This is a genomic window from Collibacillus ludicampi, from assembly GCF_023705585.1.
GTDB classification, from domain to species: domain Bacteria; phylum Bacillota; class Bacilli; order Tumebacillales; family BOQE01; genus Collibacillus; species Collibacillus ludicampi.
Genome location: NZ_BOQE01000001.1, coordinates 402,501 through 863,873 on the forward strand (window position 1 = coordinate 402,501; position 461,373 = coordinate 863,873).

Annotated in this window: 432 protein-coding genes, 5 tRNA genes, 2 rRNA genes, 2 other RNA genes, 9 pseudogenes, 3 riboswitches and 2 other annotated features (1 of these 455 cut by a window edge); of the genes and pseudogenes, 115 read left to right on the top strand and 335 right to left on the bottom strand. The window is 46.1% G+C overall.

Features of this window, described 5'->3' with window-relative positions; translation table 11 throughout:
• The 6 genes from DNHGIG_RS02175 to DNHGIG_RS02200 all read right to left on the bottom strand — a co-directional run.
• A 23S ribosomal RNA gene (locus tag DNHGIG_RS02175) occupies positions 1–319 on the bottom strand; it reaches 2,736 nt to the left of the window's first position.
• A gap of 179 nt (positions 320–498) precedes the next feature.
• Positions 499–2,049, bottom strand: a 16S ribosomal RNA gene (locus DNHGIG_RS02180).
• Together the 16S and 23S rRNA genes with 4 tRNA genes alongside form the textbook arrangement of a ribosomal RNA operon.
• A gap of 112 nt (positions 2,050–2,161) precedes the next feature.
• Positions 2,162–2,238: transfer RNA gene (locus DNHGIG_RS02185), tRNA-Ile, on the bottom strand.
• Between the two features lie 6 nt (positions 2,239–2,244).
• Positions 2,245–2,321, bottom strand: a tRNA-Met gene (locus DNHGIG_RS02190).
• Between the two features lie 5 nt (positions 2,322–2,326).
• Positions 2,327–2,410, bottom strand: a tRNA-Tyr gene (locus DNHGIG_RS02195).
• A gap of 5 nt (positions 2,411–2,415) precedes the next feature.
• A tRNA-Ala gene (locus DNHGIG_RS02200) sits at positions 2,416–2,491 on the bottom strand.
• Between the two features lie 497 nt (positions 2,492–2,988).
• On the opposite strand from DNHGIG_RS02200, the gene DNHGIG_RS02205 reads away from it, so the two are divergent.
• Positions 2,989–3,153: a hypothetical protein gene (locus DNHGIG_RS02205; protein ID WP_282198121.1), complete on the top strand. Its 165-nt coding sequence runs from the start codon at positions 2,989–2,991 to the stop codon at positions 3,151–3,153.
• A gap of 70 nt (positions 3,154–3,223) precedes the next feature.
• On the opposite strand, the gene DNHGIG_RS02210 is transcribed toward DNHGIG_RS02205, so the two are convergent.
• The 17 genes from DNHGIG_RS02210 to DNHGIG_RS02295 form a co-directional block, all read right to left on the bottom strand.
• Positions 3,224–4,609, bottom strand: coding sequence for an ATP-binding protein (locus tag DNHGIG_RS02210; RefSeq protein ID WP_282198122.1), 1,386 nt, complete (start codon positions 4,607–4,609; stop codon positions 3,224–3,226).
• Between the two features lie 131 nt (positions 4,610–4,740).
• Positions 4,741–6,456, bottom strand: coding sequence for a phosphoenolpyruvate--protein phosphotransferase (gene ptsP / locus DNHGIG_RS02215; RefSeq protein WP_282201329.1), 1,716 nt, complete (start codon positions 6,454–6,456; stop codon positions 4,741–4,743).
• Positions 6,457–6,469: 13 nt separating this feature from the next.
• A complete protein-coding gene (locus tag DNHGIG_RS02220; RefSeq protein WP_282198123.1) occupies positions 6,470–6,727 on the bottom strand; it encodes an HPr family phosphocarrier protein in 258 nt (85 codons plus the stop codon).
• A gap of 222 nt (positions 6,728–6,949) precedes the next feature.
• Positions 6,950–7,792: a glucose PTS transporter transcription antiterminator GlcT gene (glcT, locus tag DNHGIG_RS02225; protein ID WP_282198124.1), complete on the bottom strand. Its 843-nt coding sequence runs from the start codon at positions 7,790–7,792 to the stop codon at positions 6,950–6,952.
• 103 nt (positions 7,793–7,895) lie between these two features.
• Positions 7,896–8,075 carry a hypothetical protein gene (locus DNHGIG_RS02230; RefSeq protein ID WP_282198125.1) on the bottom strand — a complete coding sequence of 60 codons (180 nt, stop codon included), beginning with the start codon at positions 8,073–8,075 and terminating at the stop codon, positions 7,896–7,898.
• Complete coding sequence (locus DNHGIG_RS02235) at positions 8,072–8,599, bottom strand: TlpA family protein disulfide reductase (protein WP_282198126.1); 528 nt, start codon at positions 8,597–8,599, stop codon at positions 8,072–8,074. Before DNHGIG_RS02235 ends, DNHGIG_RS02230 begins: the two co-directional genes overlap by 4 nt.
• A 10-nt stretch (positions 8,600–8,609) precedes the next feature.
• Positions 8,610–8,747 carry a CcmD family protein gene (locus DNHGIG_RS02240; RefSeq protein ID WP_282198127.1) on the bottom strand — a complete coding sequence of 46 codons (138 nt, stop codon included), beginning with the start codon at positions 8,745–8,747 and terminating at the stop codon, positions 8,610–8,612.
• A 4-nt stretch (positions 8,748–8,751) separates the two neighbouring features.
• On the bottom strand, positions 8,752–9,447 hold the full coding sequence (locus tag DNHGIG_RS02245) for a cytochrome c biogenesis protein (RefSeq protein WP_282198128.1): 696 nt from the start codon (positions 9,445–9,447) through the stop codon (positions 8,752–8,754).
• Positions 9,448–9,450: 3 nt separating this feature from the next.
• Positions 9,451–10,131, bottom strand: coding sequence for a heme exporter protein CcmB (locus DNHGIG_RS02250; RefSeq protein WP_282198129.1), 681 nt, complete (start codon positions 10,129–10,131; stop codon positions 9,451–9,453).
• 2 nt (positions 10,132–10,133) lie between these two features.
• Positions 10,134–10,832: an ABC transporter ATP-binding protein gene (locus DNHGIG_RS02255; RefSeq protein WP_282198130.1), complete on the bottom strand. Its 699-nt coding sequence runs from the start codon at positions 10,830–10,832 to the stop codon at positions 10,134–10,136.
• A gap of 9 nt (positions 10,833–10,841) precedes the next feature.
• A complete protein-coding gene (locus DNHGIG_RS02260) occupies positions 10,842–11,777 on the bottom strand; it encodes a hypothetical protein (protein WP_282198131.1) in 936 nt (311 codons plus the stop codon).
• Positions 11,778–11,789: 12 nt separating this feature from the next.
• Entirely contained in the window at positions 11,790–12,176 is a 387-nt protein-coding gene (locus DNHGIG_RS02265; protein WP_282198132.1) for a hypothetical protein, read from the bottom strand.
• 19 nt (positions 12,177–12,195) lie between these two features.
• Positions 12,196–12,684: a cytochrome c-type biogenesis protein gene (locus DNHGIG_RS02270; RefSeq protein WP_282198133.1), complete on the bottom strand. Its 489-nt coding sequence runs from the start codon at positions 12,682–12,684 to the stop codon at positions 12,196–12,198.
• Complete coding sequence (locus DNHGIG_RS02275) at positions 12,681–14,666, bottom strand: heme lyase CcmF/NrfE family subunit (RefSeq protein ID WP_282198134.1); 1,986 nt, start codon at positions 14,664–14,666, stop codon at positions 12,681–12,683. Before DNHGIG_RS02275 ends, DNHGIG_RS02270 begins: the two co-directional genes overlap by 4 nt.
• 3 nt (positions 14,667–14,669) lie before the next feature.
• The gene (locus DNHGIG_RS02280; RefSeq protein WP_282198135.1) at positions 14,670–15,080 is read right to left on the bottom strand and encodes a cytochrome c maturation protein CcmE; all 411 of its coding nucleotides are present in this window, start codon (positions 15,078–15,080) and stop codon (positions 14,670–14,672) included.
• An 864-nt stretch (positions 15,081–15,944) separates the two neighbouring features.
• Complete coding sequence (gene nfsA / locus DNHGIG_RS02290; RefSeq protein ID WP_282198137.1) at positions 15,945–16,682, bottom strand: oxygen-insensitive NADPH nitroreductase; 738 nt, start codon at positions 16,680–16,682, stop codon at positions 15,945–15,947.
• Between the two features lie 262 nt (positions 16,683–16,944).
• Positions 16,945–17,256 (bottom strand): winged helix-turn-helix transcriptional regulator, encoded by a 312-nt coding sequence (locus DNHGIG_RS02295; protein ID WP_282198138.1) that lies wholly within the window; start codon positions 17,254–17,256, stop codon positions 16,945–16,947.
• Between the two features lie 255 nt (positions 17,257–17,511).
• Between DNHGIG_RS02295 and DNHGIG_RS02300 the strand changes: the two genes are divergently transcribed.
• Together DNHGIG_RS02300 and DNHGIG_RS02305 are read left to right on the top strand one after the other, a co-directional pair.
• Positions 17,512–18,213 carry a pirin family protein gene (locus tag DNHGIG_RS02300; protein WP_282198139.1) on the top strand — a complete coding sequence of 234 codons (702 nt, stop codon included), beginning with the start codon at positions 17,512–17,514 and terminating at the stop codon, positions 18,211–18,213.
• An 83-nt stretch (positions 18,214–18,296) separates the two neighbouring features.
• On the top strand, positions 18,297–18,941 hold the full coding sequence (locus DNHGIG_RS02305; protein WP_282198140.1) for an FMN-dependent NADH-azoreductase: 645 nt from the start codon (positions 18,297–18,299) through the stop codon (positions 18,939–18,941).
• Between the two features lie 138 nt (positions 18,942–19,079).
• On the opposite strand, the gene icmF is transcribed toward DNHGIG_RS02305, so the two are convergent.
• The 3 genes from icmF to DNHGIG_RS02320 form a co-directional block, all read right to left on the bottom strand.
• On the bottom strand, positions 19,080–22,340 hold the full coding sequence (gene icmF / locus DNHGIG_RS02310) for a fused isobutyryl-CoA mutase/GTPase IcmF (RefSeq protein ID WP_282198141.1): 3,261 nt from the start codon (positions 22,338–22,340) through the stop codon (positions 19,080–19,082).
• Between the two features lie 77 nt (positions 22,341–22,417).
• Positions 22,418–23,041, bottom strand: coding sequence for a TetR/AcrR family transcriptional regulator (locus tag DNHGIG_RS02315; RefSeq protein ID WP_282198142.1), 624 nt, complete (start codon positions 23,039–23,041; stop codon positions 22,418–22,420).
• Between the two features lie 215 nt (positions 23,042–23,256).
• On the bottom strand, positions 23,257–23,439 hold the full coding sequence (locus tag DNHGIG_RS02320; protein ID WP_282198143.1) for a YqgQ family protein: 183 nt from the start codon (positions 23,437–23,439) through the stop codon (positions 23,257–23,259).
• Between the two features lie 165 nt (positions 23,440–23,604).
• Here DNHGIG_RS02320 and DNHGIG_RS02325 point away from each other — a divergent pair, with 165 nt between their 5' ends.
• Entirely contained in the window at positions 23,605–24,564 is a 960-nt protein-coding gene (locus DNHGIG_RS02325) for a cation diffusion facilitator family transporter (RefSeq protein ID WP_282198144.1), read from the top strand.
• 78 nt (positions 24,565–24,642) lie between these two features.
• On the opposite strand, the gene DNHGIG_RS02330 is transcribed toward DNHGIG_RS02325, so the two are convergent.
• From DNHGIG_RS02330 to DNHGIG_RS02350, 5 genes are all read right to left on the bottom strand, one after another.
• Positions 24,643–25,344 carry an ABC transporter ATP-binding protein gene (locus tag DNHGIG_RS02330; protein WP_282198145.1) on the bottom strand — a complete coding sequence of 234 codons (702 nt, stop codon included), beginning with the start codon at positions 25,342–25,344 and terminating at the stop codon, positions 24,643–24,645.
• 2 nt (positions 25,345–25,346) lie between these two features.
• Positions 25,347–26,123, bottom strand: coding sequence for an ABC transporter ATP-binding protein (locus DNHGIG_RS02335; RefSeq protein ID WP_282198146.1), 777 nt, complete (start codon positions 26,121–26,123; stop codon positions 25,347–25,349).
• Complete coding sequence (locus DNHGIG_RS02340; protein ID WP_282198147.1) at positions 26,098–27,054, bottom strand: branched-chain amino acid ABC transporter permease; 957 nt, start codon at positions 27,052–27,054, stop codon at positions 26,098–26,100. The genes DNHGIG_RS02335 and DNHGIG_RS02340 overlap by 26 nt, the downstream gene beginning before the upstream one ends.
• 9 nt (positions 27,055–27,063) lie before the next feature.
• On the bottom strand, positions 27,064–27,945 hold the full coding sequence (locus tag DNHGIG_RS02345; RefSeq protein ID WP_282198148.1) for a branched-chain amino acid ABC transporter permease: 882 nt from the start codon (positions 27,943–27,945) through the stop codon (positions 27,064–27,066).
• Positions 27,946–28,025: 80 nt separating this feature from the next.
• Entirely contained in the window at positions 28,026–29,177 is a 1,152-nt protein-coding gene (locus DNHGIG_RS02350) for an ABC transporter substrate-binding protein (protein ID WP_439647760.1), read from the bottom strand.
• A gap of 445 nt (positions 29,178–29,622) precedes the next feature.
• Here DNHGIG_RS02350 and menA point away from each other — a divergent pair, with 445 nt between their 5' ends.
• Positions 29,623–30,534: a 1,4-dihydroxy-2-naphthoate octaprenyltransferase gene (gene menA / locus DNHGIG_RS02355; RefSeq protein WP_282198150.1), complete on the top strand. Its 912-nt coding sequence runs from the start codon at positions 29,623–29,625 to the stop codon at positions 30,532–30,534.
• A 324-nt stretch (positions 30,535–30,858) separates the two neighbouring features.
• Here menA and DNHGIG_RS02360 read toward each other — a convergent pair whose 3' ends face one another.
• From DNHGIG_RS02360 to speD, 6 genes and pseudogenes are all read right to left on the bottom strand, one after another.
• Entirely contained in the window at positions 30,859–31,383 is a 525-nt protein-coding gene (locus DNHGIG_RS02360) for a phosphatase PAP2 family protein (protein WP_282198151.1), read from the bottom strand.
• Between the two features lie 147 nt (positions 31,384–31,530).
• Entirely contained in the window at positions 31,531–33,306 is a 1,776-nt protein-coding gene (locus tag DNHGIG_RS02365; RefSeq protein ID WP_282198152.1) for an acyl-CoA dehydrogenase FadE, read from the bottom strand.
• Positions 33,307–33,336: 30 nt separating this feature from the next.
• Positions 33,337–34,515 (bottom strand): acetyl-CoA C-acyltransferase, encoded by a 1,179-nt coding sequence (locus DNHGIG_RS02370; protein ID WP_282198153.1) that lies wholly within the window; start codon positions 34,513–34,515, stop codon positions 33,337–33,339.
• Positions 34,516–34,596: 81 nt separating this feature from the next.
• A pseudogene (locus tag DNHGIG_RS02375) lies at positions 34,597–36,983 on the bottom strand (3-hydroxyacyl-CoA dehydrogenase/enoyl-CoA hydratase family protein).
• Positions 36,984–37,314: 331 nt separating this feature from the next.
• Positions 37,315–39,213, bottom strand: coding sequence for a DUF2334 domain-containing protein (locus tag DNHGIG_RS02380; protein WP_282198154.1), 1,899 nt, complete (start codon positions 39,211–39,213; stop codon positions 37,315–37,317).
• 181 nt (positions 39,214–39,394) lie between these two features.
• A complete protein-coding gene (gene speD / locus DNHGIG_RS02385) occupies positions 39,395–39,766 on the bottom strand; it encodes an adenosylmethionine decarboxylase (protein ID WP_282198155.1) in 372 nt (123 codons plus the stop codon).
• Between the two features lie 279 nt (positions 39,767–40,045).
• On the opposite strand from speD, the gene DNHGIG_RS02390 reads away from it, so the two are divergent.
• The 3 genes from DNHGIG_RS02390 (at position 40,046) to DNHGIG_RS02400 (ending at position 41,525) form a co-directional block, all read left to right on the top strand.
• Positions 40,046–40,282, top strand: a complete 237-nt coding sequence (locus tag DNHGIG_RS02390) for a hypothetical protein (protein ID WP_282198156.1) — start codon at positions 40,046–40,048, stop codon at positions 40,280–40,282.
• Between the two features lie 151 nt (positions 40,283–40,433).
• Positions 40,434–41,201 carry a Cof-type HAD-IIB family hydrolase gene (locus DNHGIG_RS02395; RefSeq protein WP_282198157.1) on the top strand — a complete coding sequence of 256 codons (768 nt, stop codon included), beginning with the start codon at positions 40,434–40,436 and terminating at the stop codon, positions 41,199–41,201.
• 126 nt (positions 41,202–41,327) lie between these two features.
• Positions 41,328–41,525 carry a cold shock domain-containing protein gene (locus tag DNHGIG_RS02400; protein ID WP_282198158.1) on the top strand — a complete coding sequence of 66 codons (198 nt, stop codon included), beginning with the start codon at positions 41,328–41,330 and terminating at the stop codon, positions 41,523–41,525.
• Between the two features lie 143 nt (positions 41,526–41,668).
• Here the strand turns inward: DNHGIG_RS02400 and DNHGIG_RS02405 are convergent, their stop codons facing one another.
• The 7 genes from DNHGIG_RS02405 to DNHGIG_RS02435 all read right to left on the bottom strand — a co-directional run bounded on the left by DNHGIG_RS02405 (position 41,669) and on the right by DNHGIG_RS02435 (position 48,635).
• The gene (locus DNHGIG_RS02405) at positions 41,669–42,604 is read right to left on the bottom strand and encodes a hypothetical protein (RefSeq protein WP_282198159.1); all 936 of its coding nucleotides are present in this window, start codon (positions 42,602–42,604) and stop codon (positions 41,669–41,671) included.
• Positions 42,605–42,728: 124 nt separating this feature from the next.
• A complete protein-coding gene (locus tag DNHGIG_RS02410; RefSeq protein WP_282198160.1) occupies positions 42,729–43,007 on the bottom strand; it encodes a ferredoxin family protein in 279 nt (92 codons plus the stop codon).
• Complete coding sequence (locus tag DNHGIG_RS02415; protein WP_282198161.1) at positions 43,004–44,311, bottom strand: FAD-dependent oxidoreductase; 1,308 nt, start codon at positions 44,309–44,311, stop codon at positions 43,004–43,006. Before DNHGIG_RS02415 ends, DNHGIG_RS02410 begins: the two co-directional genes overlap by 4 nt.
• A gap of 355 nt (positions 44,312–44,666) precedes the next feature.
• On the bottom strand, positions 44,667–45,758 hold the full coding sequence (locus DNHGIG_RS02420) for an electron transfer flavoprotein subunit alpha/FixB family protein (protein WP_282198162.1): 1,092 nt from the start codon (positions 45,756–45,758) through the stop codon (positions 44,667–44,669).
• A gap of 16 nt (positions 45,759–45,774) precedes the next feature.
• Positions 45,775–46,605: an electron transfer flavoprotein subunit beta/FixA family protein gene (locus DNHGIG_RS02425; RefSeq protein ID WP_282198163.1), complete on the bottom strand. Its 831-nt coding sequence runs from the start codon at positions 46,603–46,605 to the stop codon at positions 45,775–45,777.
• A gap of 316 nt (positions 46,606–46,921) precedes the next feature.
• Complete coding sequence (gene queF, locus DNHGIG_RS02430) at positions 46,922–47,296, bottom strand: preQ(1) synthase (RefSeq protein ID WP_282198164.1); 375 nt, start codon at positions 47,294–47,296, stop codon at positions 46,922–46,924.
• A 277-nt stretch (positions 47,297–47,573) separates the two neighbouring features.
• Positions 47,574–48,635, bottom strand: coding sequence for a M42 family metallopeptidase (locus DNHGIG_RS02435; protein WP_439647719.1), 1,062 nt, complete (start codon positions 48,633–48,635; stop codon positions 47,574–47,576).
• Positions 48,636–48,788: 153 nt separating this feature from the next.
• Between DNHGIG_RS02435 and DNHGIG_RS02440 the strand changes: the two genes are divergently transcribed.
• Both DNHGIG_RS02440 and DNHGIG_RS02445 read left to right on the top strand, forming a co-directional pair.
• A complete protein-coding gene (locus DNHGIG_RS02440; protein ID WP_282198166.1) occupies positions 48,789–49,166 on the top strand; it encodes a hypothetical protein in 378 nt (125 codons plus the stop codon).
• 157 nt (positions 49,167–49,323) lie between these two features.
• Positions 49,324–49,554 (top strand): AtpZ/AtpI family protein, encoded by a 231-nt coding sequence (locus DNHGIG_RS02445; protein WP_282198167.1) that lies wholly within the window; start codon positions 49,324–49,326, stop codon positions 49,552–49,554.
• Here the strand turns inward: DNHGIG_RS02445 and DNHGIG_RS02450 are convergent.
• Entirely contained in the window at positions 49,544–50,119 is a 576-nt protein-coding gene (locus DNHGIG_RS02450; protein WP_282198168.1) for a hypothetical protein, read from the bottom strand. The genes DNHGIG_RS02445 and DNHGIG_RS02450 overlap by 11 nt on opposite strands.
• Before the next feature lie 164 nt (positions 50,120–50,283).
• Between DNHGIG_RS02450 and mqnE the strand changes: the two genes are divergently transcribed.
• The 3 genes from mqnE to DNHGIG_RS02465 all read left to right on the top strand — a co-directional run bounded on the left by mqnE (position 50,284) and on the right by DNHGIG_RS02465 (position 53,711).
• Positions 50,284–51,369 carry an aminofutalosine synthase MqnE gene (gene mqnE, locus DNHGIG_RS02455; protein ID WP_282198169.1) on the top strand — a complete coding sequence of 362 codons (1,086 nt, stop codon included), beginning with the start codon at positions 50,284–50,286 and terminating at the stop codon, positions 51,367–51,369.
• Between the two features lie 331 nt (positions 51,370–51,700).
• Complete coding sequence (locus tag DNHGIG_RS02460; protein WP_282198170.1) at positions 51,701–52,735, top strand: YeiH family protein; 1,035 nt, start codon at positions 51,701–51,703, stop codon at positions 52,733–52,735.
• A 265-nt stretch (positions 52,736–53,000) separates the two neighbouring features.
• Positions 53,001–53,711 carry a GntR family transcriptional regulator gene (locus DNHGIG_RS02465; protein WP_282198171.1) on the top strand — a complete coding sequence of 237 codons (711 nt, stop codon included), beginning with the start codon at positions 53,001–53,003 and terminating at the stop codon, positions 53,709–53,711.
• Between the two features lie 203 nt (positions 53,712–53,914).
• Here the strand turns inward: DNHGIG_RS02465 and DNHGIG_RS02470 are convergent, their stop codons facing one another.
• The 5 genes from DNHGIG_RS02470 to DNHGIG_RS02490 all read right to left on the bottom strand — a co-directional run bounded on the left by DNHGIG_RS02470 (position 53,915) and on the right by DNHGIG_RS02490 (position 61,158).
• Positions 53,915–55,300 (bottom strand): amino acid permease, encoded by a 1,386-nt coding sequence (locus DNHGIG_RS02470; protein ID WP_282201330.1) that lies wholly within the window; start codon positions 55,298–55,300, stop codon positions 53,915–53,917.
• A gap of 224 nt (positions 55,301–55,524) precedes the next feature.
• The gene (locus DNHGIG_RS02475; RefSeq protein WP_282198172.1) at positions 55,525–56,901 is read right to left on the bottom strand and encodes an aminotransferase; all 1,377 of its coding nucleotides are present in this window, start codon (positions 56,899–56,901) and stop codon (positions 55,525–55,527) included.
• Positions 56,902–57,037: 136 nt separating this feature from the next.
• Positions 57,038–57,676: a phosphate propanoyltransferase gene (gene pduL, locus DNHGIG_RS02480; RefSeq protein WP_282198173.1), complete on the bottom strand. Its 639-nt coding sequence runs from the start codon at positions 57,674–57,676 to the stop codon at positions 57,038–57,040.
• Between the two features lie 74 nt (positions 57,677–57,750).
• Entirely contained in the window at positions 57,751–59,514 is a 1,764-nt protein-coding gene (gene xsc / locus DNHGIG_RS02485) for a sulfoacetaldehyde acetyltransferase (RefSeq protein ID WP_439647720.1), read from the bottom strand.
• Positions 59,515–59,859: 345 nt separating this feature from the next.
• Entirely contained in the window at positions 59,860–61,158 is a 1,299-nt protein-coding gene (locus tag DNHGIG_RS02490) for an LCP family protein (RefSeq protein WP_282198175.1), read from the bottom strand.
• Between the two features lie 170 nt (positions 61,159–61,328).
• Here DNHGIG_RS02490 and bluB point away from each other — a divergent pair, with 170 nt between their 5' ends.
• The 4 genes from bluB to DNHGIG_RS02510 all read left to right on the top strand — a co-directional run bounded on the left by bluB (position 61,329) and on the right by DNHGIG_RS02510 (position 65,348).
• Positions 61,329–61,985, top strand: coding sequence for a 5,6-dimethylbenzimidazole synthase (gene bluB / locus DNHGIG_RS02495; protein ID WP_282198176.1), 657 nt, complete (start codon positions 61,329–61,331; stop codon positions 61,983–61,985).
• A 609-nt stretch (positions 61,986–62,594) separates the two neighbouring features.
• Entirely contained in the window at positions 62,595–63,818 is a 1,224-nt protein-coding gene (locus DNHGIG_RS02500) for an MFS transporter (RefSeq protein WP_282198177.1), read from the top strand.
• A 353-nt stretch (positions 63,819–64,171) separates the two neighbouring features.
• Positions 64,172–64,918: a DUF1189 family protein gene (locus tag DNHGIG_RS02505; protein ID WP_282198178.1), complete on the top strand. Its 747-nt coding sequence runs from the start codon at positions 64,172–64,174 to the stop codon at positions 64,916–64,918.
• Positions 64,919–65,099: 181 nt separating this feature from the next.
• Entirely contained in the window at positions 65,100–65,348 is a 249-nt protein-coding gene (locus DNHGIG_RS02510; RefSeq protein ID WP_282198179.1) for a hypothetical protein, read from the top strand.
• Between the two features lie 118 nt (positions 65,349–65,466).
• Here the strand turns inward: DNHGIG_RS02510 and pruA are convergent, their stop codons facing one another.
• Together pruA and DNHGIG_RS02520 are read right to left on the bottom strand one after the other, a co-directional pair.
• Positions 65,467–67,008 carry an L-glutamate gamma-semialdehyde dehydrogenase gene (gene pruA / locus DNHGIG_RS02515; protein ID WP_282198180.1) on the bottom strand — a complete coding sequence of 514 codons (1,542 nt, stop codon included), beginning with the start codon at positions 67,006–67,008 and terminating at the stop codon, positions 65,467–65,469.
• A gap of 28 nt (positions 67,009–67,036) precedes the next feature.
• Entirely contained in the window at positions 67,037–67,957 is a 921-nt protein-coding gene (locus DNHGIG_RS02520; RefSeq protein ID WP_282198181.1) for a proline dehydrogenase family protein, read from the bottom strand.
• 245 nt (positions 67,958–68,202) lie between these two features.
• Here DNHGIG_RS02520 and DNHGIG_RS02525 point away from each other — a divergent pair, with 245 nt between their 5' ends.
• Positions 68,203–69,807 (top strand): sigma 54-interacting transcriptional regulator, encoded by a 1,605-nt coding sequence (locus tag DNHGIG_RS02525; RefSeq protein WP_282198182.1) that lies wholly within the window; start codon positions 68,203–68,205, stop codon positions 69,805–69,807.
• 453 nt (positions 69,808–70,260) lie between these two features.
• Here DNHGIG_RS02525 and DNHGIG_RS02530 read toward each other — a convergent pair whose 3' ends face one another.
• Positions 70,261–71,874, bottom strand: a complete 1,614-nt coding sequence (locus tag DNHGIG_RS02530) for a nitrite/sulfite reductase (protein ID WP_282198183.1) — start codon at positions 71,872–71,874, stop codon at positions 70,261–70,263.
• Between the two features lie 178 nt (positions 71,875–72,052).
• Between DNHGIG_RS02530 and DNHGIG_RS02535 the strand changes: the two genes are divergently transcribed.
• Together DNHGIG_RS02535 and DNHGIG_RS02540 are read left to right on the top strand one after the other, a co-directional pair.
• Positions 72,053–72,382: a YtrH family sporulation protein gene (locus DNHGIG_RS02535; protein WP_282198184.1), complete on the top strand. Its 330-nt coding sequence runs from the start codon at positions 72,053–72,055 to the stop codon at positions 72,380–72,382.
• A gap of 3 nt (positions 72,383–72,385) precedes the next feature.
• Positions 72,386–72,889 (top strand): sporulation membrane protein YtrI, encoded by a 504-nt coding sequence (locus DNHGIG_RS02540; RefSeq protein ID WP_282198185.1) that lies wholly within the window; start codon positions 72,386–72,388, stop codon positions 72,887–72,889.
• A 209-nt stretch (positions 72,890–73,098) separates the two neighbouring features.
• Here DNHGIG_RS02540 and DNHGIG_RS02545 read toward each other — a convergent pair whose 3' ends face one another.
• The 7 genes from DNHGIG_RS02545 to DNHGIG_RS02580 form a co-directional block, all read right to left on the bottom strand.
• A complete protein-coding gene (locus tag DNHGIG_RS02545) occupies positions 73,099–73,386 on the bottom strand; it encodes a type 2 periplasmic-binding domain-containing protein (protein WP_282198186.1) in 288 nt (95 codons plus the stop codon).
• Positions 73,353–74,126, bottom strand: coding sequence for an aliphatic sulfonate ABC transporter substrate-binding protein (locus tag DNHGIG_RS02550; RefSeq protein ID WP_282198187.1), 774 nt, complete (start codon positions 74,124–74,126; stop codon positions 73,353–73,355). The genes DNHGIG_RS02545 and DNHGIG_RS02550 overlap by 34 nt, the downstream gene beginning before the upstream one ends.
• Positions 74,127–74,136: 10 nt before the next feature.
• Positions 74,137–74,907, bottom strand: a complete 771-nt coding sequence (locus tag DNHGIG_RS02555; RefSeq protein ID WP_282198188.1) for an ATP-binding cassette domain-containing protein — start codon at positions 74,905–74,907, stop codon at positions 74,137–74,139.
• Positions 74,908–74,940: 33 nt separating this feature from the next.
• Positions 74,941–75,726 carry an aliphatic sulfonate ABC transporter permease SsuC gene (ssuC, locus tag DNHGIG_RS02560; RefSeq protein ID WP_282198189.1) on the bottom strand — a complete coding sequence of 262 codons (786 nt, stop codon included), beginning with the start codon at positions 75,724–75,726 and terminating at the stop codon, positions 74,941–74,943.
• The gene (locus DNHGIG_RS02565; protein ID WP_282198190.1) at positions 75,723–75,995 is read right to left on the bottom strand and encodes a hypothetical protein; all 273 of its coding nucleotides are present in this window, start codon (positions 75,993–75,995) and stop codon (positions 75,723–75,725) included. Before DNHGIG_RS02565 ends, ssuC begins: the two co-directional genes overlap by 4 nt.
• A 494-nt stretch (positions 75,996–76,489) precedes the next feature.
• A complete protein-coding gene (locus DNHGIG_RS02575; protein WP_282198191.1) occupies positions 76,490–77,134 on the bottom strand; it encodes a bifunctional transcriptional activator/DNA repair enzyme AdaA in 645 nt (214 codons plus the stop codon).
• Between the two features lie 353 nt (positions 77,135–77,487).
• Positions 77,488–79,593 (bottom strand): heavy metal translocating P-type ATPase, encoded by a 2,106-nt coding sequence (locus DNHGIG_RS02580; RefSeq protein WP_282198192.1) that lies wholly within the window; start codon positions 79,591–79,593, stop codon positions 77,488–77,490.
• A 345-nt stretch (positions 79,594–79,938) separates the two neighbouring features.
• Between DNHGIG_RS02580 and DNHGIG_RS02585 the strand changes: the two genes are divergently transcribed.
• Together DNHGIG_RS02585 and DNHGIG_RS02590 are read left to right on the top strand one after the other, a co-directional pair.
• Positions 79,939–80,511, top strand: coding sequence for a class I SAM-dependent methyltransferase (locus DNHGIG_RS02585; protein ID WP_282198193.1), 573 nt, complete (start codon positions 79,939–79,941; stop codon positions 80,509–80,511).
• Positions 80,512–80,638: 127 nt separating this feature from the next.
• On the top strand, positions 80,639–81,397 hold the full coding sequence (locus tag DNHGIG_RS02590) for a polysaccharide deacetylase family protein (protein ID WP_369414655.1): 759 nt from the start codon (positions 80,639–80,641) through the stop codon (positions 81,395–81,397).
• Positions 81,398–81,664: 267 nt separating this feature from the next.
• Here DNHGIG_RS02590 and DNHGIG_RS02595 read toward each other — a convergent pair whose 3' ends face one another.
• The 35 genes from DNHGIG_RS02595 to DNHGIG_RS02765 form a co-directional block, all read right to left on the bottom strand.
• The gene (locus DNHGIG_RS02595) at positions 81,665–82,312 is read right to left on the bottom strand and encodes a DsbA family oxidoreductase (protein ID WP_282198194.1); all 648 of its coding nucleotides are present in this window, start codon (positions 82,310–82,312) and stop codon (positions 81,665–81,667) included.
• Positions 82,313–82,559: 247 nt separating this feature from the next.
• Entirely contained in the window at positions 82,560–83,903 is a 1,344-nt protein-coding gene (locus DNHGIG_RS02600) for an APC family permease (RefSeq protein WP_282198195.1), read from the bottom strand.
• A 706-nt stretch (positions 83,904–84,609) separates the two neighbouring features.
• A complete protein-coding gene (gene modB / locus DNHGIG_RS02605) occupies positions 84,610–85,275 on the bottom strand; it encodes a molybdate ABC transporter permease subunit (RefSeq protein ID WP_282198196.1) in 666 nt (221 codons plus the stop codon).
• Entirely contained in the window at positions 85,272–86,117 is an 846-nt protein-coding gene (gene modA, locus DNHGIG_RS02610) for a molybdate ABC transporter substrate-binding protein (protein WP_282198197.1), read from the bottom strand. The genes modB and modA overlap by 4 nt, the downstream gene beginning before the upstream one ends.
• Positions 86,118–86,307: 190 nt before the next feature.
• Positions 86,308–87,321 (bottom strand): GTP 3',8-cyclase MoaA, encoded by a 1,014-nt coding sequence (gene moaA, locus DNHGIG_RS02615; RefSeq protein WP_282198198.1) that lies wholly within the window; start codon positions 87,319–87,321, stop codon positions 86,308–86,310.
• Positions 87,322–87,359: 38 nt separating this feature from the next.
• Positions 87,360–87,608, bottom strand: a complete 249-nt coding sequence (moaD, locus tag DNHGIG_RS02620) for a molybdopterin converting factor subunit 1 (protein WP_282198199.1) — start codon at positions 87,606–87,608, stop codon at positions 87,360–87,362.
• Between the two features lie 4 nt (positions 87,609–87,612).
• Positions 87,613–88,044: a molybdenum cofactor biosynthesis protein MoaE gene (locus DNHGIG_RS02625; RefSeq protein WP_439647721.1), complete on the bottom strand. Its 432-nt coding sequence runs from the start codon at positions 88,042–88,044 to the stop codon at positions 87,613–87,615.
• Positions 88,045–88,143: 99 nt separating this feature from the next.
• Entirely contained in the window at positions 88,144–89,349 is a 1,206-nt protein-coding gene (locus DNHGIG_RS02630; protein ID WP_282198201.1) for a dihydrolipoamide acetyltransferase family protein, read from the bottom strand.
• A gap of 33 nt (positions 89,350–89,382) precedes the next feature.
• Positions 89,383–90,801: a dihydrolipoyl dehydrogenase gene (lpdA, locus tag DNHGIG_RS02635; protein WP_282198202.1), complete on the bottom strand. Its 1,419-nt coding sequence runs from the start codon at positions 90,799–90,801 to the stop codon at positions 89,383–89,385.
• Between the two features lie 150 nt (positions 90,802–90,951).
• On the bottom strand, positions 90,952–91,944 hold the full coding sequence (locus DNHGIG_RS02640; RefSeq protein WP_282198203.1) for an alpha-ketoacid dehydrogenase subunit beta: 993 nt from the start codon (positions 91,942–91,944) through the stop codon (positions 90,952–90,954).
• Positions 91,934–92,932: a thiamine pyrophosphate-dependent dehydrogenase E1 component subunit alpha gene (locus tag DNHGIG_RS02645; RefSeq protein ID WP_282198204.1), complete on the bottom strand. Its 999-nt coding sequence runs from the start codon at positions 92,930–92,932 to the stop codon at positions 91,934–91,936. The genes DNHGIG_RS02640 and DNHGIG_RS02645 overlap by 11 nt, the downstream gene beginning before the upstream one ends.
• Before the next feature lie 108 nt (positions 92,933–93,040).
• A complete protein-coding gene (locus DNHGIG_RS02650; RefSeq protein WP_282198205.1) occupies positions 93,041–93,547 on the bottom strand; it encodes a (2Fe-2S)-binding protein in 507 nt (168 codons plus the stop codon).
• Positions 93,548–94,486 carry an FAD binding domain-containing protein gene (locus DNHGIG_RS02655; protein WP_282198206.1) on the bottom strand — a complete coding sequence of 313 codons (939 nt, stop codon included), beginning with the start codon at positions 94,484–94,486 and terminating at the stop codon, positions 93,548–93,550.
• Between the two features lie 16 nt (positions 94,487–94,502).
• On the bottom strand, positions 94,503–94,895 hold the full coding sequence (locus DNHGIG_RS02660; RefSeq protein WP_282198207.1) for a VOC family protein: 393 nt from the start codon (positions 94,893–94,895) through the stop codon (positions 94,503–94,505).
• A 14-nt stretch (positions 94,896–94,909) separates the two neighbouring features.
• Complete coding sequence (locus DNHGIG_RS02665) at positions 94,910–95,698, bottom strand: N-acyl homoserine lactonase family protein (protein WP_282198208.1); 789 nt, start codon at positions 95,696–95,698, stop codon at positions 94,910–94,912.
• Positions 95,685–98,081, bottom strand: coding sequence for a xanthine dehydrogenase family protein molybdopterin-binding subunit (locus DNHGIG_RS02670; protein WP_282198209.1), 2,397 nt, complete (start codon positions 98,079–98,081; stop codon positions 95,685–95,687). The genes DNHGIG_RS02665 and DNHGIG_RS02670 overlap by 14 nt, the downstream gene beginning before the upstream one ends.
• Before the next feature lie 174 nt (positions 98,082–98,255).
• Complete coding sequence (locus DNHGIG_RS02675) at positions 98,256–98,906, bottom strand: nucleotidyltransferase family protein (RefSeq protein ID WP_282198210.1); 651 nt, start codon at positions 98,904–98,906, stop codon at positions 98,256–98,258.
• Between the two features lie 117 nt (positions 98,907–99,023).
• On the bottom strand, positions 99,024–100,025 hold the full coding sequence (locus DNHGIG_RS02680; RefSeq protein WP_282198211.1) for a molybdopterin-binding protein: 1,002 nt from the start codon (positions 100,023–100,025) through the stop codon (positions 99,024–99,026).
• Positions 100,026–100,080: 55 nt separating this feature from the next.
• The gene (locus DNHGIG_RS02685; RefSeq protein ID WP_282198212.1) at positions 100,081–101,262 is read right to left on the bottom strand and encodes an XdhC family protein; all 1,182 of its coding nucleotides are present in this window, start codon (positions 101,260–101,262) and stop codon (positions 100,081–100,083) included.
• 70 nt (positions 101,263–101,332) lie between these two features.
• Positions 101,333–102,478, bottom strand: a complete 1,146-nt coding sequence (locus DNHGIG_RS02690) for an acyl-CoA dehydrogenase family protein (RefSeq protein ID WP_282198213.1) — start codon at positions 102,476–102,478, stop codon at positions 101,333–101,335.
• A 202-nt stretch (positions 102,479–102,680) separates the two neighbouring features.
• Positions 102,681–103,136 (bottom strand): SRPBCC family protein, encoded by a 456-nt coding sequence (locus DNHGIG_RS02695; protein WP_282198214.1) that lies wholly within the window; start codon positions 103,134–103,136, stop codon positions 102,681–102,683.
• A 60-nt stretch (positions 103,137–103,196) separates the two neighbouring features.
• On the bottom strand, positions 103,197–105,560 hold the full coding sequence (locus tag DNHGIG_RS02700; RefSeq protein WP_282198215.1) for a xanthine dehydrogenase family protein molybdopterin-binding subunit: 2,364 nt from the start codon (positions 105,558–105,560) through the stop codon (positions 103,197–103,199).
• 38 nt (positions 105,561–105,598) lie between these two features.
• Complete coding sequence (locus DNHGIG_RS02705) at positions 105,599–106,147, bottom strand: (2Fe-2S)-binding protein (RefSeq protein WP_282198216.1); 549 nt, start codon at positions 106,145–106,147, stop codon at positions 105,599–105,601.
• On the bottom strand, positions 106,147–107,040 hold the full coding sequence (locus DNHGIG_RS02710) for an FAD binding domain-containing protein (protein WP_282198217.1): 894 nt from the start codon (positions 107,038–107,040) through the stop codon (positions 106,147–106,149). Before DNHGIG_RS02710 ends, DNHGIG_RS02705 begins: the two co-directional genes overlap by 1 nt.
• 489 nt (positions 107,041–107,529) lie before the next feature.
• A complete protein-coding gene (locus tag DNHGIG_RS02715; RefSeq protein WP_282198218.1) occupies positions 107,530–107,994 on the bottom strand; it encodes a cupin domain-containing protein in 465 nt (154 codons plus the stop codon).
• Between the two features lie 91 nt (positions 107,995–108,085).
• Positions 108,086–108,853 (bottom strand): IclR family transcriptional regulator, encoded by a 768-nt coding sequence (locus DNHGIG_RS02720; RefSeq protein WP_282198219.1) that lies wholly within the window; start codon positions 108,851–108,853, stop codon positions 108,086–108,088.
• Positions 108,854–109,219: 366 nt separating this feature from the next.
• Positions 109,220–110,011, bottom strand: coding sequence for a putative hydro-lyase (locus tag DNHGIG_RS02725; protein ID WP_282198220.1), 792 nt, complete (start codon positions 110,009–110,011; stop codon positions 109,220–109,222).
• A 59-nt stretch (positions 110,012–110,070) separates the two neighbouring features.
• Complete coding sequence (locus DNHGIG_RS02730) at positions 110,071–111,354, bottom strand: MFS transporter (protein ID WP_282198221.1); 1,284 nt, start codon at positions 111,352–111,354, stop codon at positions 110,071–110,073.
• Between the two features lie 307 nt (positions 111,355–111,661).
• A complete protein-coding gene (locus tag DNHGIG_RS02735; RefSeq protein ID WP_439647722.1) occupies positions 111,662–112,693 on the bottom strand; it encodes a ThiF family adenylyltransferase in 1,032 nt (343 codons plus the stop codon).
• A 320-nt stretch (positions 112,694–113,013) separates the two neighbouring features.
• Entirely contained in the window at positions 113,014–113,553 is a 540-nt protein-coding gene (locus DNHGIG_RS02740; RefSeq protein WP_282198222.1) for a hydrolase, read from the bottom strand.
• Between the two features lie 59 nt (positions 113,554–113,612).
• A complete protein-coding gene (locus DNHGIG_RS02745) occupies positions 113,613–115,118 on the bottom strand; it encodes a 4-hydroxyphenylacetate 3-hydroxylase family protein (RefSeq protein WP_282198223.1) in 1,506 nt (501 codons plus the stop codon).
• Positions 115,119–115,330: 212 nt separating this feature from the next.
• Positions 115,331–115,963, bottom strand: coding sequence for a TetR/AcrR family transcriptional regulator (locus tag DNHGIG_RS02750; protein ID WP_282198224.1), 633 nt, complete (start codon positions 115,961–115,963; stop codon positions 115,331–115,333).
• Positions 115,964–116,322: 359 nt separating this feature from the next.
• Entirely contained in the window at positions 116,323–116,754 is a 432-nt protein-coding gene (locus DNHGIG_RS02755) for a VOC family protein (protein ID WP_282198225.1), read from the bottom strand.
• Positions 116,735–117,967, bottom strand: coding sequence for an acyl-CoA dehydrogenase family protein (locus tag DNHGIG_RS02760; RefSeq protein ID WP_282198226.1), 1,233 nt, complete (start codon positions 117,965–117,967; stop codon positions 116,735–116,737). The genes DNHGIG_RS02755 and DNHGIG_RS02760 overlap by 20 nt, the downstream gene beginning before the upstream one ends.
• A gap of 236 nt (positions 117,968–118,203) precedes the next feature.
• Entirely contained in the window at positions 118,204–119,634 is a 1,431-nt protein-coding gene (locus DNHGIG_RS02765) for a sigma-54 interaction domain-containing protein (protein WP_282198227.1), read from the bottom strand.
• Between the two features lie 395 nt (positions 119,635–120,029).
• Here DNHGIG_RS02765 and DNHGIG_RS02770 point away from each other — a divergent pair, with 395 nt between their 5' ends.
• The 5 genes from DNHGIG_RS02770 (at position 120,030) to DNHGIG_RS02790 (ending at position 124,827) form a co-directional block, all read left to right on the top strand.
• Positions 120,030–120,422: a DUF485 domain-containing protein gene (locus DNHGIG_RS02770; protein WP_282198228.1), complete on the top strand. Its 393-nt coding sequence runs from the start codon at positions 120,030–120,032 to the stop codon at positions 120,420–120,422.
• On the top strand, positions 120,419–121,936 hold the full coding sequence (locus DNHGIG_RS02775) for a solute symporter family protein (protein ID WP_282198229.1): 1,518 nt from the start codon (positions 120,419–120,421) through the stop codon (positions 121,934–121,936). The genes DNHGIG_RS02770 and DNHGIG_RS02775 overlap by 4 nt, the downstream gene beginning before the upstream one ends.
• Before the next feature lie 231 nt (positions 121,937–122,167).
• Positions 122,168–122,932 (top strand): SGNH/GDSL hydrolase family protein, encoded by a 765-nt coding sequence (locus DNHGIG_RS02780; protein WP_282198230.1) that lies wholly within the window; start codon positions 122,168–122,170, stop codon positions 122,930–122,932.
• A gap of 10 nt (positions 122,933–122,942) precedes the next feature.
• Positions 122,943–123,854, top strand: coding sequence for an ABC transporter ATP-binding protein (locus tag DNHGIG_RS02785; RefSeq protein WP_282201333.1), 912 nt, complete (start codon positions 122,943–122,945; stop codon positions 123,852–123,854).
• The gene (locus DNHGIG_RS02790) at positions 123,847–124,827 is read left to right on the top strand and encodes a DUF2705 family protein (protein ID WP_282198231.1); all 981 of its coding nucleotides are present in this window, start codon (positions 123,847–123,849) and stop codon (positions 124,825–124,827) included. The genes DNHGIG_RS02785 and DNHGIG_RS02790 overlap by 8 nt, the downstream gene beginning before the upstream one ends.
• An 80-nt stretch (positions 124,828–124,907) precedes the next feature.
• On the opposite strand, the gene DNHGIG_RS02795 is transcribed toward DNHGIG_RS02790, so the two are convergent.
• Both DNHGIG_RS02795 and DNHGIG_RS02800 read right to left on the bottom strand, forming a co-directional pair.
• Positions 124,908–125,543, bottom strand: coding sequence for an HlyD family secretion protein (locus DNHGIG_RS02795; RefSeq protein WP_282198232.1), 636 nt, complete (start codon positions 125,541–125,543; stop codon positions 124,908–124,910).
• Positions 125,544–125,568: 25 nt separating this feature from the next.
• Positions 125,569–126,294: an HlyD family secretion protein gene (locus DNHGIG_RS02800; RefSeq protein ID WP_282198233.1), complete on the bottom strand. Its 726-nt coding sequence runs from the start codon at positions 126,292–126,294 to the stop codon at positions 125,569–125,571.
• Positions 126,295–126,413: 119 nt separating this feature from the next.
• Here DNHGIG_RS02800 and DNHGIG_RS02805 point away from each other — a divergent pair, with 119 nt between their 5' ends.
• Entirely contained in the window at positions 126,414–127,961 is a 1,548-nt protein-coding gene (locus DNHGIG_RS02805; protein ID WP_282198234.1) for a DHA2 family efflux MFS transporter permease subunit, read from the top strand.
• A 37-nt stretch (positions 127,962–127,998) separates the two neighbouring features.
• Here DNHGIG_RS02805 and mnmH read toward each other — a convergent pair whose 3' ends face one another.
• Positions 127,999–129,057, bottom strand: a complete 1,059-nt coding sequence (mnmH, locus tag DNHGIG_RS02810) for a tRNA 2-selenouridine(34) synthase MnmH (protein ID WP_282198235.1) — start codon at positions 129,055–129,057, stop codon at positions 127,999–128,001.
• A gap of 13 nt (positions 129,058–129,070) precedes the next feature.
• Positions 129,071–129,481 carry a hypothetical protein gene (locus DNHGIG_RS02815; protein ID WP_282198236.1) on the bottom strand — a complete coding sequence of 137 codons (411 nt, stop codon included), beginning with the start codon at positions 129,479–129,481 and terminating at the stop codon, positions 129,071–129,073.
• A gap of 100 nt (positions 129,482–129,581) precedes the next feature.
• On the opposite strand from DNHGIG_RS02815, the gene DNHGIG_RS02820 reads away from it, so the two are divergent.
• Entirely contained in the window at positions 129,582–129,860 is a 279-nt protein-coding gene (locus DNHGIG_RS02820; protein WP_439647761.1) for a YqkE family protein, read from the top strand.
• Between the two features lie 18 nt (positions 129,861–129,878).
• Positions 129,879–130,220: a histidine triad nucleotide-binding protein gene (locus DNHGIG_RS02825; RefSeq protein WP_282198238.1), complete on the top strand. Its 342-nt coding sequence runs from the start codon at positions 129,879–129,881 to the stop codon at positions 130,218–130,220.
• Positions 130,221–130,279: 59 nt separating this feature from the next.
• Here DNHGIG_RS02825 and DNHGIG_RS02830 read toward each other — a convergent pair whose 3' ends face one another.
• Entirely contained in the window at positions 130,280–131,584 is a 1,305-nt protein-coding gene (locus DNHGIG_RS02830; protein WP_282198239.1) for a methyl-accepting chemotaxis protein, read from the bottom strand.
• 166 nt (positions 131,585–131,750) lie between these two features.
• Here DNHGIG_RS02830 and DNHGIG_RS02835 point away from each other — a divergent pair, with 166 nt between their 5' ends.
• On the top strand, positions 131,751–132,083 hold the full coding sequence (locus tag DNHGIG_RS02835) for a DUF1811 family protein (RefSeq protein ID WP_282198240.1): 333 nt from the start codon (positions 131,751–131,753) through the stop codon (positions 132,081–132,083).
• An 89-nt stretch (positions 132,084–132,172) separates the two neighbouring features.
• Here DNHGIG_RS02835 and DNHGIG_RS02840 read toward each other — a convergent pair whose 3' ends face one another.
• The 3 genes from DNHGIG_RS02840 to DNHGIG_RS02850 all read right to left on the bottom strand — a co-directional run bounded on the left by DNHGIG_RS02840 (position 132,173) and on the right by DNHGIG_RS02850 (position 135,733).
• A complete protein-coding gene (locus DNHGIG_RS02840) occupies positions 132,173–132,754 on the bottom strand; it encodes a Uma2 family endonuclease (RefSeq protein WP_282198241.1) in 582 nt (193 codons plus the stop codon).
• Between the two features lie 76 nt (positions 132,755–132,830).
• Complete coding sequence (locus DNHGIG_RS02845; protein ID WP_282198242.1) at positions 132,831–134,582, bottom strand: adenine deaminase C-terminal domain-containing protein; 1,752 nt, start codon at positions 134,580–134,582, stop codon at positions 132,831–132,833.
• Between the two features lie 206 nt (positions 134,583–134,788).
• Positions 134,789–135,733 carry a 4-hydroxy-3-methylbut-2-enyl diphosphate reductase gene (locus tag DNHGIG_RS02850; RefSeq protein WP_282198243.1) on the bottom strand — a complete coding sequence of 315 codons (945 nt, stop codon included), beginning with the start codon at positions 135,731–135,733 and terminating at the stop codon, positions 134,789–134,791.
• Positions 135,734–135,873: 140 nt separating this feature from the next.
• Between DNHGIG_RS02850 and DNHGIG_RS02855 the strand changes: the two genes are divergently transcribed.
• Positions 135,874–136,269, top strand: a complete 396-nt coding sequence (locus DNHGIG_RS02855; RefSeq protein ID WP_282198244.1) for a hypothetical protein — start codon at positions 135,874–135,876, stop codon at positions 136,267–136,269.
• A gap of 124 nt (positions 136,270–136,393) precedes the next feature.
• Here the strand turns inward: DNHGIG_RS02855 and DNHGIG_RS02860 are convergent, their stop codons facing one another.
• Positions 136,394–137,230 carry an inositol monophosphatase family protein gene (locus DNHGIG_RS02860; protein ID WP_282198245.1) on the bottom strand — a complete coding sequence of 279 codons (837 nt, stop codon included), beginning with the start codon at positions 137,228–137,230 and terminating at the stop codon, positions 136,394–136,396.
• 154 nt (positions 137,231–137,384) lie between these two features.
• On the opposite strand from DNHGIG_RS02860, the gene DNHGIG_RS02865 reads away from it, so the two are divergent.
• A complete protein-coding gene (locus DNHGIG_RS02865) occupies positions 137,385–138,065 on the top strand; it encodes a peptidylprolyl isomerase (RefSeq protein WP_282198246.1) in 681 nt (226 codons plus the stop codon).
• 48 nt (positions 138,066–138,113) lie between these two features.
• Here DNHGIG_RS02865 and DNHGIG_RS02870 read toward each other — a convergent pair whose 3' ends face one another.
• The 4 genes from DNHGIG_RS02870 to fadR all read right to left on the bottom strand — a co-directional run bounded on the left by DNHGIG_RS02870 (position 138,114) and on the right by fadR (position 142,697).
• Entirely contained in the window at positions 138,114–140,123 is a 2,010-nt protein-coding gene (locus DNHGIG_RS02870; RefSeq protein WP_282198247.1) for a methyl-accepting chemotaxis protein, read from the bottom strand.
• A gap of 133 nt (positions 140,124–140,256) precedes the next feature.
• Complete coding sequence (locus DNHGIG_RS02875) at positions 140,257–141,240, bottom strand: electron transfer flavoprotein subunit alpha/FixB family protein (protein ID WP_282198248.1); 984 nt, start codon at positions 141,238–141,240, stop codon at positions 140,257–140,259.
• A 41-nt stretch (positions 141,241–141,281) separates the two neighbouring features.
• The gene (locus DNHGIG_RS02880) at positions 141,282–142,049 is read right to left on the bottom strand and encodes an electron transfer flavoprotein subunit beta/FixA family protein (protein ID WP_282198249.1); all 768 of its coding nucleotides are present in this window, start codon (positions 142,047–142,049) and stop codon (positions 141,282–141,284) included.
• A 36-nt stretch (positions 142,050–142,085) separates the two neighbouring features.
• On the bottom strand, positions 142,086–142,697 hold the full coding sequence (gene fadR / locus DNHGIG_RS02885; protein WP_369414748.1) for a fatty acid metabolism transcriptional regulator FadR: 612 nt from the start codon (positions 142,695–142,697) through the stop codon (positions 142,086–142,088).
• 412 nt (positions 142,698–143,109) lie between these two features.
• Between fadR and phaP the strand changes: the two genes are divergently transcribed.
• Entirely contained in the window at positions 143,110–143,697 is a 588-nt protein-coding gene (gene phaP, locus DNHGIG_RS02890; RefSeq protein WP_282198250.1) for a polyhydroxyalkanoic acid inclusion protein PhaP, read from the top strand.
• A gap of 22 nt (positions 143,698–143,719) precedes the next feature.
• Here the strand turns inward: phaP and DNHGIG_RS02895 are convergent, their stop codons facing one another.
• From DNHGIG_RS02895 to DNHGIG_RS02950, 12 genes and pseudogenes are all read right to left on the bottom strand, one after another.
• Positions 143,720–144,850: a GerAB/ArcD/ProY family transporter gene (locus DNHGIG_RS02895; RefSeq protein ID WP_282198251.1), complete on the bottom strand. Its 1,131-nt coding sequence runs from the start codon at positions 144,848–144,850 to the stop codon at positions 143,720–143,722.
• Positions 144,851–144,866: 16 nt separating this feature from the next.
• Positions 144,867–145,094, bottom strand: coding sequence for a hypothetical protein (locus DNHGIG_RS02900; protein WP_282198252.1), 228 nt, complete (start codon positions 145,092–145,094; stop codon positions 144,867–144,869).
• Entirely contained in the window at positions 145,091–146,302 is a 1,212-nt protein-coding gene (locus DNHGIG_RS02905) for a Ger(x)C family spore germination protein (RefSeq protein WP_282198253.1), read from the bottom strand. The genes DNHGIG_RS02900 and DNHGIG_RS02905 overlap by 4 nt, the downstream gene beginning before the upstream one ends.
• Positions 146,299–147,408, bottom strand: coding sequence for a GerAB/ArcD/ProY family transporter (locus DNHGIG_RS02910; protein ID WP_282198254.1), 1,110 nt, complete (start codon positions 147,406–147,408; stop codon positions 146,299–146,301). The genes DNHGIG_RS02905 and DNHGIG_RS02910 overlap by 4 nt, the downstream gene beginning before the upstream one ends.
• Before the next feature lie 43 nt (positions 147,409–147,451).
• Entirely contained in the window at positions 147,452–148,999 is a 1,548-nt protein-coding gene (locus tag DNHGIG_RS02915) for a spore germination protein (RefSeq protein ID WP_282198255.1), read from the bottom strand.
• A 150-nt stretch (positions 149,000–149,149) separates the two neighbouring features.
• Positions 149,150–150,730 (bottom strand): annotated as a pseudogene (tnpC, locus tag DNHGIG_RS02920) (IS66 family transposase).
• A 70-nt stretch (positions 150,731–150,800) separates the two neighbouring features.
• Entirely contained in the window at positions 150,801–151,157 is a 357-nt protein-coding gene (tnpB, locus tag DNHGIG_RS02925) for an IS66 family insertion sequence element accessory protein TnpB (RefSeq protein ID WP_282198256.1), read from the bottom strand.
• Entirely contained in the window at positions 151,151–151,468 is a 318-nt protein-coding gene (gene tnpA, locus DNHGIG_RS02930) for an IS66 family insertion sequence element accessory protein TnpA (RefSeq protein WP_282198257.1), read from the bottom strand. The genes tnpB and tnpA overlap by 7 nt, the downstream gene beginning before the upstream one ends.
• Before the next feature lie 112 nt (positions 151,469–151,580).
• A complete protein-coding gene (locus DNHGIG_RS02935) occupies positions 151,581–152,843 on the bottom strand; it encodes a methyl-accepting chemotaxis protein (RefSeq protein ID WP_282198258.1) in 1,263 nt (420 codons plus the stop codon).
• A gap of 87 nt (positions 152,844–152,930) precedes the next feature.
• Positions 152,931–153,692: an EAL domain-containing protein gene (locus DNHGIG_RS02940; RefSeq protein ID WP_282198259.1), complete on the bottom strand. Its 762-nt coding sequence runs from the start codon at positions 153,690–153,692 to the stop codon at positions 152,931–152,933.
• A 113-nt stretch (positions 153,693–153,805) separates the two neighbouring features.
• The gene (locus DNHGIG_RS02945) at positions 153,806–154,210 is read right to left on the bottom strand and encodes a methyl-accepting chemotaxis protein (RefSeq protein ID WP_282198260.1); all 405 of its coding nucleotides are present in this window, start codon (positions 154,208–154,210) and stop codon (positions 153,806–153,808) included.
• Positions 154,211–154,506: 296 nt separating this feature from the next.
• Complete coding sequence (locus tag DNHGIG_RS02950) at positions 154,507–154,974, bottom strand: chemotaxis protein CheW (protein WP_282198261.1); 468 nt, start codon at positions 154,972–154,974, stop codon at positions 154,507–154,509.
• Positions 154,975–155,377: 403 nt separating this feature from the next.
• On the opposite strand from DNHGIG_RS02950, the gene DNHGIG_RS02955 reads away from it, so the two are divergent.
• A complete protein-coding gene (locus DNHGIG_RS02955; RefSeq protein WP_282201335.1) occupies positions 155,378–155,896 on the top strand; it encodes a site-specific integrase in 519 nt (172 codons plus the stop codon).
• 107 nt (positions 155,897–156,003) lie between these two features.
• On the opposite strand, the gene DNHGIG_RS02960 is transcribed toward DNHGIG_RS02955, so the two are convergent.
• The 3 genes from DNHGIG_RS02960 to DNHGIG_RS02970 all read right to left on the bottom strand — a co-directional run bounded on the left by DNHGIG_RS02960 (position 156,004) and on the right by DNHGIG_RS02970 (position 158,980).
• The gene (locus tag DNHGIG_RS02960) at positions 156,004–157,392 is read right to left on the bottom strand and encodes a transposase (protein WP_282198262.1); all 1,389 of its coding nucleotides are present in this window, start codon (positions 157,390–157,392) and stop codon (positions 156,004–156,006) included.
• Between the two features lie 929 nt (positions 157,393–158,321).
• Positions 158,322–158,585 (bottom strand): hypothetical protein, encoded by a 264-nt coding sequence (locus tag DNHGIG_RS02965; protein WP_282198263.1) that lies wholly within the window; start codon positions 158,583–158,585, stop codon positions 158,322–158,324.
• Positions 158,586–158,857: 272 nt separating this feature from the next.
• Positions 158,858–158,980, bottom strand: coding sequence for a hypothetical protein (locus DNHGIG_RS02970; RefSeq protein ID WP_282198264.1), 123 nt, complete (start codon positions 158,978–158,980; stop codon positions 158,858–158,860).
• Positions 158,981–159,390: 410 nt separating this feature from the next.
• Here DNHGIG_RS02970 and DNHGIG_RS02975 point away from each other — a divergent pair.
• From DNHGIG_RS02975 to DNHGIG_RS02985, 3 pseudogenes are all read left to right on the top strand, one after another.
• Positions 159,391–160,457: pseudogene (locus DNHGIG_RS02975) on the top strand (IS110 family transposase).
• Positions 160,458–160,871: 414 nt separating this feature from the next.
• Positions 160,872–161,035 (top strand): annotated as a pseudogene (locus DNHGIG_RS02980) (IS256 family transposase); the annotation flags it as partial.
• Positions 161,034–161,291: pseudogene (locus DNHGIG_RS02985) on the top strand (tyrosine-type recombinase/integrase); the annotation flags it as partial. The pseudogenes DNHGIG_RS02980 and DNHGIG_RS02985, both read left to right, overlap by 2 nt.
• Positions 161,292–161,294: 3 nt before the next feature.
• On the opposite strand, the gene sufB reads toward DNHGIG_RS02985, so the two are convergent.
• From sufB to DNHGIG_RS03020, 7 genes are all read right to left on the bottom strand, one after another.
• Positions 161,295–162,725, bottom strand: a complete 1,431-nt coding sequence (gene sufB / locus DNHGIG_RS02990) for a Fe-S cluster assembly protein SufB (RefSeq protein ID WP_282198266.1) — start codon at positions 162,723–162,725, stop codon at positions 161,295–161,297.
• A gap of 1 nt (position 162,726) precedes the next feature.
• Entirely contained in the window at positions 162,727–163,155 is a 429-nt protein-coding gene (gene sufU / locus DNHGIG_RS02995) for a Fe-S cluster assembly sulfur transfer protein SufU (RefSeq protein ID WP_282198267.1), read from the bottom strand.
• Entirely contained in the window at positions 163,155–164,375 is a 1,221-nt protein-coding gene (locus DNHGIG_RS03000) for an aminotransferase class V-fold PLP-dependent enzyme (protein ID WP_282201336.1), read from the bottom strand. The genes sufU and DNHGIG_RS03000 overlap by 1 nt, the downstream gene beginning before the upstream one ends.
• Positions 164,368–165,675 carry a Fe-S cluster assembly protein SufD gene (sufD, locus tag DNHGIG_RS03005; protein ID WP_282198268.1) on the bottom strand — a complete coding sequence of 436 codons (1,308 nt, stop codon included), beginning with the start codon at positions 165,673–165,675 and terminating at the stop codon, positions 164,368–164,370. Before sufD ends, DNHGIG_RS03000 begins: the two co-directional genes overlap by 8 nt.
• A 2-nt stretch (positions 165,676–165,677) precedes the next feature.
• The gene (gene sufC, locus DNHGIG_RS03010) at positions 165,678–166,436 is read right to left on the bottom strand and encodes a Fe-S cluster assembly ATPase SufC (RefSeq protein WP_282198269.1); all 759 of its coding nucleotides are present in this window, start codon (positions 166,434–166,436) and stop codon (positions 165,678–165,680) included.
• Positions 166,437–166,550: 114 nt separating this feature from the next.
• Complete coding sequence (locus tag DNHGIG_RS03015) at positions 166,551–167,036, bottom strand: RrF2 family transcriptional regulator (protein WP_282198270.1); 486 nt, start codon at positions 167,034–167,036, stop codon at positions 166,551–166,553.
• 316 nt (positions 167,037–167,352) lie between these two features.
• Positions 167,353–167,994, bottom strand: a complete 642-nt coding sequence (locus tag DNHGIG_RS03020) for a CAP domain-containing protein (RefSeq protein ID WP_282198271.1) — start codon at positions 167,992–167,994, stop codon at positions 167,353–167,355.
• Positions 167,995–168,196: 202 nt separating this feature from the next.
• On the opposite strand from DNHGIG_RS03020, the gene DNHGIG_RS03025 reads away from it, so the two are divergent.
• The 9 genes from DNHGIG_RS03025 to DNHGIG_RS03065 all read left to right on the top strand — a co-directional run bounded on the left by DNHGIG_RS03025 (position 168,197) and on the right by DNHGIG_RS03065 (position 178,597).
• Positions 168,197–168,652, top strand: a complete 456-nt coding sequence (locus tag DNHGIG_RS03025; protein ID WP_282198272.1) for a MarR family winged helix-turn-helix transcriptional regulator — start codon at positions 168,197–168,199, stop codon at positions 168,650–168,652.
• Between the two features lie 58 nt (positions 168,653–168,710).
• On the top strand, positions 168,711–170,294 hold the full coding sequence (locus DNHGIG_RS03030) for an MDR family MFS transporter (protein ID WP_282201337.1): 1,584 nt from the start codon (positions 168,711–168,713) through the stop codon (positions 170,292–170,294).
• 183 nt (positions 170,295–170,477) lie between these two features.
• Entirely contained in the window at positions 170,478–171,956 is a 1,479-nt protein-coding gene (locus tag DNHGIG_RS03035) for an FMN-binding glutamate synthase family protein (RefSeq protein WP_369414656.1), read from the top strand.
• Positions 171,957–172,046: 90 nt separating this feature from the next.
• Positions 172,047–172,262 (top strand): hypothetical protein, encoded by a 216-nt coding sequence (locus DNHGIG_RS03040; protein WP_282198273.1) that lies wholly within the window; start codon positions 172,047–172,049, stop codon positions 172,260–172,262.
• A gap of 147 nt (positions 172,263–172,409) precedes the next feature.
• Complete coding sequence (locus tag DNHGIG_RS03045) at positions 172,410–173,612, top strand: MFS transporter (RefSeq protein ID WP_282198274.1); 1,203 nt, start codon at positions 172,410–172,412, stop codon at positions 173,610–173,612.
• Positions 173,613–173,618: 6 nt separating this feature from the next.
• Complete coding sequence (locus DNHGIG_RS03050) at positions 173,619–174,536, top strand: DMT family transporter (RefSeq protein WP_282198275.1); 918 nt, start codon at positions 173,619–173,621, stop codon at positions 174,534–174,536.
• A gap of 249 nt (positions 174,537–174,785) precedes the next feature.
• Positions 174,786–176,354: a spore germination protein gene (locus DNHGIG_RS03055; RefSeq protein ID WP_282201339.1), complete on the top strand. Its 1,569-nt coding sequence runs from the start codon at positions 174,786–174,788 to the stop codon at positions 176,352–176,354.
• Positions 176,320–177,594: a GerAB/ArcD/ProY family transporter gene (locus tag DNHGIG_RS03060; RefSeq protein ID WP_282198276.1), complete on the top strand. Its 1,275-nt coding sequence runs from the start codon at positions 176,320–176,322 to the stop codon at positions 177,592–177,594. Before DNHGIG_RS03055 ends, DNHGIG_RS03060 begins: the two co-directional genes overlap by 35 nt.
• Positions 177,521–178,597, top strand: a complete 1,077-nt coding sequence (locus DNHGIG_RS03065) for a Ger(x)C family spore germination protein (RefSeq protein ID WP_282198277.1) — start codon at positions 177,521–177,523, stop codon at positions 178,595–178,597. Before DNHGIG_RS03060 ends, DNHGIG_RS03065 begins: the two co-directional genes overlap by 74 nt.
• Before the next feature lie 42 nt (positions 178,598–178,639).
• Here DNHGIG_RS03065 and DNHGIG_RS03070 read toward each other — a convergent pair whose 3' ends face one another.
• From DNHGIG_RS03070 to proC, 11 genes are all read right to left on the bottom strand, one after another.
• Positions 178,640–179,398, bottom strand: a complete 759-nt coding sequence (locus DNHGIG_RS03070; protein WP_282198278.1) for an ABC transporter permease — start codon at positions 179,396–179,398, stop codon at positions 178,640–178,642.
• Positions 179,395–180,300 (bottom strand): ABC transporter ATP-binding protein, encoded by a 906-nt coding sequence (locus DNHGIG_RS03075; protein ID WP_282198279.1) that lies wholly within the window; start codon positions 180,298–180,300, stop codon positions 179,395–179,397. Before DNHGIG_RS03075 ends, DNHGIG_RS03070 begins: the two co-directional genes overlap by 4 nt.
• 5 nt (positions 180,301–180,305) lie before the next feature.
• Complete coding sequence (locus tag DNHGIG_RS03080) at positions 180,306–180,923, bottom strand: cyclase family protein (RefSeq protein WP_282198280.1); 618 nt, start codon at positions 180,921–180,923, stop codon at positions 180,306–180,308.
• Positions 180,923–182,497, bottom strand: coding sequence for a glucose-6-phosphate dehydrogenase (gene zwf / locus DNHGIG_RS03085; RefSeq protein ID WP_282198281.1), 1,575 nt, complete (start codon positions 182,495–182,497; stop codon positions 180,923–180,925). Before zwf ends, DNHGIG_RS03080 begins: the two co-directional genes overlap by 1 nt.
• A gap of 173 nt (positions 182,498–182,670) precedes the next feature.
• Positions 182,671–182,862, bottom strand: a non-coding RNA gene (gene ssrS / locus DNHGIG_RS03090) — 6S RNA.
• 117 nt (positions 182,863–182,979) lie between these two features.
• Positions 182,980–183,831 (bottom strand): GTP diphosphokinase, encoded by an 852-nt coding sequence (yjbM, locus tag DNHGIG_RS03095; protein WP_282198282.1) that lies wholly within the window; start codon positions 183,829–183,831, stop codon positions 182,980–182,982.
• Between the two features lie 12 nt (positions 183,832–183,843).
• A complete protein-coding gene (locus tag DNHGIG_RS03100) occupies positions 183,844–184,383 on the bottom strand; it encodes a 2'-5' RNA ligase family protein (RefSeq protein ID WP_282198283.1) in 540 nt (179 codons plus the stop codon).
• A complete protein-coding gene (gene thiE, locus DNHGIG_RS03105) occupies positions 184,380–185,015 on the bottom strand; it encodes a thiamine phosphate synthase (RefSeq protein ID WP_282198284.1) in 636 nt (211 codons plus the stop codon). Before thiE ends, DNHGIG_RS03100 begins: the two co-directional genes overlap by 4 nt.
• Entirely contained in the window at positions 185,012–185,842 is an 831-nt protein-coding gene (gene thiM / locus DNHGIG_RS03110) for a hydroxyethylthiazole kinase (protein WP_282198285.1), read from the bottom strand. The genes thiE and thiM overlap by 4 nt, the downstream gene beginning before the upstream one ends.
• On the bottom strand, positions 185,835–186,401 hold the full coding sequence (locus DNHGIG_RS03115) for an NUDIX hydrolase (protein ID WP_282198286.1): 567 nt from the start codon (positions 186,399–186,401) through the stop codon (positions 185,835–185,837). The genes thiM and DNHGIG_RS03115 overlap by 8 nt, the downstream gene beginning before the upstream one ends.
• 131 nt (positions 186,402–186,532) lie before the next feature.
• Positions 186,533–187,351 (bottom strand): pyrroline-5-carboxylate reductase, encoded by an 819-nt coding sequence (gene proC / locus DNHGIG_RS03120; protein WP_282198287.1) that lies wholly within the window; start codon positions 187,349–187,351, stop codon positions 186,533–186,535.
• Between the two features lie 132 nt (positions 187,352–187,483).
• Positions 187,484–187,702: a binding site (T-box leader), on the bottom strand.
• A gap of 95 nt (positions 187,703–187,797) precedes the next feature.
• Here proC and DNHGIG_RS03125 point away from each other — a divergent pair.
• Positions 187,798–188,346 carry a GNAT family N-acetyltransferase gene (locus DNHGIG_RS03125; RefSeq protein WP_282198288.1) on the top strand — a complete coding sequence of 183 codons (549 nt, stop codon included), beginning with the start codon at positions 187,798–187,800 and terminating at the stop codon, positions 188,344–188,346.
• A gap of 10 nt (positions 188,347–188,356) precedes the next feature.
• Here the strand turns inward: DNHGIG_RS03125 and DNHGIG_RS03130 are convergent, their stop codons facing one another.
• Positions 188,357–188,629, bottom strand: a complete 273-nt coding sequence (locus DNHGIG_RS03130) for a hypothetical protein (protein ID WP_282198289.1) — start codon at positions 188,627–188,629, stop codon at positions 188,357–188,359.
• 126 nt (positions 188,630–188,755) lie between these two features.
• On the opposite strand from DNHGIG_RS03130, the gene DNHGIG_RS03135 reads away from it, so the two are divergent.
• Entirely contained in the window at positions 188,756–189,094 is a 339-nt protein-coding gene (locus DNHGIG_RS03135; protein ID WP_282198290.1) for a L,D-transpeptidase, read from the top strand.
• Between the two features lie 24 nt (positions 189,095–189,118).
• On the opposite strand, the gene mnmM is transcribed toward DNHGIG_RS03135, so the two are convergent.
• Positions 189,119–189,694, bottom strand: coding sequence for a tRNA 5-(aminomethyl)-2-thiouridylate-methyltransferase MnmM (mnmM, locus tag DNHGIG_RS03140; protein ID WP_282198291.1), 576 nt, complete (start codon positions 189,692–189,694; stop codon positions 189,119–189,121).
• 17 nt (positions 189,695–189,711) lie between these two features.
• Positions 189,712–190,668, bottom strand: a complete 957-nt coding sequence (gene mnmL / locus DNHGIG_RS03145; RefSeq protein ID WP_282198292.1) for a tRNA modification radical SAM protein MnmL/YtqA — start codon at positions 190,666–190,668, stop codon at positions 189,712–189,714.
• Positions 190,669–190,851: 183 nt separating this feature from the next.
• Between mnmL and DNHGIG_RS03150 the strand changes: the two genes are divergently transcribed.
• The 3 genes from DNHGIG_RS03150 (at position 190,852) to DNHGIG_RS03160 (ending at position 192,854) form a co-directional block, all read left to right on the top strand.
• Complete coding sequence (locus tag DNHGIG_RS03150; protein ID WP_282198293.1) at positions 190,852–191,346, top strand: Lrp/AsnC family transcriptional regulator; 495 nt, start codon at positions 190,852–190,854, stop codon at positions 191,344–191,346.
• A complete protein-coding gene (locus DNHGIG_RS03155) occupies positions 191,343–192,509 on the top strand; it encodes an aminotransferase class I/II-fold pyridoxal phosphate-dependent enzyme (RefSeq protein WP_282198294.1) in 1,167 nt (388 codons plus the stop codon). The genes DNHGIG_RS03150 and DNHGIG_RS03155 overlap by 4 nt, the downstream gene beginning before the upstream one ends.
• 66 nt (positions 192,510–192,575) lie before the next feature.
• Positions 192,576–192,854 carry a hypothetical protein gene (locus DNHGIG_RS03160; RefSeq protein ID WP_282198295.1) on the top strand — a complete coding sequence of 93 codons (279 nt, stop codon included), beginning with the start codon at positions 192,576–192,578 and terminating at the stop codon, positions 192,852–192,854.
• 143 nt (positions 192,855–192,997) lie between these two features.
• Here the strand turns inward: DNHGIG_RS03160 and DNHGIG_RS03165 are convergent, their stop codons facing one another.
• From DNHGIG_RS03165 to DNHGIG_RS03185, 5 genes are all read right to left on the bottom strand, one after another.
• Entirely contained in the window at positions 192,998–193,642 is a 645-nt protein-coding gene (locus tag DNHGIG_RS03165) for a spore coat protein (protein WP_282198296.1), read from the bottom strand.
• Between the two features lie 217 nt (positions 193,643–193,859).
• Positions 193,860–194,231 (bottom strand): ATPase, encoded by a 372-nt coding sequence (locus tag DNHGIG_RS03170; RefSeq protein ID WP_282198297.1) that lies wholly within the window; start codon positions 194,229–194,231, stop codon positions 193,860–193,862.
• A 135-nt stretch (positions 194,232–194,366) separates the two neighbouring features.
• Entirely contained in the window at positions 194,367–195,626 is a 1,260-nt protein-coding gene (locus DNHGIG_RS03175; RefSeq protein WP_282198298.1) for a glutamate-5-semialdehyde dehydrogenase, read from the bottom strand.
• Entirely contained in the window at positions 195,627–196,721 is a 1,095-nt protein-coding gene (gene proB / locus DNHGIG_RS03180; RefSeq protein WP_282198299.1) for a glutamate 5-kinase, read from the bottom strand.
• A gap of 814 nt (positions 196,722–197,535) precedes the next feature.
• A complete protein-coding gene (locus DNHGIG_RS03185; protein WP_282198300.1) occupies positions 197,536–199,191 on the bottom strand; it encodes an ATP-binding protein in 1,656 nt (551 codons plus the stop codon).
• Between the two features lie 202 nt (positions 199,192–199,393).
• On the opposite strand from DNHGIG_RS03185, the gene DNHGIG_RS03190 reads away from it, so the two are divergent.
• The 4 genes from DNHGIG_RS03190 to DNHGIG_RS03205 all read left to right on the top strand — a co-directional run bounded on the left by DNHGIG_RS03190 (position 199,394) and on the right by DNHGIG_RS03205 (position 202,601).
• Positions 199,394–199,834 (top strand): acyl-CoA thioesterase, encoded by a 441-nt coding sequence (locus tag DNHGIG_RS03190; protein WP_282201340.1) that lies wholly within the window; start codon positions 199,394–199,396, stop codon positions 199,832–199,834.
• A 144-nt stretch (positions 199,835–199,978) separates the two neighbouring features.
• Complete coding sequence (locus tag DNHGIG_RS03195) at positions 199,979–200,257, top strand: ACT domain-containing protein (protein WP_282198301.1); 279 nt, start codon at positions 199,979–199,981, stop codon at positions 200,255–200,257.
• A 12-nt stretch (positions 200,258–200,269) separates the two neighbouring features.
• A complete protein-coding gene (locus tag DNHGIG_RS03200; protein WP_282198302.1) occupies positions 200,270–201,631 on the top strand; it encodes a PFL family protein in 1,362 nt (453 codons plus the stop codon).
• Positions 201,632–201,776: 145 nt separating this feature from the next.
• Positions 201,777–202,601, top strand: coding sequence for a methyl-accepting chemotaxis protein (locus DNHGIG_RS03205; protein WP_282198303.1), 825 nt, complete (start codon positions 201,777–201,779; stop codon positions 202,599–202,601).
• Between the two features lie 77 nt (positions 202,602–202,678).
• Here the strand turns inward: DNHGIG_RS03205 and DNHGIG_RS03210 are convergent, their stop codons facing one another.
• The 6 genes from DNHGIG_RS03210 to DNHGIG_RS03235 form a co-directional block, all read right to left on the bottom strand.
• Positions 202,679–203,704: a glycoside hydrolase family 15 protein gene (locus DNHGIG_RS03210; RefSeq protein WP_282198304.1), complete on the bottom strand. Its 1,026-nt coding sequence runs from the start codon at positions 203,702–203,704 to the stop codon at positions 202,679–202,681.
• Positions 203,705–203,976: 272 nt separating this feature from the next.
• Positions 203,977–205,236 (bottom strand): MFS transporter, encoded by a 1,260-nt coding sequence (locus DNHGIG_RS03215; protein ID WP_282198305.1) that lies wholly within the window; start codon positions 205,234–205,236, stop codon positions 203,977–203,979.
• Positions 205,237–205,430: 194 nt separating this feature from the next.
• Entirely contained in the window at positions 205,431–207,845 is a 2,415-nt protein-coding gene (locus DNHGIG_RS03220) for a sugar phosphate nucleotidyltransferase (RefSeq protein ID WP_282198306.1), read from the bottom strand.
• A 33-nt stretch (positions 207,846–207,878) separates the two neighbouring features.
• On the bottom strand, positions 207,879–210,719 hold the full coding sequence (locus DNHGIG_RS03225; protein ID WP_282198307.1) for a 1,4-alpha-glucan branching protein domain-containing protein: 2,841 nt from the start codon (positions 210,717–210,719) through the stop codon (positions 207,879–207,881).
• Positions 210,719–211,309 carry a DUF4912 domain-containing protein gene (locus DNHGIG_RS03230; RefSeq protein ID WP_282198308.1) on the bottom strand — a complete coding sequence of 197 codons (591 nt, stop codon included), beginning with the start codon at positions 211,307–211,309 and terminating at the stop codon, positions 210,719–210,721. Before DNHGIG_RS03230 ends, DNHGIG_RS03225 begins: the two co-directional genes overlap by 1 nt.
• A gap of 288 nt (positions 211,310–211,597) precedes the next feature.
• Positions 211,598–211,813 (bottom strand): hypothetical protein, encoded by a 216-nt coding sequence (locus DNHGIG_RS03235; protein ID WP_282198309.1) that lies wholly within the window; start codon positions 211,811–211,813, stop codon positions 211,598–211,600.
• A gap of 127 nt (positions 211,814–211,940) precedes the next feature.
• On the opposite strand from DNHGIG_RS03235, the gene DNHGIG_RS03240 reads away from it, so the two are divergent.
• Positions 211,941–213,239: an MDR family MFS transporter gene (locus DNHGIG_RS03240; protein ID WP_282198310.1), complete on the top strand. Its 1,299-nt coding sequence runs from the start codon at positions 211,941–211,943 to the stop codon at positions 213,237–213,239.
• 15 nt (positions 213,240–213,254) lie between these two features.
• On the opposite strand, the gene DNHGIG_RS03245 is transcribed toward DNHGIG_RS03240, so the two are convergent.
• The gene (locus tag DNHGIG_RS03245) at positions 213,255–213,503 is read right to left on the bottom strand and encodes a helix-turn-helix transcriptional regulator (protein WP_282198311.1); all 249 of its coding nucleotides are present in this window, start codon (positions 213,501–213,503) and stop codon (positions 213,255–213,257) included.
• A 91-nt stretch (positions 213,504–213,594) separates the two neighbouring features.
• On the opposite strand from DNHGIG_RS03245, the gene DNHGIG_RS03250 reads away from it, so the two are divergent.
• Complete coding sequence (locus DNHGIG_RS03250; RefSeq protein ID WP_282198312.1) at positions 213,595–214,017, top strand: DUF2269 family protein; 423 nt, start codon at positions 213,595–213,597, stop codon at positions 214,015–214,017.
• Positions 214,018–214,087: 70 nt separating this feature from the next.
• On the opposite strand, the gene folD is transcribed toward DNHGIG_RS03250, so the two are convergent.
• The 3 genes from folD to leuC form a co-directional block, all read right to left on the bottom strand.
• Entirely contained in the window at positions 214,088–214,969 is an 882-nt protein-coding gene (gene folD / locus DNHGIG_RS03255; protein ID WP_282198313.1) for a bifunctional methylenetetrahydrofolate dehydrogenase/methenyltetrahydrofolate cyclohydrolase FolD, read from the bottom strand.
• Between the two features lie 55 nt (positions 214,970–215,024).
• Positions 215,025–215,102, bottom strand: a riboswitch (ZMP/ZTP riboswitch).
• Positions 215,103–215,154: 52 nt separating this feature from the next.
• Positions 215,155–215,760, bottom strand: a complete 606-nt coding sequence (gene leuD / locus DNHGIG_RS03260; protein ID WP_282198314.1) for a 3-isopropylmalate dehydratase small subunit — start codon at positions 215,758–215,760, stop codon at positions 215,155–215,157.
• 498 nt (positions 215,761–216,258) lie between these two features.
• Positions 216,259–217,665 carry a 3-isopropylmalate dehydratase large subunit gene (gene leuC / locus DNHGIG_RS03265; RefSeq protein WP_282198315.1) on the bottom strand — a complete coding sequence of 469 codons (1,407 nt, stop codon included), beginning with the start codon at positions 217,663–217,665 and terminating at the stop codon, positions 216,259–216,261.
• 187 nt (positions 217,666–217,852) lie between these two features.
• Between leuC and DNHGIG_RS03270 the strand changes: the two genes are divergently transcribed.
• Positions 217,853–218,818 carry a LysR family transcriptional regulator gene (locus tag DNHGIG_RS03270; protein ID WP_282198316.1) on the top strand — a complete coding sequence of 322 codons (966 nt, stop codon included), beginning with the start codon at positions 217,853–217,855 and terminating at the stop codon, positions 218,816–218,818.
• Between the two features lie 49 nt (positions 218,819–218,867).
• On the top strand, positions 218,868–219,155 hold the full coding sequence (locus tag DNHGIG_RS03275) for a hypothetical protein (RefSeq protein ID WP_282198317.1): 288 nt from the start codon (positions 218,868–218,870) through the stop codon (positions 219,153–219,155).
• Between the two features lie 449 nt (positions 219,156–219,604).
• Here DNHGIG_RS03275 and DNHGIG_RS03280 read toward each other — a convergent pair whose 3' ends face one another.
• The 3 genes from DNHGIG_RS03280 to DNHGIG_RS03290 all read right to left on the bottom strand — a co-directional run bounded on the left by DNHGIG_RS03280 (position 219,605) and on the right by DNHGIG_RS03290 (position 222,999).
• A complete protein-coding gene (locus tag DNHGIG_RS03280; protein WP_439647723.1) occupies positions 219,605–220,033 on the bottom strand; it encodes a MaoC/PaaZ C-terminal domain-containing protein in 429 nt (142 codons plus the stop codon).
• A gap of 73 nt (positions 220,034–220,106) precedes the next feature.
• Positions 220,107–222,155 (bottom strand): sensor histidine kinase, encoded by a 2,049-nt coding sequence (locus tag DNHGIG_RS03285; protein WP_282198318.1) that lies wholly within the window; start codon positions 222,153–222,155, stop codon positions 220,107–220,109.
• 109 nt (positions 222,156–222,264) lie between these two features.
• Positions 222,265–222,999, bottom strand: a complete 735-nt coding sequence (locus DNHGIG_RS03290) for a winged helix-turn-helix domain-containing protein (protein WP_282198319.1) — start codon at positions 222,997–222,999, stop codon at positions 222,265–222,267.
• A 164-nt stretch (positions 223,000–223,163) separates the two neighbouring features.
• Between DNHGIG_RS03290 and DNHGIG_RS03295 the strand changes: the two genes are divergently transcribed.
• From DNHGIG_RS03295 to DNHGIG_RS03305, 3 genes are all read left to right on the top strand, one after another.
• A complete protein-coding gene (locus DNHGIG_RS03295; RefSeq protein ID WP_282198320.1) occupies positions 223,164–224,636 on the top strand; it encodes an aldehyde dehydrogenase family protein in 1,473 nt (490 codons plus the stop codon).
• An 84-nt stretch (positions 224,637–224,720) separates the two neighbouring features.
• The gene (locus DNHGIG_RS03300; protein WP_282198321.1) at positions 224,721–226,766 is read left to right on the top strand and encodes a primary-amine oxidase; all 2,046 of its coding nucleotides are present in this window, start codon (positions 224,721–224,723) and stop codon (positions 226,764–226,766) included.
• Between the two features lie 226 nt (positions 226,767–226,992).
• Complete coding sequence (locus tag DNHGIG_RS03305; protein ID WP_282198322.1) at positions 226,993–227,811, top strand: 3D domain-containing protein; 819 nt, start codon at positions 226,993–226,995, stop codon at positions 227,809–227,811.
• A gap of 208 nt (positions 227,812–228,019) precedes the next feature.
• Here the strand turns inward: DNHGIG_RS03305 and DNHGIG_RS03310 are convergent, their stop codons facing one another.
• The 7 genes from DNHGIG_RS03310 to DNHGIG_RS03340 all read right to left on the bottom strand — a co-directional run bounded on the left by DNHGIG_RS03310 (position 228,020) and on the right by DNHGIG_RS03340 (position 235,075).
• Positions 228,020–228,832 carry a metal ABC transporter permease gene (locus DNHGIG_RS03310; RefSeq protein ID WP_282198323.1) on the bottom strand — a complete coding sequence of 271 codons (813 nt, stop codon included), beginning with the start codon at positions 228,830–228,832 and terminating at the stop codon, positions 228,020–228,022.
• 17 nt (positions 228,833–228,849) lie between these two features.
• Entirely contained in the window at positions 228,850–229,650 is an 801-nt protein-coding gene (locus DNHGIG_RS03315) for a metal ABC transporter ATP-binding protein (protein WP_282198324.1), read from the bottom strand.
• Positions 229,640–230,557: a metal ABC transporter solute-binding protein, Zn/Mn family gene (locus DNHGIG_RS03320; RefSeq protein ID WP_282198325.1), complete on the bottom strand. Its 918-nt coding sequence runs from the start codon at positions 230,555–230,557 to the stop codon at positions 229,640–229,642. Before DNHGIG_RS03320 ends, DNHGIG_RS03315 begins: the two co-directional genes overlap by 11 nt.
• Positions 230,558–230,810: 253 nt before the next feature.
• Positions 230,811–232,169 carry an APC family permease gene (locus tag DNHGIG_RS03325; RefSeq protein WP_282198326.1) on the bottom strand — a complete coding sequence of 453 codons (1,359 nt, stop codon included), beginning with the start codon at positions 232,167–232,169 and terminating at the stop codon, positions 230,811–230,813.
• A gap of 290 nt (positions 232,170–232,459) precedes the next feature.
• Positions 232,460–233,812: a glucose-6-phosphate isomerase gene (locus tag DNHGIG_RS03330; RefSeq protein WP_282198327.1), complete on the bottom strand. Its 1,353-nt coding sequence runs from the start codon at positions 233,810–233,812 to the stop codon at positions 232,460–232,462.
• A 67-nt stretch (positions 233,813–233,879) separates the two neighbouring features.
• Entirely contained in the window at positions 233,880–234,644 is a 765-nt protein-coding gene (locus DNHGIG_RS03335; RefSeq protein ID WP_282198328.1) for a M48 family metallopeptidase, read from the bottom strand.
• A gap of 152 nt (positions 234,645–234,796) precedes the next feature.
• Positions 234,797–235,075, bottom strand: a complete 279-nt coding sequence (locus DNHGIG_RS03340; protein WP_282198329.1) for a hypothetical protein — start codon at positions 235,073–235,075, stop codon at positions 234,797–234,799.
• Between the two features lie 198 nt (positions 235,076–235,273).
• Here DNHGIG_RS03340 and DNHGIG_RS03345 point away from each other — a divergent pair, with 198 nt between their 5' ends.
• Positions 235,274–236,623, top strand: coding sequence for a polysaccharide biosynthesis protein (locus tag DNHGIG_RS03345; protein ID WP_282198330.1), 1,350 nt, complete (start codon positions 235,274–235,276; stop codon positions 236,621–236,623).
• A 598-nt stretch (positions 236,624–237,221) separates the two neighbouring features.
• On the opposite strand, the gene mnmA is transcribed toward DNHGIG_RS03345, so the two are convergent.
• A complete protein-coding gene (gene mnmA / locus DNHGIG_RS03350; protein WP_282198331.1) occupies positions 237,222–238,358 on the bottom strand; it encodes a tRNA 2-thiouridine(34) synthase MnmA in 1,137 nt (378 codons plus the stop codon).
• Between the two features lie 391 nt (positions 238,359–238,749).
• Between mnmA and ilvD the strand changes: the two genes are divergently transcribed.
• The 3 genes from ilvD to DNHGIG_RS03365 all read left to right on the top strand — a co-directional run bounded on the left by ilvD (position 238,750) and on the right by DNHGIG_RS03365 (position 242,712).
• On the top strand, positions 238,750–240,411 hold the full coding sequence (gene ilvD / locus DNHGIG_RS03355; RefSeq protein WP_282198332.1) for a dihydroxy-acid dehydratase: 1,662 nt from the start codon (positions 238,750–238,752) through the stop codon (positions 240,409–240,411).
• Positions 240,412–240,643: 232 nt separating this feature from the next.
• Positions 240,644–241,564: a DMT family transporter gene (locus tag DNHGIG_RS03360; protein WP_282198333.1), complete on the top strand. Its 921-nt coding sequence runs from the start codon at positions 240,644–240,646 to the stop codon at positions 241,562–241,564.
• Positions 241,565–241,740: 176 nt separating this feature from the next.
• Entirely contained in the window at positions 241,741–242,712 is a 972-nt protein-coding gene (locus tag DNHGIG_RS03365) for an asparaginase (RefSeq protein WP_282198334.1), read from the top strand.
• A gap of 76 nt (positions 242,713–242,788) precedes the next feature.
• Here DNHGIG_RS03365 and DNHGIG_RS03370 read toward each other — a convergent pair whose 3' ends face one another.
• Positions 242,789–244,318 carry a PAS domain-containing sensor histidine kinase gene (locus DNHGIG_RS03370; RefSeq protein WP_282198335.1) on the bottom strand — a complete coding sequence of 510 codons (1,530 nt, stop codon included), beginning with the start codon at positions 244,316–244,318 and terminating at the stop codon, positions 242,789–242,791.
• Between the two features lie 186 nt (positions 244,319–244,504).
• On the opposite strand from DNHGIG_RS03370, the gene DNHGIG_RS03375 reads away from it, so the two are divergent.
• Positions 244,505–245,107 (top strand): trimeric intracellular cation channel family protein, encoded by a 603-nt coding sequence (locus DNHGIG_RS03375; RefSeq protein WP_282198336.1) that lies wholly within the window; start codon positions 244,505–244,507, stop codon positions 245,105–245,107.
• A 14-nt stretch (positions 245,108–245,121) separates the two neighbouring features.
• On the opposite strand, the gene DNHGIG_RS03380 is transcribed toward DNHGIG_RS03375, so the two are convergent.
• From DNHGIG_RS03380 to DNHGIG_RS03395, 4 genes are all read right to left on the bottom strand, one after another.
• On the bottom strand, positions 245,122–246,336 hold the full coding sequence (locus tag DNHGIG_RS03380) for a multidrug efflux MFS transporter (protein WP_282198337.1): 1,215 nt from the start codon (positions 246,334–246,336) through the stop codon (positions 245,122–245,124).
• A 104-nt stretch (positions 246,337–246,440) separates the two neighbouring features.
• Positions 246,441–247,259: an ABC transporter permease gene (locus DNHGIG_RS03385; RefSeq protein WP_282198338.1), complete on the bottom strand. Its 819-nt coding sequence runs from the start codon at positions 247,257–247,259 to the stop codon at positions 246,441–246,443.
• Positions 247,219–248,022: an ABC transporter ATP-binding protein gene (locus DNHGIG_RS03390; RefSeq protein ID WP_282198339.1), complete on the bottom strand. Its 804-nt coding sequence runs from the start codon at positions 248,020–248,022 to the stop codon at positions 247,219–247,221. Before DNHGIG_RS03390 ends, DNHGIG_RS03385 begins: the two co-directional genes overlap by 41 nt.
• Positions 248,019–248,465, bottom strand: a complete 447-nt coding sequence (locus tag DNHGIG_RS03395) for a MarR family winged helix-turn-helix transcriptional regulator (protein ID WP_282198340.1) — start codon at positions 248,463–248,465, stop codon at positions 248,019–248,021. The genes DNHGIG_RS03390 and DNHGIG_RS03395 overlap by 4 nt, the downstream gene beginning before the upstream one ends.
• A 194-nt stretch (positions 248,466–248,659) precedes the next feature.
• Here DNHGIG_RS03395 and DNHGIG_RS03400 point away from each other — a divergent pair, with 194 nt between their 5' ends.
• Positions 248,660–249,265, top strand: a complete 606-nt coding sequence (locus tag DNHGIG_RS03400) for a YitT family protein (RefSeq protein WP_282201342.1) — start codon at positions 248,660–248,662, stop codon at positions 249,263–249,265.
• Between the two features lie 84 nt (positions 249,266–249,349).
• Here the strand turns inward: DNHGIG_RS03400 and aroF are convergent, their stop codons facing one another.
• Positions 249,350–250,384, bottom strand: coding sequence for a 3-deoxy-7-phosphoheptulonate synthase (gene aroF / locus DNHGIG_RS03405; protein ID WP_282198341.1), 1,035 nt, complete (start codon positions 250,382–250,384; stop codon positions 249,350–249,352).
• 95 nt (positions 250,385–250,479) lie between these two features.
• Positions 250,480–250,715 (bottom strand) — a binding site (T-box leader).
• 157 nt (positions 250,716–250,872) lie between these two features.
• Between aroF and DNHGIG_RS03410 the strand changes: the two genes are divergently transcribed.
• Together DNHGIG_RS03410 and thiC are read left to right on the top strand one after the other, a co-directional pair.
• Positions 250,873–252,099: an MFS transporter gene (locus DNHGIG_RS03410; RefSeq protein WP_282198342.1), complete on the top strand. Its 1,227-nt coding sequence runs from the start codon at positions 250,873–250,875 to the stop codon at positions 252,097–252,099.
• Positions 252,100–252,173: 74 nt separating this feature from the next.
• Positions 252,174–252,285, top strand: a riboswitch (TPP riboswitch).
• Positions 252,286–252,417: 132 nt separating this feature from the next.
• Positions 252,418–254,199, top strand: a complete 1,782-nt coding sequence (thiC, locus tag DNHGIG_RS03415; protein WP_282198343.1) for a phosphomethylpyrimidine synthase ThiC — start codon at positions 252,418–252,420, stop codon at positions 254,197–254,199.
• A 41-nt stretch (positions 254,200–254,240) separates the two neighbouring features.
• On the opposite strand, the gene DNHGIG_RS03420 is transcribed toward thiC, so the two are convergent.
• From DNHGIG_RS03420 to xylA, 5 genes are all read right to left on the bottom strand, one after another.
• Positions 254,241–256,892 carry an AAA family ATPase gene (locus DNHGIG_RS03420; protein ID WP_282198344.1) on the bottom strand — a complete coding sequence of 884 codons (2,652 nt, stop codon included), beginning with the start codon at positions 256,890–256,892 and terminating at the stop codon, positions 254,241–254,243.
• A 328-nt stretch (positions 256,893–257,220) separates the two neighbouring features.
• Positions 257,221–259,317, bottom strand: coding sequence for a thioredoxin domain-containing protein (locus DNHGIG_RS03425; RefSeq protein ID WP_282198345.1), 2,097 nt, complete (start codon positions 259,315–259,317; stop codon positions 257,221–257,223).
• 425 nt (positions 259,318–259,742) lie between these two features.
• Positions 259,743–260,723, bottom strand: coding sequence for an aldose 1-epimerase (locus DNHGIG_RS03430; protein ID WP_282198346.1), 981 nt, complete (start codon positions 260,721–260,723; stop codon positions 259,743–259,745).
• A gap of 75 nt (positions 260,724–260,798) precedes the next feature.
• The gene (gene xylB, locus DNHGIG_RS03435) at positions 260,799–262,292 is read right to left on the bottom strand and encodes a xylulokinase (protein ID WP_282198347.1); all 1,494 of its coding nucleotides are present in this window, start codon (positions 262,290–262,292) and stop codon (positions 260,799–260,801) included.
• Positions 262,293–262,356: 64 nt separating this feature from the next.
• Positions 262,357–263,670 (bottom strand): xylose isomerase, encoded by a 1,314-nt coding sequence (gene xylA, locus DNHGIG_RS03440; RefSeq protein WP_282198348.1) that lies wholly within the window; start codon positions 263,668–263,670, stop codon positions 262,357–262,359.
• A 419-nt stretch (positions 263,671–264,089) separates the two neighbouring features.
• On the opposite strand from xylA, the gene DNHGIG_RS20915 reads away from it, so the two are divergent.
• Positions 264,090–264,551, top strand: a complete 462-nt coding sequence (locus DNHGIG_RS20915; RefSeq protein ID WP_369414659.1) for a MarR family transcriptional regulator — start codon at positions 264,090–264,092, stop codon at positions 264,549–264,551.
• Positions 264,523–265,275 carry an ROK family protein gene (locus DNHGIG_RS20920; protein WP_369414660.1) on the top strand — a complete coding sequence of 251 codons (753 nt, stop codon included), beginning with the start codon at positions 264,523–264,525 and terminating at the stop codon, positions 265,273–265,275. Before DNHGIG_RS20915 ends, DNHGIG_RS20920 begins: the two co-directional genes overlap by 29 nt.
• A 251-nt stretch (positions 265,276–265,526) precedes the next feature.
• Here DNHGIG_RS20920 and DNHGIG_RS03450 read toward each other — a convergent pair whose 3' ends face one another.
• Together DNHGIG_RS03450 and DNHGIG_RS03455 are read right to left on the bottom strand one after the other, a co-directional pair.
• Entirely contained in the window at positions 265,527–266,864 is a 1,338-nt protein-coding gene (locus DNHGIG_RS03450; RefSeq protein ID WP_282198349.1) for an MFS transporter, read from the bottom strand.
• A gap of 154 nt (positions 266,865–267,018) precedes the next feature.
• Complete coding sequence (locus tag DNHGIG_RS03455; protein ID WP_282198350.1) at positions 267,019–267,642, bottom strand: LysE/ArgO family amino acid transporter; 624 nt, start codon at positions 267,640–267,642, stop codon at positions 267,019–267,021.
• A gap of 139 nt (positions 267,643–267,781) precedes the next feature.
• Between DNHGIG_RS03455 and pdxR the strand changes: the two genes are divergently transcribed.
• Together pdxR and DNHGIG_RS03465 are read left to right on the top strand one after the other, a co-directional pair.
• Complete coding sequence (gene pdxR / locus DNHGIG_RS03460) at positions 267,782–269,233, top strand: MocR-like pyridoxine biosynthesis transcription factor PdxR (protein WP_282198351.1); 1,452 nt, start codon at positions 267,782–267,784, stop codon at positions 269,231–269,233.
• Positions 269,234–269,577: 344 nt separating this feature from the next.
• The gene (locus tag DNHGIG_RS03465) at positions 269,578–269,772 is read left to right on the top strand and encodes a hypothetical protein (protein WP_282198352.1); all 195 of its coding nucleotides are present in this window, start codon (positions 269,578–269,580) and stop codon (positions 269,770–269,772) included.
• A 199-nt stretch (positions 269,773–269,971) separates the two neighbouring features.
• Here DNHGIG_RS03465 and DNHGIG_RS03470 read toward each other — a convergent pair.
• The 7 genes and pseudogenes from DNHGIG_RS03470 to chrS all read right to left on the bottom strand — a co-directional run bounded on the left by DNHGIG_RS03470 (position 269,972) and on the right by chrS (position 275,731).
• A pseudogene (locus DNHGIG_RS03470) lies at positions 269,972–270,338 on the bottom strand (VOC family protein).
• 471 nt (positions 270,339–270,809) lie between these two features.
• The gene (locus DNHGIG_RS03475; RefSeq protein WP_282198353.1) at positions 270,810–271,382 is read right to left on the bottom strand and encodes a hypothetical protein; all 573 of its coding nucleotides are present in this window, start codon (positions 271,380–271,382) and stop codon (positions 270,810–270,812) included.
• A 439-nt stretch (positions 271,383–271,821) separates the two neighbouring features.
• Positions 271,822–272,205 (bottom strand): VOC family protein, encoded by a 384-nt coding sequence (locus DNHGIG_RS03480; protein ID WP_282198354.1) that lies wholly within the window; start codon positions 272,203–272,205, stop codon positions 271,822–271,824.
• A gap of 259 nt (positions 272,206–272,464) precedes the next feature.
• A complete protein-coding gene (gene ggt, locus DNHGIG_RS03485) occupies positions 272,465–274,078 on the bottom strand; it encodes a gamma-glutamyltransferase (RefSeq protein WP_282198355.1) in 1,614 nt (537 codons plus the stop codon).
• Positions 274,079–274,093: 15 nt separating this feature from the next.
• Entirely contained in the window at positions 274,094–274,636 is a 543-nt protein-coding gene (gene chrA / locus DNHGIG_RS03490; RefSeq protein ID WP_282198356.1) for a chromate efflux transporter ChrA, read from the bottom strand.
• The gene (gene chrB, locus DNHGIG_RS03495; RefSeq protein WP_282198357.1) at positions 274,633–275,229 is read right to left on the bottom strand and encodes a chromate efflux transporter ChrB; all 597 of its coding nucleotides are present in this window, start codon (positions 275,227–275,229) and stop codon (positions 274,633–274,635) included. Before chrB ends, chrA begins: the two co-directional genes overlap by 4 nt.
• A 13-nt stretch (positions 275,230–275,242) precedes the next feature.
• Positions 275,243–275,731 carry a chromate efflux transcriptional regulator ChrS gene (gene chrS, locus DNHGIG_RS03500; RefSeq protein ID WP_282198358.1) on the bottom strand — a complete coding sequence of 163 codons (489 nt, stop codon included), beginning with the start codon at positions 275,729–275,731 and terminating at the stop codon, positions 275,243–275,245.
• Positions 275,732–275,950: 219 nt separating this feature from the next.
• Here chrS and DNHGIG_RS03505 point away from each other — a divergent pair, with 219 nt between their 5' ends.
• The 5 genes from DNHGIG_RS03505 to DNHGIG_RS03525 all read left to right on the top strand — a co-directional run bounded on the left by DNHGIG_RS03505 (position 275,951) and on the right by DNHGIG_RS03525 (position 278,991).
• On the top strand, positions 275,951–276,283 hold the full coding sequence (locus DNHGIG_RS03505) for a hypothetical protein (protein WP_282198359.1): 333 nt from the start codon (positions 275,951–275,953) through the stop codon (positions 276,281–276,283).
• A gap of 157 nt (positions 276,284–276,440) precedes the next feature.
• On the top strand, positions 276,441–276,689 hold the full coding sequence (locus DNHGIG_RS03510; RefSeq protein ID WP_282198360.1) for a spore germination protein: 249 nt from the start codon (positions 276,441–276,443) through the stop codon (positions 276,687–276,689).
• A 202-nt stretch (positions 276,690–276,891) separates the two neighbouring features.
• Complete coding sequence (locus DNHGIG_RS03515; RefSeq protein WP_282198361.1) at positions 276,892–277,353, top strand: hypothetical protein; 462 nt, start codon at positions 276,892–276,894, stop codon at positions 277,351–277,353.
• Between the two features lie 463 nt (positions 277,354–277,816).
• Positions 277,817–278,563: a DsbA family protein gene (locus tag DNHGIG_RS03520; protein ID WP_282198362.1), complete on the top strand. Its 747-nt coding sequence runs from the start codon at positions 277,817–277,819 to the stop codon at positions 278,561–278,563.
• Positions 278,560–278,991 carry a disulfide oxidoreductase gene (locus DNHGIG_RS03525; protein ID WP_282198363.1) on the top strand — a complete coding sequence of 144 codons (432 nt, stop codon included), beginning with the start codon at positions 278,560–278,562 and terminating at the stop codon, positions 278,989–278,991. Before DNHGIG_RS03520 ends, DNHGIG_RS03525 begins: the two co-directional genes overlap by 4 nt.
• Before the next feature lie 72 nt (positions 278,992–279,063).
• Here the strand turns inward: DNHGIG_RS03525 and DNHGIG_RS03530 are convergent, their stop codons facing one another.
• The 7 genes from DNHGIG_RS03530 to DNHGIG_RS03560 all read right to left on the bottom strand — a co-directional run bounded on the left by DNHGIG_RS03530 (position 279,064) and on the right by DNHGIG_RS03560 (position 286,563).
• Positions 279,064–280,044, bottom strand: a complete 981-nt coding sequence (locus DNHGIG_RS03530; RefSeq protein WP_282198364.1) for a sugar ABC transporter substrate-binding protein — start codon at positions 280,042–280,044, stop codon at positions 279,064–279,066.
• 37 nt (positions 280,045–280,081) lie between these two features.
• Positions 280,082–281,083, bottom strand: coding sequence for an ABC transporter permease subunit (locus tag DNHGIG_RS03535; protein WP_282198365.1), 1,002 nt, complete (start codon positions 281,081–281,083; stop codon positions 280,082–280,084).
• Positions 281,070–282,641: a sugar ABC transporter ATP-binding protein gene (locus DNHGIG_RS03540; RefSeq protein ID WP_369414661.1), complete on the bottom strand. Its 1,572-nt coding sequence runs from the start codon at positions 282,639–282,641 to the stop codon at positions 281,070–281,072. Before DNHGIG_RS03540 ends, DNHGIG_RS03535 begins: the two co-directional genes overlap by 14 nt.
• Positions 282,604–282,999, bottom strand: a complete 396-nt coding sequence (gene rbsD / locus DNHGIG_RS03545) for a D-ribose pyranase (RefSeq protein ID WP_282198366.1) — start codon at positions 282,997–282,999, stop codon at positions 282,604–282,606. The genes DNHGIG_RS03540 and rbsD overlap by 38 nt, the downstream gene beginning before the upstream one ends.
• Positions 283,000–283,028: 29 nt before the next feature.
• Positions 283,029–283,967, bottom strand: coding sequence for a ribokinase (gene rbsK / locus DNHGIG_RS03550; RefSeq protein ID WP_282198367.1), 939 nt, complete (start codon positions 283,965–283,967; stop codon positions 283,029–283,031).
• A 200-nt stretch (positions 283,968–284,167) separates the two neighbouring features.
• Positions 284,168–285,157, bottom strand: coding sequence for a LacI family DNA-binding transcriptional regulator (locus tag DNHGIG_RS03555; RefSeq protein ID WP_282198368.1), 990 nt, complete (start codon positions 285,155–285,157; stop codon positions 284,168–284,170).
• A gap of 476 nt (positions 285,158–285,633) precedes the next feature.
• Positions 285,634–286,563 carry a metal ABC transporter solute-binding protein, Zn/Mn family gene (locus DNHGIG_RS03560; protein ID WP_282198369.1) on the bottom strand — a complete coding sequence of 310 codons (930 nt, stop codon included), beginning with the start codon at positions 286,561–286,563 and terminating at the stop codon, positions 285,634–285,636.
• A gap of 364 nt (positions 286,564–286,927) precedes the next feature.
• On the opposite strand from DNHGIG_RS03560, the gene DNHGIG_RS03565 reads away from it, so the two are divergent.
• Both DNHGIG_RS03565 and DNHGIG_RS03570 read left to right on the top strand, forming a co-directional pair.
• Positions 286,928–287,854, top strand: a complete 927-nt coding sequence (locus tag DNHGIG_RS03565; RefSeq protein ID WP_282198370.1) for a TIGR03943 family putative permease subunit — start codon at positions 286,928–286,930, stop codon at positions 287,852–287,854.
• Between the two features lie 2 nt (positions 287,855–287,856).
• Positions 287,857–288,771, top strand: coding sequence for a permease (locus tag DNHGIG_RS03570; RefSeq protein WP_282198371.1), 915 nt, complete (start codon positions 287,857–287,859; stop codon positions 288,769–288,771).
• Positions 288,772–288,879: 108 nt separating this feature from the next.
• Here the strand turns inward: DNHGIG_RS03570 and arsC are convergent, their stop codons facing one another.
• Genes arsC through DNHGIG_RS03590 form a run of 4 tightly spaced genes read right to left on the bottom strand, consistent with a single transcriptional unit; the run spans position 288,880 to position 290,772 of the window.
• The gene (gene arsC / locus DNHGIG_RS03575) at positions 288,880–289,305 is read right to left on the bottom strand and encodes an arsenate reductase (thioredoxin) (RefSeq protein ID WP_282198372.1); all 426 of its coding nucleotides are present in this window, start codon (positions 289,303–289,305) and stop codon (positions 288,880–288,882) included.
• Between the two features lie 15 nt (positions 289,306–289,320).
• Complete coding sequence (locus DNHGIG_RS03580) at positions 289,321–289,785, bottom strand: ArsI/CadI family heavy metal resistance metalloenzyme (RefSeq protein ID WP_282198373.1); 465 nt, start codon at positions 289,783–289,785, stop codon at positions 289,321–289,323.
• Between the two features lie 13 nt (positions 289,786–289,798).
• Positions 289,799–290,437 carry an MIP/aquaporin family protein gene (locus DNHGIG_RS03585; protein ID WP_282198374.1) on the bottom strand — a complete coding sequence of 213 codons (639 nt, stop codon included), beginning with the start codon at positions 290,435–290,437 and terminating at the stop codon, positions 289,799–289,801.
• Positions 290,438–290,448: 11 nt separating this feature from the next.
• Positions 290,449–290,772, bottom strand: coding sequence for an ArsR/SmtB family transcription factor (locus DNHGIG_RS03590; protein ID WP_282198375.1), 324 nt, complete (start codon positions 290,770–290,772; stop codon positions 290,449–290,451).
• 219 nt (positions 290,773–290,991) lie between these two features.
• Between DNHGIG_RS03590 and DNHGIG_RS03595 the strand changes: the two genes are divergently transcribed.
• Both DNHGIG_RS03595 and DNHGIG_RS03600 read left to right on the top strand, forming a co-directional pair.
• On the top strand, positions 290,992–292,245 hold the full coding sequence (locus DNHGIG_RS03595; protein WP_282198376.1) for a DNA polymerase IV: 1,254 nt from the start codon (positions 290,992–290,994) through the stop codon (positions 292,243–292,245).
• A 39-nt stretch (positions 292,246–292,284) separates the two neighbouring features.
• On the top strand, positions 292,285–292,605 hold the full coding sequence (locus DNHGIG_RS03600) for a YolD-like family protein (RefSeq protein ID WP_282198377.1): 321 nt from the start codon (positions 292,285–292,287) through the stop codon (positions 292,603–292,605).
• Positions 292,606–292,718: 113 nt separating this feature from the next.
• Here the strand turns inward: DNHGIG_RS03600 and DNHGIG_RS03605 are convergent, their stop codons facing one another.
• The 6 genes from DNHGIG_RS03605 to DNHGIG_RS03630 all read right to left on the bottom strand — a co-directional run bounded on the left by DNHGIG_RS03605 (position 292,719) and on the right by DNHGIG_RS03630 (position 301,573).
• Positions 292,719–293,828, bottom strand: a complete 1,110-nt coding sequence (locus DNHGIG_RS03605) for a GerAB/ArcD/ProY family transporter (RefSeq protein ID WP_282201344.1) — start codon at positions 293,826–293,828, stop codon at positions 292,719–292,721.
• Between the two features lie 345 nt (positions 293,829–294,173).
• Positions 294,174–295,727 carry a phospholipase C gene (locus DNHGIG_RS03610; RefSeq protein ID WP_282198378.1) on the bottom strand — a complete coding sequence of 518 codons (1,554 nt, stop codon included), beginning with the start codon at positions 295,725–295,727 and terminating at the stop codon, positions 294,174–294,176.
• A 271-nt stretch (positions 295,728–295,998) separates the two neighbouring features.
• Entirely contained in the window at positions 295,999–296,595 is a 597-nt protein-coding gene (locus tag DNHGIG_RS03615; protein WP_282198379.1) for a DUF3501 family protein, read from the bottom strand.
• A gap of 29 nt (positions 296,596–296,624) precedes the next feature.
• Entirely contained in the window at positions 296,625–297,050 is a 426-nt protein-coding gene (locus DNHGIG_RS03620; protein ID WP_282198380.1) for a rubrerythrin family protein, read from the bottom strand.
• A gap of 241 nt (positions 297,051–297,291) precedes the next feature.
• Complete coding sequence (gene metH / locus DNHGIG_RS03625; protein ID WP_282201345.1) at positions 297,292–300,705, bottom strand: methionine synthase; 3,414 nt, start codon at positions 300,703–300,705, stop codon at positions 297,292–297,294.
• Between the two features lie 115 nt (positions 300,706–300,820).
• Positions 300,821–300,923, bottom strand: a riboswitch (SAM riboswitch).
• A gap of 104 nt (positions 300,924–301,027) precedes the next feature.
• On the bottom strand, positions 301,028–301,573 hold the full coding sequence (locus DNHGIG_RS03630) for an NADPH-dependent FMN reductase (protein WP_282198381.1): 546 nt from the start codon (positions 301,571–301,573) through the stop codon (positions 301,028–301,030).
• A gap of 199 nt (positions 301,574–301,772) precedes the next feature.
• On the opposite strand from DNHGIG_RS03630, the gene DNHGIG_RS03635 reads away from it, so the two are divergent.
• Together DNHGIG_RS03635 and DNHGIG_RS03640 are read left to right on the top strand one after the other, a co-directional pair.
• Positions 301,773–302,243, top strand: a complete 471-nt coding sequence (locus DNHGIG_RS03635) for a hypothetical protein (RefSeq protein WP_282198382.1) — start codon at positions 301,773–301,775, stop codon at positions 302,241–302,243.
• 170 nt (positions 302,244–302,413) lie between these two features.
• Positions 302,414–303,607: an MFS transporter gene (locus DNHGIG_RS03640; protein ID WP_282198383.1), complete on the top strand. Its 1,194-nt coding sequence runs from the start codon at positions 302,414–302,416 to the stop codon at positions 303,605–303,607.
• Between the two features lie 614 nt (positions 303,608–304,221).
• Here the strand turns inward: DNHGIG_RS03640 and DNHGIG_RS03645 are convergent.
• Positions 304,222–304,584, bottom strand: coding sequence for a hypothetical protein (locus tag DNHGIG_RS03645; RefSeq protein WP_282198384.1), 363 nt, complete (start codon positions 304,582–304,584; stop codon positions 304,222–304,224).
• A gap of 264 nt (positions 304,585–304,848) precedes the next feature.
• On the opposite strand from DNHGIG_RS03645, the gene DNHGIG_RS03650 reads away from it, so the two are divergent.
• Positions 304,849–305,625 (top strand): alpha/beta fold hydrolase, encoded by a 777-nt coding sequence (locus DNHGIG_RS03650; RefSeq protein WP_282198385.1) that lies wholly within the window; start codon positions 304,849–304,851, stop codon positions 305,623–305,625.
• A gap of 274 nt (positions 305,626–305,899) precedes the next feature.
• Here DNHGIG_RS03650 and DNHGIG_RS03655 read toward each other — a convergent pair whose 3' ends face one another.
• The 6 genes from DNHGIG_RS03655 to hemE form a co-directional block, all read right to left on the bottom strand.
• Positions 305,900–306,082 (bottom strand): hypothetical protein, encoded by a 183-nt coding sequence (locus DNHGIG_RS03655; protein ID WP_282198386.1) that lies wholly within the window; start codon positions 306,080–306,082, stop codon positions 305,900–305,902.
• A 128-nt stretch (positions 306,083–306,210) separates the two neighbouring features.
• Entirely contained in the window at positions 306,211–306,471 is a 261-nt protein-coding gene (locus DNHGIG_RS03660) for a YciI family protein (RefSeq protein ID WP_282198387.1), read from the bottom strand.
• A gap of 79 nt (positions 306,472–306,550) precedes the next feature.
• Positions 306,551–307,549 carry a carbohydrate kinase family protein gene (locus DNHGIG_RS03665; RefSeq protein WP_282198388.1) on the bottom strand — a complete coding sequence of 333 codons (999 nt, stop codon included), beginning with the start codon at positions 307,547–307,549 and terminating at the stop codon, positions 306,551–306,553.
• A gap of 126 nt (positions 307,550–307,675) precedes the next feature.
• The gene (gene hemY / locus DNHGIG_RS03670; RefSeq protein WP_282198389.1) at positions 307,676–309,106 is read right to left on the bottom strand and encodes a protoporphyrinogen oxidase; all 1,431 of its coding nucleotides are present in this window, start codon (positions 309,104–309,106) and stop codon (positions 307,676–307,678) included.
• Complete coding sequence (gene hemH, locus DNHGIG_RS03675; RefSeq protein ID WP_282198390.1) at positions 309,103–310,047, bottom strand: ferrochelatase; 945 nt, start codon at positions 310,045–310,047, stop codon at positions 309,103–309,105. The genes hemY and hemH overlap by 4 nt, the downstream gene beginning before the upstream one ends.
• Position 310,048: 1 nt before the next feature.
• Positions 310,049–311,104, bottom strand: a complete 1,056-nt coding sequence (gene hemE, locus DNHGIG_RS03680; RefSeq protein ID WP_282198391.1) for a uroporphyrinogen decarboxylase — start codon at positions 311,102–311,104, stop codon at positions 310,049–310,051.
• A gap of 350 nt (positions 311,105–311,454) precedes the next feature.
• On the opposite strand from hemE, the gene hemQ reads away from it, so the two are divergent.
• Complete coding sequence (hemQ, locus tag DNHGIG_RS03685) at positions 311,455–312,201, top strand: hydrogen peroxide-dependent heme synthase (protein WP_282198392.1); 747 nt, start codon at positions 311,455–311,457, stop codon at positions 312,199–312,201.
• Between the two features lie 163 nt (positions 312,202–312,364).
• Entirely contained in the window at positions 312,365–313,957 is a 1,593-nt protein-coding gene (locus DNHGIG_RS03690) for a long-chain-fatty-acid--CoA ligase (RefSeq protein WP_282198393.1), read from the top strand.
• Positions 313,958–314,164: 207 nt separating this feature from the next.
• On the opposite strand, the gene DNHGIG_RS03695 is transcribed toward DNHGIG_RS03690, so the two are convergent.
• From DNHGIG_RS03695 to DNHGIG_RS03760, 14 genes are all read right to left on the bottom strand, one after another.
• A complete protein-coding gene (locus tag DNHGIG_RS03695) occupies positions 314,165–315,304 on the bottom strand; it encodes a stalk domain-containing protein (RefSeq protein ID WP_282198394.1) in 1,140 nt (379 codons plus the stop codon).
• A gap of 12 nt (positions 315,305–315,316) precedes the next feature.
• Positions 315,317–316,168, bottom strand: a complete 852-nt coding sequence (locus tag DNHGIG_RS03700) for a lipoate--protein ligase family protein (RefSeq protein WP_282198395.1) — start codon at positions 316,166–316,168, stop codon at positions 315,317–315,319.
• A gap of 586 nt (positions 316,169–316,754) precedes the next feature.
• On the bottom strand, positions 316,755–317,177 hold the full coding sequence (locus DNHGIG_RS03705; protein WP_282198396.1) for an acyl-CoA thioesterase: 423 nt from the start codon (positions 317,175–317,177) through the stop codon (positions 316,755–316,757).
• A 29-nt stretch (positions 317,178–317,206) separates the two neighbouring features.
• Positions 317,207–317,692 (bottom strand): CcdC family protein, encoded by a 486-nt coding sequence (locus tag DNHGIG_RS03710; protein ID WP_282198397.1) that lies wholly within the window; start codon positions 317,690–317,692, stop codon positions 317,207–317,209.
• Positions 317,693–318,446: 754 nt separating this feature from the next.
• Positions 318,447–319,622 carry an FMNH2-dependent alkanesulfonate monooxygenase gene (ssuD, locus tag DNHGIG_RS03715; protein WP_282198398.1) on the bottom strand — a complete coding sequence of 392 codons (1,176 nt, stop codon included), beginning with the start codon at positions 319,620–319,622 and terminating at the stop codon, positions 318,447–318,449.
• 210 nt (positions 319,623–319,832) lie between these two features.
• Positions 319,833–320,822 carry a sulfonate ABC transporter substrate-binding protein gene (locus DNHGIG_RS03720; RefSeq protein WP_282198399.1) on the bottom strand — a complete coding sequence of 330 codons (990 nt, stop codon included), beginning with the start codon at positions 320,820–320,822 and terminating at the stop codon, positions 319,833–319,835.
• Positions 320,823–320,842: 20 nt separating this feature from the next.
• Positions 320,843–321,388, bottom strand: coding sequence for an NADPH-dependent FMN reductase (ssuE, locus tag DNHGIG_RS03725; RefSeq protein ID WP_282198400.1), 546 nt, complete (start codon positions 321,386–321,388; stop codon positions 320,843–320,845).
• A gap of 170 nt (positions 321,389–321,558) precedes the next feature.
• Positions 321,559–322,596 (bottom strand): LLM class flavin-dependent oxidoreductase, encoded by a 1,038-nt coding sequence (locus tag DNHGIG_RS03730; RefSeq protein WP_282198401.1) that lies wholly within the window; start codon positions 322,594–322,596, stop codon positions 321,559–321,561.
• Positions 322,593–324,026: a 4-hydroxyphenylacetate 3-hydroxylase family protein gene (locus tag DNHGIG_RS03735; protein ID WP_282198402.1), complete on the bottom strand. Its 1,434-nt coding sequence runs from the start codon at positions 324,024–324,026 to the stop codon at positions 322,593–322,595. Before DNHGIG_RS03735 ends, DNHGIG_RS03730 begins: the two co-directional genes overlap by 4 nt.
• Positions 323,986–325,482, bottom strand: coding sequence for a 4-hydroxyphenylacetate 3-hydroxylase family protein (locus DNHGIG_RS03740; protein WP_282198403.1), 1,497 nt, complete (start codon positions 325,480–325,482; stop codon positions 323,986–323,988). The genes DNHGIG_RS03735 and DNHGIG_RS03740 overlap by 41 nt, the downstream gene beginning before the upstream one ends.
• Before the next feature lie 90 nt (positions 325,483–325,572).
• Positions 325,573–326,412 carry a MetQ/NlpA family ABC transporter substrate-binding protein gene (locus DNHGIG_RS03745; RefSeq protein ID WP_282198404.1) on the bottom strand — a complete coding sequence of 280 codons (840 nt, stop codon included), beginning with the start codon at positions 326,410–326,412 and terminating at the stop codon, positions 325,573–325,575.
• Positions 326,413–326,423: 11 nt separating this feature from the next.
• Positions 326,424–327,080 (bottom strand): methionine ABC transporter permease, encoded by a 657-nt coding sequence (locus DNHGIG_RS03750; protein ID WP_282198405.1) that lies wholly within the window; start codon positions 327,078–327,080, stop codon positions 326,424–326,426.
• The gene (locus DNHGIG_RS03755) at positions 327,073–327,843 is read right to left on the bottom strand and encodes a methionine ABC transporter ATP-binding protein (RefSeq protein WP_282198406.1); all 771 of its coding nucleotides are present in this window, start codon (positions 327,841–327,843) and stop codon (positions 327,073–327,075) included. Before DNHGIG_RS03755 ends, DNHGIG_RS03750 begins: the two co-directional genes overlap by 8 nt.
• A 63-nt stretch (positions 327,844–327,906) precedes the next feature.
• Positions 327,907–328,770, bottom strand: coding sequence for an alpha/beta hydrolase (locus DNHGIG_RS03760; protein ID WP_282198407.1), 864 nt, complete (start codon positions 328,768–328,770; stop codon positions 327,907–327,909).
• A 426-nt stretch (positions 328,771–329,196) separates the two neighbouring features.
• Between DNHGIG_RS03760 and asnB the strand changes: the two genes are divergently transcribed.
• Complete coding sequence (gene asnB, locus DNHGIG_RS03765) at positions 329,197–331,041, top strand: asparagine synthase (glutamine-hydrolyzing) (RefSeq protein WP_282198408.1); 1,845 nt, start codon at positions 329,197–329,199, stop codon at positions 331,039–331,041.
• Positions 331,042–331,350: 309 nt separating this feature from the next.
• Here the strand turns inward: asnB and DNHGIG_RS03770 are convergent, their stop codons facing one another.
• The 3 genes from DNHGIG_RS03770 to DNHGIG_RS03780 all read right to left on the bottom strand — a co-directional run bounded on the left by DNHGIG_RS03770 (position 331,351) and on the right by DNHGIG_RS03780 (position 334,872).
• A complete protein-coding gene (locus DNHGIG_RS03770; RefSeq protein ID WP_282198409.1) occupies positions 331,351–332,286 on the bottom strand; it encodes an ATP-grasp domain-containing protein in 936 nt (311 codons plus the stop codon).
• Between the two features lie 516 nt (positions 332,287–332,802).
• Complete coding sequence (locus DNHGIG_RS03775) at positions 332,803–333,963, bottom strand: NADH-dependent flavin oxidoreductase (RefSeq protein WP_282198410.1); 1,161 nt, start codon at positions 333,961–333,963, stop codon at positions 332,803–332,805.
• 336 nt (positions 333,964–334,299) lie between these two features.
• Positions 334,300–334,872 carry a TetR/AcrR family transcriptional regulator gene (locus DNHGIG_RS03780; protein WP_282198411.1) on the bottom strand — a complete coding sequence of 191 codons (573 nt, stop codon included), beginning with the start codon at positions 334,870–334,872 and terminating at the stop codon, positions 334,300–334,302.
• 207 nt (positions 334,873–335,079) lie between these two features.
• On the opposite strand from DNHGIG_RS03780, the gene DNHGIG_RS03785 reads away from it, so the two are divergent.
• Together DNHGIG_RS03785 and DNHGIG_RS03790 are read left to right on the top strand one after the other, a co-directional pair.
• On the top strand, positions 335,080–335,514 hold the full coding sequence (locus DNHGIG_RS03785; RefSeq protein WP_282198412.1) for an SRPBCC family protein: 435 nt from the start codon (positions 335,080–335,082) through the stop codon (positions 335,512–335,514).
• Complete coding sequence (locus tag DNHGIG_RS03790; RefSeq protein WP_282198413.1) at positions 335,515–335,889, top strand: ArsR/SmtB family transcription factor; 375 nt, start codon at positions 335,515–335,517, stop codon at positions 335,887–335,889.
• A 9-nt stretch (positions 335,890–335,898) separates the two neighbouring features.
• Here DNHGIG_RS03790 and DNHGIG_RS03795 read toward each other — a convergent pair whose 3' ends face one another.
• A complete protein-coding gene (locus DNHGIG_RS03795) occupies positions 335,899–336,084 on the bottom strand; it encodes a hypothetical protein (RefSeq protein ID WP_282198414.1) in 186 nt (61 codons plus the stop codon).
• A 497-nt stretch (positions 336,085–336,581) separates the two neighbouring features.
• Here DNHGIG_RS03795 and DNHGIG_RS03800 point away from each other — a divergent pair, with 497 nt between their 5' ends.
• Entirely contained in the window at positions 336,582–337,391 is an 810-nt protein-coding gene (locus DNHGIG_RS03800; RefSeq protein WP_282198415.1) for a DUF2935 domain-containing protein, read from the top strand.
• A gap of 50 nt (positions 337,392–337,441) precedes the next feature.
• On the opposite strand, the gene DNHGIG_RS03805 is transcribed toward DNHGIG_RS03800, so the two are convergent.
• The 5 genes from DNHGIG_RS03805 to DNHGIG_RS03825 all read right to left on the bottom strand — a co-directional run bounded on the left by DNHGIG_RS03805 (position 337,442) and on the right by DNHGIG_RS03825 (position 341,658).
• Positions 337,442–338,398: an ABC transporter ATP-binding protein gene (locus tag DNHGIG_RS03805; RefSeq protein ID WP_282201346.1), complete on the bottom strand. Its 957-nt coding sequence runs from the start codon at positions 338,396–338,398 to the stop codon at positions 337,442–337,444.
• A gap of 93 nt (positions 338,399–338,491) precedes the next feature.
• The gene (locus DNHGIG_RS03810; RefSeq protein WP_282198416.1) at positions 338,492–339,301 is read right to left on the bottom strand and encodes an ABC transporter permease; all 810 of its coding nucleotides are present in this window, start codon (positions 339,299–339,301) and stop codon (positions 338,492–338,494) included.
• Positions 339,302–339,370: 69 nt separating this feature from the next.
• Positions 339,371–340,111, bottom strand: a complete 741-nt coding sequence (locus DNHGIG_RS03815; RefSeq protein WP_282198417.1) for an ABC transporter permease — start codon at positions 340,109–340,111, stop codon at positions 339,371–339,373.
• Between the two features lie 130 nt (positions 340,112–340,241).
• Entirely contained in the window at positions 340,242–340,643 is a 402-nt protein-coding gene (gene panD, locus DNHGIG_RS03820) for an aspartate 1-decarboxylase (protein WP_282198418.1), read from the bottom strand.
• 223 nt (positions 340,644–340,866) lie between these two features.
• Complete coding sequence (locus tag DNHGIG_RS03825; protein ID WP_282198419.1) at positions 340,867–341,658, bottom strand: hypothetical protein; 792 nt, start codon at positions 341,656–341,658, stop codon at positions 340,867–340,869.
• Positions 341,659–341,921: 263 nt separating this feature from the next.
• On the opposite strand from DNHGIG_RS03825, the gene DNHGIG_RS03830 reads away from it, so the two are divergent.
• The gene (locus tag DNHGIG_RS03830) at positions 341,922–343,022 is read left to right on the top strand and encodes a CotH kinase family protein (RefSeq protein ID WP_282198420.1); all 1,101 of its coding nucleotides are present in this window, start codon (positions 341,922–341,924) and stop codon (positions 343,020–343,022) included.
• 257 nt (positions 343,023–343,279) lie between these two features.
• On the opposite strand, the gene DNHGIG_RS03835 is transcribed toward DNHGIG_RS03830, so the two are convergent.
• Positions 343,280–343,750, bottom strand: coding sequence for a hypothetical protein (locus tag DNHGIG_RS03835; protein ID WP_282198421.1), 471 nt, complete (start codon positions 343,748–343,750; stop codon positions 343,280–343,282).
• A gap of 517 nt (positions 343,751–344,267) precedes the next feature.
• Here DNHGIG_RS03835 and DNHGIG_RS03840 point away from each other — a divergent pair.
• The 3 genes from DNHGIG_RS03840 (at position 344,268) to DNHGIG_RS03850 (ending at position 348,199) form a co-directional block, all read left to right on the top strand.
• A complete protein-coding gene (locus tag DNHGIG_RS03840; protein WP_282198422.1) occupies positions 344,268–344,855 on the top strand; it encodes a DUF6897 domain-containing protein in 588 nt (195 codons plus the stop codon).
• Positions 344,856–346,406: 1,551 nt separating this feature from the next.
• Positions 346,407–347,021 carry a DUF6897 domain-containing protein gene (locus DNHGIG_RS03845; protein WP_282198423.1) on the top strand — a complete coding sequence of 205 codons (615 nt, stop codon included), beginning with the start codon at positions 346,407–346,409 and terminating at the stop codon, positions 347,019–347,021.
• A 17-nt stretch (positions 347,022–347,038) separates the two neighbouring features.
• Positions 347,039–348,199 carry a hypothetical protein gene (locus DNHGIG_RS03850; RefSeq protein ID WP_282198424.1) on the top strand — a complete coding sequence of 387 codons (1,161 nt, stop codon included), beginning with the start codon at positions 347,039–347,041 and terminating at the stop codon, positions 348,197–348,199.
• A 1,166-nt stretch (positions 348,200–349,365) separates the two neighbouring features.
• Here the strand turns inward: DNHGIG_RS03850 and DNHGIG_RS03855 are convergent.
• The 4 genes from DNHGIG_RS03855 to DNHGIG_RS03870 form a co-directional block, all read right to left on the bottom strand.
• Positions 349,366–350,115, bottom strand: coding sequence for a YebC/PmpR family DNA-binding transcriptional regulator (locus tag DNHGIG_RS03855; protein ID WP_282198425.1), 750 nt, complete (start codon positions 350,113–350,115; stop codon positions 349,366–349,368).
• A gap of 187 nt (positions 350,116–350,302) precedes the next feature.
• Positions 350,303–350,875 carry a DNA-3-methyladenine glycosylase I gene (locus tag DNHGIG_RS03860; RefSeq protein ID WP_282198426.1) on the bottom strand — a complete coding sequence of 191 codons (573 nt, stop codon included), beginning with the start codon at positions 350,873–350,875 and terminating at the stop codon, positions 350,303–350,305.
• 263 nt (positions 350,876–351,138) lie between these two features.
• A complete protein-coding gene (locus DNHGIG_RS03865) occupies positions 351,139–351,498 on the bottom strand; it encodes a toprim domain-containing protein (RefSeq protein ID WP_282198427.1) in 360 nt (119 codons plus the stop codon).
• Positions 351,499–351,706: 208 nt separating this feature from the next.
• Complete coding sequence (locus DNHGIG_RS03870) at positions 351,707–352,537, bottom strand: aldo/keto reductase (protein WP_282198428.1); 831 nt, start codon at positions 352,535–352,537, stop codon at positions 351,707–351,709.
• A gap of 297 nt (positions 352,538–352,834) precedes the next feature.
• Between DNHGIG_RS03870 and DNHGIG_RS03875 the strand changes: the two genes are divergently transcribed.
• Positions 352,835–353,092, top strand: coding sequence for a hypothetical protein (locus DNHGIG_RS03875; protein ID WP_282198429.1), 258 nt, complete (start codon positions 352,835–352,837; stop codon positions 353,090–353,092).
• Positions 353,093–353,288: 196 nt separating this feature from the next.
• Here the strand turns inward: DNHGIG_RS03875 and DNHGIG_RS03880 are convergent, their stop codons facing one another.
• The 3 genes and pseudogenes from DNHGIG_RS03880 to DNHGIG_RS03890 all read right to left on the bottom strand — a co-directional run.
• A complete protein-coding gene (locus DNHGIG_RS03880) occupies positions 353,289–353,675 on the bottom strand; it encodes a RidA family protein (RefSeq protein ID WP_282198430.1) in 387 nt (128 codons plus the stop codon).
• Between the two features lie 118 nt (positions 353,676–353,793).
• Complete coding sequence (locus tag DNHGIG_RS03885; RefSeq protein ID WP_282198431.1) at positions 353,794–355,017, bottom strand: threonine synthase; 1,224 nt, start codon at positions 355,015–355,017, stop codon at positions 353,794–353,796.
• 115 nt (positions 355,018–355,132) lie between these two features.
• Positions 355,133–356,044, bottom strand: a pseudogene (locus DNHGIG_RS03890) (NAD(P)-dependent malic enzyme); the annotation flags it as partial.
• A gap of 125 nt (positions 356,045–356,169) precedes the next feature.
• Between DNHGIG_RS03890 and DNHGIG_RS03895 the strand changes: the two are divergent.
• Complete coding sequence (locus DNHGIG_RS03895; RefSeq protein WP_282197990.1) at positions 356,170–357,294, top strand: IS4 family transposase; 1,125 nt, start codon at positions 356,170–356,172, stop codon at positions 357,292–357,294.
• A gap of 179 nt (positions 357,295–357,473) precedes the next feature.
• Here the strand turns inward: DNHGIG_RS03895 and ystJ are convergent.
• From ystJ to DNHGIG_RS03925, 6 genes and pseudogenes are all read right to left on the bottom strand, one after another.
• Positions 357,474–357,809: pseudogene (gene ystJ / locus DNHGIG_RS03900) on the bottom strand (NADP-dependent malic enzyme); the annotation flags it as partial.
• 217 nt (positions 357,810–358,026) lie between these two features.
• Positions 358,027–359,448, bottom strand: a complete 1,422-nt coding sequence (locus tag DNHGIG_RS03905) for an aldehyde dehydrogenase family protein (protein ID WP_282198432.1) — start codon at positions 359,446–359,448, stop codon at positions 358,027–358,029.
• Positions 359,426–360,826, bottom strand: a complete 1,401-nt coding sequence (gabT, locus tag DNHGIG_RS03910) for a 4-aminobutyrate--2-oxoglutarate transaminase (protein WP_282198433.1) — start codon at positions 360,824–360,826, stop codon at positions 359,426–359,428. The genes DNHGIG_RS03905 and gabT overlap by 23 nt, the downstream gene beginning before the upstream one ends.
• Positions 360,827–360,880: 54 nt before the next feature.
• A complete protein-coding gene (locus DNHGIG_RS03915) occupies positions 360,881–362,305 on the bottom strand; it encodes an amino acid permease (protein WP_439647762.1) in 1,425 nt (474 codons plus the stop codon).
• Positions 362,306–362,574: 269 nt separating this feature from the next.
• The gene (locus tag DNHGIG_RS03920; RefSeq protein ID WP_282198434.1) at positions 362,575–364,305 is read right to left on the bottom strand and encodes a sigma-54 interaction domain-containing protein; all 1,731 of its coding nucleotides are present in this window, start codon (positions 364,303–364,305) and stop codon (positions 362,575–362,577) included.
• A gap of 436 nt (positions 364,306–364,741) precedes the next feature.
• Positions 364,742–365,689: a COX15/CtaA family protein gene (locus DNHGIG_RS03925; RefSeq protein WP_282198435.1), complete on the bottom strand. Its 948-nt coding sequence runs from the start codon at positions 365,687–365,689 to the stop codon at positions 364,742–364,744.
• A 277-nt stretch (positions 365,690–365,966) separates the two neighbouring features.
• Here DNHGIG_RS03925 and DNHGIG_RS03930 point away from each other — a divergent pair, with 277 nt between their 5' ends.
• Positions 365,967–366,443: a GNAT family N-acetyltransferase gene (locus tag DNHGIG_RS03930; RefSeq protein WP_282198436.1), complete on the top strand. Its 477-nt coding sequence runs from the start codon at positions 365,967–365,969 to the stop codon at positions 366,441–366,443.
• Positions 366,444–366,882: 439 nt separating this feature from the next.
• On the opposite strand, the gene DNHGIG_RS03935 is transcribed toward DNHGIG_RS03930, so the two are convergent.
• From DNHGIG_RS03935 to DNHGIG_RS03965, 7 genes are all read right to left on the bottom strand, one after another.
• Entirely contained in the window at positions 366,883–367,176 is a 294-nt protein-coding gene (locus tag DNHGIG_RS03935) for a hypothetical protein (protein ID WP_282198437.1), read from the bottom strand.
• 38 nt (positions 367,177–367,214) lie between these two features.
• Complete coding sequence (locus tag DNHGIG_RS03940) at positions 367,215–368,321, bottom strand: Fic family protein (protein WP_282198438.1); 1,107 nt, start codon at positions 368,319–368,321, stop codon at positions 367,215–367,217.
• Between the two features lie 251 nt (positions 368,322–368,572).
• Positions 368,573–370,135 (bottom strand): type IV secretory system conjugative DNA transfer family protein, encoded by a 1,563-nt coding sequence (locus DNHGIG_RS03945; RefSeq protein ID WP_282198439.1) that lies wholly within the window; start codon positions 370,133–370,135, stop codon positions 368,573–368,575.
• A 685-nt stretch (positions 370,136–370,820) separates the two neighbouring features.
• The gene (locus DNHGIG_RS03950) at positions 370,821–371,135 is read right to left on the bottom strand and encodes a hypothetical protein (protein ID WP_282198440.1); all 315 of its coding nucleotides are present in this window, start codon (positions 371,133–371,135) and stop codon (positions 370,821–370,823) included.
• An 11-nt stretch (positions 371,136–371,146) separates the two neighbouring features.
• Positions 371,147–371,488, bottom strand: coding sequence for a TrbC/VirB2 family protein (locus tag DNHGIG_RS03955; RefSeq protein ID WP_282198441.1), 342 nt, complete (start codon positions 371,486–371,488; stop codon positions 371,147–371,149).
• Positions 371,489–371,834: 346 nt separating this feature from the next.
• The gene (locus DNHGIG_RS03960) at positions 371,835–372,095 is read right to left on the bottom strand and encodes a hypothetical protein (protein ID WP_282198442.1); all 261 of its coding nucleotides are present in this window, start codon (positions 372,093–372,095) and stop codon (positions 371,835–371,837) included.
• Positions 372,070–372,897, bottom strand: a complete 828-nt coding sequence (locus tag DNHGIG_RS03965) for a ParM/StbA family protein (protein WP_282198443.1) — start codon at positions 372,895–372,897, stop codon at positions 372,070–372,072. Before DNHGIG_RS03965 ends, DNHGIG_RS03960 begins: the two co-directional genes overlap by 26 nt.
• A 158-nt stretch (positions 372,898–373,055) precedes the next feature.
• Between DNHGIG_RS03965 and DNHGIG_RS03970 the strand changes: the two genes are divergently transcribed.
• The gene (locus DNHGIG_RS03970; protein ID WP_282198444.1) at positions 373,056–373,280 is read left to right on the top strand and encodes a helix-turn-helix transcriptional regulator; all 225 of its coding nucleotides are present in this window, start codon (positions 373,056–373,058) and stop codon (positions 373,278–373,280) included.
• Between the two features lie 73 nt (positions 373,281–373,353).
• Here the strand turns inward: DNHGIG_RS03970 and DNHGIG_RS20930 are convergent, their stop codons facing one another.
• From DNHGIG_RS20930 to DNHGIG_RS20935, 3 genes and pseudogenes are all read right to left on the bottom strand, one after another.
• The gene (locus DNHGIG_RS20930; RefSeq protein WP_369414664.1) at positions 373,354–373,827 is read right to left on the bottom strand and encodes an ATP dependent DNA ligase; all 474 of its coding nucleotides are present in this window, start codon (positions 373,825–373,827) and stop codon (positions 373,354–373,356) included.
• Position 373,828: 1 nt separating this feature from the next.
• Complete coding sequence (locus DNHGIG_RS03975; protein WP_282198445.1) at positions 373,829–374,035, bottom strand: hypothetical protein; 207 nt, start codon at positions 374,033–374,035, stop codon at positions 373,829–373,831.
• Between the two features lie 16 nt (positions 374,036–374,051).
• Positions 374,052–374,363, bottom strand: a pseudogene (locus tag DNHGIG_RS20935) (ATP-dependent DNA ligase); the annotation flags it as partial.
• Between the two features lie 57 nt (positions 374,364–374,420).
• Here DNHGIG_RS20935 and ku point away from each other — a divergent pair.
• Positions 374,421–375,317, top strand: coding sequence for a non-homologous end joining protein Ku (gene ku, locus DNHGIG_RS03980; protein WP_282198446.1), 897 nt, complete (start codon positions 374,421–374,423; stop codon positions 375,315–375,317).
• A gap of 197 nt (positions 375,318–375,514) precedes the next feature.
• Here the strand turns inward: ku and DNHGIG_RS03985 are convergent, their stop codons facing one another.
• Both DNHGIG_RS03985 and DNHGIG_RS03990 read right to left on the bottom strand, forming a co-directional pair.
• A complete protein-coding gene (locus DNHGIG_RS03985) occupies positions 375,515–375,841 on the bottom strand; it encodes a YolD-like family protein (protein ID WP_282198447.1) in 327 nt (108 codons plus the stop codon).
• 189 nt (positions 375,842–376,030) lie between these two features.
• Complete coding sequence (locus tag DNHGIG_RS03990; protein ID WP_282198448.1) at positions 376,031–376,765, bottom strand: hypothetical protein; 735 nt, start codon at positions 376,763–376,765, stop codon at positions 376,031–376,033.
• Between the two features lie 407 nt (positions 376,766–377,172).
• On the opposite strand from DNHGIG_RS03990, the gene DNHGIG_RS03995 reads away from it, so the two are divergent.
• On the top strand, positions 377,173–377,841 hold the full coding sequence (locus DNHGIG_RS03995) for an SOS response-associated peptidase (RefSeq protein WP_282198449.1): 669 nt from the start codon (positions 377,173–377,175) through the stop codon (positions 377,839–377,841).
• A 115-nt stretch (positions 377,842–377,956) separates the two neighbouring features.
• On the opposite strand, the gene DNHGIG_RS04000 is transcribed toward DNHGIG_RS03995, so the two are convergent.
• The 34 genes from DNHGIG_RS04000 to rpoN form a co-directional block, all read right to left on the bottom strand.
• Positions 377,957–378,280, bottom strand: coding sequence for a hypothetical protein (locus tag DNHGIG_RS04000; RefSeq protein ID WP_282198450.1), 324 nt, complete (start codon positions 378,278–378,280; stop codon positions 377,957–377,959).
• Positions 378,270–378,821, bottom strand: a complete 552-nt coding sequence (locus DNHGIG_RS04005) for a hypothetical protein (RefSeq protein ID WP_282198451.1) — start codon at positions 378,819–378,821, stop codon at positions 378,270–378,272. The genes DNHGIG_RS04000 and DNHGIG_RS04005 overlap by 11 nt, the downstream gene beginning before the upstream one ends.
• Before the next feature lie 5 nt (positions 378,822–378,826).
• Positions 378,827–379,519, bottom strand: coding sequence for a hypothetical protein (locus DNHGIG_RS04010; RefSeq protein WP_282198452.1), 693 nt, complete (start codon positions 379,517–379,519; stop codon positions 378,827–378,829).
• Between the two features lie 291 nt (positions 379,520–379,810).
• Positions 379,811–379,942: a hypothetical protein gene (locus DNHGIG_RS04015; protein WP_282198453.1), complete on the bottom strand. Its 132-nt coding sequence runs from the start codon at positions 379,940–379,942 to the stop codon at positions 379,811–379,813.
• Positions 379,943–380,066: 124 nt separating this feature from the next.
• Positions 380,067–381,053, bottom strand: coding sequence for a C1 family peptidase (locus tag DNHGIG_RS04020; protein ID WP_282198454.1), 987 nt, complete (start codon positions 381,051–381,053; stop codon positions 380,067–380,069).
• A gap of 5 nt (positions 381,054–381,058) precedes the next feature.
• Positions 381,059–381,436, bottom strand: a complete 378-nt coding sequence (locus tag DNHGIG_RS04025; RefSeq protein WP_282198455.1) for a phage holin family protein — start codon at positions 381,434–381,436, stop codon at positions 381,059–381,061.
• A gap of 3 nt (positions 381,437–381,439) precedes the next feature.
• Entirely contained in the window at positions 381,440–382,285 is an 846-nt protein-coding gene (locus DNHGIG_RS04030; RefSeq protein WP_282198456.1) for an N-acetylmuramoyl-L-alanine amidase, read from the bottom strand.
• A 13-nt stretch (positions 382,286–382,298) separates the two neighbouring features.
• The gene (locus DNHGIG_RS21150; protein ID WP_282201348.1) at positions 382,299–382,697 is read right to left on the bottom strand and encodes a hypothetical protein; all 399 of its coding nucleotides are present in this window, start codon (positions 382,695–382,697) and stop codon (positions 382,299–382,301) included.
• A gap of 368 nt (positions 382,698–383,065) precedes the next feature.
• The gene (locus DNHGIG_RS04040; RefSeq protein ID WP_282198457.1) at positions 383,066–383,401 is read right to left on the bottom strand and encodes a hypothetical protein; all 336 of its coding nucleotides are present in this window, start codon (positions 383,399–383,401) and stop codon (positions 383,066–383,068) included.
• A gap of 58 nt (positions 383,402–383,459) precedes the next feature.
• Entirely contained in the window at positions 383,460–383,927 is a 468-nt protein-coding gene (locus DNHGIG_RS04045; protein ID WP_282198458.1) for a C40 family peptidase, read from the bottom strand.
• A gap of 13 nt (positions 383,928–383,940) precedes the next feature.
• Positions 383,941–384,765, bottom strand: coding sequence for a fibronectin type III domain-containing protein (locus tag DNHGIG_RS04050; protein WP_282198459.1), 825 nt, complete (start codon positions 384,763–384,765; stop codon positions 383,941–383,943).
• Positions 384,766–384,778: 13 nt separating this feature from the next.
• Entirely contained in the window at positions 384,779–386,320 is a 1,542-nt protein-coding gene (locus DNHGIG_RS04055) for a hypothetical protein (protein WP_282198460.1), read from the bottom strand.
• A 15-nt stretch (positions 386,321–386,335) separates the two neighbouring features.
• Entirely contained in the window at positions 386,336–386,737 is a 402-nt protein-coding gene (locus DNHGIG_RS04060; RefSeq protein WP_282198461.1) for a phage tail fiber protein, read from the bottom strand.
• A gap of 50 nt (positions 386,738–386,787) precedes the next feature.
• Positions 386,788–387,060 carry a hypothetical protein gene (locus DNHGIG_RS04065; RefSeq protein WP_282198462.1) on the bottom strand — a complete coding sequence of 91 codons (273 nt, stop codon included), beginning with the start codon at positions 387,058–387,060 and terminating at the stop codon, positions 386,788–386,790.
• A 68-nt stretch (positions 387,061–387,128) separates the two neighbouring features.
• On the bottom strand, positions 387,129–387,971 hold the full coding sequence (locus DNHGIG_RS04070) for a baseplate J/gp47 family protein (protein WP_282198463.1): 843 nt from the start codon (positions 387,969–387,971) through the stop codon (positions 387,129–387,131).
• 2 nt (positions 387,972–387,973) lie between these two features.
• Positions 387,974–388,840, bottom strand: a complete 867-nt coding sequence (locus DNHGIG_RS04075; protein ID WP_282198464.1) for a DUF2634 domain-containing protein — start codon at positions 388,838–388,840, stop codon at positions 387,974–387,976.
• Positions 388,837–389,271 (bottom strand): hypothetical protein, encoded by a 435-nt coding sequence (locus tag DNHGIG_RS04080; protein ID WP_282198465.1) that lies wholly within the window; start codon positions 389,269–389,271, stop codon positions 388,837–388,839. The genes DNHGIG_RS04075 and DNHGIG_RS04080 overlap by 4 nt, the downstream gene beginning before the upstream one ends.
• 23 nt (positions 389,272–389,294) lie before the next feature.
• On the bottom strand, positions 389,295–390,041 hold the full coding sequence (locus tag DNHGIG_RS04085; RefSeq protein WP_282198466.1) for a LysM peptidoglycan-binding domain-containing protein: 747 nt from the start codon (positions 390,039–390,041) through the stop codon (positions 389,295–389,297).
• Positions 390,042–390,110: 69 nt separating this feature from the next.
• Positions 390,111–390,758 (bottom strand): hypothetical protein, encoded by a 648-nt coding sequence (locus DNHGIG_RS04090; RefSeq protein ID WP_282198467.1) that lies wholly within the window; start codon positions 390,756–390,758, stop codon positions 390,111–390,113.
• Positions 390,759–390,871: 113 nt separating this feature from the next.
• Positions 390,872–392,401: a hypothetical protein gene (locus DNHGIG_RS04095; RefSeq protein WP_282198468.1), complete on the bottom strand. Its 1,530-nt coding sequence runs from the start codon at positions 392,399–392,401 to the stop codon at positions 390,872–390,874.
• Positions 392,402–392,415: 14 nt separating this feature from the next.
• Complete coding sequence (locus tag DNHGIG_RS04100; RefSeq protein ID WP_282198469.1) at positions 392,416–393,489, bottom strand: glucosaminidase domain-containing protein; 1,074 nt, start codon at positions 393,487–393,489, stop codon at positions 392,416–392,418.
• Positions 393,490–393,859: 370 nt separating this feature from the next.
• Positions 393,860–394,096: a hypothetical protein gene (locus DNHGIG_RS04105; protein WP_282198470.1), complete on the bottom strand. Its 237-nt coding sequence runs from the start codon at positions 394,094–394,096 to the stop codon at positions 393,860–393,862.
• Positions 394,051–394,413: a transfer-messenger RNA gene (ssrA, locus tag DNHGIG_RS04110) on the bottom strand. The genes DNHGIG_RS04105 and ssrA overlap by 46 nt, the downstream gene beginning before the upstream one ends.
• A 65-nt stretch (positions 394,414–394,478) precedes the next feature.
• Positions 394,479–394,949, bottom strand: a complete 471-nt coding sequence (gene smpB, locus DNHGIG_RS04115) for an SsrA-binding protein SmpB (RefSeq protein ID WP_282198471.1) — start codon at positions 394,947–394,949, stop codon at positions 394,479–394,481.
• 96 nt (positions 394,950–395,045) lie between these two features.
• Positions 395,046–395,255: a hypothetical protein gene (locus DNHGIG_RS04120; RefSeq protein WP_282198472.1), complete on the bottom strand. Its 210-nt coding sequence runs from the start codon at positions 395,253–395,255 to the stop codon at positions 395,046–395,048.
• Between the two features lie 205 nt (positions 395,256–395,460).
• Complete coding sequence (gene rnr, locus DNHGIG_RS04125) at positions 395,461–397,728, bottom strand: ribonuclease R (RefSeq protein WP_282198473.1); 2,268 nt, start codon at positions 397,726–397,728, stop codon at positions 395,461–395,463.
• Between the two features lie 223 nt (positions 397,729–397,951).
• Entirely contained in the window at positions 397,952–398,194 is a 243-nt protein-coding gene (gene secG / locus DNHGIG_RS04130) for a preprotein translocase subunit SecG (protein WP_282198474.1), read from the bottom strand.
• A gap of 511 nt (positions 398,195–398,705) precedes the next feature.
• Positions 398,706–399,992 carry a phosphopyruvate hydratase gene (eno, locus tag DNHGIG_RS04135; RefSeq protein ID WP_282198475.1) on the bottom strand — a complete coding sequence of 429 codons (1,287 nt, stop codon included), beginning with the start codon at positions 399,990–399,992 and terminating at the stop codon, positions 398,706–398,708.
• Between the two features lie 73 nt (positions 399,993–400,065).
• On the bottom strand, positions 400,066–401,601 hold the full coding sequence (gene gpmI, locus DNHGIG_RS04140) for a 2,3-bisphosphoglycerate-independent phosphoglycerate mutase (protein ID WP_282198476.1): 1,536 nt from the start codon (positions 401,599–401,601) through the stop codon (positions 400,066–400,068).
• 13 nt (positions 401,602–401,614) lie between these two features.
• A complete protein-coding gene (gene tpiA / locus DNHGIG_RS04145; protein ID WP_282198477.1) occupies positions 401,615–402,376 on the bottom strand; it encodes a triose-phosphate isomerase in 762 nt (253 codons plus the stop codon).
• A 39-nt stretch (positions 402,377–402,415) separates the two neighbouring features.
• Positions 402,416–403,591, bottom strand: coding sequence for a phosphoglycerate kinase (locus DNHGIG_RS04150; RefSeq protein WP_282198478.1), 1,176 nt, complete (start codon positions 403,589–403,591; stop codon positions 402,416–402,418).
• A 128-nt stretch (positions 403,592–403,719) separates the two neighbouring features.
• Entirely contained in the window at positions 403,720–404,727 is a 1,008-nt protein-coding gene (gene gap / locus DNHGIG_RS04155) for a type I glyceraldehyde-3-phosphate dehydrogenase (protein WP_282198479.1), read from the bottom strand.
• Positions 404,728–404,756: 29 nt separating this feature from the next.
• Positions 404,757–405,782 (bottom strand): sugar-binding transcriptional regulator, encoded by a 1,026-nt coding sequence (locus DNHGIG_RS04160; RefSeq protein ID WP_282198480.1) that lies wholly within the window; start codon positions 405,780–405,782, stop codon positions 404,757–404,759.
• Positions 405,783–406,293: 511 nt separating this feature from the next.
• On the bottom strand, positions 406,294–407,631 hold the full coding sequence (gene rpoN / locus DNHGIG_RS04165; RefSeq protein WP_282198481.1) for an RNA polymerase factor sigma-54: 1,338 nt from the start codon (positions 407,629–407,631) through the stop codon (positions 406,294–406,296).
• 165 nt (positions 407,632–407,796) lie between these two features.
• On the opposite strand from rpoN, the gene DNHGIG_RS04170 reads away from it, so the two are divergent.
• Positions 407,797–408,606, top strand: coding sequence for a pyrroline-5-carboxylate reductase dimerization domain-containing protein (locus DNHGIG_RS04170; protein WP_282201349.1), 810 nt, complete (start codon positions 407,797–407,799; stop codon positions 408,604–408,606).
• A 55-nt stretch (positions 408,607–408,661) separates the two neighbouring features.
• On the opposite strand, the gene thiD is transcribed toward DNHGIG_RS04170, so the two are convergent.
• Positions 408,662–409,459 carry a bifunctional hydroxymethylpyrimidine kinase/phosphomethylpyrimidine kinase gene (gene thiD / locus DNHGIG_RS04175; protein WP_282198482.1) on the bottom strand — a complete coding sequence of 266 codons (798 nt, stop codon included), beginning with the start codon at positions 409,457–409,459 and terminating at the stop codon, positions 408,662–408,664.
• 469 nt (positions 409,460–409,928) lie between these two features.
• On the opposite strand from thiD, the gene DNHGIG_RS04180 reads away from it, so the two are divergent.
• A tRNA-Arg gene (locus DNHGIG_RS04180) sits at positions 409,929–410,006 on the top strand.
• Positions 410,007–410,145: 139 nt separating this feature from the next.
• Here DNHGIG_RS04180 and DNHGIG_RS04185 read toward each other — a convergent pair.
• Positions 410,146–411,048 (bottom strand): extracellular catalytic domain type 1 short-chain-length polyhydroxyalkanoate depolymerase, encoded by a 903-nt coding sequence (locus DNHGIG_RS04185; protein ID WP_282198483.1) that lies wholly within the window; start codon positions 411,046–411,048, stop codon positions 410,146–410,148.
• Positions 411,049–411,331: 283 nt separating this feature from the next.
• Here DNHGIG_RS04185 and bcaP point away from each other — a divergent pair, with 283 nt between their 5' ends.
• Positions 411,332–412,765 carry a branched-chain amino acid transporter BcaP gene (bcaP, locus tag DNHGIG_RS04190; RefSeq protein WP_282198484.1) on the top strand — a complete coding sequence of 478 codons (1,434 nt, stop codon included), beginning with the start codon at positions 411,332–411,334 and terminating at the stop codon, positions 412,763–412,765.
• A 37-nt stretch (positions 412,766–412,802) separates the two neighbouring features.
• Here bcaP and rocF read toward each other — a convergent pair whose 3' ends face one another.
• Positions 412,803–413,702: an arginase gene (rocF, locus tag DNHGIG_RS04195; protein ID WP_282198485.1), complete on the bottom strand. Its 900-nt coding sequence runs from the start codon at positions 413,700–413,702 to the stop codon at positions 412,803–412,805.
• A gap of 338 nt (positions 413,703–414,040) precedes the next feature.
• On the opposite strand from rocF, the gene DNHGIG_RS04200 reads away from it, so the two are divergent.
• Positions 414,041–415,444, top strand: coding sequence for an amino acid permease (locus tag DNHGIG_RS04200; protein WP_282198486.1), 1,404 nt, complete (start codon positions 414,041–414,043; stop codon positions 415,442–415,444).
• Positions 415,445–415,542: 98 nt separating this feature from the next.
• Here the strand turns inward: DNHGIG_RS04200 and DNHGIG_RS04205 are convergent, their stop codons facing one another.
• The 5 genes from DNHGIG_RS04205 to DNHGIG_RS04225 all read right to left on the bottom strand — a co-directional run bounded on the left by DNHGIG_RS04205 (position 415,543) and on the right by DNHGIG_RS04225 (position 421,217).
• A complete protein-coding gene (locus tag DNHGIG_RS04205) occupies positions 415,543–415,728 on the bottom strand; it encodes a hypothetical protein (protein WP_282198487.1) in 186 nt (61 codons plus the stop codon).
• 304 nt (positions 415,729–416,032) lie between these two features.
• Positions 416,033–417,568, bottom strand: coding sequence for an ATP-binding protein (locus DNHGIG_RS04210; RefSeq protein WP_282198488.1), 1,536 nt, complete (start codon positions 417,566–417,568; stop codon positions 416,033–416,035).
• 331 nt (positions 417,569–417,899) lie between these two features.
• Positions 417,900–419,240, bottom strand: coding sequence for an APC family permease (locus DNHGIG_RS04215; RefSeq protein ID WP_282198489.1), 1,341 nt, complete (start codon positions 419,238–419,240; stop codon positions 417,900–417,902).
• A 192-nt stretch (positions 419,241–419,432) separates the two neighbouring features.
• Positions 419,433–419,606, bottom strand: coding sequence for a hypothetical protein (locus tag DNHGIG_RS04220; RefSeq protein ID WP_282198490.1), 174 nt, complete (start codon positions 419,604–419,606; stop codon positions 419,433–419,435).
• Between the two features lie 102 nt (positions 419,607–419,708).
• Positions 419,709–421,217 (bottom strand): spore germination protein, encoded by a 1,509-nt coding sequence (locus DNHGIG_RS04225; RefSeq protein ID WP_282198491.1) that lies wholly within the window; start codon positions 421,215–421,217, stop codon positions 419,709–419,711.
• 106 nt (positions 421,218–421,323) lie between these two features.
• Here DNHGIG_RS04225 and DNHGIG_RS04230 point away from each other — a divergent pair, with 106 nt between their 5' ends.
• Positions 421,324–421,716: a CidA/LrgA family protein gene (locus DNHGIG_RS04230; protein WP_282198492.1), complete on the top strand. Its 393-nt coding sequence runs from the start codon at positions 421,324–421,326 to the stop codon at positions 421,714–421,716.
• Positions 421,691–422,281, top strand: coding sequence for an LrgB family protein (locus DNHGIG_RS04235; protein WP_369414667.1), 591 nt, complete (start codon positions 421,691–421,693; stop codon positions 422,279–422,281). Before DNHGIG_RS04230 ends, DNHGIG_RS04235 begins: the two co-directional genes overlap by 26 nt.
• Before the next feature lie 205 nt (positions 422,282–422,486).
• Here DNHGIG_RS04235 and DNHGIG_RS04240 read toward each other — a convergent pair whose 3' ends face one another.
• The 17 genes from DNHGIG_RS04240 to DNHGIG_RS04320 all read right to left on the bottom strand — a co-directional run bounded on the left by DNHGIG_RS04240 (position 422,487) and on the right by DNHGIG_RS04320 (position 443,252).
• Positions 422,487–423,233: a hypothetical protein gene (locus DNHGIG_RS04240; protein ID WP_282198493.1), complete on the bottom strand. Its 747-nt coding sequence runs from the start codon at positions 423,231–423,233 to the stop codon at positions 422,487–422,489.
• Positions 423,234–423,374: 141 nt separating this feature from the next.
• On the bottom strand, positions 423,375–424,529 hold the full coding sequence (locus DNHGIG_RS04245) for an aminotransferase A (RefSeq protein ID WP_282198494.1): 1,155 nt from the start codon (positions 424,527–424,529) through the stop codon (positions 423,375–423,377).
• An 18-nt stretch (positions 424,530–424,547) separates the two neighbouring features.
• Positions 424,548–424,994: a hypothetical protein gene (locus DNHGIG_RS04250; RefSeq protein WP_282198495.1), complete on the bottom strand. Its 447-nt coding sequence runs from the start codon at positions 424,992–424,994 to the stop codon at positions 424,548–424,550.
• 281 nt (positions 424,995–425,275) lie between these two features.
• Positions 425,276–426,037 carry a DeoR/GlpR family DNA-binding transcription regulator gene (locus DNHGIG_RS04255; RefSeq protein ID WP_282198496.1) on the bottom strand — a complete coding sequence of 254 codons (762 nt, stop codon included), beginning with the start codon at positions 426,035–426,037 and terminating at the stop codon, positions 425,276–425,278.
• Positions 426,038–426,203: 166 nt separating this feature from the next.
• Positions 426,204–428,807: an ATP-dependent chaperone ClpB gene (clpB, locus tag DNHGIG_RS04260; protein WP_282201350.1), complete on the bottom strand. Its 2,604-nt coding sequence runs from the start codon at positions 428,805–428,807 to the stop codon at positions 426,204–426,206.
• Positions 428,808–428,853: 46 nt separating this feature from the next.
• Positions 428,854–429,996, bottom strand: a complete 1,143-nt coding sequence (locus tag DNHGIG_RS04265; RefSeq protein WP_282198497.1) for a transglutaminase domain-containing protein — start codon at positions 429,994–429,996, stop codon at positions 428,854–428,856.
• A gap of 606 nt (positions 429,997–430,602) precedes the next feature.
• Positions 430,603–430,860: an HPr family phosphocarrier protein gene (locus DNHGIG_RS04270; RefSeq protein WP_282198498.1), complete on the bottom strand. Its 258-nt coding sequence runs from the start codon at positions 430,858–430,860 to the stop codon at positions 430,603–430,605.
• 88 nt (positions 430,861–430,948) lie between these two features.
• Positions 430,949–431,890, bottom strand: a complete 942-nt coding sequence (gene whiA, locus DNHGIG_RS04275; protein WP_282198499.1) for a DNA-binding protein WhiA — start codon at positions 431,888–431,890, stop codon at positions 430,949–430,951.
• Between the two features lie 24 nt (positions 431,891–431,914).
• A complete protein-coding gene (mgfK, locus tag DNHGIG_RS04280) occupies positions 431,915–433,081 on the bottom strand; it encodes a gluconeogenesis morphogenetic factor MgfK (RefSeq protein ID WP_282198500.1) in 1,167 nt (388 codons plus the stop codon).
• A gap of 6 nt (positions 433,082–433,087) precedes the next feature.
• Complete coding sequence (gene rapZ / locus DNHGIG_RS04285; RefSeq protein WP_282198501.1) at positions 433,088–433,957, bottom strand: RNase adapter RapZ; 870 nt, start codon at positions 433,955–433,957, stop codon at positions 433,088–433,090.
• Between the two features lie 167 nt (positions 433,958–434,124).
• The gene (locus tag DNHGIG_RS04290; RefSeq protein WP_282198502.1) at positions 434,125–435,075 is read right to left on the bottom strand and encodes an ROK family glucokinase; all 951 of its coding nucleotides are present in this window, start codon (positions 435,073–435,075) and stop codon (positions 434,125–434,127) included.
• Positions 435,076–435,087: 12 nt separating this feature from the next.
• Positions 435,088–435,549: an NUDIX hydrolase gene (locus DNHGIG_RS04295; RefSeq protein ID WP_282198503.1), complete on the bottom strand. Its 462-nt coding sequence runs from the start codon at positions 435,547–435,549 to the stop codon at positions 435,088–435,090.
• 268 nt (positions 435,550–435,817) lie between these two features.
• A complete protein-coding gene (selB, locus tag DNHGIG_RS04300; protein WP_282198504.1) occupies positions 435,818–437,728 on the bottom strand; it encodes a selenocysteine-specific translation elongation factor in 1,911 nt (636 codons plus the stop codon).
• A 14-nt stretch (positions 437,729–437,742) separates the two neighbouring features.
• Positions 437,743–438,687, bottom strand: coding sequence for a thioredoxin-disulfide reductase (trxB, locus tag DNHGIG_RS04305; RefSeq protein ID WP_282198505.1), 945 nt, complete (start codon positions 438,685–438,687; stop codon positions 437,743–437,745).
• A 125-nt stretch (positions 438,688–438,812) separates the two neighbouring features.
• Positions 438,813–440,537 (bottom strand): tetratricopeptide repeat protein, encoded by a 1,725-nt coding sequence (locus DNHGIG_RS04310; protein WP_282198506.1) that lies wholly within the window; start codon positions 440,535–440,537, stop codon positions 438,813–438,815.
• Between the two features lie 530 nt (positions 440,538–441,067).
• On the bottom strand, positions 441,068–441,979 hold the full coding sequence (locus tag DNHGIG_RS04315; RefSeq protein ID WP_282198507.1) for a DMT family transporter: 912 nt from the start codon (positions 441,977–441,979) through the stop codon (positions 441,068–441,070).
• A gap of 211 nt (positions 441,980–442,190) precedes the next feature.
• Positions 442,191–443,252, bottom strand: a complete 1,062-nt coding sequence (locus DNHGIG_RS04320) for a nitronate monooxygenase (RefSeq protein WP_282201351.1) — start codon at positions 443,250–443,252, stop codon at positions 442,191–442,193.
• A gap of 179 nt (positions 443,253–443,431) precedes the next feature.
• On the opposite strand from DNHGIG_RS04320, the gene DNHGIG_RS04325 reads away from it, so the two are divergent.
• Positions 443,432–444,346 carry a LysR family transcriptional regulator gene (locus tag DNHGIG_RS04325; protein WP_282198508.1) on the top strand — a complete coding sequence of 305 codons (915 nt, stop codon included), beginning with the start codon at positions 443,432–443,434 and terminating at the stop codon, positions 444,344–444,346.
• A 31-nt stretch (positions 444,347–444,377) separates the two neighbouring features.
• Here the strand turns inward: DNHGIG_RS04325 and DNHGIG_RS04330 are convergent, their stop codons facing one another.
• The gene (locus tag DNHGIG_RS04330; RefSeq protein WP_282198509.1) at positions 444,378–445,283 is read right to left on the bottom strand and encodes a DMT family transporter; all 906 of its coding nucleotides are present in this window, start codon (positions 445,281–445,283) and stop codon (positions 444,378–444,380) included.
• Positions 445,284–445,408: 125 nt separating this feature from the next.
• On the opposite strand from DNHGIG_RS04330, the gene DNHGIG_RS04335 reads away from it, so the two are divergent.
• The 3 genes from DNHGIG_RS04335 (at position 445,409) to DNHGIG_RS04345 (ending at position 448,418) form a co-directional block, all read left to right on the top strand.
• Entirely contained in the window at positions 445,409–446,350 is a 942-nt protein-coding gene (locus DNHGIG_RS04335; RefSeq protein WP_282198510.1) for a LysR family transcriptional regulator, read from the top strand.
• A gap of 108 nt (positions 446,351–446,458) precedes the next feature.
• Positions 446,459–447,928 (top strand): FTR1 family iron permease, encoded by a 1,470-nt coding sequence (locus DNHGIG_RS04340; RefSeq protein WP_282198511.1) that lies wholly within the window; start codon positions 446,459–446,461, stop codon positions 447,926–447,928.
• A 37-nt stretch (positions 447,929–447,965) separates the two neighbouring features.
• Positions 447,966–448,418 carry a hypothetical protein gene (locus DNHGIG_RS04345; protein WP_282198512.1) on the top strand — a complete coding sequence of 151 codons (453 nt, stop codon included), beginning with the start codon at positions 447,966–447,968 and terminating at the stop codon, positions 448,416–448,418.
• Between the two features lie 90 nt (positions 448,419–448,508).
• Here DNHGIG_RS04345 and DNHGIG_RS04350 read toward each other — a convergent pair whose 3' ends face one another.
• The 9 genes from DNHGIG_RS04350 to DNHGIG_RS04390 form a co-directional block, all read right to left on the bottom strand.
• Entirely contained in the window at positions 448,509–449,117 is a 609-nt protein-coding gene (locus DNHGIG_RS04350; protein ID WP_282198513.1) for an undecaprenyl-diphosphatase, read from the bottom strand.
• An 88-nt stretch (positions 449,118–449,205) separates the two neighbouring features.
• A complete protein-coding gene (locus DNHGIG_RS04355; RefSeq protein WP_282198514.1) occupies positions 449,206–449,841 on the bottom strand; it encodes a TVP38/TMEM64 family protein in 636 nt (211 codons plus the stop codon).
• Positions 449,842–449,901: 60 nt separating this feature from the next.
• Complete coding sequence (locus DNHGIG_RS04360; RefSeq protein ID WP_282198515.1) at positions 449,902–451,194, bottom strand: polysaccharide deacetylase family protein; 1,293 nt, start codon at positions 451,192–451,194, stop codon at positions 449,902–449,904.
• A gap of 134 nt (positions 451,195–451,328) precedes the next feature.
• Positions 451,329–452,519 (bottom strand): MGDG synthase family glycosyltransferase, encoded by a 1,191-nt coding sequence (locus DNHGIG_RS04365; RefSeq protein WP_282198516.1) that lies wholly within the window; start codon positions 452,517–452,519, stop codon positions 451,329–451,331.
• Positions 452,520–452,624: 105 nt separating this feature from the next.
• Positions 452,625–453,059 (bottom strand): divergent PAP2 family protein, encoded by a 435-nt coding sequence (locus tag DNHGIG_RS04370; RefSeq protein WP_282198517.1) that lies wholly within the window; start codon positions 453,057–453,059, stop codon positions 452,625–452,627.
• A 197-nt stretch (positions 453,060–453,256) separates the two neighbouring features.
• Complete coding sequence (locus tag DNHGIG_RS04375; RefSeq protein ID WP_282198518.1) at positions 453,257–453,937, bottom strand: PspA/IM30 family protein; 681 nt, start codon at positions 453,935–453,937, stop codon at positions 453,257–453,259.
• The gene (locus DNHGIG_RS04380; RefSeq protein WP_282198519.1) at positions 453,934–454,554 is read right to left on the bottom strand and encodes a hypothetical protein; all 621 of its coding nucleotides are present in this window, start codon (positions 454,552–454,554) and stop codon (positions 453,934–453,936) included. The genes DNHGIG_RS04375 and DNHGIG_RS04380 overlap by 4 nt, the downstream gene beginning before the upstream one ends.
• A gap of 32 nt (positions 454,555–454,586) precedes the next feature.
• Entirely contained in the window at positions 454,587–454,919 is a 333-nt protein-coding gene (locus DNHGIG_RS04385) for a hypothetical protein (protein WP_282198520.1), read from the bottom strand.
• A 128-nt stretch (positions 454,920–455,047) separates the two neighbouring features.
• Positions 455,048–455,176, bottom strand: a complete 129-nt coding sequence (locus tag DNHGIG_RS04390; protein WP_282198521.1) for a hypothetical protein — start codon at positions 455,174–455,176, stop codon at positions 455,048–455,050.
• A gap of 525 nt (positions 455,177–455,701) precedes the next feature.
• Between DNHGIG_RS04390 and DNHGIG_RS04395 the strand changes: the two genes are divergently transcribed.
• Together DNHGIG_RS04395 and DNHGIG_RS04400 are read left to right on the top strand one after the other, a co-directional pair.
• The gene (locus DNHGIG_RS04395; protein ID WP_282198522.1) at positions 455,702–457,315 is read left to right on the top strand and encodes an ATP-binding protein; all 1,614 of its coding nucleotides are present in this window, start codon (positions 455,702–455,704) and stop codon (positions 457,313–457,315) included.
• 353 nt (positions 457,316–457,668) lie between these two features.
• A complete protein-coding gene (locus DNHGIG_RS04400) occupies positions 457,669–458,370 on the top strand; it encodes a DUF7342 family protein (RefSeq protein ID WP_282198523.1) in 702 nt (233 codons plus the stop codon).
• 33 nt (positions 458,371–458,403) lie between these two features.
• Here the strand turns inward: DNHGIG_RS04400 and DNHGIG_RS04405 are convergent, their stop codons facing one another.
• The 3 genes from DNHGIG_RS04405 to DNHGIG_RS04415 are packed head-to-tail and all read right to left on the bottom strand — an operon-like array spanning position 458,404 to position 461,212.
• Positions 458,404–459,468 (bottom strand): ABC transporter substrate-binding protein, encoded by a 1,065-nt coding sequence (locus DNHGIG_RS04405; RefSeq protein WP_282198524.1) that lies wholly within the window; start codon positions 459,466–459,468, stop codon positions 458,404–458,406.
• A gap of 51 nt (positions 459,469–459,519) precedes the next feature.
• A complete protein-coding gene (locus DNHGIG_RS04410) occupies positions 459,520–460,386 on the bottom strand; it encodes an ABC transporter permease (protein ID WP_282198525.1) in 867 nt (288 codons plus the stop codon).
• Complete coding sequence (locus tag DNHGIG_RS04415) at positions 460,364–461,212, bottom strand: ABC transporter ATP-binding protein (RefSeq protein WP_282198526.1); 849 nt, start codon at positions 461,210–461,212, stop codon at positions 460,364–460,366. The genes DNHGIG_RS04410 and DNHGIG_RS04415 overlap by 23 nt, the downstream gene beginning before the upstream one ends.
• Positions 461,213–461,373: the final 161 nt, after the last annotated feature.

Genomic DNA, 461,373 nt, shown 5'->3' on the forward strand with positions numbered 1-461,373 from the left:
CCATGTGAGACGCCCCACGACCCCGCCTGTGCAAGCACATGCGGTTTAGGCTCTTCCCCGTTCGCTCGCCACTACTGAGGGAATCACTGTTGTTTTCTTTTCCTCAGGGTACTAAGATGTTTCAGTTCCCCTGGTGTACCTTCTCACTGCCTATGGATTCAGCAGTGGATACCCCGCCATTACGCGGGGTGGGTTGCCCCATTCGGAAATCCCCGGATCAAAGCCTGCTTACGGCTCCCCGAGGCGTATCGGCGTTAGCCCCGTCCTTCATCGGCACCTGGCGCCAAGGCATCCTCCGTGCGCCCTTCGTAGCTTAACCTACAAAGGTTGTTCAAAAAGTCAGTGGATCCTCCTTTTTGAACTTGCTCTGTTTGATGCAGTACCTTGGCATGAGCCAAAGTTGATGTCGCATTCGCTATCCAGTTATCAAGGAACCTTGAGGAATTCGCTCCCTCAAAACTGAGCCGTGCAGAAGAAGAGCATCTTTTACATCCTTAGAAAGGAGGTGATCCAGCCGCACCTTCCGATACGGCTACCTTGTTACGACTTCACCCCAGTCATCGGCCCCACCTTAGGCGGCTGGCTCCTCAGAGAGGTTACCCCACCGACTTCGGGTGTTGCCAACTCCCATGGTGTGACGGGCGGTGTGTACAAGGCCCGGGAACGTATTCACCGCGGCATGCTGATCCGCGATTACTAGCAATTCCGGCTTCATGCAGGCGAGTTGCAGCCTGCAATCCGAACTACGAACGGTTTTCAGGGTTTGGCTCCACCTCGCGGTTTCGCATCCCGTTGTACCGCCCATTGTAGCACGTGTGTAGCCCAGGACATAAGGGGCATGATGATTTGACGTCATCCCCGCCTTCCTCCGACTTGTCGTCGGCAGTCTGTTGTGAGTGCCCAACTGAATGCTGGCAACACAACACAAGGGTTGCGCTCGTTGCGGGACTTAACCCAACATCTCACGACACGAGCTGACGACAACCATGCACCACCTGTCACCGCTGCCCCGAAGGGAAGGTCTGTCTCCAGACCGGTCAGCGGGATGTCAAGCCCTGGTAAGGTTCTTCGCGTTGCTTCGAATTAAACCACATGCTCCACTGCTTGTGCGGGCCCCCGTCAATTCCTTTGAGTTTCAGTCTTGCGACCGTACTCCCCAGGCGGAGTGCTTCATGCGTTAGCTTCGGCACTCATGGGTATGAGCCCACGAACACCTAGCACTCATCGTTTACGGCGTGGACTACCAGGGTATCTAATCCTGTTTGCTCCCCACGCTTTCGCGCCTCAACGTCAGGAATCGGCCAGCAAGGCGCCTTCGCCACAGGTGTTCCTCCACATCTCTACGCATTTCACCGCTACACGTGGAATTCCCCTTGCCTCTCCGACCCTCAAGCTCTCCCGTATCCAAGGCCGTCCCGGGGTTGAGCCCCGGGTTTTCACCCCGGACGCAGAAAGCCGTCTGCGCGCGCTTTACGCCCAGTGAATCCGGACAACGCTTGCCCCCTACGTATTACCGCGGCTGCTGGCACGTAGTTAGCCGGGGCTTCCTCCTCCGGTACCGTCAGGATAGGAGCATTGCCTCACCTATCGGTTCGTCCCGGAAGACAGAGTTTTACAATCCGAAGACCTTCATCACTCACGCGGCGTTGCTCCGTCAGGCTTGCGCCCATTGCGGAAGATTCCCTACTGCTGCCTCCCGTAGGAGTCTGGGCCGTGTCTCAGTCCCAGTGTGGCCGGTCACCCTCTCAGGTCGGCTACGCATCGTCGCCTTGGTGAGCCGTTACCTCACCAACTAGCTAATGCGCCGCGGGCCCATCTGGCAGTGACGCCGTAAAGCGCCTTTCCCTCCTCATGGATGCCCGTGAAGAGCGCATCGGGTATTAGCACTCGTTTCCAAGCGTTATCCCCGTCTGCCAGGCAGGTTACCCACGTGTTACTCACCCGTCCGCCGCTGACTTCAAGGAGCAAGCTCCTCTCCATCCGCGCGACTTGCATGTATTAGGCACGCCGCCAGCGTTCGTCCTGAGCCAGGATCAAACTCTCGAAGAAAAATTCGCTCTGCGCCTCGCAAGCGAGGCTTCTTGCAGAGCCCATGCAATGTTCAATCGTGGCTCTCTTCTGCACGATTCAGTTTTCAAGGAACGAAACATATGGATTTACATGGTGGGCCTAAGTGGACTCGAACCACTGACCTCACGATTATCAGTCGTGCGCTCTAGCCAGCTGAGCTATAGGCCCATATCTTGGTGGCTCGGGGCAGAGTCGAACTGCCGACCTACGGGTTATGAATCCGTCGCTCTCACCAACTGAGCTACCGAGCCATATCTGGTGGAGGGGGTAGGATTCGAACCTACGAAGCTTACGCAACGGATTTACAGTCCGCCCCATTTGACCACTTTGGTACCCCTCCAAGTTTGGTGGAGGTAAGCGGATTCGAACCGCTGACCCCCTGCTTGCAAGGCAGGTGCTCTACCAACTGAGCTATACCCCCACAGAGAGAAAGTTATGAACGAGACAAATGAAACAATTGATAATATATCATATCAGTAATTCATGTTGCAAGCGAGATTCTATTCAATCTTTCCTATTCTTCTCACTCGCCAATCGATATTGTTATCAACGCCATATCTCGCGGCGACGTTTGATATAATATCACGCTCACAAGATATCCGCAATGATAATATCAGAACAAATTTAAACAAAAAATACAGCCATAAAATCGTCACATTCTCTTTCAATCGATTTTATATCATTTTCTCCTTATTACATATAATTTTAGGGATCAAAACGTCCCTGCATGTCCTCTCGTGAAATTGCCTAAACTATAAAAGCAGCTGTAGTCTGAACGTATCCTAACGAAATACTATGAACCAAAACATGTGTGGAAGAAAAGGTTTCTTTGACATCCGCAAAACATAAAATGAGGCGAAAAGCAATCCACAGCCTATACTTTCGACGTAGAATGAAGATAATGAGGAGCGTAAGAACATGAAGAAAGATTACAAGATCGAGTGGGCAGACAATTACGGAACCAGAGGGGAAACTTTTATTTTGGCCTCCAGTCAAGAAGAAGCCGAACATTGGTTTCGTGACGAATATGGTTTTACAGGGAATGTTACAATCACCCCATTTCACAACAGTGAGAGAGAGTAAATACATGAAAAGACGCATAGCAAAGATGTGCGTCTTTCTCTGTCTAAAAACAAAACTCCACATTTCCTCGTTAAGCAAGTGCAATCGCTTGCCTCTCATAGTCTGAGAGCGGTAACTTCACAGTAAACGTCGTCCCGCGGCCAACCTGGCTTTCCACGTAGATCATTCCGTTATGGTTTTCTATAATTTGATAACTCGTTGCTAGTCCCAATCCAGTCCCCTTTTCTTTCGTTGTAAAAAAAGGTTCAAAAAGGTGGCTCATCGTTTCTTCGTCCATCCCTTTGCCATTATCGCGAATCGTTACGCGTAACCAACTTCCCGCTTCAATGTCAGCTCCGACAAAAATTTTCCCAGGTTTATCCTCGATCGCATCAAATGCGTTTTTTACAATATTAAGAAATACCTGTTTAATTTGCTGACGATCCACCATTAACCGAGGTAGAGTTTCTGGCATCTCACTTATTATCTCACAGTTACGCAAATTCGCTTCCGATTGGCAAAGCAGCACGACCTCGCGGAGAATCTCGCTCATTTCCACTGCTTTCTTTTCGGGGGGAGATGTTTTGGAAGCAGACAAAAATTCATGAATGATCATATTCACACGATCCAATTCAGACAGAATAATCTTAACGTAATCTTCTTTTCCCATCTGAATAAGATCGTTTTGCAGCAATTGGATAAAACCCTTTACAGATGTTAGAGGGTTACGAATTTCATGTGCGACACCCGCAGCAATCTTTCCAAGCATTGCTAATTTTTCGTTCTGAAAGGCGGACTGTTCCATTTTTTTAAATTCAGTTAAGTCCCGGATACTGATCAAAATGTCACCCGCATCTGTATAAGATCCTGAAATATGTAAATACCGCTGATCAGGATCTGTATACTCATATAAACTCTTCGTATGGCAATTGTGAAAAAGATCTTGGCAAATTTTCTGAATGAACTGAAGTATACCAGTTGCTCGTCCGGCATTCGATAACACTTCCTCTATGCTTTTTCCCAACAATCGCCGGCGCGGCATTCCTAAAATCTTTCCCATGTTGATATTAACGAAAGATATAAAACCTTCTTGATCATAAATTAAAATACTTGTGTCCATATTTTGAAGAATCGTTTCGTAGGTAGCCAAATGATTCCACGTTTTATATAATTGCTGCTGGAGCCTTCTTAAAGATTGATGAACAGGTGGAACCGTAACACAGGAGATCCAATAACTCGTCATCACTTGCAGTAAGAAAAACAAAGAATGGTCATGTAAATAGGACTCTTCTTCCGTGTCCACACTCGCCGTGATTCTACGCATGACTTCGTAATGAATGGGCACAATTTCTTCTAGTTGGATCTCACGCTTTCGTAGGTCGTGCACAAGAGTCGATGCATGATTTATGGAGGCTTCACTGCCATCTTGAATAAAATCAAGCAATCTTTGTGTATATGTTGAATACAGCTCGTCCATCATATCGCCCCCCACAAATAGACATCTCTGTTAACAATACTACATTACGTCTACCATTAGTTGCAATAAACTGTAAAAAAAATAAGAGGGTTTGATCTTTTGACCAATCCCTCCCAATCATTGTTAACGATTTATTTCCCCAATTTTCCTTTGAGAAATTCCACGATTTCTTCGGCCGTTTTATATTGGAGAACTTCTTCAGCCCACGTTTTCGCCTCTTGATAAGAGATGGAGGTAATACATGCGCGCGCATCCAAGATCGAAGATGCACTCATGCTAAACTCATCCAGTCCCAGACCAAGAAGAACAGGGATCGCAAGTGGATCGCCCGCCATTTCGCCGCACATGCCCACCCATTTGCCATGTTGATGGGCCGCTTGGATCACATGGCGAATTAAGCGTAAAACGGACGGGTGGAATGGCTGATATAAATGAGAAATTCGTTCATTCATTCGATCGACAGCCACTGCGTACTGAATTAAATCATTCGTTCCGATACTGAAAAAGTCGACTTCTGGCGCCAACAAATCGGCAGAGATTGCGGCAGAAGGGACTTCAATCATCATTCCGACTTGAATTTCCTCATCAAAAGGAATGCCGCTTTCCTTCAATTCATTTTTAACCGACTGTAAAAGGGAATTCGCCTGCCGCAACTCTTCAAGACCAGAGATCATCGGATACATGATTCTTAATTTGCCATGCACACTTGCGCGCAAAATCGCACGCAATTGGATTTTAAACAGATCCTTGCGATCTAAGCACAAGCGGATCGCACGGTAACCGAGGAACGGATTGGCTTCCTGCGGCAATTGCAAGTAGGGAAGTTCTTTGTCGCCCCCGATATCCAGCGTGCGGATGATGACGGGCTTGTCACCCATCGCCTCTGCGACCTGTCTGTACGCTTCATATTGCTCCTCTTCACTTGGGAGTTCCTGACGATCCATATAAAGGAACTCGGTTCGATACAGGCCTATACCTTCCGCACCGTTACGAAGAGCGCCTTGCGCATCCTTCGGCGTACCGATATTCGCGGCCAATTCTACGCGACGCCCGTCCTTTGTGATACTCGGTTTGTCCACGAGCGCAAGCAGCGCTTCTTTTTGTTGACGCAGTGATTCTTTCCGGACTTGATACGCTTTGAGCTCATCTTCCGCCGGATTCACGATGACTTTACCCTGTTCGCCATCGATAATGACGAGATCGCCGGTTTTAATGTTTTCCAGCAAACCGGAAACGCCTACAACCGCAGGCAATTCAAGACTCCTCGCCATTATCGCGGAATGGGATGTTCTTCCACCAATCTCGGTAGCAAATCCAAGAACATGATGATTGAGTTGAGCCGTATCGGAGGGTGTTAAATCATGTGCCAATACAACGACATCTTCAGATAATTCGGAGAGAGAAATGTCTTTAATTCCCATCAAGTTGCGAAGAATACGCCGACCGACGTCACGGACATCGGCCGCCCGTTCACGCATATACTCGTCATCCATCGCGGAGAACAGGTTGACATACATATCGACCACTTCTTGAATCGCCGCCTCCGCGTTCACTCGTTGTTCTGTCACATGATTGCGGATCGCACCCAAAAATTCAGGGTCCGAGACCATCATCAGATGTGCCGCGAAGATCTCAGCCTCTTCCGCCCCCAATTCTTCTTCGGCGCGCTTCTTGATCGTTTCAATTTGCTCTTTCGTTTCGAGAATCGCTTGATTCAATCGATCCAATTCTTTCTCCGAATCTTCCGGCGAAAGCGTAACTCTGGTAACAACTGGGGAAAATTCTTGCAAAATAAAGGCGGGACCGATCGCAATCCCGCGTGAAGCTGCAATCCCTGTAAACATCATCATCCCTCGTTTCTTAACGCATTTCCTCAATCATTTTAATGATCGTCTCAAGCGCTTCCTCTTCCCCATTACCATTCGCCGTTACGCGAACCTCATCCCCTTGACGGATCCCCAGTGACATGACTCCCATAATGCTTTTCAGATTGACGCTCTTCTCACCCTTTTGGAGGGTCAAATCACATGGAAAGCTCGTTGCTTTTTGAACGAGCAGGGAAGCCGGACGTGCATGAATGCCTGCTTCTGCTTTGATAATGACTGTTTTCTGTACCATAATTCTTACTCCTTTTCACATAAACTTCTTTTTATCGAGGCTTCAGATTTGAAGTTCAGCCAGCAAAGAGATAGGCGGAACGAACAGAAAGCTTTTGGCCGCAAGAAAGCTCGAAACATGTTAAAAGTTCCTTGATAAACCAAAAAAAGGCATGCGCACGCTGCAACTTGTGCAGTCAATGCTCATGCCTGATCGAATCAGTAACACGCATTGTGGTTGAATTTACTTACTCTTCTTGATCGCTTGTTGCAATCGAGACAAATGGATCGTTAAATAACCGATCTCTGATTCGGGTACCTGTACTTGCAAGGCGCGTTCAATCGCTTGTACAACCCTAGTAGCTAAATCATAACATAAAGGTAGGTCTCTCTTCAATAAGGGAAGCAGTCTATTTTCTGAAAACTCTCCTGTTTCTGCACTGTCGATCGCAAAACGCAAATGGGTGACTAAACGGGCATAATCCAAACTGTTTTCATCGAGAGGCCCCCCCAGTTCCTCCTCAATCATCGCGACCAGTTCACCGATTAATGTAGCTGCTCTCAATGCTTTTCCTACACCTTGATTCGTCCTTGCGCTATGAAGGTGAAGCGTGATGAACCCTTTTTCTGCCGGCGGCAATTCATAACCAGTTCGTTCACGGATCAGTTGAACCGCCCATTCGGCAATCTTGTATTCCTCAGGGTACAACACACGAATCTCCGCTAGAAAAGGATTCGATATCACTTGTCCGTTGTTCATCCGTTCGATGGCGAACGCGATATGATCCGTTAATGCAACATGGATATGCGGATTGAGTGGTTCATCCCATTCTTGGATGGCACGTTGAATGATCTCTTCACATACACCGACAATCTGGGGATCTACTTGCTCGATCAGTTGGAGATATTGTTCCCTGTGAGTTTCTCCTTGCAAGACATAAATCTTTTCGATTTGATCCTCCAGCAAGGTATCTCCTTTATTTTTGGCGAAGCCGATTCCCTTGCCGACGAGAACCATTTCTGATCGGGATTTTCCTTCTGCAAACACAACATTGTTATTCAAGACTTTAAGAATCTTGTATGCCATCTCATCTCCTGCCTTACAGAGGTTATTAAAAAAAAGGCTTTTTATCGTAGCGCATTCAACGAAGCAGTGTACAAACTTTAAGTCCGCATATCCGTCACAACAATCAAATATGTAAGAGATCTGATACAGGTGCATCGATGATGCCATGTATCAGACCCCATTCGCGAACGCCCAGGCAGCCGTATGTGTATAAAAATGATATCCAGGTGATCCGATTGGGCGTTATCCGGTCTCTTACTTGTTCATTCTCTTCTGTCGCTAATCCTATCACAATCTTGTTCACTTCTCCAGTAAGTGTGAGGAATATTTTTTTAAACGGTTCTCAAGTTCTTCTTTCCTCATGGGTCCGACAACATGTTCGCGTATCGTCCCATTTTCGTCGATAAAAAATGTTTCTGGCTGTCCCGTCACTCCATACTCTGCAGATAAATGGTCGTTTTTATCCATTAAGACAGTCGACGAAATCTTGAAATCACGGACGAATTGTTTAACGAGTAGTTCCGGTTCCCCACGGTTCACGTAAAAAAAACGCACATCGTTTCCATATTTCTCTCGAAATTTTTGTAATTCCGGTATTTCTTCCCTACAGGGAGGACACCATGTGGTAAAGAAATTCAGAATAATAAACTGTCCTTTCATTTGCGAAAGCGAAAACGTCTTACCCGTCAGATCAGGACACGAAAAATCTGGAGCTTTTTGACCAACGGTTGCAACGCCCGTTCTTTTATATAACACTACGGATGCACAGAGCAAGGATGCCCCGAACGCGAATATAAGGACAATTACAATCAGCCGACTTTTCTTCATACGATAAACCTCATATGTTTTTCTTTTCGAGGTATGTCCGTAACTCGTCGAGTTCTTCTGCCACTCGTTTCTGCCGTTTCATCAAGGTGAGCATATAGATGAAAATTCCAGCCCAGACGATCGCTGTTCCTGCAAATAAGTACGCCATTTCATCACCGCCTCGATGTAAAGTTGAATGACCCTAAAATCTTCTCCCGCAATTGTAATAACATCGCCAGTTGTTCTTCCAGTTGAAGACGATAGAGCAACAACATCGAAAAAAGCATGAAAAAGACCAATCCAGTGACCAGTAACGTAATAGTCATCGCAGGATCCATGTTCATCTGTGTATTCGTGATCACATTCGGATGAATCGAACGCCACCAGGTAACGGAGAAGTGTACAATCGGGACGTCGATATAGCCGATGATTGCGAAAATGGCCGCCAGCCGTCCTCTGCGTTCATCCCCTTCCGTGGAGTAACGCAAAAGGAGATAGGCAAAATAGATGAACCACAGGATCAGTGTTGTCGTCAAACGAGGATCCCATGACCACCATGTATTCCATACAGGCCTCGCCCAGATCGGACCTGTGACCAAGACAAGCGAGGTAAACAATACCCCCAACTCCGCGGCGGATACAGACAAACGGTCCCACTTGAATTGACGCGTTTTCAAATACGCAATGCTGGCAAAAAAAACGATCGTAAAAGCAAGAAATGCCGCCCATGCACTTGCGACATGGAAATACATCAGTCGTTGCAAATCGCCCATGAATCGTTCCTTGGGGGCGTAAATAAAGACCATATATAGATCGACGAGAAACGCTGCAAATGTGATAACCGAAAAAACGAGAGAAACACGGCGCATGCGTCACACCTCCACGATAAATTCAAACAAAAGAAATGGAAGTGCAAGAAAGATCAAATCATAACCACCGATCAAAACAAACCATATCGTTGAATTCTCAAATCCTGCACCGTTCATCGCCATGCTTGTCAATTGGGTGACAGCGATCAGCAAAGGTACACTCAAAGGAAAAAGCATGACCGGAACAAGGAGATCTGCCATCGGATTGGACATGCCAAGTGCAGCGAGAAAAGTACCTATAGAGATTAACCCCACACTGCCCAATACCATAGTTATAATGAAAAGGATCGGTGAATGGGGAAGAGGTTCATCAAAAAGAAAGAAAAAAACGATCACAACCATCGTATCGACGAGCCACGCGAAGAGGAGATTGCTCACGAATTTCGCATAAAAGATGGCGCCGCAATCGATCGGGGCAAGCAACAACCCGTACCACCCTTTGTGTTCCATCTCAAAACGGTCAGAACGAACCAAACCCACTGCGGAAACAAAAAAGAGAGTTGTCCAAAGCATACCGCTTACGATTCCCTCATCGAGTTGCCGCTTCCCATCCAGGGATATATCCATAATGACGCAGAGCAGAATGGCAAAAACAAGAAGTGACAAAAGCAAGGACTTGCGCCGAAATTCCATGCGTATATCTTTCGCTGCCATTACAAAAACAGAACGGTAAAAAGCGTTCATACTTAGCCTCCTGCCGTCACGCGACAATACTTGCGCCTGATTGCATCCAACGGTTCCAACGCGGTCACGTATTCATGAATGATCTCTCCCTCATGGAGGACGGCCACGCGCCCGCACAATTCCCATATGTCCTCAAGAGCGTGCGAAACCATAAGAATTGTGGTTCGTTTCTTGTGCAGATCGGTAAACAATCGTTTCACACTCATCAACGTATCCTCGTCTAAACCGTCAAATGGTTCATCCAGCAAAAGAATGCGCGGCTGGTGCAAGATGGCACGCGCGATAGAGACTCTCTGTTTCATCCCCTTGGAAAGTGTACAAAATATCTGTTTTCGCGCATGCTCAAGTCCAAGAAGTTCCAAAACCTCCATAATCCGTTCTCGCAGATGATCCACATCATATAGCTTCCCGTAAAATTCCAGATTTTCAATGACAGTCAAATGACTGTACAGAAACGAAGCTTCCAATACAACCCCTATCTCTTTTTTTAATACGCTACCATCATCGAGAGGCTGCTCTCGATAGAGGATCCGGCCGCCTGTACTGCGGGAGAGTTGAGCGATAATTTTCAGTAATGTCGTTTTTCCCGCACCGTTTTGTCCGATGATTCCAAGCCACTCTCCCTGTTGAATATAAAGATCGACCTTTCTCAAGATGGATCGGTGGCCGATCACTTTCGAGATGTTTTCTAAACGAATCATTGCGCTCACCTACTCATGTGTCGTTAGTTTCATTTGAATCACGACCATTCTACTTTTTAAATCGGCGCGCATTTCCTGATACGTTGTTTCAGTAATGAGACCGGAACGATAATCACGTTCCAATAACACCATCTGTTCCATCAGGTATTTCTTTTCCATGATGAAACTCTGGAGTGGCTTCGCGTCTACTTCCTTATGAAAGCGTGAAGAACGGGTGCGTTGTACCCCGATCATTCCGAAGGCAAGCACTGCGATCACCAGCAGGAGATTCCCCAATGCTTTCCAGGTTGTTTCATTATGCACATAACCGATAATCGGTAGCCCGTCAGAAGTGGTGCCTCCTGAAAGGCGGCCGCTTACCTCGGGAACGGCGTCCGTACCGCCGATGATCAAATGGATCGGCCATTCGACACCCGGTTCAAGAGACGGACGAGTGAATCGGCGCAATTTTTGTCCTTGAAAGTCTATCGATTCTGATTGCGGTAACACATTGTTTGCGGAAAGTGACAAACGTCCTTGCGGAACGATCAGATACACGACATCGATCGGATACTGCGTTTGTACCGTCAAAGTCGTGCTGATTCCTTCGAGGGGAATTTGGTAAGAAAAACTGATCTGTTTTTCTCCTGCTGTCAATCCGCTTTCATCAAGAATCCCCGTGGACGTCGTTTTCAGATGATTCTCTCCTTCTTGTTGATAAAACTCTATGTTACGAAAACCTTTAGGCAAATCGATTTCCAATGTCGGCAGCGGTTGTTTCCCCGTATTTTCAAACGTCATGATTTGCATGACCTGCAGGTGATTGGCGACTGGCACCACCACGATCTGGTCTTCTTTGACGCGAACGGAGGATTCCGCTTGAACGGGGTGGAAAGAGGAGAGAATCATCATAGAGAACATGCATGCCAGGAAGGCTAACCATCTCATCCATTTGTTCAAGCGCATGATCATCTTCCTCTATGTTTGATAATCCGTGGCGTTGCAACGTACGCTTTGCGTTCGTGCTCCCTGGAAGTCGTTTCGCAGACTCTTTTCAACCTCTTGTCGAATTTCCTGTTCAATGGCGTCTTCGGCCGCTTCAAAAAGAGAGCGCTCCCGTCTGGCAACATTCGTGGCAAGTGACGTGATATGTTCTTTCATTGTTTTGTATTCATGCTCCGTGATTTTTCCCATCATGTAATCGTATTCCAAATCTACAAACTCCGTATAGATAGCTTCCTTTTCGGCGAGATTGACAAGAGACTTATCCTGATCTTCCAGTCGCTCATTCTTTTTCGAAAAGAAAGGAGATATGAGGAGAAATACAACAATTAGCGCCACGAAACCGACAGTTGTCTGAAGCATGTGGACCCCTCTCCCCTCATTAACGAATGAATCGTTGGAATTCATCTTCTATGATCCGTTGATCATCAAACGTAAGTTCCTGCGGTTGTAAATAGATATCCGACACTCTTGTCTGCGCATTCCTCACCCATTTTCTTAAGACAGAAAAAAGTGCAAGGAACGCCAACAGAATTACAACAATTGGGAGTACCCAGGCGCTTAACATAAAGCCTTTCTTTTGTGGGGAAGCAAGTACTCGATCCCCGTAACGCTCTACATAGAACCGGATGATCTCCTCTTTGCTTTTTCCTTCCTGGAGCATCCTCGCGATTTCCTGCCGCATGTTCTCCCCCTGCTCCGTAGGAGCATAGTCTGCCGTCATGTTATCGGTAGTCCCTGGCGGATACATCTCTTTGGCCACCTCATTCACTTGTTCTCGCGTGACGAATGTTCTTGTTTCAGCCATTGCGGAATGAGTTGTACAAAGGATATTCAAGGCGACAAAACCGATGATGAATAAGCGCTTCATGCGGGAACCACATCCTTCGTGGTCTCTTCTCTTCTCAAACTTTGCATTCGCGCTTCCGGCCATAAGCTGATGAATGTTCCAACCATGAGGACATATCCGCCATACCAAATCCAATTGACGAGAGGATTCACATGCGCCTGAATCAACGCGGCCTGTTTCTGCTCGTCCCTTCCGGCAAAAACGAGATAGAGGTCATCCGTAAAAGAACTGAGAATGGCCACTTCCGCGCTCGTTTGTGATCCATTGTCATAATAAAGCTCGGCAGGTCTCAATAAAGCAACTTTCTTCCCGTTTTTGCTGACGATTACATTCGCATACAAAGAAGTTTTGCCGACACCTCTTTCTTGTCCCATCCCTTGATATTGCAATGTATATGCACCGATATTCATTTCTTCACCCGGTTTCAGGAGTCTGTCCACTTGAACTTTATACGTACCGGAAAAAGTGAGCCCAATCGCGATCATGACTACGGCAAGATGAACGATATAACCGCCGTAGCGATGCCTCCCACGGCCGACTAACTTCAAAAAAGCCACGAGTGTATTCTCACCCGTCATAATCCTGCGTGCGCGAACACCATGGAAAAATTCCAACCAGACGGTGGAGAAAACGAAGAAAGCCCCGCACACGGTGATCAGCGCCATCAGATCGCGCACTCCCGCCCCCCATAAGAAGAAGGCAACAGGTAAGAGGAATAAGAGCGGGTATAATACAGTTCTTCCAACCTGACGAAGGGATGAACGCCGCCAAGCGATCAAAGGCCCGATCCCCATCAAGACAATGACAGCAATGAGAATCGGAACGTTCACCCGATTGAAATAAGGAGCTCCCACCATAATCTTCGTACCTGTGACCGCTTCCGAAACCAGCGGAAAGATCGTACCCCAGAAGACCGTAAAAGCAGCCCCGACAAGAAGGAGGTTATTCAGAAGGAAACTGCTCTCTTTTGAGACGACAGTTTCAAATTGTGCATCCGCTTGAAATAAAGGCCAGCGGATGACGAGTATGATGAGCGACCCAGCGAACACGATTCCGACAAACCCCAGGAAAAAAGATCCCATCGCCCCATTGGCAAACGCGTGAACTGACCACAGAAGACCGCTTCTCGTCAGAAATGTGCCGAATAGTGTCAAAATGAACGTGAAGATAATCAGGAGGATATTCCATCCCTTCAGCATGCCTTTTCTTTCCTGTACGATGGAAGAATGAAGAAACGCCGTGGCTGTCAACCAGGGCATGAATGCGGCGTTTTCAACCGGATCCCACGCCCAGTAACCCCCCCATCCGAGTTCCACGTAAGACCATTGCGCCCCGTAAATAATACCCATGCTGAGAAAAAGCCAGGAAACGAGCGTCCATCGTCTCGTCAATTTCAACCAGAGAGCATCCGCTTTTTTCATGAACAGTGCAGCCATACCGTAAGCGAAAGGCACGGTGAAACCGATATAGCCAAGATACAGATTGACTGGATGAACCGTCATTCCGGGATTTTGCAGAAGCGGATTCAAGCCGTTTCCGTCCGTTACAGGTGCGGAATTCAACGCGAAAGGTTGCGCCAGAACGTTCAGGATCAAACTGAAGAACAAGGCTACAAAAGCGATGACGGATATCACATAGGGACGCATTTCTTGGCTTTCTCTGCTTTTCGTATAAGAGATCAATGCGGCATACAGGGAAAGCAACCACAGCCATAACAGCAATGAGCCAGCATTTCCTCCCCAAAATGCAGCGATCTTATAGATCCATTCCAAATCTTTACTCGTATAGTCCGCTACATATTCATATCGAAAATCACCTGTTACGAGAAGATATATCAATGATAACGACGAGAGTGTCGTGAGAAACGCGAGTGCGAGAGCGGCCCGACGCCCGCTTTCCAACCACTTCTCATGCTTCAGTCGGATTCCGATCACATTCGCAACGATCAGATAGACACCTATCGGAAGACTCAGCAGCAGCGTCCAACGTCCCAATTCTCCCACGAATCATCCCCCATTTTTCTTCTCTGCTTCATACTTGGACGGACATTTTACCAACAAGCTGTCAGCCATAAATGTTCCGTCCGTTTGCAACTTGCCTTCAACAATGACGGGCCAACCGTTGGAGAAATCATCCGGCTTGGTTCCTTTGTAAACGACAGGGATCTTCTTCTTAGGATCTTTCTCATCCGTGATTGAAAATTGCAAGAGTGTATGGTCTGGATCCCACTTCACACTGTCACCCACAAGATTTCCGCTGAGTTTGACACGGGTTTTGGCAGCTTGCTCCCCTTTTGCTTTCAGTTCACCAACCGTCATGTAATAGGTAGCCGCTTGCGTGATTCCCGTGACGACTAATGACACGATCACACCGATGACGAGAACGAACGCGACGATCAGCTTCGTCCTTGCTCTCAATAGCAACACCGCCTTTGCATGCTTGCCTTTATCAAGGGTTCTCACGTGTCTTGATATATCTATGATATTTCTATGTAGAATTAAGAACTTTCTGAACCAAAATTTGTGGAGTTGTCGCCACATGCCTTCATCTACGGTTACTTTGAAAATGAGTGCTTGGGTGGATGTATCGCTTTGCGCTTGGGTTCGGAGAAGGTCGTCTTTGGGGTATATGCTTTATATGCTTTGCGCTCATGCTCCGTGGAGGTCGTCTCGCTCGGAATATGTTTAGTTGTTGCGAGACGACCTCCAAAGTCGCTGTTTCACGCCAAGCATATGCCCCCTTTAACGTTTCAAAGGAAACGAGACGACCTCCAAGGTCGCTATTACGCGCAAAGCATATGCCCCATATACAACCAATGGTTGCGGAACGACCTTCAACTCACCTCTGCGCTGCAAAGCGAAACGATCCACCCAAAAGTCACTCTGTTGATTATGGCAGCTTCAATCTCTCTTTCTGCACAAGAAACTTTTCATCCTCTGATGGCGCCACTCACTGCATGTGCGGCTACTTGAAACCGCATGATAGAGATCCGTTTCACTTTTCAGACCCTTGATTCATATACATAACTGATCCATGTAGAAAGAAGGGAAAAAACATGTCTGCGCAAAAGAAAGCTAATTCTGTTAAGGGGAAGCCAAGCGGTTCAAAAAACATAAAAAAGGGCGGTAGTGAACACCACCAACCCCAGATGAAGCTCGTTACGTCAGATACATGTGTGCGTTGTCAATCACGCTGTGCCAGAGGGATTGCCTATATGGAAAAGATGAGTCAACCGGGCGCAGTCGGATTGGGTACCCCTTGCCCTTTGACATTGAAATAGATCAATCGAACCGGAATCCGCGCTCTTCCAAAAATTTTCTCATATGCGCGCGAACCGGTTTGCTAAAACGTTCCGCCATCTGCTCTGACCAAGTGGTTTGCATCTTCCCGTTCGAACGTTTTATATAGTACTCCTTCATCACTTCATCGTAATGTTCAATTTCTTTTTCGTACTTTCCGGGATCGTATGTATTTTCGTGATAAATCGCTTCCATACGCATCCGTGGGCGTACCAACGGATCTTGTGCCGGATATCCGATGCACATTCCAAATACAGGGTATACGAGCGGAGGCAATTGCAACAGTTCCGAGACGGCTCCCGGATGATTGCGAATCCCGCCGATATACACACCGCCTAATCCCATTGATTCGGCTGCCACAATCGCGTTCTGTGCGGCGAGCGCCGCATCGACTGTCGACACGATAAACGGCTCCATGAGTTGATACATCATTTCTTGTTCACGCATGCGGCAGGCCGTTTGGATTCGGTGCAAATCCGCACAGAATACGAAAAATATCGGACATTCCTCCACGTATTTTTGATCACCGGCCAAATGGGCCAATTCTTTTTTCATCTGCGGGTCTGTTACACCGATGATCGAATAGGCCTGTACATTGCTAGACGTCGATGCCATTTGCGCCGATTTGATGATCGCCTCAATCTGTTCTTCACTCAATTTTTGCTCCGTGAATTTCCGAATCGAACGATGATTTTGCAATAAGCGAATGACTTCATTCATCAGAAGATTCTCCTTTTTCTATTTTCTCACGATGGACTGAAAAAAGTTCTCCCCAAACATTTTACACCATCAAGATGTCTCTTTGGGCAATCGTATGAGAGAGACACCCCAAAAATTGTCACATTCCTTCGTCTCTCTCCCATGAACGGTTTAACCGATGCCCGAGGCATGCAGTTTGTCGAAGGCGGAAGAGTTATGCTGCGGCAGTCAAAGAAAAGTTGGGGTGTCTCCACTCAGCAAAGACGATCTCGCTCTCGTTCGATTACTTCATCCATTGTTCAGCCCATTTTTGCATTTCATTCATCATTGACTCTAAAGCACGTCCCTTATCTGTAAGTTCATATTCGATACGAACGGGCGTTTCAGGGTAAACATGTCGGGTGAGAAGCCCTGCGGCTTCCAATTCCTTGAGACGTTCCGTTAGCATGCGATCGCTCATCTCAGGAATCATATCTTTGATCTCTTTGAAACGTTTGGGGCCAATTAGTAATACACGAATAATTAATCCTGTCCATCGCTTGCCAAGAAGTTGAAAAGCTGCCTCAAACTTTGGACACAAATGTGAGTTATGCATGATCGATCATCTCCTATAATGATTGTATCATAGCCACTTGACAAAAGTAAGCCGTTCGTCGTATTATACTTACATAAAATTAGTTTCACAAAATAAATAACAAAATAACTCAAAAGAAGTATGTTTCTTGTGAACATGGGATTTGGATCATCCTTTCGTATTCTTACCGACTTTGATGAACAGACCCATGATCATTCAGGCTTCCGATAGAATCATGGAAGCCGTTTAAGAACATAATGAACAAGGAGGGATGAGATGATTCACGTTTTTCCCGCAGAATCGCGTTTCTCAACCGATCACGGCTGGTTACAAAGCAAATTTAGTTTTTCGTTTGCGGAGTACTATGATCCTAACAATATGAATTTTGGACCTATGCGTGTACTTAACGATGATATTATCCAACCGCAAACAGGTTTTGGTGCCCACCCTCATCGGGAAATGGAGATTGTAACCGTTGTTTTGAAAGGACAATTAAAACATAGTGACAGTGAAGGGAATACCGGTATTTTAAAGCCTGGTGAAGTTCAACGCATGACTGCGGGAACAGGTATCATTCACTCGGAAACGAATCCGTCAGATACGGAAGAATTGCACTTGCTGCAAATGTGGTTTGAACCCAATGTGAGAAGATTACCTCCTTCTTATGAACAGATTGCCTATGATCAGACGCTTTTAAAAAATAATTGGTTACCGATTGTTTCAAATCGTTCAGATCAAAAAGTTGCTCACATTCATCAAGATATGACGATCTATCTTTCCGAACTTGAAGACGGGAAATCGATCACATTCTCACAAGAAAAGAATCGCAAAATTTTTCTTTTCGTCATTGAAGGTGAGCTTGTCCTGAATCAGGAACACAGATTGAAAAGACGCGATTCGGCACGTATTACAGACATCACAAACCTGGACGTGCAAACCGACACAGGATCCTTTTTCATGCTGATTGATCTGCCCTAAATCCGGGAATCTGCACCTTTGAAATGATGCATAATAGCACATAGCTTTCTTAGAAAGAAAAAACCAGAAAGGAAGAATAAAAAATGGCAAAGGTATTATACATTACAGCAAATCCCAAACCCGAGGAACAATCCTATAGTCTGACTGTGGGCAGAGCCTTTTTGGATGCTTATCGCCAAGAGAATCCGAATGATGAAATTATTGAATTGGATCTATACAAAATCGAGATCCCGTTTATTGATACGGATGTGTTCAGCGGTTGGGGTAAACTTCAACAAGGAAAAGCGTTTGACGAGCTTTCTGCAAATGAAAAAGCAAAAGTAAGTGCCATCAATCAATTGACCGATCAGTTTGTGGCTGCGGATAAATATGTATTCGTTACTCCTATGTGGAACTTTAGTGTTCCTCCCAAGATGAAAGCGTACATTGATACTATTTGTATTGCCGGAAAAACGTTTAAATATACTGAAAATGGACCCGTTGGGCTGTTAACAAATAAAAAAGCCGTTCACATTCAAGCGCGTGGTGGTGTTTACTCGGAAGGTCCTGCAAAGGAAGTGGAATTTGGAGATCGTTATATTCGCGCGGTATTAGGATTTCTTGGAATCACAGACATACAGTCGGTCATTGCTGAAGGGATGGCGCAAATGCCGCAAGAAGCTGAAAATATCAAGAATCGAGCGATTGAACGTGCGAAAGAAGTCGCCAAATACTTTGCGCGTTCTTAAGCCATCGTCATCAAATCACAACAGTTTCTTAAAGGAAGACAGGGCGTCGATACCGATCGCGCCCTGTTTTTATATCCCGACTCTCATGCCGGTTGGGGCAACCACCGGCATGACATGCGGGAGATGAAGAAAGATGTATTACATATTCCGACGGTACTGTCCGCCCACTTGATAAAGCGCTTTTGTGATCTGGCCCAAAGAACAGTATTTAACCGTTTCCATCAACTCGGCAAAAATATTGCCTCCTTCCCGGGCCACACGTTGCAACCGTTCGAGCATCGCCGGAGCCTTCTCGCGGTTCCGCTCTTGGAACGCGCGGAGATTGCGAATCTGCGTCTCTTTCTCTTCTTTTGTGGCACGTGCCAATTCAACCTTCGGCGGTACATAATCCTCTGCCAGCGTCTTTGGATTCAAGAACGTATTCACGCCGATGATCGGAAGTTCACCCGAATGTTTAAGCGTCTCATAGTACAACGATTCCTCTTGGATCTTCCCGCGCTGATACTGAGTCTCCATCGCGCCAAGAACGCCGCCCCGGTCGGAGATTCTCTGAAATTCGGCGAGCACCGCTTCTTCCACAAGATCGGTTAACTCTTCGATGATGAACGATCCTTGCAACGGATTCTCGTTTTTCGCCAAACCGAATTCCTTCGTGATAATCATTTGAATCGCCATGGCACGGCGAACCGATTCCTCCGTCGGGGTTGTGATCGCTTCATCGTACGCGTTCGTATGCAAGGAATTGCAGTTATCATAAATCGCGAGCAATGCTTGAAGCGTGGTGCGGATGTCATTAAAATCGATTTCCATCGCATGCAGCGAACGACCGGATGTTTGAATATGATACTTCAACTTCTGGCTACGTTCATTACCGCCATATTTGTTTCGGATCACTGTCGACCAGATCCGGCGAGCGACCCTTCCCATGACGGAATATTCCGGATCCATCCCGTTGGAAAAGAAGAATGACAGGTTCGGTGCAAAATCATCGATATGCATGCCGCGTGACAAATAATATTCCACATAAGTGAACGCATTCGCAAGCGTAAACGCCAATTGTGAGATCGGATTCGCCCCGGCTTCGGCGATATGATACCCAGAGATCGAGACCGAGTAATAATTGCGTACCTTGTGGTCGATAAAGTATTGTTGAATATCCCCCATCATGCGCAGAGCGAAATCGGTTGAGAAAATACACGTGTTTTGTCCCTGGTCTTCCTTCAGGATATCCGCCTGAACGGTACCGCGGACGATTGACAGCGTGTATGCCTTGATCTTCTCATATTCCGCCTCATCCGGCTCACGTCCGTTTTCAGCCTTGAATTTTTCCACTTGCTGATCGATCGCCGTGTTCATAAACATGGCGAGAAGAATCGGGGCTGGGCCGTTGATCGTCATGGAAACGGAGGTTGACGGATGGCAGAGATCAAATCCTGCGTACAATTTCTTCATATCATCAAGCGTGCAGACAGATACGCCTGACTCCCCGATTTTACCGAAGATATCGGGCCGATAATCCGGATCTTCCCCATACAATGTTACCGAGTCAAATGCTGTAGAAAGACGTTTGGCCGTATCATTTTTTGAGAGATAATGGAAACGACGGTTCGTTCGTTCCGGTGTCCCTTCTCCGGCAAATTGCCGTTTCGGATCCTCCTCTTCCCGCTTAAACGGGAAAACCCCAGCCGTATAGGGGAACTCTCCAGGAACGTTTTCCGTCATACACCATTTCACGATTTCTCCCCAATCTTCAAACGAAGGTAGCGCTACTTTCGGAATCCTCGCGCCTGAGAGTGTTGTCGTGTACAACTTCGTGCGAATTTCTTTGTCTCTCACTTTTGTTACAAAGTAGTCTTGTTTATATTTTTCTTTTAATGAAGGCCATTGCTCAAGGATGCGCTTCGTCTCGGGATGAAGTTTTTCTTCGAAATGGCGAATCTGTTCATCGATCGCATGTAAGATCTGCTGATCATTGGTTGTGGCGGCAAGTGTTTCTTTTGCCCCTTTCAGCTGATACAACTTTCGCGCAAAATTCACCTGTTCTTTTGTGAACCGCTTGTATTCGCGAACCGTGTTCACGATTTCGGTTAAATACAACGTTCGTTCCGGCGGTATAATATAGTTCTTCTTACTGACCGTTTCTTCGATTTCCAAAGAGGATGTCCAATCCAAGCCGCATTTGCCGTTGATCGCTTCGATCAAAGCGCGATACAACACATTGGTTCCCGGATCGTTAAATTGACTCGCAATTGTCCCGTACACGGGCATCTCTTCCGGCCGCTTATCAAAAAGCGAATGGTTCCTTTGATACTGCTTGCGCACATCACGCAATGCATCTTCCGACCCTTTGCGATCAAATTTATTGATCACAACCAGGTCAGCATAATCGAGCATATCGATTTTCTCCAACTGGGAAGGGGCGCCAAACTCTGAGGTCATCACATAGAGCGAGATATCAGCGATGTCGACGATGCGCGCATCCCCCTGACCAATCCCTGAAGTTTCCACGATCACAAGATCATACCCTGCCGCTTTCACGATCTGCACAGCGTCTTCAATCGCCTCCGAGAGTTCTGTACGCGCATCACGGGTAGCGAGCGATCGCATATACACGCGCGGATTATTGATTGCATTCATGCGAATGCGGTCACCTAGCAATGCGCCCCCCGTCTTCTGTTTCGATGGATCAACAGAAAGGATGGCGACCGTTTTATCAGAAAAATCGTTTAAGAAACGGCGTACCAGTTCGTCTGTCAATGAGGATTTACCTGCACCCCCGGTTCCGGTAATCCCAACGACAGGAACGCACTTCACCCTCTCGCTCACCGTCGCGAGTACTTCTTGGTAGGCAGGGTTGCGGTCTTTTTCTTTGACCGACTGTTCCGCGAACGTGATTAATTTTGCGACAGCCTGTACGTTTTGTTCTTTCAGCGTTTCAAGCTCATCTCCCAATGAGCGAACGGTGGGGAAATCTGTATGTTGCAACATATGATTGATGATCCCTTGAAGACCGAGGCGTCGGCCGTCATCGGGGGAGTAAATTTTTGTGACTCCATACGATTCCAACTCTTCGATCTCCTCAGGGACAATCACACCCCCGCCGCCGCCGAAAACGCGAATATGTCCTGCGCCTCGTTCCCGCAAGAGATCAATCATGTATTTGAAAAACTCCACATGTCCGCCCTGATAGGAGCTGACGGCGATTCCCTGAACATCTTCTTGGATGGCAGCATTCACAATCTCCTCAACGGAACGGTTATGTCCGAGATGTATCACTTCCGCACCCGATGATTGCAGAATGCGGCGCATGATGTTAATCGAAGCATCGTGACCATCAAATAAACTGGATGCGGTCACAAAGCGAATTTTATGCTGGGGTCTGTATACTTCCGTTTGCATGGTACTACCTTCTCCTTTCGCATGAATCTTACGAGCCCTCCGAACAAACCGACCAGTAGTTCGAATATCTGCATACCTCACGACATCTCTTTTAACAAAAGAGAAACCTGTCGTTCCGTATATTGTTCCAATGTATAATACCGCCTCAGAAACCAGCGACGAAACGCCCACATCTGACCTAATACCGTGATATTATGTGCCATCAATTTTCTCGATCCGTCTTCGATGTTGAGCGAGCCGTCTTTCGCTCCCCGTTCCAGGATCTTTTCAAAATGGCGCATAATGACTTCTTCTTTCGCCAGCACATAATGCAACATCTCATCCGGCAAACTTTTTGACTCCTGATAGATCAACAAGACGTAATCTTGCATTTCGTCCATAATTTTGAAGAAGGAGCGAATCGCATGTACGAGCGTGTCACGCCCTGTACGTTGTTCAGCCAATAGGGCTGTCAATTTTTCCTCCACATCAGTATGAATAAAATCACAGACCAGATACAGGACATCTTCTTTCGACTGAATATATTCATACAATGTACCGATCCCGATACCCGTAGCCCGGGCAATCTCGCGCGTCGTCGTCTTATGAAACCCTTTTTCAACAAACAGATCGACTGCTGCACGAATGATCTGCCCCCTGCGGAGACGAACCAATCCCTGATCCTTGACCAACGTCGGAATCGGCTTACGAGTTTCCCCCACTCACATCCCTCCTTCCTACACTGTCTCACGCAAAGCATGACGCCCGCCATAAGGTATTCTTCACTCGTCAATGGGTAATGAGGTATGGTACTCCTTCGACCGAGCGCTCAATCGGTATTGAAACAATAAAAAAAGTCAGATTTTATTGCTTATATCGTACACGGGAACTGTTGTGTTCGTCAAGTGGAAAAGAAAATGGCCCCTTTCGGACCGTTTTATTTGATACTCCGCAATAAGAGAAGAGCCCGCTTATATTCTTCTTCTTCGATGAGTCCCATCTCAAATATGTCCTTCAACTCCAATTCCATAATGATTGCATCGTCCGCATCGTTTCCTGTATAAACCATAATGTTAAAACGTTTTAACAGCTGTCTGACTTCATAAAGTGACCCCCGCATCAAACATGACTCCTTTCACGAGAGACTGGTCTTCTGGAGATCAACCGATTTATAATTGTAACAAGAAAGAGATGTTCCCATTATTATAGGGATGATCATACTCATAGAATAGAATCTTCGCAATGGGTATGCATCACGTCATCTTATCGGTTAAGGAGATTAAAAATGTATCATCATCACAATCATAATCATCACCACCATCATCATCACGATGTTGTTCATTCGCACACGCCGATTGGCAAGATGAAACTCGCCTTTTTTCTGACTCTTATCATCTTGCTCGCAGAAGTGATTGGAGGATTTATATCCCACAGTCTCGCCTTATTGTCTGACGCCGGACATGTGTTAACCGACATTGCAGCGATCGGCCTCTCTTGGTACGCATTACATCAAGGGGAAAAACCCGCAAACCAGAACATGACTTTTGGGTATCACCGGGCTGGAATCTTGGCCGCATTGATTAACGGTATTTCATTGATCATCATCACTCTCTTTATTTTGTGGGAAGCTGTGCAACGTTTTCAACACCCCCAACCGGTGGAAAGCACATGGATGTTCATCGGGGCTGGCGTAGGCTTATTGGTGAATGTTTTTTTGGGACTGGGATTACGTCATGAGGAAAATATCAACGTGAGAAGTGCAGTTTTGCATATCCTCGGGGATGCGGCAGCCTCAGCTGGGGTGATCTTAGGAGGATTGATGATCGCTCTGACCGGTTGGACCATGATCGATCCGATTCTAAGCGTGGTCATCGCTTTACTCATTGCATTCGGGGCTTGGAGGATTGTTAAGCAAACAGTGGTCATCCTCATGGAAGGAACGCCTGCCGATGTGGAAATTTCAAATGTAATCGATGAAATTCGCTCCATTCATGGGGTTTTCGATGTCCACGATATGCACGTGTGGAGTATTACAAGCGGAAAGAATGCATTATCCTGTCACGTCGTTTTGGATGGAGCCATTACAATCAAAGACAGCCAATCAATATTACGGGAAATTGAGCTTCGATTGATCCATTTGGGGATTGGTCACGTAACGATCCAGATGGAGGATGCGGATCATCCGCACGATGATTCCGTTTTGTGCAGAAACAATGAACATCATATTCATCCTCATGAACATTAAAGAACCCCCGCTGTTACTTATACAGCGGGGGTTTGAGTGAAATATGGCCAGCTACAAACATGTGCGTTGCGATCCGAATCATGCCCCCAGGTATGCTTTCCTGATGTCATCCGATTCTGCAAGTTCCTGGGCGGAACCGGATAAGACGATCTTGCCCGTCTCAAGAACATAGGCGCGATGGGCAATTTTAAGTGCTTGGTTCGCATTCTGTTCGACCAGGAGAACGGTAGTACCACCTTTATTGATTTCCTGTATGATGCGAAAAATCTCTTGCACCAATAGCGGAGCCAATCCCATCGAAGGTTCATCGAGCAATAACAGCTTTGGACGGGACATGAGAGCGCGTCCTATAGCAAGCATCTGTTGTTCGCCTCCGGAGAGAGTACCTGCCAACTGTTTTCTGCGTTCCAGCAGTCTTGGAAAACGTTGATACACTTTCTCAAGATCTGATTTGATCTCATTGTCTTTTCTCAGATAGGCACCCAACTCGAGATTTTCCTCGACCGTCATGTTAGCAAAAACCCGCCTGCCTTCAGGACAATGTGAAATTCCCATTTTTACAATCTCTTGCGCGGGTAACCCGGCGATCGCTTTGCCCATGAACTGAATCGCGCCGGAACGAGGTTTCAGTAAGCCGGACAGTGTCTTGAGAATCGTCGATTTCCCCGCACCATTTGCGCCGATAAGGGAAACGATTTCTCCTTCCTTCACCTCCAGACTTACTCCTTTTAATGCATGTATGGCACCGTAATAGACGTTGATATCTTGAACTTCCAGCATTCTTACACCTCCTGGCCGAGATACGCTTCGATGACTTTTGGATTGTTTCTGATTTCATCCGGTGTCCCGTGGGCAATGATCTGGCCATGATCCAATACGTAGATCCGCTCGCAAACCCCCATAACCAAACTCATATCATGTTCGATCAAGAGGATCGTGAGGTCAAACTCATCACGGATCCATCTGATGAGGTTCATGAGCTCATGCGTTTCTTGCGGGTTCATCCCCGCAGCCGGTTCGTCTAACAAGAGAAGCTTCGGCCTTGCCGCGAGCGCGCGCGCAATTTCCAGACGGCGCTGTTCACCGTAAGGCAAGTTCTTTGCGATTTCATCTTTCTTGGTATCCAATTTAAAGATCTTCAAAAAGTCGATCGCCTTATCCTCGATTTCTTTCTCCCCGCTAAAATGAGCAGGCAATCGTAAAATAGAGGAGAGGGCAGAATGCTTCGCATGTTGATGATAAGCGATCTTCACATTGTCGAGAACCGTCATATCTGAAAACAGTCGTATGTTCTGAAATGTACGGGCAATTCCTTTTTGAGTAATTTGATAAGGTTTAAGGCCGCCGATCGACAGATTGTTAAAAAATATCTTTCCTTCCGACGGTTCATATACTCCTGTGAGCAGATTAAAAACCGTTGTCTTTCCCGCACCGTTCGGGCCGATGAGACCGATTAATTCCCCATGATTGATCTGGATCGTCACATCCGACACCGCTTTTAATCCGCCGAACGTACGACTTACATGTTGAACATCAAGAAGCAGTGTGGGTTGTGCCATGTTGATCTCCTTTCTTCTTCAACGACTTGAAAGAAAATTCGCGGGTTCCCATCAATCCTTTTGGACGGAAAATCATCGTAAGAATGAGAATAATCGAATAGATAATCATGCGAATTTCCGGCCAATCTTGCAGATACGTAAAGAGCAATGTCAGAAGCACCGCAGCAAGGATCGAACCTGTCGTAGAACCGAGTCCACCTAACACCACGATCACAAGGATCTCAAAAGACTTGATAAAATTAAAACTGGTCGGTTGAATGATATAAAAATTGTGTGCGGAAAGAGCGCCCGCGATCCCGGCAAAAAACGCACCGATCGTAAAAGCCATGACCTTGTACTTGGTCGTATTGATACCCATTGCTTCCGCAGCGATCTCATTCTCTCGCACGGAGATGCACGCCCGCCCGTGTGTGGAATTTACAAAATTTTGAATGACGACCACGGTTAGCACAACACAAACAAAAATCCATGTCCAATTCGTTTCTTTGGAAATCCCGCTTAACCCGGAAGCTCCCCCTACGTAATCGGTATTTAACCAGACGATACGAATGATCTCACCGAACCCGAGTGTAGCGATCGCCAAATAATCCCCTTTGAGACGCAAAGAAGGAATACCGATCAAGAGACCCGCAAGCGCTGCCACAATTCCGCCGCAAACCAAAGCGAGAGGAAACGGCAACCCTTGCTTGACCGTGATGATCGCCGAAATATACGCTCCGACCGACATGAAACCGGCATGTCCGATGGAAAACTGGCCGGTGATACCGTTGATCAAGTTGAGGGATACTGCAAGAATCACGTTGATACCGATCAAGATGAGCGTGTCGGTCACAAAGTCATTCACGATTTCTCCTTCTATTAAAAATTGGAAGACCCCATAAATGACGAGTGAAAGAACGATTCCTATCCAGAAACTCTTGCTTTTATTCATATCAGTCACCTACACTTTCTCACGAACGTTCTTGCCGAACAGTCCCGACGGTTTGAAGATGAGGATCAGGATTAAAATCGCGAAGGCGACCCCATCTCTCCACAGCGAATAACCAACGGAAGAAACCGCCGTTTCCAGAACGCCTAGGACGAGACCTCCCACGAGAGCACCGGGGATGATTCCAATCCCGCCCAAAACGGCAGCGACAAATGCTTTTAACCCCGGGATGATTCCCATCAAAGGATCGATTGAATTGTAAGTCATTCCAAATATCACACCGGCTGCAGCCGCCAATGCCGAACCGATCGCAAACGTTGCGGAGATCGTGGAGTCAACGTTGATCCCCATCAAACGTGCAGCTTCCATATCGTAAGACACTGCCCGCATCGCTTTTCCGATCTTCGTATAATGGACGATATACTGAAGGAGGATCATTAGAATGACAGTGACCGCCAAAATCATGATCTGAATCGAGTCGATCGTTACATTTCCGAAGATCGTGTACTGGGTCTTGTGAATCAGCTCCGGAAATCCCTTCGGCTGCGCCCCGACCGCGAATATTCCCCCGTTTTCCAACAAAAACGATACACCAATGGCCGTAATCAATACTGCGATTCGCGATGCATTACGAAGGGGTTTATAAGCCGTACGTTCGATGATGACCCCCACCAAAGCGCATGCAGCCATGGAAATTAACAAAGAGGGAATAAAACCCAAATGGAGCAATGTGACTGCATAGAAACTTACAAACGCCCCGATCATAAAAACATCGCCGTGAGCAAAATTGATCAATTTGATAATTCCGTAAACCATGGTGTAACCCAGAGCGATCAGTGCGTAGATGCTTCCTACCGAGATACCGTTGATAAATTGCTGAATGATATAGTCCATGCGGGTTGGCACCTCTTCCTTTTGTAATTTGCAACGGGTCTCCTATACTCAATAAAAGGGGGCAAACGCCCCCTCTCGATTTATTGCGGATTCACTTTCGTTTTGAAAACTTCCTTTCCGTCTTTAAATTCAAGGATTGTGGCAGCCTTGATCGGGTCATGATTCTGGTCGAGCGTCAACGTTCCTGTAACTGCCTTAAAGTCTTTGGTTGCTTCCAACGCATCGCGGATCTTCGAAGGATCTGCAGAACCTGCGCGCTTGATCGCATCGGCCAACATATTCATCGCATCGTAACCAAGAACGGCAAATCCGTCAGGAGCCGATCCGTATTTCGTCTTGAATGCAGACACAAATTTCTGGATGACGGGATCCGGATCGTCTGCCGCATAATGGTTCGAAATGAACGTGTTATTCAGATTCTCCTTGCCGGCGATATCGACCAATTGCGGTGCATCCCAACCATCGCCACCCATGAAGGGAGCTTTAATCCCCATTTCGCGCGCCTGCTTTACAATTTTGCCTACTTCGTTATAGTAACCAGGCACATAGATAACATCGGGATTCCGCTCTTTGATGCGTGTGAGAACGACTTTAAAGTCAGAGTCGTTTTGTTGATAGGATTCTTCTGAGAGAATTTGCCCTCCGTTTTTCTTAAATGTATCTTCAAAAGATTTTGCCAATCCCTTTGAGTAATCCGACGATGTATCAATATAAACGACGGCCGTCTTTGCTTTCAGGTTTTGAGTTGCAAAGTTTGCCATCACAGAACCTTGGAACGGATCGATGAAGCACGCGCGGAACACGTAGCTGTTGACCTTTCCGTTGTTGACCGTCACTTTCGCGTTTGTCGCGGTTGGAGTAATCATCGGGATTTTTTTGTCTTGCACCACTTGGACGGCTGCAAGCGTATTGGTGGATGTCGATGTACCGATGATAGCCACCACTTTATCTTGCGAAATGAGCTTCTGTGCGGCACGCGTGGATTCTTCCGGCTTGGAAGAGTCATCCGCCTGAACGATCTCGATTTTCTTTCCGTTGATTCCGCCAGCGTTGTTGATCTCCTCCGCCGCTAATTGAATCCCTTTGAGCGCGGATGTGCCGTATGAGGCTTGACCACCCGTCAGCTCCAGATCGGCACCGATTTTAATCGTGGAACCATTGTCTCCAGAGCTTCCCTGGCTACTCGTCGATTGGCTTCCACACCCTGCAACCATCCCCATTGCAAGTGCCATAATCGCTGTTACGGCTAGAAATTTCTTTTTCAACTGATAGAACCCCCTTCGATCTTTTTGGAAAATTGGGTGAATCATAATAAAAATATTCAACTCCACCACCTGTATGTAGAAATTAAAAAACTTTCAAATGGTGGAAGAAGAATTGTAATTTAATAACATTTATTGCATTTACTTAAATTATCCGAATAATAGCTAATTTCATCTTACAACATGAATTTAAATTATTCACCCTCTATTTTTCATCAAATATTTGTTTTATTCTATATTCACTTGACTTATCTTACTAATACAACGTTTTTAATCGTTTTTTATCTTTTCTACAAAAAAATACTTCGCTATCCATATCCTTACTTAATCAAAGACAGGTATCCATTTTTTTAGTATGATAGAAAAGTGATTATACGAATTCAAAAGGACATTGGTATGAAGAAAGGATGTCCGTATGGTACAAGCACATCGGCCTTCGCTCGTCCGCATCTGGTTTGAAGCCGTACGTTTTCCGTCGTTCACGGCAACATTGATCCCCGTAGCGATGGGCGGCGGTTTCGCGGTTGCCGACAGGGCTTTTGATGGGATTCTATTTTTGCTCTCTTTACTCGCGGCGATACTCATTCAAGCGGGGGCAAATCTGATCAATGATTATTATGATCACATTCACGGCGTGGATGATGAACACTCACTCTCGCCAAGCGGTGTGATCCAAAAAGGGTGGCTATCACCCATTCAAGTGAGAAACGGGGGGCTCACCTGTTTCTTGTTGGCAGTTTTTATAGGGATCTACCTTGTGAAAAGTTCAGGGTTATTTCTAGTATTTATCGGGATACTCGGTATTCTATTAGGATATTTCTATACGGGGGGGCCTTATCCGCTCGCTTATCGGGCATTAGGGGAAGCGGTCGTTTTTCTGCTGATGGGACCGATCACGGTTATGGGTACATATTACGTCCAAATTCATACCTTACGCCCCGGAATCGCCCTCGGCGCAATCCCGGTCGGTTTGATGACGACCGCGATCCTTCACGCCAATAACCTTCGCGATATGGAACATGACAAAAAGGTAAACAAAAAAACGCTGGCCATTCTATCGGGCAAACGGTTGGCCAAACGTGAATATTATGTTCTGGTCGGCGGGGCGTATCTCGTACAACTCTTGCTCATCGTTGTCCAGATTCTTCCTTTGTTATCCCTCGTCTCTTTTTTCACAATCCCGCTCGCTTGGCGTGCCGTTCATCTGGTTCATGTGCACGACTCTCCGCTACAATTGAATTTGGTACTGGGCTTGACCGTTCTTTTGCATCTGTTGTACGGAACCTTTCTGGTACTTACCATGTACATCGCCACTTTATTATGGTAGATATCAAAAGCCACCTGATCAGAGAGGTGGCTTTAATAGCTACCACGAATATTAGTGCTTGGGTGAATGGATCGCTTTGCGCTTGGGTTCGGTGAAGGTCGTTCCGCCCGGATTCTTTACAGAGGTTGCGGAACGACCTTCAACTCACCTCAGCGCTGCAAAGCGATAACATCCACCCAAAAGCCACTCCGTTGCTTTTGGCAGCTTTAAATCTCTCTTCCCGCACTAGTAACTATTCATCCACTGATGGTGCCGCTTGCGGCATAGTAAGCCACTTTGAGGATATGTGGTCGAACGTCGCCAGTCTGGCACATCCAGTTTTCTTCAAGTAAGCCACCGAACAAGTGACTCACAGAACCAACCGAGCAAGCTTCCGATCACCGCTCCAGTGATCACATCTGTGATATAATGAACACCCACGTACACCCGTGAGAGGGCCAGGAGGCAAGCGAATAGAAGCATGATCTCTCCGACGGTTCCACCGTGTAGCCAGAGGGGAAACGCCAAGGCAAATGCACCCGAAGCATGGTTACTGGGAAATGAGGCGTCCTCCCCCTTCCAAAGAAGGGGAATGGTACCCAGCGTATGGTAAGGACGTTGGCGATAAAAGCGCAAACGTATCCCTTCGTTAAAAATTTTTCCCATGATCGCCGCCACAATCGCCCCTGCTACCACCCAACGTTCCTTCTTTGTACCAAAGGTAAATTCAATGGCAAGGATCGTCAGCATGAACAAAGGTCCGTGACAGGCGATAGACAACGCCAACCGATCAACGAAGCGATTCCGTCTCGTCAGATGTTGAAACCACATGTAGATTCTTTGATCGATCTGCTGCAACTTGCTGTTCACTTCATTCCCATCCTTGTCCGAATTGTACAGTAAATGTTTTTAAGAGTAGCAAGTTACTTTCCCGTCGTCAAGAGGGTCATGAGAATCGGCCTGCACACAGGGAAAGGCGGGCGACCATGCATCGTGAAGATCCCCGCCTGAATCCAATTAGCAAATATATTTTTCTGCTTTCACAATTTCTTCCGCGATCTCGCGTTTGATGCGAATCGTGTTGATCGGTGTTTGGCGCGCAAGTTTTTTCAGGATGGACAATTGCGTTCGCAACGTGTCTCCTTCATCGATGGCCGCGAGCGTCGTACGGGCGATCGATTCGATGCGCACAAACGATTCCGCTGCGTAGGCAAGTGCCATTTTCACTTTCAGATCCGCCGTTACGGGATCTCTATTCCATACTTTCTTTGCGCGTAAAAAAGCGGATTCGCCCGCGAAAATATCGATAGCGATATCGGCAAGGTTTGAGAGAATCTCTTGTTCTCTCTCCAAATCCTTTTGATACTTCTGTACTGCAAGTCCGCCAACGAACAGGAAGATTTTCTTCGCACGCTCAATGATAGCAGACATGAGCGCCAGTGGATCATCCTCTTCTACCTGCGGAAAAACACTCATTAATTCTCCTTGCAGCTTTTGTACAGATTCCAAGAGGGGAAGTTCTCCTTTCAATGCTTTGCGAACCAATGTACCGGGGATCAGGAGACGGTTGATCTCATTCGTTCCTTCGAAAATGCGATTGATTCGCGAATCGCGATACAAACGTTCAATCGAATATTCCTGAATAAACCCGTACCCCCCGTGGATCTGAACGCCCTCATCGACGACAAAATCGAGCGTCTCGGAACCAAACACTTTGTTAATCGAACATTCGATCGCATATTCGGCGATCGCCTTTGCGACGGAAGCTCCCTTATCATCCGTACCATCGAATGTGGAAAGCGCACCCTCAAACAATCCGCCTGTTCTGTAGACCATGGATTCCAACGCAAATGTGCGTATCGCCATATCGGCCAACTTGGCGCGAATGAGAGGAAATGATGCAATGGGACGTCCGAACTGCTTACGTTGATTTGCATATTTTACAGAAATTTCAATCGCATCTTTGCTGGAACCCACACACCCGGCCGCCAACTTATAACGGCCGATATTCAGTATGTTAAACGCGATCACATGTCCGCGTCCGATCTCCCCGAGCAGATTTTCCGCAGGTACTTCCGCGTCTTCGAGAATCAATGGGCGGGTCGAGGACGCTTTGATCCCCATTTTCTTCTCTTCCGGGCCGACGGAAACTCCAGGAAATGTACGCTCTACGATGAACGCGGAAAACTTCTCGCCGTCCACTTTCGCGTACACTACGAAAACATCAGCGAAACCAGCATTTGTGATAAACTGTTTCGTTCCATTTAAGATATACTTCGTGCCATCGGCCGTCAATTTGGCTGTTGTCTTTGCCCCGAGCGCATCCGATCCGGATCCCGGTTCCGTCAACGCATATGCGGCGATCCACTCCCCTGTCGCTAATTTGGGCAGATATTTCTCCTTCTGCTCTTTCGTCCCGAAATAAACGATCGGCAATGTGCCAATCCCCACATGAGCGCCATGGGAGAGAGCAAAAGCCCCACCTCTTGTCATGTATTCTGTGATAAGTGTGGAAGAAATTTTATCGAGCCCCAGACCATCATACGCTTCCGGTATATCTGCCCCAAGCAGACCAATCTCGCCCGCGTGTTTGAGCAGTTGAACAGTCAAATCGATGTCCAATTTCTCGAGTTGAGCAGCGACCGGAATGACTTCCCCTTTCACAAAATCAAGTGTCGTTTGTGCAATCAGTCTTTGTTCTTCCGTCAGATCCTCCGGAATGAACACGTCATTCGGATCTGCGTTCTCCAGAAGGAATGCCCCTCCTCTGATCATCTTCTTTGTTATCGTCATCGCATCCACTTCCTTTCATTATTTTCTGTGTCAGTCGACAAGCTCAAATACGCCTGCCGCACCCATACCGCCGCCTACGCACATGGATACCACGCCGAATTTACCGTTGCGGCGGCGCAGTTCTGCAAGAAGCGAGATCGTCAATTTCGTACCGGTACATCCAAGCGGGTGTCCGAGCGCGATCGCACCACCATTCACATTCACCTTCTCCGGATCGATCCCTAACTTCTTGATCACGTAGACACATTGGGAAGCGAACGCTTCGTTAATCTCGAACAAATCCACTTCGTTGATAGACAATCCCGCGTGTTTGAGTGCCTTTGGTATGGCGACAACGGGTCCTACCCCCATGATATCCGGATCAACTCCGCCGACTGCGAAAGAGCGGAAGATCGCGAGTGGCTTCAGGCCGAGGGCGTTCGCTTTATCCCTCGACATTACCATGACAGCGGCAGCCCCGTCCGAAGTTTGCGAGGAATTCCCTGCAGTAACGGAACCATTCACGTGAAAGACCGGTTTTAATTGGGACAACGCCTCCAATGACGTATCCGGTCTCACACCTTCATCGGTATCAAATATGCGTTCATTGATCTGCAACTGACCGTCGGCAAAGATCTTTTCCTGAACGGGAACAGGAACGATCTCCCCCCTGAATTTTCCTTCTTTGATGGCTTGTGCGGCACGCCGATGGGATCGCAGTGCAAACCGATCCTGTTCTTCACGCGTGATGCCGAAACGGAGAGCGACCCGCTCGGCCGTATGCCCCATCGACATATAGACTTCTGGAAGATGTTCCATAAGCCAAGGGTTGGGGGCTAATTTAACACCGGTCATCGGTACGGTGCTCAAGCTTTCCACCCCGCCTGCCACGATCACATTCGCTTGACCGATCATGATTTGCTGTGCCGCAAGTGCAATCGTCTGAAGGCCGGAAGAACAGAATCGATTCACCGTTTGTCCCGGCACGGACGTTGGCAAGCCCGCACGCAATGCGATCAGACGGGCGATGTTCATCCCCTGTTCCCCTTCCGGCATCGCGCAACCGATGATCACATCCTCTATCTCATTGGCTTCGAGTCCTGGCGTTCTGCGCAACAGTTCCGCGACGACAATCCCCCCGAGATCCTCCGGCCTTGTATTTCTCAACGATCCCCTCGGCGCTTTGCCTACCGCCGTACGCACACCTGATACCAGTACCGCTTCCCTCATGTTTCTCCCTCTCTTACTTTAATTTTTGGTGATGGATGGCATATGCTGCACGTTTAAGATCCGCATAGGCTGTTTCTCTCACTAATTTCTTAACGGTTTTCCTTTCGTCAGCATGTAGCGCATGCGTTCCTGCGATTTCGGCTCGCCGACGAGACTTAAAAAAGCTTCCCGTTCGAGGTCAAGCAAATATTCTTCGGTCACCCACGTCCCTGCAGGAACGCGTCCGCCTGCAAGTACGAAGGCGAGCTTATCAGCAATCTTCAGATCGTGTTCAGAGATGTAACCCGATTGATACATCGTATAGGCACCCAATTTGAGAACCGCATACCCGCCTTCTCCCACGACGCGGATCTTCTTTCGGGAAGGTGCACGGTAGTTCGCCTCATCAAGGGCGATCACCGCTTTTTTCGCATCATGGATCAGATAATCTTGCTGGATCGTGATACCGTCCACCGGGCGGAGATGGCGCAATCCTTTAGCCTCTTCGGCAGACGTTGAAACTTTCGCCAACGCAATCGTCTCAAACGCTTTGTTGACAAGGGGTTGCAAATCGATTTCTTTGACATCTTGCACGTTTTCGGTATAACGGAGCAGTAATTCTTTTGTTCCGCCCCCGGTATGAGCCCCACGCCCGTTTCTACCAACCCCATATAGCTCTCTGCCGCCGCTTGGATTCTTGCAGCCGGATAGCACACTTCCATGCCTCCGCCGAGAGTCATCGAGAAGGGGGCAGCTATCACGGGTCGATCGAGATATTTCAAACGCAACAGAGCTTGCTGGAACTGTTTCACCGTATGGTCAATCTCTTCCCAGTTTTCATCCTGCGCTTCCATGAGAATGAGCATCAGGTTGGCACCCACACAGAAATGTTTCGCCTGATTCCCTATCACCAAGCCACGCCAGTTCCTTGAAACCTCGTCACACGCATGTTGAATCATATTGGTAATATCTGTACCGATCGCCTGATTCGGCGAATGGAATTCGAGACAGAGAACATCGTCCCCGATGTCGATCAATGAAGCACCCGGATTTGACTTGATGACTTTTCCCTGCTCTTTCAGCGCGGCGAGATCGATTTTCTTCGGATTTCTCTCAATCTCCTTATATGTCCCCGACAACGCATAGAATGAGAGAATGCCGTTTTCCTTCTTATAAAATGACTTCTTTCCGGAGTGAATCATCTCTTCCACCCATGAAGGAACCGTTTCTCCCTCTTCTTTCATTCGCCTGACTGAACGTTCAACGCCAAGGAGATCCCACAGTTCAAATGGGCCCAATTCCCAGTTGAAACCCCATTTCATAGCGCGATCGATCATCAGCGGGTCATCGGCAATCTCTCCTGTTTTCTCCGCCGTATAAAGAAGCACCCGTTTTAATACATTCCAAAGAAAATGAGCGGCTCTATCTTCTCCATAAACGAGAGTTCGTATCTTGCCTGCCAATGATTTCTGTATTTTCGCGGCTTCCAAAGAGGCAAACTGCACCTTTTCGGTCAGCCGGTACTCTAACGTTCCGTAATCGAGTACGAACAGATCCTTTCCATTTTTTTTAAAGAAACCCTGTCCCGACTTTTGTCCCAACCATCCGCGTTTCACCATTTCGCGCATAAAATTCGGAACGACAAACATTTCTTTTTCGTGTGGATCTGTCACATTCTCATGTACGTTGTTTGCCACATGAACAAACGTATCGAGGCCTACGATATCGAGTGTGCGAAATGTAGCCGATTTCGGGCGTCCGATCACGGGGCCTGTTAATGCATCCACCTGGTCGATTCGGAGCCCCTCTTTCACCATCTCCTGAACCGTAACCATCAAACCGTATGTGCCGATGCGATTGGCGACGAAATTCACTGTATCTTTGCATATCACCGTCCCTTTTCCCAGCGTCTTTTCACCAAACTCACACATGAAAGAAACCAATTCCGGATCGGTCTCTTCACACGGGATGATTTCAAGCAGTTTCATATAGCGCACAGGGTTGAAAAAATGAGTTCCCATAAAATGTTGTTTGAATTCTTTGCTTCGTCCTTCAACCATTCGATTGATCGAAACACCGGATGTATTCGAAGAAACGATCGCGTCCGCTTTGCGCAATCCTTCGATTTTTGCAAACAACGACTGTTTGGCCTCAAGATTTTCAACAATCGCTTCGATGATCCAATCCGCTTCCGCAAGACAGTTCAAATGATCTTCCATGTTTCCTGGTGTAATCCGGTCGATGTTCTCAGAGACGAATAAGGCAGGCGGTTTCTGTTTCAACAAACCGGTTATTGCGCGATCGGCAAAACGGTTGCGCACCTCTGGAGATGAGAGTGTATACCCTTTGTGCTTTTCTTCTTCCGTAAGTGAAGCAGGAACGATATCCAATAAATAACAAGGAATGCCTACGTTCGCTAAGTGTGCGGCGATGCCCGATCCCATTACGCCCGCTCCAATCACTGCCACCTTACGAATCTTTCGTTTCATCTTCAGACCCTCCTCGTTCGACTCGTACAGAGTTCCCATCTGATCTTTATGCGAGAAACCGCCGTTTTAATAGATTGTTCATATTTCTGAATACTATAAAACAAACAGTCGTATGGGAAGAAACTCAAAGTCTTTAAAAACTGACTGAACAGTCAAATTTAATATAGAATATTCGCCACATTTCCATAATTCCCTTCTTTTTATGTGAAGAGATAAAAAATTTCGAAATCAATCCGCATGCCGCAAACGGCGTCATCTGAAAATGAAAACCTGGGTATAAGGAACGATAAAAAAGAGCCCTGAATCGGGCTCTTCCATCACTCTGATCCCATTATCGTATCCCCTGATAAGACAACGCCGTGTCTACAACTCCGCTTAACGGATCATAAGATAACAAGTCTTCCCGTCTGTTGCCATCCAAATCAGCCGTCGAAATGAACCGGTTTTCTCCGCGCGCCCACGGACCAAACCGCTCCTCCCTGCGCATGAAAGAAGATCCTATGGAACTAGCGACTTCCCAAATTCCCTCCTTCGGATAGAAGAGGATCAAATCCGCTTTGCCGTCACCGTCCACATCCCCTGTCGTGACCGATGCGTCTGCGATCGCCCGATACCCGATGTGCCAAGGAAGAAAAGAGCCTTTGCCCGTTGAGAGCGACACGTAGGCGACATGTTCTTGATGGGACCAAAAAATCAGATCCGCATGACCGTCTCCATTGATATCTGCGAGCAGATACTCGCCCCTTCCGGTTTTTAAAGAAGGAATCTGCCAAGTGTCTGTATGCACCTGATCCTCTACGAAACGGAACGATCGGATCTTTCCCGTCTGCTGATCCAACGCGATCAATTCCGCTCCTCCGTCTCCTTTCATCGTATCGACAAGGATCGTTTGAGAAGCCACGGGCAACCTGTAGTCACGTTTATGAACAAATTGTATTCCTGTGTTTACATACAGCCGGCAAACACCGTTCGCTTGCAGCAACAGTAAGTCAAGACGCCCATCACCATTAAAATCGCCGATCAGCGGCTTACCGGTCAAAGGTTGATGCGTATCTAACCATGGCTGCCAATCTCCTGAGTCTTGATTTCGCGGCCACGTGAGTGTTTTCGTTTGCACATAGACACGCCCTCTTTTCTGATCGATGGCGACCCGGTCGGCGGCACCGTTTCCTAACAAATCTTCCGCTTTCACGAAAGACGCCCCCTGTGGAAGAGGAATCCGATGTGCAGGCGCAAAAGGAACCACATCAAAGATCGACACAAAACGGTACCCTTCTGCACGCATACCAGTGACCAATCGGTGCAAATACGAGTGGGAACCGGGTTTGTAGCGGTACTCAGGAAGTCCGTCGCGGATGACCGGTTTCCCATTCGCATCGAGTACAGGTTCAAGGAAGGGAAAGTCGAGATAGGGATGGAAATACATACTCGCTAACACATTGCCTTTTTTCGCTTCGTTGAGTATACGATCCACACTATTTCCGTCTTGAACAAATCGCAAGGGAGCGGGGATGTATACAACTCCCAAACTTGGACTTCCCCAACGATTGATTTCTTCCTGATAAACGACATCTTTCAGAGAACGAATATCTTGAAAATTAGGTTCATACAAGATCCCCATGTACGAACTGAAAACATCCCGTTGCACGCGAGTATCCGCGTAATGAGGAGATTCCCAATAAAGAGGATGAAGACCTGCCGCCTGGAATGCATGCAGGCTTTTCGTGATCTTGTCTGCAGCGTATGCAGCCGTTTTTGTTTCCGGAGCATCCGAAACGTCAAACTCCCGTCCGATACTCGTGTTTTCAAACCCGTCCGGCCGTTTCTTATTTCCATATTGATGAGTATACCCATGCATGCCCAAGATACCGCCTCGTTTTTCCGCATATTTCATGAGGTCAATGAATGGCTTGCTCTTTTCATCAGGGTGTTCGATCGAAATATCGGTCCACTTATCTGGCGGCATCAGACGACGGTCGCGCGGAATCACGGATACTTGAAAGGGGACACTTTCATCAGCGAGATAATCGATGACGGTGCGCAATCGACCCAACTGCTCTTTGGTTTCATAAGGCCCTCCCGGACCCACATCTTCCAGCCGGAGCAATGCATATTGACGATGAACCGAGGGATAATCGTTATCAGGTTCTGTCGCACCTGCGAACGGTAGAATGCCAAGCAGTGTACTTAACATCAGAAGCAGGCTGATAGTGATTCTCCGTCTTCTCATGCTCCTTCCTCCTGTGTACACCGAAACAAACAGCCATCCTGTTTGTTTACAATATATTCATCACTAAAATAATAAAAAAGCACCCTATAAAAAGGCGCATATCAAATACGTATATATATATATATATATAGAAATAGTCTCTTTCTTGATTCGCGAAAGAGACTATTTCATCATTTGCACCCTATTTAATAACTTCAATCTCTCCAACTCCGCGTTTTAAGACTTTTGGATATGCAGCTTTCGGTTTCAATACGGAGATCATGAAGTCCATCGCGATCTGCGGATCCACCGTTTCACCGCACGTATAGCAATCGAGTGCAGCAAATCCCTTCTCAGGGTAGGTGTGAATAGAGATATGGCTCTCCGATAATAAAACGAGTACTGTTGCCCCTTGAGGCTCAAACTGTTTGGACTGAGTGGAAAGCACAGTAGCACCGCACTTCTCGGCGGCTTGTACCATCATGTCCTCAAGAAATTTTGGGTCGTTCAGCAAATCGAAGTCGACGCCCCATGCGTCCACTGCTACATGTCTTCCGAAAGTCGAGAATTCCATTCTCTTTCGGCCCCCTTCCTAGCACGAAAAATTGATTTTTACAAGATTTCGCTAGGACCTACGTCATTCACCACGGGGGAAAGTTAGTCCTCAGAGGTCCCAACCCTTTAAGTGAATCCTGGTTCCTATACATCATATTTTCAACGTTTTATAAGGTACCACATATTCACGGGCGTTTCAATATATTTTTTGTCATTTTTTTGCCCTTTTTACTAGAGGCCTGATTATCTATTCAGGTCAAAGGTTACACTACGCATAAACAGGAAAGGAGCCGTTGCCATGAATATTGAAAAAGCAGTCGACGATTTTTGCCAGTATATTTGGGATGAATACGAGAAAAATCCTGAGATCCTGCCTGCCGAAGTAACCATCAATCATGTAGGAACCGGAGTCATCGCAAAAATCGATCAAGACGGACTCTATTTCGAAGCGAACGGACAAGAATTCGATATGGATGAATGGTTTATGCAAAACAATTTTACGTCTGATACCCTAGGAATAAACCCCTTACATTAAATGCACGATCTCTTATCATATTCATTTAAGAGAAAGGGGATGCGTTTACATTCGCACCCTTAACCGCGTAATTCCTGTACAACCGTTTTCTCTTTTCTGACATTCATCTCTACTTCATGTATGATGGAGAGTAAAGGAGAAGGGGTGATGGATGATGTACAGGATTGCTTTTTTTGATGTAGACGGAACGATCTATGACGGAAAAACGGTTTCGCCGAAAACGAAAGAAGCGATTCAAGCATTGAAAGGTAAAGGGATCATTCCTGTCATCTGTACGGGACGGGCAAAACCGGAAGCTGAATGGTTGCTGAAGATGCTCGGGATTTCCTATGGAGTGTTTAACAATGGAGCATTAGTTTGCCACGAAAATAAGGTCATTGATAAATCTCCGATCCCTAGGGTTTACGTACAAAAACTTTTAGACCGAGCAACCCGGTACGACACGACAATGATGGTGTGTAGCATCGACAATTGTTACACCAACCGTCCGAATTGCCCTACGCTCGTCAGAATCAGGAAAGAGCTCGGCTTATCGGTGCCGCTGCCTTTGACAGAGTCGCTTCCTGAATGTTTCCAAGTGATCATCTTTTGTCAGGAGCACGAAGAATCCCGCTTTCAACTTGAAGAGGTTGAATTTTCATATCACCGTTGGAATCCGGATGCATACGACTTAAATCTCAGAGGAATGAACAAAGCAGTCGGTGTGGAAAAATTGCTTCGTCATTTAGGGATTCCCAAAGAACATGCACTGGCATTCGGAGACGGTTTGAATGATTATGCAATGCTCGAATATGTCGGTTGCGGGGTCAAGATGGGGAACGGTCATCCCGATCTAAATCACGTAGCCGACTTGACGACGAAAAACATCGAAGAAGAAGGGGTATATCACGCACTTTCCCATCTGCTCAAAGTCATTTAATATTATTCAAACGGAAGAAATGTGTCAAAATTTCACGAAAAAAATTATTTGCTTTTAGATAGACCTTCTGTTATGCTTAACTCATAAGCCCCGCCGGAAAATGGGGCAATAGGAGGTCTGTAATACATGCAAGGTATTGTAAAATGGTTTAGCGCAGAAAAAGGTTATGGATTCATTCAGCGTGAAAATGGCGACGATGTATTCGTTCATTTTTCCGCTATCCAAGCAGAAGGTTTCAAAACCCTCGAAGAAGGTCAAAGAGTGGAATTTGAAATCGTTGAGGGAGCACGTGGACCTCAAGCTGCTAACGTAGTGAAGCTGTAATCACGAGAATAAACTAGTTATATTTCACATATAAGTAGTTTGCAAAAGTCCTCTAGGCAACACCTAGAGGACCTTTGTTTTTGCCAGGAAACTGACCATTCCTTCGATATTCCAGAGCCGCTTGCTTCTGCTTCATACGAATCTTAATGGATCGTTCGATCCGCATGAACGTCCTTCGATTGAGCCATCCACTCCCCGAAAGGAATCTTGAACGCATCGATAACAGGTACATCTTTACCTTTCTTGTGGTCACCGATCGCAAAAATAAGAAGGTCTCCTTTGTCTATCATATCGAATTCAAGAAGATTCATATCATAACCTTCCGTTAATTGCAGAGGAAAAACGTAGCTGTCCATTGCGCTCGTGTCTCCACCATTCGCTTTATAAAGCGTAACCTTAAGCGATCCGTCCGCTCTCGCTTCGATGGAATAGATAAAAGAGCCGACACCGAAATTCGCATAATCATACAACTTGAGTTTCTGCCCGTCTTTCATTACATATTCTTGACTCTTCTGGTCAAAAAGAACGCCTTCCTTCGTGTAGATATATCCGTCTTTCATCAGGATGGGCGTCTCTCCGTCCGGAAGCTTGTCCTTATCGAGTTCCTGACGTGTGCGATCAAGCTCGTCTTTGCTTACTTCAGAATAGTCGAAACTGTCCATGTTATATTTGATCGCCCGATCGTCATTGTAACCGATATAAAGGATCTTATCCTGGCGTACCGCACGTTTTAATTGATATCCGTCAAAACGGGATCTTTTTAAAACATTCAGGTTTTCATCAAGTGAAACCACAACGGTATGTTGCGCATCTTCTGCATAGACATATGTGGCTTTGTCATTGTCATCAACGAATGCGTAATGGTATAAATCAGGCGATGGCGAATAGGTGGAGGGCAGTTCTGCAATCTCTTTCCCTTGAATCGGTTTGCCGGAATTTTCTTTTAATATCTCCGCGAACGTTTGCGCAGGATGTACAGTCTCCTGTTTGCTTGTCGTCGCTGTCGTCAACACGGTCGGATTTCCACATCCGCCCAATAGTACTGAAACAACCAAGGTTGCAAATAACTTTTTACGCATATGAATCACCGCCTTCTTTTCCTCTCCCCCGCTAATGGTACCACACGGTGAAAAGACAGGCAAAGATTCTTCTTATGTCATGGCCAGAAACGACAAGTGCCCCCATCCGGGAGGCACTTGTCGTTTAACCAAATTTATATGTGATGCCATGTCCGCCTTTCGGGTACACCCATTCGATATTATAGGTTGGGCACCCGATCCGACAAGTTCCGCATTCGATACAATTCTCGAACGCCACCGAAGTGTAGGCCCCTTCCCAGTGGTACACATCTGCCGGGCAGAAGTAATTGCATTCTTTCGTAGCGCAATTTTTGCACACTTCTTGATCTTTGATAATCAGATGTGAATTTTCATCCACTTTGAAACGGATGGTGAACAGTTTATCTTCAATGCCACCGCTCATCCGTTAATCGCCCTCCATCCTTTATAACCAAATTTAAGCGCAGAGAACGTACCACCCAATGTTTCTTTCATACGTTTGATCGCATTCCGTTGTTTGTTGGCTTTCGTTTCCCCATCGACGAGGAGCATCTCATAAGCTGCTTCATTCAGAACACGCGGCAAATCGGTAAATGCCAGTTTAGGATCGATTTCTTTTAAGAACCCATGCAGTCCTCTATATTTCCTCAAATCTTTGTGTACGAATGATTCCTTCACTTTTTGATCATAAAGGGATAACGTTGCTCTCGAAAAATCTCCTCTATTTTTCGCCTCGATGATCGCTTCTCCCGCAAACTGGCCGGATTTCATCGCAAGATTCGTTCCTTCGCGGTGAACGAAGTTAACAAGTTGTGCAGCGTCCCCGCAGATCACCCACCCGTTTCCGGAAAGTGGAGGAATGGAATGATAACCCCCTTCCGGAATTAAGTGTCCGGCATACTCTTTCGTTTCCCCGCCTTGAATCAGTTTGCGGATCACCGGGTGCTGCTTGACACTTTCCAGCAACTCATAAGGCTTGATTCGCGTACGTTTGAGTTCGGAAACCATGACACCGATTCCGAGGGAGAGAGATTCTTTGTTCGTATAGAGAAATCCCATACCGATCATGCCCTTTGAGGTTTCTCCGATGAACTCGATGGTAACCCCTTCGTCACCCTCAAGATTGAACCGATCCATGATTTTTTCTTTCGGCAAAAATATCTGCTCTTTTACAGCGAGTGAGACTTCATCGGGTGACCATTCACGATGAATGCCGAGCGATTTTCCCAGAAGTGAATTCACTCCGTCAGCGATGACGACCACATCCGCATAGAGATCCCCGTCTTCTCGGTCTGTCCGCACACCGACGACTTTGTCCCCCTCGCGGATCAGTTCCAAGGCGACTGTCTCGTAAATCGGCAGTGCTCCCGCTTCTTCCGCTTTTCCTGCAAACCATTGGTCAAACTTTACGCGCATGCCCGTGAAACAATTGTATGGGTGTTTAAACGCTTCGTTTCGATGACCGAACGTGACTGCCGACTGAGAATCCAAAATCCATAATCGCTGTTCCACGATATGCCGTTCAAAAGGGGCTTCCTGCCATTTGTCCGGAAGGATATCTTCCAATTGCTTCCGGTACAAAACCCCACCAAAGAGGTTCTTCGCACCGGGAAACTCCCCACGCTCCAACAGGACGACAGAAAGTCCCGCTTTGGCCATCGTATAGGCGGCCGCTGAACCAGCTGGGCCCGCCCCCACGACGATCGCATCGAATTTTTCGTTTGCCATATCCTGTCCTCCCTTCTATCTTGAAAAATGTATAGTTTGGCGGGCGTATGCTTTGCGTTCGCGCTCCGTGGAGGTCGTCTCAGTGGGTATATGCTTTGCGCTCATGCTCCGTGAAGGTCGTCTCGCATGGAATTATAATCAAATGTTGCGAGACGACCTTCAAAGTCGCTATTACGCGCAAAGCATATACCCCCATACCGAAAAGGAAGCGAGACGTCCTCCAAAGTCGCTGTCTCACGCAAAGCATTACGCCCACCCAATGTCACTTTTCATCCTCTGATGGCGCCGCTTGTGGCATGAAGGGCTATCTTGAAAACTAGTACTTGTGTGGGTGTTTGCGCTTGGGTGCAATGTCCTATAATTTGACCTTCGTAGCTGCAGCCTGATCCGCCTGAAGGGCGAACAACCCGCGTTTGTTTTTGACAGCCTGTGTAATGGCGGGAACAATCTTAAACAAATCACCCACGATTCCGTAATGGGCAAATTTGAAGATGGGAGCATTCGGGTCGCTGTTGATCGCTACGATCACGTCTGAATTCTGCATGCCTACCGTATGCTGTACCGCCCCCGATATTCCGATGGCAAAATAAAGTTTTGGCCGTACGGTATGGCCTGTCTGTCCCACCTGATGATCGTGAGAAATCCATCCGGCGTCAACAGCAGCACGAGAGGCCCCTACCATTCCTCCGAGTGCATCCGCCAACTCTTGCAACGGTTTGAAACCTTCCGGCCCGCCTACTCCCCATCCCCCCTCAACGATGATTTCCGCGTCTTCGATGTTCAATTTGTTGTTCGCTTCGATAAACTCAAGCACACGGGCGGCGATTTCTTCTTCTTTCAGAACGTTTTCTACTTGTACGATCTCCCCTTTTCGAGAAATATCCCGTGGTAACGCCTCGAATACTCCGGCTCGGGCAGTCGCCATTTGCGGGCGATATTGTTTGCAAAGAATCGTTGCCATCATCTTCTCGGAGAATGCAGGACGAGAAGCGAGTAACAGTCGGCTTGGATGCGGTTCTACATCCAGTTGTGTGCAATCAGCCGTCAATCCGGTCGGCAAGTGTGTAGCGATCGCACCTGCGAGATCGCGCCCTGTTCCCGTCGCTCCGAAGAGGACGATCTCCGGCTTCACTTCTTCGATCACTTTGAGAGCAACACGGGAATAAGGACGTGTGCGGTAATCTTTCAATTCTTTGGCATCTGCGAGGATCACCCGGTCGGCTCCGTAATAGATTGCTTCCTCGGCTAGGTGCTCAACACCGTATCCGATCACCAATGCAATCAATTCCACTTCCAACTTATCCGCCAACTTTCTCCCCTGCCCTAACAACTGCCACCCGACTTTCTTGGCTTGCCCTCCCCGCTGTTCGATAAATACCATAACCCCGCGGTAGGCAGACCAATCGGGCATGTCCGCATTGTTGTTTTGATTTTTCGTCTCCGCCATCGGGATCCCCCTTCCTCTATTGCGCCCAACCTAAACGGCTTGGCAGGTCGGTACTCCAGAGCTTGTCAATCAGTTCTTCTGCAATCGCCTCCGGTTCATTCGCTTGAATCATTTCGGTGTTCACGGAGCGAATTTCTGGAACCCATGTCTTTGCAACGATCGTAGGCGATCCTTTGAGACCGATTTTTTTTCGATCCAGATCTGGAAAATCGTTCGTCGTCCAAATGACGGGTTTATAACGGGCCGCCCTCAGCATACCGGGCATGGGAGCGCGTCGGACTTTGTTCAATTCTTTCAATGCTGTAATGAGAACAGGCATTTCGGTTTCTACTACTTCTATGCCATCTTCCAAATAGCGATGAACGGTAATTCGCCTTCCTTCGATTCCTATCACTTTGCCGACATAGGTTAACTGCTCGAGATCCAAGCGGCACGCAATTCCAGGCCCCACTTGTCCGGTATCCCCGTCCAGCGTCTGTTTTCCGGTAAAAACGATGTCAATTGGCCCCCATGTGGCGGCAACCATCTTGATCGTTTCCGCCAATACGTAAGATGTCGCTAGCGTATCGGCACCAGCAAATGCGCGATCGGTGACAAGGACAGCATCATCGGCGCCGAGAGAGATGCACTGTTTTAACGCTTTTTCCGCGGGTGGCGGCCCCATGCAGACTACCGTGATTCGGCCGCCATACTTTTCTTTCAGGCGCAATGCTTCTTCCAGGCCGTGAAGATCATAGAAATTGACAATGGCGGGAACCCCCTGGCGTACCAACGTGTTGGTTTTCGGGTCGATGCGTATCTCACGACTGTCAGGCACTTGTTTCACACAAACGACAATATGAAGCATGACGCCCTTCGTCCTCCCCTCTCATTTCGAAAAAACTTACATTACTATCTAATGCGTGTCCGAGCCCCTTTCATGACACTTTTTTCACAAATACATACCACCGAAAGCAGAAAGGGTAGATTTCGAAATACTTTACCGTTTGACTCTTTTCTTAATGCCCCATGAAGATTGGTTGTTATCTTATAAATACCATGAAATGAGGTGATTTGCAAATAATATTGGGAATTATATAAATAATCAAATGCAATCTTGAGTAACAAAAAAACCATTCCTGTACCGGAATGGTTTCAGCGTGTTTTTTATCGTTCCATTTGGATTATAGACTCTCTTTGCGGACATCCCCATTATATTCTGCCGTAACCGTTGTATAAATGCCTCCGCGAACATTGAATTTTCCTATGACTTTCATGTAACGCGGCTGCAAAGCTTTGACGAGGTCATTGAGAATGATGTTGGTCACATCTTCATGGAAATGACCTTCATCGCGGAAGCTCCAAAGATATAATTTTAATGACTTCAATTCAACGATGGACGGTCCCGGTATATACTTCACAAAGATCGTTGCAAAATCAGGCTGCCCCGTCTTTGGGCACAAAGCTGTAAATTCCGGACACTCGATTTCTATCATATAATCACGATCCGGATGTGGGTTCGGAACCACTTCCAGTTCTTTACTAGGACGAGTCGACATCGAACTTTCCTCCAATCTTGCACTCTATGTAAAGAGCATCGCTACCTCAATAGAATAGCTGAGGAATATGTTACGGTCAAGAAAACGATGAACCGTCTTTCTTATGATGCACAAGATCGTGAATCCTATGTATTCTATAAATATTTACCAAACCGTTTCTATCGAAATGCTCTAAGACCATTAAAAGAAGCCGCCCCGTCATACGGGACAGCTTCGTATTATAAAATACCGACAATGTCGGTATGTGTTCCATCATATGCATGTAATCTTATGATTGTCACACCTTTGTGTAATCGTCCATCTCCGATTGTATGTAGGCAAGGAGTAAGCGATACGTTTCTTTTAAAGAATCACGATGCGTTCTCTCGAATGAATGGGATGCATCAATACCGGGACCGATTAATCCATGTACGATATCAAAGCCCGCCCGGAGCGCTGCGGAAGCATCGGAGCCATAGTGTGGATAAATATCGATCTTATAAGCGATTCCTTCTCGCTCCGCAAGATCCACAAGTTTCTGCCTGAAACCGTAATGATACGGACCCGAACTGTCTTTTGCACAGATCGAGACGGTATACTCATCGCTCGCTTGACCGGCACCGATTGCCCCCATATCGACAGCGAGGTATTCGACGGTTTCAGGCGGAATGTTGGAGTTCCCGCCATACCCGATTTCCTCATGATTGGAAATGAGAATATGTGTCGTATGCGGAATCTCGATCCCCTGTTCCTTGATCTGGCTAATCAATTCCAGCAAAATGGCTACGCTCGCTTTGTCATCCAAATGGCGTGATTTGATGAAACCGTGTTCAGTCACTTTCACGCGCGGGTCGAATGAAACGAAATCGCCCACTCTGATCCCGAGCGCCTCCACTCCTTCACGGTCAGCGACTTTCGCGTCGATTCGCACTTCTATCGTTTCTTGCGAACGCTCCGCTTTGCGTGTTTCCTCGCCATGAACATGAACCGACGCTTTGTCGATCATGATCGTTCCCGTAATGACGCCATTCTTGGCGGTGTGAATGTTGCAATACTCTCCTTCGATTGCATTCCAAGCATATCCGCCAATCATGGACAGTTTGAGACGACCATTTGCTTTGATTTCCTTGACCATCGCTCCTAACGTGTCAACGTGTGCGGTAAGTACCCGTTGTTCTCTGTGATCGGCACCTTCCAAAGTCATGAGTAGACCGCCTTTGTGATTCCTTGTCATAGGTACTCCGTAGCGTTCCATCTTCCTTTCAATAAAACGGATGATCTCTTGTGTAAATCCGGACGGGCTCGGGATGGATACCAACTGCACAAGCGTATCGACGATATGATTGACGATCTCCTCCATATTCATTCCCTCACTTTCTTTCACTTTCAGAGATGCGATTCCGTACATATATCTTAACGCAAAATATTCCTACCGTCTCCATTCACTCCCATTGTCGCTTCATGGTTATGAGTGTAATATTGAAGAATATAAATCAAAGGAGAGCACAAAGACATGTCGAAATTTATGCCTGTTAAGTCGCTCACCGGAGAGTTGAAACGTACTGAAATCAGGCGTGGTACAGCTTATAAACTGACGACCAACGAATTCGTTTTACAACGGGAAGATACAGCGTATGTCATCGATTTAAACAAGATCCTGGGCGTGATCGCATGCGATCCCAGCGAAACATCGACACACACCGATCTGATTGGAGATACGCATGTTTCTACTCATTTCGGACAATCCTCATATAAAATCATAGCAACGGAAATGCTCATCTTTACGCGCCATGGGGTGTCAGAACGGGGGGCGTCCACCTTGCACACATCATTATCCGACGATTTTACCCGTTTGCTGATCAATCATCTGCATGCCCAAAAGCCGTTTTAGAGCCTGTTTAACAGATGTTTCTAGAACACAAATGTGCATGCATGAGGTGACGAAAGAAGCATTCATACACAGGCCTCTTCCAAAAATCAACGAGGAAGCTCTGTTAGAGAGCTTCCTGCCAAATGGATTTCTATCTCATTAAGGGGGAAGGGATCAGATGAGACAACAAAAGGAAGACCAAGAAACGAAACGATCGTATCAGGCCCTTGCCATGGCCTCAGCCATAGGCGCAGACCTTGCGGGTACCACCATCGGTGGTCTCTACCTCGGCAAGTACCTTGATCGCCTTTTGGGTACATCCCCATGGCTGCTCCTGGTCGGCATTGTTGTCGGGCTCGCATCGGGAATTTACGGGATCAGCTTGATCACAAAACGTTTTACGAGTTAAAACGATCAGAATTCAGCACCTGATCCACCTGCGCCACTTCCTCGACAAATGTACAAAGCCTTTGATGCAATTCTTGAACTAATTGCGTATCTCCCTTTTTTTTGGCGTCCATATACTGCTCAAGAGCGATATAAATATGCCCCATCAACGCTTCTCTCATAATCCGCAGATCCCAATCGGGCGGGATTTTCCTTTCAACAAACACTCCTTCGTCCATGATTATGCCATTTACATACAACGTACGATACAATACGCTGCGGCCTGTGTAGTATTTTTCCGCATGCAGTTTCAACGATTCGATCATTGATTCGAGTGCTTTTAACATGCGGCCGTCACCGATTTTCACCCGCATATACTCGATATGCAATTGATATTCGCCTGACTGTTCGTATAGATAAAACACCAGATCATCATCTTCGTGATGAAGATGCAAGATGATCGCTTTTCCTCTGGCTTTCTCATCGACATAAATCCCCAACGCCTGAACTTTACGTTTCCAATCCAATAATTCTTGAAGAGCAATGCGACCTGAAATATTGCGAAAAATGACAATCGCGTTGTCCAATTTGCCCCCCTCCTTTATCAGGAGGTTTCATCTTTTGATATATCTTATGAATCAAGAGTTCCACATGTACTCCGTCTTTCATCCAATATCAGGGGAATGTTTGAAAGCAGGTTGACAGTCTTACCAAAATAACTTTACCATGGATCTAGGGGAGGGAAGTTCACATGTTAATCACTTCACAACCGTCTCTCGATTCAATTATCCGCAAGGTCGAATATGGTGAACGTCTGACATTGGAAGACGGCCTCACCCTGTTTGAATCGAATGACATCGCAACGATCGGCCAGTTAGCCAATCTGGTAAACACTCGTAAAAATGGCAATAATGTATATTTTATACAAAATCGCTATCTGAATCCGACGAATGTTTGCAATGCACATTGTTCATTCTGTGGTTTTCGGCGCGATCCCGGAGAAGACGGCGCATATACGATGACACACGAAGAGATTGTGGAAGCTGTGAGACCGGATGCTCATAAAATTCGTGAAGTCCATATCGTTGGCGGGCACAATCATACGGTTCCGTTTTCCTATTATGTAGAAACCGTTCGTGTTCTCAAGACCCATTTTCCTCATATCGCGGTCAAAGCGTACACCGGCGCGGAAATTCAATTTTTCTCCGAGTTATCGGGGAAATCTGTCGAAGCTGTGCTCGCGGAACTCAAAGAGGCAGGGCTTGATTCATTGACAGGAGGCGGTGCGGAGATTTTGAGCGAGCGCTACCGTCAGAAAGTATGCTCCGACAAAGCTACGGTAGAACAATGGTTAAACGCGCACCGTACCGCTCACAAAATGGGGATCAAAACACACGCCACGATGCTCTACGGTCTTATCGAAACGTACGAAGAACGATTGCAGCATATGTTGTATCTGCGTGAAATCCAGGATGAAACGGGAGGCTTCCTCACATTCATACCTCTCGCTTATCAACCGCGTACATATAGCGTGACGAAACGCACGGCCGCGTTTGATGACTTGAAGACAATTGCCATCTCCCGTTTGATGCTCGACAATTTTGATCATATCAAAGCATATTGGATCGATTTAGGTACCAAGATCGCACAAGTAGCTCTCGGATTCGGTGCCGATGATTTGCATGGTACTCTCATCGAAGAGAAGATTTCCCATGCCGTGAAACCGGAAGCAAACGAGATGGCACTTACGGTTGACGAATTAGTATGGTTGATCAAGTCGGCAGGACGAACACCTGTTGAACGCGATACCTTCTACAATCCGATTCGCACTTTCTGATCGCTTGTATGGAAAAGCCACAACTATCCGGTAAGTTGTGGCTTTTTCTTTTCGGCGCATTCTCTCTCTTGCTCACGAGTCACATGTATCCAGCAAACGAGTCTCCTTTCCCTTCTCCACATGTATGAATCTCCTCTCTAAATCCTCCGTACTGCCTCAACCCTACCATTCCAATAGGTGATTGTATAAATTAGCTGACATTATCACAGGGATAAATTATAAAAATTTTTCTTATCCATCAATTTCTCATATCCTGTAATTACAAAGAGTCGTTCGAACGAAGCGCTGGCCAGCCGAATTCCACCCATTCATCGGTTTAGGAGGCTTTCCTATGAGAGTTAACGTTGAAAAGGAAGGCATACGACAGACGGTTGTTCAAAGAAAGACTGCCGGTTTTTCGAAGGCGTGGATCGGAGGCATTTTATTTACGTTTGCCATCGCTTTTGTGGGTACATGTTTGACGAAGTTCCCTGTGATCGATCGTCTGGGGCCCATGGTGACCGCTATACTGATTGCGATAATCTATCGGCAATTCGCGGGTTATCCTGAGGCAATCCGTTCAGGTATCAATTTCTCGGCAAAAAGAATGTTACGTTTTGCCATCATTCTCTTCGGTTTTAAACTGAATGTTGATACGATCCTTCATCAGGGATTAGGACTGTTGGCGAGAGATGTTGGTTCCATTGCGATCGCGATTCTTGTTACCATGATGGTGGCTCATTGGATCAAAGCCGAACCGTCGTTATCCCTGATGCTTGCAGTCGGTACCGGCGTATGCGGAGCGGCAGCGATTGCCGCGGTATCTCCTATCATGGAAGGAAAAGATGATGATACAGCCATCGGAGTCGGCCTCATCGCACTTGTGGGAACTCTCTTCACAATCGCCTACACATTGCTGGAACCGATCGTACACATGACAAACATTCAATACGGAATTTGGTCCGGTATCAGTCTGCATGAAATCGCTCATGTAGCGGCTGCGGCCGCCCCGGCAGGACAGGATGCTTTGACAATCGCCCTGCTGGCGAAATTAGGACGCGTCCTTTTATTGGTTCCCTTGTGCTTGATCTTAGCCGCCTGGATGAAGAAAAAGGGCTCTTCCGACAAACAGTCAAAAATCGAATTTCCGCGGTTTCTCTTTGGGTTTATTGCCACTAGCCTGATCGGATCGTATGTCCCGATTCCCCCGATCATTATGCAGAATTTGGCTACCGCAAGTTCCTTTCTCTTGACAGCCGCCATGGTGGGACTTGGATTAAACGTCAGCTTCAAAGCGCTCCGCACCAAAGCGTTAAAACCATTCATTGCGATGCTGGCGGCTTCGGTCGTGCTATCGATCGCAACGTACCTTTCAATCATTTTGTAAAGCCTGAGCTCATTTGTATCATCAAAGGAAAAACTTTTGAAAGATCTTCGGACCGCTCCATAAGCGGTCTTTTTGTTGAAGCAGGTTCTTTTCATTGGCAACTGTTCGTAATGGTATCCAAAAGGCTGTAATCGGAAGAACTTCTTGTTTCGGGGAAAACGAGAGCGTATGGTCTTGTTCATTGATTGCCTTCATATCATTGCCTATAATTGAAAATAAACTTGTACGTACATCGTAATGTCAAAAAAAGTTAGGGGGGCTATTCATGGAATTAGATTTTCATAGTCCGATTCCGTTACACGTTCAATTAAAAGACTTATTAGAAAAACAAATATTACAAGGACATTATACAGAAAAAATCCCTAGTGAAAGGGAACTCATGGATATGTATTCCGTCAGTAGGAGTACCGTTAGAGAAGCGATTTCCATTTTAGTCCGTGAGGGGATTTTGGAAAAAAAACATGGTAAGGGAACCTTCGTCTCTCTCAAACCTGTTCAAGAATGGTTAGGAATCACCAGCTTAACTGAAACCATCAAAAAAATGGATATTCGATTATTAGATCATGGCATCGTTCCCACTCCCGAGAACATCGAGCATGTAGACGGTTTTCACGATCAGTCCTATCATATTAAAAGATTGCGGTTTAAAGATGATATTCCGATTGCGATTGAGAGACATTATTATCCACTGGAGATCGGGATGAAATTGCAAGCATACGATTTAAACAAGGCTGTTTTGTATGACGTGCTTGAAGGCGATCTCGGGATCCATTTTTGGGAAGCCGAACAAATTATCACATGCACTCATCCGGAAAAAGAAGACGCTGAACACTTGGGTGTTTCTGAATCCTTGTGCCTGTTGGTGACAGAACGTATGATCTCTGACCCTGAAGGTAACCTGATCGAGTATTATAAAGGCTATTTCCGTTCTGACATGTACTCGATAACGATGAAAATGTCTCGAAAAGCAACATAATCTTTCAGTACAATACGGTTCATCCATACACCATGACAGTCAGCAAAAGGAATGATGTCATGGGAAATATCTTCTCTTTTCAATACATATTTAAAAAAGAATGTGTCCAGGTCCCGAAAGATCGGTATACTGGACACCGTCGAATGTTCAATACCTTTATACGTTAATACGTTGACTCATTGATTTTAGCGATGATATCAAACTCATGTGTTCAATCTCCGTTTGACCGATACTCGATAATATAACCAGAGAATGATCAACCAAACGACTCCTCCATAAACGGAAACCCGAGTTAAGGGGGACGTTGCAATCGCAATAACCGAGATAGCAAGTAACAATAAACCGATTACTGGCAATATAGGCCAGAACGGCATCGGGTATTGAAGGAATTTATTTTCTGCCTTGGCGCGTCGTCTGAAAACCAATTCACAAACCAGAATCACACCCCATGTCCAAAGTGAAGCAAATGCAGACGCGCTGGTGATCCAGACATACACATCATCTGGTGCCAAGTAGGTGATGATAATTCCAATGGAGATCATAGCTGCGGTAGCCCATACAGAGATATGAGGTACCTGATTCCGGTTCAATTTTGTAAAATTCGAAGAATAATATCCCTTATGTGCCATACTGAACAGCATGCGACTCCCGCCGTATAAGCCCGTGTTACAAGATGAAAGTCCGGAAAGAATAATGATCAAATTTACAAGACCTGCGGCAACTGGGATTCCAATTTTCGAAAACATGAGAACGTAAGGACTTCCGGTATGCTCGATCAAATAGTTCCATGGAAACGCGCACAGCATGATCAGAATAGAACCAATATAAAAGATTGAAATACGCACGGTCACCGTTTTGAAAGCTTGACGTATGGTAGTTCCGGGGTCGTAAGATTCTCCGGCTTCCACGGCGAGTGTTTCGATACCACTATATGCTTGAACAACGAGTGAAATCGCAGCCAGAACTCCTAGCCAACCGTGTGGCAGAAAACCGTCATTGACCCAAAGATTTGTTAAACCGACCGCTTGCCCCTGATTGTAAACACCAGTGAGGATAATCAATCCTCCAAAGAACATAAACACAATGACGGCGCTGACTTTCAAAACGGCAAACCAATACTCCACTTCACCAAAAATCCGTACCGCAAGCAAATTAGAGAAGGTAAAGAGAATCAAGGCGATCAGCCCGGGAATCCAAGCAGGAAAAGACGGAAACCAAAATTGTAACAGTTTTCCGATCGCCGCCAGTTCAGACATAACCGTAGCTACCCAGTAAAACCACCACATTCCGGATGTCACATACCCTATTTGGGAACCGAGAAGTTCACCGGCGTAATGACTGAAGGAACCGGCAACAGGTTTTTCTACCGTCATTTCACCGAGCGCTCTCATCACGATGGCAGCAAGTATTCCACAAATAACGAAGTCAACCACTACACCCGGACCCGCCAGTTTCACGGAGGGAGCGGAACCATAAAACAATCCTACTCCAATAACCCCTCCAATAGCCAGCATTTGAATTTGTCGATTCGACAAACTCCGCCTGAGTCCTTCCGATTCCATTTCAACGGATCCTTCTCTTTCAATCATTGCCAAAGACATCATCCTCCTTCATGAATTCAGATTCTGGATTTTTTCAGAGATTCGGCTTACTGTATTGAATATTCAGATAATATTTCTGAGTATGATTTTATCTTGATTTTATTTTCGTGTAAGGAGAGATGGAATGAACGGATGTTTGAGAGTATAGAGTCACAAAGCAATGGACATGTCCCAGAAAGATATGAGGATTTGGACATGCCCATCACAACCATTTAGCATCCTTCACGAAGAACAGATTTTATAACTTGAACCATAAAACGTAAATCTTCTTCCGTTGAGGAAAGAGGCGGAGCAATAATTAAGACGTTGTTAAGCCCGGGAACCGTATCTCCATTTCGCCCGATAATTAATCCTTTCTTCTTACATGCGGCAATGACGTTTACCATACACTCTTCCGAAGCCGGTGTCTTCAATTTTTTATCCTCTACCAATTCGATACCGAATAAAAATCCGACCCCACGAACTTCTCCGACCTTATCCAATGATTCTAATTCACGGAGTTCAAGTAGTATCGATTCACCCAAGCGAGAAACTCGATCCACAATTCCTTCATTCTCGATAATTTCGATATTTTTTAAGGCTACTGCACAGGAAGCAGGATGTCCTCCAAAAGTGGAAATATGCCGCAAGTGATCCTGTTTACCGTTTTCTTTGAACTTCTCGTAGATTTCGGAACGAACCGCTGTAGCCCCTAACGGAAGGTAACCACTTGTCAATCCTTTCGCCATGGTCACAATGTCCGGTTGGACCCCTTCGGAATGCATGAACCCAAACATCTCTCCTGTTCTGCCAAATCCTGAAACAACCTCATCAACAATCAAAAGAACATCATGTTTCTTGCAGATTTCAGCCACTCGTTTCAGATATTCTTTGGAGGGGATAATGACACCGCCACCTGAGATAAAAGGTTCCAAAATGACACCAGCTACAGTCTCAGATCCTTCCCAGTTAATCACTTGATCAATATAGTCGGCAGCCAGGAGATCGCTGTCTGGTACATGTTCTCCAAATGGAGAACGATAGCTGTATGGGGGCGGAACATGAAGAAAACCGGGGACGGCAGGATCGTATTTAATTCTGCGATTGGCTTGAGCGGTTGCACTTAATGCTCCCAGTGTTGAACCATGATAGGCGCGATATCTGGAGATGAACTTGTATTTTCCCGGATGACCGTTTTGTATATGATATTGGCGAGCGATTTTGAATGCGGTTTCATTCGCTTCAGAGCCACTGTTGGAGAAAAAGGTCGTATAAGACCCTTGCAATAGCTCACTGATTTTTGCAGATAATTGAATCGCCGGGATATGACTTAAAGTCAACGGAAAATAGGACAAATTCACCATCTGCTCATAAGCAGCCTGAGCGATTTCTTTCCGCCCATGCCCAAGATTTAAGCACCATAAACCAGAGACCCCATCGAAAAACTTGTCACCATTCACATCGAAGAACCAACCTCCTTCTCCTCGCATTCCGATCAAAGGAGTTGCTTTTTCATTATATCGGGACATAGCATGCCATAGATGATCTTTATCTTTTTGTATGAGCTCTTGAATTTCCAATAATTGTTTGTTTTCAAGTCCCACCTTCATAATCGCCCCTCCATTTCCATTCCAATGGGTTTCCTTAACCAACATAGAAGTGTCACGAAAAACAGAAACAAATAGGATGATGCAGGTGGACGTGATTCTATGCATTTGAACGTGATCACGTCCACCAAAATCATTTCTATGATTCATTTAAAAGTAAAAAGTGAACATGATCACCATTTTTCAGTTTAGCGGCATTGGCTTCATCCGTATCGATATGAAACTCTAAACGATAGTTGGGGCTCACACGGATTCTAACACCGCTGAAAATCACTTGCCTTTCCGTTTGCGACAGGACGAATACATGGTCTCCATCATGAACTCGAAATTTTAAAGCTTCTTCTTCAGACATATGGATATGTCTGTTTGCGATTATCAGTCCTTCCTTGACATAAATGGATCCATATGGACCAATGATCGTAACCGGACTGCTTCCTGCGAGATCCCCTGAATCGCGAATGGGTGGAGATACTCCCAGTCGATAGGCATCTGTCAAAGATACTTCCACTTGTGTATACCGTCGGGCTGGACCCAAGATTCTCACTTGATCAATCACACCTTTTGGACCAGCCAGCATCACGGTTTCTTTTGCAGCATATTGACCGGGCTGAGACAATTGTTTTTGTAATTGCAATCGGTAACCCTCTCCAAACAATTTTTCGATGTGATTTTGGGTAAGGTGCACGTGCCTCGCTGAAACTCCTACAGGAATTGTGTTCAACGTCCCATCATGTGCAAACGTTTCTATGAAGTGAAGGGGATTGAGAATTTCATTCATGATACTCACCCCTTTCGCGAGAAAAGTTAGAGATGAGCCAAATCCAAACCCATTTTTATGAGTGAGAGGAACGATTACCAGTTTCTATGATCCAGATGAGCATATTTCTCCAAGAAGCGAATCGGCATCTTCAAAGCATCTTTGCGGAACGGAGGAGCCAATTGGGTGCCATCCACTTGAATATCGATCACCGTCGGTTTATCCGATTTCAACGCTTCCAACACTGCTTTTCTAAGATCTTCCGGATTATCCGCGCGATATCCGTTCGCTCCCATAACTCGGGCTAATTCGGCAAAATCGGGATTGTTGATATCGGCACCAACGAAACGGCTGTTATAGTAATCAACTTGGTTTTTCTTTTCTGCGCACCATGCTCCGTTGTTAAATACGCAAGCGATGACAGGAAGATTTTGATCGACTGCTGTACTCACTTCATGCAAGCTCATTCCCCAAGCTCCATCTCCCACGATGGCGAAGACTGGGCAGTCGGGTTTCGCCAACTTGGCACCAAGCGCCGCAGGATAAGCGAAACCCGTGTTGCCGAAGGTTAATGCCGCAATATGTTTTCTTGGTTGCGTAAATTTCAGGTAACCGTTTGCCGTGGAAGAAACATTCCCGATGTCTGTTGAAACAATCGCATTCTCCGGCAACAGCCTTGTAAGTTCTAATAATGCTCGGCGCGGATTCATGGGATTACCGGCTACCATGGCCAGGGATACTAGTTCTTCTTCCCATTCCATGTTGACCGCTGCAATCTCTGCCAACCGCTCTTGATTCGTTGTAAGACCCGGTTTGATCGCTTTTAAACGTTTGAGAATTTCGACACAGGCTTCCCGTGCATCCCCGATGATCCCAACTTCAATCGGGTGTGTTCGTGCAATGTTTCGAGGATTGATATCAATTTGTATGATTTTCGCATGTTGTGGCCAGTAATTGATGCCGTAACAGGGTAAAGTACCAAAGACGGAGAGGCGAGTACCGATTGCCAAAATGACGTCCGCTTTTTCCAAGGTCTTCATCGCCGCTTTGGAACCCATGTAACCGATCGGCCCCAATGCCAGAGGATGATCACCGGGGAACGCGTCGTTATGCATGTATGAACAAGCAGCGGGAGCAGTTAAATATTCGGCTATGCCTACAACAGCATCCCATCCGTTGGAATCCACAGTACCTCTCCCAGAGATGATCACCGGATATTTCGCTTCCGCCAATAATTCAACCGCCCGATCCAACGCTTCCGCAGCACCGCACCCGCGAGCGTCCACACGATATTGATGAGGCTCGAGAATATAATCTTCCAGTTCTCCATAGAAGTAATCACGTGGAATATCGTAGAGAACGGGACCTCTCTCTGCATAAGCGATACGGAATGCCGTTCGTAGACAATCGGCAACTCGACTTACGTGTGGCACGCGAACCGTCGCTTTTGTAATCGCTTTGAAAACAGATACTTGATCACATTCCTGGAAACCGTCCCAGCCGATGGTAGGAGTTCCCGCGGAAGGCGAGATCACGACCATCGGTGTATGCGCCTGATAAGCGGCCGCAACCGAAGTCACCATGTTGGTAATCCCGGGACCATTTTGTCCGATGACAACCCCTGCTACTCCGGATACGCGAGTATAAGCATCGGCCATATGTGCAGCAGTTTGCTCATGACGTACCGGGATGAAGCGAATACCGGCTGTCGGGAGCAGATCCAACATATCCATAAAAGCCGAACCCAAAATACCGCTGATATGAGTTACGCCTTCCGCCACCAGCGTTTCTACGATGGCTTCACTGGGAGTCATTTTTACTTTTGTATTTCTTGCAACTTTCGTTTCAACTTTGTTCATCATGATCCTCCTTTGTTTAGAGTCTATAATTTTGGAAACGTGTACTTTATATTGGAAGTGACATCATGACGTACGTACCAGTTTCTAACCACATATTACACTCAGCCCTACAGTCAGTCAATATACTAAATAAAAAATTTTTTGATTAATCATTATATACCACCAAATCAAACAACAATTCTTCATGATAAAGTTAGCCGATTCTTTCTAATGGTTCCCATTGACGTGATTCAATCATGTTTTATGAAAATGGGAACTCTTGACGGTAAAAAGGTAGCCCTATGATCTTGGGCTACCTTTGTGACAATGTTTTTCTCTTCCCCACTCTTTATCTTATTCTACATCCTACTGTGCCTGTAAAAATTGACTCGCCATATATCCTTGTGTTCCATCCGCCAAGATGACTTTTGACCATCCGTTGGATGTCGAACCGACAACTTTCACCGTATCCCCTTGATAGACCTTGCCAATGATCTGTTGATCGATTCCCGGGCCGCTGCGTACATTGACATATACACCAGTAACAACCATCGTTTGTCCTTCCGCTTCCGCCATCCCAGTCCCGTTTTGCTCGGATCCGTTCGCATTCTGTTGATTGGGGCCGCTGTCTTCATTTTGTTGATTGGTCGCACCGGCATGATCTCCTGCCGATACAGAAGCGGCTCCTTCTTCACCGAGTAACGAATGGACGAGTTGACGTGCCGCCGCGACATCAGGAATCAGGATCGACTCTCCATCGGGGGATTGGCCTTCTTGCAAAGAATCGGATGCCGGCACTTGTACCGTTTGGATGTTTGATGTATTTACTTGTGTGAACAAACCGGCTAACTTTACAATCTCCTTCGGACCCAGATTCGTTTGAATGTAGGGTTCAGCCGCTTCCAAAACCGAAGGTAACTTGATCAACATGGATGGTGTTTTCATCTCGGCAGCTACCGCTTTTAGGAGTTTTCTCTGGCGTTCTGTCCGCGCATAATCGGATAGGGCGTCATGACGGAACCGGACATACATCAACGCATGTTTTCCATCGAGGTGTTGTACGCCTTTTTTTAAATTTATGTCATAGACACCATCGTCTGTATATACCATGTCTTTCTCTACATCAATCGTCACTCCGCCGATCGCGTCAATGATTTTTTCAAACCCTTGAAAATCAGTCACCATATAATAATTGATCGGTACCTGAAGAAAGTTCCTGACCGTTTGTACAGCCAGGTCAGGCCCGCCGTAAGCGAAAGCAGCGTTGATCTTATCTTTCCCTTGACCGGGTATCGTTACGTAAGAATCACGCAAAATCGAAAGGATATCCGCCTTCTTCGTTTGCGGGTCAACCGATACCAGGATCATCGAATCGGAACGGGGATGCTCGTCATGATTACGATTATCGACGCCCATCACGAGGATATTGACGCGATCCGTTCCTTGCCATGGATCGACACGAACATCGTTACCTACAGGCGTGAATGTATTTTGATTGGCTTTCTTAAAAAAGTTAATGGCCGCTAAACCATCATACACGCCTAATCCCAATACCCCAATAAACAAAAGAACCACCAGTTTCTTCAAAAACTTTCGTTTCTTTGGTTTCTTGCGGGGTACCTGGCTTTCCTGCTGCGTCGCCTCAGTGAGTTTTTCGATCTTCATTGCACACCTTCCTAGTATTTTCTTCCCTCTATTATATTTTAACACGTTCAAATATCAATTCTTTAGACGACAATTCCTTTTTCGATATCATCGTATTCGTTATAATTGTTTATAAATAAAGTAGAAGAGCTTTTTCATTAACCATCGGTTGGAAGAGGAGAAATCATACGATGCAATTTTCCCCCGAAGAGAAACAAGGCGTATATAAGGCGATACACGGAAGAAGGGATATCCGCTCGTTCCGTTCAGATCCTGTAAGCGATGATGTGTTATTGCGAATCCTGGAAGCCGGCCACCACGCTCCATCCGTAGGATTCATGCAACCTTGGAATTTTATCATCATCCGCGATTCGCAAACGAAAGAGCTGTTGGCAAAAATTGCTGACAAAGAACGAAGAGCGTTGGCCATTCATTACGAAGATACCGACCGGGAATTAAAGTTTCTGAAACTCAAAGTGGAAGGGTTACGGGAAGCGCCCGTGACCATTTGTGTGACATGCGATCCCACACGAGGGGGCGCACATGTTTTAGGACGCAATTCCATTCCGGAAACAGATATCTTATCGGTCGCATGCGCGATCCAGAATATGTGGTTGACCGCCTGTGCCGAAGGACTCGCGATGGGATGGGTGAGCTTTTACAAGAAAGCGGATGTGCGACAGATCCTGCATATCCCCCCGCATATCGACCCTGTTGCTTTGCTTTCCGTCGGCTATACCGATCATTATCCTGATCGACCGTTGCTTGAAATTCACAACTGGGAAAAACGTAAAAAACTGCGCGACTTAATCTTTGCTGATGTATGGGGTACACCTTTACATCTTTAGACAAGAAAATCTTCTGTTCGCTCCGGACAGAAGATTTTCTTGTTTTTTGAGGGCCAACCTTGTCGGCACATGTCCATCATCTTACACGACTGGTTAGGTTGAAGTGTAATGCACATAGATGAATGCCGTTCCAAGATCAGATGTTTTCACATAGTGTAAATCACCGATATGGAAGGAGGGGTGTTCCATGGATGGATGCTTTGGACTCTATACTCGTTGGGCGGTTGTTTTCTTGATTATCTTTGTCCTGTTCTTCTTGCTCGTACCTGGCTACACGACCGTTTGTAAAAACGTTCCCGTTTACTAGACTTTCGGCGCTTAATCTTCCCTTTCTTCTCTCCGTTCGCATAGTGCCTCTACGAATCATGTGTGTATTCTACCCTACACGGTTTCATGCAGAATTGTATCGTGAAGGTGTGCAATACTGTCCCCATCTACTAATCACCGATCATCAATGATCACGTATGTGGGCCGGAATGATTTCCGGCTTTTTTGTTTCTCCTGTTTCGAACGTTCAGGTGACCATGCACAAATTTATCATACAAACGCATATGACGTTATATACCCGTCATTTACCCAGAAAACTTGTAAAGAGAAAGGAGTGGGGGTATGAGCGAAAAATTGGAGTCTATTCCACATCAAATGAATGCACCATCTGCCAATAAACTCCTTGTTGTGTCAGGGCTCGGTCTACTTTTCGATTCAATGGATGTAGCCCTTTTAGCATACGTTCTAGTCGCGCTTGCGAAAGAGTGGAACCTGCACCCTGATATCATGGGATTGTTGGGAAGCATAAGCTTTATCGGTATGGCCGTCGGTTCCGCTTTTGCCGGACTCTTGGCCGACCGCTTTGGAAGAAAAAACGTTTTTATGTGGACCTTGCTATTCTACAGCATCATGACTGGGTTAACCGCATTGGCCTCTGGCATCGGCATCTTTATTCTATTCCGCTTTCTCGTCGGATTCGGATTAGGGGGTGAATTGCCAGTCGCCACCACGTATGTTCTCGAGTCTTCTCCTGAAGAAGAGCGAGGGCGCCGCGTCGTTCTATTGGAATCCTTCTGGGCAGGAGGTTCTCTTCTGGCTGCGTTAATCTCCTTCTTTATCATTCCCCATATCAGTTGGCGCTTCGCTTTTCTGATCGGTGCTCTGCCGGCACTCTATGTGCTGGTCTTGCGCCGCGCCTTACCGGAAACACCCAAATTCCGTGCCCTTGCTGACAAACAAAGGATGAAAGTGGTTTTCCGAACGCTATGGAGCAAAGAACTGATCCGCGGTACGGTTGTCACCTGGATACTATGGTTCGTGATGAACTTTGCGTACTACGGTATGTTTCTGTGGCTGCCTTCCGTCATGGCTTTGAAAGGATATTCCCTCGTTAAAAGTATCGGATACGTTCTCATCATGATCCTTGCCCAAATCCCCGGATATCTTTCTGCCGCATGGCTTGTGGAGAAATGGGGACGCAAAAAAACGCTGATTTCTGCAATGCTTCTGTCTTCTTTTTCCGCTCTCGGATTTGGGTACGCCCCAAATACAACATGGCTCATTCTTTTCGGTCTTCTGCTCTCCTATTTCATGCTGGCCGCCTTTGCCGGAACGTATATTTTCACAGTGGAACAATTCCCGACGAAAGCGCGCGCTTCCGGGATCGGCTGGGCAGCCGGTTTCGGACGGATCGGCGGCATTATCGCTCCGTTCCTTGTAGGTATAATGATTAAAGCTCACATAGGTTTCAGTATGATCTTCGGTCTTTTCTTCCTATCCATTCTCATAGGTTTCTTCGTCGTTTGGGCATTCGGCCGCGAGACAAAAGGAAGCCGATTGACATGATAAAAGTAACATAGTAGAAGAAAGTTTTAGAGGGGACATCCCCCTTTTTTTCATGCCGCAAGCAGCGTCATCAAAGGATGAAAAGTGTCTTTGGGTGGGCGTAATGCTTTGCGTGAGACAACGACCTTGGAGGTCGTCTTGCAACATTTGTTTATTATTCCATGCAAGACGACCTCCACGGAGCATGAGCGCAAAGCATATGCCTCAATGACGACCTTCATCGAACCCACGCGCAAAGCGATACACCCACCCAAGCACTCATTTTCAAGATAGCAACCGTTCCTCCCTTCCACGTGCGTGAAACGTTAAACTATGATAAAGTGTATGATGGATTACAATGAGGGGGAATGAGATTGAATCTTATTTGGTCAAGCATCTTTCGTCCAAGTGCCTACAAGGAAATGACGAACGTCAAACTCGGGAATGCCATTGGTATATTTCTGCTCTTTTTCACCGTACTCGCATTGTTCAACGGTGTGATTCTCATAAAAGGAACGAATCAACAGATCATGTCACTGCTTCAAAATTACGATCAAAAAGTACCCTCTTTCACGTTTGACGGGAAGGAGTTGCACGTGCAACAATCTGCACCGATTCAGTTATCGGATGACCCACAAAATCAGGTGATTATTGATACGTTGCATGATCGTCCGAATATCCCGACCGACACGGTATCTACCGTAGTATTCGGGAAAACTTCCATATATGCTTACAGTAGTACGCGCGGTTTGCAAGAGATGACTTATAATAAATTCCATCTTGATCCTTTCGATAAGGAGAAACTCAAACAGTATATCCCGTATCTGCATTCGTTTTTAGTCACACTCATCATTTGTTGGGAACTCTTGACGATCATCGGCAAGTTTGTTTTAGTTACACTGTTCTCCCTGATTGCCTTGTTGTTCGCATCATTGGGAAGAATTTCTCTTACTTATAGACAAGCATGGTTGATCTCGGGGTTCGCCCTCGTACCTGCTTTTCTTATCAGCTTTGTCAACGGACTGATCAATTCCTCTTGGCTGACCCTAGCCTTTTGGGTTGCTATTTTTACGTATATCTATCATGGCGTGATCAGCTTTAAATCTACAGCGAATCGCTAAACTGTACATGTCGGGCAAACTGGCTAACAAGCATGTTCATAGCTTTGTTAGTCTCTTTTTTTGTGAACGTTTACACGATACGACAAAACTTCTCTAGTTTTTACAAAGGAAACGACAAACCATTTTGCGAATGAATAGTGTAATAACGAAGATGAAAAGAGATGTGAAGAGGAGTGAGGATATGAGGTACTACGAAACGTTAAAAGTGCTTGATCCGCAGGAACTCCAACTCTTCAATGTAAAAGATCAGCCGACGGTCTCTACGGAAACGCCTTCTCAAGAACATACGAATGTGATTCACAGTAAGGAAAAAACGATTCTGTTGGATAACCGGTTCTCGTACTTAAGGGAGCGAATGGCGTTACGCAAGAAAAAGCGCCATCGCATCAACGCATTTGCAAATATCGTCCGCAACGCGCTTCATATATGATACTCCAAAGATGAAAATCATGAAAAATTTTGGTGATTGTCAGTATGGTGATGATCCTTGGTCACAGTCCGTAAAAAACCCCCAAGCAACTGTCGCGCCTGGGGGTCTTTGATTCTCCTTACAGTTTTTCACTAACCACTTTCGCTTGTGTGAAAAGGAGCAGATAATCACGACCGCCTGCCTTGCTGTCCGTACCGGACATGTTGAACCCGCCGAACGGATGAACGCCTACGAGAGCACCCGTACACTTGCGGTTGAAGTAGAGGTTTCCGCAATGCATATGGGTACGCGCATATTCAAGATGCTCCCGGTCGTTCGAGTAGACGGAACCTGTCAGCCCGTATTCTGTGTTGTTAAAGACATTAATTCCTTCTTCAAAAGAATCCACTTTCGTGATCGCAAGTACAGGACCGAAGATTTCCTCAAGCATTATACGCGCTTGATGGGGAACATCTACGAAAACAGTCGGCTGGATATAATATCCGTTTCCTTCCGCTTTTCCTCCTCCCGCAACGAGTTTCCCTTCCTCTTTACCGATCTCGATGTATTCCAGGATCTTCTCATATGCTGCTTGGTCGATCACAGGACCTACCGGATAGTTTTCCTCCGCAGGACCTACTTGCAAAGCTTTTACCCGTTCAATCACTTTCTCGACAACTGCGTCATATACGTCCTTATGAATGATGGCGCGGGAACCTGCTGAACATTTTTGCCCTTGGAAGCCAAATGCAGACGTTACGATGCCTTCTGCCGCTGCATCCAGATCGGCGGACGCATCGACCACGATACCATCCTTACCGCCCAATTCACCGACGAATCGCTTGATCCAAATTTGCCCAGGCTGAATTTTTGCTGCCAATTCGTTAATGCGTAAGCCCACATCGCGGGAACCGGTGAACGAGATGAAACGGGTTTTCGGATGTTCGACCAGGAAATCACCGATCTCTGAGCCGGAACCGGGGATGTAATTCACAACACCTACCGGCATCCCGATGCTCTCCAGGAGTTCAACAAATTTTGCCGCAATCACAGGTGCCGTGGAAGCCGGTTTCAAAAGAACCGTATTGCCGGAAACCAGTGCAGCCGTCGTCATTCCGCACATGATGGCCAACGGGAAGTTCCAAGGCGGAATCACAACACCGACTCCGAGCGGGATGTATGTCAAACGATTGTCTTCACCCGGGTACGGCGTGAGCGGTTGGCGTTCTGCGAGACGCAGCATTTCACGACCGTAGAACTCCATGAAGTCGATCGCTTCTGCCGTATCTGCATCCGCTTCTGCCCAGTTTTTGCCTACTTCATAGACGAGATACGCGGAAAATTCAAATTTACGGCGTCGAAGCTCCGCTGCGGCTTTGAACAAATAACCGGCGCGCGTCACAGGGTCGACAAGCTTCCATGTTTCAAACGTCTCAAGAGCCACTTGCATCGCTTTTTCCGCCAATTTTTGATCCGCTTTGGACACAAGCCCTACGACTTGATCGACGTTTCCGGGATTGATCGATTTAATTTTCTTTTCCGTAAAGATCTTTTCACCGCCGATCACCAACGGATACTCTTTTCCCAGTTGCTCTTTAACCGACGCAAGCGCCGCTTCCATAGCTGCTCGGTTTGCCGGATCTGCAAAATTTGTGAAAGGTTCATTTTTAAATTCGATCATGATGATAACCTCCTCGTATCCTGTTTATTTAATTTTTAAACATGCTTTTGATGACGAACGCCACATTCGCTGGGCGCTCCGCCAATCGGCGCATGAAATACCCATACCAGTCATTTCCGTACGGTACATACACCCGCATGGTATATCCTTCTTTCGCCAGTTGTTCCTGCAGCCCCGTACGGATCCCATACAACATTTGAAACTCGAACTGGCTGCGGGGAATGTTATGCTTTTCGGTAAATGCTTTCACATGCTGGATCACAGCTTCATCATGGGTGGCAACTGCCGCATAGTTACCCAACAGCAGATGTTTTTCAATGATTTTGATAAAGTTTTTATCCACATCCGTCTTCAACGGGAACGCCACTTCTTTCGGCTCTTTATACGCTCCCTTCACCAATCGCAAATTGGGACGGAACTCATGCAGGTCATCGATATCTTTTTCCGTTTTGTACAGGTACGCCTGAAGCACGAGTCCGACATGTTTCCCGTACTCTCTGCGCAACTCTTTGAAGATAGAGATCGTCACTTCGTTGTGTGCGTAATCCTCCATATCGATGCGCACAAAATTGTCATGGGATTGGGCTACGTCGAGAATCCGGCGCATGTTCCGCATGCACAGATTCTTATCGATATCGAGCCCTAACTGAGTTAATTTGAGCGACAGATTCGACTTGACGCCTGCATCGGCGATCGCATCCAATGTGCGAATGCAATAATCTGCCGATTCATTCGCTTCCTCACGGGAGGTCACGAATTCCCCAAGATGGTCCAATGTGGCAACGATCCCTTTGCGATTCAGATCGTTGACGGCGCGAATCGCATCCGGTATGGTCATTCCCGCTACAAACCGGCTGGCTCCGAAACGAAGCCCCCACTTTTTGGCGGCATGGTTCAACCCCTGATTTTTTGAAAGATACAGAAAGACATTTCTCATAAGTTCTTCCATATGGGAAGCTCCTTTCCAAGTGAAACAAGGAAATCACACGTTGATTCAGGTTCATGAGCAACTCTCTGACCATTAAACAAGCAAAATCCGTGCCAACATAACAAGGTTACCTCTCTCTGAAAGTGAAAGAACATTTCCATACCAAGTGTTCAAAAATATGAACATATGTATTGTATTGTTTATTTTTTTGTACAGAATTGTTTAAAACACAGTATCTTTGTACAATAGATATGAGGTGAAGGAACATGTCATCCTTATTACACACGACTGTAGCCGATTGGATGGAAACTCTTATAAATGATCCTTCAGTTTCAAACTATCCAACCGTACGTTCCACCACCCCGTTTATGGAATGGATCCGACTCGTTCGCGAAGACACACCCGATTTTCTCGTAACGGACGAAAACGGTCATCCTATCGGCATTCTCTCCGTCACCCGGGTGTTACCACGCGTGGCGGAAGCCTGGGCGAAAACGCAAGCGTTTTTTGAAACGTTGCTCGATACGATATCAGAAGCGGTTACCGTCGTCGATCATAACGGAATCGTTACTCATTGGAACAAATCGGCGGAAGATTTGTACGCCATTTCCAATCCATCGATCGTAGGACAATCGATTCACCGATTCGAATGGAAATCATTGATGATCGCCAGGATTCTTGATGAAGGCAGAAACATTCGGCAGATCTATCATGAACCCCGCCCAGGCACACATGTGCTCGTCAATGCATCTCCTGTTTTTCAAGGGCAAGAGATCATCGGTGCGCTCGCATCCGAGCAGGATGTGACGAAACTCGTGCGGTTGCATAATGAATTGTTTAGCACGTCCGCCCAGTTGCGAGATCTCGAACAGGAATTGGCCCCGAATAACCAGCCGTTTCACAAGATTAAAGGCAGTGGACCAGCCATCACACATGCGATCTCACTGGCGAAACGGGTCGCGGTTACAGATGCCACCGTGCTCATCAGCGGCGAATCGGGTGTGGGCAAAGAATTGTTTGCACACGCCATTCATTCGGCAAGCCCGCGGCGAGAAGGCCCTTTCGTCGCGATCAATTGCGGTGCGATCCCTGCCGCATTGTTTGAAAGTGAGTTGTTCGGTTACCAAGGAGGCGCATTCACCGGTGCGGACCGCAAAGGTAAGCCGGGGAAACTGGAATTGGCACATGGGGGAACCCTGTTCCTTGATGAGGTTGGAGAATTGCCTCTCGATATGCAAGTCAAGTTGTTGCGCGTATTGCAGGATCAAGTGGTCTACCGCGTGGGAGGGACACAGCCGATTCAAGTGAACGTGCGCATTGTGGCCGCAACGAATCGCGCTTTAGAGGAAGAAGTGAAAAAAGGAAACTTCCGTGAGGATCTTTATTATCGTCTCAATGTGGTTTCACTGGAGATTCCTCCATTACGCGAGCGTGTGGAAGATATTCCGGAGCTCGTACAACTGTTCGCCAAAGAATTTGCGCAACAATACGGGAAGCCTATGCCGCGTTTCGACCCCGAAGTGATCGTTATCTTCATGAATTATCATTGGCCGGGAAATATCAGGCAATTGCGTAACGTCATTGAACGGCTGATTATTTTGCACGAGGGAGAATGGATTCGCAAAGAGCATCTTCCGCTCTCGATGCAAGGACCCTCTTTACAAGAAGAACCGCCGGTTCGAACAACTGAGTTGGTTCCAAGTCCGGCGACAGGAGAAACGACTTTACAGCAATCGAGTGAAATCGCGGAGAAGAGTGCGATCCTCTCCGCCTTGCAGAAAACTTACGGAAACAAATCGGCCGCCGCTAGAATGTTGGGGATCTCACGGGGCACGCTTTATAACAAGATGAAACAATACGGATTACTATGATAATAAGTGCTTGGGTGGGTGTATCACTTTGCGCTTGGGTTCGATGAAGGTCGTCATTGAGGAATATGCTTTGCGCTCATGCTCCGTGGAGGTCGTCTTGCATGGAATCATAAACAAATGTTGCAAGACGACCTCCATGGTCGCTATTACGCGCAAAGCATATTCCTCTTAGCGGTATAAAGGAAGCGGAACGACCTTCAACTCACCTCTGCGCCGCAAAGCGATACAATCCACCCAAAAGCTATTTCGTTGCTTGTGGCAGCCTCAAACTTCTCTTTCCGCTGAAAACACTTGTCACTCTTTTGTTGGCGTATCTTGTTATGAAGGAGTTGAAAAAACACCTCCTCTCAATCGACCGAATGACTCGTGATTCAGGGAGGTGTTTTTCCTTGTCTCATTATACGGTGTCAGTCTATCACCTAGGCTTGTTTTCTATGACATTATTGATAGACTTTACACGTGTGCCGCCAAGATGTCGTCCAACTGTTCCTGTATGGTTTGTACCCCGACGCGTTTCACATAGGCGTGGAACGGTTCGCCTTCCAAACGATTTTCTTTATAGAAGGTTATGAGTCGTGCCAATACAGGTGCGACTTGATCGGCAGGAATGCGACCTTTCAGCTTCGTGTTAAATGTGGCGCCCGGCCCGAGAGTACCCCCTACGGAAAGATCGAACGCGTCGACCATCCCATTTTCCGTTTTCATGAGTGATCCCTGTAGACCGATATCGGCAACTTGCTGCTGTCCGCATGAGTTCGGGCAACCGTTCACATGCAGGCGAATCGGTGTATCCAGTTGTACATGTTCATCAAGATACGTTGCGATTTCGCGCATACGTTCTTTCGTTTCCACGAGCGCCAAGTTGCAGAACTCGATCCCCGTACAGGATACCGCATGGCCGATGAACGTCTTTGGAAATGGAGTGAGACGTTCCAGCAACTTTTCACCGAGGAACGCTGTCAGCTTTTCATCGGGTATGCCGGGAATCACAACATTCTGTGAGTTACATGTACGTACCGTACCGTCGCCATACACATCGGCCAAGCGAGCCAATTCTTCCAATTCATCTGCGTTCATGCGACCGACGGGAACCGAAAGGCCCACATAGTTAAGCCCTGGCTGTTTCTGTTTATGCACACCTGTAAAATAGCCTGCATTCCATCCGACAACGCGGTCGACGCCGCGGGTTGGCAGTTCGCCCGTGAGCTTCAACAGCTCTTCGCGGAATTTTTCCGGCCCCCAGTCGTTCACCAGGAATTTCAAACGTGCATGATTGCGCTTCTCGCGATATCCGAAATCGCGGAAGATTGTCGTCACGCCGATGGCTACTTTGAGCACTTCCTCCGGTCGTACAAAAACATCCAGTTGTTTCGCGAGAAACGGTTTGGCAGACAAACCGCCGCCTACCCATACATGGAAGCCGACGACTTCTTCTCCGTCGATCTCTTTCGTCGCGGGTGTAAAAGCCAAGTCATTGATTTCTGCATGACCTGCGTTATAGATATTTGCAGAGATCGATATTTTGTATTTGCGCGGCAAATTCGAAAAATCTCTGTTGCCCAAGAAAAAGTCCGCCACTTCTTTGACAATCGGTCGCGTGTCTATTAATTCATTCGGATCGATCCCGGCAAGCGGATTCCCTACGATGTTACGAGGGCAGTCTCCGCACGCTTCTGTGGAAGACAAGCCTACTGAGGCAAGTCTTTCAAAAATAGCCGGGATATTTTCGATGGTTAGCCAGTGGAATTGAACCGATTGACGTGTCGTAACATCCACAAGACCCCGCCCAAAATCACGGCTGATCCCCGCTAATGTACGCGCTTGTTCTGAAGTCAAAATCCCTGATGGGATCCGCACCCGCATCATGAAGTGTCCTTTTTTCGGTTTTTGTTGATACACGCCCGCCCATTTGAACCGGTCAAAATCTTCTGGTGTAATCGCATCAAAACCTAATTTCGAATATCGATAGATGTCTTCGAATACATCTAATCCGTCTTTTTCCAGCTTTAAAAGTTCCGTTTTGTTAAGTTTCGACGGATCATTCGCCCATTTCGCCTCATAAGCCACCGGATATAGCCCCCTTTTCCGACCAAATAAGTGCGGATTGATTTTCGATACGTATACTATACGATACAAACTCAAGAATGTCTATAGGGATTTTCAGAATAATGTTACTGTATGCATGTCTCCCTTCTCTTCCTCATATCTTTTGTTTAGAGAAGATACGGGGGACGGTGAGAACCGCATGAGTTTTCTTTCTACATTAGTTCTCGATTTTACGGTGGCACTCGGGTTGATGTTAGGAGGTTCCCTCGTCGGTGCTGTCGGCGCCCTGCTCACTCATCACCCTCCTATGTACACGATGGTACGCCTCGCTGACCAATTGAAGATTTGGGCACTCGTAGCTGCACTTGGCGGTTCGATGGATACTTTAAAAGAAATCGCGGATGGGGTATTTGGGTGGAAACTATCACCCGTTGTCAAACAATTTTCCTTTTTAATGGCCGCTTTCCTCGGTAGCCAAACCGGATATCTGTTAATCAAATGGCTGGCATACGGTTATGAAGAAGGATGAAGCATGAGAAGACAAATCAAGGGGTTTGCCGCTGTGTTTGTTATTGGATTCATCGCCGGTTCCGCTTCACTTGTCGCTATTAAGGGACATGATGTAGAACAACTCTACGCCAAAATCGCCCAGCTTAAAGTAGAGAACGAACAACTGAAAGAGATCAATGAATCAGTGGAAAAGGAACTCGCGCAGAAAAAACGCCAAAGTATCCGCCGGATCCGCAAAGTCGAAGTTCATATACAAGGTAAGGATGGAGAGCTCGATGATTTTACAAAACTCGCCATTTATAAATTCATCACGCAAAAAACGAAACCATTGATTGAGCAGGATCTGACATGGATTGACAAGAAATCCGGCGATGATATGAAACCTGATGATTTGATCCGTGAATTGATTAATGATCAAAAGGTTCAAGTGAATAACAATTCATATCGTATCAAGTATCAAGCAGCGACGATCGGCGAAATTCTCAAGCTGTGGGTGGTCGTAGAAAAAGAGGCTCCAGCCTCTTAACATGTTTGTTCACGTGTCCTTCTCTTATGTTCTCACATTTTTGAGATGGAATATGAAATATCTTCCCAGACCAAGAGCCGTTTCTTTAACTCGGAGCCTCCGGTGAACCGGTCGATTCACCCATTATTTCTTCAATAATTCTTTGATTCGTTTGAAGTCCTTTCCGATCCCCGATTCATAAATACCTATTTCAGACTCATATCATTTATTCATTTTTGGTCGGATGTTAACATGGCATCTTGTATCCGAATCTTTTGGCGAATCAGTCCTGCTTCAAAGAAAGTATCTGCGATGCACTGCTGTGCTGCCACTACGTCAGCAGTCAGTGGATACTCGCCGTATTCTCGCCTTTCCAAGGTTCGTCGCCAAATCACTTCCGGAATTTTGGTGTCAATAGAAAATTGTGTCGCTGCCTGTCTGGGGTTCACCTGAATTTCCTGATGTATCTTGCTCAACTCTTGAATTAACAGGTTCTGAATTTCAGGATATTGCTGCACATATTCCCGTCTTCCCAGGATAAATCCATATTGGCGAGGCAAACCCTTCGCATCCGGAGTATTCTGGCCCCCGCATGCTCCTCCGCGTCCGCCAAATAGGGATCCCAGATGACCCAAGCGTCCACATCTCCGCGTTCAAACGCTGTCCTCGCATCGGATGGCTGCAAATTGACCGGTGTAATATCCGAAATGCTCAAACCGACGGTTGCTAAAGCGGAAAGCAACGTATAATGGGCGCTGGATCCCTTGGCAAAAGCCACCTTTTTCCCTTTGAGATCCGACAAGCTGTGAATGGTAGAGTTTTTCGGCACGACGATTGCTCTTGCCACTTCTGGTTCATAAGCCAGATACACCAATTGCGACCCGGGATTGGCTTCCGCAAGCACAGCAGGCGCTCCGCCCGAATACCCGATATCAATTTTTCCCGCATTCAGTGCTTCCAATAGAGGTGGGCCAGATTGGAACTCAAACCAGCTTACATGTACTCCATGCGACGACAACCTCTCCTCGATGCTTCGCTTTTGCTTGACAAAAAGAAGAAGGGAAGATTTTTGATACCCAATGCGTAATTCTTTCGGCCAGTCCCCCTGATTCCCCTGCTGGGTCGAGGACTCTCCGTTTTTCGAGGAGGGCCCGGATTGTTTCGCCGCACCCGTCGCACCCCCATTTCCACATGCGGTTGCAAACACCAAAAGCAGAACCAGCAAGCTCAACCCGGAAAATATTTTTTTACCTTTCATGACACCCTCCTCATCCCGCGTGATTCTCCATCAGCCGAAGCGGAGTTCTTTCTTCTTCTCCGATGATTCGCTTCAAAATTTTATCAACGATTTCCGCAAACGCTGCGTGGCCTCGTTGGCGGGGCCGCTGCAGATGTATGGGCAGATCCATCGTAAATGTCCCGTCTTCAATCAATAACACCCGGTCGGCTAATGTGACCGCTTCTTCCACATCATGGGTAATCATAAACGCCGTGAATCTTAGATCCAACCAAAGACGTTCGATCAACCGTTGCATCTCAATCCGGGTCAACGCGTCCAATGCTCCTAACGGTTCATCGAGCAAGAGCAGGCGTGGCTCACTTGCCAGCGCTCGAGCTAATGCCACCCGCTGTCGCTGCCCTCCGGACAAGACAGAAGGCCACTCATCGGATCGATGAGCCAAACCCACCTGCTGAAGAGCGCGTTTCGCTCTTTCTCGCCAATCACCCCTCAGGCCGAGTCCGACGTTTTCCATCACCCTTTTCCACGGCAGCAATCGGGAATCTTGAAACATGACCCGCGCCTGCGAATTGAGTCCCTGTAGGGGTTGGCCATCCAGCAGGATGCTGCCCGCATATGCCGTATCCAGCCCGGCAATCAGACGCAACAAGGTGCTTTTCCCACATCCGCTTCTCCCGATGATCGCAACGAATTCCCCCGGTTCCACTTCCAGGTTAAGACCGCGCAATACTTCGTTCGATCCGAAGCTTTTCTGCAGCTGTTCAATCTTCAAGTGCGATCCATAACCGTCCGATTTCATAACCTTTCCTCCTCCTGTTCCATGGTTGAAAACTTACAAATTTTGATAAACGGAATGCCACCTCAACCATCGCTTCTCAACAAATTTGACAATCACGTCAGCCAATTTTCCAAACAGGGCATACAACAAGATGCTTAGTACCACTACGTCCGTCTGCATGAACTCACGTGCGTTCATGGCCATATATCCAATTCCTTTGTCTGAAGCGATGGTCTCCGCTACAATTAAAGTCAACCACATAATCCCGAGTGCGTACCGCACCCCGACGAGGATTGAGGGAAGTGCACCGGGTAACAAGATCTTCCAAAAAAGGTGCCAGGCATTCAATCCGTATACTTTCCCCATCTCAAGCAGACCCGGATCCACGTTTCGAATGCCGTGTAACGTATTTGCATACACGGGAAACAAAACCCCAAGTGACACCAGAAACAGTTTGGCTTGCTCGCCGATGCCAAACCAGAGGATGACCAACGGAATCATCGCCAGATGCGGGATATTGCGTATCATCTGGATCGTGGTGTCAAACAATCGTTCCGCAAACCGAAATACACCATTTGCCAATCCCAGTGCAAACCCGAGACTGCCCCCAATCAGGAATCCCATAATCGCCCGTTCAAAACTTATGGACATGTGCTGGAACAGTTCCCCGTTACTAACCAGTTGCCAAGCGGCGGCAACCACTTGGGTGGGCGCCGGCAGGATTTTGACAGACAACCAACCGGATTGGGCGAGCCACTGCCAAGCCAACACCAGCAACGCCGGAAGCAGCCATGGCACCCCCCGATTCGCGAACCATCGACCGATATCGTCCCGTTTCATACCAACGCCTCCTTATACTTCGGAAGGTGCTTAAGGGCAACGATTTCTCCAAATGATCCATCCCACAAATTGGGACTGATTTCGAGCATTCCCCTACTTTCCTTGTAGAAGTTCGATCTTCCCGTCGGTACCAATCTCCCGCCATATCCGAGCGAATCGGACGCCTGTGCAATCTGACGAAGATCGTCGTAATCGGTCGCCCTTCCCCTCACAGTCGTTCCTAAATACTGTCCGTTCTCATGCGTTGGTAAAAACAAGAATACCTTCATGTTTCTCAACCTCCCGTTGCGTCTTCTTTAAGTCTGGAATGGAAATACCGCATCTTTCGCGTAACTAGAGAGAATAAACTGTCCAAGAAGCGATTCCCCCTTTTCAAAAGACAAGCCCCCTGATATACGGCTTTCATGCCGTAAATCAGGGGGCTTCTGGTGGTCCAGTCAGCCACAGCTTTATTCCGACTAATCAGATTTATTTAATGAAATTGTTTGTGTTCCTTATCTTACCTTTCACTCTTTCGTTTTGTCAACCCATCTTTTGAAAAATCTTTTTTCGTGAAAAAGAGTGACTTCAAAAAGCGGCACTTGCCTTTTTACAGGCACATAGGATATCGTCTCGATATTCGTGCCCTTAGCTTTTGTTCCGCTGGTCGGTTCTGAGAGCCCACGTAACAAAGTCCATTTGATGTCGCAGCTATATACATTTGCCATTGTTCATAAACAAACAAAGTCCAATAAACCGTTTGGTTACTTTTTGTCTCCACTGTCTAACACTCCATGGTTATTTTATTGCGATTTAATCGGCGATAATCTGTCGGCGTATGACCCGTTTTCTTCTTAAACAAGGTTATAAAGTAAGCTGTATTGGGAATGCCTACTGCCAGAGAAATTTCTGTAATGGTTTTATCCGAAGTGGTAAGATACTGAATGGCTTTGGAAATTCTCGTTTGCTGGATATATTCGGCCGGGGTTATCCCTTTGATCCGTTTAAACGTACGATGCAAATGATAGGGACTGCCATGACACATGTCTGCCAATGTTTCCAGCGTTAAAGTTTCACCGTAATTCGTGTCAATGAATTGTGTGATTTGGTCCACCCATTCTTCATCCGGCAACCGTTGTCCGGTCGGTTTGCATCGTTTGCATGGGCGAAAATTTTCCGATAGGGCCTGCTGTACATTTTGAAAGATGCGTACATTTTCAATTTTGGGAGGCCTGGATTTACAAGAAGGACGGCAAAAAATACCTGTCGTCTTTACGGCGTAAAAAAATTTATCATCGTAGGACGAATCGTTGTTCACGATCGCTTGCCACATTTCGTCTGTAATACTTTCCTCACCCGTAACTACTTCATTAGCGTTCTGAGGTACCATTTGAATATTCTCATGTTCTTGCTGTGTTTTATTCTTCATTTGGATCACCTCCACACAAAGTATACCTTGGTAGATTGCCGCGCGTACGTTTCCACGAATATAAAAGCAAGATTTCAAAATCACACGGAATCATTTTATGTTAAACCTAAGAATGGATCGTTATGGTTATAAAAAAGGCGTTTCGTGGAAACCTTCGGCCGATACGTAGAGTGGGAGGCAGTGTCACGTCAAGAGGTGAGTCAATAGCGAGTTCCTCTACAACGTGACACCCGTCATTTTTGCGTCAAAATAAGGCATTTCTTTACGCAATTTTGGATCATTACCAGCCGACATGAATAGCTTTCAAAATATGCAAGTACAAGTTTGTCCAAAATGAAGCATTATGGGTTACATTATCGAATTTTTAATAACCGTAACCCATTCAACGTAACCAGTATGGTCGCACCCATATCAGCGAGGATTGCCAACCAGAGTGTAAGCCATCCCGGAAAAACCAAAAGGACAGCCATTAACTTCGTGATTAATGCAAACGAGATGTTTTGTTTTATGACGCGCACTGCACTGCGGCCGAGGCGAATGGTAAAAGGAAGTTTGGACAGATCGTCTGACATTAACGCGATATCCGCGGTTTCCAAGGCGATATCCGTACTCACGCCTCCCATTGCGATCCCTACCGTCGCGGAAGCAAGTGCCGGAGCATCATTCATCCCATCCCCAATCATCGCAACTTTTCCATATTTGTCGCGCAGCTGCTTGATTTTCTCCAATTTGTTTTGCGGTAACAATTCAGCATGATATTCGTCAACGCCAACCCGCTTGGCAATCGTAGCTGCCGTTTTGTTGTTATCGCCGGTGAGCATAATGGTTTTTTCGATACCCGCGTTTTTTAATTCACGAACAGCTTCGACGCTTTGCTCCCTGACTTGATCCGCAACCGCGATCAAGCCGAGAATCTTTTCTTTAGTTCCTAGGATCATAACAGTCTTACCCTGCTCTTGCAGCGACGAGATCCGCTCTTCAATCAAGGAGAGATCCCCGTGAAGCTCTTCAAACAGACGAGGATTTCCGATATAGTACGTTTCCCCTCCAATTCTTCCCGAAGCGCCTTTCCCCGTGATTGCCGCGAAACCTTCTGCCGGATGCGGAGACATGTTGTTTTCTTCCGCTTTATGCACGATCGCTTTTGCCAACGGATGTTCGGACAATTTCTCCAGTCTCGCTGCTATTTCTAGAATATCGAGCTGGTTCTTTCTGCTCACTGTTTCGATATCTGTGACGGCCGGTTCACCTTTGGTTAGCGTTCCGGTTTTATCGAATGCGATAGCTTTCAGGTTGCCCGCCTCCTCCAAAAACACGCCGCCTTTAATCAAAACACCGTTTTTCGCAGCAGAACCGATCGCGGACACGATCGCCACCGGTGTCGAAACGATCAGCGCGCAAGGGCACGCAACAACCAGGAGAGCTAATCCTTCGTAAACCCAACGGTTCCAATCACCTCCTGAAAGTGGAGGAATTACCGTAACGGCGACCGCCAACGCCATGACAATCGGCGTATAATATTTGGCGAATGTATCTACGAACGCTTGAGAAGGCGCTCTTTCGTTTTGTGCTTCTTCCACCAAGTGAACGATTTTCGCAATCGTAGTATCTTCGACCAATTTGTTGACGCGGACTTGAATCGCGCCCTGTTGGTTGAGGCTTCCCGCGTAAACCGCGTCGCCGATGTTTTTTCCAACCGGCATGGATTCACCGGTGATCGCCGCTTCATTGATCGACGATGTTCCGTCAATGATTTCCCCATCAATCGCGATCTTCTCTCCGGGTTTAACCAAAACGACATCGCCTACGATCAGCTCCTCGACAGGAATTTTGTATTCTTTTCCGTTACGAATGACGGTCGCCTCTTTTGGCGCGATGTCCATCAAGGAGCGAATCGATTGCCGGGCTTTCTCCATGGAATAGGATTCAAGCATCTCGCTAACAGAGAAAAGAAACGCCACGACCGCCGCTTCTTTCCATTGCCCGATGAACAACGCCCCCACGATCGCTACGCTCATAAGGACATTCATATCAAAGTTCAACCGAAGCAGATTCCGAATCCCTTTGATCGCGACGGAATATCCACCGGCAACCATTGAAATGAGCAAGAAGGTTTTGGCCGAAACACTGTTCTCTTGAAACATCAAACCGATGAGCGAGGTAATGAGAGATACGCTCGCCGTAATCGACTTGCGATTGGATTCCCAAAAGGACTTGTTCACCGTGGATTCAGGAGCCCCCACCGGATGAATGGTGACGTTCTCCACTTTCTTGATTTCTCTTTGCAATTCATCGTCAGAGATTGCCCCGACAATCGTCAGTTTTGCTGCTGCAAAATTCAATTTTGCCTCTTTTACGCCAGGCACCGCCTGGACATGCCGCTCCAATTTCGCGGCACAATCCGCTCAGGTCAATCCTGTTAATCGGTATTGTTTTTGAACCGCCGAGATGTCATCCATCTTGAATCACCTCCTGCCATCAGGTCGCGCGCACATCCACATGTATCTTTTTCACCTTGACGATCAGACTGCCATGGAAACATACAACAATAGAGGATTACGAGTGTTTTTTCAATGTCAACCATTTTTCATGACGATGAACCAAAAAATTATTGAGATCTTCTCAAATCTGTTCTATCCTTTCGCTAAGCACATGTATAGTTTCATTTCAGTTTCCGAGTTTATTAGCTGTTTCTGTGAAAGATGCACCAGGTAACGTTCAGCATTGATCTTTGTTTTCATTATTTTTTCAGGAAATTACGTTATGGTTAAATCGACACGATCGGATGGAAAAGGAGAACATCGATGTTTAGGATACAGGCTGAACTGTTGAACAGATTATCATTTTTTAATAAGTTTTTCCATTCTCCTAGAACCATTGGGAGCATCACTCCCAGTTCCATCTTTCTAGCTAAAGAGATGGTTAAATGTGTGGATTGGAAAAATACCGATGTTGTTGTAGAGTTGGGGGCCGGTACAGGTATCTTTACCCGCCAAATTCATGGGTTGAAAAAACCGGATTGCTCCGTGGTCATTTTTGAATTGGATCACCAGATGAGAAGGCGTCTCCAAGAACAATACCCAAGTTTTCATTACTATGCAGACGCCCAATATATGTCTCGTGCTCTGGAAGAGTTCGGTATTCCCCAAGTCGATTGTATTGTGTCAGGGTTGCCCTTCACAACATTTCATAAAGGTTTACGGGACAAGATCCTCGATGGTGTTATTCATTCGTTAAAACCCGGTGGATGGTTTATCACGTTTCAATATTCCCTTCACATGAAGAAAGAGCTTATCCAGCGATTTAAAAAGGTCGATATTTCGTTTGTTCCCTTCAATGTTCCCCCGGCGTTTGTATATCGTTGCCAAAAGGAGTAAGCTGATTTCTGGTCAAGATCATGATACTTATCTTTGAACTGGGAAAACGGGTTTGTTCACACGGAGACTCGTTTTGGAATCAGTGGATCCTTTATGATTACCTCAAGATTCAAGGAGAGCGAGAATTGTGAAAGGCTTTTTACTTTGGGGACTCTTGATCTTCTTTATGGTGTATGCGATCATCCCCAGATTCATCATGTTTACCTTTGGTTTCGGCGCATTTAAAAAAGGGCGTGCACGAAATGAAATAGCTTTTACTTTTGATGATGGTCCCGATCCAATATACACGCCTCGTCTACTTGATCTCTTAAAAAAGTATCAGGTCAAAGCTACTTTTTTTGTACTAGGCTCGAAAGCGGAAAAACATCCAGAGTTGATTCTTCGCATGCATCATGAAGGCCATTTGATCGGAATTCATAATTATGTCCATAAGTCCAATTGGTTGATGGCACCTTGGGAGGTAAACCGCCAAATTAACCGTTCAGCCAATATAATAGAAGGAATTACGGGGATCAGGCCTACTTATTATCGTCCTCCCTGGGGATTGCCGAATCTTTTTGATATGGTGTTAAGAAAACAATTCCAAATTGTTCTATGGTCACTAATGGTCGGTGATTGGAAGAGCCGGGGAGGAAAAGAAAAGATCAAAAAAAGATTACTTCATCGCATAACTGGCGGTAGTGTAATTGTTTTGCATGATTGCGGTGAAACATTCGGGGCGGATTTAGATGCGCCTGTACATATGATTGAGGCCTTAGAAGATGTTCTTAGGGAAGTACGTATGCAAGGATATACATGTGTACGAATTGATGAGCTGATACAAATCGATCAAGAACTGTCAGCGAGACCATTTCGTAATGATGTTTCAGGCACTGTTTCTCATTAAAATATGAAAAATTACAGCCAGTCTTTTTCTTATTAACTCAAGTTTCGCACCCTTAGACGTCTGGTTTTTCCTTATTTGCTTAGGCAATCGGTCAATATACTGCTGTTAAATGTTATCGATGACACTCATGTCGTTCCCGTTTTCCATGTAAAGCGATGCTTTCAAATGGGGTGCGAAACTTGAGGTGTTCATGTTACGACCAAATAAATAGCCACCTTATCATAAAGTGGCTGTTATTGTATATTCAAGTAAACCGAATACTTGTTTCTAATCACATCCATCGATACCACAAACCATGCCTTCAACAAAGGTTTTCTTTTGCTTTTCAATCTCCCCATCAATTACTTGTTCTAATGTCTCCTGGCTGTATAAACCAGGTAATACTCGATCGCCAATTATAAAAGTAGGAACAGCCGTAATTTTTGCTTCCTCATAGGCGTGTTGTAATGCTTTCTGATGAGCTTCTTTGTATTTCCGAGTTTCCAATGCTTTTCTAAATTCGTCTCCGTTTAGCCCAACTTCTATTGCAAGTTCAGTAAGAACATCTATCTTTCCGATATCCTTCTCTTCTTGAAAAAATGCCTGCATTATTCGATGATTATAAGCATTTGCTTTTCCCTGTTCTTTTGCAAACTGAAATCCTTCAAAAGCCAAGTGCGTGTATGGTTGGGGTGAAACTCTCGGCAATACTATTTTTACTCCAAAACGTTCTGCTGTAGGGTAAACGTTTTTTCTCCAAGCGTTTTGTAGATAATCCCCTTCAGGTCTTAAAGTTGGAATGGGATATGGACGTAATTCAAAAGGCATCCATTCGATTTCTACATCTTTACCCTTAATCGCTTCTTCAAGCGGAGCCTCCGCTATAAAGCAATAGGGTCAAACATAATCAGAATAAACACGAATTTTCAAACTCATATTTACTCCTCCATTAGAAAAGTCATGCGTTTAAATAGTTTATCCAAAGCCATTTTATCATAGATCAATACCTATTATTGATTCATGATATATTCTAGTTCAACTGAACTGCGCGTTATGTTCGGATATGATTTCGCACATCGGGAACGCTACCGATTAGACAAGAAGCCATTGACCACACATACAAATTAAAAGATGGAAACAAAGCCATATATAGCACTTCCTTGGAGTAGGAAAACCGGCCTTTTCAAGTGTCAGGGGAGGTGAAAAAATTGAAGTCGGGGGCACAAATACCCCCGATCCCTTGCAAACGTTGGGGTGGACAATCGTTCCTGCTTATCCTTCCTGCCTCTGTGTAGCCCTGCCGAGTGCATACAGGATGAGGCCCACTACAAGAGCGATGAGCGCTGCCAAGAGCTGATTGCCAGCTTCTCGCGTCAGAAGCCAGATGCAAAGCACTGCAGCGACAAGCGGAATGAGAATGCCAAACGGAAACTTGAACGATCGATTCACATCCTTCAGCCGGAAACGCAGTATGAGTACGGACAGGCAGACCATGAAGTACTCGTACAAGCGTGCTGCCACGTTGAGAAGAATTAGGTGTGTGAAAGTTCCTGTTGTATCCTGTCGTCCAAATGGCTACCACCGGCGTCCGGAATCGCGGCCATACCTTCGCGAAAACGCTTGGCAATGTGCGATTGAAGGATAACGCGTAAAGGATGCGCGGAGAAGATAAAGCAATACCGCTCTTGGTCCCAAAGATGGACAACACCGCACCGATGGTCATGACCGTAGAGCCGCCAATGAACATAGCCTTCCCAGCATCCGCTAACGGAGCTGTCGACTTGGACAAGGTGGGATCAAGCCATGAGGCAGCCAATTGAATCAGCATGTAGAAGATCGTCACGCCAATTAGAGTACCAATGATACCGATGGCCACAGACTTACGTGGATTGACCATTTCACCTGCCGGTATCGTTGCCATCTCAAATCCGCCATAGGCAAAGATGAGCACGAGTACTGCTTTGCCGAAGTCGTGGGCCACCGCGACATTACCCGTATGTGCGTTCGCTGCCACGAAGTGTACAAGCCCGATGATGATAAGCAGCGTCAATGGGATGAGCTTCACTACCGAGAAGAAGAGGATCGTCCAAGATCCCTTCCGAACCCCCAAAGAATTTAACAAACAGAGAAGCGCAATGACCACAATGATGATGAGATTCTTGTACGGAGCAATGCCATGGACGAGCGCCGCCAGATAACTGACCAAACCGTTCGACAGTGCAGCCCAGCCGACCACAAAGGTTAGCCAGCCCATCCAGCCGACCGTAAACCCCACTGCCTTTCCCATGGCTTCTTCCGCATATACGTACGAGCCGCCCGTTCGGGTAAACATACTGCTAGCCTCGGCGAATACCAAGCCGATGAGGATGGCGATGATTCCAGCCACCAGATAGGCCCACAAGGCCTTTGAACCAGCCAGTCCAGCGACCTGACCAGGCAACAGGAAAATGCCACCTCCAACCACACCGTTGATGCCAATGAACAGCACCTCTGGTGTGCGGAGAACGCGCTTAAGGTTCTCTTCCATAGCTTGTTTCTCTCCTTTATTCCTACTAACCATATCGGAAACATTATTTTAAGGATACGACGACTTGGAACATTGTGCAAGAGGAGTCGTAGAGTCGGGAAAAGTGGACAGGATTTCGAGGATTCATATGATTGGCATGGTACTAGGATGCCAGTAGTGAGATGGGGTATGCCGAATCTTGTGAAGTCATTGCAAAAAAAAGGAAGTCCCTCCATGTTTGAACTTCCCTCTGAGGTAGACAATGCCTCCAAAAATAGACAAGACACTCTTCTTGCGAACAGATTCTTGCGAAAGAATATCCGTCCATAAACTTCTGTATTTGCAGAATGAGAAACCTGTATACAAGCCCCCTCGATTGCATTTGCAGTCTGAGTTACAAAATTGCACCTATTTGGCTCCGTAAAGGTAGTCAACAACACAGAAAGGTTAAGTGCTTTGCGACTGCAGTTGGCTTATTCAGTTCAAATGACCACTGATCCTGCGAAATCGGCAATTTCATTATGGAAATATAACCAAGCACCTTGGTTCATTTGATCTTAATCACCTGGATTTGTCGTTACCACTTCGCTTACCGATTTCCGTACAACTTCTTTATCAATCGTCCGTAGATCTTTGATTTCAACCTCAAAATGGACAATTCTATTTCGTAAACCTGTTCGCCTGGACTCGCCGCGGAGTGCACTATAAAAAAATTCTTGATGGTTGCTTACACATCCCGCTGCAGTTTCTGAATCAAACTCAACAAAACAAGTGACAAAGCCACGATTGATCCTACCCAGTAAACGGCCAAATCCATATTGCCCGATTCCACGGCCATATAGATCGCTGTCGGGATCGTCTCGGTCTTCCCCGGAATGTCTCCAGCGAACATCAAGGTCGCGCCAAATTCGCCGATGCCCCGCGTGAATCCGAATATGTATCCAGATAAAATGAACCGCCACGCAAGCGGAAGGGTTACATACCGAAACACCTGCCACTCGTTAGCTCCCATCGACCGGGCAGCATCTTCCAATTCTCTGTCGATCGACTCAAACCCCGTTTTCAATGTCTGATAGACAAGTGGAAATCCGACCACACCCGCGGCAATTACGGCTGACCACCAAGTAAACACGACAGACTGATGAAACACCCATTCGATCAGCCTTCCGATCAGGCTTTCCTTGCCCATGAAAACCAAAAGCCCGAAACCTACAACAGTCGGGGGAAGAACGAGAGGCAACATGAAAATCGTTTCCAGGATCGCCTTCCCTTTAAATTGACGGCGGGCCACCCACCAAGCCGCAATCAGGCCAACGACAAATGAGAGTATGCTCGCAATAATGGTTACTTTGACGGACAGGAGAACCGGAAGCCAAAAATCCTGATTTATCATGGTTTTTTCGCGGAGGGTAACTTTTGGGATATCATTTCAAAGCCGTACTTCGTGAAGATTGCCTTTGCTTCCGGTCCTTGCAGCCAGTCATACAGATCGCGGGCTTGTGTTGAATGTTTGCTGTTCTTAATAAGACCGAGGGGATAGACGATCGGTTTATGGCTGTTTGGTTCAGCTATAGCCGCAATAGACACTCGATCGGACGACGTCGCATCCGTTTTATACACGATCCCCGCATCAACATTTCCCGTTTCCACATAGGCGAGTACTTGCCGCACGTCCTTCGCGAACACGAGTTTTGATTGAACAAAATCCCATATCCCGTTGTATGAGAGCGACTGTTTCGCATAGGAACCGGCCGGCACGGTTTCCGGTTTGCCGATCGCGATTTTTTTTATTTCGGACTTAGTCAGATCCCTGATACTTTTCAATTCAACATGAGATGTTTTCGGAACGATGAGAACCAATTCATTTCCCAGGAGATCCGACCGGTTTTCAGAGTCGATGATGCCTTTTTCCACCAAGTCGTCCATTTCCTTGGTTCCGGCAGAAAGAAACAGGTCGGCGGGAGCACCTTGTTCAATCTGGTGTTGTAACGTTCCGGAAGCGCCAAAGCTGAAAACCAGTTTGACTCCCGGACGGGAAGATTCGTATACCCTTTGCGCTTCCTTCAACGCATCTGACAGACTCGCGGCAGCCAATATGTACAGTTCGACAGCTTGCGATGAATTTTTAGTGCCGTTCTGCTGTGTCAATGAACTTGACCTGTTTGCGCACCCGATGACTGAAAGCGCCAGCGGGATCATCACTAGGACGGCGACAAAACGAAAGTACCGGCTCATTCACATCCCTCTTTCCCATGACCTGCAAAATCAAATTTGTGAAATCGTGGGTCACGAATTTGTGATTGAAACAACATTTGATGGTCAAACTCGAGATATTGGAATGAGGAAGGGGGATGTGATCCCCCCTACTGTTATGATTCGCCATCTTTTAGAGCCGTTTCGGGGATTTCCAATTGAGACGGCTTGTTCAACCACCGATATAAAACATTTCAATCTTCTCGTTTTTTTGCTTTCTTTGAAATGAACGCTCTTCTGAATAACGATCTCTCCGATGCTGCCAAATGTCCTCGATGTACTGCCCAATTTCCTGATCAGAGGCTCCAGAACGAAGAAGAGCAAGAAGGTTATAGCCTTTTGAAGCAAATAAACAAGTATATAAGTGCCCATCTGAAGATAAACGAGCACGAGTGCAAGAAGAACAAAATGGAGCAGTGATAGAAGAAATCACACCGAATTCCTCATTTGAGCCCAAGTAACGATATCGGGATGCCACTTCTCCAAAATAGTTGGGTTCGATCTGTTGGACGGGTATTTCAGCATGAATTTGGCTGACAATTTCTTCTTTGGAGACCACTTGATTCATATCCCAGCCATTGTTGTTGCCAACATCCATGTATTCAATAAAGCGTACAATATGCCCGCTGCCTCGGAAATACCGGGCAAATGATACGATCTCGCCATCATTGATTCCTTTAAGTACGACCATATTAATTTTTACTTGGAGTCCCGCTTGGGAGGCTGCTTCAATTCCTGCAAGTACGTGTTTGACCTGGTATTTACGCGAGTTCAAACGGGAGAATGTTTCGTCGTTAAGTGTATCCAGACTTACATTGATCCGCTCCAAACCTGCATCTTTGAGCAGATGGGCTTGTCTATTTAAGAGAACCCCATTGGTGGTTAAGGAAATGTCTTGAATCTGGCGGATAGATCTCAGCATGCGAATCAGTTTCGGGAGGTCTTTTCTCAAAAGCGGCTCGCCGCCTGTAATACGAATTTTTGTCACGCCCATGGACGCAAAAATGCGCGCCAATCGGACGATTTCTTCAAAACTGAGCATCTGGCTCGATTGCAAAAATGGATAGTCTTGGCTGAAAATCTCTTCCGGCATACAGTATCTGCAACGAAAGTTGCAACGATCCGTTACCGAAATTCGTAAATCTCTAAGCGGTCGTCCGAGCACATCCGTTATATTTTTTTTCATGATGAACCCCCCTTTTTCGCTGTTTATATTTTTATGATTTATCCGCCGCTGACCGGTGGAATCAATGCAACCTGATCATCACTTCGGATCACTGTGTCTACTTTTACATACTTTTGATTTACCGCAATCATGCACGATTGAATCGAATGTTGATATTCGGGATACATCTTGATCAACCGTTCAATCAGCCCGGATACTGTTATTTCAGTTTCCATAGAAATCTCCACACACTTGCCAATCTTTTCACCCAACTCGGCAAAACAGAGGATCTTTAACTTTCTTTCCATCTCATCACCCTTCTTTTCTTAAGCAATTGCATCCAACCCAATTGGCCCCATCTTCTCCGTATTCCTTCTTCCAGATCGGAACAAACTCTTTAATCCGGTCTATTGCGTAACGGCAACCCTCGAAAGAAGCTTTACGATGAGGGGCAGACACAGCAATGGCTACAGCCACCTCTTCGATATCCAGACGACCGACCCGATGAACCATTGCTATCTTTGAGCACTGGAATTTTTCCAGCACTTCGTTTCCGATTTCTTCCAACATCTTCTCGGCCATTTCTTGATATGTTTCATATTCCAAATATAAGGTTTTCTTTCCATCGGTCAGCTCGCGCACCGTCCCCATAAAGGTACAAACGGCTCCGCAATTACGATCTTTTACCGATTCGATCAGGTGCTGGACATCGATTACCTCATGTGTGATAGCAAAATTTATCAATGTGCTCATCTCCCATATAGCGAAACAAAATAAGAAATCTTTGATCAAACGGCAGGTTAGAGTCGCATTTCCCTGATTTTTATATTAGTATAACTTTTCCTAAAAAATCTTCCAACGATCCGATTGTAGATGTTGAACCAGATCGCTTATGAATTTGGATCCATCTGCTCCATCTATGATTCGGTGGTCAAAAGAAGCATTCAGAATGAGGACGGGTTTTATTTCTACTCTATTATCTACGACAACCGGTTGTTCCCGAACCTGTCCTACAGCTAAGATACCCGCTTCAGGGGGATTTACAATCGCTACAAATTCATCAATTTCAAATGATGCTAGATTTGAAATTGTGAAAGTACCATGACTCATTTCTTCGGGCTTTAAGATGCCTTTTTTTGCTTTTTCAATTAATTCAACACGTTTTTTTGCAATCTCCGCCAATGACATTTGATCGGCATTATGAATCACTGGTACTACCAGTCCATCATCTACCGCTACCGCTAGTCCTACATTGATATCGTCATGTTCATAAATGTATGGTTGGGTATCGGAATCAATGTATGAGGCATTCACGCTAGGATGTTTTTTTAATGTCAATGCGACGGCTTGAATAAGAAAATCGTTAATTGACAACCGGACTCCTATAGATTCTTCGAAACTTGAAACCAATAGGTTACGAACTTGTAGGATTGCTGTGACATCCACTTGTTTCTTTAGTTGAAACTGGGGAACCATCATAAAACTTTGCGTCATTCGTTCAGCAATAATTTTTCTCATTCGGGTAAGAGGTACATGTTTTCCTTTTCCTCTAGCTTTTGTCGTTTTCACTGGTAATTTGGTTTTTATTGTATCAATTTCTATTTTTCGTTCCTTCAGAGATTTTTCTGCGATGGCTTCTTGTACATCCATCAATAGGATCCTGCCCCTAGGTCCGGAACCTCTTAATCCTTCTATTTCTATTCCGTTTTCTCGTGCTAATTTTCTTGCTGCTGGAGATATTCTAATTCTGTATGGTTCTTCAACAGGAAAATCTATATTTTGAAACATGTTTACCGGTTCATCTTGTTCCTTTGTATCTGAGATATAACCCAATACTGTACCAACGGGTACAACTTCTCCCTCTTTGACAAGTATATCTTGAAGAATTCCGTCGACGGGCGCCTCGACTTCTAGGGCGGCTTTATCCGTTTGAATCGTAAGTATGACTTCATGTTTTTCTACATAATCACCAACTTTTTTTTCCCATGCCAGCATTTCTGCCTCCTCCATGGTTAACCCCATTTTCGGGAGTACTATTTCCGTAGTCATTATCATGAACCTCCCTCAATTTAAACCCATCATTTATCCATTAATTTCTTGACCTTCAACAGCTAAGGTAGCCTCTCCAAATATTTCATTCAGAGTAGGATGAGGGTGGATAGTTAAGGAAACTTCCCAAGCTGTAGCTTGCAACAGCATACCTAGAGCTGCCTCTCCGATTAATTCTGTTGCATCGGTTCCAATGATGTGTACTCCTATGATTTGATCCGTTTTTGCATCGCAGATAATCTTTACAAAACCATCGGAATTCCCAAGGGTTAAAGCTCTACCAATCCCTTTGAACGGGAATTTCCCGACTTTAAGTTCTAATCCTTTTTGTACTGCTTCTTGTTCAGTAAAACCGATACTTGCGACCTGAGGGTGAGAGTAAACACATCTTGGAACTGATAACGGTTGATACGGATGGACTTCACTCTTAATCATATGATCCACGGCTATGATTCCTTGATGAGCGGCCACATGAGCTAATTGGTAGGATCCAGTAATATCACCGATAGCGTATAGACCTTTTGTTGTTGTTTCTAGAAATTCATTTACTGGAACAAAGCCCTGAGATATATCAATACCCAGTTGTTCCAAACCTATATCTTTGATATTATTTGTTCTACCAACAGCAACAAGAAGTAGATCTGCTTCCACCTTAACTTCCGAATTTCCCGACCGTATAACTGGAATTTGCACGCCTGTATCCAAGATTTTTAAACCCTCTAAATTGACTGTTGAATCAAGTAATAGTTCAATTTTTTTCTTTTTCATTATGCGTTCCATTTCTTTACTTATATCTTCGTCCTCGAAAGGCAGAAGTCTGTTTTGTTGCTCAATGATCTTTACCTTACTGCCAAGTTCGTGAAAAAGAGTTGCAAATTCAACACCTATAACCCCCCCTCCAAGGATCGCAACCGAACTCGGAATATAATCCATATCTAACATTTGGTCACTCGTCACAACTTTATTTCTCACCAATTCTAATTGAGAGGGAAAAGCAGGCTTCGATCCTGTCGCTATAATGACTTTTGATGTCTTAAACTCTAGTACTTCTTTTTCTTTACGCACTTGTACAAAGAAATCTGTACCGTCATGCTTCGCTATTTTCCCAAAACCAAATTCAACTCGAATTTTGTTTTTTTTCATCAAGTATTGAATGCCTTGATAGAGCTGATGAATTACCCCTTCTTTTCTTTCCATTAACTTCTCTACTGAAATTTTAGGACTACCCTCAATCTCAATTCCCCAATCTTTAGCGAAGGAATTAACTTTGTTGAAAAGACTTGAACATTCTAATAAGGTTTTAGTCGGAATACATCCCTTGTGAAGACACGTCCCGCCTAATTTGTCCTTTTCAATAAGAAGTACTTTCAAGCCTTTTTTGGCCGCCCGAATTGCGGCAGTATATCCCCCTGTTCCACCACCAATAATCGCTAAATCATAATAAGTTTCCATAACTTCCACCTTTATTTTGGGTATCGAGCTTTACATAAACAAAAATCCAAATATCCACATGAATCGTACCGTTTCTCTGAAACATTCTCTTCTGTCAATGCAGGTATCCGTGTACTTTGGCGAGTTGGATAGAACAGATCATAAAAGAACTTAGATTGACAGATAAAGGGAGTTCCTCACTGCATCAACGATATCCCGTACCTGAGGAAGCGTTTCTTTTTCTAAATTTAAGTTGTAAGGAATTGGAACGTCTTCAGCACCTACTCTATACACTGGTGCATCCAGTTCATCAAACGCTTCTTCTTGAATTCTAGCGGCTACCTCAGCCCCCCACCCATAGGATTTCGTCGCCTCATGAACAATAAGCAATCGATGGGTTTTTTGCACCGATTTCTTTACCAGTTCCAAGTCCAGCGGTACCAACGTGCGGAGGTCAATCACTTCCGCTTCAATTCCCTCTTTTTGAAGTTCCTTAGCAGCGTCAAGACAGAAATGAACCATTCTTGATATAGAAACTATAGTAATATCCTTACCTGCTCTTTTTATATCGGCCTTTCCTAAAGGAATGAAGTATTCTTCACTAGGTATCTCAGCCTTCTGATTATAAAGCATTTTATGTTCTATAAAGATTACAGGACATCCCTCACGAATCGATGATTTCAGTAATCCCTTCGCATCATATGGAGTCGAAGGTAAAACCACCTTAATTCCCGGAACGTGTGCAAATATTGTTTCAAGACTTTGAGAATGCTGTGCAGCATTTCCTCTTCCCCCGCCTCCTTGGGTACGAATTACTAAAGGAACTTTCGTTTGTCCCCCGGACATGTAGGACATCTTTGCTGCCTGGTTCAAAATTTGATCCATTGCCACGAGGGTGAAGTCCACCCACATGATCTCCACAACTGGTTTCATTCCAGTCATAGCGGCTCCAATCCCTGCCCCAATAAACCCTGCTTCGGAAATTGGTGTATCAATAACTCTGTCTCTACCAAATTCATCCAATAAACCTTTGGTTACCTTGAAGACGCCACCGTAAGATCCTATATCTTCACCCAGAAGAATAACATCTGGATCTGAATGCATTTCCTCTCTAAGAGCCTCATTTATAGCTTCCGCATACGTAACAATTTTTTTAGTAGACATCGGTAAAGATCTCCTCCATCCCAGGTTGTTCTGCTTCCATCGCCTGTTGAGCTGCTGTATCAATTTCCTTGTAAATCTGATTCTGAATTTCATTCAATCGCTGTTCATCCAATAATTGTTCTTGTAAGCACACTTGTTGAAAACGTTTTATTGGTTCCTTTTGTCTCCACTCTGCCACTTCTTCTTTACTGCGATAAGTTTCCGCGTCCCCAAACATATGGCCCGCGAGTCGATAAGTTTTTGCCTCAATAAACGTCGGTCCCTCACCCAAACGGGCGCGATTTACGGCTGCTTTTGTGGCTTCAAACACAGCTCGAACATCATTTCCGTCTACTACAATAGAGGGTATACGGTAAGCGGCCCCTCTTTCGGCGAGATCCTCATTTAACGTAGAATATTTTATTGGAGTCATTTCGGAGTACAGGTTGTTTTCACATACAAACACAATCGGAAGCTTTAAAATGGCAGCTAAATTTAACGCCTCATGAAAAGCACCTTGATTTGTTGCTCCATCTCCGAAAAAGGTTACGGCAATTTGCCCTTTCTTCCTATATTTTGCGGTTAAAGCGGAACCGACAGCGATCGGTATTCCGGCACCAACGATTCCGTTCGCACCTAAAATCCCCAATTCGCGGCATGCAATGTGCATCGGTCCCCCTTTCCCCTTGCAATATCCATCTTTTCGCCCTAACATTTCAGCGAATAACTTATAAGGATCTGCCCCTATTGCTATTGCTTGACCGCGTCCACGATAAGTCATAGTTATATAGTCATCCGTATTTAGATTCATACATACACCTGTTGCTACTGCTTCTTGCCCTATATAGGAGTGAAGTGAACCTCCCATCAGTCCTTGTTTATACAGCTCTATACTTTTCTCTTCAAATGCCCGGATTACATTCATTTTGCGCCAGGCTTCTTCCGCTTTTTGTTGATCCCAGCTCCAAGACTGTTCGTTTAATTCAAAGAATTGTAACCATTCACCCATTTATTTCACTACCTTTATTATTAATTTATAAAAAATTCTTAATACAATTGTTTACGAGATCACAAAGTGACTCCATATCGTAAAGAGGTAAAAAATCATTAATATATGTTACTTCTCGGTATGTGATACGGCGGCTTGCATTTTAACTGCAGCTGCTTTTACGGATTTGATAATTCCCTGATAACCTGTACATCTGCACAGATTTCCAGACAGCGCCTCACGAATTTTCTCATCAGTGGGATTTGGATTTTCGGATAGGAAAGCGTACGCCGAGATTACAAAACCAGGAGTACAGAAACCGCATTGTAAACCATGATTCTCCCAAAAGGCTTGTTGAATCGGATGAAGTTGCTCAGGGGAACCTATTCCTTCAATAGTTGTGACGGAAAGACCATCGGCCTGTACGGCTAAGGTAAGGCAGGATCTAATTGCTTGACCGTCAATCAATACGGTACAAGCACCACAGACTCCCTGCTCGCAACCGACGTGAGTTCCGGTTAAGCCCAATTCCCGTCGAAGAAAATCTACAAGTAGTGTTCGAACGTTAACTTCCCGCTCGTATTTTACTCCGTTAACAGTGACCGAAATCTTTTGCCGTACAGCAGATTTTGTCATTTAAATACCCCCTTTTATACGCTGATATGCGATATTCAGTGCTCGACAACTTAATACACTGGATACTTGTTTCCTATAAGTAGCGCTACTGATTTCCGATACACGGCGACCTGTGATTCCTGAATGTTGTTTTATATAGGCAGCTTCTGAATCAGCATGAGGATCAGGATTCACTTCAGCTTCTATCTCTTTTGCCAGGTCAGCAAGAACATCTGGGGTTATTTTTTGACCATATAATCGGGAAACGGCTTTTACCTTATAAGGTACGCCATTATTACTCACGTTGCCTAACGCAATGCGCGCCTCCTTAACAGTATCATCGGGATTTAGCATTAGAGTTGCCGCTGTTGAAACAATGGGTATATGCCCGTGACGTCGTGTTACTTCTAAGAATGCGTATCCCGTTTCTTTAGGGAGAGCCGGAAATCGCACTTCGGTTATCATTTCATTAGGCTTCAAATCAGTTTTAAAATGACTTACAAAGAATTCTTCTGCCGGAATTATACGCTCACCATCCGGACCAACCACCACAATCTCAGCATCAAGCAATCGAGTCACTACCCCGTACTCGGCCCCAGGAGCATTGTGTGAAAGGCTTCCACCAATTGTTCCACGATTACGAACCTGGAAATGTGCGATATGTTTAACTGCTTCTTGCACGAGTGGGCAGATCTTTCGTACGATTTCCGAACGCTCAACTGTTCGATGGCGAGTAAGAGCTCCAATTACCAATCCGTTAGTCGTTTCTCGAATATAATCCAAATCTTTAATTCCATTAATGTCCACAAGAAAGGAAGGACGAGTTTGTCGAAGGTTCATTTCTTGCAGCAGGCTTTGACCACCAGCAATTATTCGACTGTTAGTCCCATACCTTTGTAGCACTGTAACTGCTTCGTTAACACTGCTAACCGCAACATATTCAAACGGAGCGGGCTTCATCCAGCAACCCCCTAACCTAATTATTTTCCGATCTTGCTAATGCTTCTAACGAATCGTCTCCGGAATAACAAACAAAGACAATTCGGAAAGACCCAATTTTTGTAACCATATGTTCCATAGCTCCAACCCGAAATTTTGAAAGTACCTCTCCTCCAACTTCCGAAACGGCAGATGGCACCTCGCTCATGTCTTCTACACGAATATGGAAACTACGAAGTGAGTCGAATTCAGAATCCTGTTCTTGAATCAGCTCGATTCCAAGAGAAGAAAACGCCAACTTTATAGATGAGCTTCCTATTTTTAAATCTTGTCGTTGGAATCTAGTGCCCAACAGTTTAGAGAATAGTAAAACGGATTCATCAATATCTTTCACTTCTAATGCGACGCGCTCTATCCCCTTTACTCGCATAGCAAACCTCCGCCTCAAACACCGTTCGCGTATTTTTTTACAACACTGTAATCATGACAGGGGAGGACAATGTCTGCTTCCTTTTTTATACGAATCATTGCTCGATAGGTGGCTTCCAAATCATAATACAAACCGGGCGGAATCCTCTGATTAATATTAAGTTCAATATTTCGAGCTATGTCTCCAAGTATAACTGCCGTACCGGACTCAGTTTTTACGTACACCGCTTGACTCCCAGGAGTGTGAGTGTTAGCAAACAATACACACTTAACACCCGGAGCAATCTCAGTATCCCCTTCAATAAGATCGACCTGTTGCCAGAGAGGATCCACCAAATCTGCAATATCCTTTCGGTCATAGAATAGGGCTCCACCACCGAATTCTAGCTGTGGGGAAACCATCGGTGCAGCTGCTGCCTGCATTTCCGAGCGTTGAATAACAAACCTCGCGTTAGGCAGTTGTATACACCCTCCGGCATGATCGTAATGCAGGTGCGTGAGTATGAACGTTTTTACTTCTTCTAATTCAAGACCATGATTACCAAGCTGGTGTTTTAAACTCCACTCCGGTCTAGTCCTGTGAGGGCCAAGACCATGCACTTTCATACAGCGTTCAGCGTCGCGAAATCCGGTGTCAACAAGGATGGGTTCAGCGTGATTGTTTAATGAAACCAACAACCAAGCTAAAATTGGAACAGTAACCAGTGATTTATCCTTGCTTAGAGACCAAAAAACGTCCAAAACCTGTGGAACCTCTGCTTCTCCAACTACAAGAGGATACACTTTCCAGTTAGGATCTGCCATGATTCATCCCTCCCTTGTTGATCCACTCCAACACCCTCTCCGGTGTAAGAGGCAAATCCTTTACTCTTACGCCGAACGGTTCTAAAGCATCTTCGACCGCATTTGCTACGGCTGCCGGAGAAGGAATTGCTCCACCTTCGCCCATTCCCTTAGTACCCAATGGTGTGAAAGGTGACGGGCATTCGATATGGTGAATCTCGATGTCTGAAACTTCCATCACCGATGGGCATAAATAGCTTTGAAAATCTGAATTCACCATGAAACCGTTACTATCATAAGCAAGATCTTCAAGCAAAACTCCGCCTATTCCGTGAGCGATGCCCCCCGCTATTTGACCATCAGCAATCATAGGATTGATGATTGTACCGGAATCGTGAGAGACTACAAATTTATTTATTTTCACTTGTCCAGTTTCACTGTCTACCTCTACGACAGCAATAAACACACCCGTCGGATGGGTAGTATATAAGTTCACCCTGCCATACTTGTCAGGTACCCAATTCACCACCTCACTGGTCCATGTATACGTACACTCTAAATTACAGTCGACGCCTTTTGGGATGGTTCCGTATGGACCAGGCCACAAATAAACTTTGTTTCCTATTTCTTTCAAACTGATTGACGCTTCGGTGGAAGATACCCCCTTTACTCGAACATTACCGTTAACCATTTCCAGGTCTTGAGGATCTGCTACGAGTAGATGACCAGCTATTTTCAAGATTTTGTCTTTTAGCATTTTTGCTGCCTCGTAAACAGCAGATACTGTATAAGTGGCACCACGGGAAGAAAATGGCCCTAGACCGTATGGGGTAACATCGGTGTCTCCATACACGAGCCGAATGTCCTCAATATCCACGTCCATTACACTCGCAACGATTTGTGGAAGTGTGGTTTCCACCCCTTGCCCAATGTTTTGGTGGCTGGTCAATATTTGAAAACCACCCTCTGGCGTCATGCGCACAGTAGCAGGTTGATATCCATTAAAGACTCCATTGAATACGGCAGCGCCTGAAGGCTCAAGCATAGCGGCTATACCAATGCCAATATATCTGCCTTGCTGTCGCAATTCTTGTTGTTGCTTTTTCAAATTGTAGTAATCAACCTTCTCTAAAGCGATATCCATAAGACGTTGGAAGTCCCCGCTATCGTAAATGGGTCCCGAAATTTGCTCGTATGGATACTCGTCTTTGTTTATAAAATTACGACGTCTTATTTCTACGGGAGATATCCCTAGTTTTTGTGCCATGATATCCATCATGCGTTCTACAGGATAATTCGCAATGTCTTTCCCGTACCCTCGATGAGCTCCGTACGGTCCTTTATTCGTTACCACCCCTATTACCTCTGCTTCATAAGCTGGGATTTTATAAGGGCCTGGAAAATAAGCTCCAGCAACCAGCAACGCAGGGGTTCCAGGGCCTTGACAGGTTCCGTCGACACCAATGTTACCTATCAATTTTGCTTGGAGACCTAGGATCCGGTAGTCCTTATCCAAACCTACTTTTAATGTGCAAGAATAGTCGCGGGACTGCATTCCAGATAACAAATTTTCCACCCTATCTTCTGTCCATTTAACAGGTCTTCCAAGAATTCGTGACATAACGCAGGGGATGATTTCAGCATTTGCCTGGAGTTTCGTTCCATAACCCCCACCAACATCCGGAGTTATCACGCGAATGTTGTGCTCTGGCATCCGTAAAGTTTGGGCAATCAAAGTACGTACCTGAGACGGAGATTGCGTTGAACACATGACTGTCAAATGTTTGGTAGCCGGATTATAGTCAGCAAAGCAAACGCGTGATTCCATTGGAGTGCCTGTGTAGCGGTTATGCGTGATAGTCTCCTCAAACACATATGAGGATTTTGCAAAAGCCTCCTCAATATCGCCAATCGTGGTTTTCCATTCCAACTGAATGTTGTGGCCCCAGTCTTCGTATAGCAGTGCCTTCGGTTCAAGTGCATCTTCCACACTAACAACCGCAGGCAAAGGGTCGTACTCCACCTCAATGAGATCTACTGCATCTTCAGCTACATAACGGTCAACCGCCGCTACGACAGCCACAGGTTCACCAACGTAACGCACCTTTTTATAAGCGATTGCATACATCTCAGGGACATTATTGAAAATATTTATCGTTGTAGCCAGCGGACCATAGTAGTTCAGAGCTTCTTCTCCAGTTACAACCGAGACAACTCCATCCAATTGTTTAGCTTTAGTTGTATCAATGTTGACAATTCGAGCATGTGCATGAGGACTCCGTAATATTGCTAAATGAAGTGTACCCGGTTTCTCATAATCATCGGTGTACTGGCCATTCCCAGTTAAAAATTTCGGATCTTCTTTACGTTTGACGCTTGCTCCCAATCCTTTCTTCGTCATCATCTTTCATTTTCGCCTCCCCCTAAGGTTATTTTTGTTGCTAAACACTTACATAAAGGATAATTTCACGCATAATGTAGCTGCATTACCAAGTTTCAGCGTATTCCATCCGTAAATATTGTATTTTTTAATAACACATATATATGTGAAGTTTCTTGAAACTATATATAGTACTTCCTAAAAAGAGTTGAAGCCTTGATGTTTTAAAATATTAGAGTCATTGGCATGCTTTGACTTTTCGTACGCTTCTGGGGTATCAATATCGAACAATATCCCGGGATCCTCAACAGGTAACAAAAATGAATGGTTTATGTTCCTGATAATTTGTTTAGCTCCCTGATCGCCCTCGAGGCTTGTAAAATCGATCATCCTGAAGTTACCAATAAAAACAGGATGTCCTGGAACCCCCTGAAAGGAAGGTCGTATTACAAACGGTTGGTTCGGCAAATTACAGCTCTGTTCAAGTCCTCTTTGGAATACTAACCTGATCGTTTCTTCTGAAATCAAGGGTTGGTCACCCAGAAACACCATCACCGACGAGTGGTGTCTTCCTTTTTTAATCCCTTCAACTAGAGACGAACTTTGCCCAGTATGGTAATTGCGGTTGACAAACCATCGAAAGCGTTTATCTTCTATATGAATCAAGCTTTGAACTTGATCAGATTGATGCCCAATGACCGCGATGATCTCTGAAAAATTTAGGGGAAGGGTACGCCGAATTACATACTCCAAAAGATAGCTGCCCCTAAACTCGAGTAGCTGTTTTGCTCGACCCATACGTGAAGAACTACCAGCAGCTAAAATTAATGCAAAAACATTGGAATACACGTCATCACTTCCTTTCAACGGTCGTGACAACTTCTCGAGAATCGTAATACTCATTGCTTATCCGTGTAATGTCTCCGAAGAGCCATTATGTTTGATAAACCTCATCCAAGTAATTTTTTAATGATGGCCTTCCGTATGCGGTTTTCGTGACAATAAACCGCCATAGCCGAGTTTGATCAGATCAGATTTAGTAATACGTTTTCTTGCCACAATCCAAGGCAAAACAATATCAAACACCGTAACCGGATCCCACATTACGCATCCCGGTAAACCCATTACCGGCAATTCCCCGTAGTAACCCATTAGAAACATGGAACCAGGAAGAACCGGAACCCCGTATGAAACAATGTCTATCCCTGCTTCCCGAATGGCACCTGGGGTTCGGTCGTCAGGGTCTACCGACATGCCTCCAGTTAGGATCAACAAGTCAATCTTTTCGTTTAACATCAATTGAATTGCAGACACGATTCTTGCTTTTTCATCGGGTACGACTATACGCTTCGTAATTTGGGAATTGTAAGCACCAAGCTTTTTTTTGACTTTTTTTTCAAACCCATCTTTGATAAGACCTTTGTAAACCTCAGTACCTGTAACGATCATTCCCACTTTTAAAGAAGTAAAAGGTGTAATCGAAATCTTAGGCTTACTACTTGCTATTTGCTTAACCGTTTCAATTGATTTCCGATCGATCTTAACAGGGATGATGCGGGTACCCGCTACAATTTCTCCCTTTTTGACAGGTATCCCATTCTGTACTGAAGCTAAGATGACTTCGGGAACAGAGTTGATTTCATAAAGCAACTGTTGATCCACCATTACCAATCCGTCGTATTGCGCGATCAAGTTAACTCTTCCTTGTGAAGGAGGGGTTAGTTCGACTCCATCGCCTCGAACAGAATTCGCAATTTCGAGCGCCGCCTCCTCTTCATGAAGTTCCGCATTAGAAATCTCCATTACATAAACATGGAATTTACCCATTGAGTGTAATACGGGAATATCCTCTTCTCGAATGAGATGACCCTTTCGAAAAGCGACACCTTCAAATTTACCTGGTATAATCTGAGTTAAGTCATGCCCCAGTTGCATTCCAATAGCTTTTTCTACCGGAACCTCTTTCATGTGATTCATCCCTCTTTTCAAAGTACACACGAATCAATCATCATTCGCGGTTGTATTAGTTCGCTACACCATGTACTTTTAAACGCCCCCGTAAAAATCCTCCAGAACGATTGTTTCTAACGGCTAGAATTTCCGCAAGAATACTAATGGCCACCTCTTCGGAAGATTCTGCGCCTATGTCAAGTCCTATCGGATTATAAAGACGGACGAATCGGTCGATATCTTCTTTTTGTGAGACTTCCATTAATCTCATGCAGCGAGAATTGGGACCAAGAACACCTATATATGGAGCGGTGGAGTTTAAGGCAAAGGAAAGACAAGCTCGATCTCGTTCAAGATGATGGTTCATGATAACTACATACGTTCGAGAACTAATGTTGACACGTTCTTGCAACGATCCTGAATCTGCCAAAATGATATTTGCCCCAGGAAAACGTTCATGTGTCGCATATGCAGGTCGAGGGTCAACTACAGTGGTTTTAAAACCTAATTGGATAGAAAAACTTGACAAAGGGATCGCATCATGACCCGCACCAAATATTATTATTTCAGCAGGAGGTACATTCACATCCAGAAAGATATCGATCGTCTCTCCAGTCGAAAGGTGGCATGAACAAGTTTCCGATTTGGGATGCAGACTCTTGATTTTCTCACCGGCTAATTCCAAAACCTTGCGATTTAATTCGTCGTGACCGAGACTCCCTATCGGATCACCATGTTCGGGTATAAAGAGGCGACTACCCAAGGAAAGACCAAGCTCAGGTGGAGCTTTTAAAATGGTGCTTAATACGCCCATCTGTTCTCGTTTGAGACATGTTATCCAAGCTTCTAATGGACTTGAAAAACGTTTTTGTTTAGAGCCCGTACCTTTATTCATCTTTTCGTCAGAAACCTGATCGGTTTCAGTCATTCCTGAAAATGTAACGGGTTCAATATAAACTTCCACGATTCCGGGACAACCGAGTCCGAGTCCCCACACCAATTCTTCATCCATATCGTACCGCTTTAGTACGGGACAACCATCTTCCATAACCTTCTTAGCTACCTCGGCGACATCTTCTTCTAGACAACCACCGGAAATTTCCCCTAAGGTATTCTTGTGTTCATCAACGAGCATTTTGGCCCCTTCCCGCCGATAAGCGGAACCTGTAACACGTACCACCGTAGCCAAGGCAATCTGTTTACCCGCTTTTCTTGCATCTTCTATTGCACCAACGATGACTTTATTGTCTCCCATCGTTTTACACCTCCGAAAAAAATGTCCGGTTAGGGGATCCTTCCCCGACATCATGTGCACTAGGCAAGAACTACTGATTTTTCTGATTGGAAAACTGTATGTAGTGCCATTTTATTCTTTCATTTCCCAGCGTGAACAGGCACTTCTGAGTATTTGGAGGAAGAACCTGAGTGGCATAAGAATTATTTCTTAAATAAATAAATTTATTTTTGGACAGAATTCCGTTAATTCCCAGATAGTTAATGGCACCTTCGGTTACATCATTTATCAAAATATCGGAAGCTACTTTCGCACGTCTTAAACAGATACCTGAACCCATATCTGAATGTGGGCGGGAGTTGATTGATTCATTCAGTAATAATTCTGTGCTCCGTAACAGTACATCCATCTGACCTAACCATTTCAAAACTTCGACATTTTTACTATCATAAAGTTGCTTTTCTTTTTCGATAAATAATTCTATTCCTAAATCGGCCATACCGACGTTAATGGCACATATTCCGAGCGTGAGGATGTCAGGATTCATTAAATGAGTAATTTCTCCGGGCTGTCCAACCAATTCTGTCTGAGATAGTTCATAGTGATTAAAACGTACACTATGAGTGGAGGAAGCAACCATGGAATCTAAACTGTTTGATTTTATCACTTCAACTGCAGGATCCTTTCCGTTAACGATACAAACTTGTAAAGAGTCCATAGATGGACTGTTGACTTCAGTTTGCGCAAATACCACATAATAATCAGCTAAACCCGCAAGGGTACAAAAATCCTTTTGACCACTTAGTATCATTGAAGATTTTATCTTGGATATTCGAGTAGAAAAATCATATCTGTAATCTCTTCCATACTCTGACCGAGCGAGCGCAAAAATGTTTCCTTCGTCTAGCCAAGTTTTTAAACGATACTGAAGAGTTTCGTCCCCCAATTCATTGATAATTTTTGCGGCAATATTATGAATATGAACTGATAAGGCCAATGCTCCGTCTCCATAAGCTAATAGTCGTATAAGGTCAATGTATCGTTTAAGACTAAGTCCCCAACCTTCCAAACGGGATTCAATCAACAGACGGTGAAACCCGACTTTGACGAGTAGTGGCCAAATTTTTAAAAGAACTGGTTCATCATGTGCCACATGGTCAACATGAACCCGAATAACATCGATGAGGTCTCTTGCGATATCAAATAAGTCTTTATTTAACTTGTTTTGTTGTACCACTTCCCTTCCCACCTTCCATATTAGCCTTTTGTATAAAAAACGTTGTGGCCCTGTGTGCCCCCCGGCTTCCAAGCACACGTTATATGATCAACGTCTGCTTTGGGAAACCGGGAGATAATAAACCCAACAAAATAACATAAATCTCAGATGGAAATTAACTTCATGTTATCAGTGGATTTGTATATTAAATCATACATTAATTTTAATAATTGACACTTAAAACAATAGCTTCTTTCTTAAGAGCTTTAAAAAATTGTCCCATTAATAAACTCGCAACACCTGAAATCACTCGCTGCCCTACTCCCGCAATTTTTCCCCCGACCGTCGCCTCCCCATCGCAATTCACTTTTGTTTGATTTTCAGAAATTTGTTCGAGTTTTACTAGCATATCTTGCTGCACAAACCCTAATGGTCCCTGACCATCCATAATTAATCTGAATTGTTCGCCTTTAACCGCGTCAACCAGTTTTACGGTTCCTTTATAACGTCCTTTTATCGCCTTTATCCCAACCTCTAGTTCAGCGCCGTACACATTTTCTTCAATTAAATGTAATGATTTCAGTCCTGGTACTGTACGCACCAAAACATCAGGATTTGTAAGTAATTCAAAAGTCGTAATTGAATTTGCCGGAATCTCATGGGTAACAGAAATCTTCATGGAATCTACTCTCCTTAAGTGTTACATTAATATTTTTTGTATTTTTATTAATCTTAATATTTAAATTTCATTCAATGCTTTCCATATCGATTCTGGTGTTAGTGGTAAATTTAATAGCTTAAATCCTGGACGATCAATGGCATCTGTTATAGCACTCGCTAAGGTAGCCGGAACTGGTGCCGGAATTCCCTCTCCTTTACCTTTGGTACCTAGAGGTGTATAAGGAGTTGGAACATTGAACTCAACCATTTCGATATGAGGGACATCAGCTGCTGACGGCATGTGATACTCCATTAATGTTGTAGCTAAAGGTTGACCCGATTCATCAAAGGAATATTTTTCATAGAGTGCATTCCCTATTCCCATTACCGCACCACCGTGAACTTGTCCGCGAACCAGCATAGGATTAATTGGAACTCCACAATCATCGACTACTACATAACGTAAAATCTTAAAACCTCCCGTAGAGGGATCAACCTCCACAACTGCACCATGTACACCAATGCTTAACATGCTGGCAATATCTGCTTCAAAGTAAGCGGTAGCTTCCAAACCAGCCTCCATACCTTGCGGAAGTTTTGTTGGAGCTAAGATAGCTACATCGGCAATATCTTCAATTTTAACTTTTTTAGTAGTATCTTTTTTCCAAACAACTTCTCGATTTGAAAAAATGAAGTCTTCTGAATCCGATTCAATTCCAAGAAGATGAGCTGCAATTTTAGTCATTTTCCGTTTCAATTTTCGACAAGCGAGAACTGCAGCACTAACAGTATAAGACGCCCCCCGATTGCCGAGTGTTCCAGAAGCGAAGGGGGTGTTGAAAGTGTCACCGTAACTAATATATATATCTTCAATATTCACTCCGAGTTCATCTGCCACTGCTTGGGCAATGGTCGTTTCATGGCCCTGTCCTTGAGGAGAATCCCCTTCTAACACCTGAATCATTCCATAAGTATCAATCTTAACCGTTGCAGAACCATATCCCGGTTGATTTTCCATCGGAACAAAGACTTGTGAGCCTAAACCGGACATTTCAGCACCCATAGCAAAGCCGACACCAATCAATCGTCCGTTCTTACGGGCCTCTTTTTGCTCCTGTTTAACTTTGTCATAATCCAAGGCCTCTAACAATTTATTGAATGCGCCTACATAATCGCCGCTGTCATGAGTGATTCCAGTGGCCGACACATACGGGAATTCCTTGATTATATTTATTTTGAAAACTTCACGGGGATCCAACTTCAGTTCTCTCGCTACCAAATGTAAAGCATAATCCATGGCAAATCGAGCAGGGAATTCTCCAAACGCCCGGCTGGGAGATAGGCAAGGTTTATTCGTTACTACACATGTTAGGTCGATGTGAACATTTGGAATATCGTACGCATTCGTTAGATAAGCAGCGCTTAACCAAGGCATTACAAATCCCATATATACACCGTTGCTTCCATCACCAGAATCGGCGATCATACGGTCTTTAATCCCAAGTATTTTGCCATCCTTACGGACAGCAATTTCCAAATAATGAATTTGATCACGTTCTTGCCCGATAGACATTAGGCTTTCCATTCGGTTTTCAATCCATTTGACCGGTCTTTTCAATTTCATTGCCAAATAACTAACGATAAACTCTTCCCGGTATATGGCAGCTTTTGTTCCGAAGGCTCCCCCCACATCCTTTGGAGCAATGACACGTACCTTGTCATGAGGTAGATTCATAATTTTTGACAAGGCCATTCGCAAAATATGGGGCCGTTGCGAATTGATATGAAGGGTTAAGCCCGTAAAATTATCATAAGCGGCTACCATCCCACGCGTCTCCATAGGAGCCGCACCCGTACGATGTCCATAAAATCTTTCAGATAATATATAATCAGCTTCACTGAAAGCCTTTTCGACATCTCCGTTACCAAGTGTCCCTTTCCAAATGATATTACTTTCCCATTCTTCATAGATCTTAGGGGAATCAGGTTTGAGGGCTTCCTCCGGATCTAAAAGTACAGGTAAGGGATCATATTCAATTTCTACTAACTGTGCCGCATCTTCTGCAATATATTTATTTTCTGCTACAATGGCAACTATAGGATGTCCTACATAATTGACCTTATCAATGGCCAATGGATAAACGGTCGGAACTTGTAATTCCCCTCCTAAATTAGGTCGAATGGCAGGAATTATAATCGGCTTCATTGCGGCAGCAATCTCTTGCCCGGTAAGTATCGCTACCACACCTGGGTGTTTTTCTGCCTTAGTTATGTCGATTTTGCGAATTCTCGCATGTGCATGAGTGCTTCGTACCAGTTCAACATATGTTGTTCCAGGAAGAGTTAAGTCGGCAATATATGTTCCCTGCCCAACTAATAATCGAGGGTCTTCCCGCCGACGAATCGACCGTCCAACCCATTTCGTCTCAGATGCAGTCGTCATAAAACGAATCCCCTCCTTAGTTTCTAATATTTACCACACTAATAGGTTAATAACTTTTCCCGTTCCTCTTTTGACATAGATGACAAACGCTCAGCTGCATACTGTACCGCTTCAATGATATGTTCATAGCCGGTACACCTGCATAAGTTTCCAACTATTGCTTCTCTAATTTCGTCAGAAGAAGGATGCGGATTGACCTTTAATAGATTATAAGCAGACATCATCATCCCCGGAGTGCAAAAACCGCATTGCAAACCATGTTTTTCCCAGAAGCCCTCCTGAATAGGATGAAGGTTATCTGGAGTTCCCAATCCTTCTACAGTCAAAATGTTGGCTCCATCCGCCTGAACTGCCAATGTTAAACAAGATTTTACATTTTCTCCGTTTAACAAGATGGTACAAGCTCCGCATCTTCCTTCCACAGAACATCCCACATGAGTTCCTGTTAAACCTAGCTCCTCACGTAAAAAGTCCACGAGTAACATTCTGATATGAACTTCTCTTTCAACTATTTGTCCATTGACTCGAACTTGAATCGTTTTCGTACCATCCGCACTGGATTTTTGTAGTTCTTTCAGCTGATTCATTAAAATTGATCCTCCTTTGCTCTTTGGATGGCTTTCGATAAAACATTGAAACCATAATGTTTTAAAAGAATTTTTCGATAAGTATTAGAAGCACGCATATCAGATTCCACTTCTATTTCCTCCGCCATGACATCCGCTGCTTTTTGTAAGATCTCCGAGGTAATCGTTTTTCCTTGCAGGAACTCTTCTGTATTAACAGCTCTCTGAGGACGAGGATTCACTCCACCAACATAGATTCGCGATGATTGACAAATGTCTTCCAGAAGGGTTACTCTGGCTCCGACGCTAATTACGGAAAAATCTCCAAAGACCACCGAGTGCTTACTATATGCTGCCCCTGTTCCCTTTTGAGGGGAAGGAATATCTACATAAGCGAGAATTTCATTTTCTTCGACAACTGTCATCATTAATCCGAGGAAAAAATCTTCTGCTGAAAAATCACGTTCCCCGTCCTTTGAAATAACTCGTAATGTACTATCTAAAACCAATATAGGAACCGGAAGATCAGCTGCTGGATCAGCATGAACTAAACTGCCGCCTATTGTTCCTCTATTTCTTATCTGAACATCTCCAATATATTTGGCTGCGTCAGAAATAATAGGATATTTCGATAACACTAACGGATGAGAGGCTAACGTTTTATGTCTTGTCAATGCGCCAATTCTAAGAATACGCTTTCCTGGTTCCAGAAATTTTTCACCAAACTCCTGTAATTCAATAATTCTGTTAATATCAATTATGATTGGTGTATCCACCATTCTTAGTTTTAATAAAGGTAACAAACTTTGACCGCCAGCTATTATTTTCGCTTGGCTGCCGTAATGATATAATAAATCTAAGCATTCCTCTAAGGTTGACGGAGCAAAATAATCGGATATAGGCGCCGGGTACATAAACTTCCCCCCTTGTATAGTTAGAGCAGCTACCGATTTTGGTTGACATAACCAGATGTAGTTGCCCTTTTAGAATTTTTCTTTGAAAATTAAGTAGAATAGATAGAACATTTGTGATATAATAGACGTAGCTCTGCGAAGTGCGGAACCATGATCCACAACATGTAAAGGTGTTTATGATCCTGGGTTTTCTTTGGAAGATTACCTTAGGTGTCCACCAAGGGAATGTCACTAATCCACCGGTGCCCTTTGTATCTGGTGTCATAGATGCTGAAATTGTTCCCTTGGCCCTCATGACATCATCTACACGCTGCCATCCGCAAGCAGAGGGGATTCTACCCCCCTACACCGATGGTCTTAAGTGTATTCCTATAGCTCGCAAGGCTGTTATTCATGAGGGTTCCCAGGCACATCCCAGGATCGTATACACCGCATCTCTTATGTTAATAAGTTGTCCTTATGCCAATTTGATGCTAATCTGAAAAATTATTAATTTTGGTAGTTATGTTCAGTAATGTTTGTAAGCTCTTCTCTTTTATTAAAAGCAGCTCCTTTAGCCTGTGCACTTGTCTGCAAAACCAGCAGACGGCCTGTTGTACCGCCAACATTATTGAAACCTCTTAACACTCCAGGCGGAATCGTAATAACATCTAAAGGACCCACTGTAACTCTCTCTTCTCCGTTCGGACCCCAGAAGAATTCCCATAACCCTTCGAGCGGCATAAAAATTTCTTCTACTTCATGATCATGCAAAGCCGCTTGAGGACCGGGTTCAGCTTCAATGATCCCCAAAGAAATTCCACTGTCCATTAAGACCGGTGGAATTTTGGTATCCGTCGCGGCCAGCGTTCCAATATATCTGTAAGTGGCTTTTTTAAAATCCGGAAATGCATCCCAATTCGCTTTGACATCCTGCCGGCGAATCACTCGTTTATAGACCTCTTTTAACTCCATTTTCTATACCTCCATATTTTTTTGTTTTAATAAACTTTAATATTAGAGCAACTTCATCTTCATTTACATATTCATCACCCCCTTAAAATTTCTATTCAGAGTTCCCAAAATATCGGGAAGCTTTTTTAGCTATCTCACAGACTTTTTCCACATATTTATCGCGATTCTTGTAATATCTTTCATGAGGCAGACTCACACTATAAGCAGCAACTGGTTCTTTATTCGCATCAAAAACAGGGGCTGCAATACAACAAATGCCTTTTTTAAACCCCTCTTCATCCAAACTGTAACCGCGCTTCCGTATTTCATATAAATCCAGCATTAATTCATCCAAGTTTGAAGGGGTTGATTCTGTTAACTTCTCAAATGTTTTCCCCATAAAATACTGTTCGATTTTTGAATCCGGCCAGAATGCAATGATCGCTTTCGGTAAAGCTCTCGCATAGGGATAATCCTTATATCCTATATATAGCTTGTTTACTTTTATCGCTTGAGGACACTCAATAATATTTTGAATAATCACTTCGTTATTATGTTCTTTACCTAAATAGGCAGTTTCTAAAGTAATATCAGAGAGTTCTCGCAAAAAATTATTCAACATTGTATCAGGAGCCAAGGATTGTAAATAGGCGTTGTTTAAAAAAGGAATTCGATATCCCAGCAAATAGATATCATCCTTTGTTTTCATCACATACCCGAGATCTAACATCGTGTTTATCAGATGGTAAGTTGTACTTAAGTTTATCTTCAGTTCTATGCTAATATCTTTAATCAGCAATCCATTTGGATTTTTTCCAAGTAAGTCTAAAATTTTAAGCGCTTTCATTACAGACTTGATTTTTGTCCCGGATTTTTGCATTCCTATCACCTAAACACATTATATAAATTCATATTATTTGTATCAATAAAAAAATTTTCATAATATGAAATATGAGATTTTTTTATTCAAAATGATCATTTTCCATAATTCGTGGTACTAATCAATACAGTAGACAGCGAAATTAGAAAGTCTTTTCAAATAAAGCTAGAGAAAAAATCCCATAAGAAGTTACTCACTTCTTATGGGATAAATGAACGCAGCTCTCATCGCCAAGCTTATCAAAAACGGGCGATACAAGGATCCAATTTCCCGACTGATATCTATGAAGAACTCCCCGTAGCCATGGTGCAACGGAACCGTCTGAATGGGGAACTGAACCGTGTTAAAAGCCGTCATTATCTTACACTACAAAACGCCAAACTGTTCGTCACGCAAATCGGTAATAAACATATGTCCTGGCGCGTGGGTGATCATTAGTTCGGGCTTAACATGCATGGCAATAGCCTGGGGCGTCACACCGCATGCCCAGAAGACCGGAATTTCCCCCGCACGAATGGTCACGCGATCGCCAAAATCCGGTTTCTCAATATCCTTGATTCCAATCGACTCAGGATTTCCTATATGAATAGGTGCACCATGCACCGCAGGAAAACGGGAAGTGACTTGAACAGCTCGGACAACGTCCTTTTCCGGAATCGGCCGCATGCTGACGACCATAGGCCCCTCAAATGGCCCAGCCTTTACACAAGGGATATTGGTCTTATACATAGCTACATTTCGACCTTCTTCAATATGTCGGACAGAGATTCCATTGTTAACCAATGCTTGTTCAAACGTGAAACTACATCCAAGCAAAAAAGCTACCATATCGTCTTCCCAATAATTCAAAATATCAGTAACTTCTTCCGCTAATTGTCCATGTTTATAAATGCGATATTTAGGTAGATCTGTCCTTAAATCTGCTTCTGGAGCTACAAGCTTCGGAATTGGCAATCCAGGTTCAGTTACATCAAGAACCGGACAAGGCTTTGGATTACGTTGACAAAATAAAAGGAATTCAAATGCTAGATCCTTTTTTAAAACAACCAAATTTGCTTGCGTATAACCATTGGCCATTCCAGCGGTAGGACATGTTAACTGATTTTGACGAAAAAGCATACGAATTTCTGATGGTTTCATGTTCGAAAGTTCTTGCATAGTCTCTTCCTCCGTTCGTATATTCTATCCTAAACTCTAACTTGCACTGTTCCTCTCTATTAATCTAGCGCCTTCAGCTCTTTTCCTTTTGTTTCAGGCAATAGTAATATCGCGATTACGCACAGTAGATACGATGCTGGACCGAAAATGGTGATCGCTTGCCCCAATCCACCTAGGCTGGAACTTAAATATCCAATTAAAGCCGGACCTGAAGAAGCGATGGCACGCCCTCCATTATATACAAATCCTTGCGCTGCCCCTCGTACACGGCTAGGAAATAATTCAGCAAGGTAAGAACCAAAGCCACTGAATATACCGGAGGCGAAAAAACCTAAAGGTAAGGATAGCAAAATCAAAATGGAATTATTTTGGATTATATAAGTATACAGCAAAATAATAATAGCGGAACCGATTGAAAAAAACAGGAAGTTCTTACGTCGACCTAATTTATCATTCAGCCAACCCGATGTTAAATACCCAATAAATGAGCCAATAACAACCATCGCAAGATACGGGCCACTACCAACCGCTGTAAGATGTCTTACCTTTTGAAGATAGGTCGGTAAAAACGTAAAAATAGAATAATACCCGAACAGTGCTCCTGTACTGAGTAAAAGTCCGACTAACGTGCGTCCGATAAGATCAGGTGCCCAAAGTTGGAAAAAGGTAAGGGATATTATTTTTTGGCGTAGAGATTCTTTATTTTCCGTTTGAAACTTTTCTTGTTTAAGTTTTCGCTTCATCTCCATCGTCTGCAGCCAAATTTCAGGCTCCTTTACCTGACGGAGAATATAGAAAATAAATAAGGCAGGTAGTGCGCCGATTATAAACAAAATACGCCAGCCGTTTTCCCCGTGAGATATGGATGAAAAGATTAAATAGACAATTAAAGCTAATCCCCATCCTAACGCCCATGAACTTTGCACCCATCCTAACCAGCGTCCCCGCCTGTCGGCAGGAGCACTTTCAGATACCAATGCTGCACCAGCAGCCCATGCTCCTCCAAACCCTAATCCTTCCAAAGCACGGTATATAAACAGCTGTTGATAATTTGTAGCCAGACCGGTCAATCCGGTAAAAACAGCATAAAGAACAATTGTTATCGCTAACGTTCGTACTCGACCTATATAGTCGGATAATGTTCCGGCAAAAAGTCCTCCAAAAGCGGAAATAAACAAAGAAGCTGTGGCTAATAATCCTGCTTGACCCGTAGACAATTGAAAGGCTTTAATGATTAAGGCCAAGGAAAGAGTAAAAATCATATAGTCAAACCCATCAAGCATATACCCGATGAAAGCTGCATAAAGCGCTTTACGGGCTTGAATATTCACCTCATTTGACATTTAAAAGCCCCCCTGGAAATAATGTTTTTAAAACACTTCACGAAACCATCTTTGATGAGATACGGCTATCTATTACATATGTTAAACAGAGAAAAACACTTCATCAATATAATTTTTCATCAATACGAAATAAATAAAATAAATTTAAAACTACTAGTAGTAAACGCTTTTAAAGCACAATGGTTAAGTCACACGCTCGCGACTTTGGCTCAAATGGGTACGAGGGAGGATGGAATGACGGAAAGCCCCGAGAGAGCGGCTTTTTTATTTGTAAAAAAAAGCACACAAAGACACAGCTTTGCATGCGTTAGTTTCCAATGTATCTTGCGTATAAAGAGCGGGCAAGAACAGGGTCGTTCGTTCCTTGGACGAGAACCCTCCCGTCGGGAAAGATCACCAGACGGTACGAATCGACATAAAAACGCAACAGGAATCGATTTCGTTCAATCCTTCCTAGAGGTGAAAGCCGTTTGGCAAATGATTCAAGATCCAGTGTCACTTGACGTTGAGGCGAGATTTGAATCGTGTCTCGACCGCAAAGGCTTGTCACATCCGAATCTTGGTGCGGTTCGAGAAACTCAAATTGATGTTTTCCACAAGCGGGACAATCGGTACGTCTCGCATGAGTAACATCTACGTCAGCGATGTGGTGATCCCAGAGTGATACATTCAGCATCGATCGACGTAAATGTGCTTGATCGTCTATCAGGATTTTCATCGCTTCAACCGCTTGCAAAGAAGCGACGATATGAATCAAAGGCCCGATGACTCCGGCTGTATCACATGTCTGCGTACTTCCGGGGGCGGGCAAAGATTCGAACAAACAACGCAGACAAGGGGTTTTACCAGGGATGATGGTCATTGTCATGCCATGGGCGCTGACCCCGCCGCCATATACCCAAGGGATGTTGTGTTTCACACAAACATCGTTAATTAAGAAACGTACCTGAAAATTATCGGTGCCGTCTAGGATCAAGTCCATGTTTGCCAATAGTTCTTCCGCATTTCTCCACGTAAGATCGGTAATCACCGGATCAATTTCTACCCCTGAATTGATCGCCTGCAGCTTCTTGGCCGCTGCTGCCGCTTTGGGGAGACCTTCCTTGGCATCCGTTTCATCATAGAGCATCTGTCTTTGCAGATTACTCATTTCCACATAGTCGCGATCGATGATTCGGACAAAACCGACCCCTGCCCGCACCATATGATTCGCCAACACGGTACCAAGAGCTCCCATACCGACGACAGCTACACGGCTTTTTAACAAGCGCCGTTGACCTTCTTCTCCGATCGGGGGAAATAAAATTTGTCTTGAATATCGTTCCATGTCGATTTTCATATGGATATCGCCTCTCTACTCTTAGAACATCTTCACGCGCAATTCTGTCATTTGTTTGACCATCATCATTGGATAGGCTTCATATTCTAAAAGAATAACATAGGTAGGAGATGTATTCCATTCCCTGGTCTGCTAGAAAAGTCTGGAGGCAAAAGTGGCGATTACAAAACTTCACCCCAAAGAAGGCGGTACCTTCTTTGGGGCCCTTTTCCTCTCTAGGCTGTGGAAACCAGATCGCATTTGAAGTGCGAGACAATCTCGTGAATGTCACCACAACCAGAATAATGATCGGTTAGGGATAGAATTGAACGCCCATAGTATTATTTGAGCAATTTGATAATTTGTTTAAAATGGTCGCCTTCTGCAATTTTCATTAATTCGAATAGGACAGTTTCGACACTAGTCCATGCGACACCGGCCGATTTCATTTTTTCGAGCCCGATTTCTTTGTTTGCTAAAGTGCGTGAAGATACAGCATCCGTAACAACCTGAACCTCATACCCCATTTTTTTCAACCCAATGGACGTTTGATAAACACAGATATGGGTTTCAATTCCTGCAACCAGTAATTGTTGCCGTCCTGTCTCCTTTACAGCCTGGATAAATGTTTCGTTTTCGCATGCATTAAAAGAAATTTTTCGAATCGGTTTGATCCCTGTCAAATATTGTGCCACTTCCTCAATTGTTGATCCCAATCCCTCGGGATATTGTTCAACCCAAATGATGGGAACCCTAAGAATACGCAATCCTTGAATCAATTTTATCAAATTTTCTATTAAACTTTCGCTGTCATGTACAATTTTCGCCAATTTCCCTTGTACATCAACCAATACCAATAAGGCCTGTTCTTTACTAAGCATGCCCTCCCCCTCCCAAATTTGATGGAATTTAGAGTGATTCTAAACCGTTAAAGAATGACTCACTTACATTCTTGCTCGCAGAGCTCGTCATTGACACATGTTTCACATTCCTTGCAGGTTCCTTCTAATTTTGCAAAACACGCTAATTTCTGCAAAATATGTTCCTTTTTACTTTCAATATCATAATTTCGAACTGCTGACATTCGCATTGCTTCTGGCGATCCTCCACCATGGAGACTGATAAGTGCATAAAAGCCACCTTCCTTCGAGGCTGTCAGATCCTCGATAAACCGAGCCATTTTTATTCGCTCCTCCGCAGTTATACCATGCTTGCCAACTAAGTACTGATCAATCAATTCTCCAGCTTCCGGTATCGCAATATCTTCGGGAGTTGGAGCCGTTGCGACGATACCTCCACTAATTTCATGGGCAATACGGAAAATATCATAGACTTGCTCCGCTAACATCAGTTTTCCAATGTTGGACTGCACGGAATCCGGCACGACATTTCCGGCCACCGTTTTGCGTCCATAAACAGAAGCCGCGACTCCCGTGGCGTAAAACCCTTCGATCATTCGGATCAGTTCGCCCAGGTTTCTACGGATATGTGGAACATCCGTGTAAGAAAGACCATTATACTCGGCCATAAGCGCCGATGCCCCGATAATCATATCCCCCAATCCAGCACGGGCACCAATACAAGAATGTCGGTGATGATTAGCAAACGCCTCGGCCAATTTCCCAGTGTATTCCCATTCACCACATAGAAAAACCCTGTCCCAAGGAATAAATACATCGTTAAATATTACAAGAGCAGTGGATTGCCCAAAATTGGAGCTAAAAGGAGCTTCTGCGTCTTCTGGTCGTCCTGCGGGTTTTGCAATGATCTTTAAGCCGGGAGCGTCAACAGGAACGGCAAAAGACACGGCATAGTCCACATCTTCTTTCTGCATGGAACGGGTTGGCAAAACAATAAATTCATGGACATAAGGAGCACCAGTTATATTGGCTTTTGCCCCGCGAACAATAATTCCTTTCTGATTCTTTTCAACCACGCGCACGTACAAGTTTGGATCCGCTTGCTCATGAGGCCGTTTGCTTCTGTCCCCTTTTGCATCTGTAACAGCCGTTCCGCATGTCAGGTCATGTTTTTGAACATGCAGCAGATAATCCTTAAACACTGAAAAATAATCAGTTTTTTTATCCGCGTCTATCATCGCGGTGATTTCGGCCAATGCACCAAGTGCATCGTGCATGAGGTAACGTTGTCCACATCCAGTCCACTTACAAATCAATCGAACCATATCCAGTTTCTTCAACAAATCGTCTGTACTAAAGTCGAGGGCATTTAATCGATTTACCTTTGTTCCATCTTCCAGGGTAGCCAACATAATATCTTGATATTTCTTTTGATGTGCTAACTCATAGGTCACAGCTATAGCGTTAATACCCGGTTTAAACAAGGGTTCGTCTGCGACACTTCTAACTTTCTTCCCCTTCACTTGAATATCAGGATTATACTCTTTTAGGCTTAAAACATATTCCCTACCGGTCATGAGTTTCATGCTCATCTCTCCTCCTAGTCATGTCACATGGAACGAGCCCGTTTAAGATTGTGGCACTCAGAACTTGCAGGAGCACTTGTTTCATCTGGTCTGTTCTCTACTGATTAGTCAGTTGGCAAAAATATGAATCACACCACAAGTCAGAAGCCTCACCCCCTTTTATATACCGATTGTTTAGTTTAATTTTTCTCTAAATATAAAACTATTATGATTTATTGCAAAAGAGTCTTTAGTAAATCAATTCTCGTTGTAATATAACCCTCTAGGGTAAATTTTTTCGATAAGGACCACCGCCGAAAAGCCCACATTTGAGCCTGCACAAGAATGTCTTCTGCTAAAAGAGAAACACATTCGGGATCGATTTTAAAAAATCCACTATCAATGCCTTTCTTAATTTGGTTCTCAAGAAGGTTGCATAGCCTTTGTTCCCGACTGAGGAATGAGCTTCGGGCCGCTTTATCTAACGAAGCGGTTTCCTGATACATGAGAACAACATAATCCGAAAGTTGATCCACAATCCGATAAAGAGCGGTAACAAATTCAGAAATCGCTTTCATTGGATCGAGATCCTCTACTTCTACTGCATACAAAGCTTGTTCAATCATTGAATGAATATGGCAACAAACAAGATACAAAATGTCCTGCTTATTTTTTACATACTGAAACATAGTCCCCACATTCATTCCAGCTAAATCCGCTATTTCCTTGGTTGTTGTTGCGTGATAACCCTTTTCTGAAAAAATTTTTACTGCAGCATCAATAATTTCAGCCCTTCTCTTTTCAACCAACTCTGGATCTTTCACTGAGGTTTCTACTATATACTCTTCTGCGTATGTTCCGCTCAATGTATTCCCTCTTTTCTTTTCTGCTAGTTGAAGCTTTCAAGCTTTCCCAACTGACTAGTCAGCTGTTATATGGATTATACTAATGACTTTTGTTTTTTGTCAACGAAAATTTCAAATAACTAGAGTTTTTTAAATTCAACTACAACATCGATGTTAAATAAATACATGTTCACCTAGAGAGATGTTTTTTGTGAATAATGCCTCCCACATAAACGTCGTCCGCTGTTAGGAATTCTTTCAAACATTCGCGTTTAGTATGATAAAATACGGTTAATGAATTGAGCCATGATGCATACCAAGATGATAAAAAGGATGAACTCCAGTCAAAAGACTAGAGCTCATAAGCAGAGGAAATCGTTTTAGACATAATACTTTAAATATACGGATTCATAATACGGATTACTAGGATCCGGCGTGACGATCTCAATCATGTGACCATCCGGATCTTTAAAAAAGAGTTGCCGCAAGCCGCTCGGCGAGTGATCCAGCTCATACCAGGGCAGTCCTTCCTCTTCAATCTTTTTGATAATGTTCTCAAATTCTTCTATACTTTCCACGTAAAAGGCAAGGTGGGCATCTTGCGCTGAAATATCGGCTCGATCCACATGTTTTGAATCCCTTGCAGTCTTAATCACGTGAATCATTACGTCACCCAACTTGTACCAAATTCCCTCGAAGCTGAAGTCCGGCCGTGGGATTTGTGTCAATCCCAAGATTCGTCCGTAAAAATCCCTAGCTTTTTCAATGTCAGCCACCGATACGCTCACATGATCAATTTTTGCCAACTTCATACTCTCTTCCCCTTTCATCACCATTTTGCTTGGATTTCGGTAACCAACCGCCTGAGACTTCAAAACCAAGACTTGCCTTTCCTATGATTTCTAGACATTTGTCATTGTTCGGAGGCATCACCATCCCTGCGCGCGCATCGCGGTGAATTCGTTCCAGCGAATATTTTTTCATATAAGCCCGCCCGCCGCAGACGCGAATGGCCATATCGGTGACTTCCAAGGCCATTTCGGTGGCAAAGTATTTTGCGAGTGTAATCGGAACCACCCGGTCTTCTTCACTGCCATGATCCCTAACGTATGCGGCGTGCATCACTAATTGATTGGCAGCTTCAATTTTCACGGCCATTTCGGCAACTCTTTGTTGAATATTCGGATAATGACTGATCGGATGTGGATCCGGTTTAAAGGTGGTATTTTTTGCGTAATGCGTCGTAAAGTCAAAGGCAGCTTCCGCCAACCCGGTATAGACGGCTGCAAACCCAAAAGCATAGACGTCCGTTACATTTTTTCGAAGCGCATCCCCAGGGGATCCAATCGCGTTTCGTTCTTCCACAAAACACTCATTAAAATGAACGGTGTTGCTGGCAGTTCCCCGCATCCCCATAGCGTCCCATGTTTCTTCCACAGTGACGCCGGCGCTCTCGCGAGGAATCATGAGCATAATGGCGCCATCTTCCATCGATTCTGCTCCATCAAGAAAACATAACGTATTATAATAATCGGCAGCGGAACTTAACGATGCAAAGTATTTCGTACCGGAAACCACATAGCCGCCTGGCACCTTCCGAGCGATTGTACTCGGTTTGAATGCTCCCCTAAGGCTGCTCGAAGGTTCACTCGTGACGGACGCAAAAAGTTTTCCATGTGTGAAGACTTCCGAGAAAAACCGTTTCTTTTGCTCGCCACTCGCCATTTCGTTTAAAATGTGAATGACTGAACAATGCATGTTAAACGTATTCGCGGTGGCTCCATCGCCTTTTGCGATTTCCTTTAAAACTTGCGCCAACAAAAGCGAATCCGCTCCGAATCCGCCGTATTCCTCGGGAATGACCAAACTCAGAATCCCGTATTCCTGCAGGTCTTTGTAATTCTCGTAGGGAAAACAGTTTTCCTTGTCGTACTTGCCGGCGCGGGATGCAAAGTTGTCGATCGCCAAACGTTTGATAATACTGATAATTTCCTGGGAACTTCTTTTTTGAAGCTTTACTGCCATGTTGAACCCTCCTGTGTTGATCAATCTTGTTGCACTCAGATAAAAGCGGGTATTCGCCTTTACAAAGTGGTTTGTTATCGATCAAAAGCAATATTCATGCCAAGGCTAACAACCCAAAGCGTAAGAAATGTAGAGCTATTCTCCTCTTTTATTGGTGAAATTTATCACCACCCAAACTCGTATTGGTGCAAAAAAACACCTCTTTTAAAAACCTTGAGTTTTCAAAAGAGGTGTCACTATTTTCGGAAAAACCGTTTTCCTAGAATGGACTTATAATCGATTTCAAGGTGCCGAATTTTTCTGACCAGTGTAGAATGATCGACTTTTAAAAGCTGTGACGCTTGACGAATCGACCGGCATTTCTCTAGCGTCTTGATAATTAACTGTTTCTCATAGTGTTTTACCGCAGTGGTCAGCGACGGTGTTTCCCACAGTGAATCCGGAGAAGCGGGACTCATACGCAAGAATTCGGGGAGATCTTCTAAGGTGATCTCTTTTTTGGTGGTGATAACCACTAATCGTTCAATCATATTCTTTAGTTCCCGTACGTTCCCCGGCCAGTGATAATTCATAAACTTATCGAAAACCACCGGGCTCATTTCAACCTCCCGGTTATAAATTCTTCCGAATTCGTTTAGAAATTGAGAAATCAACAGCGGAATGTCCTCTTTTCGTTCCCGGAGAGGAGGAATGGTAAAAGGAACAACATGTAACCGGTAATAGAGATCTTCGCGGAACAATCCTTCGGCAACCATCTTCTCCAAAGAACGATTGGTGGCGGCAATTACCCGGACGTCGACGTGGATCGTTTGTCTTGCCCCGATTCTCTGGATTTCTTTTTCTTGCAACACGCGGAGCAGCTTGGCCTGCATATTTAAAGGGAGTTCCCCGATTTCATCCAAAAATATTGTTCCTTTGTCCGCCGCTTCAAACAGCCCCGCCTTCGAGCTTTGCGCTCCAGTAAAAGCGCCTTTTTCATATCCGAATAGTTCTGACTCAATTAAGTTTTCCGGTAAGACGGAGCAGTTCACTTTTATATAAGGTTGTGAACTGCGGGGACTCATGCGGTGAATCCAATTAGCCAAGACTTCCTTTCCCACTCCGGATTCGCCCAGAATCAGTACGGTGGAATGGGTGGAAGCCACACGTTTTGCAGTTTCAAAGAGATGGACCATTGCTTGGCTCCTCGTAACCGGCGCGTTATCCAGCGTCTGAAGCTGCTCCTGTAGCTTCTTGATTTCCATCTCATAGTGATTGATTAACTCGCTCTTTTTTTCTATCTCTTTTTGAAGCTCGGTAAGCTGAGTGATATCTCGCACATTGCAGACAACGCGGGACAGCTTATGGTTCTCATCAAAAACGGGAACACCGGTTACCAGCAATTGCTTGCCGCCCATTTTATTGATGATCGTCACTGGTTTCTGGGTCTCTATAACACCTGGAATCGCCGAGTGCGATAACACACCTGCTTCAATTAATTCCTGCGCACTCCTTCCAAGCACATTTTTTGCTTTAACACCAGAAAGTCGTTCGTACGCCTCGTTGACCAATATTGTTTTTCCTTCGCCGTCAGCCACCCAAATCCCGTCAAAGCAAGAATTAAAGATTTCTTCCCATTCATGTTCCTTCAATTGAAAAGAATGCTCTCTCACTTCTGCATCATTCATCCCCATTCCCTTACTTTCAGCCATAACGTATAGCACAATCATGAGTGTGCCGAAAATCTAGTGTCTGATGTGCGAAATAGAACGCCAAGATACGATGCTTGCTATTTCTTCGATGATTTTATTGATTCAAATATACACCAAATGGTTTGAAAATGCACCATTATTCGAAAAAGTAAGTTTATCAATCATCAAGAAAAACGGGCGAATAAGCTTATGGTTGGCACTGCTCACAATTTTTTAACGTTGGTACGGTTCTTGCTTGAATTATGTAAGTAAAAACTATCCAAGCAACTGACGGGAGCACCTTCTAATGTGTTGGAAGGAGGAGCATTGAATTAAATATTGAAAGCGCTTACTGTCTTACAAATTAAAAATCACCAGAGGAGGAATTAGAAATGTCAGATGTCCAAATCGCAGCACCGGAAGGAAACTTGAAGTACAATTCAGACTTCATCAAAAACGATTCCGGAAAAAATGAAGCTAAATGGAGCCAAATCGCGTCATCACCCGAGTTTCAGTCCTTGCTTGCCAGAAAGAAAAGATTTATTATTCCGGGAATTTTGTTCTTTATGGTGTTTTATTTTCTGCTACCTTTTTCGACTTCCTTTTACACGTTTCTAAACAAGCCAGCCATGGGTTCATTAAGTTGGGCTTTTGTCTATGGACTCGCGCAGTTCATAATGGTATGGTTCATGGCCCTGCTTTATATGAAAAAGGCGAACCGATTTGATCAGGATTCGAAAAGAATTCGCGAAATTTACAAAAAAATGGAGGAGTCATCCCGATGAACGCGATTGCTTTGTTATTTTTTGTACTCGTCCTTGCAATGACTTTCGTTATCACTTGGTGGGCTTCCAGAAGAAACAAAAGCATCAGTCAATTTTACACGGCGGGAGGAGGAATTACCGCGGGGCAGAACGGCTGGGCAATAGCAGGCGATTATCTGAGTGGGGCGTCCCTGCTTGGGATCGTGGGAGCCATCTCCTTGAACGGGTTTTCGGGCTTTTACTATTCAATCGGTTTTTTGGTCGCCTATTTGGTTGTTTTGTATATCGTGGCAGAACCATTGCGCAATTTGGGTAAATTTACATTGGCCGATGCTCTGACATCCCGTTTTAATGTCCAATCAGTCAGAGCCGCCGCCGCACTCAATACAATTGTGATTTCCACATTTTATCTGATCACACAGATAGTAGGTGCCGGTACGATCATTAAATTGCTTCTAGGCTGGGATTTCACAACTTCGGTGATTGTAATCGGCATCCTTATGACAGTTTACGTGACCTTTGGCGGAATGTTGGCCACAACATGGGTACAGGTGATAAAAGCGGTTTTGCTTGTATTTGGCTCGCTGGTTTTGACTCTCATGGTTTTATACCGGTTTCATTTCAATCCGATGTTATTCTTTGATACCGTAAAAGAAAAACTGGGGAACCAACTATTGCTTCCCCCTCCGCCGTCGACGCTGGTTGCCGGCCTTGACACTCTCTCGTTTAACCTGGCTCTTGTCCTTGGAACTGCCGGTCTACCTCACATTCTCATTCGTTTTTTTACAGTGCCTGATGCACCAGCCGCGCGTAAATCAGTTGTATATGCCACGTTTATTATCGGTTCTTTCTACTTGATGACTCCTATATTGGGTTATGGCGCCGCTCTTTTGGTGGGAAAAGAAGCGATCGTACAAGCGAACGCGGCTGGAAATCTAGCTGCCCCTTTGCTAGGGAGATTCCTTGGCGGAGATATTTTTATGGCGTTCATTCTAGTGATAGCTTTTATCTCCATATTAGCTGTCATAGCCGGTCTCGTAATTGCGGCCACTTCCGCTTTTGCGCATGATTTTTACTCGCATGTTTTTCGCAAAGGGATGATCTCTGAAAAAGAACAGATTCGTGTAGCCCGTTACGCTTCGGTCGTCATGTCTTTATTGGCCATATTGTTGGCGTCGGGTCTACAAAAAGTGAACATCGCCTATCTGGTGAGTCTGACGTTTAGTGTGGCAGCTTCCGCAAACCTGCCTGTAATTATGCTGACCCTGTTCTGGAGGAACTTCAATACCCGGGGCGCTGTTTGGGGAATGGTCGGAGGGCTTGTATCCACGATTGGCTTACTTCTAATCAGCCCGAATGTTATGGGCAAAAGCTCAGCCATCTTCCCATTATCGAACACAGCGTTGGTCTCGGTACCGCTGGGGTTCTTGTTCGCCTATCTGGGAACTAAACTCTCGGCACAAAAAGAGGACGGCAACTTTGAGGAAATTCTTGTCCGCGCAAATACGGGCATCAACGCATCCGAAGCCCGTTAGTTTATCAGGGCGCTCCACGTGGGGCGTCTTTTTGTTTGCAAGCACTAGTTTTCAAGATTGAGCTTTTATTTTAGTATTCGGGATAAGAAGGTTATCATAATTTCATCGAATATTCATTTTCGATGGGTATGATAGAGATGTCATGTTTCAAAAGGTTGGCGCCAAGGTCAACCTAGTTTTTCTAAGAAATAAATCATTAATAGAGAAAAAACACAACATAAGAGGTGGAGTATGCGCGGGATTCGTATCTTTTCAATAGGATCACTTCTCGTTTCTCTCGTATGTATAATTGGTTTCATATGGGCGTATCTCGATCAAAAGATGCCTCATACGGCTGTTACCACTGCCCAGATTCCGCAGACAGCGACCGAAAAGAACGAAATGAAGGTTGTTGCCCTTGGTGACTCATTGACACGGGGTTATGGTGATGCGAGTGGAAAAGGATATGTCGGAGATGTTATCGATCAACTTCGAACGCATTCGCATTCATCGATCAGCCTGAGCAATCTGGCGATCAACGGCCAAACTTCTCGACAGCTTCTCCAACAATTGGGACAAAAGGAAGTCCTTCGACAAATTCAACAAGCCGATGTGATTTTGATGACGATTGGCGGGAATGACCTGAATCAACAAGGTCGAACCATAAACGATTTGAATTCGTCTCACATTCAAGAAATTCTTTCTTCTTACAAAGACAATCTATCACACATTTTGCAACAGATTCGGTCGGTCAATCCTCATGCTACCCTCTATTTTGTCGGTTTGTATAACCCGTACATGGACGTAACGGACGCGAATTCGATTTCACAAATCGTGCGTCAATGGAATCATGAAACGGCCGATTTGATCGCCGGTTACTCGAATACGGTTTTTGTTCCTACATTCGATCTGTTCCAGTTACATGAAGATCAGTATTTATACGTGGATCATTTTCATCCGAATACCAAGGGATATCAACGCATAGCGGATCGTATTACACCCTTGTTGATTCCATAAGTGAGGAGGGATATCATTGGAAATCACGATGGCCGTGAAAGGTCTCAAGAAAATCATCGGACGTAAAGAAATTATTAAAGGCATCGACTTCGAAGTGAGAAAAGGTGAAGTGTTTGGATTTTTAGGCCCTAATGGAGCGGGAAAAACCACGACCATTCGGATGCTAGTGGGATTGATCCGGCCGTCTGCGGGGGAAGTAGAGATTTGTGGATATAATCTGTCTACTCATTTTCCTGAAGCCATGCGGCATTTAGGGTGTATTGTGGAAAATCCTGAGCTCTATCCGTATTTGACCGGTTGGGAAAATTTACAGTTGTTTGCTCGCATGGTTCCAGGGATCACAGAATCTCGTCTGACGGAAGTAGCGGAATTGGTCGGACTCGACAAACGGATTCACGATAAGGTTAAAACGTATTCTCTCGGAATGCGTCAACGATTAGGGATTGCACAAGCCCTGTTAGGAAAACCGAAAATCCTGATTCTCGATGAGCCTACCAATGGACTGGATCCGGCAGGGATTCGCGAAATGCGAGAATTCATTCGATTTTTAGCGGGAGAGGGGTTGAGTGTGTTTGTCTCGAGTCATTTATTGAGTGAGATCCAGCTCATGTGCGATCGCGTGGCGATTATCTCGAAAGGAACGATAAAACGCGTGGATACCGTGGAGAATCTGTTGGCTGAAAGGGAACGGCTCGTATGGCGAGTCCACCCATTGGAGAAGGCACGTGAGGTGTTAAGCGAATTTACAGAGGTGCACCTCGGGGAAGATCAAACATTATGGACGCCTTATTTGGCGGATCAAGTCACACGATGGAACAAAAAGCTGAACAGTGAAAATGTCGATATTTTCGAGATGAGACGGCAGTCTCCAACGCTTGAAGATCTGTATTTGGAGCTGACAGGAGGTGAAACGATTGATTAACTTAATTGAAAACGAAATGTTAAAGCTGGTTCGCAAGAAACGATTTTTGGTTGTCACGCTGGTCGTTCTCGTCATTATCTCGATATTCACGTACGCGCAATATCGAACGACCCAAACGGCGATCCAAAGATCGGGAACGACCGATTGGCGAACGATTCTACAACAGCAAATAGTCGATGCCCAAAATCGCATGTCGAATTCAAGGAGTTCGAATGATATGCGTCAGGCGTTGAAAATCCGTATAGCCCAGGAGCAGTACTATTTGGATCATAATATCAATCCGAATGCGCCGGGTGCACCAACCTTCATGCGAACCTTTGGCGGACAATCTGTATCCTTGCTTCTTCCCCTTCTCATTATGGTAGCCACATCCGATATTGTCTCTTCAGAGTACAGTGGAGGCACGATCAAAATGTTGTTAACTCGCCCGGTTCGAAGGTGGAAAATTCTATTAAGCAAGTATATCGCCATGATTCTTTCTGTGTCGGCGATCGTCTTTCTTGTAGTTGCTGCCTCCTATCTGATTCCTGGGTTTATTTTTGGTTATGACGGGTGGACCATGCCGGTATTAAGCGGTTTTTCCGTATCTTCGGGAGACCTCAATACGTCGAATGTTCATCTCATGCCGCAGTGGCAATATCTGATCATGGAATATGGATTGGTCTGGTTTGTCTGTGTGGTCGTAGGAACCTTATCCTTTATGGTTTCGGTTTTGATTCGCAGTACGGCCGCAGGTATGGGCGTGATGTTGGCTTCGCTTATCAGTGGGGCTGTATTGAGCAACATGGTCTCCAGTTGGGAATCCGCGAAATATTTGTTTATGATCAATTTGTCCCTACCCAACTATTTAAGTGGATCGGCTCCGCCCGTCGATGGCATGACACTGGGCTTTTCCATCGCCGTATTGGCGGTTTGGGGATTCGCTGGGATCCTGGTTTCTTTTTGGGTTTTCCTAAGACGAGATGTTTATTAAAAAAGCTGTCGGCGAACCGACAGCTTTTAGTTTATGATTCCGGCATTGGGCGTAGTCTAAAGGAGATGTTTGCCGTGCATCTATTTATGAATCGATATCGTAGCATTCATCCCCGGTACCCAATCGTCGGGATAATTGCTCATTGAGATGCGTACCGGTATGCGCTGAACCACTTTCGTATAGTTTCCGCTTGCATTCTGCTGCGGGAGAAGTGAAAACGTCGAATTTGTCGCTAAACCGATTTGCTCCACTTTTCCCTTCACGGTGGTGCCCGGATCCGCATCGACTGTGATATCCACGTCCGCTCCAGTCTTCACATCCTGGATTCTTGATTCTTCGATGTTTGTGAGAATATACAGCTTCGATAGATCTGTCATGGTCGCTATGGACTGTCCGGGTGCCACCACCTGACCGTTTACCGCGCTGCTTTGTATGATTTTTCCGTTGATCGGTGCCGTAATATTGCCACGATCCCCCATACCCTCGATCCGACCGACAACGTCCCCTTGATTGAAGTTTTGTCCGATCGCTCCTTTCCAATCTGTCAACTTGCCGGGAACTGCGGCAGACAAGGGAACAAGATCCCCCCATACTTTCGCATCGTCAGTCTTCACATAGTTTAGATTCTGAAATAAATAGTAATAAAGCGCACGGCCGGCCGCAACGAAAACAAGAATTCCAAGAAAATTAAACAAGAACAAGCGAGCTGTTTTCATGTTCGCCTCCCATTCCTTCCATGAGTTATTTATGTATTTTGACGGTTGCGTTCATTCCCGGCACGACATACTTTCCTTGAAAACTATCAATGCTGATGCGCACGGGTACTCGTTGAACGACTCTCCCTGGGCTTACAGATGAAGATAGAGAGGCAGCGGGTGATAAAACATTCCCTGCCACATCATCAATTCGGGATACCGTACCGCTGAATTTCATTCCCGGGTAGGCATCGAGATACACATCGGCGGTATTACCGGTTTTTACATCTTTGATCAACTCTTCATCAATATAGGAAAGAATATATTGTTTTGTCAGATCCGCCACCATGGCCAATGGTTGCCCCTGTGAGACTACTTGTCCGGGAATGGCCGCCGTTTCCAAAATGGTGCCGCTCACAGGTGTCACGATATCGGTGGACGCTGGAGATGTAGCAGTATCCGTTCCCGGTGCAGGCGATGCGGGAGATGTTCCCCGCCTTGTGGCCGTTATACTAGCCGAATAACGGGTTTGCATGGGGGAAGCCTCTTGTGTCCCCAAGACATCCCCTGCGTGTACACGGTCTCCCGTATGGACGAGCCAATCGGTCAATTTGCTCGTCTGTGTCGGGATGATCGACACCCAATCGGCCGCCACTCTTGCATTATCTGTGGTGACATAATTCATGTTCTGGTACATCACATATGCCGCCCACGAACCCCCGACGATCAAAATGAGAATCAAAAGAACATTGGCGATCAGGATGCGCTTCAAGCTTCTCCCTTCCCTTCAATTTCAAAATTCCTACGCTTAGTATTCAAAATGATGATCATTTTATCCCAGAAGATACATACTAAAGAGCATCAGACTTGAAATGGGAAAGGAGAATGTGCATGGCCTCCGGACAACGAACGGAACTGCAGAAACATCAGGAGAATTTCTGGCCGGCACTGATCGCGATCATCTTCGGCGCTTTTATGGCCATTCTGAGCAACACGTTAGTGAATGTGGCGCTGCCCAGTTTAATGAATGATTTTAATACGGACCTTACGACTGTCCAGTGGGTTCTGACCGGATTCATGCTCGCTTCCGGATCCATTATTCCGGTCACCGGTTATTTGGGTGACCGATTCAGCAACAAAAGGGTTTATTTATTGTCTATTGCCGGTTTTACGCTCTTTTCCGCATGTTGCGCCTTTTCTCCGAGTATTTCGATTCTCATTGTTTTTCGCGTTCTTCAGGGGCTGTTTGGAGGGATGGTGATGCCCTTAAGTATGGCGATCGTCTATCAGATCGTTCCGCTTGAGAAGCGAGGACTCGCCTTGGGCGTATGGGGGATTGCCGCGATGGCCGCTCCAGCGATCGGTCCAACATTAAGCGGTTGGATCATACAGCATGCAAGTTGGCGTTGGTTGTTTCTCGTGAACGTTCCGGTGGGGATCAGCGCTCTTTTTGTCGGGATTCGCTTACTTCCCTATTACCGGCTCAACAAGCCGCAAACACTCGACATGTTTGGACTCATTACCGCCGTTACCAGCAGTTTTTGCTTCCTGCTCGCGTTTAGTGAAGGACAGACATGGGGATGGAAGTCTATACCGATTGTCGGCTTGCTGTTTATCGCCGTCATCAGTCTCCTGCTTTTTATTTGGCGGGAACTATCGATCGACGATCCTCTGCTAGATTTGCGCATTTTCAAGAAGTTTCGCTTTACAATCAGTGTCCTCACTTCCAGTCTGATTACGGTCGGCTTGTTCTCAGGTATGTTTTTGACACCCGTATTTCTGCAAAACATCCAACAGGCGCAACCGATCGATGTCGGCTTGATTTTGCTTCCCGCCGCCCTGATCATGGCACTTTTCATGCCTGTCAGCGGATTTCTCTTCGATCGCATCGGCGCCCGTTTTCTCGTTCCCATCGGTATCTTCTTTCTCGTATACGGTACGTATCATATGAGTAAATTGACCATGGATACCCCTCATTCTTATATCACCTTCTGGATGGCTGTGAGAAACATCGGTATCTCACTTTCCATGATGCCTGCCACCACCGCGGGGATGAATGCCGTCCCCGTCGCATTGGCGGGGAGGGCTTCTTCCATCAACAACTGGATCCGACAAGTGCTGGCCTCCTTCAGTATCGCGATCTTCACTGCGTTACTGAACCATCGGCAAGCCTATCATGCTTCTGTATTGAGCGATCAAGTTCAGCCGTTCTCCCTTCCCGTACAGGAGTGGTTGTTAGCAGCGGGTCAAATGGCAGGGCGGATCGGACAGGGTGTGACGGAAAAAACGGCTGCCCTTCTCCAATTGTTTATGAGAACACAAATGGAGTCGTTCACCTTGGGATTTAATGACGTATATTTCGTTTCCCTGTGGGTGATCGCGATCGCGTTACCTTTAGGATTTTGGCTAGGAGGACGCGCGAAAAAGAAAACATCATGAAAAAAGAGCCTGTGAAGAAACACATTCATTCACAGGCTTACTTCACGAAAGAAGGACGCGCGAACAAGTTTTCGTAGATCCATTCTTTGATCGTTTTGGCGCATGCAAATAAGTCTGTCGAATCGACTTGGATAAAGGATACATCATACTTTTGCAGCGAGTGTTTGTAACGGGGATCATAATAATGTACCAGAAGAAGACCGACGAAGTCCGCGTATTGTCGTTCTTCAATGTATTGCCAAGCGAGAGAACGATTTTGTGGCGAGAGCTTCTTTTCGATGGCGCGAAACGATTGCGACACTTTTTCATGAAAATCGTCCGTCCCGACCAAATATTGTTTCAATATCCTCTCAATCCGTATATGCAAGGGTGCATGGAGCATAAAGTGTATTCCCTCATTCCGTTTTTCCAAAAGAAAATCAGGAAGATTGACTCTCCCGATGCGCTTGCTTTCCGCTTCCATGATGATATAGGGTTGATTTTGCAAACGTTCCAATTCCTCCACCACCAACGATTCAAACAAACGTTGATTATTCGGTTTCATTCCAAGATGGCCGAAAGTGGAGCCGCGGTGTCCTGCGAGTGCTTCCAGATCGATGACGGGCTCTCCTGCCGCATGTAAAAGGCCAAGGATCTCAGTTTTTCCGACACCCGTCATCCCATGCAGCGTAACAAGGCGAGCCTTCAATTCATAATTTCCCAAACGCTCGACCACATCGCTGCGGTACTGCCTGTAACCGCCGATCAACCGATAGCAAGGAATCCCCATCAAATCGGCAACCGTAGCCACGCTCTTGCTGCGCATACCGCCCCGCCAGCAAAAGATCACTGGTTTTCGTTCATCCGCATATTTTCTAATTTGGGAAATAAGATCAGGCAATTTGCGCGAAGCGATCTGAAGTCCCAGTTCCTTCGCCTGTTCCCGGCCGACCTTCTTGTATGTCGTTCCCACTTCGGCCCGCTCTTCATCATTGAAAAGGGGAACATTCACTGCCCCTGGAATGGTCGATTCTTCATATTCACTCGGTGAACGGACATCGATAAAAACAACATCTTTATTTTTGCGAACATCTTTATAATAAACATCTTCAAACATCTTCGTTCATCCTTTACGCAAAATACGAAGCGATTTCACCCATGATTGTCTTTCCCGGATCTGTCTGATATTGTGCCTGACAGTCTTCAATAAACGCATCAAAAGACCCTGGAGGAATCTCGACAGCGATCTGTGCCTGTGGATCCGTCTCATCCTCTTTATAATGAATCATCAGTTGTTCGGGCTGTTGCGACAGATCGTTCCAATGCTCTCTGCGAAATAATATATCGAAACCGCGTCCTTGATGACGCACACCTATGACGATCGCCGGTTCATTGCCCATTCTTGCCAACGCCCAGCGAATCGAAAGCCCCGTATACGCCTCCCCCATCGACAACCATTTTTCGATCATCCCTGCCACTTGCGGGATATGAACATGCAGCGTATCTTGGTCCAAGCGAACCGTTTTGGGGTGTGTCAGCATACGTCGCTCCCTCCTGTTTCTCTAATAAGGATGTCCATTTATTCTTTGATTCAGTATAATGAAAGATAAAGCGAGATGGAATACTTCGAAACAAAAAGAGGTGAATCCGTTGGTAAAGCGTTCCCGTACGCATTCATCCGTCCATTCTCCATCTTCCCATGATACCGAGAAGAAACACACGCTTGCTGATGCGCTTTCCGCTTCTGTATTGCAAAAGTTAAAACAGACGAAGGAGGAATTGGAAGCGGAAGAAGCGCGAAAAAAAGAAGAGTTACGCAAACAAGAGGAAGAAAGACAACGTTTGGAAAAGAAGCGTTTAGAAAATGACTTTCAGTACTTGCTTGAAAATAGTAACCTGGATTGGAGAAAATTTAAATAAATATCATGAGGTGATCCCATGGAAGACTGTATTTTCTGCAAGATCGTCAGAGGGGAACTTCCTTCGAAAAAAGTGTACGAAGATGAACATGTCGTCGCTTTTCACGACATTCAACCTGTCGCACCCGTACATATTCTTACCATTCCGAAAAAGCACATCTCATCACTGATGTCGATCACTCCTGAAGATAAGGAATTGATCGGGCATCTTCATCTGGCTCTGCAGGAAGTAGCAAAGATCGTCGGAGTAGAGCAAGACGGGTTCCGTATCATTACAAACGTGGGTACCCACGGGCAACAAACGGTTCACCATATCCATTATCATTTGATCGGTGGCCGTCAATTAAAGTGGACGATGTGAACAAACGAAGGGCCCCATATGGGCCCTTTTTTCGTTTCGATGATTCAACACATGCTTATCTATCGAATGTTCAATTTGTACAGCGTCTGTTGCAGTTCACGAGACATTTGAAGCAAATGCTGGGTTTTTCGTGAAATTTCTTCGATATGTTCCGTTTGTTCCGCTGTCGCCGCGGCTACTTCCTGACCCGTCGCCATCGCCTCTTCTGCCACTGCCGCGATGTGATGGGACTGATCGATCACGACTTCCATTTCACGCACTTGGTTTTCGACCAAATCTTCGATTTCATGTACCGATTGGCGCATGGCCGACATTTTGGCTTCCGTCTCCGCCAGAACGCGATTCACTTCGTCCCCTTTTTCGCATTCCTGATGAGCTTGTTCATATTGTTCCCTCATCTGTGAAACGACTTCCAAAACCGCTTTTTGAATATGTTGGATGCGTTCATGGATATCTTCCGCCGCTCGTCCGCTTTGTTCCGCGAGTGTTCTCACCTCATTGGCGACAACGGCAAACCCCCGCCCTACTTCGCCAGCCCTGGCAGACTCGATCGACGCATTCAGTGCCAACAGATGGGTCTGTTTGGCGATATTTCGCACCACATCGGAGATCTGGCCAATCTCTTTGCTATGGTTTTCGAGAAGCTCCACCTGTGTCATGGAAACGCTCGATACTTCCGCAATCTTACGCAATCCTTGCACCATACCGCTGATGATGTTTCCCGAATCATGAATCGTTTCCGTCAGCGCTTCTGCTTGTGCAACACCGTCCTTCGCAGTGGAAGCGATGTTCCTTGCCAAGACGATATTCCGATCCATGGCCGTCGCCTGTTCCTGCGTGGCGATCGCTTGCTGTTCGCTCCCTTTTGCCACTTCTTCCACTGCAGTAGCCACATTCCTTGCCGTACTGGCCACGCGTTCAGAAGCTTTCGTCAAATCATCGATCGTTTCACTCACAACCAGCGAATGATGTTCCAATTCTTCCGCCAAGAGCCTTAAACTTTGCAACATGCCCGCGAAAGCTTCAAGGACGTCGCCGACCTCGTCTTTCGTACGGACCGTTGGGACTTCCACTTTCAAGTTACCCGCGCCTACCTGCTTCGCCACATCCGCCAATGCCCGTAACGGTTTGATGAGATATCTCACAGCGAGCCAACCGAGAATCCCCTGCCAGATCACGCCGGCCAACAGTGTTAAAATGACCACGCGGGATAATGAGAGAACGGCTTGTCCGTCAATGTAATGGGCCGCACCGATGATGATCACCGCACTGCAGGTGTATGTAATGAGTGAAACCAGAAGAAAACCGAGCAGCCATTTTCTTTGCATACCCCATCGATAGCGTGTGACCTGTACTTCCTGCATGATACACCCTCCCCATACTTCACCCTTTTGATTCAAATACATTTGAATGATCTCACAATGATATTAACATTAGTTTCATAGGGAGGTAAATATATGTGTTATTCGGCTTCGGTGATAGCATTCCCTATGTTACAATAAATCGGGTAAAACAAAAGAGGTGATCGAGATGGATCGATTATATAGTCAAATGAGTAAGGAAGAACTGCAAGACGTCATGCGAGAACTGAAAGAAGAAGCGATTGCTTTATTTGAGAAAGGGTTGCTTTCTGAAGTCATGGTCTTGCGAACGAAATATTATTTGGCCGCTTCCTATCTGATGGATCCGGAAAGCATCGAAGTGGGAGGCGTCTATTACGTGGAAGGGCTTCCTGAGGACACAAGATTTACCGTGACGAAGGTCGACGGGGTCATGGCACACGGAAACTTGTCTTCTTCGCCAGAACCGCAAGCGTTCCCGATCGCGATGCTTTCGAAAGAACCGACGGATATTGAACCGTAGAAAGAATCTCCGCGAAAACCCACCGAGCGGGCCTGCCAAACCTCACACGGTGGGTTTTCGATAAAAAGCGTTTCCCGAAAGAATAGCTTTTATTGCCTAAAAATAATATTCAATTCAATGGTTAAATCATCAAAAATGCCAACTTTTACAGTATCGTCTTTTCCGTAAGAGCCGATCAATTCATACTTTCCACTTTCATTTAAAACAAACACATCCACGAGTTCATTCATGGGATCCACAATCCAATATTCCTTTACTCCCGCTCGTTCATACAGTTTGTATTTTAACCAACGGTCCTGTTTTCCGGTGGCAGGGGAAAGTACTTCAACGATGAGATCTGGAGTGCCCTTACATCCCCTTTCATCCAGTTTGTCCTTATCGCAAACAACTGTTATATCGGGCTGAATCACATTGATTACTTGATCATCTTCTTTATTTTCAGCAAATAAACGAACGTCAAAAGGTGCAGGATAAGCACGACAATCCTTGTTCCTTAGATAATTTCTAAACTCAGCAAATAATTCTCCCGTGACCTCTTGATGTTTTCTGGAAGGGGCAGGACTCATCGCATACGGGACACCGTTAATTAATTCGTATCGTTCCTCTTCAGGCCACTTTAAATAATCCTGATACGTATATTTCCGTTCTGGTTCAAGAGTTGGAATCGTCATGCTATTCACCTACTACCACTTTTTCATCATTGTAACAGAAAATGAGGAAGTCATTCCAAACGGTTTCCTTCGGATATCAGAGCGAGACTCGCCTGACTTTTGCAGGGACAAGGATCTCTCCCGATTTGACATGCAGAATCCCTCGCGGCGTGAAACGCACCTCTGGCAGATGTGTCGATGTAAAGAACAACAACGTGTAGATCAGATCATAGTGAGGATATCCGCGTTCAGAGAGCAGTCGTTCCAATTTCTTGTTTTCAACTGTCAACTCTGTAAGCGGACGTTTCGACATCTTTCCGGCAAGAGGCAAGGCGAGTTCAAAGAGAACTTCTCCATTTTCGATTAACACGATCCCTCCACCGATCTGAAGAACGCGATTTAACGCCTGCTGCATCGCTGCAGGGTTCCGGCCGAGAGCCATAAAGTCTCCTGACGCAGTAAAGGAACTTGCCATTCCGTCAAGACGGCGGGCAAATCCGCGAACGGCCGAACGTACCGCATGTTTACCGTCACGGGTTATCAGAATACCCGTGAGATCGTCTGCGGTGATACCCTCCCGAATTCGCGTGATCGCAGGGTTTTCCAAGTCAATCACGTAGACCTTTTCATCCTCTTGCAAATAAAAATCTTCAGAAACGGTCAGCCAATCGAGTAGAAGTCCGGATTGGCCGTAGTATGCCCAATCGGGTTCTTTCCAGTCGATTTGCAATTCTCCCTGTGATGCGGCCAGTTTTCCATCCGCCCACACTTGCTCGGGAGTCGGAATCGTTGGAGCGGATAAGAGCAATAAATCCGCAATCCTGCCTGGTGCAATCCCTCCGACTTCCCCGTCGATTCCGTAATACATCGCCGGTTGAACAGTCACCATCTGGTATGCGCGCATCGGCTCCAGACCCGATTCAATCGCCACCCTCACCATTTCATCGGTCAGTCCGCGTTCCAGAAAAGCGGGCGTCGCCCCGTCAGTCGTCATCATCATGCGATGAAAATCCGCTTGACTCAATAACAAGTCGCGAATCAGGACAGGAAGATCGGGCCGAAGGGAACTGTAACGCAAACTTGTCCATAGTCCTAAACGCAGGCGCCGCAACGCTTCCTCTCCGGTCATCGCCTCATGGCAAGCGGTAACTCCGGCAGCCGTCATAGCGGACAAGGTTTCTATCGATGCTCCCGGCATATGGCCTTCCACTCTCTTGCCCATGTTTCCCGCTTCCCAGAGATTGAGCTCCAGCTCATCATTCGTACCCGCTAGAATTTGCGGCCAAGCGGTCAACTCACCGCCCTGTAACACGTACGGGTTGCCAAGTAATCTACGAATGCGTACGGGATCGAATAACGACTCTGATTCAGGGGAAGACGTTTGCGGATCAAACCGGGCCCACCACGTCATTTTGACCGGCCACTGTCCCGCTTCGTGAAAAAATTCCTCCATTCTCTCGATCGGCATTGTCAAATAAAGCGTCAAATTGTCATTCACAAGAAACGTGGTTCCGTGCAATAACGCGAATTGGGCAAACGTATAGGGATTATACAGTTGAAACGGATGGGCATGCGGTTCCATGTACCCGGGTACGATGTACTGATCATGCACATCGATCACACGCGTGTTTTCTCCAACCATTTGATCGGACATTCCTACATAGGCGATATGCCGTCCCTTAACGGCAACATTGGCATTGATCCATTCTCCCGAGTAGACGTTACACACCGTTCCGCCGCAAAAATAAACGTCCGCTTCCTCGATTCCTTTAGAAACTCTCATAAGGCTCCGAAATTCGCTGATGGTCAAAGGGCGAATTCGTCTTCTCCCGTCATGAACGAATCCCATTTCTATCCCTCCATTCGTCCGTCTGTTTGGTAGATATAGAACCGACTCTGCGGGGTGGGCGTATGTTTACTTACATGTACGTGGAAGTTGCTCTTTCACGCACAACATGATGCCCACCCCGATAGCAGTCTTCACGGATCGGTGCCTGAGACGCATTCATCGACTCGAACTACAATAAGGATAGCCCCGTTTTGATCGTCAAGTACTTACGTTCGTTCCTTCACGCGGGGCAAAATTTTGTCCCAATTCACCGTTCTTGTCTTCTCCCAGGTAGCAGGATCGTTTTCATCGAATCGTTCCAGCCAATCGATCACTTCCTTCGTGATCGGGGTTGGCGTCGAAGCGCCGGAAGTGACCCCTACTTTTTTCTTGCCGACAAGCCAATGAGGATCCAATTCAGACAAGTCGGCAATCCGATATGCGGGTACTCCCGCGATCTCTTCGGCGACTTGCGCCAGACGATTGGAATTATTGGAACGGGGATCACCGACAACGATCACCAAATCCGTCTCCTTGGCCATTTCGGCTACCGCTTCCTGGCGAACTTGAGTTGCCAAACAGATTTCGTTGTAAATTTCCGCTTTCGGATATTTTTCAAGACATTTATTCATCAAGTGTTTCGTATCCCACTGGCTCATCGTCGTTTGGTTCGTAATGATGATTTTGTCTGTGGAAAGCCGGATGCCTTCCAGATCTTCCTCTCTTTCCACCAGATGAACCTTGCCGGGTGCCACTCCCATGGCGCCTTCAGGCTCAGGGTGTCCTTTCTTGCCAATATAAAGGACTTCATACCCTTCAGCCACTTTTTCCGCGATGAGCGTATGTGTTTTGGTTACATCGGGACAAGTGGCATCGACGACGGTCAATCCTTTCTCCAGGGCTTTCTTGCGCACTTCCGGAGAAACCCCATGTGCCGTGAAGATAACCGTGCCTTTATCGATCTGATCGAGCAAGGAAAGACGATCGGCTCCATCTAACGTGACGATGCCTTCTCGTTCGAAAGCTTCCACTACATGGCGATTATGAACGATCATGCCCAGAATATAGATCGGCCGAGGAACGTTTAAATCCTTCGCTGTCTGTTGCGCCAAAACCATCGCATCAACGACTCCGTAACAATATCCGCGAGGAGTGATTTTTACTACTTCCATGACTGCCCCCCTGAAAGTGAAGATGTATTCATTATACATGAGTAAACGGCGAAAATCTCAATATTCTCTTGAGCCGTGTCCAAAAAATTGTAGGCGAGAATATTCTATGATAACGAAGTCTTGGAAAAGGAGGTGTCACTGTGCAGTTTGGCACTCTTTTGAAAATCGGTTCTCTCGCTATGAACGTATTGCAACATGGCCCATTCAAAGATCTATCGGGGATCATAGGAAAAGGAGTTCAACGCCGGATGCAAGAAAATCTTCCAGGGAAAACGCAGCAAGACGGTCATCATCCTTATTCCCCGCCTTATCCGGGGCATCATCCGGGTATGCATCCCTTTTCCCATCCCATGCACGGCCATTTCCCTCCATCGCCTGTTAGAAGAAGCCCATCCCGGAATGTGCCTAGCCAGCAAGGGGGTTTTACTCCTCATCCGCGTGAATTTATGAAGTATATCACGCCCGAAAATGCGCAAAAGCTTTTGCAATGGCACGGCGTCATCCAGGAATTTTCGAAAATCATCAAGCCAAAATGAAGATTCATCAAAAATGGAGAGGCGGTTGACGGAAAAGGGACAATCGCCTCTTTTCTTGTTGTCCGCCAGTAGCAAGGGCGTCCTCCCAAACACTACATTTCAAGTTCGTTCTATACATGCGGCTTTAGGATGATTCAAAACCCGTCGCTTCAGACTCTTTTAAAATATGTAAAACGTCCTGGTGGATGCGCCCGTTCGTTGCGAGAACATGACGGACCGCCAGCGTATAGGCGTTCCCCGCGGTATCAGTCACTTGGCCTCCCGCTTCTTGTACGAGTAAACATCCTGCGGCAAGATCCCAAGCGTTTAAATCGATTTCCCAAAATCCGCTTAAACGTCCTGCCGCTACATAAGCGAGATGCAAAGCGGCAGAACCTGCCGTACGGATGCTGCGAACATGCGGAACCAGCGCCATGAGGCCTCGCAAGTTCGTTTTACGCGCCCCCTCTGGTTCTCCCGCGAACCCTCCTGCAAGGAGCGCGTTCTCTAATCGATCTTCCGCGGATACTCGTAAGGGTTTTCCGTTACAAGTCGCCCCTTCTCCCCGTACCGCGCGGAAGAGTTCGTCGCGTACCGGATCATATACGACCCCCGCGATCACTTCCCCGCGATGGGCCAGAGCGATGGAAACACAGCAAAAAGGAAATGCGTGGATAAAATTGGTCGTCCCATCGATCGGATCGATGATCCACAAATATTCCGCTTTCCTCGCCTTTTCCAATGCTTCGACGGAAGCGTATGCTCCGGGAGCCACGTCTTCCTCTCCCAGGATCGTATGTTGCGGAAATACGGAAAGCACGTGTTTCTCAATGATCTCTTGTGATGCCTTATCCACCTCAGTCACAAGATCCGATGCGGATGTCTTCTCCCGGATCTCCGAAGCCTGTCCAATCTTCTCTTTGATCAAGGCTCCCGCTTTGCGAGCAGCTTCTTCCGCGCATTGCACGAATGATCGATACATATGATCTCCCCTCCTATTACGTTCACTATATCATACTTGAAAAGAGATACCAGAAACGTGAACCTGTCTTACACAACGATTTGCAAATGGAATCGCTGCTTCATGTATAATATGTTCTGTCCGCGAACCTACATACCGAAAGGAAGTGAATATGATGAGACGCACGCGCTTGATTACGTATGCCCTGCTCATCACATTGTTCTTGGTTTCCATTATGACTGGATGCGGTTCTGCACCGGGACCCACTGGCGGCAGTACATCCGGATCGGAGCAAACGGCTCTCCCTGACACTTCGTCCAAAAACAACAAATACAGCAAGCCGCCTGCTATGCAAATTGATCCGAATAAATCCTATACGGCGATCGTCAAGACGAACAAAGGAGATTTTACGATTCAATTGTTGGCCAAAGATGCGCCGAAAACGGTGAACAATTTCGTTTTTCTCGCGCGAGACAAGTTTTATGACGGTATCAAATTCCATCGTGTGATTAAAGATTTTATGATCCAGACGGGCGATCCGATGGGAAACGGGACGGGAGGACCCGGCTACCAATTCGCGGATGAACTTCCGCCAAAAATTCCGTATGCACCGGGAGTCGTCGCCATGGCGAACGCGGGCCCGAATACAAACGGAAGCCAATTTTTCATCGGTACAGGGGATGATGTGAAATCACTCAATCAGACACCGAACTACACCGTCTTTGGAAAAGTCGTCTCCGGTATGGACGTTGTGGAGAAAATCGCTAGCGTACCTGTGGGGCCGAGTCCAATCGGTGAAAACAGTGTCCCCAAAGAACCTGTCTACATAAAAACGATCGAAATCCAAGAAAAGTAAGGGGCGAGATACACCTCGCCCTTTTTGAATGCCGAACATTATTTGAAATTATAACTGATGATTTGTTGCTTCATGGAGTTTAAATTTCTTCACGGTTTGTTCCAAATCATTCGCCAAACGGGACATCTCCTCCGAAGAGCGAGCCAGTGTATGGATCGTGTTGGATTCTTCTTCCACAGATGCTGCCACTTCTTCCGAAGCCGCAGCCGTTTCCTCCGAAAGAGATGACAGATTGGCAGCCACGCCCGCCACTTGTTCCGCCGAGCGGTTCATCCGCTCGGTTGCGTCGGCTACATCTTGCGTATGGTGGACGATCTGTTGAATCGACTGGCTGATTTGTTCCAGAGACATCAATGTCTCACGAACAAATGTTGTACCTTTCTCCGCCTCCATCTTGCCTAACCTCATCTCCTCCACAGTCAAACGGGTTTCTTGATGGATCTCGGAGATGACAGATGTAATCTGTTCAGCCGCACGACTGGATTGTTCCGCCAGTTTGCGCACTTCGTCCGCTACAATCGAGAATCCCCGCCCGTATTCTCCTGCACGGGCAGCTTCGATCGCTGCATTTAAAGCGAGTAGGTGTGTTTGTTGCGCAATATTCGTAATGATCATGACCATCTCTTCAATCCGCTGGGACTTCTCCTCAAGCGCCTGGATTTGATCTGCGGAACGCCGCGTCATCTCTTGGATCGTGTCCATTTGTTTGGTCGCTTGGTTAACTCCCCCCATACTCTTCTTCGCTTCACTGTTCAGGGCGGCTGTAAGTTCATGCACTCGATTCATTTTTTCAAGAATTCCTTGAATCTCTTGACGCAGTTTTTCCGTTTCGGCAGCGACCGTTTCAACCTGCCGGCTCTGATGATCGTGAGCGGCAGACATTTCTTGCATGGTTGCCGCGATCCCGTTCGCACTCATAGAAAGCATAGCCGTTCCCTCAGAGAGTTGTGCCGATGCCGTAGCAACTTGGCCGGCATGCTCCTGAGCGATCATCAAGAGATCACGCAGTTTTGCTATCATATCGTTGATCGATTCGCGTAACTGGGAAAATTCTCTTGTCTTTGTTCGGTATGCTAAAACTCGAGTCAGATCTCCGTCGCTGACCTTCTTTGTCGTCTCGATGATCTGTCTGACAGGTTTGACAATCCAGTTGGATAGGAAATAAGAGAAAAGAATGGCGATGACGGTCAAAAGGATGCCAATTTCCACATTTCTCAGCAAGATGTTTTGACCGATCGTATATAACTCGGCAGCTGGAATTTGTACGACAACCGACCAGTGAAAATCATGCCCGGGGATGTTTATAGGCAAATATTCCCCATACATCTCGATCCCTTGTGGGTTGATCCATGTAGTTACACCGCTTTTGCCCGACAAGGATTCTGCAACCGAAATTTGATTCTTCAGATTTTTTTGTTGCAGCACGTATTCCGAAAACTTCGGATGGGCAATTGTGACCCCATTTTGATCGGTCAAGTACGCGTAGCCTTCCTCTCCCGCTTTGACATTCTTGACCAGCGCCTGCAAATCGGCCAAACTTAAATCACCGCCGATCACTCCGATGATACCGCCCGCTTCATTTTTGATCGGTAATGCAAACGTTACCGTGGGCAAGCCGGTCGTTTTGGAGATATATGAGCCAGTGACGAAATAATTCCCTTGAATGGCGGATTTGAAATCCTCTCGATCTATACTTTCCAAGTAGGTACCCGAGCTTCTTGCCGTCTGTATTCCATTTTTGCCTATCACATAGAGCAGTTCGAATTGGGGATTCATCTTCACTACTTTTTCCAATAATGCACGCTGCCTTTTTGGATCCCCCGACCGGATCTCCGGATCCTGACTTACATGTTTCATCAGGTTATCGACTTCGATCAAACGCGATTCTGTTGCATGTTTGATGTCGCTGGCAAGAATGGATAATTGCTGTGTCGCGTATTGACGGCTCGATGTGAGGTTATCTCGATAGTTGAGTATGCTAAGACTCGCGATTGGCACGATCAACACGAGCGTCATCACCGTTATCATGAGGAATTTAAGACTGATGTGTCGCTTCACCACATGTACCCCTTTTCTGTTTTTCTCTCTTCATTCGGTATGATAATGTAAAAGTTTACAAACTGCAAGAATGTTTCACAAAATAAAAATCCTCCTTCCCGTATGGAAAGGAGGAATGGATTCTGCTACTTTTTCATGACTCAACCAATACTTTTTTCAATTCTTCCGTCAGAAGCGGAACCACCTGGAACAAATCACCCACGATACCGTAATCGGCCACTTTGAAGATCGGAGCTTCCGGATCTTTATTAATCGCAACGATCACCTTCGAATTGGACATTCCGGCCAAATGCTGTATCGCCCCTGAAATCCCGCAAGCAATATAAAGATCAGGAGTGACCACTTTACCCGTTTGCCCGATTTGCATCGCGTAATCGCAATACCCAGCGTCACATGCGCCGCGCGACGCTCCCACAGCGGCTCCGAGAACGTTGGCGAGCTCTTGCAGAACTTGAAAACCTTCTGCAGATTTGACCCCGCGTCCCCCGGAGACGATGATCTTCGCTTCAGACAAGTCCACGCCTTGTGTCGATTTTCGAACCACTTCTTTAACCAAGGTACGCAAACTGTCTGCCGGAATCTGCACATTCAGGCTCACCACGTTTGCTGTCCTTGAGGAATCCGGCTCGGTTTTCGACAAGTTGTTCGGACGAACCGTTACAAATTTCAGTCCGTCTTTGATCGCCACTTTCGTGAAAGCCTTGCCCGCATAGATGGGGCGTGTGAAGACGAGTTGATCGCCATTCGTTTCGATTTTAATGATGTCCGATACCTGTCCTGCATCAAAGCGAGCGGCCAGCTTTGGAGCCACATCGCGCCCGATCGCCGAATGGGCGAGAAAGACCACGTCCGGATTCGCCTCTTTGATTACAGCTTCTAGCGCATTCGCATAACCGTCCGGCACATAGTTGGCCAGTGGCTCCTGATCGACGACAAAAACCCGGTTTGCCCCATAATGTGCGAGAAGATCCGCATGTTTTGCCACATCATGGCCGATCAGAGCCGCGGATACTTCACCTCCATCGGCGATGTTTACAGCAGCCGTCAGCATTTCAAACGTCACATTGCGAACCTTTCCGTTACGAAGATCAGCCAGTACGAGTATATGTCTGCTCATTCTTCCTTCTCCCCTTACGAAATCATTGAAACGTTCCGCTGTCAGAACAGTTTTTCTTCATTTTTTAACATGTGAACCAATTCTTTCACTTGATCCGCCAGTTCACCTTCCAGCATTCGCCCGCCCGTTTTCTCAGGAGGCAATGTCGTTTCGAGAACTTCCGTTTTGGCTGCCACATCTGATGCGGATAGTCCGAGTTCACCGGCACCAAGCACCGCGACCGGTTTCTTATTCGCTTTGCGAATACCGATCAAAGACGGGTAGCGCGGTTCGTTTAACCCCTGCTGAGCGGTTACCAAGACGGGAAGGGTTGCTTCCACAACTTCCACATCCCCTTCTGCATCGCGCTCTGCCGTTACTTTCGACCCGTCAATCGTAAGCTTTGTGATCGTAGCGATGTGAGGAATGCCAAGCAATTCCGCGAGTCGTACCGCCACTTGTCCTGAACCGTCATCCACCGCCTGGTTACCCGCGAGGATGATATCAAAAGATTTTCCTTCAATCGCTTTGGCCAACACTTTAGAAGCAGTGTACTCATCTCCGAACAACGTCTCATCGGAGATGTGAATCGCTTCATCCGCCCCCATGGCAAGCGCTTTCCGAATCGCTTCTTCTGCGCGCGCAGGACCGATCGTCAACAGTGTGACGGTTCCTCCGAATTTGTCCCTCAGGACGATCGCTTCTTCTACCGCATATTCATCGTATGGATTGATGATAAATTGAACGCCGTCTTCTTTGACCTTGCCGTTTTCCACGACAATTTTCTCTTCTGTATCAAACGTTTGTTTGAGACAAACCAAAATGTTCATCCTATAAGTACTCCTTTCACATCAACTTTACGTGTGTCACGCTTTCAAACCATTGACAAGGACGTCACAGACCGGGTCGATCAAGGAAATGAGATCATACTTGGCTCCCGAGAGGATCCATGCGGTAACCGTTTCGTCAAGCGTCCCGAAGATCATGCGACGGGCGATTCGCCGGTCGATCGTCTCCCGAAAAACGCCCTTTTCGACTCCGCGGTCGATCGTCTTAGCGATAATCTGTTGGAAAGGTCTCATGATTTCGCCGATCTTCCTGCGCATTTCCGCATCCGTCTGTCGTAAATGAACTTGCGTGACGGTCGCCAGATTCGTATCGCTCCCCAACGTTCGGAAGTATATGGATACGATCGCGTGAAGCGCATCGATCGGTTTATCTTCCAAGCGTTTATATTGAATCAGGATCTGTTCGACGATATCGCCGATCGTCACGCGCAAAATCGAGATGAGAATATCCTCTTTGTTCTTGAAATACAGGTAAACAGTTCCGTCAGCAACTCCCGCTTCTCGAGCGATGCGCGAGATCGGCGCGCCATGATACCCCGATTCTCCCATCACCTTGACAGCAGCACTTAAAATGGTTGCATATTTATCTTTGGTTTTTTTGTTTGCGATCGTTAACCACCACCAATGAATGAATAATCATTCACTTGTCTACAATCGTATGATAATTCTACAACTTTGTCAACCGGTTGTTTGGTTGAGTCGAAAAATTTTTTGCAAAAACACTGTTTGTTTCCTGATAGCCTCTCATGCCGTAAGCGGTGCCTTTGAGGAGGAAAAGTTTCTTGGGTGGGCGTAATGCTTTGCGTGAGACAGCGACTTTGGAGGTCGTCTCGCTACAACTAAACATATTCTAAGCGAGACGACCTCCACGGAGCGCGAACGCAAAGCATACGCCCGCCAAACTACACATTTTTCAAAATAGTTTCCGAATGACACGATTTCCTATCTTGTTATGGATGGAACTGTTCAATTGACACAATTAACCTATAGATGTAAAATACATATAGATGTACAATTTGTTTTTTGAAAAGGAGGATCCACCATGAGTCAAAAAGAACAAAAACTCGGAGTAGCGGAAGTAATACCAAAAGAGCAAAAGAAAGAAGCGAAGGCACCTCAATATCGCGTGGATGCATTGGTTGACACATTCTGGAACGGATATTTGTCCGCTGTCTCCCATACCCATCAATCATTAGAGAACTACGAAGACGCGTATCTACTCACCTTGAAAGAAACATTGAAACTGACGGAAAGTTATCGTCGCCAAGTCGAAGAGTTAAAAGAAGCGTCACAAACCAATTGTCATCTGTTTAAAGGTCTCTTCTCCGTATTGAAGAATGATGATGCGAAAGCGTATACCCATGCGGAAGAATTGACAAACCAGTTTCAGGACGTAACAAAGAAGCTTGGGGAAATGGCGTGGGGGCCATGGAAAGTGGCTGCGGAGTTGGCAGAGACGGCGGAAAAGTGTTTCGAAGAAAACAACAAAGAATTCATCAAGTCGTTGCGCGAGCAGCGGAAAACATTTGCCTCATTCACAGAACAGGTGATTTCCTCCGCAAAAAGTAACCATCGTACGTTTCTACGCGCCATCGAGGATACGGTTCATCCCATTGTTGTGACACAATGATCGCACGGTTCGGGGAGAGATGTTATGTTTCTTCCCGAACCGATGTCGTCTGATTTTCCATTTTTCTCTTCCTGCGCTTATTTTTCACCAAAGCAATCAGCAGCAAGCATGAAGGAATCAACGTGAAAAACAAAGTGCCATAAAAAGGAATGACTCTTTCAAGTATATGAGCCACGGCTTGCAAACTGGGGAGAGACCAGAATGAGAACAGGGTCATGATGAAACCGTATGGAAGAACGAGAGGCCGGTAATCGGAAAGATTCAACCATTGGGCGGTTCCCAAGACTAAGGCATAATAGAACGCATTCACCTTGACGAATATTCCCACGACCCATACAGCCATCACCACCGATTCCAGGTGTTCGAGAAAATCGGCGATACTCACATAACTGGCGACATTCATCACCGGATAAACGAGCATGGGAGTTATCCTCCCGAATACGAAAAGAGCCGTTAAATCCGTGATGACCAGTGTCAGCAAAATCGCAAACACGGTCGCGTATCCATATTTCCGTACTTTCACGCGGTCCGTTACGAAAGGAAGGAAAAAAGTCAACAAAAACGATTGACTGAACCAAGCTTGCGGAGTAGCCGCCCCCCTGATGGAGGGCATAATCCCGTGTTCCAGAACCGGAAACAGGTTGCTGATCTTCCATTCCGGAAGAAGCAACAGGATCATCAAGAGAAGCGGGAATACGAACAGACCGCTGAACACCTGTGCAGATCTGCCTATGACTTCCAAACCGCCGCGGACAGTAGAGGCACATACAAATGTAAGGCATCCAATCACGACAGCCATCGGGGTTTTTATGAGAAAGGAACTGGCGACAAATTCCGCATATTCTCTGAGTATAATTCCGGAAAAATGAACGAGGGCAATGAGATACAAAAAACCGATGACCTTTCCCGGAAATGGACCGAGAATATGCTGGCAATACTGAATGATCGTTTCTCCCGGGTACAGTTTATGCAATCGTGTCACGACATACACCGTGAAGAAACCGATGGGGGAAGCCCATACGGGCGACAACCAGAGGTCTCTTCCCGCAAACTTGCTCGTCAGCGAAGGAACGATGAGAATGGAGGTCGCCAGTACGGTCGCATAAAGAATGATCGCCATCTGAAATGCGGAAATCTTCCCTTTCTCAATCATCTTGATCACCCCTGTCCTACTTTTCCAAGATGTTGCTCAGGGGTTGAAAAATCGTTTCTACCACCTGTGTAGGGCCTGGCAGATCGGGAAAGAAGATGAGCAAGACTGCAAGAATCCATCCGATCAAATTGAGCGAAAGGAAAGTGATCTTTTCCTTTTTTTTCGCTTTGTCAATTTTGGGCCATTCGTAGATGAATATGAGAGCCACCAAGATAGTCATGGCCGCGACATATCCAAGTTTCACTTTTTCTTCACTTCCTCTTCCGGAATGCCCGCCGGTGATGTTGACGCTCCTGGTCTGCGCACATATACTTTGGTATCGATCTTTACTTCGATCTTGGGAAAGATTTCATCCCAGTGATCCTTTGCCTGATCCCACTCCTTCGGGTATTTCCGTTGAAACGCTTCAGAAAACCCAAAGATATCAGCATTCATCCCTTTCTGAATCTTTTTCAATGCCAACTTCATCCGCTTTTCGATTTGAACGCCCGCTGCTTTCGCTATCCGTTGCGTATGATTTGGATTCATCATGCTTAAAGATGTCGTATTTTCTACCACATCGTCACTGGTTACGGCTTCGATCCTCATGAGCCATTTTCCCTTTTCAATCTGCGGAACCAATTTCGTATGAAATCCAATCATATTCAAGGAAACCTTCCCTTTTTCCCCACTGGGTTGAACGGTAATAGTAGCCATCGCTACCTCGTTTCTTATCCAGAGGAGTCCTCTTGTGGTATAATCGTCCACATATCCCACCATTTTCCCGTTTTTTAAAATCGCCGCACCATTGAGACGTATTCTGCTTCTTTCTGGATGACTGGAACTCCATTCAACGACTTCAATCCAGGGCAAAGCGGCGGCCTTTGCGTCACTTTTGATCATCTGCGTTAAATCTTTCAGTGTTACCTCCAAGTTAAAGCGAAGTTTGTTCAGTTCTCTTATCGTTTCGGACGAGAACCGTTCAAGGTAACCTGGAACCTCCAATAGTTTGGATGCCTTTCCCTTGGAGACATATACAAATGTTCTCATCCGCGGTTCCGGGTGGCGTAAGAAGAAGTCGATATTATCGGTGATCCCTTCTTTCGCTATATCTTCCCCGATCACCAACGCTTTCATATGACCCCAGAAAATTTTGCGCGGGATCTTTTCCTGGAGCCTTGCCATCGCATCCGCAATCGTGAGACCCTCTCCCGATTCCACCTTTGTTGTCGCCTCCCCACCACTACCACCACCACCTCCTCCCATTCCCCCTGCTTGTCCTGTAAGCGTTTTCGGGATGATGTATTGAAGGGAAAGCATGAACCCGTCCTTTTTCTTGTCAATGCTTACCCCTACGACCAAAGCTAAATCATTGATTTCCTTGCGATCCCAGCAACCGGACAATAGAAGGACCATGAAACAGAGGAGAAGCAATTGGATGACGATTCTTTTCCTCTTAAAAGAACGGTTCAATTTGCCTGCCCTCCCTTCTCCTGCTTCCTTTTACGCAGGACAGCGACCGGAAGCAGTAAAACAGGAATCACAACAAATAGAAGCGTCACCTCAAAAATTTTTACCTTTGTAATTAATTCTCCCAATTTCTGATGAGAAGGGACGATCCAGAACGTGAACAAAATCATCAGGAAGCCGAACGGGAGCACGAGTGGTCGGTAATCAGACAGCTTTATCCACTGGGCAGTACCGAGCACCAGTGCATAATAGTAAACACAGACCTTCACGAACACACCCGCTACCCAAACGGCCATGACAATCGACTCCAGATGTTCGATAAAGTCAGCCAGACTTACATAGCGGGCCGCATCCATGACCGGATAGGTGAGCATCGATGTAACTTCTTGTCCAAACAGGAACAAGACGGTCAAATTGGCCATCAGCAGATTCAACATGATAAAAAAAACGGTGATCATTCCCCATTTTTTTCCGTTTGCACGATCAACGACATAAGGCAGAAAAAAGGCGCCTAAAAAAATTTGACCCATCCAACTTTGACTCACAAATGCTCCCTTTATGGTCGGCATGATTCCGTGCGCCAAGATCGGGAACATATTCCTGACGTGCAAGTCAGGGAGAAGGAGCAGTACCATCAAGAAAAAGGGAAGGATAAAAAGACCTACGAATAACTGCGCGCTTCTCCCGACGACTTCTACCCCTCCCCGCACGGCACAGGCGCAAACGAAGACGAGACTTCCTACGACGACAAGAAATGGGGTTTGACTGAGGAATGATCCAATCACAAATTCCGCATATTCTCTCAGTATGATCCCTTCTGCATAAAGGAAGTAAGACAGGTAGATCAATCCGAGCATTTTCCCCGGAAGTACGCCGAGAATGTGCTCACAGTATTGAAAGAACGTTTGCTCCGGGTACAGTTTGTTCAATCGGTCGATGACATACACCACCAAGAAGCCGACAAGAGAAGCCAAGATCGTCGATAACCACAAGTCACGTCCCGCATATTTTATGCTGATGGACGGTACAGTGATGATGTCGGTGGCCATCACCGTAGGATAAAGCATGACCCACATCTGCAATGCGGAAATCCTGCCTTTCTCAATCATTTCCTCACCTCACCCCCCGCATGCTGCTTGCTGTATGTTTCTTCTAATCGCCTCCTTTGTCAGGACCCGGTTTGAGCCCGGGAGACTGCGTGTATTTGTCATACTCGCCTGTCAAGTGTGTGCGTACGTCCCTCGCCCACACAGGTGCCCGGACGATCGTATCTAACAATCCGCTTCCTTTTAAGGGTGCAAGCGGTTTTAAATAGGGGTCGCCGAAAGACCGGAGTGAACATAAATGAACCACAATGCCGATGATACCAAGCATGATACCTAACAATCCCAGTGTTCCTGCAAGAAAGATCATCGGGAAGCGCAACAACCGCAAGGCGATTCCTGCAGTAAAACGAGGGATCATAAAAGAGGAAATCCCTGTGAGAGCCACCACCATGACCATCGGCGCCGAAGCCAATCCCGCGGAAATCGCTGCTTGTCCGATCACCAAAGCACCGACAATACTGACAGCGGCCCCCACCTGTTTGGGGAGACGTACCCCTGCTTCACGCAGCGCTTCGAATGTAATTTCCATAAGAAGTGCCTCGACGAGTGCCGGAAAGGGAACTTCCTCCCGGGAAGCGGCAACCGTAAGGAGAAGTGTCGTCGGCAGCATCTCCTGGTGATAGGAGAGTATGGCAACATACAGGGAAGGAAGAAGAAGGGAAAGACCGACAAATAAGTATCGCAAGAAACGAATCGCTGTCCCGATTAGAAATCGCTGATGATAATCTTCCGGTGATTGCAAGAGAGAAAAGAAACTGGTCGGTGCAATCAACACAGTTGGAGTGCCATCCACCAAAATCGCTACCCGTCCTTCCAATAGGTTGTACGTGACAACATCGACCCGTTCCGTATCCAAGAGTGTCGGAAAAGGAGAGAACGAATCGTCTTCGATAAATTCCTCAATCTCCCCACTATCCAAGATGCCTTGATGATCGATCCGTTTCAATCGGTTCATGACTTCCTCAACCAGCGTCTTGTCGACGAGTCCTTCCACGTAAGCCACAATGACTTTTGTCTGCGTGTACCTTCCGAGTGTCACTGATTTCATTTTGAGAGCGGGACTTTTGATTCTTCTCCGCAGAAGGGACATATTGACAACGATCGTCTCCGTAAATCCTTCACGAGGTCCACGTACGACCCCTTCGGCGATAGGTTCTTCGATCCCACGCTTTTCAAACTTGGCCAATGCCAAAGAAAGCCCTCGGTCTTCCTTATCCAGCAATAGAACCGGATTCCCTGTTGATATGTGCTCGATGCACTCGCCAAAAGTCTTGATTTCTTTGATATCGGAAACGGGAATTCGTTCACCATCCATCAGATCGTTGAATCCTGTCACCGACTCATGCATGAGCGGGGAAAGTACGTTTTGATCGATCTCTTCCTTATTGCTGAGTCCCTCAATATAAACAAGATACGCTTTTGTCGTTCCGCCAATCGAAAAGGATCGAAAAACAATATCCTCGCAATCGGAATACATCGAGCGAAGGACCTGTATGTTTTGTTCCACTTCGGAAAACAGGTTGACATCTTGTTGCGGAAATTGCTTGACTGGTTGCTGGGGTTCCCTTGATCTCCAAAGTCGCACTTGCTTCATGAGAAACAGCCCCTTCCTTCCCATGAACAACTAACTTTTGCACTTGCTACCAATGTAGGATGTGCAAAAAAAAACCTCTCCATTCCTACCAGGAATGGGTAAGCGTAAAATAATCCCCACCTTTCGAAGAGATGGGGATTTTCGTATGATTTACGTATTCTTTTTTATAGCCCGGCAGGTAAGCGGTAGGCTTTCTGACCAAGGGAGGAGCTGATCTAAGAAATCTTTGTTTTTAGTATCTAGGTTAGGTAGTTTCTTAAAGAGATAGGTAAGATAGGAATAGGGATGTAATCCATTTTCTTTCGCTGTCTCTATGATACTGTAAATGATCGCACTCGCCTTTGCACCACGCGGGGTATTGGAGAACAACCAGTTTTTGCGACCGATCACAAACGGTTTGATCGCGCGTTCACTTCGGTTGTTATCGATCTCCAATCGCCCATCTTGTAAAAACGCCTCTAATTTTTCCCACTGGTTCAGACAATACAAGATGGCCTGACCGAACGCACTTTTGGGCAGCACTTTCGGTTTCTGGGTACGTAGCCATGCCAAAAAAGCATCCAACACAGGGCGGCTGCGTTCTTGACGGATTTGGTAACGTTCCTCAGGCGTGCACTCCTTTAAGTCCCGTTCAATCGCAAAGAGTTGATTGCAGAAATTGAGTCCCTCTTTGGCTGCTACCGGTGACGAGCGCTTCGATTCAGGCAGCGCCTTGAGTGCCTCATCGAATTTGCGCCGGGCGTGAGCCCAACAACCGACCAGGGCCACATCCGGTATCCCATGGTAACCCGCATAGCCATCGACGTGCAGGTATCCTTTGAAACCGGAAAGAAACTGACGCGGGTGTTTGCTCGCCCGTGTCGTCTGGTAGTCATAGAGGATGATGGGCGGATCTTCTCTCCCGGTACGGTACAGCCATAGATAAGAAGTTGTCTGTGCGGCCCGGCCCGGTTCACGGAGCACTTGTAAGGTCGTCTCGTCTGCGTGCAAGATGTCCCGCTTGAGTAAGTGCTCGCGCATGCGATCATAGAGCAGACTCAACCAGGTATTCGCTCCGTAGAGGATCCAGTTGGCCAGGGTCTGACGAGACAACTCAATCCCCAGGCGTGCAAACTGTTGCTCTTATCGGTAGAGAGGCATGCTCTCCACATATTTTTGACTCATGATATAGGCCATACTGGAAGCAGAAGCCAAACTCCCCGGAAAGACAGGGGCAGGCATAGAGGCTGTGACAATCGGCGTGCTTGTCTCCTCACGCTCGCAACGGCGGCAGGAGTAGACGTAACGGACATGCTTGACCACTTTGACTTCGGCCGGAATAATCTTCAGCTCTTGCCGTATCTCCGTGCTCATTTCATGCAAAGAACCACCGCAACACGAACAAACCTGCTCCTCAGATGGCAGGCGATACTCGATCGTCTCCACAGGCAGGTTTTCAAGCTGGGTTTCCCGGTGGCCGCGTTTTTTCGAACGGCGATACGTAATGGTTTCGAGGGTAGGCTCCGCTACAGTGGGATCGGCCTCCACCTCGGCTTCGTTAAAAAGCTCAAGCTGATCGGCATTCGTTCGTTCGCTCGAAGAGCCAAACCGGCGCTGTTGGCTGAGGCGAAACTGCTCCTCATACCACTTCAGTTTGGCGGTCAGTTCCGCATTTTGCTTTTTCAGCCAATCGCATTCTTTTTGGAGATCTTCTATTGTAGTAGGGGTCGGGTTCAATGTATGATTTTTCATAATACTATTGATTTCGACAATGTACAACCAATTCCTTTTCCATTCAAAAAAAATAGGTGGATGTGTGGAATCATACGATTGTGCGCGCGGTCACCGCAGGGTGAGCTTGTCGCTGTTCGAGAGATAAACCATCGAGTAGCCAACGCAACTCCCGACGACTGATTTTCAACGGTACGGAGCTCGCTTCCGCTGGCCACTGAAATTTTCCTTTCTCTAACCGGCGGTAATAGAGCCAGAAACCGTTGTGTTCCCAGCGAAGAATCTTCAGTTTATCTCGCTTTCGATTGCAGAAAACGAAGAGACAGGGCGAGAAAGGGTCGAGTTCAAACTCTTCCTTGACGAGTACGGCTAACCCGTCAATCGATTTCCGTAGATCGGTGCTTCCGCAGGCCAGATACACCCGCTCTACGCTAGCTTCGCTTAGCATAACGTTTGGAGTGTTCGCACGACGTCTGCCAGCAGCGCGGGATCAAAGCCAGGCTGGATTTCTACGGTTGCTTGCCCTACTCTAACGAGCAAGGTGTTTCTAGACTCGCCAGTCTGCCCGTCCACTTCTACCGATATCCATTTGGATGATGGGTTCACAGCGGCTTCTTTGTGTTCAATCTTCCGGAGCCAATACCGGAACTGATGAAGCTTCAACTGATGAGCTCTACACCATGCTGATGCACTCTGTCCGCTAGCCCGAAAAGCAGCGATCCGTACCTCCCACTCTTTTCTCAATTCTACATGAGACATTGAAAATTCTCCTCTCCGAATATCTTGAGGAGATTATCTCAAATACAAAACGAGGTTAGTAGGTGGGGAGTATTTGACGCTTACTTTTCTCATGTAACATTCCTTCTAAATGTTAGACTTGGAATCGATCAACAATAACTTGAAGTTCTTGTGCCATCTTATTTAATGATGTTGCGGAAGAAGCGATTTCTTCCATAGAAGCCAAGGTTTCTTCGGTAGCAGCAGCCACCGTTTGTGTACCGGAAGCCGTTTCTTTAGCAATACGAGAAACTTCCGCTGCAGATGCTGTGACCTCTTCTATTCCGGCGGAAACTTCTTCTGAGGATGCGGAAACCTCCTGAATTTGTGCAGCGATTTGTTTCATCGATTCGATAATCACACGGAAATTTTCCTCTGCTTCATGAACAGCTTGATAGCCTGCATTCACTTCATTTTGCACTTTACTCATAGATTCCACAGATTTAGCCGTCTCATTCTGGATTTGTGAAATCAAATCCATAATTTCTTGGGCAGAGGAACCAGATTGTTCAGCAAGTTTGCGTACTTCTCCTGCCACGACTGTAAATCCATGCCCGTGTTCACCCGCTCTGGCCGCTTCAATAGCCGCGTTTAACGCAAGTAAGTTTGTTTGATCCGCGATACCTTTGATCACGTCCAGAATCTTTCTGATTTCTTTTGAATGTTCATAAAGACGTTGAATAGATGTACTGCAATCGGAAACGGATGAAGTAATCAAATCCATTTGATCCACAACTTTCTGCATGGAACGGTTTCCATCTTCGGCTTGTTTTGTTGTTTCCACGGATTCCTCTGAAACAGTGCTCATATTTTGGGCAATATTCTGCATACTCGTGGCCATGTCTTCTAAAGCCTTTGTATTCTCGTCTATTGCATCGGTCTGTGTTTCGGTTCCACTTGCCACTTGTTGCATAGTTGTCGCAATATGTTCTGTGGCCGCACTTGTTGATTCTGCACTCGCTGTCAGTTCTTCTGAAGATGCAGCAACTTGTAGAGAAATACTTTTCATTTGCTCTATGATGTCACGCCATTCTTTCAACATACGAGCCAATGTTTCTTCAAGCATTCCAACATCGTCTTTACTTCCTATCTTAATATTGTTAATCGCGAGATTTCCATGTGATACTTCCTGCAGAGCAATCGCTACGTTACTCAGGCGTTTCGTTAAAGAAAAAACGAAGTATGAATAAAATGCAATGCCCGCCATAATCACGACAAAAAATGGGATAACTATTTGAAGACTTCCATGACTTAGCTTTACCTGATACCAGATTAGAACTAGCATCGGTACCAATATTAAAAGAGAGAGAAAGAAAAATTTTTGACGAATTGACAGACCAGCAATTTTCTTACTCATAGAGATCCTCCTGTAACAATACGTTTACAAATACGTCTTGTATTCTGTGATTCTTGTCATTTCTATTTTTCGTAACTTCCGGATAAACTATAAGATGTTATTAGTGTTTTGAAGAAAATTTTTTCCTGAAAAAAGGTGCCGAGACGGTTCTCCTAATAAAAAACCTTGTCCAAAAGGAATACCTAACTCTTTTGCAACTGTTAAATCTTCAGGCTTTTCTATTCCTTCTAATATAATCTGTGAGTAATCTTTAGTAAAATCCATGAGAAGATTAATGAATCGTTGCTTCTTATTTGATAGAGATAAGTTTATAGAAAAATACCGATCTAATTTTATAAAATCAGGTTCAAGTTCAATTATTTTTTGTAAATCTGAATCCCCTTTTCCTATATCATCGATAGCAATTAAAAAACCATAACTTCGTAGGTGAGATACAGCTTTATAGAGTAAGGTCATATCTTCAATTTTTTTTGCTTCATTAATCTCGAATACGATTTGACTGCAACTGACTTTTAATTGTTTTGATAAGTGATCAAGGAAAGAAGGAAAGTCGGAGTTTAATAATGTAAATGGAAAAACATTCACAAATAACAGATTTTTATCCGTTTGATAGTGATCGTAAAAGTGAGAAATGGATTTAAAAATTGAATGAGTATCTAGTTCATAGAGATTGTTTGTTTTCATCGCTAATTGAAAAACATGTTCTGGATTCGAATAAATTTCTGAACGAAAAAAAGACTCAAATCCTAGTACTCGTAATTCGAACAGATTATAAATTGGTTGATATTCATGATAAAAATCTTTATTGTATACAAAATTATTTAACTTTAAAATAGTAATCTCCTCCAAATCAAATTAAGTAACCCATGATTTATTTAAAAAATCCATTAAAAGCCTCAATGAGATCAGGGGATAAACATCTTTTTCTTCATTATTTTCTACACGATATTTTCGTTAACTTTTTATTTTTTTAATTCATCGATTGAAGTGATATCTTGCAATAAGTTATTGATGTCAAATAAGATCATCGCCGCGTTACGAGCAAGCAGATTGATTTGATCCGCTATATGTGTGATTGTTTGCACCATTTCCGAGATCTGGTTAGAACTTTCATCTAGTTTCTCAATCACGTCATTTAAAAATTTGGTGCTATCTTTCACGAGAACCAAACGATCCACCACATTTTGAACCATGTCGACACCGTCTTGAGACACTTTATTCACAGCGGAGCTTGCTTGTTCATCCGACGCCTTGAAGATGGCTTGGAAAGCTTCCTCGTTTTGTTCCTGGGTACCGGCGGAAGCTTGTTCCAAGGTAAGGGCTAATTCTTGAATGGATTTTTCAGACCGATTTGATACCTCGGACAATGTAGTCATCTCTCCTATTAAGCTGTTCAAGTTGCCTTTGATATTTGTTAATAACAAGATTCAGGAGACTTTCAGTTATTCCGTTGATGGACGCGGAAAGTATCCCGACTTTACCGAACGACATAACTGAGGATCACTAAGTTAAATCTCCCTCCAAAACTGATTGTTCCCGACCTATCAATTCGTTGACCGGTTTTATCACGCAGGACTGTTATCAGGAACGAAAAATGGAGAAAGGGAAATGAGTAAAATGGAGAAACTTCTTTTCCCCAGTTATTTTCTGCACACCTTTCTTGCTAGCTTTTTAATTTTTTCAGTTCATTGATTGAATTGATATCTTGCAACAAGTTATTGATGTCAATCAAGATCAAAATACGATCGTGCAGTTTCGCTACTCCCAGTAAAAAGGGTACTTCGTGGTCTTCCACAAGAGTCGGTTTATGAATGGAATCCGAAGGTATGTCAATCACATCAGTTGCCGCGTCGACCACAAGCCCGATGGGGTTTCCGTCGATGCTCACTACGATGACGCGCGTGGATTCGTTCTCTTGCACTTCGCGCTGCAACAGCGCTTTCCGGAAATCGACGATCGGAGTGATAACCCCACGCAAATTGATTACGCCCTTCACGTGTTCGGACATCTTTGGAACCGCAGTGATGGGTTGTATGCGCTCAATGGAAAGTACTTGATCGATATGAAGTCCAAATTCTTCTGCTCCGACTCGAAAAACGACAGCTTTGAAGCTTTCTACTAACACTTCCATCCCTTTCCTTTCTTTAATGCCAAACCGGGCTCATGGATACAATCTAAATCGCAGCCCTTTGTAACTTGCATCCATGCCCATCTATACTTGTGATCCCGACTATACACTCTACGTTACTCCAAACTTCCTTTCTTAGCTGATTGCTCACGCGGACTGACCTCCCTTTCTGTGCAAAATATGCAAAAAAAAAATTAACAAAAGAGCCATTTTGTTAGATTTTCATAGAATATAAATATATTGGTCTAAATCCTTGATATCATTAGGGTTATTTATTGTTATTGAATAATCATAGTAGGATTGTTAATATAACATATTGAATTTTATTACAGATTTTATCTAACATTTTGAGGTGGCGTCAGTGTCTAACAAACTTGGAGCAAATGCAGTTGAACCAATTCGAGATATGGAAAAAATTATGGAAATAAAAAATTATTTACTCCGACGATCCTATCGTGATTATTTCTTGTTTGTTTTTGGAATTAATTCTGGGCTTAGAATAAGCGATATTTTGCCCTTACGAGTCATGGATGTTAAATACACCAAGTATTTAATAATCAAAGAAAAAAAGACTGGAAACATTAGAAAAACTATCATAACACCTGCTTTAAAAAGTGAAATTGAGAAATACACGTACAGAATGGCTGATTCTGAGTATTTATTTCCATCACAAAAAGGAAATAAGCCAATTAGCAGGATTCAAGCGTGGCAAATCATTCACAATGCGGCAAAAGCTTGTGGAGTTGAAGGAGCAATCGGTACGCATACTCTCCGCAAAACATTTGGGTATCATTTTTACCAACAAACTAAGGATGTTGCTATGTTGCAATATATTTTCGGTCATTCTAGTCCATCTATAACATTGAGATATATCGGAATCAATGACGATATGGTAGATAAAGCTTTAGAGAAATTTTCTTTATAAAAAATTTAACGAAGTATGTCGATTTTTGTACTAAAAGAGTTTATAATAAAAACTAGATAATTATGTAATAATAAATAACAAAATGGCTCTTTTGTTATATACAGGACTTATGCACTTCGTGGAATAAGTTGGAACCATCCTAATGAGATCGTTGTGGGCAATAAGATTCTCAAAGTTCTTTCGAGATAACGGGCTTTTGGAGTATACTGAAGAAGAACTTCGCCATTGGCAAGTTCTCTTATTTCGGTGATAGTTCCAAGAAATGCTCGGATCACTTGGCCGTGGGTGAGCTTTTCTTCCGGAGCTATTGTTTTATTGTGGATCTCGGCTAATAAAACGAGTAACGTGTGGGCGCACATCTGAAGAGTAAGATAGGCCTCCACATGATGTTCATTGGTCGAATGACAAGCCTCAAAAGCCAGATCCTGCTTGACTTCTCGGAAGAACGTTTCAATCCCCCAGCGAGCCTCATAGGCGGAAAGCACCTCTTCAGGCGAAGCCGACAGATCACCGGTTACAAGAAGAAAAGCTCGATTTCTGGTGGTAGTTTCTTCTCTTTGGCTGCGATGTCCTGAAACGGCAACCACCTGAACCTGTTTATAGATCGCCAACCCTGTGGACTCGTCTTCGATCTTGATGTACAGCTTCTTGGAGGCGATTTTGCGGATCGTATGGTAGGAGTCTCCTAACAATTGACGGAGAACCTGTTTTGCGGAGAGCCGCTCGTAAGCTCCTCGATCTGTGGCACGTTTCCCAGGCTTCAGGGTATAAAACACCATGTTCGACTTGGCCTTGCTGACAATGCGGAATCCCAGTTCCTCCATTGCGAGTAGAAACGGACGAACCAAATACCAACTGTCCATCGCCACAAAACAACCGCCAACATGAGGGGCAATAGCTACCAATTCTCCCAGCATTTGTAGAGCCATTTGCCATTTGTTCAACTGATTTTCTCCCGGCTTCCAGAAACGGGCGTTGATCATGTAACTGGGACCTTGAAAGCGAGCGGCGTACAAGGCGACTACGTTCTGAGCGTAGACATAGCGTTTCGTTGCGTGATCCAGAAGTTTTGAAACAAACGGGATTTTGCGAGAATGTTCATGGAGAATCATGCTATCGTCAACAGCCAGTACATCTTGGGACGTTAAACGGCAATTCGGTCGATCCTGCAGAGTTCGAAGCCGTTCTTCATTAAAGAGATCCCATCGGAACGGACGAGTCAGCAGGCGACTGAAAGCAGATTGGCTAACACGGCCTACAATTTTCGAGACTACATCATCTGTGGACACCCATTTTGCCGTTTGGAGAACAGAAGTTTTTTGAGCAAACCAACCGGCAATCAGAGCAAATACCAAAGCCCAGGTAGAAGCACCGGAGCGCTTCATGATCCCGGCGCGAGAGAGCGCCAGGGAAAGGTCGAGATCATCCCAGAGTTTTTTCAGAGCAAGAAAGCCTCCACTTCCGAGTTGACTAGTACGGTCAAACGAGAGTTTCATAATACCACCTACATCGCTTCAAGATAGGCTTTTAGAAGTGCCTTCATCGCGATTGTGGTGGTGATTCAAAAAAGTCAAGAGATCATTTGTTCTATTTTCAGGGAACAAAAAAGGTAGTTTATCTAAGTCTCTTAGATTTCTACCAGTTTATGGAGTGAACTGCATAACTCCTGTCACTTACTAATTTTATCATCTCATTAATAATTCTAATAAAGATGCAAATTCAAACTACCAAAAGCTTATTGGAGTTGCTTCGAAGTCTAAAGGCCTTCTTATGGTGCGATTACATAGAATGGTTCAAGTACAATAGATCATCGAAAAAAAGGCGAAGGTAAGAGATCTCAGCAATGAATCGACATGCCAGAATACAGGACAGTAACGGAACCCTTTCTTTCTTAGAATATACATATTATACCAAATGGACAGGGGCTACCTTTAACGTGTTCTGTCCTTATTTTGTTAAAATAGCATTAGATTAAAATGCAGAAAATTCAGTTATAATTTATGCAACACTAGTGATTCCTGAGGTATTAGATGAGATAGGGGAGAATTAGGAATAAATAAACCTACGAGTATTATCGCGGGCTTACTTTAGGTTGATGGCTTTTACTGCACTATCAATTAATTCTTGAATTTGAGTATTACTTAAGTTATGTTTTATTTTAAACTCCAATTGATTACGTCCAATGACAAAAATCTTATTTGTACGTACATACGTCTGGTACTTTAATTGTACTGGTTTGTCATAAGCGCTTCGAGCGGGATGCGTTGTACATAAACATACAATTACATCATCGGAATCGTTCGAGTCATTATGTTTCCCAACCACAAATACAGGATGGGGAATTAGTCGATTGGATGAATCAACTACCTGAGCGAAAAAGAAATCTCCTTGATCTGCGTTCCTTCTATCTTGTTCAAGTTTCTGTTTAATTCGATCGGTCCGATTGATGATCGGCATACAGATTTCGCAGCTCTTCTTCGTACCAATCTCTAAACACGTCGCCGCCTTTTTGGTCAATATCTTTGCGTACACCAGGCGAGACGTGAATAGGCTGAATTTGATCGAGTCCTAATTTACTTCTTATGAATTCTATAGGTGGATTTTTCATCAGGAGGTTCGCCCCTCTTGTTATTTTTATACGGTGCATATTTTTAGCCTTCTGATTCATAATATGCGCATCCACTACCATTTTGAACCACCTCCTTAGAAAATAAACAGAACACAGACAAGGAATTGAGATGCCAAATTGACAATCCATCTTTGAACACATATTACACCTAAACTACACAATTTGTGAATAGGAGATTGGTAGTCTAGTAAAAAAAGATAATACATAGCCTCGACCGCGATGGCGACCAAGGCTGAGTTAGTTAATTTCAACGTATAATTCTGATCCGATGGAGCCGTTTTCTTCTTATTCAAATACGCCATCACAACGCCCGCCACCATACCACTTCTCACTCATGTATACGCGGACATACGCCCCCGTCTTTCTCGCAGATTTGCGAACAGAACAGAATCAATCCTTTTTCCATCCACACGTGCGATCATGATTCCTGCCCTCTCTTCGCTGCGACGACGCATTTCTCAATCGCCTGCTCTACGATCCTCTCAATCGGTCCTATCAACCTACTGCCTCTCTTTGAGCAGGCCCGGGTTGGCGAGTACATCCTACACCGCTTAAGATCGAGATTGTCGGTTAAACCTGAGTCACTGTCTTTATGTGAATGGAATTGATAACTATGTTCCACAATAAAAGTCTGAGGAGGGATTTTGAGTTGAGTCCGATATACTGTGTAAAAATGGTTCAGTGATCTAGCAAAAATTGAGCCATTTCGCTTCCTCTTTGGTAGAATAAGGTTGGCACCCAATCTACTAAGGAGCATTCCTGTAACGAAAAAAGATTCACTTTGAAAAAGAAAAGTACCTCCTGTTAACATACTGGGTGTCAAGCCCGCAGTGCTGACCCCTAAATAACAGAGGAGGTACTCATTATGAAGTATAAAACGAATCAACGAATTCTGCAAATCACAGAATCGACGTTAGTCGTTGGGGCAGATATCGCTAAGAAAACGCATATTGCCCGCGCCATGGATTTTCGTGGGGTTGAGCTTGGTAAGCCTTGCACTTTTGAAAACACACGGCATGGACTTATGAGTCTCCTGCATTGGCTGAATACGCTCAAGGATCTCCACGACAAATCACGGATATCTACGCAGAACTCCGCGTGGTCATGGTACAAAGGGATCAACTAAATGGGGATCTAAATCGCGTCAAGGGAAGAATTCATAATTGGTTGGATCGCTTCTTCCCAGAGTATATCCAGGTCTTTAAAGACTGGGAAGGGAAAGCGTCTCTATTAACCCTGAAAAAATTCCCCCTTCCACAAGATGTGGCGGATATGAGCGCCGATGAGATTGTTTCCGTGTGGAAGACGGAAGTGAAGCGGGCCGTAGGCCGGAAAAGAGCAGAGAGTCTCATTTGGCATGCCAAGCAATCGATTGGTCTTACGGAAGGAATCGAGTCTGTTCGATTGGAGTTAAAGTTTCTCCTGGAACAATATGAAATGCTCGGTCGGCAAATGGAAGATCTGATGCAGAGAATTCAGCAACTTCTTGAACAGATCCCCGGTGCCAAGGAAATGATGACAGTACCTGGGGTGGGATGGGTGACTGTAGCAGGCTTTTTAGCGGAAGTAGGGGATCTTTCTTCCTATGAGGATGGGCGACAAATCATTCGGTTAGCAGGGCTGAATCTCAAAGAAAACAGTTCGGGCAAACACAAAGGGAAAACGAGGATCACCAAAAGAGGCCGGCCTCGCCTGCGATCCTTGCTTTTTAAGTGCGCTATGGTACTCGTCGCCAAAAACGAGCAATTGAAAACCCTGCATCAATATTTAACCACTCGCCCACAAAATCCGTTAAAAAAGAAACAGTCCATCATCGCCATATGCGGAAAAATCGCCCGAATTCTCTTTTGTTTAGGACGTAAAAGGTTGTCTTACGATGCACAGAAAGTATTAGGTTCTATACAGCAAAAATCGTTACAGAATGCAGCTTAAATTCATTCTAAGTATTTATTTTGCGTCTAACTCTTAAAGCGAACGATTTCAAATGAAAAACAAGGAAGCACGGAGAAGCCGGGATTGATTCATTCCATCAGGGCAATGACCCAGTAAAGGAGCATACCTGGCCTCCACCCCTTGATAGGTAGAACGAAGGAATGTAAGGGCCGTGAGAATGGACCCAGTGAGACATGGGAGGGTAAACCACAAGGGTACATGTGGAGATCCAATGTGCGATCATACATTTTTTAACAAAAGGGGCTCACCCTTCTGTTTCGCTACATTCTCGATGACCATTTTCCTTCATTTCTTCAAAAACATAGATAAACACAAACTACCTTAGAATTTGAAATCGTTAGAAATCAAGAGAAAACGAGAGGAATATTTAAATTATTGAGGGAGGAATGGAAAATGGCTCAATATCAGATTAACCTAAACGATGAAATTTTGCCGGTTTATTTCAGAGGGATGAAGCGGTAGCTCGATTGATCGAGCAAGTATTGAATCAGGTCCTTCAGTCCCAGGTTACAGAACAGCTGAAAGCAGCTCCGTATGAGCGTACCGAGGAATGTCAAACGGGCTGGTGTTCCTGTTTTGTCGCCTCATGCGCTACGACATACACATGCCGTCCATTTACTTGAAGCCGGTGCAAATATAAAATACGTGTCCGAGCGACTTGGACACGCGAGCGTCAAAATCACTGCGGACACGTATTTGCATGTTACAAAGAAAATTGAAGATGATGCGCTTACCCTTTACGAGAGCTATTTAGAAAACCGGGCAAAAAACGGGCAAGCTGAAATTTCGGAACCGAAAACCCTTGATGCGTAAGGGTTATCCTACCGAACCCTCCATTTCCAACTCGATCAAACGGTTGAGCTCGACCGCATATTCCATCGGCAACACTTTCGCAAACGGTTCGATGAACCCGGAAACGATCAGGTTGGTCGCTTGTTGCTCGGAAAGACCGCGGCTTTGCAAATAGAAGAGCTGGTCTTCCGAAACTTTGGATACGGTCGCTTCGTGTTCGATCGCTACACGGTCATTGCCGATCTCCATGAAAGGAATCGTGTCGGAAACCGATCCGTCATCGAACATCAAGGCGTCACATTTGACGTTGACTTTGGAACCTTTCGCGTTTTCCGCTACTTTCACCCAACCGCGGTAGGTCGTTTTTCCGCCGCCTTTCGAGATCGACTTGGAAACGATGGTACTTGATGTGTTCGGCGCCAGATGGAACACTTTTGTACCGGCATCCTGATGTTGCCCGGAGCCCGCGAAAGCGATGGAGGTGATTTCAGCACGCGCACCTTCGCCTTTCAGGATCACGGCCGGATACTTCATCGTCAGCTTCGAACCGATGTTTCCGTCGATCCATTCCATCACCGCGTTCTCGTGAGCAACCGCGCGCTTGGTCACCAGGTTATACACGTTCGGCGACCAGTTTTGGATCGTCGTATAACGAACACGAGAATCTTTCAAGCACACGATCTCAACCACTGCGGAGTGCAGGGAATCACTTGAATATTTCGGTGCCGAACATCCTTCCACATAGTGAACAAACGACCCTTCTTCCGCGATGATCAACGTGCGTTCAAACTGACCCGCATTCTTGGTATTGATACGGAAATAAGCCTGCAGAGGAATCTCGACATGTACCCCTTTGGGCACCCAGATGAACGAACCGCCCGACCAGACGCATGAGTTGAGTGCGGCAAACTTGTTGTCCGACGGCGGAATCACCGTCGCGAAATATTTTTTCACGAGATCCGGATGTTCGCGGACGGCCGTGTCCATATCGGTGAAGATGACGCCCATTTCCTCGAGGTCTTTGCGCATATTGTGGTAGACGACTTCCGATTCGTACTGTGCCGTGACGCCCGCCAGGAAATTGCGTTCCGCTTCGGGGATCCCCAATTTGTCGAACGTTTGCTTCACCGTATCCGGCACTTCCGACCAGTCTGTCACCGATTTGTCGGTTGGACGCACGTAGTAATGGATATCATCGAAATCCAGATCGTCAAGATCTTTCGTCCACCAGGGCATCGGCATTTTCACAAATTGATCGTAGCTTTTCAGCCGGAAATCGGTCATCCAGCCCGGCTCGTTTTTCATTTCCGATATTTTCTTGACGATCTCCCGGGTCAAACCTTTTTCCGCTTTATATACATAGTTCTCCGGATCGGAGAAACCGTATTTGTAATCGGACACAATGTCAAGTGCCGGGTTGCTGTTTTGCGCTACTTCTTTTTCCAGTTTGGCCATGTTAACACCCCTCCTTTTTGTCCATGCCTTGTTCAAGTGCTTTCCATGCGAGCGTCGCACACTTAATCCTTACAGGATATTTGGCGACACCTTTCAAAGCCTGCAGTTCACCGAGGTCTTCGTAATTTCCTTCGACGCCTTTCATCATGTCATAAAAACGCTGGATCAGGTGGCGAGCGTCCTCGAGCGTCTTACCTTTCAATTTCACGGTGAGCATCGAAGCACTTGACTGGCTGATGGAACAACCGTGGCCATGAAACTTGGCATCTGCCACGCGTCCTTCCTCATCCAATTTCAGATGAATGCCGATGACATCCCCGCATGTCGGATTCGCAAGTTCCATACCGACATCGTAATCTTCGATCTTCCCTACATTGCGCGGTCGTTTATAATGATCCAGGATGATATCCTGGTAGAGACTCTCCAACATTAGCCGAACACCTCCTTCACTCTCTGAAGTGCGGCCACCAGTCGATCGATATCTTCCTTTTCATTATAAACGTAAAAGCTCGCCCGGTTGGTAGCAGGCACGTGCAACCATCTATGCAACGGCTGTGCGCAATGGTGTCCCGCACGAACGGCAACTCCCTCCGCATCCAAGATGGTCGATACATCATGCGGGTGAATATGATAGAGATTAAATGAGATCAACCCTGTCCTTGGACTGCGTGGGCCATACATTTCGATCCCTTCGATGCCCGACAAACGTTCCCACGCATAAGTGAGCAGTTCCTGTTCGTGCCGCTCGATATTCTCCAAGCCCAAATCTGTCAAATAATCGATGGCTGCCGCCAATCCCACAGCACCCACGATGTTCGGCGTTCCAGCCTCAAAGCGGGCGGGCACTTCCGCCCAAGTGGATTCATAGTAATCGACAAGTCCGATCATGCTTCCGCCCAGTTGGAACGGTTCCATCTGTTCGAGCAGATGCCCCTTCCCGTAGAGAAAGCCGATGCCTGTCGGGCCGAGCATCTTGTGTCCGGAAGCAGCGAGGAAATCGACATCAAGATCTTGTACGTCGATCGGCATGTGCGGGACGCTTTGAGCCGCATCCACACACACGAGAGCACCGGCTTCGTGCGCCTCGCGCACGATCTCTTTGATCGGTGTGATCGTTCCAAGCACGTTCGACGCATGTGAGACAGCAACCATTTTAATTTTTCCTGTCTTGAGGTGGGAGCGATATTGCTCCATGTTGAGTGTACCATCCTCAAGCAGTTCGACCATATACAATTTGGCTTTTTTTAACTTGGCAATTTGTTGCCAGGGGACGAGGTTGGCATGGTGTTCCAAGAGAGTGACGACGATCCCGTCTCCTTCTTCAAATTGGTGAAGTCCGAGCGCATATGCGACCAAATTGATCGCTTCCGTGGCACCGCGTGTAAACACAATATTTTCAGGTGCCGGAGCGTTGAGGAAACGGGCCACTTTTTCCCGTGCTCCTTCATAGGCGGAAGTGGCTCGCTCTCCCAGCGTGTGCACCCCGCGATGGACGTTCGAGTGAGCATATTCGTAATAGCGGGTCATCGCGTCCATCACCGGCTTCGGAATATGCGAACTGGCGGCAGAATCCAGGTAAGCGATCGGTTTTCCGTTCACCTCTTGGTTAAGGATCGGGAAGTCCTGTTTCACCTTTTTTACATCAAACATTTTGATCACCAAGTTTCTTCCGAATAAGGGCATATACCTCATCGCGGATCACTTCAACTGGGATACGGTCGAGCACAGCCCCGAAGAATCCTTCCACGATCATACGATGCGCTTGCGCGAGTGTGATCCCGCGGCTCATCAAATAGAAAAGTTGTTCTTCGTCGATTCTCCCGACGGCTGCCGCATGACCGGCGCCCAGAACGTCCGTCTCCTCAATGAGAAGTCCCGGAATAGCGTCCCCTTTTGCGCCTTCCGAAAGAATGAGACTCCTTTCCGCCTGGTAGGTCTTACAGCTTTTCGCCCCCTGTTTGATATGGCCGAGACCTCTCCAGATCGTGCGTGCCTGGTCTTTCATGACACCTTTCGCAACGATATCGGAAACCCCGTGATTGCCCGTGTGAATCATGCCTGCAGATACATCGAGGGATTGTTTTTCCGAACCGAAGAAGACGACAACCGCGTCAGATGCAGCTCCATCTCCTTCAAGATACGAGACACTTTCCGAACGAGCCAGTTGCGCCCCCAATTCGCTGACCGACCATTTGACTTCCGCGTTTTTTCCAATGTGCGCGCGGCGGGGGTTGAAGCTAAACACACCGTTATCAAAGTTTTGCAGCGCGATATAGGAAACCTTCGCTCCCTCTTCCGCAAAGATTTCGACTGCACCACTATGGACACATTGTCCACCGCGTAAATCGGACACTGAATAGTCAATAATACTGACTTGAGAGAACGGTTCCGCGACGACCAACGTATGATTGAATACCCCTGCATTCGCCTCATCCGCATAGGTAAAGACTTGGATCGGCTGATCGATCACCACGTTCTTCGGAATATAGAGGAACATCCCGCCGGTACGCAGCGCGTAATGCAACGCGGCAAACTTGCTCTCCTTCACATCGTACAGTTTGCCGAGGTACTTCTCGACTTTATCTGCATGCTTGCTGATCGCTTCCTGCAGGCTCATGAAAATGACCCCTTTGGCTTCCAGTTCAGGGTCGATACGTACCTGCTGAACCTCGCTGTTGTAATGAACGAGAGTAGCCGCAGAAGAGATTTCCAGTTTCTTGAACGGTTCAGTCGCCAAGGGTTTGGCTACCGTATAAGGTATGATGGAATCCAGCGGCACATCGCGCAGGCGCAGATTTCGCCATCCTTCATCTTTTGCAGGAAGCGCCATAGTTTGAAATGCCGCAAACGCCTGTTCGCGCAAATCCCTCGCCCACTTGGGTTCATTGTAGCGGTCGGCCAGGGATTGGATGGCAGTCGAATCGATCGTGGAACTGATCACTTGCGACATAATTAAACCTCCTTCCCGGCCGAAACTTCGCTCCTAATCCAGTCATATCCTTTCGCTTCAAGCTCCAGTGCCAATTCCGGACCACCCGAGCGGACGATACGGCCATCCATCATCACATGCACGATATCCGGTTTGATGTATTCGAGCAAACGATGGTAGTGCGTGATCACAAGCACGCCGAGTTCCGGCCCGCGCAAACTGTTGACGCCTTCGGATACGATTTTCAATGCGTCGATATCGAGACCGGAATCCGTCTCGTCAAGGATCGCGATCTTCGGCTCGAGCAAGGCCATTTGCAAGATCTCGTGGCGTTTCTTCTCGCCGCCGGAGAATCCTTCGTTCAGATGCCGGTTCGCAAACGATGGATCCATTTTCATCATCTGCATTTTTTCCATCATGATGTTGTAAAACTCAAAAACTTCCAAATCGGTTCCCTTGACGGCGTTGTAGATTTGACGGAGATAATTTTTCACAGGAACGCCGGGGATTTCCGCCGGATACTGGAATGCCAGGAATAGACCTGCACGTGCGCGCTCGTCCACAGACATTTCGAGCAAATTCTGATCGCCGAGCCATACTTCTCCGCTGGTGATTTCATAACGAGGATGACCAGCAACGGCCATGGACAAGGTGGTTTTGCCAGTACCGTTTGGCCCCATGATCGCGTGTACTTCACCGCCTTTAACGGTAAGCGAAAGCCCTTTTATCACTTCTTTTCCTGCAACGCTCACGTGCAGGTCACGAATGACCAAATCTGCCATAAGCTTCACTACACTCCCTTTTACGACTATAATAGTGTTTATTGCATATGTTCTTGCTACTTTTGTCCATTTGAAAATGTTTGCCCGCTTGTTTCATGAGCGGCTGACTTCATTTTATTGCTCGGAAAGAACCGCGTGACCGTCTGCTTGTACAGCGGCCGGAATCTCCAAGCGGCCATACAGCTTATCGCTTCGTTCAACGATATCTTCCAAAGTGATACTATCCAGGAAAGCGACCATAATATCGCGCAATCTCTCCCAGACAATTTTCGTCGAACAAGAACCGATTTTGCAACAACAATCTCCTGCAGCATTAAGATCCAGACATTCCACGGGGGTGATCGGACCTTCCAACGCGCGTACAACTTCGCCCGCCGTCAATTGATTGGAAGGACGGGCCAGACGAAAACCTCCGCGAGCTCCCCGAACACTGGTCACAAGCCCTGACTTTCGCAGTGTATGAAAAATCTGTTCCAAAAAAGATTCCGGAATCTGTTCTGCTACAGCTATCGTTTTAATGGATACCGGTTCTTCATTTCCGAGTTGAGCAAGGTACGTCATTGCAATTAATCCATAATGTCCACGGGCTGAAAGCTTCACGATCCCCACCCTTTCTGTGGACTTCTGTTCAACGCTCTTCTTAAATCCTGACCATATAAGTCAGGATTACATCCATAAAAGAAAGCCAGGTTATCTTTTTAATCCTGACTGATTCTCTCATCTATAGTATATACGAATCGTTCACACGATTGCAAGGAATAAACGTATAATTTGCAATGTATCGTGATCTGGGTGTGTCTCTTCGCGCTTGGAATCTATTCTTACAGGCGTATTCGTGCCCCGCGAAGGTCGTCTCGTCATCATCTATAGAGGCGAGACGACCTTACACGCGTTACGCACGTACGTGACAACGGTGTTACGGACGAATAAATTCTTCCACCCAGTAGGTTCTATAGGTTCCCCCACTGACAAATCCCACGCCGATACGCGTATAATTGCGGTTTAATATATTGGCTCTGTGGCCAGGGCTGTTCATCCAACTGTTTACGACCGATTGTGGATCCGGTTGCCCTGCAGCGATGTTTTCCCCGGCATAGGAGAATGAGATGCCGAATGTCTTCATCATCTGAAACGGTGAACCGTACGTGGGAGAGTTGTGATCGAAGTAATTCTTATCACGCATATCTTGTGCTTTGACATGAGCCATATGAGCTAAGTCTGCATTGAGCGACAGGGGCGGCAAGCCGTTTTTCGTCCTTTCCGCATTGCACAGATCAACGACTTGTTGCTCATACGATGAAACCTGGATGTTTGCGGATGGTATCGCGAGTACCTGACCTGGATAGATCAAATGAGGGTTCGGAATCTGCGATTTGTTTGCCTGCCAAATATCCTGCCATTTTAGGTGATACTTTAATGAAATCAACCACAAAGTATCTCCTTTTTGTACCGTATACCGGTCAATGGCAGCCGATGATGTGGTTGTGAAAAGCAATCCGCAGAGCATCGCCGTAGCAGAAAGTAGCCCCAGGCGACGCAATCGCTTGTTTCGTTTCATGTTTCTCTCACCTCCAGAACGTAGGATGAGCGATTTCCCGTGCGTACATGCAAAAGAATCGTCTTTTTTTATAAAGTTGGGTTGTTCACTGACCGCCCAGGAAATATCACTTGAATTTTTATTTCACATCACTTATATTTTATCAAGCAAAATATTATTAATCGAAATATGTGCAAAGAAATAATCGGGAGGTGAATCATCTTTGATCGAACATTTTGATGAGTATCTTGATCGTTTTCACGCCGCTTATACCGAGACTGCGCGTAAAATTGGATTCGAGCTGTCCAAACAGCTTGAAGCGGAGTTAGGGTTAACGGGCCCTCAGTTCTTTATTCTTCACCTCTTATCGAAAAAAGGGAGAAGTATGGTCTCCATGCTCGCGGAAGGAATGGGAGTCAAACCGAGCGCCATCACAACGATGATCGACCGGCTCTATAAAAGCGGCTTGGTTTCACGCGAACGGGATGATCATGACCGCAGGATCGTTTTCGTTGAATTGTCGGACAAAGGACAGCTTGTCCTGTCACAAGCGGAACAACTGCGTAAACAAATTCTCGGACAATTCCTCGCCCGTTTGAAACCCGAGGAACTCCGGTTCCTCGTCAACGTCTATGAAAAAATGGCACCGATCATCAAGTTGGAAGAGGAAAATGAATAAGATTTCTTGTTTGAAGAAAGGAGAAAAACCTTTGGACAATCATCACGTATCATTACCCCTGGAAAGAGAGCATGAAGAAGGTGATGCGCGACGCGGTCTCTTGATCGCCGGATTGATTGTGGCGATGCTCTTCGCGGCTTTGGATAACACGATCGTGGGTACGGCGATGCCCCGCATCGTTGGCGAACTCGGTGGACTTGAAGTCATGACCTGGTTGACAACCGCCTATATGTTGACTTCCACCACCATCGTTCCGATCGCCGGTAAGCTCGCTGACCTGTTGGGGCGTAAGGCCGTCTATGTCACCGGATTGCTCGTATTTATCATCGGTTCTGCCCTTTGCGGAACCTCCCAGACCATTTATCAATTAATCGGTTATCGCGCTTTACAGGGCATCGGCGGGGGAGTCATGATGCCGATGGCCATGATTATCGTAGGAGACATGTTTACAGGCGCACAGCGCGCCAAATGGCAAGGGGTGTTCGGTGCTCTTTTCGGCCTTTCTTCGATTGTCGGTCCTCAGATCGGTGGATGGATCGTCGATAGTCTCAATTGGCGTTGGGTTTTCTATATCAATCTTCCAGTGGGTATTCTGGCCACCATTTTGATCAGCCTCGGTTTGAAAAGCCATCGGGCGAAAGGACCTGTGAAGATTGATATCCCAGGGATGATCACGATGATTATAGGTGTTGTGAGCCTCTTGCTCGCTTTGACATTCGGCGGAAAAGACTATCCATGGTCATCGTGGCAGATTCTCTCGCTCTTCGCTCTTTCTGTCGTGTTTCTGATCGCTTTTGCCGTAATCGAAACGAAAGCCAGCGAACCGATATTTCCGCTTTTTCTGTTCAAGAATAAAACATTCGCCCTTTTAAACGGAATCGGATTTCTGATGAGTCTTGGAATGTTTGGCGCCATCATGTTCGTGCCTCTGTTCATGCAAGGGATTATCGGAATCAGCGCGGCTGCCTCAGGCACCGTTATGACCCCCATGATGATCACGATGATTCTTACAAGTATCGTCGGCGGACGGTTTGTGAGAAAAATTGGCGTTCGCACTCAAATCATCATCGGAATGGCATGTATGGCTATCGGTTTTTGGTTACTCTCTACCATGAGCATACACACCGGAAAATTAACCGCGATGAGCTATATGTGCGTCCTCGGCGTCGGGATCGGTCTCGTAATGCCAACAGTGACAATCGCGTTGCAAGAGTCGTTTCCCAAATCGGAACTCGGGGTGGTCACATCTTCCAGTCAATTTTTCCGGCAGATCGGCGGAACGTTCGGCATGACTATCTTAGGAGCGATCATGAACCAGCGGTCGACCGATCTGTTGACTCAACAAATGGTTCCTTTGCTGCAAAAGCTCCCTCCCCAAGCTCATGGGATGGTCGAACAGTTCGAATCCTTGATTCAAACCAACCCGCAAGGGGTCTATTCCCTTCTGTTAAATCCGGATGCTATGCAAAAAATTCCGGCCGCGATGTTACAAAGGGTAGTCCCCATCTTAAAATCTACGTTAGTGGATTCCCTGCACAGCGTCTTTTTGTACGGTTTGGTCTTTGTTCTTCTGGGAGCGTTTCTTTCCCCGCTCTTGAATTCCATCAAACTGTCTGACAAAAAAGAGAAGAGTGTGTCATAATCCATCACAAACATGAAGCCTCCAACTCGTTTTGGGGGCTACTATTCCATACCTCTCCTTTCGTCTCACAGATCTTGATGACCTCAGTCTTACATTCGTTATTAAAAAATTTCCCATGAATAATTCGGAAATCATCATCAAATGATGATAGTTACATGGAATCTCTGTGCAGGAGTGTTTTTCTTGGCAACATTTTGGCAAACGATAATCATTACTTTCATCTGTGTGATTGCAGGACTGATGATTTTTTCCATCTTACTTGTTTTAGTGAGCCGATTCATGATTTCCCTTCTCGTTCATCGAACCCTCGTACGATTTATGTCCGATCGGTATGCAGAGAATTTATGGGAACTTGCTTCCGCCTTGACCCGCATGTCTCCGCAATTGGTACTGGAAAACGCCCTTCGCTCTCATAAAGGGGGAGTGATTGAACGGCCTATGGGGAGTCCGCGCAAGTTTCTTCATCTCGATGGACTTGTTTTTTCTCCCGCTCAGCTCGCGGTTCTTCCCTGTCCTGAAGACATTCCCGTCGAAACGACCACCGTCATCGGTCCGTCAAGCGAGAACCCCCTCGTACTGGATATTCCTCTTCTCATATCGGCTATGGGCTGTGGAGTGGGAGTGAGTGAACAAACGAAGATCGCTTTAGCATTAGGGGCGACCATGGCGGGAACGGCGACGAACACCGGTGAAGGCGGCTTTCTTCCGGAAGAACGAAAACTCGCGAAACACTTAATTATTCAATATCATTCCGGAAAATGGACGAAGAGTCCAGAAATTCTAAAACAGGCAGATATGATCGAAATCCATTTCGGACAAGGGGCATCCGTCGGTGCCCCCAGTCTGATCCCGCCGGAGTATCTACAAGGACGTGCACGTCAAATCATGGGTCTCAAGCCGGAAGAAACAGCTGTCCTGCATTCCCGACATGAAGAAATACAGGAACCTTCGGATCTCAAAAATTTGGTTGATCATTTACGCACTCTCACAGGCGGTATACCGATTGGAGTCAAGATCGCCGCAAGCGGCATGATCGAAAAGGATCTCCAAGTCGCATTGGATGCAGGGGTTGATGTGATTGCAATCGACGGTGGACAAGCGGGAACCAAAGGGAGCTTGCCCATCTTGGAAGACGACTTTGGACTTCCAACCGTATATGCATTATCCCGTGCCGTTCGTTTCCTTGAACAAAGCGGGCAGCGGGAAAAGGTCAGTCTCATCATAGGAGGAGGCCTTTTTACTCCGGGCCATTTTCTGAAAGCGCTTGCACTCGGAGCGGACGCAGTTTATCTTGGCACATCCGTTCTTTTTGCTATGACGCATACGCAAGTGACAAAAACAATTCCGTGGGAACCACCGACACAATTGGTGTTCTACTCCGGAAGCCACAAAGAAAAGTTTGATCCCGCCCGAGCAAGTTTGTATTTATCGAACTTTTTGAACTCTTGCATGGAAGAAATCAAAATAGCTGTCCGTGCCTTGGGTAAATCAAGCATAAAAGAAGTAAATAAAAGTGATCTTGTTGCACTCGATGACCTAACTGCCAAAGTAACAGGAGTGCAATCCGCTTACGAACCGGCCTTGCATGTACACCCATCCTTTCGACAAAAATCTTCCGTGCTTGCCTCCCGTCCTTTCTATAAAACAAAAATTGTGCGATGAAAGAATGAATTCACAGGATGGGAAGCAATATAAGTGTGTAATCGTTATCTTGCGGAAAACGCAGTTTAGACATGTCGAGGTGATCTTGAGATGAAAATGGAAGCCATACAGGAACAGTTGAAGGAATGGGGAGAACTCATCATTACGACGGACGCCGGAGACAGTTATGAAATTCATCTGGGTGACACGAAGTTTGACATGACGAGCCGAGTCATTACAATTTCCACCCCGGAAGCGGAATATATTCTTGACGGGGATTCAATTGAAAGTATTAAGAAGCATTACAGCCACAAGATGGAGCAGTAGTATGTACTTTCTGTTCAAAATGCAAGAGGAGCTAGCTCACTTTAAAGCTGGCTTCTCTTTTTACTGTCAACTATCTTATTGATCAGATCATCATGTATAATAGATAAGTGCATCCAAATATCGGAGAAAGATCTGGAGTGAGATCGGTTGAATTCGTGGAAACGAAATCTTTATCTCATGTGGTTCGTACAATTCGGGGCCGGTATATCGCTGAGTTTTATCTTCTCGTTTGTTCCTTTATACTTGCCGCATCTCGGTGTAACTGGCACCCGCCAAGTCGGGATCTGGTCCGGCATCCTCATGGGAGCTGCTCCGCTGTTTGCCGCGCTTCTCGGGCCTTTCTGGGGGAATCTTGCCGATAAACATGGACGCAAGATCATGGTGGAACGGGTGCTTTTGAGTAACATCGCTGTCGTCATCGCCATGGGATTTGTCACAAACGTGTATCAGTTCCTCGCGTTGCGTATCCTTCAAGGCATACTCGGGGGATTTACCTCGGCGGCGATCGCGTTGGTGACTTCCTTTACCCCCAGAGAAAAAACCGGGTATGCACTAGGGATCTATCAAACCGCACAAATCGTGGGTTCCGCTTCAGGCCCAATGATCGGAGGCTTTCTGGCGGATGCGTTCAACTACCGCTTTCCTTTTTTCTTTATGAGCGTCGTCAGTCTGACTTCTTTTCTCGTCGTCTTTTTTCTGGTGAAGGAACCTCCTCTCCGAGGAAACGTCAAAAAGTCGGAATCCTTTGTCCGAAGTCTTTCCGCCGTTACCCATATACCCGGTTTAATGCCCATGGCCTTTATCAACTTTCTCATCCAATTCGGACTGATGATCATCGCACCGATCGTCCCTCTCTACATCAAGTCCCTTTCCCACGAAGGGGCTTATGTCGCAACGATCACAGGAATCATCCTGGCGCTCGGTGGAGCGGCCGCCGCACTTTCCTCCGTCATAACGGGAAGAATCGGCGATCGCGTGGGACACCGCAGAATTTTGCTCACATTATCGATGGGAACCGGTATCATGTTCGGATTGACAGCTTTGGCCTCCTCGATTTTCACATTTGGACTGGCAAGAACAGCGACCGGGCTCTTTCTTGGAGGGTTAATGCCGACGAGCAATGCGCTGATTTCACAGTTTGTTACGGAAGAAAAACGGGGAGTAGCTTTCGGTGTCACCACAAGTATGACCTTGCTGGGTAATGTTCTTGGCCCATTGGCAGGCGGTTGGTTATCGGGCGTCATCGGGTTGGCCGAAACGTTTTTGGTTACGATGGGATTGTTTCTCATCACAGCACTCTGGGTCTGGACGCACAATCCACAAAAAATGCTCAAACAATCGGAAGGATGATCCATCATGCAAGAGCTTTATTTTTACGCCTTGCTCTTATTCACGAGCATGCTTTGGGCAGGAAACTTCGTCGCGGGAAAATTCCTGGTGGGCCACGCATCGACTTTAACACTGACGGAAATGCGCTGGGGACTCGCGGTTCTCTGCCTGATTCCTTTCGTTTGGCTGCGAGAAAAGCGCTTATTTCCTTCGCGAAAGGCGCTTCTTCCCCTTTTTTTCATGGGCATTACGGGTGTCGTCTTGTTCAATATGTTCATGTTCCTCGCATTGGAAAAGACGTCTGCTGACAACGTGGGTCTACTGTCAGCGTTGAACCCTGTTTCGATCGCGCTTGCCTCTTTTGTTATCCTGCATGAGAAATTGAAATGGCAACAAGTTGGCGGCATGTTGGTATCTCTGCTCGGCGTGATCATCGTCATTACGCACGGGGACTGGCAGAAACTCTTGCGCTTTCACTTCAATACGGGTGATCTTTTCATGCTCGCGGCCGTAGGTACATGGGGACTTTATTCTGTCGCAGGGAAAAAAGCGATGCAATATGTATCTCCCTACATGTCAACGTTATGGTCGGGGATTATTGGCTGTCTTCTTCTCCTCCCTTTCGACCTCTTTTCATTCGAAGTGAAAAACACGAACCCGGCCTTCTGGATCGCTACCTTATACGTGAGTGTAGGCGCCACCGTTTTAGCGATGGTGTTTTGGAATCTCGGAGTCCAGAGAGTTGGAGGGACGAGATCAGGGGTGTTTCTCAATTTCAATCCCATTTTTACAGCCATTCTGGCTTTCTTTTTCTTGAAGGAGCACATGAACCTCATACAAGGAATCGGAACCTTGTTGGTCATCGGCGGCGTGTATTGGTTTACCATGCAAAAAAAGGAGCGAGCGGAAACAGTCCATGCCACGTCTTGTGAGATCAACAGATGAGCCGTCTTGCTTTGTGTGATTTTTGAAAATGAGTGCTTGGGTGGATGTATCGCTTTGCGCTTGGGTTCAATGAGAATCTTATAAAAACCGGAGTGCCTGCAAGCACACCGGTTTTTTATTCATCAGAATGAGTATTTTTCTTGTGATTCACACATGCTATTAAAAAGTTGGTATCCATGAAAAGGATGATCGACATTGCGCAGAACAGCAAAGTTATTCCGTAAAAAACAACCAATCGTTATCGATCGGTTGGAAGAGGGAACGGCCAAGTATCGCGGGCAACCGTTGCCCAGTTGTATCGAGCAATCGATTGATTTTCTACAAAACGTCCTGGGGAAAAGCAGCGATGTGATTATCCACCGGTTTGAAATACCAAGTCCTGCTAAGCAACGTGCCGCACTGGCATATATCGATGGACTCGTCAAACAAGAAGCAGTGAATGATTTCATTTTGCGACCTTTACTGCGAGCAGATGTTCCTTACGAGGAGAATCGCTTGCAGACACCCGTGTGGGAGCGCATTCCCATGAGCGATACCCGCTTTCTCGACGACTGGCAACAGGTCCTGCGTGCGGTGTTATCGGGAGACACGGTGATCTTCTTCGATCAGCATGAACGTTGTCTCTCAGTTTCGACAAAGGGATGGGAGAAAAGAGGCGTAGAAGAACCTAGCACGGAATCGGTCGTCAGAGGCCCTCGCGACGGTTTGACAGAAACGTTGCGTATTAATACGGCACATATCCGCAGGAGGGTCAAAGACCCGAATCTGCGAGTGCAAAACGTGAAAGTCGGTTATCGCACAGACACCGATGTGGCGATTCTCTATATTGAAGATATCGCCAATCCAAAGATTCTTCAGACCATTCGTTCCCGTATTGAAAACATCGAAATCGACGGGGCTTTTGAAAGCGGGTATATCGAACAGTTCATCGAAGATCACCCGTGGTCTCCTTTTCCCCAAATCCAAAATACGGAGCGCCCGGACAAAGTGGCCGCCTCCCTATTGGAAGGGAAAATCGCTATTCTCGTCGACGGAACACCTTTTGCTTTAATCGCACCCGCGATCTTTTCCCAGTTTTATAACAGCCCGGAAGATTATTATGAACGGTTTCTGATAGCCACATTGATCCGTTTTATCCGGATCATCAGTATGTTAATGGCTCTGATGCTGCCATCTTTATATATTGCATTTTCCTCTTTTCACCCGGAGATGATTCCATCGAAATTGGTCATCGCCATGGCTGCAGGTCGTGCGACTGTTCCGTTCCCGTCAGTACTTGAAGCATTCTTAATGGAGGTAACGATGGAGATCTTGCGTGAGGCGAGCGTACGTCTGCCGGGGCCCGTTGGACCGACCATCGGCATCGTAGGCGCCTTGGTCGTAGGAGAATCTGCCGTCCGCGCCGGTATCGTCAGCCCTATCATGGTGATTATCGTAGCCTTGACCACGATCGGATCGTTTGCGTCGCCAAGCTATAGTGCAGCCATCTCTTTGCGCATGCTTCGTTTTCCCATGATGTTGTTTTCCGGAACATTCGGGTTGTATGGCGTCATGTTGTTCCTGATTATCATTATCATCCATCTTTGCAGTATTGAATCGTTCGGTGTCCCCTATTTAACTCCATGGGCGCCTCGAATGTTTTCCGGTTGGAAAGATACTTTTTTCCGCACACCTTTGTATCGATTGTTGAAGCGTCCGCTATATACGCTGCCTCAAGAATCCAACCGAACGTCTGATACTGTTACACGCAAAGGAAAGAAGAGGGGCAAGAAAGGAGACACCAATGAACAAACAGAATCTTTCGATCGAAACGGATAAATTTACGCCGAGCCAATCCATGTCTTTGATTATCAGCTCGATCATCGGTGTGGGGATTCTGCTTCTTCCGCGGACGACCAGCAAGTATATGTTCCAGCAAGGCTGGATAGCTATGGTAATCGGCTTGTTCGCGACATTATGCTTCACCTGGGCGATCACAAAGCTGATTACCCACATGAGAGGGAGGATATTTGCCGATTATGTAATCCATATTTTAGCACCGACACGGTATCCCTGGATTGGAAAATTAATTGGAATTCCTCTCCTTTTCGCTTTTGCAGGGTTATGGTTGCTCTTGACCGCTTTGGTCTCTCGTGCGTTCGGAGAAGTGGTGATCACAGCTGTTTTAGTCAATACGCCGCTCGAAGTGATTGTTACCAGCATGCTTTTGGTAAGCTTGTATTTATGTATGAAAAAAGAGATCGTTGTTGCCCGGGTGAATGAATTTCTCATTCCCGTAATGATCGTACCCCTCTTGATCTTGGCTCTTTTATCTTTTCAAAATGCAAATGTTTATCATTTAATGCCTTTGTTTCCTCTCGAGACAAAAGGAATTCCGAAATCACTGGTAACAACCATTTTTGCATTCCAGGGATACGATATCATTTTGCCGTTTGCCTCACGTTTTTCCCAAAATGTCAAGTATATGCGGGCCAATCTGTTGGGGATCTGGGTTGTTGGCATTTTGTATATTTTAGTCGTCATTGCCGGATTGCTCGTATTTGGATATGAAGAATTGCAACGACAGACATGGCCGACTTTGGAATTGGTCAAAACGGTGAACGTCCCTGTCTTTATTCTCGAGCGAATGGAAGCCGTCTTTATCGGCGTCTGGGTCGCCGCCATTTTTACGACAGCAGCCAACTACTATTATGCGGCATCGAAACTGATTTGTGATATCTTTCATATCCGAAAGTTATTTTACGTGGCATTGGCCTTCGCGCCCCTTTTATATTTCGTCGCGATGCATCCACGCAATCTTTTCGATCTGCTTGCATACCTCGATCGCATTTCATGGATTTGGTTTTTTATGGGCAGCGTTATCCCTGTCTTTTTCTTAGGGTTATCTTTTTTGCGGACCGGGGGACTGCCAAATGAAACCGTACGCAAAAGTCTTAAGTCTCTCCATCCTGATCGCGATGTTTCTCACCGGATGTTGGGATCAGGTGGAGCTGGAAGAACGGACCTCTGTTATCGCATTCACTGTGGATATCAATCAAAAAAACCCCAAACTCCTTGATGTATCGATACAAATCCCTATTCCGATCAAGATCGTAGGAGCGGGCGGTGGAGGAGCGGCAGAAGGCGGTCGAGAAGCAGTGAAAGTGATGACCGGATCGGGCTCAACGATTTCGGAAGCCAAGCAAAACATTCAGAAGAATCTCAATCAGCGATTATTTTTCGGGCATACACGTGTGGTCGCTATTAGCTCAGAAGTGGCGAAAACGGATATCTCCGATTTTGTCGATAACATGCGTCGTTTTCCTCAGATCAGACGTCTGTTGGTTCCTGTGATTGTTCCGGGACGTGCATCGCAAATCCTTGAAAAAGACCCGAAGCTAGAACAGATCCCCGTCATGTATATCAAGGAAATGATGGAATCAGGAGCAAAAATACAACTCATTCCCGATATCAGTTTGGGAGAATTTTTCATCAATATGTCTGATTCCTCGATCCATCCGATCATGAATATGGTAACTCCAACAGATAATGGGTTTAAATGGTCAGGTGTGGCGGTCTTCAATGGCCCGAAAATGGTAGGACAGTTGAATGATGAAATGGTTTGGGCGTACATGAATCTGCATGAAAATCATCCAGGCGGGGATATCAAAATTCCGTGCTTTGATGAGAAAGGGAAATATTCGGTGTTCCACGCGCGTAAGGCAAAAACAAAGGTTAAAGTGGAAAAGAAGAACCACCAGATTCACGCCTATTATCAGGTGGATGTCGAAGGAGATATCAGAGAATCGGAATGCAATCTCGACTTTAACAATGAAGAGATCATCAACAAGATTCAAAAGTCTGCCGCAGAGGTATATGAAGCACGCGCAAAAAAAATGATCCAGTATGTGCAAAAAGATATCCGTGCGGATGCAATCGGTCTCGGATTCATCGTCCGAGCCCGATACCCTGAGATTTGGAGAGCGGTCAATTGGGAACAGGAGTTTCCAAACGTTCAGATCCATGTAACATACAAAGTCAACATGCGGAGGTTTGGCATGGTCATCGGAAAATCGCGGTAGCCCCATGTCATGAGGAACGCCATCGGATGGACGAAAAGCGATTCACCCATCCGAACGGATCACCAATTGCTGTTGTTCATTAAAGAGGGTAGGATATGTTAAATAGCCGAGCGCAATGCTCGTCAATGCGGCGGAAGCGATAAAAGCGAAAACGATGAGCAATTGATACCGCACCGCTTGTACGGGATCCGCTCCAGCGATGATCTGTCCCGTCATCATGCCGGGGAGTTGAACGAGTCCCATCGTCTTCATCCCATCGATCGTCGGGATCATAGCCGCGCGAATCGCTTGTTTCAAAACGAAGCGGCTGGATTGCCTGGGGGTGGCACCAAGCGACAAGAGGACGAGGATCTCGTTTTTGCGCGCGTTCGCTTCCGCTTGCAGTCGGTTGAGCAATAAACCGGAAACGACCATGGCATTTCCTATGATCATGCCGCTGATCGGGATGATATATTGCGGTGTCCATGAAACCACATGGAGCCCTACTAATAATCCCTGCGTAATGAGTTCCGTTAATGTGATGGCGGCAAGCACGCGCCAAAATACTTGCGGCAATCCTTTTCCGCGTTTGCTGGCATTTTGGGCAGCCACAAGAATCATGACCGTGACGATCAGGAGGATGAACCATACATGTTGCGCGGAAAAGACGATTTGCAAAATATATCCGATCACAAGTAACTGTACCGCGGAGCGAACCGTCGCGATCAACATGTCTTTTTCCACGCCAAGCTTCAACCCAATCGACAAGAGCATCGCCAAAACGACAAAAGTAAGCGTCACCCCTAATGAGAAGAGACTCACCTTCCTTCACCTCCTGACAATTCTCCGGATAGAAAAAGGCGCGTCGTTTCTGTGGCAGGATTCTCAAACAGCGACGTTGTTTCCCCTTGTTCGATTATTTGTCCTTGTACAAGAACCCACGTGATATCGCCGACGCGTCTTGCCTGTTCCAATTGATGGGTAATCCAAACGACTGTGGTTCCACGCTCGCGGTTCCACTCACAGATACACGTCTCCACTTCGCGTGCGGATGTCGGATCAAGCGCGGATGTCACTTCATCAAGCAACAGAATCGACGGTTGCGTGACCAGTGTCCTGACCAATGCCACCCTTTGTTTCTGCCCGCCGGACAATTCTTGCGCGTCCCTATGTAAAATCTCTCCGGGCAATCCGACTTTCTCCAGATATTCTTCCGGTCTTTCCACCGTTTTACCAGAAATCTTGGCGCCAATTACGATGTTGTCATACACGGTTCCGGGAAGCATCGTCGGCGTTTGAAACACCATGCCTACATGTCTGCGTAATGAGGGAGTCGCCCAGTGACGAATCTCTTTTCCATCCACGAAGATGCGCCCTTCATCCGGAGTTAGCAGGAGGTTGCATAACGAGAGCAGAGTGCTTTTGCCCGATCCCGAAGGTCCGATCACGGTCAGAATGCTTCCGTGTGGAACCTCCCCGCAGATATCATGTAAGACCCGAACTGCCTCCCCCTTCGTGTGAATCGTTTTGCTCACATGCTCGAAGCGAAGGGCTGCCGACGGTTTTGTACATGCATCCATAGGAAACACCTCAACTAACGGTTCCGTATCTTGCTTTTTCGCCTCATCCAGGAGACCAGCATATTCATCGTACCCGTTCCGTTTCGATTCTACAAGCAAAAAAGCCGTGATCTGCTTGAACAGAACACGGACTTTTACAAACACTTCGATTAAAGGCCTTCAAATAACAACACGCGGGCGGGAGCAGCATCTGTACCGGTCAAATGTAAGGGTGCCGCCACCATAAAATAATTTCCTTCCGGTACATGGCGTAAGCGCAAACCCTCGATGATCACAATATCGTTTTCGAAAAGCGTTTTATGCGTGGGATGTCCAGGCTGGCTCCGTTCGATTCCGAGAGAATCGATCCCGACTCCCCTGATTCCCTTCTCGGCTAAAAAGCGGGCTGCATCTTCCTTCACATAAATAAATTCGAAATTGAATGCTTCATCGAACGAATTCTTCGTTTTGAAAAGTAAAAATTCCCCTTGTTGAATGTCGATCTTTTCCAAATCCTCGCGCGTGATTCCATCTGTCACTTCCGTGAGATCGACAACTCGACAGGAACCTACGAGGCGTTCGAGCGGAATGGTTTCAAGCGTCGGCCCGTCCTCAACCATATGTAAGGGGGCATCTACATGTGTCCCCGTATGAACATCCAAACGAACGCGCGATTCGCTGACATATCCCGATTGTACCCTCTCAAAGGAAGGTTGTTTTTCCGGTTTGTTCTTATAAACAGACATTCCGGAAAAAATGGGCATGGTCACATCGTAAATTTTATACATTATGAAAACACCTCAACTGCTTTATGAACCTTCTGTACACTTTTTAATTCTTCCGGTGATTGGCCTGAAACAGGCCACCAGTGAAACCCGTCTTTTCGCAACAACTGATTCGCTTCCTCGGGTCCCCAAGTTCCGGCCGTGTAGTGCGCGAGATCACTGGTACTCGTTTCCCAAGCGGCGGAAATCGCGTCGACAAACTTCCAAGCCAGTGAAACTTCATCCCATCGCGTAAAAAATGTGGAATCGCCGTGCATCGCATCATAGAGTAAACGTTCATACGCTTCCGGCGTACCTTCCGCACAATTTTGACAGAAATCCATAGCAACCGGAATGATTCCTCCCTCTGTTCCCGGTCGTTTCACATTTAACATGAGATGCATACCTTCGACAGGATGGATACGAATCACGAGCAGATTGGGCCCAAGAGTCCTTTCTCTATTAAAATAGAGATTTATGGGCATCTCCTTAAACTGTACAACGATCTCCGTCGATTTTTGGGCCATTCGTTTCCCGGTGCGGATGTAAAAAGGTACCCCTGCCCATCGGAAGTTATCGATATACAATTTGGCCGCGACGAACGTTTCGGTTGCGGAGTTCGGATCCACGCCAGGCTCCTCCCGGTAACCAGGCACGGCTTGTCCTTTGATTCTGCCAGCCGTATATTGCCCGCGAACGACATGTTCTCGTACTTCCTCCGGGGTATACCTGCGCAAGGAACGCAAGACTTTCACCTTTTCGTCACGAATGGCCTCTGTCTTTAAGCGGCTGGGTGGTTCCATCGCCATCATCATGACCATCTGCAACATGTGATTTTGTACCATGTCGCGTAACGCACCAGATTTTTCATAATAGGCAGCCCGCTCTTCCACACCGACCGTTTCACTCGAAGTGATCTGGATATTATCAATATATCGGTTGTTCCACACCGATTCGAACAACGTGTTAGCGAAACGAATCACTTCGATATTTTGCACCATTTCTTTTCCTAAATAATGATCGATCCGGTAAATTTCATCTTCCGCGAACGCTTCGCTGATTTGTTGGTTGAGCTGTTGCGCAGACAATAAATCGTGACCGAACGGTTTTTCGATAATGAGCCTCTTCCATCCTTGCGTGCTGGTGAATCCGGTTTTTTTCAGATTGGAAGCGATTGTTCCGAAGAACTCGGGGGCCATAGCTAGGAAAAAGATCCGATTACCGGGTATCTGGTAACGATGATCCAAACGTTCCAACAAGGCTTTTAACCCCGTGTAACCTTCATGCGACTTGACATCGAGTGGATAATAGTAGAATCGGTTCTTGAATGCATCCCAATCTTGCTGATCTTTCACATCAAAACGCGCGTATGTTTCAACGGCGGAAAGAACATCGGAGCGAAACCCTTCATCCGTGTTTTCGCCGCGAGCCACGCCCACAACCGCGAATCGCTCAGGAAGCAAACGTTCTTTATGTAGGCTGTATAATGCAGGAAACAGTTTTCTTTTTGCCAGATCACCCGTTGCGCCAAAAAGTACAAAAATTAACGGATGATGTTCATGGCTTTGCTTCACGATCCATTCTCCCACAATGATCATCCTTGCTTTCTATAAGTTTAACCTAATAAATTATACATATTTTATCCCCTTCTTGCGATTCTATAACGAAAATATCTTTTAAAAAGGAGGTTCTCTTCAAAAAGAAAAAGTTCCCGCAAGAAGCGAGAACTCTGATTTCTCTGTATGAAAACGTCTACAAGTCACACCAGGCTACAAATCCCGCCAATGCCGTCGGACAACATGTTTCACGAACCTGCTCTCGCAGGTGGGCGACTCATCATCGTTTCTGCCTTCCCACTTATCACCCTTCGCACGTGGGCCTGACATAGACGATGATATCTGTCTCCCTCATATATACTCACGGTTCGAAACATCCGATGCCCTAACGCACATCGCAGGATTAAGGATCGTTCTTTGTATCCATTATTATAAGTGAAATATGCTCTGCTTGCAAATACACTGTTTTCCAAAAACGTACTCGCGGTAACGTTCTGATATCACTTGTCCTTTTTGAAGAATCGTTATTCTTTATCCGACTCATCGTTTCCACACGTTTGATGATTTTCGCCCGCATGCAATGAACTTGGATGACTTGCGGAACACAGGGCTTCCCGTACCTTTCCGGCGAGTTCTGTCAGTTGATCGAGATCGCCGCTTTTATCGTGGAATTCCTTTTGGAATGTGATCGCTTCAACCACCCGTCCCAAATCGTATAAACGTTCGATATCGCGCAGAAGCGTGAGAACCTGATTGGATTTCATCTCAAAATGACGCTGCGCTTCGCGGATTTCTTCTCTGATCTGCGACATCTCTTCATCGAGGCGAAAAGCCGCTTCGGCCGCATTGCGCAGTCGGTCTTTGATGTCCTGAGGAATATTCCCCTGGTATTTATAACTCAATGAATGTTCGATCGTTGCCCAGAAATTCATCGCCAATGTGCGGATTTGAATCTCTGCCAAGATACTTTTTTCCCCGTTGGCTGTCTGTAAGGGATAACGAATCACGATATGATAACTCCGATAGCCGCTTTCCTTCGTATTCTTGACGTAATCTTTTTCTTCTACGATTGTCATATCTTTGCCGTTCCGCTGGTGGATCAATTGGACAACCCGGTAGATATCATCGACAAACTGAACCATAATGCGGATTCCGGCGATATCCGGAACTTCCTCCGGCCGTTCTTGAGGGATCCCTAATTTTTTGGCTTTCTCCAAAATGCTCGAAACTTTCTTCACTCGGCCGGTAACAAATTCAATCGGCGAGTATTCCATCTTTCGTTTCAACTCGCTCCGAATACTGCGAAACTTTACTTTCAATTCTTCAACCGCTTGCTCATAAGGAATCAAAAATTGATCCCAATCCCGTCCGTGCATCAGTTCCCCTCCTTAATGGCCCAGGGGAATATCGTATAAAGGTTTCCATGGATGTCCTTTTTCTAGTTGTTGATAAACGCGAACACTCTTCGCGTGAAACGGCGGAAAACCGCTTAACTGCTCAGCGGCCAGGATGAAAGCTTGCTGCATCTCATGCTCCTTCAATCCGAACGATTTCATCGCGATCGTGAGATGCGGGTGGTAATCATCCCCTTCGAAACGCCTTCGGTCTTGCGGCGGACAAAAAGGACGCAAACATGCCAATACCGCTTTGTGAAAAGAGAGAATGCGTTCCGAGTGTATAGAAAGATACAAGACAGCTGACCTCCCAAAAAACATAGGGGAGCCTAATTGTATCTCTACAGGTTCTTGCCGTTCACATGTCTCTTTGAGCATTGGCATCCAAAGTTTGGGATCCCCGAGATATTCAGGAGATTTTACGGTAATATGCGCTTCGATGTGGCGGAAGTGTCTCTCATTCGTGCGTTTGCGAAAATCTTCTATGCGTTTGTAGATCTCTTCCGGAGGAACGAAGCCAAGGAAATATTTCACATATTCATCCTCGCTTTCAAGCCTGCAGCCGCCTCTTTCGGATTGGCAGCGCTCATGACGGCAGAGACCACCGCAACTCCTGCCGCACCTGTCCGCATCGTCTCCGCCACATTGCTTGCCTGGATTCCCCCGATCGCAACAACTGGGATATGTACAGCCTTGACGATGTCACGCAATCCATCAAGGCCCGTATATCCCGCGTCCGCTTTCGAGCGCGTCGGGAAGACGGCACCTACCCCCAGGTAGTCGGCGCCGTCCCTCTCCGCGGCAATCGCTTCCTCCACCGTATCCGCCGAAACGCCGATCAATCGATCGCCTAGAATACGTCTGGCGTCGCGACAAGAAATATCATCCTGTCCGACATGTACGCCGTCAGCATCGACCAGCAGTGCCACATCCACGCGATCGTTGACGAAGAACAGGACACCATATTCTCTCGTCAGTTTTCTGACCGCCATTCCCAGTTCCACAAATCTGCGCCCCAATTCCTGTTTGCGTCGCAGTTGAATCGCGGTCGCCCCTCCTTCGATGGCGGAGCGTATAATCGGCAATAATTCATCCCCATTGGGCCGTTCATCTGTAACCACATAGAGTTGCAATGCTTTTCCTAGTTGTTGCCGATCCATGTTCATTCACAATCTCCCATTTGAACGATTTTTGCACGCTGTTCAACCAGTGAAACATCGAGGTTGTATAAAGCATCAAACAAAGCCGTCAGGAATGATCCCGGGCCCACCGCTTTTTCTGCCGCGATCTCTGCCGCAACGTTGTAGCAAGCGAGAGCAGCAACACAGGCTTCAGCATAAGTCCTCGTATCCGCCTTTCTCCCTGCCGCACCCAGAAATGCACCGAGAATCCCTGTCAGCATACATCCAGATCCGGTGATGGCCGCGAGAAGCGGATGACCGTTTTGCAATTGCCAAAGTGTGTATCCATCGGTGACATAATCGGTTTCACCGGTCGCAATCAGTACACAGTTGTTTTTCCGGGAATATGCTCGCATGTTCTCGGGGAGGTCTTGGGCCATGGAAACGGCATCGACCCCTTTGACCTCTCCTCCAGTCCCCAATAGGATACCCATCTCTCCGGCATTACCGCGCAACACCGTGATGTGGAGTTGATCGATCACACGTTTCGCGACTTCATTTCGATAAGGAGTTGCGCCGACTCCCACCGGGTCGAAAATCACGGGTACGCCTTCCTCATTTGCTGCACGTCCCGCAAGGAGCATGGCTTCCACCGTAGATTCATCCAGCGTTCCCATATTGAGCGCGAGCGCGTTCGCAATTCTGGCCATGTCACCCACTTCCTGTTTCGCGTACGCCATAACGGGCGAAGCGCCTACCGCCAACAAAGCGTTGGCAACGATGTTGGTCACCACCAGATTCGTGATGTTATGTACAAGAGGACGTATTTCCCGTACTTTCTCCATCCATCCCTTAATATCCAAATCATGCATCTCGTATTTCCCCTCCCGCTATTTCCAGAAAATTATGCAGGATTCTCGCGGTTAATCCCCATATCGTACGCCCTTGATAGGAAACAAAGTACTCTGGCATTGTACCTTTACTCCAATTATAATATTTTCCTCTCGGGATCCGTTCAAAGGGAAAATCTTCTGGAGGTTCCACTTTCAAATAAACGTCATGCCGTTCAAATGACTCTTGCTTCAAAACATGTAAAGGCACATAGAAAACTTCCTCGACTTCATCGGGATTCGGTGTGAGAATCGCATGCTCCGCAATCGTACAGACATAGGGATGGATCATCTCTTGAAACGGTGTGACGAGAATGTCCAACGCACCGATCACCTTGATCAATCCGCGCTCGATTCCAAGTTCCTCGCTCGTTTCCCGGATTGCGGTTTCTTCCGCGCTTCGGTCGCCGGGATCCACCCTCCCTCCAGGAAAGCATATTTCCCCCGGCTGTCTTTTTAAATGCTTAGCCCTCACTTCGAACAAAACGCACCATTCGCTTTCGTGCCGTACCAGCGCGAGCATGACTGCAGATTTTCGCATCTGTTCCTGCCCTAATATGTGAACGTGTCGATTCATGAGCTTTTTTTGTAAGGAGGTAAACATCGCACACCTCAATGTCAATAAACGCTGTTTTCAACATTCAAATTGTAACATAAAACTGTCATTAATTTTCATGATTCCTGACCCAGTTCGCGGGAACGTTCCGCCGCCCGTAAAATCGCACGTTTCATCCATTCATTGACTTCACCGGTACGGAGCACTTCCAGACCGGCCTGTGTCGTGCCATTGGGGGAAGTGATCTGACGACGCAATTCGGCAGGCGGGAGTCCTGTTTTCATGAGCATACATCCTGCACCGTAAATCGTTTGCACCACTAATGTTTTCGCGATCTCTTCCGGCAGTCCCAGCATCACTCCCGCTTCTTGCATGGCTTCAACGATGTAGTAAAAGAAAGCGGGGCCGCTTCCCGACAGCCCTGTTACCGCATCCATGAGCGATTCTTCGATAACGGAAACCGTCCCGACGGAAGAGAGCAACTGGTTGGCCAGTCGTTTCGCGTTTTCGTCACATCCGGAACTAAAGCTGACAGCGGTCGCCGATTGCAGGACGGCACACGACGTATTGGGCATTGCCCGTACGACGGAAATGTTGCGCCCCAACTGATCCTCGATCGTCTTGATCGTCACACCCGCGGCGAAACTCACCACCACCTGATTTTCTTTCACATCCTCAGCGATTTCTTGTAAAAGCGGCACTACATCACTCGGTTTGACCGCAATCACGAGAACGTCCGCTTTGCGAACCGCTTCCCGTTTCTCTTGAAAGGGAACGACTCCATACGTTTCTACCAACTGTTGCAATCTTTCTTGGTTCGAGCGATTCACGACAAACATCTCTTCAGCCAGAACGTTCCCTTCTGTAATCAATCCGCGAATCAATGATTCGGCCATCGAACCGGCACCCAGAAAAGCGATTTTTTTCCGCAACATTTGCCGCACCCCCAATTTTATCTAGTGATTCTTTCTTCCAACCTGAGAAATAAGCGATAGATCCGTATTCGCTGTTTCAAAGTCTCACGCTCCATCCAGGCGACCAGACGAAAAAATAAAAACCTCCCGTCCGTGAAGGACGGAAGGTCAGCTTCCGTGGTACCACCTTCGTTGACGCATGCGCAACCCGCAATGCGCCCACTTCATCCAATAACGGTCGAACCGTCCCCAGTTGTGACCTTGGGGAAACTCCGGAGCGGGTTCCGCTTCCGTCACGCGAGGGCCTTCCAGCCGATGAGCCCCTTCTCTGTACGTTACTTGAAGCGTACTGCTCTCCATCATCGTTATGGATATGAACATGTTAAGATTATTCATAGTTATACATCGAAGATCTTGTCCAAGTCAATATGATTTATGTATGATCAGTACGTCAGGAGGTAGGTATCGTGTCTCTCATTCGTCTTATTCCTTTCCGTACGGAATACGCGGCCGATATGGCGGAATTGCTCGCTGACCAAGCTGTACATCAATATCTTGATCTTCCGTTATGTACAACAGATGACTGTATCTTCAACATCACGAACGCTATGGCCATGGAGGCTCTCGGATTCGCGCTGCATCGTTTGATCCTCGATTCAAATGACAGACTCGTCGGCGGGATCTCTCTCGTCAACATCGATCAGGAAGAAGGGAGCGCATTCATGGGAACTTGGCTGGGTCAGGCGTATTGGGGACAGGGATTTAATCAAGCGGCAAAAATGGAAATGTTACGGATCGCGTTCGAACAATTGTGTCTTACACGCATTTTCTTCGTCACTCCCCGGGAACATACACGATCCCTGCGTGCTCTCGAAAAACTTCCTTATGTTCAGGTACATGTCAATCGAGACTACCCATCCTTATGCAAACGGATCGAATATCAATTAGGTAGAGAGATCGTTCTCTCTGTGGTCACGAAAGAGCTATGGGAAACAAAGAACGGCCCTCTCATGTAGGCCGCTCACTCTATTCTTCTTCCACGGTTTCATCCATGTCGGAAGTTCCAACGTTTTCCTCATTCGCAACATCAACGACAAGGTTCGCTCTTTCTTCGAGGGAACGCATTTCGTTTTCATATTCCTCCTGAGTATACGGGATGACCCTTTCGACATTCATTCCGTTTTCCATCAATTCACGAATCAGTTTCCCGGGTGATTCCGCTTCTCGGAACATCGTTCGGACCGTTTCTCTATGCATCAGTTCCTCTGCCGGCCAATAAAAGATCTTATAGAGTTGCATCGGGAAATCCTCCTTCAGTTGTCAAACCTGATGTTAATTATACTCAGGGGACTTTGTTTTTCAACACAGGCGGTTTCACGGGCAAACGCCCACGTTCACGCATAGGATAGTGCGAGGTGAGATCGCGTGAGTACCTATAAAATCGTTGTGTCCTTTAGCCAACGCCGACTGTATCTCTACGAAAATAATCATCTGAAAAAATCCTACCCCGTGGGTATAGGAAAAATCTTGTCGCGGACACCTGCGGGCGATTTTATTATCGTCAATAAACAGCCCAATCCCGGCGGCCCATACGGTGCCATGTGGATGGGACTTTCCAAGCGGCATTACGGAATACACGGTACCAACAATCCCGCATCCATTGGCAAGAGGGTTTCGAAAGGGTGCATTCGCATGTATAACCATGATGTGTTGGAACTTGCTTCGATCGTCCCCCTTGGCACACATGTATTTATCCGTTCATAAAACCTCTTTGGAAGCTCCCTGATTTCATCCCTTGCGCTCGATCGCTATGACAGTAGGAGGAGAGTTTTTCTGATTAATGTATTGGTACCAGAGGACATGATACATCTTTTGGTCCAGGTGTTTTCCCCATTCGATGACAGCATCCGCTTCGGCTTTTCCTTCTTGATGTCCACTGTACAGCACGACGGTAATTACGCCTCCGGGCGCGAGCAACTGTAAACCGCCTTCAAGCGCTGCAATCGTGGAAGCGGGTTGGGTCACGATCGATTTGTCTCCTCCCGGACGATAACCAAGATTAAACATGATGGCTTGTACATTCCCAATGACCGTATCAGGAAGAGAAGAGGCCATGTACTGATGGCTTCCGCGGATCAGATGAACTCGATCGATCACATGGGCTTCTTCCAGGCGTTGACGCGTGATTTCCAATGCTTCCTCTTGGATGTCGAATCCGTATACGATCCCTTGTGCACCGACAAGCTTGGCAAGGAATAACGTATCATGGCCGTTCCCGACGGTTGCGTCGATCGCGATTCCGCCTACTGTCACATGGTCTTCAATCACGGAACGCACAAAAGGTAAAATCGGCAATAAACTCATGAAAATCCCTTCTTTGACTAACCTTTATAAAACTTTCCTTGCCACGAGTTGCGTCGTTTCAGTTCGTGGTCGATTCCGTTGAGAACCTGCCATTTGTCCAAGCTCCACATCGGCCCGATCAGAAGATCGGGAGGACCGTCTCCCGTCAAACGATGGATCACCATCTCGGGCGGAAGGATCTCAAGGATATCGACAACGAGACGGATGTACTGATCCATCTCCAGGAATGTCAATTCACCGCGTTCATACTCTTTGACCAGAGGAGTATGTCTGAGAAGATGAAGCAAATGAATCTTGATCCCCTGTACGTCCATAGCGGCCACGGCTTTAGCCGTTTCCATCATCATCTCTTCCGTCTCGCCCGGCAACCCCAGGATGATATGGGAACAAACGCGGATTCCTCTGTCCCGCAGCTTTCTCACACCATCGAGATATGTCTGGAAATCATGACCGCGGTTGATCCGCTCAGCCGTGGATTCATGGATCGTCTGAAGGCCTAATTCCACCCAAAGATACGTGCGTTGATGCATCTCCGCCAGTAAATCAACGACATCATCGGGCAGACAGTCGGGACGTGTCGCGATGGACAACCCGACAACATCTTCAAGCCCGAGAATCGTTTCATACATCTCACGCAGTTCACCAGCAGGTGCATACGTGTTGGTATACGCTTGAAAATAGCCGATATATTTCGCTTTCGGCCACTTTTTGTGCATACGTTCACGAACTTCCTGAAATTGCGTAACCAGATCGTCACGTCGGTTACCGGCAAAATCACCGGAGCCACGCGCACTGCAGAACGTACAACCGCCCGTTGCCACGGTCCCGTCTCTATTCGGGCAGGTAAATCCCGCATCGAGCGGTACTTTGAATATCTTTTCGCCAAATACATGGCGCAATTCCCAATTCCAACTATGATACCGTTTATCCCCCCATAAGAGGGGCTTATGTTGTTCGATTGTTTGGGCTTCCATCTCGTTCCCCTTTCCTCTTTTCCTAACTCTTATTGTACCGAATTTCACGCGAAGATGCGCAAGAGAAAGCATGATTTCTTTCTCCAAAAAATTTATCTTATTAAGAGTATTTAAGGGGTTCACCCCATTCACTCAATCTGAGATAATAGGAAGAAAAATTGAAATTCACTGAGAGGGATCTTCATGGACAAAAAACGCAAACTTGAGATTCTGCATCTTTTGCATGAAAATTCCCGCCTGTCTGTGGAAACGATCGCGGATATGTTGGGGGAAGACCCACAAGAGGTTGCCCAGGCGATCGCCGAGATGGAACGGGATCATGTGATACTCCGTTATTCGGCCGTGGTGAATTGGGATAAGGTAGAATCCCAACGGGTCACTGCGGTCATCGATGTAAAAGTAACCCCCCAACGAGAGGTCGGTTTTGACGCGATTGCCGAACGAATCTACCGCTTTCCGGAAGTATCCGCTGTATACTTGATGTCGGGAAGTTTTGATCTGCAAGTGATTGTGGAAGGCCGTCATATTAAAGAGGTGGCACAGTTCGTCTCGCAAAAATTATCGACGATTGAACATGTGAATTCGACCACAACCCACTTTTTGTTAAAAACATACAAGTCTGACGGGGTTATTTTTGACGATCAAGAAGGCGATCAACGGCTGGTGATTTCACCGTGAGTACAATACACGAACGCCTCTCACCTGTTGTCAGAAACCTGCCGCCTTCAGGGATCCGGCGATTTTTTGATTTGGCGAACCAGATGGAGGATGTCATCTCCCTCGGCGTGGGGGAGCCTGATTTTGTCACACCGTGGCGTGTTCGTGAAGCCTGCTATTATTCATTGGAACAAGGCTATACCTCCTACACGTCCAATCATGGTCTTCCCGAGCTGCGTGAAGCCATCGCCGCCTATTTAGAGAATTTCCACCTGCAATATGATCCTATGAAGGAACTGGTGATCACCATCGGGGGGAGTGAGGCGATCGATATTGCCTTACGCACACTGATCTGTCCTGGGGACGAGGTGCTGATTCCAGAGCCCGCTTACGTGTCTTATCGCCCATGTGCCATACTTGCGGGTGCGGTACCGGTTGGTGTCGAGACGCGTGCGGATGATGATTTCCGTCTGACAGCCGAACTTTTACGCGAACGGATTACTCCACGTTCGAAAGTCTTGATCCTTTGTTTTCCGAACAATCCGACAGGCGCGATCATGTCGGAGGACGATTTGCGCTCCATTGCCCAGGTGGTCATCGAGCATGATCTTTTTGTCATTTCCGATGAGATTTACGCGGAGTTGACATATGAAGGGAAACATGTAAGTATCGCGTCTCTCCCCGGTATGAAAGAACGTACCATTCTCGTCAGCGGCATGTCAAAAGCGTTTGCCATGACCGGCTGGCGCATCGGGTATGCGGCCGCTCCCGAGGAGATTCTCAGCGAGATGGTCAAGATCCATCAGTACACGATCCTTTGCGCACCGATTATGGGACAAAAAGCGGCACTGGAAGCATTGAAACATGGACAAGTGGAAAAAAAACATATGGTGGAGCGCTATAATCAACGCAGGCGTTTGATCGTGAAAGGATTGCGTGAAATCGGACTTGCCTGCCACGAACCCAAAGGCGCTTTTTACGCGTTCCCCGATATTCGCTCAACGGGCCTCACTTCCGAACAATTCGCGGAGGGCTTGTTACGATACGGAAAAGTAGCGGTCGTGCCCGGGAATGTGTTTGGCGAATGCGGCGAAGGGTTTGTCCGTTGTTCGTATGCGACATCTGTCGATCAGATTCAACGCGCGCTCGAACGCATCGACCGGTTTGTCCAATCTCTAAAGTGATCCTCTCGCTTCATATACTGGGTGTAGATCGAAACGAAAACGGTTCAATCATCGGGGGAATGTGAAGTGAAGATCACTTTTGTCGATGATTGCCAGATCTGCGATCGAAGTTTCACCTGCTTCGAGACGGTCTATTATCTGCCAGACAATGATTGTTACATTTGCGATGACTGTGTGAGTAGCGTGTATGCCGTAACCAAAGTAACCGTTGAACCTCGAATCTTTCTTGGCGAAGATGCGGATGAGTCAGGGAAAAACATCCTTGAACTCCTTCGAACCTTTAAGAGAAGCGTTGATCGTTCCGTTTGGCTTGATCTCATGGACAGAATCAATTACGAAACATAAGATCGCGCAGCATATGAAAATTGCAAAGAAAGCCCCCACCACAAGCAACGAGGCGGGGGTTCCTAAAGCCGTAATTCTGATGGCTGTAACCATACCCATTGGTAATCGGCAACAAACTGACATGGATAAATCCTTTGTCGATATTATTGATACCCGTGCGGCGGTTGAGGAATCCCTTGTTGTCCCGGATGCGAAATATACATCGGACGAGGCGGCATATACGGAGCGGTTGTTCCTTGAGTACTGGCTACCGGTTGATGGCGATGCAACATCGTTTTCGCTGTATGGGTTTCCAAAGTAGGTACTTGATACCAACCTTTTTGATTCATATACTGAAACACTTCAAACGCTTGATGTGCACACGCATTTGCACTATTCACCATCAATTGGCGCAGATTCGGGTCGGAACACTCTAGTGCTGCTGACATGTGGTTCTTTGCCGAATTCTTGTGTGCACAAAGCAAAGCCACCGCAATTTGCTGGTCGGTGAATCGTCCCGTATTCATCTGAGGTGAAGCGGGGGCAGGATTGCGCAGGCCGTATTGAATCGATTGCGGGTTTGCCACCTGCGAGATTTGGGCTGCTTGGGGACTCACTGCGTGATAATCGTGTGTATACGAAACCAATTCGTTGTAACTTTGAATCGCGTATTGAAGATGGCGATCGATCATATTTCGTAACACAGGATCTTGGCATTGTTGTGCATACATCGAAAAATGATCGATCATACAAATTTTTTCACCCAAGATTTCATGCGCTTCCATCGCTTCATGCGCACCGTACGGCATACACATTCCTCCTAATAGTAAGATGCTATAACATGAGGCATATCGTCAAAGAGGTTAAGCGGAAGTTTTCTTCCGAAGCCGATATTTAGCATCTCCAAGACATGACTTGATCATCCATGGAATCAGAAAAAAAAGAAGGGTTCACCGAACGGTAACCCTTCTACATATTCATGTAGTTTTTTTACATGTTGTACAGAACTTCAAGGAAAACACGCTATTATACCCATGCGCGCCGGTTGACTTCTCGAATGAAGTCCCTTTGCGACATATTTTTTGGCTCCTCTTGATCTTCTTTCTTCTTGCTTCCTACAAGCTCGTCGAACAATTCTTTATTTCTCGTGCGCAACGCATAATCGATCAGCGCATCCCGTTGCGCTTTTGCCGATGCCTTTTTGATGAGCACTTCTTCCTGTTCAATATCCGCTTCGGGAACATAAAATGTTTTATCTAACTTCGGAACACGAATAACAAAATCGAATGCGCTGTCCGGGTTTTTATCATATGCAAGTATATATGCATATTCCCCTATGGGAAGATTCTGTTCGAAGCGATCCCCCTGAATGATCACTTTCTGCCCTAGACGAAACATTGTAACCCCCCTCGCCTTCTTGCAAGAGATGTTATTCCTCTTCTATATGAGATCAACGATTCATAGACAACCCAGCCATTGACTGAATTCTTAAGCAGTAAGATACTGCAGTCCCAGGCGAAAATCAAGGGGCAATTATGCACGAATTTGTCCACTACCTCGCCCTATATACTTATAACTGGTTAGTTCTCGGAGTCCCATAGGCCCACGCGCATGCATTTTCTGTGTACTGATTCCGATCTCAGCTCCAAAGCCGTATTCGAAGCCGTCGGTAAAACGGGTCGACGCATTATGATACACGGCGGCCGCATCGACTGCACGCAGGAATTTCTCAGCAGTGGCTTGATCCTGTGTAACAATCGCCTCCGTATGTTTCGTACCATACTTGTCGATATGTTCAATCGCTTCATTGAGATCGCGAACCACTTTTACCGCCAAAATGAGATCCAAATACTCGGTCTCCCAATCCTCCTCCAGTGCGGCCGGCAAATCAGGCAACACTCGGCGTGCCTGTTCACATCCACGCACTTCCACGCCCGCCTGGCGCAATCTTTCCACAACATCGGGCAACCAGTTTGGAGCGACCGACTGATGCACAAGGAGGGTTTCCATCGCATTGCATACGGACGGACGCTGCGCTTTTGCATTGACAACGATTTCGGTAGCCATTTGCAAATCCGCATGTTGATCCACATACACATGGCAGTTTCCTACCCCGGTTTCAATGACAGGCACAACGCTGTTTCGGACAACGCGCTGAATCAAGCCTGCTCCTCCCCGGGGAATCACAAGATCGACATACTCTTTCAGTTGAATCAAGATATCGACAGCTTCACGCTCCGTGCGTTCTACAAGCTGAACGGCTTCTTTCGGAAATCCAGCCGCCGCCAACCCTTTCTGCAACGATCGAACGAGGGCGAGATTGCTCTGCAGCGCTTCTTTTCCTCCGCGCAAAATCACTGCGTTTCCGGTTTTGAGGCATAATCCCGCGGCGTCTACAGTAACGTTTGGGCGTGATTCGTAAATGATGGCGATCAGTCCGAAAGGTACCCGTACTTTTTGCAAAACAAGACCATTGGGGCGGGTCCATGATTCATCGATCTCACCAACGGGGTCAGCCAGCTCTGCGACCGAATAGAGTCCTTCCATCATGTCGCGAATTCTCTTTTCATTGAGAATGAGGCGGTCGATCTTCGCTTCCGGTATCCCCATTTCTCTTGCTGTTTGCACATCTTCTCGATTGGCCTGCAAAATCCGCTCCATATCTTCTTCCAAAGCGGAAGCCATCGCCTTCAACGCCCGATTCTTTTCTTCCGTTGTTTTCATAGCGAGAATCTTCTCTATCCGTTTCGCAGATTTCGCTTGCTCGACAATCGCTTCATACAACTCTGTCATTTATACCACTCCTTCCAGTAATATCATGACATCGCGATGGACAACTTCCCGCAAATGATGTTCGCTCGAACCGCAGATCATCCGAAGATCGGCATCACTGTAATTGACGATCCCTTTGGCGATCACCCTTTGATCTAACTGTACGATTTCCACCGCGTCGCCCTCCGTGAATGTGCCTTCGATGCGAACAATTCCTGGGGCCAGGAGACTTTTTCCACCATGAACGAGTGCATCCGCAGCACCGTCATCGACAAACAAGCGCCCTTTCACTTTCGATCCGAATGCGATCCATTGTTTCTTTCCGGAAAGTCTTTTTTGCGGCAGAAAACGGGTGCCCAAAGGTTCTCCGGCAACAACCCTTTCAATGACACGTTCTGTACGGCTATGCGCGATCACCAGTTCAATTCCCGCTTGCATGGCGATCTTTGCCGCTTGCAATTTCGTTTTCATGCCTCCCGTTCCATGGACGGATCCTGTTCCTCCGGCAGCCTTTTCCAGTTCGGGGGTTATCTCCTTTACCACTTCGATTCGTCGAGCATCCGGATGTTCTTTTGGGTTCGCCGTGTACAATCCATCGATATCGGTTAACAGGATCACGAGATCCGCTTCCGCCAGGATCCCTACCCAACTTCCCAATGTATCGTTGTCACCGAAGCGGATTTCGTCGACCGCTACGGTGTCATTTTCATTGACAATGGGTATGATTCCATAGTGAAGCAACGTCTCAAGGGTGTTACGGATATTCACATATCTCTTACGATCCTCAATATCTCCTCGCGTCAAAAGCAATTGTGCGATCATTTCTCCGTATTCAGCGAATAAATGTTTGTACGTTTCGATTAAAAGACCTTGTCCCACGGCGGCTGCAGCCTGCTTTTCCGGCATGGTAATCATTGTACGCGACCATTGCAAATGACCGAGTCCTGCCGCAACAGCACCCGAAGAGACGAGAAGCACTTCCGTATTCGCTTCCTGCTTGAGACGCACCAAGCTCTCCACCAAGGTTTTCATCCGTTCCATACAGATGATGCCTCGCTCATCTGTCAGGCTGCTGCTGCCCACTTTCACAACGATTCTTTTTTTCTGCCGGCTCAATTCACACCCACCTTTCGTCGAAATGTATCTTGAAAAAAGTGTAGATTGGTGGGCGTATGCTTTGCGTTCGCGCTCCGTGGAGGTCGTCTCGCATGGAACAATGATCAAATGTCGCGAGACAACCTCCAAAGTCGCTGTCTCACGCAAAGCATTACGCCCATCTAAAGACACTTTTCATTATCTGATGGCTCCTGCTTGCGGTATGGAGGGCCACTTTGAAAACTTGTGCTTGGGTGGGTATATCGCTTTGCGCTTGGGTTCGATGAAGGTCGTCTTTGAGGCATATGCTTTGCGCTCATGCTCCGTGGAGGCCGTCTCGCACGGAATATGATCAATGTTGCGAGACGACCTTCAAGGTCGCTATTACGCGCAAAGCATATGGCCCTCTTGAATGGTTTAAGGAAGCGGAACGACCCTCATCTCACCTCTGCGCTGCAAAGCGATACAACCCACCCAAAAGCCACTCTGTTGATTATGGCAGATTAAAATCTCTTCTGCTGGTGCCGCCCATGCTTAGTCAAAGTGATGTAGCGTAACCGTTTTATAAATACAAAAAAACCCCTCGTCCCGAAGGACGAAAGGTTTCACTTCCGTGGTACCACCTTCGTTGGCAGCCAAGCACATGTCGATGCTTCTCTGCCCACTCATCATCGGATAACGGCCGATAGCCGTTTCGTCTTTTCAACGAAAATGCTCGGGAGGCGGGATCGGCAGACTTTAACGACAGGGTCTTTCAGCCTATGAACCCTGTTCTCTGAACGCAAGTGACTGCCTTTACTCTCCGTCATTGCATGATGTATATTCCTTATTTACTTTATACCGATTTCCCCGCTCTCGTGTCAACCGAACATTGCATAGCAACTCCATCCTGAACATTCACAGCTGATAATGGCAAACAAATATGAACAGCCGTCCCCTTACCTTCTTCGCTCTCGACGGTCATATGACCGCCATGATTTTGGACGATCTGAAGCGAGATGGGTAATCCAAGTCCGGTACCTTCATCTTTCGTTGAATAAAATGGATTAAAAATCTGATCGAGAATTCCTGGTGGAATTCCGCTTCCATCATCACGAACTTCTATATGAATATGATCTTCCCTGCATTCTCCCAACAGTACGACTTTTTCTACGCCTGTGGCTTCAATCGCATTTTTAATCACGTTCAGAAGCACTTGTTTCATTTGTTTGGCATCGATATTGACCACGGGTAATGGTGTTAATTGCGTATAGGATAATTGGACATTGTGTAAGAGTGCTTGCGGCTGTAAAAAGGTAATAACATTTTGTAAGACGTCAGACAATGCAACCGCCTTTCGCATCGGGGCAATCGGTTTTGACAGCATAACGAACTCTGTCAGAAGACTGTTAATCCGCTTCAATTCATGAAAAATTAACTCTAGGTATTCCTTCTTGCATTCGAGGTCACCGCTAGTAAGTAATTGCAGAAATCCAAGCGAACTGGTTAAAGGATTGCGAATTTCGTGTGCCAAACCGGCGGCCAATTGTCCCAAGGCGATCAATTTTTCGTTTTGCAGGATGTGTCGTTCCAACTGTTTTTTCTCCGTGATATCTCGCATCGTTCCAACGACGCCCGTTAGATTTCTGTGGTTGCGTATCAGTCGAGTATCGACGGTAAAATATTTTTTCTGTACAGGTATTTGTTGAACAACAACCTGGATTTCACGATCCACATATTCTATCTCTTTTTCCATACTTTCCAAGAGAATCGTGGCGATCGATTCTTCTTCATCCGGAAACAATTCGGATATGTGTTTCCCTACAATGTCGGGGATTTCCTGCATCATCATTTTATTCGCGCGCAAAACTCTTCCGTCACGTGAAACCATTAGCATATACCGGTAGGAACCTTCAAATAGAAAGTCATTCAGGAACTCCAATTCCCGATTCTGCTGAGTGAGATGGAGTTCTTTTTCGATCGCACGTGCCGCCGCCTTCACCATGTTGATGACGACCGGATCCAATTCCTTGTCGCTTCCTACCGACAAAGCTCCCATATAGTTTCCTTGTCCGTCACAGATCGGCGCGGAGAAACAAATAAAAGAACGTTGTAAACGATGATAATGTTCTTCCTTCCTGATGATAACAGGCTTATTAAGGACGATGCCTGTTCCGATCGCATTGGTACCTATTGATTCTTCCGTCCACACGGCACCCGGACGTATATGAAACGCCGCCGCTTGGCGAACGAGTTCCGATGAACCGAAGACCTCCAGAATGCAACCGTTTTCTTCATTAATCCCCATGATGAAATCTTGTTCAGGCATTAATAGGGAATTGATAAAAGGGATGGATACTTGTAGAAACGTTTGATTTTTTTGGCGTAAGTGTTCTAATTCTTGATCGGATACACATAGAGGTTCCCCATCCGGGTCTACCCCTGATGTCAGACACCTTTTCCAGGAATCTTCCACCATCTGACGCCTACGATCATGAAAATCCATTCTCATTTGGAATTCCCCGTATACTTGTTTTCTTTTACTATACCACATAGGGACATAAAGTGTCAGTACAAGCGCGATTTTGCTAAATCGTTCGCCATTTTCACAGTGGCGTGTAACCTCATTCGTAATTTGGTAGGATAAATATTGAGACTTCGTATTTGAGGTGATAGATGTGCGTCCAAAAAAACCTTCTGAATCAAAGATCGAAATGACAGATATTATCCTACCGCCGCAGACCAATCAACACGGAACCGTGTTCGGTGGTGAAGTGATGTCATATATCGACCGTATCGGCTGTATTGCCGCGATGCGTCATGCTGGAAAACCTGTGGTTACCGCTTCTTTTGACAGCATGGATTTCTTGGCGCCTATTCACGTAGGGGAAGCGATCTGCTTGCGAGCGGTGGTCACATGGACAGGCCGTACTTCTATGGAAGTACAAGTGGTTGTAGAAGGAGAGAATATCGCTACTGGCGAGCGAAGAGTCACCGGCGTTTGTTTTCTAACATTTGTTGCCGTTGATGAGGAGGGCCGTCCGGTACCCGTGCCGCCCCTGGAACCGGAAACAGAGGAAGAAAAGTTTCAATTCGAACGAGCCAAAGAAAGACAGGAGATACGCAAGAAAAGACGGAAGCGCTGGCATTCCTGATCACCTCTTGACGTATGCAACATTTTTTTGGTACCCTCCTTACCAATACAGAATATTCTCGCGTCACAAAAGTTTTAAACCGCCCAATGCGGCTGGTAGCCATTTTCCTTCATGGATGATGGTTTTTTTATGTGGGGAGGGTGTGTGTTGAACACAAGAGCTTTAGTAACTGTAGTGGGAATCGATAAAATTGGCATCATCGCTCAAGTAACGAAAGTATTGGCCGACAACCGAATTAATATCGTAGATATTCGGCAAACCATCCTCAAAGATTTCTTCACCATGGTCCTCGTTGCCGATTTGAAGGAATGTCCGCATTCTCTTGGGGAAATACAGAATCAGTTGGAACAACTCGGTCGTAATATTGGAGTTAAAATCACCTTGCAAAATGAAGAACTTTTCCGTTCGATGCACCGAATCTAAGGAGGATTTTGTATGAGTTATTCTGTTCAGGAAGTCGTAGAAACGATTCGCATGGTCGAAACGGAAAACCTGGATATACGCACGGTGACGATGGGCATTCATTTGGAGGACTGTCGAGCAGATGCACTTACGGAAACCAAACGAAGAATCAGGGAAAAAATTATCCGTCATGCAAACAGGCTCGTGGAAGTCGTGGAAGAGATCGAACGGGAGATCGCGATCCCGATCGTTAACAAGCGTATCTCGGTAACGCCGATCGCCCATGCCATCGCCGGGTTGTCTGTCGATGATTATATTGAAGTGGCTGTGTTGCTTGACGAGGTGGCCAAAGAGGTGAGAGTGGACTTTCTCGGCGGATATTCGGCTTTTGTACATAAAGGAATGACGCCGTCCACCTCCGCACTGATCGAATCGCTTCCGCAAGCATTAGCATTGACCGAACGCGTCTGTTCATCCGTTTCTGTGGCTTCAACGAAAGCGGGAATCAACATGGATGCGGTTTCACTCATGGGCAGAAGGATTAAAGATATCGCCGAAGCGACGAAAGATAAACAAGGAATCGGCGCCGCCAAGTTGGTTGTTTTTTGCAACCCGGTCGAAGATAACCCGTTCATGGCAGGAGCTTTTCACGGATTCGGAGAACCGGATGCTGTCATCAACGTGGGGGTTAGCGGACCCGGAGTTGTTTTGTCTGCCGTCAAACGCCATCCGGATGCAGATTTTGGTACTTTGGCGGAGACGATTAAACGCACCGCTTTCAAAATTACACGCGTCGGAGAGCTTGTTGGACGTCAAGCGGCTGAAAGACTCGGCGTTTCCTTCGGTATTGTCGATCTCTCTCTTGCCCCTACTAACGCTATCGGGGACAGTGTAGCGGAAATTCTTGAAGCCATGGGTCTTGAACGATGCGGGGCACACGGCACTACAGCCGCTCTGGCTCTCTTAAACGATGCGGTGAAAAAGGGAGGCGCCATGGCTACTTCCTACCCCGGCGGCCTGTCGGGCGCATTCATCCCTGTGAGCGAAGACAATGGCATGATCGCAGCGATTGAGGCGGGAGCGTTAAGCCTTGCAAAACTGGAAGCGATGACGAGCGTTTGTTCCGTGGGTCTCGATATGATCGCTGTACCCGGAGATACATCTGCTGAAACGCTCACCGGACTGATCGCCGATGAAATGGCGATTGGTATGATTAACAAAAAGACGACGGCCGTCCGCATCATTCCTGTCCCCGGCAAACAAGCGGGGGATCATGTGGAATTCGGCGGATTGTTGGGACGTGCTCCCATCTTGAATGTGAATCCTTTTTCATCGACTCTCTTCGCAAAACGCGGGGGGCGGATCCCTGCTCCCATTCAGTCACTCACGAATTAACGTTGAATTTCTTATGAATGCAAACGGATGTGTCGCATAAGGTACATCCGTTCTTTTGGATCCTCTTTCGAAAATTCTCACTCCACCCCATTCATAACTTTCTGTATAATTGAATTGATATTAATCATTTGGCGGGAGTATTATGATGAACAAGAAACTTCAAAGCATATTAGATACTTTGGAAATCTATCAGGCAACCTATCCGGAAGATGCTTGTCTGGTTCTTACAGACACGGAAAAAATCATCGGTTATTTACCCGGTAAGAAGGTAGATTTGAAGCTCCGAGTCGGAGAATCTATGAGTAAATATCCCGGAAGTGTAACGTGGCAGGTCATGCAGAAAAGAGTACCCTTACGTGCAGAGCGGGGATCCGAAGGTCACGGTTTCGCTTATATATCTTCCGCAGTACCGATCTTTGACGACCAGGAATTTGTGGGGGTATTGGGTGCCATCGTCTCGAACAAGAGATTAGATACCTTACGCACCGGCGCGAACGAGCTTTCCGCTGTCATTGAGCAAATCTCAGTTACAACGGAAGGGATTGCACAGTCGTCCAACCAAGTGGTTTCTGAAGTTCAGCATCTTGCAGAAGAATCTGAAACCGTTATGCAAGAGACCAAAAATATAAGCTCCGTTCTTTCCTTTATACAGGACATCGCCCACAAATCGAATCTTTTGGGTCTCAATGCAGCGATTGAAGCTGCCCGAGCTGGGGAAAATGGGCGTGGTTTCGGAGTTGTCGCCACAGAAATCCGCAAAATGGCGGACGATAGCAAACAATCGGTACAACATATTCAAAAACAGCTTGACCATATCATAAAAGCCATCGAACGAATTGACTCTTCCATTCAACAAATTGCAGCAAATCTGCAGGAGCATTCCGCCAGTCTGCAAGAACTACATGCTGCCTTCGGGCAGATCGCGCAAACATCCGAAAACCTTCGCAACGCCGCTTCCATCGATGTATGATGATTGAAAGCGATTACCTGTTCGACCATTCCGTACATCATGAGGGCTCTCGCTCATCGCGAGCGAGAGCCCTGACCTCAGATTACGCTTTTGCTAGCGTTCATTGTGGCGGATTCCAATCGTTCCGTCAGTTGAATGTACATAGAACCCCCCCATGCGAGAGGAGTATTGGGATTGGGAGTATCCGTCCCCCCGTAATAGAGCTCGGGCAGTATACCCGGTCTGATCATCAACGATTCTGTCCAGTCTTTGTACATCTTTGCTTTCTCCCAATTCCCCAACTCCAGGTGACAAAGCCCGAGCCACGGAATGCCGAAGCACCATTCCGCTTCCCTTCCATGATCATTGTAATAGAGATCCCCTATATAGCGAATGACGCCCCGAGCGCGTAACAGACGCTGCTCGACCATTGTAACGATTTCGTTTGTCAGTTCTTTGGGCAACAGTTGATAGGGGTAAATGAGACTTAAAAGAGCCAGATCCACCTCTTTGCTGTCACTCTCATTGGGCAGACGTTGGTAGAGAGTTCGCAGCCCCTTCGTGATCCATGCATCGGGAACAGCCGCCAGGTCTTGTACCGCCCGAAGTCCGGCGATACAAGCACCTACGCTGCTCGCATGCCATTCCCTATTTTCTTCCCAAATCCCGTTATCTTCATCATTCCAGTATTCGAGGGTATAAAGATACTCGCAGATTTTTCTCACAATCGCAATGTCTTGATCATCTCGAAGCACACGTTTGCCCGCCTTATATCCGTAACCCAGACCGTATAAGAACAAGCCGATCGCATCATTCTGTGCATTCCCCCAAGGTGACGGCAATTCCTCGCACGTCTCTGCGGAATATCGGGGATGAATGTATTCATATACTTCTATAGGACGTTGTTTCCGGTGAATATCGATCTTCCATTCGTAACGTCTGAAAATATCGAGCATGCTCCAGTACGTTTGTTCATACTTCCCGTTGTCTTGGTGAACGTAAGGAAAAACCGTATAACATGTGTCTCGTATCCAGATATGTCGATAGTCATGGGACAAGCTGGCTACATACAAACCGTTTGGCAATCTCATTTCGTCGAGTATTGCATACGCCTCACGCTTCATCGCCCATTCCCCCTTTCCCCTAACCATTCTCGACGACCTCGGATACGAATTATACGTTTCAAGAAAAACCATCTGTTATACATCTCTTCTACTGTTAACTTTCTATCCACCGGATCGTTACGTGTAGATGATACATTGTATGCCAAGCTCGCTTGAATGACACTTGACTCGAATTATCATTTGTGTTTAAGCGGCTCAATAAAAAATGGCTGCAAGCGATTTTTATAACCGCTTGCAACCATAGCGATGAAAGGATCTTTTTTATGACTTGCTTAGATCGTCTCATTGCTCATGAAGAAAGAAGAATTCTCGTCTTCTTTATTCATCGGACGGATCGTTGCCAGGAAGAAGAGCACAGACAGGGCTGCGGCAACCATCATGACACCGCCTAAAACAAGCGCGGAGGCAAACCCGAAATGTTGGGCCATATAACCCGTCAAGGCGGGTGATACAATCGATGCGATCGCTCCGGCTGTGTTCATCATTCCGCCTAACGTTCCAGCTGTTCCTCTCGGTGCCAGGTCAGATGGCAAAGACCATAAGATCGCCGTGGAAGCAGATTCAGCCGCCATCGTGATCACGAGCAACCATGCGGCACTTATAGCTGAATCAGCGAGTGCAGCGCCGATGACCGAAACGGAGATCATCTGCATGACGACAAGCAATGTTTTCTTGACCTTCGTATGATCATAACCGGCATGAATCAAACGATCGCTTAAAACACCGATGAGAGGTTGAGCGATCATACCCGCAATCCACGGCAAAGTGGAATAAAAGGCCACATGCTTCAAATCAAGGTGACGAGCTGTATCCAGATAGCCAGGCAGCCATGTGAGAAATAAGTAATAGAGGTAGTCCTGGAAGAACTTGATGAAAATAATCGCCCAGGTATTGCGATATTTGAGCAAACTTTGTACGGAAGCTTTCTCTTTCAACTCAATTGCGTGTGAGAAAGAACCATTTTCTTTGCTTTCACGAAAAGTAAGAAACCATAGAACAACCCAAGCGAGACTCCCAATACCCGTTATATAGAAAGCCATCGACCAGTCAGGATGCGCTTGTGTACCGAAAGCCAACATCAGCCCTACCATGAGCGCTGGAGTTAACGCATATCCGAGACGCAAACCTGCCAGATAAACCCCCGTCGCTGCCCCTCGTTCATGATCCTTAAAATGTTCCGCAATCACTTTGGTTGCCGCAGGAAAATTCGCCGCTTCCCCAGCTCCTACAAGGATACGACTAAACAATAACATGGTAAGACCTTTTGCCAATCCTGTCATTGCTGAAGCGACCGACCACAAAAACGCGGCAAATCCGTAAACCTTTTTCGTGCCGAAACGGTCACAAAGCCATCCGGCCGGAAGATTAAATACGAGATATGCCCATCCGAAGGATGAAAGTACCCATCCCATCGTACTCAAATTCAGGTGAAGATCTTTCGCTATATATGTGTTGGCTGTTGCTAGACTTGATCGATCGATCGCGTTGATCAAAGTTCCTGTAAAAAGAAGAAACAAAATCCACATTCGCATCGACTTGCACTCCTTCCCTCAAAAAATTTGGAGTTTCATCCGTCGATATTTCTTACAGAAACATTCTAATTTATTGATATTTCAAACTATAAGAATACATTATTCTATTGATCAAAAATTCAAATGATAACGACAAAAACAAAGCGTTTCCCTCCATCATTTCCGGAAGAAAACGCTTGGGTGCATTTGAAAACTCACTCCGCCTGATAGGTATGAATTTTCATCGCGTAAGCGGCCGCCATTTCCTCCGCCGCTTTCAGCGTCTCCGCTTGTGTAAACACGCGGAATACGGGCGCATCCGAATCCGGCAGCACGAGCGCCCATCCGCCGGTATGATGAATCTTGATACCATCCACCAACTCTACATACTCCCCTTTTGTTTCTTCAATTAATCTTCTCATGACCTTACCTTTGTCTTCCCAGGGGCAAGGAACCTGTCTATGCAATAAATGGAAATCAGGAATCATCGATAACACTTCAGAAAGTTTCTTTTCCTGAACCGCCATAAGCTCCAGTACCAAAGCGAGTGTATACAACGCGTCAAAAAAGAGAAAGAAAGGCTCATCACTGCATGGCTCCATCAATGCGCGAGGATTCGCTTTTGTCCGGACAATCTCGCCTTCCCATTGATCTGCCAACATCTCGATAATCGATGGGGCCGAAACGGGCACGGCGATTTTGTTTTTGCGACCGGTCAGTAAATAAACGAGAACTTGCATGACCATCATCACATCTTCTTCAATCACGAACCCATCTTCCGTTACCAATATGATTCGCTCGCCATTCTTGTCGATGCGAACCCCAAAGTCTGCCTGGTTGGCGGAAACCATTACAGGCAGTTCTCCTTTTGCCGCATCTTCAAGCTGAATCGAGAGTACTCGACAGCCCAATTTTTCCATGAAATTAGGTACGATTCCCGACAAATTGCGTTGATCATATTGGACGACCATTTTGTAGCGTTTCTTTTTGATACTGTCATTTTTCACCGTGTTCATCAGTGCAGATAGATATGCTTCCTTCATATTGAGGACACAATCCTCCCCACCAATCTGGGAAGAATTGGCGCGTCGAAAATCTTCCTGCCAGTATGCGTTTTCGATTTTACGTTCGATCCCTTTTTCGATATTCATTCCATTCTTGTCGAGGAACTCGATGAGTACCCGATTGTAAGTCTGTTGGCCCACCTGTCTGACATGGATTCCCCCGTGCGCATGCAACTTACGAGTCGCATACCGTAGCACAGGTGTTGTCATCTCTCCCACATCTAAAGTATGGACTCCTGCCGATTGAAGTCCGGACATGAATGCACGTTTGATTAATTGAGAAAAAGGATGTGCATCGGAAGAAATGGCAATACGCGCACCGTATTGAAGAGTGGCACCAAAAGCGGCTGCCAAACGCCCGGCGAAATCAGGTGTAATATCGACATTACAAACTCCGGCCACGCCTTTTCCGCTAAATAAACGTTTTTCCAACTTTTCGCTCCATACTAATGATGTATGCACAATGGTGCTTTCCTGAATGATCTTATTGGGCCACACTTTGACATTTGGTTTCACGATCGATTTCATGCCGACCGTACATTCATCACCCACGACCGCTCCTTCAAAAAATGCGGAATGTGAACCACAGTATACCTGTGAACCAATCGTTGCTCCCCTAAGTTCCGCACCGTGATCAACATAATTTTGATTCCATATGACGGTACGGCGCAGAGAGACTCCCGGCTGAATTCGATTGTTTTCACCGATCACCGTATACGGCCCCATTTCGACTTTCTCTTCTATCACAGAGCGACTGCCAATGAAGACTGGGCCTTCCATGCGAATGTCATCAGCCAATTGTACATCCTGCCCTACCCACACTCGCGGATACAGTTCGTTCCCTTCGATTTTTACATCCACTTTGCCGTCAAGCATGTCGAACTGCGTCTGTCTGTACTGATGCAGATTTCCAATGTCGGACCAATATCCGGAAGCCACATAACCGTATAGAGGCAGCCCCATTTTAAGAAGAATGGGGAACAGGTCTTTTGAAAAATCAAATTCCGTATCGTGGGGAATATATTCCAAAACCGATCGATCAAATATATAGATTCCGGTATTGACTGTGTCCGAAAACACCTCACCCCAACTTGGCTTCTCCAGAAATCTTTCGATGACTCCGTTTTCCCGGGTAATAACGACACCGTATTCCAAAGGAGCGTCAACGCGGGTCAACACGATGGTTCCTAAAGCACGCTTGGTTCTGTGGTAATCGATGGCCGCCCGCAAATCGAAATCGGTGAGTGCATCACCGGAAATCACAATAAATGTATCATCAAGAAAATCCTCAGCATTCTTTACAGACCCGGCTGTTCCAAGAGGAACGGTTTCCTCAAAATAATGGATGTTAACACCATACTCACTTCCATCGCCAAAATGGTCTCGGATGATTTCCGGTAAATATTGTAGCGTTACCGCGATTTCTCGAATTCCGTGTTTTTTCAGCAGGTCAATGGTATATGCCATACAAGGGCGATTTAAAAGAGGAACCATCGGTTTTGGTTTATTGCATGTGAGCGGACGCAAGCGTGTTCCTTTTCCACCAGCCATGATGACAGCCTTCATACGATTAGCACCCCTTTTTCCGAAGATGTCTTTTCACACTCGCTCTTGGTGTGAAGCAACTTCCTTTTCGGCAAGTTGCAGCGCACATTCGCTTAAAATCCTTTCATAGACGCGGGCGGTCTGCTCTGCTATCGTTTCCCAACAATACTGGCGTTCGATTTTTTTTCGGGCTCGCATGACTATTTGCTCGGAAAAATGAGGATCCTTCAGCAAATGTATTACCTGCACAGCCAAGGAATGAGGATCGCCGGGCAGCATCTTGCATCCGTCTTCCCCATGGTTGACAATGTCTGACAATCCCCCTACATCCGATACGACAACCGGCACACCGGCAGCCATAGCCTCTAACGCTACAATTCCAAACGGCTCGTATAAACTTGGAAACACACACACATCCGCGAGATGAAAGAGGTGGTTACGCGTCTCGTCATCAACAAACCCCACAAACATCACTTTTTCAGAAAGACCGCTCTCCTTGACATCGTTTTGCCATTTCGCAAGCATAGGTCCCCTGCCTGCAATCAAAAATTTCGCTTGTGGACATGCCTGCAAGATTTCAGGGATCGCCTCCAGCAACAGATGCACCCCTTTTTCCTGAACCATCCGTCCGATGAAAAAGACGATCTGTTCGTGCGGTTGCGCATATTGTTCCCGGAGTACGGATGAATCCCCATGGGGTTGAACCTTATCCCCATCAATTCCATTGGGAATGATATCAATCTTATCTTGCGGTAATGAAAAAATAGTTTTTACTTCCCGCTCCATATACGGGCTACAAACGATCACCCGCCACGCTTCATACGTCAGTCGCCATTCCATGTGATGAATATAACGCTGCAAGTCGGTATGAATACCTTGATTGCGTCCGTACTCGGTCGCATGAATCGTAGCGACAAGCGGCCATTGATACTTTTCTTTCAACGTTTTGGCTGCATAAGTAACCATCCAGTCATGAGCATGAATCAAATCGACTCGCAATCCCTGTTCATATAACTGTTCACAGCGATCAAGGATTGCTAAATTCAAGGAAAAGGCCCAATGTATGAACTCGTCTCCGTCCGGTTGCAAAACATCAACGCGGTGAACATGGACCCCTTCCATGATCTCGTACTCACGAGTGCCCTCCGGACGAAACGTCACGACATGGACTTCCCAATTTTTCTCTGTCAAATGTCGTGACAGATCATAGACTGCACGTGACAACCCCCCGACTGTTAACGGTGGATATTCCCATGCAAGCATGAGTACGCTTGGGAATCTTCTTCTTCTCTGGAGTGAAAGTGTTTCATGATGTCTGCCTGTACGATACAGGCGGAAGTCTACATCGGGAAAGATATTGTCTCTCATCTCGATGACTGCCAGCCATTCCGTGTCCACATCTCCAGCCATCAACGATTCATATAAGCGCGTAAAACGATTGATATGAATTTTCGTGCGTTTCACCGCATAATCGACCATCGTTTTGTTATCCATGATGAAAGCGAAATCGCTGCTTTGTGCCAGCATGAGTTCACGTGCAGCCTGATTTAACGCACGCACTTCAACTTCGTTTGCTTCCGTAAACCGATCAGCCAACTGACTCATCCGCTCTTCCGCTTTGTGCAACGCGCGATAGATCCAATCATTTCTCCCGTTGAGCCAGACATCGGCATACCCTCCGCGTCCCCAGGATGACATCGGCAGGCGGCAGACTTGTTGTTCCGGGTACTCCCTGAGATACTCACTCGGGGTGATCGCTTTGACCGTATGTTGATCATAGTGCATTTTTCGGAAGAATAGGTCCAGCCAGATGGGCCCTTCGAACCACCAATGTCCAAACAATTCCGCATCGTAAGGCGCGACAACGATCGGCTTCCTTCCCATGTTCTCGAACCAATACTCGACCTGTTTTTCCCGGTTAAACAGAAAGTGCCCGGCATGAATCGCCGCTTTTTCACGCGCCCATTCAGGATTGTATAACTCCTTGTGGTCGCCTTTACCGGTGATGCGGTAGTATTTAATTCCCGTATTCACGCGAATCCCGTCGGGATGGATGTAGGGGGCGATGTACTCGAGTTCCAGATCGTAACCGATGTCCCGGTAATATTCGCGATAGTCATAGTCTCCGGGATAACCTTCATGCGAACTCCACACTTGTTTGGAAGATTCGCGATCACGGGCAAAAGCGGCAATCCCGTGCGGTGTTAAAACGGGGGCGTATCCCCCAAATACTGGACGGGGAGAGGCCGCTTCAAACGCATGACTATCCACGAAAAAATATTTCAATCCGTAGTCTTTCAAAATACCGTCAATCCCTGGTTTATAACCGCATTCCGGTAACCAAATTCCGTTCGGTGCTCTTCCCAAAATAGTTTTGTGCAACTGTACCGCCGTCTCGATCTGTGCTCGAATCGACTGTTCCCGATTGACGAGAGGAAGAAACGCATGAGTGGCAGCAGAAGTTATGATTTCAATCTTTCCTGCATCTTCGATTTCCTTGAAAGCGGTGATGAGATTTCCGTTATACGCATCGAAAAATTCGAGTGTCAATACAAACCGTTCGTGATAAAAATGAGCCAAACGGTTCATTTCCGGATGGTTTCTCGTGCGTATCACTTCTTGTTCCGCCAGTCGGATCAAAAGGATCAGATGTTGCCGGTAGCGGTCAAGCAGAAGACCGTCAGATAGCATCGAGAGAAGTGTAGGAGTCAAAGTCATGGTTAGGCGAAAATCGACCCCATCTTGGAGCAATCGATGGAATACGCGTAAAAGAGGAATATAGGACTCTGTAATCGCCTCAAACAACCAACGCTCCTCCAAGTACTTCGAATTTTCCGGATGACGTACGAACGGTAAATGTGCGTGAAGTACCAGTGCGACATAACCTTTTTCCACTACGATTCTCCTTTTTGCATGTGAGTTGTGAGCGAATAACCGTTAAATAAGTCAAGCCATGAAGCGGTTGCAGGGGGATGGGAAAGGCGATCATGCGCGATGGACGAAATGCCATCTGACGGTTTGACACAAGCGAAGCGAACACTCGGATCGAGGCCTTCTCCAGAAGGTTGCGGTGGCAACTCTACCAAATTCGACCGCAACACGGTAAAGAAACGCCCATGGATGGTTTTCGTACCCAGATCCACAAAGTAATTGCGCCCGGGTTCTAAGCCATGGATATACCAATTGTCCGCTTCCCATGGTATGGAGATTTCCCAGTAGCGATGCGCGTTGTACCCATTAAAATAAAGAGCGGTCACATCATAAACGCGCAAGAAAAGAGGCAAGTTTCCGATTTCGCAACAGAAGTGTTCGTTTAGCAAACGTTGTCTTTCTTCTGATATTTCCCAATAGACGTACACACATTGGTAATCTTTAATCAAAGCAACCAGACGGTTCTCTTGATAACGCGTAACCCAAGTCTCATCTTCTAACGGATACGGATATCCTTGGGTCAAATCGCAAGATGTTCTGTTTTCTCTCCTCATGAATGCCTCCTGCCTGAGCGATTGAATCGTTTCTGTATGAATCCATTATGCAGGTATATGTTTCTTCCTCTCTTCTTATTCTCCTTTGTCGAAAGGATAATAATCTTTCGACGGATTCATTCGTGTTTTTTCATATTTTTTCAATTTTTCCAGGGAAATAGAGGAGTTTCTCCATGATTTTTGTCAAAACGAGAAGGTTCTTGTAGAAATTTTTTCATCGATTTGTGAATCGGTGCAGTAACGCAGCTTGTGACAGGGGATGACAAAAAACCCGGACACCTGTCCGAGTTACGTCGACTTTACATACTGAATCATATCTTCTAATGTTTCTTCATCCAAACGTGTCATGAAACCAAAGAGTAGTTTTCGCAGTTCCTCGTCCTTCAAATGGCGGTACATGGAACGGGAAAATCCAATTTCTTGCAGCATGTGCTCCACGCGGTTCCGCGGCAACGAACGGATCGATTCATTCCATGTAGCTTGCAACAATCGTTGACGATTCACACCCCATCCCTCCCCTTCTTAGTTTAAAAAGCATGTCACAATTTATACTTTCCTCACGTTCAAATCCCCACATAAAAGTATGCGAAGAAAGACAATGCTAGAAAGGAGAAGAAAAGGGGGCGTTACCTTGTTCGCGAACTGGAAAGCTTTGAATCGACCGATGTGGATATTGTTAAGCGGCATTCTTGTTTTCCATTTTTCAATCTATATGATTCTACCCTATATCCCCATTTTGTTTGGCAAACATTACGGGATTCCGCTATCGATCGTGGGTGCCATCCTTGGGACACAATCAGCTTCCTATCTGGTCGGGAGTCTCTTGGGCGGATGGTTCACCGATCATTGGGGACGGAGAACGATCACAACGATTGGCATCCTTCTTCAAGGATTCAGTCTCATCCTGTATGGTTTCGTACATACCCCCTCTTTGCTTATGGCTGTGGCCATCATCAACGGAGTAAGCGGCGGATTATACACGCCCGCAGCTAAATCGGGCATTGCTGCACTGGCATCAGACGAGACGAGGACGACCGCCTTTTCGATGCGTGGAATTGCGGCAAATATCGGAACGACGCTCGGCCCTCTGCTGGGGACGTTTTTGTTTGCTTATTCCTATCGTCTTCTTTTCGTGGTATCCGGACTTCTATGCGTTGTACTCGCACCTGTTCATGCACTGGGCTTGCACAAAGAAAACGTAAAAAACGAGAAAAGACGGACAACATTCTCTGCAATTCGAGAGGTATTACGGGATGCCCCGTTTCTGGTATTCAGCTGTATGACCGTTCTGATCTGGGCACTTTATACCCAGTTGACTCTCGCTGTTCCATTGCGGGCATCGGAAATCCTGACGAGTACAACGGCGGTCGGCATGCTGTGGACGATCAGCAGTATTATGATCATCGTTGCACAAAATCCTGTGATCCGTCTAGTCACACGCATGTGGCATCCGCTCACGACCCTCGCAGTGGGTACTCTTTTATTGGGAGCTGGCTTAGGCACCGTGGCATTCTCTTCCCAATTCATTCACCTGATGATCAGCGTACTCATAGTCACTGCAGGTGAAATGCTCATCATGCCTACCGTTGACAGTGTCGTTTCCAATTTTTCAAAACCGGAAACATTAGGCGTTTATTTCGGGATCGCCTCATTCGTGTGGGGATTGGGACAATCGTTAGGGAATTTTGCGGGCGGGGAACTCATGCAAAAAGCGGAACAAACGGGAACACTGGAAATGCCTTGGATTCTCTTTTTCGTGGTGGGCTTGGTTCTGGCAGGAGTCACATTTTACTTGCGCTACTGGGAGAACCTCTATAAGATTATGGTAGAACCATCGCGCAGGATGGGAAATCCCCCCCTCATTGTGGAAACGGGGGATAAGCAAACAAAGATAAGGTTCTCCTTCTTTCGCAAAAAAACAAAGCGGTGATCGCCGACCGTCCGTTTATTCCACACGATCTGACTTATGAATGCGAAACGTCTGATATTCGCGCGTATGTAAATCGGGCCAGATATCCGCGATATCTACGTCAAGCGCTTTGGCAATCTTTCTTGCCGCCGTGGTCGTGGGATAATTTTTTCCATTGTAAAGAAATTCAAGCGCGATTATCGATACTCCGCTTAATTCGGCCAATTTTTCGAGCGTAAGATTCCTTTTTTTCATGAAAGTATCTAAATGATTTCTAATTTTCATGTGATATATCCTTCCATAGAAGAAGTGAACTCTTTTATTTAGTATGCAGGAAATACGCTCATCTTACAACCACCATGAAAGAAGGCTTTCTATGATCTTTTATGTAATGTTGGCTCTTCACGGTATCGCTGTTTTGGTTAAACTTGGACTCCTCTTGTATATTCCGTTTTTGAAAAATGTGACACAAGTGCAGTCATTCTTGGAGAAATACCGAAAGATCGACCGGGCCGCAGATCTTTTCCTTTGGGGGACAGGAGCCGGAATGCTTTTCGTCACTTCCTGGTCACTGCTTTTGCAAACCTGGCTCTGGCTATCGATCCTCTTATATGTCTTGGTATTTTTACTGATCAAGAAAGTGTTGATCCGGCGATTGCAAGAAATCGCCGCATCGAAAAAAATTTACGCGCGCGACGAGATCAAGACGTTACGCACCGAAAACTTGTGCGTCGGTCTCGTGATCGTGGCCTTATTGGCTTCGATTGGTACATTGATGGTGACCAAGCCGTCGTTTTAATATTCAGATGTATGAAACATGCCGATCTCTTCTTATCTTTGAGAGATCGGCATGTTTATAAAATATGGGTTTAGCCCCGTTTCTTCGCCCATCGCTTCGCTGACTCGATCGTATTATAGAGAAGCATCGTAATCGTCATCGGTCCGACACCACCGGGAACAGGGGTAATATAACTGGCCACCTCTTGTACGCCTGCAAAATCGCAGTCCCCCACTAATTTGCCGTCCACTCGGTTGACCCCCACATCGATCACGACGGCGCCCGGTTTCACCATATCTTTTGTGATGATACCCGGACGTCCAACCGCCGCGATCAAAAGATCCGCCTGTTTGGTGATCGCCGAAAGATCACGCGTTCTCGAATGGCATACCGTCACGGTAGCATTTTCGTTGAGCAACAATTGTGCCATCGGTTTCCCCACGATATTACTCCGCCCGACAACGACGGCATGAGTGCCTTCGATCGAGATCCCCGTACGTTTTAACATGTGAATCACGCCATGCGGTGTACAAGGAAGGAAACATTCCGTTCCGATTTGCATCTTCCCAACGTTAATCGGATGGAATCCGTCCACGTCTTTGTCAGGGTCAATCGCGAAAATGACTGCTTCCTCATCGATATGCTTAGGAAGAGGCAGTTGGACTAAGATTCCGTGAATCGCCGGATCTTCATTCAGCGTACGGATCATTGCCAATAATTCTTCCTGGCTCGTTTCAGCAGGCAAGCGGTGAACCACAGAGTATATCCCCACTTCGTTTGCGCCTTTCTCCTTGCCTTTTACATAACTATGTGAAGCAGGATCATCCCCGACAAGGATCACAGCAAGCCCCGGGACAATCCCTTCCGCGCGCAAACGTTCCACTTCCCGTTTGAACTCTTCTCGCATAGCTGCGGCGATTTCTTTTCCGCTTATGACAATGGCATGGTTTTTCGTGGTTTCTAAATGTTCCATCTAGAAAGCCTCCTTCTACCATATCATGCCCAGGCGGAAAATAAAAAAACGCCTGAGCATGCGCCCAGGCGGTCGGCATTCACTGATCACACTCCCCTGTGGTAACCCACTTCCGCCAGTCATGTGATCTGTCAATCTTATTATATAAAGGTTTGTGTATCGATACAAGATTGATTGTGTTCGTATTATTTCGTTAACACGTATACTTCGGGATAGGACTCTTCATATTTCTTGATCGCATCTTCATATTGCAATGTGATGCCGATATCATCCAATCCTTTCAGCAACAGTTCCCGTCGATACGGATCGACCGCAAAGTCGCAGGCGAACCCGTGGTTGTCATATATTTTGTTCTCTTCTAAATTAACCGTCAGCTGATAACCTGCTTCTTGGGCACGCCGGAACAACTCGTCTACCGTTTCTTCCGCCAAGCGAATCGGCAGAATCCCATTTTTAAAACAGTTATTATAGAAAATATCAGCGAAGGAAGGTGCGATGATCACGCGAAAGCCGTAATCAAGCAAAGCCCATGGTGCATGTTCGCGGGATGACCCGCAACCGAAGTTATTGCGTGCAAGAAGGATCGTTGCCCCCTTGTATTGTTCTTGGTTTAGGACAAAATACGGATTCGGCTTTCCCTCTTGATCGAAACGCCAATCATAAAAAAGGAACTGTCCAAATCCTGTTCGTTCGATCCGTTTTAAAAATTGTTTCGGGATGATCGCGTCAGTATCGACATTGACACGGTCAAGCGGCGCGACAATTCCTGTATGTTGAACGAATGGTTCCATAACAACTCGTCCTCCTCGTTTTGAAAATTTGTGATGTAAGGGCATATGCTTTGCGTTCATGCTCCGTGGAGGTTGCGAGACGACCTTGAAGACTAGTGCTTGGGTGGGTGTATCGCTTTGCGCTTGGGTTCTTTAGGCCATATGCTTTGCGCTCATGCTCCGTGAAGGCCGTCTCGCACGGAATCATTAATCAAATGTTGCGAGACGACCTTCAAGGTCGCTATTACGCGCAAAGCATATGGCCTCTTGATCGATTTAAGGAAGCGGAACGACCTTCAACTCACCTCTGCGCCGCAAAGCGATACAACCCACCCAAAAGCCACTCCGTTGAAGATGGCAGTTTTAAATCCTTCTTCTTGCACAAGAAACTTGAGACATGAGTGGCAACTTTCAAAGTCGCTGTTTCACACAAAGCATATGCCCCATCAACGTGTCAAGAGTAGCGAGACGACCTCCTATATTCGCTAGCTCACGGGATGACGGACGACTCTTGGCTCATCAGTCAAGCCACTCGCGCACATCGACAAAATGCCCGGCAATCGCCGCCGCGGCGGCCATCGCAGGACTGACGAGATGCGTTCTTCCTCCTCGTCCTTGTCGGCCTTCAAAGTTTCGGTTGGAAGTGGATGCACAACGTTCTCCCGGTTGCAAAATATCAGGATTCATACCGAGGCACATGCTGCAGCCGGCTTCGCGCCATTCAAAGCCCGCTTCGATAAAGATACGATCCAGGCCTTCTTGTTCCGCTTGGCGTTTCACCCTTTGCGAACCTGGTACCACCATAGCTCTCACGTGAGGAGCCACTTTCCGCCCTTTCGCGATCTTGGCGGCAACACGCAAGTCTTCGATGCGGCTATTGGTGCATGAGCCAATGAACACGCGATCGATCTGAATCTCTTGAATCGGTGTCCCCGGCGTGAGACCCATATACTTGAGTGCGTTTTCGACGGCTTTTCGCTCGTTTTCAGAGGCGAAAGATAGCGGATCCGGCACCCTGTCGGTAATACCCACCCCCATGGAAGGATTGGTTCCCCATGTGACTTGCGGCACGATTTCGGAAGCATCGATTTCAACGCGGAAGTCATATTCCGCTCCCTCATCTGTGGCCAGCAGCCTCCACTCTTCGACTGCACGATCAAACGCTTCTCCCTTCGGTGCATATTCCCGCCCTTGCAGGTAGTCAAACGTTGTGTCATCCGGTGCGATTAATCCTGCTTTGGCTCCCGCTTCGATCGACATGTTACAGATCGTCATCCGCTCTTCCATCGACATGGCACGAATCGCTTCACCCGTGTATTCGATCACCGTTCCCGTTGCAAAATCGGTACCATATTTAGCGATAAGAGCCAAAATCAGATCTTTCGCCGTCACTCCGCGTTGCAGTCTGCCGGTAACATGCACCTCGAGAGTCTTGGGTTTGGACTGCCACAAGCATTGCGTTGCGAGCACATGTTCCACTTCACTCGTACCGATACCGAATGCCAATGCGCCAAACGCACCGTGTGTAGAGGTGTGGCTATCCCCGCAGACGATCGTTTTTCCTGGAAGTGTCAATCCCAATTCGGGACCAATCACGTGGACGATTCCCTGATCCGGACTGTTTAGATCACACAGAGGAATGCCAAATTCCTCACAATTGATCGCCAACGTTTCCAATTGTTTCGCGGAAATGGGATCTTCGATCGGCAAGGAACGGTCGGTCGTAGGCACGTTGTGATCCACGGTGGCGAACGTCAGATCGGGCCTCCGTACGCGCCGTCCCGCCAAACGTAATCCTTCAAACGCTTGAGGTGAAGTCACTTCATGAACCAGGTGCAAATCGATATATAAGAGACTCGGTTTTCCTTCTTCTTGCACGACTACGTGTCGATTCCAGATTTTTTCGAACATGGTTTGTGGTTTCATCGTCTCTCCCCGCCCTTCTCTGTTTTCAACTATTTTACGTAATTATCAGTTAATAGTGAAGTGATTATCTTTTCTCGTAAATCAAACCGTTTCGTTATTTGTATCGTACATGATCGACAACTATACGTCAAAGATATATAATCTATAGAATCAATAGGTTATATCTATAAAAAATGAGGAGAATTCCATGGAGATGCGGTTGTTGGAGTACGCCATTGAGGTGTATCGAAAGAAAAGTTTTACGAAAGCGGCACAAACTTTGTGTATCGCCCAGCCTTCCTTATCGCAACAAATCAGCAAACTGGAACGGTCACTCGGGGTGACTTTGTTTTATCGAGGGCACGGTGGGGTGGAAGTAACTCCGGACGGCTTACGTTTTATCGAACAGGCGGAACAAATCGTACGTATGCGCGATGACCTGATCCGGGAAATGAACGAACGCAGAGAAGGGATCGGCAGGGAACTGGTAATCGGGATTACGGCGATTACAGGCGGGCACGTGTTGCCGCCTCTCCTAAAAGCCTATAAAGAACAGTATCCGCAAGTTCAAGTGCGTTTGGTGGAAGAATCGACTGCGACTCTGGAAGAATTGACCGCAAAAGGGTTGGCTGACGTGTCGATCCTGTCATTGCCGTTGGATGATTCGCGTTTGGCCACCCGGGTGATGTTGACGGAACCGATCTTCGTTGCGGTACCACGCGTGAAAAAGGATTGGATGCCCACAGAAGTGCAAAGACGCATAGAGTTCGCAATACTGGAGACCGATGAAGAACCGATTTCCCATATAATTTCCTTGGCGGATCTGTCGAACGCTCCATTTATCTTGTTGAAACAGGGATTCGGTTTTCGGCGCACCATTTTGGAACTCTGTGCGAAACATGGATTCCAACCGCATATCGCGTATGAGACCAGCAGCATTGAAACCGCACAATCGCTGGTCACATATGGTCTAGGTGTAACGCTTGTACCTGACATGGTTCGACGGCATGTCCATCCCCACCCGTTGTATCTCTCATTGGATTCGAAACCGTCGCGGACATTAGTGTTTGCTTATCGCGCAGAGAGATATCTCAGCTTGGCGGCACGAGCGCTGCTAGATATATACGAGAAACTCTCCTCCGGGGAAATACCGGTCGATCTTGGAACGGGTTAAGCGTTGCAAGTCTATCCGTCACGCGGTGTATAAAGATAAAGAGATGACAATGTACATCGATGGTATCGAGAGAAAAGGAGTGGGTCAAGTGGATCGTGTCGAAAAAGGATTGAGAGAAATCGCGGAAGATCTGTGGAAACGAGGGGACGGTACCTATACGGTCGATGACTATTATGAAATGGTGCGTGCGACTTATGAAAGCATGCGACGCCATCACGGGGAAGCTTTCGCCCAATTTTCGAATGAAACGATTCTTGCAGTTATCCGCAAACAGATGAACGAATTAAGCCGCTTTCGTAACGTGGAAAAGTTAATGAAAAAAAGGCATCATATCTGACCCCTTCAACAGGTGGAAAACACCATGGCTGGAGGTAGGTCTAAAGACTCATTCTCCTGTCAATCTTTCATGATAGCCACCCATGACGCAAGTTTACGCCATCAGAAGATGAAAAGTTTCTTGTGAGGGAAGAAGTATAAGGCTATCTCAAGAAACGGAGTGGCTTTTGGGTGGGTTGTATCGCTTTGCGGCGAAGAGGTGAGTTGAAGGTCGTTCCGCTTCCTTAAACCGCTCAAGAGGCCATATGCTTTGCGCGTAATAGCGACCTTGAAGGTCGTCTCGCAACATTTGATTAATGATTCCATGCGAGACGACCTTCAAGGTCGCTATTACGCGCAAAGCATATGGCCTAAAGAACCCAAGCGCAAAGCGATACACCCACCCAAGCACTAGTTTTCAAGATAGCACGAATTGTCCATATGGGCAGTTTTCATGGCTAAAAAGACATCTCATCCTGCCTTTACAAGCAATTTTAGAATTCCCCGAATCACCGTTTCTTCGGTTTGTTTCTTCACTTCCGATCTCACCGTAAGCAATCCGCCTGACTTACGCTCCTGCTTTTCCAGTACTTCCAGTTCCACATGGATCGTGTCGCCGATAAACGTCGGCGCAGTGAAACGAAGATGATCGATTCCATAAAACGCTTGAATGATTCCGGGTACAAACTCCATCAAACCGGTGGAAATCGATAAAACCAACAGACCATGAGCGATTCGCTGACCAAATGGTGTTCCTTTCGCATACTCCTTGTCCGTGTGCAACGAAAAGAAATCCCCGCTCACACCGGCAAAGTTCACAATATCCGTTTCAGTGATCGTTCTTCCACGGCTCACCCATGTTTCCCCAACCTCGTACAGATCAAACGTTCGGTTGAACATGATTGCTCCCTCCGATTTATAAGTATTTTACAAAAAAGTATGAACTTTTCACAACAATTATACCAAATGATTTTCATGATGTGTTTATCGGCAGTCGAATCGTAAAGATTGTCCCTTTATTGATTTTACTTTCAACCCATACTTTCCCTTGATGGGCTTCCACGATCTCTTTAACAATGGCCAATCCCAACCCATTTCCCGGAATTTTGGAATTTCGCGATTTATCCGCCCGGTACGATCTCTCAAATATGTAAGGCAGGTGTTCCTCATCAATGCCCGGACCTTCATCACATACGGCCAAATGGAGAAAACGATCTTTCAGATACATGTTTACAAGAATCGGCTTGTCCTTATCCCCATACTTCTTTGCGTTTTCGATCAAATTATCAATCGCACGATGCATATATTCCACATCCAGGCTGATGTCCGCGTCACGTTCCGCCCCGCTCACGTGATCGAAAACGCATACAGCCTGTGCATGAAGTAAATCCCCATGTGTAACATGCCATTTTTCTTTCACTTGATCCAGGAAACAGCCAATTTTTATATTTTGGTAATGTAAAGCTTTGTTCTTCGTTTCTAACAAGCTTAATTCGTATAAATCACGAACCAAGCGATTTAAAGACTTGACCCGGTGGCGTATTTTCTCCAAATAATCGCTCACCTGATCTTTCTCGATAACCCCGTCACATATAGCATCGATATACCCTGAGATCAGGGTGAGCGGAGTTTTCAGATCGTGAGAAATATTCGCCAACATCAGTACGCGTGAATTTTCCATCTCCTCCAATTGCCGATTTTTTAACAAGAGTGTCTCATTGGCTTTGCTTAATTCTTCCGTCCGTTTGTTTACCAGGAACTCCAACTGACGGTTAAGTGACAATAGTTCTTGCTGAAGGATCTCTTTCTCTTGTAATCGTTGATCCAGCACCTGTACCAGGTGATTGATTTGTTGAGACATTCGATTAAAAGATTGAGAAACTTTGTTAAACTCAACAATCTCGTTTTCTGGCATCTCGATGTTCAATCGTCCGGCACTCACTTCAGAAAACGCTGCTATGAGTTTCCTCATCGGTCTCATCAGTCTATTCCAAACCACAAACGTTATGGCCACACATAAGAGAACAAGAAAAAAAGACATGACCGTCAGTTGATTGATGATTCTTTTCCCACTCTCTAAAATATCCTGATTGGTCTGATCGTAAATGGGAGATATCATCTCATTTCTGGGGATTACATACCCAAGATACCACTGGGTTGCGGGAATAAATGCACTTAATAAAACCCGATGATCTCCCAAGTCGGTGACTTTCTCTTTACCTTTATCGTTTACAATCTGCGAAAGGGGTAAGTTGTTCACATCTTTAGCCCCCTCCTTTTGCACGGCAATGATACGACCATCTTTGTTCATAAGAAACGCATAAGCGTTTGACAAATGAAATCTCGTATTGAGTACGTTGTTTACTAAATTTTCGATCGTCACATCGGCCCCGACGACTCCAAGGACTTTATGATCTTTCGAGAATACAGGAGCGCTCACGGTGACCATCCAATCGCGATGAGTGACATCATGGTAAGGATCTGTCCAGATCGTATCCCCGCGAGGATTATCCGTAGGAAGCGCCTTTGTGTAAAAAGGATACGAAGTGATCGGGATGGAAGGTAAGAAGTACTTTTTATCCACTTCTTCTTTAAGATTGATCGCCGGATAAATTCGCCATGCGTTATCCGGTAAGATATAATACATGGCGACCAAGTTCTGATTGGCAAGCAAACTTTGTCGAAAAAGCGGTTCGAGATACTTGCTTCTCGCTAGGCGATCCAGCAAATCCGGGGTTAATTGGACAGAACTATTCGTACCGACATTCGATGTTTCCGGTGATAAGGGTTTTTCCCAGTAGTAACCCAGACCTTCTTTCTTTAGCTGGATCGGAGTCAACTGGGAATATCGCTCTGGTGATGTATAAATTTCTTCCGCAAATCTTTTCACGGTTAAAACATCTTTTTGTATGCTCACGAATTCCAAATTCATGACATTCGCTTGACTGGTGAGATTCGACTGGTATAACGCAATTACATGCTTTGCGATCATGTCACCCGTTTGTTGAGCTGTTAGACTCAAGGTCGTTTTCACCGATCGTATCGAAAAGAATCCAAACAAAAGGAAAGGGATTAATGATACCAGGAGAAGTGTCATCAATATACGGAAAGATAATGTTCGGGGAAAAGTTTTAATCCATGTAAGAAGTATATTTGGTTGTCTCTTCATTAAATTTATAGCCAACTCCTTTAACCGTAATGATTTTTTCAGGTTCTTTTGGATCGTTTTCGATTTTCTTCCTCAAATTTGCGATATGCACTTTCACCGTTTTTGTATCGATTGCTACTTCATACCCCCATATTTTCGAAAGAAGATGTTCCGTACTCAAAACTTGTTTCGGATGGTTCATAAAAAATGCCAGAAGTTGAAACTCCTTTGCTGATAGATCGAGTTGTTTATTATGGAGAAAAGCTTCGTGTTGCTTTAAGTCGATCTTCAGCGACTGCGATGACAGAATACATGGTTCCGCTTGAATCATCGATACATGTTGTTTTAATTTTCTGTTTCTACGTAAATGCGCCTTGATTCTTGCAATTAACTCATTGGCTCTGAACGGTTTGCTGATATAATCGTCCGCACCTATACTGAGACCAATCACCTTATCCCATTCACTATCCTTACAACTCAGAAATAGAATGGGCACGTCTGTATATTTCCTTAATTCTTTGCAAACTTCATAACCTTCCAGATCGGGTAAGAAAACGTCGAGGATCACAAGATCGGGTTTTTCGTTTTGTACCTTTACGATCGCATCCTGACCAGTAGAAACGACATCGTAAAGAAATCTTTCTCTCTTCAAATACAACGCAAGCAACTCGCCAATTTCCTTTTCATCATCAACCACAAGTATGTATTCGCCTGCCATGCTCATTTCCTCCCTTTTTCACTCTCGCAACAAACCAAAATATATTATTTAATTTTATTTTTTCTGATATTTTACTTTCATTTTACCAAGCCTGCAATCTCTTTTTACCCGATTCAAGTAAGATGTACGCACAAAAGTTTAACTTTCAGGAAATGAGGGGTCATATGGTCAAAAGGTATCAAATGTTTATAGGCGGACAATGGAGAGATGGAGTTGAGGGTAAAACGTTCAAATCTTACAATCCCGCAACGGGAGAGGTGAATGGAATTATAGCGGAAGCTGACGAGAAAGATGTAGATCTTGCAGTGAAAGCAGCCCGCAGAGCGTTTGAATGGGGAACATGGGCAGAGATGACTCCAAGTGACCGCGGACGCTTATTGTACCGCGCCGCACAAAAAATGTGGGAGAAAGCGGATTTTCTTGCAAAAATCGAATCGATGGATAATGGCTTACCGATCAACGAGACCAAATGGATCGCCCTCCCCGCTACGATCGATGTATTGGAGTTCTACGCCGGGTTGGCGAACAAAGTACAGGGGGAAACATTGGCTTCACCCGGAATCCGCTTGAATTACACGCTGCGCGAACCTTTAGGAGTTATCGGTGCGATTGTACCGTGGAATTTCCCGCTTATGTTAACGATGTGGAAACTAGCACCTGCACTTGCAGCCGGCAATACGATTGTCATTAAACCCGCAGAGCAGACACCTATCAGCGTTTTGGAACTTGCGAAGATCTTTCAAGAAGTTGGTATTCCGGATGGCGTGATAAACGTCGTGCCTGGCTTTGGCTCCACTGCCGGTCAAGCATTAGCTTCACATCCTGATATAGATAAAATCGCATTCACAGGTTCGACATCGACCGGCCGTATCATCATGCAGTCTGCCAGCAAGCATTTGAAGCCGCTTTCCCTTGAACTTGGCGGCAAATCACCGAACATCGTGTTTGCTGACGCGAATCTTGAAGATGCGGTTAACGGGTCTATGTTCGGAATTTATTTTGCACAAGGACAGGTCTGTGCTGCAGGTTCACGCCTGTTCATTCAAGAATCGATCTATGATAAATTTATGGATCTATTTGTAAGAAGAGCCCAATCGATTCGCATAGGTAACCCTCTTGAAACGACAACGCAAATGGGTCCGCAGATTTCGGAAGAACAATTGCAGCGAATCGAAAAATATGTGGCAACCGGTCTTGAAGAAGGCGCTCGTTTGCTCACAGGCGGTAAGCGTTTTACCGATGCGGGAAGCGGTTACTTCTACACACCCACCATCTTCGAGAATGTAACGAATGAGATGACGATCGCACGAGAAGAGATTTTCGGTCCCGTTGTATCCGTCATCCGTTTTAAAGATGAAGAAGACGCTTTGGCAAAAGCGAACGATTCGATCTACGGATTGGCTGCAGGAGTATGGACAAATGACCTGAAGAGAGCCCATCGGATGGTACGACAATTGAAAGCAGGTACCGTATATGTAAACACGTATAGCATGTTAGACAGTGCGTGCCCGTTCGGAGGCACAAAGCAGAGCGGCTTTGGTAGAGAATTGGGGATACAGGCAATGGATATGTATACCCAGATCAAACATGTATGGTTGGACTTGAATAAGGAAGGATTTAATTGGTACGGATTCTAGTCTCGTTGATTACGATTCGTGTATTTACGCAAACCTATAAGGTTTCACATCAATAAGTAAGATAACACAATACGGAGGCCGATCATGAAGAAACGTAAAACCTTACCTGTGATTGTCATGGCTACGTTAGCGCTTTCAACAGCACCTGCTGTTTTTCTTAATCCCCATGCAAGCGCAGAAGAGCCGTCATCCAGTATAGCAGCACAATCAGCCCAGAAGGAAATTCCGTATGATCCTCTTAATCCTTTAAGTGCAGATGAAATTAATCAGGTACACTCGATTCTTCAAAATGAAGGGTATATCAAACCGAATACCCGATTCCAAGAGATCACCGTAAAAGAGCCCAAAAAAGAAGATGTTTGGAATTGGAAACCGGGAATAAAGCTACCACGACAAGCTTCTGTGGTCGTGCTGCAAGGGAAACAAGTCATCGAGGGCGTGGTCGATTTAGACAGCAAGAAGGTAATCTCTTGGAACGAAGTTAAGAACGTACAGGGAATGATCTTGCTTGATGATTGGACCACTGCACAACAAGCAATTACCAGCAGCGACGAGTATAAAAAGGCTCTTGAAAAGCGGGGAATTAAAGATATCAGCAAGGTTATCGCCACTCCGCTCACTGTCGGCTATTTCGGCCCGAACGATGTAGATCCACACAAGCGATTGCTGAAAGTAGTAGCCTACTTGGACACTGGGGACGGTAATTTCTGGGCTCACCCAATCGAAAATCTCGTTGCGGTCGTTGATTTGGAACAGAAGAAAGTAATCGAGGTTCAAGACAAAGGCGTAATACCGATTCCCATGAAAAATGACGGTTATGCGAACGGGGACAAAGACAGCAAGAGAGAACCTCAGAAACCTCTTGAAATTGTTCAACCGGAAGGTCCCAGTTTCACGGTCAATGGAGATGAAGTGAAATGGCAAAACTGGACTTTCCATGTCCGCCTGGATCCACGTGTCGGTCCAGTCATTTCGACGGTCACCTTCAATGATCACGGCAATATCAGAAAAATCATGTACCGCGGGAACCTCGGGGGTATGACGGTTCCCTACGGTGATCCCAGTGTAGGTTGGTATTTTAAGTCCTATATGGATTCCGGAGAATACGGAGTTGGCAATTTGGGAAGACCTCTCGCTCCCGGGACGGACGTGCCGACAAACGCCAAATTCTTCGACGCGACTTTGGCTGATTACCAAGGAAAACCTTACGTCGTGCATAATGTCATGGCATTGTTCGAACGTGAAGGGGGGCCGGAATGGACACATAATGATTTCGTCACCGGAAATACAGAAAGCCGCGACCGGCGCGAGTTGGTCTTGCGCTTCATCTCCACGGTAGGAAACTATGATTATATATTCGATTGGGTCTTCCAGCAAAATGGTACCCTGCGTATCGACACCGGCGCTTCGGGAATTGAAGCGGTCAAGGGCGTCAACAGCAAAACGATTCATGACCATCATGCCGAAGAAGATACGCGAAACGGCACATTGATCGATCAGAATCTTGTCGCGGTTTATCATCAACATATTTTCAACTTCAGGCTCGACATGGATGTGGATGGACAGAATAACTCAATCGTTGAGATGACGCCAAAAGCTCAGCCACTAAATAACGACGGCCCGCGTAAGAGTGAAATGATCGTTGATGAAAAAATCGATAAGACTGAATTGGAGGCGGCACAGAAGTGGACCGACCCAAGCAAGATCGTGCTGGTTACAAACCCGGAAAAGGAAAATAAACAAGGGTATCCAACAGGATATCAGATCATTCCCTATGCAGGAGGCACACAGCCATTTGCCGAAAACCCGCTCTTCACCGAAGACGACTGGCCTATAAAACGGGTACAATTCACGAAAAATCATATCTGGGTAACGCCCAATAATGAAAATGAGATGTACCCGGAAGGCAAATATATCAATCAAAGTACGGAAGAAAGAGGCTTAGGCCTGTGGACTCAACAAAATCGCCCGATCGTCAACACGGACGATGTCGTTTGGATTACGACAGGTATCACCCACATTCCGAGAGCGGAAGAATGGCCGATCATGCCTACGGAATGGGTATCAGTCATGTTGAAGCCGTTCAACTTCTTTGATCGTACACCGACCCTCGACCTTCCCAAGAAATAGAGCTGATGAAGAGAACTCAGTTGGAAATGAATCTGTCATTTCAGGACATCCATCGGGATGTCCTTTGTTTTCTTGATCTCCCCTCCCTCCTCAAGCTTTTCCCCTTTCTTGTTTCATTCCGAGGATCCTTTCTCAACCAATTAAAGATTTTTTTCATTCAATAGGTTTATAATCTCCCATTCTTGGCAAATCTAGTAACACATCTACTTGAAAGGGAGATGAAACGATGCGAAAATGGTTGATTCGAATTCTACTTATACTATCAATCCTGTTTGTTCCCGGTTATCAGTCGGTATATGCCGCTACCCTAGATGAACATGCGAACATGGTTGCACCCGAGTTTGTCTTTTTTGGGTTGACGCCTTTAAAACAGCAAAATCAATTACCGGTTACAAACCCTCAACAGAACCTGGCATTGGCAAAGGGGCCTATCAACCCGGATCAGGCAATCGCCTCTCTGACAAATCACGAGCCATCGGCTCTTCAATCATCTGCAACCGCAGAAGAAACGACAAACGCGGGTACAAACCTGTTCATGAATTACACGGTGAAACCGGGCGATTCTCTGTATTTGATCGCAAACATGTTCAACACGGATGTACAAACTCTCATGTCAATTAACTCCATCGCGGATTCAGGGCTGATCCACGCCGGGCAGGTTTTGCAAATACCTGTGAAAGAGGCTGAAATGCCCCAAGCGCTGTCCGGTCAGATCTCCACTGTCATAACAGCAACGTTGACGGCTTATACCGCAGGCCCTGAATCGACGGGGAAACGTCCGGGTGACCCTGGTTACGGGATTACCGCATCCGGCACGACCGTGATGGACGGACGTACGATTGCCGTCGACCCCGAGCAGATTCCTCTCGGTTCAAAGGTGTACATCGAAGGCATCGGTTTTCGCGTGGCTGAAGACACCGGCGGAGCCATTAAGGGAAATCGCATTGATGTATATATGAGCAATTTGAATGACGCGATCCAGTTTGGGGTCAAAAAAGGAGTCAAAGTGTACGTGCTTTCCACCCCGAAAAGCAGGTCTCTCTGATACCATTAAACAACGTCTATTGGAGCACTCTCAAATAAGATTGAGCGAGTTACGGAGAAGCTTTTTCGGCGACGGGAAGTATCAAACGTGGTATCAAGTTAAAAAATGCTGTCGCAAGCATTGTGGCGTGCGACAGCATCATTCACTTGTATTCTATTCGTGCTTTTGACTTACCAGATGGATTGATTGGAAGAACATGTGCCCAATCTTATAGAGAGATCCGCCGATTCCTGATTTTTTGATACGTGGTCGCCGCGACATAGATGAGGGTTTCTACTGTTGCGATATAAAACGTCACGGGTGCATTGGTATAATACCCCAAGAAGAGTCCTACCCAGACCCCAATCAGTGCGAGGAACGCGGCATAAAGCATCATCCTTGGGACGCGGTGCGTCAAATGGCGCGCGGACGCGGCCGGAATAATCGTCAACGTAAACACCAGGAGCGTACCCATCAATTGCGCGGCTCCTACGACCGTGATCGATAACAGAAACAAAAAGACGGTCGAAATCATACGAACAGGCAATCCTTTCGCTTCCGCCCCGGCAGGGTCAAACGTATCAAAGAGGAGCATGCGATAACCAAGAAAGAGCACGACGAGAACAGCGGCTGAAAGACCCATCAGCTCATAAGCCTGCGAGCGACTGATACCAAAAATACTGCCGAAGAGCAAATTGATGACGGATGAAACCTGCTTCGTCGCTAAAGATAAAAACAGGATGCCAAGGCCCAAAAAGAAACTTAACACCACGCCGTTTGCCACATCCCGGCGAAAAACCTTCAGGCCGAGTTGGGCTAAAACCATGGCGCTGCTGACCGTAAAAAGAAGGAAACCGTACAAAGGATTCCAACCCAAATAAACGGCCATCGCTGCTCCTGAAAAACCGATGTCCGCAAATGTATGTGTAATGAATGATAACCCCCGTGCGATGACAAACACGCCAACGACTCCCGCGAGGATCGCCACTATGGAACCGGCAAGAAACGCGTTTTGCATAAAGGGATAAGCAAAAATATCCACAAGCATATCTCCTTACTTTACGAAGGATAATGAACGCAGATGGGAGGGGCTTTTTCGTCCTCATCTGCCATGGAAATCATGATCTCTCCACTTGCATAAGAAACTTTCATGGGTGTTCCGTAAAGTCTTGTCAAAACCTCCGCGGTGAGGACTTCCTCAACCCTACCGTATGCGTAGTGTCCATGAGTCAAATAGAGAATTCGGTCGGCATAGCGTGCCATCAGATTGATATCGTGACTGATGAAAACCACCGTCATGTCACGTTCCTTGCGCAGCTGATCAACAAGAGCGGTCAGCCGCTCCTGCGCGCCCGGATCCAGATTGGAGGTCGGTTCATCCAACAGAAGACAACGGGGATTTCCTAGCAACGCTTGTGCAAGGAACAAGCGTTGACGTTCACCTCCCGACAGTCGGCCGATGGGTTGATCGGCAAACACTTCCGCACCCACCTTTTGGATCACTTCATCGACAGCTTTTTTCTCTTTCCTTGACAACCACGGACGAAACGATTTCGGCAAACCGAAAGAAACAAACTCCCTCACGCTGATCGGTGTTTCCGGATCAAAATGGCGGGCTTGCGGCACATAACCGAGCAGGGAGGCGATTTTTTTTCTTCTCGTTTCCCCCAAGACAGTCACAGTACCCGCTTGCGGTTGGATCAAACCTAACAACAGGCGCATGAACGTTGTCTTGCCCGCTCCGTTGGGGCCGATTACGCCTAAGAATTCACCGTGGGGAACACTGAAGGTCAAATCCTGCAGAACCTGCCGCCCACCTAACCAGACATCAACATCTTTCACTTCAATATCATTGACCACGGATCGCACGCTCCAATTCGTTCAACTGATCCATCATCCATGTGATATAGTCTTTCCCTTCCGGTTCCTGTTCCGTCACGGAAACGACGGGTACACCGCTTGCTTTGGCGATTTGTACAAAGCGATCGACATCGCGGTTCTTCGTTTTCTCATTGTAAATAAAAAGACGTACCCGTTTCGTTTGCAGATCGTTCTCAATCTGTTGCACATCGGCCGGGGACGAATCCACCCCATTGAAAACGGCTGTTTCGAAACGCGTATTTTTCGGTTGCAAATTCAGTTCTTTCGCCATGTAGTCAAAAACAGGTTCCGATACGTGAATCGGCAACGGTGTCGCTTGACGCAACGATTGAATCTTTTTCTCTATGGGCTCTAATTTTTTCTTGTATGCATCCGCATTTTTGCGGTATTCTTCGCGGTGCTGCGGATCCAATGTACCGAATCGTTCTGCCAGCGCGTCAGCCAACTTGGGCATCGTTGACGGATCGTACCAGATGTGTACATTATCCCCTTCTTTGTGACCTGTTACATCAGTGCCTACCGCCATTTGCATACGGTCATCTCTTTTTGAAGCGTCCATCAGTTTCGTGACCCAATTGTCGTACCCCAATCCGTTATAAATCACGACGGAAGCCCGGCTGATCAATTTTGCATCCTCCGCTGTCGGTTCAAACGCTTCCGGATCGGCGACTCCGTTATTTAAGATCGACGTGACCTGCACGTACTCCCCGCCAACCGCTTGTGCCACTTCCCCATAAAAATTTTCAGCAGCTACAACCTGAATTTTACCATCTGGCGCAGCAGGCGATGGTGTTGACTTCGATATCGCACACCCGACTCCAACAGTACATGCGAAGGAAAGAAGCACAAACGCCGCAGCGGCCTGTTTCAACTCTTTACGCAACAAGATAACACCCCTTCAACCATCACCCTACCATGTATATCATAATGATTCCGATTTATATCGAACAACGTATATAGTAATCGTTACGATTTATGCAGTCAATCCGATCCATACGTAACACAAAGGCTCTACTTCCCATTCTAACCGTATTTCTTCTTCCTACTCTTTCTAAATAAGAATCCATATGATTTTCGAAAAAGAAATAGGCTTACATCAGATGCAAAGATGTAAGCCGATTTCCATTATTTATATTCCCTTACGCGATCTTTTTCTCATCCAGCAGGGAATGGTTTTTCATTTTGTTTTTGAAGTTCATATAGAGATAGAACGGAATACCTGCGAGCATCATCAGACAACCGTACATCACCGTTTCCGCTCCTGAACCGTATATCGTCCATGCGGCATATATGAATCCCAAGAGCGGTACGAAAGAACTCTTGATAAAGCTCCACAGGTTCAATTTTTTCACTCCCTGTATATGCAACAACACATCGGAAGCTGCCGTCATCGCGTATACAGGAAGATAAGAAAGTGTAGCCAGCAAAGTAACAAAATTAAATGCGGCATTCAAGCTCTTCGTATAGTTCATCAAGAGCATGACATTGACCAATATAGAACCGATGATCAGTGACATATAAGGCGTCTTAAATTTCGGGTGCACTTTTGCGAAAATCTCGGGGAATATCGCATCCTCCCCAGCAGCATAAGCCAACCTTGCCGTGGATAAGAGCCAGCCGATCGTGGTGCCCAGAATACTGATGATGGCACCGACCGTAATGACTGTGGCCATTCCGCTGCCGAAGTAACCGGAAAGAATATCGGCGATCGGTGCTTTGCTGTTTGCCAACTTGTCTTGCGGCATGGCGCCCATTGCGAAAAAGTTGATCGCGAAATACATGAATGTTGAAATCAGAATTCCCAGGATCGTGCTTCGTTTCACGTTCTTTTCGGGATTCTTGATCTCTCCCGCGGCGATCGACGCGCTTTCAAGCCCCAAAAAGGCCCACAAAGTGGATGCCGCAGCCGCGGAAATCGTTTCGGTTCCTTTCCCTGCAGGGAATAACGGAGTGATATTCGCGACATTGAAATGTACTGCTGCCGCGATGACAAAAAACAATAAGAGAACGATTTCAAACGCAGTGATCGCGGTCTGTACCTTTCCGGCCACCCGGACTCCCAGGATATTGATGATGGTAAAAATCCATAAGACCGCACTTGTGAATACAAATCCTGCCAGATGATTCTCGCTGATCACCGGAAACAGGCTGCCGACATAACTGGCGACAGCGATCACGACGGCTGCATTTCCGATCCACGACCCGTTCCAGTAAAGCCATGCGTTCATGAAGCCGACAAAATCTCCGAATGCCACTTTCGAATATTCATAAGGCCCACCCGTCTTCGGGATCTTCGACCCCAAGTTCGCGAAAGACAAGGCCAGAAAAATCGAGCCCAAACCTGTCAGGATCCATGCGATCATGCTTGCGCCTGGGCCCGATTTTTGCGCGAGCGTCGCCGGAAGCATAAAGATACCGGAACCCATGATATTACCGGCGACAAGTGCTGTTGCTATGAACAGTCCGATGTCTTTTTTTAATTGTGTTCTCTGTTCCATGTTGTCCCTCCCGCCGATATGTTCTCTCCCGAAAGCGAACGCCTAAGATGAGCAAACAAAAAACCCCAGGCAGTCACTCAGGGTACTGGAACCAATATTTTAATACTTTACCAAAATAAAGCGTCAGAACATACTTATACTCTGACTTAAATATCAATGAATGACATTGACAACTTATTATTAACTAAAATTATAAATGAGTCAATAGATCCATTTAAATTTTAAAGGTGTGCCGTCAGATCGATCACACACCGGCACACCTTTATATTCCGTTCTATTTTACCAAGCTCTTATTTATACAACCTCTTCTCCAGTTCCGCTTTTTGCGCCTCGAATCCCGGCTTCCCGAGAAGCGCGAACATGTTTTTCTTGTACGCTTCTACACCCGGCTGATCAAAAGGATTCACTCCCATGAGATAGCCGCTGATTCCGCACGCTTTTTCGAAGAAATAAACCAGGCTCCCAAAGCAATATTCATTGATCTTAGGCACGCGGACAACGAGGTTAGGTACTCCTCCGTCTGCATGAGCCAACAACGTTCCTTCAAAAGCTTTCTTGTTGACAAAGTCCATCGTCTTGCCCGCGAGAAAATTCAGGCCGTCGATGTTGTCTTTGTCCTCTTCGATGGTGATATCTACTTTCGGTTCTTCCACATGGATGACCGTTTCAAAAATGTCAAGGCGTCCTTCCTGAATGTATTGGCCCATCGAGTGCAGATCGGTCGAAAAGTCAACGGATGCAGGAAAAATTCCCTTACCATCTTTTCCTTCGCTTTCTCCAAACAATTGTTTCCACCACTCGGAGAAGAAGTGGAGAGATGGCTCATAATTGACGAGAAGCTCTGTCGTATATCCTTTCCGATACAATGCATTGCGGACCGCCGCATACTGGTACGCCGCGTTGTTGGCGATGTCCGGTTCCGCGTACAAACGGGAAGCATCCAAAGCCCCTGCCATCATCTCTTCGATATTCGCCCCGCTGACAGCGATGGGAAGAAGACCTACAGCCGTCAATACGGAATATCTTCCCCCTACATCGTCAGGGATCACAAACGTTTCATAACCTTCCGCATCCGCCAGTTTTTTGAGAGCGCCTTTTTCCCGGTCTGTCGTCACATAGATCCGCCCGCGCGCACCTTCTTTGCCGAATTTCTTTTCTACAAAATCTTTGAAGATACGGAATGCAATCGCCGGTTCAGTCGTCGTCCCCGACTTAGAGATCACATTGACAGATATGTCCATGTCCTCCAAGAGTTCCAAAAGGTGTGTGAGATACACGGGACTGATTTGATTTCCTGCAAAATAGATGGCAGGTGTCTTACGCTTCCCTTTAGGCAATAGATTGTAGAAAGAATGGGACAACATCTCGATAGCCGCACGCGCCCCGAGATAGGAACCGCCGATACCGATGACGACGAGCGCGTCGGAGTCTTCTTGAATCTTCTTTGCCGCCCGCTGAATACGCGCAAACTCGTCCCTGTCATAGTTGTCCGGAAGGTTGAGCCAACCGAGATACTCATTTCCGGAACCCGTTTGATTATGTAGCATCTCATGGGCCGTACGAACCGATGGTTGCAGATAAGCAATTTCATGTTCATTGAGAAAAGATAACGCATTCGAATAGTCAAAGCGAATCTTTTGCATATACGCTCTCCCTCCAAATCGATGGAAATCAAACTTTATTTTACCTCATTTTTATAGTCATGTTCGCTTATTTTCTCATGATCTGCGAACCATTCTGCTTCAACCACAATTCACATTCTTTATAATTGGGACATCTCAATGCAACGAGGTTCCAAAATCGCTGCGAATGATTCATCTCATTCAAATGGCAGAGCTCATGAATGATAATATAGTCGATCACTTCAGGCGGGCACATCATTAACCGCCAATTAAAGTTAAGGTTCCCAAGTGTGGAACAACTCCCCCACCTCGTTTTCTGCCCCTTGATAAAGATTCTGTTAAATGTAAGCCCTTCACGCACCGCCAGTTCGTAGACGCGCTCGGTGATTACTCTTTTGGCCTCCATACGATACCAATTCTCGATTGCCTCCCTGAGCACGACGGGCATCTCTTCGTTTGAGACCGAGAAAGGCACAAGAGCTTCCAATCTTTTTCCATGCAAGCGGATCAACGGCCGCGCAATCTCATCGTGCGAAACTTGGAGTAACACCTCTTCCCCCATGTACAAAAAGGGTTCTCCATTTTGGTACGTGTGTTGCCAATGTTGAGTCGACTCCTGTTTGAGTTGTTCTCTCTGGAAAAGGATCCATTTTTTCTTTTTTGATAGAATGTCTTCAATGGTTGAGAGAGAAACATGCGCAGGTCGCGTTACAACCAGGGAGCCGTCGGGACGGATCTCGATGCGTACATATTTGGCACGTTTGCTTTCTTTCACGAGATATGGGATCGTTTGTCCGTCGATTGTCCAGACATGTTCGTGATGAGCTTGAGAATATTTGCTGAAATGTGACACTCTCTTCACCTCAATGATGGCGGTGTGTCCATTGAATCACCACCGTGTCAATCTTTTATCAGGATAATATAAAAAAGGGGTTCCCTTAACCAGGTTCCCCTTTACAAATACGATTTTTTCTTGGAGTCATGTCTTCCTTTTTGGAAAACGCTTTAACAACAAGCAGTTGAACGAAGAGTTGGAATGGGAGACAAGCAACGTTTACCGGAAGAAGTGAAAATGCGTTTGTATTCGATTTCACCTTCAACCTCGATGTTTTCACCGACAGCCTTCGTCATCGTGGAATCGGTGCATAAAATCGGGATGATTTTAATCGACTCGCCATTGATGATTATGGAATTCTCAACTTCCAGAAATGTAATGCAATTAATGCTTCCATCTTCATGATCAAAATAAGGCCTTTTGCGTACGATCTTGCCTTTGATCTTCATTCTGTCTCCCCCCCTTCGGAATCTACAAGAGTTATAATATTCTTTTTATTCCTTTCTGTTTTAATGTACCTCAATTATTATAAATCAGTCAACTCAAAAACCATATTCTCTATATCTATAGCATCGAAAACTTGATTTCATCATAGAGTTCATACAAGGATTATATGATAGCAGAGTTCGTGAAAAAAGGAGTATTCAATGAAGAACCTGACGTTTCTGCGCGGAACGATTCTACTAACAACTTCCGATATCGTGAACCGAACGCTCGGGCTCTTTTTTCAATCGATGATGATTCGCCACGCAGGAGCGGAATCACTCGGTCTTCTCCAGATGAGCCTCCCCTTACTTTCCTTATTAGCGACATGTATTTCAGCAGGTTTTCCAACAGCCATTTCCAAATTGATCGCAGAAGCGCATGTGACAATCGACCGTGCGAGAATCCAGCGGATTTTGCTGGTTTCTTTCTTCTCTTCCACCTTCTTTGCTATATGCACTGTATTCGCGGTATACGTCATGCGGGATTGGCTTCTGCCCATGTTCTTTCATGATCAGAGGGCGATCCGCCCATTTCTTGTCATGCTTCCTGTTCTTCTCTTAACCGGGTGGACCGCTATTCTGCGCGGTTATTTTTACGGCTCGCAACTCTTTCGCCCGCCAGCCATCGCTTCTGTATTGGAACAGATTGCACGCATCCTATTCACCTTCTTTTGTTTTCATGTGGATAAGCCGAATCATGTGATCACCGGAGCGATTGAAGGAGCACTGAGCCTTGTCATCAGTGAATTAGCAGGCTGTATCTATCTAGCGTACAGTTTCAGCAAGTCTATGTTATGGAAGACCAAGGGAAATAAGAGATTAATGACTTTTAGATGGCTGCAAACATTTATTCAGTTATCTGAGCTATCCCTCCCTATGACGGGCAATTCTGTTGCAAGCGTCCTCATGTATACTTTCGAGGCATCATTGATTCCGGACAGCCTGCAAAATGCGGGATGTATGCCCTCACAGGCAACGGCTTTGTTCGGTCTCTATACCGGCGTCGTCATTCCCGTCTTTTTCTTTGCGACCGTTTTTAGCGATTCGCTCGGAATGACGCTCATTGCGTCCGTAACAGAAATGCTTGCGAGCGGGCAGCATTTGTTGGTCAAACGCCATCTATGGCGGATCATTCGCATCGTGGCGGCATTTTCGCTTGCTTATTCGAGTTGCTTGATGCTGTTTGCAACCCCGCTCACCCGTATTCTGTACGACACACCTGAAGCAGGAATCCTTTTGATGCACATCGCCCCTTTTTTGTTTTTTGTTTGTATGCAATGGCCTCTTGCCAGTGTACTTCAGGGATTGCAACGTTCAGGGCTCGTCTTGGTTCATTCGATCATCGGGGATTTCGTCCGCCTGATTCTGATCATACTCTGGGGATCGCGCCCATCACTCGGAATCTATGGAGTCCTTTGGGCATTCAACGTGGCAAACGTTTTGATCACTTGTTTACATGCAAGTGCCGTCCGCCGTTTGATCATGATCAGGTATGACTCGAAGAGAATGTGATATCTGTACAGGGATATTTTCGATGAGGATAAAAATTTCTTAGCAAGGAGGCAATTTCACTCATGCCGCTTAATTGGCATAATCAGAGGATGAATACTTTCTTGAAAATCTGTAGTTTGGCGGGCGTATGCTTTGCGTTCGCGCTCCGTGAAGGTCGTCATTGCGGGCATATGCTTGGCGTTCATGCTCCGTGGAGGTCGTCTCGCTTGGAATAAGTTTAGTTGTTGCGAGACGACCTCCAAAGTCGCTGTTTCACGCCAAGCATATGCTCCTTTAACATTCCAATGGAAGCGAGACGATCTCCAAAGTCGCTGTCTCACGCAAAGCATTACGCCCACCAAAAGACACTTTTCATCCTCTGAGGGCGCGGCTTGATGCATAGTTAGCTTTCTTGTATACTTCTGTGGTTGCCACAAGAAACTGAGTAGCTTTTGGGTGGGTTGTATCGCTTTGCAGCGCAGAGGTGAGTTGAAGGTCGTTCCGCAAAGTCTGGTAAGAATCCGAGCGGAACGACCTTCATCGAACCCAAGCGCAAAGCGATACACCTACCCAAGCACTATTTCTCAAAGTAGATCCAAGCCTAGCGACCGTTGTCTTCTTATGACCTTAACACCATTTCCTCCATCCGACCTGCCGTCACATCTTTGTACACCCGATCGATCATACCGCTCCCCAGACACACTTCCCCCTGGTAGAAAACGACCGCCTGTCCCGGGGTGATCGCCTTTTGCGGTTTGGCAAAAATCACGTCACACGTATTCCCGGATTTCAAGTGCACCGTTACCTCTTGATCCGGCTGGCGATAACGAAACTTCGCCGTACAGGTAAACGTGGACGGTTTTTCCCGTTCGCTGACCCAATGGACGTCTGAAGCGAATAAGCCTTGTGAATAAAGGCTGGGATGTTCGGCTCCTTGCTCTACGTAGAGGATGTTTTTTTCCACGTCCTTTCCTACCACAAACCATGGTTCACCTGTACCGGAACCTCCGATTCCCAATCCGTGCCTTTGTCCGATCGTATAATACATGAGACCTTCGTGTCTTCCTTTGTATTCGCCCGAGAGCGTTCTCATCTCACCCGGTTTGGCCGGTAAGTAATTTTTGAGAAATTCCTTGAAATTCTTTTCACCGATAAAACAGATGCCCGTACTGTCTTTCTTTTTTGCCGTTGCCAAACCCGCTTCCGCAGCGATTTCCCTCACTTGCGATTTGGTTAAGTGACCCAGAGGGAACATCGATTTGGACAGTTGATACTGACTCAATTGACTCAAGAAATACGATTGGTCTTTGTTAGGATCGAGTCCGCGCAGCAAGCGGTATTCCCCATCGACAAAATCAATCCGTGCGTAATGGCCGGTCGCTACATAATCGGCTCCGAGGCCCAATGCTGCATCAAGAAATTCTTTGAATTTGATCTCTCGATTGCACAACACGTCGGGGTTTGGAGTGCGGCCTTTTTTATATTCATCGAGAAAATAGGTGAATACTTTCTCCATATATTCCTTCTCAAAATTCACCGAATAATACGGGATGCCGATCTGTTCGCAAACTTTGCGCACATCATTGAAATCATCAGTAGCTGTGCAATGTCCGAACTCATCGGTGTCATCCCAGTTTTTCATAAAAACGCCGATTACGTCATATCCTTGTCGTTTCAATAACAATGCGGTTACAGAAGAATCTACGCCGCCGGACATTCCTACGACAACACGAGTTTCTTCCGGCCTTTTGTTCATCTGCGTAATCCCCTTCCTTTCTTGCGTCTCTATTCATTTATAAGAACCCATAGTTTTTGAATAGGTGTTTCTCTTCATGGCAAGAAGGTTCCCGATCGTTCCGTACCTTGTCTTCATTGAATCCGAGAACCAAATTTTATCCCCACGCATCGATGTTATAAGCAGTAAGCGTGTAATAAGTAATTCTATACTATCATTCCCTTCACTTCAACAGATCATGAAAGACGCAGGAAATGAACGTAATCAAGGTGTATTTTTAACGGCATTTGAAGCGATTCAGAAATTTTCCTAACCGAATTATCTTTCATTTCTGTCATATACATGCTACCATTTATAAAAATAACCTACATCGTTTAAGTTCCATGTAGTTTGCAAAAAGGAGAAAAGAGTTATGCGCAGTGACATGATTAAAAAAGGGATTGATAAAGCACCTCACCGCAGCCTTTTAAAAGCAACAGGTTTGCGTGACGAAGATTTCGACAAACCGTTTATCGGAATTTGTAATTCATTTGTTGAAATTATACCCGGGCATATTCATCTTCAGGAATTTGGGAAATTAGTAAAAGAAGCCGTTCGAGAAGCGGGCATGATCCCGTTTGAATTTAATACCATTGGTGTCGACGACGGGATCGCAATGGGACACATCGGCATGCGCTATTCCCTGCCCAGCCGCGAGCTGATCGCAGACTGCTTGGAAACAGTCGCACAAGCCCATTGGTTTGACGGCTTAATCTGCATCCCGAACTGTGACAAAATCACTCCCGGTATGATGATGGGCGCCATGCGCGTGAACATCCCAACCGTCTTCATTTCCGGTGGACCGATGGCCGCGGGAAAAACGAGCAAAGGAGAAGTCGTCGACCTCGTTTCCGTGTTTGAAGGCGTTGGCGCTTATCAAGCGGGCAAAATCTCTTTAGAGGAACTGAAAGATATTGAAGATCACGGTTGCCCCTCCTGCGGATCCTGTTCGGGGATGTTCACAGCGAACTCTATGAATTGTCTCAGCGAAGCGCTCGGGATCGCATTGCCCGGCAACGGTTCGATTCTGGCAACTTCTGAGGAAAGAAAAGAACTGATTAAAAAAGCGGTACAAGCATTGAAACATCTGATTGAGATCGATCTCAAACCCCGTGATATCGTTACGATGGAAGCGCTGGACAATGCGTTCGCGCTCGATATGGCGATGGGCGGATCGACGAACACCGTTTTGCACACGCTCGCAATCGCTCGTGAAGCAGGGATTGAATACCCCATGTCCCGTATCGATGAAATCTCGCGTCGCGTTCCCTATCTCTGTAAGGTAAGCCCTGCTTCCAAATGGCATATGGAAGATGTGCATCGCGCCGGCGGGATCAGCGCGATCCTTAAGGAACTGAGTCGCAAGGAAGGTGTCTTGAATCTCGACTGCATGACGGTTACGGGAAAAACGCTTGGAGAGAATATTGCCGATGCGGAGATTAAGGATCCGAAAGTGATCAGAACGATTGAAAATCCTTATACTCATGAAGGCGGTCTGCGCGTTCTCACCGGAAATCTCGCTCCCGACGGCGCCGTTATCAAGAGCGGTGCAACGGAAGTCAAACGCTTCGAAGGTCCATGTATCATCTTTGACTCTCAAGATGAAGCGTATGATGGAATCATGAGCGGGAAAGTGAAACCCGGCCATGTCGTGGTCATCCGCTACGAAGGACCGAAAGGTGGTCCCGGAATGCCGGAAATGTTGGCTCCCACTTCGGCGATCACTGGAATGGGACTTGGAGCAGAAGTCGCTTTGATAACCGATGGCCGTTTTTCAGGTGCCACCCGCGGGATCAGCGTCGGTCATATCTCACCGGAGGCGGCAGCTGGCGGTCCCATCGGTTTGCTGCAGGACGGTGATATTGTCGTAATCGACGTGGAAGAACGCCTCCTGGAGGTTCAATTGGATGATGAAGAATTGGAACGCCGTAAAGCCAACTGGAAACAACCAGAACTGAAAGTAAAAACAGGCTGGCTTTCCCGTTACGCAAAATTAGTCACTTCTGCGAATACAGGGGCTGTCCTGAAAGTTTAAAAATCTCTTTGGAACCTTGTATAGGATAGACTGAACGAAAGGAACAGTCTATCCTTTTTTAACGTTTGCGACAACAAAACCCCTCGTAGCAAAACCTCGAATCTGTAAGCAAGAAAAGCTTGAAAGCCCTTTTTTTTCGGATATCTTTCGCGAATCGAACGTTTTTCAAGATTGCTCCTCTATCGATAACGAAGTAAACTGAATGCAGCCATTCCATATCGGGAGGATCACTATGACATCCGCGTATTTGCTGCTTTTGATCCCCGTTTTTATCTGGGGGAGCAATTTTGTCGTCGGCAGTTGGCTCGTCGGTCAATTCCATCCCCTCGCTCTGGCGGCGATCCGAATTCTGTTCACATCTTCGTTCCTGCTCGGCTTTGCTTACTTCACACATCGATTGGTACGCATTAATAATCGAGAATGGATCTATCTCATTCTTATCGGATTGATAGGGACAATGCTCAACCAGACGTTTTTCTTTCAATCATTGACCTATACGAGTGCGACAGAAGCCGCTCTGATCATGTCTCTAGCTCCTATCGCCACTAGCATTCTCGCCTATTTCTTCCTTCGTGAACCTCTCACGATTCGTATGATCCTTGGTTCCATCATCGCTGTGATCGGCGTTTATATGCTCGTTGCCTTTGGCAAACAACAAGTTGCCATAGGATTGGGCGATGTATTGGCTGGGGGTGCGATGCTCACGTTTGCGATCAGCTTGATCTTGATCCGTAAACTCACACAGACATTGGAGTCGATACCCACAACGGTATATTCCACCGTTTTCGGGGCCTGCATGTTCGTACCTTTTGTTCATGTCAATGATCAACATCCTTTGCTCGCACATTCCGTGTGGCCTTGGATTCTCGCCGCTTTGTCCGGTATTTTGTCCCAAGGCGTGGGTGGGTTATTGTGGAACAAAGGAATCACGATCATCGGGGCTTCCAAAGCTTCCATTTTACTCAATCTGCAACCGTTCGTTGCCATGATTATCGGATATATCACGTTGGGGGTTCCAGTCACTCGTTCGCAAATCATCGGAGGCACGCTCATCGTACTCGGAGTGATTCTCGCCACTTTAAAGCTTCAGTCACTCAAGCATAAATCGAACAGTCTGCCAATGGTTCATCCGTTGAGTCAATCCAAGCGTTAAGTTAACGAATTCGTATGCGCAACCGGCTCAAGGATCGGTTGCGCTGTTTTTTTATCGTTTTGGAATAAATAAAATGTTGTTTTGGAAGGAACCTTTTTAATACTCATGGGATGGAATGGGTTTCATGAGGTATTATAGACGTGAATTTTACTCATAAAAGAAGGCAGGTATACAGTATGAAGAAAATATTAGTGATTACGACGGGCGGTACGATCGCCATGGCTGAGGACGAACGAGGAACGGTTCAAGTACAAGAGAAAAATGTCCTTCTCAATTGGCAACGGCTTTTGCACTCGACTGCTGACGTCACGTTTTACTCCTTTCGAAACAAACCCAGCGTTCATTTGGATACACAGGATTATACAGAACTGCTTACGATTTTGCAGCGAGAATCCTCCCGTTATGATGGATTCGTCATTACACACGGAACGGATCTTCTCGAAGAAACCGCTTATTTTATCGATCTTACGTTTGCAATGACTGAACAGATCCCCGTTGTCTTTACTGGTGCGATGCGTTCATCCAATGAAATCAGCAGCGACGGTCCCTATAACTTACTTTCCGCCGTACGTGTCGCGTCACATGAAGAGTCGGCAGGCAAGGGTGTCCTCGTCGTGTTGAACGGCGAAATCCATGCAGCCCGATATGTACAGAAAGTACATACTTCCGCAGTTGACACATTCCGTTCCCCGGAAATCGGACCTGTTGGTTTCGTACGTAAAGACGGGGTACATTTTGTGTTTGAAACATGGAAGAGAGATTCTCTCGCATTTGCAGGGAAGTTTGCCAAAGTCGGCTTGGTGAAGACTGCGTTCGATATGGATGCCGATCTGATCGACTGCATGATTGGCGCTGGATATCAAGCGATCGTGATCGAAGGAGTTGGACTCGGCCACGTAACGCCCAAAATGACCGAAGGAATCGAACGGGCCATCGCTCAAGGAATACCTGTCGTGATGACCAGCCGATCCCCCGAAGGAGCAACAGCTCCCGTTTACGGATATCTTGGCGGAGGGCAAGACCTCCATAAACGCGGCGTCATTTACACCAACGGATATCCTGCCCATAAGGCGCGGCTCAAATTAATGATCTATCTGGGAAATCGTAAGAGAGCTACATCTGATGAGTTGAAGGAATTGTTTCAGTGAAAAAACAGCGGACTGACTCCAGCCGAATGAGCAGTTCCCGAAAGAAAAATTTTACGGGAGGGTGTACCCTCCCGACTTATTCCCTAACTTCCCTTACGTGCACGGGCAGAATAATGTCAACGGTCGTCCCCTTATCTTTTTCACTGCTGATGTGAATACACCCTTGATGTGTTTCAATGATTTTATAGCAAACCATTAATCCCAAGCCTGTACCCTGTTCTTTCGTGGTGAAAAACGGATTCCCGAGTTTGGGAATCAGTTCTTCCGGAATCCCGCACCCCTGATCGACAAAGCGGATCAGTACCTTTTCCGAGCTGTACATTTTCATTTGAATCATCAAATCTCCGCCATTAGGCATCGCTTCAATTGCATTCTTCAGAATATTAACAAAAACTTGTTTTAATTGATTTTCTTCACACGTGACCAAAGGGATATCACTTTCAAATTCCGTCCGTATTTGGACATCATTCATAATCGCTTGCGTTGTCAACAGGGCAACGACATGTTGCATCAAAATTCGAATGTCTTTCGGTTGAAAATTTGAAACCTGCGGTTTTGCAAGCAGCATAAATTCATTGACGATAAAGTGAATACGGTCGAGTTCGGATAACATGATTTCGAAATACTCCGGTTTGTAGTCCGGATGATTTTCTGCTTTCGCCTGTAACAATTGAACAAAACCTTTTAGGGCTGTCAACGGATTACGGATCTCATGCGCGACTCCCGCAGCCAATTCGCCAACAAGGGAGAGTTTATCCGCCTTGCGCAACAGTTCCTCTGTACGCTTTCGCTCTGTAATATCTCGCGCCACAAATACGATCTTTGAAACTTCTCCATTTTCCTCGATGACAGGAGCACCGTTGGCTTCCATAGTGATCCAATGTCCGTCCGCATGTTTGTACCGAAGTTCAGCTTGACGCGGCGTTTTCGTGCGAATCATTTCATGAAATAACCTCTTAGCTCGCGGGAGGTCTTCCGGATGAACCTTTTCAAACAAGAACTTACCCATACAGTATTCTGGAGGATCTCCAAGAATCGTTTGATAGGAGGGTGAGATATATGTAACGATACCATGAATATCGAGAACACCGATCAAATCTGTCATGTGCTGTTCTATGATACGGTAATTGGCATCCCTTTCACGCAGCGCTTGTTCCACCCGTTTCCTTTCCGTAATATCCCTGCAGATCAGCAGAACAGCCGGTTCTCCCATGTAGGTGATGCGTACCGGTAAAACTTCAATATCGATCACCTGTCCGTCCGAGCGTATCAATTTCTCTTCAAGAATTTCAACCGTTTCATTTTTTTCGATTTTCCTCACTCGTTCGGCAACAACATCCCGATAACCCGGATGAACAAAATCTAAAATCGGTCTGCCGATGATCTCCTCCTTGGAATCGGATCCCATTAATCGTAAACCGGCAGGGTTTATGTAAACGACTCTTCCCTTTTGGTGAACAGCTATCGGTTCAGGAGAAAACTCAAGTAAATTACGGTAGCATTCTTCGCTTTCTCTCAATTGTTGTTCGATCTGTTTCTGTTTTTGAAGATATTCTTTTAAACTCTGAACTCGAAATCTACGCCCTTCTGTATCCCTTGTACTCATTCCTCTTAACCTCTTTTGTTTTCATGCGTTTACATAACCCCTATTAATCCTACTTATAATAGTAGCAGTTTTTTTACATTTCCCCAATATCTATCGTTCACATTCCCATACATTTTTCGTAAAAGGGATTGAAAAATGTTAGACGATCACGAGCCATTTCCTTATAATAGTCTAGGGTGAATGACGTTGACTTGGGACGTTTTCAATATCATTGGCACGATCGCATTTGCTCTTTCCGGTGCGATCGTGGCAATGGAAGAAGAATATGATATTCTTGGCGTGTATGTTTTGGGATTCGCAACAGCTTTCGGCGGAGGCATCATTCGCAATTTGCTAATCGGTGTACCCGTAACAAATATTTGGAATCAATCGACTTTATTTACCATTGCTCTCTTATCAATGACCATCGTGTTCTGTTCTCCCGGATCTCTGATACATCGCTGGAAACGGTGGCTTAACTTTTTCGATGCGATCGGTTTGTCCGCTTTTGCTATACAGGGGGCTTCTTATGCCCACTCCATGCACCATTCGATCAGTGCCGTCATTATTGCAGCCGTTATGACGGGGATCGGTGGGGGTCTGATCCGCGACCTCTTGGCCGGGAGAAAGCCGCTCGTTTTGAGAGATGAAATCTATGCGGTATGGGCCATTTTCGTAGGACTTGTGATCGGCCTTGATCTGGTGCAAAATGCATGGCACACGTATCTGCTTTTCGTCATCGTCGTGTTGTTGCGATTGCTTTCCATCATTTTCAAATGGAACTTACCCCGACGGGCCTTGTCACGTTGAATGCTTTTCAGGGTTTATTTTTGCTTGATCGTTCGACCAAGGCCCACCCACTCACTCGTTTTCCCATTGTAATAGACCCATAGGGCATTGAAGAAAAGGAGGGCGCTTGTTGAAAAAAACACGTAGTGGATCCCCGCGTGTGCAGCCATCTGCCCTCCCAAGATAGGCCCCGCAATATTGCCCATATACTGAGCGGACTGGTTGTATCCAAACACCCTTCCGGCGAGGGAGTCCGGTATCATCCTCTTCATCAAGGCGTTCACAGACGGAAGCAAGCCAGCGGCCGCTACGCCGAGAACAAAACGGAGAGCCATGAGTTGCCAAGGATTTTGAACATAGGCTTGCGGAATGAAGACGATCGCGGCTACAGTCAATGCTGCAACCAATACCTTTTGCGGGCCGATGCGGTCCGCCAGTTTTCCCAAACGGGGAGCGGCAAAGACATTCGCAAAACCGGAGGTGGCCACCACGACACCGGAGATGAACGCTACATGTGACGTATCATGAAGCAGTTGTTTCACATAGACGGTGATGATCGGTTCGATCGACAAATTGGCCAGTTGCAACATAAACGAGGTAACAAAGAGAGCCAAGACGAAACGACGCTTGGGTAGGGACTGCCATACTTCCCGCCCCGATAAGCGTGCGGTCTTCATCGGCTTGAAGTTTTCCTTCACAAAAAAAACCGTGACCAGAAACGCGAGGAACATAAACCCGCCCGTTACGAAAAAGATATGACGGATACCGATGATTTCCGCTAGATAGCCCCCGATCAATGGCCCCAATAATGTACCGCCCACTTGACCGGTGGATAACGTGCCTAACGCCCACCCGGCGTGCTCCTTCGGGGTTTGTGTGGCGACCAGAGTGATCGATGCGGAGATATACCCTGAAACAGCCCCCATGAGAAAACGCAGCCCCACCAGTTCATAAACATTTCCGACCAGGCCCATCGTAGCCATGACAAGCGCCATTCCGAGGCTCGCACGGATCAGCATCAGTTTTCTCCCGTGTATATCAGCCAGCCGCCCCCAAACCGGTGAAACGATGGCAGCTAAGAGAAAAGTAGCACCAAAGGCGACACCTGCCCACTGCTCCACACTCTCTGTCACATGGACACCGAGTTCTTCAATATATAACGGCAAAAACGGTATCACAAGACTCATTCCGGCAGTCGTGATAAACGATCCAAACCAGCAAATATAAAGATTTCGTTTCCAAAGCGGCATATCCATTCCTTCATTTCATCGATTCTTTCATTCGTATAACATATATTCAGTGACACGAATAAAAATGTCAATGGAAAGGACTGTACGGTCGACAGTCCATCCACTTAGCTTGCCATACGATACCGAAACAAACGCGTACTTAAAAATAACATGACAAGAATCGCACTTGTGAGAACTCCCCAATCCAGTATGAGATGATAAGGCATATCAAGGAGAAGTCCACGTAATGCGTCTACAAGATAACTCATTGGATTCATGGTGGCTACAACTTTTAACCAAGTGGGCATGATGGATATCGGATATAAGGCGTTCGAGGAGAAAAAGAGCGGCATGGTAATCAGTTGGCCGATACCCATCATTCGTTCACGCGTTCGCATTAAGGAAGCGAGCACCATCGACAGCCCTGCAAAAAAAGCAGCACCGAGAATCACTGTCAGTATAACACCCACGATATGGCCTATTTTCCAATCCAGATGAACGCCGATTCCCATAGCTACGAAGCAGATGATCACCGCCTGGGCGAATGCCCGAACGGAGGCGGCCAGCATTTTACCCAGAATGAAAGCAGAGCGGGATATCGGAGTCGAGAGGAATTTTTGCAACACCCCCATATCTCTCTCCCAGATGATTGTTATTCCATAAAAGATCGAAATAAAAGTGATCGATTGCGAGAGAATGCCGGGCGTCAAAAATGCCAGGTAACTGACATGTCCGGTGGGAACCGCCCGCAAGCGACCGAACGCCTCACCGAAAACCAGCAACCAAAGTATAGGTTGCACGGCCCTCATGATCAATTCGAAAGGATCTTTACGAAGTTTCCGAATTTCAATTTCCGCGATTGTCCACACATGCAAGGAGTAAAGCAGTACGGCGTTATTACGCTTACCCAAGTCGTCTCGCCGTTCGACGGCTTTGAAAAACATCTTTAATCTCTCCTTGTTGGTTTTCGAAGGATCCGGCAAAATGAGCAAAGATGTCATCCATACTCGCTTGCTGGTTTCCCATTTGTTCACGAAGCTGCTCAACGGTTCCCAATGCGGCAATCTGACCTTTGCTCATAATCGCAATCCGTCCACACAACGCTTCTGCTTCTTCCATGTAGTGGGTTGTTAGAAAAATCGTCATTTTGTGTTCCCGTCTCAACTCTTCGATATGATTCCAAACTCCCCGACGCGCTACTGGATCCAGTCCTACGGTAGGTTCGTCAAGAAATAATACTTGCGGTTTGTGAAGGATCGCCTGGCCGATCTCCAAACGTCTAATCATTCCTCCCGAATAGGTTTTCGCAGGCCGGTCAGCCGCTTCTTCGAGCCCCATCATCACAAGAATCTCCTGTATGCGGCGCTCCCGTTCTTCTCGCCCAAGCCCGTAGAGCTTGCCGAAAACGAGCAAATTTTCATACCCCGTTAACGTTCCATCGACCGACAAAGCCTGCGGGACGTAGCCGATCGAAGCGCGGATACGGCTCGCATGTTCGTTGAGTCGAAATCCGCAAATTTCAACATCTCCTCCGTCAGCAGGTATAAGTGTTATTAACATTTTAATCGTGGTTGACTTGCCTGCACCATTGGGACCTAACAGCCCAAAACATTCACCCTTGCGAACAGAAAAATCGATACCTTGAACAGCATGAACTTTTCCGAAACTTTTCGATAATCCTTTGACCTTCACCGTATATTCGGTCATTTTTCTCCCTCGCTTTTGGAGAAGTAATTCGCGACTTTTCTCAATAACTCGATAAAGATTGTCTGTTCTTCATATGTCAGTTGATCAAACGGCTCAGATAGCCTTTCCATCCACAAGGCTTCGACCTGTCGAATGAGTTCGGCACCTTCTTCCGTTAAACGAACGATTTTCGCGCGAGTATCGGTTACATCGGTGACACGATAGACTAAACGCTCTTTTTCGAGCCGATCAAGCATTTGCGACATCGTGCTCGGTCGAACATTTAAATGTTCTGCCAGTTGCCCGATGGTGCATCGGTCACTCCGCTGTATATGTCGCAAAATGAGCCATTGTACTCGCGTCAACTGTTTTTCTCCCTGAACAAGGGATCCTCTTCTCAGGTGACGATTGATGGTTTGTAAATAGACTAAAAATTGTTCGAGTGATTTTTTCTTTTCCAACATCCTGTTCCTCTTTTTTATATTTATTTAGCGACACTATCTAAATTCGATTTACTATCATTATATAACGATCCTTTATAAAAAATCACCAATTATTTTAATACATTAAAGCATATATGCGACAACGCGCATTCGTGCATACCTTTCCCCTCCATGTTATATTTATTCACATGAATACGGAGGAGGCAGTCGTGAAAATGATACGCAGCTTGTACGTAGTACTAGCATGTCTATTGGTCGCATTCGGTGTCATGATTCTAAATTTTTCCCATCTCGTTACAGGGGGAACAGCTGGTCTGGCTTTATCTCTCAGTTATTTGTTACATGTACCGTTTTTCATTAATTTCTTCTTGATCAATATCCCTTTCTACATGCTCTCCGTCTTACGCATGGGATGGAATTTTACCCTTTCCACGATTTTTTCGGTTACTGCTCTTTCAATACTTACAGGTTTTGGAAAGTTGGTTCATCCGATTTCGATTCCTCCCTTTGTTGGCGCAATCGCAGGCGGCATCGCCATTGGGGTCGGATTAATCGTACTCTTTTATAACCAATCGTCTCTCGGCGGTGCGAACATTCTAGCGCTCTATTTGCAACGTAAACTGGGCTGGGATCCTGGGAAGACCAATTTTGCATTTGATTTTGTGGTCGTATCGATCGGGTTTTATAGCGTGGGATTGTGGAGAGGACTCGCTTCGATCCTCAGTATTGTTGTCATCGGTATGATTATCAGCCGCTTCAAGAATCTCTTTGCGGGTGAAGCAAGAAAACGAAACCCCGATCAATTGGCCGTTAAAATATGAGAAAAAGCTGGTTGGCAAGATTTCCAACCAGCTTTTTTCGTCGGCTTATATCATTGATTAGGCTCTTATTCTTTCGGAGCATCGTTAATGACTCGAAACCATTGATTCAATTCCCCTGCCTAAAGCATGTGCCAATTGTTTGAGTTCCTGCATCAGGATATGGAACTGTTCCGGATCGAGGGATTGTGCCCCATCGGAAAGCGCTTTGGACGGATCCGGATGCATCTCCATGATCAAACCGTCCGCGCCTGCTGCCAATCCCGCTTTAGCCGCCGGCGGAACATAGGCGCGCACGCCTGTCGCATGGGAAGGATCGACGATGATCGGCAGATGGCTGAGATGTTTGACAACGGGAACCGCATTGATATCCAGCGTATTCCTGGTCGCGGTTTCGAATGTGCGGATCCCGCGTTCACATAAGATGACGTTCGGGTTCCCTTCTGCCATGATATATTCAGCGGACATTAACCATTCCTCGATCGTTGCCGACAACCCGCGTTTCAGAAGGACAGGTTTTTGCGTTTTGCCGACCGCTTTTAATAAGGGGAAGTTTTGCATATTGCGTGCCCCAAGCTGAATCACGTCGACATACTCTTCAAATAATGGCAAATGTTCGATATCCATTAGCTCTGTCACCACGGGCAAACCCGTTCGTTCTCTCGCTTCCGCAAGAATTTTCAAACCCTCTTCTTTTAATCCCTGGAACGAATAAGGGGATGTACGCGGTTTGAATGCGCCGCCGCGCAACATTTGAGCGCCAGCTGCTTTGACGATTTCAGCTGCGGTAAACAATTGATCACGGCTTTCGACCGAACAGGGACCCGCGATCACGACAAGCTGATCGCCCCCGATTTCCACATCTCCTACGCGAATCCGCGTGTCGTCCGGATGGAAATCGCGGCTTGCCAGCTTGAACGGATGTGTAACATGCACAGATCTTTCCACGCCTGGCAGCGTTTCTACGGGAAGTTCTTTCAAGATTTTCTTGTCACCAATCATTCCGATAATCGTGCGTTCTTCCCCTTTTGAAAGATGTACGCGCACGTGATGGGACTCGAGAAACGATATGACCGCTTGAATCTGTTCCTCCGTAACGTTCGATTTCATGACCAAGATCATGGCTTCCACTCCCCTTTTATCGTGTTAGGATGTATGGTTTGGCAAAATGAGTGCTTGGGCGGGTGTATCGCAGCAATAAAAAAGAGTTTCACATCCTAAAGGACGAGAAACTCGCGGTACCACCTTTATTGGTTCCAGAAGAACCCACTTTCACGCATGAGACTCATGCGGCTTGATTTGATAACGGGGCAAGACTCCCGGCTGGGTCTACTGCGATTCGACCTGCTGCTCCGAGGGGTAATTCGCATGATCGGCCGTCCTGGTTTCCACCAACCACCAGGTCTCTGTACAACGGGAGCGATCTGCTACTGATCCTCTTCATCGCTTTTATGCATATATGCTTTTTAGTGTGAAAGATTGTTTGTATTTTATAACGATTGAAAATAAAATGCAAGCCCCCATCTCCAAATAAAGTTGGTTCCATAGGGGTATACTTGCAAAGAACGAACAAGCGGCCTGCCATGAAGAATGACAGGAGGGATCTTGTTTTGTCTTTTCGTGAATTGCCTTACTCGCTCCGTGTCCTTCTCGTGATCAGTGCTTTGTTTACATTGGCAACGGCCTTATCGAGTGCCTTCGTTAACGTGTACTTATGGAGGCAGAATCAAAGCCTCGTCATCCTTGCAGTCTATAACGGATTGCAGTTTCTGATGATGCCCCTGATGTTTTATCTGGGGCGCATCCTTCGTCCGAAACGCATGGAACCCTATCTTCGCTTAGGTATTTTCTTTCATGCGCTCTTCTACGCGTCTGTCTTGTTTATCGGTAACCGCTCCCTTTCTTATTTGCTCGGACTTGTTTTAGGGATCGGAGCAGGTTTCTACTGGTTTTCCTTCAATCTCTTGGTTGTGCGTATCGCACGCGGAAAATGGCGAATCGTCTTCAACAGCTTCATGGGCGTTCTCAGTTCATTGGCCAACATGGCTGCACCCTTGCTTTCAGGATTTCTTATCGCAAGGATCCATAAAGAAATCGGATACAGTTTGATTTTCGCCTCATCTCTCACATTATTCGCGATCGCATTTTTTATCAGCGCCCGATTACGAGGTGAACTCTTTGAAGAAAGGCCTGCCCCTCTTTTTTGCAGACGCCATCCCAACTGGAATCGTGTATTGATCGGCAGTTTCTTTCAGGGGTTACGGGAAGGAGTGTTCACTTTCCTGGCGGTGATTCTTGTCTATCTTGCGACAAAAAACGAAGTATCGCTCGGACAGTACGCCGCTTTGACGTCGCTGATCTCTAGTTTATCGTTTTTCTTTGTGGGAAAAATCCTGAAATGGAACTGGTACAACGAATCGATGCTCATTGGTTCCTTCTTCTCAACGGGAGCGATCGCATTATTCGTACTGAATATGAACTATTCCACGATTTTGTGGTACGGTATCATGACCGCGTTATTCACTCCCCTGTTTGCCGTTCCTTTCGGTACTCGCGTCTATCAGGTGATCGATGAGGCACATCATCTGTTTGAACGGGAGTACATCGTTGAACGCGAGATCACATTAAACCTAGGACGCATTTTGAGTATCGCTAGCTTTATTGCCGCTTACACATTTTTGCGCAAGGAATGGATTCCCTTGTACCTGGTCATCATCGGGTTCATGCAAATCGTGGCCGTTTTGATATTAAGAACGGTGCGGATGAACGGTCCGAGCGGACAGGATCATTGCTTGGGGGTAGACATTCCAAAACGAAAAAAAGGGACTCTTTCATAAAAATACTTTCATCGAGTCGTACGTTAAAACTAGTTGCGTTTTTTCGCTGTAACGTGATATGGTAGTAGTGGCAACTGAATCATAGCGGGAGCTTGGAAGAGCCAGGCTGAGAGGGTAGCCGCATCTGCTACCGACCGTTGAACCTGAACTGGGTAATGCCAGCGGAGGGATTGCTTATACACCCATCGTGTATCCAAGACCGCATATTACCCTTTATGCGGTCTTTTTTGATCTCCAGCTGGAGGTTCTGGTACAACGTCTAGAGCGAGCAGACAAAAAGAGTTGCCAAAATGTGAATCGATTTTGGGAGGGAATACCATGTCACTGCGCTCACAAGATGTACCGAACATTCCGTTGATGTCCTCTTTTCCAGGAAGCAAAAAAGTTTACGTTCAAGGTTCTAGACCCGATATTCGCGTCCCGATGCGTGAAATTTCACTCAGTCCGACGAAGGGCAATTACGGCGAAGAGGAAAATCCGCCTGTCCGCATATACGATACGAGCGGGCCATATACCGATCCTGACTATCAGGCGGATATCCGCAAGGGTTTACCTCTGAATCGCCTCGCATGGATTCTCGAACGCGATGATGTCGAAGAATATGAAGGCCGGGAAATCAAACCGCAAGATAACGGCTATCAAGAAGGAGATCCGCGTGCGAACCTAGAAGTGTTCCCGGGCTCCAAACGCCGCCCGTTGCGAGCGAAAGCAGGCCGGAACGTAACGCAAATGCACTACGCTCGAAAAGGAATCATCACTCCCGAGATGGAATATATCGCCATCCGCGAACAAGTGGATCCAGAATTTGTGCGTCAAGAAGTGGCGGCAGGCCGTGCGATTATTCCCGCCAACATTAACCACCCGGAACTTGAGCCCATGATTATCGGCCGAAATTTCCATGTAAAAATAAATGCAAACATTGGGAATTCTGCGGTTACTTCGTCCATTGATGAAGAAGTGGAGAAAATGACTTGGGCCATCCGTTGGGGTGCCGATACGATCATGGATCTTTCCACAGGGAAAAACATTCACACGACTCGGGAATGGATCATCCGTAACTCCCCTGTTCCCGTCGGTACGGTTCCTATTTATCAAGCACTTGAAAAAGTTGGCGGAAGAGCGGAAGAACTCACTTGGGAAATCTTTCGCGACACATTGATCGAGCAAGCGGAACAAGGTGTTGACTACTTCACGATCCACGCGGGTGTGTTGTTGCGCTACATACCTTTAACCGCAAAACGGGTGACAGGAATAGTGTCCCGCGGGGGATCGATCATGGCCGCATGGTGTCTGGCACACCATCAAGAGAATTTCCTCTATACACATTTTGAAGAGATTTGTGAAATCATGAAAGCGTACGATGTTTCCTTCTCATTGGGAGACGGATTGCGCCCCGGATCGATTGCCGATGCAAACGATGAAGCGCAATTCGCCGAATTGGAAACACTCGGGGAGTTAACGAAAATTGCTTGGAAGCATGATGTCCAAGTCATGATCGAAGGTCCCGGGCACGTGCCGATGCACTTGATTAAAGAAAACGTGGATCGCCAACGTGAAGTCTGCCATGACGCTCCGTTCTACACGCTCGGTCCCTTGACGACTGATATCGCTCCAGGCTACGACCATATCACGTCCGCAATCGGTGCGGCGATGATCGGATGGTACGGAACAGCGATGCTCTGCTATGTGACGCCGAAGGAGCACCTCGGGCTGCCCAACAAGAATGATGTGCGCGAAGGGGTTATCGCCTACAAAATCGCAGCACATGCCGCCGATCTCGCAAAAGGTCATCCCGGCGCACAAATTCGCGATAACGCGCTCTCCAAAGCGCGCTTCGAGTTCCGCTGGCGCGATCAGTTTAACCTGTCGTTGGATCCGGAGAGAGCGATGGAATACCATGACGAAACGCTTCCCGCCGAAGCGGCGAAAACCGCTCACTTCTGTTCGATGTGCGGTCCAAAGTTCTGCAGCATGAAGATCACGCAAGATATTCGCGAATACGCGAAAGAAAAAGGATTGGACACAGAAGAAGCTCTCCAAAAAGGTTTGGAAGAAAAAGCCCAAGAATTCCGTGAAACGGGCGGCAAGATTTACAGCTAATAAGGAAACCCGGGGACGACTTCCTCCCCGGGTTTATATGTTTAATCATCCTCAAACGTAACATCTTCCTCTGTGATCATGATCAGCGATTCTTTGTCTACCTCTTGCATCCCGTTGATTCGCGTCGACAGATTCATTTTGGCACGTTCGAATACCCGCTCTGCAAGTCTCCCGTTCCCGAAACTTTCATCCGCCTCCGAACACTTGTGAATAAAATATTCCCACAATTTTTCCTCGGCCGCGTTCGTCAAACGATAATCAGACATGTGCGCTTTCCGCTTTACAATTTCAACGAGTTCACTGGCTGAAAAATCGGGAAACTGGAGAGTAAAACGGATCCTGCTTTTCAAACCCGGATTGACCTTCAGCAATTCTTCCATTTCATCGGTGTATCCGGCAAAAATGACTGTGAATAGACCTTTTTTCTCTTCCATTTCTTTGATGAGCGTCGCCAGCGCTTCGGCACCAAAATCCTCTCGGTTACGCGCGAGGGCATACGCTTCATCGATAAAAAGGATCCCCCCTAACGCTTCCTTCACCTTCTCAGCGGTTTTTAACGCAGTTTGCCCCATGTATCCAGCAACCAGATCTTTGCGCGTCGCTTCGACGAAATGCCCTCGAGGCAAGATGTTCATGACCCGCAGGATCCTTCCAAGTAAACGGGCCACCGTTGTCTTTCCGGTTCCCGGATTTCCTGTGAAGGCCATATGAAAGGTGAGCGGTTCATCTTCCAATCCATGTTCCAGGCGCTTTTTTTCCAAAGCAATAACATCGATGACCTGTTTCACCCAACGCTTGACTTCGTCCAATCCCACGAGTCGTTCCAATTCATCCAATACACTTTCCAATGTCTCACCCTTGGCATCGCCTTCTTCCACAAAGTCTTCTGCCGTCAACGTTGTCCATGTGTCTTTCGACTTCCCTAGTTCCTTGGCGCGAACGGCATGGCGGATCTTCGCTTTTTCCATGCAATTCCGCACGGTTCGCGCATTGCCAAACGTTTCATCCAGCTTATGACGAAGCACTTGTTTCAACAACGCGTCTTTGGCGTCATCACTCAAGACATATTGATCGTTCTCCGCGAGAAACTCGGCAATCTGGATCAATTCTTCATTTGTATAATCCGGAAACTCGAGATGAAACGGAATACGTTCGCGGAGTCCGGGGTTGTACGACAGAAACTCGAACATTTCCCTCTTATAGCCCGCCAAGATCACGATCATTTGATCACGATAATCCTCCATCAGCTTGACCAACCCGTTAATGGCAGTGAGACCGAAATCTTTGCCCGAATCTTTTTTGTAGAGGGCATACGCTTCATCAATGAAGAGAATTCCTCCCATGGCACGTTTCACGTATTTGAGCAGATTGGCTTCCGTATGTCCCATATAAGCGCCTACAAGAACTTGCCGATCTACCTCTACCACGTGTCCTTTGGCAAGTACATTCAGTTCCTTAAAGATATTCCCAAGCATGCGCGCCACCATGGTTTTCCCTGTTCCGGGATTCCCAAGAAAGCACATGTGCAATGTAGGGAGTTTCATTGGAATTCCAAGGATGCCCATGCGTTCCTTTTCAAAAATGGCAAAATCGGCAATCTCTCGAATTTGCTTTTTTATAAGCGAAAGGCCAGGGAGTTTCTCCAGCAAAGCCAAGGTTGTCTCTTTCTCATTCGCTGATATTTGTTTTTCTATCGGTTCGCTCTTCTCTAACATAAGCTTCCATGGTTCGTCGGAGTCGGACAGTTCGTCGATACGAAGGTCATGGAGATTCTCTTCCGGATCTCCTGACAATGAATCTTCCGAATCGATGGGATAAGAGGGGCGGTTTTCTTTCTTCTCTTTGACAGGTAGGAGAGAAGCGTTCGACCATAATAGATGATCCCTCTGACCGGGCTTTATCCCAGCATCTCCTTTCGAGATATAGAGAGTCGTTGCGGGAAGGGGTTTCAACAAAATCTCCCTTCCCATACCTAGGGAAACTGACTTTCCTTGCCATTGCAAACTTGAATGAACGGCCAAATAGACATGACGATTCTCGGTAAACACCACATCGACCACGGCTTCCCCGGGCAGTTGGGAAAGACGCTGATACAACGCTTCATACGGCCACAGGTAGACACCAGTTCTACGAGAGTCCGTAGGATATTCAACATGATGAATGCGGACTCTGCCGTCACTGACATGAACCTTGACTGTCGTATCCGGGTAAACTTTTAATGTATCCAGCAAAGGGGCGAGAGCGGGAATCGTGAATCGGACGACACGATCGGGATCGTAATGGCGCTTGTAAAAAGAGATCGTATAGTCTTTTTCACAATCCGGCGCATGGATGATATGATTGGGTATGAGGAAATGTTTTTTCCCATGGGTAAAAGACAGAGTTGTGCTGCGAAAGCCCAATGTGATCTTTCCGCATACCGTGTGAAAAAGTTCGATCATGTTTTTGAGTTTATGGACGAAGACACGACAATACAAGGCGGAAACGGCGGGAGATTCCCTGTCTCTCCGTTCGATCGGGATCGTTGCCCGATACACACTGTCCGAATCTTCATCAATGACCGTTAATGTCTCCTTCGTGAGATCGAGACGTAAAAAAATCGTTGTTTCATAAACCGGTTCTTTCACGTTCATGATTTCTTGCAAAGCGGACAACCAATGTTTTGCATCCACTGTGACTTTTACCGCTTGCATAAAATCCTTCCCTTCGACAATCTTCCAACCTCTCTCCTTATACCATATGCAAAAATGGAGACCCGTGCCCAAAAAGAAATCCGTCTTCATCACTCGTGAAGACGGAAGAGTGCTTGGGTGGATGTATCGCTTTGCGCTTGGGTTCGGAGAAGGTCGTCCCGCCCGGATTCTATACAGAGGTTGCGGAACGACCTTCAACTCACCTCTGCGCTGCAAAGCGATACAATCCACCCAAAAGTCACTCTGTTGCTTATGGCAGCTTCAAATCTCTCTTCCTGCACAAGATACTTTTCATCCTCTGATGGCGCCGCCCATGCGGCATGGAGGGCTATTTTTCCTTTGACTCCGACTGTAATAGGGTCATGAATTGTTCCACATCGGTGGTCGGCGACTTACAAGCGTAATTTTCACAGACAAATGCGGTTGCACGGCCTTCAATCGCTTTTTGTTCTTTGATGAATGGCACGAGCCGTTCGATTTCCCGCGCTTCCGGCCCCTCCGGACGGAAGAGCCGGACAGCCTGCGGAAGAAAGACTTGATGAACCGCCCGTAACATCCGCTTTGTATCTTCCGCATCGCGGCTTCCCGCCACGACGATTTCTTTTCCCGGATAATAGGCAAATTGTAAGGCCATGAGAAAATGGGTATACCCGGGCGGATACGATCCGACGTTGCCTGAAAACGCCTGTATCTGCTTCTGCGCCAGTTCTTCTAGACGGGTTTCCCCTGTGATCCTCGCCAGCCGCAAGAGATTCAATGCAGCGACAGAATTTCCGGATGGAAGTGCCCCATCATACACTTCTTTGGGACGCGCCAATAGCTGTTCCGCATCCGATCCGTTGAGGTAAAATCCTCCTTCCCTGTCATCCCAGAATAAACGAACCATTTCTTCCGTATAATGTTTGGCCAATCCCAGATACTCGGCTGAAAAAGAGGCTTCATACAGTTCCAGAAGTCCCCATGTGAGAAACGCATAATCATCGAGATAGGCCAAAAACGCAGCCTCCCCGTCCCGATAGCGGGCCAAAAGCCGTCCGTCATCACGAACAAGGTGTTTTTGGATAAAAGAAACCGCCCGTTTTGCCGCTTCCTCATATGAAGGATCCTGCAAGATCTGTGCACCTTTGGCCAGCGCGGCGATCATGAGGCCGTTCCACGCGGTGAGAATTTTATCATCTTTATGCGGATGAATCCGCTTCTCCCTGTACGCGAAAAGTTTTTGACGGAACCCTTCCATTTGCGACTCGAGTTGTTCTACGGAAAGTCCTGCCTCTCGTACAATGGATACCGGGTCTGTATGGATGATGTTCAAGATGCTCGTTCCTTCGAAATTTCCTTTTTCCGTTACATCATAGTAACGACAGAACAAAGTCCCTTCTTTTTCCCCCAAAACATGTTTGATTTCAGCGGGGGTGAATACGTAAAACTTGCCCTCCACTCCTTCCGAATCGGCGTCCTCCGCCGAATAAAATCCGCCATCGGGTGATGTCATATCCCGTAAGATATACGTGAAAATCTCCCGGGCGATGCGTGCATATGTCTCCTTCCCCGTAACCTGAAACGCCTCCAAATAAGCGATGGCAAGGAGAGCGTTATCATATAACATTTTTTCAAAATGAGGCACGAGCCATTTGTCATCCGTTGAATAACGCGCAAATCCATATCCCAGGTGGTCATAAATTCCCCCGCGGTGCATCGCCTCCAACGTTTTCTCGACCATCGCGAGCGCCTTTGTTTTTCCCGTTTGCTTCCAGTATCGCAGCAAGAAAGTCAGGTTATGAGGGGTTGGAAATTTGGGGGCATCTGAAAACCCGCCATATCTTGTATCGAAATGATCGCAGAACATCTGAAACGCTTGATGCAGAATCTCTTCCGACAGTTTTCCTTCGTTCGATGCTCCGAATCTCGGCTGCAACGCTTCCGTCAGGCGCTCACTGGAACGGATGAGCCGCTCACGATCCTCTTTCCACAACTTTGCGATTTGTGTGAGAATCTCGATCAGACCACTGTGACCGTAACGCCCATGCTTGGGAAAATACGTCCCGGCGAAAAACGGCTTCTTCTCCGGTGTCAAAAACACAGTGAGAGGCCATCCTCCATGACCGGTCATCGCCTGGCAAACGGTCATATAGATATGATCCACATCGGGCCGTTCTTCACGATCCACTTTAATGGCCACAAAGTGGCGATTGAGTAGCTCTGCGACTTCTTCGTCTTCGAACGATTCTCTTTCCATGACGTGACACCAATGACATGTGCTGTATCCCACACTCAGAAATATCGGCTTATTTTCCCTTTTCGCTTTCTCAAAAGCCTCTTGACTCCATGGGAACCAGTCTACAGGATTGTAAGCGTGTTGAAGCAGATAAGGAGACTTCTCATGAATCAGCCGGTTAGGCTTTTTTCCCTGATTCGGAGCACCCATTCTTATATCCCCTTCCAATAATTTCTGTCGATAGTATACACGAAAAGAAGGGAACAGTATAAGTCAATAATCTCTAGAACGTGCTTAGAAAAATACATTCTACTTGAAAGGGTTTTAACGAATATGATCCCTTTACTTCACGAGCAGGTTGCAGTCCCCTATTCAATTCCTTCAATCGCTTCCTTTAACCACTCTTTGATCTGTTCATCACTCGCTTTATATCCACTGAAGGTTGTCTATTTTAAACGCAAGTGAGGGATACCGGCGGCGGCGGTCGGCGGGTGGCTTTCTTATCGTCTCTTTCGCTTCTTTCTTCGTTTTCTTTCGCATTGAATCTCTTTATTATCAATTATTACTTCGTAATTTTTAGTGTAATAGATTAGTATATTTATCCATTTCAATATAAAAACTTGCAATAAAGCGGATCAGTCCCTGGAATCTACCGAAACGGAGATTCCCGTTTTGATCGTAATCTGTTCCCCCGGAGCCAGCACCCGCAATCCGGTCAAGGACGGCGGGAGATCCAAATGCGGGGCATTGGTCACCCATGTGTAAGGTTCCGGACAAACAAATCCCTGCTTGCCATCCGCGTTGTAAACCACCCAATGCTTGAAGTTTTCATCTGCCCAATAAGTGATGCGCAAACCCAGTCTCTCATTCGCAATGACCGCTTCATTCCTTCCCCTCGGGGAAGCGGAAGAAAGAAACGCGTCGTCCAACGCCCGCTCTTTCAGTCGGATCCCTTTTTGCCATTGCTCCCGATCTTCTATCTCCTCCAACTCACCCGTCGGCAACAACCGTTCATTCAAAATCCAGCGCTTTTCGGCTGTCAGCGAAAAGGTGCATGCATCTTCCGGGAAGAGAAACGTTGTATGGTAGCCCAATCCCCAAGGAAAAGCCTCCTTGTCCCGGTTCAGGATCGTCGCGTTTTGTTGGATCCTCTCCCCTTCCAAAAGATAGGTCATGCGCACGGTAAAAGGATGCGGAAATTGACGAACAATCTCCGGGTGAACGGTGGAATCGATTTCCGTTTCCAGAACGACGCGATCGTTCTTGACCTCTGCCCGCACCCGTTCCCACTTTTCCCGATAGAGGAATCCATGAAGGTGGTTTCGTTTGTCTTTTTCGTTCATATCAAAATGATAGGTGCGTCCGTTGAATGTAAACCTTCCATCACCGATCCGGTTGGGAGGGAACAAAATCGGCGTGCCGTATAAGACGGGATTCTCCCAAAATTCTTCCCGCGACTTTGGGGTTCTCAACAGGCTGGCGTTTTTCTCCTTGTGAAAAATGGAGATCAGATTGCTTCCCCACCCCGGAACCAAAATGATTTCCATCCGCTCGTTTCCCGCCCGAATCGCCGGTTCTCCCAAATAGGTCATGTTTTCTACATATGCCGTGGCCATCGGTTCATGAACTCCTCTTCAAAAATTCTGTGTCTGTTGGCTTACACCTATGACAGAATTCTGATGGAGATCCTTTTACTTTCTATATTTCGCCAATTTTCGGCTCAGCTCCTTGGTTTGATGGTAAATCTCCTGATAGATCGGAAAGAGATCCCGATAGATCTCTACCTGTTCCCGGCGCGGCGCAAATTCCATAGATGGCCGTATCCATTGTGCGGCACATTCCTCTAAAGATTCGAACCATCCGCATCCATAGGCGGCCAACATGGCCGCTCCCATCCCTGGGCCCTGTTCATTTTCCAGTTTCACGATTTTTGCATTGAAGATGTCCGCCTGGATTTGCAGCCAAACCGGATTTTTCGCCCCTCCCCCGATCGAGACGATCGTATCGACCGTTTTTCTTTCCTGTCTGAACCATTCGATCGATTCATGAAGGGAGAATGTAATTCCCTCGATCACCGCTCTGACAAAATCGCTGCGCTGGTGGGAACTATCAACCCCGATAAAACTGCCACGAATGGTCGAATCCGCATGTGGCGATCTCTCGCCGAACAGATACGGGGTAAACAGCAACCCGCGGGAACCGGCGGGGATCTGCGCGACGCCGTGGAGGAATTCATCAAAGCTCTCCTCTTTGGCGAACGTCTCCTTGAACCAGCTCAAGCTGTACCCGGCAGAAAGCGTCACCCCCATGGCATAGAAGGCATCTTCTTTCCCATGGTTAAAGAAATGCACCTTTCCTTGATAATCCCGCTCTTTCTCCTCATAAGACAAAATCACGCCTGAAGTCCCGATGCTGCAAAGCGTTTTTCCGTCCGACAATATCCCCGCCCCGATCGCGCCGCAAGCGTTGTCGGCACCACCGGCAAACACTTTGGTGGTTTCCTTCAGGCCTGTTTGCCGGCAAATCTCAGGCAAGAGCGTTCCGACGCAATGAGAGGACTCCACCAAAGGCGGACAAATCGTCAACGGGATCTCCAACCGCTCGCAGATTTCCTCGCTCCACTGTTTTCGGGCTACATCCAGCAGCAGGGTTCCTGCCGCATCGGAATATTCGCTATTGACCGTACCTGTCATCCTGAATCTCAGATAATCTTTCGGGAGCATAAACACGGCTGTGTCCGTAAAAACATCCGGTTCATGTTCTTTCACCCACAACAGTTTGGGGAGCGTAAACCCTTCCAGCGCAGTATTTTTCGTGATTTGCACCAGCCGTTCTCCCAATTTCTCTTCGATCTCCCGGCATTGCCAGGTGGTCCGCGTATCGTTCCAAAGGATCGCGGGCCGCAGAACCTGATATTGCTGATTGAGCAGGACAAGACCGTGCATCTGTCCGGAAAAGCTGATCCCTTCGATGTCTTCCGGATTTACCTTCCTGGCTGAGACCAGTTCCGCCAAGGCCTGCACAGTCATTTTCACCCACTCTTCCGGAACTTGTTCACTGAAGCCAGACTTCGCCTGGATTAAAGGGTACGATTTGGAAACCGCCTGACATACCTCTCCCTTTTGATTAACCAAAAGAACTTTCACCGCACTCGTTCCCAGATCAATCCCGATAACATATTTCATCCGACGTCCCCCTTTTGAAAGAGGGGTATTGTGTTTGTGCTTGAAACACAATACCCATTTCGGTTTAAACCTCCAGGATGTATTGATTCAGAATGGCTTTTAGTTTCTCTTGCCGGCCCGATTCGTTTTTGATTTCCCGGTTTTGCAACGCATAGGCTTCTAAAGTGTGGAAGTTCGCACGTCCGGAAACGATCTCCAAGCCGATCCCTTCTTTGAAACTGCGGTAACGATAATCGATGAAATTTTCGAATACGCGGTCTTCGATCAGTTTGGCGGCCACTTTTAATCCTCTGGCAAAGCTGTCCATACCGGCAATATGGGCGTAGAATAAATCTTCCGGTTCAAAGGAACCCCTTCTCGTCTTGGCGTCAAAATTGAGTCCCCCCTTGCCTAAACCTCCGTTCTGCAGGATTTCGTACATGGCCAGTGTCGTTTCATATAAATCGGTAGGAAATTCATCCGTATCCCATCCCAGCAAGGGATCTCCCTGGTTTGCATCCACCGAGCCCAACATCCCGTTGATCCTGCACCATCTTAATTCATGCTGGAAGGAATGACCGGCAAGAGTCGCGTGATTGGCCTCGATGTTCAATTTGAAAGAATCCTTGAGGCCATATTTGAATAAAAACGCCACCGCTGAAGCCGCATCAAAATCATATTGATGCTTGGTGGGTTCTTTCGGTTTCGGTTCTATCAGGAACTGCCCTGCAAATCCGATTTCCTTCGCATAATCATTCGCCATGTGCAGGAATCGGGCCAAGTTGTCGAATTCCAGCTCGAGGTTGGTATTTAGCAGCGTTTCGTATCCTTCCCGTCCTCCCCAGAATACGTAGTTTTCCGCCCCGAGTTCTTTGGCAATCTCGAGTCCTTTTTTCACTTGGGCGGCGCTATAGGCAAATACGTCAGCATTACAAGCGGTCGCAGCACCATGAACAAACCGGGGATGGGTAAAGAGATTGGCGGTATTCCAAAGAAGCTTGACCTTGCTCGTCGCCATATATTCCTTCATGAGTGAAACGATTTCATCCAGATTTTTATTGGTTTCCTGCAAGGTATCTCCTTCCGGTGCAATATCCCGGTCATGGAAAGTGAAGTAAGGGACGTTCAATTTTTCAAAGAATTCGAACGCGGCTTCCAATCTGGCTTTTGCCAAATCCATGCCCGTATAGGATTTCCAGGGCCGAATCATTGTGCCATTCCCAAAGGGGTCAGACCCTTCCCCGGTAAACGTATGCCAGTAGGCAACAGAAAACCGCAGGTGTTCTTCCATCGTTTTTCCTGCTACGATCTCTTTTGGATTATAATATTTAAAAGCCAAAGGATTCTTTGAATCTTTCCCCTCATATTGAATTGTACCGATATTTTTGAAATATGCCACGACGGCTCCCTCCTCATTCGTTTGTTCCCCATTCCTTTCGCTACGCCCGCTTCTTGCTTGAAATGTCCAACCACACCGCCAAAACCAGGATCGTTCCTTTGACGATATACTGCCAGTAAGGGTCAATGTTCATCATGCTCATTCCGTTGTCTACACAAAACCAGGGCGATAATTAAGGCATAAGGTCCTGAGATCGAAGTTGACCCTCTTTACGAATGATTTAAAAATTACAAATATATCGTAACACCCTTTAATTAGTTTGTCTACTAAACAAACTAAGTTTTTTGTCTTTTTCTCCAATTTCTTTCGTGTTAGAATGAAAAAGTGCAGTGGATTAGGTTTTTTAACTCCGTATAAGTTCCTTGTCTTTACTTCGTCGTCTTCAATTTATACATCCATTAAACAAAGTGAGGATAGCTATGAAAACAACTGGCGACCAGTCTCTTGTCAAAAAAATAAATAAATCGATCGTCCTGGAGACGATCAAAAATAACTTCCCCTTATCCCGTTCCCAAATTTCGGAGATGACCGGCCTGAATAAGGGAACCGTTTCTTCGCTGGTCAATGAATTGATTGCTGAAGATCTTGTTTACGAGGTGGGGCCGGGTCAATCAAACGGCGGGAGAAGACCCGTGATGCTCCTGTTCAACAAGGTTGCTGGCTATGCGATTGGAGTCGATCTGGGGGTTAATTACATCTTAACCGTGTTAACGAACCTGCGAGGGGAAATTGTCAAGGAACATATGACTTCTTTGAACCAGACCTCCTTCGCTTTCATCTTTAACACCTTGAAGCAGTCTATTCAAACCATGATTGACCATACCCCTCCGAGCCCGTATGGGATTGTGGGGATTGGCATCGGGATCCGGTATAATCGATGACAAAGGCACCATATTGTTCGCCCCCAATTTAAAATGGGAGAATATCGATTTAAAAAGCATGATCGCCAACGAGTTTCCTTTTCCCGTCGCCATTGATAATGAGGCGAACTCCGGAGCGCTCGGAGAAAAACTGTTTGGTGTCGGCAAGGATGCTTCCAACCTCATTTATGTCAGCGCCGGGATCGGAATAGGGACAGGAATTATCATCGACAATGAATTGTATAAAGGAAGCTCAGGGTTTTCCGGGGAAATGGGGCATCTGACTATTGAGGTAAACGGAAAAAAATGCAGCTGCGGAAACAGAGGTTGTTGGGAAATGTACGCTTCCGAAAATGCCCTCTTGGAACAGGCGAAATCCTTGTCCATCCATTCTGATCGAGCAGATAAACCGCTCGATATCGAATCATTGGTAAAAATGGCTGACGACGGACACGTAGAAGTCATTCACCTTTTTAATACAATCGGCGAATACCTGGGCATCGGTCTGACCAACATCATCAATACATTGAATCCGGAACTGATTATTATCGGCAATCGTCTTTCCGCTGCAAAAAATTGGTTGATAAATCCGATCAGGAGAGTCATTGAAAATCGTGCTTTACCCTTTCACCGCAAACAATTGCGGATCGAGTTTTCCGGATTGAACATTTATTCCTGTGCTTTGGGTGCTTCATCGATTGCAGTTTCTCATTTCTTTTCGGAAAACAACATCACCGTGGAATGATTACGAGAATCGAGTAGGAAGGGGCGCATGATATTCGCGAGGATTGGGCTTAAAGGTCTGCCTTGCGGCGGAGACCCTTGCCTTGAGCAATGGCTACTGCTACCTTCGCCATTCGGGACTCCCACCCTATAGACAACGCCCATGCCGGGCACACTGAACAGCGGGCAGGCCATCGATGACCTGCCCTTTCCTATTTTACCTATTGTTCATATTGTCAAAGAACATTGTGCCTTTAAGCGCACATGTTACTTTCAGATTGCCCTGTTGTCGGACAGCGAGCGCATTTCATCTTCGAGCTCAGATTCGATCTGGGAGACCTTCGAAGTCTCCCCCATACGCCAGTAGACGATGAGGCTCATAGCAATACAGGCAGCTACGTAGTAGTAGAAGAGCGACTCGGAGCCAACGCTCTTGAACCATAACGCGATGAACTCTGCCGTCCCGCCGAACACCGCCACGGTGACTCCATAGGGGAAACCTACGCCAAGGGCACGGACTTCTGTCGGAAAGAGCTCGGCTTTCACGATCGCATTAATGGAAGTGTAACCCGTGACAACGATGAGACCCACCATCATGAGCAAGAAAGCACCGACAGGGTTTTTCGTGTGTTCCAAGATCAGGAACAGTGGCACTGTCAGCAACGTTCCAAGGATACCGAAACTAATCAATAGCGGACGCCGTCCAATCCGGTCGGACAGCATGCCGGCGAAAGGTTGAAGGATCACGAATACCAGCAGGGCAACAAAATTGATCCAGCTGACGACCTCCTTTGGGAGTCCCTCTGTATTCACCATGAACTTCTGTAAATACGTCGTGTATGTATAGAAGGCGACTGTTCCGCCGAGCGTGAGTCCGACGACTGTCAGTACCGCCTTGGGGTGCTTCATCAGAGCTCGAATCGTTCCGGCGCTAGCCCGGCTTTCAGCACCCATTTTTGAAAACTGCTCGGATTCGTCCATCGTGCGGCGCATCCACAATACGGCCAATGCCCCCATGGCTCCGATAACGAAGGGAATACGCCAGCCCCAGGACTTCATTTCGGGTTCGCTGAGTATTTGTTGGAGGATGATCTGGACACCCAGTGCCACCAGCTGTCCGGCAACTAGTGTGACATACTGAAAGCTCGAGTAGAAGCCCCGGCGGCCGCTGCTGGCCATCTCGGACAGGTACGTTGCCGAGGTTCCGTATTCTCCACCGAGCGACAACCCTTGGAGAAGGCGTGCAAGAACCAGAATGATAGGAGCCCACACGCCAATGGTACCATAGCCAGGAGTGCAGGCAATGATCAGAGAACCACCGGCCATGACGGAAATGGAAAGCGTCAGCGCAGCACGGCGGCCATGACGATCGGCGTACCGGCCCAGCAGCAGGCTCCCTATCGGGCGCATCAGGAAGCCGACGGCGAAGATTGCCGCTGTGTTAAGCAGTTGGCTTGTCGGGTCTCCCTTGGGGAAAAACGCGGCCGAGAAATACACCGCGAAAGCCGTATAAACGTACCAATCATACCATTCGATCAGATTCCCAACCGAACCTTTGAAGATGTTGCTTGCAATGCGTCGCGTATTTGAGCGCTCAATGGATGGAGTCAATGTAAAACCTCCTTTTGAAGTACCGGTGTTTGACGCTTCTTTATTAGCTTCGTCAATACTCTGATACTTTGATAGCTAACATAAACTCTATTTCCTTTTTAAATCATATCATATCTCATACGGAAATGATAGTTTTGAATTTATAGTTAATTTATTAGCCCGTTAAAAGTGAATAACCAATATAAATCGCCGCCCCCCACATCACCAAAGCGGAAATTTTGTTCAAAATCCCCATGAATCGTCCAGATTTGTCCAACTCGCCCGTAGCTCGACCTGCCACGGCCAATCCCGTGAACCAAATCCAAGAAACCAGAATAGCGGCAAGTGCAAAGGCCACTTTTTCCGCCCCGGTGTAATTGAGTGAACTGGTTCCGATGACCCCAACCGTATCCATGATCGCATGGGGATTCAGAAGCGACACCGATGCCGCAAACGCAATTTGTTTGCGGGGGGTAAAAGTCTCTGAAGCATGACTTTCGCTGTTGTCATTTTCAGGTGCGCTCTTCCAGGTACTCCATCCCATATACAGCAAAAACACAATCCCGCAACTCAAGAGAATCGTTTTGACCCAAAACGAACCCAAAATCACCAAAGAAACCCCTAGAACCGCAAGGGTTATTAAAAAGGTATCGCACAGTGAGGCAGTCAGTATAACCGGGAGCGTATGGATGAATCGTTTCTGAAGGGCCCCTTGATTAAAAACAAAAACGTTCTGGACGCCGAGCGGAAGAATGAGTCCAAACGCGAGAATGAATCCGTGAATAAAAGCTGTTACCATTCGAGTTCCTCCCTTTGCATGACGTATGAGTACAATGATACTCAGATCTCGGCCGCTGTCTCCAACCAATTGGATGGATTCCGAACCAACCAAGATGTAAAATAAAGTGGAATAGAAAACCTATGAGGGTGGATCATCGATGTTGAATCTGGATTGGAAGCCGGACAAATCCTCTCCAATACCTCTGTATGTACAGATCAAGAAATACATCAAAAACAAAATTGAAACCGGCGAATGGCCTGTAGGCAGCAAAATTCCTACGCAACGTACTTTGGCGAAAGTATGGAAAGTCAACCGCAGCACGATCGTTACGGCTATGGAAGAATTGATCGCAGAGGGATTGCTGGAAGGCAAAAGTGGAAGCGGTACGAGGATTATTAACAATACGTGGTCCTTAATGACTTCTACCCCGCCCTCTGACTGGAACTCGTATGTCCACGCGGGAATTCATCAACCGAATCTACCTACCATACAAGAAATCAACAAAGCGGAATTTGATCCAGATATCATCCGATTGGGTACGGGAGAGCCTTCCCCCGACTTATTTCCTCGTGACATGATGAAAAACGTTTTTCATCGGTTGACGGACCACATCGATTCACTTGGCTACGAAGAACCAAAAGGGTCGCTCTATCTCAGAGAACAACTCAGCAAGCATTTGAAAAGACTCGGGATTGATGCCTCCCCTTCTTCCATTTTGATCGTTTCGGGAGCCCTGCAAGCATTGCAATTGATATCGATAGGTCTCTTACAACGAAGTTCTACAATCTTTCTTGAAAAACCCTCTTACTTATATTCCCTTCATGTGTTTCAATCGGCCGGAATGCGATTATTCGGACTTCCGTTGGATGAAAACGGAATTCACGCCAAAACGATTGCGTATCAAAAAAAGAGGCAAAATGCTGCATTACTCTATACGATTCCCACCTTCCATAATCCAACAGGGATCTTGATGTCGGAAGAAAGACGAAGGGAACTTTTAGAGATTTGTGAAAAGGAACGGCTTCCGATCATTGAAGATGACGTATACCGGGAGCTGTGGCTGGATTCCCCACCGCCTCCACCATTGAAATCTATGGATAAAAATGGTCTGGTTCTGTATCTTGGCAGCATATCCAAGACATTGAGCCCAGGGTTCAGAATCGGTTGGGTTGTTGCCCCGGAACCGGTCATTGAACGACTGGCCGATATCAAAATGCAAACCGATTATGGATCCAGTTCCCTCTCTCAGTGGGCTGTAGCGGAATGGTTATCGAGCGGGCTTTATCACCAACATTTAGAAAAGGTCCGGGAAGAATTGCGAACTCGGAGAGCAGTCATGATCGATGCATTGCAAAAGTATTTATCAGACATTGCTACCTGGACGATTCCAAAAGGCGGTTTTTATATCTGGTTACGAATATTGCCTTCGCTCTCCATCCGGGATCTGTTTGAAAAAGCATTGGATCGGGGAATTCTATTGAATCCGGGGAATGTATACGATCAATATGCAACACAGTATCTTCGGCTTTCTTATTCCTATGCTTCTTTGGCTGATTTGAACAAGGGGATCTTTCGTCTTGCGGAAGTGATTCGGCAATTAAAGTCATAAGTATCATCTAGACTGAAAAATAAAGTGTAAGACTGGGTTAACCTTTTTTGCTAACGGGCAGGATAGTTTAAAAAGAGGGTTTGTTATCATTCGGATAGAAAGTACGATGAACCAACAATTATATAAAACGATAGGGAGTTTGATAACGATGCCAAAAATCACGACTTTTTTGGCATATCGATGAACAAACAAACCCATTATTTTGATTGAAAATTCTTCTTCATTTTTAAAAACAATCTTCATGAGAATTTCATTTTTGGTTGATATCCTGAAAACGTAAGGTTCAAAAATTTTTCCGAGGTGGACGTAAAATGGAACGATGCTCGTTTCCAGGATGCAATTACATGGCTGAAGTGGTTTTGAATCGTCATACCCTCACTGCACATGGCATGAAAAAATCAGACGTTATAAAAAAATTCGGTTCTTTTACGGTCAAATTTCAGGTTCTCGATAAACGAATCAACCGATGGTTACAAGAAGTAGCCCCGAGCATAACCTATAATTCCTTCAGTCGACCTCAAATTTTGAGTGTGAAATAACAAGAGAGGTGCGAGCATCATTTGGAGCAAGAAATCATACGGGGTTCACACACCAAGCAGTATGAAAAGATTATTGCATGATAAATATTGTGGGGGATTCCCCTCTTCAGACTGCGGACAAACTCCTTCGTCACAGTAGCAGAAAGGAATTTTGTCTGCAGTCTGTAAACTGTACAAAAAAGTTCAGTTTATTCATTAATTATTTTGCATCAGGATTAATCTCAGATACTCCAAAAAGAAGTCCTTGGTTATCTGTACAATACGCAAAGTATCCCATCCCAGGTACAGGCGTTTTAGGTACAACTACATTTCCACCATTTTCGACTATCTTGTTAAGATATTCATCAACAGAATGGACTTCAATGGAGTTTATAGTTCTTGTGGCCGTCAGGAGACTTCATCAATCCTCCATCTATACCTGGTTCACCACTCTCGCCTGTGATCATGAACCAACAATCATGTGGTCCAGGCATCTTTTCAAATTTCCACCCAAAACAATTAGAATAAAACTGTATAGCTTGTTCAGGATTTGGAACCTGAAACTCAAATCTTAATACCTTGCCCATTTAAATGCCTCCCTCAATGAAAGAATCACTTTTTTCGTTTTCTTCTAAATTTCACGTTCTATGATTCGAATGTCATTTTCCATTTAGTTATTGATTGAACAAATGTATAACAATAGTCAGAGAATAAAGCGGAATAGAGGATCCTTTGGTCCATTTACGGTCAAATTTCAGTTCCTCTATAATGGCAAGGCGGCTGGGTTTAAACCTGTGACCGCCCATTCACAGTCGAATGCCCTACTGACTAAGCTACGACACATTGTATTGAATTTCCACAAGGATTATCATTGGATTACAAGAATATATTTTATACGCCGAATCTGAAACAATTCCTTCCTTTCCAGTTCCGTGACCACAGCGGCTAAGATTCGGATCGTGGCGGTGTTCCCCTACCGAACGAAGTGGGGAAACCCTAAAATAATAAAGACATCTGTACTGTGTACACATTGTAAGGCGTCTACCGAATATAAGGTGTCAATAATAAATGAAGTCCATCATTTTCCAACTTGAAAGAAATGAAACAGAACCAAGCATCAACATTACCACACACAAAACTATGGTGTTTCTTACTTTGTGGGAAGAGGACTGTTCCAATAAGACATATTTGTAGATGGAAACTGAGTATATGGGAAATAATATGATTCCTGTAATAAGGCAACTAAAGTCGAATTCCGTTGGTATAGGTATCATAGCCATAGGGTCAGGTTGAGGATTAAACATAATTAACATGATTACAAGAGGTAGAGTAGCAAAGGCTACTCTCCAATAAAACCACTTAATCCCCTCTTCTTTAAATAACACTAACCAATATACAAACCACACAAAAGCATAAACACTAAAAATAATAGCACAACTAAGTATAGGAGCAATCATTAAACCTAACTGGGCGTTTCCAGAAACTTGCCAAATAAATTGTCCTGAAAAAAAACCTATAAAAAACAATAAAACACCCAAAATAAAAAGTACTATTATTTGAACAAAACTACATGCAATATTTATCGTTAAAAATTGTATAAAATTTAATGCTTTTTCCTTTTTTGTTTCCATTTTCACCATTGCCTCTTTTGACTACCTTGAAAATGTGTAGTTTGGCGGGCGTATGCTTTGCGTTCGCGCTCCGTGGAGGTCGTCTCGCATGGAACAATGATCAGATGTGGCGAGACAACCTCCAAAGTCGCTGTCTCACGCAAAGCATTACGCCCATTCGAAGACACTTTTCATCCTCTGATGGTGCCGCTTGCGGCATGGGGGACTATTTTGAAAATGAGTGCTTGGGTGGGGGTATCGCTTTGCGCTTGGGTTCGATGAAGGTCGTCCCGCCCGGATTCTTAATAGAGGTTGCGGAACGACCTTCAACTCACCTCTGCGCTGCAAAGCGATACAACCCACCCAAAAGATACTCCGTTTCATAAGGCAGCTTAAATCTCTCTTCCCGCACAAGAAACTTTTCATCCTCTGATGGTGCCGCTTGCGACATGGAGGGCTATCATGAAATATCATAGTTTGAAATTTCAATCAGGTTTCCATCAGGGTCTCGAACGTATACGGATTCAATGGGACCAACGGCCCCCGTTCGTTTGACAGGTCCTTCGATGATATCCACTTGACAATTCTTTAAATGGTTAATTACTTCGAACAAAGGCCAATCGGTGATAAAACAAAGATCAGCAGATCCATTTGTCGGAAACTGAGCTTTAGGTTCAAATTCTTTTCCTTTCTCATGTAAATTGATCTTTTGATTCCCAAAATGTAATGCTCTTCTTCCGTTACCAAAAACGACTTCTTTCATACCGAGCACACGTGTGTAAAAATCACATGTTCGATCGAGATTCGTTACAGTGAGTACCAGGTGATCTAATTGTTTAATCAAAACAGACACCCTCCCCGTAAACACAGTTTTTCACATGAAATCGCGGCCAGATCCTTGACTAAATTCTAACATAAAAAATATTACCTATTCTACCAATTTTTAATTTTATCGAATTACAACATTATCACTCTGGAATATACTGCTGTATCAAAGGATATGCACACGAAAAAGAGGTTTATTTCTCCATTTAGAGGGATATTCCGAGACAAAAAAAGTAGACCTATGACATGAAACATGCAAAGGTCTACTATACATTCCCTTACCAAGCTGCAATCTGCCCATCGGTTCTCGGTTCCGTTCCTCCGACGAGCACTCCATTCTCGTTATTTCTCCATATGATCTGTCCTCGTCCGAAACTGTCGGAGCCTGATGCCCACTTGATGTCATGTCCCATGCGGGCCAACGCCTCCGCTAGAGATGGCGGGAATGAATGCTCGAGCTCCACTGTTTTCCACTCGATCCACTGCCATCTTGGAACGTCAAGCGCAGCCTGTGGATTCAAATGGAAATCAATCGTGTTCATGATCACCTGTACATGACCCTGTGGCTGCATAAATGCTCCCATGACGCCGAAAGGTCCGACAGGCTGTTCATCTTTTGTCAAGAAACCGGGAATAATGGTGTGATACGGTCTCTTTCCCGGTTCCAGCGCGTTATCATGTTTGGGGTCAAACGAGAAATTATGCCCTCGGTTATGCAAGGCGATACCTGTCCCAGGCACAACTACTCCTGATCCGAAGCCCATGTAATTGCTCTGGATAAACGAAACCATGTTTCCATCCCTGTCGGCCGTCGCCAAATATACGGTGCCTCCTTTTGGAGGTTGGCCGGGCTCAGGTTCTAAAGCTTCTTTTCCGATCAATTTTCTTCTTTCTTCCGCATACGCATCTGACAATAGGTCTTCCACGCGCACGGACATGTTGCGTGGATCGGCGATATACTTTTTCCCATCCGCATATGCCAGTTTGATCGCCTCAATTTGCTTATGAAACGTATCGACCGTATCGCGCTCCGAAAAATCGAATCCCTTTAAAATGTTCAGTGCCATCAAAGCGACCAATCCATGTCCGTTGGGGGGAATTTCCCAAACGTCATATCCGCGGTAATTGACACCAATCGGTGTGACCCATTCCGGCCGGTAAGCTTCCAGATCTTCTTTCCTAAGATATCCTCCATGCTTCCTAAAGAAGCGATCAATCTTCTCGGCAATCTCACCCCGATAAAATGACTCGGCTTTCGTTTCCGCAATCGCCTGCAGTGTTTTCGCGTGATCGGAGGAGCGCCAGATTCCCCCGATTTCGGGTGCTCTTCCTTCCGGAGCAAACGTTTGGAACCATCCTTGAAAAACTTCACTTTTTAATATCTGTTTGTAATGATCAAACGATCGCTTCCAATTTACCCCTAGAATTGGGGTTATCGGGAAACCGCTCTCCGCATATGTAATCGCAGGAGCCAGGACTTCTGTCAGCGGCAGTTTTCCAAAGCGCTCGGACAGTGCAGCCCATGCGGAGGGAGCACCCGGAACAGTTACCGGAAGTAAGCCGTATTTAGGGATTTCCGATAACCCTTTTCTTTGCAAGACTTCAATGGAAATGCCTTGTGGAGCCGGACCGCTTGCATTCAGTCCGTGCAATTTACCGTTTGTCCACACGAGTGCAAACGCATCTCCGCCGATCCCGTTGGATGTCGGTTCCACCACCGTTAGGCAAGCGGCCGTCGCGATCGCCGCATCGATCGCATTCCCGCCTTTTTTGAGCATTTCGAGGCCTGCTTGCGCCGCCAATGGTTGCGATGTAGCCACCATGCCGTTTTTTGCAAACACGATGGAGCGGCGTGACGGATAAGGATAATGTATGGGATCATAGTTCAACATCGTTACGTGCCCCCTTTAACTCATGGTATGGGATAACACCAAACCACCGTACGCAAATGCGGCAACGATCACTAAAGCGGGATGCATGCGGCCTTTTGTCATCGCCCAAAACGAGACCGCTGCGATTCCAAGAGATTGCCAAATACCTATCGACTGGATGGATACTTCCCCCATGTCCCAGGTTAAAAGAACCATCATGATGGCAATGACAGGTTGGATGAACGAGGTCATTCCTTTAACCACCGACGACCCGCGAAAACGATTCAGAATACTCAAGAGTGCGATTAATGCGACAGCTGAAGGTGCGACTGTGGCGACTGTTGCCGCGACCAAACCGATCCATCCGTCGACTTGATAACCCACATAAGCCGCAATCTTCGTGGCAATCGGTCCGGGAAGAGCGTTCCCTACCGCAAGCACATCGGCAAATTGTTCATTCGTTAACCAATGGTAATAATTGACGATTTGATCTTGCATGAGAGGGATCGAAGAAGGGCCTCCTCCGTACCCAAGAACGTTAGCGACAAAGAATCCCCAAAACAAATCCCACCCGGTCATGAGGAAGCTCCTTTCTTTCCCCTTCTCCTGTTCATGATGGAAGCGCACAATTTCAAATGAACGGCTCCATAAGCGAGAAATACCGCTACGACAATCGCTTGATTCAGATGGATGACTGTAAGAAGGAGAAAAGCCACAAGGGCACTTACAAGCCCCCAAACTTTCCCGAGACCTTTCCACGTTTTTTCCGCGAATTCATAAGCCATGAGACCAAGCATAACCGCAATGACCGGGCGGACGGCGCCGATCATCCCCGCTACCACTTTTGAATGTTTGAGCGCATAAAGTGCACCCAGTAAGGCTACCATCGCTACACTTGTGGGCAAAATGTGAGCAAGTACCGCCACGATGGCACCAGGAGCCCCCTTTTTTCGATACCCAAGATACGCTGCCATTTTCGGTGCAATCGGCCCTGGTAGAGCATTCGCTAATGCGAGGATTTCGCCGAATTCCTCATCTTTCACCCATTGGTATCGGATCACTGCCTCATATCGTATGAGCGGGATGACAGAAGGACCTCCTCCATATCCCAATATACCCGTTCGCACCATCCCCATCACGAGCTCATTGTACAGGCACATTCCCTTCGACATGGATTTCACCTCTTTACAACTTCATGCCCATCCGGCTTTTATAACGTTTCAGCAACATTTGGGTCTCTACACGAATGATCCCCGGCATTGTGTAAAGTTTTTCTAGCAAGAAATTCTCCATATCTTTCATGTTTGCAAATATCCCATGCATATGTAATGTGCTTGGGCCCGTCATGTGATACAGACTGGTGACAGCCGGTTCCATGGCCAACTTTTCAGCGACTTCATGAAGGTATTTCGGTTCAATGTCCACGTTAAAAAATGCGGACACATTCATTCCAACCTTTACGGGATTGATGACGACAGTAAACCGCTCGATAACCCCCTCCTCGATTAAAGCACTGATACGAGACTGGACAGCCACGCGTGATAATCCGATTTGTTTCCCCAGATCCGTATAGGATATGCGGCTGTTTTCGTGCAACGCCTCCAGGATGCTACGATCGATCTCATCAAGTGTCATCTGTGGAAGTTCATTCGATTCGGTATAGACGTAAACCATACGCACCCTCCGTTTTTATCATTTCGAAGGTTAAAAGAAAAAAATACTTTCGTTTTGTATAAATATATCTGAAATTTACTTGCATATCAACAGATAATTCAATTATATCCAAACGTTTCTTTCTCACTTTCATTTGATTGAAATCGAATACTCCTTCCCTGAACGGTGTACCCTATGTCTGTGTTTATCATTCCCTGTTCCTCGGATAGGAGGCCTCGTATGACAAATCGTGAGATTCTTGAACAAACGTTGCGTAGCTACGAAGCGGCCAACAATGCTTTGCTTTCCGTATGGGACCAATTGAGTCCGGATACATTGGACTTTATTCTTGAAAAACAGCAACACCGTTTGGAACAAATCGCAGACCGGATGTATCATGAAGAAAAATTGGAAAGCGAGAACGAATTGATCCAGAATACTTTAGCTCGTTATGAATGGGCGAATCAGTATTTATTCGAACATTGGGATACGTTACCTCCCGAGGAGCGGATATCGCTTATGCGAAAACAATGGAACCGTTTGCAGGAATTAAGAAACCGCAATGTACAATAAGCGCCGTGAACGCTAACTTACCATCCAGTCGAGGATGGCCGGTTTCGAAATCCTTCTGCCTGTTCTCCATCAACCAAATTTTCAGCAAACGAACAAAAGTTTATGCCAGGAGAGCCGGACTTGCATAGAATGGGGACAAGGAAAGAAGGTGAACTCCATGCCATCGTCTGTTGGAGCTTTTAGAGTCAATACGAACTCTGGCCAGATCGTAATCGGTGATTCGTTTCTCATTAGTCCAAGATCCGCATCGAAGACTTATAACGGGGCTGGAGCGGGGAATACAGGGGATTTTGCCGCATCGTTCAACTATTTTAGCTGGACAAACACGATTGATCCTGATGGCAACGATCAACAAGTGGTTGGCTTACCTCTTCCTCTGTTAAGAGTCAGCCACAGGAGATGGTGAACGTTGTAGACCGATACAGACTCTTTCTTTGGAGCTTCGTTTTCCTGCGGAAGAGTCGGTATCGGTTCTTTACTTGCGGTACATACATATATACCCTCCATGAAAATAGCTCCATTGGGCTATAATAAGTTTCCTTGATTTAACTATATTTATTATGAATGATTGCCAGAAAGGGTAATAAACGAAGGTGTTGATCGATGCAATGAGCTGGATATCTCTCATTTTTGTTGCTATCGTTTCTATTTACGTTTTTCGGTTGACGACCAAACGGAAAACAGAAATGTCGATTATGACAGGGATGATAGTTGCGATGTCAAACGCGATGATGTCCAGTGTTGTCGTGGGAACCATCATCGCAATGATGATCATGAAAATGTTTGTTCCGACTGTCGTTGGGGTTCTGATGGGTATGATCGTTGGATACCTGACGGGGAAGCCTTTAGGCTTTATGGCAATCATAGATGGCATAATGGCAGGGATCATGGGTGGTATGATGGGAGCTATGCTAGGCGTCATGACCATGGATGATCATCCTCTTTATATGGTTTTATTTGTGGATCTCGTTTATATCCTAATGATGGCATTTTTGTGGGGATTTCTTTCAAAGGAATCAGCAAACAAAAGTAACGATCAGGATTCTATTCATCACAATATGGTATCTTGAAGTAAACAAAGATTTCTCGTTTCATAAAAAGGAAGTCACACATAAAAGAGAGGTGATCGATATCAATCACCTCTTTCATTTATGACTGTAACTTCATAATGTATCCGTTACGGCTCGATATCCTGAAAACTTATGAGCGATAACCACAAGCGTGACGGTTTTTCCTTCGGTCTCCAATTGATCAATCATATGAATCAGCTAGAATGGGATTAGTAAGTATGAACATATGATTCGCTATCAGGTGAGATTCATCTGTCACAGGAATACTTCGACATTTAGTTAAGCAGTATTTTTGTTCACTTTTTTGGCAGGTATTTCTTTTGGAATAAAGATTTTAATTTGGACATACTTGATAAATTATACTCCTTTTAACTGCCAGGTAATATGTTGAGAGGTGTCACAATAGATCCACTCCACATGCAATACCAAAATGACAAAGCATCATTAGGAGTAGGAGGATCCCATGGTGAAAACAAATATGGCAAAGAAAATAAAAAAACATCAGCGACAAATGGAACTCGAAACAACGAGAAAAACACAACGGTTGATAGAATGGACTCTAGCGGTTATCTTTGTTGTTAGCGTTGCACTAATCATTATGCATGCGATTTCCCGTCCACAAGATGATCAAACGGTTGATGTGAAAGAATTCCAGTATGATAAACATCCATCAATAGGATCGAAGGATGCTCCTGTGAAGATCGTCGAATTTGCCGATTTCAAATGTCCTGCCTGCAAGGAATTTGATCAAACGATCCTACCGCAGTTAAAAAAAGACTTTATAGATAACGGAACGGTACAGTTCTATTATATCAACGATCCGATTATTAGTCCCAATGCAGATTCGAGAACGGCGGCAATGGCCGGTGAAGCCGTTTACCGCCAGAACCCGGAGGAATTCTGGAAGTTTTACGAAGCGGTTTTCGCTCACCAGGGCGATGAACACACCAACTGGGCCACATCGGATTTTCTCGTTCAAATTGCTAAACAGTCCAATCTTAAGGTAGATTACGATAAACTGAAAAAGGACATCGATAACAATACTTTTGCTCAGGATGTAAAAAACGATGAAGACATTGCCGAGAAACTGGGCGTAAACAGTACCCCAACGATCTATATTAATGGAAAAGAAGTTTCTGATAACGATACGTTTACTTACAGTGCGATTAAAGAAGCGATTTTGAAGGCCAAAGGAGAAACCGGTCAATGATGCGCGATCGAGCAATCCGATTCTTCAGAACGTATAGCCTGTATCTGGCATGGTTAGTATCCGTCGTTTCGCTCTGTGGCAGTTTATATGTAAGTGAGATTATGCGGCTCGAGCCTTGTAAGTTATGCTGGTTCCAGCGCATTTGCATGTATCCGCTCGCCATACTGCTGGGGATTGCCTCTTACAAAAACGACCGCGGAATTATCCCGTATGCCAAAACTTTAAGCGTCATTGGGATGTGCATTTCCCTGTTTCATTATTTGGAGCAGAAAATACCGGGCATGCAGAAAGTGCTTCCCTGTACCGTAGGAGTTCCCTGCAGCAGTCAGTACATGAATTGGCTGGGGTTTATTACGATCCCGTTTTTGGCACTCCTCGGTTTTTTCGTCATTACGATCCTGTTGTCGATCGGGAAGGAGGATGAATAAGGGATATAAAATCCTCCTAAATAAGCAGGGTAGGGCTAAGAAGCCCTACCCTCGGCATTTGATTTGAAGTCATTAATCACGAGTTTTGACAGAATCTACGTTTTCTTTTGTGACAAGATCAGCTTTTAAGATTACATCTTTTTCTAACTTTTTGCCATCGATTAAGTCTTTTGCTGCGTTCACAGCATCTTTACCCAAAAAGTAAGGAGGATTAGCAACAGTTGCCTGAGCTTTTCCAGATTTAATCAGTTCCTTCATAGGATCGGTATCATCCGTTCCAACGATCTTAACTTTACCTGTCAAGTGAGCAGCCTCTAAAGCCTGTTCCGCTCCAATCGCCATTTCATCGTTGGCTGCATATACGCCATCAATATTTGGATTCGCTTGGATAATATTTTCCATGACTTTCAAAGCCTCACCGCGATCAAAATTTGCAGTTTGTTTAGCAACAATCTTAATATCCGGGTAATTTTTCATTACTTCCGTAAACCCTTTATCACGATCTTGAGCTACGTTTGTTCCCATAATACCCGTGATTTCAACTACATTTCCTTTTCCATTTAATGCTTTCGCTAACCATTCACCCGCCATTTTCCCTGCTTCTACAGCGTCGAATCCGACGTGTGCAATAACGTTCCCGCCATTCGCTCTTCGGTCAATCGTAATAACCGGGATATTTGCGTTGTTTGCCTCTTGCACTGCTTGAACTACGGCATCAGAATCAGCGGGGTCAATAATTAGAACATCAGGTTTCTGTTGGATCATGCTCTCAATATTACTCAATTGGGTTCCTACATTGTTCTGAGCATCAGTAACAATAAGATCTGCTCCGATTTCCTTCGCACGAGCTTCAGCCCCTTCCTTCACTGCAACAAAGAAAGGATTATTTAATGTATTCATAGCAAGCCCTATTTTAATTTTCTTAGAAGAAGCCGGGGTAGATGCAGATTGACTGGATGTTGATTCTTTTGAGCTACCACAACCGACTAATGATGAAGCCAACACAACGCATGTTACAATGGAAAATGCCAGTGTTTTTCTTCCTTTTTTCATGTTTTATTCCCCCTAATTTATAATTGAATTTCATCACTTATCCGTTAACTTTCACTTCTTGAATTTCATTGATCTCATTTGTTTGTTCAATTTGAGATTGAGATTTATAACGAGAGAGTGCCATCGAAGAAAATTTGTTATCAGCAAATACCGCCAAAATAATTACCAAAGCTTTAACAAGTCCTTGATAATATGGATTAACATCCAAAAGGTTTAAAATATTGTCCAGAATCCCCATGATAAAGGCGCCAATTAATGTCCCTACAACTCCTCCTTGTCCGCCCATTAGACTTGTTCCACCTAAAATGACAGCTGCAATTGCATCAAGTTCAAGCCCTGTCCCCGCTGAAGGTTGAGCAGAACTAAGCCTAGCGGTATATATTAAGGAAGCAATACCTGTAAATAATCCACTGAGTATGAATGTCGCCATGATGATGCGGTGCGTATTGATTCCTGTTAGCCGGCTGGCTGTTTCATTCCCACCAACTGCGTAAATGTAGCGCCCTAGTTTCGTGTGCTTAAGCATCACATATAGAAGCGCAAAGATTATTATCATCAGAATCACCGGTATTGGAATCCCCAAAATGTATCCGTTACCAATCTTAAGGAATGAGGCATTTCGGATAACAAGAGGATAGCCGCCTGTAAATACTAATGTAAGAGCTCTTGCGGCTGCCATAGTTGCCAACGTCACAATAAAGGATGGCATCTTCCCTTTTGTTGATAAGAAACCATTAATAACACCAAAGATGCATCCGACAAATAAACTTGCAAAAATAGCAAATACAACATTGTTTGTGGATGATAACACTTTTGAAACGACTGCACCCGAAATGGCGAGTACAGATCCTACTGATAAATCAATTCCGGCAACTAGGATAACCAAAGTCATCCCAGCTGCTACAATGGCAGTGACTGAAACTTGACGCGCTATATTAAGCAAGTTCGTTGTTGTAAAGAATGCACTACTCAACAAGGAAGCAAAAATGATTATAATTAGCAAAACCAATAAAGTACGATATTTCCTAAGCAACTCCACTCGTTTCACCCCCTGTTGCACAAATCATAATCTTTTCTTGTGTCGCTTCTTCTCTACTAAATTCACCTGTGATACGCCCTTCGTGCATGACTAGAATTCGGTGACTCATGCCAAGTAATTCCGGTAACTCGGAAGAAATCAAGATGATCGTAACCCCTTGTTCGGCGAGTTTTTTCATTAATTGATAAATCTCCGCTTTCGCTCCAACATCGATTCCACGGGTTGGCTCATTTAATATAAATATCTTAGGGTCTGTTTCAAGCCATTTCCCGATGACTACCTTTTGCTGATTTCCGCCACTTAAATACTTCACTTCCAAACTTGGATTAGACGTCTTAATTTTCAGGAATCTAACATTGCGTTCCACTAATTCTTTTTGCTTTTTTTGATTGATAAATAATGAACTCATGATTAAATCCATATTCGCAAGGGAAATATTTTCCTCAATAGACATAGATAAAACTAACCCTTCATTTTTCCTGTCATCTGACACCAAAGCAATCCCATGGCGAATAGCATCTTTCGTATTTTTTAATGTGATTTTCTTCCCATCCAATATCATTGTTCCTCGAATGATTGGAAGCGCCCCAAACAAAGCTTTGGCTAGCTCGGAGCGACCTGATCCCATAAGCCCTGCAATCCCTAAAATTTCACCTTCATAGGCTTGAAACGATACCCCCTTTACTTTGTCTCCAACAAAAATGTTATTAACTTCTATTTTCACTTTAGTTTTTGGCTCAACTAAACTTGGATAGTAATCGGTTAATTTTCGTCCTACCATTAGTGAAACGATTCTTTCCCTATTGGTTTCTTTCGTTTTCAAACGGTCTATGTATCTCCCGTCTCGCAGAACCATAATGCTATCGGATATCTCAAAAATCTCTTCCATTCGATGAGAGATATAAATGACACCAACTCCTCTTTTTTTTAAATCTTTAATAATATTAAATAAATTATTCGTTTCCTCGTCATTCAAAGCAGCCGTAGGCTCATCCATAATGATGACTTTTGATTTAAACGAAAGTGATTTTGCGATCTCAACCATTTGTTGTTCAGCAACATTGAGCGAACTTACGAGTCGTTTTGGATTGACGGATAAGCCAACTTGTTGAAGCAATTTTTTCGTGTCATCTATCATCCTTGACCAATCAATAAAGAGACGTCCCCGTTTCATCGGTTCCCTACCAAGAAATATATTTTCAGCAACACTGAGGTGAGGAATTAAGTTGAATTCTTGATGAATAATGGATATTCCAAGATTTTGTGCATCAACCGTATTTTTGATTGTAACTGATTTTCCTTCAATAAGAATTTCCCCTTCATCTGGTTGATATACTCCTGCAATGATTTTCATCATGGTAGACTTTCCGGCACCGTTTTCACCAAGAACCGCAAGTACCTCCCCCTTCCCTACTTGAAGATTCATACCATCCAGTGCCTTTACTCCGTAAAAGGACTTTTTAATACCTCGTAATTCAAGCAAGAATTCACCCATTTTTCTCAACTCGCTTTCCGTACTATCAGTAAACAACACCTGCAACAAGAATAACGTTGGCATATGGTGTAAACTCACCTGATCGTATAGCAGCTTTTGCTTCTTTCGTCTTCTTCTTAAAATCCACATGAGGCATGGTTTCAATTGGTATACCAGGAAAGAGACTTACGATTTCTCTATACATATGTGGGCTAATTTTTTCAGTCTCTTCAGCAAGAATGATTTTCTCCACCGCGAGCTCTTTAATGACTTCCTTTAAGACATCTAAGAAGGCTGGTTTACCGGCAACAAGAGAAAGATCAACACGTTCGATTTCTTGTGGAATGGGAAGACCAGCGTCCGTAACGACCAAAAGATCCTTGTGTCCCGTTTCCGCAATGACTCTGGATAATTGCGGATTTAAGATTCCTGACTTTTTCATGTGAATTCCTCCTTGACTGATTTTTTAATTTAGGCTTGGGAAAGGCTCGCTTTTATAAATTCATTTACTTCTTGTAAAGAGGGGAGAGACGATTGAGCTCCGAATTTTGTGACAGCCAGTGTTCCGACAATTCCACCATATTGAACAGCTTCTTTTAATGACATCCCTTTCGCTAATCCTACCGCCATGCCTCCGTTAAATGCATCGCCTGCTGCTGTAGTGTCTACCACTTCTACCTTACGGGCAGTTATATGATGGTAATCCTCACCGTCGGCCAAAAGGCATCCATTTTCACCAAGAGTAATAACGACATTTTTTACCCCGCGGTTCAATAATTCTTTTGCCGCAAATTTTGCAGACTCAATATCAGTTAATTTAATCCCGGTAAGAATTTCCGTCTCCGTTTCGTTGGGAGTCAAATAATCGATATATGAATACATTTCATCAGGAAGAGGTTGCGCCGGTGCTGGATTTAGAATGACAGGAATTCCATATCTTTTAGCAACTTTTGTTGCGTAAAAAACAGTTTCAACCGGAATTTCTAACTGCATCATCAGAAGCGTCGATCTAGAAATAAGTTCCTCAACCTCATCTACGTCTTGTTGATTGACATTTGCATTCGCAAGCGGAACCATAATGATGCTATTATCCCCCTGAGCATCTACGCTGATATGAGCAATTCCCGTAGCAGAGTTTTCATCGACTTTAATGAAATCCGTAACCACACCTTCGCTTCGTAAATTATCCAAGATTGGACTCGTAAACAAATCTTTTCCTAACCGTCCAACCATATAAGTTTTGATTCCCAGTTTGGCTGCAGTTACCGCCTGATTGGCGCCCTTTCCTCCTGGGACCATCCCAAAGTCTTTTCCGAGAATCGTTTCTCCTTTAATGGGTCTTCTTTGAGCGGTGGCAACTAAATCCATCGTCATACTGCCTAACACTGTGATAATCGGTTCCTTTAACATGACAGTACCTCCAAATCTAAACGTTTACATTTTATTTATGAATAATTTAAAGTAAACATTCTTTTTGTTGTATTCCAATAGAACCTTCTAATTCTTTGCGCTTTTTGTAGGTTAAATAATAATATACCAATCATTCAGAACATAGTGTTTATTAAAAAATGTAAACGTTTACACTAAGGATTAAAAAAATTTATTTACTGTTACGGCTCTCGAACTAATAGCTGAGGAACAAGCACGATCTTACGTGGTTCTGTCGATTCCAATCCGTTAATTCTATCGATGAGTAAATTAGCCGCTACTTCTCCCATATATCGCATCGGACGAGACACCACGGTTAGTGGAGGCTTGATAAAATTCGCGATATCTAGATCATCAAAACCTATTACAGTAACATCCTCTTTTAATCGAAGACCTTGATCCTGAATATATTTGAGCAAACCAAGTGTCATTAAGTTGTTGCATGAGAATATAGCAGTAGGAGGAGATGGCATGGAAAGTAATTCACTTCCTAGCCGATAGCCGCTCTCTTCCTTGAAATCTCCTTCTCGGATATAATCTGGATTCACTTGAATGCCAAAGTCTTTAAGAGCCTTCAGGTACCCTTTTGTTCGATCCCGTCCAGGAGTAACACTAGACGGCCCTGCGATTAAACCTATTTGGCTATGCCCCTCTGTTATCAAATGTTTAACCGCTGCGTATGCCCCTCCAACGTTATCTATTATAACAGCATCATAAGAACTTCCTTCGATATCCCTGTCTAACAAAACAATCGGTATTTCGTCAGATTCGAACTGTAATAGTGGGCTTTCCAATTCATTTGATGTAGTCACGATAAGACCATCTACACGTCTTTTACGAAGAACATGAAGGATTCTTGATTCTTCTGCTACTGATTCATTACTATTGGCTAAAAAAGTGGTAAACCCATGCTTCCTTGCGCTCACCTCAATCCCTTTAATAACTTCAGGGAAAAACGGATTGGTAATATCGGGAACAATTACCCCGATCGTATCCGTACGTTTCTTGACCATGCTTCTTGCTAAGTGATTGGGTAAGTAATTCATTTCTTTAATCGCTTTCAATATACGCTTCTCTGTATCAGGTTTAACTCCTCCCAATCCATTAATGACTCGAGAAACGGTTGCGATTGATACATTTGCTTTTTTTGCAACATCCTTAATGGTTGACATAATTCTTCCTCATCATTTCATTCATCTTGTTAGTTTTGCTGTATAAAAGGTAAAAATCAAAAATCTAAACGTTTATATTTTGTAATTATATACTAGTTTGAATATATATTTTTGTCAATCATTTATGATAACGAATGTATATCGTCACCTTCTGTTGTAGATCCTTTTTTACGGTATCGTTCTTCAAGCTCAAGAACGATATATGTATTTTGCAGCTCAGAAATGCAGAGTTTGGCGGCCAATTGTACAAAGTAGGCTATGGCCGCCGAAACTGGTGTGTCCCGCCGCCGCTCAACGATACACCTATTCACCAATCATAAGATAACCCCAAGGGCATATAGCTAGCTGAATAATCTGACGTGGCCTGGCAGCAAAACGCTGATTTTGTACGTTAATGATTTATTCTTTCATTAAATTCATCAAGTAAGACTCAGGACGATTCAATAACTGTTACAAATGATATCAACAAGCTTTAATTAATCTCGAACTTTCAATGCGTTCTCTACTTCATTCAGTTGATCCATCATCCATTGCAGATAATTTTTACCTTCCGGCTCTGTTTCGGTGACTTTCACAACAGGAATTCCCGCTGAATTTGCAAGCTTCACGATATTATCCACTGTCGCGCTCGAATTTTGGATGTTATAGACGAAAAATTTGACTTTCTTGTTTTTCATATCGTTTTGTAACTGAATCAGATCGGCGGGAATCGGGTCGCTCCCCTCTTCGATTGCCTTCGCAAAATTTGGATCGTTAATGTTTAAGTTAAGATCCTTGAGCATGTAATCAAAAACAGGCTCCGATACATCAATCGGCGTTGGTGAAGCTTGTTTTAATTGCTGGATTTTCTTATTTAAAGGATCCAGCGTAGCGATATAGTCTTTCGCCCTTTGATGGAAAGCTTGATCTTGGCTTGGATCGATCTTTGATAGATCGTCAGCAATCTTATTGGCCAATTTAGGCATGATTTCTGGGGCATACCAAACATGCGGATTATCTCCTACTTTTTTCCCTAATAAATCGTTACCTACGTTAATAACAGTTTTCGTATTTGTGGAAGATCCCGCTTTCAAAATCTTATCCATCCAGTCATCATACCCGATGCCGTTGTAGACGATCACCTGAGCGTCTGTAATTTCCTTCGCTACCTCAGGAGTGGGTTCATATTCATGGGGATCCACATTCGGATTGGTAAGAATGGATTTGACCTCAACACGATCCCCGCCAACCGCCTGAGCCACTTCTCCGTAAAAATTCTCGGCTGCTATGACTTTAATCTTCTTGTCAGGTGTAGTAGAGGGGGAAGATGATGCAGTATTTGTAGAATGGGTTGAACAGCCTGAGAGTAAAAGTGCCGTAGTGAATGCCAATGAACAACCGGTCATCAGTAATTTATTGTGTTTCAATTTGTGAACTCCCTTCCTCATCAATCGAAATCGTAGTCATTACAATCTAAATCGTAATCTTTACGATTTAGATTGTCAAGAATGGTTTTATATACCATCTGAAACCCACGAATCATTTTTCGTGTTCAGTTTACATCTTTTGAAGTCCCGTTGAGTAAATAGACAAACAAGTGGTCTTAATGTTTCTCTTTTATCATTATCTTTTAGTATACTTAGTGAGGGTGCAGATCTGCTGTGAATGAAAGAATTTTCAAACACCCACTTTGTTTTACAACGGGCCGCAGATCCACCGTTTTTATGAAGCGATTACCTTCAAACTGCGCAATGTGATGAGTGCTACATTCAGAAGATGAGGTGATAGCGAATGAAGAGTCAACGATTGGATTCCGGAAGATTACTGCAGGCATTGATTTTATTTGGTTTTTCGATTTATCTGATCAAGCTTTTTGAGACAGGGGAAATCCATAGATTAGTAGCCCCTCACATTGCGGTTTTATTAAAACTGACTCTGGGCGTCCTCATTGTGATGACCTTATATGCGCTCTTTTCATTCTTTACGAACCGGTCCGCTTGTGAGTGCGCCCATGATCATGATCATCATCATGGGCATACAATGAGTCCGGGAATCGTGTCGCTCTTGTTAGTTGTCCCCGTCGCTTTGGGATTGTTGGTGCCTACTCAAGCATTAGGAGCCTCAACGATGAATAATGGTCTACAAGCGTTATCCAAAGAAAGTGCCAATGGCTCCGTGATAAAGCAGGAGAAATCTACAGACACGCTTTCATCAACGAGTCATGATGAAAACAATGATAAAGTCGACTTATCGAAGGTTCCCCGCGCAGACATGAAAGGTATTCCAAAACCTCCGAAACCCAAAGAGGGAGCGGAATTATCCTTACTCGATGTGGAGGCTAATATCCTGATTGCGCCGGAGTATTATTTTAATCGGAGGTTCAAATTCACTGGGTTTGTTTATCATCCCGAGGGTTGGCCGGCAAATCGCATGATCTTGTGTCGCTACTTAATTACCTGCTGTGCCGCAGATGCCACCCCGATTGGAATTACGGTAGAGACGAATGACGCTTCGAAGTACAAAAATAACTCTTGGGTAGAAATTGACGGGACGATCTCAACACGGAAGATTCCTGAAGCCGACAAAATTGCAGCAACCAGTTGGTATTACGGGTACCCGAATAAACCTGTATTGATCGGTCATGCTATTCACCCCATTCAGGAACCAGCAGATCCTTATATGTACCCCGTTACAATGGATATTACGGGGGGCAACTAAGCATGTGGCAAGCAGCACAAACGATCTTCCTGTCCATTGTCCTTGAGTCGTTGCCTTTCATTTTATTCGGTGTATTGCTTTCTTCGTTGATTCAGGAACTCGTGCCACAAGAGAGAATGTTACGTCTGATACCGAAAAATGGCATACTAGCGGTTATCGTCTCCTCTCTTTTCGGACTGGTTCTGCCCGTTTGTGATTGCGGAACGATTCCAGTGGCTCGTAGCCTGATAAAAAAAGGAGTCCCAACGTCTGTAGCCCTGTCCTTTACACTATCAGCGCCTGTCGTCAATCCGTTATCCATGTTTGCCACTTATGTCGCATTTGGCATGCAGTCTTCCATGATGTGGTTGCGGGTGACTACGACATTTGTGATTTCTGTCGTGATCGGATGGACACTCTTATCATTTGAACAGAAGAAAAGTGAACGGCCGAGAATGAGGGGATTTGAGCTTCCGTTGGCAGAAATTGCGACCACCCGTCTCGCACCACGAAGACGATCCGTTTCACAAATCCTAAGTTCTGTCATTGGACACGCCATTCTCGAGTTTTTTGAAGTTGGTGGATTTGTCGTAGTCAGCGCCGCAGTTGCCGCTCTGTTACAAACATGGGTACCTGCATCCGTTTTATCTCCGATTGGAAAACATCCCATTGGATCCGTTATAGGGATGATGGTACTCGCGATCCTGTTATCCCTCTGTTCAGAAGCGGATGCTTTTGTTGCCAGATCCTTAGCGGGATTGACAACAAGTGGAGGAGTATTAGGTTTTTTAGTGATTGGACAAATGATTGATATGCGAAATCTGTTCTTACTCCCAAGCGTTTTTCCCCGTAGGATCGTAGTCATTACCTTTTTCCTAGCTATGATCCTGACTCTATGCGGAGGCATTCTGATCAATCACATAGGATTGAACATTTAATGGGATAACCAATAAAATTCAATAGAAAGCATCCTTCAAAAGAAGATCCCTCATCGTAATCGAAGAGGGATCTTCTTTTTGAAGGATGTATATAATTTCTACTTGCAATTATTTGCTTTCCTCAGCAAAGCGTTTGATTCTCTCTTCAATTTGATCGCGTACACGTTGAAAGACGGCCCATTTTTCTTCTTCTGTACCGGTCGCTTTTGCTGGATCTTCAAATCCCCAATGCTCACGTTTGACATGAGGAGGAGTCATCGGACATTTATCGTTCGCATCCCCGCAAAGCGTGATTACGTAATCCGCTTTGTTCAGTAAATCAGGATCGATCCTATCGGATGTCTGGCTTGAAATATCAATTCCTATCTCAGCCATTGCTTTGACCGCGTTGGGATTCAATCCGTGCGCTTCGATCCCCGCGCTGTAGACTTCAAATGTATCCCCCAAATATTTTTTCCCGAATCCTTCAGCCATCTGACTGCGGCATGAGTTCCCCGTGCAAAGGAAATACATGATTTTTTTCTTATCCGTCATTGCATATTCCTCCGATTATTTGAGTTCTTCCAAACCGATCAGTTCAGAAGAGGGAGACGGGGCGCAGCAAACGCCTGGAATCGCAGCTTCGCCCGCCGATTCAAATTCGGAATCCTCTTTGGTGTAGAAGATCTCCCAAGCGTTCCCCTCAGGATCACGCACCCAAATCTTGTCTTGCACCGCGTAGCAGCAAGTGGTGCCCATTTCGTCTATGGGTACGAGACCGGCTTTTTGCAAGCGCTCTTTCACCGCCAAAACGGCTTCGGTATTTTCCACCTGGAACCCCAAATGATTCAAGACACCTTTCTTTTCGTGCGGACGCACATTCATCGAAAAATGAAGGGGTGGATTGTTCAGTTCGAACTTCGCGTAATTCTCTTTCACTTTCGTAGGTTCTGCTCCGAAGAACGCACGGTAAAACTTCAAATTCTCCTCGAGATTTTCGACGTTAATCGCGACGTGCATGCGAAAAGTTGTCATACTCCAATCTCCCCTATTCGTGAAGAATTTTATAGACAATTGCAGCAACAATTGCGCCTAAGATCGTTGCGACAATGTAAATCCAAAGATATTCCAACGTACCGGATACAAGAGCCGGTCCTATCGAACGGGCGGGATTCATCGAAGCACCGCTTATGGGTCCCCCGAACATCGCTTCAAGTCCTACGGTCGCTCCGATGGCAACGCCCGCAAAGGATTTGTCGGCTTTTCCATGAACCGCGGATCCAAGAATCACGATCATGAGAACAAAGGTAAGTATGAATTCCAAAGCAAACGACTGCTGCCACGAAAACCTCGGCAAAGTGGCTCCCAAATTCGCCACGTTCCCAAACATGAGAAGAAGTGATCCGCTCGACGCAATCGCTGCGAGCACCTGCGTAACGATATAAAGGATCGCCTCCTGGAGTCGAATATCACCCGTTGTCAGAAATCCCAGCGTCACGGCAGGGTTGAAATGAGCCCCCGAAATATGACCAAAAGTGTAGATCATAGCCATTACCACAAGACCAAAAGTCAAAGCGATTCCCACGTGAGTCAGGCTTTTGGTGAGTTCGTTTATTACAACGGCGCCAGTCCCCGCGAACACGAGAAAATACGTTCCAATAAACTCAGAAATCAGTTTCCTTCTCATCTCTCTACTCCCTACTCACAGTTCACGAGTAAACCTTTTTCTTCAAGTTTTCTAAGTTCTTCCGATACATCCGGTAAGTTTTTTAATGCAAGTCCAATGGATTCCAAGCGCTCCCGATTTAAAGAGTAAAATACCCATTGTCCTTTTCGGTTCTCCGTGACTAATTCCACACTTTTAAGACGGCTCAGATGCTTCGAGATGGCGGGCTGTGAAATGTTAAAAATAGGAATAAATTCACAGACACAAAAGTCCCGAAGATTGAGTAAAGCAATCATTTTTAATCGCGTAGGGTCTCCAAGCGCCTTGAAACAGTCTGCTAATTTATGGATCTCCATTCGTTCTTTTTCCTCCTTTCAAAATATAATTATAATATAACAATATGGTTATATCAATATGATAGGCTTCATGAATAGTCATCCACTTACTAATTTACAAAAAAAGGAATATAATCAAGAACATACGTTTGCATAGATCGAACCCAATACAATATAATAAAGAACACAAACATTTGTTCGTATTTTAGAGAGGACATACAGGGTTAGGTGACTATGCCCATGAAGTGGATTTACGGTCTCGTGGATATGCAAAGCTTCTATGCATCATGCGAAGCCGCCAGCCGGTCGGAGTTCGCATTGACCCGCCGTGAAAATGACGATTCCACCGACCCGCTCCTGGTGGTTTCGGGCGATCCGGAAAGGAGATCCGGGATCATTTTGGCGGCAACACCTACGGCGAAGAGAGCCGGGGTTGAAAATGCGATGCGGCTTGGGGAAGCGTTACAGCGTTGCCCTAGGGCGATCGTTGTAAAACCCCGCATGCGGTTTTATCTGGAAACCAGCGTTCGCATCCAGAAGGTGATTCAATCGATGTTCCCTTTGCACGAGCAATTTTCGGTTGATGAAGCGTTTTTTGCATTTCCTTATCCGTCACTCCTGTTTCCCGATCCGCTGGCAGCGGCCCGCGAGCTGAAGAAAGCCATCTGGGATCTCTTTCGCATCCGCTGCCGCATCGGTCTTTCGTATAACAAATGGATGGCGAAAATGGCAAACAAACAAGCAAAAAAACACCCCGACGGAATCGTGTGGTGGACGGAGGAAGATGTCCCGACCCAACTGCATCCGTTATCCGTGTTCGAGATGTGGGGACTGAAGCGGAGGGCGGAGGCTTTGTATTATGAGTTCGGTGCAAAAACGATCGGCGATGTGGCGCAGATCCCGGAGATCGATCTGTTGAAAAGATTCGGCGTGTGGGGCACGGTCATTCACCGATGGAGCCACGGCCAGGACTATTCACCGATCAATCCCGGAGCCTATGACGCGCCGCACAAGGGGCTGTCCCACCGTACGACGTTACCGCGGGATTTTTATCAACGGGAGGACATCGCTGTCGTCATTTTGGAACTGCTCGATGAAGTTTGCCAACGGGCGCGGCATTTCGGGCAGAAAGGCAGACGGATTGGGCTCGGTCTCACGTACGCAGGTTTTAAAGGTGGCTTTTACAAAGCGAAAACGCTTGATTTTTATTCGGATGAAGCGGATGACCTGTATCCTTACCTGTTGCATTTACTGGATCGCTGGTGGAAAGGGGAGGGTGTCCGTGCGGTTCATGTGTCGCTCGATCAGTTGCAGTTATCGAATGCTGTACAATTGTCACTCTTTCACGATGTGGTGAAACGGAACCGCTTGTCACAGACAGTGGATACGATTCGCATGAAATATGGCGAGACGAGTATCATGCGAGCCGTAAGCCTAAAAGAAGCTGGACAATTGTTGGATCGCAGCCGTAAGATTGGCGGGCATTATATATAAACCTATGGGGTAGTCATTACAGTCATTGGGGGAGCTAGCATGAAAATCATGGACGGAAACATCTTTGAGGCGATGCGACTTGTGTTGCCGGAGCACAGGGAATTGATGAGACAGTCCCAACAGGAGTGGACCAAACAAGAGCAACCCATTCTGTCCGAAGATGAATGGACGGAAATGGGATATATTCTTGGAGAAGCGTTGCAATATCAATACAAAATTCGTGTGACAATCTTTGATCCTACTCAAAATGTTGTATGGGAAGGGGTGCCGGTCATAAAGTATGGAGAATTACGCCTTCAAACAGATGAAGGGATGTACCGAGTGCCCATGAAAAAAGTGGTGAAGATCGAGACAATTTAATCTCGTTACAAATCCTAATTACAGGATGTTCTCTGATTCTGCTAAACAAAAAAATTCTCAAATGAAGCGCGATGGGTATTAAACTACAGGTAATCCGATGGTGTCTGAACGGTTCAACTTGCCTGACCTCCTTTTCCCTGCATTCGTTTACGCAGGACAGAGAGCGGAAGCAGGAAAACAGGAATCACAGTAAAGAGAAGCGTTACCTCAAAAATATCGGCTTTTTCAATAAATTCACCTAGTTTCTGGTAGGATGGAGCAATCCAAAATGTGAATAAGATCATCAAAAAGCCATACGGGAGCACGAGCGGGCGGTGATCGGACAGCTTTAGCCACTGAGCGGTACCGAGCACCAACGCATAATAGTAAACGGAGACCTTCACGAACATACCTGCTACCCATACGGCCATCACAAACAGATCCAGATGTTCAATAAAGTCAGCCAGACTCGCATAGCGGACCGCATCCATGGTCGGATAGGTCAGCATCGATGTAACTTCCTGTCCAAACAGGAACAAGACGGTCAATTTGATCATCAACAGATTCAACATGATGAAAAGAACGGTGATCATCCCCCATTTCTTTCCTTTTGCACGATCGACGACATAAGGAAGAAAAAAGGCACCTAAAAAGACTTGACAATACCAACTTTGACTGACAAACGCTCCCTTTATGGTCGGCATGATCCCATGCGCCAAGATTGGAAACATATGCCTAACGTGTAAGTCAGGGAGAAGGAACAATACGACCAAGAAAATGGTAATGATAAAAAGAGCGAAGAATGACTGCGCGCTTCTTCCTATTACTTCTACCCCTCCCCGTACAGCACAGGCGCAAACGAAAACGAGACCTCCCACGATGACAAAAGACGGGGTATGGCTGAGGAATGCTTCATTCACAAATTCCGCATATTCCCTCAGTATGATCCCTTCTGCAAAAAGGAAATAAAACAGGTAGATCAATCCAAGGAACTTCCCCGGTAGTACGCCGAGAATGTGTTCACAGTATTGAATGAACGTTTGCCCAGGGTACAGTTTGTTCAATCGGTCGATCACATACACCACCAAGAAGCCGACCAGAGAAGCCCAGATCGTCGACAACCACAAGTCACGTCCCGCATATTTTATGCTGATGGCCGGTACAGTGATAATGTCGGTTGCGATCACCGTCGGATAGAGCATGATCCACATCTGCAATGCGGAAATCCTGCCTTTCTCAATCATTTGCTTCACGTCACCCCCCGCATGCTGCTTGCTGTTTTTTCTTCTTTTAATCGCCTCCTTAGTCAGAACCCGGTTTGAACCCGGGAGACTGCGTATATTTCACCTGTCAAGTGTGTGCGCGTATATCCCTCCAGGTGTCCGAAGGACGTATCAAGCCATCCGCTTACTTGCACTGGTGCAAGCCGTTTTAAGTCATGAACACCTAACTTTTGCACTCACTACCAATGTAGAATGTGCAAAAATCTCCTCTCCATTCCTACCCAAGAATCCGCCTCTGAACGAAAACAAACTCCCTCTGCTGCTGTGGCAACGAGGGAGTTTGTCGTTACAAGTGAATTCAAGGGATTACTGCTCGTCATCCTTTATGGGTTCGCCCGTAACCGGATCCAAGAAGAGCTTGTTATTTCTAGGACCATGGGAGAAATCAAACATGTTCTCTAAAGAACCGGCAATGGCGTCAAAGGAACCGTCACCGATCCGCCCCAACTTCCAATTATCCTCAATAAAGCGCAAGATCGATGCCTGGTCGGTAACGGTGTGATCGACGAAATTCTTCTTCGCATACGGTGAGATGACCAGCAATGGCAAGCGCGGCCCATATCCTGCACGATCTAGGTACGGGGCAATGATAGGTTTACCGGCATTTCCGGGTCCAAATAAAGCATCATATTGCGGGTCATTCGATCCATTCACAAGCGGCCCCATAACATGATCATACCAGCCGTCGGAATCATCGTATGCGATAATAACCGCTGTATCTTTCCATTCAGGAAGTTTTTGCAAATGATTGATCGTGTCTACGATAAAGTGCTGCTCATCAAGCGGATCCGAATATCCGGCATGACCGTCCTGATAGTTAGCGGCTTTCAGGAAACTAACTGCTGGAAGGTTTCCTGCCTCCGCAGCTTTCCAAAAGTCTTCAAGATCGTATTGATGATTCGCCTGATCGGTATGCCCGATCATTTGAACGGAAGTGGGCGGTAGGTGATCAGGATTCGCTGTAGACTGATAGTATTGGAACGGTTCATGATGGGGATTATAATCCGTGATCCATTTCCCCGCTATATTTTGATGCTTCGCTTGAGTATCGCGGAATCCACCTTGGAACCAGCCCCAGGTGATACCTTTCGCATTCAACAGGTCACCGATATTTTTTCCGCTCATGGCCGCTTGTGCTCTCTTTGGATCGGACGCTTTGTCATAATACGGATCCGGATCACCGATGACAGTACCGTTTGCCACATTATCCTTGATATCTCCAACCTTCACTCCATTCAGATATCCGGTGGCACCATGCGTTTGCCCGGAAATCAGGTTGAGCGCCCCTACAGTAGATGGGCCAAACGATGTGCCAAAGGAGTTATCGCTCATGGCGTAATGTTGCGCATAATTCCACAGGGCGGTTACTGTGTTGCCGTCGTAATAATCCATGACCAGCGACTTGTCTTTTCCACCCGATGTATATTCAACGAATTTATCCATTTTACCGCCGTCAAATGCTTTTTGTTCATCCGTATATTCATGATCCATATCATCGGTCATCGCTTGGGAGCGATCGAGACGTTTGGGATTATATTGATTCGGGTTCTTTGTCAAAAGCTCTTCTGTCAATCCATTGATGCGTGGAGTATCCTTTTTCGCTGTGAATTTCGGCTCGCCCGGAGGATTTGCAGCATGGGGATATGTACCGAAGTAATGGTCAAAAGAAACATTCTCGTCGAAAAGGACAACGAGGTGTTTAATGGGCGTTGTTGTAGGAGCGGAATGTTTTTCATTTGCATCGACAGAATCCTGATGATCGAATTTCTCGGAAGCATGTGTTGATACAGGTACAGCAAAAACAGAACTTAACGCTACAATACCGCTGGCAAGACCAATGGCCGTTTTCTTCGCTTTCACCTTTTCTCAACTCCTCGCTCACTCGTTCTCAGGGTTCCCTCATTACTAACCCCTCTTCCTTTTCCATCATAATCGATGATTTTTAACAACATATTAAAGTCGTGTAGAGTTTTGTTGTATAACAAGAAAGCCCTTGCCCTCACCCTTTGGCGAGAACAAGGACTGATGCACCCTTTTCGCTTTCTATCGGTCACGATCGATATTTGGTTCTCCGTTCCACTCTCTGATCATAGATCCAGCGGAGACCGCATAACGCCTCCCGCCGCAAAGATCAGTGTTGGTATGAATCGCGCAAATCTTCACGGAGAGACGCAATGATTTCCGGTGGAAGCGCAAGCTCCGCCGAGAGTTTGGGGTGTGTGAGCACGACTCTTACATTGGCTTGATCAGCCGGAGTGCTGCAAAGATAGTTTCTTGCCTGCTCATCTAATGGGAATTTAAGATAATGCACGCTCGATGTCACATCACCCGTATGTTCTTCTTCGAAGACTCCCTGTATCTGCTTATCGCCGGTTACAAGATAGAGGTGATGTTCAATCCCCCGCAAATCGGTTAATAACCTTTCCAAAAGAGCCTGATTGTCCGCTTCGATAAACAGGGTGGCGGAGAGTTCCTGTTCGCCCGGAATCATCGGATTGTATATATCGAGATACTCAGCAATTTCCCTTTGATCGGTCAGATCTTCGGAATGAACAAGCTCTAAGACCTGAAAAAGAACGGTTTGGCGATTTTCAAAGAGAAGCGAAACATGTTCGGCCAAGGAGACCCTGCGTTTCGCTTTATAAGCGATCATTTTTTTCACGTACGGATCGCGGTTTTTACGGTACGTGGACAAAGGAACGACATCCTGCAATGTTAGAAGTTCCATTCACTAAACCTCCATAGGTATGTCTTGAATTATTCGAGAGAATCAAGCATTTTTTGAAATCTTTGTGCATGTACGCGTTCCGCTTTGGCCATGACTTCCATCCATTCCCCGATTTCCGGGAATCCTTCTTCGCGTGCGGTGGCAGCAAATCCCGGATACATTTCCGTATATTCGTATTTTTCGCCGGCAATGGCCGATTCGAGCATTTCCCTCGTGTTTCTCACCTGCAGACCTGTCGCCGGGTCGCCCACTCCACCTTCGCAAAGATGGTCAAAATGGCCGAATGCGTGTTTCGTTTCCCCCTTCGAGATCGCACGGAAGAGTTCCGCAACGTCCGACAAGCCTTCCGCGTCTGCCTTTTCGGCAAAATACAAGTAACGACGATTGGCCTGTGATTCACCCGCAAATGCGACCTTCAAGTTTTCCGCTGTTTTCGTGCCCACTAAATTTGTCATGTTGATTTCCTCCATTCATCATCTTTTATAGAATTATTCTAAACTGATAATAACTCTAAATTAGTTCCCGGAATGTAAGCGAGCTTACATTTGTTGATGATTTTGCTGTCCTAATACATCTTTGAGGTGTTTAGCACTCTCATAAGGCAAGGAACAAAAAAGACCTTCCCCATGACAGGAAGGTCTCAACCTATTAACAATATGTCAAAGCAGACTGGGATACTTCCATCAGTCCCCTCTTCTACTCCACATTGAAGTATCGTGCTTCCGGATGGGAGAACACCAACGCGGAAACGGACGCTTCCGGATCCATCATACATTCATCCGTTAATTGGACACCGATGTCTTCCGGGTGCATCAACCGGAAAAGTTGACGTTGATCGTCAAGATTCGGACATGCAGGATAACCGAACGAGACGCGGATCCCTTGATACCTCGCCCCAAATCGTTCCAACATGGTCATCTCCGGCGGATCGGGGAATCCCCATGCATCACGAATGATCTGATGGATCCGTTCGGCGAACGCCTCCGCCAGCTCGAGTGCCAACGCTTGCAGAACGTGTGAGCGCAAGTAATCTCCCTGGTCTTTCCACTGGGTAGCCAGTTCACGAATACCATGACCCGCGGTAACAACGAGGAACGCCACATAATCCATGACGCAACTTTCCACCGGCTGCAGGAAGTCTGCCAGACACAAGTAGGGGCTTTTCTTTTGTCTTGGGAAGGAAAAACGTTCAATCACGCGCGAGTGATCATTCGGATCATAGATCAAAACATCATTTCCCGAAGACTGGGCCGGAAAATAGCGGTACATTCCGTGTGCGCGGATGATTCCGTTCGTCTCCGCTTCCGTGTATAACTGATCGACGATTTCCTTCAGTTCAAGCGCCTTTTCATCTCCTTCTGCCAGAAGCTGATCCACGTTTCCGCGCAGCCCGAGATGCTTGCCCAAGAGCATGCGCATATTCACATACGGCTTCAGATAGCGCAAAGGATAATCCCGCAAGATATGGCGTTCAAAATCAGGTGGCTGAAATACAGGGGCATCCCTGCGCACATCCGACGTTTGAGGCAGTGCAGCGGTATGTCCCGCTCCTTTGTCTTTGTCCGCATCCGCCAGATGGGCGTTCATACTTTTCCTGATCTCTTGAACCAAAAGTTCTTTCTGTTCCGGATCACTCAGCCGGTTCGCCAGTTCCAATCCTTCCATCGCATCTTTTGCGTAGAGGACGATTCCGTCATACTCAGGCGCGATTCTCGTCATCGTGAACTTGCGTGTGAGAGCCGCACCGCCGACGAATAAAGGCACATCGATCCCGGCAGCGCGCAAATCTTGTGCGGTGACAACCATTTGCTGCGCCGATTTGACAAGCAAGCCTGATAACCCGATCGCATCCGGCTTCTCTTCATGATACGCGCGAATCAGTTGTTCCGGCGGCACTTTGATCCCCAGGTTGACCACCTGATAACCATTGTTAGACAGAATGATCTCCACGAGGTTTTTCCCGATATCGTGGACATCCCCTTTGACCGTCGCCAGAAGGATCTTTCCTTTCACCGCCGTTTCCGTGCGTTCCATATACGGCTCAAGAAAAGCAACGGACGCTTTCATCACTTCCGCACTCTGCAACACCTCAGCGACGATCAGTTCATTGTCATTAAACAAGCGTCCCACTTCTTCCATGCCCGCCATCAATGGACCGTTGATGATTTCCAACGGCGAATATTTCTTCAACGCCTCCTGTAAATCATCAATCAACCCGTCTTTCGCCCCTTCGATCACATAGCGCGCAAGCCTTTCTTCCAAAGACAGCAACGAGTTATCTGCCGCTTTTTGGCTGACTTTCTTTTCCCGGTAAAACGCCGTAAACGTGGCGAGCGTTTCGGGGCTTGTACGGAACAACAGATCCTCCGCCAAGCGTCTCTCCTCTTCCGGAACGGAAGCGTAGCGCTCCAATTTCTCCGTATTCACAATCGCGTAATCCAATCCGGCACGCGTACAGTGATAGAGAAAAACGGCATTCAACACTTCACGGCCCGCGGGAGGAAGTCCAAAGGAGACGTTGCTAATGCCGAGAATCGTCTGGCATTCGGGCATCGCCTCTTTGATCAGACGAATGCCTTCCACCGTTTCCGCCGCCGAACCGATGTACGCTTCATCTCCAGTCCCCACCGGAAAGACGAGTGGATCGAAGATGATGTCTTGCGGCTGCAAACCGTATTTTTTTGTAAGCAAATCATAGGAACGTTTGGCAATCTCCAATTTCCGCTCTTTCGTGGTCGCCATGCCCGCTTCATCGATCGTACCGACGACAACTGCCGCACCAAACTGGTGAATCAGGGGAATGATTTCGGCAAACCGCTTTTCGCCGTCCTCCAGGTTAATGGAGTTGATGATCGCTTTTCCCTGGGAATACTTGAGAGCTGTCTCGATGACTTTCGCATCTGTCGAGTCGAGCATGAGAGGCACTTTCACTTTTTTGACGACGAACTGCAGAAATTTCTCCATATCGGCCAATTCATCACGATCAGGGTCGGCCAGGCAGATATCGATCACGTGCGCTCCCCGCTTCACCTGCGTCCGCGCGATTTCCGATGCCTCTTCATATTTGCCCGCTGCAATCAGTTCGCGAAACTTTTTGGAACCAATGACATTCGTGCGCTCTCCTACGAGGACCGGGCGGTTATCCGCCTCCACGTATACCGGTTCAATCCCCGAAACGGCGGGAGGATGGTTCCCCGCTTTCTTTCGAGGGGTATACTCTTTCATCGCCTCTGCAAGGGCACGAATGTGTTCCGGAGTTGTCCCGCAGCAACCTCCCGCAATATTGATCCATCCCTGTTCGGCAAAGCCGGCCATTTTTTTGGCCAACGCGGCGGGTGTTTCATGATAATGCCCATCCTCATCCGGCAAACCCGCATTCGGATAACAACTGACACCGCATCGGGCGAGATCCGACAATGTGCGCAGGTGATCGCGCATGAATTCCGGACCCGTCGCGCAGTTCAAACCTACGGACAGAGGGTGCAGATGTTCGATCGAAATGTAAAAAGCTTCGATATTTTGGCCCGCCAGTGTGGTACCCATCGGTTCGATCGTTCCTGAAATCATGATCGGGAGTTCACGATCCAACTCTTGAAAAGCTCGCCGGATTCCGATCGTCCCCGCTTTCACGTTCAACATATCCTGAGAAGTCTCCAGCAACAAGACATCGACTCCGCCCTGAATCAAGGCACGCGCCTGTTCATAATAACTTTCAACCAATTGATCGAACGTGATCCCGCCGGTAACTGACAATGTTTTCGTTGTCGGGCCCATGGATCCCGCCACAAAGCGCGGCCACTCGGGAGTGGACCATTTTCGGGCCGCTTCGACAGCCAATTTCGCCGCTGCCCGATTGATTTCCTCAGCACGCGATTGCAAATCGTACTCCGCCAAAACGACGCTCGTCGCTCCGAACGTGTTCGTTTCAATGATATCGGCTCCCGCCTCCAGATATGCCTCATGGATTTTGCGGATCACATCCGGACGGGTCAGGTTCAACATTTCATTGCAACCTTCATACTGCTCGCCGCCAAAATCTTCTGAAGACAGCGCTTCTCGTTGTATCATCGTTCCCATAGCCCCGTCCAAGACGAGGATTTTCTTTTCCATCTGTTTCTCGATTCGTGTAGGTTCGCGCACATGCCTCTCCCTTTCTTGCCACTTCCCTGTATAAGAAAACCCTCACCTGATCAAGGAGAGGGCTCAACTGTCAAAAGCGACAACTCTCCTATCTTCCAGAAACGCATTCTGCTGGAATTAGCACCGTATGAAAACACCGGTTGCTGTGGTTTCACAGGGCCAGTTCCCTCCACCACTCTGGATAGAAGTGTTCTACTATTCATATCATTGTACTCTAGTTTGACTGCCAGCGCGAATCTTGTCAAGAGAAAACGGTGAATTTCCGCTTTTGGGAAATTCACCGTTTCCTCAGTCAGAAGGTCGACCGATTTCCTCGCAAAGCTTTACCTATTTGTACGATTTGATCGACGAGAGCCGAGAGATTCTGTTTCAGCAAGGAATTCGTGATCTGGCCGTTCTCCACATACGCTTTATCGACAACCACTTGTCCGGGCATGACGAGCGCATAGAGTCCCCGCAGCACGATGCGCATATTATTGAGGGCATTGATACCGCCTTTGCCGCCACCGGCAACGGCCACGATACCTACCGGTTTATCACGGAAATGAGTGTTGCTCAAGAAATCCAACGCATTTTTTAAAGCGCCCGACATCCCATTATGATACTCGGGTGTGCAGATGATAAATGCGTCTGCTTCGAGGGCAATTTTGTGTAAATACTGTACATGGGGATCGTTGCTTTGTGCTTCATCTCCTTGAAAGATCGGCAACATATGTTCACGAACATCAAAGAGATCGACCGTTACCCCGTGGTTCGCGAGTTCCGTCCGAATGTATTCGGCTACCGTTTTTGTGTTGGCGCCTACCCTGGCGCTTCCGTTCATAACAACGACCTTCACATTTGGCACCTCACTCTTCGTCAAGTTATCAATTTTTTAAATCTTTTCCCTCTATGATACATATTCTAACTTTTCGTCCACAGAATAGCACGATCCATTCAGGAAAATTTTTATTTCATGTAGTAAGAAAAGGGATTGGCACTAGAACTTGTGACCCAATTCACTTATAATCTTACATAGAAAGACAGGGGGCTAGGATATGACGATTTCAACATGGATTTGGATTCTCATTCCAATCGCACTGCTCATCGGTTTATATATATATGCGTTTCGCCGGTTCCAAAAGCAGAAAGAGCAGTTCGACGTACAGTATAACACGTACAAAGAAACGAAGGAGATCTTCGTACTCGGGAAGAAAATCGTACGACAGCCCGTACGTGAGGAAGGACCTTTCCGTTTCTTGAAAGTCAAGACCTACCAGGTCGTGGCACGATTGATGATTTCACAGACGATCAAGGGTATCAATCGGAGTATGATGCATACGATGACGTTCACCCTTGATAAAAAAGAGTACCAAAAAATTGAGCCCAATCGAAAGTACCGGGTAGAATTGGCAGGCAACTATATCGGAAAAGTCTTCGCTCCCGCACCCGAAAAGAAAGAGAAGAAAAAAGGTACCGAGAAAGAAAAAGGCAAAGAGCAAGCACAAGAGAAAAAGAAGAAAAAATGAGCAGTTAGAAGTTGTTTAAAAAGCCACCTCAAGGTGGCCATTTTTGTTGTTATCTTCCTATGCTTCCCGCAACAAGATGACACTTAAGAGTACGACATGTATCATCGTAAAGGGACATTACTAGCCATGCTCGTATATAAAAATTTGCCTCTTGGAGAAAGGGTGATCGCATGAATCGGCAACTCATCGTTTATCTCGTATCATTCGCCGCTTTCCTCGGACCGTTTACACAAACGATCTATGCTCCGATTCTTCCGGAGATACAAAGCGATTTTCGTACGTCCCAGTTTCTTGTGAATTTGAGCATCTCCATTTTCACAATCTTTTTAGCACTCATGCAGATGATCTACGGACCGTTGACAGATACGAAAGGAAGACGAACCGTACTGCTTCCCGGTATCGCATTATATGTCGCCGCATCGTTCGGATGCGCTTATTCCCATTCGATCACCCAATTGCTTTTGTTCCGCATGATTCAGGCGATCGGGATTGCGACGGGCACGATCGTCGCCACAACAGTCATCAGCGATCTGTTCACGGGAAAATCACGCGGACGGGCGATGGGAACCTTTCAAATGCTAATGGCTTTGGGACCTGTCCTCGGCCCTGTCATCGGCGGGTTTGTCGGCGGCAAAACCGGGTATCACGGGGTTTTTCTCGTCTTGACGGCCACTGGGTTGCTCATGCTTGTTGCGAATGCGAGTTTGCTGCCGGAAACGAAGCCGGACAGCGCAACCGACGATCGTTTTCAGATCCGGGATTTCTATTCGATCCTCACGCACAAAACAGGTTTACCGGTAATTCTTCTCGGATTCGTCCAATATTACACGTTCTATAACTTTCTTGTGTTTCTGCCAGACATTCTCACAAGCCATTATAACCTCCGAGCGGAAGAAAAAGGGATCGTCTTTCTCCCGTTATCCCTCTTCCTGGTCATCGGAAGCTATTTGGGAGGACGCTTGCAAGAAAAAGTAGAAGCAAGAAAAAGCCTTATTGTCACTTCCTTCTTGAATGTATTCGCTACGCTCATGTTTATTCTCTCGGCCAAAATTTCATTGGCTTCACTTATCGTTAACATCGCATTGTTCGGTCTCTTTCTCGGACTTTCCCTTCCGGTACAGACGACGTTGCTGACCGAATTTTTCACTCGTCAGCGGGCGACAGCCATCGGCGTGTATAACTTTTTTCGCTATATGGGAATGGCCTCCGGTCCGTTCATTGGAAGTTACTTGTATCAACTTGGACATATCCCTCTGCTCTATGGCTTTGCCGCGCTTGTCTTTTTCGCTGTCGTCTTGTACACCCGCAGACAGTTGATGAGCGGTCACACCTTGATGGCAAGCGGTCGTGGAGAAACGAAGTAATGAAATCGGGGGGCTAGCATGGACTTGAACCACAAATTATTTTTCCGTCGTCCATGTAATCTAATTGGAGACTAATGAAAAGGGTACAGAAGAAAAGGCCGGATAAGCCTTTTTAAAACGAAAAATGTAACATGAAGTGAAAAATTCAAATATAAAGTGGGGCTATCCCCAGTAGATTTTATCTACTTTTGGGACAGCCCCTTTTTTACCATAAATATGACCTCTTTGAACGCGGCAAATTCGATTTTTATAAGCTATTTCACGTTTCCGAGAGAGGAACTTTCTTACATCACCGCCAAATGGTGTTCATGCCGATCGAAGAAAATATCCTCTAACGTTGCTTTGGCAGGTTGAATTTCAAAAATTTCTATTCCTTTACCTGCTAGGTAAAATACTATTTTCGGTATACAACCGTTATCATATAATTGATTGCAAATAGTTATAATTTGTTGTAAAATTTGTTCTTTAAAATAAAATATATCAAATTAAAGGAATACTAGTATATTAGGTTTCGTCAATAACTCGTGGATTGAAGTGATGTAGTGTATAAACGCGAAAGTAGCGGCACCCTTTGGACGTAATAGAAAACATGTATTTTTTAGGGAACAGCTGAGTTAGCGCTGTTCCCCTTCCCCTCTTCTTTTCATCATGGCAGCATGGGCAAATTCTATGATCGGCCGTAAATCTTCCGGTTGTATGCGGTTCGCCGATAGATAAACGGAGGATTTGCGTCTGCTTACAATGTCCCGTTGCACCGTGCTGCACAATCGCTGAAATTCCTCTGTATCTTCTTCGCTGCATTTCACTTCCAGCATGGATCGGTTGTATTCGAAAGTGAATGAACAAAATGCCATTTGTTTTTCCTGAACCCCATAACTCCACCCGTCATACGGATCGTTTTTATGAAACCAGAAATAGACGTTGGGGCGATCTTTCAGCACATCGTTGATGAAGAAACGCAGTTCCTTTTCGGTCATCGATCAACTTCCCCCTTTTCTGTCGGACATCCCCTAACTGATGAATATTCCGTTCATATCCTCCATATTCCGTTTCTACCGATCGTGTGGCAGGCGTAGCTTGTGCATCCGAGCTGACCTGGAGGTCTTTACGGACAATTGCTTTCTATTCGTGCTCCCTGGTAGACTCCATGGGAAAACTGTGATGTGACTTTCTTGATTCAACCCAACCCTTCCCATACACTGTAGGTAGAATCAAATTCTTCTTTGTCAGGGGATGAACGAATGGAGTTTATCACTTCAGATGGAGCCAAATTGTATTACAGAAGGGAAGGCCAAGGAGAACCGCTTCTTTTCATCCATGGTCTCGCCAGCAATCTTCAATCCTGGAACTATCAACTCCGGTATTTTCGTAATTTCTATGATACGTTGGCGTACGACTGCAGGGGCCACGGCCGTTCTACGATCCCGCGTACGTTAGACATGAGTGATCACTCTCGCGATGCATATGAGCTTTGTTCCTTGTTCGATCAACCGGTAACTGTCGTCGGTATATCGATGGGCGGTTATATTGCCCAACGCCTGCTGATTGAACATCCTCAGGTAGTCAAAAGGGCCGTATTGATCGCCACTAAATCACACGGCGAAAAACCGGCAACCGCCGCGGCCGACGATCATACGGAAAACATAGAAAATCCGAAAGAAGCGAGATTTCGGTTTATGCGCGACTATATTTTCGGCCCGGACACCTCTGATGAGAAAGTGGCAGAACTCGTGCGTTTGGAACCGACGATGCCCGAGGAGCAGTTTGATTTGGTAAAAAACGCGATTGGAGCATTTGATCACCGTCCGCAACTAGCCGCTTGCACGCAGCCGGTGCTCGTGCTTCACGGTGATCATGATCGCCTCATTCCGCCCTCATATGGAGAAGAATTGGCACATCTATTGCCGAACGCTACTTTTGTAATGATCGAACGCGGTGGACATGCTTTGATGATCGAGAAACATCAGGAGGTCAATGAGGCGATCCATCATTGGTTGAAACGTGTGTCAGTCGAGTGAGCAAGCTTGATCGCGGTAGATAATAAAACCACCGGGTTCAACACATGTCCCGGTGGTCACAAAACGATATTCAGGTACGGATTATCTTGAAAAAAGTGTAATTTGGCGGGCGTATGCTTTGCGTTCGCGCTCCGTGGAGGTCGTTTCAGCGGGTATATGCATTGCGCTCATGCTCCGTGAAGGTCGTTTCAGCGGGTATATGCATTGCGCTCATGCTCCGTGAAGGTCGTTTCAGCGGGTATATGCATTGCGCTCATGCTCCGTGAAGGTCGTTTCAGCGGGTATATGCATTGCGCTCATGCTCCGTGAAGGTCGTCTCGCATGGAATCATCATCAAATGTTGCGAGACGACCTTCAAAGTCGCTATTACGCGCAATGCATATACCCTTTTACGTCCGAAAGGAAGCGAGACGACCTCCAAAGTCACTGTCTCACGCAAAGCATTACGCCCACTCAAAGACACTTATCATCCTCTGATGGCGCCGTTTACGTCATGAGAGGCTACCATGGTTATAAAACGTGTACCGCCTTACGTATTTCCTTAGGTGGTACACGTTTATGTGATACTGTTTCCGGGACGATTCCTCATTCAAAAAGCGGGTTCCATTCACGCAGCTCGAGCGTGCGAACACCTTCTTTGATCACCGGATCCTCTTGTGCCAACGCTTTCGCCTCTTCATAAGAAGCGGCTTCATATATCACCATCCCACCCTTACCATCGGTGAAAGGCCCGGCTGCATATACTTTTCCTTCCTCTTTCAAACGTTTCAAGTAATCCAGATGAGCAGGACGAACCCGCTTGTTTCCTTCCTCGTCGATGATCGTTAATAAAGCCACATATTTCATGGTGACTCCTCCTATGAAATAATCCATTCCCCTATTCTGTATCACGATTCAAATCTTCCGACAATATCAATGAAGCTGTTCAACCGTCGGCTTTTATTTTCCGGGTTCTGTTTCTATACTGAAACTCGAACACTTCTTCCTTTGTCGGCAATGCTGGAACAGCCCCCATTCTCGTGGTGGTCAATGCCCCAACCGCATTCGCGTAGCGGATCATCTCCCGCAATTCTTCTTCAAATCCGATCGCTTGCTCAAAACTTCTACCCTCTACGTGGTCAGTCAACTGGCGTAAGAAACCGCCGACAAACCCGTCACCGGCTCCCGTCGTGTCGACGACATTCACGTTGTAAGCCGGAACGTTTCCGGAAAGTTCTCGCGTGCGATAATAAGTCCCCTTCTCCCCTCGTGTAACGAGAATGAGGTCTGGTCCCATTTCCAGCAAGCAAGCCGTACCTTTACTGAGGTCTGTCGTATGGGTCAACCATTCCATTTCTTTGAACGACACTTTCAACACATGCGCATAGGGAATCGCCAGTCTGATCTGTTCAATGCATGCTTGCTCACTCGGCCATAAGGGAAAGCGCATATTCACGTCAAAAGAGAGAATCGACCCTCGCTCGCGGGCGATTGTTGCCGCCCGGATGGTCGCTGCTCTCGCATCCGGATGAATCAAAGTGTTCGAGCCAAAATGAAAAATCACCGATGTTCCGAGCAATGACTCGTCAATATCGCTACATGAAAGCGACATATCTGCGGTCTTTTCGCGATAGAAAAGGAAGCTTCGCTCCCCGCTCTCGGTCCTCTGGACAAAAGCAACTCCCGTCGGATGATCATGGGTATGAATGAGACCGCTTGTATCCACCCCTTCTTTCTCTAACACATGACGCAAAAAATAACCGAACTCGTCTTCCCCCACTTTTCCGATAAACGATGAACGCCCTCCCAAGCGGGAAACGGCGACCGCAACATTGGCGGGCGCGCCCCCCGATGCTTTGGCAAAATTCGTGATCCCCCTGATCCGTCCTGCACGTTCGGGAAGAAAGTCAACGACCATATCGCCAAAAGAAATGACGTCAATCACGAGGAGGCCTCCTTTACGTATACATTCGTGTCCTAGGCGGGTATTCTGATGACCGGGCTCGTGAATATCATCCTGTAGCGTGTTGAAAAAGGGGCATCGCATGTAGCGAAGAACCCCGTTTTCATTTCACGCACGTTTTTGGAGTATATATTCTAACACTTGCTCGGCCGTTTTCTTCCCTTCCAGAATACAATCAGGCACTCCGAGTCCCTTGTAACCGGCACCCGCAATCAACAAACCTGGCCATCTGTTCATGATTTCCGTTTCGATTTCCTGCAAGCGATTCAGATGGCCTACTGTGTATTGCGGCATCGACTGTTTCCAACGGGTCAATCGCGTAAATAAAGGTTCCGCCGTGATTCCCATGATATCCGACAGATCTTGGCGCACTTTGGCTATGATTTCTTCTTCCGGCCGGTCTACAATCGCTTCATCCCCGGCTCGTCCCACATAACAGCGCAAGAGTTTGTGCCCTTCAGGTGCCGTGTGCAGCCATTTCGATGAAACCCATGTGCACGCGGTAATCGTACGCCCCTCTTTCCTCGGAACGACAAAACCGGTGCCATCCAAGGGAAAGGAAACCGCGTCTTGGGGAAAAGCCAGAACGATGGTCGCTACCGATACATAGGGGATCTGTTGTAAGACCTCGCTGATTGTATCCCTATGCGGAAAAATCTCTGCAGCGGAAAATGCCGGTGTTGTGATGACAACCGCATCAGCCGGAACATGCTCTCCATGATCCAGATGGATCGTATACTCGAATCTTTCCTCTCTCATGCGAGCTGTAATCTGTGTGACCTTACTCTTTGTGCGTAGCGTTTCTGCCCCCAACTCTTCTGTGAGTCTCTTGACGATGGTGCCAAGGCCGCTTTTTACCGTGAGAAACACGCTTCCGTGCTTGGTTGCGGAAGAAGGGGATTGGACCGCTCTTTTTTGCGCGAGAATTCCCAAGATTAAACTGCGATATTTCTTTTCGATCATCTCAAATTGCGGAAATGTAGCGCGGAGGCTCAATTTCCGGGCATCCCCAGCATAAATGCCCGCTAGTAACGGTTCCGCAATCGCCTCGAGCACTTCGTCTCCCAGTCTTCTGGCGAGAAATCCGCCGAGGGACTGATCCCCATCCGTTTCGTTCCTCGGCAAGACCAGATCCATCAATGCGCGAGCCTTTCCCTTCACAGAGAGCAACCCCGTTGTGGCGAACGGACCGAATTGCGTAGGAATCCCCATTTGGGTTCCAGGGGGCAAACGATGCAGTTTTCCTTTATGGAGAATATACGTCTTTCTTGCATTCGGATTGGTGCCCACCAATTCTCCTTCCAGCCCGAGCTCACGGCAAAGATCGGTCGCTGCCGTCTTGCGCGCCAGGAATGAATCAGGTCCTTTTTCAAGCACAAATCCATCGATATTCTCCGTTTGTATTTTCCCTCCCAGTTTCTCATCCTTTTCCAGAACGAGACAGCGGATAGACACACCGTCCCGTCTCGCCCTCTGTTGCAGATAGTATGCGGTACTGAGTCCCGTAATCCCGCCACCGATGATGACTACGTTCTTCATAACTCATTCGAGCCTCTTTTCACATATTGCAAAATGGTTGCAGTAAGCGCTTTAAGAAAATCTTCATCCGCATTCAACGAACGGGTTCGCACCACGTTCATTCCCAATCGTTTCGCGAGTGCCTGGCACTCGATGTCAATATCGTAGAGAATCTCCAAATGATCGGAAACAAAACCGATGGGACAGATCACTGCGGAACGAGTCCCTTCCGTATACAATTGCTTCAATAGATCCAAAATATCAGGACCCAACCACGGTTCCGGGGTCCGCCCTGCACTTTGCCATCCGCATTGCCAACGTGCATGGCCCACTTTCTCCGCCACAGCGGCTGCCGTTTCCCTCAATTGCTCCACATAAGGATCGTCCATCTTGAGAATGCGTTCAGGCAGACTATGTGCGGTAAAGATCACAGGAACCTGTGCCCGCTCTCCTTCCGGAAAAGCGTGTAACGCTTCCCGAAGACGAGTTGCGATCGCTTCAATGAAAGGAGGAACCAGATGCCATTGCTTGATAAAAGTGATCTCGGGGCCGTTCCATTTCTCGATCGCGGCCTGCGCGCTTTCCATATAGCTTCCGACGCTCATCACCGAATAATGAGGAGCCAGCACGAGGCCGATTGCCTGCCGAATGCCTTCTTCCGCCATCGTCCGCACCGCTTCTTCAATGAAAGGAGAAGCGTGTTTCATGCCGATATAGACCCGGTACTCTCGTTCGGGATCCAACTGCCGCAAGAGCCGTTCCACTCCCTGTGCCTGCCGGTTGGTGATGGCAAGGAGCGGCGAGAGACCGCCGATCGCTTCATAGCGGGAGATCAATTCCTGCAATTGCTCTTCTGTCGGCTTCCTTCCTCTGCGGATATGTGTATAATAAGCTTCAACTTCATCAAGGGTTTGGGGAGTCCCGTACGCCATGAGCAAAACCCCGAACGCTTCGCTTTTCATATCATGCCATCCTTCCCGTCTCTCTCAGCCGGTTGGAACTGTATGTGTGCACGAACTCTGTGAGCCGTTGCAACGTTTCCACCCGTACTTCAGGAAACACGCCATGTCCCAAGTTGAAGATAAACCCGGGTTTCTCCATTCCCTGATCCAGAATTTCTTTGGCTCGTTCTTCGATAACTTCCCAGGGTGCGAGCAAAATCGCCGGATCGAGATTGCCTTGGATAGCAAAAGAAGACCCTACTCGGTTTCGCGCTTCCGGAATGCTGATTCGCCAATCGATTCCGATCACATCGACAGATAATTCTCGCCAAATCGGGAGCAATTCCGCTGTGTTCACCCCGAAATAAATGAGCGGTGCATGGAGATCGCTTAATCCTTCCGCGATGCGTTTCATTGTCGGAAACACGTATCGGCGATAATCTTGGGGGGACAAGCTACCGACCCAACTATCAAACATTTGAACCGCTTCCGCCCCGGCCTCCACCTGCGCGCGCGCATAGGTGATCACCATGTCTGCCAAACGGTCCATTAACGCATTCCAAAGTTCCGGGGAACTGAACATCATGCTCTTGGTTTTCAGATAGTTGCGAGAAGGTCCTCCTTCCACCAGATAACTCGCAAGCGTGAAAGGGGCTCCGGTAAAACCGATTAAAGGCACTTTCAGCTCACGCCGCAAGATGCGAATCGTCTCAAGTGTTTTGGGGAGATCCTCTTCCGGTTCCACACGGCGAAGCTTTTGCAAATCGGACATTTGCCGAATGGGATGTTCAATGACAGGTCCATATCCGCCCTTGATATCCACCTGACATCCCATCGCTTTGATCGGGATCATAATATCGGAAAATAAGATGGCCGCATCCACTCCCAGTTGTTGTACAGGCAAAAGCGTCACTTCCGCACAAACATCCGGGATCTCACATATCTCCATTAGGCTGTATTTTTCACGTATCTTGCGATATTCAGGCTGATAACGTCCCGCCTGGCGCATATACCATACGGGAATCTGGTCCACGGGCGCTCGATTACATGCATATAAAAACCGTTCATTCCGCTCCAAACTATTCACCTTCTCTTTGCGGGAGATCACTTTTTTACAACCTATACCGTACATGATCATGAAGCCGGAATCAAGAAATTCCGGTCGTTATCCTCTTAAATTCATATCTACGCCACATTTTGTCCATAGATTCGAAAAAGATCGATACGATCCAAGACAAGGTTCACAAAAACGCCGTTTTCGAGAAAATACCACGCAGTTTCAGTGATCCGTAACTGTGTTATACTATTTTTGACAATCCTTCGCTTAACATTCATCTTTTGCGTGTCTGACAGGGTTCCTGACGAATCCTTTTCGCGTGAAGGCAGGGAAGCTTTCCCGTCGACTAAAAAAACAAGGAGTGAATCTGTATGAGTGAAGCAATACACACACTGGAGGGTTGGTTTGCCCTGCACGATTTTCGTTCGATCGACTGGTCTGCCTGGAAGGCGCTTTCTCTGGAAGAAAGAAAGGCCGCTCTCGATGAAGTGCTCACACTTCGACGTGCGTGGGGCCAAACGCAAGAACAGAAGCAGGGAAGTTCAGGATTGTATTCAATCGTCGGACAGAAGGCGGATCTCGTATTTGTACATTTCCGGCCCACCTTGCAAGAGCTGAACGAATTGGAAACGGAATTGAATAAAACGCTTTTCGCGGAGATCACCGTTCCCGCTTATTCGTACGTATCGGTCGTCGAGTTGAGTAATTATGTTGCAAAAGAAGGTGTGGACCCGGAAACAGACCCTTACATTCAAGGGCGACTCAAACCGACTTTGCCGGAAACGGAACACATTTGCTTTTATCCCATGAACAAGAAACGGGAAGGAAACGATAACTGGTATATGCTCTCCATGGAAGAACGCCGTGAAATGATGAGAAGCCATGGCATGATCGGACGCAAATATGCAGGCAAGGTCACTCAAATCATTACCGGGTCGGTCGGTCTTGACGATTGGGAATGGGGGGTCACCCTTTTCGCAGATGATCCCATTCAATTTAAAAAACTCATTTATGAAATGCGCTTCGATGAAGTGAGCGCCCGCTTCGGCGAGTTCGGTTCATTCTTCGTCGGCAATCGTTTGACGGATGATCAGTTCGTTCAGATGATGGAACTATAATCGATCCTCCTGCAGATGTTCTGCAGGAGGTTTTTTCATAGAATATTTTAGAAAGAATAACCTAATTTGAATTTTTGGAATAATGGAAGGTATAAAGGGAAATGCGGAGAATTATTTATACTACATAGTCAAATTTTTGGGTAGGGATAAGGAGTGAGATGATGTGAGCCGAGCGATTTCCTTCCCCTTCGCGATCCTTTCACTTCCGGATCTTTTGCAACAGACAGTAAGAAAGTACCCGGATCGAACGGCCGTCTCTTTTTATGGAAAGGAAATGGGGTATGTGGAATTAAACGTCCTTGTGGAACGTTTCGCTGCTGCACTCTATGAAAGCGGCATTCGCAAAGGAGACCGTGTGGCGATCATGTTGCCCAACTGCCCGCAGTATGTCATCGCTTTCTATGGGATTACCCGCTTGGGAGCGATCGTCGTGCAAATGAACACGATGTCAGTGGAAAGGGAAATCCAATTTTTCTTGTCCGATTCGGGAGCAACTGCTATGGTCGCTTTCGCCCCTGCCTACGAACACATCAGGAACAGCGGATGTATGGATCGACTGAAAAAACTCATCCTGGTTGAGTTTGACCCCGTCCATGACTCTTATGATCCGCCGGCCGTCCATTTTGATGAATTTCTGACTTCCCCCGCATTGAAAGCACTTCCGACATTTGAGATCGACCCATGTGAAGATGTTGCCGTTTTGCAATATACGGGTGGAACGACTGGTCGTCCCAAAGGCGTCATGTTAACACACGCCAACTTGACGGCGAATGCATACCAGTGTATGGATCGCATGAATGTCGCCCCTTCACATGATACTGCAGAGAGAATTCTCACTGTTCTGCCACTTTTTCATGTCTACGGGATGTGCATCTGTTTAAATATGGGGATTCTCATCGGTGCAACATTGATTCTGTTGCCACGCTTCCAACTCGAAGAGGCATTGCAAACGATCCGCGATACGAAACCCACCCTCTTTCCGGGAGTCCCTACGATGTATGTGGCCATCCATTCCTATCCGAAAGCGGAGGAATACGGTATTTCCTCCATACGCACCTGTGTCGTCGGTTCCGCTCCTATGCCTGTTCCGATTATGAAACAATTTGAAAAGAGAACTGGTTGCATTATGTTAGAAGGATATGGCCTGTCTGAAGCTTCTCCCGTCACCCATGTCAATCCGATCGATAAACGCAAGACGGGTTCCATCGGTACCGTGGTGGCAGGTACGGAAGCGAAAGTCGTCGATCTGCAAGACGGTACCAATGAGGTACTTCCCGGAGAAGCGGGAGAATTGATCATACGCGGTCCTCAGGTGATGAAGGGATATTGGAATCTGTCCGAGGAATCGAAACACGCACTTCGCGACGGCTGGCTCTATACGGGAGACATCGCCACATATGACGAAGAAGGATATTTTTACATCGTGGATCGCAAAAAAGATTTGATCATTGCAGGCGGCTACAACATTTACCCCCGCGAAGTGGAAGAAGTGTTATTTTCCCATCCGGCGATAAGGGAGGCTGCCGTAGTGGGCGTTCCCGATGATTATCGCGGAGAGACAGTGAAAGCGTATATCGCTTTGAAAGACGGAGCGAACCTTACGGCACAAGAGGTTATCGAATTTTGCCGCAAAAATCTCGCTTCATACAAAGTGCCACGCTTGGTTGAGTTCCGTCCCGAACTCCCCAAGTCAACCGTAGGGAAAATTTTACGCCGCGCACTCGCGGAAGAAGCGAGAAGAGAAACGGCCAATTGAGTGAAAATGGCGTATGGAAACCCACTTGAATCATGGGTCTCATACGCCAATTTTTCTGAAAGAAGGGTTGTCCGTTTGTCTCATGATCGGATCGAATCTCCCGCTCCTGCCGAACTTTAAAGGCAAAGGGGTTCGATATTTTCCTCATGTTACAAAAAACATAATGCTTGCCATTTTCATTTTCAAGAATCCTTCAAAAGGATGGGATTATTGATTCAGAGTGATCGTTACCGTTCGATTTTTATCATCCCATGCTACTTTTGCTCCAAGCGTTTCACTTACAAAACGCAGAGGAACCATCATTCTCCCTTTTATGATTTGGGGAGGTGCATCCAGTTGTATCAATTCATCATTTTTTAAGGCCATTTTTGAATCGATCTGTAAACTGATGGTCATGTTTCCTTTCGTAGCACTTGCCGTTCGCGTGTGAGCATCCCAATTAACTTTCGCCCCTAATGTTTCAAAAATGGCTCGTAATGGAACCAAGACGCGACCATTTTCGATGAGAGGAGACGGATCGTACGATTGTTTGACTCCGTTCACATATATCGAGAGAACGGCATTTTGATTGACTAGCGGTGAAGCATTGTTGACGGAGGCGGCATGATTTACTTGAGTTGCAGGATCGAATGCAGAGGCATCTAACTGTTTGACATAATCACCATACACCCAGCCGGTTTGATTATCGAAACGTACTTCGAACCAATTATCCATCGCTTTACTCAACAAAGTAAGTTGTGTTCCTGGTGCCAGCAACCCATACTTATCTGCTGAAATTGATGGTTGTACGCGAAAATTGACAGTGTCGGTAGTGATCCCTTTTGTGCCGGCTGGAAAAGCCACAATTTGCGTATGATTATTTGTATCGTTCGATGTATTCACTTTAATATAGTCTCCATAAACCCAGCCGATGCGATCGTTTACATTCACCAAATACCAGTTGTCGACCCCTTTACCAATGAGTAAGAGGTCGGTTCCTGAGGGTAATAACCCGAATGAATTTGCCGTCGTCGAAGGAAGGGCACGGAAATGGACATCATCGGTCGTTACCCCATGTGTCCCCGATGGGAACGTTGTTGAAAGTGTAGTGTTCAGAGATGTAGCAACCGTTGGACTCGCTTCGGAAGCAAAGACAGACTCAATACGGAACATTTGTGACATGGCTACCATGGTTATGAAGGCGCCCAAAACAAGCGAAATATTTCTTTTCCGTTTTGTGGAAACCATCGAATTCATGTTCATGGTTTTATCATTCACTCCTCCATCGATTTCACCGACAAAATTCGACGGAGTCGCTTGATTATATAAGTAATCAAAAAGTCCTAATTCCAAAGTCCCGAAATGCATGAATGTACGATCTTATGACGTGATCCGTTGAAAACTCGGCAAACGAAGTACTTGAGAAAATCGCTGCCGTTCACGGATCGCATACGAATGCTCTTCGTCTGTTAGACCTGTATCAAACACCGTGATCCTCTTCCTTTGTACAGCGAACTTGAGGCGGTGGATCACCTCATCCATGCGAAGAGGTGGAAGGAAATGTTCATTCATGCTGCGAATCGTTCCCTGCTTCACTTCGGGCAGAGGTCGGTGTTTAGGCTCCACCAGGTGAAGCCCCGCACGTTCGTACCATTCGGCAATCCTCGTTACATGCTCTTGGCCTCTCCCTTCGACCAAGAGAAACGCTTGAATAGCGATCGCACCCGCTATGCGACGTTGGGCGATACCGGAAAATTTATATCCGGATATCGCAATGTCGAAATCTCCCGGGCAATAAGAGCCGTATACCTCCCCGATCTCGACCGAACTCCACCCCTCAAGAGACATGGAAATGAGGTCTGCAAGCGCTTCAAATCCGGCTCGTATTGAGAGCGACCCTTGATCTCCGATTGGTAAGATCAATGAAACATTCAGCACTCCCTGATCGAGGATGACACACGCACCGCCGCTCGGGCGAACGGCGACGTCAAACCCTTGTGCACAAGCCCATTCGGTCGCCTGCTTAAATCCCGGCAATCGCTCATCCCTACGTCCCAACATGAACGCTTGATGGTACCGCCAAAGTCTTAACGTTGGCTGTACTTGCCCTGCTGCCACCGCATGTGCGATTCCCTCATCCAATGCATGGTTCCATAACGGATCGTGCGTGACGATTCTATCGGCGTGATTGAGAAAACGGATCTCTTTTACGAGTTGTTCCAACGTCATCATATGAGAATCTCCCGTCACATCTTTTTTGAAAATGTGTAGTTTAGCGGGCGTATACTTTGCGTTTGCGCTCCGTGGAGGGCGTTTCAGCGGGTATATGCTTGGCGTTCATGCTCCGTGGAGGTCGTCTCGCTTGGAATATGTTTAGTTGTTGCGAGACGACCTCCAAAGTCGCTGTTTCACGCCAAGCATATGCTCCTTTAACGTTCCAATGGAAGCGAGACGACCTTCAAAGTCGCTGTCTCACGCAAAGCATTACGCCCACCCAATGTCACTTTTCATCCTCTGATGGCGCCGTCGCTTGCGGCATGGTGGGCTATCTTGAAAACTAGTGCTTGGGTGGGTGTATCGCTTTGCGCTTGGGTTCGATGAAGGTCGTCCCGCTGGGATTCTTTACAGAGGTTGCGGAACGACCTTCAACTCACCTCTGCGCCGCAAAGCGATACAACCCACCCAAAAGCCACTCCGTTTCTTGAGATAGCCTTATACTTCTTCCCTCACAAGAAACTTTTCATCCTCTGATGGCGCCGCTTGCGGCATGGTGGGCTATCTTGAAAATGAGTGCTTGAGTGGATGTATCGATTTGCGTTCATGATTCTTGACGAATCTGCAAATATCTTGCATGCAGTTCGGGAAGGCGACGATCCATGCGAATGGGTTTCAAAGTGCCCGCTTCCGCCAAAACATGGTGAGTTGTCCCTTCGCAAAGCAACTCACCCTCTTGGTTATGAAATTCATACGCATAAGTCACGCGAAAACCGTTGTATTCCGCGACCCAAACGGTCGCCGTCACCCGATCTCCATAATGAGCGGCTTTCTTGAAATTAAAATTCACATTGAGAACAGGAGAAACGATCCCTCTCCTTTCCATTTCCGGCCAGCTGAATCCCACTTGTTCGACCAGGTGGGTGCGAGCTACTTCCGCCCAAATGAGATAGTTCGCGTGATAAACAACTCCCATCATATCCGTTTCTGCGTAACGTACTTCAATCTCCGTTTGAAATTTCTGCACAACGTTCCCTCCTGCATGTCTAACGAAGTTTATACCCCTACTTCGTTCTGCAGTTTTTTATACCTTTTGTACATGGCGATGCGCCATGGCACGATCATTCCGAATGCGAGAATGAAAAAGAGAGCCCCCGTTTGTTGCAAATTCACAAACTCTTCCACAAAACCACGTAATGCGATGCGTAACGCGAGTAATCCCAACAGGATCAAGGGAAACATTTTTGACCGTTTCAGGTAGACCGCCCCATCGATCACCTGCATCTGAGAAGTTGCAATCAATGGATAGGAAAACAAGATTCCTACCAATAAAGCGATGAACGCGTAAGTGATCGGTACACGAAATTCCGGGCTTATAAACATCAAGAATCCCGTACTCATCCCTAATGGCGGAATGAGAATTTTGCGAAGGGAAGTCGGCTTTTTGGCCGCCCGCATACGAATTCCGATGACGAGCAGCGCCATTCCGATCGCAACGAGCGTACTGATCCACTGCATGTTCGTCGTTCCTGTATATGGCATGTGAATCCTCCTTATCAACACCGTCTCGAGCCTTAAAGTTCACATGTAGGATCCCTTTTTCATCCTTCCACCGATATTATTTCAGTGAAGTGGGCCCCTTCCCTATACGATACTACAAATTTTTAGGCATCGAAAGAGTGCAATCGATCCATCTTTTCCCCTTATCACGTCATCACTGATGACTTGGTTGTCGTTCGAACTACCTTTAAAAGCTAGTGCTTGGTTAATTGAAAATTAATGCTTGGGTGGATATATCGCTTTGCGCTTGGGTTCGATGAAGGTCTTCGAGGCATATGCTTTGCGCTCATGCTCCGTGAAAGTCGTCATTGCGGGCATATGCTTGGCGTTCATGCTCCGTGGAGGTCGTTTCATCGGGTATATGCATTGCGCTTATGCTCCGTGAAGGTCGTCTCGCATTGAATCATAATCAAATGTTGCGAGACGACCTTCAAAGTCGATATTACGCGCAAAGCATATGCTCTCTTATCGGTTTAAAGGAAGCGGAACGACCTTCAACTCACCTCTGCGCCGCAAAGCGATACAATCCACCCAAAAGCCACTCCACTGCTCGTGGCAGACTTAATCCTCTCTTCTCGCACAAGAAACTTTTTATCCTCTGATGGCATCGCTTACGGCAAGAGGGCTTTCTTAAAAAACAAGAAAGATGCACCTATTCCGGTACAATGGCCGTTGATCATACAGCCAAGCATACCGGAAAGATTGCACCTTCGGGGTTGCCCATTTCAACTTGTTATCACGATTGGCTATAGGACGAATGCTTCCCATGAACCACAGCATGATTTTGGGGGCAGCGATCATTCGCAACCACTTCGCCGAACGGACCCGTCAAGAATCGTTGGGACACGGAAGTATTCGTCATTGAAAGCGGCAAGTGGGGGAAAAGAAGTTCCGCCACCCGGTAAGCCTCTTCCAAATGCGGATACCCCGACAAGATGAAAGTCTCAATCCCTATGTCTGCATATTCCTTCATTCGTTCTGCTACCGATTTTGGGTCTCCGACCAATGCGGTTCCAGCCCCGCCGCGAACCAGCCCAACGCCCGCCCAAAGATTGGGGCCTATTATTAATCTTGAACGATCGCCGCCATGGAGTTGCGCCATTCTTTTTTGACCGACCGAATCGTATCGGGCGAATACTTTTTGCGCGAAACGGATTGTGTCATCGTCAACATATTGAATGAGTTCTTCAGCCGCCCGCCAAGCTTCGTCTTCCGTTTCGCGCACGATTACGTGGAGACGAATGCCGAACCGGATGCAACGGCCCTGTTTCGCCGCCAACGCTCGAACCTTGTCGATTTTCTCCGCAACCTGCGCTAACGGTTCCCCCCATGTTAAATACACATTCACATGCTTAGCGGCAACTTCAATCCCCGCAGGAGACGATCCCCCGAAGTACAAAGGGGGATACGGAGATTGTAATGGCGGAAACAACACTTTGGCCCCTTCGACTTGGAGGTATTTCCCCTGCAATTCCGTCTCATTTCCAGCCAACACTTCCCTCCATATCGAGAGGAATTCATCCGTCAATTGGTAACGTTCATCGTGATCGAGAAACAAGCCATCTCCTTTTAACTCTTCAGGGTCCCCTCCGGTGACCACATTGATCAGTAAGCGGCCATTGGACAACCTGTCGAACGTTGCGGCCATACGGGCCGATAAGGTGGGTGACATGAGTCCCGGTCGAACCGCGACTAAAAACTTTAATTTCTCAGTCACCGGAATCAATGAAGAAGCCAGAATCCAACTATCCTCGCAAGCTTTGCCTGTGGGTATAAGCACACCTGAGTAGCCTAACTCGTCCGCCGCCTGCGCAATTTGGCGCGCGTACGCAAAATTCACCGCACGTCCGCCGTAACTTGTGCCTAAATACCGCCCGTCTCCATGCGTAGGAATAAACCAAAAGATTTCCATCATGATTCCTCCTTGTGTGTAAAGCTATCTCGAAAATGTGTAGTCTGGCGGGCGTATGCTTTGCGTTCGCGCTCCGTGGAGGTCGTCTCGCATGGAATAATCATCAAATGTTGCGAGACGACCTCCAAAGTCGCTGTCTCACGCAAAGCATTACGCCCACCCAAAGATACTTTTCATCCTCTGATGACGCCGCCCATGTTGCATGAGTGGCTATGGAGATTCTGCACTCTTGTAGATGTTTTCTTGAACACGAATGGATTTTGGAATCAGCCCGAATTGATAGAACGTATCGGCAATCGATTGTTGTTCGCGAATGACTTGCTCGCTTATCGGCTCGATCCCGTAGTTTCTTCGTTCGGCTGCTGTTTCAAGAGGCGGAACAGGAATCCCCAACTGGGGAGATAACAGATTGGCAATATCCTGTTTATGATCTTTGCTCCAAACATCCACCTCATTCAGTTGAGAAAACAGTACTTTTATCACATCCGGATGGTTTTCTGCAAACGATCGTGTTGCCAAATAAAATTCATGGTTGGCTACGAGTCCCTGCCCATCCTTGAGTACCCTTGCTTTTACCGAACTTTCGGCTGCCGCGAAATAGGGATCCCAAATGACCCAGGCATCAACGCTTCCACTCTGGAACGCCGCCCGCGCATCTGCAGGTGCCAGATAAACCGGTTGAATATCCTGATACTTCAAACCGGCGGATTGAAGGGCTCTCACCAACAAATAGTGAACATTCGATCCTTTGTTTAACGCTATCTTTTTACCCTTAAGTTCCTTGATGTCATGGATCGGCGAGTTTTCCGGAACCAGAATGGCTTCACTATGCGGACTCGATGGCTCATGGGCCAGGTAGACGAAGGGAACCCCGGCAGCCTGAGCAAAAACCGGCGGGGCTTCACCCGTGTGGCCGATATCGATACTCCCTGCCCCCATGGCTTCCAAGAGTTGCGGCCCTCCCGGAAACTCTGACCATTCGACCCGATAGCCCAAATTCGCCAATTGTTTGTCAAGCGTTCCTTTTGCCTTAAGAATGTTGAACGTCCCGTATTTCTGATAGCCAATGTGAATCACCTTGCCATCCTTTTTAACAGCGCCCGCATCCGTACCACATGCCGTTGTGAGAACAGATATGAAAGTTAATAAAAGGGAGAGTACGATCACTGAGAGCTTCTTAAAAATTGATTGAGCAAGCATCTTGTGACCTCCCCGTTTCTTCATCCGTTCGGTAACGTTTGTTTGCTCAGGGCTTCCGTCAATTCGTGAATGGCGTCCTCCAAGCGGACTTGAATATCCTCGTGCAGTTCTGCTTTGTCTCCATCTCGTTGGACTTGAGACTCGAGGACATACACGCCTTGTAGAATGGTCCTTGCCCCCAGTGTAGAAAGTACAGGTTTTAGTGCATATTCAATGGCGAGTAGATGAGCCGATGTTCCGCCGATCAATAGCGGAAGAACGATCTTGTTCCGAAGTCCCCCTTGAGGAATAAGGTCCAAAAATGTTTTCAAAACTCCCGTATACGATGCTTTGTAAACCGGGCTGGCAACAATGACTGCCGATGCTTTCGAGATGAGCGCATTGGCTTGTTCGATGGCCGGGCTGTCATATCGCGCATAAATTAGATCTTCCGGCGGCAAATCCCGCACGCGAATCCAATCCGCTTGAAATCCGTTCTCTGCGAGACGGTCGTGCACAAACTCTAACACATGTGACAGACGCGATGATAACGATGGACTTCCGGAAAGGGTTACAATGTTTTCCATACAGACACTCCTTCGAAAGTAAATAAAAAGGAGACACAACAACACTCGCGCGTCGTTGTGTCTCCGGTGGTCCGGTCGACCAACAAAACCTATACGAATAGTAGGTATTAATTATGACCTTATATTACCATCGGCACAAACCGAATGTCAATGACTTTTTCGAAAACGATTCAAAGTTTATTTATAATTCTTTCTTTAAATGACGGCAATTCATCGAGTGGAAAACGAAATGTCGTTAAGACCATATCAATCCCCGCTCGTTTCAGTTGATCGATCCTTTCTGTGACTTGCTCGTACGAACCGATGAGACCTGTACGAAACCCCTCGTTGTTCGCCACAAAATCACTGATCGATGAGGAACAGGACCACATTCCTGTCGCACCTTTGGCATGTTGTTTAAAATTTTGAATCGTAGGGAGATCCGCATGTTCAATGATAAAGTTGTATTCTGCTATGGCCTCTTTTTCTGTTTCCCGAGCGATGACAAAAGCGTTTACTGCGAATCGAACCTGACGTTCATATCGTGCGGCAACAGTACGGACTCGTTCCATCTGCCGTTTCAATTGCTCCAAAGGCGCTCCATTCATGAAGTACCAATCGGAGTGTCGACCCGCCATTTCCTGAGCCTCTTCCGAGTTCCCACCCTGAAAAATGGATGGATAAGGTTTTTGAATGGGGGATGGCTGCATACTTCCTCCGCGAATTTCGTAATAACGCCCCCGGAAGGAAAATTCGACATTTCCCCACAACCCTTTGACCACTTGCAAATATTCTTCTGAACGTTTATATCGTTCCGTATGATCGGCCCAGGATATTCCGAACATTTCCTGTTCTTCCCGAAACCAACCGCTGACTAAATTCATATGCCAACGACCGTTGCTGATGTGATCCAATGTAGCGCCGATTTTCGCCAATGTCACAGGGGGCATGAAACTTGGCAAAACTGCAGAGATAAAATGAATGCGTTCTGTGGTAACGGCTAAAGGACCTACAATCGTCAGAGAATCCAGTTGTCCTCCGTGAACATGACTGCCCCCCAATCCTCCTTTATAGCGGGTAGGAAAGAGGATGAAATCGATGCCTAATTGATCGGCCAATTGGGTTAAACGAAGGTTGTAGGCGAAACTGCCATCAGTCTCCTGTTCAACATGGGAGCGAAGGAATCCTCCTGAAATGTTGGAGCCCCATATGGCAAATTTCATCTTCATGACGATTCTCTCCTTGTGTTCGATTTCGCGAGTTGCCATACTTGTTCCACCAGCGGGTCTTTGTCGTAATTGGCATACTGGATGGCATAAGACCGGACAGGATCTCCTGAATAGAATCGTTCATACAGCTCATGTCTGGAGGCAAATGAGCTTCCGATCAGATCCCAGGCCAATTTAAACAGCTTGATCCGTTGCTCAGCTGACGTTTCCGTCCCCCGGTAATACCGTTCAACAAAAGTTCCGATCGGTCCCGAAAGTTCGGATAGGCTTGAAGGCACTTGGATAAATCCGCCGGCTCCAATTTGCTGCAAGATTTCAATAGCACGAGGGTAATATCGTGAGCCCAGGTTGCGGGCCGTGGTGAGAGGTTCAACCGCAGGAATCCAAACGCCGTCCACAGTCGGTTGCGCCTGGTCATGAGCGTACAAAAGCAAAGACTTGATCGTTTCAACCTGAATGATCAGTTCGCCTAACTTTTCTTGTACATGCAAAAACCGGTCGGCTCCAATCGTTTTCGCAAGTTCATGACCGATGGCAGCGATGAATTCTAACTTGCTAAGCAATCGGACAACAGTGGGTTGTTGGCTCAATGCTGTGACCACAGGGTCCTGCCGCATGGTCCAAACGGCTTCCGGATCCTCTTTAATAAACACCCGTTCCCAAGGAATCAAAGCATCATCGAAAATAACGACTGCGTCCATCTCCTCAAATTGAGAACTTAACGGATGGTCCTGCTCTTGATCAGATGCAAACGACTCCCGGCAAACGAGATGAACCCCCGGAGTGGACACAGATACAGCAAACATCGAGGCGTAACGCTCGTCGCCTTGCGAACGACGGTGAAAAGGATAAACAAAAATTTCGTCAAAATAGGGAGCCCCAGTAGCGATCATTTTTGCACCCCGTACAATGATTCCATCTTCCGTCTCTCTGACGATCCGCAGATGAGTGTACGGGTCGTCAAATTCGGAGGAGAGTTTGGTCCGGTCAATCTGCGGATCATGCAGTGCAGTCGTGGACAACCAATCTTGATCGCGGCTGATTTCATAGTAGCGCTCGATTTTTTGCGCGAATTGATCATCCTTTCCTCCGAGTCGATGACGACGGGCATACCAGCCGGTCAACAATGATCTGGAGTAATCGGATAAACGGCTCATCATGCCAAACGTGGCGTCACTCCATATTTGATAAGCGCGCTCTTTGCGCTTCAAATCTTCCTTACTGTAAGGAACCAGAAAAGCGAGATGGGCCGCCACCCCTGAGTCGGGTGTCAAAAATGTGAGTTCATCCTTCGTGTCGGGATGGTCTTGCAAATCCAGCAAGGAAGCTTGAAAGGCCGGGTGCCGTGCGATGTCCTGGACTCGCTTTCCGTTCAACCAGACATTTCTGTTATCTTGTAATCGAGATCGGTAACGCTGACTTGCGCTCAACTTGTGAATCCTCCTTTTGTTCGGTTAATTTCCAAAAATCACGCAACCGCTGTTCGAGATGCCCCTTCTTGTAGTTCACATATTGATTCGCATAGGTCCGTACGGGATCCCCCAGATAAAAACGTTCATACAATTCGTGCCGGGAACCTAACGGACTGCCGATCAGGTCCCATGCCAGTTTGAAGAGACGGATGCGACTCTCGGCATCTGCTTTCGCGCCGCGATAATATTTGTTGATCAAAGCGGAGAGTTCACCATGAATTTGCTCGATTTTCGAAGGTACCTGAATAAAGCCGCCGGCCCCGATCTGCTGCAGAATTTCAATCGCACGCGGATAGTACCTCGGCCCTAAATTCCGGGCTGTTTCAATCGGTGTCAAATCGGGGATCCATGTACCGAATTCATCCGGCTTGGCCCCTGCCTCTGATGCATGCAACAGAGATTGGATCACCTCCAATTGAATGACCAATTCCCCCAACTTCTCCTGAACATGGAGATGATGATTCGCTCCGATTACATCAGCAATAGCGAACGCCACACCCGCAACAAATTCAAGTTTCACCAGCAATCGAACCACTGTGGAATGATAGGCCAGACTGTTGGCTGTCTCATCCATACGTAATTTCCAGACAGCTTCCGGATCGTCGCATAACAATACGCGCTCCCACGGGACAAAAGCATCATCGAACAATAAAATGGCATCCATTTCTTCATACCGGTTACTCAAAGGATGGTCCTCCGCTTGATCGGATGCAAACGATTCCCGGCAAACAATGTGCAGACCCGGTGTATTCGCGGGGATGATCATCATGTGAGCATGCGCAAGATCATCCTGTTGAATCCGGTGGAACGGGAATACCAAAAAATCATGTGTATAGGGAGCAGCGGTAGCGATCATTTTCGCTCCGCGCACAATCACTCCGTCTTGTGTCTTTTTGACAATGCGCAGGACGGCATCAGGATCTATCTGTTCTGAGGTCCCTCTTGAACGGTCAATCTGTGGATCCAACAGAGCCGTCGTCACAAACCGATGGTGATCACGCGCTTGTTCATAATATCTGGTGATTTTCTCGGAAAACTGTTTGTCAAACGCCCGGTATCTCTCTCTTGCCGCATACCATCCGGTGACAAGGGAACGCGCGTACTCCGAGAGCCGGCTCATGACCCCGTTTGTTTTCCTGTCCCAAATCTCAAAAGCGGTTGTACGCCTTTTGAGATCATCTGTACATGTTGGTACGAGAAAGGCGTTATGCACGTATTCTCCTGACAATGGACTCGGAAAACCGACTTGATAACGCGTTTCACAATCATCCAGGGTATCAAACAAGTGTTTCAAGGTAGTAAGCGTTCCTTGAAAAGCTGGATGTTCAACGACATTTTCCACTCGGGTACCGTCTAACCACACATTGCGGCCATCCCGTAAACTGTTGAGAAATCGTTCGCCTGTACTACTCATTTGTCTTCTCCTTTCCAAATATAAAAAGAGACAACCGACACATCCCTCCATTTGCCAGTTGCCTCTCTTCGCAGAGTCGGCATGAACCCATTAAGGTTTAATAAATCCTTGAAATTCCTTATCGATCAATTCGTTAAATTCTTTCGACTGGTATGCCTCTACAGGGTCTTTCACAAACGGTTGATTTTTATCCTGCGTACGCACGGTTAGGACAATGATATAGTTTTTCGGTGTCTGTTCCAGTTTGATGGCATCTGTCAGCTTCCACCCGGATGCGAGCGCATAGTTCCCGTTCACAAGCGCAAAATCGACATCTTCCAAGGAACGTGGAAGCTGAGCGGCTTCAAGCGGTACCATTTCTATTTTTTTCGGGTTTTCTATAATATCTTTCTCCGATGCATGCAGAACATCGGCATCCGGTTTCAACTTGATCAAACCAAACTTCTGCAACATGCCTAAGGCGCGGGCTTCATTCGTAGGATCGTTTGGTATGGATATTCTTGTTCCTTCCTTTACTTCATCCAGTGAATGATGTTTTTTGGAATATAACCCCATCGGTACGGTCGGGATGGGAATCACCCCCGTCAGATCCACATGATGTTCCTTAATGAAATTCTCTAGATAAGTCGTATTTTGAAAGACGTTGGCATCAATCGAACCGTTTACCAGCGCGAGATTGGGTTGAACATAATCATTGAACTCTACAAGTTCTACCTTATACCCCTTTTTTTCTAATGCGGGTTGAATCCCTTTCCTGATTTGGTCACTATAAGGACCTGCCGTGGCACCGATTTTAATCACTTTTTTATCGTTTGGAACCGCTTCTTTATTCGTCGATGATATGGAAGTCCCCGTCGTCGTCCCTCCGCAAGCCGATAAGAATAGGGCCAAGGACAGGGTGGTAAGAACGAAAAGTAACTTTTTTCTCATGTAGAAGCCCCCTATCTTTTATCCAGAACATGTGCGATCCTGCTTCCGATGAATTGAATGATCTGAACCAATAGGATCAATATGATCACTGTTGAGACCATCACTTCGGTCTGGAAGCGATAATATCCAAAGCGGATCGCCAAGTCTCCGATTCCTCCGACCGTTCCCGCCATCGCCGAATAAGAAAGCATGCTGATGGTGGTCACGGTCAATGCCGATATAAGACTGGAGCGAGCCTCGTTCAGCAGTACCTTCCAGATGATTTCTAAAGGCGATGCTCCCATGGCTACAGCCGCCTCTATGACCCCTTTAGGAACCTCTCTTAAAGATTGTTCAACCAAACGGGCAAAATACGGGATTGCCGCTATCGATAAAGGAACTGCGGCTGCTACAGGTCCGATCGTAGTACCAACGACCCATCGGGTGAGCGGGATCAAAGCTACTAATAGAATCACAAACGGCATAGAGCGCACGGTATTCACCACATAATCGATCACACGGTGAATCACTTTATGTTCAAAAATTTGACCGCGATCCGTAAAGAAAAAAAGAATTCCCAATGGTGTGCCGACGAATACTGCCGAACCCACCGAAATTCCTAACATGATGAAGGTTTGACCAATAGATATCCAAAAATCGGGAAGTAAAGAAGTGAGATTGTTAAACATAAGCCGCTTCCTCCCGAATCCTTTTTCCATTCGGATCTGCCAACAATATTTGGCCCAAATAAGACTTGACCGAAATCGGTTTGTCCGCAAGGTGCAATTCTTCAATCAAATGGCCATTCTCCATAACAGCAACTTTATTACATATTGTTTTTACGACTTCCATCTCATGCGTTACCAGCAAGATGGTCACTTTGTAGATTCTGTTAATCTCTTGTAACAAGGAAAGAATCGATGTTGTCGTTTGCGGGTCAAGTGCGGATGTAGGCTCGTCGCAAAGGAGCACTTTCGGACGATTGGCCAAGGCTCGCGCGATGGCAACCCGCTGTTTTTGCCCTCCACTCAACCGTGAAGGATAACTTGAAGCTTTACTTTCCAGCCCGACCACGTGCAACAATTCCTGGACTCTTTCTTGTCGTTCCTTTTTTCCAATCTTTGAAATTTCAAGGGCAAACTCCACATTTTCCGCTACCGTTCGGTTGCTCAACAAATGAAAGTGTTGAAAAATCATTCCAATCGATTGCCTTACGCGGCGAAGCTCTCTCGGTGAAAGGCTGGTTAAATCTTTTCCGTCTACGATGACCTTCCCGTGTGTGGGCCTCTCTAAAAGATTGATCATTCGTAATAAGGTAGATTTCCCTGCGCCACTGAATCCGATAATGCCGTATATATCGCCTTCTTCCACGGAAAGATTCATGGCCGTCACCGCTTGAAACGCACCTTTCTCTGTAAAATAGGTTTTCGACACGTTTTCCAATCTGATCATGTGAATCCCTCCCTAGCCAAAGTGAAACGAAAAAGAAAGAGGCACCTGTATGCTCGCGTTTTTTCACGAAACATCAGGTGCCTTCGGATGTCCGATCGGCAACGGATCATAGACTGCTCTCACGCCTTTGTGTACATGCGAGAGCCAATCCCGCGTCTTCCTCAGCAATCGATCGGTGCTATCGATTGAAGAAAACGTATGATCCGCTTGATGAATAATCTCTTTTTCACAATGGCTGTTCACTTTTCTTAAAGCGAATAATTTTTGGTAGAGAAAGCAATACTCCACCGGAATCACTTCATCATGACTTCCGTGGATCAACAAAACATCTCCCGTAAAATGTTTTGCTTGTTGAAAAGGATGGTAACGAGACAGAGAAGCAAAAAAGTTGGTCGACAAAGAATACCCTAAATAATCAACAGCTCCGGAGCGTACCGATTCCTCATATGCCTTCTTTCCTACAATCCTGACGATATCATGAAACGGATGAGCGACAGCCGACCACAAAACGAGGGTTTTCACCCGTGGATCGACCCCGGCAGTGAGTATGGAAACGGCCCCTCCCAGGCTGTGGCCTAACAGAATCACTCCCTCCGGATCCACCCCTTCAATCTCTAAGCCGTAATCAATCACGTGACGCGTTTGTTCAATCAACGCTTCCAAGCCTCCAGCGCCATAATCCCCCGTACTCTCGCCACATCCCCCGTAATCAAAGCGCAAAACCGCAAAACCGGCATCGCTCAGTTCCCTGGCCGCTTTGACAAATAACCGGTTGACACCGATACGGCTCCCCACAAACCCATGGCATATGATGATCAAGGGGTATTGAGACGGTTGTCTGATCGCCCTGTCTCTCTTGCACGAAGGAAAATGAATCGTCGCCGCAAGATCCAAATCATGACTGTGAATCGTCATCTGTTTTTCCAATGGTATACACCTCTCTTCGTAACCAATCTGCGACTCAAGTAAGCGTCAAAAACCCATTCAGATAATCTATAAACCTTGGTTCATAAAAAAACCCAGTTCGGTCGACTGGGAATGAAAGCCCACTCGAACCTCGGCCGAGATCGTGTCTCCGGTTGTCCGGTGGACTATTTTATTATTTCGATAAGAATACTTGGTTTTATGACAGAATCGTATCACCTTTTTTCGAGAGGGTCAACACTTTTTTCATTCATTCGCAAAATGAAGCTCATACGGTCAATCACTCCGAAAAGAACAACTCTAGGTCACATAGGCACATTTTTTTCTTTCTGCATACAGTATTGTATCCTGGGCGATCGCACAGATGTGTACTCAGTATCGTATTTGAATCGATCCTGTAAAGAATTTTACAGCGGGAGGTAAAAGACAATGTGTGGAATCGTAGGTTGGATTGATTGGGATAAAGATTTGCGTCATCAACAAGCTCTCATCAGAGAGATGACCGATACACTGACAAACAGAGGTCCTGATGCATTTGGAAGTTGGTATTCCAAGTATGCCGCTTTCGGACACCGCCGTCTGATCGTCGTTGATCCGGAAGGCGGTGGGCAGCCTATGATTCGTCGGTTTGGCGACCGCACCTATGTGATGGTCTATAACGGGGAATTATACAATACGGAAGATTTGCGGAAAGAACTGCTCGCACGCGGTCACACATTCCGTTCCCATTCGGATACGGAAGTCCTGTTACATTCCTATGTGGAATGGGGAAAAGCGTGCGTAGAACGCCTGAACGGAATCTTCGCTTTCGCCATCTGGGAAGAAAAAGAGCAGACGCTCTTTCTAGCACGCGACCGTCTCGGGGTTAAACCGCTTTTCTATGCCCAACGCGGCAGTGCCTTCTTATTTGCATCAGAAATCAAAGCGCTCCTCGCCCACCCGTCCGTACAACCGGAAGTCGATGCGGAAGGATTAGCCGAGATTTTAGCACTTGGCCCCGCTCGTACACCCGGTCACGGGGTATTCCGCGGTATCGCCGAGTTGAAGCCTGGGTATAGTTGCTTCTATAACCGAAACGGTGCTCAATTGTATCAATACTGGGAGCTCAAGAGCGAGCCCCATACGGATGATTTGGAGACGACAGTAGAGAAGGTTCGCGATTTGCTTCAGGACGCCATCGTACGCCAGTTGGTTTCAGACGTTCCCGTATGTACATTGCTTTCCGGCGGGCTTGACTCAAGCACGATCACTGCATTCGCCCATCATGCGTTTCTTCGTTCGGGACAGGAACCGCTTCATAGCTACTCAGTCGACTACGTGGATAATGATATCCATTTCCGCATGAACCAATTTCAACCCGATCCAGATGCGCCTTGGGTCAAACGTGTGTCCGAGTATTTAGGGACCATACACCACTCGATTCAAATCGATACGCCAGAATTGGTAGAATCATTAAAAACCGCCGTCTTCGCCCGCGATCTCCCTGGCATGACCGACGTTGACAGCTCTTTGCTCTTGTTCTCCCATGAGATTAAAAAAGAGGCCACTGTCGCTTTGTCCGGCGAATGTGCCGATGAAGTGTTCGGCGGGTACCCCTGGTTTCACCGAGAAGAAATGTTATCGGCGAATACGTTCCCTTGGTCTCGTTTTCTACATGAACGTGTCCGTTTCTTTTCTCCTGAACTCAAGGAACACATTCATCCCGAAGAATATGTGGCGGAACGATACGATCAGGCTTTGGCCGAAGTGCCCCGATTGAAAGGGGAAAACGTAAAAGAGGCACGCATGCGCGAGATGTTCTATCTCAACCTGACCCGTTGGATGCCCACCCTCCTCGACCGCAAAGACCGAATGAGCATGGCTGTAGGCCTGGAAATCCGCGTTCCGTTTTGCGACCACCGTCTTGTTGAATATATGTGGAATGTCCCGTGGGAGTTCAAAAGTTGTGACCACCAGGCAAAAGGAATTTTGCGCAGGGCATTAAAAGGGATTCTGCCGGATGATGTGCTCACGCGCAAGAAAAGCCCTTATCCGAAGACACACAATCCTGCATTTCTGGCAGCCTGCAAGGAATGGGCGCTTCAGATCCTTGAAGACCCCGCATCGCCTCTTCTTCCATTGATCGATGCAGAAGCGGTCCGTACATTCGCCAAGGAGTGTGACAGAGAAACGAACATCCCCTGGTTCGGCCAGTTGATGAACGCACCGCAATTGTTTGCTTACCTGGGACAAATCGACACGTGGTTGAGGGAGTATCGCGTAACCATCGTCTAAACGAGAAAGTCCATTCGAAGTGGAGCCAATGATGTAAGGCGGAACATAGTGGAAGCCTTTCTTGACAACCCGAAAGTATTACACATGGCGAAACGATAAAGGGGAACCGTACGAAACCGGTCCCCTTTTTTGATTCAACAACCTATTCTTTATCAATTGAAATTCCCTTTCAATAGCCGTTTCCCCAGCTCGGTCAACCCATTTTTGAACACATTCATTGGAGTGATAAGCGAAGATCGAACGCTAAATCCTTTGCAAAAATAAAAACCTGCTGGAAAGTTTAGTCGAACGTATCTTCGAGAAATCGTTTCACAGTTTCTCCAACTCTTCCCCCAAAAATTTGGCGATTGCAAGCATGCCAAACTTTTCTGCTTTCGCTTCAGCTTCCGAATTGTAATTCGTATTGGTGTTCACATCATAAGTGAAGATTTCTCCGTCTTTATTACGGATAAATTCGATACCTGCAATGTGAATGTTGTTGTCCGCCAGGAATTTTTCATATTGTTGGAGGATTGGGTCGTCAAATCCCTCGATAATTTGAAATTTAGGTTTTGTAGGAACCTGCTCTCCTACAGGACAGAACATGTCTCCAATCTGACAGGCATCAGCGGGACACAGTTCAAAACCTGCCGAAGTATCAACTCGGACAGCATAAAGAAATTTGCCGCCGACAAATTCACACCGGGTAATATATGGCTCCGGCGCTTGAATATACTCCTGAACCAATGTAATCCCGTCCACCGGCTCTTCGAATGCAGGACCCTCCACATATTCCTTTAGGCTTTCAAAGGAGTGGAATAATTGCACTCCTAAACCTTTGCCTGCGCGGTTATGTTTGGTAATGAAGGATTGCCCTTCAAATCTTTTGGCGGCCTCCAAAATCTGCTCTTTTCCAACGGCCGCAATGGTTTTTGGCGTGCGAATTCCGTAAACATTAAGCGCCATGTATTGCGCAACTTTGCTTACTTCAAGTTGCAAAGCCCGGCTTCCGTTGAAAACCTTTCTGCCATGTCTTTCTAACCAAGCCAGAACGGCTCCTGTCAACTCAGGCGCGTACCGATGATCACGGGTATGAGAAGAGGCGCTCATACGGTTGTAGAAAACTCCCTCTGGGGGAACTGTTGTTAGATCAATGATTCCCTTGTCCAAAAACCATTCTTCATAAGGAAGCTTTAATTCATCCAATCTCCTTGTCAGATGTATGGTCCATTCGCGATTTTCATGTATGATATAGATTTTTTTCATGTAACGATTCCTCTTTCTCGACTACCGTCTATTAAATCAAAGTCATGCTACTATAAAACCGGGCGAAGAGTCAATGTATCTAACCGTGTTACGAAGGATTCCACATATTGTGCAAACGATTTATTGGTGTCTGAGCCTTTTGCATTATTCCTAGCCCTTATGCCGTAAGACATGGAACACCGTTTATCTTGCTGAGGCAGTAAAAGTATTGCAGGAATAGGGATTGATCCAAGAAGTCAATAATAATCTAAAAAGCTGGTTATTTCTTACTTAGCGTAGAAATAATCAGCTTTTTATTTCCACAATTTGTATTATCATATGTTTTCCGTGTTTTGTTGGTACTCCCCCTCTTAAATGTATGGCCAAGAACTCAATCACAGGAAGAGGAACATCTTCAGCGCTGTCAGGAAACCGGGCCTCATGCTGGAAGTATTTGAACAACACAGCAAATCCAAACCGCGTCTCGAAGTTCTTGGCTTGAATTAGTTGCCTACTGGTCGCAATAAACTAAACTATTCAATCCTTTCCTAAAGGGACGTTTTCTTTACTTATCGCAAACCAACCTGGCGTTGCTTCAATTACATTCCAAAGTTTTTCCGGAATATCGAGTTGGTTTATCTTCGAAACTTTCAACTCCGTATCGATTTCACTCTCACGTCCATTTGCGACCATTTCAACCCATTCAGGATTCATGATTAACGCTTGACCAATAGCAGCTAGAGATAACCCTAATTCTAACGCTTTTGCTACTTCATCTGGCGTTCTCATTGAACCCGCAGCCAACACAGGTACTCTGCCATTTACACTCTCAAGAATCAATTCAAGGTATGTTTTATTATCTTGACTGTCTACTGGCTTTGAGACAAGCGCATTGGCCAATGAAATATGTACATAATCTACATCAAGTTCAATCAGGCGTTCAATTAGTTCATAGGTATCTTTTATTCGTAATCCGCCTTCTTGTGGTTCGTCAGGAGATAATCTGTATCCTAGAATAAATGGTTTTGTCGCATGTTTTTCAATGACTTTCTTAACTTCTTGAACGACTGCCAGTGGAAAACGTAAGCGATTTTCTAGCGATCCACCCCATTGGTCCTCTCGTCTGTTAAAAAACGGAGACAAGAAATTTTGAATTAAAAATCCATGGGCGCCATGAATTTCAACACCGTCAAACCCTGCTTCAATCGCTCGTCTCGTTGCTTCGCCAAACGCATGAATCATGTCCAAAATTTCTTCATGTGATAATGCTCGGGGTTTTACGTTGCCCTGAGTAAATGCAGTAGCTTCTGTCTCCAATGCGCTTGCACTGACTACATCTGCATTCGGAATAAGATCCGGTACTGCTTTGTTACCTGCATGGAAAATTTGCAGTACCGCAGGAGCTCCCCCGCTTTTTGCAGCTTCAGCCAATTTCCGTAAACTCGGTATAAATTTATCATCATATGCGGCAAATTCATTCGTGAAACCAATTCCATTAGGAGTAACATGAGTACAACCTGTAATAACGAGGCCGACACCATTTACCCTACGTCGATAATATTTATCTTCAGCATCTGAGATGGTTAAATCGTCATTAGCTGACCAAGTAGTCATAGGTGCCATAACTACTCTATTTCTAATAGATATTCCATTTCTAAATGTAAAGGGTTCAAATAAGTTGCTATATTTTGCGTTCATTTTCTAACCTCTTTCTGAATGGTATTCATCAATGTTGTTAGTTTGTCCTATTTTGTAAAGACCTTTAGCTTTATTAGCATGGCTACTGAAGGCATTTTTTAATGGGCACCACCACCTTTAAAAACGAATGTTCGTTTATTTATGTTTTAAAAAAATTAATCCCATACATATGTTTCAAATTTAACGTGCTTGTTTTTTATATTAAACGATCATTCGATTATAATCAAGATATTATTAAAATCAGAGGTAGCAGGTTTTTTTTCTAACGTAACGGAGTTAATTCTTGTTCCAAAATATAACCATTTGCTCCCTCTGATGAAAAGTCTTGATGGATTCTTAAGCTTTTACAGCATCCCAACTCATTTGAATAATTTCCTTTAAATTATCCTGATTCAATTCAGATTTCCCATTAAAATGTTCTTTAGCAAATTGCATGACCGGGTTAAATGTAAAGATAACCAGCAGATTTGTATCAACTTGTTTGAAAACACCTTGTTTCTTCCCTTTTTCAAATAAGCTGTAAATCGGTTCAAACAATTCTGTTGCTTCTTTACGAGATAATTTATGAAGGAGAGGGGAATTTCCAAACTGCTCAATAAATAAAAAGTAATCTTTGTTGTTCAAGATAAAATCAACAAATTTTCTTAAAATGGTTTCAAATGCTGTTTGTAATGGAGTTGAATCATCGAAGTTATGGAAAATTTCTAGACTCATCTGCTTTTTAATACTCAAATACAGTTTGTTAATCAAATCCTCCTTATTCTCAAAATAAACGTAAATAGTTGAAGCAGATACGTTGGCTTTCTTAGCGATCTTCGACATAGAAGTTTCGGCAAGACCAAGTTCATTTATAAGCTGGATAGCTGCATTAAAAATGCTTTCGTTTTTATGTTCATCTTTATGTCTCATGCCTCCAATATTAAATGATCGTTCGATTAAAATCAAGTCAATCCCAAGGGCGCATATAGCACGAGTGTTTCAAGATCCTTTTCAATTTGCTCCTTCTATCCCAAATAGACTCATTTTGCTAACAGTCTTGACATGAAACCAAAAGGTTTCTTATTATTTGGATATGAAACCTTTTGGTTTTATTTAATTTGATGTGGAGGTTTAAAAATGGAAGGAAATCGTAAGGGTACGTTGCCTGATATTCGTAAAACGGCCATATTTCATGCGCCGATTCAGAAAGTATGGGAAGCAGTCTCGACTTCGGAAGGAATTGCCGCATGGTTTATGCCAAATGATTTTCAGCAAGAAATAGGACATGCTTTCACTTTGCAAACGCCTTTCGGACCCGTACCTTGCAAAGTGCTGGAACTTGATCCTCCTAACCGCCTTTCCTTTGCTTGGGATACATTCGGTTGGCGCGTTACTTTTGAATTAAAGGAGCTAGAAGGAAAAACGCAATTTACCCTCATTCATTCCGGTTGGGGCGAACCTTATGAGTTGATTCCAAGAGTGTCAGAAAAACATTCAGTGGTACGTGACAGGATGGACAATGGTTGGGATCCGCTTATTAACGTTAATCTCCGCAAGGTGGTTGAGGCATAGATGGGCTCTGCCTTGCCTAAGTATGACGTCTTTCAGGCAATTGCCGATCCGACCCGTCGCGAGCTATTGAGACTGCTTGCAGATAAGGAAATGTCCGTTACCGTTATAAGCAGGCATTTTCCCATGACTCGTACGGCTGTTTCCAAGCATCTTCGTATTTTGTCGGAAGCAGGACTTGTCAGGGAGCAGAAAGTGGGGCGGGAGAAGCGATACAGGCTCCAGCCGGAGCCGCTGCTCGAACTGAAGCAGTGGCTTTCCTTTTATGAACGTTTTTGGGACAATAAGATTTCAATGCTTAAACATTTAGTGGAAAACGAGGAAATAAGCGGTCTACATCTCGTGGTATCTACAAGCGATGAGGAATCGAAGGATTAATGTAAAAAGTTAAGAATCATTGGTGCTGGTCACATTGAAAATCAGTGCTTGGGTGGGTGTATCGCTTTGCGCTTGGGTTCGATGAAGGTCGTTCAATGAGGCAAATGCTTTGCGCTCATGCTCCGTGGAGGTCGTCTTGCATGGAATCATATACAAATGTTGCAAGACGACCTCCAAAGTCGCTATTACGCGCAAAGCATTTGCCTCTTTACGTATAAAGGAAGCGGAACGACCTTCAACTCACCTCTTCGCCGCAAAGCGATACAACCCACCCAAAAGCCATTCCGTTTCTTATGGCAGCATCAAACTTCTTTTCCTCACAAGAAACTTATCTCTCACGGAATATAATCAAAATTTTGCGAGACGACCTCCGTCGCTGTCTCACGCAAAGCATTACGCCCACCAAAAGCCACTCCGTTTCTGATGGCAGCCTCAAACATCTCTTTCCTCACAAGAAACTTGTCTCGCACGGAATATGATCACATGTCCCGAAACATCCTCCAAAGTCGTTGTCTCACGCAGAGCATTACGCCCACCCAAAAGTCACTCCGATTCTTGTGGCAGACTTTGTACTATCTTCCGCACAAAGAACTGTTCATCCTTTGATGGTGCCTCTCGTGGTATGGGGAAATTCCATGCACTCTTCCAGGCAAACGCACATAGGTTGGTTCTGAGAAGAAAGGAGGATCTATTTGAACAGGGATTATGTAAGCGAGGCAGCGTTTGAACATCGCTTTTGGCTGCGCGTTCTCGAGGATCACTCACGCTTTATACTCGATGGATTGTCACCAAGAGAAAACTTAGAGATACAACGCGCGGAACAATTCTTTCATCTGTTTGATTCGTTATTGAGCCAGTCCCAACAGGTCTCATCAGAGGAAGAGGTCATTGCCCTTAATGAACAAGCCCATCGCTATGTTCAGGAACTGCGGGAATTTAAACTGCATCTCATCCGCAGACATCTGCAAGGACACATCAGCTTTAGTTTACCTCCCACTTTCCTAAACCATATGGTGAACGAGCTTGAAGAATACATGCGCATCTTAAACTCCCTGCTGTCTGGACAAATCCCCCCAAGCTATCATGCCGTTCATCACCATCTGCTTTGGCTCCCCGACGCTTCCGGTCATTCCGATGCGATCGCCGCTTCACTCGATATGGCGGAGAAGAGGATGATCGAGAAGAGCAAAACGTTCACGAAACATTTTGATGAATATTATTTGAAAGCGATTGAACTTGCCAGTTATTTGCGCACACACTTGAGAGAATTCCCTGCATTAGATCGTTTTAACAAAGAAGTCGAAGTAGAGATTCTTCTGTTCAACAGGTTTTTACGGGAGATCGAAGAGACGAGGCTAAACAATCAAACATTAGGCGCATTGTCTCCGATCTTGCCCGATCACATGTTGCGAGAGGAATGTTATTATCTCACAAAACTTTCGCGCGTGACGGATATCAAACCTCCTGACTGCTCCCCTGCGAAATCGCTCCTGGATACGTAGATAAAAGGGAACCCCCGAGTTTATAGGGGTTCCTTAATGAATCGTGATATTTATATTCTGGTGTTAACTGTAGCCATTGCATGATCCTCGGGCAATCCTTCCTGATAAATCCTCCGTACGATCGTATCAATGTCCGGTTCCTCCAGGTTTACATCTGTAATTTCGTACTTTCTTGAAATCCGTTGAATGAGTTCTGAGGCACTGACTTCCTTCCGGTCAAACTGCAACCATACACGGTTCCCTTCCCGCCTAATCACTTCAGCCCCTTCAATGGAGAATACTTCCACATAACCGTCCAATTCCACAATGAGCACGCGCGAAGTGCCGTACAATTCCTTAATCTTCGCCAGCGGGCCATCGTACATGACGCGTCCTTTATCAATCAGGATCATTCGCCGGCAAAGCTTCTCGATATCCGCCATATCGTGCGTCGTCAAAATCACGGTCACCCCGCGTTCGCGATTGATCTCCTGAATGAAAGTGCGCATGCTCTCTTTTGCGACCACATCCAACCCGATCGTCGGTTCATCGAGGAAAAGAATTTTAGGATCATGCAACAAAGAAGCAGCGATATCCGCCCTCATCCGCTGTCCCAATGATAATTGCCGGACAGGAGTTTGAAAAAATTCATGAAGCCCCAGGATTTCCGAAAAGGTCTTCATATTTTCCCGATACCGTTGATCGGGAATCTGATACACCTGTTTCAGCAATTCGAATGATTCGATCGTCGGCAGATCCCACCATAACTGCGTCCGCTGACCAAACACCACTCCGATTTGCATTGCATTCTTCTGTCGTTCTTTGTAAGGAATGATGCCATTCACCCTTACGTCGCCTGATGTAGGCACAAGGATACCCGTCAGCATCTTGATCGTGGTGGATTTTCCTGCCCCGTTCGGCCCGATATATCCCACCATCTCCCCCTCTTCGATCGAGAATGAAATGTCCTCGACCGCCATCTTCGTGACATATTCCCTATGAAAGAGACTGCGTAGGGCTCCCCACATCCCCGGCTGCCTTTTGACGATGGTGAACTCCTTATAAAGATGTTTGACTTCGATCACGCCTGCACGCACTCTCCTTTTTTCAACACTCGTTTTTCAAGATCCCGCACTTTTATAACGATTCAATCCCGTCATCCATACACGGTAACACAACCAAAAGAAAACGATACCGACAAACGGGCTCAAGATCCCTAGATACAGGGAAATCTTCGTATGTACTTTGTTTAACAAAAACATGGCCGGAAAATAATTAACAAAAGCGAACGGAACCACGAGAATAAAAAACCACTGCAATAAACGAGGGTAAATGGAAAGCGGGTAACTCACCATGCTTTTGGCTGGAAACATGACGACCCAGTACAAACGTTCCGAGCGGGTCGTCCAGAAAGCTAATGCTGAAATCAAAACCAAAAGCCCTCCTTGGATTAACGTACCGCCAAACACAGTTCCGAAAAAAACAAGCCATCTCCCAACCTGCCAATGCAAGCCGAGCTTTATATAGGAGAGCCAAACCGCGAGGATACTGAAGAATAATTGTCCGAACGCACCCACATCAAACTTCAAGGCGATAAAGTGGAAAAAAGGATGAATCGGCCGCACAAGAAAACGGTCAAACGTGCCGTTCCATATATACTGGTCAAGACTGCGGAAATGAAAAAAGAAGAGAACACATACACCCCAAGAGAGAACGGACAATGCAAAAAGAAACAGCAATTCCCAAAATGTCCATCCATCCAGCGTCTTAAATTGATACAGGACTGTCCACATGGTAACTGCCGTACCTGCATAACTCATTGCCCATCCCAAAATGTTCATGACAAACGCGTAGCGGTATTGCATTTGTGCGCGAATACTGGCTGAGACCATATGGAAATAGAGACGAGCCCCTTTAATCCATGACATCATGGCCATCATCCTCCCTGAACAACAACTTTTAAGGAAGCTTTCTTCCACACGAAACGCATGATCGCATAGTTAACAACCAACCAGAACGCCTGGAGCATGATCGCGTGAAAGATCTCCGCCCCTCGCAGTTGCCCAACAAAAATCGCGTTTGGCACGAACGAATATCCATTGAACCGGGAGATAACGGGCGATGTGTTCAAACACGGGAGGAAAAAACCAAAGAGGCACGACTGCACCTGAGAACAACGAAACTGAAAAGTAGAAAATATCTTCGACCCCGCCAGTTTCTACGAGCCAAAAAGTAAACAGACCGAATGTCAATTCAATACTGTAACGGATGAGATAACCTAAAATCGCTGAGAGAATAAAGATGATCCATGTGCTTAATGAAGAAGGTAAAACTGGATGGAAGCATAAGAACAGTACGATATACAGCGGGGCAATCGCCGTAATGAAATGAAAAGCGACGCTCCCCAGATCGGAAAACAAGACGCGTAACGGATAATCAAAAGGACGCATCAATTCCATCGCGATGTCACCGTTGCGGACACGTTCCTGAATCTCCCAAAGTGAAGTCCCTGCCGCATGTAATCCCTGCAACATCTGACTGATGAGTACATAACTGAGCATCGTGTCGAAAGATTTTCCACCGGCCGTCTCTTCTCCTCCATATAGCCCGTACCAGATAAATCCCCACATAAAAAGAAACATGAGGTTGGACAAGAGTCGAGTCCACGCATCAAACCGATAGACGGCAGACCTCTGAAATGACTTGCGTGTAAACTCCAAGTACATTCGAAACTTTCGCATATCATCCCCCCCATGGTTTCGTATGACCCTTAGATTGATATTATATAACGATTCGATCGTCACAAAAAAGCGAAACACCCCCGTACTTCGCTACTCTTACAATGTTTGGATTACAATGTTCGTTATTCTTTCATGGTTTCTCTTCACCCACACTCGAATCAAGCGACAGATCATGTTCCTCGACCCTTACGATGTGGTTTTCTGTGTTCACAAACACGACTTTGGGGTTCAATTCTCCGATCTCCGTTTCATCGAAGATTCCCAGGCTTAGGATGATGACTAAATCTCCGGGGTGAAACAAATGTGCAGGAGGACCGTTAAGACAAATCTTTCCTGATCCTTCAGGTGCAGGCAAAGCGTATGTTTTCCAGCGAGTAGCATTTCTCAGGCTGGTGATCTGCACCATCTCGAACGGGAGAATGTTCGCTTCTTTCATTAAGAGGGAGTCAATCGTTATACTTCCTACATAATCCAAATCAGCCTCCGTAACAGTTGCCCTGTGGATCTTCCCCTTGCACATCAACCGACGCATGAGTCATTCGGCTCCTTCCTTATTGTAAGATCAAGATTTTCCCGAATTTCGGGACACGTATCATGAATCATCTTCATCATTTAAGGTATGTATGTCTTTCTGATTTGTTCTGGATCCCAGACCTTCCATTCGAAAATGATTCACTTATTGAACAAAAATCCGCACCTTTCAAAGGTGCGGAACACATATCTCTCCCGAATGTACGGCGACCTGTGTCGCAATTTTAGCGGCGACCTGTGGTACGACGACGACCTGTGGTGCGACGACGACCTGTGGTGCGGCGGCGTCCTGTGCTACGGCGTCCTGTGCTACGGCGGCGTCCTGTGCTACGGCGGCGTCCTGTACGGCGTCCTGTGCTACGGCGGCGTCCTGTGCTACGGCGGCGTCCTGTGGTGCGGCGGCGTCCTGTGGTGCGGCGGCGTCCTGTGGTGCGGCGGCGTCCTGTGCTACGGCGTCCTGTACGGCGTCCTGTACGGCGTCCTGTACGGCGTCCTGTACGGCGTCCTGTACGGCGTCCTGTACGGCGTCCTGTACGGCGTCCTGTACGGCGTCCTGTACGGCGTCCTGTACGGCGTCCTGTACGGCGTCCTGTACGGCGTCCTGTACGGCGTCCTGTGCTACGGCGTCCTGTGCTACGGCGTCCTGTGCTACGGCGTCCTGTGCTACGGCGTCCTGTGCTACGGCGTCCTGTGCTACGGCGTCCTGTGCTACGGCGTCCTGTACGGCGTCCTGTACGGCGTCCTGTACGGCGTCCTGTACGGCGTCCTGTACGGCGTCCTGTACGGCGTCCTGTGCTACGGCGTCCTGTACGACGTCCTGTACCGCGACCTGTACCGCGACCTGTACGGCGTCCTGTACCGCGACCTGTGCTGCGACCTGTGCGGCGTCCTCTGGTAAGGGGACCGGCAACCAGTTCGGCTTCGACCGGATCACGGCGCATATACATGTCCGTCAATCCTTCCGCATCTGCCGTACGCACGACTTCACGCAGCTCCTCTTGATTCATTGTCTTCATATCAACACCTCTTTTATGACTATTTACCTGTATAGAGAAGGTTTCGTGTAGAGATCATCAACCCCCGTTCGATCAACACTTTCCCTTCAGCTTACAGGAAAAAATTATTCGTTATATCCTACGGAAAAGCGACAGTCATTGCCATAGACATCTGTTCCCATTCGCACAAAATCAGCGTCTCTTTCCACCGCATGGTGACCAATCCATCCCTTCCCGCATTACTATAAATCACGCGATGTCTTTATAGAGAAAGGAGGAATACGATGAATACTTCTCAACATGTCGCAATTCCGAGTTATTTCCTCTACATTCATCCTTATGACCTCCAAGAACTGCGAAGAGACATTTGGTGTGATGACCCGTTACCTGCCAGACTAAAAGTGGGAAAAAATCAGTATATTATCGACATCGCCTATCGTGGTTCGCATATTCGCGAATTCCGCAAGAAATCTTATAATCTCAAATTTGTAAAACCTGAAACTTTCCAAGGAAATAGGGAGATTCATCTCAACGCCGAATATATTGACCCTTCTATGATCCGTAATAAACTTTCCCTCGATTTTTTTCGTGATATCGGTACGTTATCCCCGGAAACACAACACATTTTCCTCAAGTTGAACGGAACTCCAGCAGGTATCTATCTTCAACTGGAATCGGTCGATGATCTGTTTCTAAAAAGAAGAGGTTTACCGCAAGGGGCCATATACTATGCGATCAACGACAATGCCAACTTTTCGTTGATCAGCCCTATCGATGATGATGTCAAAAAATCGTTGGAGTCCGGATACGAACGAAAGTGCGGTACCGAAGAGGACGACGGGTATCTTCGAGAGCTGATTTACAAAATCAATACGATACCCAGAGCGGACTTTGGAAAAGAAATTACTAAATACGTGGCTGTGGACAAGTATCTACGCTGGCTGATCGGGGTGATTTGCACCCAGAATTTTGATGGATTCATCCATAACTATGCGCTCTATCGCAACAACGAAACCGGTTTATTCGAAATGATTCCCTGGGATTATGATGCCACATGGGGACGTGATTGTAATGGCAAGATCATGGAGTACGACTATGTCCCCATCGAAGGGTACAACACTCTTACCGCCCGCATACTCGATGTCTCATCATTCCGCATGCGTTATAAACAATTGCTCGAGGAAATCCTGGAGACACAGTTTACTGTAGCCGCCCTTGAACCTAAAGTAATCTCAATGTATACAGCCCTACGCCCCTTTGTTCTTCTTGACCCTTATAAACAAAAGGACATTCGCAAATTCGACACGGAACCCGAATTTATTCTTAAGTTTGTCGCGGATCGTAACCGCTATTTGCGAGAGTGCCTGGCAAATCTTAAGGCGTAAAGAAAAAGCAGATTCCTCCTCATTTTCCGCTTCTGCTCATTCCAACAGGCAAAGAGTAAGCGTAGTATATCTCAGCCAATCAAGGATATTTCCCGCCATGAAGGAAGAAGCGGCTTTCAAGCTTCTTCCTCTTTTTTTGGCTATTACGAAAAAAGCGTTCGTTCTGCAGGAACCATAGGCAGAACGGACGCTTTCTTTATTCATTGCACTTTTTTGCAGAATCCTTTCGGCGAAACGGATGTTATACATTCCATACATCAAGCAAATCGTATCTCAATGATGATACGATGCACCTCCTCATTAGTTCCCTTTTCCATCGTGACGTTGAAACGCGGAACTTTTTCAGAAGTATTACATATATTTACCGGGATTCTCTCAAGGAATGATTGTTCCTCAAGCGGATGCGGGTATGGCTTGCATTCCTGATCCTTCTTAATTCCTATGCGATTCCACGTTGGTTTGTCATCTTCGTTTGCACGTCCAGGGCTGATATTGCGAATCAGAGATTTGGGAATCGGTCGAACTTCTTCCGTTTCATCGATCACGATCACATGATCTTCAAAACAGTTGATGAGCATCCCCTCTATACGATCCGAACCGTCCCGATTGATCTGGACCCAACTGTATTTCAATTTTTGCAGGAATTCATCAAATTTGTCTTCGTCCATATGTTTCGGGTCCTTTATAGAGTCAGCGAACTTCGAACTTTCTTTTGTATCTTCAACCATGCATTTGACATCCCCTTTCATTTGACTCATGGCAATTATAATGCATGTATACGTGAACCCTGACCTAAAGCGTACTCCACTCTCACCTATTTTCTATCGATCACCTTTGAACAGTTAAACGATTGTCTTATCACTTATACGATTGTCCACTGAATATAGTAAGTTAGCTTTTGGAAAGGGGTTGACACTCATTCGCTTATCAACCCAGTCAGAACCCAGTCCCCATACTCGATGCCCGAAACTTGTTGAACTCCGCAACTGGATAACGGTAGTTCCGTCGAACCATCAAGTTTTTGGCGGATACAAAAGGTTTTCCGATTTCCTCCACAACGCAACGAGGATCGCGTAGAAGTCGTGACATCCCCTTGCGAGAACGTACGGATACCGGCACATCAAATGAAGGCGATCACCGATATTGGTTAAGTCATGCAGCGGAATCACCTAATTCATAGTATGAATGGCATCAAGAAATGTGCCTAGAGAAAACTGGGCGAATCATGTGAAGGAGGGTTATTTTATGAATTTCAGCTTCTTAATGAATTCCATTGGAAAAAAGGTACAGGTCGAACGTGGAGGCCCTGATAAGCTGGAAGGAAAGCTCGTTTTCATCCGTCCTGACTTTCTCATATTGGAAACGGAACAAAACGGGTATGTATATGTTCAATCGAGACACATCAAGACTGTATCAGAACCGGTGATTCCCGAAATCCAAGCGAATCAAGTGAATATGGAAGAAAAGAATATTCTGCCTATGGTAGAAGCGGAAGACTTCACAGAACTTTTAAGGAAATTGAGACATCGTCTGATTCGCGTCAATCATGGAGGTCCCAACGTCATCCAAGGGGTTTTGATTGAGGTCGGAGATGGATCGGTGACAATCCTGCATCAAATGAAAGATTTTGTACATTATCCGATCTACCACATTCGCAGTGTAACATGCATCTATAAGAAAAATGAGAACAAACAAAATGAAATGAAACAAGATAGCTCAAGGGATCGCGGGTTAAATGAGCTTCCGGAAAGTAATGTTTCCGGCAAAGCAAGAGAAACGTCCAGTAGAAGAAACGAGTGCTTCAAAATTGATTACTCTGGCAGAGCTAGATAAATAGATGACAACATTACAGACCAAACGTCTGCGGCTTTAGCAAACACTTTACGTTCAAACACAAAGACTGAGAAAGACAAACGGTAAACCATTCAAAGTGTGCGCGGCGTTCGCAGCAAGTCACACTTTAAACTTCAACAATTGTATCGTTCAAAACGTAAATCGAAAAAGAGTAGCTGCTCTTGAACCTAAAGTAATCTCAATGTATACAGCCCTACGCCCCTTTGTTCTTCTTGACCCTTATAAACAAAAGGACATTCGCAAATTCGACACGGAACCCGAATTTATTCTTAAGTTTGTCGCGGATCGTAACCGCTATTTGCGAGAGTGCCTGGCAAATCTTAAGGCGTAAAGAAAAAGCAGATTCCTCCTCATTTTCCGCTTCTGCTCATTCCAACAGGCAAAGAGTAAGCGTAGTATATCTCAGCCAATCAAGGATATTTCCCGCCATGAAGGAAGAAGCGGCTTTCAAGCTTCTTCCTCTTTTTTTGGCTATTACGAAAAAAGCGTTCGTTCTGCAGGAACCATAGGCAGAACGGACGCTTTCTTTATTCATTGCACTTGTTTGCAGAATCCTTTCGGCGAAACGGATGTTATACATTCCATACATCAAGCAAATCGTATCTCAATGATGATACGATGCACCTCCTCATTAGTTCCCTTTTCCATCGTGACCTTGAAACTCGGTACTTTTTCAGAAGTATTACATATATTTACCGGGATTCTCTCAAGGAATGATTTTTCCTCAAGCGGATGGAGTGAGTATGGCTTGCATTCCTGATTCTTCGAACTTCAAACTTTCTTTTGTATCTTCAACCATGCCCTAGACATCCCCTTTCATTTGACTCATGGCAATTATAATGCATGTATACGTGAACCTATCCTAAAGCGTACTCCACTCTCACCTCTTTTCTATCGATCACCTTTTCCGATTCAGATTCGGATGTTCATCTCTAGGCAGATTCACTAACTTCTTATCTCAATAGAACTCTTCCTATATAGGTGGAATATGTTGCAGTACAAAGGAACCAGTGAGGTTTCCCTAGAGAGGGAATGTTCTCGCTCACAAGAGGAACATATGGGATCTTCCGAACCTGTATGTATAGGGAAACTGAACCTGTGATAAGTTAGACGATTGCCCTATCACTTATACGATTGTCCACTGAATATGGTGAATTAGCTTTTGGAAAGGGGTTGACGCCTCGTTCGCGCTTATCGAGCAATACTTTTTGAAAACCACTCAGAACCCAGACCGATGCTCATTGTCCGAAACTTGTTGAGCACTGCAACTGGATAACGGCAGTTCCGTACGAACCATCATGTTTTTGCGGATACAAAAAGATTTCCGGTATCCTCCGCAACGCAACGAGGATTCCGTAGAAGCGGTGACATCCCCTTGCGAAAACGTAGTAAGGATACCGGCACATCAAATGAAGGCGATCACCGATATTGGTTAAGTCTTGCAGCGGAATCGCCTAATTCATAGTATGTCTGTCTTCAAGAAATGTGCCTAGTGAAAACTGGGCGAATCATGTGAAGGAGGGTTTTTTTATGGATTTCAGCTTTTTAGTGAATTCTATCGGAAAAAAGGTGCAGGTCGAACGTGGAGGCCCTGATAAGCTGGAAGGAAAGCTCGTTTTCATCCGTCCCGAATTTCTCATATTGGAAACGGAACAAAACGGATATGTATATGTTCAATCGAGACACATCAAGACGGTATCTGAACCGGTGATTCCCGAAATCCAGGCGAATCAAGTAAATATGGAAGAAAAGAATATGAATATCTTGCCTATGGTAGAAGCGGAAGACTTCACAGAACTTTTAAGGAAATTGAGACATCGTCTGATTCGCGTCAATCATGGAGGTCCCAACGTCATCCAAGGGGTTTTGATTGAGGTCGGAGATGGATCGGTGACAATCCTGCATCAAATGAAAGATTTTGTGTATTACCCGATCTACCACATTCGCAGTGTAACATGCATCTTCAATAACCAAAACGAGAAGAAAAATGAGAACAAACAAGCCAATGAAATGACACAGGATAGCTCAAAGGATCGCGGGTTAAATGAGCTTTCGGAAAGCGATGTTTCCGGCAAAGCGAGAAGTGAAACTTCCGGCAGAAAAAACGAGCACTCCAAAAGTGATTACTCTGGCAGGGCTAGATAAATAAGGGGATGACAACGTTGCAGACACTACTAGAGTCCTTGATTGGCACGCACGTGCGATTTGATCAAACTGGTGATGTCGGCTTGGCGGGACGACTCATCAATATACAAGAGGATTACGCGACCATCTATACAGATACGGGACAATTGATTCATTATCCATTCTCCCAAATCAAATCTGTTACCGCCAACATCACAGATGTTCCCGAAACGTTACCATTATCTCATATGACTTTCCCCGATACGTTTGCCGACTTACTCGCATCCCTTCGCAAAAGAATGGTCAAAATCGAAAACGGTGAGGGCGCACGTGAAGGGGTTTTATCATATGCGACAACCGAACATGTCTGTATCGTACTCAATATGAAAGAAATGATCTATTATCAGCTGGAGCAAATAAAAAATGTCTCACCTGTTCTCGCAATCAAACAATCGATAAAAAACGAGCAAAATGAATCGTCTTCCCCCACTCAGGTAAAGCAAGAGCCTGTTCAAAGTTCCGATGGTATGCAACAGCAACCGCCGGTTCAACAAACGTCTGCGGTTTTAGCAAACACTTTACGTTTAAACACAAAGACGGAGAAAGACAAGCGGCAAACCATTCAAAGTGTGCGCGGCGTCCGCAGCAAGTCATTACAAAAGACTTCGCAAAAGGTTCCAACAGAGCCGGTCAGAAAAGAAGAGAATAGTGTCAATCCTCCTATTCATGAAGATGTTTTTACTCACGTTCAAGAACCCATTTTACAGAAAACTCCTGACATGATCTCAAAAGAAACGTCAGCGGAAACAAACGGAGACATTCGGGCTGAGAGAGAAGAGCATCAGAACTTTATCAAAGCTCAGGAAATGATTGTGGAACAAAAGGATACAGTCAATGATACAAATCGAGTCTATCAAAAGACATTCACTGAGAAAGGGAATCGTACCAAACCCATCATGATGCTTAAACACTTGAAACACCGGGAGACTTCCGCAACATTTCCTGTTCGTTCCCCGGAAGATAGCCATCAAACATTCAATCCCATACGATCAGAGATTCCGTCTGCCGAAAACTCATCCTCCTCTTTTCCTTCACACTTTCTTCAACAATTGAATCGGTCAAAACGTAAATCCAAAAAGAGAAGCAAAGCTCTCTTCTACAGTTCTCAACCGACCATTTTCAAAGCCTCTGGTTCTTGAATAAAAACCTTTCCCATTTATTTACATGTCGCCAATCGGATGGTGTAATGAATAGGGAACCATCCCAAACCATTACACCATCTTCGCGCGACATCCTCATTTTTTAAATTTGTGCAAAATGAAACATATCTTGACATATTTATTCGTTCTCCTGTCTTCGGATAAAGTCACGAAGCGTTCGCGCAATAGGAAATTTCACCTTGCAACACTTGCAATGTACATGTAAAGCGGCTGCCAAATTTTTTTCCACTCGCGGGGGCACTTTATAAGGAACCCCGCATTTGGGGCAAAAAATGATAAGACAAGTATTTTTCATTTGCTCGCCTCCGATCGAAATATGAACAGTACTTGTGGTCAGAAACTATCGAGTCTCTAATAATGTACGAGCATCCCCAAAAAATTGATTGTATTTGTAACTACATCATCTTGAAAGATGGATGATACACATACTGATTGAATAAAATGAGGCATTTGGCTAGTAAGCCATAATGCCTCATTTGGTTTGGTCATCCGTATTTGAGAGTCTCGACCGTATGAGTAAAAGAAAACCACTTCCATATCGGGAAGTGGTCTTGCCTGTTGCCCTTCCTTTCAATTTTCTAAACAACCCATACAATTATCCGTTCATTCGGCTGTAATAATCGTTGATTTGCTCAAGGATCGTCGGTTCATTTTCCGTTTGTGTATTGATATTATTTTGAATCATCGTTTATCCCTCCATAAAAGATTTTTTATTCGGAAGATTATGAATAAAATAAGCCAATTTACTCGTCACGGTCGCTTATACAACGTTCGCACTCATAGTGAGCGGATTCGCCTTCAACAGAAAACTCTGCCCCACACTGAACACAGATACAAGTGGACGAGTTTTTCGCCACAGATGGTTGAGTCCAACCATAAAATTCTGCGATCTTCATGTGTGATCCCTCCGTTCCTTGTTGTGTTTATTATATTATAACAACAAGAATTTAGTCAACATCTGTTATAATACAAAAATGAAATTGGAACGGTTATTTTGAAAATGAGTGCTTGGGTGGATGTATCGCTTTGCGCTTGGGATCATACAAAAAACCTCCGCGCGGAGTATTCATTACCCCTTTTCGCGGAGGCTTGTCTTGCTGTTTCTTCTTGGTCATTGAATTGCAGATGGTAACCCTAGCAATGAATCAATACGTTTCCAATTCTTCATCGGGAATCTCAAAGTTTGCATATACTGCCTGAACGTCATCATGCTCTTCCAATGCCTCGTACAGGAGAAGCATCTTCTGTGCCTCTTCTCCTCGCAGCTCCAACGTATTCTGCGGGATTAACGTAACCGTGGCTTCTTCAAACTTAATCCCCTCTTTGGTGAGAGCCTCTTGCACTGCCGCAAACTCTTCAGGCGTAGTCGTGATTTCATACTCGTCATCATCCGCTGAAAAGTCGGACGCTCCCGCTTCCAGTGCCATCAACATGAGTTCATCTTCAGAAACAGGAGATTGTTCCTTATTGACTGTAAGAATCCCTTTACGTTCGAACATCCAGCTTACACATCCTGTTTCCCCCAAATTGCCGCCACGTTTTGAAAAAATATGCCGGATTTCCGCAGCCGTACGATTTCGATTATCTGTTAACGCTTCCACCATGACGGCTACACCGCCGGGGCCATATCCTTCATAAATCAATTCTTCGTACGTGACACCCGGAATGTTCCCAAGCGCTTTGTCAATGGTCCGCTGGATGTTGTCAGACGGCATGTTGGCTTCTCTGGCTTTCTCCAAGGCCATGCGCAGACGAAAGTTCGTTTCCGGATTTCCTCCTCCCGCCCTTGCCGCATTGAAAATTTCTCGTGAAATTTTTGTAAATAGCTTGCCTCGAATAGCGTCTTGTTTCCCTTTTCTATGTTGAATGTTTTTCCACTTTGAATGTCCTGCCATCCCTATACACCTCACTTAAAAGTCCCTATTCTAGTCTAGGGCAGAGGGTATAATCGTGTCAAAAGGTTGTTACTGGCTGGGTGGAAAAAAAAGAGAACGAACCAACAAGGTAAGGTGAGCTCAAGAAAGCGGAGACAGAAAACGGGGAACCGATGAATCGAGCGTCATTAGTAACCGATTTCTTCACTCATATCTGTTTGTTGAGTTCATGATAGCGAAAACAATCTGTGGTATGATCCATGACCATTCCTGTCGCCTGCATGTACGCGTAACAGATCGTCGTTCCAACGAACTTGAAACCACGTTTTTTCAAATTTTTACTCATTGCATCCGACTGGGGAGTACTTACGGGCACTTCTTCACGGCTTGTCCAGTGATTCATCACAGGTTTCCCGCCAACAAAAGACCATATGTAATTTTTAAACGATCCGTACTCTTCTTGGATTTGCAAAAACGCTCTTGCATTTTCAATGGCAGCAAGTATTTTCAGTTTGTTGCGTACGATCCCTTCATCGGATAACAACTCTTCGACTTTACGGGAATCGTAACGCGCGATTTTATGCGCATCGAACCCGTCAAACGCTCTGCGGAAATTTTCCCTTTTTTTAAGAATCGTATACCAACTTAACCCTGCTTGTACACCTTCAAGAATAAGAAATTCAAACAACAAGCGGTCATCATAAACAGGAACCCCCCATTCATGATCATGATAATCGATATAGAGCGGGTCGTCTGTAACCCATGCACATCTCTTTTTCATTCTCTCACACCCGTTTCGTGCTCGTTGTTTTTAACTCTCATTGGTCGAACGGTATATGGCTTACTTTTTGTGCTCGGGTTCTGTCTAGGCGTCATTACGGACATATGCTTTGCGTATGTTTTCTGTGGGAGTCGTTCCGCCCTTGGAGAAGAGGCCATACATCCCACCTAAGTCCTTTCGCACGCAAAGGCATCCGCCTCGCATAACACCAAAAAATACGGGGGATCATACGCTCACCTCTACGATCCCCCTGGAGCCGATTGTTATCCAAAGAACAAATCCTCATTGATTTCAAAATGAGCATTCATCAGCACTTCTGCCAAATATTCTAAAGGAGTACTCTGTACTTGCCTATACATCTTCCTCGTATATAAGTGTTTCGCATGAGGCAGTTCCCTTTTCAATTGGGTGCGCAATTTGTTTCCTGCATCATCTGCGTCCACGAGAATGTAAACTTCTTCATATTGCAAGGGGATAATCAATCTCTCGATCTTCTCTTCACTGAGTGTCCCATACGTACAGATGATCTCGACTGGCTCATCAAGAATCTGGAGCAAACGCTCTTTGTCCTTTCTCCCCTCAACGATGATGAACTTCCTGGGTTGTACATATCCACTGTCCATTTCATTCATCCTTTTTGTCTAATAGGGATTGTTCAAGAAGGTTCCATACTCCTTTTGAACAATCCCTTATAGAAATCAACGCTCAAGGGACATACATATACAGAGTACATGCCGTCACTCGAAAGGGGAGTCAAACGATTCTGTCCCTTTTGAAGGTTGTTAAGATACTCGTTCTGCTCACATTCGTTTATGAAATGTATCAACGTCTTCAGAAATTGAAGTTATCAGGGTCAGGCCCGATCCTTTTGTTCTGGTTTAATCCGTCCAGTCTTTCCATGTCTTCTCGGGAAATCTCAAAATCAAAGATATTCGCATTTTCTTTAATGCGATGTTCATGAACCGATTTCGGAATCGTAACCACTTCGTTCTGTAAATCCCACCGCAGAACGATTTGTGCGGGCGTTTTTTGATATTTTGCGGCGAGTTCAGTGACAGTCGGGTGTTTCAAGACTTCCCCCCGCATCAAAGGGCTCCAAGCCTCCAGCTGGATCTTTTGCTCTCTGCAGAAACTGTGCAGTTCCTTTTGAGTCAATAGCGGATGATATTCAACTTGATTCACCATCGGAACGATTTCACAGTCAGCTAGCAGATCTTCCAAATGATGCACTTGGAAATTACTTACACCAATCGCTCGAACCCAGCCATCTTTATATAGTTTTTCGAGCGCTTTCCATGTCTCTTTATACTTCCCTTTTACTGGCCAATGGATCAAGTAGAGGTCAAGATACTCAAGCTCCAGCTTTTTGCGGCTCTCTTCAAATGCCGCCAGGGTTGATTCGTACCCCTGACGCGAGTTCCACACTTTCGTCGTAATGAAAAGCTCTTCCCTGGGAACCCCCGATTCTTTGACGGCTTTTCCTACCCCCTTTTCATTTTCATAAATAGCCGCCGTATCGATACTCCTATAGCCGACAGCGATAGCCGTTTTGACCGCAAATTCAACTTCTTCGCCTTCCTTCGCTTGGTACACTCCCAGCCCGAACCAGGGCATTTCCACACCGTTATGCAAAACTGTGCTAGCGGATATCCGATTCAACATATGTACCCCTCCGTTCATTCGAGTGTGTATACATGTATCATATCATAAAATGTGGAATTTTTTTATCAATTTTTTCAATCTTCTCCTCTCTTGTTTGTAATACCTATGTCACATAGGGCTCTATCATTCTGAAAATATATGCTCGTTAAAAAAAGGAAGCCTTCCATTCAGTTGAATCAGGTTTCCGCATGACAGCCCGTCTCCACTTTGTTTTTCCATATCTTATGCGAGTACGAAGTAACTTTAACTAGATTCAAGTTTATCGTTTGTTATATAATTTTTTGTGAGGTGGTTAGAATGTTCCCTGTTACCTTCTATGCTGCTGTGCATCTAAATCTGAATCGAAAATATTATAAGTACACGCATAACTTTGAACGGGAACCTGATGTGGATGAAATCCTTGAGATTCGCAAGGACATGTATTATCACTTGAAGAGAATCGTCAACGCCGATCATTTCATCTATGCACCGATTCCTCAGGAAAAATATGAAAAGATGATTCAGGAAGGCGAAGTTTCGGAAAAAGACTTTATTGAGGTTGTATCACTGGGGTAAAAACCGGAAACGGTAAAACGTGTTCGGATCGCGAACAAACCGTCCAAGCCTTCTGAAGAGCAAAAGTCTAGCGGAGGAGCGTAGGTAAGTCTCCGTGAGTAGATGAAAAAAGATCAAGGTGGAGTTTCGTTACATAGATCTCTTCCTTGATCTTTTTTCTTTCTATAAGACTTTATATCAACATCTTCCAGGCGATCTAACGATTCCCTGTGTAAGCGATCGCTTCAATCTCAATGAGAACGTCTTTGGGAAGACGGCTAATTTCTACGGTAGAACGTGCAGGACGATGATCTCCCAAAAATTTACCGTACTCTTCATTGACGGTTGCAAACATACTCAAGTCTTTAACAAAAATCGTTGTCTTCACAATATTTTCGAACGTGAGTCCTTCTTTTTCCAGGATCGCCTGAATGTTTCGCATGACCTGCCGGGTTTGAACCACAATATCATTTTCCACAACTTCATTGGTTTCCGGGTTCACAGGGATTTGTCCTGAAAGAAACAGAAAGTCACCTGCTTTGATCGCTTGCGAATAGGGTCCGATCGCTTGGGGAGCTTTTTCTGTGTAAACGGCTTTGATCATTTTGTTATTGCCTCCTTAGTGGTATTAATTTGTGTACGTATTTTCTGTAAGTCATTATAAATCGTAAATTTGGAAACACCAAGCGCGGGAAGCTCACGTTCGAAAAGATGCTTATCATTTAAACTCCCATAGCCTTTTGAATGGTATCTTCCGGTTGCAAGACAGGAACTTCAACATGAACCGTATCGGGGTATTTAATTCCTGCCCCCGTATTCAAAGCAACGACCGTTTCTTCTTCCTTGATCCATCCGTTTTCTCTCAACCTACGCGCGGCCACAAATGTTGCGGCTCCTTCCGGACAGATGAATGCGCCTTCCAGAGCAGCAATCTTTTGTTGCTCCTCAAGAATGGATTGATCATCCACCGCTACCGCACATCCATCCGTTTTGTAAACGGCCTCAAGAACGAGAAAATCACCGAGGGCTTTCGGTACATTAATCCCGAACGCGATGGTTGAAGAATCAGGCCAGAATTCGGAAGCCGGTTTTTTCTCTTTCCAAGCTTTGACGATCGGTGCACATCCTTCCGCTTGAACGGCCACCAATCTTGGAAGCGAACCTTTAACCCAACCGAGAGCTATCAATTCGTTAAGCGCTTTGTAAATTCCGATTATCCCCACGCCTCCGCCGGTTGGATACAAGATGACATCCGGCATTTTCCACCCCATTTGTTCTGCAATCTCAAGCCCCATCGTCTTTTTCCCTTCGATCCGGTAAGGCTCTTTTAATGTGGAAGCGTCGAATAAACCGTAATCTTTGACGGCTTGTCCGACGATTTTCCCCGCGTCACTGATCAGCCCGTTGACCAGATACAGGTTTGCGCCGGAGACCGCACATTCGTTTCTTGTAATCCTCGGTGCATCAAGCGGCATCACGATACTCGTTTTGATGCCGGCTCTCGCGGCATATAGCGACCAGGCTGCACCGGCATTCCCATTGGTCGGCATCGCCAACTCTTTGATTCCCAACTCTTTGGCTTTTGAAACACCAACGGCTGCACCGCGCGCTTTAAATGTCCCGGTCGGGATGACCCCTTCATCCTTCATAAACAAATGGCGAATGGACATGTCTTTGCCTATATGGGGCATCGGAATGAAAGGAGTCATGCCTTCTCCTAATGATACAATATTTTCCTTGTTTTCAACCGGAAGCAATTCATGATATCTCCATAGGCTTGCTTCCCTGCCCAATAGATCACTCGGCTTGAGGACTTTTTTTATTTCATCGAGATCATAGTCGACCAACAAAGGAGAACCGCAGACACATAGTTGATTCTTTTCCCTCGCGCTGTATGTTTTACTACATGTAGGGCAATGTAGATGGGACACGTAGCTGAATTTCATCCAACCAACCTCCTTGCTTTGCTAGCTTCATCATAACGGCATCGCCGAGTCGATTACAAAACGAAAAGTCATCCCTAGCCGTAAAAGGTTAGGATGTCTCTTCATGATTCAAGCGTCAAGGACGGGCATTCTTCTCCCCTATATATCTTTCTTTGAGCGTTTCCGGATCTACGCGAATTTGTGCCACTCCGGTACTCATCGCTGCTTGCGCGACTGCGGCCGCTACATGTGGGACCACCCTTGGATCAAAGGGATCTGGAATCACATAGTCTGCGCGAAGCTCACTGTCAGGAATCAAATGGGCGATCGCATACACGGCTGCAAGTTTCATGTCATCATTGATTTCTCTTGCTCTGACATCCAGTGCTCCCCGGAATATTCCAGGAAAAGCAAGCACATTGTTTACTTGATTGGGGAGATCCGAGCGACCTGTCGCTATGACCTTGGCGCCGGCAGATGCCGCTTCTTCCGACATAATTTCCGGTACAGGGTTCGCCAGTGCAAAGACGACAGGATCCCTATTCATGGATAAAATCATTTCCTGATTGATAACACCTGCTGCAGAGACACCGATGAAAACGTCTGCACCTTTCATCGCGTCAATAAGCGTCCCTTTTTTCCCTTCCTTGTTTGTGATTCGGGCAACCTCCTCTTTGATCACATTCATCCCGTCAGGACGCCCCTCATAAATGATTCCCTTGGTATCACAAAGGATTGCGTCTTGAACACCCATATGAACCAGCAGTTTAATAATGGCAACCCCCGCTGCACCTGCCCCGTTCACGACCACGCGTACTTGATCGATGGTCTTACCGACCACTTTTAAAGAATTGATGAGTCCCGCCGTGGTCACGATGGCGGTTCCATGTTGGTCATCATGAAAAACAGGAATGTTGCACTCTTTCTTCAGGCGTTCTTCAATCTCGAAACACTGAGGGGAGGCGATGTCTTCCAGATTAATACCGCCAAAAGTTGGTTCCAACAATTTAACCGTTTCAATAAACGTATCTGCATTGGATGTATCAACACTAGTGTTGCATTAATTAATTCAGAATATTCTTCTATTATTTTTTTCATCTCTTAAATAAAAAAATCCTTTACAATGGAGAGGTCAGGTAGTCCTGTCCAAATCCATTGAAAGGAAATACACTTATGGACAAGGATAAGGATACCCTACTTTCGGCATTTGGTAAATGGGTTGAACCACTTTTTCAGTGTAATTTTCAAGAAAAAGTAGATCAAAACCAACAAGATAAATACGCTAAGAAGCTTACTACGAAATCTTACGTCCTGTTATTTCTGCACGCCATCTTGCAAAAACGTGAAAGTTTACGTGCCGTTGCGGCAGATATCTTGAATCCTCATATGCAAGAATTCTTGCAATTAGATTCCATCAGCTATTCGCAACTTTCACGGAAACACCGTCAGGTGGATACCGATCTACTCGCTCATCTGTTTTTTTCTTTAGTTGGAAAAATCCAATGCATGGCTGCTAACCCTGCCGGGCGGAAGCCATACAAAATCATAGACTCAACTACGATCAGTTTATGTTTATCAAAATACCGCTGGGCGAGCTTTCGGAAAACCAAAGCGGGAATAAAAATCCACGTGAGCTTGGCATTTGTCGATCATGATGAAGTCTATCCTGAACAGATTCGTCTAACGACGGCGAAGCCTAATGACATCACACAAATGGATTCCTTGATTGATGATTCGGAAGCCATCTATGTGTTTGATCGTGGTTATGTCGATTACAAGAAATTTGATGATTATTGCCGTAGGGGAATAGGCTTTGTTACCCGTTTGAAGGACAATGCAACGTTCTACCTTCTGGAATCTCAAGTGCTTCATGAGAGTCCTGTCCTTGCGGACACAAAAGTGTTGCTAGGATCCCCTCAAAAGCCCATGGATCACGTACTTCGACTGGTCGAGGCAAAGGATTCACAGGGCAATGACATAAGAATTATTACCAACTGTTTTGATTTGTCAGCAGAAGAGATCAGTGACATATATCGTACACGATGGGCAATCGAATTGTTTTTTAAATGGATGAAACAACATTTGAGAATCAAAACGTTTTATGGTCTCTCCGAAACGGCGGTTTGGAACCAAGTGTATCTTGCTTTGATCACCTATTGTCTGATGATTCTAATGAAGATGCAAATTCAAACTACCAAAAGCTTATTGGAGTTGCTTCGAAGTCTAAAGGCCTTCTTATGGTGCGATTACATAGAATGGTTCAAGTACAATAGATCATCGAAAAAAAGGCGAAGGTAAGAGATCTCAGCAATGAATCGGCATGCCAGAATACAGGACAGTAACGGAACCCTTTCTTTTTAGAATATACATATTATACCAAATGGGCGGGGCTACCTTTAACGTGCTCTGTCCTTATTTTGTTAAAATAGCATTAGATTAAAACGCAGAAAATTCAGTTATAATTTATGCAACACTAGTGATGTATCAAGACAAAGGGGAAAAGCATCGATACCGGCAAATGATTTAAAAAGCAGTGCTTTTCCTTCCATGACGGGCAAGGCTGCCCGCGGCCCAATATTTCCCAATCCCAAAACGGCCGTTCCATTCGTAACTACGGCGACAAGATTCCCCTTTATCGTATAATCATAAATCATGTTTTCATCATCAAAAATAGCAGTACAAGGCTCGGCAACGCCCGGGGAGTAGGCAAGTGCCAGATCTCTTGAATTACGCAGCGGTACTTTCGAATATACTCCCAGTTTTCCTTGATAGTCTTTATGCAATTTTAGCGCTTCTTCATTGACTTTAGACATGTTTCCTCACTCCTTCAACAAGGTGTTTCGTTTGATCAATCAAAATAAAAAACTAAATACAGTTAACTTTCTGTAAATTTTTGCGACATTACCCTGGATCCCAAAAAAGTTTTATGTATGTCGAGCGGATAATTTTCGTATAAGTATAGCACGTTTTTTTCAACGGAAAAAGGAGAGGGGCGAACCTCTCCGAAAAAATCCCGTAACATTTCTTCACCTAATTCCGATTAAATACGACCAATTTCAATTCCGTCATTTCTTCAACCGCATATTTCACACCTTCACGGCCTAATCCGCTTTCTTTCACACCGCCATATGGCATATGATCGACGCGGAAGGTGGGGATATCATTGATCATCACACCGCCCACATGTAAGCGTTCGGCAGCTTCCAGAGCCGTATGGACATTGTCTGTATAGATCCCCGCCTGTAAGCCGTACCGCGAATCATTCACCAATTCAATGGCTTCTTCAACGGACCTCACCTTGTTAATCAGAACGATCGGCGCAAACACTTCCTGACAGGATACTTTCATCGTGGGATCGGCTTCCAAAATGACCGTTGGATACACGATATTCCCTTCCGCGATCCCACCCGTCGCAATTTCGGCCCCATGCTGTCTTGCTTCTTCGATCCAGCTGAGGGTACGTTTCACATCGCCCGGTGAAATTAAAGCTGAGATCTCAGTCTCTGGATCAAGCGGGTCGCCGATTTTCAGCTTCTGGGTAGCTTCTACAAATTTCGAGACAAACTCCTCGTATACATTTTCATGAACATAGATCCGCTGCAAAGAAATGCAAACCTGTCCCTGATAGGAGAAGGCGCCTGTCACACAGCGGGGAATCAGTTTGTCCAGTTGGACTCCCTGATCCACGATTACGGCTGAATTGGATCCAAGCTCCAACGTCACACGTTTTAATCCTGCTTTATTGCGGATACCCATGCCGACAGCGGGACTTCCTGTGAAGGTGATCATTTTCACCCGATCATCCGTGACAATCCGTTCACCGACCACGCTCCCCCGTCCTGTCACAATGTTGAGAGCTCCGGCAGGCAACCCGGCTTCCTGTAATAATTCGGCCAGGAAGAATGAAGACAATGGAGTCTGCAAGGCCGGTTTTAAGACAACCGTATTTCCGGCGGCAATCGCAGGACCTACTTTATGAGCCACTAAATTCATCGGAAAATTGAACGGGGTGATCGCTCCAATGACCCCAAGCGGTTCACGTACCGTGTAAGCCATCCGATTTTCCCCGCCCGGTGCCGCATCCAGCGGCAGGGTCTCACCATGAATCCGTTTCGCTTCTTCAGCGGCAAACTTGTACGTTTGGATGGTGCGTGCCACTTCCCCTTTTGCCGTGGTGATCGGTTTTGCGGCTTCCATTGCAATCATGCGGGCAGCTTCATCCGCACGTGTCTCCAAGAGGCGGGACAATCTCTCAAGAATGTTCGCTCGCTGATGAGCAGGCATTTTCGCCATGGTTGTTCGCGCTCGATAAGCGGCTTCAATCGCTTGATCGACATGTTCAATTGAGGCTTCCGGAATCTCTGCAATGAATTGCTCATTATAAGGAGATAAAAGGGGAATATAGCTGGCTGCATCGATCCATTCCCCATTAATAAACAACCGTTTTTTCATCGTTGAAACATCCTTCCACTGTTCGTTCTCCTTGTACAATTGTTGAAAAAACGCTTTCCATGACTTCCAGCCCTTCTTCAAGTTGTTCATCTGTAATAACAAGCGGCGAAAGGAGGCGGATCACATTTCCATAAAGACCGGCACTCAGGATGATGACTCCTTGTCGATAACACTCTTGGACAATGCGGGCGGTGAGCTCTTTATCAGGTTCCTTGGTTTGGCGGTCTTTCACCACTTCTAATGCGCACATGGCGCCTAATCCGCGTACGTCCCCGATACAGTTGAATGTTTCCTTCATCTGTTGAAAACGGGATAAAATCTTTTCACCGATCACATTCGCCCGATCCACCAAACATTCTTCTTCCATCATTTCAATCACTTGTAGAGCCGCGACACATCCCAGAGGACTGCCGCCATACGTTCCGCCGATTTCCCCGGGATTGGCTGCATCCATGATCTCGGCTCGGCCGGTGACGGCGCTGATCGGCAATCCTGCGGCGATCGATTTTGACATGGTCATCAAATCCGGTACAACCTCAAAATGTTCCATAGCAAACATCTTTCCTGTGCGCCCAAAGCCTGTTTGAACCTCATCGGCGATGAAGAGAATTCCGTATTTCTCACAGATATTTTTCACGCCCTGAACGAATGCTTTCGAAGGGATAACGAATCCGCCTTCTCCTTGCACCGGTTCCATAATAATCGCTGCCACATCTTCAGCCGGTACTTCCGAAAGAAAGAACTCCTCTAACTGAACTAAGATTTGTTTATCGAGTTCTTCATGTGTGATCCCGTAAGGGGCACGATAGTAGTAAGGATAGCGCATTTTATACGTATCCGGTGCAAAAGGACCGAATCCAAACTTATAAGGCTTCACTTTACTGGTCAACGACATGGCCAACAATGTACGACCATGAAATCCTCTGTCAAACGAGATGATCGCTCTTCTCCCCGTGTATTTTCGTGCAATCTTTACCGCATTCTCTACAGCTTCCGCGCCGCTGTTTAAAAAGAATGTTTTTTTCGCATGTGAGCCGGGAGTGATTTGATTTAACTTCTCCGCCAATTGTATATACGGTTCATACATCATGACATTAAAGCCAGGGTGTATATATTTATCGAGTTGTTTCTTTAACGCTTCTACCACTTTGGGCGGGCAATGTCCGGCGTTCAAGGTACCAATCGCACCGGCAAAATCAATAAATGTATTGCCGTCAACATCTGTTAAAAGAGCGCCTTCCCCTTTTTCGGCAAAGGACGGAACGGTATTTGAGACACCTTGCGGAACATTTTTTACCCTTCTTTCTAATAATGCTCTTGCATTGGGACCAGGAATCTCTGTATTCAACTTAATGAATCTTCTTTCAACGGTTAGCATTCGATACGCCTCCTGTAGAATTCGTACGATTCGATGAATCATTCATAAACGTGATTATTGATCGACTCCTCTGATTCTTCCACCTCTCACTCTCCCTTGTTCTCTTTGAAATAGAAAATACGTAGCTATAATGAGAACAGCTATGAGTAACGTGAGAGTCACTTGCGAGCGAAGATCTTCAAAAAAGAGCATGGAGATGAGAACCAATAGAATCCCCAGAATCGTTAAGTAAGTAAGATAGGGAAATCCCCACATTTTCACTTGCAGTACATCCGGGTTTTTGCGTTCAAATTTTCTTCGTAATTGTATATGCGAAATACAAATCACGAGGTAAACCAAAAGGGCGATTCCCCCAGATGCATTGACCAAGAACAGAAATACTTTGTCGGGTGAAACGTAATCGAAGATCACAGCAATGTAGGCAAAAAACGTACTGAAAAGAATTGCACGAACAGGGACTCCTTGACGATTTACTTTGAGAAACTCCTTTGGAGCATCTCCTCTCTGAGCCATTCCATATAACATTCGAGAGCTTGTGTATAGTCCAGAGTTCAAACAAGAAAGGACGGCAGTTAATACGACAACATGCATAATTTGCGCACCTGCGGGTATCCCTATATATTCTAGTACAGCGATGAATGGACTCTTCAAAACGTCAGCGGAATTCCAAGGTAAGAGTGTTACTATGACTGTTATGGAACCAATAAAGAAAACCAAAATCCTCCAAACAACACTATTTGTCGCGATTCGAACAGCTTTTGATGGTTGAGCGGATTCCCCTGCTGCTACCGCAACGATTTCCGTCCCAAAAAAGGCGAAAATAACGGTCGTAATTCCAAAAAGAACAGCTCCAAATCCATGGGGCATAAATCCACCGTGTCCCGTTAGATTCGAAAGGCCAGGAGATGGAATCCCCGGAACGAGTCCGCAAATAACAGCGATTCCCAACCCCAAGAACAAAATGATGCTTACAACTTTTATCAAAGAAAACCAATATTCAAATTCGCCGTATGCTTTTACCGAATATAGATTTGTAAGCGTCAAAAGGACAGTTAAAATGAAACTGTACAGCCAAACGGGAATCGAAGGAAACCAGTCATGGATAGAAGCTGCTCCAGCAGTTGCTTCAATCGCGATGACGATGACCCAAAAGAACCAGTATAACCACCCAATCGTATATCCCGCCCACGCACCGATCGCCTCATTAGCATACGTTGAAAAGGAACCGGTGGTAGGATTAACAGAAGCCATTTCCCCAAGCATCCTCATGACAAACACGACGAGCAATCCAGCCAACAGATACGAAAGGATAGCACCCGGTCCTGTCGTCTGTATCACAGAACCGCTTCCCACAAAGAGGCCCGCACCTATGACTCCTCCAATAGAAATCATCGTAATATGTCGAATTTGTAAATCCTTCTTCAAATGTGTCTCTTGTTGAATCAAACAGATCCCTCCTGCATGAAAATGGCCCCGCATGTCACTCACTCGCTCATTTGATATGAATTCACTGGAGTTGATGCCGACTGTACGACATCGTTCTCGAACATCACCCCTTCGTAAAAAATTTTCATAGAACATTCGGTACATTCTCCTTATAGCAAATATTATTCCAACTCTTTCGTTCTTATTTTTTCTAATAATTTCTTAGTACGAAGGAGGGAGATCATTCAAAATTGAATACCTGTTATTCATCTTTGAATGACATGCGCGTTTACGTTCTCTTTGTCTGCTTCAAAAGCCAGGATTTATTGCAGGTATTTCTTATACCGTCTACTCATTGTCGGCTGACTGACTTGCAAGACTTCGGCTACCTTTGTAATCGTTTTATATTTGGAAAAAGCCATTTGAATCAATTGCGATTCTGTCATTTCAACCGCTTGTTGCAGAGGGATAATCGAATGAACCTGTACTGGCAAATGACTTGTTGTTCTGTTTTTTAAAATTTTGGCCAGATCATTGGCTGTGATCAGCTGATCGGACGTAACCACCATAGCCCTCTCAATCACATTTTGCAGTTGTCTGACGTTTCCCGGCCAATGATACGCCTTCATCATCTCAATGGCATCTTCAGAAAAATGTTTTTTGAATGAGAATTTATGATTAAAAAATTCCAGGAAATAATAAACCAATGGTTCAATATCCTCAATTCGCTCCCGCAAGGCGGGTACATATAGAGGAATCACGTGAAGCCGATAAAAAAGATCCTCACGAAAAGTTCCCTTTGATACCATCTCCTCCAGGTTCTTATTGGTCGCAACTATAATTCTCACGTCGATCTGAATCGTACGGGTTCCTCCCACCTTCATGATTTCCCGTTCTTGAATCGCTCGCAGCAGCTTAACTTGTAAATTCAACGGTAATTCCGCGATCTCATCTAAAAATAACGTCCCATGGTTCGCGAGTTCGAACAAACCTGTTTTCCCTTGGGGGAGAGCGCCTGTAAAAGCTCCTTTCTCATAGCCGAAAAGTTCACTCTCTAATAAATTGTCCGGTATGGAACCACAATTTATTTTCACAAAAGGTTGATGGGCCCGGGGACTGAAATGATGGATCGCATATGCGATCAGTTCCTTACCTACACCCGATTCCCCGTATATGGCTACTGTGGATTCTACTTTTGCTACCCGTTCTACTTCGCACATCAATTCTCTCATTCGATCCGATTGAAAAATAATAGGCTTTTCACCCGCTTGTTGATGCTTGCGAAGCGTATCGATTTCCTGACGGTATTTTTCCGTTAACTGCTTTGCTTGTTTCAATTCTCTTTCAAGCCGCGACACTTCTGTTATATCCCGGGAGGCTATGACGATGCGCTTTAACTGTCCTTTACGATCGAAAATCGGGTTGCCTACGGCAAGAATTTTCCTTCCAAAGCGATTCTCTTGAATGACCGAGATTTTCTTGTGTTCCTCAAGTACTTTTCGAGTCACCGTAGGTTTAAACCATCCCTTTTCTTCTAACTCTAAAATATTCTCCCCGATGACCGTGGAAGGATCCACACCCCATAGATTATGTGCGCTCCGTTTGGACACGCGTAAAATGGTTCCTTTGGCATCCACAACTAAAATTTCATCGTAAATGGAATCAACAATCGCTTCGAGATCGGTTGTCAAATTCCTGACATCTTGAGAAAAACTTTGTTTTACATACAAAGCATCAGCCGTTCCGCTGTCCAACCACCCTATTATCTCCTTGTCATCCGTCTGAATCAGCAAGTAAGGATACAAAAGATCCGCTTCCGTTAGCATCTGATCTTGGCTTAAAATTTTAAACTCTGTTTGAAGCTCGAGAAAACTGCTCATGTCGCCCGTTTGCAAAAGTAAGGAATGACTGTCACAAACACCAACAGGCACTTCCCCTTTCAAAGCTATCAATAGACGAGCATTATTTTTTCTAAGTAATGCTAAGGCTTCTTCTACTGTAACCAAATCTTCAAGGGTTACAAAATCTGTATTCATTGATTGGATATATCTCATTGTCCCCTCCTATGGTCGAAAGAGTTTCCCTATCTTCTTTTGGGACCTTTCTGCTTCTTCTACGTGGATCCCTTTATGTTATTTCTTACATGTATCTGATATAAGACGTGCGGGGTTATATAGTCAAGAGAATATTCAAATCATTGTCATTTTACTTAAGGTACAGTTTTGATGAAAAACATGCAAGATTCCCAGGTACTGAACTGGATCTCAAAAAAACCGCCCGTGGAAAACAGGGGCTTACAAACAAAAAAGCCAGCCAAACTGCAAGACGTTTCATGCAGTCTGACTGGCATATCCGCTCATGTCACGTCTTCCAGGCAGGAAGATCGAACGAGCGAAGGCAGTCTTCAAGTATGAAAGCAAGAAAATTTTCTCTCAACCTGCAAATGTCACCGTTCTTTCTATCAGGATCATCGGGATCTTCTATCTTTGCCTAAGAGATCTTCTTCGGAACACTCTCTTCGTGCATGAGAAACGAAACAGGTTTTGATGTGGTCTCGACAGTTGCGATATAACATAGGTAGCTTAAACTGCCGAAGAAGATGGAAACAAACGTACTATGCAACAGCAATGAACCAAGGGCCATCCGCGATAAAACCACATATCCTCCACTGAAAATCTGTAAGATCATCGTTATGACACATAAGAGACTGCCGACATACAGATCGTGTCTTCCGGGATATTTGCGTTTCGTGATCATAAACAACGCGATAATCAAAATCAGTCCGATGAGCGCGCTCAATCGATGAACAAAATTGATGGCTATAAGACCAGTGAGATGATCTGGAATCAGCTTGCCATTGTTTAATGGCCAAGTATCGATTGCGAGCCCTGCACCCACTCGTCTTACGTAGGCTCCCAAGTAGAGGAGAACATAAACATACACAAAAATGCCCCAAACAAACTTAAAATATCCTTTGGAAACCCTTGTTGACATTCCATGAATGTCTTTGTCCTGGAACGTTACCAAGGCAAGCAGAAGAACGCTGGCGAATCCCATGGATGAAACTCCGAAATGCAAGGCCAGAACCGCTTTTGATTGCCCCCATATCACCGCGGTCGCCCCGAGCGCAGACTGCAAGAGAAGAAAAAAGATGCTCAAATAACACAACCATTTCACATCTTTACGCTGAGGATACACTCTCCATGTCCAGATGACCAACGCAACCACCATGAAGCCTACAATTCCAGTGATCGCGCGGTGGCTGTATTCAATGAGAGAAGCCAAGCTGTCCATGGGCCGAAATTCACCATGACACAATGGCCAGGTATGACCACAACCTTCCGCCGATCCCGTGTTGGTTACCAGTACTCCAGCCAACAACACCAATAACATTCCGATAGCTGTTAATACAGAAAATGGTCGCAATGCTCTGCTCATGGTACACCCCATCTATTCTTTATTCTAAATATGAATGACTTCCATCTATTCTATAGTATAGACGATCTGAGAGCTTGTACTTTCAACTTTTTCTTGTCAATTTCTTGAATACATCATGAAAGCAAAAACTTGTTCGATTCCCAAGGATATCTGCGCTCAACTCTTCCTTGCATGGACAGCAAAAAATTCGTTTGAAAAACACTTCCATTCTCTTGTGCGTACTCTATTATAGACATCTTCTCCCCGGAAAAAACATCCGCGCAGAGGAGGAAAACGAATGAAAATCCAGATCATACGGGCGAGACCGGAGGATGCCAACTTGCTCCATCAAATTGTCGTGACCTCTAAGGGGTACTGGGGTTATCCGGAAGATTGGGTGATGCTTTGGATAAGCGGTGTGAAGATAACGTCTGAATATGTCAGTACGAACGAGGTATTTGCAGCCGAGATTGAGGGTGAGATAGCCGGGTTCTATGCACTGAAGGAGAAAGGGCAAAGTATCTGCGAGTTAGAACACCTGTGGGTCATACCTAAGAAAATTGGCATGGGTGTCGGTCGTGCCCTCTTCACCCATGCACTTCAGCGTGCCTCTCATTTGGGCGCCAAGTACATGGAGTGGGCAGCCGACCGTCATGCAGCAGGTTTCTACGAACATATGGGGGGAAAACATATCCGTGACTATCCGTCGAGACTTGAAGGCCCTATTCCGATTTTTAGAATGGAAGTGAACAGCGAGAACCCCCCCAATTCTTAAAAATGATAGTTCCGGTACTGTCTTAAAGTCACTTTTAGTACAAAAATCCACAATGTAATTCATCATTCAAACTTATCCACATATTTATTAACAACATACACACATTATCCACAGCTTTTGTGGAAACGTATGTGACTTGAAATGGTTTCGTGAATAGAGGACAAGCCCCATAAGGAAGCGCGAGACTGTGAGTCCAAAACCACACACCATCCAAGACGAACAAATACCTATTTTGAGAATCTCGTGAAGCACAAAAAAGGAAAAAGCCAACTCCCTCAATGGAAGTTGGCTCCTGTTCGTGTTTTTTGGTTGGTGGAGGCGAGGCGGTACCTTTGATACCCCTAACATTGGAGTACATTCGTTAAAGAACGGATAATATTATCCACAATCAACAAGCACGCAACTTTTTACGAGACTAGCTATAGATACGGATCTATAGCTAGTCAACCATTCTATTATCACTACACCCAACATCATATCTCCACGTTGTATACAACCATGTCCTTGCTCTATGCTCCTTTTTTACTCGACTTGTCCACCGTAGCGACTCTAACGAGTCGCATCTATTTGCTAGTGGAAGCTCACCTTCGTTTTCACTTCCATTCGAATTGAGTTTATTTTTTTCTCTTAGTTTTTTCTTTGCGAGTTCAATGGCTTCTGGTACAAAAAAACTAAGGAATTTCTTAGTTTGTTCCTCATTGAGTTTGATCTTTTTGACGCTTTCTTTTTGCATTAAAATCACTCCTCATTCAGTTTTTCGCTGAAAAATAGTCATTCGATAAACTTATTCAAAATATCTACATTTGCATACAGGCGTTTTTCACGTTCAATAACCAATCCTCTTTCTAACATTTTATTCAAATCTCTTTGAGCTGTTTTCGCTGTTAGACCTTCATATAACATTTCGATTAAGCGATGGCGTTTGTTTCTATACTCATCACTTGTTAAACGCCCACCATCTAACAAGAAGTCAATCACAGTCATCATTCTTGAATTAATTCTTCCTAATTGAAGTTCCTCGATTACATAATCTTTGTACATAACTCTTCGAACATATTCCAAAATAGACTCTTGGACACCTTCTAACTCATGCAAAAATGCACGAAGACAGTATTTAATGAATGGAGTTAAGTTTCCGTTATAAACAAATCTTGCTTTGTTTAATTGATCGATGTAATCATCACGATGTCGATAGTGATAATTTGCAAGCGAGTAAAACCCACGCACATTGTATCCACCTGCATATAAAATGTACGCTTCCAATGCCCTAGAAGTTCGACCATTCCCGTCCCCAAATGGATGAATGGTAATGAGGTAGAAATGCGCGATAATTGAACGAATAAGCGGTCCTAAACCATATATGACTTCATTGCTGTTTATAACTTCAATGAATGCACGCATTAAACCTTCTATTTCTCCGTAATGTGGGGCTTGATAATCTCCGGCGGAAACATCGTGTCGTCGGTATTGACCGGGTATGTTGTTGCCAGAACTTAATCCTTCAGTATTAATTGCATGCATCTGTTTTATTAAATCTTCTGTAATATATTTAGCTTCTTCGCCCAGACTCTTTACGCGCTCACGTATAAATTGTTGCAAACGATGGGCATTTTCAGCTTCTTTTTCGCTTTCTAGCTTAGCTTGACCACTTTCAATTACTCTTCGAATTTCTTCTTCGGTAAGCATATTGCCTTCTATTCCTGTTGTTCCTTTAATTTGTCGAATCATATTAATTTTGTCCAACTCTCTTTGCTTCGACGGAGGAATAGGGATCCTCATGATTGATAATCGATACGATTCAATCTCAACAGAAAGTGTAATGAGTTCCTTGTCCTCTGTATCAATTCTGTGATTAAAGTTAATTTCCCAGCGCGCCATATCGGCTCCTCCCTAAATGTCTTAAATATGTCCGTGATCTAAAATCGTTGTTCTTTATATTATAAGCATTCTACCCCATAATAGCTACAGAATTATCCTCAATTATGTCCGTATTCTGTCTAAATTATGTCCAAAAAAGGGACCTATAGCGGTCCCTTCTCTCCTTAAATTTTATCTATCTTCAAGGTAACTCTAACTTTCATCAGACATCATCTGGTTGAAGAATCAAGGAGCAGATGTACGACAGTTTTTTAAATCCCACTTTTCAAACATTTACTTGGAGGTGGTGTCATTTTAGCCATAAACGGCGTCACTGTCACTCCGCCCGAACGTATTATATTGATTGCGTGGAATCGCGGTGTTTTTAATGCTTCCTCAACTGTAAACGGCGCTATTTCTTCAGCAAGGTCACGATACGTTTTCTTGCTCGACGTATATATGTGATAGTGCGGGCCTGCTGATTTTATAATCTCAGCTAAATCACGCGGTATCTGTTCCCATGAGTGAAATAGCCACGTCAACCCCAATCGCCACTTACGAGACTCAACAACCATCGACTTCCAATGTTTAGCACTGGACATGAATTGATGCGGTTCATCCATGACAAGAAATGCCGGTTTTGCATCTTCCCCTTGCCGAGCTAATGTAGCCAACCACACTTTGGCGATAAGTATCGATACGATAATATCTGTTGCTTCTGATCCTAATTCATCTTTAGGAACGTAACAGCATATTGCGTACCCATCATTCAACCATTCGCGAAAATCTATTCCGGTATCACATTGCAGGCACTCATTGAGGTAATCGTCGCCAACCAACATATCCAATCGATTCATGACCGGTTCAGTGACTTTCCCCTTCATGCCTGTGCTCAACGCCTCGTACGATTCCCATTGTTCCACTAAATCAGTTTTGCCTAGTCTTTGCAATCGTTTCATCTCGGATTGCCGATATTTATCGTTCGTGAATAGTCGTATCACATTGGATAGTTTACCGTCTCCGGTCGCGACTGTTTTCGCCGCCAATCTTATATATCGCGCAGTTTCGAGTCCTGCTTCATGCCCGTGAAGTTGGAAAAAGTTTAATACTTCTGCCGCAAATCGATTCACCGCATGACGGCTCCCTAACGCTTCACACCAGTCCAATCCAATTGGTGTATTCCCGAATTTAATGCGTATAACCTTATCGCCTTTACCCAATCGCTTACAACCTGATTCAACTTCATCACCCAACTCATCCTTTGCGACATCTATTGTAATCGCAGTGAAACCATTGCGCACCGATTCAACGGCCAGATTCGCACCAAATCCGCGTGTTTTACCCGTTCCCATCGCACCAATCGCTATACGTGGTAAACATAATTCATCGTAATCACTCAAAGGAAAGTATATTTCTTTTTGTGTCCCGCGAATTGTAATAGTCCCTATTTTTATTCCACCAGTCAACAAACGTTCGGGCAAATCTGTTTCGCGGTGTTCAATCGTTCTCATGTAATCAGCATATTCCTCTTGGAGTGATGCTGTTGGTAACTGAATAAACTTTCCAATTTCAGATGCACTCATAATGTTATTATCGAAGTCCATCCTCGGAATTTCCCATTTGTTTAGTTTAGAAATCAGTCTTGCTGGATTCCGAAAATTTATACGACGAAGCTCATTGTCTCCACTCAATTCACTGAACGCATTTGCTAAACTCCGTAGTGTAATCTCTCTCCTGAACGGATCTTTAGAGTGAGAGGTAATATATATGCGTGTCTTAAATACAGGCTCATTTCTCTTTTGCAAAGTTATTCGATTCAGTTTTCCGTCCAGCATAATTTCTCGCTTTTCAATGTCCGCTTTCCGTTTTCTCTTTCGATCCCTTTCTTTTACTTCTTGCTCAGAGTCAAACAAAGTTTCTGCTATGTCTTGAATTTCGGATAAAATTGAATCTAGGATTTTCAGACCGTTCTTTGCGGTGAAATTTCCGGAGATTCCGCGCCGAGAGGGAGTCTTTCCGGATTTGAACTCTTCAAATGCTTTTTCGTACCAATCAGCCCACGTTTTTCGGCTATATGGCTCCATACACACGATGATTCTCGCCTCGTCGTTATCTTTCAAATCCCTAACAACATTTAGAAATGATGCAATTGGAACCGTATCTTTTCGCCAATCAGCCGCCAAAGCAAAAATATTATGTCTTCTGTATTTCATCTCACAAGCGGATGTATGAACGACTGGGATTGCTGAAATCTCGCCATCATTAACGGCCGCACGCGGCCAGTATCTTGATATCCGCTGTTTTAGATAAGTTACGCATTGGTCACTAGACACCATGTAAAATGAAATGTCTGAGGGAGATAGCCGGATTATAAACCAAACTTTTTCAATAGAAGCAAGAGAGCGGTTTGTGATGTCAATTCGTTTGTGCCAAGGTTTATACACATCATGTAGTGACCGAACAAACTCATGGCCTTTCTTGTTGTCCACTGTCCGATCCGGGATAAGTTTCAAAATAATATTAGACAGCTTTACTCACCACCGAGAGGATCATTGTTGCTAAAGCACTGAATCCAGCCCAACGCCTACACCTCTCAGATCCAATCATCATACCGAGGATAGATCCCATGCAGAAAATTAGCATGATGTCAGGCGAGACGTGAATTAACCAAATCCCGAGTTTGGTAGATACCTCACAAATGGACCTGACTATACTGTCAGCGATATATTGAGTCATATCAATTGCCGCTTTTTGAACCGGCGGAAGCGTACCTGAACCGTAATCCTTTGAACCTTCCATTAAGACGGCTCCTGAGATATAAATCGTCGGAGTCATAATATCCCTCCTTACACATGCCGTAATACTTCAGGAGCGTAACGCATGGCAAGATAACCAAGTACAGCCCATTTAGCGCGACTTACTGCGGAGGCGGGTTTTCCGATCATTGCTTCTAAACACGCCCAAGCTATACAAATTGTTGCTACCGGGAACGCCAATTGTTGAAGCATCGCTATAATTGGATCAAAGGCGTGATCGATAGATGGTTGCGCTGCGTATGCGATTCGTGGAATGGTGCTTGCAACCGCACACACACCCGTTATAGTGCCGATGTTCTGTATCGATTTTTTATCCGTCCGTATCAATTCGCCCTGACAAAACGCCCGAAAGTCATAAGTTTTTACACTCATTTACTACGCCACCTTCCAAAGGATTTAAAGACCATCCAATATACGCACACTCCAATTCCACCCGCCAATATCAATCCACCGATTAATTCCATAACCCACCCCGTATAAATCGAATTGACCTTGCGCATAATTCACTTAACGAAATTGAGGAGGTACGTGGATATGCCAATTCTTCCGCTTGTAGGTGCAGCAATGATTGTTGCAGGAAAGATTATTCTCTCCTTGGCTAATTAGACGTGCATCTTTTCAGACTGACACGCATAGGCTGATAGTGCCCATCAGCCATTTGGCGATAATACACCCTTCGACTTTGAGGGGTGTTTTTATTCTGTCCATCACTTCGTTGTTAACTGGTCAATAAATTGATTGCCTCCTCGTCCGTTGCATCGACCATATCTTCATTCGCTATCTCCCCCATTAACGAATCTATTTGCCACTGACCAGTTATACCTGTTCTCATCGCTCTTACGCATTCACGTATTCGCCCCGCTTTGTTTGGATATGAATTGATGTATTCTACATCTTTACGTTGCTCCTCATCTAGCACGTTCCATGCCACGGACACGTATACAAGTTCGCATTTATCGCTGCGTTTGTACTTTTTCATACATCTTCACCCCGATATCGTAGTAAGCCCTCGCATTTGCGAACATTCCGTCCTCAAGCGGTTCAATTGGTACGTTGCGTATATATTGTCGCAGTGCGGAAGACAAAGGTTCGGCTGCACCACCCAAAACGTATATCGGGCCACAGAATTGGTGTAGCTTTCGGGCAACGCTATTAGCGACTAATCGCGCGAATTGTTCCATGGATAGGTTCCGAATATTCTCCAAGCCAAACTCTAACGTACCAGATAGACGATCCACCCATCTCCCACGTTCCCAGGTACAATAGTTCGTTGTTGCTCCGCCTGCATCGATACCATGAGCTACCGTGTGTTTTTTAGGCAATATAAACTGGGTGCTCGCTCCCTCAGGTACGACCGTGACGTTCGTGATCGTGAATCGTTTGTGTTCACCATTTACCGTTAAGTCATGTTCACCAGTGAAAAGTTGACGCATCCCCTCTTTTTCTGGTTGTGTGTGATTGCTGATAGGATGACCAATCACTAACGCAATTTCTTCTCCGTTTTCGACAAATCGATGTAATGCGGTAAGTCCGATTAATTGTGTGTCGGTTGTAACTTTAGATGTGAGGAAATTTTGTATCCCGTCTTCTGCCTCATCCCGTGCAATCGAACCAACGTAATATCGACATCCTTTCCACTCTACGACCATATCTTCCTCTGTCATAGTGCGTTCGAGACGTAAGGTGCGATATGACCCACAATAAGATGGGAACGATAATTTGATTCCATCGCTATATACTTTCACGCGATGTCGGCCAACGTCGAGTCCGAAAATGCGCATCCGTCACACTCCCCTTGTTTGTTGACTGGTTATGAACTTAGTGATGGTATAAGATATGAGTCATTTGTCGAAAAATGTATGTCCCATCGAACGTTTTATAAAAAAGTGCAAGTAGGAATTTAACGAACAATCGAGAAGTAATGTTTGAGGTGTTGGACATGGATGTTACTCCTTTAGAAAAACTGATACGGCAACGCGGACTGAAGAAAGTTTGGATAGCTGAGCAATGCGGGATAACAAGGAGCACCTTGTCGTCTATCAGTGCCGGAAAACAAGAACCAACGTTGCGCGTAGCATTGAAGATAGCGAGGTTGTTTGACGTCAGCGTTGAGGAGTTGTGGGGATGGATACTTGCGGAAGAAGAAAACCGCCCCGATCAGTAAGGCCGAGGCGGTTACATTATCATGATTTAAGAAGCGCAGCTTAAGGGGAAAGGTTGAAATGGAGATATTCTGTTTAAGATACCCATTGACAATCTTCGGGGTTCTTGTGAGGTAGAAATCTTTTGAACGATGTGATCCGTAGATTGTGACTTTCAGTACGCTCTAAATACTGAATTTCGCAACACAACAAAGGCTCTACCCATTGCACTCCGGTTCTGTCTCGATACGTGTGTATCTGTTGGGCCACTTCGAGAAACGCCTGTTTCTCTAGCGGATTGAAGCCAAACTCTACAGTAGCTACCGGTTTATAAGATACCGTCGGAAAATGAAGGCCAACAAGCAGCCCAAACCGGGGTTTCATACGATATCCTAAAATTACAACGTCTATATTCCGGAAGTTTTTTATTTTGATCCAATCGGTACTTCGTGTATCCAATGCGTACTTGGATCGTTTACGCTTGGCTACAATACCCTCCCATCGATTCTGCTTAGACCATTCCAGGAGCCAATCGCCAATTTCCTCTACGAATAGTGTTTGAGTAATCACCTCATTGGGCTGGATGCTCTTGGAGGATATGCTTTCGACTAACGAGATCCTTGTTTAATTGTTCTGTACCATCGGTATAGAGCACATCAAAGGCGATTAATGTTGCCGGCATTTGCTGTCTTGCATGAGCGATTTTCTCCGGATCGCTCAAGCGGCCACGGGTGTTGAAATCGTCGAAGATCGTCCGGCCATCTCGATACGCCTTCACAATCGATAATAGCTTCCTCTACTTGTATGGCATCCGCAGCTTCTTGAAATTCCGGAAATTTTTCTGTAATCCGGCTTCCATGACGAGTAAAGACTTCGATCTTTCGCCCCTTCTTATGTACCAGGCATCTCCATCCATCAGCCTTTAGTTCATAAAAGTAATCCGGGTGTCTAAGATCAAAAGTCTTCTGCATGGAGGCTAACATTGGTTTAATCGGCTGAAAAAGCACAAGCACACACCTCGCTTGTGTATTTTCGCATGTAGATTGCATGGATTCTACAGGGGATGAATGGTAGGCTAACCATCGAAAATCGATAACCATTCCCATCGATGGTTTTATACTTCGTTTTTTGGGAATTTTATGGGTAAGAAATGGGGGATGGTTATGAGGTCAATGTGGAAAGGAAGTATCAGCTTTGGTTTAGTCAATATTCCGGTCAGTCTTTATAAAGCCACGGAAGATCACACTACCAGTTTCCGCAGCCTTCACGAAGAATGTCGAAATCCGATCCAGTATAAAAAGTGGTGCCCCGTTTGTAACCGCGAAATCGCCAACAATGAAATCATACGGGGATACGAATATGCACCGGGTAACTACATCGTTCTTACGGACGATGACTTAGAAAAATTGCCTCTACCGACCTTGCGCGCGATCGAGATTCTGCATTTCACCAATAAGGACGATATTGATCCGATCTTTTTCGAGAAATCATACTATATCGGTCCTGGAGAATTTGGAGCCAAGCCCTATAAGCTGCTTCATGATGCGATGGAGGCCACGGGAAAGGTGGCAGTCGCCAAAGTAGCATTCCGTACAAGTGAGCACTTGGCAGTGGTTCGAATCCATAACCGTGGCCTTGTGTTGAATATGATTCATTATCCGGATGAGGTTAGGAAGTTAGAAGGCGTACCTGGGATCACGGAGATCGATCATATAGCGGTCAATGAAGATGAACTTGAGATGGCTAAAACTTTGATTGAGCAGATCAGCGGAGCCTTTCGCAATGACTATAAGAGCAACTATCAGGAAGCTCTAAAGGCTCTCATTAACGCTAAAATAGAGAATGTCGAAATCGAGTCGCCAGTCACTCCACGATCTAACAATGTAATTGATCTCATGGATTCGTTAAAAAGAAGTATTGAAAGAATGAGATCACAAGCAGATACGTCAGAAAAAGCGATTGAAGCAACGGGAACCGATGTAGGAACGGCTATTGATCCGACTCATGCTACTTTAGAGAAACCTAAGCGGCGTAGACGTAGGAAGATCAATGAGGAATAAGAAGTGAATTCGAGAATACATTCCACCGCATCATTCTTTACATTCCCCACCAATAGGGACACTGGATATGCCCTCATCTCATCAGTAAGGTAGAGCACAAGCAACGAATGCAACAACTCCACATCCTGCTTCTTCCGATCTTAGGGAAGTTAAGATTTAATTGAGGAAAACAAAACCGCCCCGAGTGACGGGGTGGTTCATTCTACATCAATAAGGTCTGTCAGTGGAATGTTCCGCATATTTCCTTCCTGATCCTTCCCTTTCAACTGCTTTGAGTACGGATCGATCTTCTCCGGAATTATTTCTACTCGATCGGGGCCAAAGGGTTTATACACGATTACTGATATGTAGCGTTGGTCTTGAATTGCATCCGCAAGCACCCTAGACATCTCCTCAATCTTTTGTTCATCCAAGACGGGGCGCGGCTGTCTTTTTTCTTCCTTTTCTAATCGTTTCATGGCCTCACAGTGTTCTGGTAAAATGATGCGCATAGATTCGAAGATGTTTCCGTCGATTATTCGCATGTTGTTCCCTCCAGAAGATAAGAACGTATGTTCTTATTATATGAGGTTGGGAAATAAAATAAAAGTGTACATATTCCGGGTATTGGGGTTGCAATTGAGGATCTTTGGCCAGAGGAAGAAGAAAACCGCCCAGATCAGTGAGACAGAGGCGGTTTAGATAAGAGAGTTGTAACTTCGTGATCACCTGAGTTACGGTGTAAGCTTTTCAATGGTTATTGAAGATTGAGAAAAAGCTCCAACTCCAATCACAGATGCCGAAAATAAAAGCTGCGAACTTCCTGGAGTTGTCACTTGGAAGACCACATCCCCAACAGTTTGAGTATTTACAGCTAGAAGGGGAAATACTGCACCAGCGGGATTCGGGGTCGCGCCACCAACTGGTGTATAATTGACAAATACATTTCCGAGTATACTTTCCAACGCGGTATCTAAAATAAACGTTACCCTGTAAAATCCTGTTTCGGTAATGTTAAAAGTATCAGGAGAAGCGAAGTTGATGGCCGTTCCAAAACTTGCTTGAGCCGCACCTGCGGAGTTGAATGGAATAGGGGCTGAACCACCTAAGGCAACAATGCTCACGTTTACAGTCGTTCCGTTTCTACGATATAAGACTGATGAAAGACCTCCGGCAGGTCCAGGTGGCCCTTGCGGTCCAGGTGGCCCCTGCGGACCAATTGGTCCTTGTATACCTATTCCCCTTGGCCCAGGAGGGCCAGGAGGACCAGGAGGACCTTGTTCTAACGGTTCCCAAAATTGCCCATTAAAACGATAAAATATTTTTTGATCAGTATCTAAAAACAAAGCACCTACGTCAGCTGTTAGGGGACGGCTAGATAACGGACCTTCCTGAATCGAAGGAGCTCCGCCTGCATTAATGACGAATTGTGGGTCGGAGTTCCCGACGAAGTAATTGCTATCCGCCAATTACAACTCTCCCTTCTTTTTTGGTCATGTATAGCAACTTACTTGCATTCTCTTTTTATGATCCTTTTCAGCAAAAAATACCACGCCTCAATTTTTCAGTCACCACGTGTGCTTTCTCAATCGTGGACATGTGGAATCTTTGAGTCTCTGAGGGAAAGAATCTCGGAAGAGATGGTCACAGTCAGGCGGCAATTACATAGCAGCGCCATATTCATCATGAAAAAGGAGTGGCGACAGTGGGATGTGATGGTGGAATACAAGAAGAAGGGCCATATTAAGCAGGCACCATACATGCTTCCGATGCTTGAAGCGGAGGCGATAGGGAGGTTGGAGTATATTTTGGAGCCCCGGTACTAGGCTCTTCGTAATCACAAATCAAACCCGCTATAATGAAATTGGTGATGAAAATGTGTGGACGATATTCCTTCTCTCCTGAGATCCAACAAATTATCCAAAGGTTCAAGATCGACGAGATAACTTTTGAATACACACCGAGATACAACCTTGCGCCTGGACAAATGATCCCCGCTATTATCGCTAATGAAGGAAGGAATCGATTAGGTCTTCTTAAGTGGGGCTTGATTCCATATTGGGCTAAGGATGAGAAAATTGGGTATAAAACGATCAACGCGAAAGCTGAAACGGTGCATGAGAAACCGGCTTTCAGGCATGCGTTTAGAAAGAAGCGTTGCATCATTCCAGCTGACGGTTTCTACGAGTGGAAAAAATCAGAGTCGGGCAAACAGCCAATGAGGATCACACTGAAAAGTGGCGAACCGTTCGGAATGGCTGGGTTGTTCGATAGCTGGACTTCATCGGATGGAACCAAGATTCATACATGCACGATCATAACGACGCGGCCGAACGAGCTTGTTAGCGAGATCCACGACCGTATGCCGGTGATTCTAAGGCCGGAAGATGAAACAATCTGGTTGGATCGAGAAAAGCAAGATGTTGAGTTACTACAGTCATTGCTTGTGCCCTACCCCGCCGAGCAGATGAGGGCGTATCCGGTATCACCAATGGTGGGGAATGTGAAGAATGATACGGAGTTACTAACCTGGTTATATGCATAAAAACCGCCACGATAAGTACGAGGCGGGTTTTATTTTTTGTATGTTTTTAGGTGAAAGTAGAAAGAAACTAAAGTTGAATACGACAGAAATAAAATTTACTATTTTAATCAATTTTTTAAACAGATTTATCTTTTGGCATCTTCCAACGGGCTCTTATATCGGGAATTGAGAAGGCTATCATCAATAATATAGCCAGTACAACAATTAACCAAAATGCTGTCCTAATATCACTACTGGTTAAAGTAATTTGGTTGTTTAAGACTGGAATTTTAGAATAGGCAAGTATGAATAGCAAAAAAGTTATAACCAATATAACGATAAACCACATTCCTTTAGTTAATTGTGCGCGCTTAAATGCTTCTTTTCCTAAAGTCCCCATTGGATCATTTGCATTTTTAGAAGCTAGATTTGCAGGCGAGACATTTTGATTATTTCCCATCCGTCTCTACCCTGTCCTTCCAATCTAAATATGCTCCGATAATTCCTCCGAGTGACATGATTACTCCTACAATAGAAGTCAGGGGACCTAACGAACCTGATAATCCTGAAGTAATAAAAATACCTATAAGCATTGAACAAATAATCCATATTAACGAGTAATACTTGTATAGATCAAAATTTCTTTGCAATGTACTATCCACACCTCCCGCCGGACTGTTATTTACTATTCTAAAGCTAATATATGTATCACCGTATGTTAAGTTTACAGAGGCCTCTGATATAGCTTTATTTTTCACAATTCCTTCAAGTACATCGGTTATCTGCTTTGAATTTGACAATTCGTCAAGTGTATCATTTGAGCCTTTATCCAGGAGCCATTGTCCACTTCTATCATTAAATTGACCCCTTTCCTGAAATTTTTCATACAACTTACTATAAGGTATTACCTTCTCACCGGTTAAAAAACTATTTTCGTCTTTCTCAATGGATTCTGTCTTCTCTCCAAATTCTAAGCTATTTAATATACTATAAGATTGCAATGCACTCACCTCCTAGCTATTTCTACCAAGGAACGTAATTTTTTCATTGCAAGTTCGCTTGAATATTTAATAAAACTATTCAAATTATCTAATTTCATCGTGTTTTGTTGAAATACATCAATATCGAATACCAAATTATGACTAATATTCTGCATTTGAGTTGAATCAGAGAACTGGACTGACACGTTTGTTTCGGATCGAATACAAATATTTACTCCGTACTGCCCCTCAAATGTTGAGAAAATAACTTGTGGATTAAAGATATTAGAATTCATTTCCGATTCAGTTATTTTAAGGAACTTATCCTTTATTATTTCGTTAGATTTCTCAGGAGAATCCATAGATTGACCAAAAAACAAACGTAAACCTACTCGATTAAACTCTTCAACTTCTAAGATAGATGTTGTTACATCGATACTCCTAATTACTAAATTTTTAAAACTTGAGAAAGGTACGGGATTATTACTGTCTACCGATACTCTATCAGGTAAAGTTGCAACGATAGTTTTCTCTGTTGGATTCACTAAAATTAATGCACCATTCTGTGGATCCCTTTGGCTATGAGGAAACTCTTTCCTCAATTTTTTTGCTATGTAATTTATTTTTTGAAGTTCATCAAAAAGAAATGTTTGATTAAAACGCACTTCAAGAAGTGCTTTTTCTAATTTAAAACCAATGTCTTTAAGATCAGCTTCCATTAAAAGACTCATCTGAAAAATTCCCTTCCTCTTTTACGTAAAATTATCCTTTATTTACATAGCATTCGCGGTTAAAAGCTATTTTCCTGCTATAGATTTTATGGAGGTATTACAAAACGTATATATCATCAAGAAACACCATAAATAACATTAATAATAAGTAGTGAACTTATTTATATAATTATCTTCTATCCATAGTCCAATTTAGTAAAACCCCATCATAATTACATATGATCTATTATTAAAAACTATTTAATTAAACACCTAGTTGTATTTACTATTACCCCGGCATCACGCCGGGGGCTTTGTTTTTGCCAACACCACCTGCTTCTCAATCGCCTGCTCCACAATTCTCTCAAGCGGCCCGATAAGACCTACCGCCTTCTCTTTTAGCGGCCCCAGGTTGGCTAGTACATCCTGCACAGCAGCCTGTTTCACGCTGGCCGCGACTTCCGGGGTGAACAGCCCTTGCGCTTTGAGTCCGGACACGAGTCGTGTAGGTAATAAAAAAAGAGCCCGGCACTAAGCCGGGGTTCTTCATTCGTACTTATTCGTATTTGATATACCCGTTAAACCCTTTCGCCTTTAGTTCATCTAGAAGCGCCTGTGCATTTTTTGGATCTTTGAATGCACCAACTTGCACGCGGTATAACTTTTGAGGCGCGGGTTGCGGCTGAGGTTTCGGTTGTGGTTGCGGTGTTGGCTGTGGTCGTGGTTGTGGCTGAGGAGTAGGCTGTAGTGCATAATCTGTAATTACCCATGCCTCCATCATAAACGGTGCTTTTAAATCTTGAGCAACATAACCTGTAATCACATCATATGGAATCCATGCGTATCCGCCATCAGCCCATGATGTTCCCCATTGGTTGAGAATGCGAACAAACCCCTTATAGTGCTCGCCATTCGAGTAGGTATACTCCAAATTATCGTCGTACCCGACGATGTTGTAATCATGTCCTCCTAAAATTGTTCCCTCTGGTTTAGGGATGAATTTGTTTTGTTCAGGATGTATGAAGTTAGAGCATACCCACGAAGCGAAATTAACAGGGTAACCATTGGCAATTGCGTGTTTGATCTCGTCTAACGTCTGAATGCGGGCGTATGATCCGATCTTGTACTTTGCGGCTTCATCAAGCATTGCCTGCGTGGGTTTCGGAAGATTATGAATATCCGTTAGCAGGCTGTATGGCATCGTAGATTCTAAGCAAGCCCCGTATTTTTGTAACACTTGCATAGCTGTTCGTGGGTCAGTTCCCTCATCGGTGTTTCCGTCCAATTGCTTGCACATCACATAAATAAACAATCGGCTAAATGTTTGCTGGAAATTCGCACGGAAGTCCATATCATAGGCGGTTGCATTACCGACACACGTTCCAAAACGTCCTTGATCTTCAAAGAATTGTGTTGGGACGGTCGGCAACATCGCTGACTTCGGCAACGTGTCCACGGCAGCTTTTACATTAAACATTCGTCCATACGAATAATCTCGATAATCTGGTTTCGATGGACGCACATTTGATAACTTATAATCCATATTTATCACCCCTCAGCTTTCACAGTATTGTTTTGCGTGTTTTCAGGTTTTTTCGTTGGTGGAAGCAACAAAACAGCCGCCTCAATTGCCCCATTGATAATCTCCGCTACCCTTGGCGTAATTTCAAACCCAAGGGCCTTGATGATATTCACAGCGTATTGAGTTGCGATTGCTTTACGGTCTATGGTGGAATCGACTTTGTACAGTTGTTCCGCGTATCGTACTGCCGTCTCGGCAGCGTTTTTCGCCTCTTCGACAATGTTTAGTGGCTTTTCGTTCGATGCTTTCTGTTGCTCAATGTTCTTTCTCAAGGTTCCGACGAAAACAGCGCCTACCATTGCAACGTTCAAAGCCATCATGATGTTTTCGTAATTGATCGTCATGTTTTATACCCCTTTCAGTTGTTCAAGAGTTTTTTGGAGATCTTGAATTTGCTTTTCTGCTTGAGCGACTAGTTCATCTTTGGTCGGCTTTTGTGGCTGCGGAGCTGGAGTGGGAGCTGGCGCCGGTGCCGGTGCGTTAGGATCTTCAACACGAAGGTATCGGCAATCGAGCCAACCGCCAAGATCCCCGTAGGTTGTGAATCCCCACGAACCTCCATCTTGCAATTTAGAAAGATGGATTTTCTGTCCGTACTTGAGCACGTAGCGAACAGGATAGGATGTGTCGGGGCCCGAACGTACATTGAGGGCCTCTACCCCTACATAACGCCAAAGGTCTACATCTTTCGTCGGTATTTGCATTTTCTTCAGTTCCTCCTTTATATCAGCGATCACTTTGTCCAATGAGATTTCCCATTTGGCGAGCCAGGGGATTGGGTCTACGTGATCCCCTTGATAATGCTCAGAAACCCACTTATGAGAATGCACGTCTTCGTCAGGGTTCCAGTGGTATTTGTTGCACAAGTATGCCGCCAGCCAAATGTACCGCTTATAAGCCTCTTGAAACCGATTGGGATCATTGGTCGTGCAAAGCTCGATCGATAGGAAATGATGGTTGGCGTAGTTGAATGCGTGCCAAGCGACTTCATTTTCGGGAATCGTTTGTATAATCTGCGTCCAATCCACGAAGAAATGAGCAGATGCGTCCCGCTCCGCGCTGTCGAAATAGGCTTGCTCATTTTGCGCGGTTGCGTTTAACGTCTCAGTGTCGTGCAATATCAAGCCTACGGGAATGAGTGGTTCATACGAACGGTTGTGATGAATGAACTGTTGGGTGATTGTATAACCCATGTGCATCCCCCTTTCATTCGTATCGCTTGCCTTCGTAAATAACAAAGCCCACCGGATGGTGGGTGAAGTGCAGAACCGGATCGCCTGGATTCCCAATGGAATGATAGGCATGGTTTTTGTCGATGTATTCCCCTTGCATCTCGATGGGTTTTCCTTCTTTGAGCCCTTTAATACGCTCAGAGAGCCCCATATTGTCTCCGTAGCGTACCGCGCAGAACGTTTCACCTTTCACCACATCAGCACTTGCCCCTTCGATGCTCAGGATTTCGTCAATGCTGATAAGAAAGTGCAAATGACCAACGCCGTGGTGAATCGCATCGTCTTCCACTTTCTTGATGGTGCCCTTCACGTGTACAACCGGTCCACGAAGAGACAAAGGATGATTGTGATGCTCCATGTGTTTGTTTGCCATCGTGTGGCCGAAATGTGGATGGTGTTCGTGGTGTTCAACTACTTTTTTCAATGGATTGACCTCCTTAACGAGTTGATGAAGTTCTTCATGCATCTCTCGGATTTCTGCCAGTTCAGCCATAATTGCCTCATGGTCTTCCTGTGCTCGTTTCTCTGCAGCGCGGCCGAGAATGTGCTGCCCCACCATCAAAAGCGGAAGACTCCAAAGTTGTACGGTATTTGACCAGTACAACAGCTTATCCATTGCAGCAGGAAACAGAATTGGAAGAAACCCGTACAAAAAGAAAAGGTACGTAGTCCACATGTTGCCGAAAGCTAATGTGGCACGTACCGCTAACCATTCATTGAATTTTCGCATTCACGCACCTCCTAATGAGAAGTTCGATAGATCAGGTAAGATACTAATGCTCCGGCAAGTCCCCAAAAGGCTTTGTTCCAAAATCGTTCCCATTTGCCTGTGCTGCTTTGTTTATGTTCATTTAACGCCTGTAAAATGGTTTGTTGAGCTTCCGTGTTTTTCGCAATCTGGACTTTCAATTCCGAAACATCTTTACCTACCACTTCTACCAGTGTTTGTGTACGGACTTGCCCTTCTCGGTGTTGGTTTATTTGCTCGCGAAGAGCTTGTAAATTGGCATCCATCTTTTCAAAATTTCGTTCCATGCTTTCTACTCGATCCTCAAGTCGTAAGACTCGTTGATCCATGTTTACAATCTCCTCCGGCACTTTAAACATCCCACCTTTCGCCACTAAAACAGACTCCTTATTCGGACACTTTACTTCCGTGTCGCTGGACCCACTCGAATAGATCTTCCGGAGTCATATTCTCATCCGGTATGTCCATCCCGCAATGAAAGAGAAAATCCCGGCCGAGTCGGGAGCATATGATTCGCTTTCCTTCTCGCCACGGGATCTTCAGGTTAAAAGCGCACTTGAGGAATAAAACAACAAGATCCCAATAGTCGTACCGTCTTCCCTGTTGCTTCAGGAGCCAACGTAGACCATTGTTCACTTGCTCATCAGTCATGTTCACGCGATAAGCATCATACCTCCCTTCATAATGAGAAAGGCGCTGGAATCCGACCGTGCGAAATCCCTGCGCCTCTATGACTCTGTCACCCCAAACGTAGATAGCTACGTGGGAATATGGACCGTGAGTTACATCTTCAATAATTCGCGAGACTGGATCATGCCCGCGTACAAAGACAATGTCTCCTGCTATTAAATCCACCTTTATCACCTACTTAATTCGCTGTTACCGTGACCGATGCGCTATGTGCTGATTCGTTGCCGTCCGAATCTACGGCCGTAATGGTGAACGTATAGCTTGTACCGCTTGTGAGTCCGGTAACGGTATATGATGTTCCCGTAACCGGCGATGCGTTCACCTTTGTTGACCCCTCATATATGTTATATCCCCCGCCGATTTGAACGTCGATTTCACTGTTTTCTGTCCATGTGAGCGTGACTTGGCCTGTTCCTGCGGTTCCCTGTAAACCTGTCGGAGCATTCGGCGGCGTTGTGTCATTCCATACGATAGAATTTACTTGATCGACGGTTGTGCAAGCATTAAGCTGTTTCAATTTCGTTGCTAACTTAATGCCTTTTTGCTGATTGATCCAAGCACGGCCATCTAGGAACACTTGAACAATTTGATTGGCGGTATGATTTACAAAACCGCTCTCTACTGTGTAATAGTTCACCGGACTTCCATCATAATGAGGACCAGTAACAAAAGTATACTCACCTTGTAAATATGCCAAGCTTTTTTCATCTGCTAGATATGTGTGAGGACTACCTATAGCAGATGAAACAAATGTGGCACATGCTTGATCGCTGTCAAATTGCAATTCCGCTTGCTTTTGCTTTATAGCGAGAGTGAGAGGATCTGAAATTCCTTTTGTAGCTTGATCCCATTGATCTTGTGTTACATCTTTCCAAGAAGGACGCGGAACTGCTGTATCTTCCAGATGAACAATATATGTCCCATCGCCGTTGTCAATCGCGTGTATCAGATCTTTATAGTCGATATCAAGTTCACCATTAATAGCTGGTACGATCTTATACACACTCATTCACCCCTTACTGTTCGATTGCGTAACCAACAATGACATTAACGTTACCGCCAGATCCGTTTGTATTGGCTGTAATGACAACGGATTGATTGAATTGCGCTCCGGCATATGCTGTACTTACTCCGCCAGTAGATATTTGAGCAATCCTACCGTCTGGCGATAAACACCACGATGAAGTATAGGTCATGTTGCTATTAGAAAGCACTGTTGTTCCGTCTATTGTTATTGAGATGCTTGCACTCTGGTTATTTGTTGGGGTTATCCAAACACCAGTTATTTCACCTTTCCCTGTGATATTTAAAACAGTTTGAGGAGTTGTTTGGTTAGTAGAGAAGTTTACAACCCTGAACGTTCTCGGCTTCATCACACCACCTCCATTCACTGTTAATGATCCGTTCACTGTTAAATTTCCTGCAAATGTCGCATTTCCAGAGCCATCGTCGAAAGTGTTACGGAATCCGCTTAATGCACCTGTCTTTAGATTCATCAGGAAAACGCCGCCACCTAATGGATAGCCCCACCATTCCAGTATCGGATTTATAATATTTCCGCTACCATCTGTGGATGCATATAAGGCGTTTGTGACCATATTTGAACCATTAATTTGCCACTGTACACCCCCCGTATTTTTAAAATTGGTATTTGCAGGAATTGCGGCGTTGTAGTTATATTGCACATATGCAGAATCTGAACCAAGTGTATTGCTTATCTTCGTCGTTCCTCCAATGTTGACATTTCCTGCAAACGTTGCATTACCAGAACCGTCTTCGAGAATATTATTCTTCGATGCTACAACATTTGTTCTACTTACAGAGAATGCTTTTACAGCGTTTGATCCACCACCCGTTGTAATACCAAATGGATCAACTGTTGTACCAGATGGAGCGGCAATCGCAACAGCAAATGCGTTTCCATTTAAGTCGGAAATTGAACCTGTAACGTCCGCATTAGAAGCATATGCACCAAGAAAATTCCCATTAACAGTAAGAGTTTTTCCGCTCGGTATAGTTACGTTGCCATAGGGATCGATTGTAGTGCCACCAACGTTGAGAGATGTACCAGTGGTATTTACTGTAGGCATCTGCGCGCCGAGAGAACCATCTGGAGTATTATCTATATAAGCTGTCGTGGTGTTATCGTTGATCTGAGTAAGGAAATAGAAGGTAGATCCGTTTGCTTTTGTACGATAAAGAATCCTTGCTACCGTACCAGTTGGACCCGTTGGGATATTGGTGATGTTGACTTGCTGAGAAGAAGGAGAAACTGAAGCAGAAGGAGTTCCACCGCCAGTATTTCCTTGAATCTGCAACGTACCGGTTCCTACAGGCCCCTTCCAGTAACCCGTCACAAACGCCACCGCGTATTTATAGTTACCTGTTAAGTTACCTGCTGTTGGATTGACTGCAACTGTCGGCGCTCCTGGTGGTGAAATCGGAGTGAACAGTTTTATTTGTCCGACGTCGTTATTTCCTGACAAAGCATCCGAGAATTGATTTATGTCTTCAGCGTATATGGTGTCCACATTATCTGTTACTTTGTAGAAAGGCACACAGATTCACCTCCACTAGCTCATGCTCACAGTTAATGCACCTGCCGCAAACGAAAGCGTGTCACCTTGGTTTATGGTTTGAGCAGCAGTTAGCGCACCATAGCCAAGAACGTTTCCACCAGTTGGAGCATCGGCAATAAAGAAATACGTCACTGTTCCCCATGGACCCGTAGCCGCAGGAAATGTGATTGCCGTCCCGTTACTTTTGGAACCGTTTGAAGCGGCCGGCCAGTTTGTAGGGTTATTGGCTACGGCTACACGCGCATAACCATTCCCAGAGGGTTCCGTGATGTTGCCACCTGATGTTGTCGGTGTAGTCGTAGATAGACCAACATATAGGGTTGCAGGGGGAGTATAACCAGTTCCTCCAAAAACGAGATTTAAAAAGGTGTTATCAAGGTACGTGGTATAAGGCATGCTTTCAGGCCTCCTTTTGAACCCAAATAAAAACGGCGTAAACTCCATGTTTAAACAGAGGAATTTACACCGCTTTTCAGCCAGCCAATGGCAAGTTTGTGATAAAAAACAACACCTTCGTTATCAGTCGTTTCATATTTACCCGAGAGATTCGTTGAAACATTTTTGATGCCGAACAGAGAATTGTTCGTGATCATTTTTCCGCTCAAATTTCGATATTCATTTTGAACGGATGCGATCGAAGTATTTTCGGTGAACGATCCGTTCAAAGTTTGGCTTTTTACAAAAAACACAGATGGAATCTGTTTTGTTTCAGCAAACATTCCGTTGATATTCTCGTTTTTGACGTAAGTAACTGATGGAATCGTAGTATTACCGTTGAATGCTCCATTTAGATTCTGATCTGCGACAAAAACAGCCGATATAGGAACTGATTCACATGAACTACTCCATTTTGGTCCGTGTATCCGTTGATCACTTGTTGGCATTGTTGAACCAATTGCTGAGAAGTTGAGTAATATCCGTTGTCGATATAGAGCGTGTTGCTTCCGTTCCCCTCCACCAATTGAGCTTTCATGACTTGTTCCGTGACGTATCCGTATTGATCGACCAACTGAGCCGTTTTAGCTCCATAAATCAACGAGCGAACATCTCCACGGTGAAGCGAGTTCACCCATTGTTGGAATCTGTTCGCTCGTTGATCTTCTGTTTCGAGATTTGTTCCCGTTCGGATATCACGTGGATTGGTTACGGTTACGTTGTTCAATCCCGGGATTGGTGTAACAAGTTGCGTGACCGTATTCGCCCTTTGATTCCCGATCGTACCCGTTTGTGTACAAACAACTCGAACAGAAAAGGAAGTGGCTCCTGCCGGCCAAGTCGTTGCGGCTGGCGTTTGGTACTGAATGTTCGTACCAGGAACGGCCACGGTTGTTCCTGCCGGTATTGTGACCGGTGATGTAGGAGGCGTAGGCGTTGAAAAAGTAACCATTGTGTAAGCCTCTTGCGCCGGAAGAAGGGGAAAATTGAACATCGTGTAGGCGGCCATTTTTTGAATTTCCGCTGCGTTTTCTTGCGCGTTTCGATAGAGCCTTGCTAGTTCTTGAGCAAACGCTTCAAATGCCGATCGGATGACACTCCCTGTATTAACATCATCAGACGTAGTGATCAGAGAGGTGTAAGTGTCAATGAGATTGGCGACGATTTGTGTTTCGGTTAAGACTTGAAAGGCCATGACTAACTAACACCCCCTATCGGCAAGGTTACATTCATGTTGATCGGATCTTGCGATCCTGCTGGAATCACGGATAAAGAGATAAAAACGGAATCCTCTTGGATCGTTAGATTTGTCACTTCAGCCTGTCTAATCCTCGGATCTTGGATCGCGCATTGTTGCACGTAATATTTCGCTAAACCCGTGAAATATAACTTATTCGATTCGCCAAGTATGTTGTACAGCTCATTGCCGTAATCCGGATGCAACATCAAAGTCCCTAATGCGGTTTGAAGGCGATTCCTCAACGCCTGAGCCAGATTGTCAAGTCCCGAAACCGTCGCAATGTCATTGTTTGCACGAACAAGAAAGCCGTTGTTATCCAATTTCCAATCGGTACCGAATACCAATGAATAGTTGGTCGAAGTATTGTTCGCTGTAGCATTCGGCGTATATGGATACAACAGTGTGTTCCCGGTTTGTAATACTTGCGTGGTAATGTTTTGTTGATTCACAAAGACAGTGACGATTGCACCACTGTCATAGGTCCCCTGAACTGGACTCGTAAAGGTGATCGTTGAACCGGAAATACTCTGTACTACTCCTGCGCCGTATGACGATCCTTCAGACAAAAAAATCGTATCATTGGGCATGATGTTGACATTGTTTATGTTATTGATCGTAATGCTCTGTGGATTCGTATAAGATCCCACCAGAAAAACAGTTCCCTTCGGATTCGCGTATTGATCGTATGGATCATCCGAGATATAGGGATAACGAAGGTGATTCAAAGAGATGAGGGTATCCACTTGGTTGATGTCGCCAAGTAGTTGCTGCGCTAGGAGTTCGATCGTGTCACCTTTTCCGATGATGTAGGTTGATAATTTCACAGGGTGACACCTCCTAAAATCGTGTTGAACAACGTAGGAGGCGAGAAAGCAGGACTGTTGTTTAAAGCATTGTCCCAAGTCGCGAAGTTGCCCAATCTAAGCAAAGCAGTTGATGTCAACACAAGGGATCGAGTTCCCGATGCGTTATTGCTTTGCGCCGAAAAGGATACCCACATATGCCAGGCGGTTTCGTATAGGTCGCACAGCATTCTCGAGACTCGTATCACCTTTGCTTTCGGTTCATTCATGAGAATCCAGTCGATCGTTTTCATGGCCGATTGGCTGATAAGTGCGATCTGTGAGCAGGACGTGCTATCGAAGTTGAAGATATTCGGGGATACCTGGTTGACGAAGTTCATCCACGCTTGGATACAAGGATAGGCGTTGAGTACATATTGTTCGGCTACCTGTGAGTTTGGAATCTGACTCATTTATGTGCGCCTCCTCCCTTGTATCACGGTATCGTGAGAACCTGTCCTGGATAGATCGTGTACGGGGGTTGAATCGAATTTGCTTGTGCAATTTTACGGATTTGATTCCCGTCGCCGTAGAATTGAACCGCAATCGACCAGAGACTATCACCCGATTGAACCATATAGCTTCTATTGCTTGGTTGGGTATATTGACTCACGATGTTTTGCACGTAGCTCACTCTGTTGCTGATTTGGCTCGCATTCACCTGGACGGAAGGCAGGCCTAGCAAATCCTCTGCTTCTCTTGTGTCCACAGAGGTTGTAATGACGGTCATCCGCAAGGTGTAGTAGTAGAGCAAAGGATTCGACCGGCTCTTGGATGCTTGAAAATCGTCCAGGCTCACCCGATAAACGGTATCGTAGAGGTCGTCGATGACCAACGCATACACGGCTGAAGGATCCGAAGTGTTTGCCTCTTTCCTGCGATGATATTCAACGTAGATGTTATTGTAGAGGCTCATAAAAACATCGAAGCCATCCATCGTTTGATACTGTACTCGTCTGCGCCAACCGGTGTGACCTTGGTAAGTGAGTGTGCGAACGCCGAGACCTCCAAAATCTTGATAGACCCCCTGAAGAGTTTGAGTGGTTGTGACCCGCGCTGGATGGTCCGACTGAAATTCCTGAGGTTTGATCGGCATTGTGAGCGAAGCGACTGGCCCTCCACCCACGACACGAAAAGTAAGATTGCGGTCATATTGGCTACGCGGTGGAGCTGCGCCACGCATAATCTCACCTCCAAAATAAAAACCCCCTCCATTGAAGCGCTGTTACCGCTTTTTAGACCCGGAGAGAGTTTAAACAAGATTGTTCGATGTAGTGATTCCGTTGACCGTTTTGCTCGCCGTGACACTACCGTTTCCGTTTATCGATATTGAAGCGTTGTTGCTTCCGTTAGCAGCATTCAGATTGATTTGCTTTGCCCCGTTGATTGTCACGTTGCCGTTTTGGACACTGATTGTTACACCCTGTTGCGCTAAGTTAATCGTCAGGTTGATTGGTGTTGTTGTATTTGGTGGATTCCATTCCTGCGCTTGATCCCCTGTCGCTAGCGTTTTTGGTGTTGTATCGGGACCAAAAATGATATACGATCCATCCGGATAGTGAATCTCATGGTGACCATTTTTGTCAATTAGTGAATAGACCCCAGATTCATGTCTAAACATCGCCAGCCCCAATTCGTTCACGTGCATTTGAGCATCATTGGGAAAGGTAAACCCGATAACCCTTGGAACGAGTGTCTGCCCCTGTACATAGATAATAGTTGCAAACGTATCGGCTATCTTGGTAGGGATAGCCTTATCCACTATCCCGTTAGGGGTATTCTGCGCATCGTCATTATTGGCAACAGAAGCAAGATATCTAAATCCTGCCACTGTATTTGCTGAATTGAACAGAACCCGGACCCTGCGGAGGATTTGTCCACCGAACAGAGCTACATCCACACTAGAGTCTTCGGGATGAATTGCAATAACTTTCCCCTCATATGCGTGTCCGGCCAGTGGGTTCTGACCACTCTGCAAGGAGGAATGTATATGTGCTGGCGAATCTCCTAACCTCATACTATTCGCCTTCCTCTCGTTACTCCTACAGTGGTTTGGAAACTATACATACCGTCGTTACCTAGTGATTCTATCTGAGAAATAGTCACTTCGTGATCAACCGATTCAATGTAGTATTCCTCTTTTGTGCTTGTATTGGTGAAATAGCGTCCAATCCGCATATTCTCGTTGCCCTTCATACGAATTGTCCCATTAAGCATATCTTGGGTCCAGGAGAAACAGTTGACCAGCCATTGATTCATTTTCAGAGATTGTTGAATGTATGATGTGTCACTACCTATCGGAATCGAGTTCGATGCTATCTGAATGTCTTTGAACCCATATCTGTACAGATTGTTAAAATCGACATGGGGGTTCGTAATATTGGTTGTGTCAGATTCCTGCTCAATACTCAATGGCTGGAAGCCAATAATCCTAGCTTTAGGATCATCCTGCATGTTCGCCTGCTGTGTAGGATACGTAAAGAAGTAGGAGAAAGCTTCTGAATCGGTCTTGCCTACATCCTCTTCGATGATATCTGCATCGGAAATGTATAGGTGTTTGAAATAGCGCCAATCAGGCAGAGATTCACTCAATGCCAATGTGCCACCCTTCTTCTTGAATGGCGTATTCCGATAGATCACAATTGGGCCATCATCGAAATCATCTATGAACCACTCACACCAGGGTTTGTTACCGAATTGCTCCAGCAAGGACCAGACATTTCCTTGTTGCGATTGGATTTGCATGTTCGGAATTTGATAATCAGACAAGACTTTAATACTTGTTTGTAGTAACGGAATTTGCGGAATAACTTGTTGCAATGCTTTAAGCTGAGGATTAAGCATTTTATCAACGATACCTTGAATTAAATCCGCATTAGATATAGTTAGATCTTTTGTGTTTCCTATTCCATAGTTTTCTGTAAGCATTGCGGCCATCAGATTGCCAACAGCTTGATCAACATCAGTTCCAGCTAATGTTTGACCTGGTTCTTGAACTAGATATTGAATCGTATAATTTTCCCATATCTTCCCGAAGTTTTGTCCGTTTATTGTAATAGCCCTGTGGACTTTTCCAGATTGATCTACAATTCTTGTTCTACGTACATTCGAGACAAGCCCTCGCATAATGATGGGTGGTGGATCTGAATATCTTCCGAAGTAAATTTCTACATAGTCTTGTGGTTGAACATATAAATCCCATCTCATCTGAAAGGACAATAAAAGAGCAAACCTACCAGAGGGTTGCCCCAACTGCATGCTCGTTTTTATCTGTAGCACATATGGTGTTAGATCGTGTTTTTCACCATTATGATAGAGGATGACCTTGAGCTTAATGGTGTATTCTTCCCAGCTCTGATTGGTCAGTGAACCAGAACGTCCCAACGTCCCTGGCGATTTCCCTAATGTAACAGGAATGACCTTTTCAAGATTCTCCTTGGAAGGTAAACCACCAGATGTATCACTGTTAGGAGTATCATCCGTACTATTATCATCTGGATTATAAGGATCTACAGGACCTCCAATATCCGGTACGTTCTCCATAATCGTTCACCTCCCTATAGCAACATCCCAGTGTATGAAGCCTTGATAGGCACATTCACCTTCTGAACAGTTCCATCAGGATGTCTCAGATTTACCGTTACACTTCCAGACACTTTTATGGCTCGTTGCACGTATGGGATTGTGCCCAGGATCTTTCTTGCATAGCCTGGATCTTCTGCGTATCCAGTGGATCCGAGGATCTGAACCAGTTCCTCTTCAGAAGCCCCAGATCTTGCCGCACTTAGAAGCCCCCTATAGCGCGAGTTCTGTGTGAGGAAGTTTATATATCCATTTGCGAAATCTTGGATGGATGTATATCCTGCATACTCTGAATCTGGCCCAGGTCCGTAGTTCCCCCACGGTTTGATCCCCGCGAAGTTATTATTCTCATTCGCCGCTTCAGATGTTCCCCAGCCACTCTCCAATCCACACTGAGCAAGAACCATATCTACCGGTAGTCCCGTGGCCTGTGAGACTTGCTGAGCATACGGGTACATCTTCTGAACAAAGTCATCTTGCGCTCCAGTGAATCCCATTGATGATGCCGAGGCTCCTCCTGAGACCCTACCTAATGCCTTAGCATATGCTGGACCGCCAGTGCTGAGATTAACAAGCCCTTGCTCCCAATTCTTCCCCACTGTCACATTCTTCATATCTACGTTACTACTACTGCTCGATGTGCTAGATGCCGTACTACTGTTTGTGCTAGCAGGTTGCCCCAGATAAGAACGAATTTGATTCATATAGGGTTGTAGTGCGATAATCGTGCTTACAACCAGGGGAGCAAGTTGTGCGCCAGTGATTGAGGTACTCGAACCACTGTTACTGGAACCAAAAGATGAACTAGATGAGTCAGATGAACTAGACAAATCGGGTGACGAATCGGATGAGCTGGATGATGAATCACCTTTTATTGCCTGACCCAGCTTATATGCACCATAGGCCATGGTTCCAATCCCTATCCCATGTAACAGAACACCCAGGGGAAGACCTACCCCCGTCGCATCTGCCGCCGCACCAGCCGCCTCTTCTGCACCACCAAGCACTTCCGCTCCAACACCCTCTGCGCCAGCAATCACACGTGACATCCACGGCTTCTTAAAGAGATTTACTATACCAGTCAGGACATTTTTACCAGCACTTAACACCTTTCTCCCACTGCCGAGGATCGTTGCACCCATACCAGCATCAATAAGAGTAGATCCAGCGAAACCGAGGATACCTCCACCCAAGCCCTCAAGAAAACTTCTCTCTGGTGTGGTTGCCATGCCAGCCTCGTTTGCCGCATGCTGTTTTGACAATTGCTCATTTCTATATTTGTCCGTATCATTCTGTGGGATATTCTGCGGTGTTTGATTCATTTGCTGTCTTAACTGGTTGAGTGCCTCTGATCTGAACTTACCACCCTTTGTATAAGCGTTGATGAAGTTGGAAATGGAATTACAACGCATCGAAGCTTTAAACTCCACACAAGAACTGGATGAGGAAACGATCATGAAGGTCATGGACAACAAAAAAGACCTGCTTCTTTCCGATGACGACGAAAAGCGTAAGCAGGTCCTTCAAGAGTTCATTGATCAAGTTATCGTAATACCGCAACCCGGTCAAGATGACAGGTATAAACTCGATATTACGGTTAGGGGTATCAGTGGTGGAGGCGAGGGGAGTCGAACCCCTGTCCGAAGATCTCGCCACATCAGCTTCTCCGGGTGCAGTCGTCTCTACTGGAATTCGCCGCACGGCCGCCGAGCGACAGGCTGCCGTTTGGCTAGTCTGATTGGATTCGCGTAATCTCTACAGACGGAAGAGAGTTACGCTAGCCGACTATAATGACAGTTTGCAATCCACATCGGCGATGGACGGCAAACCGGCCCACTGCAATTAAGCAGCGAGAGCGAGTTTAGGTTGTTTGTTTGCGTTTATATTTACGCCTGCGTATTTTAGCGTCTTCGCAGCCCCGACGACCCGCTACTGATGCTCGAACGATCCCCGTCGAATCCAAAAACGCCCCCATGATAAATAGTGATGTATACAGTATACCATAAGTCCCGCCTTCGTGCGACGGTACTTCTTCATTTCAGTATTTCTGTTTTTCACGGAAGGCACGGGCGATTTCGCGAGCAGCATCTTTCTTCGCGATATCCTGCCTTTTATCGTATTTCTTCTTTCCTTTCGCAAGGCCGATGAGCACTTTGCAAAAACCGTTTTTCACATAAAGCTTCAACGGTACAAGCGAATATCCTTTCTCCCTTGTCTGCCCGATCAACTTGTTGATCTGGGAACGGTGCAAGAGAAGCTTTCTGGTACGAGTGGGATCCACATTGAACCGGTTTCCCTGCTCATAAGGAGAAATGTGCATATTATGAAGAAAAACTTCGCCATGCTGCACTCGCGCAAAGCTGTCCTTGAGGTTGGCTCGTCCCTGACGTATCGACTTGATCTCTGTCCCTGTTAACACAATACCACACTCGATGGTATCCTCAATGAAATAATCATGGGAGGCTTTACGATTTTGTGCCAGGACTTTTGGTTCTTTCACTTCCGCCATGAACGACCACCTCCATTCCAAGCTCGTACTTGTAAATATAACAATTCTTATCTTCCTATGTCAATAGTAAATAATAGGTGTTTTACATGATGGAGCTTATGGATTTTGTTGAATGTTTGTCGTGACAACCAGGTACTTCTTTGCCAATGCTTCCGCTTCATCCATCGAGTTCACTTCAAAAGAAGACCACATCTGACGAGTGAGTTTAAGTATTAATTGATGCTCTACCCCTGCGCGATTTAATTTTTCAATAAAATAAGACAGGAGATCCTCATTGGCCAATTCTCTTATCGCAACTCCAGTCATTTCATGCTTATATGTATTTTACATACATATGTATTAAACAACACACCCCCAATTCAGTAAATAGCAAAAATTGTCGAAACGATGTCCCAAAGAAAATTATAGGATGGATCCTTGCATCAAAAGCGGCAGTACACGGATGAACGGCATGAGCAGAGGAAGGCCCATGTAAGCCTGCTTTCAACACTCGGGAAAGCAGGCATGGGATTCATCTTTTTTTCTTTTTCTGTGCTCTCTTGGCGACTTTCACAAGCCCACGTTCCGCTTTTTTTCGTTTGTCCTCACGTGCGCGCTTACCGTTGTCTTTCCGATCCGCGCGAGTGATTTTGCGGCCTAGCCGTGTCCCGCCTTCTATTAGACGGAAGTCGATCGTGCGTTCTTCTTTATTGACGCCTTCCACTTTGACGCGCACGATATCTCCAATGCGAAATGTACGCCCGGTTCTTTCACCGATCAAGGCATAGTGTTTTTCGTTATAATGATAGTAATCATCGTCCAAGTAGGAAACGTGGATCATGCCTTCGATCGTATTATCCAACTCAACGAATAGACCGAATGAAGTAACGCCTGATATGATCCCTTCAAACTCTTCACCGACGTGTTGCTCCATAAATTCTACTTTCTTCAGTAGGTCTGTCTCCCTTTCCGCTTCGACGGCAATCCGTTCCCGTTCCGACGTGTGTTGTGCAACTTCCGGCATGTTGGCACGCAAACGTTCCATCCGCTCCGGGGATAATCCGCCGTCGACAAGGATCTCACGGATGATCCTGTGAATTTGCAGATCGGGATAGCGTCGGATCGGTGATGTGAAGTGGCTGTAATATTGTGCCGCCAAACCAAAGTGCCCGAGCGGTTCAGCCGCATATTTCGCCTGGCGCATCGAGCGCAACATGATCGTGGAAATGATCCGCTCTTCCGGTTTCCCTTTAATCTTTTCCAATAAATTTTGTAATGTATGTGGATGTACGTGGTTCCCTATTCCCTTTAACGTATAGCCAAAATTGTAAATAAACGCGGCGAAATCCTCCATTCGTTCACTGTCCGGTTCTTCGTGAATGCGATACAAGAAAGGAACATTCATCCAATAAAAATGTTCGGCAATCGTTTCGTTAGCGGCCAGCATGAATTCTTCGATGATCTGCTCAGCGATAGACCGTTCTCTCTTTTTGATTTCGACAGGTTGCCCCTTCTCATCGACAATAATTTTGGCCTCCTCAAATTCGAAATCGATCGCGCCGCGTTTCATCCTTCTTTTGCGCAATTTCATCGCGAGTTCTTCCATCAGACGAAAGTCATCGACCAGGTCTGCGTACCGATCCATCAATTCTGGATCTTGATCTACCAGGATTTTACGGACATTTGTATAAGTCATTCTCTCCTTGGTACGAATGACGGAAGGATAGATATCATGACGAACTAATTCCCCTTGAGGGGACCATTCCATTTCACACGTCATCGTTAACCGGTCCACCTTGGGATTTAAAGAACAGATCCCGTTCGACAAACGAGGAGGCAACATCGGAATCACGCGATCCACCAGATATACGGACGTGCCTCTGTTAAACGCTTCTCGGTCAAGCGCTGTCCCTTCTTTGACATAGTAAGAAACATCGGCGATATGTACGCCCAATAAGTAATTCCCGTTTTCCAGTCGTACGACAGACACGGCATCGTCGAGATCTTTTGCATCTTCGCCATCGATCGTAACAATCGTCATGTTACGAAGATCTCTTCGACCTTTCATCTCTTCTTCCGAAATCGAATCGGGCACACGCTCCGCTTCTTCCATGACGTCTGCCGGAAACTCTTCCGGCAAGCTGTACTTGCGGATGACTGATAAAATATCGACCCCTGGATCATCCGGGCGCCCTAAAATTTCAACGATCTTACCTTGCGGGGAACGCCACCCTTCAGGGTAATGAATGATTTCGACAACCACCTTTTGCCCGTCTTCCGCTTCGTTTCGGTCTTTGTCATAAACGAATATATCAAACCCGATGCGCCGGTCATCCGGAGTGACAAACCCGTAATATTGATGACCGGAATATGTACCGACGACCGTCTTCGTTGCCCTTTCCAGTATGCGAATGATCGCCCCCTCCCGGCGTGCGCCGTTCACTTTCTTCTGGATACGGCAAATGACCCGGTCCCCATGCATCGCTCCGTTCATGTCGCCCGCATGGATGTAGATATCTCCCAATTCTTTGTCTTCTTCCCGTTCGGGAAGAACAAAACCAAAGCCTTTCGCCTTTCCTTGCAACCGTCCCACAACAAGATTCATTTTCTCGGGAACGCCATACCGATGCGTACGGGTACGTACCACGAAGCCTTGATCCTCCATCTGATTTAAGAGAAGAATAAACGCCTCCTGATCGTCCGGTTCCCGCACTTCAAAAGCTTCCATTAATTCGTGTATATTCATCGGTTTATACGCTTTCTCGCGCATAAACTCAAGCAACGCTTCTTGGGAAAACATGAGAAGTTCCCTCCTATCATTTGCAAGTGTCGCTACATCTCATAACGAATCTGAAGGCACCGGTTAAAACTGGTGATTCGATATGTATGTCATTTGCTATTACTATGAGTATCTCTTTCCACTAACATACATTATCTCTCAAAAAGAAAAATCATCAGACCGATAGGAGACTTATGGCAAAAAAAGTACCGCTCATACGAACGGTACTTCTATGATCTGTTCATTATGCACTTGCAGAGTGGCTGACCAGCCAAGCTACCCAGATGGACAAAAGAATAAAAGCGGTGGCTAAACCTGCAGTGATCTTAGCCATCACAGCATCTAACCCTCGCGCCTTCCGCCCCATCATTTGCTCCGTGCCGCCCGCGAGCCCGCCGAGGCCTGCACTACGCCCGGATTGGAGCAAGACAGCGATGATTAACGTGATACTTACGATAACGAGAAGAACTTTCGCAAGGGTTAGCATGATACGAACACCTGGTTTTCACCGTGAAACAACCAGGTTGCCTCCTTTCCGTCCTGCATAGGCATAAGATACAATCACTGTATCATATGAAGCGGTAGACTGGCAACCACTTGATTTTGGGCAGGTAGCGCCGCCCAAAGGTCGCTTGTAAGACGACTGATGAAGAATCTTGAGAATTGAACTTCTCTAATTTGACAACTAGTGCTTGGGGGGGTGTATCGCTTTGCGCTTGGGTTCGATTATCGGGCATATGCTTTGCGTTCATGCTCCGTGGAGATCGTCTCGCTTGAATAACGATCAATGGTCGCGAGACGACCTCCAAAGTCGCTGTTTCACGCAAAGCATATGCCCTCTCAACAGCTTATAGGAAGCGGAACGACCTTCCACTCACCTCTGCGCCGCAAAGCGATAAAACCCACCCAAAAGCCACTCCGTTGCATTTGGTAGCGTTAAACCTCTTTTCCCGCACAAGACACTTTTCATCCTCTGCAGGCGCCGCTTGCGGCAGTGGCTACTTTTTTAAATTATAAAATGCTTGCATACCGGCGAAGCGGCTCGTGTAATCCAGTTGGTCTTCGATACGCAGCAATTGGTTGTATTTCGCTACGCGATCGGTACGGGAGGGTGCACCCGTTTTGATCTGACCGGCGTTCGTGGCAACCGCGATATCGGCGATCGTTACATCTTCCGACTCGCCCGAACGGTGGGAAATCACTGCGGTATACCCAGCGCGTTTCGCCATTTCAATCGCGTCAAACGTCTCTGTCAGCGTTCCGATTTGGTTCACCTTCACGAGGATCGAGTTACCGACACCTTTCTCGATACCTTGTGCCAGACGGGTTGTATTCGTAACAAAAAGGTCATCACCCACGAGCTGTACCTTATGGCCCAGACGTTCGGTTAACAGTTTCCATCCTTCCCAATCGTCTTCTGAAAGTCCGTCTTCAATGGAGACAATCGGATATTTCGCACACAACTCTTCGTAGTATGCGATCATCTCTTCCGCCGTTCTTACCTTGCCCTCCCCTTCAAGATGATACTTTCCATCCTTGTAAAGCTCGGTGGATGCTACATCGAGAGCGAGGCGGATCTGTTCGCCAGGTGTGTAACCTGCACGCTCGATCGCTTGCATGATCACTTGCAACGCTTCTTCATTGGAAGACAGGTTCGGAGCAAAGCCGCCTTCGTCCCCCACTGCTGTGTTCAAACCTTTTTCCTTCAGCACCGCTTTCAGACTGTGGAAAACTTCAGCACCCATACGCAGAGCTTCACGGAAAGATTCAGCACCCACAGGCATGATCATGAACTCTTGAATATCAACGTTATTGTCCGCATGTTTTCCTCCGTTGAGGATATTCATCATGGGTACAGGCAATGTTTTCGCGTTGAATCCTCCAAGGTATACATAGAGGGGAAGTCCAAGATAATCAGCCGCCGCACGGGCAACCGCCATCGATACGCCAAGAATGGCATTGGCACCGAGTTTACCCTTGTTTTCCGTCCCGTCCAGCTCGATCATCAACTTATCGATACCCACTTGATCAAGCGCATCCATGCCAAGGATCTCCGGTCCAATGACATCGTTCACATTTTCAACAGCTTGTAATACACCTTTTCCCAGGTAACGGTTTTTATCCCCATCGCGTAATTCAACCGCTTCATAGGCACCAGTCGATGCACCTGAAGGCACGATGGCTCTGGATACGACACCCGACTCTAATTCCACTTCCACTTCAACAGTCGGATTGCCGCGTGAATCCAATACTTCTCTCGCACGTACGTCATAGATAATACTCATTGGTGTCCACTCCTTTTTCTAGATAAGAATATTAGTGCTTGGGTTCGTTGGAGAAGGCTCCGTCGCATGACTCCTAAAAAATCGGTTTGCCCGTCATCTCTTTAGGTTGCTCCACGCCCAACAATTTCAAAAGTGTTGGTGAAACGTCAGCGAGAATCCCGTCTTCCCTCAATTCAAGGCCTTCTTTCGTAATGATGCAGGGAACGGGATTGGTAGTATGCGTCGTGCAAGGAGCGCCTGTTTCCTCATCGATCATCGTTTCCGCATTCCCATGGTCGGCAATGATCATGGCGACTCCGCCTTTGGCGAGAATCGTATCGACAACTTTGCCAAGACACTCATCCACCGCCTCGACCGCCTTGATCGTCGCTTCCAAGCTTCCCGTATGGCCGACCATATCCGGATTGGCGAAATTGAGGATGATCACGTCGTGTGCATCTTCTTCGATTTCCTTTACGGCAGCTTCCGCCACTTCATATGCGCTCATTTCCGGTTTCAAGTCATATGTAGCCACCTTGGGAGATGGGATCAAGACCCGCTTTTCCCCCGGAAACTCGGCTTCTCGTCCGCCGGAGAAGAAAAAGGTCACATGCGGATATTTCTCCGTTTCAGCGATGCGTAACTGTTTCAGACCGTGCTGAGCGACTACTTCTCCCAGGGTATTATCAAGGTCTGTCGGTTTGTATGCGACATAACCGCCCACCGACTCGGAGAATTTGGTCATGCATACATAGAACAAGTCTTTCGGGAAGCGATCCCCGCGATCGAATCCGCGGAAGTCTTCGTTCGTGAATACTTGCGATATCTGAATCGCTCGGTCCGGCCGGAAATTGAACATGATGACCGCATCATGATCGCGGATTTGTCCGACAGGCGTACCATCTTCACGCACGATCACGGTCGGCATGACGAATTCGTCTGTCACCGACTTCTCGTATGATTCTTTGAGTGCTTGCAGCGGATCGGTATAGGCAGGCCCCTCCGCATAGACCATGGCTCGATACGCTTTCTCGGTACGTTCCCAACGCTTGTCGCGATCCATTGAGTAGTATCGTCCCTGGATCGTAGCGATCTGTCCTACCCCGAGTTCTTTCATTTTGCTTTCCAGCGCCTCGATATATCTCACAGCACTACCCGGCAAGACGTCACGCCCGTCGAGGAATGCGTGAACATACACTCTTTCAATGTTCTCCCTTTTCGCCATTTCCAACAAAGCGAAAAGGTGATCGATGTGTGAATGAACACCGCCGTCAGATACGAGACCGTAGAGATGCAATGCCGAACCTTTTTCTTTCACATGACGCATCGCGTTCTTGAACGTCTCATTCTCGAAAAAAGTGCCTTCACGGATCGCCTTGGTCACGCGCGTTAAATCCTGATATACGACCCGGCCCGCACCAAGGTTCAAATGCCCTACTTCGGAATTGCCCATTTGTCCTTCCGGCAAACCTACCGATTCACCGCTAGCCCCCAAAGTCGTATGCGGAAAGGTCGACCAATAGCGGTCAAAATTCGGTTTTTTCGCCAGAGCGACAGCATTGCCCTCCGTCTTCTCACGTAAACCAAAACCATCAAGAATGATGAGGGCGACCGGTTTCGGTCGTGCCATGTCGCATTCCTCCTTACTGCTTATGTGCCGCTTGCACGAGAGCTACGAATGACTGCGGCTGCAAACTCGCACCACCGACGAGTGCCCCGTCGATATGTGGCTGTTCCATCAGTTCTGCAATATTCTCCGGTTTGACTGAACCGCCATATTGAATGCGAATCGCCTGTGCCGTTTCCCCGTCATACAAAGTGCCCACCGTTTGTCGAATATGTGCACAAACTTCATTCGCATCTTGGGCGGTTGCCGTCTTGCCCGTACCGATCGCCCAGATCGGTTCATAAGCGATCACGATATCCTTCGCTTGCTCTTGGGAAACGCCGGCGAACGCGGCGCGCGTTTGAGCGTCGACGACTTTAAATGTATCACCTACTTCCCGCTCTGCCAACTTTTCGCCGACACAAACGATCGGAACCAATCCGGCGGCGAGAGCAGCCTTCACTTTCATGTTGACACTCTCATCGGTCTCATTGAAAAATTGGCGACGCTCCGAGTGACCGATGATCACATATTTCACCCCGAGTTCGACGAGCATGCCTGGTGCGATCTCTCCGGTGAATGCACCTTCTTTTAAAAAGTGCATGTTTTGTGCGCCAAGGGCCATGTTTTTGCCGGCAACCGCTTCCCCCAGGCGATCCAATGCGGTAAACGGCGCGCAAATCACGATATCGATTCCGGTCACGGAAACGAAGGAATTTCCCACTTCCCGAACGAAATTGACCGCTTCACTTGGCGTTTTATACATCTTCCAGTTGCCTGCTACGATTGGTTTACGCATCGTTGGAAACCAACTCCTTTGTTGGGAATCACCTGCAGTCTACGCACGATCGCGCAATGCGACAACACCTGGCAGTGCTTTCCCTTCCAAAAACTCGAGAGAAGCACCGCCACCGGTAGAGATATGTGTCATTTTATCTGCCAAGCCGGTTTTCTCCACGGCGGCAACCGAATCGCCTCCACCGACAATGGTCGTTCCTTCCACTTCCGCCATCGCTTTGGCGATCGCATTGGTGCCCACCGCAAATACGTCCATTTCAAAAACGCCCATCGGTCCGTTCCAGATGACCGTCTTGGCTTTTCGGATCACTTCCGCATAACGCTCGACCGTTTTCGGTCCGATATCGAGAGCCATCCAATCTTCCGGAACGTCTGAGAGGGAAACGACTTGGTGATCCGCATCCGGCTGAAAAGCGTTTGCGACGACAAGATCCACCGGCAACAACAATTTCTCCTCCGCACGAGCAAGTAACGCTTTCGCAATATCGATCTTATCCTCTTCGACAAGCGACTTTCCAAGTTTATATCCTTGCGCGGCAAGAAACGTGTTGGCCATGCCTCCGCCGATGATCAAGGTATCGACTTTCGTGAGAAGGTTCTCGATCACCGAAATTTTGTCGCTGACTTTGGCACCTCCAATAATCGCCGCAAACGGACGATCGGGGTCGGAGAGCGCACGTCCCATAATATCGATTTCTTTTTCCATCAGAAAACCGGCGACCGCAGGAAGATAGTTCGCGATTCCCGCTGTCGACGCATGCGCGCGATGGGCGGCACCGAACGCATCGTTGACATACACATCCGCTAACTCGGCAAAAGCTCGTGCCAGTTCCGGATCATTCTTTTCTTCTCCTTTGTGAAAACGCACATTTTCTAAAAGTAAGACATCTCCCTCTCGCATGAGGTTTACGCGTTCCTTCACAGCATCACCGATGGAGTCGGACGCTTTTTCCACATTCTTTCCGAGCAATTCGGACAAGCGAACCGCGACAGGATCCAGGCTGTATTTCGGATTCACTTCCCCTTTCGGACGACCCAGGTGGCTCGCCAGGATCACCTTGGCTCCTTGATCGATCAGGTACCGGATCGTGGGAAGAGCCGCCTGAATTCGTGTATCGTCTGTGATGCGACCGTTTTCGAGCGGAACGTTAAAATCAACGCGCACAAATACGCGTTTGCCACGCACATCGATATCTTTTACGGTCATTTTGTTCATATGAATTTGACCTCCTGTATCGGTATGTACATAGGAAAAGAGGAGAATGGCTTCATTCTCCTCACTTTCGCTATTGTACCAGAATCTACGCGGGACGGCTACTGTCCAGGTTCGATGAAAAGTTGAGTTTATAATCTTTCTCCGATATAGTTCGCGAGGTCTACCACACGATTGGAATAACCCCATTCGTTATCATACCAGGAAACAACTTTCGCCATGGTTCCATCCAGCACCATCGTTGAGAGACCATCGATAATCGAAGACAGCGGGTTGCCGTTATAGTCACGGGATACGAGCGGGAGATCACTGAAACCGAGGATACCTTTCAGAGGTCCTTCCGCCGCTTCTTTCAATACCGCATTGATTTCTTCGGCTGTCGTTTCTCTTTCCAATTCAACATTCAGATCCACTACAGACACGTTGGGCGTTGGAACGCGCATCGCAAAACCGTTGAGCTTTCCTTTGAGTTCCGGCAGAACCAATGCGACCGCTTTGGCGGCTCCTGTCGTCGTAGGAATGATCGACATGGCTGCGGCACGCGCACGACGCAGATCTTTATGCGGAAGATCTAAAATCTGCTGATCGTTCGTATAGGAGTGAACGGTCGTCATTAGCCCGTGGCGAATCCCAAACTTCTCATGCAAGACTTTGGCAAACGGAGCCAGACAGTTCGTCGTGCAGGATGCGTTTGAGATCACATGGTGATTTGCCGGATCATACTTCTCTTCATTAACCCCCATGACGATGGTGATGTCTTCATTCTTTGCCGGTGCGGAAATGATCACTTTCTTCGCTCCGCCGCCCTCGATGTGCGCGACCGCTTGATTTTTGTCTGTAAAACGCCCCGTTGACTCGACGACAATATCGACATCGAGTTGGCCCCAAGGAAGTTTGCCCGGTTCACGCTCCGCCAATACTTGAATCTCTTTGCCGTTAACGATCAGCTTTCCTTCTTTCGCTTCTACTTCGCCAGGAAATTGACCGTGCACGGAGTCGTATTTCAGCAGCATCGCCAATGTTTGCGCGTCCGTTAAATCGTTGACGGCTACGATTTCGATATTCTGATTTTTAAGTGCCGCACGAAAAACGTTGCGCCCGATTCTTCCGAAACCATTAATCCCCACTTTGATTGCCATATCAATATCCTCCCTGATGTAAATCCTTTTTATGAACAAATCGCAAGAATGCGCTTCGCGCACGCTTCATCAGTGATCAAAACGTCTTGTCTGGTGCCTTTCGCCACAGAAAACACCGCCTCGGCTTTGCTTTCACCGCCAGCCACACCGATGATCGTTTCCACGCTCTCCAAATCTCCCAAGCGCAGTCCCAATGAGTTCATGGCATAGACGATGCTTCCGTCCGCATTGAAATAATAACCGAACGCTTCCGCGACAGCCCCGTTCTCGCGCAACAAACGTTTCACATCTTCCGAAGTATTCCTCCGTTCTGCCATGACCATAGCCTGCCCAATTCCATGAACCACCAGCCTCGCCTGACGAATATGGGCAAGGCTCTCCTGAACGGAAGGGTCGGCCAGAAGAGAATGATAGGCTTCTTCGCTCAAATTGTCGGGAGCATGCAGCATGCGGTAAGTCCCTCCCAATTTTTGAGCCAGACGGGAGGCGATGGTGTTCGCCTGAAACTCCACATTCTCACCTATGCCTCCCCTTGCCGGCACAACTTCCACCGTGAAAGGAAGATGGATGGACGGCATCATTTCAGCAATAGCGGCAATCGTCGTCCCTCCGGTGACAGCGATCACGTCACCCGGCTGCAGGACTTTACGGATGAATCGTGCTGCTGCAGCAGCCAACGCCCTTTTCGTTAATGCATCTTCATCGGTGTTCCCCGGAACAATATGAACAATAGGTATCCCGAGAATTTGAGCGAGGCGGCCTTCAAGTGCCAGGATTCCTTCCGTATCACGCATGAACGTATCGAGCTCTTCGATGAGTTGCCTTCCTTCTTCGGTCAGACGCATTCCTATATTTTCCACGAAAACGAGCCCTTGTTCTTTTAAAAATTCAACCTCTGTCCGCAAGATGCGTTCCGTCGTATTTAAATTCTGCGCGAGACTACGCCTTCCGATCGGTTGTGCAAAATAGATTTGTTGCAAAATCTGATATCGTTTTTTCATCTGCGCCAACAAATCGGGCACCAGCTTTTGCTGAATGGCGATCAAGTCTTTCATGTCTCTTCTGCAGTCCCCTTATACAGGGACTAATAATGTCCCGGTTGTACATTTTTCGTCCCAGATGGTTTAAAAAAATTGGCAGAATTCATTCTGCACTTTTATCATACTCCAAGTTCATTCATCCTGCAACTCACAATCGGTAATTTTCAAACTTGAATATGGTTGCTGCTCTGAGAATCTTTTTGCAAGTGAGCTATCTTGAAAACTGGTGCTTGGGTGGGTGTATCGCTTTGCGCTTATGCTCCGTGAAGGTCGTCTCGCATGGAATCATAATCATATGTTGCGAGACGACCTTCAAAGTCGCTATTACGCGCAAAGCATATGCCTTAACGTCCGAAAGGAAGCGGAACGACCTTCAACTCACCTCTGCGCTGCAAAGCGATACAACCCACCCAATAGATACTCCGTTGCATTAGGCAGCTTAAATCTCTCTTCCCGCACAAGAAACTTTTCATCCTCTGATGGTGCCGCTTGCGGCATAGTGGACGCTTCTAGTGACATCCGTTTCTTATATCCGTTTGCGCTTAGCGGAAGATAGAATCCCCATCTCTTCCCGGTATTTGGCAACCGTTCTGCGAGAGATCTGAATCCCTTCCTGTTTGAGCAAGTCCGTGATCTTCTGATCGGATAACGGCACTTTGGGATTCTCCTGTGCGATCCATTTCTTGATCTTTGCTTTAATACTCTCCGCCGAGGCGCTTCCGCCGAAATCGGTGGATACGCCCGAAGTAAAAAAGTATTTCAATTCGAAGACACCGCGGGGCGTTTGGACATACTTACCTGTAGTAGCACGTGAGACCGTCGACTCATGCAATTCCACTTTTTCAGCCACCTGACGAAGAGTAAGCGGTTTCAATCCGTCGATGCCATATTCAAAGAAGTCCCTTTGCATTTCAACGATCGCTTGTGTGACTTTATAGATCGTGTTGCGCCTTTGTTCGATGCTCTTCAAAAGCCAAAGCGCTGAATTCAGCTTCCCCGTAATGTACTCGCGTGTCTCCGAACACACGTCTTTCTTTCCTCCGGAAAGAATGCCGCGATAAAAATCGTTAATATGAAGCCGTGGTAACACCCGGTCATTCAACACGACCACATATTCGCCTCCGACCTTTTCAATCGTAATATCAGGAACGACATATGCGGGATGTTCGTCCGAATATGCGCGGCCCGGTTTCGGATCCAACGTTTTCAAAAGGTCGGATGCGGCTTGAACCTCCAATTGTGTAATACCAAGCGATTCCGCGATTTTCGAATATTTCGCATCCGCCAAATCCTGCAAATGTTCTTGCACCAGCTTGCTCATGACAGGCGTGTCTTCACCCATCTCCCGCAATTGAAGCAACAAGCATTCGCGCAGATTCCTCGCACCGACTCCGGTCGGTTCAAGCGATTGCACATGGTGAAGAGCTTTCTCCACGTCTGCGGCTTTTACTCTTAATAAAGAAGCCATCTCCGTGATATCCATCGACAAATACCCGTTCGTGTCCAAATTGCCGATAATGTATTCCGCAATTTTTCTTTCCAAAGGGGATATGTGTAGAAGGGCCAGTTGGGTCAACAAATGTTCCTGTAACGTTTCCGGCTTGCGTACAACCGCCTCAAACGGCACTTCCTTTGCCTCGCGTAAAGATGCCCGTTCTCGTCCCATTCCCTCCCGCTGTTGCTGTGCGACCTTCGCCCAATCGGACGCGCTCCATTCAATCACGGGATTGTGTGTCATCTCGTTTTCTATATATTCAAGAAGTTCTTGAGATGAAAACTGCAAAACGGTGATCGCTTGCCGCAATTCGGGAGTCATCACTAACTTCTGTGTCTGTTCTTGCCATAAGCCAAACCCTATTTGCATGATATCCCCCTCCCTATACCGGCACTTTTATATCTCTAGTGTATACAAAGTAGAGCATGATTGTCATCCACCAGATTTATGATTATTGTTTTCTTGTCATCCTCCTCGTATCTCCATGAATAGAATGTACAGAGATGTCGCTACTAGGAGGGGACCGCCTTGCGTATGGGATTCATTGGCACGGGAAGTATGGGGAGTATGTTGATCGAGTCATTTCTACGTTCCCAGAGTCCTGATCTATCGATCGTCGCCTGCAATCGTTCTGCTGCCAAAATACAAGCGATTACCGCTCGCTTTCCGTCTGTGGAAGTGAAATCCACCCCTTGCGAAGTGGCCCAATCTTGTGATCTGCTGTTTTTGTGTGTGAAACCGGGAGATGCGATTCCCGTCCTTCAACAGATTCGTCCCGTGCTTCAAACAGAGCAATATCTCGTTTCTATAACTTCCGCACTTTCTGTTAAGGATCTGGAGGCGTATGTCCCAAGCCGTGTCGTTAAAATTATCCCTTCCATTACCCAAATGGTATCCTCTGGAGTGATACTCACCATGTATGGAAGCCGTTTATCGGAAAGGGATTGTATAGAAATCGGTCAATGGCTTACCCTGATTGGCAAACCGTATCGCATTGACGAAAAAGATACGCGCATATGTGCAGATCTGGCCAGTTGCGGACCTGCATTCCTCTCTTTTCTCTTGCGTGAATTCGCCATCGCGGCAGTTCGTCAAGGCGGGATTTCCGAAGAGATGGCAAAGGGACTGATCATGGAGATGGTGCATGGATTAGGTAAGCTTTTCATAGATGGAGAATTCACATTCGAGGACGTGATTCAACGAGTTTCGGTCCCAGGAGGGATCACGGAGGTAGGGTTGCAAACGCTTGAACCTCTGGTCGATGGCATATTTGATCGCTTGTTGACGACGACCCGCAATCATAAACACCATGCGTCTCCATCGGATGAAAGGACAAAACAATAACAAGCCCATTTTCGCGAAAATGGGCTTGTTACGATATCCAATGTCGAGTTATACGCTATCCTTGTCGTTTTCCGTATGCCCAATGATTGGTCGGGCCATGTCCGTGACCGAGTCCCAGCGTATCCCGGATCGCACAGGTGATAAACTCTTTCGCGACAGTGACCGCTTCTTGAACCGATCTTCCCTTGGCCAGTTCTGCCGTGATCGCGGCAGAGAACGTACACCCGGTGCCGTGTGTATGTTGTGTCATGATACGAGGCGCTTTCAATTCGACAAATGTGTCGCCGTCATACACAATGTCGATCGCATCCCCTTCGAGATGCCCTCCTTTGATCACCACACTTTTAGCTCCAAAACCCACGATCCGTTTCGCCGCTTCACGAATGTCATCCACCGTACGGATGGACATGCCCGTCAATACTTCCGCTTCCGGAAGATTCGGGGTGACCACTTTCGCGAGGGGCAGCAGATGCTTGATGATTGCGTGTTGCGCTTCCATTTCCAGTAAACGTGCTCCCCCTTTGGCGACCATAACGGGATCGATGACGAAGTTTTCCACTTGATAATGCCGGATCCTCTCCGCTACCGCCATGATGATCGGGACTTGTGATAACATCCCGGTTTTGGCCGCATCGATGCCGATATCGCTGATCACCGCATCGATCTGCTGCACGACCGCTTCCACAGGGAGATTATAGATTCCGTGAACGCCGATTGTATTCTGTACCGTAACCGCCGTAAGTGCGGACATGCCGTAAACACCGAGAACGGTAAAAGTCTTGAGATCGGCTTGTATTCCGGCACCGCCTCCGCTGTCCGATCCGGCGATTGTCAATGCGCGCGCAATTCCCATAATCCAATGGCTCTCCTTTCATGAGGCGTCTTCTATTCCAAGACTGTCCTCATTGTAGCGAATCGCCGCTTTTCGGGTCAACGAGACGTGCTTGGGTGGATATATCGCTTTGCGCTTGGGTTCGATGAAGGTCGTCATTTCGGCATATGCTTGGCGTTCATGCTCCGTGGAGGTCGTCTCGCTTGGAATGTATCTAATTGTTGCGAGACGACCTCCAAAGTCGCTGTTTCACGCCAAGCATATGCCCCTTAATGTCCGAAAGGAAGCGGAACGACCTTCAACTCACCTCTGCGCTGCAAAGCGATACTATCCACCCAAAAGACACTCGGTTGCTTGTGGGAGACTTTATTCTCTTCTCCGTACAAGAAACTTTTCATCTTCAGATGGTACAGCTTGAGGCATGATTGACTACTTGCATTTTTGGCGTGCATCGTGTATCTTAGATAAGAATCTAATGAAACGTATCTTTGCGCCCGTAGCTCAGTGGATAGAGCACTGGTCTCCGGAACCAGGTTTTGCGTAGGTTCGATTCCTACCGGGCGCACCATCATGGGCCACCCACAGAAGGGGTGGCTTTTTTACATAACTCTCGCCACATGACGCGGAATATAGCTTATATTGAAGTATGTGTTGTACTGACGGGCGTATGCTTTTCGTTTTCGTTCCGTGAAAGTATGTTCCCATTCTCAGTTCGTATTTCGTTTGAAAAAATCCCATAGGATAGCCGTCGCATCAGGTCCCAACGGATCCGTATAGGAACCTTCATGATCTCCGCCTGACCACGCGTGGCCCATGCCGTCAATCAGCCAGAGTTCCATGAATGGTGATCCGTTTTTGTCTTGGTAAACTTGCTGCAAAAAGCTTCTTCCATTTATGATGCCCGCTTGCACTTTCGAGGCGAGTACATTCACTTGACCTTCGCCGCCATCCACGAGGTAATTGGTTTGCGCCCATTGCGTAATCACCTGAAGCGCATTGATTGGGTGTACGGTGGTGTCGCAGATTCCATGAAACACGATGACCGGCATTTTCCGGCTGTGTTCACCCATCTCGCGAAACGCTTTGATACCACATTCGTACGGATCCGGCCCACCGTTCGCCATCGCGTGAAATGCGTCAGGGACAGCCATGATCGCATCATCGACCGCACTATACTCCAATCCGGAGCAAATGGCGACCCCACTGAACAGGTCGGGATACGTTGCCCCCATGATCGAAGCCATGGCTCCGCCTGCGGATAGGCCTGCCACATAGACCCTTCTCGCATCAACACTGTAGTTGTTTTTCACATCTTCAATCATGCCTGCGATGATTGCCGGTTCACCCACTTGGCGGTGCTGATTGTCTTCCAAAAACCAGTTCCAGCAACCTTCCGCATTAAACAAATAATTCATAGCAGGATAAAGCACCAGAAATGTTTCCTTTTCCGCCAGTTTGTTCATCTTCGTTCCCAGAGCGAAATCGTCAGGGGTTTGTTTGCATCCATGAAGCATCACCATCAAGGGGACGGCATTCCCCTCTTTGTATCCGCTTGGCACAAACAGTTTATAAGAGAACGCTTCGAACGAAAATTCCAAGAAGTTAGACACGGTTCGATTCCCTCCCAAATCTTCCAATTCTTGATATCCACAATAAGGTAATCTGCACCTTTTTTGAAGTATCGTAAGAACCATAGAGAAAAATAAGGGCCGTTCCGTCTCGCGGAAACGGTTCCCGTTTTTTTCGGAGATATTCTGAAATATTGCGGTGATTGTTTGTTGAAACTTGTCGAAATTTGCAATATGATAGTACATGTTTTTTCTTTTACCCGCTTTAACACTAAAAACAATTCAAATTGTAATACTATTCTAAGAGTAGGAAGTGATAAAAACAATGAATTTGTTTCGCAAGAAATCGATCGCATCGATCCTTGCATTGTCAGAAAGTAAGGACTCTTCACTGAAGAAGAGTCTCGGGGCATTCGATCTGACGATGCTCGGAATTGGTTGTATGATTGGAACGGGGATCTTCGTTCTGACGGGAGTCGCTGCAGCCAAACATGCAGGGCCTGCTCTCGTACTTTCCTTTCTTATTGCCGGTGTGGCATGCGCGTTGGCCGCTCTCTGTTATGCCGAATTTGCCTCAACCGTTCCGGCAGCAGGCAGTGTCTATACTTATAGCTATGCAACCTTCGGAGAATTTATCGCATGGGTGCTCGGATGGGATCTGTTGTTGGAGTACGGGTTTGCCGCTTCCCTTGTGGCTAGCGGATGGTCAGGGTATTTTCAAGGATTGCTTGAAGGGTTTGGCATTCATATTCCTACTGTCATCTCAAGCGCCTATAACCCTGCCAAAGGAACGTTCATCGACGCGCCTGCCATTATCATCACATTGTTGCTGACTTTTCTGTTGTCGAGAGGAGTCAAAGAATCAGCCCGTTTCAATTCGATCCTGGTGATCATTAAAATCGCGGTCGTCCTGTTATTTATCGCCGTGGGAATCGGTTATGTCAAACCGCACAATTGGACACCTTTCATGCCCTACGGTTTTACGGGTGTCGCCGCAGGTGCAGCGACCGCCTTTCTCACATACATCGGGTTTGACGCTGTATCGACCGCCGCAGAGGAAGTAAAAAACCCGCAACGCGATGTTCCTATCGGTATTCTCGCATCGCTCGCAGTTTGTACGGTTTTGTATATAACAGTATCGGCCGTTTTGACAGGAATTGTTCCGTACAATCAACTGGACGTAAAAAATCCTGTGGCATACGCTCTGCAGTATATCCATCAAGATTGGGTCGCGGGCTTTATCTCGCTCGGAGCCATTATCGGGATCACGACGGTTCTGATCGTCTTGCTATACGGCCAGACGCGCCTTTTCTATGCGATCAGCCGAGATGGATTGCTGCCGAAAGTGCTCTCTTCCGTCAATCGGAAGACGCAAACGCCAACGTTTAGCAACTGGCTCACCGGCATCATCGTTTCCGTCTTTGCTGGGATGATGCCGATCGACAAATTGGCGGATTTGACGAATATCGGCACATTGTTTGCCTTCATCACCGTTTCAATCGGGATTCTCGTTTTGCGAAAGACACAACCGAATTTACGCAGGGGGTTTAAAGTACCGTTTGTACCTTGGGTTCCCTTGTTTTCGATAATCACTTGCGGATATCTGCTTCTTCAATTATCCAGTATCGCCTGGATCGGTTTCGGTGTTTGGTTTGCCATCGGACTTGTGATTTACTTTACGTATGGGTATAGACACAGCGAATTGGAAAGACACTCAACGATTCAAGACGCACATACAGAAGAAAGCCGCTCTGCTTAGAGTGGCTTTCTTCCGTTTCTCGTTCATTTTATAGCAATTAAAGAACACTTTGGCCTAAAAGAGAGCAAACCATCTCAACCGCCGTGCGTGCAGTCTTGTTTTCCTTATCGAGAATGGGATTGACCTCTACTACATCACAAGAAACCACTTTTCCGGATTGATACAACATTTCCATCGCAAGATGGCCTTCCCGATAGGTAACGCCCCCAAGAACCGGCGTACCAACCCCCGGTGCCATATCCGGGTCGATCGAATCCAGATCGAGACTCAGATGGATGCCGTCTGTGCCTTCTGAAGCAATGCGAATGGCTTCTTCCATCACCTTGCCGATACCCATCTTGTCCACTTCATGCATGGTGAAACAGGTAATGCCATGCTGCTTAATCAATTCGCGTTCCTCCGGATCGACGGAACGAGCGCCTACGATGACCACGTTTTCCGGAGCAACCTTTGGAGAAAATCCGCCGATGTTGATCAGATCTTCATGTCCGATTCCCAGGCTGCATGCGAGCGGCATCCCGTGAATGTTACCTGATGGTGTCGTTTCTGCGGTGTTGAAATCTGCGTGTGCATCGAACCAGATCACCCCGAGTTTTTTATAAACTTGGGTGAGGCCAGCGATACTGCCGATTGCGATGGAGTGATCGCCTCCCAAGATGATCGGAAAATGCCCCTCTTTTACGACGGCGGATACTTCCTTGCAGATGTCCTCGCTCACTTTGACTACAGCCGGAAGGTATTTCAATTTCTCGTTTTCAATCTTATATGTTTCTGCCGTGGGAACATGGAGGTTTCCGCGGTCTTCCACCTTATAACCGAGCCGCTTGATCCGTTCTTTCAAATTGGCGTAACGGATGGCACTGGGCCCCATATCCACACCGCGTCTGTTTTGTCCAAGATCCATAGGTACCCCGATGATGCTGATCATTTTTTTCATCGCACATACTCCTTTTGAACACACGTTTTATCGTAAAGAAATGTTATGGCAATTTGATTTGCAAAATTTTCATAGCAAGTTTTATGCCAATCTTATTATGTCCTCTCTTTGGGGTTCAAGGTGCAAAAAGTTACGCATCTTCCCCTTCTTTTTTGCAGTTTGTCAAAATTTTTGCATCCTCTTTTGCATTTTTTTATGAATTGGAGAAGAAGAATATTGATAACTTTCTATGAATTTCTTTTGGAACGACTTTTGCATTAAAATTAGGAACGGATGGATCGCAAGATGGCTTACACGAATGATTTCCTTCTAAGACATAGGATCAAGGAGAATGATGCATGAATCAGAAAAACGAATTAAAACGTACCATGACAAGCAGACATTTATTCATGATCTCCCTCGGCGGGGTGATCGGTTCCGGATTTTTTCTCGGTACCGGCTACACGATTAACCAAGCCGGGCCAGGAGGAGCCGTCCTGTCTTATATCGTCGGCGGTTTGATTATGTACTTGACGATGCTCTGCCTCGGAGAGTTGGCCGTTGCCATGCCGGTTTCCGGTTCGTTCCAAACGTACAGCACTCAATTTATCGGCCCGGGTTTTGGCTTCACCATCGGTTGGACCTATTGGCTCGGGTGGGCAGCTACGGTCGCTCTGGAGCTTGTTTCGGCAGGGACATTGATGCAAAGATGGTTTCCCCATACCCCTATCTGGGTCTGGTGCTCCGTGTTCGGCATTCTGCTCTTCGCTATCAATGCCCTTTCCGCGCGAAGTTTCGCGGAAACCGAATTCTGGTTTGCCAGTGTGAAAGTCACAGCGATCATTTTATTCATTATCCTTGGCGGCGCAGCGATGTTCGGTTTGATTCATATGAAAGGGAACACACCCGCCCCGATGCTATCGAACTTCTTGAGTGACGGACTCTTCCCCAACGGGTTTACTGGGCTTCTCCTAACGATGATCACAGTGAACTTTTCATTCCAGGGAACCGAACTGATCGGTATCGCCGCGGGAGAAAGCCAAACGCCGGATCAGACGATTCCTAGATCCATCAGAAATACGGTCTGGCGAACCATGTTTTTCTTCGTGCTCGCCATTTTCGTTCTCGCAGGACTCATTCCCTGGAAGCAGGCAGGGGTCATCGAGAGCCCGTTCGTCGTCGTATTCGATCAGATCGGGATTCCTTATGCGGCCGATCTCATGAACTTCGTCATTCTTACCGCTCTCTTGTCGGTGGCCAATTCGGGACTGTATGCGGCAACCCGGATGCTTTGGGCACTTTCGCAAAGTGACATGGCACCATCCGTTTTTGGCAGAACTACACAAAAGGGTATCCCGATGAACGCCTTGCTCCTGACCATGGGAGTCGCTTGTCTCTCTTTGCTTTCCAGCGTCGTTGCTGAGAACACGATATATCTCTGGCTGATCTCCATTGCCGGATTGGGGGCACAAGTCGGGTGGATTTCAATCACCGCCAGCCAATATGTTTTCCGTAAGCGTTTTCTTGCAGAAGGCGGCAAGCTTGAAGATCTTAAATTCCGCACGCCGCTCTATCCGTTCCTTCCCATCATTGGAACCGTACTGAATATCACCGTCTTGATCAGTATGGCCTTCGATAAGGACCAAAGAATCGCTTTATATTGCGGGATCCCTTTTATGCTCGCATGCTACCTCTATTATCACCTAAAAATTAAAAACAAAAAGAGCATACACGCTTTAAAAACCAGAGACACTCTCACGTAACACACTCATTTAAGAGGGGAAAGCTTCCCCTCTTTTTTTGTAATTATACACGCGACACGCGCCAAAAGATTCGCCAAATAAGAAAAAGGCACCTCAATTTAAGGTGCCTCGTCTTGTTTAAACCCGATTTTATTTTCCGTCTTGCGCTCACCCTCACCTTCCGCAAAAGTACCTGCCTGCGGATCTGATGTTTGCGGATGGGGTGTTGTTTCTCCAATTTCAGGAAAATCCACTTCCGTGATTTCGTTCGGAATGTTTGTCGATTCAATTTCTGGAGTTTCCATCGTGTGCCTCCCCGTAACGTTAGATGTGATACGAGGATTAGTATGACCGATGGAATCAAACATATGAATGTTCTTCTTCGCAATCCTCACATCTATTGACGATCCGACGTTCTTCATCACCTTGATGGAATTGCCCGCAAGATAAGCAGATGTAGAACATCAAGATCCCTCCTTAACCGATATATTTCATGATACGGTTAAAAAATCAATAGAAGTGAATGGATGTTCATTATTAGCAGTCACTTATTATATAACATGGAACATAATCAGCGCAAATGTAAATTCCGGTAAATCGACATTTGCTTTATTTTAGACCGAATTCCTCGATCGCTTGTTGTAAAGTACCTTTCGTCTCGATTTTCCCCGTCAATGAGATCCCCATATTGATCATTGTGTTCGCGATTTCCGGGCGAATACCCGTGACGACCGCCTTGCAGCCCATTAAACTGATTCCCTCTACAATCCGGAACAAATGACCGACTACCGCGGTATCCATAATAGCGACACCAGACAGATCGATGATAATCCTCTCTGTTTTCAAAGTGGAAATTTGTGTTAATGCTCGCTCCTGAATTCTCTTGGCCCGATATGTATCCACCGTTCCCAAGATGGGCAATACTGCCATTGTCGAAGATATCGGTATGATGGGAACCGTTAAATCATCAATGATCTCGCGTTGAGCACGGAGAAGTTCATCCTTATATTCGATATAACTTGAAAAGTAATGCATGATATACGTGTCAAACAACGAATTCGTTTTCCTCTCCAGTTGAAAGAAGTTCTCTTTATCAAGGTCGACTTGTTTAAAATATTGGTGCAGAATTTCCCAATATACTTTTCGTTTCGTCTGGATCAATTCCAGGAGAACCACTAAAGGAATATCCGTTTTCGCTCCGATTTGTCCGCGTTCCTTGGCAAGAACGACAAGTTCATGTTGTCTGCCTTCAACTAGAAAATGAATCATTTTCTGAAACGTCTCAAAGACATTTTTACTAAAACGAGAATCTACTTGTTGCAATAGATCTTTCACCTGTGTGCTCAACGTCTCATGAATTCGATCTTCATTCTGAAGAATAAAGTCCCGCAAACTTTGTCCGCTTATGTACTGCAATTGCATATCAATCACTCCATCCTCGAGTCTCAATGTGACGGGAAATATAATCGTAAATGTGGTTCCTTTCCCTTCCTTGCTCTTTACATCGATGGTCGCGCCATGTTGGTAGATCGTTGAAAAGACTTGCGCGAGTCCCATTCCAGTCCCGTTCTCCTTCATCGAGAAAAAGGGGGTCCCCAAGAGCGAGAGTTTTTCCTCAGGAATACCGATCCCCGTATCCTGAATGGTTACATACACCGAATCTCCCATTCGATAATGTTGAATCGAGATGGTTCCTCGGTCGGGAATCGCTTCAAACGCGTTCTTCAGCAAGTTAAAGAACGCTTTTTTCAACTGATTGCGTTTCCCGTAAATCATCTGGTCCGTATTGAGAAAGTGTTTTTCGATATGTACCCTGTATATCTGATCTTGAAACAAGTAAAGAATCGCTTCCAACTCAGAACAAAGATTGACGGCCACAAACGGCTCATCATCCAAATCAGGTTTTGCAACTTCCAATAAATTTTGAAGAGTCGATATCGCTCTCTCCAATTCCGAAGATGCAGTCTCCAAAAAAGCGTGAGGAGATTCCTTCTGCATCAATTGCAGAAATCCTTTCACCGCTGTCAACGGGTTGCGGACTTCATGCGCGATTCCGGCCGCCATTTGACCAATGGAGGCCAAACGACTCAACGTGTGATCTGTATCCTGCACCGATTGATTTTCAGACTGACTCTTAGACCGCAACGACATTCGTCCTCCCTTATCGAGGCAAATTAAAACGACCGTTCAGATGTTTGTTTTCTTTCAAATCAGAAAAATATACATCTTGTCCCTACATTTGTACGATCTGATTCTATTTTTATCATACTAGAATCAATTATATCATGAATTTCGGTCTAATAGAGAAATATCTACGATTAAAGAAGGAAAATCAGGAATATTCTCTAAAAAGTGAGAGTGGGAGAAGAGTGAGAATGAATCGCTGCCCAGAGAAGAAGGAAGCACATTCCGAAAAAAAACGGCCTTCGCAGACGAGGGCCGTTTTTGTTTTCAATGCCGAAACACATCTACTTTTCTATCGATTAGACGGGGAATCAACCAGTATCTGTGCTTCCGAACGGTTTAACAACAGATAGAGCGGTAACCCAATGAGTGTCAAAGCGATCGCAAACATGGTGTCACTCGGATTGGTCATCACTGTGCTAACGATCACATATCCCGAGCCGATGATCGCGAGAATCGGGGTGATCGGATAGAGGGGAACACTGTAAATCCGCGCTTTTCCTGGATTTCGTTTGCGCAGGATAAAGGCCGCGAGGAATGCTTGAATATAGAATATGTAAATCGCGAAGATGGCGATATCGGATAACCGATCAGGATTCCCTAGCAACATGAGCAAGATGGCGATCATTGTTTCAAGAAGGATCGCAAAAACGGGTGTCCCGAATCTTTCATGCACCTTCGACAAGACACGGGAAAACGGAAGTTGTGCCCGCTCCGCCATCGCAAAGGGGATGCGCGGGAAAGTGAAAATCTTTCCATTTAGGCAGCCAAAAATCGATATGAGAATACCGATGGGAATCAGTTTCCCCCCGATCTCCCCGAACAGCAACGATGCCGCTTGGCTCGCGGCGTTGTCGCCCAAAGCCACGATTTGATCGGCCGACAATACATGAAGTAAGGCGACGTTGACAGACAGATAGGCGACGATGACAACGGCTAATCCCCCGATGATCGCACGGGGCAACATCTTTGCGGGATTTTTCATTTCACCCGCCACAAGTCCGATAAGGATCCACCCGTCATACGCCCACAACGTGGCAAGAATCGCTACCCCCATATTTGTTTGTGAAGACAATTCACCTGTATTCCAAAGTTGCCCATGTCCCTTCCAGATGCCGAAGATCGCGATCAAAGCGATTGGCATTAACTTACCGAGCGTAGCAGCTGTTTGAATCCATCCTCCCCATTTGGCACCGAGGCTATTCATCACTGCCAAAAAGACGATGGCAGCAATCCCGATCGACGTCTTCCACCCATCCGCCATTCCGAACATATGAATCACTAAGGATCCAAAATATAACCCTAACGCTCCGATGACGGCAGGGCCGTAAATGATCGTTTGCACCCAACCGCTCATGAACCCCCATATTTTCCCATACACTTCTTCCAGATACACATACAGCCCTCCCGTCTTCGGGATCTGTGTACTTACTTCCGCGATCGTCAATCCCGCCGCCAATGTGAGAAGACCTCCAAGCACCCAGGCGAGCAAAGCCATTGAGGGATCTCCTGCAGATGCGATCACTTTTCCCGGTTTCATGAAAATTCCGGAACCGATCACCGTACCGATGACGATCGATATGGAAACCGTAAGGCCGATCTCTTTACGCAACTGTCCTTCCAGATTGTTCATCATGTCCACCTCCAACATACACTACTCACTAATGTCCTCTGTATAAATACATAAGTCCTCTGCAAGAGTACTACTGTATCTTATCATAGATCGATTCATAGAGATTAATTTTTCATTTAGAAAGATTATTTTGATTAAGTTAAATTGAATTTAAAATAAAACAAAAAAGACCCCATAATGGGGTCACAAGTTTCACGAGTAATGTTTGTCTTTCTTTCTAAACCATTTCGGTAAAAGCTTGGGATGTGTGGCCTCCTCAATGAGCTTGGGTACATCAATCACGTCGAGGCCTTCTTTCTCGCCGTACACTTCAAGTCCCTCTCCCGGGATCTCCTGATGTAAATCCCTTTCCCTTTCATCCGGCACTAGGATCACCTCCTCGCGCTCAGAACTAGTATGTTCTGACCGGGTTCGTTTTATCGGCACGTCCTACCGGATCGGCTATACCAGTAACCTTGAACGTTCGTTCTACTTTCTCGTCGGATCGATCGGACGAAAGATGGAGGGACGATGTGCTTTGTTTTTGAAAGGTTGCCGAAACAGAATATCTTGAAAAGCTTCCCAATTAAAGGGAATCAGTGGCCAAAGATACGGGATTCCGAACGCTCGTTTCCGTAACAAACCGATAAACAGAATGATGATTCCGATCAAAAATCCCAACCAACCGAGATGAAACACGCTGAAAATCCCTGTGATCAGAATCAGAAAGACACGAGCCACCCGATTCGCATTCGATAACTCCAATGATGCGGTCGCATATTGCGTCATCGCACACATCGTCGTGTAGACAAGCACATCCGTATCGAAAAGTTTCGCTTTAACGGCCAGTTGACTGAAAATGACGGCTGACACAAAGCCGATCGCCGACGCCATCGGTACAGGTGTATTGACCACGGCACGACGAAAGATATCGACCCCAAATTCCAGAATGAGCAATTGAAGCGTCAGCGGGATTTGGCTTTCATTGTCCGGGTTAATAAACATCAGCCATTGCGGTAATGCCGTTCCGAGTCCCACTAACGCCAGCCACAAAGGACTCAAGAAAATGGAGATAATTAGCGATCCCAATAAGGCCAAACGAAAATACGTCCCCGCAAAAGGCGATAAATGATAATCGTCTGGATGTTGAACATGTTGTAAAAACACGCATGGAAGAATCAACGCCTCAGGCGTCGTATCGATGATGACAACAATCTGTCCTTCCAAAAGTGCCGTCGCGGCAACATCTGGACGCTCTGTCAAGCGAACGGAGGGATAAATATTCCACTTCGTCTTCTGGTCTGTCAAATAATCGATCAAAGCCCCGTCCGCCATCGGGATGCCATCGATGTCGATCGCCTTGATCTGCTTTCGAATCTCATCGATCAGTTGAGGATTGGTGATGTCTGCGATATAAAGCAGACTGACATCCGTTTTCGAGCGTTTACCCACTCGAAACAGTTCAATGCGAAGTTTCGGGTCACGGAGGCGGCGACGAATTAACGCCGTATTCGTAAGCATCGTTTCTGTGAAGCCATCCCTCGGCCCGCGAACCACCCGTTCAACTTCGGGTTCAGACGGGTTGCGAGACGGATACACGCGCGTATCGATGATGAGCGCTTCTTGCAGGCCATCGAAAAGGAAAACGATTGGGCCGGATAAGATAAAATACAGGATGTCCCGCATATTCGATGCTGTCGAAACCTGGACAAATGAAATGTGCGTATTCAGATAGGATTGTAACTTTTGAATTTCAATCTTGTCATGTTCGGACACGTATTCTTCCATGATTCGGGAAACATCTTTCAAAATGTTTACTAAGCTCTGTGTGTAAAAAAAACCATTTATACAATAGGAATACATGCGTATTCCGCCGAAATGAAATTCTTTGTGAATGATATCCCAGCTTATATCCGCCCCAAGCAGTTCATTGAGCAAGTGAATATTTTCATCCAAATGGATACAGGGTTTCTCGGGGAGCGTAGATTCTGAAATCACACAAAAAACCCCCAATCCGTATCGTAAACTCGTACCCAGTATTTCTCTGATGGAGTGCTGTTATGTACAAAATGCAGTATACTCTTTCCATATGGAGGTGAATCCTGTGAAAACATTTGTCAAGGGAACTGTACAGGTGGTTTTCCTCATCGTGTTTTCGCTTGCAGGAAACTTCTTGGCAAAGATTCTGCACGTAGATATTCCTGGCAGTATTCTTGGTTTGGCTCTGCTTTTCCTGTTGTTACACTTCAAACTCATTCGTGTCGAGTGGGTAGAATTAGGCGCTAGCTGGTTACTTGCAGAAATGCTTCTTTTTTTTATTCCGCCAGCGGTCGGTATCATACAATACACGGATTTGATAGCCCGTATGGGTCTCGGAGTTGTTTTCGTTATCATCTTCAGTACTCTTATTGTCATGATCTGCACAGGCTGGTTCGCCGAACTACTCTACCATCGCAGAAAGGAAAAAAGACATGGAAGGACACTGGGGAATCATTAGTATCTGGTTGACGGTATGTATTTATTGGTTCACAAAAGGTATCTACAAACGCTGGCATTATCCGTTTCTCACGCCTGTTTTGATCTGTCCTTTACTTCTGATCTCGATACTCTTGTCGTTTCATATCTCCTATCCAACATACATGACTGGCGCTAAATGGTTGAGCGATCTTCTTGAACCCGCGACCGTGGCATTTGCTGTCCCTATGTATAAGCATTTCCATTTACTCAAAAAACACGCACGGGAACTCTTGACGAGTGTGATAACAGGATGTATCGTTTCCGTCCTATCTTCCGTACTCTTTGCTCTTGGAGTTCATCTCAATCCACAAGTGATTAACAGCTTAATCCCTCGTTCCGTGACCACACCGATCGCGATTGTTATTTCGCAAATGATTGGCGGAACAGCAACGATGACGGCCGTTTTTGTCATTATGACGGGCATCATCGGATCAATCGTGGGACCATTGATAATCCGTTATCTTCCGATCCGTACGGCGTTAGCAAAAGGAGCCATGTTCGGAATGGGAGCACACGGTATCGGGACAAGCAAAGCCTTCGAGTAGGAGAATTGGAAGGCACGATATCAAGCTTGTCGATGATCGTCGCCGCGACAATCAGTGTCATTTTAGTCCCTATACTCCACCATATCATGAGGACTATAGGCATCTTTTGATCCCCCCGCTACACAGCGGGTTTTTTTATGGACACTCTTGGTGTACAAAAAAATGCAGGGGGATGTTCCATCCCCCTTTGTGCGATTCTGACCGATCAAGAGTTTTGTTCTTGTTGCTCTTGTTGTTCCTGTTGTTCTTGTTGTTTAGAATGTTTATGCTCTACGAACTTTTGAAGTTTTGAAGCTGACTTTGAAAGGATCTGAGATTCTTTGTCAGCTGTGAGTTTCCCCTTAGCAACCGCTTGATCCAGACGAGCTTTTAACTTGGCTTGCAGATCAGAGATGAGAGTCTGTTCGGAAATCCCCTTACTTTTCGCTACATCAGCAATCGATTCTCCAGATTTCAGATCGCTGCGAAGCGTCTTGACATCGATACCAAGAATCGAAGAAACATCTTTCAACAACCCGTTATCTGCCTTTTTATGTTTTAACAGGCCTTTATGTTCCAAAAGTTTTTGGAAACGTGATGCGGATTTCGAGAGAATCTCGTTTTCTTTCTCGGCCGTCATTTTTCCGCTCGCTACGGCTTTATCCAAACGAGTTTTCAATTGTGCTTGCAGGTCAGAAATCAAGGTTTGCTCGGAAATCCCTTGGGTCTGTGCGATTTCAGCCAAGGATTTTCCGGATTTCAGGTCAGCTTGAAGGGTTTTTACATCGATCCCTAAAATGGAAGCCATCTCTTTCCAATTTTCGTTATGTTTATATTGATCGTGTTTGGCGACAGCTTGTTGGTTTGAAGCGGCATTCGGCGCAGACGCAGGCGTGGAAGCCGCTGCAGTTGCAGCTCCTGTTCCAGCGATAGCGGCGGCAGCTAAAATCCCAAACATTTTTTGAGCGATCATGAACATCATCCTCCTATACTTTTTTTCGTCACCGAAATATCGATGACAAGCTCATTGTAAAATTCAATTTCGGAATAATTGTGGTAGAAATATGGAATTTTGTTTGCCAGCAATCTTGAGGTACAAAGCTACTGACTCGACTCACAGCGTGCGAACGAACCGCTCAAGACGATCGAGCGCGCATTCCAGTGTTTCCATTGAATACGCATAAGAGATGCGGATATACCCTTCACCATATCGTGAGAATGCGTCTCCGGGGACGACGGCTACTCTTTCCTTTTCTAAAAGTTTTGTCGCAAATTCAAACGAAGACAGGTTGAATTTTTTGATCGAAGGAAAGAGATAAAACGCCCCTTCCGGTTTGATGATCTCAAAGCCGAGATCTACGAGGCGATCATACGTGAAATCTCTTCTTTTTCTGTATTCTCTTTTCATCACTTCCGCATCGTCGAGCCCGTGTGTCAACGCCTCAATCGCGGCGTATTGACTGATGGAGCTGGCACATGAGACGTTATATTGGTGCACTTTCACCATCTGTTGTGTAATGTAAGCGGGAGCAAAAGTGAAGCCGATCCTCCATCCGGTCATCGAATGGGATTTGGAAAGGCCGTTGATAACGATGGTTTGATTTCTGACAGACGGAATAGCGGCGATGGAACGATGGGTACCGTCATAGATCAGTTCACTGTATATCTCATCTGAGAGAATGAATATTTCTTTGTCTGCGAGTAACTCCGCAATTTCTTGAATGCTCTTTTCATCAAGCGTACAGCCAGTCGGGTTCGATGGATAAGGAAGGATGATACAGCGGGTCTTTTCAGTAATGTTCGCACGTATCATTTCGGCGCTCATGCGAAAACCGTTGTTCGTCGTATCTATGTAAACGGGCACTGCGCCGCAAAGCTTGATAATCGGTTCATATCCAGGATACACCGGTCCCGGAAGAATCACTTCACATCCTTCTTCAAGAATGGTTCTGAGCGTCACATCGATCGCTTCACTTGCACCGTTGGTAACGATAATCTCATCGTCCGGGTTATAGGATAATTGGTATTTGCTTTCAAGAAAATGACTGGCCGCTTTTCTCAACTCAAGGAGTCCGGCGTTTGGCGTATAGGTGGTTTTATTTTCGCTGATCGCACGTTTCCCTGCATCTTTGACATGTTCGGGAGTTGGGAAGTCAGGCTGCCCGATCGTGAGCGAGATCGCATCCGGATACTGTGCGACCATGTTGGAAAATCTTCGAATCCCCGACACTTGAATATCTCGGACTCTACGGTTGATCAAATGTTCCATATTACCACGCTCTTCCTCTCATTGCTTTTGTCCGTTCTCTGCCTGCAAGATCTGTTGTTGCACCCGTTCACTCAGATCTTGGATGTTGACTTGAAATGTATGATCGCCATAAGAAACGGTTGCCTTCGGATCACCTTTTTTCCCCGTAATACGGAGATGCTCCGTTTTTATCTCATATGTACCGTCATCATGGGGGACAAATTGCGCGTGTTTGATCTCCTCTTCCAAAACGGGTTGAACCGTTTTTGCAAACGTGTCCCCCGCGGTACCGGCAATATCCTTGCCCATATCCACCACTTTCGCGGGCGAAGCATGAAACACGAGCACAAGAATCACGCCGATCAATACGGCAAACATGACGAGTTTCATGAGTGAACGTATCAGAAACCGGGCGATGATCACAGCGAGGAAAGCGACTGCGATCAAGACCCAATAGTCTTTGGCCCATGTCAATAGTTGTTGCATATCATGACACCCCTCAAATGGATTGTCCATGTGCGGAACCTTCCTGTGAATCAGCGTCTAACCTCTACTTTACATCTTAGCTGTCAAATCTGCAAAACTTTTTCCATTTATACATGACACGTGCACATAGAAAACTTTCCTCACCTTCACATTTGATCATGTGGATAAACGTAACAAAGGGATCCCAAAAATGAGATCCCTTTGAATAAGATTTACCCGCTGTTACGCCACCCTAAGTGTCACGCCAGCAGAGGTAAAAATATGCATGTTTCGATTTCTTATCATTCCGTAGTAATGATGACCTCTACGTTATGTTCACGCAAAATTGCGGCAATATCACCATCAGGTTCCTGATCGGTAATAATGATATCGATGTTTTCAAATCCCGATATTTTGTGGAACAGACGCTTTCCAAATTTTGTGTGATCGGCTAAGACAATGACCTGGTCTGCGCGCCGAATCATCTCTCGTTTGACATACCCTTCTTCCTCATCAGGATAAGTCAAACCGTCAGAAGTAATACCGCATGCGCCTAAAAAAAGTTTATCCACTTGATACTCAGATAACTTGGAAATCGTTGATGCCCCATATAAAAAGCGATGTCGAGGATTTAGCTCTCCCCCCAGAAGTCGAATCTTAATGTCTTCTTTTCTGGAAAGCAAATCCGCGATATCGATGGAGTTGGTCACAACGACATTGTTTTTGGTCGATAAGTATTCTGCCACAAACTGTACTGTAGTCGAGGCATCCATTATGATGTAGTCTCCATCTTTTATCAAGGAAGCGGCCACACGGGCAATATCACGCTTCTCGACAGGTTCCCTGCCCAAACGTTCCTTGTACGCGAATATTTCCTTTTTCAATGTCGGCAGGATCGCCCCTCCTCGGGTACGAATAATTCTTCCCTGCTCTTCCAGCTTGATGATGTCACGTCGAGCTGTGTCCCGCGATACGGAAAACAAGTCGCAGATCTCTTGTATACTGATTCTCTTATGATCTTTTAGATGCTGCAAAATGGAAATTAACCGCTCTTCTTGGTACATTTGCGGTTCACCTCGACATATGAGTAACGGTACGTCATAAGTAATTATAATCATTTTTACGCACAAATGCAATGATTGATAAGCGATTGTAAGCGAAATGATGATTCAAGCAAATTCTATTTGATTGTCCAAGAGCAAAAAGAGACCCGGATGCAACCGGATCTCTTTAATACGTGATTTGCAATTTCCCATCGATATAGTCGACTGTGACATTTGCACCGTCTGTGATCTCTCCTGCGATCATCGCGCGCGCCAGCATTGTCTCCACATGACGTTGCAAGAAGCGGCGCAGAGGACGCGCACCGTAGACAGGATCGTACGCTTCTCGCGCGATATATGCTTTCGCTCGCTCGCTGAGCGTGACAGTGATGCTACGTTCCGCCAATCTCTTGCGCAAATCTGCGATGAGCAATCCGACGATCGCTGTCACTTCGAACACGGTCAGCGGTTTGAACAGAATCGTATCATCGATACGGTTTAAAAATTCGGGACGGAAATGGAGGCGCAACTCTTCCATCACCCGTTCACGCGTCTCTTCCTTGATTTCCCCTGTCTCCGTAATCCCTTCTAAGAGATAAGAGGAACCGAGATTGGAAGTCATGATGATGATCGTATTTTTAAAATCGACCGTTCGTCCCCGAGAATCGGTGATACGTCCGTCATCGAGAACCTGCAAGAGCACATTGAACACGTCCGGATGAGCCTTTTCCACTTCATCGAAGAGCACCACCGAGTAGGGTTTTCGACGAACCGCCTCCGTCAATTGTCCCCCTTCGTCATAGCCGACATAACCGGGGGGTGCGCCAATGAGACGTGACACGCTGTGTTTCTCCATATATTCGCTCATATCGATACGTACGATATTCTCTTCCGTATCAAAAAGCGTGGCAGCGAGCGTCTTAGCCAATTCCGTTTTTCCCACACCGGTAGGACCCAGGAATATAAACGAACCGATTGGACGGCGCGGATCTTTGATCCCCGCACGGGCGCGCAAGATAGCATCGGCTACCCGTTGTACTGCGTCGTCTTGCCCAACGACCCGTTCATGTAAAATCTGTTCGAGTTTTAACAGCTTCTCCCGCTCGCTTTCCATCAATTTTGCCAGCGGAATCCCCGTCCAGCGGGAGATGATGCGGGCGATTTCGTCCTCAGTCACTTCCTGTCGCAACAAGGTACGGCCGTCTCGTTGCTTTTCCTGTTTCTCTTCTTCTTCCTTCAATTTTTTCTCTAACTCCGGCAAGCGGCCATATTTGAGTTCTGCCGCTTTCTCCAGATTATACTGCCTTTGCGCCTCTTCAATCAGTTGTTGTACCTGTTCGATTTCTTCGCGCAGTTTCTGGATGTTTTGCAAGGCATTTTTCTCATTTTCCCACTGCGTTTTCATCGCGGCGAACGTTTCGCGAAGGTCACTCAACTCTTTTTGCAAAGCTTCAAGCCTTTCGCGACTCGCCCGATCCGTTTCTTTTTTCAGTGCCGCTTCTTCGATCTCCAACTGCATGATGCGGCGTGAGATTTCATCCAACTCTGTCGGCATCGAATCGATTTCCGTACGGATCAAAGCGCACGCCTCGTCTACCAGATCGATCGCCTTATCTGGAAGGAAGCGGTCCGCGATGTAGCGATCGGACAAAACGGCTGCGGACACGAGCGCCGCATCATGGATTTTTACGCCATGGAACACCTCAAATCGTTCACGTAACCCGCGCAAAATCGAAATCGTATCCTCGACGGAAGGCTCATCCGCATATACCGGCTGAAAACGTCTCTCCAGAGCCGCATCTTTTTCAATATATTGGCGGTATTCGTCTAATGTCGTCGCCCCGATACAATGCAACTCCCCACGTGCCAGCATTGGTTTCAGCAAATTTCCCGCATCCAGTGCGCCTTCCGTTTTCCCTGCACCGACGATCGTGTGAATCTCATCGATAAACAGGAGGATTCTCCCTTCACTCTGTTTGATCTCCTGCAACACCGCTTTTAAGCGCTCTTCAAATTCACCGCGGTATTTGGCTCCGGAAATCAATGCCCCCATATCGAGGGAGAAAATGCGTTTATCGCGCAATCCTTCCGGCACATCGCCACGCACGATACGTTGAGCCAGTCCTTCGACAATCGCCGTCTTCCCGACTCCAGGCTCCCCGATCAAAACGGGATTGTTTTTGGTCTTGCGCGCGAGGATACGAATGACATGGCGTATCTCCGTGTCGCGGCCGATCACCGGTTCCAGCTTATTTTGTTTGGCCGCTTCGACAAGATCATATCCGTAACGAGTAAGCGCCTCATACGTAACTTCAGGCATCGCGCTCGTCACCCGCTGATTCCCCCTGACCTCCGTCAGCACTTGCAGAAATTTGTCGCGCGTGATCCCGAACGATTGCAGGGTTTTTCCGAGCGGCGTTTTTTCCGCCGCATCCAACAATGCCAAGAAGAGATGCTCGACTGAAATGTATTCATCTTTCATTCTTTTCGCTTCATCCTCAGCAGCGACTAGCACCTGACTGACCGCCTGACTGATATAAATTTTCCCAGGCTCACGTCCCGGTCCGGAGACACACGGCTTGCGTTCCACGATCCCCTCCAACGCCTGGCGCAAAGGCTCAACATGAACCTGCATTTTTTGCAGCAATCGCGGAATCAATCCATCATACTGTTCGATCAAAGAGAGCAAAAGGTGGTCGCAATCGATTTCAATATTTCCGTAGCGCAATGCTTTCGTCTCAGCCGCTTGGATCGCTTCGAGCGACTTTTGCGTAAAACGGTTCATATCCATGATTTTCGCAGCCCCTTTTTCGCTCGATTCGTGTTTGTATCCTTCATCACAATTGTTTCCCATCAGGTTTGTGTGTTTCATAGAAATCAGGGTTATCAAAAAAATTCCCTGCCTGCTCCCAAGTAGGATCACAGGGAATCCATTTTTTCTCATCCGCTAGATACACCAAGTTCCATGCATGAGGCCCGCTGCTCCCATCCGTCAAAAAAGCGGTGCCGAATTCCTGCTTCACCTGTAAGCCAACCGCTCGTCCCATCGCTACCATCAAGGAGGAGTAATCGGTACACACACCGCGGCGCGATTCAAACGTCGGGATCGCACCGAACGAAAGCGTTTGGAAGTTTCCAGACTCGATCATGTCCGCCTTACGGTTATCATAACTCACATGGCTACCGATCCATTGATACAGACGGTACGCCTTTTCCCTGTCTGTCGTCGCACCGCGCACGATATCTCTGGCGGTTGCGTCGATCTGCTCATTTGAATCGAAACGGGTTTGCCATGTAAAAAAGCCTCTTCCTGCTTCCGGGCCGTTTTTCGCAGCTTCCTGACCGAGCTGATGAACCCAGTTGCTTGCTTGCTGTTGCAGCATGGGCAGATGTTTGGTCAAACTGCTTGTGAAAAGTGGAGTGATCAACTGGTTATCGGTCCACTGGTAGATGGAACTGTCTTTCGCCATCTTCGCGAATGCAGGCACATGCACAAAAGGTAAAGCAAGATGTACCAGCAGTACGAAAACGAATGTTCGCAGGAATGCTTTTGGCGTTTGCAGCAAAGCGGCGAACGCACGGCTCAGCCCTTTCGGCAGAAGCCCTGCCCATCTCTGCAGCTGATTGACAAGAGCAAACAAGAGCGCCTGAATCGGATAGATAACTATTTCAATGAGCCAATACACAAGGCAAGCGGCGAGCGGGATCGCGATTGCCCATGCCAGCAGGCTTGCGCGCAATTGTTGCAGCATCCATTGCAATTGGGGAATCTGCCAAGCTTGCTCCATCTGCAACTGCATGATCCGCCGCAATCCCCAAATGGCGATCGCATACGAAGCGATCCATTGCAATGAGTGAAAAGCCGAATGTATGCGATATTTCATACTTTCCAATTCACCGGGCAGTCCACGCATAAAACCGAGAAGAATGGGTGTAACGAGGAGAAACGCAGCGATGATCGTAATCCAGTTGTATGTCAAGATCGTTCACCTCACATCGAAAACCAATTCGTCTCCTGTTACTACTCCCATCTTAACATCAACACGAAAAACGTCAAAGACCAACTCTCGTTCACAGAAGAGTTGGTCTTGGCTTGTACCATTTTATGTTGAATCCGTTTAGCGCCTACTATGCAAATAATGGCCATAAATATTATGGAAAAACTCCGAAACCTCCAACACCACGAACAAAACACAAACGGCTATGATCATGATAATGGCAAATTGAGCGAATCGCCTGCGCCTTGTCTTCATATGGATCTCCCTCTCATTTTCATTCTCAACTCATTATGCTCATTTTCCCGGCTCCTCACTCAGCCACTTTCGAAACCTGTTAAAGTCTATGCGTTTTTGCGACTCTATAAAATGGAAATCCTATGGAAAGAACGCTTATTTCCTGACGAACTGTTTGAGAGGGGGACGGCTAAAGAGAAGGCATGGAGTGAAAGAAGTTGGCATCAAAAAGCAAGGGTCCCCAATTCGTCCCAAGCGGGAAAATCGAGGACCAGGAAGCCCTTTGCGTTGGTAAATATAGGCGATCCGCCTGTTGGTGGAATTAGATTTGCGACAGATCGTGCGGAGAGGGGGTTAATCTTCCTTGCTCACCATTTCGCTTAACGTTTCGATCGCTCGCTCTGCGTCACTGCCTTCCGCCTTGATGATGATCTCCGTTCCATGGCTAATGGCAAGTGACATGATTCCCATGATACTCTTCGCGTTTACCGATTTCCCGTCTTTCTCGACGAAGATGTCACTGGTAAATTTATTGGCTTGTTGTACGAATATAGCAGCCGGGCGAGCATGCAGGCCTGCGCGAAGGGCAACGGTCACTTTCTTCTCCGCCATAAACTCTCCTCCTCACTTCAAGACGTTGTTCGAAAAATCCGCGAACTTTTCGAACACACGAATAAATCGTTTTCATAAAGTTAGTATATCATACTATCTTCTGGTTCTGTTTAATTTTTTCAGCAAGTTCATCAAGCTTTCGCAACCGGTGATTCACGCCCGATTTCGATACCGTCCCCGGAAGCATTTGCCCCAGTTCCTTCAAGTTGATCTCCGGGTATTTCAAGCGCATTTCCGCGACTTCTCGCAGTTTGGGCGGAAGATTATTCAGCCCGATTTCTCGTTCAAGCAGTCGTATGTTCTCAATCTGACGCACGGCCGCATGAATCGTTTTGTTCAGATTGGCCGTTTCGCAGTTCACGATTCGGTTGACCTGATTGCGCATGCCCTTGAGAATACGCACATCTTCAAATCGCAACAACGCTTGATGTGCCCCAACGATATTCAGAAACTCGATGATCTTCTCGCCTTCTTTTAGATACATGACCCAGCCTTTTTTCCGTTCGATCAGTTTCGCATTCAGCCCGAACTGGTTGGTCAAATGACAGAGAGCAAGCGAATGATCATGATCGAAAGAAGCGATTTCCAAGTGATAAGAAGAGCCTTCCGGGTCATTCACGGATCCTCCCGCCAGAAATGCCCCCCGCAGATAAGACCGCTTGCAGCAAGCTTTTCTGATCAAATCCTCATCGATACCCGCAACGAATTGAAGATGATCATCGACGATTTTCAAATCTTTCAAGATCTTTTGCACGCCGAAAGGTACGCGAACCATATATACATTGTTTTTCTTCAATCTCATTTTCTTGCGCACCAGTACCTCTACATGCGCGTCGAAGATCGTTCGCAACAATGTATACATTCTCCGGGCAATCGCTGCATTTTCGGTTGTCACATCCAGACAGACACGCTTGTCGCTCTTGACGATGACACCGTTCATCCGGATCATGGCTGCCAGTTCAGCACGTTTACAACATGCCTTGCTCTCCAGTTGTGTCAATTCTTTTTTGGTTCGTGCCGCAAACGACATCGTGCCATCACCTCCGTATAAGGATTATGATGGTTGCTTTTTCGTATCTCTTCCCAGTAGAGCAAAGATCTGTTCACTGATCCTTCGCGCGTCATGTCGCGCATAAATGGCGTAATGGAGAAAATTGCGGGCGATCACCGATAGTCCCATCTGTTGTAGATTCCAAATGTCCGCGACAACCGGGGCCGCTTGTTTTTCCCGGTATTGTTCAATGACCGCCGGTGGGATGGGTGCCGTATTGACGAGGATATACTCGAAGAGACCTGGCCCCACATGGTCATAGATTGCTTGGACGTGCTGAGACGCCGTAAAATTATCTGTTTCTCCCGGTTGTGTCATGACGTTACACACGTAGACGGTGATCGCATTCGACTGGCGGATGGCATCGGCGATCTCGGGAACCAGCAGATTCGGCAAAATACTGGTATACAAACTGCCAGGACCCACGATGATCGCATCCGCTTCCTTAATGGCTTGCACGACTTCCGGCAAAGGATGGATATCGCTAGGTACAATTTCGAGGCGCTCGATTTTTTTATTGGCTAAAGGTATTTTCGACTCCCCCTGAACCACCGTTCCATCCGTCATATAAGCACGCAGAACGACTTCCTGGGGAACGGCCGGAAGCACCCGTCCACGCACTGCCAAGACCCTCGACGTTTCTCGTATGGCCGTTTCAAAATCCCCGGTGACATCCGTCATCGCCGCAATGAACAGGTTTCCGAAGCTGTGCCCGGCTAATCCTTCACCGCTCTTAAAACGGTATTGCCACAATTTTTCCATGAGAGGTTCCGTATCGGCCAAAGCGACGAGGCAGTTGCGGATATCTCCCGGTGGCGGCATTCTCAAATCGGAACGCAATCGTCCGGAAGAACCGCCGTCGTCCGCGACCGTAACGACGGCTGTGATGTCCGCGTCATACTCCTTTAAGCCGCGTAATAGAACGGACAATCCGGTTCCTCCGCCGATGACGACAATTTTGGGTCTACCCAATTTCGCTAGGAGTTCCTGCCTGCCGATCTGCTCATCCCGCCACCATCCGAGTGCCAGAAGCCCTGAGCCCACGAGCAAACTTGCGAGACCGATTACAGACGCCTGCCCGGGTACCGAATGGATTCCTACGCCTGCAGCAAGCAATCCCAGCCCGAACGAGCAAACGGTCCATGCTAAGAGCCACCACTTCTTTACCATCGTCACTTACCGACCTTTATCACAGTCACGGTGAGTGACCCTCACCGATTCATTTTGTTTCAGATGCTGGTAAAGAAGCTCTGCCACAGCGACTGATCGATGCTGTCCGCCTGTACAACCGATGGCGATCACTGCTTGGTTCTTACCTTCTTTCTGAAATTGAGGCAAAAGGAAATCGACCAGATCGAACAATTTTTCAAGAAACTGTTGCGTTACCGGCCATTTCATCACATATTCAGATACATCTTTATCTTTCCCCGTGAGAGGGCGAAGGGATTCGACATAATGGGGATTCGGGAGAAAACGAACATCGAAGACCAAGTCCGCGTCAATCGGAACCCCATGTTTGAAGCCAAAAGATACGATATTGACGTTGAGCTTCTGTTCGTCAAGATTGGAGAAGCGTTGAACGATTCTCTGCTTCAATTCGGACGGTTTCAAGTCACTCGTATCGATAATCCAATCGGCCCGTCCCCTCATCTCCTCCAGTTTGCGGCGTTCTTTCGCAATCCCCTCTGGGATGCGGCCATCGGGAGACATGGGATGTCTGCGCCGTGTCTCTTTGTATCTGCGAACGAGCACGTCATCATCCGCCTCGAGATAAAGAATCTGTGCGGTGATCCCGCTCTTTTCCTCCAATTCTTTCAGCGCTTCGAACAGATCTTGACCTAACGCCCGTCCACGAAGATCGCAGACGAGAGCGATTTTCGAAACTTTTCCTCCCGATTGGATAACGAGTTCACCAAGTTTGGGAATCAATGCGGGAGGAAGGTTATCTATACTAAAGAATCCTATATCTTCTAAGCTTTGCAACGCTACCGTCTTCCCCGCTCCGGAAAGGCCGGTCAGAATGACCACATGTACAGTCTGGTTCATAGTACCACCTCATTCCCCTTATGCAACAATTGTACAGAAAAAGGCTGGTCTCGACCAGCCTTCATCTGAAACCTTCGTATCCATACTCAACGGTACATCTTCACACGCAGGCTCAATGAACGTCGTCTATCGGTCAAAGGTACAGACCGCTAGCAACAGGGAGACGATCATGACGAAGCAAGCATGGAAAGCCTGGCAGCCCCCAAGACGCCCGCGTCATTGCCGAGTTCCGCCGGTCGGAACGCGACCGCATCGCAAACGCGAGCCAATGCATATTTGGAAAAGGAATCGTACAACGGCTTAAACAAGATATCCCCCGCTTTGGAGACGCCCCCACCGATGACGATAAGCTCCGGATTCAGGATATTTGCCGCCAGCGATAAAGCGTATCCCAGCGTCTCCGTCATGTGCCCGACAACCGAGCATGCCACCGCGTCCCCTTGACGCGCATGGTCAAACACGTCCCGGGCCGTCAGCGCAGCAACCTCTTGTAAGCTGGATTCTTCTCCCGCTTCAAGCCGTCTTTTCGCGTGACGCACAATGGCGGTTGCCGATGTGATCGTTTCCAGGCAACCCCGATTTCCGCAATTGCAACGATCGCCTTGCGGATCGATCACGATATGCCCGATCTCCCCGCCCATGCCATTCGCTCCGTGATAGATCATACCATCGATGATCAAGCCGCCTCCGATTCCCGTACCGATCGTGATCGCGAGGATATGGCGATGCCCGCGCCCTGCACCGATCCACGCTTCTCCTAATGCGGCCACATTGGCGTCATTTTCTACCACGACCGGCACTTGCAAACGGCGATTCAGTTCTTCGACAACAGAGATCTTCTTCCACCCCAAATTAGGCGATTCTTCAATCATCCCTTTTTCGAAATCAAGAAAACCGGGGATTCCGGCTCCAATACCCGTTACGTCATTCCACGACCATCCTGCGCGTTGTGCAACCGTTCTCGCCATGTCGGCGATACGGTCCAAGACGAACGCAGCACCGCGCGGCGCCTCCGTGGGACGTTCCTCTTTGACAACGATCTTTCCGCTCTCGTCGACGGCAGCCACTTTAATGTTCGTACCGCCTAAGTCGATCCCGATTACTCGCTTCTCCCCCATATTCCCTCACCTTTATTCTCGGTTCTCCAGTTTCCATGCAAGCAATTGATAATCAGGCGTATATGTAAATTTCCCGGTAATCAATTTTGTTTCCTGCAGGATCTGGCGCAAAAAAATACGATCGCCTTCCGCCATCGGACGTTCGTCGAGCGTATCGATTTTGATCCACTCCAAGATCCCCTCTTCCGTCTCATGCAAAAGAGTACCGCTCCATTTTTCGGTATAAAACGTGAAAAGCATCCAATGGTCAATCATTTTTGAACCTTCTTGCAAAAGAACGGTAAAGACTCCCCGCAAATCAGCCGTTTCAATGGAAAATCCAGTTTCTTCGCAAATTTCGCGAGTCACCGCTTCCACAAGAGATTCACCCGGTTCCATCTTTCCTCCCGGGCACACCCACCACCCTCTGCGCGGTTTCTTGAGCATGAGGATCTGATCACCTTGGCGTATGATACAATTGGTAACCACTTGCATGTTCATCAACTCCTGCAACCTCTAGCATACCATGCCGAGAAGATCCCATTCAATCGATCCTTCTCTCCCTTTTTAAAAAACACCACCCGATTTTTCAGGGAAGGGTGAACCTATCGGGAACATCTCGGGATGATAAAGGCAAAAAAAGAGGCGATGCTTAACAGCACGCCTCAACTCTATAGGTAAAGGGGGTCAATGTGTTGCTACTTGTAGGATACTCCTTTAATATTACGGCTATGTAACAGCCTCTTTAACATTTTGTGACAACTTATGAAGCGATCCACAGTCTCTTCTCTCCCTCGCGCCGTGTCCACTTCATACGATCGAAATATTCGAGCAAAGCGAGCGCGAATTTGCGTGAAGTCCCCACATGATCGCGAAATACGGCCACTGTGAGCTCTCCTCGATCCGCCAACGTTTTGACGATTTCTTTCGCTCTTTCGATCGTCTCTTTGGCGAAGAAGATTCCTTCTTCGATTTCAATCAGTTCTTCTCGTTCTTTCATATAGGAAAGCAGTCCTTGTACCACCTGGTCCTTTCCCTTGAACTGATCCGCCAATGTCAATAACGATGGCGGCTGAAATCCGTGTTCCAGGAATGTCGTTCGCAACCGTTCAATCAGACTCTTCTCGGCCAAGCTCAGCGGAACCTGGTATCCGGACAAACGGATGCGATCCGCCTTGATTTCAAACCTACCCTCTTTTTCTCCCAGTGCGATCAGCGCATCATAGATTTTCGGTTTGATCTTCGTCCTCAGTTGCGAGAGTATCTGGGCTTTTCCTACATACATGTTATACTTTGATTTGGCATACTGTGCACGGATCTTTTCTTCAATTTCATCGAACAAACGCTGTTTCTCTTCGCGCTCAATGAATCCCTTGGTACCGGGCAGTTCTTCTATCACCGCGCGTTTCGCCAGTTCCTGCAACCACACCTGGGTCTGTTCCGGAGTCGCTTTGATGCGCGCGGCAATTTCTTGCAACGTAAGGCCGGGCTCCGCTTGCAAAATGGCTGCGATTCTGGCATGAGGACCGCCTTTTTCCTTCTCCGCCAACTCTTCCAGGATGGAGGTGCGTTTGCGTCTGTACAAGCGCACCGGATGCGGATCAATCACCATACCGCCGCCAAGGGTCATCATCGGAGAATACGTACGGATGATAAATCGGTCTTTCGCTTCACACACGACGGGAGATTCCAGTTCGATCTGCACGAGTGCGTCTTCGCCAGGTGCGATCTCATCCCGGTCGAGAATGATGACCCGTGCCATCGCCTCTGACGTACCCATATAGAAACGGATACGCATGCGGTTTGTCACACCTCGCGGGGCATCCGTCAGGAGACGCAGGCGCGCATCAATGAGTTCCGTTGGCTTATAGATGGATGGGGCCACGACGACTTCCCCGCGATGAATCCCAGCTCTCTCCACCCCAACGAGGTTGAGCGCCGTCCGTTGTCCCGCAACCGCCGAGTCCACATTGTCTCCATGAACCTGGATCGAACGAACCCTCGCTTTCTCACCAGACGGAAGCAATTCAACATGTTCCCCGACCGACACTCGTCCGGCAACGATCGTACCCGTTACAACTGTTCCAAAACCGGGCACAGAAAAAATGCGGTCGATCGGCAATCGCAAGGGCGCAGTCACTTCCCTCGTCACGACCACCCGCGCCATGTCCGCGATCGTTTCGCGCAGCCGTTCGATTCCTTCACCCGTGTGGGAAGACACAGGAATTAAGGGGGCATCTTTCAAAATCGATCCCTTCAGTTCCTCGCGGACTTCTTCCGTTACCATCTGCAGCCATTCCGTATCGACCGTATCGATTTTCGTTAAAACAACGATTCCTTTCTGGACATTGAGCATTTCTAAAATATGCAAATGTTCTCTCGTCTGCGGCATCACACCTTCATTCGCGGCGATTACCAAAAGGATCAGGTCAATCCCGCCGGCGCCCGCCAGCATATTTTTGATGAACCTCTCATGTCCGGGCACATCGACAATGCCGATCCGTCGCCCGTCCGGTAGCAAGAGCGGGGCAAATCCCACATCGATCGAGATCCCCCGCTCTTTCTCCTCCTTGTGAATATCCGTATCCTTACCTGTCAACGCTTTGACAAGTGCGGTTTTGCCATGGTCGATATGTCCCGCCGTCCCTACGATGAAAAAATCGCTCTTGCTCACATCACACCATTCCTTTATGCTTCATCCGCCCACGCTTCCACGTAATGTCCCGCATAAAATGCGGCCACCGCGCCATCAGCTGTGGCTGTCACCACCTGTCTCAGTACCGTGTCGCGCACATCTCCCGCGGCAAAAATACCAGGGATGTTCGTCTGCATCTTCGCGTCCGTCACGATATAACCTTCGTCGTTGAGGATCGACTCGATATCCGAACCTTTAAGAAAATCCGTATTCGGTTTCATTCCGACGTAAATGAACACCCCATCTGCCGGGAATTCCTTCGTGTCTCCCGTTTTCGTGTTTTTCAAGACGACCTTCTGGACTTTTCCTTCTCCCTCAATCGATTGTACGGTCGTATCCCATATGAAATCGATTTTTTCGTTTTTGAACGCGCGATCCTGCAAGATTTTCTGCGCACGCAATTTATCCCTTCTGTGAATGATCGTCACTTTCGTCGCATGGCGTGTGAGATAAATCCCTTCTTCCACAGCCGAATCTCCGCCTCCCACCACGACGAGTTCTTTTCCGCGGAAGAAAGCACCGTCACACGTCGCGCAATAGGACACTCCGCGTCCGCGAAATTCCTCTTCACCAGGTACGCCTAGCTTGCGGGGTTCGGCACCCGTTGCGAGGATCACCGCTTTGGTCCGCAGTTCTCCGTTTGATGTGTGCAAGACCTTGATTTTACCTTCATCTTTGATCGTTTCAACCGTACCGGTGATATATTCCGTACCGAAACTCTCCGCCTGTTTATGCATGATCATAGAGAGTGCAGGTCCTTCGACACTCTCCACCCCCGGATAGTTTTCGATCAGATCCGTCGTGGACGCTTGTCCTCCCGGCATCCCCCGTTCGATTAAAGCTACTTTCATATTTGCACGGCCTGCGTATAACCCTGCCGCTAAACCGGCAGGCCCTCCGCCGATAATAATGATGTCATAAAGTGTTTCGTTCGACATGACTGATCTCCTTTCCTGAACAAAAACGGCATCACAAGCAGTATTCCCTTTAAGAATAGAAAAAGAGCAGGAGTATCTGCTCTTTTTAGTATATCTTATGTCACGCAAAATAACTGTGATATTCCTTACACGCTTCCTTCCGGATGCTCTTCCAGGATCCTTACGATCCTCCGTGAAATCTTCGAGACGGTAGCGGAAGAAACTCCAAATAAGGTAGCGATATCTCCTTGACTGATGCCCATATTCATTTGATTCAAAGCGATATAGGCGATGCCTGCCGACCAGCTCTGAACTTTCACGATGCGTGGCGGTTGTTGCATCGTCTTCTCCAAATAGGAGAGCCAAACGTTCCGGGCTTTGAGTAACACTTTGTTTCCATAGGGAGACAATCTCTTTTCCACGTCAAGCCACACGTCTTTCCATTCTTTCCGTCTGGCAAACATCTCTTCCTGCAGATGTGGCAGGGAAATCGCTACAGCTGTTCTCCCATCTGAAACCACATCATCGGCAACTTCGGCTCCCATCTGCCGCAACACGTAGGCGGCCATCTCTTTTAACTGATCCGATTCGTCGGGCGCCTGGATAAACTCGCGCAGCGCGTTCTCCACTTCCTGATCCGCGATGAGTGCGTAGACCTGAATCACCATCGTCTTGATCTCCGCGTTCCCATGTTTCAACGCCCAGAGCAAATATGAGCGGACAAGAGGGTTCTTTTTCCATTCAAGTAACGTTCCCTCTTGCAGTTGCTCTTCCATAATTTTAAACTGTTCATAAAAAGGAAGCTGATACTGATACGGAACGGGAAGAGGGTTTGAATACCCCTGTTCCGCAAGTTCCATCTGTTTGAGATAAAAGGGAGCTACATGATTATTCGGATCGAGTTTCGTGAGATCCTTCCACATTCTGCGCGCACGTGTATATTTTCCCGAATTGTAAGCGGCAGCGGCTACACAATGAAGAAGTAATGGATCCAATCGTTCGCTGAAACGAAAGAGAAGCATGAACAAACGATACGCTTGTTCATGATGACCAAGGATCCCCAAGGTTGTTGCCAATTTGAATCCTTGATCGAACGCCAAAGGATATACCTTACTTAAACGGGAAACGATTGTCTTGACCCGTTCTTGGTGACCCTTATATTGTAAATACACAGCCAAATTACAAAGCGCATGAATATTGCACGGATCTTTCTGCAGAATATCTTCTACGACCGAAATCGCCAAATCCATCTTTCCCAAATAATAATAAGCGATCGAGAGGTTGTTTTGTAAAGCGATCCCGTCCGGATTCTCGCGGATCAGTTTTTTCAATAGTTCGGCCGCTTCCCTGAATTTTCCCTCGTGAATGAGACGCACGGCATGAACAGATTCCGGCAACTTAATTTCCATTTCTTTCAATCGCCGGCGCAAAACTTCTCCACCGCCAAATTCAGAAACGAGAATCTCTAACATTTCCTCCGCATCGCGCGAAAAATCCCCCTGCGGGTTTAGCTCCAGGTAGCGCGCTGCATATTCCTCCGCCTTTTCATAAAGCCCCATGTATGCATAATTGTTCGCCATATAAAAATAACAATCGGTCATTTCACGGTCGATCTCTTCAATGACATGCTCAAGGATCTCATTCGATTCTTCATATCGGCCGAGTTCAGACAGCACGCCTGCCAAATTGAAGTGATGAACCGGATTGTTCGGCTCATATTCGCACGCCCTGCGGAAATATTTCATCGCTTTCATCAAGTCATGCCGATCCATATAGTAAGCCGCACGTTCAAAGAAAAAAGCGGCATCTCTGCGAAACGGTATCACGTGTCCGGAAGGATGTTGGTTTTTTTTGCTCCGCTCTTGGTCCACCCGATACACCCCCCACTTCCCCAAACCGGATTTGCCAAAAGTATTCAGGCGTCTTCAGTATAGCACAAGCTCATTCATCTTGCAGAGATGGCATACTCACAAATCATGTAAACCTTTAATTCAAGTCGAGGTTCAATAAAAAAGGAGGTAGACGAAGTTACCTTGAAAACTAGTGCTCGGGTGGATGTATCGCTTTGCGCTTGGGTTCTCTGAGGCATATGCTTTGCGCTCATGCTCCGTGGAGGTCGTCATTGCGGGCGTATGCTTTGCGTTCGCGCTCCGTGGAGGTCGTCTCGCTTTTAATATATTTAATTGTTGCGATACGACCTCCAAAGTCGCTGCCTCACGCAAAGCATTACGCCCGCTAAAAGATACTTTTCATCCTCTAATGATGCCACCGCTTGAGATTTGAGAGGCTACCTCGCAAACACGTTCCGTGGTCATTCGGTTATTCTTCGACTCGGAAACGCGAGAATGTCGTCAGCTTTCACATACGTGATACCACCGGCTACACCCTCTCGTCCTTTTAATCATGATTCCATTGCATGTTCATCATGACTATAAGTACCTTTATTACTTTTTAAAAACATCAACACTCCAGAGATCGAGAGAATTCCGCCAACAATCTGGAAATCTGTTATAGATTCTCCCAAAAGGAAAAAGGCCAAAATAATCGATCCCACTGGCTCTCCTAAAATACTCATTGAGATTGTTGTAGCATTTACGTATTTCAGTAGCCAATTGAACAAAACGTGACCAAAAACGGTAGGAACGACAGCAAGTAAGATAAAAATACCCCATTCGGATGCAGGATAGCCGATCATCGGAACTCCTGCTATCAAGTTATAAATCACAAATACGCCCGTTGCGATCAGAAATACTAGAATGCTGTAAACAAATGAAGACATTCGTGTACTCAGGGTTTGCCCGACCAACATATGTACAGAAACGGCCATCGTTCCCAAAATGGATAGCATATCACCGAACATGGCAGTGGCATTGGAATTCCCAATGTCTCCGCCGCTGACGAATACAGTTCCTGTGATGGCAAACGCCATACAAATAATCGCTGTTCCATTCGTCTTTTCCTTAAACACAAGATAAGCTCCTATCATCACAAAAAAGGGCTCTAACGCCGTTAAGATCATCGAGCTTGCGACAGTTGTGTATTTGAGCGAACCAATCCAAAATAAAAAGTGTAGACCCAAGAAGATTCCTGACAATATGAGTAACTTCCAATCCCTGCGTGAAATCGATTGAATTTCCTGCACGCGTTTTCTAAGAAATGGAGCCATAAGAAGTACCGTAAAAAGCAATCGGTACATTCCTAGAATCGATGCAGGTGCATGAGACCATTTGATAAATATGGATGAAAATGATATAGAAACGACGCCAATCATCAAAGGAAAAATCGTGGGTACTGGGCATTTGGCTTTTTCCATATTCCTACACTCCCGTTTTCAGTCATCATGAACAAAGATGAGCGGCGTGCATAACACACAACCGCTCTGTAAAATCGGAAATTCTCTATATGATCAAGCGATATCCGTCAAAATCTTTCCTTTTAAATAATATCATCATACACCAAAACAAAAAAGAGATTACGGGATTTTAAATTTCCATTTACATGTTTGCTTCAATAGATATCCTGAATCAGATTTGAACGCGAAGTTTCCTGGTTACATCTTCTAACGCTTGACGAGCTTGTTCCATCAACAGATGTACGAGTTCGGCTGCTGGCATTTCTTTGGACAGTTGATAACCTTGCCCAGCCCATAAAGACATTGAACTGGGGTCTCCAGATTCCCCGGAAGCTTTTCGAAGATCTTTTGTGATATGATGCACGTGTGGATATGCCGCTGGAGCCACTGCATCGTATTCGTTAAGAAAACGGTTCACCAATCCCCGGGCGGGTCGACCGGTGAAGGCACGAGTAACTGCTGTCGATTTGAAACTCGGATCTATGAGGGCAGCTTTGTGTACCGGATGCGCCCCGCTCTCAGGACAGCGCAAAAATGCGGTTCCCAACTGAGCCGCACTAGCTCCCGCTGTAAGGACAGCAGCCACATCTCGCCCATGCATAATACCACCAGCAGCAATTAACGGCAGATCCACCACCTCACTAACGAGTCGCAAAAGCACAAGAAGACTCAAGTCTTCATGAGCAGAAGTATGATTGTGGAACGTTGCACGATGACCACCGGCTTCATGGCCCTGTACACACAAAGCATCCGCACCTGCTTGTTTTGCCATAATCGCTTCCTGTGGTGTCGTAACAGTCACCACAACGCAGGATCCGCAGTCCTTGAGCTCAGCAATAATTTCTGGCGACGGACAGCCGAACGTAAAGCTCACCACCGGCACCCGTTGTTCAAGGAGAACTTCAATCTTCGCATTCCAATCATCGTCGTCCGCTTTTGGTTCGCCAAGTTTTACTCCGAGACGCCGGGCTTCCACCTCAAGTAGTTCCCTGTAACGAGAAACAGCCTCGAAATCGACTTCTTCGCCACTCGGCACGAAGATGTTCACGCCAAACGGAGCATCAGTCATCTTTCGAATAGCCATTATTTCCTCACGCATAGCATCAGCTGTCTTGTAACCTCCAGCAAGAAATCCAAGTCCTCCTGCACTTGACACGGCGGACGCAAGTCGAGGGGTCGACACTCCACCTGCCATGGGAGCCTGAATGATAGGAATCGAAAGGGAATGTAGAATCATGATCTCACCTCTTGGTTTTGTGAAGTTGAATAGGATGAACTGGATCGAATCGCTGCGAAACCCACGAACCCCAGCTAAGTATTTACATAAGAAATTGTACAATTTGAGCATATAAGTGTAAAATATTTCTAATCGATGGTATCTATCAGTGAAACTGATACCAGGGGGTAAGCGGGATGGACATTCGAGATCTTACAATCTTTGTTGCCGTTGCGGAGGAACTGAATATCACCAAGGCGGCAAAACGACTGGATTATGCACAGTCCAATGTAACATCCAGAATACAAATACTTGAGACGGAACTCGGCACCACTCTCTTTTACCGACATCAAAGGGGAGTAACCCTAACACCATCCGGTGAACTATTGCTGGAATATGCGAGAAAAATTCTACATCTCTGTAATGAAGTCAAAACTTCTTTACAAGACCACTCGAAACCCAAAGGACCCCTTCGTATTGGTTCCATGGAAACTACCGCAGCTGTGAGATTGCCTGAGATACTTCATGAATTCCGTAAAAATTGTCCCGATGTTGATCTATTTCTCCAGACGGGTCCAACTGAAGAATTGATTCAGTCCGTCTTGTCCTACAAATTGGACGGAGCTTTCGTAGCAGGACCGGTGAATCATCCAGATATCTTTCAGGCGGGTATCGTTGATGAGGAACTCGTGTTGGTATCAAACTCTTGGAAATCAATGAGAGAATATTTATACAAAATACGGAAGAGTACACTATTAGTATTCCGAGAAGGATGCACTTATCGTTCCAGACTTGAGCAATGGTTGAGAGCAGAAGGATTGATCCCGGAAAAGACGATCGAGTTTGATACTCTGGAAGCTATGCTTGGATGTGTGACGGCTGGAGTAGGTATCGCGTTATTACCTCTGTCAGTTATTGAACGGTCGGACTTACGTGGTTTCATCTCTTATCACCCCATCTCTGAAAGATATAGTCGAGTAACAACCATCTTTATTCGACGGGCCGATACAGTTATGACACCCGCTTTGACTCGATTTTTATGGATTACAAAAAGTCTTTTTTCAGTGCAATTCGGTTCGACTCCCACTAACCACGAAGGAAAGGCACGGTGATTCGGTCATGCCTTTCCGCATTCATTCCCCTTTAATTCATTGTTTTCTGATATTTTTTAAAACGTATCTCCCCCCACGTTCTCCAGTTTAGTATGACAATACCCGCCAATACACAGCATCCGCCTATCACATGTAATGTCGTTAATTTCTCATCTAAAAAGATAGCTCCAACGATCATTGCAATCACCGGTGCGACATAAGTCCATGTCGAAGGAAATGTTGGATTCGTTTCTTTTAGTAGCCAATAATAAATTCCAAGTGCAAGAATCGAAGCAATGACGGACAAATACAAAAGGGCGGAGACAGAACTCAAATTGTATGTTACCGTCGCGATATCTTCCAGACATATGGAAAGAACAAATAATCCGCAACTTGAAAAAATCATTTGCAAACCGTTAAATGCAAAAGGAGAAACATGATTCATAACTTTTTTAGAACGAATCGCTCCGATCGCGCAGAAAAACTCCGCTGCCACAATGGATAGTTTGCTTTCTAGTGCAAGCGGATCGTCGTGAGCTACCCCCTGACCAATACCAACAACAAATGAAGTTCCTATAATTCCGAGAACCAATCCAACAAAAAGATTCCACCGGAACTGCATTTGCCCCGCCACTATGCCTATGATTGTGTTAAAGATCGGTGCAGTCGCTACAAGCAAAGCAGCAAGTCCAGATGCTATATGTTGTTCTGCCCAGAATAAAGATGCATAAGGAATCGTCGTCATCAAAATCCCTACAAATGCGATCTCCGCATACATTCGAAAGGATAGGCGTTTTAGTTGTTTTCGCCAACCAAGAAACGCGAGAATGAGAGCCCCTGCGATAAAAAAACGGAGAGTCGCGAACCAAAAGGGAGGCATCCCATCCTCTATACCGATTTTGATTGCTAAAAATGTAGTCCCAAAAATAAGACACATAACTATGTAGTTTATAACCATCTTGAAATCCCCCTTTCGTTATGAATTAGAATACAATCCGAATGAAATCTGTGGTACTATCAAACTGGAATACCGTTATAACCTTAAGTTATATCTAATGAGTATTTGAGAAAAGGAAGATCAAAATGATGAATTTGCAACAGTTGAAATATTTTTTGACAACCGTTGAACTTGGAAGCCTTAACAAAGCTGCCAAAGCTCTATATATCTCACAACCAGCGTTGACGAAACAACTGGCTCGACTGGAAAGGGATCTCGGCTGTCGCTTACTCATAAGAAAAACTACGGGGATCGAATTGACCGATGCGGGAGGTTATTTATATGAAAAGGCGTGCAGTATCCTTCAACAGGTGCAACAAACTGTAGAAGGGATGAAACAATATGCCCAGACTCCTCAACTTCGGATTGGAGCTTTGCCAAGCTTGGCCAGCTATTATCTTTCAGGGTTCATCCATAAACTTGAGGATTCGAAGGAATTTCGGGTCGATATTACGATTTTGGACACTACGAGAGAATTAATTTCGATGATGGAAGAAGATCGATTGGATTTGGCATTTGTTCAGGATTTTGCCGGACATGATAGGTTTCATACGATTCATTTATTTATCGATCCGTATATTGCCATACTACCGGCTTCCCATCCACTTGTTAGGGAGACACCTCTTAGTTTTCAAAGGCTTGTTAAAGAAAAAATGGTGATATATAAAGATCCTTGCGATATTCGAACCTCTTTTCGACGCCACTGTAACGAACTTGGGATTGAACCCTCCACGGTACTTGAACTCGACTTCAATGATTCCATTCTGACTTTCGTGTCAAAAGGATATGGTGTTTCGTTTGTACCTTCTTTGGTTGCTGAACACATGTACGATCCTTCGATTGTAGTACGGGAAATCGAGATCGATTCATTCAGTCGAACGGTCGATGTAGTGTTTCAATCAAAATTTGAACCATATATTCATCAATTGCTTCATTCAACTGAACATGAAAAGCGACACAAAGTTGGATTTGCGGAGGATTCAAATCAGCGTCCAGAATATTACCTTCTCAAAAATAAAATTTATTGACACAGATCATTTGTTACCATAAAATAATTTCGTATCATATTGATAATGATTTTCAATGTCGTTATAAAAATTCGATTCTTATTCATGGGTACGTAAGGAGGAGGGCCGGTGTTTAAACAAATAAGCGCTGTTCTACTCGCGCTTTTTCTAATAGTTGGATCCCCGACAGCTATGGCTTCTAGTCCAGGAGTGGATTCATTGTTAAAGGCGGAACCTTATGTCGATCAAGCATTATCTGAGGCACAACATGGCCAGCTATCAAAAGCACAAGAAATCTACAAAAAGTTCCATGATACGTGGTTACAAATTGAAGACTCCATAAAAGCGGAATCCGGACAGGCATACAGCGATATTGAGTCGAATATGGGCCAAGTGGATTATGCTTTTATGCAGAATAAACAAGCAAGTATCGTCCAAGCTCTTCAAGGTCTGAGAGATGTAAATGAAAAGTTTATTCATGGCCAATATGCAACAAGTGAGCAGTTTAAGAAAGAAAACATCACTCTTTCCGATTTTATCGACATGTTAAAAGACACGAAGGGAAAGGTACAAAACCATGATCAACAGGCAGCACTGACAGGGATCGCAAAAGCGAGACAGTCATGGTTGAGTGTAGAAGGTGTTGTCGTTGCCCAGTCGGCGACCGTATATAACGACTCGGAGAGGGACATGGTTACGATCAACGCGATGATCGCGGCCGGTGATTATCAAGGGGCCACACAAGTACTTGACCGAATGATTCAGTATTTAACCCCGCTTGCAACGAAATCAGGATATACACTCTGGGATGCAGCCATGATTCCTATTCGTGAAGGTTTGGAAGCGCTGTTGGTCGTCGCTGCTCTACTTGCTTTTGTAAAGAAGAGTCGTGAAGGAAAGGGAAAGGGATGGATTTGGCTCGGCGTTTCAAGTGGCCTGTTACTCAGCATCCTTTTAGCTGTGATCGTGAAATTCATATTCTCATCGGGGGCATTCGGCAATAATAACTCCCTGATATCCGGATGGACAGGTGTTATAGCAGCAGTCATGTTGTTGTACATGAGTTACTGGCTGCATAGTCAATCCAACATTTCCGATTGGCAGAGTTACATTCGTACGCAAAGCCAATCGGCGTTGGACACAGGGCGTCTTGTTTCTTTGGGAATCCTGTCATTTTTGGCCGTTTTCCGTGAAGGTACGGAAACTGTTCTCTTTCTGATCGGAATGGTGAACCAGATCAGTTTGCACAATCTGATTATCGGTCTTTTGATTGGACTTGGAATTTTGGCGATCATCGCTTATCTCATGCTGGTTGTTGGAGTGAAATTGCCTTTACGGCCGTTCTTTATGGTATCAAGTCTCATCGTCTTTTATCTCTGTGTGAAATTCACGGGTATGGGAATTCACAGCTTGCAACTGGCAGGTACGTTGCCTTCCACAACGGCTCCGCTGCCTAGTATCGATTGGATAGCGCTTTACCCCTCTTGGCAAAGTGCGATTCCGCAAATCCTTCTCGTTTTGTTCGCAGTACTCGTTGTCATCTGGAAGAAGTATGCCGTCAAAAAGAATCTGCAACAGAAAGTAACTCCAAACCATTAAAAATAGATACATCCGTAAATCTAAGGAGGAATTATTCATGAAACCTATTCATTCACTCATCGCTTTAACCCTGGCAGGCACTTTATCTTTAGTGGGTTGCGGCTCCACCACCAATAGTTCTGCAACCAATTCAAACCAAGGGAGTCAAGCAGAAAAAACAACACAATCAACTGCCAACAAGGAAACCTCTTCAACCGACATCAAAGCAGGTGTTACAAAGATGCTCTCAATCGCAACAGATCTCAAGAAACAAATTGATGCCGGTGATGAGGCTAAGATCAAAGTCACTGGCCCTCAATTGGAGGACACTTGGCATACCTTTGAGGATAGCGTGAAACCGAAGTACCCAGATCTCTATGAAAACGTGGAAAAATATCTGGACCCAACCGTTGCTGGCTCTAAAGCAAACCCAATTGATAAAAAGACACTTGCGAATTTGGATGAACAGTTGATTCAAGTATTAAATGAACTGGAACAAAAAGCGAAGTAATCATGTGGAGAAAAAAGACATGATCGTATCCCATCTTCTACGATCATGTCTTTTTTATTTCAGTCAATCTCGCGTATTTGAGAAAACATTTTAATGGATCGGGTGATGCTTTTTATTTTCTTTCCATATTCGTTTTTCTATATCTTCATAAAAACCGATACACTTATTTACGAATTGATCAATGCCTTTCCAAAGTATAAGTAATCCATGAATGATCGTTGCGATACTTATACCGATGATCATCCCTGCAATCACATCCGACGGATAATGAACCCCCGTCCAAATTCGAGAAAAAGAGATTCCTGAAGCAAGCAATAACCAAAGCCATCCGTCACGTTTACGAAACATCCAAATGGCTGTGGCGATCACGAAGGCACCCGTAGCATGATCACTTGGAAATGATGCATTTGCAGCGTGTTGAATGAGTTGGATCACATGATGATGAACAAAAGGCCTGTCGCGATATAGGAATATTCCTATTAAAGCATTGATTCCTAATGCGATGGTTGCAGAGAGTAACGCTTCCGTTACCATTCGTCTATTTTTAGAACTTCGACTGAACCAATAGAGAACAATCCCCAAATAAAAAAGATATTCACCATATTGGGATAGAAAGACCATCACGGGGTTGAAAAATGCATGCGTGACGGCCAAGTTGTTGATATCCACGAATAAACCGTAATCCATTTGAGAGAACATAGCATGTATCCTTTCTTCTAATGGTTGAACATCCATATATGGTTAGAAACCTTTTATAAGGTATTACTTTCCAAGAGGGAATTTCCGTTTATTTTTTCGTTTCTTTTGCTCGAATAAAATACCCAAACAAAATGAGTAGAATGAACAGCAGTCCTCCGATGATTCCCCAAACGAGCGTACCGTAGCGAAAACCGGCATACATACCACCCACCGCTAAATGAAACGGCAAAATTCCAAGCGCTGTCGTCCATAAGAACGGCCACAATCGCACACGCAATACACCAGCTGCGTAATTGAGCAAGTGGTAAGGAACCAGTGGAATAAATCGTAACGAGAGTAATCCAAACGTTTCTCGATCTTGTATCCACGTGTTGACCTTTTGTATATAGGAACTAGCTATTCGTTCGACAATTGGCCGAGCCATCCAACGCGTGATATAAAGCGCCGCTATGGCACCGACAATCCCAGCAATCCAGGAATAAAAGGTTCCCCACCAAACTCCATAAATCTCCATAAGAAAAATGGTTATAAATTCCCCCGGCACAGGTAAGATATTGACTACGGTCTGAACGAAAATTCCAAGAAGCACGCCCCAAAAGCCAAAATGGCGTATCGTTTCCAGCAATAGCTGGATCTGTCCCGTACGCAGGTAGTAAATATATATCACGACCAACACACCGGCCAGAGTCGTGCCGACTATGGTTTTAACATTCTTGATGGACAACTCTTTTTGTTCCCTTCTGTTTGAGGATAGAGGTATTACCTTAAACAAATGAGTCATTAACTATTCGGTTAAGTAACGGGCGATTATATCTTCACGTGACGCCCAAACAAGCTTGGGCTTTAGGCGTTGGTCATGACGTAACCGTCGTAAACCCAGTGGGTGATAAATCATCAGCATCAACCGCATGTACCAACCAAGTACGGCTCTCTTGAATCCTGGCGGTAGATCCTCTACGTGAAAACCTAATAATTCTGCACCGCGGTAAAGTATAGTTATTCCGAACACCACTTGTACGTCGCGATAGCACGGATCGAATTGTAATAGACGTGCAATATCTGGAAGGCCACTGCGTACCTGCTTGATGCTTTTTGTGGCGACGGCCGCAAGATTTTCATTCTGTGCGATGCGATGTAAAGACAGGTTTTGAAAATGGAGTTCCATCGCTTGTGTACCTTTCTGAGCGATGGTCATACCGTTCCAGCAAAGCGCTTTTCCATGCCAAGTGACCCTACTGACACGAAAGGTATCATTAATGATGCGTACTCGAAACAACAGATCAAAAAAGAACTCCCACACTCTCCATATTCGGATTGACCAACGAATTTTAGTCGGGGTTTGTACGGTTTCGGTCGTCTGATCAAGATTCCTCTCTTGATTCCCTATTAACTCGCTGACAGGTATAAGCTTAAATCCTAGTTTTTCCCAAATGGGCAACACTTCTCGAAGTGCTGCCAACGTGTTTCGTGGAGCATCGGGGGCACCTCCAGCATCGTGACAAAGTACAATCGACCCATTACGAACATCCTTAAGCAGTCGCTCTTTGATTGTATCCGGATGTTGATTGGGAACCCAGTCACGCGCCGTCACATCCCATAGAACGGGTTTCAGACCAAGACGCCGACCGCTGATATACGTCGACCAGTTGAAAGTTCCCCATGGCGGTCGAAACAGATTCAGTTTTCTGCCGATGATTTGCTCCAGAACTGTAGTTGCCTGCTCTGCTTCCACCCATGACTGCCGCGGGGTAAGCAGCCAGGCGTGATCGTGATGCATGCCATGAACGCCAATCTCATGGCCGGCTGCAACGATTTTACGAACGAGTTCAGGATACTGGAGTGCGCGTTCACCGACCAGGAAAAAAGTGGCCCGTGCTCCATATTGTTGGAGCAATTCCAGTAATGGTTCTGTATAGCGGGGATCCGGTCCGTCATCAAAGGTCAACGCCACTTCGCGCCGGAACCTTGACCCGCGCCAAATGACACCCAGATGCAAATAATGAAAGAGGAGATCGGCCACTACGGTGTAGGCCGCGTAAATCATGATCAACCCGACTGCCAATATCGCCATCCACATACCCGGTTCCTCCGTCTTCACACTTAGTTTATTAAAAGTTTCCATTCCCATTCCATGGACTCGAGACGGTCGAGAGAAAACCTTAGGCTATGTTGACAAATGGAGTCATCATTTTTTGAACATAATGTCCCGTTTTATTTGGTCACGGTTTCCATGTACCTCATCTGACGATGCTGATATGCACGAGCCGTATGATTGGTTGCGATCAATTGCGTGATCTGAGCGATTTCTTCAGCTGCATTGGGCTTTTTGATTTTTTGGCTATTTTTTCTCATGTTCAGTAAGATCTCCGGTCTTTCGATAAGCAGCATCTTTAAATATTTAGAAACAGATTTTCGTGTTTCTGCGAGTACAGCTACTCTTGATTTCACCAAAAACTTGGCATTTTGTTGTTCCTGTCCGGGTATGGGTCGATACAATAGCATGGGCAGTTCCATAGCCAGTGACTCAGAAATCGTCAACCCGCCTGCTTTCGTAATCACAAGATCGGATATAGCCATCAACTCGTGAATGTCTTGGACATAACCAAATACTTGAACCGGGTTTGTTGCCTTTTTGGAAATTTCTTTGATTTGCATATAGAGTTTTTCGTTGTGCCCGCATACGACCAATACTTGCACTCGTCTTGGGAATGTAAATAAATCCTCACAGATGTTTGGAATATCATGGAGCACACCGTACGCCCCACCCATGACCAAGACAGTCGGTAACTCCGGCTTTATTTGGTACTTGCTCTGCAATGCTTCGCGATCCACAGGTTGATTGAATATGCCACGAATGGGGATACCGGTAACAGAGAGTTTGCTTTCCGGGACACCACGATTAATGAGTTCCTTCCGTACATGATGGGAACCGACAAAATACATGTCCGTGTATGGGTGAATCCATTGATTGTGAATGGCGTGATCGGTGATTACGGTTGCTGCAGGAACATTTGTAACACCGCGCTCTTTTAGTGCCGACATCACGCCAGCGGGTGTAGGAAATGTCGAAATGACGATATCGGGTTCATATTGGTTTAAATACTTCTCCAACTCATCACTGCCCAGCTGATTGAGCCGTTTACTCAGTTTGGATGACGGCTTCATGTTTCTAGAACCGTGATAAAGGATCCCATATAAAGAGGGAACAAATTTAACGCTTTGAATGTAGCAATAACGCGTAATGGAATTCAATCGTGGATGAACCATTTGCAAATAATCGATGACGCGTACATCTAAACAATGATTTTGAGACAATAGCGCTTCTTGAATTGCACGTGCCGCCTGTTGATGACCTTCCCCATAACTGGCTGAGAGTATCAGTACTTTGCGGAGTTTGTGCATGAACATTCCCCCTCAATATGGATACTGCAAAATTGATTACCTACGTCCCGTGAACGAATACCATTAAAATGGTATGCACGATATGATGTCGTTCAACAAAATCATTTACATCAATAATGCGATTCCTGTACCTAGGATCGCTCCACCAACCACTTCCAAAGGGGTGTGGCCTTTTCGTCGCCAGTGGCGTAAACCAGTGGCGGCTGTATTCTTGATCAGTGCATCTGTTGCTGCTCCATATATACATTCTTCTAAAATGACTGCCATTTCTCCCGCTTGACGACGCACACCAATCGCATCATACATGACAATTATCGCAAAAATAAAAGAAACAGCGAACCATGGTGAACCCCATCCATAGAGTAATAACATTTTCACTGCCAGTGCACTGACCATCGCCGAATGAGAACTCGGCATACCGCCTGTCTGGAAAAGAAGATTCCAATCCCAATATTTAACCCGCCCTCGTTGTATAAACACTTTCAGAATCTGCGCGAAAATCATAGCTATAATTGCAGAATAAAGCGGTAGATGCCTCATACACATTTCACCCCTTCTTATGATGGGATTTTTATGCGGCCAATCGAATATATTATAACTTTTTAGGAATACGAATTATCATTGTTTTTGTATAGAAATCCATATATAAAAGGATGCTATAGAGAGGCATCCTTTTATATATGGGATTGTTAACATTTGAATTTAAAAATCTTCCCGTTTTTCATTTTTTCGAACCATCACTGTTTATTCTCAGACACAGCTTGCTTCGCTTTCAATTTTTCCAATTCTTTTTCAACTTCATCTTGAATGGCTTGTTCGGCAAAGCGCGATTCAATCCCTAGGTCAATTCCCTGGGTTCCTCGTCTTGCATTTGCCTCGATCTCCATCATCAATACACGTTCTTCGAGTCGAGCGAATTCTTTTGTTACACTTTCTGCATCGACTGTAGAAAGAAATGATTGTAATTTCTTCATGGACTGAGCGGCATTCGCACGAGAAAGTAAGACTAACTGCCTATTTTTTAATTCGCGATGTTTCTCCTTCATTTTTTTCACTTGGTCACCGAGTGACACGGTCTGTTGTTTGATGGTTTCATGCTGTTTTCGATACTCTTCCAACTTTTTCTCAAGGAGAAGCTTGTCTTGCAAAGCGAGTTTAGCAATATGATCTTCACCGGTTTCCACTGCGAGTTTCGCTTGTCGATCTCGTTTCGCAATGGCTGCTTCCGTTTCTTCTATCAACATCTCGTGTTTTTTCTTGATGACCATTTGACGAGAGAGAGCTTTTTCCGCTTGTAAAATTTCATTCTCCATTTCCCTGATATAATGTTTGACCATACATACCGGGTTTTCTATTTTGTCTAATACTTCATTCACATTGGCAAGAACAATGTCCTGAATCCGTTTCAAAATACTCATTGTACATCCTCCTTCTTATTTTTCTTCTTCATGGTTTCTTGTTCCCATTCATCCAGAAAATCCGTGTACCACTCATGCTTGTAAGGAGAATCCGTTTCACTGTTATAGAATGATGCTGGAGTTTCTAGATTCATGTGGGAATAAACATCTTTTATATTTCTTGTAATCAGGAAAATAAAGAGGGCAATTAACGCGATTCCGATGATCGGTCCGATCAAAGGAAGTAACGCTAGCAGGATCAGCGTTATGCCCAACCATTTTTTAAGTAGATTTCCTTCTGAACGTTTTACCCATCTCCATCCGGCAATCGCCAAGCCACAAGCTAGAATGAAAGGTAACAACCAAGGAACCCACTGTTTTCCATGCTTATGATAGGCATGTCCACTCTGAATATGTGTAAATTCACCATGATTCGCCCGTCTGTCATCGTAATTGTTCATGTTCTGCCGGTCATTCCATGAGCCTTGGTAGCCGGAATGGTACTCTTGATAGGCGGCACGGTCATTGGAGTGGCCCAATCGCCAATCATGACTCATATATTTCAAGCCACCGAAGAGAAGACCGCCAAGGATCAACAAGCATACGCACCATTTGAACCAAGTGAAGATTTTTGACATATCCTTTTATCTGCCTCCCTTCCGGTTTCTCCTTACAAACTAGAGTCTAGAAGGGAATGATGAAAATACGATGAAAAAATGTACTCTTGTTCACGTCCAAGGCAAAAGGGCGATCTTTCCGCAGTATCGACGATCACTCCCGTGATCGGATCCAATCGTTGCGGGTATCGGCGAAGAACGCATGACGGACGGTACAGATTCGTTTCATCAGGAACGGTATACGTTCGAGGAACGCGTTCGAGCCTCGTCAAAACCGACTTCGCCGCGTTCTCAAGAGTAAATCCCGCATCGAATTCGTCTTTCTCGATCTGGAAGAAGGGTCGGAAACGATCGTCAATCACGGTGATTTTATAAAATAAAAACAAAGCCCCTGTAGACGAATCTACAGAGGCGTTCAGGAAGTATAGGCTATTTCCGTGCATATGGAGAGTAGTCGGTTCCGGAAAAACGTAATGCGATCCTCCATTGAGAGAAGTGCGCAGAAGATGCCCGTTTAATACGAGTAAGGAGCTGCCGCTGCAGGAGCCGCGCCACTGTAACCTGGGACGAGCAAGAAGAATAAAACAAAGATGATCAGGAATACCACTGCCCAACGAGTAAAGATGCCGAAACATCCATCCATTGAATTTCCTCCCTTCCACCGACATACTTATCAAGAACTTTTTAGTTCCTAGTAAACGGGAACGGTCTTGCAAACGGTGGTGTAAGTGGGAATTAAGAGAATGAACAATACAAAGATAATCAAGAAAACTACCGCCCAACGAGTAAAGCCACCAAAAATCCCATCCATTATGAATTCCTCCTTCATCTTTTGAACTATTACATTTAATTCGTACATGAAGACTTTCGAAACGGATAAGTATCATTGGCCACTCGTCTATTTTTGATCTTGAAAATGAGTGCTTGGGTGGATGTATCGCTTTGCGCTTGGGTTCGATGAAGGTCGTTCCGCCGCTAGAGGAATGTGTGGCACTGGCTATCTTCGATACAAGTAAGGAGATATGCAGGAGAATTGGGAAAATGGGAGAAAGAAGTTTCTAAAAAGGAACCGAATTTCCTCGTTTATCTTCAGAAGATTCGTTATGCTTAAAATAAAGGAACACTAACAATTCGGACGTTGGGATGAATGGCAAAGAGGTGAACCGATATGAAAACTTCAGCTCCTCCTGTCACATACATAAGCTTGCGAGCGAAAATCAACGGTCTCGTTTTATTAAATATCGTCTTGGTTTTAACTCTCGTCATGTCGGTTGTTTCTTACTTGATGATTCATACGCAATTTGAAGAAGTGGGTAAAGACGCACTCACACTTGCCAGGATCGTCGCAGATATGCCACAGATCCGACAGGCGTTTCATGAAAAAGATCCGACTTCCATCATTCAGCCCCTGGTGGAAGGTCTGCGCAAGAAAGCGGGAGCAGAATTTATCGTTGTTGGCAATATGAGTTTGATCCGCTATAGTCATCCCAATCCCGCACTCCTTGGCAAACCCATGGTAGGAGGAGATGACGACATCGTTTTGAATGGAAAGGAGAGTATTACAGAGGCAGTGGGTACCCTCGGCCTTTCCATTCGAGGCAAATCCCCAATTTTCGATGAGAACCACCGACAAGTCGGAATCGTCTCTGTCGGTTTCTTGGTAGATAACATTTGGAAGAAAGTGTTTTCCTTATGGTTAAAAATGCTCTTCGTCGGATTCGTCGGCTTAGTGATAGGGCTCATCGGCGCACATGTGTTATCCGGTCATATCAAACGCCAAATCTTGAATTTGGAACCTTTCGAAATCGCTTTCTTGGCACAGAAACAAGCAGCCATCCTCGAGTCGATCCGTGAAGGGGTTCTGGCAGTGGACAGTACCGGAAAAATTGCGGCTTGCAATCAGGAAGCCAAGCGATTGTTAAAGATTGATCATTTTGATATTTTGGGTAAATCTGTCGATGAAACGGTTCCACACCATCGTCTCGTACAAATCCTGAAAGAAGGTCCCGATCATCTCGATCTGCCTATGATCATCGGTAATTCGCTTGTGATCGTAAACCGGGTATCTGTCATGTTGAAGGATCGTGTAATCGGAGCGGTAGCCACGTTTCGCGACAAAATGAAATTGGAGCAAATCGAACAGCGCCTCGCCGATGTAAGTAAATACGCGGAAGCCTTGCGCAGTCAACGTCATGAATTCATGAACAAACTTCATACCATTTCCGGGCTCATTCAGATGGGGGAACACGAAATGGCTAGAGAATTGATCGCCCAAGTCCATCATGAACAACAGCAACTGCTGCAATTTTTTATGACTCGTATCCGTGATTCGGCAGTCGTAGGTATCCTCATCGGAAAAATGCATCGTGCAAAAGAATTGGGCATCGAACTGACGGTCGATCCCCGCTCCCACCTGAAGGAGCCTTGTCCGTATCGGGAGATTCTTGTCACCATTTTGGGAAATGCGATCGAAAATGCGTTGGAAGCGATGACCACTTGTGAAACCAAACTCCGAGAAAAAAGCATCATCGTATACATCAACGATCAGGATGAGCAGCTCGTCATCAGCGTCAAAGATTCCGGACCCGGAATTGATCCCGCGCTTGGAGAAAAGGTTTTTGAAGATGGCGTCACAACGAAAGGAGCCGGAAGAGGTTTCGGCTTGTCTCTCTTAGCCAAGTTGGTAGCCAATGTAGGAGGGAAACTGGCGATTCTGTCCTCGCCGGAAGGAGCCACTTTGGAAGCGCGACTGCCGTTACCTGGTGTACCAGAAAACGAGTAGTGCCGCCAGCGGCGCCATCAGAGGATGAAAAGCTTCTTGTGCGGGAAGAAGTATAAGGCTATCTCAAGAAACGGAGTGGCTTTTGGGTGGGTTGTATCGCTTTGCGGCGCAGAGGTGAGTTGAAGGTCGTTCCGCTTCCTTTAAACCGTTTCAGAGGACATATTCTTTGCGCGTAATAGCGACCTTGAAGGTCGTCTCGCTACATTTGATTGATGTTCAATGCGAGACGGCCTTCACGGAGCATGAGCGCAAAGAATATGCCTCAAAGAACCCAAGCGCAAAGCGATACACCCACCCAAGCACTAGTTTTCAAAATAGCACCAATTATTAAGTCAATAAGGAGGGTATTCACATTGACCAGCCGTCCAATCCGCGTCGCAGTAGTCGATGACGACTTTATGATCGCTAACCTGCACGCCAAATTCGTACATGCACAAAAAGGATACGAAGTGATCGGAACCGCATACAACTACGAACAGACATTGTCGCTCATCACCCGTTCCAAACCCGATCTGCTGATCCTCGATGTGTATATGCCCGACCGTTCCGGAATCGATCTATTGCATACGTTGCGTACACAAAAAATCGCCTGTGACGTGATCCTCATCACGGCGGCAAAAGAGAACGATATCGTAGAGGAAGGGTTTCGCCTAGGTATCTTCGACTATCTCATCAAACCCTTTGATTTCGATCAGCTCAAAAAATCGCTCCACAAATACGCGCAATTCCGCTCGCGCTTAACAAGCGTAAGCCATCTCGATCAGGAGACGCTCGACGAACTGAAAAAACTGCGCGCCATCGAGGGTACCTCCACCAAATTACCGCCATCGGGAATCGATCTGAAAACATTGGAACGGATCAGAAAATGCCTGCAACAAGCGGAAGGTCCACAGAGTGCACAGACGATCGCAGAACGGGCCGGTGTCAGCCGCTCGACGGCAAGAACCTATCTCGTCTATCTCGTTGAGGAAAACATCGCGGAAGAAGAACTCCTATACGGCTCGGTCGGCCGTCCGCAACGGTTATACCGTTTAAAAAATCAGCCCACGGCTTGAACCTGTGGGCTGAACACGACATATTTGCAAAAATTATTGATTCTTCGCTGCTTTCTCGACAAACTCGGTCGTATACGTTTCTTCCAGTTTGATGTTCGCATTTTTCAATTCCGGGTGAAAGGTTGAGAGAACCTCCAAGACTTTTTCCGGTCCCCCTTGCGGCATTTTGCCGTCTGCCGTGAACATCGCTACACTGTTTTTGAGTGCTTGTATATACATCGCTTTGTCTCCGGCGTAGTATTCATGCGGCAGTTGATCCGCGATTTCTTCCGGCGTATGGGTCTTGATATAGTGGAGGGTCTTTACAAACGCATTCGCCAAATGTTGTACGACTTCCGGATGTTCCTTCACAAAATCATTCCTCATATATAAAGAGGATGCCGGATAGGTTCCGCCCAAAGCTTGTGTTGTCCCTTCCATCGTCGTCATATCGACAAACGTGGAGGCCAAATGTTTCGCCTTCAGCAGCGAAATCGTCGGTTCCGTGGTCACGGCCAGATCAATGCGACCCTGTTCCATTGCAGCGATTAATGTCTTTCCTGCTCCGACGGCGACGGGCGTATACTCTTTCGTGGAATGGCCGCCTTTCGTTACCAAATAATTAGCGAGGAAATTCGTCGAAGAACCGAGTCCGGTTACCCCGATCTTTTTCCCTTTCAGATCCGCCACGGTTTTAATCTGATCCTTCAATTTGTCGGAGACTACCAACTGCTCTCCGGGAACGGAAGCAAACTGGACAACCGATTCGATCTTTTTCCCTTTCGCCTGAATATCGATCGTATGATCATAGAAACCGACGACTCCATCCACTTGCCCGGCGATCAATGCTTCTTCCGCCGTCTGACCGGCGGCTTCGTTCATCAATTCAACATCAATGCCTTCCTGTTTAAAATATCCGAGTCTTTGTGTCAACATAGCCGGCAAATAGATGATTTTCTCCAGCCCCCCTACCATGATCTTTACTTTCGGGACGGAGGTTCCTCCTTTCGCAGACGTATCTTCCACCGTTTGTTTCGAACCGGCGCCGCACCCTGCCAAGAGCATTCCTGCCATAGCAATACTTGACGCAAGAATTCCAAGCTTTCTTCCTACTTTCATTTACAGATCCCCCTTTTCCCATTTCGTTCCTATCGACACTTCACCTGATGGTTATTCTTGCCGCACGTGTCGCCAAGCGATAAAGCGCTTTTCCAGATTAGACACCAGCTTGTCGGCGATCAGTGCGGTAATCGACAACAGAACCATACCAGCGAAAACACCAGTCGTATCAAAAGCTCCCTGTGCCTGTGAGATCAAAAAACCAAGCCCCTCCGTAGCACCGATGAATTCTCCGACGACCGCCCCGACAAGCGCGAAACCGAAACTCGTGTGCAGGCTGGATAGGATCCATGTCAATGCAGAAGGGAGAATCACGTGCCGGGCCAATTGTCGTTTGTTTGCTCCCAGTAACCGCGCGTTATTGACCAGATTGCGATCAACCTCCCGCACTCCCTGAAAAGCGTTGAAAAAGACGATAAAAAACGTGAGCGTCACTCCCAACGCAATCTTCGAAGACATGCCGAGTCCCAGCCATAAAATAAAAATGGGTGCCAGTACGACGCGGGGCAAAGCATTGAACATTTGAATATAAGGCCCGAAGATCACCGATAAAATCTCACTCATCCCTAACGCATACCCGGTAATGACCACCAGCACGACCCCTAAAACAAACGAAATGATCGTTTCTTCGAATGTCACGAGAAAATGGATATAGAGAGGACCCTGGGTCGTACCGTTGACAAACCAGTCGATCATGTGTTCCACGATCGCCGAAGGGCTGGAGAAAAAGAATGGATCGATGATCTTCCTGGAGGCTAAAAACTGCCATGAACCAACCAGAATGATGAACACCGAGATTTGCAACGCCAAATTGCGCAACCGTCGTTTCAACGCTTTGGCCCTGAGCTCTTTTCTCCGATTCTCAACCTCCGCTTGCGATTGAGTACGCATGTTTCTAGGTACGGTTTGCGTTTGCATAACTGATCATCACCTCATCGCGCAAATCATTCCAGATTTGTTCATGCAGTTTCATAAATTCCGGGTCGAAGCGGATTTCGGATACATTTCTCGGACGCGGTAGATGAATCGGGTAGTCCCCTTTGATCGTCGCCCCGGGGCCCGCCGTCAGAACGATCACACGATCACTCAAAGCGATGGCCTCTTCCAGATCATGGGTGATGAAAACGACAGAGGAAGAAGTCTCTTCCCAGATCGTCAAGAGTTCATTTTCCATTAACGCACGCGTATGCACATCCAATGCGGAAAACGATTCGTCCATCAGAAGAATCTCCGGCTGCACGATCAGACATTGCGCGAGCGCCACCCTCTTGCGCATCCCGCCCGACAGCTGGTGCGGATAATGGTTCTCAAATCCTTTCAAGCCTACTCGTTGAATCCATGTTCTCGCCTTTTCATACGCATCCCCCTTGTTTTCACCACGCAAACGAAGTCCTAAAGATACGTTATCGATCACCGTCTTCCAGGGAAACGCATTTTCCGTTTGAAACACACAAGCGGCGCGGGGGTTGATTCCTTGCAAGGGTTCCCCGTGAATCTGTACTTTCCCCTCCGATGGTGGTTCAAAACCTGCGATCAAATTGAGCGTCGTCGATTTTCCGCACCCGGTCGGTCCAACGATCGATACGAACTCCCCTTTCTCCACTTTTAGATGGATGTTGCTCAGTACGGTATGAATTTCGCCTGTCGGTTTTACAAACTCTTTCGTGACACCGATCAGTTCGATCACTGGTGTTTGAACCGTCCTTGCCGGTTCGTAGCGTACAAACTCCCGACTGCTGCTCATGGGCATCCCCCCCTTACCGTTTTCGTAGAAATGAAAGCGTTTACGATTCAAAGTATATAGCGGAAGAAAGAGAGCGGGAAGAATTGTGTTGAATAATCGAAATAAAATAATAATTTTGTTTTTGGTGATTTTGACAAGACATGATCCAAGCATGAAAAAAG

Bases quoted from the DNA above. Each gene is read 5' to 3' on its own strand.
- DNHGIG_RS02205 (WP_282198121.1), top strand. From the start codon at position 2,989: ATGAAGAAAGATTACAAGATCGAGTGGGCAGACAATTACGGAACCAGA.
- DNHGIG_RS02210 (WP_282198122.1), bottom strand. From the start codon at position 4,609: ATGGACGAGCTGTATTCAACATATACACAAAGATTGCTTGATTTTATT.
- ptsP (WP_282201329.1), bottom strand. From the start codon at position 6,456: ATGATGTTTACAGGGATTGCAGCTTCACGCGGGATTGCGATCGGTCCC.
- DNHGIG_RS02220 (WP_282198123.1), bottom strand. From the start codon at position 6,727: ATGGTACAGAAAACAGTCATTATCAAAGCAGAAGCAGGCATTCATGCA.
- glcT (WP_282198124.1), bottom strand. From the start codon at position 7,792: ATGGCATACAAGATTCTTAAAGTCTTGAATAACAATGTTGTGTTTGCA.
- DNHGIG_RS02235 (WP_282198126.1), bottom strand. From the start codon at position 8,599: ATGAAGAAAAGTCGGCTGATTGTAATTGTCCTTATATTCGCGTTCGGG.
- DNHGIG_RS02240 (WP_282198127.1), bottom strand. From the start codon at position 8,747: ATGGCGTACTTATTTGCAGGAACAGCGATCGTCTGGGCTGGAATTTTC.
- DNHGIG_RS02245 (WP_282198128.1), bottom strand. From the start codon at position 9,447: ATGCGCCGTGTTTCTCTCGTTTTTTCGGTTATCACATTTGCAGCGTTT.
- DNHGIG_RS02250 (WP_282198129.1), bottom strand. From the start codon at position 10,131: ATGAACGCTTTTTACCGTTCTGTTTTTGTAATGGCAGCGAAAGATATA.
- DNHGIG_RS02255 (WP_282198130.1), bottom strand. From the start codon at position 10,832: ATGATTCGTTTAGAAAACATCTCGAAAGTGATCGGCCACCGATCCATC.
- DNHGIG_RS02260 (WP_282198131.1), bottom strand. From the start codon at position 11,777: ATGCGCTTGAACAAATGGATGAGATGGTTAGCCTTCCTGGCATGCATG.
- DNHGIG_RS02265 (WP_282198132.1), bottom strand. From the start codon at position 12,176: ATGCTTCAGACAACTGTCGGTTTCGTGGCGCTAATTGTTGTATTTCTC.
- DNHGIG_RS02270 (WP_282198133.1), bottom strand. From the start codon at position 12,684: ATGAAGCGCTTATTCATCATCGGTTTTGTCGCCTTGAATATCCTTTGT.
- nfsA (WP_282198137.1), bottom strand. From the start codon at position 16,682: ATGAATGAAGTCATTCGCTTATTGCAAAATCATCGTTCGATTCGGAAA.
- DNHGIG_RS02295 (WP_282198138.1), bottom strand. From the start codon at position 17,256: ATGCATAACTCACATTTGTGTCCAAAGTTTGAGGCAGCTTTTCAACTT.
- DNHGIG_RS02300 (WP_282198139.1), top strand. From the start codon at position 17,512: ATGATTCACGTTTTTCCCGCAGAATCGCGTTTCTCAACCGATCACGGC.
- DNHGIG_RS02305 (WP_282198140.1), top strand. From the start codon at position 18,297: ATGGCAAAGGTATTATACATTACAGCAAATCCCAAACCCGAGGAACAA.
- icmF (WP_282198141.1), bottom strand. From the start codon at position 22,340: ATGCAAACGGAAGTATACAGACCCCAGCATAAAATTCGCTTTGTGACC.
- DNHGIG_RS02320 (WP_282198143.1), bottom strand. From the start codon at position 23,439: ATGCGGGGGTCACTTTATGAAGTCAGACAGCTGTTAAAACGTTTTAAC.
- DNHGIG_RS02325 (WP_282198144.1), top strand. From the start codon at position 23,605: ATGTATCATCATCACAATCATAATCATCACCACCATCATCATCACGAT.
- DNHGIG_RS02330 (WP_282198145.1), bottom strand. From the start codon at position 25,344: ATGCTGGAAGTTCAAGATATCAACGTCTATTACGGTGCCATACATGCA.
- DNHGIG_RS02335 (WP_282198146.1), bottom strand. From the start codon at position 26,123: ATGGCACAACCCACACTGCTTCTTGATGTTCAACATGTAAGTCGTACG.
- DNHGIG_RS02340 (WP_282198147.1), bottom strand. From the start codon at position 27,054: ATGAATAAAAGCAAGAGTTTCTGGATAGGAATCGTTCTTTCACTCGTC.
- DNHGIG_RS02345 (WP_282198148.1), bottom strand. From the start codon at position 27,945: ATGGACTATATCATTCAGCAATTTATCAACGGTATCTCGGTAGGAAGC.
- DNHGIG_RS02350 (WP_439647760.1), bottom strand. From the start codon at position 29,177: ATGGCACTTGCAATGGGGATGGTTGCAGGGTGTGGAAGCCAATCGACG.
- menA (WP_282198150.1), top strand. From the start codon at position 29,623: ATGGTACAAGCACATCGGCCTTCGCTCGTCCGCATCTGGTTTGAAGCC.
- DNHGIG_RS02365 (WP_282198152.1), bottom strand. From the start codon at position 33,306: ATGACGATAACAAAGAAGATGATCAGAGGAGGGGCATTCCTTCTGGAG.
- DNHGIG_RS02370 (WP_282198153.1), bottom strand. From the start codon at position 34,515: ATGAGGGAAGCGGTACTGGTATCAGGTGTGCGTACGGCGGTAGGCAAA.
- DNHGIG_RS02380 (WP_282198154.1), bottom strand. From the start codon at position 39,213: ATGAGAAGACGGAGAATCACTATCAGCCTGCTTCTGATGTTAAGTACA.
- speD (WP_282198155.1), bottom strand. From the start codon at position 39,766: ATGGAATTCTCGACTTTCGGAAGACATGTAGCAGTGGACGCATGGGGC.
- DNHGIG_RS02390 (WP_282198156.1), top strand. From the start codon at position 40,046: ATGAATATTGAAAAAGCAGTCGACGATTTTTGCCAGTATATTTGGGAT.
- DNHGIG_RS02395 (WP_282198157.1), top strand. From the start codon at position 40,434: ATGATGTACAGGATTGCTTTTTTTGATGTAGACGGAACGATCTATGAC.
- DNHGIG_RS02400 (WP_282198158.1), top strand. From the start codon at position 41,328: ATGCAAGGTATTGTAAAATGGTTTAGCGCAGAAAAAGGTTATGGATTC.
- DNHGIG_RS02405 (WP_282198159.1), bottom strand. From the start codon at position 42,604: ATGCGTAAAAAGTTATTTGCAACCTTGGTTGTTTCAGTACTATTGGGC.
- DNHGIG_RS02410 (WP_282198160.1), bottom strand. From the start codon at position 43,007: ATGAGCGGTGGCATTGAAGATAAACTGTTCACCATCCGTTTCAAAGTG.
- DNHGIG_RS02415 (WP_282198161.1), bottom strand. From the start codon at position 44,311: ATGGCAAACGAAAAATTCGATGCGATCGTCGTGGGGGCGGGCCCAGCT.
- DNHGIG_RS02420 (WP_282198162.1), bottom strand. From the start codon at position 45,758: ATGGCGGAGACGAAAAATCAAAACAACAATGCGGACATGCCCGATTGG.
- DNHGIG_RS02425 (WP_282198163.1), bottom strand. From the start codon at position 46,605: ATGCTTCATATTGTCGTTTGTGTGAAACAAGTGCCTGACAGTCGTGAG.
- queF (WP_282198164.1), bottom strand. From the start codon at position 47,296: ATGTCGACTCGTCCTAGTAAAGAACTGGAAGTGGTTCCGAACCCACAT.
- DNHGIG_RS02435 (WP_439647719.1), bottom strand. From the start codon at position 48,635: ATGGAGGAGATCGTCAATCATATCGTCGATACGCTTGTGCAGTTGGTA.
- DNHGIG_RS02440 (WP_282198166.1), top strand. From the start codon at position 48,789: ATGTCGAAATTTATGCCTGTTAAGTCGCTCACCGGAGAGTTGAAACGT.
- DNHGIG_RS02445 (WP_282198167.1), top strand. From the start codon at position 49,324: ATGAGACAACAAAAGGAAGACCAAGAAACGAAACGATCGTATCAGGCC.
- mqnE (WP_282198169.1), top strand. From the start codon at position 50,284: ATGTTAATCACTTCACAACCGTCTCTCGATTCAATTATCCGCAAGGTC.
- DNHGIG_RS02460 (WP_282198170.1), top strand. From the start codon at position 51,701: ATGAGAGTTAACGTTGAAAAGGAAGGCATACGACAGACGGTTGTTCAA.
- DNHGIG_RS02465 (WP_282198171.1), top strand. From the start codon at position 53,001: ATGGAATTAGATTTTCATAGTCCGATTCCGTTACACGTTCAATTAAAA.
- DNHGIG_RS02470 (WP_282201330.1), bottom strand. From the start codon at position 55,300: ATGATTGAAAGAGAAGGATCCGTTGAAATGGAATCGGAAGGACTCAGG.
- DNHGIG_RS02475 (WP_282198172.1), bottom strand. From the start codon at position 56,901: ATGAAGGTGGGACTTGAAAACAAACAATTATTGGAAATTCAAGAGCTC.
- pduL (WP_282198173.1), bottom strand. From the start codon at position 57,676: ATGAATGAAATTCTCAATCCCCTTCACTTCATAGAAACGTTTGCACAT.
- xsc (WP_439647720.1), bottom strand. From the start codon at position 59,514: ATGAACAAAGTTGAAACGAAAGTTGCAAGAAATACAAAAGTAAAAATG.
- DNHGIG_RS02490 (WP_282198175.1), bottom strand. From the start codon at position 61,158: ATGAAGATCGAAAAACTCACTGAGGCGACGCAGCAGGAAAGCCAGGTA.
- bluB (WP_282198176.1), top strand. From the start codon at position 61,329: ATGCAATTTTCCCCCGAAGAGAAACAAGGCGTATATAAGGCGATACAC.
- DNHGIG_RS02500 (WP_282198177.1), top strand. From the start codon at position 62,595: ATGAGCGAAAAATTGGAGTCTATTCCACATCAAATGAATGCACCATCT.
- DNHGIG_RS02510 (WP_282198179.1), top strand. From the start codon at position 65,100: ATGAGGTACTACGAAACGTTAAAAGTGCTTGATCCGCAGGAACTCCAA.
- pruA (WP_282198180.1), bottom strand. From the start codon at position 67,008: ATGATCGAATTTAAAAATGAACCTTTCACAAATTTTGCAGATCCGGCA.
- DNHGIG_RS02520 (WP_282198181.1), bottom strand. From the start codon at position 67,957: ATGGAAGAACTTATGAGAAATGTCTTTCTGTATCTTTCAAAAAATCAG.
- DNHGIG_RS02525 (WP_282198182.1), top strand. From the start codon at position 68,203: ATGTCATCCTTATTACACACGACTGTAGCCGATTGGATGGAAACTCTT.
- DNHGIG_RS02535 (WP_282198184.1), top strand. From the start codon at position 72,053: ATGAGTTTTCTTTCTACATTAGTTCTCGATTTTACGGTGGCACTCGGG.
- DNHGIG_RS02540 (WP_282198185.1), top strand. From the start codon at position 72,386: ATGAGAAGACAAATCAAGGGGTTTGCCGCTGTGTTTGTTATTGGATTC.
- DNHGIG_RS02550 (WP_282198187.1), bottom strand. From the start codon at position 74,126: ATGAAAGGTAAAAAAATATTTTCCGGGTTGAGCTTGCTGGTTCTGCTT.
- DNHGIG_RS02555 (WP_282198188.1), bottom strand. From the start codon at position 74,907: ATGAAATCGGACGGTTATGGATCGCACTTGAAGATTGAACAGCTGCAG.
- ssuC (WP_282198189.1), bottom strand. From the start codon at position 75,726: ATGAAACGGGACGATATCGGTCGATGGTTCGCGAATCGGGGGGTGCCA.
- DNHGIG_RS02565 (WP_282198190.1), bottom strand. From the start codon at position 75,995: ATGAAGGTATTCTTGTTTTTACCAACGCATGAGAACGGACAGTATTTA.
- DNHGIG_RS02575 (WP_282198191.1), bottom strand. From the start codon at position 77,134: ATGAAGAATAAAACACAGCAAGAACATGAGAATATTCAAATGGTACCT.
- DNHGIG_RS02585 (WP_282198193.1), top strand. From the start codon at position 79,939: ATGTTTAGGATACAGGCTGAACTGTTGAACAGATTATCATTTTTTAAT.
- DNHGIG_RS02600 (WP_282198195.1), bottom strand. From the start codon at position 83,903: ATGGAAGAGAACCTTAAGCGCGTTCTCCGCACACCAGAGGTGCTGTTC.
- modB (WP_282198196.1), bottom strand. From the start codon at position 85,275: ATGATAAATCAGGATTTTTGGCTTCCGGTTCTCCTGTCCGTCAAAGTA.
- modA (WP_282198197.1), bottom strand. From the start codon at position 86,117: ATGAGCCGGTACTTTCGTTTTGTCGCCGTCCTAGTGATGATCCCGCTG.
- moaA (WP_282198198.1), bottom strand. From the start codon at position 87,321: ATGAAAAAAAATATAACGGATGTGCTCGGACGACCGCTTAGAGATTTA.
- moaD (WP_282198199.1), bottom strand. From the start codon at position 87,608: ATGGAAAGAAAGTTAAAGATCCTCTGTTTTGCCGAGTTGGGTGAAAAG.
- DNHGIG_RS02630 (WP_282198201.1), bottom strand. From the start codon at position 89,349: ATGACTACGGAAATAGTACTCCCGAAAATGGGGTTAACCATGGAGGAG.
- lpdA (WP_282198202.1), bottom strand. From the start codon at position 90,801: ATGGAAACTTATTATGATTTAGCGATTATTGGTGGTGGAACAGGGGGA.
- DNHGIG_RS02640 (WP_282198203.1), bottom strand. From the start codon at position 91,944: ATGTCTACTAAAAAAATTGTTACGTATGCGGAAGCTATAAATGAGGCT.
- DNHGIG_RS02645 (WP_282198204.1), bottom strand. From the start codon at position 92,932: ATGGGTGAATGGTTACAATTCTTTGAATTAAACGAACAGTCTTGGAGC.
- DNHGIG_RS02650 (WP_282198205.1), bottom strand. From the start codon at position 93,547: ATGACAAAATCTGCTGTACGGCAAAAGATTTCGGTCACTGTTAACGGA.
- DNHGIG_RS02655 (WP_282198206.1), bottom strand. From the start codon at position 94,486: ATGAAGCCCGCTCCGTTTGAATATGTTGCGGTTAGCAGTGTTAACGAA.
- DNHGIG_RS02660 (WP_282198207.1), bottom strand. From the start codon at position 94,895: ATGCGAGTAAAGGGGATAGAGCGCGTCGCATTAGAAGTGAAAGATATT.
- DNHGIG_RS02665 (WP_282198208.1), bottom strand. From the start codon at position 95,698: ATGGCAGATCCTAACTGGAAAGTGTATCCTCTTGTAGTTGGAGAAGCA.
- DNHGIG_RS02670 (WP_282198209.1), bottom strand. From the start codon at position 98,081: ATGATGACGAAGAAAGGATTGGGAGCAAGCGTCAAACGTAAAGAAGAT.
- DNHGIG_RS02680 (WP_282198211.1), bottom strand. From the start codon at position 100,025: ATGAAAGAGGTTCCGGTAGAAAAAGCTATTGGAATGCAACTGGGGCAT.
- DNHGIG_RS02685 (WP_282198212.1), bottom strand. From the start codon at position 101,262: ATGGGAGACAATAAAGTCATCGTTGGTGCAATAGAAGATGCAAGAAAA.
- DNHGIG_RS02695 (WP_282198214.1), bottom strand. From the start codon at position 103,136: ATGAAGATTTCTGTTACCCATGAGATTCCGGCAAATTCAATTACGACT.
- DNHGIG_RS02700 (WP_282198215.1), bottom strand. From the start codon at position 105,560: ATGACGACTGCATCTGAGACGAAATGGGTTGGACGGTCGATTCGTCGG.
- DNHGIG_RS02705 (WP_282198216.1), bottom strand. From the start codon at position 106,147: ATGAATCAGCTGAAAGAACTACAAAAATCCAGTGCGGATGGTACGAAA.
- DNHGIG_RS02710 (WP_282198217.1), bottom strand. From the start codon at position 107,040: ATGTACCCGGCGCCTATATCCGATTATTTTGCTCCGTCAACCTTAGAG.
- DNHGIG_RS02715 (WP_282198218.1), bottom strand. From the start codon at position 107,994: ATGGAGTTAAAAGAGGTCTATAAACGAGTGATTCGCCGGCAGGATGTC.
- DNHGIG_RS02720 (WP_282198219.1), bottom strand. From the start codon at position 108,853: ATGCAAAAATCCGGGACAAAAATCAAGTCTGTAATGAAAGCGCTTAAA.
- DNHGIG_RS02725 (WP_282198220.1), bottom strand. From the start codon at position 110,011: ATGCAAGAACTTTCGAACATGAAACCATCAGAAATTCGTATGCTTTTT.
- DNHGIG_RS02730 (WP_282198221.1), bottom strand. From the start codon at position 111,354: ATGTCAAATGAGGTGAATATTCAAGCCCGTAAAGCGCTTTATGCAGCT.
- DNHGIG_RS02735 (WP_439647722.1), bottom strand. From the start codon at position 112,693: ATGAAAATCGACATGGAACGATATTCAAGACAAATTTTATTTCCCCCG.
- DNHGIG_RS02740 (WP_282198222.1), bottom strand. From the start codon at position 113,553: ATGCTTAGTAAAGAACAGGCCTTATTGGTATTGGTTGATGTACAAGGG.
- DNHGIG_RS02745 (WP_282198223.1), bottom strand. From the start codon at position 115,118: ATGAAACTCATGACCGGTAGGGAATATGTTTTAAGCCTAAAAGAGTAT.
- DNHGIG_RS02755 (WP_282198225.1), bottom strand. From the start codon at position 116,754: ATGAAGTTGGCAAAAATTGATCATGTGAGCGTATCGGTGGCTGACATT.
- DNHGIG_RS02760 (WP_282198226.1), bottom strand. From the start codon at position 117,967: ATGGCAGTAAAGCTTCAAAAAAGAAGTTCCCAGGAAATTATCAGTATT.
- DNHGIG_RS02765 (WP_282198227.1), bottom strand. From the start codon at position 119,634: ATGAATGATGCAGAAGTGAGAGAGCATTCTTTTCAATTGAAGGAACAT.
- DNHGIG_RS02770 (WP_282198228.1), top strand. From the start codon at position 120,030: ATGTCAGATGTCCAAATCGCAGCACCGGAAGGAAACTTGAAGTACAAT.
- DNHGIG_RS02775 (WP_282198229.1), top strand. From the start codon at position 120,419: ATGAACGCGATTGCTTTGTTATTTTTTGTACTCGTCCTTGCAATGACT.
- DNHGIG_RS02780 (WP_282198230.1), top strand. From the start codon at position 122,168: ATGCGCGGGATTCGTATCTTTTCAATAGGATCACTTCTCGTTTCTCTC.
- DNHGIG_RS02795 (WP_282198232.1), bottom strand. From the start codon at position 125,543: ATGAAAACAGCTCGCTTGTTCTTGTTTAATTTTCTTGGAATTCTTGTT.
- DNHGIG_RS02805 (WP_282198234.1), top strand. From the start codon at position 126,414: ATGGCCTCCGGACAACGAACGGAACTGCAGAAACATCAGGAGAATTTC.
- mnmH (WP_282198235.1), bottom strand. From the start codon at position 129,057: ATGTTTGAAGATGTTTATTATAAAGATGTTCGCAAAAATAAAGATGTT.
- DNHGIG_RS02815 (WP_282198236.1), bottom strand. From the start codon at position 129,481: ATGCTGACACACCCCAAAACGGTTCGCTTGGACCAAGATACGCTGCAT.
- DNHGIG_RS02825 (WP_282198238.1), top strand. From the start codon at position 129,879: ATGGAAGACTGTATTTTCTGCAAGATCGTCAGAGGGGAACTTCCTTCG.
- DNHGIG_RS02830 (WP_282198239.1), bottom strand. From the start codon at position 131,584: ATGCAGGAAGTACAGGTCACACGCTATCGATGGGGTATGCAAAGAAAA.
- DNHGIG_RS02835 (WP_282198240.1), top strand. From the start codon at position 131,751: ATGGATCGATTATATAGTCAAATGAGTAAGGAAGAACTGCAAGACGTC.
- DNHGIG_RS02840 (WP_282198241.1), bottom strand. From the start codon at position 132,754: ATGACGATTCCAACTCTTGAACCAGAACGGAAATATACGTATCAGGAT.
- DNHGIG_RS02845 (WP_282198242.1), bottom strand. From the start codon at position 134,582: ATGGGATTCGTTCATGACGGGAGAAGACGAATTCGCCCTTTGACCATC.
- DNHGIG_RS02850 (WP_282198243.1), bottom strand. From the start codon at position 135,733: ATGGAAGTAGTAAAAATCACTCCTCGCGGATATTGTTACGGAGTCGTT.
- DNHGIG_RS02860 (WP_282198245.1), bottom strand. From the start codon at position 137,230: ATGTATCGATCATTCGTGCAATGCGCGGAAGAAGCTGCTCGCAAAGCG.
- DNHGIG_RS02865 (WP_282198246.1), top strand. From the start codon at position 137,385: ATGAGACGCACGCGCTTGATTACGTATGCCCTGCTCATCACATTGTTC.
- DNHGIG_RS02875 (WP_282198248.1), bottom strand. From the start codon at position 141,240: ATGAGCAGACATATACTCGTACTGGCTGATCTTCGTAACGGAAAGGTT.
- DNHGIG_RS02880 (WP_282198249.1), bottom strand. From the start codon at position 142,049: ATGAACATTTTGGTTTGTCTCAAACAAACGTTTGATACAGAAGAGAAA.
- phaP (WP_282198250.1), top strand. From the start codon at position 143,110: ATGAGTCAAAAAGAACAAAAACTCGGAGTAGCGGAAGTAATACCAAAA.
- DNHGIG_RS02895 (WP_282198251.1), bottom strand. From the start codon at position 144,850: ATGATTGAGAAAGGGAAGATTTCCGCATTTCAGATGGCGATCATTCTT.
- DNHGIG_RS02910 (WP_282198254.1), bottom strand. From the start codon at position 147,408: ATGATTGAGAAAGGCAGGATTTCCGCATTGCAGATGTGGGTCATGCTT.
- DNHGIG_RS02915 (WP_282198255.1), bottom strand. From the start codon at position 148,999: ATGAAGCAAGTGCGACTTTGGAGATCAAGGGAACCCCAGCAACCAGTC.
- tnpB (WP_282198256.1), bottom strand. From the start codon at position 151,157: ATGCTAAGCGAAGCTAGCGTAGAGCGGGTGTATCTGGCCTGCGGAAGC.
- tnpA (WP_282198257.1), bottom strand. From the start codon at position 151,468: ATGTCTCATGTAGAATTGAGAAAAGAGTGGGAGGTACGGATCGCTGCT.
- DNHGIG_RS02935 (WP_282198258.1), bottom strand. From the start codon at position 152,843: ATGAGTAAGAAAATTGCTGGTCTGTCAATTCGTCAAAAATTTTTCTTT.
- DNHGIG_RS02950 (WP_282198261.1), bottom strand. From the start codon at position 154,974: ATGGAAGTGTTAGTAGAAAGCTTCAAAGCTGTCGTTTTTCGAGTCGGA.
- DNHGIG_RS02955 (WP_282201335.1), top strand. From the start codon at position 155,378: ATGGAAAAAATTATGGAAATAAAAAATTATTTACTCCGACGATCCTAT.
- DNHGIG_RS02960 (WP_282198262.1), bottom strand. From the start codon at position 157,392: ATGAAACTCTCGTTTGACCGTACTAGTCAACTCGGAAGTGGAGGCTTT.
- DNHGIG_RS02965 (WP_282198263.1), bottom strand. From the start codon at position 158,585: ATGGTAGTGGATGCGCATATTATGAATCAGAAGGCTAAAAATATGCAC.
- DNHGIG_RS02970 (WP_282198264.1), bottom strand. From the start codon at position 158,980: ATGCGTCGTCGCAGCGAAGAGAGGGCAGGAATCATGATCGCACGTGTG.
- sufB (WP_282198266.1), bottom strand. From the start codon at position 162,725: ATGGCCAAACTGGAAAAAGAAGTAGCGCAAAACAGCAACCCGGCACTT.
- sufU (WP_282198267.1), bottom strand. From the start codon at position 163,155: ATGTTGGAGAGTCTCTACCAGGATATCATCCTGGATCATTATAAACGA.
- DNHGIG_RS03000 (WP_282201336.1), bottom strand. From the start codon at position 164,375: ATGTTTGATGTAAAAAAGGTGAAACAGGACTTCCCGATCCTTAACCAA.
- sufD (WP_282198268.1), bottom strand. From the start codon at position 165,675: ATGTCGCAAGTGATCAGTTCCACGATCGATTCGACTGCCATCCAATCC.
- sufC (WP_282198269.1), bottom strand. From the start codon at position 166,436: ATGGCAGATTTGGTCATTCGTGACCTGCACGTGAGCGTTGCAGGAAAA.
- DNHGIG_RS03020 (WP_282198271.1), bottom strand. From the start codon at position 167,994: ATGAAACGAAACAAGCGATTGCGTCGCCTGGGGCTACTTTCTGCTACG.
- DNHGIG_RS03040 (WP_282198273.1), top strand. From the start codon at position 172,047: ATGAAAATGGAAGCCATACAGGAACAGTTGAAGGAATGGGGAGAACTC.
- DNHGIG_RS03050 (WP_282198275.1), top strand. From the start codon at position 173,619: ATGCAAGAGCTTTATTTTTACGCCTTGCTCTTATTCACGAGCATGCTT.
- DNHGIG_RS03060 (WP_282198276.1), top strand. From the start codon at position 176,320: ATGAACAAACAGAATCTTTCGATCGAAACGGATAAATTTACGCCGAGC.
- DNHGIG_RS03080 (WP_282198280.1), bottom strand. From the start codon at position 180,923: ATGTATAAAATTTACGATGTGACCATGCCCATTTTTTCCGGAATGTCT.
- zwf (WP_282198281.1), bottom strand. From the start codon at position 182,497: ATGATCATTGTGGGAGAATGGATCGTGAAGCAAAGCCATGAACATCAT.
- yjbM (WP_282198282.1), bottom strand. From the start codon at position 183,831: ATGCACGGACGGGATTGGGATCAATTTTTGATTCCTTATGAGCAAGCG.
- thiE (WP_282198284.1), bottom strand. From the start codon at position 185,015: ATGAACATGGATCGGCAACAACTAGGAAAAGCATTGCAACTCTATGTG.
- thiM (WP_282198285.1), bottom strand. From the start codon at position 185,842: ATGCATGATTTGGATATTAAGGGATGGATGGAGAAAGTACGGGAAATA.
- DNHGIG_RS03115 (WP_282198286.1), bottom strand. From the start codon at position 186,401: ATGCGAAAATCTGCAGTCATGCTCGCGCTGGTACGGCACGAAAGCGAA.
- proC (WP_282198287.1), bottom strand. From the start codon at position 187,351: ATGTTGCGGAAAAAAATCGCTTTTCTGGGTGCCGGTTCGATGGCCGAA.
- DNHGIG_RS03130 (WP_282198289.1), bottom strand. From the start codon at position 188,629: ATGCAACTCTATAAGATCTTTTATTGGCCGGCAGAGGAACTGATGCAT.
- mnmM (WP_282198291.1), bottom strand. From the start codon at position 189,694: ATGAGTTTATTGCCGATTTTACCTTTTGTGCGTTCCGTGATTGAAGAC.
- mnmL (WP_282198292.1), bottom strand. From the start codon at position 190,668: ATGGAAGCCCAAACAATCGAACAACATAAGCCCCTCTTATGGGGGGAT.
- DNHGIG_RS03150 (WP_282198293.1), top strand. From the start codon at position 190,852: ATGGACAAAAAACGCAAACTTGAGATTCTGCATCTTTTGCATGAAAAT.
- DNHGIG_RS03165 (WP_282198296.1), bottom strand. From the start codon at position 193,642: ATGCCGTACGGTGCGCATGAAGCGATGGAAGCGCATGAAATCTTGGGT.
- DNHGIG_RS03170 (WP_282198297.1), bottom strand. From the start codon at position 194,231: ATGTTTCGTCTAGGGCAGAAAGTGATCATTCAGGGGGATCGCTTCGAA.
- DNHGIG_RS03175 (WP_282198298.1), bottom strand. From the start codon at position 195,626: ATGACAGAGTTGTATGAAGCGATTGTCGAGCAAGCGAAATCTGCGAAA.
- DNHGIG_RS03185 (WP_282198300.1), bottom strand. From the start codon at position 199,191: ATGAGAATGGATTTTCATGATCGTAGGCGTCAGATGGTGGAAGATTCC.
- DNHGIG_RS03190 (WP_282201340.1), top strand. From the start codon at position 199,394: ATGACAGATATTATCCTACCGCCGCAGACCAATCAACACGGAACCGTG.
- DNHGIG_RS03200 (WP_282198302.1), top strand. From the start codon at position 200,270: ATGAGTTATTCTGTTCAGGAAGTCGTAGAAACGATTCGCATGGTCGAA.
- DNHGIG_RS03205 (WP_282198303.1), top strand. From the start codon at position 201,777: ATGAACAAGAAACTTCAAAGCATATTAGATACTTTGGAAATCTATCAG.
- DNHGIG_RS03210 (WP_282198304.1), bottom strand. From the start codon at position 203,704: ATGAAGCGTGAGGCGTATGCAATACTCGACGAAATGAGATTGCCAAAC.
- DNHGIG_RS03215 (WP_282198305.1), bottom strand. From the start codon at position 205,236: ATGCGAATGTGGATTTTGTTTCTTCTTTTTACAGGAACTTTGATCAAC.
- DNHGIG_RS03220 (WP_282198306.1), bottom strand. From the start codon at position 207,845: ATGAAGGCTGTCATCATGGCTGGTGGAAAAGGAACACGCTTGCGTCCG.
- DNHGIG_RS03230 (WP_282198308.1), bottom strand. From the start codon at position 211,309: ATGAGGAGAGAAAACAGAACATCTTGCGATTTGACCCAAGGATATCCG.
- DNHGIG_RS03245 (WP_282198311.1), bottom strand. From the start codon at position 213,503: ATGAAAATTAGAAATCATTTAGATACTTTCATGAAAAAAAGGAATCTT.
- DNHGIG_RS03250 (WP_282198312.1), top strand. From the start codon at position 213,595: ATGATCTTTTATGTAATGTTGGCTCTTCACGGTATCGCTGTTTTGGTT.
- folD (WP_282198313.1), bottom strand. From the start codon at position 214,969: ATGGAACATTTAGAAACCACGAAAAACCATGCCATTGTCATAAGCGGA.
- leuD (WP_282198314.1), bottom strand. From the start codon at position 215,760: ATGGAACCATTCGTTCAACATACAGGAATTGTCGCGCCGCTTGACCGT.
- leuC (WP_282198315.1), bottom strand. From the start codon at position 217,665: ATGAAACCACAAACCATGTTCGAAAAAATCTGGAATCGACACGTAGTC.
- DNHGIG_RS03270 (WP_282198316.1), top strand. From the start codon at position 217,853: ATGGAGATGCGGTTGTTGGAGTACGCCATTGAGGTGTATCGAAAGAAA.
- DNHGIG_RS03275 (WP_282198317.1), top strand. From the start codon at position 218,868: ATGTACATCGATGGTATCGAGAGAAAAGGAGTGGGTCAAGTGGATCGT.
- DNHGIG_RS03280 (WP_439647723.1), bottom strand. From the start codon at position 220,033: ATGTTCAACCGAACGTTTGATCTGTACGAGGTTGGGGAAACATGGGTG.
- DNHGIG_RS03290 (WP_282198319.1), bottom strand. From the start codon at position 222,999: ATGGCAGGCGAATACATACTTGTGGTTGATGATGAAAAGGAAATTGGC.
- DNHGIG_RS03295 (WP_282198320.1), top strand. From the start codon at position 223,164: ATGGTCAAAAGGTATCAAATGTTTATAGGCGGACAATGGAGAGATGGA.
- DNHGIG_RS03300 (WP_282198321.1), top strand. From the start codon at position 224,721: ATGAAGAAACGTAAAACCTTACCTGTGATTGTCATGGCTACGTTAGCG.
- DNHGIG_RS03305 (WP_282198322.1), top strand. From the start codon at position 226,993: ATGCGAAAATGGTTGATTCGAATTCTACTTATACTATCAATCCTGTTT.
- DNHGIG_RS03325 (WP_282198326.1), bottom strand. From the start codon at position 232,169: ATGGAACAGAGAACACAATTAAAAAAAGACATCGGACTGTTCATAGCA.
- DNHGIG_RS03330 (WP_282198327.1), bottom strand. From the start codon at position 233,812: ATGCAAAAGATTCGCTTTGACTATTCGAATGCGTTATCTTTTCTCAAT.
- DNHGIG_RS03340 (WP_282198329.1), bottom strand. From the start codon at position 235,075: ATGAAGATCAAAGGCAAGATCGTACGCAAAAGGCCTTATTTTGATCAT.
- DNHGIG_RS03345 (WP_282198330.1), top strand. From the start codon at position 235,274: ATGAAGAACCTGACGTTTCTGCGCGGAACGATTCTACTAACAACTTCC.
- mnmA (WP_282198331.1), bottom strand. From the start codon at position 238,358: ATGAACAAAAGGCCGGAAGAAACTCGTGTTGTCGTAGGAATGTCCGGC.
- ilvD (WP_282198332.1), top strand. From the start codon at position 238,750: ATGCGCAGTGACATGATTAAAAAAGGGATTGATAAAGCACCTCACCGC.
- DNHGIG_RS03360 (WP_282198333.1), top strand. From the start codon at position 240,644: ATGACATCCGCGTATTTGCTGCTTTTGATCCCCGTTTTTATCTGGGGG.
- DNHGIG_RS03365 (WP_282198334.1), top strand. From the start codon at position 241,741: ATGAAGAAAATATTAGTGATTACGACGGGCGGTACGATCGCCATGGCT.
- DNHGIG_RS03370 (WP_282198335.1), bottom strand. From the start codon at position 244,318: ATGAGTACAAGGGATACAGAAGGGCGTAGATTTCGAGTTCAGAGTTTA.
- DNHGIG_RS03380 (WP_282198337.1), bottom strand. From the start codon at position 246,336: ATGCCGCTTTGGAAACGAAATCTTTATATTTGCTGGTTTGGATCGTTT.
- DNHGIG_RS03385 (WP_282198338.1), bottom strand. From the start codon at position 247,259: ATGTTTTTCAAAGCCGTCGAACGGCGAGACGACTTGGGTAAGCGTAAT.
- DNHGIG_RS03390 (WP_282198339.1), bottom strand. From the start codon at position 248,022: ATGACCGAATATACGGTGAAGGTCAAAGGATTATCGAAAAGTTTCGGA.
- DNHGIG_RS03395 (WP_282198340.1), bottom strand. From the start codon at position 248,465: ATGTTGGAAAAGAAAAAATCACTCGAACAATTTTTAGTCTATTTACAA.
- DNHGIG_RS03400 (WP_282201342.1), top strand. From the start codon at position 248,660: ATGATACGCAGCTTGTACGTAGTACTAGCATGTCTATTGGTCGCATTC.
- aroF (WP_282198341.1), bottom strand. From the start codon at position 250,384: ATGATCTTGGTCATGAAATCGAACGTTACGGAGGAACAGATTCAAGCG.
- thiC (WP_282198343.1), top strand. From the start codon at position 252,418: ATGTCACTGCGCTCACAAGATGTACCGAACATTCCGTTGATGTCCTCT.
- DNHGIG_RS03420 (WP_282198344.1), bottom strand. From the start codon at position 256,892: ATGCAAGCGGTAAAAGTCACAGTGGATGCAAAACATTGGTTGTCCGCT.
- DNHGIG_RS03425 (WP_282198345.1), bottom strand. From the start codon at position 259,317: ATGGGTGCTCCGAATCAGGGAAAAAAGCCTAACCGGCTGATTCATGAG.
- DNHGIG_RS03430 (WP_282198346.1), bottom strand. From the start codon at position 260,723: ATGGCCACGGCATATGTAGAAAACATGACCTATTTGGGAGAACCGGCG.
- xylB (WP_282198347.1), bottom strand. From the start codon at position 262,292: ATGAAATATGTTATCGGGATTGATCTGGGAACGAGTGCGGTGAAAGTT.
- DNHGIG_RS20915 (WP_369414659.1), top strand. From the start codon at position 264,090: ATGAAAACAACTGGCGACCAGTCTCTTGTCAAAAAAATAAATAAATCG.
- DNHGIG_RS03455 (WP_282198350.1), bottom strand. From the start codon at position 267,642: ATGGTAACAGCTTTTATTCACGGATTCATTCTCGCGTTTGGACTCATT.
- pdxR (WP_282198351.1), top strand. From the start codon at position 267,782: ATGTTGAATCTGGATTGGAAGCCGGACAAATCCTCTCCAATACCTCTG.
- DNHGIG_RS03465 (WP_282198352.1), top strand. From the start codon at position 269,578: ATGGCTGAAGTGGTTTTGAATCGTCATACCCTCACTGCACATGGCATG.
- DNHGIG_RS03475 (WP_282198353.1), bottom strand. From the start codon at position 271,382: ATGGAAACAAAAAAGGAAAAAGCATTAAATTTTATACAATTTTTAACG.
- ggt (WP_282198355.1), bottom strand. From the start codon at position 274,078: ATGTTGAACTATGATCCCATACATTATCCTTATCCGTCACGCCGCTCC.
- chrA (WP_282198356.1), bottom strand. From the start codon at position 274,636: ATGACCGGGTGGGATTTGTTTTGGGGATTCTTTGTCGCTAACGTTCTT.
- chrB (WP_282198357.1), bottom strand. From the start codon at position 275,229: ATGTCGAAGGGAATGTGCCTGTACAATGAGCTCGTGATGGGGATGGTG.
- chrS (WP_282198358.1), bottom strand. From the start codon at position 275,731: ATGGTTTACGTCTATACCGAATCGAATGAACTTCCACAGATGACACTT.
- DNHGIG_RS03505 (WP_282198359.1), top strand. From the start codon at position 275,951: ATGACAAATCGTGAGATTCTTGAACAAACGTTGCGTAGCTACGAAGCG.
- DNHGIG_RS03510 (WP_282198360.1), top strand. From the start codon at position 276,441: ATGCCATCGTCTGTTGGAGCTTTTAGAGTCAATACGAACTCTGGCCAG.
- DNHGIG_RS03515 (WP_282198361.1), top strand. From the start codon at position 276,892: ATGAGCTGGATATCTCTCATTTTTGTTGCTATCGTTTCTATTTACGTT.
- DNHGIG_RS03520 (WP_282198362.1), top strand. From the start codon at position 277,817: ATGGTGAAAACAAATATGGCAAAGAAAATAAAAAAACATCAGCGACAA.
- DNHGIG_RS03525 (WP_282198363.1), top strand. From the start codon at position 278,560: ATGATGCGCGATCGAGCAATCCGATTCTTCAGAACGTATAGCCTGTAT.
- DNHGIG_RS03530 (WP_282198364.1), bottom strand. From the start codon at position 280,044: ATGAAAAAAGGAAGAAAAACACTGGCATTTTCCATTGTAACATGCGTT.
- DNHGIG_RS03540 (WP_369414661.1), bottom strand. From the start codon at position 282,641: ATGCCAACGTTATTCTTGTTGCAGGTGTTGTTTACTGATAGTACGGAA.
- rbsD (WP_282198366.1), bottom strand. From the start codon at position 282,999: ATGAAAAAGTCAGGAATCTTAAATCCGCAATTATCCAGAGTCATTGCG.
- rbsK (WP_282198367.1), bottom strand. From the start codon at position 283,967: ATGTTAAAGGAACCGATTATCACAGTGTTAGGCAGTATGACGATGGAT.
- DNHGIG_RS03555 (WP_282198368.1), bottom strand. From the start codon at position 285,157: ATGTCAACCATTAAGGATGTTGCAAAAAAAGCAAATGTATCAATCGCA.
- DNHGIG_RS03565 (WP_282198370.1), top strand. From the start codon at position 286,928: ATGAAGAGTCAACGATTGGATTCCGGAAGATTACTGCAGGCATTGATT.
- DNHGIG_RS03570 (WP_282198371.1), top strand. From the start codon at position 287,857: ATGTGGCAAGCAGCACAAACGATCTTCCTGTCCATTGTCCTTGAGTCG.
- arsC (WP_282198372.1), bottom strand. From the start codon at position 289,305: ATGACGGATAAGAAAAAAATCATGTATTTCCTTTGCACGGGGAACTCA.
- DNHGIG_RS03580 (WP_282198373.1), bottom strand. From the start codon at position 289,785: ATGACAACTTTTCGCATGCACGTCGCGATTAACGTCGAAAATCTCGAG.
- DNHGIG_RS03585 (WP_282198374.1), bottom strand. From the start codon at position 290,437: ATGAGAAGGAAACTGATTTCTGAGTTTATTGGAACGTATTTTCTCGTG.
- DNHGIG_RS03590 (WP_282198375.1), bottom strand. From the start codon at position 290,772: ATGGAGATCCATAAATTAGCAGACTGTTTCAAGGCGCTTGGAGACCCT.
- DNHGIG_RS03595 (WP_282198376.1), top strand. From the start codon at position 290,992: ATGAAGTGGATTTACGGTCTCGTGGATATGCAAAGCTTCTATGCATCA.
- DNHGIG_RS03600 (WP_282198377.1), top strand. From the start codon at position 292,285: ATGAAAATCATGGACGGAAACATCTTTGAGGCGATGCGACTTGTGTTG.
- DNHGIG_RS03605 (WP_282201344.1), bottom strand. From the start codon at position 293,828: ATGATTGAGAAAGGCAGGATTTCCGCATTGCAGATGTGGATCATGCTC.
- DNHGIG_RS03615 (WP_282198379.1), bottom strand. From the start codon at position 296,595: ATGGAACTTCTAACATTGCAGGATGTCGTTCCTTTGTCCACGTACCGT.
- DNHGIG_RS03620 (WP_282198380.1), bottom strand. From the start codon at position 297,050: ATGACAAATTTAGTGGGCACGAAAACAGCGGAAAACTTGAAGGTCGCA.
- metH (WP_282201345.1), bottom strand. From the start codon at position 300,705: ATGGAAAAGAAAATCCTCGTCTTGGACGGGGCTATGGGAACGATGATA.
- DNHGIG_RS03635 (WP_282198382.1), top strand. From the start codon at position 301,773: ATGACGATTTCAACATGGATTTGGATTCTCATTCCAATCGCACTGCTC.
- DNHGIG_RS03640 (WP_282198383.1), top strand. From the start codon at position 302,414: ATGAATCGGCAACTCATCGTTTATCTCGTATCATTCGCCGCTTTCCTC.
- DNHGIG_RS03645 (WP_282198384.1), bottom strand. From the start codon at position 304,584: ATGACCGAAAAGGAACTGCGTTTCTTCATCAACGATGTGCTGAAAGAT.
- DNHGIG_RS03650 (WP_282198385.1), top strand. From the start codon at position 304,849: ATGGAGTTTATCACTTCAGATGGAGCCAAATTGTATTACAGAAGGGAA.
- DNHGIG_RS03660 (WP_282198387.1), bottom strand. From the start codon at position 306,471: ATGAAATATGTGGCTTTATTAACGATCATCGACGAGGAAGGAAACAAG.
- hemY (WP_282198389.1), bottom strand. From the start codon at position 309,106: ATGAAGAACGTAGTCATCATCGGTGGCGGGATTACGGGACTCAGTACC.
- hemH (WP_282198390.1), bottom strand. From the start codon at position 310,047: ATGAAAAGCGAAGCGTTCGGGGTTTTGCTCATGGCGTACGGGACTCCC.
- hemQ (WP_282198392.1), top strand. From the start codon at position 311,455: ATGAGTGAAGCAATACACACACTGGAGGGTTGGTTTGCCCTGCACGAT.
- DNHGIG_RS03695 (WP_282198394.1), bottom strand. From the start codon at position 315,304: ATGCATTTCGGGACTTTGGAATTAGGACTTTTTGATTACTTATATAAT.
- DNHGIG_RS03700 (WP_282198395.1), bottom strand. From the start codon at position 316,168: ATGATGACGTTGGAACAACTCGTAAAAGAGATCCGTTTTCTCAATCAC.
- DNHGIG_RS03710 (WP_282198397.1), bottom strand. From the start codon at position 317,692: ATGCCATATACAGGAACGACGAACATGCAGTGGATCAGTACGCTCGTT.
- ssuD (WP_282198398.1), bottom strand. From the start codon at position 319,622: ATGGAAATCTTTTGGTTTATTCCTACGCATGGAGACGGGCGGTATTTA.
- DNHGIG_RS03720 (WP_282198399.1), bottom strand. From the start codon at position 320,822: ATGCTTGCTCAATCAATTTTTAAGAAGCTCTCAGTGATCGTACTCTCC.
- ssuE (WP_282198400.1), bottom strand. From the start codon at position 321,388: ATGGAAAACATTGTAACCCTTTCCGGAAGTCCATCGTTATCATCGCGT.
- DNHGIG_RS03730 (WP_282198401.1), bottom strand. From the start codon at position 322,596: ATGAAGATGAAATTTGCCATATGGGGCTCCAACATTTCAGGAGGATTC.
- DNHGIG_RS03740 (WP_282198403.1), bottom strand. From the start codon at position 325,482: ATGAGTAGTACAGGCGAACGATTTCTCAACAGTTTACGGGATGGCCGC.
- DNHGIG_RS03745 (WP_282198404.1), bottom strand. From the start codon at position 326,412: ATGAGAAAAAAGTTACTTTTCGTTCTTACCACCCTGTCCTTGGCCCTA.
- DNHGIG_RS03750 (WP_282198405.1), bottom strand. From the start codon at position 327,080: ATGTTTAACAATCTCACTTCTTTACTTCCCGATTTTTGGATATCTATT.
- DNHGIG_RS03755 (WP_282198406.1), bottom strand. From the start codon at position 327,843: ATGATCAGATTGGAAAACGTGTCGAAAACCTATTTTACAGAGAAAGGT.
- asnB (WP_282198408.1), top strand. From the start codon at position 329,197: ATGTGTGGAATCGTAGGTTGGATTGATTGGGATAAAGATTTGCGTCAT.
- DNHGIG_RS03770 (WP_282198409.1), bottom strand. From the start codon at position 332,286: ATGAAAAAAATCTATATCATACATGAAAATCGCGAATGGACCATACAT.
- DNHGIG_RS03775 (WP_282198410.1), bottom strand. From the start codon at position 333,963: ATGAACGCAAAATATAGCAACTTATTTGAACCCTTTACATTTAGAAAT.
- DNHGIG_RS03780 (WP_282198411.1), bottom strand. From the start codon at position 334,872: ATGAGACATAAAGATGAACATAAAAACGAAAGCATTTTTAATGCAGCT.
- DNHGIG_RS03785 (WP_282198412.1), top strand. From the start codon at position 335,080: ATGGAAGGAAATCGTAAGGGTACGTTGCCTGATATTCGTAAAACGGCC.
- DNHGIG_RS03790 (WP_282198413.1), top strand. From the start codon at position 335,515: ATGGGCTCTGCCTTGCCTAAGTATGACGTCTTTCAGGCAATTGCCGAT.
- DNHGIG_RS03805 (WP_282201346.1), bottom strand. From the start codon at position 338,398: ATGTGGGGAGCCCTACGCAGTCTCTTTCATAGGGAATATGTCACGAAG.
- DNHGIG_RS03810 (WP_282198416.1), bottom strand. From the start codon at position 339,301: ATGATGTCATGGATTAAAGGGGCTCGTCTCTATTTCCATATGGTCTCA.
- DNHGIG_RS03815 (WP_282198417.1), bottom strand. From the start codon at position 340,111: ATGCGAAAGTTTCGAATGTACTTGGAGTTTACACGCAAGTCATTTCAG.
- panD (WP_282198418.1), bottom strand. From the start codon at position 340,643: ATGCGTCGGTTGATGTGCAAGGGGAAGATCCACAGGGCAACTGTTACG.
- DNHGIG_RS03825 (WP_282198419.1), bottom strand. From the start codon at position 341,658: ATGAAGACAATGAATCAAGAGGAGCTGCGTGAAGTCGTGCGTACGGCA.
- DNHGIG_RS03830 (WP_282198420.1), top strand. From the start codon at position 341,922: ATGAATACTTCTCAACATGTCGCAATTCCGAGTTATTTCCTCTACATT.
- DNHGIG_RS03835 (WP_282198421.1), bottom strand. From the start codon at position 343,750: ATGGTTGAAGATACAAAAGAAAGTTCGAAGTTCGCTGACTCTATAAAG.
- DNHGIG_RS03840 (WP_282198422.1), top strand. From the start codon at position 344,268: ATGAATTTCAGCTTCTTAATGAATTCCATTGGAAAAAAGGTACAGGTC.
- DNHGIG_RS03845 (WP_282198423.1), top strand. From the start codon at position 346,407: ATGGATTTCAGCTTTTTAGTGAATTCTATCGGAAAAAAGGTGCAGGTC.
- DNHGIG_RS03855 (WP_282198425.1), bottom strand. From the start codon at position 350,115: ATGGCAGGACATTCAAAGTGGAAAAACATTCAACATAGAAAAGGGAAA.
- DNHGIG_RS03860 (WP_282198426.1), bottom strand. From the start codon at position 350,875: ATGAAAAAGAGATGTGCATGGGTTACAGACGACCCGCTCTATATCGAT.
- DNHGIG_RS03865 (WP_282198427.1), bottom strand. From the start codon at position 351,498: ATGGACAGTGGATATGTACAACCCAGGAAGTTCATCATCGTTGAGGGG.
- DNHGIG_RS03870 (WP_282198428.1), bottom strand. From the start codon at position 352,537: ATGTTGAATCGGATATCCGCTAGCACAGTTTTGCATAACGGTGTGGAA.
- DNHGIG_RS03875 (WP_282198429.1), top strand. From the start codon at position 352,835: ATGTTCCCTGTTACCTTCTATGCTGCTGTGCATCTAAATCTGAATCGA.
- DNHGIG_RS03880 (WP_282198430.1), bottom strand. From the start codon at position 353,675: ATGATCAAAGCCGTTTACACAGAAAAAGCTCCCCAAGCGATCGGACCC.
- DNHGIG_RS03885 (WP_282198431.1), bottom strand. From the start codon at position 355,017: ATGAAATTCAGCTACGTGTCCCATCTACATTGCCCTACATGTAGTAAA.
- DNHGIG_RS03895 (WP_282197990.1), top strand. From the start codon at position 356,170: ATGGACAAGGATAAGGATACCCTACTTTCGGCATTTGGTAAATGGGTT.
- DNHGIG_RS03905 (WP_282198432.1), bottom strand. From the start codon at position 359,448: ATGAAAAAACGGTTGTTTATTAATGGGGAATGGATCGATGCAGCCAGC.
- gabT (WP_282198433.1), bottom strand. From the start codon at position 360,826: ATGCTAACCGTTGAAAGAAGATTCATTAAGTTGAATACAGAGATTCCT.
- DNHGIG_RS03915 (WP_439647762.1), bottom strand. From the start codon at position 362,305: ATGCGGGGCCATTTTCATGCAGGAGGGATCTGTTTGATTCAACAAGAG.
- DNHGIG_RS03920 (WP_282198434.1), bottom strand. From the start codon at position 364,305: ATGAGATATATCCAATCAATGAATACAGATTTTGTAACCCTTGAAGAT.
- DNHGIG_RS03925 (WP_282198435.1), bottom strand. From the start codon at position 365,689: ATGAGCAGAGCATTGCGACCATTTTCTGTATTAACAGCTATCGGAATG.
- DNHGIG_RS03930 (WP_282198436.1), top strand. From the start codon at position 365,967: ATGAAAATCCAGATCATACGGGCGAGACCGGAGGATGCCAACTTGCTC.
- DNHGIG_RS03935 (WP_282198437.1), bottom strand. From the start codon at position 367,176: ATGCAAAAAGAAAGCGTCAAAAAGATCAAACTCAATGAGGAACAAACT.
- DNHGIG_RS03940 (WP_282198438.1), bottom strand. From the start codon at position 368,321: ATGGCGCGCTGGGAAATTAACTTTAATCACAGAATTGATACAGAGGAC.
- DNHGIG_RS03945 (WP_282198439.1), bottom strand. From the start codon at position 370,135: ATGCTGGACGGAAAACTGAATCGAATAACTTTGCAAAAGAGAAATGAG.
- DNHGIG_RS03950 (WP_282198440.1), bottom strand. From the start codon at position 371,135: ATGACTCCGACGATTTATATCTCAGGAGCCGTCTTAATGGAAGGTTCA.
- DNHGIG_RS03955 (WP_282198441.1), bottom strand. From the start codon at position 371,488: ATGAGTGTAAAAACTTATGACTTTCGGGCGTTTTGTCAGGGCGAATTG.
- DNHGIG_RS03960 (WP_282198442.1), bottom strand. From the start codon at position 372,095: ATGAAAAAGTACAAACGCAGCGATAAATGCGAACTTGTATACGTGTCC.
- DNHGIG_RS03965 (WP_282198443.1), bottom strand. From the start codon at position 372,897: ATGCGCATTTTCGGACTCGACGTTGGCCGACATCGCGTGAAAGTATAT.
- DNHGIG_RS03970 (WP_282198444.1), top strand. From the start codon at position 373,056: ATGGATGTTACTCCTTTAGAAAAACTGATACGGCAACGCGGACTGAAG.
- ku (WP_282198446.1), top strand. From the start codon at position 374,421: ATGAGGTCAATGTGGAAAGGAAGTATCAGCTTTGGTTTAGTCAATATT.
- DNHGIG_RS03985 (WP_282198447.1), bottom strand. From the start codon at position 375,841: ATGCGAATAATCGACGGAAACATCTTCGAATCTATGCGCATCATTTTA.
- DNHGIG_RS03995 (WP_282198449.1), top strand. From the start codon at position 377,173: ATGTGTGGACGATATTCCTTCTCTCCTGAGATCCAACAAATTATCCAA.
- DNHGIG_RS04000 (WP_282198450.1), bottom strand. From the start codon at position 378,280: ATGGGAAATAATCAAAATGTCTCGCCTGCAAATCTAGCTTCTAAAAAT.
- DNHGIG_RS04010 (WP_282198452.1), bottom strand. From the start codon at position 379,519: ATGGAAGCTGATCTTAAAGACATTGGTTTTAAATTAGAAAAAGCACTT.
- DNHGIG_RS04020 (WP_282198454.1), bottom strand. From the start codon at position 381,053: ATGGATTATAAGTTATCAAATGTGCGTCCATCGAAACCAGATTATCGA.
- DNHGIG_RS04025 (WP_282198455.1), bottom strand. From the start codon at position 381,436: ATGACGATCAATTACGAAAACATCATGATGGCTTTGAACGTTGCAATG.
- DNHGIG_RS04030 (WP_282198456.1), bottom strand. From the start codon at position 382,285: ATGGGTTATACAATCACCCAACAGTTCATTCATCACAACCGTTCGTAT.
- DNHGIG_RS21150 (WP_282201348.1), bottom strand. From the start codon at position 382,697: ATGGCAAACAAACACATGGAGCATCACAATCATCCTTTGTCTCTTCGT.
- DNHGIG_RS04040 (WP_282198457.1), bottom strand. From the start codon at position 383,401: ATGGATCAACGAGTCTTACGACTTGAGGATCGAGTAGAAAGCATGGAA.
- DNHGIG_RS04060 (WP_282198461.1), bottom strand. From the start codon at position 386,737: ATGCCTTATACCACGTACCTTGATAACACCTTTTTAAATCTCGTTTTT.
- DNHGIG_RS04065 (WP_282198462.1), bottom strand. From the start codon at position 387,060: ATGTTTGCTGAAACAAAACAGATTCCATCTGTGTTTTTTGTAAAAAGC.
- DNHGIG_RS04070 (WP_282198463.1), bottom strand. From the start codon at position 387,971: ATGGCCTTTCAAGTCTTAACCGAAACACAAATCGTCGCCAATCTCATT.
- DNHGIG_RS04080 (WP_282198465.1), bottom strand. From the start codon at position 389,271: ATGAGTCAGATTCCAAACTCACAGGTAGCCGAACAATATGTACTCAAC.
- DNHGIG_RS04085 (WP_282198466.1), bottom strand. From the start codon at position 390,041: ATGCGTGGCGCAGCTCCACCGCGTAGCCAATATGACCGCAATCTTACT.
- DNHGIG_RS04095 (WP_282198468.1), bottom strand. From the start codon at position 392,401: ATGGAGAACGTACCGGATATTGGAGGTCCTGTAGATCCTTATAATCCA.
- DNHGIG_RS04100 (WP_282198469.1), bottom strand. From the start codon at position 393,489: ATGTCACGTGTGATTGCTGGCGCAGAGGGTGTTGGAGCGGAAGTGCTT.
- smpB (WP_282198471.1), bottom strand. From the start codon at position 394,949: ATGGCGGAAGTGAAAGAACCAAAAGTCCTGGCACAAAATCGTAAAGCC.
- DNHGIG_RS04120 (WP_282198472.1), bottom strand. From the start codon at position 395,255: ATGACTGGAGTTGCGATAAGAGAATTGGCCAATGAGGATCTCCTGTCT.
- rnr (WP_282198473.1), bottom strand. From the start codon at position 397,728: ATGTTTTCCCAAGAAGCGTTGCTTGAGTTTATGCGCGAGAAAGCGTAT.
- secG (WP_282198474.1), bottom strand. From the start codon at position 398,194: ATGCTAACCCTTGCGAAAGTTCTTCTCGTTATCGTAAGTATCACGTTA.
- eno (WP_282198475.1), bottom strand. From the start codon at position 399,992: ATGAGTATTATCTATGACGTACGTGCGAGAGAAGTATTGGATTCACGC.
- gpmI (WP_282198476.1), bottom strand. From the start codon at position 401,601: ATGGCACGACCGAAACCGGTCGCCCTCATCATTCTTGATGGTTTTGGT.
- tpiA (WP_282198477.1), bottom strand. From the start codon at position 402,376: ATGCGTAAACCAATCGTAGCAGGCAACTGGAAGATGTATAAAACGCCA.
- DNHGIG_RS04150 (WP_282198478.1), bottom strand. From the start codon at position 403,591: ATGAACAAAATGACCGTAAAAGATATCGATGTGCGTGGCAAACGCGTA.
- gap (WP_282198479.1), bottom strand. From the start codon at position 404,727: ATGGCAATCAAAGTGGGGATTAATGGTTTCGGAAGAATCGGGCGCAAC.
- DNHGIG_RS04160 (WP_282198480.1), bottom strand. From the start codon at position 405,782: ATGAAAGACTTGATCGCCATTCAGCAAAAGCTGGTGCCCGATTTGTTG.
- rpoN (WP_282198481.1), bottom strand. From the start codon at position 407,631: ATGCAAATAGGGTTTGGCTTATGGCAAGAACAGACACAGAAGTTAGTG.
- DNHGIG_RS04170 (WP_282201349.1), top strand. From the start codon at position 407,797: ATGGGATTCATTGGCACGGGAAGTATGGGGAGTATGTTGATCGAGTCA.
- thiD (WP_282198482.1), bottom strand. From the start codon at position 409,459: ATGGGAATTGCGCGCGCATTGACAATCGCCGGATCGGACAGCGGAGGC.
- bcaP (WP_282198484.1), top strand. From the start codon at position 411,332: ATGAATTTGTTTCGCAAGAAATCGATCGCATCGATCCTTGCATTGTCA.
- rocF (WP_282198485.1), bottom strand. From the start codon at position 413,702: ATGAAAAAAATGATCAGCATCATCGGGGTACCTATGGATCTTGGACAA.
- DNHGIG_RS04200 (WP_282198486.1), top strand. From the start codon at position 414,041: ATGAATCAGAAAAACGAATTAAAACGTACCATGACAAGCAGACATTTA.
- DNHGIG_RS04205 (WP_282198487.1), bottom strand. From the start codon at position 415,728: ATGGAAACTCCAGAAATTGAATCGACAAACATTCCGAACGAAATCACG.
- DNHGIG_RS04215 (WP_282198489.1), bottom strand. From the start codon at position 419,240: ATGAACAATCTGGAAGGACAGTTGCGTAAAGAGATCGGCCTTACGGTT.
- DNHGIG_RS04235 (WP_369414667.1), top strand. From the start codon at position 421,691: ATGGAAGGACACTGGGGAATCATTAGTATCTGGTTGACGGTATGTATT.
- DNHGIG_RS04240 (WP_282198493.1), bottom strand. From the start codon at position 423,233: ATGATCGCTCAAAAAATGTTTGGGATTTTAGCTGCCGCCGCTATCGCT.
- DNHGIG_RS04245 (WP_282198494.1), bottom strand. From the start codon at position 424,529: ATGGAACATTTGATCAACCGTAGAGTCCGAGATATTCAAGTGTCGGGG.
- DNHGIG_RS04250 (WP_282198495.1), bottom strand. From the start codon at position 424,994: ATGCAACAACTATTGACATGGGCCAAAGACTATTGGGTCTTGATCGCA.
- DNHGIG_RS04255 (WP_282198496.1), bottom strand. From the start codon at position 426,037: ATGTACCAAGAAGAGCGGTTAATTTCCATTTTGCAGCATCTAAAAGAT.
- clpB (WP_282201350.1), bottom strand. From the start codon at position 428,807: ATGGATATGAACCGTTTTACGCAAAAGTCGCTCGAAGCGATCCAAGCG.
- DNHGIG_RS04270 (WP_282198498.1), bottom strand. From the start codon at position 430,860: ATGGCGGAGAAGAAAGTGACCGTTGCCCTTCGCGCAGGCCTGCATGCT.
- whiA (WP_282198499.1), bottom strand. From the start codon at position 431,890: ATGTCGTTTGCGGCACGAACCAAAAAAGAATTGACACAACTGGAGAGC.
- mgfK (WP_282198500.1), bottom strand. From the start codon at position 433,081: ATGGTAAAGAAGTGGTGGCTCTTAGCATGGACCGTTTGCTCGTTCGGG.
- rapZ (WP_282198501.1), bottom strand. From the start codon at position 433,957: ATGAACCAGACTGTACATGTGGTCATTCTGACCGGCCTTTCCGGAGCG.
- DNHGIG_RS04290 (WP_282198502.1), bottom strand. From the start codon at position 435,075: ATGGGGGAGAAGCGAGTAATCGGGATCGACTTAGGCGGTACGAACATT.
- DNHGIG_RS04295 (WP_282198503.1), bottom strand. From the start codon at position 435,549: ATGCAAGTGGTTACCAATTGTATCATACGCCAAGGTGATCAGATCCTC.
- trxB (WP_282198505.1), bottom strand. From the start codon at position 438,687: ATGTCGAACGAAACACTTTATGACATCATTATTATCGGCGGAGGGCCT.
- DNHGIG_RS04315 (WP_282198507.1), bottom strand. From the start codon at position 441,979: ATGGAAAAAGCCAAATGCCCAGTACCCACGATTTTTCCTTTGATGATT.
- DNHGIG_RS04325 (WP_282198508.1), top strand. From the start codon at position 443,432: ATGGACATTCGAGATCTTACAATCTTTGTTGCCGTTGCGGAGGAACTG.
- DNHGIG_RS04330 (WP_282198509.1), bottom strand. From the start codon at position 445,283: ATGGTTATAAACTACATAGTTATGTGTCTTATTTTTGGGACTACATTT.
- DNHGIG_RS04335 (WP_282198510.1), top strand. From the start codon at position 445,409: ATGATGAATTTGCAACAGTTGAAATATTTTTTGACAACCGTTGAACTT.
- DNHGIG_RS04345 (WP_282198512.1), top strand. From the start codon at position 447,966: ATGAAACCTATTCATTCACTCATCGCTTTAACCCTGGCAGGCACTTTA.
- DNHGIG_RS04350 (WP_282198513.1), bottom strand. From the start codon at position 449,117: ATGTTCTCTCAAATGGATTACGGTTTATTCGTGGATATCAACAACTTG.
- DNHGIG_RS04360 (WP_282198515.1), bottom strand. From the start codon at position 451,194: ATGTGGATGGCGATATTGGCAGTCGGGTTGATCATGATTTACGCGGCC.
- DNHGIG_RS04365 (WP_282198516.1), bottom strand. From the start codon at position 452,519: ATGCACAAACTCCGCAAAGTACTGATACTCTCAGCCAGTTATGGGGAA.
- DNHGIG_RS04370 (WP_282198517.1), bottom strand. From the start codon at position 453,059: ATGAGGCATCTACCGCTTTATTCTGCAATTATAGCTATGATTTTCGCG.
- DNHGIG_RS04375 (WP_282198518.1), bottom strand. From the start codon at position 453,937: ATGAGTATTTTGAAACGGATTCAGGACATTGTTCTTGCCAATGTGAAT.
- DNHGIG_RS04380 (WP_282198519.1), bottom strand. From the start codon at position 454,554: ATGTCAAAAATCTTCACTTGGTTCAAATGGTGCGTATGCTTGTTGATC.
- DNHGIG_RS04390 (WP_282198521.1), bottom strand. From the start codon at position 455,176: ATGGATGGATGTTTCGGCATCTTTACTCGTTGGGCAGTGGTATTCCTG.
- DNHGIG_RS04395 (WP_282198522.1), top strand. From the start codon at position 455,702: ATGAAAACTTCAGCTCCTCCTGTCACATACATAAGCTTGCGAGCGAAA.
- DNHGIG_RS04405 (WP_282198524.1), bottom strand. From the start codon at position 459,468: ATGAAAGTAGGAAGAAAGCTTGGAATTCTTGCGTCAAGTATTGCTATG.
- DNHGIG_RS04410 (WP_282198525.1), bottom strand. From the start codon at position 460,386: ATGCAAACGCAAACCGTACCTAGAAACATGCGTACTCAATCGCAAGCG.
- DNHGIG_RS04415 (WP_282198526.1), bottom strand. From the start codon at position 461,212: ATGAGCAGCAGTCGGGAGTTTGTACGCTACGAACCGGCAAGGACGGTT.